Consider the following 454665-nt stretch of genomic DNA (forward strand, 5'->3'; position numbering starts at 1 on the left):
CTGATCGATTTCGTCGCGACCTGCCGCAACTATGCGAGCGAGCTTGCGATCAACGAGGTGACGCTGCGCACCTATTCCGACCTCCAGCAATATGTGGAACGATCGACCGAGCAGCTTGTGCAGTCATTGCGCGCCGCCGATCACAAGGTCCGCGCCTATCGGCAGCAGCAGGTGCAGGCCGCGATTCGCTTCTGCCAGGTGCTGTTCGGCGACGATTACGCCTCGTTGATGAGCCGCGCGGCAGAAAACGCGCTCACAGGCGAGCGCAAATCGTCGCGCGCAGGCTGACCAGCTGCATATCTTCGTAATCACAATTTATGGTTGACGGTGCCGTTGGCGCGCCGTACGGTCCCCGTGCAAGTCTTGGGAATTTCTATTTGTGGGCGCATGAAACCCGTTATTAGCTCCATCGAAATTGAGAACCGCGTTGTCGTGGCCAAGTATCAAAGGCTGATGGTTGGCGCCAAGGTGGTGCTGGTCGAGAAGGCAAGCGATCGGCAGCTGCCTGAGACAATCACGAGGGTTGCATCTCGGGTTCCCGTCGGAGCATTGCGCATCAGATTGCCCGATGCAATCAAGCCGGGAACATACTTCCTGAAGGCCTTCAACGGGCACGGCGAGGACGCCGCGCAAAGTATCGACTTCGAGATCGGCTAAGCCGTTGGATTTTCACCGCTTCGGGACCGAATGCGGTCGCGCCGAATTGACAATTGTCAATTGCCGCCTCGTCCGGCCGTGGTGTAAAGCCACCTATGGGCGCGGTTCGTGCGCCGCCGGAAGCTTGCCCGATGACGCTATGGTTCGTGTTCGCGCTGATGACGGTCGCGGCGATTTTCGCCGTGCTCTGGCCGCTCGGCCGCACCAGCCGCGCGCAGGATCAGGGCAGCGAGGTTGCGGTCTACAAGGACCAGTTGGCCGAGATCGAGCGTGATCTCAGCGCAGGATTGATCTTGGCGCCGGAGGCCGAGGCCGCGCGTGTCGAGATCAGCCGCAGGCTGCTCGCGGCGGCTGCCAGCGAGCCCGCGACCGCGCCGACGTCGAGCCTCAAATGGCGCCGTGCGGCGGCCGTGCTGGCGTTCGCCGGCCTGCCGCTCGTTGCGGTCGGCGTCTATATGCCGCTCGGCTCACCCCGACTACAGGACTTTCCCCTCGCGCAGCGGGAGCGCGGGTCCGGCATGGCGCAGTCGCTCGAGAACCTCGTCGTGCAGGTCGAGCAGCATCTGGAGAAGAATCCGACGGACGGGCGCGGCTGGAACGTGCTCGCGCCGGTTCTGGAGCGGCTGGGCCGCTTCGACGACGCCGTGCGCGCCTATCGCAACTCGCTCACCTACAATGGCGAGAGCGCAGAGCGCCGGTCCGATCTCGGTGAAGCGATCTCGGCTGCCGCCGGCGGCGTGGTGACCGCCGAGGCCAAGGCCGAATTCGAGCGAGCACGCGCGTTGAACGCCGACGATCCCAAGGCGAACTACTTCCTGGGCCTCGCCGCCGAGCAGGACGGCCGCAAGGACGATGCGGCCAATATGTGGCGCGCGCTGCTTGCGAAAGCGCCTGCGGATGCGCCGTGGCGTGCCCTGGTGCAGTCCTCGCTCGCGCGAGTCGGTGGCGGCGGCACGATGCCGGCCTTGTCCGACGAGACGATTGCTGCCTCCAAGGATATGGCCGAAGGCGATCGCAACGCGATGGTGCGCGGCATGGTCGATCGTCTGGCCACGCGGTTGAAGCAGAACGGTGATGATGTCGAGGGGTGGCTGCGTCTGGTGCGCGCCTATCTCGTGATGGGGGAGCGAGACAAGGCGATGGGCGCCTCGGCTGATGCCCGGCAGGCGGTTGCCGGCGACACCGAGCGGCTGCGCCAGCTCAACGAAGGCCTGAGGACTCTCGGGCTCGGCGGATGACGAATGCACGACGAGAGATGCGGAGAACGGATACGCCATGACGCGCAAGCAGCGACGTATGACCATCATCGGCGGCTCGCTCGCCGTGCTCGCGCTCGCGGCCGCGCTGGTGCTCAACGCGCTTCGCGACTCCATCGTGTTCTTCTCGACGCCGAGCATGGTCGCTGAGAAACATATCGAACCGGGCAAGCGGTTTCGCCTCGGCGGCTTGGTGCAGCCCGGCTCGCTCCAGCGCAGCGACAATCTCGCGGTGACGTTCGAGGTCGCCGACGGCAACGCCAAGCTGCCGGTCGCCTACAAGGGCATCCTGCCCGACCTGTTCCGCGAAGGGCAGGGCGTGGTCGCCGAAGGCGCGCTCGACGCCAATGGCGTGTTCAAGGCCGATACCGTGCTGGCCAAGCACGACGAGACCTACATGCCCAAGGACGTCGCCGATGCCCTGAAGAAGCAGGGGCACTGGAAGGACGATTACGGCCCCCAAGCTTCTGGTGCCGGCAAACCTGCGGCGACGACCGCGCAGGGCAATCCGCAGGGAGCGGTGCGGTGATCGCCGAATCCGGACATTACGCGCTGGTGCTGGCGCTGGGGCTCGCACTGATCCAGTCCATCGTGCCCCTGGTCGGCGCGCGCCTGCGCGATGCTGCCCTGATGAACGTGGCGCGCTCAACGGCGCTGGCGCAGCTCCTGTTCGTCGGTGTGTCGTTCGTTGCGCTCGTGATGCTGCACGTGAATTCGGATTTCTCCGTCGCCAACGTCTACGAGAACTCCCACTCGATGAAGCCGCTGCTCTACAAGATCACCGGCGTGTGGGGGAACCATGAAGGCTCGATGCTGCTGTGGGTGTCGATCCTCGCGCTGTTCGGCGGATTGGTCGCGAGCTTCGGCAACAATCTGCCGCTGTCGCTGCGCGCGCATGTGCTGGCCGTGCAGGCCTGGATCGCCAGCGCGTTCTATCTCTTCATCCTGATGACCTCGAATCCGTTCCTGCGCATCGTCAATCCGCCGATCGAGGGGCGCGATCTCAATCCCGTGCTCCAGGATATCGGCCTCGCCGTGCATCCGCCGATGCTCTATCTCGGCTATGTCGGTTTCTCGATCTCGTTCTCCTTCGCCGTCGCGGCATTGATGGAGGGCCGGATCGATGCGGCCTGGGCGCGCTGGGTGCGGCCCTGGACGCTGGTTGCCTGGATCTTCCTGACGCTCGGCATCGCCATGGGCTCGTACTGGGCCTATTACGAGCTCGGCTGGGGCGGCTGGTGGTTCTGGGATCCGGTCGAGAACGCCTCGCTGATGCCCTGGCTCGCCGGCACCGCGCTGCTGCATTCGGCACTGGTGATGGAGAAACGCAATGCGCTGAAGGTCTGGACCATCCTGCTCTCGATCCTGACCTTCTCGCTGTCGCTGCTCGGCACCTTCCTGGTTCGCTCGGGCGTCATCACCTCGGTGCACGCCTTCGCCACCGATCCGACCCGCGGCGTGTTCATTCTGCTGATCCTGTGCCTGTTCATCGGCGGCAGCCTGTCGCTGTTCGCGGGCCGCGCAACGTCGCTGAAGCAGGGCGGGCTGTTCGCGCCGATCTCGCGCGAGGGCGCGCTGGTGCTGAACAATTTGCTGCTCACAGTGGCTTGCGCGGTCGTGCTGTTCGGCACGCTCTATCCGCTGGCGATGGAGATGCTCGCCGATTTCAAGATGTCGGTCGGCGCACCCTTCTATAACCTCACCTTCGCGCCGCTGTTTGCCCTGTTGCTGCTCGCGGTGCCGTTCGGGCCGATGCTGGCGTGGAAGCGCGGCGATCTGCTGGGCGTGACGCAGCGTCTGCTTGCTGCAGGTGTTGCCGGGCTCGTCGTGGTTGCCATCACCTGGGCCTGGGTGCGGGGCGGCAGCGCGCTGGCGCCGCTCGCGATCGGGCTCGGCGTTTTCGTCATCGCCGGCGCCGTCACCGACCTCGTCGAACGGACTGGGCTGGTTCGTCTGCCGTTCGCAACGGTGCTGCACCGGGCGCGCGGCCTGCCGCGGTCAGCCTGGGGCACGGCGTTTGCGCATGCCGGCCTCGGCGTCGCGCTGATCGGAATCGTCTGCGAGACCACCTGGAACAGCGAATATATCGCGACGATGAAGCCGAACGACGTCGCCCATGTCGCCGGCTATGACCTGAAGCTCGACGGGCTGTTCCAACGCCAGGGCCCGAACTACCGCGAGATGATCGCCGAGTTCAACGTCAGCCGCGAGGGCGAAGCCATCAGAGTCATGACGCCGTCCAAGCGCAGCTTCACCACCCGCGGCTCATCGACCACCGAGGCCGCATTGCTGACGCGCGGCGCGAGCCAGCTCTACATTTCGCTCGGCGACGCCACGGAAGGCGCCATCGCCGTGCGCATCTATTACAAGCCGTTGGTCCTCCTGATCTGGTGGGGGCCGGTGCTGATGGCGTTCGGCGGCGTGCTCTCGCTCTCCGACCGCCGCCTGCGGGTCGGCGCGCCGAAGCCGGCGCGGGCCAAGCAGCGCCTCCAGCCGGCGGAGTGATCCGATGCGCCGGATGATGACCGCGCTCATCGCCTTGATGCTGCTGGCTTCACCGGCGGCCCACGCTGTCCAGCCCGACGAGATCATGTCGGACCCGGCCAAGGAATCGCGCGCGCGCGAGTTGTCGCGCGAGCTTCGCTGCATGGTCTGCCAGAACCAGTCGATCGACGATTCCGATGCGCCGCTGGCACGCGATTTGCGGCTTCTGGTGCGCGAGCGCATTGCGGCCGGCGACAGCAATTCGCAGGTGCTCGATTTCCTGGTGGCGCGCTACGGCGAGTTCGTGCTGCTGAAGCCGCGCTTCGAGCGGCAGACGCTGCTGCTGTGGCTGCTCGGGCCGGCGCTGCTGATCGGTGGCGGCTTGGCGCTGTGGCTGCAAATCCGCCGGCGTTCGCGGAGTGGTGCCGACGTACCGGCCCCGCCGCTCACGCCTGAGGAAGAAGCGCGGCTTGCAGCATTGATGTCGGACGAAGCCAGGTCGTCGTAGCTGCGCAGTGATACGTAGGCTGGCCGTCGCCCGCGTGTTTCATCCTATGCTGACCTTTGTCTGGAAGCTTGTCGCGAATTTGATTCCAGATCTGAGTCCCCCGACGTTCGCGAACAGCAATCTGACGATCCGCTTCCTGGTCGGCGCCGTTGTCGCTGCGTTATTGTTCCTGCTGGGCATCGGCGGCGGCACCGGTTTCATCGCGGTGCTCTATGATGCCGCACGCGGCACCCTCGACGTCTCCAACCATATCGTCCAGATCACCTCGACCTCCGCGGAGACCGGCCGCATGGCCGCCGAGGCGCGGGATTCGGCGGTCGACCTGTCGCAGCAGGCCGAGACCTTGAAGCGCGAAATCGGCGCGTTCATCGTCAGCGTCAGGGCGAGCTGAGCGCCAAAAATCGCGCTTCCGCTTTGGTCACGGGAACTCGATTAAGTTCCTGTAAGACCACGATTTTTGGCCTGTGCTAAACTGCCGCATCTGTCTCGTCCCTTCATTACAAAAGTTTAACCCCGCCGCCAGCGCGCGGTAAGGCGGGAATCCCCATCTTCAAGTCCGCAAGGTGCTGGGATCCGGCACCAAAAGGAATTCAAGGCCCTGGAGATTTCTGCATGACCGATCGTATCGACCTCTCGAACCTTCCGACGTACCGGCCGCCGCGCCGGTCGGTGTTTTCCGCGCGCAAGCTGGCGCTGATGGCTTCGGTCGTCGCCGGTCTCGGCGCGGCCGTCTATGGCTTCAGCCCATCGACCTCCCCGGCCGACCTGTTCTCCAGCCCGGCGCATGCGCAGGTCAACAACGAGGTCCGAAAGGTCGAGCGTCCGATCGGTTTCGCCGACATCGTCGAGCGCGTGAAGCCGTCCGTGATCTCGGTGAAGGTCAACATCAAGGAGAAGACCGCGAGCAACGATGACGGTGATGATTCCTCCTCGCCGTTCCAGCCGGGCTCGCCGATGGAGCGCTTCTTCCGCCGCTTCGGCGGTCCCGATGGTTTTCCGGGCCTGAAGGGCGGCCGCGGCCGCGTCGTGCAGGGCCAGGGCTCCGGCTTCTTCATCTCCGCTGACGGCTATGCCGTCACCAACAACCATGTGGTCGACGGCGCCGACAAGGTCGAGGTCACCACCGATGACGGCAAGACCTACACCGCCAAGGTCATCGGCACCGACCAGCGCACCGACCTCGCCCTGATCAAGGTCGAGGGTAGCTCCAACTTCCCATTCGCCAAGCTTGCCGACGGCAAGCCGCGGATCGGCGACTGGGTGCTCGCGGTCGGCAATCCCTTCGGTCTCGGCGGCACCGTGACCGCGGGCATCGTTTCGGCCAGCGGCCGCGACCTCGGCAATGGTCCCTATGACGATTTCATCCAGATCGACGCGCCCGTGAACAAGGGCAACTCCGGCGGTCCGGCCTTCAACACCGATGGTGAAGTGATGGGCGTCAACACCGCGATCTACTCGCCCTCCGGCGGCAGCGTGGGCATCGCGTTCTCGATCCCCGCCAACACGGTGAAGAGCGTCGTCGCCCAGCTCAAGGAGAAGGGCTCGGTCAGCCGCGGCTGGATCGGCGTGCAGATCCAGCCCGTGACGTCCGATATCGCCGACAGCCTCGGCATGAAGAAGGCTGAGGGCGCCCTGGTGGCGGAGCCGCAGGCGAGCGGTCCGGCCGCCAAGGCCGGCATCGAGTCCGGCGACGTGATCACCGCGGTCAACGGCGAGACCGTCAAGGACGCCCGTGAGCTTGCCCGCACCATCGGTGGCATGGCGCCCGGCGCCTCCGTGAAGCTCAACGTGCTGCACAAGGGCCAGGATAAGGTCGTGAACCTCACCCTCGGCCAGTTGCCGAACGCGGTCGAGGCCAAGGCCGATACCGATAATGACAGCGGCAAGGGTGCCAGCAAGGGCACCGACGTGCCCAAGCTCGGCATGACCGTTGCGCCCGCAAATTCCGTTGCCGGCGCCGGCAAGGAAGGCGTCGTCGTCACCGAAGTCGATCCGAAGAGCGCCGCGGCCGAGCGCGGCTTCAAGGAAGGCGATGTGATTCTCGAAGTCGGTGGCAAGAGCGTTGCCACCGCAGGCGAGGTCCGCGACGCCATCAACGCGGCGCGGACCGACAACAAGAACAGCGTCCTGATGCGCGTGAAGAGCGGCGGCCAGTCGCGCTTCGTCGCCGTGCCCATCGCCAAGGGCTGAGCCTTCAGGAGGTCTACGAGATGAAGGGCATCGCCGGCATCAGTCGCCCCCGCCGCCGGTGCCCTTCGGGGAAGCAGCGCAACGTTCGCTTCCCTCATCTACCTTCCGGTGGAATTACGCCCCCCTCCGTCGGAAGGCCTAGGGCGGTGAGGTCCCCCCAGCTTCACCGCCCGCCTTTTTCCCGCTTCGAGACTCCCCCGCTCGGCTTGCATGCGATTGCCGCTCGCGCCATGTTTAGAGAAGGTTGACCTCCTTGACCGCCGCTGAACGCACGATGCGCCTCCTCATCATCGAAGACGACCGCGAATCCGCCGACTACCTCGCCAAGGCGTTTCGCGAAGTCGGACACATTGCCGACCACGCCGCTGACGGCGAGGAAGGCCTCGCCATGGCCGAGAACGGCGACTACGACGTGCTGGTGGTCGATCGCATGCTGCCCAAGCGCGACGGCCTGTCGCTGATCGGCGCACTGCGCGACAAGGGCAACACGACGCCGGTGCTGATTCTCTCAGCGCTCGGGCAGGTCGATGACCGCATCAAGGGCCTGCGTGCCGGCGGCGACGACTATCTGCCAAAGCCCTATTCCTTCGCCGAGCTGCTGGCCCGCGTCGAAGTGCTGTCGCGCCGTCGCGGCGGCCCGGCCGAAGAGACGCTTTATCGCGTCGGCGACCTCGAGCTCGACCGGCTGTCGCATCGCGTCGCCCGCGGCAAGGACGAGCTGACCCTGCAACCGCGCGAATTCCGCCTGCTCGAATATCTCATGAAGCATGCCGGCCAGGTGGTGACCCGCACCATGCTCTTGGAGAACGTCTGGGACTATCATTTCGATCCGCAGACCAACGTGATCGACGTGCACATCTCGCGGCTGCGCTCCAAGATCGACAAGGGCTTCGAGCGCCCGCTGCTGCACACGATCCGCGGCGCCGGATACATGATCCGTGACGGCATTCGGTAAACTCGTCCGCACCACGGCGTTCCGGCTGACGCTGGTCTATCTGCTGCTGTTCGCGATGTTCGCGGCCTCGCTGCTCGGCTATTTCGCCTGGAATACACGGCGGCTGATCACCGAGGAAATCACGCAGACGGTCAATTCCGAGACTTCGGAAATCAGCGAGATCTACGATCGCCGCGGCATGTTCAGCCTCGTGCGTACGATCGAGTATCGCGCGCTACGCCCGGGTGCCAACCTCTATCTCGTGACCACGCCGACGGGGCAGGCGATTGCCGGCAATGTCGGCTCGCTGGCGCCCGGCGTGATGGCGACGCGCGGCTGGTCGGAGACGGCCTATCGACGCCTCGAGGATGCCGATGATCGCGATCATCGCGCTTTGGTGCGCGTCACCGAATTGGAGAACGGCTTCCGGCTGCTGATCGGCCGCGACCTCGCCGAACGGCGGCGCCTGTTCGGCATCGTCGCCAAGGCAGCGCAATGGTCGATCCTGATCGTCGTCGTGCTCGGCCTCGGCGGCGGCATCTTCGTCGCACGCAGGGTGCTGAGGCGCATCGACGCGATGACCGGCACCACGCAGCGCATCATGACCGGAGATCTCAGCGAGCGCCTGCCCGTGGGGCGCAGTGGCGACGAGATCGATCGCCTCGCCGAGAACCTCAACGCCATGCTCGAGCGGATCGAGGCGCTCATGGCGGGTCTGAAGGAGGTTTCCGACAACATCGCCCATGATCTCAAGACGCCGCTGACGCGGCTGCGCAATCGCGCCGAAGAGGCGTTGGCGAGATCAGGCTGCGAGGCCGATTATCGCGCCGCGCTGGAGCGGACCATCGAGGAGTCCGACGGGCTGATCCGGACCTTCAACGCGCTTCTGATGATCGCGCGCGCAGAATCCGGACAGGCGCGCGGCAACATGGACGACTTCGATGCCGCGGAGGTTGCGGAGGGCATCCACGAGCTCTACGAGCCGCTCGCCGAGGAAGACGGCATGACCCTGAAGGTCAAATGCGAGCCGACGCCGGTTCATGCCAATCGCGAACTGATCAGCCAGGCGCTCGCCAATCTCGTCGAGAACGCGATCAAATACGGCAAGCCGGCGGCACAAGCGGCCGGAACCGTGGTCAGCATGGACGCGAGGCAAATCACGATCGAGGCGCGGCGCGAGGGCGACCGGGTGCTGCTCAGCGTGACCGATCGTGGTCCAGGCATCCCCGAAACCGATCGCAAGCACGTGGTCGAGCGATTCGTGCGGCTGGAGGCCAGCCGCACGCTGCCGGGCTCAGGTCTCGGCCTCAGCCTCGCCTCGGCGGTCGCGACGTTGCACGGTGGCGAATTGCGCTTGGGCGATGCCAATCCCGGCCTCGTCGCCACGCTCGTCGTGCCGGCGCGCGCGGGGGCCGGCGACAGGGTTGCTCCGCCGATGCAGGATGTGCCACAGAAGGTGGCATGAACCACTCCGCGCCGGGAAACGCGGACAAGCATGGTGAGAGGCTGGCCGCACGCTTCGCGGAGGCTCCCCATATTGCCGCTTCCACAACCGACGAACGACGTTTCGAAACCTGGCTGGCCGAGCTCGAGCCGGCACAATCGGCACGTCTCGAATCCCTGCTGGTTCATCCATTCGCGCGGGATATCTTGGCCGGGATCGCGGAATTCTCGCCCTATCTGTTCGATCTCGTGCGCGCCGACCCCGCGCGTCTGGTCAGGCTGCTCGAATGCGATCCCGATGTGCACCTGGCGGTGCTGATGGCGGAGGCGAGGAGCGCCGTGCTCGCGGCATCCGATGAAGCCGAGGTGATGCGCCTGCTTCGCCGCATGAAGGCGGAGGCAGCACTGCTGACCGCACTCTGCGACATCGGCGGCGTCTGGCCGGTGATGCGGGTGACGGCGGCGCTGACCGATATCGCGGTATTCTCGGTCCAGGCGGCGCTCCAGTACCTGCTGCGGCAGGAAGCCGCACGTGGCAAGCTCTCACCGCCCGACCCCGAGGCGCCCGAAAAGGGCTGCGGGCTGATCGTGCTGGCGATGGGCAAGATGGGCGCGGGCGAGCTGAACTATTCCAGCGACATCGATCTCATCGTCTTCTTCGATCCCGATGCCACGACGCTGGCGCCCGATATCGAGCCGCAGCCGTTTTTCGTGCGGGTCACACAGGGCATGGCGCGCATCCTGCAGCAGCGCACCCATGATGGTTACGTCTTCCGCGTGGACCTGCGGCTGCGCCCCGATCCGTCCTCGACGCAGGTGGCGATCTCACGGGACGCCGCGCTGAATTACTACGAACGGGAAGGGCGCACCTGGGAGCGCGCCGCCATGATCAAGGCGCGGGCCTGCGCCGGCGATCCCAGGGCGGGCGAGGCGCTTCTGGCGGAGATCGCGCCCTTTGTCTGGCGCAAGCATCTCGACTTCGCCGCGCTCGCCGACGTCCACGACATGAAGCGGCAGATGCAGACCTATCGCGGCCAGAGCGAGATCGCGGTCGAGGGCCATAACGTCAAGGTCGGGCGCGGTGGCATCCGCGAGATCGAGTTCTTCGCGCAGACCCAGCAGCTGATTGCGGGCGGCCGCCATCCGGAATTGCGGGTGCGGCCGACGCTGAGGGCGCTCGACGTGCTCGCCTCCAGCAACTGGATCACCCTTGCTGCGCGCGACGAGCTGACCACGGCTTACGAATTCCTGCGCCGGGTCGAGCATCGCCTCCAGATGATCGCCGACGAGCAGACCCACACGCTGCCCGAGGACAAGCAAGCGGTCGAGCGCTTCGCATGGTTCTTCGGCTATCCGGATCGCGAAGCCTTTGCGCGCGACCTGCTGCACCAGCTCAAGATCGTCCAGGGTCACTACGAAAAGCTCTTCGAGGGCGACGATCCGACCGGCACCGCCAAGCTGCCGGCGCTCGACTACGGTGCGGGTCCAGACGATCCGCGCCTGCTTCAGCATCTGGCGACGCTTGGCTTCAAGAAGCCCGCCGCCGTCGCGCAAACCGTGTGCGACTGGATCACCGGCGACTACCGCGTGTTCCGCGTTGAGACGACGCGAAGCGCCTTCGTCGAATTCGTGCCGGCCTTGATCGACGGCCTTGCCCATGCCGAGGATCCGGATCGCGCCGTCGTGGCGTTCGATCATTTCCTCGGGGCGCTCCAGCGCGGCGGCCGGCTGATCACGCTGCTCAGTCAGAACCGGGATCTCGTCGCGCTGGTGGCGCTGGTGCTGGGCGCGGCGCCGCGGCTCGGCGAGATGCTGGCACGGCAGCCGCAGCTCATGGATGGCCTCATCGATCCCCGCTTTTTCGGCGCGATGCCCGACAGGCTGGAATTGTCGGGCCGGCTCGCCGCGACCGTGCAGGATGCCGGCTCCTACGAGGAGTTTCTCGATCGCCTGCGCCTGTTCGGGCAGGAGAGCCTGTTCCTGATCGGCACGCGCATCCTGTCCGGCACCGTCTCGGCGCAGCAGGCGAGCACGGCCTTTGCAGACGTGGCCGAAGGCATCGTCCACACGGTGCATGGCCTCGTCGCCGATCGCTTTGCCGCCCAGCACGGCCGCATCAAGGGGCAGGAGACCGCGATCATCGCGATGGGCCGGCTCGGCAGCCGCGAAATGACGGCCTCGTCCGACCTCGACCTGATCCTGCTCTACGATTTCGACAGCGAGAACCCTGACTCGGATGGGCCGAAGTCGCTGCAAGGTGCGCACTATTTTGCCCGCTTCACCCAGCGCCTGATCAGTGCTTTCACGACGCGGACCAACTACGGCGTGCTCTACGAGATCGACATGCGGCTTCGTCCGTCGGGGCGCGCCGGCCCGGTGGCGTCGAGCCTTGCCTCCTTCGCGGATTACCAGGCCAACGAGGCCTGGACCTGGGAGCACATGGCGCTGACGCGCGCGCGCGTGGTGTCGGCTTCGCCAGAATTCCGGAAACGGATCGAGCGCGTCATCCGCGATGTCCTGACCCGCCGCCGCGACCGCGGGATCATCGCCAACGACGTCGCCGACATGCGCAGCGCGATCGGCCAGGAGAAGGGGGAGGCCGACCACTGGGATCTCAAATACGCCGCCGGCGGCATGATCGACGTCGACTTCATCGCCCAATATCTCCAACTCGTGCATGCCCACGACAAGCCGGACATTCTCGACGTCAGCACCGTGCAGGTGCTGGAAAACGCATGCAGGCTCGGCGTGCTCGCTCAATCCGAGACCGAGATCTTGCGTGCGGCGGCGCGGCTCTATCATGACCTGACGCAGATCCTGCGGCTCTGCGTCAGCGAGCGCTTCAAGCCGGAAACCGCCGGCACCGATCTCCTGCGCGTCATGGCGCGCGCCGGCGATGCGCCGGACTTCTCGTCGCTGGAGGCGCGGGTGAAGGAAACGCAGAGCGAGGTGCGGCGCGTTTTCAGGATGCTCTTAGGGACGTCGCCTGTTTCAGCGAGGTGAGGGCCTCGCGCACGTTCGGCTCCAGTCCCGCGCCGCCGGCATCGAGATGGGCGAAGATCGCGCGCTTCATCCGGGGATCCCAGAACTTCTTGATGTGCTCGGCAATGCCCGGCACGGCTTTGTCATGCCCCTGGCTCTGGAAGAACTTGCCGATCTGGTTGGCCATGTAGATCAGGCGATCAGGCGACATCGGCAACCTCCTGGGCATGGCGGGCGATGACCCGGTCACCATGCGAGAACACTTCGAACCCGTCCTGCCGGGCGATGGCGATCAGCGTGATGCCGGCAGCTTCCGCCGTGCGCACCGCGAGCGCGGTCGGCGCCGAGACGGCGACCATCACCGGCGCGCCGATCGCGGCGGTCTTCTGCACCATCTCGACCGAGACGCGGCTCGTCAGCAGCATCATGCCGCCGCGCGCATCCGTGCGGCTGCGTGCCAGGGCGCCCGCGAGCTTGTCGAGCGCGTTGTGGCGGCCGACATCCTCGCGCAGCGCAACGATGCCGCCGGCAGGGGACCAGAACGCAGCGGCGTGAACGGCGCGGGTTTGCATGTTGATCGATTGCAGCGGCGCAATGGCCTGCATCGCCGCCATGATCTGCTCCGGCGTGAAGGTCTGACCGCACGGCACGACCGCCGCGGGCCGCACGGCTTCAGCGATGGACTCGATGCCGCAGATGCCGCAGCCGGTAGGACCGGCGACGCGGCGCCGGCGCTCGCTGATGAGTACCGCATCTTCCGGTGCCAGCCACATCCTGAGCTCGATGCCGTCGTCGAGGCGAACAACCTCGAGCGATTTGATGTCGTCGACCGACTTGATGATGCCTTCGTCCAGGCTGAAGCCGACGGCGAAATCCTCCATGTTCTGCGGCGTCCCCATCATGACGGCATAGGTGCCGCCATTATAGGTCAGCGCCAGCGGCGTCTCCTCGGGGATCAGCCGCGTCCCCTCTGATGCGATGCCGTCACGCCAGATCTCGCGGTCGATGGCCTGGACCGGAACGTGCATGCCCTTACTCCGCAGCTTCGGCCGGTACGATGCGACGGGATTGCCGCGCCTGTGCGTCATAGGCCTTCTGCCAATCGGACGGGCCGTTCGAGCGCGAGACCTGCACCGCCGTGACCTTGTATTCGGGACAGTTGGTCGCCCAGTCCGAATAGTCCGTCGTGATGACGTTGGCCTGCGTGTCCGGGTGGTGGAAGGTGGTGTAGACGACGCCGGGCGCGACGCGGTCGGTGATCTCCGCGCGCAGAGTAGTCTCGCCGGCGCGGCTCTTCAGCCGCACCCAGTCGCCGTCGCGCACGCCGCGCTGCTCGGCATCGTGCGGGTGGATCTCCAGCCGATCTTCGCTGTGCCAGATAACGTTGTCGGTGCGCCTGGTCTGCGCGCCGACATTGTATTGGCTGAGGATGCGGCCCGTGGTGAGCAGCAGCGGATAGCGCGGACCGGTGCGCTCGTCCGTCGCGACATACTCGGTCACGACGAATTTGCCCTTGCCGCGGACGAAGCCGTCGATATGCATCACCGGCGTGCCCTCGGGCGCCTTCTCGTTGCAGGGCCACTGCACTGAGCCGAGCTCGTCGAGCTTGGCGTAGGAGACGCCGGCGAAGGTCGGGGTCAGCGCCGCGATCTCGTCCATGATCTCGGAGGGATGGCTGTAGTTCATCTCGAAGCCCATGGCCCTGGCAAGGCCAATGGTGACCTCCCAGTCGGCCATGCCGTTCTTCGGCGTCATCACCTTGCGCACGCGCTGGATGCGGCGCTCGGCATTGGTGAAGGTGCCGTCCTTCTCGAGGAAGCTCGAGCCGGGCAGGAAGACGTGGGCATAGTTCGCTGTCTCGTTCAGGAAGAGGTCGTGGACGATGACGCATTCCATCGCCGACAGCGCAGCGACCACGTGCGAAGTGTTCGGGTCGGACTGGAGAATGTCCTCGCCTTGCACGTAAAGGCCCATGAACGTGCCTTCGACCGCGGCATCGAACATGTTGGGGATGCGCAGGCCAGGCTCGGGGTTGAGCTTGACGTTCCACAGCGCCTCGAACTGGTCGCGCACGGCATCGCCCGATATGTGGCGATAGCCCGGCAGCTCGTGCGGGAACGAACCCATGTCGCAGGAGCCCTGCACGTTGTTCTGGCCGCGCAGCGGGTTCACGCCGACGCCGGGGCGCCCGATATTGCCGGTCGCCATCGCAAGGTTCGCGATCGCGATCACGGTGGTCGAGCCCTGGCTGTGCTCGGTGACGCCGAGACCGTAATAGATCGCGCCGTTGCCGCCGGTCGCGTAAGTGCGCGCGGCTTCGCGCAGGACCTTGGGATCGACGCCGGTGAGGATGGCGGTCGATTCCGGGCTATTCTTCGGCTGGGAGACGAAGGCGGCCCACTCCTCGAACTCGCTCCAGTCGCAGCGCTCGCGCACGAAGGCTTCGTTGACGAGGCCCTCGGTGACGATGACATGCGCCAGCGCGGTCATGACTGCGACATTGGTGCCGGGCATCAGGGGCAGGTGCAGCGCCTTCACATGCGGCGATTCCACCATCTCGGTGCGGCGCGGGTCGATCACGATCAGCTTTGCGCCCTGGCGCAGCCGCTTCTTCAGGCGGGAGGCGAAGACGGGGTGCGCGGAGGCCGGGTTGGCGCCGATGATCAGGACGACGTCGGTGTCCTCGACCGAGTCGAAGTCCTGCGTGCCGGCGGAGGTGCCGAAGGTGGTGGCGAGGCCATAGCCGGTCGGCGAGTGGCAGACGCGGGCGCAGGTGTCGACATTGTTGTTGCCGAAGCCGGCGCGGATCAGCTTCTGCACCAGATAGGTCTCTTCATTGGTGCATCGGGACGAGGTGATGCCGCCGATGGCGTCGCGGCCGTATGTCTTCTGGATGCCGCGCATCTTGGCGGCAGCAAAGGAGAACGCCTCGTCCCAGGACACTTCGCGCCAGGGATCCTCGATTCTTTCGCGGATCATCGGCTTGAGAATGCGTTCCCCGTGGTTGGTGTAGCCCCAGGCGAAACGGCCCTTGACGCAGGAATGACCGCGGTTGGCCTTGCCGTCCTTGTAGGGCACCATGCGCACCACTTCCTCGCCGCGCATTTCGGCCTTGAAGGCGCAGCCGACGCCGCAATAGGCGCAGGTGGTGACGACCGAGTGCTCGGGCTGACCGATCTCGATCACGGATTTTTCCGTCAGCGTCGCGGTCGGGCAGGCCTGCACGCAGGCGCCGCAGGAGACGCATTCGGAGCCCAGGAAGCTCTCGTTCATGCCCGGCGAAACCCGGCTTTCGAAGCCGCGGCCGGAGATGGTCAGCGCGAAGGTGCCTTGCACCTCCTCGCAGGCGCGGACGCAGCGCGAGCAGACGATGCACTTGGATGGATCATAGATGAAGTACGGATTGGACTCGTCCTTCGGCATCCAGTGGTCGTTGTCGCAGCCGTGGGTCTTGGCGAAGACGTGGTTCTCGCCCTCATAGCCGTAGCGCACGTCGCGCAGGCCCACGGCGCCCGCCATGTCCTGCAGCTCGCAATCGCCGTTGGCGCCGCAGGTGAGGCAATCGAGCGGATGATCGGAGATGTAGAGCTCCATCACGCCCTTGCGCAGCTTCTTGAGCCGCTCGGTCTGGGTGTGCACGACGAGGCCGGGCATGACGGGCGTGGTGCAGGAGGCCGGCGTGCCGGCGCGGCCTTCGATCTCGACCAGGCAGAGGCGGCAGGAGCCGAATGCATCGACCATGTCGGTGGCGCAGAGCTTTGGAATCTGGTGGCCGGCTTCCATCGCCGCGCGCATGATCGAGGTGCCCTCGGGCACCGAGATCTCCTTGCCATCGATGGTCAGCGTCACCATCGCTTCCGATTTGGAAGCCGGCGTGCCGAAGTCGATTTCCTCGATCAGAGACATCGTCGTTCTCCTATTCCGCGGCCTGAAGCGTCGTCGGCGCCGGGACAAAATCCTCCCGGAAATGCTTCAGCGCACTGAGCACGGGGTAAGGCGTGAAGCCGCCGAGTGCGCAGAGCGAGCCGAATTTCATGGTGTTGCAGAGGTCCTCGACCAGCGCGAGGTTTTCATGGACGCGCTCGCCCCGGATGATCTTCTCGATGGTCTCGACCCCACGGGTGGAGCCGATCCGGCACGGTGTGCACTTGCCGCAGGATTCGATGGCGCAGAATTCCATGGCGAAGCGCGCTTGCCTCCGCATGTCGACGCTGTCGTCGAACACGACGATGCCGCCATGGCCGATCAGGCCGTCGCGCGCGGCAAAAGCCTCATAGTCGAATGGAGTGTCGAACAGCGCGCGCGGGAAATAGGCGCCGAGCGGCCCGCCGACCTGCACGGCGCGCACGGGGCGGCCCGTGAACGTGCCGCCGCCGATGTCGTCGACGAGCTCGCCGAGCGTCACCCCGAAGGCGGTCTCGAACAGGCCACCGTAGCGGATGTTGCCGGCGAGCTGGATCGGCATCGTCCCGCGCGAGCGGCCCATGCCGAAATCCGCATAGGCCTTGGCGCCCTCGGCGAGGATGAAGGGGACGGCCGCGAACGACAGCACGTTGTTGATCACGGTCGGCTTGCCGAACAGGCCGTGATGCGCCGGCAGCGGCGGCTTGGCGCGCACGATGCCGCGGCGGCCTTCCAGGCTCTCCAGCAGCGAGGTCTCCTCGCCGCAGACATAGGCGCCGGCGCCGACGCGCACCTCGAGATCGAAGGCTTGCTTCGAGCCGCCGATGTCGGTGCCGAGATAGCCGCCGCGCCTGGCCGCCGCGATTGCGGCGTTCATCGCCTCGACCGCGTGCGGATATTCGCTGCGGATGTAGATGTAGCCCTTGGTCGCGCCGACGGTGAGGCCGGCGATGGTCATGCCCTCGATCACCAGGAAGGGATCGCCTTCCATGATCATGCGGTCGGCAAAGGTGCCGCTGTCGCCTTCGTCGGCGTTGCAGACGATGAACTTGCGGTCGGCCTTGGCTTGCGCGACCGTCTTCCACTTGATCCCGGTCGGAAAGCCCGCGCCGCCGCGGCCGCGCAAGCCCGATGCGGTGACTTCGTTCAGGATCGCATCAGGTCCGAGCGAGAGTGCGCGCTCAAAACCCTTGTAGCCGCCATGGGCGCGGTAGTCGTCGAGCGAGCGCGGGTCGATGACGCCGCAGCGGGCGAAGGTGAGGCGGGTCTGGCGCTTCAGCCAGGGAATCTCCTCGGTCGCGCCCAGCCGCAAGAGATGCGGTGCGTTGCTGGCGAGCGCATCGAGCAGCGAGGGCACGTCGGTCTCGGTGACAGGACCGAAGGCGATGCGGCCCTGGGGCGTCGCGACCTCGACCAGCGGCTCCAGCCAGTACATCCCGCGCGAGCCGGTTCTGATGATCTCGATCGCCACGCCACGCTTGGCGGCGGCCTGCTCCAGCGCCAGGGCGACCTCGTCGGCGCCGACGGCGACCGCGCCGGCGTCGCGTGAGACGTAGAGGCGCATGCTCATCGCTGCGCCTCCGCAACCAGCGCATCGAGGCGCTTCTGGTCGAGCCGGCCGATGAGGCGGCCATCGAGCATCGCGGATGGCGCAGTCGCGCACAGGCCGAGGCAGTAGATCGGCTCCAGCGTGACGCGATCGTCAGCCGTCGTGTTGCCGAGCGAGACGCCAAGCTTCGCCTCGGCCCGCGCAGCCAGCGCATCGCCGCCCGCGGCCTGACAGGCTTCGGCGCGGCACAGCTTCAGCACATGGCGGCCGGCCGGCTTGTGGCGGAAATCATGATAGAACGTGAAGACGCCATGGACTTCGGCGCGCGACAGATTGAGCGCCTGCGCAACCATGGGGATGGCGGCCTCCGGCACATAGCCGAATGCCTCCTGTAGCGCATGCAGGATGACCAGCGTCGCACCCTCTTGATCGGCATGTTCGGCGATGATTTCGGCGCCGCGCGTCTCGTTCCAAGGCTCAAAAATCGCTGTCATTCTTCGTTCTCAACCTGAGCGTTCCATCGGCGCAAACTAGTTGGAATCGTTCGAAGATCAATAAAGCTGTCCCGTGCTGCGATTGCGAATTCGGATCGATTTGCAACGACAATCAGTCGATACGAAACGGTAATGAAAGTCGTATCGGCTGCCGGTTTTTGCGTGTTGGTGCAGGCCCGGCATGCTAGCTTGCATGCCACGATGGAATTCGAGGGGACGACCGGTTGATCGACAAGCTTGAACTATTGCTGGCGCTGGCGAAGGAGCGGCATTTCGGACGTGCTGCCGAGGCCTGCGGCGTGACGCAACCGACAATGTCGACCGGGCTCAAGCAGCTCGAAGAGATTCTCGGCGTGATGCTGGTCCAGCGCGGCTCGCGCTTTCAGGGATTCACCCCTGAAGGCGAGCGGGCGCTCGACTGGGCGCGGCGGATCGTGGGCGATGCCCGCGCAATGCGCGACGAGATCAACGGGCTGAAGCATCAGCTCTCCGGCGAGATCCGCATCGCCGCGATCCCAACCGTGCTCGGCATGGTCGCCTCGCTGACGACGCCGTTTCGCGCGAAGCATCCCGAGGTGCGTTTCAGCATCCGCTCGACGACCTCGTCGGAGGTGCTGGGATTGCTCGAGAATCTCGAGGTCGATGCGGGGCTGACCTATATCGAGAACGAGCCGATCGGCAAGGTGCGCACCATTCCGCTCTACAACGAGAGCTACCGCCTGCTCACTGCACCGGATGCGATGTTCGGCGACCGCGAGACGGTGACCTGGAAGGAGGTCGGGCAGGTGCCGCTCTGCCTGCTGACGCCCGACATGCAGAACCGCCGCATCATCGACCGCGCGCTGCGCTCGGTCGGCGCGGAGGCGACGCCGACCCTGACCTCGAACTCGCTGCTGGTGCTGTTCACGCATGTGAAGACGGGGCGCTGGGCCAGCGTGATGCCGGCCAAGCTCGCCGAGACGCTCGGCCTGTCCGATACCGTCCGCTCGATTCCGATCGTCGAGCCCGAGGTCAATTACAGCATCGGCATGGTGATCCCGCAGCGCGATCCGATGACGCCGCTGATCGCGGCGCTGGTCAACGTCGCGCGCGAGGTCGCGCCGACGCTGCAATTGTAGAGCATGACGAGACAGAGTGCGTCCGCGATGTGGGTGCCACCTCTCCCCAACGGGGAGAGGTCGGATTGCGCCTGGCGATGCGCAGCATCGTCCAGCGCAATCCGGGTCAGGGACCGCAGTAGACGGTCAGACCGTAATCCCCTTCGGGAGAGGTGATCTGAGCTCTGGGCTGACATCGATTCACCCAATTCAAAGCTCGTTCCGCCGGTCACGCCGCGGCCGATATCCCCGACGCCGCCTTGACCGCGTCGCGCGGCAGCGCCACGCGGACGACGGTGCCGACTTCGAGCTTGGAGCGCAGCCGCATCGAGCCGCCGTGGAGCTGCGCCAGCGAGCGGGCGATGGCAAGGCCAAGGCCCGAGCCGTGATAGGTTTTGGTGAGCTGGCTCTCGACCTGCTCGAACGGGCGGCCGAGCCGGGCCAGCGAATGCGGCGCGATGCCGATGCCGGTGTCGGCGATCATCAGCACGATCCTGTCCTCGAGCTGCCGGCTGCGCACCACGACGCGCCCGCCGTCGGGGGTGAACTTCACGGCATTGGAGAGCAGGTTGACGATGATCTGCTTGGTGGCGCGGCGGTCGGCGACCACCGAGATGGATTTTGCGATGTCGGCGTCGAGCGTCAGGTGCTTGTCCTGGGCCCGGCCAGAGACGACCCGTAAGGATTCCGCGAGCGTCTTCGAAAGGTCGAGCTCTTCCATGTCGAGCTTCATGCGGCCGGCTTCGATCTTGGACATGTCGAGGATGTCGTTGATGACTTCGAGCAGATAGTGGCCGCTGGTCAGGATGTCCTGGCAGTATTCCTGATACTTCTCGCTTCCGAGCTCGCCGAACATGCCCGAGCCCATGATCTCGGAGAAGCCGATGATGGCATTGAGCGGCGTGCGCAGCTCGTGGCTCATGTTGGCGAGGAATTTCGACTTGGTCTGGTTGGCTTCCTCGGCGCGGGTTTTCTCGCGCTGGTACTTCTCGGCGAGATCGGCGAGCTCGACCGCCTGGCGCTCCAGTGCGGCCTGCGAGCGCTTGAGGTCGATGACGGTGGCACGCAGACGCAGATCGTTGTCGACCAGCTTCTGCTCGTGCTCCTTGATGCGGGTGATGTCGGTGCCGACCGAGACGTAGCCGCCGTCCTTGGTGCGGCGCTCGCTGATGTGCAGCCAGCTGCCGTCGTCGAGTTGGGCCTCGAAGGTGCGCGCGCCCGGACCTTGGGCAACCGTCTCGTTGTGGCGGGTGCGCACCTCCGGCATGCGGCCGACCTCGAGCACGGTCTCGTAGGAGGTGCCGGGGATGACCGCGCTGTCGGGCAGCTTGTGCAGGCGCTGGAAGTGCGAATTGCAGAGCACCAGGCGGTCGCTCGCGTCCCACAGCACGAAGGCTTCCGGAATGGTCTCGATCGCATCGCGCAGGCGGAGGTCGGCTTCCACCGTCTTCTCCGCGAGGCTCTTCTGCTCGGTGATGTCGACGGCGATCCCGATGAGGTGCACGCTGGAATCGGTCGCCCCGCGCGTCTTCTCGCAGCGGACGCGGAGCCAGATCCAGTGACCGTCGACATGCTGCATGCGGAAGGTCTGGTCGATGTGGTCGATCTTCTCGGAAATCAGCTGATCGGCGATCTCGAACAGGTCGATGTCGTCGGACTTCACCAGTGCGTTGACCTCGCCGAAGGTGAGGAGCTCGTTGCGGCCGTCGAGGCCGAGCATCGAGAACATCGACTGCGACCAGAAAATCCTGCCGCGCGACAGATCCCAGTCCCACAGCCCGCAGCGGCCGCGATTGAGCGCGGTGTCGATGCGGCCGCGCACGGCGTCGTTGATGAGGTCGCCCTCGCGGGCGCGGGTCGACTGCCAGTGGAAGGCGAAGCCGAGGATCAGGACGACGAAGCCCGTGGTCGCCGACAGCGTCACCGAGAGCGCGGCGTCCGAACCCCAGATCGGCTCGTTGCGCTCCTGGATCACGGTGACGAAGCCAGGGAGCGACTTGATCTGCCGGGAGGTCGCCATCGCCGCGTTGCCGCTCGGCAGCGTCATGTCGGTGATGGTGCCGTCGCGTGGCGGCGCCGCGATCAGTTGCGCGGTCGTGATCGCATCGAGCAGGCGGTCGTTGCCGACCGGGTCGCTGTCGACCGGGATGCGGGCGAGGATACGACGATCGATTCCGGCCGAGGTGACGATGACGTGGCGGCCCGAGGCGGTGCCCCAGGAGGGAATGAGATCGGGCAGCAGCGTCGGCAGGTTCTCGATGGTCTTGATCCGCTCCTGCCGCACCGAGGTGAGGCGATCGATGCGCTCGGCGAGCAGGTCCGCGAGTGCCGAAATGTCGTGGCGGATCACCAGCCGCTTCTGGCGCGTCTGATCGACCACCTGCACGAACGCGCCGAGGCAGATCGTGATCAGGAAGGCGATGATGAGCGTCGGCACCGCGCGGCGCAGTGCCGGCTCCGCGATCAGGAGCCGGTGATAGGCAGGTTTCGCGATCGATTGCGCCAATCCCTTGATCGAATCGGATTGGACGCACGCGTTCGCGGCGTCTGCGCTCGCCATGCCTTCGGCCCCCTGAAAACCTGCTTGCAACTGAAGTCCGGAAGCAGCCCCACGTTGCTTCCGAATCACACTGATTTGAATCCAGTTTTCGCAGGCTGTCGAGAGTCAACGAATCGTTAACGCGAAATTATTCTTATCCAACGCGCAGTTTGTGCATCGAATGCCCGCAAACTCCAGGGCGCAACGAGTCCGAAACGAGAACGTGTGACTCGTCACACATTCTCATCACGCCCGCGGCGGTTCGGCGTGACTGATGACGCGCTTCACGCTCGGAAACGCGCGCCGCAACGCGCGCTCGATCGAGTCCACACGCTCGTGCACCTTGATCACGCTCATCGATGGCGCCGCGCGGCAGTGGAAATTGACGATCTCGCCGGCGTCGGTGTTGCGGACGCGCACATTGTGGATGTCGTGGATTTCGCCTTCGCCGGCGAATTCGGTCAGCGCGGCGGCGATGGTCTGCACCCTCTCAGGCGCGGCATCGACGCCGAACGGCAGTTCCGGTTCCAACGGCTCGATGTGAACGTCGACCTCGACGTCCTCGCCGAATTCCTCCTGGATATTGCGCTCCAGCGTGTTGGCGACGTCGTGGGCGGCCTCGAGCTGCATGTCGGCGTCGACTTCGAGGTCGATGCTGACGATCAGCTTGGCGCCGAGGTCGTGCACCGTGACGTGATGGATGGCGAGCCCGGAATTGCGCGCGATCACCATGATGCGGTCGCGCACCGTCTCGTTGTCGCGCGCGACAGGCACCGCGGCGAAAGTGAGGTCGGCATCGCCGAAGGCCTTGGTGACCGCGGCTTGCGCGTTGCGCTTGATGTCCTCGACGCGGTCGATCGGATAGGTCCGCGGCACCTTCGCGATGGTGTCGATGAACGTGGTCGCTCCGACCATGCGCACGCGCAACCGGTCGACGTCGATCACGCCCGGTACCCCGCGGATCGCGGCGGTGGCCTTCTCCTGGGCGCCCTCCGGAGCGCGATCGACCAGCGTCTGCACGGTCGAGCCGGCCATGCGCAGGCCGAGAGCCGCGATCATCACGGCGACGGCGGCAGCCGCGGCTGCGTCGCCCCACCAGTAGCCGAGCCAGGCGAGCACCAGGCCAACGATCACGGCGAACGAGCCCATGACGTCGGAGGCGAAATGGAGCGCGTCCGCCGCCAGCGCCTGGCTCCTGGTCTCCCGCGCGGCGCGGTGCAGCGCGCGGGCGCGCCAGAGATTGACGGCGATGTCGGTCACCAGCACCACGAACGGTACGGCCGAGATGGTCGGCGGCGGGGTTCCCTCGCGCAGCCGGCTATAGGCCTCGACCAGGATGCCGCCGGCGAGCACGTAGAGCAGGGCAGTGACGCCCAGCGCGGAGATGCTTTCCAGCTTGCCGTGGCCGTAATGATGCTCCTCGTCCGCGGGCTTGTCGGACACCCGCACCACCGCCCAGGTGATGATGGTTGCCACCAGGTCGATCGAGGAATGCAGGGCCTCGGAGATCAGCGCCAGCGAGCCGATCGCGATCCCGACCACGAACTTGGCCGCCGCCATGCCGCCGCTGGCGAAGATCGAGAGCGCGGCGACCGAGGTCTTGTCGTGCTGGGAGGTCATGCCGGGGATTTAGCAGGCCAGCGTCGGACATCAAGTGATGATCCACAGGAGCAGTCGCTAGTGAGTTGCAGAAGCGGGACCGGCGCTCTCACCGTCATGCCCGGGCTTGTCCCGGGCATCCACGTTCTTCGTACCATGCCGCAGAGACGTGGATGGCCGGGTCAAGCCCGGCCATGACGACAAGGAGAGAGCTTCGCACTCGTTACACTGTCACCACGATCTTCCCCAGGTGCTTGTTTGCATCCATATGCTCGAACGCCTTATCGATCTGGTCGAACGAAAACACCTTGTCGATCGGCAGTTGCAGCTTGCGCGATTCCACTGCGCTCCAGATGTCCTTGCGGACCTGCGCAAAGATCTCGCGGACCTCCTCGATGGTGCGGGTGCGGAAGGTGACGCCGACATAATCGATGCGGCGCGCCGCATGCAGGTCGAAATTGAAGTCGGCGTGGGTGCCGCCGAGCCGGCCGACATTGACGATGCGGCCCTTGATCTTCGTCGCGGCGAGATTCTGGTTCGCGACCTTGCCGGAGACTTGGTCGACGATGAGGTCGACGCCTTCGCCGTTCGTTGCCTTCAGGACCTCGTCGACCCATTTCGGATCGGAGCTGTCGATGGCGAGATCGGCGCCGTACTCCTTCAGCCGGCCGCGGCGGGTGGCGTCGGTCGACGAGCCGATCACGAGCCTTGCGCCTTTGAGCCTTGCGATCTGCATTGCCATCAGGCCTACGCCGGAGCTGGCGCCCTGGATCAGTACGGCTTGCCCGGGTTGCACGCCGCCGACGGTGACGACGGCGTTGTGCATGGTCGCGAGCGCGACGGGTAGGGTGGCGGCCTCCTCGAAATTCATGTTCGAGGGTGCGTGGAACAGCCGGCCGTGATCGGCCAGCGTGTATTCGGCAAATGCCGCGCTGCCCGAGCCCATGATGCGGTCGCCGACCTTGACGCCTTCGGCATCCGGCCCGAGCTCGGCGACCTCGCCGGCCCATTCCATGCCGAGCACGGTGCCGACGCCGCCGGCCGCGCCGTGGGCGTGGCCTTTGCGCATGCCGGTGTCGGCGCGGTTCAGCCCGCAGGCGCGGACGCGGACGAGGACCTGTGTGCCCTTCGGTTTTGGTTGAGCGACCTCGGAAATCGTAGCGCCATCAGGGCCGTAGACGTAAGCTTTCATGAATTGCTCTCGCTTCTTGCCGTGGCTATTCAGCAGCTTGCGCTGCCGGATGAACAATCATTCCATCCAGCCTTGCGCGGATGATCGCCTCCGCCTCGCGCACGATGCGAGAGACGAGCTCGGCGCAGCTCGGGATGTCCTGGATCAGGCCCTGGACTTGGCCGGCCGACCAGATGCCTTCGTCGGAATTGCCCGTCGCATAGACCATCTTGCCGCGGGCACCCGCAACGAGTTCGCGGATGTCCTCGAACTTGGCGCCTTCCTTCTCCATTGCGACGACCTTGGTCGAGACCGCGTTCTTGGCGACGCGCGAGGTGTTGCGCATGGTGCGGAAGATCAGCTCGGTCTCGCGCTCGTCATTGGCCACGATTTTCTCCTTGATGAGCTGGTGGATCGGGCTTTCCTTGGTGGCCATGAAGCGGGTGCCCATGTTGATGCCATCGGCACCCAGCGCCAGCGCCGCGACGAGGCCGCGAGCATCGGCAAAGCCGCCCGAGGCGATCATCGGGATCTTGATCTTGTTGGCGGCAGCCGGGATCAGGATCAGGCCCGGCGTGTCGTCCTCGCCGGGATGGCCGGCGCATTCGAAGCCGTCGATCGAGATGGCGTCGACCCCCATGCGTTCGGCGGAGAGCGCGTGGCGGACGCTGGTGCATTTGTGCACGACCTTGACGCCGTGCTTCCTAAATTCGTCGACATGCTCCTGCGGCTTGTTGCCGGCGGTCTCGACCACCTTGATGCCGCTCTCGATGATGGCGGCGCGGTACTCGGCATAAGGCGGCGGCTTGATCGCGGGCAGGATGGTGAGGTTGACGCCGAACGGCTTGTCGGTGAGGTCGCGGCAGCGCGCGATCTCCCTGGTGAGGTCCTCCGGCGTCGGCTGGGTCAAGGCGGTGATGAAGCCGAGCGCGCCGGCATTCGCGACCGCGGCGACCAGCTCGGCCCGTCCGACCCATTGCATGCCGCCCTGGACGATCGGGTGCTGGACGCCGACGAGCTTGGTGAACCGTGTCTGCAACATGATCTGTTTCCCCCGGCCGGTGTGGCGATCTGCTATCGGTTGATGGCGGGGAGGATGCCGCCGGGGGCGGGAAATGTCTATTGCGCCGGCGTGGGGCGATCATGCGGAGATGTGGGTGATTCCGCGGGGCGGATAATTGGGTGGGCCCGCATGTGACGGCGCGACCAGGTCTCGTGTCCCGGACGCGCTGCAACGTTCTTCACGTTGCGGCGCTGAGCCGGGACCCATGGGATCACGGCGGCGCTGCCGGGCTTCGGCTACTCCGCCGACAGCCGCACCATCTGGCGGCCGCCATTCATTTCCTTGAGGCGGTTGACGAAGTTCTCCGGACGCTGCCAACGATGGGGGACCTTCAATCCCATGAACTCCGCGATTTCGCCGATGAAGCCGGTGCAGTTCATTGTCTCGGCATTCCAGACCGGAGTGTTGGCCTGCAACTCCCTGATATGGGCGAACACGCGCTTGGCGTCGGCCTCGTTCAGGTAGACCCGATAGCTCGCGGTCAGATATTCCGGATCGAGATCACCGTAGCTCGCGCCGGTCTCGGACGGCACAAAGGTGATGTGACCGAGCACGTAAGCGAGCGTGTCGCCGGCCGGCGTGAGCCCCGCGACCTCGACCGCCTTCTCGCTGGTCTTGCCGTACCAGACGAAGGCATGGCCCCAGCTCGCGGCGGTACGCGCGCGGAAGTCGACGTAGTAGGGGCCTTTCTCCGCGCGCGCGACGGAGCGCCGCGTCGATTGCGGCGCCGGTCGCGAGGCGGTGTCGGTCGTAGCAAGCGCGCTCGCATCGGCAACGCGCTTGTTTGCCTCGTGGGCCGAGGCCGAGGGCGTCATGCACGAGAGCATAGCCGCAAGAGCGAACCCCGCAAGGATGCAGGATCCCGATCGATTAGCTTTGTTCGTCACGCAATTCCCCCTCGACTATCGGCCGCTACGCGGATTCTGCGCGTGTTACGCTCGCGCGTCAGTAGCGCGCTGCGACCGGGCCGGGCGCCTTGCCGATCGGGGCCTTTCCAACCGGGCTCTTGCCGATCGGCATCTTGCCGATCGGAGCCTGCTCAGCCGGATAGGCCGGCACGGGCTGGCGGCGCGGCAGATCCGCAGCGTTCGCGGCCGTCACCAGAGCAAGCGTGGCACCCAGAGCAATTGCAATCTTCTTCACAGTCATACCCCTAGAAGGTTTGGTCCAAACACGGCTGTGCCGTGCCCCCAGACACGCTCCACAGATGGGCGACCGAATGCGTCCAAGTTGCGGCACGCGCGGGAAATGTTGGCGGCATATGTCGGGCGCGCGGAGATGTGATGTGTCGGGATGTTTCGGAGGGCGTGATGGCCGTGTCGCTGCGCTCAACCCCTGCGCAGCCGCGCTTCACCCGATCCGGTTCAAACTGGTCCTGATCGTCGTGAAGATGCCGCCGATGTCCTTGCGCAAGGCGTCGAGCACGTTGAAATCCTAAAATGCGGGCGATGCGGTCTTCGACCTCGCGCTTGCTTTTTCGTCAGCGGTCGCCGCCGACGAGAACCGGCGCGCCTCCGGCTATTGTCTCCCGAGGAAGTTCGAGCGCATCTTGTCGGCGAACCACACGACGAAAATCGCCGCGAACGAGAGAGCGAAGTACAGGGCCGTCCACAAAAGTGCGTTGCCGGCATTCGTCATGGCGTCCTCCCTTTGCGTCAGAGACCGATGTCTTGCAAGGAAGGATACCAGTGGCCGCGAAGCCCGATTTGCGCGGGATCAATTTTGCTGCGCTGCGGGGCTACAGCCGAAACTCGTTGGTGAGCTCGCCGATGCCGTCGATCGCAACCGTTACGGTGTTGACCGGCTCTTTCATCACGCCGACGCCGACGGAAGTGCCGACCGCGATGAGGTCGCCGGGCAGCAGGGTCATGTCGTGGGAGATCCTGCTGACCAAGTCCTGCGCAGTGAAGATCATGTCGGAGATCGGATAGTTCTGCCGCTCCGCGCCGTTGAGGATGGTGCGGACCGTGAGTTTCGCGGGATCGAGGCCGGTCGCGATGACCGGGCCGAACGGGCCGTAATCGTCGATGCCTTTGGCGCGGGCCCATTGTGGGAAGGTGGGGTCGCGGGTCAGGATATCGTTGGCGGTGATGTCGTTGACGCAAGTGTAGCCGAAGATGAAGCTGTCGGCTTCGCCAGGTGAGACACGCGCGCACGTCTTGCCGATCACGATGCCGAGCTCGCCCTCATAGGTCGTCTTGCCGTCGTAATAAGAGGGCCGGCGAATCACGGCACCGGGAGCGGTGATGCTGGTGGTGGCCTTGAGCAGATAGAGCGGCTCCGGCGGCTCGGGCTGGTTCAGCTTGGTCGCGAGCGCGTGGAAATTATTCCAGAGCGCGACGATCTTGCTGGGCACGCAAGGCGCGAGCAGCTCGACCTCCGAGAGCGCCAGCATCTTGCCGGTGGCGGCGTGGCGGCCGAACATCTCGCCCTCATGCACGCTGATGCCTGATGCCGTCAGCGTGCCGAAGCCGGTCGCGCCGGCATGGCGGAAGCGCAGCCACTTCTTCATTTCGCCCGCCATCACGCCACCGCCAGTGCGCGGGGATCCGATGATGTCGAGATGCCGTCATAGAGGCCGGCGATGCGGGCGCGCTGGGTCACCATCGCCAGCACCGAGTCGAGCGCGGGCGTGGGGATGCCGGTGAGGCGGCCCATCTCCTGCACGACGGTGACGAGCGGGTCGATCTCCATCGGGCGGCCGCGCTCGAGATCCTGCAGCATCGAGGTCTTGTGGGCGCCGACCTTGCGCGCGCCCTCGATGCGGCGCTCCACGTCGACGCGGAACTTGACGCCGAAGGTCTCGGCGATCGCTTGCGTCTCCACCATGATCGCACGCGACAGCGCGCGCGTGGCCGGATCGGTGCAGATCACGTCGAGCGTGGCGTGGGTCAGCGCGCTGATCGGGTTGAAGCAGACATTGCCCCAGAGTTTCAGCCAGATCTCGTCGCGGATGCGATCGAGCACGGGAGCCTTCAGGCCGGCGGCGACGAAGAGGTCCGCGAGGCGCTGCACGTCGGACGTGATCTCACCGGAGGGCTCGCCGAGCGGGAAATTGTTGCCGTAGACGTGACGGATCACGCCGGGCGCTTCGATCTCGGTGGCGGGATAGACGATGCAGCCGATGGCGCGCTCGGCCCCTAACTCGCGCCACTGCCGTCCGCCGGGGTCGATGCTCTCCAGCGTCGAATTCTCGTATTGGCCGCCGTGCTTGTAGAAGTACCAATAGGGAATGCCGTTGACGGCGGTGACGATGCGGGTGTGGGGCCCGAGCAGCGGCTGCATCTTCTCGATCACGCCGGTGATCGAATGCGCCTTCAGCGTGACGATGATGGTGTCCTGCACACCGAGCGCGGTGGGATCATCGGTGCAGCGCGGATGGACGGTATGCCTCTCCTCGCCGGCGAGCAGCGTGAGGCCGCGCTCGCGCATGGCGGCGAGATGTGCGCCGCGTGCGACCAGGCTGACATCGGCGCCCGCGCGGGCGAGCTGAACCCCGAGATATCCGCCGATCGCGCCGGCGCCGTAGATGCAGATCTTCATGAAATCCTCGCGGGTAAGGCGGAATTTTGGGACGAATGATCCGGTCCGGCTCGGATGGATCCGAGCCGGGGCCGGCAGTCGCAGGGAAGTGAGACGCTTTAAGCTGCTTGCGGCGTCGAGTTGGCGGCCTCGTCGACCGCGGCGGCGATGTCGCGCATGCTGATGACCGAGACGAGGCTGTAATCGTCGATCACGGGCAGGTGGCGAATGTGATGACGGTTCATCAGGTGGCGGACGTGCTCGATCGTGTCCGAGGAAGTGCAGGAGACGAGCTGCTGCACCGAGACCAGCTGGGAGACCTTGACGTTGATGGCGCCGGCGCCGTGCTCGGCGACGGCGCGCACCACGTCGCGCTCGGTGAACATGCCGACCGCGGTGTTTCCTTCCGAGCGGACCACGTCCTTGACCACCAGCGCGCTGATATTGTTGGCGCGCATCAGCTTGGCCGCGATCCCCACCGTTTCGTTCATACGAACCGTGACAACGCGCGGCGTCTTCTTGCGCAGAATGTCTCCGACCAGCATTGCAACCTCCCTGGGTGAATGTTGGGAGAAGTGTGGTATACGTAATGCCAATCGTCAAGCGCTGGATTTGGCTGATCCGAAAAATCTTGCGACAGGAATGCTGACGTTTGTCGCGGCCAAAAAGAAAGGGGCGCATCGCTGCGCCCCTTTCTTTCGTGCGAAGGCTTGTGGTGGCTACGCCGTTTCGGTCTTGGCTGTGCCGGTCGCGGTGTCCGTGCTCTCGGCTTCCTTGCCGAGAATGAAGGAGCGGCGCAGCGGCTTGATCACGAACAATGCCATCAGCGCCGCCGTCGCATTCAGCGCCACTGCCACCACGAACACGGCCTTCCAGCCATAAGCGGTCGAGATCACGCTCGCGAGCGGGACGAGCAGGGAGGCCGTGCCTTTCGCGGTGTAGAGCATGCCGTTGTTGGTGGTTGCGAACTTCGCACCGAAGGTGTCGCCGCAGGTTGCGGGGAACAGCGAGTAGATCTCGCCGAACACGCCGAAGTAAATTGCGGTCGCCAGCACGAAGACGACGGGGATGTGACCGTAGGCCGATAGCGTCAAGAGCATCAGCGCGGCGGTGCCGAAAGCGATGAACATGGTGTGCTCGCGGCCGATCGTGTCGGAGACGAAACCGAAGAACGGGCGGCCGAAACCGTCGAAGATCCGGTCGAGCGAGATCGCGAAGGTCAATGCCGCCATCTGGAAGCCGGCGAGTGTGACGGGCGTGTTCGCGATCTTGAAGTCGTGCGCGATCGGGGCGATCTGCGCCGCGGTCATCAGGCCGCCCGAGGCGACCATGACGAAGACGAGGTACATGACCCAGAAAATAGGGGTGCGCAGCACCTGCGGCGGGGTGAAGTCGATCTTGGTCTGCGGCAGATTGAGCTGCTTCTTCTTCGGCGGGATCGAGATCCGCGGGGGCTGGATGAAGAAGGCGAGCACGAACACGACGAGGCCCTGGCCGATGCCGAAGGTGAGGAACGCGTGCTGGTAGCCGCTCGAGACGATCATGCTCGCGATCGGCACGATCGTGAGTGCGGCACCCGCGCCGAAGCCGGCGGCGGTCGCGCCGGCCGCCAGGCCGCGGCGATCAGGAAACCATTTCAGCGCGTTGCCGACGCAGGTGCCGTACACCGCGCCCGCGCCCATGCCACCGATGACCGCGGCAGTGTAGAGCAGGGTGAGGCTGTCGGCGTAGGAGTTGAGCACCCAGGACAGCGCGATCATCACGCCGCCGAACATGATCACGATGCGCGGGCCGTATTTGTCGACGAACCAGGCCTCGACTGGCACCAGCCAGGTCTCGGTGACGACGAAGATGGTGAAAGCGAGCTGGATGGCGGCGCGCCCCCAATGATGGGTCGCATCGATCGGATCGACGAACAGCGTCCAGCCGTATTGCAGGTTGGCGATCATCGCCATGCAGACGATGCCCATCGCGAGTTGGAGCCAACGGAAACCGGTGCGAAGAGGCGCGGCTGTGACGGCGCCATCCGTGCTGGAAATCATCAAGAACCTCCCAACGCGCCTGATTGATTGCGACGCAGGAATGCAAGATGACCCAGGGTCGCAAATGTTGTGGCTTATCGTCGCAAGCGCGGCGCGGAGCTTGGTATACCATATCCCAGATTGCAAGCCCTATCTTGGTTCCCGTTCGACAAAATGCGCGGCTCCGCAAAGCGCAGAGGTATCCTGGGATACTGGCGCCAAACGAAAACGCCCGGCCGTGAGGCCGGGCGTCTTGCTTGGTGACTGTAGTGGAGCGGGTCAGAGGGTCGATTTCGCAACCACGACCTTGCGCCATGGTTTGAGCACCACGATCGCCAGCAGCGAGGCCAGGATGTTGGCACCGGCCGCGATGATGAAGACGTTGTCCCAATGCCCCGAGGTCTGCTGCACGTAGTTGGCGATCGGCACCAGCAATGCGGCGGTGCCCTTCGCGGTGTAGAGCAGGCCGGCATTGGTGGTCGCGAACTTGGCGCCGAACGTGTCGGTGCAGGTCGACGGGAACAGCGAGTAGATCTCACCCCAGGCGAAGAACACGAAGCCCGAGAGCAGCACGAACCAGATCGGATCGTGGCCCCAGAGGTAGAGCATCCAGATGCCGATCCCTTCCATGCCGAAGGCGATGAACATCGTGTTCTCGCGGCCGATCATGTCGGAGATCCAGCCGAAGAATGGACGCGTCAGGCCGTTGAGCACGCGGTCGATGGTCGCTGCGAACGTCACCGCGGTCATTGTCATGCCGATCAGGGTGACCGGGACGCTGTCGACCTTCCAGTCGACCGCGATCGGCTTCAGGTTCGCGGTCACCATCAACCCGCCGGCGCCGACGATCACGAACATGAAGTACATCAGCCAGAAGATCGGCTGACGCAGCACCTCGGTCGGCTGATAGTTGCGGCGAGATTGCAGCAGTGCGGCGTTCGTCACCACGTTCGGCACCTGGCCCGCTTTGGGCGCGAGCAGGAAGAAGGCGAGGATGCAGATGATGATGCCTTGCCCGAGGCCGAAATAGAGGAAGGTGGTCTGGAAACCACTGTCCTTGATCATGGCCTGAATCGGCGCGACGGTCAGCGCAGAGCCCGCACCAAAACCTGCCGCCGTGATGCCCGCGGCAAGACCGCGCTTGTCCGGAAACCACTTCAGCGCGTTGCCGACGCAGGTGCCGTAGACGCCGCCGGCGCCGATGCCCGCGATGATCATGCCGAGATAGTAGCCGTTGAGCGTCGTCGCCTGCGCGTTGATCACCCAGCCCAGAGCACAGAGCACGCCGCCGATCAGCACGACGATACGCGGGCCGTATTTGTCGACGAACCACCCTTCGACCGGCACGAGCCAGGTCTCGAACAAAACGAAAAGGGTGAATGCCCACTGGATCGATGCGCGATCCCAACCGAACGTCTTCTGGATGTCGGGGACGAAGAACGTCCAGCCGTATTGATAGTTGGCGATCATGACCATCGCGCCTACGCCGATGGCCAATTGCGCCCAGCGATAAGCATCGCTGACGCGCGCGGCGCTTGGAGCCGCCGTTGCCTGCACCATGTCCGTCATAAAGCCTCCCGTGGCGCCTCTAATTATTTTGCGAGCGCTGGGGTGGCATTCTTGTATGCATTATGCCAAGCTTCAAGCGCTGGTCCGGCCACCGTGCGCAAATGTCGCAGGAATGTCCGGCTGCGACTCTGACTCGGGACAGCACAAGTAGAAATGGCCCCGTGCTGCGGGGCCATTCATCAAAAGTCGAATGTTGACGGTGCCGAAGCCGGCGCGCTGCCTCGGCAGCGCAAAAGCACGGGCTTAGAGGCCGAAGCGGGGCAGGTCGCCGTTGTGATTCGAGATCTCGGCACTCGCCATCAGGAAGCGGTCAACCGCGGCCATGAAGCGGGCGAACAGCGAGTTGGAGGGGGCGAGAGCGACGGTAGCGGTCTTGGACATCGGAATTCCCTTTCTTGAGACAGTCAGTTGCTGTCTCCTTTCGAAAGGCAATTTATGTATACCAGATACCAATGTCCATGCATGTCATTGCATAGCAGCATGTGCTCCACCGCATCGCAACATAATGCTCCATTAAAGCGGCCATTCCGGGCTTAAGATTGCAAGCTGGACAGCCGAAACAGGGATTTCGGCCTCTGGGAGCAGGAAAACCTTGTTTCCCGTGGCTCGGAACGGCGCCCGACGAGGATGAATTCCGACCGCGCCGCAGCAAAACGGCCCTTGGCAGCGCAGGTCAAAGCGGCTAGTGGTCCGCCCCCTTTTCCAATCAAACGTTCAGAGTGCTTCATGTCGAGCGCCTCGCCCGCCGTCTCGATCGGCATCGATTTTGGGACCAGCAACACGGTCGTCGCGCTTGCGTCGGACGACCGCCGGGTTGAGGCCATTCGGTTCGACCACGGCGGACAGCGTCACAGCGTCTATGTGTCGGCCCTGTGCTTCTGGGAGGACCGGCCGGGCGCCGGTGCCCAGGCCGAAGGCGGCCCGTGGGCGATCGAGCAGTTTCTCGAAGGGCGCCACGTCTACCGCTTCCTGCAGTCGTTCAAGACGTTTGCGGCGAGTTCCAGCTTCAACACCACGCAGGTATTCCGGCAACGCTACAAGTTCGAGGACATATTGGCGGCGTTCCTGCGCACGCTGGCGCGCCATGGCGGCGAGAAGTTCGGCTTCGAGACGGCGAACATCACGGTCGGCCGTCCGGTGCGCTTTGCCGGCGGCAATCCCGACGAGGCGCTGGCGATGCAGCGCTACCGGGCCGCGTTCGAGCGCTTGGGGGCCGGCCACGCGCGCTACGTCTACGAGCCCGTGGGCGCGGCGTTCTCCTTCGCCCGCAGGCTGGAGCGCGATGCCACCGTGCTGGTTGCCGATTTCGGCGGCGGCACCAGCGATTTCTCGGTGATGCGGTTTTCCCGCGCGGGCGGCACGCTTCGCGCCGAACCGCTCGGCCATGCCGGTATCGGCATTGCCGGCGACACGTTCGATTATCGCATTGTCGACCACGTCGTCTCGCCGCGGCTCGGCAAGGGCTCGAGCTTCCGCTCGTTCGACAAGGTGCTCCCGGTCCCGAGCGGCCACTACACCAACCTCGCGCGCTGGCATCAGCTCGCGATGATGAAGAGCAACGGCGATCTGCGCGAGCTCCGCGAGCTTGCGCGCACCGCGCTGAAGCCGGATCTGCTCGAGGATTTCATCACCATCGTCGATCTCGACCTCGGCTTTGCGCTGTACCGCGCGGTGTCCGATGCCAAGGTCGCCCTGTCGGCGCAGGACGAGGTGGACTTCCGCTTCAAGGGCGGCGGCGTCGACATCGGCGCCACCATCACGCGCAAGAATTTCGAGACCTGGATTGCCGACGATATCGCCCGGTTGCGCGCCACGGTCGACAAGGTGCTGGCTGAAGCCGGCATCACCGCGCGCGAGGTGGAGAAGGTGTTCCTGACCGGTGGCACGTCCTTCGTACCTGCCGTCCGAAAACTATTCGCCGAGCGGTTCGGCAACGAGCGGCTGATGTCCGGCGACCAATTCGAATCGATCGCCTATGGGCTCGCACTGATCGGGCACAGTCCCGATCCGGAGCGATGGACGGCGGACGGCGGGCTGAAAAAGGCGGGTGCGTAGCGCACTATTGGACGAAGCACGATCCGCCGGGTCTGTTACACCTCTCCCTTCGGGACCCTTCGGGAGAGGTGTACTCGACCGCTAGGCCGTTGCGGCTGCTACTGATTGATCTCCGGCTCGACGAGCCGCGCCAGATTGCGCAGCGATTCCTGCCAGCCGAGATAGCAGGCCTCGACGGGAATGACGTCGGGCAGGCCGGACTGCGTGATCTCGACCTCGGTGCCGACCGAGACCTTCTTCAGGATCACGGTCACCTCGATCACGCCCGGCAGATTGGGATCGTCGAACTTGTCGGTATAGCGCAGGCGTTCGCCGGGCACGAGCTCGACATATTCGCCGCCGAACGAATGGCCGTTGCCCGTGGTGAAATTCCGGAACGACATCTTGAACGTGCCCCCGACCTTGGGCTCGAGATGATGCACGGTGCAGGTGAAGCCGTTCGGCGGCAGCCATTTCGCCATCGCATCGGCCTCCAGGAAGGCGCGATAGACTTTCTCCGGACTGGTTGCGAGCACGCGGTGCAGACGGACGGTATTGGGCATGGTTGTTATCCTCGGTGATTGATGGGCCCGAGTTTGGCGTCTACGGCCCATTCATGTCACGAGGACGACCGGGAAGCCGCCGATCCGACAGGGGGCTCGGATTTTTGTTCGAGCCTTGTTCGGCACCGCGATCTGGTACCCCTGCGCGGCAGAGCCGACGGGGCGTGGCGCTTGGCCGCCTTTCAGTCGGCTCTTCGGATCGAAGTGGTCTTGTCTTGAAAGTTCGTCAGGTTAGTCGGATACTGGATAGGATCCCTTGGGCCCATTATCAATCCGAGGAGGACGATCATGGCGATTCAGATCGTGATGGACCGCACCGGCGACCGCCATCACCCTTTCGACCCCAGCGACCTGCAGGAAGTGGCGAAGGCGGAGCAGCGGTTCTATGAGCTGACGAATGCCGGCTTCACCGCCGCGGTCCGGACGGGTCCCGGTCAGATCTCGCAGATCCGATCGTTCGACCCCACTGCGGATGAAACCCTCTTTTTCCCCAGATTGATCGGCGGCTAGCCGCTCATGTTCGGCTTTCGGCCGGCGGCGTCGCACGTCCGCTCCCGCATGAGAGCGGCGCGAATGCTCTTCATCAGGCACGGCGCCGAACGCACGCCAGAGGGACGGTCGCTGCTGCTCTTGCGGCGTTGGCTATCGCCTGCGCAGCAGGAGCAGTTAGCGACGAAGGGCTACTTCGAGGTTGTCGGAAGCGAGAGTGGGAAGCGGTACCGGATTTACGCCGGAACGTCGGTGAACGTCTGCGAGATTGACGAAAGAGGCCGCGTGCAGGACGGGTTGTGCTTCATGCCGATCGGCGCGCTTCCGATCGGAGATGTCATGCTCGCCCAGAAGATTGCGCTGGAAACATGCGAGGCTAACGCGCGCGCCGTGGCCAGGAGGTTCACGCCGAGCACTTTCCAGTTCAGACAAGCCCGACCGCTCGCTTGACGCCACCTCATCGCACCGCTGCACCAACTTCAACTCGGCACTCGAGAGCTGGCCCGTTCGTGGACGCACTGGCCCGTTCGTGGACGCACTCGGCGCGGGCGACGCACCGAACGAAGCATCCGGGTGCAATCGATTTCCGATGAAGCCGGCCTCAAGCCTTCAGGTCGGTGATCCTCATGATTGCGACCACGTTCCCGTCGTTGAATGCTTCAGGTGATATCGCACCTACCTCCCTTCTACCGAGAACGCGAGCAGCACGTTACCCGGCAACGTGCCGTAGTTGGTGTAGCCCGAATTGACGTAGAGCATGCCCCCAGCAATAACTGCGCCCGGACCGTCGAGCGAGCCGCCTTGGCCGGCTGCGCCATTGACAGTCGTGTAGTCCTGGACGGTGTCGACGTCCCAGATGATCTCGCCAGTCCGGGCGCTGTAGGCGCGAAGGTGGCCATCGAGCCCACCCGAGAAGACCACGCCGGGAATTGCTGTGACCGCGGCCGACTGGGCTGGACTGCAGCCGGGCTTGTCATTACAGCCCGGATGCGGTGTGCGCCAGACGACCTCGCCAGTGGCAAGCTTGAGAGCAAACAGTCCGCCGCCCTTGCGAGGATCCATCTTCAACTCGCCGCCCATGATGGTTTTCTGAGCACCCGGCGTGCCCGGCGCCGCGCGTTCGAGTCCGACATCCGATACTGACACGTAGACATTCTCGTCATCGACGGCCATTCCCCATTGCACACCGCCAAGCGCGGAGCCCTGCCCGATCCGGCGCTGCCACAGTATCGCGCCACCATGATCGGGATCGAGCGCATGCACGACGCCCGACTTCTGCCCCGCGATCAGCGCGCGCTTGCCGTCCGCGAGATCAACCAGGATAGCCGACGATCCGAAGTCGAAATCGGGGCCCTTATTGTCTGGACAGTTCGCGCGATATTGCGAGGTGCATGCGACATTGTAGGCATCGCTCTCGGTCATCTGTCGCGACCATTTGAGCTTTCCGTTCACGAGGTCGAACGCCACAAAAGCGTCAGACGTGTCCTGTGCGGGATTTGAATAGCTGTCCCCAGTGGTCGCATAGACCGTGTTCGTCTGGAGGTCGACCGTTGGCGCGGACCAGATCGCGCCGCCCGAGGGCCCGAAAAGTTGCACGCCCATCGAACTGATGCCCTGCGGTCCCGGCGGTGGCGAAACGTAGCTGCGCCATTTCACCTCTCCCGTCGCTGCGCTGAGCGCCACGATCAGCCCGCGGAAGCTGCAGCAGCCGTACCGTGGATCCGCCGCCAACGCCTCTTCGAGTGAGGAAACCGGTACATAGAGGATGCCGTCCGCAAGTGTCGGAGCACCCGTGATCATAGCCGCTTGATGGTCCTCGACCCGACGGGTCCACTTTAGCTTCCCAGTCTCGGCGTCGAGCGCATAGACGTTCCCTCGCTGGTCGCCGAAATAGGCCGTGAAACCGCGCCCGTCCTCGCCGATGGTGACGGCGCTGCGGACGCCAAAGCCTGCATCGAACACCCAGCGCTGACATCCGGTCCTGGCGTCGAGCGCATAGACCTTGCCGCCGGCGCTACCGACGAACAGCCGGCCGCCCCAGACCGTCGGCTGCGCGAAGGCTCTGACGTCACCGGGAAAAGCGAAAGCCCATTTCAGCTTGAGACGGGGGACATCGTGCGCCGCAAGCAGCGCGCTCTCGGCGGGCTGGAAGCGATGCTGGCGAATGTCGACCCCCCAACCGTTCCAGCGCGGCAGCGCGGGATCAGCGAGTTTGGGTCCTTCATCGCGGCAGCTGGAATCGGGCAGTTCGATCGCCGGTGGCGGCGCGTTGCCCTTCAAATAGCGAGTGATGGCGCCGATCTGATCCTTGCTCAGATCTCGCCCCTGCGCGCTCATTAGCCCGTAGGCGATCTGAAAGCCGATCCGCTGCTCGTTCAGCTGCCGTAGCGCATTTCTGTCGGGCGCCCGTGCCGCGCCGCCCTCATGACACGAGGCGCAGCGTTGCTCATAAAGGGCCTCGCCTGATGGACCCGCTGCCTCCTCGGCACCCGGCGATGAAATTCCGATCGTGGCGAGAAGCAGTCCGGTCGAAAGCTGCAACCAGACGAAGCGAACCGGGATCTTGGATGTCATCGTCTCTCCCCACTTACTGCGCAGACCAAGACGTAGCAGACATTCACACGCCCGCCACACAACTTCAATTTATGGGCGAATAGTCAAGCTAAGGCTACTCTCTTAACGACGACGGGCCTCCTTGCTCGTTCGATCCGACCAGTCGACCAAAGCCCGATGACGGTATCCTGCCAGCGGAGGCTTCGCTTGGCTTGACGCAGTGTTCGAGCAGCGCCGCAGTCCGCTCGGGCAACGAAGATAATTGACGGCTCAACCTCGATTAAGAATTCCTCTCGCGCGAGGCTCGGCACACCTATCCAAGTAGCACACGGTGGCCGGTCACCAAAGGTTTCCATCAGTACGTCGCCAATCGCCTTGCCCTGGTCGATATGGCTTTGCCGACCGATTCTCGGTATTTCTTTGAATTTCCTGGCTAGCCGTCGCGCTCCTCGGCCTCTTGTTCCGCTCGACCTACTGATATAACTTCACCCTCGTCGCGAAAAACGACTACCTGCTCTTAGGCCGTCGAATACAAGTCAACCGCGCGCCACGCGTGGTTCGGCCAGCGTCTCCGATAGCAACCGCCTGACGAACATCAGGCAATCGCAGCCATCAACGCGCCTACGGACGCTGCATGTCTGCGACGATAGGAGCGCAACAATGCGAAATCCAATTACAATTATTGGTGCCGGCCTTGGTGGCCTCACACTCGCCCGTGTTTTACATCTCCACGGCTTCGCAGCAACAGTCTACGAAGCTGAAGCCTCGGCGAGCGCAAGAACGCAGGGAGGTCTGCTCGATATTCATGAATACAACGGTCAGATCGCCCTCAAAGCCACAGGACTATTTGACACGTTCCTCTCTCTGGTCCGCCCTCGCGAAGATGCAAAACGTATCGTCGATAAAGACGGCAATGTCCTATTCGACAACCCCGGCAGCCACACAGGCAATCGCCCCGAAATTGACCGGGGCGATCTTCGGCAAATGCTTATTGATTCGATCCCGCCGGAAACGATTAAGTGGGGTCATAGAGTTGCGTCTATTGCAGCCCTCGGGAACGGACGGCATGAAGTCACCTTTGCCAATGGCTTGACGGTCACTTCCAACGTGCTCGTGGGTGCCGATGGCGCGTGGTCGAAGGTCCGCCCCCTTCTTTCAAAATCAACGCCAACCTACACGGGCACCTCGTTTATCGAAACATTCCTTTTCGATGGCGACACGCGCCACAAGGCAAGCGTGGATGCGATCGGCAGCGGCACGCTCATGGCCGTTGCTCCGGGCAAAGGCATCCTGGCGCACCGCTATGCAGACGGAACGCTCCACACCTATGCGGCCTTAAACAAGCCAGAAGATTGGATTAAGTCCATCGATTTTAGCAACACAAAAGCTGCCTTGGCCCATATTGCCGAGCAATTCCAAGGATGGGCTCCGCAACTGACCGCACTCATTACAGACGGCGAAACCGATCCCGTGCTTCGCCCCATCTATGCGCTCCCAGTTGGACATCGATGGGAGCGCGTGCCGAGCTTAACATTACTTGGGGATGCGGCGCATCTGATGTCCCCTTTCGCAGGCGAAGGCGCGAACCTCGCTATGTATGATGGCGCAGAACTCGCCCAAGCGCTCGTTGCCACTCCCGATGACATCGAAGCCGCGCTCGCCAGCTATGAAAACGGCCTCTTTCCCCGAAGTGCTGAAGTCGCCGACGAGACCGCCCAGAATCTCAAGCGGTTTTTCGACGATACCGCGCCTCAGAGCGTAGTCGCTCTGTTCAGCAAGCATCTCATCAGAACGGAGAGACCCTTCGCGGGTATCTAATGCGGCGCGCACCGAGAAATCGTTGCCATATGCGTCTAGCGTACCGTCACAGCACTAAAAAACCCCGGTAGAGCGATGGTTTTGCTGGCACTAGCTGGTTAGTCTGCTTCTGGCCCGAAGCGACAAATTCGGTCGGGCGTCTTGATGTCGGCAATGAGGGGTAAGCCGGACGCGGGCCTGATCGCGCAGAACCAACGCGATTGACCCCAAGCAGAAGTGTCAGGTCGGCCGCTTTTCTGGCTAACGCCAGCAGCGGTCGTGTAAATTGGGGCGTCCACAGCGAGATCAAGTGAATTGAGCGCGCAGCTCTGAAAGCGAGGTCCCATCGTTGCCGGCGCACAACACACTCGACTAAATCGTCAGCCTCTCTCCCTTCGGCGCCTCGGCATTGCCGCTTGGCTCGACGGCGGCCCTTCACTGCGATAGGTTGCCGCAGGATGGAGCGATGCGCCGACAGCTGAAGAATTTTCTACCGATAGTCCTGGTTGCCCTGTTGGTGCAGATCTTTGTACCGATCGGTGCGTGCTGGGCGGCGAGCCTTGCGGCCTCCCATCCACTTGTCGGCGCGGTCATCTGCCACGGCGGTTCGGCACAAGGGACTGGGCAGGACGATCAGACCGGCCACCGCGCCCACGATGGCGGCTGCGCCGCCTGCGGCGTGTTGCAGACCGGGGCGCCGATCGACACCCCGCAGACATCAGCCGCGATCGTGGTCGATCGCGTGACGAGCCAGGTCGCCTGGCAGGATTTCGGGCCGGGCCTGTCCGGTTCGAGAACCGCTTCTGGGGCCCAGGCACGCGCTCCGCCGTCCCTGTCGTAAAGTCGCGCGGCCACCGGCCGTGAACCCTCTACACATCAACGCCTGCGGAGATTTTCATGTTTATCCGTCATGCGCGCGCAGCCGTGCCAGGGCTCGCCATCGCGCTCGTTCCCCTTTTCGGAAGCACCGCCCACGAAATCGTCGGCAACCGCTTCTTTCCAGCGACAATCGGTATCGACGATCCCGGTGTGAACGATGAATTGTCTTTCCCAACGGTCGCGAACTTCAAGACCGGTGACGATCCGTCGTTTCGGCAGCGCGATTTCTCGGGCGAATTTTCCAAGCGGATCACCGAGGCCTTTGCGATCTCGATCGGCGCAACCCACAGCTCGCTCGCAGCGCCCGGCGGTCCGACCGGGATCGGCGCGCAGGGATTTCAAAATCTCGAAACCCTGTTCAAGTACCGGCTGTTCAAGGACCCGGCGCATGAATTCGTGGTGTCGGTCGGGCTGGGCATTGAATGGGGCGGCACGGGCGCAGCAGCCGTCGGTGCGGACCCGTTCAACACCTATACGCCGACGATCTTTTTCGGCAAAGGCCTCGGCGATCTGCCCGACACCCTGTCATGGCTGCGGCCGGTCGCGATCACCGGTCAGGTCGGCTATGCCATCCCGGGCAGAAACTCCACCACGACCTTCAGCATCGACCCCGACACCGGCAATCTCAGCGCCGACACCGAATTTCATCCGCGGGTGCTGAACTGGGGCGGCACGATCCAGTACAGCATGCCCTATCTGAAATCGTCGGTGATCGACCTCGGCCTGCCGGATTTCGTCAATCATCTGATCCCGCTGGTCGAGGCGACGCTGCAGACGCCGGTAGCGAACACATTGACGTCGGGTACCAAGACCACAGGGACCATCAACCCCGGATTCCTCTGGGTCGGAAATACCTTTCAAATCGGAGTCGAGGCGCTGATCCCGATCAACCGGCAAAGCGGGACCAATGTCGGCGTTATCGGCCAATTGCACTTCTATCTCGATGACATCGATCCCCGCGGCATCGGCAGGCCCATCTTTGGCGGGCCGGTGCAACCCGCCAGCCCGTTTGCCAGGAATTGATCATGCGACGCTCATCCTTGATCATCGCGCTATTGCTGTCGTTTGCGACCGGCAAGGCAGACGCCCACGCCTTTCTCGATCATGCCGAGCCGCGCGTCGGCAACAAAGTGGCTAGTCCGCCGCGCGAGGTGACGCTCTACTTCACCCAGAAGCTGGAGCCGGCGTTCAGTTCGGTGACGGTCACCGGTCCTTCCGGCCAGCGCGTCGATGCGGGAAGGGCGCGCGTGAACGGCAGCCAGATATCGGTCTCTCTGAAAGGCGGCGGTGTCGGGACCTACCACGTCAATTGGCATGTGCTTTCCGTCGACACCCACACGACCGATGGGAGCTTTACCTTCCAGGTCGGTCCCTAGAGCACTGTTGCGATGGATTGGTCCGCAGCAGGAGTGCCGATGATTGCGACGCGCGCCGTGCACTTCGCGGCTACAGCGATGACAGTCGGAAGCGTTATTTTCGACCGCTTCATCGCTCTGCCGGTCTTGCGGGGCCACGCCGCGGCGGCCATCTCGTTCCGGAGCCGGACGCGGCGTGGAATTTGGGTCTGTCTCGTCCTCGCGGTGGTCTCGGGCGCGATTTGGCTGTTGCTGCAGGCGGCCTCGATGAGCGGCATGCCGCTCAAAGAGGCTCTGACCGCAGACGTGCTGTCGACGGTCATTAACGAAACCCAGTTCGGCGAGGTGACGGCCATTCGCGCAGGTCTTGCGTTCTGCCTGGCAGCCTGCCTCGCCTGTGAGCGTGCGGTCACCACACAATGGCTGGGACTCGCCGCGGCGACCGGGTTCGCCGGCAGCCTTGCCTGGACCGGCCATGCCGGCTCGACCGTAGGCGTGACCGGCTATCTGCATCTGGCAGCAGATGCGCTGCATGCAGTGGCCGCGGCAGCCTGGATCGGCGGCCTGGTGTCGCTGATCACTTTCTTGGCGATCACCGAGATACGCGAAAACATGTTGCTCGCCCGCGATGCCATCGAACGGTTTTCGACGCTGGGCATTGTCAGCGTGGCCATCATCCTGCTCAGTGGCGTTGTCAACGCTGGCATTCTGGTCGGCTCGCTGCATGGGCTCGTTGCCACCGAATATGGGCGCGTGCTGACGCTCAAATTGGCGATCTTCGCAGTGATGCTCGCGTTCGCTGCGACCAACCGTTTTCGCTTGACGCCGCAGCTTGCTTCCAGCGGAAACGAACAATCCTCCATCGCGCTTCGTCAACTGATCCATAACAGTGCGATCGAGATAGCACTCGGACTGGGCATCCTCGTCATTGTTGCGGTGCTCGGAACCTTGCATCCGGCCGTTCACATGATCGACCTTACAACCTCTTGGTGACCAGCCCATCGACACCACCCTTCTCGCCGCAAAGATTTCGAAGTCCGTTCGTTTTTTTCGTCGGAAGCGCGTCATCGGCAAGAATTCCGCTCCTGGCCCGTGGCTGACCTCCCCATTTGGGCCCGCACGGTCCGCTTAAGGGCTAAGTGGAAAGCCGTCGTGGAGCCACCGAGGGCAACCTTTGACCCACACCGGTCATTAGCCCGATCCCTCTGAGGATCTCCCGCGCAAAGGCGGGACGGTCTACCGGTTGGCTGTTGTGGAGGCCGTTAGAGAGCACCGTTCGGTGCCATGGTAAGGTGAGCCCGGGACATACATTGGGTCATGAGCAGCGGTCGGGCTCATGAAATGTGAACGCGTACATTTCCGAGCGATTGGGCCGATCGCGTGCTATAGTTCTTCCTGGCTGCCACTCTGAGGAGCGGTGCCGATCCCTCAGAGTGTCCCGCCGCCGATCTCTACGACAAAGCGCTTGCGCTTCAAGGCGCGCTCGCGAAGGAGGTTTACGTCGCGATCAGATATGAAAAGGAGGCAGACATGAGGCCAATCATAACCACGACGATCCTGGCGCTGACTGTCGCGATGGCACCCGTCAGCAGGGCGCAGCAGGCCGACAATCAGACGAAGCAGGCGATAGAAGCCATGGTCATGAAATGGACGCAGGCGGTCAATCAGGGAGACGACAAGACCGCGTCATCGTTCTTCACGTCCGATGCTTTTGGCATCGACGTCTACGGCAGAACTTCCGGCGCCCAGATGGGCGAGTTGACCAAGAAAGTGCACGAGATGGGCATCGACTTGACCAACAAAGTCGACGACGTCCGTTCCCTAGCCTCAGGGCAGGCACTCCTGGCCAGCGGCACATTTACCGTAAGCTACAGCAACAATCCGAATTTGAAGCCGGGCGACACCATCACCGGCAATTGGATGCGGGTCCTAGTCAAAGAAGGTTCGGACTGGAAGATCGCGGCCCAAAGCCTCACCCGGCAAGCTCCGCCGGCGCCATCGGCAACGGTCGGTTCGAGCTCCACAAACAAGTAACCGGCAAATCTGCCGCAGAATAGATCGCCGACGGAGTGTTGTCGACGCTCGATCTTGCGCCGATATCATGGAAGCCACTCGACGCAATCGGAAGGCTTCCATGTCGCGAGGTTCATCGTTCCGCGGACTCCTCGGCCGATCTTGGAGCGCAGTAACTCGCGTCACGGCAGAGGTCGTCGAGCTTCGCCCGCAGCGCGCAGCAAGAGCTCCTGCTACTCGACCTCCGCCCACCCCGCCTGGCCACGGTAACAACGGAGATGATGGTCTTCCCGGCTTTCCGGGTCGAGATGGTCAACCGGGCTTTCACCTGCGGATGTCTGCTTCTGGCCCGAAGCGACAAATTCGGTCGGGCGTCTTGATGTCGGCAATGAGGGGTAAGCCGGACGCGGGCCTGATCGCGCAGAACCAACGCGATTGACCCAAGGGCGACTTCGTGCTGCCCCTCGAAAGAGGCTTGAAGCGCAGTCGCGGCGCGTTACGCTTGGTTTAGGCGATGCCAAATCCATGAGCCGGACCGGTCATTTCGTGATAAGAAAGGCAGTGAAGATCTTTGCGTGGGCTCGACAATGAGTGATTTCGATTTGCCCCTGACGCGCTATGCGATGAGTGGCGATGTAAGCATCGCATACCAAACCATGGGCGATGGACCGATCGATCTCATCATCGTTCCCGGCATGGTCTCGCATGTCGAGTTCATGCATGAATCGCCGGGGTATACAGCGTCCCTGCGTCGCCTGTCAGGTTTCGCCCGTGTCGTAACATTCGACAAGCGAGGGCAGGGATTGTCCGACAGGGTACCAGGCGCACCTTCGCTCGAACAGCGAATGGATGATGTTCGGGCCATCATGGATGACATCGGCTCGAAACGGGCGGCGCTCTTGGGTATTTCCGAGGGTTCAGCCATGAGTATCATGTTCGCCGCGACGTACCCTGATCGCGTCTCTCACCTAGTTTTGTATTCCGGGTTCGCAAGCTCTCCTGCCCAAAGGATGGACAATTACGAAGAGATAGTGTCCGAGCGCGCCAAGGCTTGGGGGACCGGCATGCTGATCAAGCTCATCAATCCAAGCCGTGCACGCGACCCAAACGCGGTGAGCCAGTTTGCCAAGTTTGAAAGGCTATCTGCGAGTCCAGGGGCATATAGGTCGCTGGCGTTAATGAACGCATCGATTGATGTCAGGCCCATACTGTCAGCGGTACGAGTTCCTACGTTGGTGCTTCACCGACGAACGGACACTTTGATTCCAGTCGAAACAGGTCAGGATCTCGCAAAGCAAATTCCTGGTGCCAAATACATTGAATACCCTGACGGCGATCACATGATGACGTTTGGTGACGTCGAAACTTTGTTGGGAGATGTCGAGGAGTTCATCACCGGACACCGCGAAATTCCATCAACCGATATTGAGCGTGTTTTAGCCACGGTTCTTTTCACGGATATCGTGGAGTCCACACGTCGCGCCGCCGATATGGGTGACCAAAGATGGACCCACTTACTGGATATGCACGATCAGCTGGCAAAAGACTTGGTCGAAAAGCACCGCGGCACGCTGATCAAAACGACCGGCGATGGCATTCTCGCGACATTTGATGGACCTGGTCGTGCTGTTAGGTGTGCGCTTGCGCTTAGGACCGCTTCTAGAGAAATCGGCTTGCCGCTGCGTGAGGGTCTGCACACCGGTGAAATCGAAATAAGGGAGCGCGATATTGGCGGTATTGCTGTGCATGTGGCAGCTCGTATCATGGCGCAATCCGGAGCTGACGAGATCCTTGTCTCGAGGGTCGTGACCGATCTTGTGGCTGGCGCGGGCTTGAAATTCTTTGATCGCGGATCGCATCAGCTTAAAGGCATTCCGGGACGATGGGATCTTTTTGCGGCGAGCGTGTAGATCCGGCTATGCCCGCTATTCGTGGGTGGTGGCGTAGGAGTTTCTAATGGTGCCATGATCTACCTTCACAACGGGAGGAACTCAGATGAGGGAACTCTTGGTAATAGCAGGTTTAGTCGCATTCTCACTGCCGGCGACGGCACAAGACACGCCGATGCGGGTCACGCCAGAGGCAATTACGTGGGCTGAGAACCCGGCCTTCCCAAAGGGCGTCCAGACAGCAACTCTCGTGGGCGACCCGACGAAAGCAGGGGATGTGGTCGTCTTACGGATCAAGTTTCCCCCAAACTTTCAAATGCCGCCGCACACTCACCCCCTATTCCGAAGTTGTCACTATCATTAGCGGCAACGTGGGGACTAGCCACGGTGAAAAATTTGAGAAGAAAGGCGAGCCGTTAAAGCCGGGCTCGTTGTGGGTGTATCCGGCTAAACACGCTCACTACGCTTGGACCGGAAATGAGGAGGGGATTCTCCAAGTTCAATTCGTTGGTCCTGGAGGCATCGACTACATCAACCCAGCGGACGATCCGCGCAAGAAGTAATTGCAGACGCAGCGTCTGGTGCGACTCGGCGCTTCTGATAGAGGATGCGCAAACAGCGGGCTCACGTCGGTGAGTGGCCCGTGGCTGATCCTAACTCGCAGCGCTGCGAAGTCTGCTTCCTGATGGTCACGCGAACGGGCCCACTCAAGCTCGTCACGGCCGTTTTTGACCCATAGCCGACTCGGTCGCTGGCGCGCGACCGCTTCCGCTCACTGGCGCAACGACAGCTTAAGCAGCTAAGCAACAGCTACTTCTCTCGATACCGGAGCGCTTCAACCAACAGTGAGAAGGCTGGGGATGGCTGCCGCCGGCTGGGATAGTAGAGGTGGTAACCCGAGAACGGCGGACACCAATCCGCCAAGACCCGAACAAGCCGACCTTCCAATATGTAACGCTGGACATGGCCTTCCGTTAGGTATGCGAGACCAAAGCCTTTGAGCGCGCCGTCTAGGAGAAGGCCGGCGCTGTTGAATATAAGCTGTCCATCGACCCGGACGTTGAGCTCCCGCCCGTTCTTCTCGAACTCCCAAACGTAGAGGCTGCCGCCGTGTGTCGGCAGGCGGAGGTTGAGACAGTTGTGCTGAGTCAGATCTTGCGGCGTCTTCGGCCTCTTGCGATCGGCGAAGTAGGAGGGCGAGCCGACGACTGCCATCCGGAGATCGGGGCTGACGCGCACTGCGACCATGTCCCTGGCGACGAGTTCCCCAGGGCGGATGCCCGCATCCACCTGCTGCGCAACGATGTTGGTGAGGCCGTAGTCGACGATCACTTCGACGTTGATGTCGGGGTATTTAGGCAGAAGCTTCCGTAGAGCCGGCAGCAGGATCTCTGCGGCTGCGTACTCAGTGGCCGTTAGTCGGACCGTTCCGGCGGGCTTCTCGCGGAGCTTGCTCAGTTCCGCGAGATCGGCATCCATGTCGGTAAACTTAGGGCCGACGCTGAGGAATAGCCGTTCCCCAGCTTGTGTCGGTGTGACGCTGCGCGTCGTCCGGTTCAGCAATCGAACCCCGAGCCGCTCCTCCAGAGACCGGATGATCTGGCTTAGGGCGGACTGCGTCATGCCTAGCTTAGCCGCGGCCCGCGTGAAGTTACGTTCCCGGGCGACGGCTAGGAACGCGATGAGATCGCTGGCATCGTCCCGGTTCATTCATAAGCCTGTCTAATTACCTCATTCAAAATCTATCACCTAATCAGGCTTGAGGAATAGGACTACGTTTAGTCGGCAGTCGGCGAAGAGCCGCCCAAGGCAAGGATCCCATGGCGGAAGGAAGCAAGGACGAGATCGTCATGATGACGGAAGCAACCAGCGTGGCGGGTGAAGCGATCGCGTCTACCCCGACCGGCCAGGAGCTCTAGCTATGTCGGTCACTGTCATGCAGGCGCCTGCTTCGGCGCCCAGTGTCACAGCGACTTTGGCGCCCATCATGGGCGTGGTGTTCGTCGGCTTCCTCATCATCGGCGTGGCAATGCCGGTGCTTCCTCTTCATGTGCACGACGGGCTAGGCTTCGGCCCCTTCGTGGTGGGTCTGGTCGCCGGTAGCCAGTTCGCCGCATCGTTGATCTCCCGACCGTGGGCGGGGCATTTCTCCGATGCTCGTGGCGCCAAGCGCGGGATCATCGCAGGCCTGCTGGCGGCGGCCGCCGCAGGACTGCTCTATCTGCTGTCGTTCGGCTTCAGCGGATCCCCGTTGATTTCGGTCGTGATCCTTCTCGCGGGGCGCGCGCTGCTCGGCGGAGCGGAAAGCTTCATTATCACCGCGGCGGTGAGCTGGGGGCTCGCGCTCTCCCATTCGAGCAACACCGGTAAGGTGATCGCGTGGGTGGGATCGGCCATGTTCGCGGCCTTCGCGATCGGCGCGCCGGCTGGCTCCGCTGTGTATGCGGCTTACGGATTCGCCGCGATTTCGCTCGCGACCACGTTGGCTCCGCTCGTCGCGCTGCCTCTCGTCGCTCTCCTGCCCGCGGTCGCACCTGGGAAGCACGCGCGGGCGTCTTTCGTCGAAGTGATTGGAGCCGTCTGGGTGCCGGGCCTGGGCTCGGCGCTCGGCTCCGTTGGCTTCGGCGCCGTGACAACCTTCGTCGCCCTGCTGTTCGCGGCAAGGGGATGGGCCAACGGGTGGGCAGCCTACACCGCCTACGCGGTGGCCTTCATCCTGGCGAGGGTGTTCTTCAGCCATCTGGCCGATAGGATCGGCGGAGCGAAAGTCGCGCTGGTCTGCGCCGCCATCGAAGCGGTCGGCCAGGCGCTGATCTGGCTTGCCATCCGTCCGGAGATGGCGCTCGTCGGCGCGGCGCTCACCGGTTTCGGCTTCTCGTTGGTCTATCCCGGATTCGGCGTCGAAGCAGTCCGCCGCGTGCCGGCAGAGAGCCGGGGTCTCGCCATGGGCGCCTACACCGCGTTCCTCGATCTCGCCCAGGGTCTGACCAGTCCCGCGCTCGGCCTGATCGCTGCAGGGTCCAGGCTGAACGCTCTGTTTCTGGTCAGTTCGGTCACCGTGCTGTGCGCTTCGCTCGTCGCCTGGTGGCTGATCGCGAACCCATCGACCCTGGAAGGATCCCCGCAATGAGAACGCTTGCAGCCACTTTGATCTCACTCTGCCTGTTCGCCGGCGCGGCCGCCGCGCAGCAGGCACCCAAGGAAGGAGCAACCGCCATGCCCAAGTCCGAAGACGTCCGCGCAGTTGCACCGGCCCTCGAAAGCTATGCGCAGAAATTCGTCGTCGACGACCTCTGGAAGCGCCCGGGCCTGTCCCGCCGCGACCGCGGCATCGTGACGGTGGCCGCGCTGATCGCCCGCGACCAGACCGTTGAATTGCCGCACTACCTGGCGCTCGCGCTCGATAACGGCGTGAAGCCGTCCGAGATATCGGAGATCATCACGCACCTGGCGTTCTACACCGGCTGGGCGAACGCGATGGATGCGATCCCCGCGGTGCGGGAGGTCTTCGAGAGCCGCAACATCGGGGCCGACCAGCTCCCGCCGGCGACGGGGCCACAGCTTCCGCTCGACGAGGCGGCGGAGAAACAGCGGGCGACGCGGGTCGGAGAGCAATTCGGGCAGATCACGCCGAGCCTCGTCCAGTACACGACGGACGCGTTGTTCCGCGATCTCTGGCTGAGACCGGCGCTCGCTCCCCGGGACCGCAGCCTCATCACAGTGAGCGCCCTGATCGCTACCGGTCAGGTCGCGCAGATCACCTACCATCTGAACCGCGCGATGGACAACGGGCTGACGCGGGACGAGGCCGGTGAGGTGCTCGGGCACTTGGCGTTTTACGCCGGCTGGCCCAACGCGTTTTCCGCTGCGCCCGTGATCAAAGACGTCATCGAAAAGCGCGCGAACTGAGTAGGCACCCAATGATCTCGCGCCGAACATTGTTAGTCGCGGGCGCCGCCGCATCGGTGAAAGCCACAGGGGCGTCAGCGCTCGCGACTGAGCCGCACAAGGGGAATGGAATGGACATCGACATCAAAAGAAACGGCTCCCGTCCTTCCCAGAAAGGATCGGGCGATTGGTTTACCGGGAACGTGCGCGTAGATCCGCTGTTTCAGGCGCCGGACCCCGGCCGCGTGAGCGCCGGACAGGTCACCTTCGAACCTGGCGCCCGCACGGCCTGGCACACTCATCCTCTCGGACAGACGCTGATCGTGACTGCTGGGTTGGGCTGGGTGCAACGCGAGGGCGGGTCGGTCGAAGAAGTCCGTCCAGGGGACGTGGTGTGGTTTCCGCCTGGACTGAAGCATTGGCACGGCGCATCGCGGACGACGGCGATGACTCACATTGCGATACAGGAGTCCGTCGGAGGCAGGAACGTCGACTGGATGGAGAAGGTCAGCGACGAGCAGTATCGCAAGTGATCGGACCGATCGCGCCTGTAACGCCGCCCACCGCATAGCTTTGACTTTGGGAGAGGAGCAATGATGAACCCCCGGTACGATTTCAACGGCCAGGTCGCGCTGATTACAGGCGCTGCCAAGGGCATGGGGCTGACGACCGCGCGTATGTTCGCCGAGAGCGGGGCTTCAGTCGTGCTTTGCGATTTGGACGGCGACTTGGCCGCGCAAGCGGCGGACCAGATCGTTCGCGGCGGAGGCTCGGCGCTCGGATTGAGGTGCGATGTATCAGACGAAGCACAGGTCGCGGCGGCCGTTGACCGGACAGTTGGCGAATACGGACGGCTCGATATGGCGTTCAACAACGCCGGGATACAGGTGCCGCCGTCCGACGCCGCTGACGAGCCAATCGAACAGTTCGATCGGGTGGTCGCCGTCAACCAGCGCGGTGTCTGGAGCTGTATGAAGCACGAGCTTCGGGTCATGCGCGAACAGGGCTCTGGTGCTATCGTGAATTGCTCCTCGCTCGGAGGCCTCGTCGGCTTGCCTCAGCGGGCCGCCTATCACGGGACCAAACATGCCGTGCTCGGCATGACCAAGAGCGCCGGCGTGGAGTATGCGCCACGCGGAATCCGGATCAATGCCGTATGTCCGGGGACAATCGATACTCCGATGGTTGCGGACATGCTGCAAGGTCAGTCGGACGCAATGGCAGAGATCATGAAGCAGCAGTCGATCGGACGGCTCGGTCACCCGGAGGAGGTCGCCGCGGCGGTGCTCTGGCTGTGCAGCCCGGCCGCCAGTTTCGTCATCGGCATCGGCCTGCCGGTAGACGGCGGGTTCACTGCTCACTGATCGCCCGGGAGCGAGTTATGGCTTGGTTCCCGTCCGCAGAATCTTCGGTTGCCTGGCCTTGGCGTTGAGCTTGCAATTCGTAAGGAGCCCGGTGTGCTGGTACTGTACGCAGTATCCGAGAAAGACAACCCCACGAACGTCAAGGTCTTTGAGATATATCGGAACAGTTGCCGCAGTGATTTGGGACGCCCCCGGTCAGGAGAAGCAGCTTGGCATCGCGGGCCCAGCGCTGCTGGCAAGTTCGAATAGGAACATTCATTGCTGCGTCGCATGAGTCCGGTTGTGGCCCGCCGCCGATTTGGCGCGAATGACTGCGCCTTCCGGTGTGTGGGGTGAACCGGACCAATTGCTCGTCAAGGTTCCCTTGCGAGCCTGGCATCCGTATCTCTGGATGTTGGCATCATACCCCTGTTTTGCCCGACGGGTCAAAGGGAGTTTCGTAAAATCAGAAAACCCTTTTTGGCCCAAGTGGTTGGCTACTGTGCATGGGGTTGTTTTTCGATTTTTTGAGTTGCTGCCCGCGATGGCAGGCGTTCTCATGCAAAAAGGGCCGCCTCGATAGGCGGCCCTTTGTCTCGCGTCGAAGAAGCGTCGCTTACTCAGCGGCCTGCTTCTGCGGCGGGTCGAGCGCGCCGGACTTGTGGATGTCGGCGACCTGATGATCGCTGAAGCCGAGCACCGAGCGCAGGATCTCGTCCGTGTGCTCGCCGAGCAGCGGCGAGCGGGTGACTTCGGCCGGGCTATCCGACAGCTTGATCGGGTTGCCGACCGAAATGTACTTGCCGCGGGTGGGGTGGTCGACCTCGACGACGGTGCCGGTCGCGCGCAGCGACTGGTCTTCGGCGATCTCCTTCATCGACAGGATCGGGCCACAGGGGATGTCGTCCTTGTTGAGGATCTCCATCGCCTCGAACTTGGTCTTGGTCATCGTCCACTGCTCGATGCGGGCGAAGATCTCGTTGAGCCGCGGCAGGCGCGCCGCCGGCTTGGCGTAGTTCGGATCGGTCTTCCAGGTCGGCTCGCCGATGACGTCGCAGATCTTCTCCCAGACCGGGGCCTGGGTGATGAAGTAGATGTAGGCGTTGGGATCGGTCTCCCAGCCCTTGCACTTCAGGATGCGGCCGGGCTGGCCGCCGCCGGAATCGTTGCCGGCGCGCGGCACGGCATCGCCGAACGGCACGCCTTCGCCGAACTGGCTGTACTCCTTGAGCGGACCATGGGCGAGGCGCTGCTGGTCGCGCAGCTTGACGCGGCAGAGGTTGAGCACGCCGTCCTGCATCGCGGCGGTGACGCGCTGGCCCTTGCCCGAATGCGTGCGCTGATAGAGCGCGGTGACGATGCCGAGCGCCAGGTGCAGGCCGGTGCCGCTATCGCCGATCTGCGCGCCGGTGACGAGCGGCAGGCCGTCGCGGAAACCGGTCGTGGAGGCGGCGCCGCCGGTGCACTGCGCGACGTTCTCATAGACCTTGCAGTCTTCGTATGGGCCAGGACCAAAGCCCTTGATCGAGGCGACGATCATCTTCGGGTTGATCTGCTGGATCTTCTCCCAGGGGAAGCCCATGCGGTCGAGCACGCCGGGGCCGAAATTCTCCACCAGCACGTCGCACTTCTTGATCAGCTCGGTGAGGACTTCCTTGCCCTTGGGGTTCTTGGTGTCGAGCGTGATCGAGCGCTTGTTGTGGTTGAGCATGGTGAAATACAGGCTGTCCACGTTCGGGATGTCCTGCAGTTGGCCTCGGGTGATGTCGCCCACGCCCGGGCGTTCCACCTTGATCACGTCGGCGCCGAACCAGGCCAGCAGCTGCGTGCAGGTCGGTCCGGACTGGACGTGGGTAAAATCGAGAATGCGAACGCCCGTGAGCGCTTTGGTCATCGTGTTGCTCCGTACTCTGTCTGCCCCTGCTAACCACAGGGAGTAAGGGTTGAAGGGGTGGACTTACTTTTTCTTCTGCAGAACGCTCTGCGGATTGAGGTTGCCGATGCGGCCGCTCTCCGAGCCCGCGGCCGGATCGATCACGGCGTTGATGAGCGTCGGCTTGCCGGACTTCATGGCTTCGTTGACGGCGCGCTTCAGTTCATCCGGCGAGGTGGCATTCACGCCGACGCCGCCGAAGGCTTCCATCATCTTGTCGTAGCGCGCGCCCTTCACGAACACGGTGGTCGCCGGATCGGAATTGGCGCCGTTGACATCGGTGCCGCGATAGATGCCGTCATTGTTGAAGATCACGACGCAGATCGGCAGGTTGTAGCGGCAGATCGTCTCGACCTCCATGCCGGAGAAGCCGAACGCCGAGTCGCCTTCCACCGCCAGCACGGGGTTGCCGGTCTCGAGCGCGGCCGCGATCGCCTGGCCCATGCCGATGCCCATCACGCCCCAGGTGCCGACGTCGAGGCGCTTGCGCGGGCGGTACATGTCGATGACGCCGCGAGCGAGGTCGAGCGTGTTGGCGCCTTCATTGACGAGGATCGCCTCGGGATACTCCTTGATGACGTTCTTCAAGACGCCGAGCGCGCCGTGATAGTCCATCGGCGACTTGTTGTTCATGAGCTTCGGCGCCATCTTGGCGACGTTCTCTTCGCGCTTGGTCGAGACGGCCTTGGTCCAGTCGGCGGGCGGTGCAGTCCAGCTCGAGCCCATCGCCTGGTTGAAGGCGGAGACCACTGAGCCGATGTCGCCGACGACGGGCGCGACGATCTCGACGTTGGAGTCCATTTCTTTCGGCTCGATGTCGACCTGGATGAACTTCTTCGGCGCTTCGCCCCAGCTCTTGCCCTTGCCGTGCGAGAGCAGCCAGTTCAGCCGCGCGCCGATCAGCATGACGACGTCGGACTCCTTCAGCACGGTCGAGCGGGCCGCGCCGGCGCACTGCGGATGGGTGTCGGGCAGGAGGCCCTTGGCCATGCTCATCGGGAGGAACGGCATGCCGCTCTTCTCGACGAAGTTCTTGATCTCCTCATCGGCCTGCGCGTAGGCCGCGCCCTTGCCGAGAATGATGAGCGGACGCTTGGCGCTCTTGAGCACGTCGAGCGCGCGCTTCACCGAAGCGGGCGAGGGGATCTGCGCGGGCGCCGCGTCGATCACCTTGACCAGCGACTTCCGGCCGGCCTCGGCGTTCATCACTTGCCCGAACAGCTTTGCCGGCAGGTCCAGATAGACGCCGCCCGGACGGCCCGAGACCGCAGCGCGAATGGCGCGGGCGAAACCGATGCCGATGTCCTGGGCGTGCAGCACGCGATAGGCCGCCTTGCACAGGGGCTTTGCAATCGCGAGCTGGTCCATCTCTTCGTAGTCGCCCTGCTGGAGGTCGACGATCTCGCGCTCGGAGGAGCCCGAAACCAGGATCATCGGGTAGCAGTTGGTGGTGGCGTGGGCGAGCGCAGTGAGACCATTGAGGAAGCCGGGCGCCGACACCGTGAGGCAAACGCCGGGCTTCTTGGTGAGATAGCCGGCGATGCCTGCGGCGTAGCCGGCGTTCTGCTCGTGGCGGAAGGAGATCACGCGAATACCGGCGGCCTGCGCCATGCGGCCCAAATCCGTGATCGGGATGCCCGGCACATTATAAATGGTGTTGATGCCGTTCAGCTTGAGCGCGTCGATGACGAGATGGAAGCCATCCGTCAGTTCCTGCTCGGTGCCCGGTGCTTCGGACTTGGTCGCGGTATTCAGCATGGGCCTTGTCTCCCTGGTCTCAAGGTCGTTGGGGCGAATTGTTCGCCCTTCTGGTGAACGTTGCTTAAGTGAAGAGTTCCTGGCCGTGCGCTTCGACGTAAGCGGCAAGACCGAGGGTGTGATCGCGGGCGCGCTTCTCGGCGAGCTCGGTATCGCGCGCTTCCAAGGCTTCGATGATGCCGAGATGCTCGGGCAGCGAGGTCGCGGTGCGGTCCTTGCGCCCGATCGTCAGTTGCCGGTAGCCGCGCACGTGCAGCAACAGGTCGTTGGTGAGGTCGACCAGCACGGGGGATTCCGACAGCGAGATCAGCGCCTGGTGGAAGGCGATGTTGGCCTTGGAGTATTCCTCGACATGATCCTCGGGCAGGCGGTCCTTGCCGAAATCCTTGAAGAAGTCGCGCAGCGCCGAGATGTCCTTCTTGCGTGCGGTGGTGGTGATGAGGCGGGCGGCCATGCTCTCCAGCGCCGCCCAGGCGCGGATCATGTCGACGATCTCGCTCTTGGTCCTGCGCACCACCATGATGCCGCGGCGCGGCACCGTCTTCACGAAGCCGTCCTGCTCGAGCATCGCGATGGCTTCGCGGATCGGCGTGCGGCTGACGCCGAGGCGTTCGGACAGCGCGCGCTCGTCGAGCATCACCGGCTCGGGCGTCGAGTAGATGTCCATCTTGAGGATGGCTTCCTTCAAGGCGTCATACGCCTTGTTCTTGAAGCTGCTCTCCGGGGCAATACGAACGATTGCGATGTCTGCCTCGGCCATGTTCGGCAATGCCTTGGTTGGTTTCCGTAGTGACACGACGAATCTCCTCCAGTGGGAGTCGTCTTTTACAGGAATATTGACGGGAAAGTTTTTGGCATACCACATGCCAGAATGTCAAGCTGCCTATTTTTTGCGGCGTTCTTAGATGCGTGGCGGCTTGACAAGTTGGCTTCTGGCATACCAAATGCCATCGCCAGCCATTTTTGATCCAAGCCGGCGGAGTAGTCTTGGGCTTTATGCCACTCCGTTCCGTCGCATGGAACAGAGCGCGGCGAATGGCAAGCATCACAGGCAGCCGCAAACCACGCGCGCGCTTTGCAAAGAACGAACTGAGGTCAAGGGAGAAGCCACATGTCCAATTCCAAAGATGCCGTCCGCAAGGTGCTTGACCAGGTCAAGGCGGACAACCGCACCAGCCTGACCGCGCCGGAAGGCAAGCTGGTCTGCGACGCCTATGGCATTCCGGTGCCGAAGGAGGGCGTGGCGAAATCGGCGGGCGAAGCCGGCAAAATGGCGGCCGCGATGGGCTTCCCCGTCGTAATGAAAATTGTCTCGCCGGACATTCTCCACAAGACCGAAGCCGGCGGCGTTATCGTCGGCCTCAAGACGGCCGAGGAAGCCGCGAAGGCCTACGAGACCATTCTCGGAAACGCGAAGAAATATAAGGCCGATGCCAAGATCGAGGGCGTCCAGGTGCAGCAGATGCTGGCCGGCGGTACCGAGGTCATCGTCGGTTCGATCACCGACGGTTCGTTCGGCAAGCTGGTGGCTTTCGGCCTTGGCGGCGTGCTGGTCGAAGTCTTGAAAGACATCACGTTCCGCCTCGCGCCTGCCACAAAGGAAGACGCGCTCTCGATGCTCGACGGCATCCAGGCACACGAGATTCTGAAGGGTGTGCGCGGCAGCGAGCCGGTGAACCGCAACGCTCTGGCCGACGTCATCGTCAAGGTCTCGCAGCTCGTCACCGATTTCCCGGAGATCGTCGAGCTCGACCTCAACCCTGTGTTCGCGACGCCGAAGGGCGCGACCGCCGCGGACGTGCGCATCGTCGTCGATTTCGCCTACAAGCCGAAGCCGAAGCCGCGCCCGACTGAGGAGATCGTCGCGGCGATGAACCGCATCATGCAGCCGAAAGCGGTCGCCGTGGTCGGCGCCTCCGCCGAGGACGGCAAGATCGGCAACTCCGTGATGAAGAACCTCATCAACGGCGGCTACAAGGGCGAGATCTATCCGATCCATCCCAAGGCCGCCGAGATCCTCGGCTATAAGGCGTACAAGAGCGTCAAGGACGTGCCGGGCGTGATCGACGTCGCGGTGTTCGCGATTCCCGCGAAGTTTGTGGCGGCAGCTCTCACCGAATGCGGCGAGAAGAAGATTCCGGGCGCAGTCCTGATTCCCTCGGGCTTTGCCGAAGCCGGCGCACCGGAGCTGCAGGCCGAGATCGTGGAGGTCGGCAAGAAGTACGACATCCGCTTGATGGGGCCGAACATCTACGGCTTCTACTACACCCCGGCCAATCTCTGCGCGACCTTCTGCACGGCCTATGACGTCAAGGGCCACGCGGCGCTGTCGTCGCAGTCGGGCGGCATCGGCATGGCCATCATCGGCTTCTCGCGCTCGGCCAAGATGGGCGTCTCGGCGATCGTCGGCCTCGGCAACAAGTCGGACATCGACGAGGACGATCTGCTCGCCTTCTTCGAGCAGGACCCGAACACGAATCTGATCGCGCAGCACTGCGAAGACCTCAAGGACGGCCGCGCCTTCGCGGAAGCCGCCAAGCGCGTCTCCAAGAAGAAGCCGGTCGTCGTGCTCAAGGCCGGCCGCACCTCGGCCGGTGCGAAGGCTGCGTCCTCCCACACCGGCGCGCTCGCCGGTAACGACCGCATCTATGAGGACGTGTTCAAGCAGTCCGGCGTGATCCGTGCGCGCAGCTTGCGCCAGCTGCTCGAATTCGCCCGCGGCGTGCCGGTGTTGCCGACGCCGAAGGGCGAGAACGTGCTCATCATCACCGGTGCCGGCGGCTCGGGCGTGCTGCTGTCGGATTCCTGCGTCGACAACGGCTTGTCGCTGATGTCGATGCCCCCGGACCTCGATGCGGCCTTCCGCAAGTTCATCCCGCCGTTTGGTGCGGCCGGAAATCCTGTGGATATCACCGGCGGCGAGCCGCCGATCACCTACGTCAACACGGTGAAGCTCGGCCTGTCGGACGAGCGCATCCACGCCCTGATCCTCGGCTACTGGCACACCATCGTGACCCCACCGATGGTGTTCGCCCGCAACATGGTCGAGGTGAAGAAGGAGATGGAGGCCAAGGGCTTCGTGAAGCCCATGGTCGCCTCGCTCGCGGGCGACGTCGAGGTCGAGGAAGCCGCCGAATATCTCTACCAGAACGGTATCCCGGCCTACGCCTACTCGACCGAGCTGCCGGTCGAGGTCCTCGGCGCCAAGTACAAGTGGGCGCGCGGGGCAGGGCTGCTCTGAGCGTTGTCTCTCCCGTCGTCCCGGGGCGGCGCGAAGCGTCCAACTATGGTGCGCGCTTGCGCACCTGAGGATCTCGAGATTCCGGGTTCGCGCTCACGCGCGCCCCGGAATGATGCCAGCCAGAGCGGCAGGTCGCGATGAGCAAGAACGTGATCCGGCGCAAATCGCTCGAACCCAGATCGCCGGCGGAGGCTGATCAAGAGGGCCGCGACGGTGGCGTGCAGTCCGTTGATCGCGCGCTGTCGATCATCGAGACGCTGGCCGAGGACGACGAAGGTTATCGCCTCAGCGATCTTGCGATCCGTACCGGCCTGTCGGCTTCCACCGTGCACCGACTGCTCGCAACGCTCGAAAGCCGCCGTTTCGTGCAGTTCGACCGTGGCGAATCGAAATGGCATGTCGGCGTGCGCAGCTTCACAGTTGGCGCCAGCTTTGCGCGGAGGCGTAATTTTTCCGCGCAGGCGATTCCCTACTTGCGCAAGCTGCGCGATCTCACCCGCGAGACCGCCAATCTCGCCGTGGTCGACGATGAGTTCATCATCGTGCTGACCCGCATGGAAAGCCGCGAGATCATGCGCTCGCTGACCAAGGTCGGCGGCCGCGTTCCCATGGTGACCTCCGGCGTCGGCAAAGCGGTGCTCGCAACCTATTCAGACGAGGACGTCGGCGCCGTCATCCGCCATCACGGCATGCCCCGGCTGACCGAGAAGTCGATCGTGCGGCCGAGTGACCTGTTCAAGGAGCTTGAAAAAATCCGCAAGCAGGGCTTTGCCGTCGACGATGAGGAGGCACAGATCGGCCTGCGCTGCGTAGCCGCGGTGGTATACAATGCTTTGGCCGAACCGCTAGCCGCGATTTCCGTATCCGGCATGACCAGCCGCGTCACCGACGAGCGTTTGCCGGAGATTGGCCAGATCGTCCGGGATGTCGCTGCCGAATTGACGGCCGCGCTTGGCGGGGTGATCCCGGCATCCCGCTAGCCAAAACCCTGAGGGGATCTCACTGGACAGCATCGGCCGTTTTGGTTGATATGCGACCAAACGACATAATGCGGCGAAGTCCGCACGAGCCTGGAGATGCCTGCATGTTTCGATTTCCCGTGCGCCTTGTCGGCGCAGCCGTCGCGTTGACCCTGGCGGCAGCCAATCCGGCCTTTGCCCAGCAGCTCGAGCTCAAGCTGATGGCGCCGGCCGCCCCAGGCGGGGGATGGGACCAGACGGCGCGTTCGATGCAGCAGGCGCTGGTGGCCTCCGGCGTCGCCCGCAGCGTGCAGGTCACCAACGTTCCCGGTGCGGGCGGCAGCGTGGGCATCGCGCAGTTCGTCAATGGCGCCAAGGGCGATGGCAACCAGATGATGGTCAACGGCTTCGTCATGGTGGGCGCGCTCGCCATGAACAAGTCGCCGGTGACGCTCGAACAGGTGACGCCGATCGCGCGTCTCACCGAGGAAATCCAGGTGATCGTGGTGCCCGCGAACTCGCCGATCAAGACCGGGCAGGATCTGGCCGCCGCGATGAAGGCGGATATCGCCAAGGTGACCTTCGCCGGCGGCTCGGCTGGCGGCGTCGACCATGTGATGGCTGCGCTGTTCGCCGGCGCCGTCGGCGCCGACGCGAAGAAGATCAACTACATCCCGTTCTCCGGCGGCGGCGAGTCGCTCGCTGCGATCCTTGGCGGCAAGGTCACCGCAGGCATCTCGGGGCTGAGCGAATATGAAGGGCAGATCAAGTCCGGCAAGCTGCGCGCGATCGGCGTGACATCGGAGAAGCGCATTGCCGGCAGCGACATCCCGACCTTCAAGGAACAGGGCATCGACCTCGTGATCGCCAACTGGCGCTCGGTGGTCGCACCTCCCGGCATCACGCCGGAGCAGCGCAAGACCTTGAGCGATGCGGTCGAGAAGATGGTGACGTCGGACGCCTGGAAGGAGATCCTCAAGCAGAAGGGCTGGGAGGACGCCTATCTCGGCGGCGACGCCTTCGCCGACTTCCTGAAGAAGGAAACCGTGCGCGTCACCGACGTGCTGAAATCGGTCGGTCTCGTCAAGTCATGACATCAGGCGATTCTGCGCAGCCGCCGCGGCGTGTCGATCGCGCCGGCATCGTTATCGCTGCGTTGCTGGCGGCGCTCGCAGCGGTGCTGGTCTGGGACGCGCGCGGCCTGCAATCCGCCGCGATGTACGGCATGGGGCCGGAGGTGATGCCCGTCGTGGTCGCCAGCGGCCTTGCGCTGCTGGCGGTCGGCAATTTCATCGATGCGCTGCGCGGCAACTTGCCGCCGCGTGAGAGCACCGGTCCCGTGCCGGTCTTTCTGATCCTCGTCGGCCTCGCGCTGCTGATTGCGATCATCGGCTTTGGCGGCGGCTTCATCCTGGCGACCTCGGCGCTGTTCGTGACGACGTCCGCTGCCTTCGGTCGCCGCGCGGTCCTCGTCGACAGCGCCATCGCCCTCGTGATGTCGACCCTGATCTATCTCGCCTTTGACCGGCTATTGACGCTGAGCCTGCCTGCGGGCCCGCTGGAGCGATTGCTGTGATGGATACTTTTGCCGCGCTGGCGCATGGCATGGCGGTCGCCGTCCAGCCGATGAACCTGCTTTACGCGCTGATCGGCGTGTTCCTCGGCACGGCCGTGGGCGTGCTGCCCGGCATCGGCCCGGCCCTGACGGTCGCGCTGCTGCTGCCGGTGACCTACAAGCTCGATCCCGGCGGCTCGCTGATCATGTTCGCCGGCATCTACTATGGCGGCATGTATGGCGGCTCGACCACCGCGATCCTCATCAACACGCCCGGAGAAAGCGCATCGATGGCGACCGCGCTCGAAGGCAACAAGATGGCCAAGGCCGGCCGCGGCGGGCCGGCGCTCGCGACCTCTGCGATCGGCTCCTTCGTCGCCGGCACCATCGCCACCATCGGGCTCGCTTTCCTCGCGCCCTGGCTGGTCGACTTCGCGGTGCGCTTCGGCCCCGAGGATTATTTTGCGCTGATGTGCGTCGCCTTCGTCACGGTGTCGGCGACCTTCGGCGATTCCCCGGTCCGCGGCCTGACCAGCCTGTTCGTCGGCCTGACGCTCGGCCTCGTCGGCATCGACAAGCTGACCGGCCAGGCCCGGCTTGCGTTCGGCGTGCCTGAATTGCTCGACGGGGTCGAGGTGACGACGCTCGCGGTCGGCTTGTTCGCGGTGGGCGAGGCGCTCTACGTCGCATCGCGCCGCCACCACACCGAGGAGAAGCTGGAGCCGGTGCGCGGCTCGCTGTGGATGACCAGGGAAGACTGGAAGCGGTCGTGGAAGGCGTGGCTGCGCGGCACCATGTTCGGCTTCCCGATCGGCGCGCTGCCCGCCGGCGGCGCCGAGATCCCGACCTTCCTGTCTTATTCGACCGAGAAGCGTCTCACGAAATATCCGGAAGAGTTCGGCAAGGGCGCGATCGAAGGCGTCGCGGGACCTGAGGCCGCCAACAACGCCTCCGCCGCCGGCACGCTGGTGCCGCTGTTGACGCTGGGACTTCCGACCTCGGCAACCGCCGCGATGATGTTGGCGGGCTTCCAGCAATACGGCCTCAACCCGGGCCCGCTGCTGTTCGCCGAACGGCCTGACCTCGTCTGGGGCCTGATCGCGAGCCTGTTCATCGCCAACATGATGCTGCTGGTGCTCAACTTGCCCCTGGTCGGCCTGTGGGTACGGCTGCTCGCGATCCCGCAGCCTTGGCTCTATGCCGGCATCCTCGTGTTCGCAACCATGGGCACGATCGCGGCCAAGCCGTCGGTCGTCGAATTGTCGATGCTGGCCGGCTTCGGCGTGCTCGGCTTCCTGATGCGCCGGTTCGATTTTCCGATTGCTCCGGTCGTCGTCGGCCTGATCCTCGGCCCGATCGCCGAGAGCCAGCTCCGCCGCGCACTCGCGATCAGCCTCGGCGATCCCATGACGCTGCTGCAGAGCCCGATCTCGGCGACGCTGCTCGGTGTCGCGCTGATCGCGCTGCTGGCGCCGTTCGTGCTCAAGGGGCTGGGGCGGTTCAAGGCGAACGAGGACTAGCTAGGAGCATCGCCCGTTTCTACCGGATCGGCAGATCGAAAGCGCGAGATGGCGCTGTACTCATAGAGAAGATCTTCTCGAGTTCGAGCCGCATGGTGTCGCGGCATTCGCACGCCACCGCAGCGAGCCGCGATGAGTCGATCTCGATTTCGCCCCGCCGCTCAGATCTGATCGCTCCGGAAGCGCGCAGATTGCGCATCAGGAGCGTCACCGTCGTTCGTCGCACACCCAACATCTGCGAAAGCGCGTCCTGCGTGAGAGGCAGGACGTCTTGGTTGATGCGATCGTGAAGTTGAAGCAGCCAGCGTGCCATGCGGGCTTGGACCGGATGCAGTGCATTGCAAGCCCCGCCCAATTGAAACTGTATCAGCACCGCCTTGAAGTGAAGCTGGACTACGTGCCGGATCGCAGGACTCCGGCTGAAAGCAGCATGGAATCGCGCTGCGGGGATCCGCGAGGCCGTCCCCGCGGCACGAACGATGGTCGTAACGGCCGCAGGGGATGGTCCCAGCACGGACAGAGTGCCCACTGCCCCCTCGCGCCCTATTGCGGCGCTGGCGACCGTCTGCCCATTCGCCATATCGACCATCACCGAAACGGCGCCGCTGTGAGGGAAGAGGACGTGTTCGGTATGATCCCCCACTCGCGAGACGACCTCTTCCCGATCGAGAGTGACCGTCTGTAGATCGGGTGTCAAAAGATCGAGATCCGCGGTCGGCAGTGCTGACAGAAGCCGGTTACCAACTCCGCTTACAAGCATCACTGCAGCCCGATGCGGACAATCCGCCCCATCGCATTTCGAGCGGCAAACGGCGACAACCTCAAACTTTGTTTGAACTCACATATGCTTTTCGCCGCGAAATCCAATTCAGATGCGAAAGCTCTTAACCGCAAAAGTGAAACTCCAAGCACATGCGAAGGCGAATTCTGCTGTTTCAATTAGATCCGAGCGCCGCGCGCAGACAATTGCAAAATGGGTATGGGTAACATCATAAGGGTTCCAATTTCGGCGCGTGGCAAACGCCACAATGAGTGATGCGTAAATTGGTGCGATTGCGCCGCAAGCTGGTTCCCGATCTGAACGCGCTGTTTTTAATGGAACGACGATTTTCTGCATTGGTGTTCGCTCATCGTCACGAAACCAATCTCAAGCCCGATCGTTGGCCCAATGCTCCGTCACTTGCGAGAGGAGTGCCAAATGAAGCGAATGATCCTCGCGCTCGCCGCAGTGGCTGCTCTAGCTGCGGGAGCGGTAACAACAGCAAACGCTGTTGAGTTTGGCATCGGTTCCGGCGGCGTCTATGTTGGCCCGGACCGATACTACCGTGACTACGACGGTGACCAATACTACGGCGGTTGCCGCACCATCGTACAACACCGGGTCAACCGGTTCGGTGAGGATGTTGTGGTTCGCCGCCGCATCTGCGACTGACCGCAGTGGTAGGTTGGGCCCCGATGCCTCGATACGTCGGGGTCCTCTGCCCAATGCGTAAGCACGGGTGCTGTATTATTTGAGTTGCCCTCGCCGCCAACGGCGGCAACCATCGCGGGCTATCATTCCCACGCGAGAGCCCCGATGAACAAGCTCACCCGCTTCTCCGTCGCGCCGCTTCACAGCATGACGCGACGTCTCGCCGATGTCGCATCCGCACGCGCCGCGCCGGATCTCGTCGTCACCGGGGCGCGGGTGCTCTCGACCTATTCGGAGCGGATCCATCCGGCGCGGGAGGTCTGGATCACAGGCGGCCGTATCGCGGCCGTGAAGCCTTCCGGAACAGCACGGAAGGTATGGCGCGACGTCACGACCTACGACGCAGCTGGCGGCATCATCGCGCCGGGCCTGGTCGATCCGCACATCCACATCGAATCCTCGATGGTGACGGCCTGCGCGTATGCCGAGGCCGCGCTGCTCAACGGCACCACAACGATCTTCTGCGACAGCCACGAGATCGGCAATGTCATGGACGTTGCCGGCGTCGAGGCGATGCTGGAGGACGCGCGCGAGGCGCCGCTCTCGATCTTCCTGACGGTGCCGAGCACGGTGCCGGCGACATCGGCCGAGCTGGAGACTGCAGGCGGCGATCTGACGCCGGACAAGATCGCCGGCCTGTTCGACCGCTGGCCAGAAGCGGTCGCGCTCGGCGAGAAGATGGATTTCGTGCCGGTGACCATGGGCGACGATCGCAGTCATGCGATCCTCGCGGCTGCTTTGAAACGGGGACGTCCGGTATCCGGCCACGTCTATGGCCGCGAATTCGTCGCGGCCTATGCGGCATCCGGCATCACCGACACCCACGAGGCAATCGACCGCGACATCGCCGACGATCTGCTCGATGCCGGCGTCTGGGTGTTTTTGCGCGGCGGCCCGCCAACGACGCCCTGGCATTCGCTGCCGCAGGCGATCCGGACCATCACCGAGCTCGGGGCCTCGCACAAGCGCACCGCCGTGTGCACCGATGATCGCGACGCCGACGATCTGCTGCTGTTCGGTCTCGACTGGGTGGTCCGCGAAGCCGTGAAAGCAGGGATGTCGCCGGAGCAGGCCTGGTCGATGGGCTCGCTGCATGGCGCGACGCGCTTCAACATGGAGGGCGAAATCGGCGGCCTCGGCGGCGGCCGTCGCGCCGATCTCGTGCTGATGGACGACCAGCTCAAGCCGCAATGCACGTGGTATGGCGGCGAGCTCGTGGTCGAGCACGGCAAGATCACTGATAGCCTCGATCGGGTGTTGTCGCAGCGCTATCAATATCCGAAGGCGGCTTATGCCACCGTGAAGCTGCCGGAGAAGATGAAGTTGACGCCGGAACTGCCCGCGAAGGCCTGCACCATCAACGCCATTAAGACCGCATTGCCGGGCATCACCTTGATCCACGAGAAGGTGGCGATCGAGCCCGCAAAGGACTGGCCGTCGCTGTTCGCGCGCTACGGCCTCTGTTTCGTCACGGTGGTCGAGCGCCACGGCAAATCGGCCGGCAACGTCGCCTACGGCCTTTTGAAGGATTTCGGCCTGAAGCGCGGCGCGGTCGCCTCCAGTGTCGGGCACGACAGCCACAACATCATCGTCGCCGGCACCAACGAGGGCGATATGCAGGTCGCCATCGCCGCCATCAAGGACCGGCAGGGCGGCGTCTGCGTCGTGGCCGACGGCAGGGTGAGGGCGCTGGTCCCGCTGCCGATCGCAGGCCTGCTCTCGGACAAGCGCGTTACAGAAGTGGCCGAAGAGGTCAAGGCGCTGAAGAAAGAGTGGGCCGAGGCCGGCTGCACCATCCCCTACATGGGCTTCAATTTGATTCCCCTATCGGTCATTCCGGAAATTCGCATCACCGACAAGGGCCTCGTGCTGGTGCCGCAGATGGAACTGGCGCCGCTGTTCGAGTGAAGCGGCTTTCACACATATCTCGATCTAACTGATTGAGACCGCCACGATTTTTCCGTGGCTGCCGCATCGTGGAAAATAAAATCGATCTCGTTGAGATCGGCTTCCGCGCATCTGATGATCTCGCTCGCTGACTTAACCTGAGCGAGGTCCGATATGGCGAAGATGCGAGCTGTCGATGCGGCCGTGCGTATCCTGGAGAAGGAAGGCATCTCGACTGCCTTTGGTGTTCCCGGGGCTGCGATCAATCCGCTCTATTCGGCGCTGAAGAAGCGCGGCTCGATCCGCCACATCCTGGCGCGGCATGTCGAGGGCGCCTCGCACATGGCCGAGGGCTATACAAGGGCAAAGGCTGGCAATATCGGCGTCTGCATAGGAACGTCAGGGCCGGCCGGCACCGACATGATCACCGGGCTCTATTCGGCGATCGCCGATTCCATCCCGATCCTCTGCATCACCGGGCAGGCGCCGCGGACGCGGCTTTATAAGGAAGACTTCCAGGCCGTCGACATCGAGTCGATCGCAAAACCCGTGACCAAATGGGCGGTGACGGTGCGCGAGCCGGCATTGGTGCCGCGCGTATTCAGCCAGGCGTTTCATGTGATGCGGTCGGGCCGGCCGGGACCGGTGCTGATCGACATGCCGCTCGACGTGCAACTTGCCGAGATCGAGTTCGACGACGAGACCTATGAGCCGCTGCCGGTCTACAAGCCGACCGCGACGCGCAAGCAGGTCGAGAAGGCGCTGGAGATGCTCAACGCCGCCGAGCGGCCGCTGATCGTCGCCGGCGGCGGCATCATCAATGCCAATGCCTCCGAGCTTCTGGTCGAATTCGCCGAGATCGCCAACGTGCCTGTTGTCCCGACGCTGATGGGTTGGGGCGCGATCCCCGACGACCACGTGCTGATGGCCGGCATGGTCGGCCTTCAGACCAGCCACCGCTACGGCAACGCCACGCTGCTGGAATCCGACTTCGTCCTCGGCATCGGCAACCGCTGGGCCAACCGCCACACCGGTTCGGTCGAGACCTACACCAAGGGCCGCAAATTCGTCCACGTGGACATCGAGCCGACCCAGATCGGGCGTGTGTTCAATCCCGATCTCGGCATCGTCTCGGACGCCAAGGCCGCGCTCGAGCTCTTCGTCACCGTCGCCAGGGAGTGGCGGCGGTCAGGCAGGCTCCGCGAGCGCCAGGCGTGGCCTGCGGCCTGCCGCGATCGCAAGAAGACGATGCTGCGCAAGAGCCATTTCGACAACGTCCCGATCAAGCCGCAGCGCGTCTATGAAGAGATGAACAAGGCGTTCGGTCGTGATACCACCTATGTCACCGTGATCGGCCTGTCGCAGATTGCCGGCGCGCAATTTTTGGGCGTCTACAAGCCGCGCAACTGGATCAACGCCGGGCAGGCGGGTCCGCTCGGTTGGACGCTGCCGGCCGCGCTCGGCGTGCGCGCGGCGTGCCCGGATCGCGACATCGTCGCGCTCTCCGGAGACTACGACTTCCAGTTCCTGATCGAGGAGCTCGCGGTCGGCGCGCAGTTCAATCTGCCCTACATCCACGTCGTCGTGAACAATTCCTATCTCGGCCTGATCCGCCAGGCCCAGCGCGGCTTCGATATGGACTACCACGTCCAGCTCTCCTTCGAGAACATCAACGCGCCCGAGATCGGCGTCTACGGCGTCGACCACGTTGCGGTCGCCGAAGGTCTCGGCTGCAAGGCGATCCGCGTGACTGATCCGAAGGACACGCAGGCGGCGTTCGCCACCGCACGTGAACTGATGGCGAAGCACCGTGTGCCCGTGGTGGTCGAGTTCATTCTCGAACGCGTCACCAACATCGCGATGGGCGCGGAGATCGACAACATCGTCGAGTTCGAGGAAGTGCTGGATCTTCCGCTCGACGAAGTCGGCGCCACCCGCGTGTTGCAGCCGGCGGAATAGGGAAGAGCATCATGCCGAAGTTTGCTGCCAACCTCACCATGCTCTTCAACGAGATGCCGTTCCTCGACCGCTTCGCCGCAGCGAAGGCGGCGGGCTTCTCCGGAGTCGAATATCTCTTCCCCTATGATTTCGACAAGGCGCAGCTGCGTGAGCAGCTCGAGGCCCATGGCCTCACGCAGGTGCTGCACAATCTCCCCGCAGGCAACTGGGCAGCGGGCGAACGCGGCATCGCGATCCTGCCCGACCGCAGCGCCGAGTTTCGCGACGGCGTGTTCCGCGCCATCGACTACGCCAAGGCGCTCGATTGCGACCAGCTCAACTGTCTCGTCGGTGTTGCGCCTGTCGACGCTGATCCCCGCGAACTTCAGGAAACGCTGATCGGAAACCTGCGCTTCGCGGCCTCGACGTTGGCGCGCGAGAACATCAAGCTGCTGGTCGAGCCGATCAACACGCTCGACATTCCCGGCTTCTATCTCAATGGCACCGAGCAGGCGGTGCAGCTGATCTCGGAAGTGCGCTCGAACAACCTCTTCATCCAGTACGACATCTACCACATGCAGATCATGGAGGGCGATCTCGCCCGCACCATGCAGGAATATCTGCCCCAGATCGCCCACATCCAGCTCGCCGACAATCCCGGCCGCCATGAGCCCGGCACCGGCGAGATCAACTATCCCTTCCTGTTCCGCCATCTCGACGCGATCGGTTATCGCGGCTGGATCGGCTGCGAATACAAGCCGCGCACAACGACGCTGGAAGGCCTTTCGTGGCACGCGGCGCAGACGTTTGAGACCTGAGGGCCAGATGCGGCCGCGATGACGGTGCGCTCCCTCTCCCGCGTGCGGCCGCGTGCGGGAAAGGGTGTCTCCGCGATGGGATCCTTGCGGAAGAAATCCCAACGTGGAGAGAAGCCTCACCCGGCGCTACGCGCCGACCTCTCCCGCAAGCGGGAGAGGTGCACCGAATGCGTCGATGAACTTTGCTACTCCAACTGTGAGAAATCAAACCATGACCAATATCGGCTTCATCGGACTTGGCACCATGGGACGGCCGATGGCCGGCCATCTTCTGGCTGCGGGCCATCGCGTTCTCCTGCATGATCTCGCGCCGATCGCGCCGGAGCTGATTTCCGCCGGCGGCATCGCCTGCAAATCGGCCAAGCAGGTCGCGGAGCGGGCGGATGCCGTCATCATCATGGTGCCGGATACGCCGCATGTCGAAGCAGTGCTGTTCGGCAAGGACGGCGTCGCAAGCGGCATCTCCAAGGGCAAGATCGTGGTCGACATGAGCTCGATCTCCCCGCTGGCGACGAAAGAGTTCGCCAAGAAGATCGAGGCGCTCGGTGCGGACTATCTCGACGCACCTGTCTCGGGCGGAGAGGTCGGGGCGAAAGCTGCGAGCCTCACCATCATGGTCGGTGGGCCGGAGCGGGCCTTTGGCACCATGAAGCCGATCTTCGACAAGATGGGCAAGAACGTCACGCATGTCGGTGCCAATGGCGACGGTCAGACGACGAAAGTCGCCAACCAGATCATCGTCGCGCTGACGATCGAGGCGGTGAGCGAAGCGCTTCTGTTCGCATCCAAGGCTGGTGCGAACCCCGCGCTGGTGCGCAAGGCGCTGATGGGCGGCTTCGCCTCGTCGCGGATTCTCGAAGTTCATGGCGAGCGCATGGTGAAGCGCAATTTCGATCCGGGATTTCGCATCGAGCTGCACCAGAAGGATCTCAACCTTGCGCTCGAAGGCGCGCGGACGCTCGGCCTCTCGCTGCCGAGCACCGCAGTGGCGCAGCAATTGTTCTCGTCCTGCACCGCCCATGGCGGCAAGGCCTGGGATCATTCGGCGATGGTGCGCGCGTTGGAACTGATGGCAGGGTACGAGATCGCTGCGGTCTGATCTGTTACCGGGTAACACTCTCCAGATGCGTGCTGCATCTTTGTCGCAGGGGAACCGGAACAATGCTCCGGCCCCGCGGGTTGAACATGCATAGCAATCACTGGAGGCGTAAGGACATGAAAACCCGTCTGGCGATTACGTTGGCTGCTGCGTCGCTGCTGGCGTCGAGCGCAGCCTTTGCTCAATCGACCACCGCCCAAGGCGCTGCAGAAGGCGCGCGTGCGGGCGGCGACATCGGCGGCCCGGTCGGCGCGATGGTCGGCGGCACCGTCGGCGCGGCCGTTGGCGCAGGTTTGGAAATTCCGAATGCAATTCTGGGCGGCATTCCGCGCGATGATTCCGTGGTGATCCGCGAGCGCGTCGTGGTCGGCGAGCCGTTGCCGCCCACCGTGGTGCTGCGCCCGGTGCCGAACTACACCCAGTATCGCTACGCGGTCGTGAACGACCGCCGCGTGATCGTCGAACCGCGCACGCGCCGCGTCGTCAGGATCATCGACTGATCTGCGACGCTGACAATATCGGCCCTGCGGAGTGTCACTCCGCGGGGCCTTCGCTCGTCAGGACCGAATCGGCCCGAAGCCGGGCGACGGCCCAATCTGCGGCGGCCGCGAGCACGAAGCCGAGGCAAGCGGTGAGCGCGTCGACCAGAAAATCCTCGAGCCGCGCGTGGCGGCCGGGTGCCCAAAGTTGCATCAGTTCGAGCACGCCGATCAGGACCACTGCAGCCGCTGCGGTCAGCAGGCGCCGCCGCCGGTGGGCAAGGCCGAAGGCCAGCCCCACCAGGATGAAGGCGAGCGCATGTTCGCCGTCCTGACCGAGGTCGGAATGGGGCCGCAGGCCCGGTGGACCAAGGGTTGCGAATGTGACGGCGGCCGCGAGCAGCCAGGCAAAGGAACGAACCAAAAGGGGCATCCGGCTCGCTTAGCACAGATTTGCAAGGCGCCGAATAGTCCCGCCATCAGATCGACATGTAGTTGATGACAAAATGTTAAAGTGGTTCGCGCACGCCGAGACCATGCATGAAGCGTTCCCGGATCTGCACGGGGTCGCGGCGGGTGGTACCCACGCCCGGCTTATCGTCGATTCTGACGGCGATCAGGTTGGGCTCGGAGGCAGCCATCGCATCGTCGACCAGCCGCTCGAAATCCTCCTCGTCTGCGGCCCAGGCGCTGTTGGTGAGACCGGAGCCAACGGCGATTGCGACGATGTCAGCGACATTCGCGGCGGGCGTCGGCTGCGCGCCGGTGATTTGGTAGATGCCGTTATCCATCACGATCATCGTGAGATTTTTCGGCTTCAGGGCTGCGATCGTCGACAGTGCACCGAGCTGCATCAGCAGTGAGCCGTCGCCTTCGAGCGCGAAGACGCGGCGGTCGGGTTGCGCCAGCGCCACGCCGAGCCCGATCGGGAAGGCGAGGCCCATGCTGCCAAGCATGTAGAAATTCTGTGGGCGGTGGCCGGCGGCCCAGAGATCGAAATTGGTGTTGCCGATGCCGCCGATCACGGCCTCTTCGTGCTGGAGCTTCGCGATCAGGCGCGAAGTCACATCGAAGCGGTTCATTATCTTGGTGTTGCGTGCGCTCATGGCCGGCCTCACTTGTCGAAGACCTTGCCGCCCGTGAGCAGCGGGTTGAGGATCAGCGCCACCGGCGCCTGCGTCGTGACGGCCTGCTTGATCGAGCGGTCGGCAATGAATTCGAGCTCGTCGAGCCGGGTGACGGTGTGGTGCTCCAGCGCCAGCGAGTCCAGCACCGGGCGCATGGTGCGGCAGACCAGCGACTGGCCGTAGTTGAACTCGCCGAGCGTCCCGCGCTCGGACACGAACATGATCAGCGGGATCTGGTAGGGCACTGCGAGGGAAGCGAGCACGTTGGCGAGCGTGGCGAAGCCGGAGGTCTGCATCAGCACCGCGCCGCGCCGTCCGCCCATCCACGCGCCTGAGACGATGCCGACCGCTTCCTCTTCGCGGGCGGTGGCAAAGGTGGTGAAGAAGGGATCGGCGTGCAGGTTCTTGATCAGCGGCGTCAGCACGCGGTCGGGCACGTAGGGGATGAGGCTGACCGCGTTCCGCTTCAGGGTTTGCAGGACGATGCCGTGCCAGCTTCTGTCGCTGGTCCCCTCCGTCTGTTGCTCCGCAATCGCCATTGCGTTCTCCCTAGGGCCGCGCATGCTTCTTGGTCGTGACCATTGTTCTGGTCGTCGCGGCGGTGAGCCGAACTTGACGCGGGCAGCGGGATTGTCAACATGTCCGAGCCAGCACCGTGATCTGCGCCAGAAGGCCTGCCGGGGAGGGCGCCGCCATGTCATAAGTGCGGCAACGAAGGAACGGGAGGAAGCACCGGACGGAGCGCGTCGCGCCGACCTGCCAAGCTCCCCCCGCGAGCGAGCCGGAAGGGGCCTGATGTCCGTCAACAACAAGCGCGTGTTCTACGTCAAATACCTGGCCAATCCGATCTATATCGACATCCTGAAGGCGCGGCCCGACGTCCGGCTCGATCGGATCGAGAACGAAAGCCCTGAAGATTTCTATGCGCCCATCCTGAGCGCGGCCCATGTCTATCAGATCGGCGCGGCGCGCGATGAGCTGGCGCCGCATTTCCACGTCGATGCCGCCTTCCTGAAGCGGACGCCGAATTTGCTGCTGGTCTCCAGCAATGGCGCGGGCTTCGACCCCGTCGACGTCGAGGCCTGCACGGAGGCGGGCGTCGTCGTCGTCAATCAGTCCGGCGGCAACGCCCATTCGGTCGCCGAGCATGCGCTGGCGATGATGCTGACGCTGTCCAAGCGCATCATCCAGTCGGATCGCCGTCTGCGCCGCGAACGCGACGTCAACCGCAACGAGCTCGTCGGCAACGAAGTCGAGGGCAAGACCGTCGGCATCATCGGCCTCGGTAATGTCGGCCGCCGCATCGCCGCGCTGTGCAAGGGCCTGCTCGGCATGAAGGTGCTGGCCTATGATCCATATTTGTCGGCCGAAGTGATGGCCGAGCGGGGCGGGGAGAAGGTCGAGCTCGACGAGCTGCTGCGCCGAGCCGATTTCGTCTCGATCTCCTGCCCGCTGAACAAGAGCAGCCGCAACATGATCAGCGTGCGCGAATTTGCGCTGATGCAGCCGCATGCCTATTTCATCACCACGGCACGTGGCTTCATCCACGACGAGGACGCTTTGCTGAAGGCGCTGCGCGACAAGCGCATCGCGGGAGCCGGCCTCGACGTCTGGTCCAAGGAGCCGCCGCCGCCGGAGCATCCGCTGCTCCAGTTCGATAACGTGCTGGCGAGCCCGCACACGGCCGGCGTCACCATCGAAGCGCGCCAGAACATGGGCCGCATCGCCGCCGAACAGGTGCTGGACGTGCTCGACGGCAAGCGCCCGCCGCGCATCATCAATCCCGAAGTCTGGCCGCGCTATGCGGAACGCTTCAAGCAGGCTTTTGGCGTGACGCCGGGATAGGGAAATGCGAGGAATCGAACCCGGGATCCCGAGATTCCGGGTTCGGCCCTGCGAGCCGCCCCGAAATGACGGCGCGAAGAAAACCGCATCCTGACCTTGATCCGCGTCAAAATCTCTTTCCCCAGACCAGCCTAAATGGGATTAGAGTGCCGCCGGGGCTGACGGGGGTGTAGGAGGTCCCATGTCAACTTATGTCGTCAGGTTCATGAAGGACGTGCTCGGCGACTATGGCCGACAGATCGAGGTGTGTCAGGGCACGCTCGAGATCGACGCCTCCGATGAGGACGAAGCCAGAGAGCGGGCCAAGGCGAAATTTTGCAAGGACCAGGCCTTGCATCACTGGTCCCTGCATGCCGACCGCATCCAGGTGAGACCGGCCGATTTCCCGTCGTGAAGGCCCAGCGGACGGGCACCCAGCGACCGCTGTGCCTTGACGTGTCGAACCAGCAGCCGTGGCGCTGGCGACACCGCATGATAGGCCGGCCAGGCCCGCAGTTCGCCACGCCAAGCATACCCACCCCGATTGCTTCAGCCGCGGAGGCGTTTGAAACCTCTGCCGGGGGGACGTGTTCTACTCTCGATGGCGTCCGACACGATGGAGCCGATGGCCTCGCGGCAATTCACCGCCTCCATCACCAGGATCGTCGGCGCATCGGGCGACGGTGCGAATTTGGTTCAGCGACGAAAAGAGCACTGGTTTTCCAGGTTTGCGTCCGAAATTGCAACGCGGAGCGGCCGCCCCTGGCCGTTTGCATTGGCGGTCTGCACCGTGGCAGCGTGGCTCGTTAGCGGACCAATCTTCGGCTTCTCCGACACATGGCAGCTGATCATGAATACGGTCAGCAGCATCGTCACATTCCTGATGGTGTTCCTGATACAGAACACGCAGAACAGGGACAGTGCTGCACTCCAGTTGAAACTCGATGAGCTCATTCGGGCCACCGCGCCGCGGAAAGATCTCGTCGGGATCGAGGAGATGCCGCAGTCGGAACTCGAATCCAAGCGACGCGAGTTGGAGAACGGGACGGACACATCGTCAGATGCGTAGAGCGCCGGCCTGTTGTTTCGTTTAGCCCTGATTCAGTCAATCAGCTTGTCCAGCGTGATCGGGAAGCGCCGGATGCGCTTGCCGGTGGCGTGATAGACGGCGTTCGCAATCGCCGCAGGCACGCCGACGATACCGATCTCACCGAGACCCTTGACGCCCAGCCTGTTGATCCGTTCGTCGGGCTCATCGACGAAGATGACGTCTATGTCGTGAACGTCGGCATTCACGGGAATGTGGTACTCGGCAATGTTCGCGTTCATGATGCGGCCGAAGCGGTGATCCATCACCGTCTCCTCGTGCAGCGCCATTCCGATGCCCCAGACAACGCCGCCCATGATCTGGCTGCGGCCGGTCTTGGTGTTCAGGATGCGTCCGGCCGCGACCGCGCTCACGACCCGCGTGACGCGGATCACGCCGAGCTCCTCGTCGACCTTCACCTCGGCGAAGACGGCCGAATGCGTGTTGCGGGCGTACGATTTGTCTTCTACGAACTGGTTGAGCTTCTGTTTTTCGATCCGCTCGACCTTGCTGTGGCGCATGACATCCGCAATCGAGACGGCGGCTCCGTTGCTGGCGATCATGCCGTCGACCAACGTGACATTGACGGGGTCAGCGAGCGGCGAGCCCGGCATCGCCTTGGCGAGCCGTGCCAGCTCCTGGCGAATGTCTTCGGCCGCTCCCAGCACCGCGTGCGCGCTGGACGCCGCCATCCAGGAGCCGCCCTCGACAGGGGCTTGCGGCAAGGTCGAATCGGCGAGCCGGACGCTGATGTTGTCGATCGGCAGCCCGAGGGCATCGGCCGCTACCTGTGCCACGATGGTGTACGTACCGGTGCCAATGTCGGATGCGGCGCAGGAGACCTCGGCATGGCCGTTGGCCGTCAGCACGATGCGGGCGGCGACGGGCATCTGCAGCGCCTCCCACACCCCTGTCGCCATGCCCCAGCCGACCAGCTCCTTGCCGTCGCGCATGGAGCGCGGCGCGGGGTTCCGCCGCCCCCAGCCGAAGGCTTCGGCGCCGCGGGCGTAGCATTCGCGCAACCGCTTGCTAGTGTAGGGCAGGTCTTCGCTTTGGTCGCGATCCGAGTAGCACTTCAGCCGCAGCTCGATCGGGTCGAGCTTGAGCGCGACGGCCAATTCGTCCATGGCGCATTCGAGCGCGCAGACGCCCGATGCCGCGCCCGGCGCGCGCATGTCACAGGGGGTGGCGACGTCGAGGTGGACGAGCTTGTGGGAGAGACGGCTGTTGGGGCTCTTGTAGAGCTGCTCCGCCCAGCCGGTATCGTTGCGCGAGAAATCCTCAAAGCGCGAGGTGACCGCAATGGCCTCGTGGCTGACGGCATCGAGCGTGCCATCGGGCTTTGCGCCGAGCGCAACGTGCTCGATGGTCATCGGACGGTAGCCCAAGCTGTACATCTGCTGCCGTGTCAGGACGACGCGGACAGACCGCTTCAGCGCGAGCGCGCCAAGCGTTGCCAAGACCACCTGGTGCTGCGGCCGCAGGCCTGAGCCGAAGGCGCCTCCGACATAGGGCGAGAGCACGCGGATGTCGTCCGGCTTCTTGCCGAAAACGCTGCAGAGAAACTTCTGGACGTTCTGGACACCCTGCGTCTTGTCATAGACGGTAATGCCGCCGTTGCCGTCCCAGACGGCCGTCGTCGCATACAGCTCCATCGGGTTGTGATGCTCGCTCGGAATGACATAGTCCGCCTCGAGACGGACGGCCGCCCGCGTCAGCGCTGCTGGCGCGTCACCGCGCGGCTTGTGCGGCTGATCCACTTTGGCAGCCTTGCCGCGCTCGGATTCGAGATCGGTCGCAAACGCCTCCTGCTCGTATTCAACGCGGACGAGGGTTGCGGCGAACTTGGCGGTTTCCCAGTCCTCGGCCACGACCAGCGCGATCGGCTGGCCGTTGAACTTGATCCTGTCATCATAGAGCGGCCGGAACGGCGAGCCCTTCTCCGGCGCCACCTCGTCCTTCCAGGCGTCGTCCTTGTCGGCGAGGGGCGGACGATGCGCGTGGGTGAGCACGTCGACCACGCCCTTCACCTTCAGCGCCTCGCTGGTGTCGAGGCGGGCGATGCGCCCGCGCGGAATGGTGGCCGCGACGACGAAACCATGGAGGAGGTGGTCTGCCGCGAATTCGCCGGCATATTTGGCTGCCCCCGTGACTTTGGCCCGGCCGTCGACGCGTGACGTTGGTGTTCCGACATAGGCGTTCATCGAGCCCTCATGCGATCTTCTTGTGAGCTTGCGATTGCGGCGTGGCGCTTGCGGCCTGCATCAGCGTACGCACAACGGCGCGGCGCGCGAGCTCGATCTTGAAGCCGTTCTGCGAACGAGCGGTTGCCCCCTGCAGCAGCAGGTCGGCGGCGCGCCCAAAATGATCCGGCGTTGCCGCCTGGCCGTGCAAAGCCGCTTCGGCCTCGAGGCTTCGCCAGGGCTTGTGGGCCACGCCGCCAAGCGCCAGGCGGGCTTCGCTGATTGCGTTGCCCTCCAGTTCGAGCGCGGCCGCGACCGAGACCAAGGCAAAGGCGTAGGACAGTCGGTCGCGGATCTTCAGATAGCTGTAGTTCCGGGCGAAGCCGCGTGGCGGCAGCTCGATTGCGGTGATGATCTCGCCGCTACCGAGATTTGTATCGAGATGGGGCTTGTCGTCCGGCAGCCGATGGAAATCGGTCAGCGCGATGGTGCGCTGACCGGTGGCGCCTGCGATGTGCACGAGCGCGCCGAGCGCGGCCAGCGCCACGCTCATGTCGGACGGGTTGGTCGCGATGCAGGACTTGCTGGTGCCGAGGATTGCGTGGTTGCGGTTGAGGCCATCGAGAGCCGAGCAGCCGGTCCCTGGGCTTCGTTTGTTGCAAGGCGTCGCCGTGTCATAGAAGTAGGCGCAGCGCGTGCGCTGCATCAGATTGCCGCCGACTGAGGCCATGTTGCGCAGTTGCGCGGAGGCGCCGGCCAGGATGGCGCTGGCGAGCAGGGGATAGCGCTTTTCGATCAGCGGGTGGTAGGCGAGATCCGAATTCGGCACCAAGGCGCCGATGCGCAGGCCGCCGTCCGCGGTGTCCTCGACGTCGCGGAGCGGCAGGCGGGAGATGTCGATCAGCCGGGAGGGTCGTTCGACATTCTCCTTGATCAGGTCGATCAGGTTGGTGCCGCCGGCAATCAGCTTTGCGCCTGGATCGGCGGCGAGCAGGCGGATGGCGTCGGGCACGTCGCTTGCGCGGGAATATTGGACGTTGTTCATGACCGGCCCATTGCCTGCTCGATCGCAGCCACGATGTTGGGGTAGGCGCCGCAGCGGCAGAGATTTCCGCTCATCAGCTCCCGGATCTCGTCGGCATCCCGCGCACGACCTTCGGCCAACAGGCCCGCGGCAGAGCAAATCTGTCCGGGCGTGCAATAGCCGCATTGAAAGGCATCATGCTCGATAAAGGCCTGTTGCAGGGGATGCAGTGTGCCGTCACTGGCCAAGCCTTCGATCGTCGTGATCGCAGCGCCATCCTTCATCACGGCGAGCGTCAGGCAGGAATTGACGCGTCTTCCGTCGACCAGGACGGTGCAGGCGCCGCATTGGCCGTGATCGCAGCCCTTCTTGGTGCCGGTCAACTCCAGACGGTCACGCAGGGCATCCAGCAGCGTGGTCCACGGCGCGACCTCGAGTGTGCGCCTTGCGCCATTGACGACAAGGTTGATCGGAATGCGTTCGGGGATCTGATCCGTGATATCGGCCATGTCCTGTTTCCCTGTGGAGAGGCCGAACTGGGCAAGGATGCTGACGCGAGGATGCGTTGCCGCCGCTGGCCAATAGCGCCCAACGGATGACAGGATGCTTAGTTCCCGGCCGGTTCTCGCGATGGTTGGGATGAGATCAGCGCTTTTCGCCGAACACCACGGTCGGCACCGCGCGGTTGACGATCTCGCGCAGCGCGAAGCTCGATTGCACCCGCGCGACGCGGGGCAGGCGGGACAGCTCGGTGCGGTGGATGCGCTCGAAATCCTGGATGTCGCGGGCGAGCACGATCAAGATGTAGTCGTCGGTCCCCGACATCAGGAAGCAGCGCACGACGGACGGACACTTCACCACCTCCGCCTCGAACGCCTTCAGTGCCTCGTCGCTCTGGCTCTCCAGCGCAATGCGAACCAGCACGGTGGTGGTGAGACCAAACTGGGCGAGGTCGAGCGCTGCCTGGTAGGCCTGGATGTAGCCTTCGTCCTCCAGCGCCTTCTGCCGCCGCGCTAGCGCCGTGCTCGACAGGCCGACCTTGTTGGCAAGCTCGGTGTGGCTGGCTCGCGCATTGGTCGTGAGCTCCGCGAGGATGGCAAGGTCTTTCCGGTCGAGGGCCAAAGTTTCGTTTCCAGCGTCAAAAGACGTTTCCGCGCCGGAAACCGGCACGGGCGCCGCCAAGGTAGCGGATATTTGCACGGAACCAAACCGGCCCTCTCGCTACGATCAACAATAGAATCAAAGGATTGGCGAGGGAGATCAAGATGCGCGTTGGAGTCCCGAAGGAGATCAAGGTGCAGGAATATCGCGTCGGGCTCACCCCAGGCGCGGTCCGTGAATATGTCGCCGCCGGACACCAGGTGACGGTCGAGAGCGGCGCCGGCAGCGGCATCGGCGCGTCCGACGAGGTCTACCGGCGGGCAGGGGCCTCCATTGCCGAGACCGCCCGCGAGATCTTTGCCAAATCCGACATGATCGTGAAGGTGAAAGAACCGCAGAAGAGCGAATGGGCTCAGCTCCGCGAAAACCAGATCCTGTTCACCTATCTTCATCTTGCGCCGGATCCGGATCAAGCTAAGGGCCTGCTCGCTTCCGGTTGTACCGCGATTGCATATGAAACCGTCACCGACGCGGCCGGCCACCTCCCGCTGCTCGCGCCGATGAGCGAAGTCGCCGGCCGCCTCGCCATCGAGGCCGCCGGCGCCGCGCTCAGGCGTTCGGCCGGAGGCCGCGGTGTGCTGCTTGGAGGCGTGCCCGGCGTGCAGCCGGCACGCGTCGTCGTGCTCGGCGGGGGCGTGGTCGGTAAGCAGGCTGCGCGCATGGCCGCGGGCCTCGGTGCCGAAGTCACCGTGATCGACCGCTCGATTCCGCGCCTGCGCGAACTGGACGATCTCTTTGCCGGACGCATGCGCACCCGTTTCTCAACCATCGAGTCGGTCGAGGAAGAGGTGTTCGCCGCCGACGTGGTGATCGGTGCCGTGCTGGTGCCCGGCGCCAGTGCGCCGAAGCTCGTCACGCGCGCCATGCTGAAATCGATGCGGCCGGGGGCCGTTCTGGTCGACGTCGCGATCGACCAAGGCGGCTGCTTCGAGACCTCGCATCCGACCACGCATACCGATCCGACCTACGAGGTCGATTGTGTCGTGCACTATTGCGTCGCCAACATGCCCGGCGCCGTGCCGGTGACCTCGAGCCAGGCCCTGAACAACGCGACGCTGCCGTTCGGCCTGATGCTCGCAAACAAGGGATTTGCCGCAGTGTTGGAGAACCCGCATTTGCGAAACGGCCTCAACGTGCACCGCGGGCGGATCACCAACAAGGCGGTGGCGGAGAGTCTGGGACTGAACTTTGCGCCGGTGGGGAGTGGGTTGGCGGCGTAAGGACACGGCCTGCGCTCGCTTGCGAAGCGGTGCTGGCGTTGCCGCTCCAGTTCAATCCGCCTTCGTCGACGAGAAGGCGAACGAAGCGATCCGGCCGCGTTATCTGGCCCTATAGCTCCGGCCGCCGGTGTCTTGGTAAGCCAAAAGAAGAAAACTATTGTTCCGAGGTCATCCGGCGGAAGGAGATTTCCTCCTCGAGGGCAAAAACGCCAATCGCTTCCATTGCTGTTTGGGCCCGAAACGACGACATTCCCGTCAGATTTGACGGATTGGCTACGGTCATGGAACGCACTGGATTTGAGCCCTTCGGCGAGCAGCTGGTGTCCGCAACGGACGCCCAGCCGAAGTCGCGCGCCTCAAAGCTTCTGCTGCGAGCCGGCACCGCGCTGTTCTGGTCGCTGGTCGCGGGCATCGTGCTGGCGCGTGCGGCCTTCTTCGAGCCGGGCATCTATGACGGCTTCAGCCGGGTCGCCTCGCTCGCCAAGAACCTGATCTTCTAAGGCTCGCCTGATCTTCCGAGCCCGATTATTCCAGGCCGAGGACAGAACTTCCCTCGGCCCTGATATGTCGAAAACTTATTTCCCAATCGGGTGGCGCTGCGTATAAATCCTTCTCCTCCGGGAGAGATTTGTGTCGCAGAATCAAGCATCCAGCCCGGCCGATACCAAGCCGGCCACCGCCGTCAGCCGCATTGCGGCGCTGATTCCGGGCATCCTCCTCTGCATTCTCGTCGCCGGCGTCTCGGCCCTGCTGGAGCAGGCGGAACTGGGTGTGTTCGAGCATCCCTATGTCGAGGCGCTCGTGATGGCGATCCTGCTCGGCATGGCGCTGCGCAGCTTCTGGAAGCCTGGCCCACGCTGGCAGGCTGGCATCGCCTTCAGCGCCAAGCAGCTCCTTGAAGTCGCGGTCATGCTGCTTGGCGCCTCCATCAGCTTTGCCGCCATCGCTGCGTCGGGCATCGCCCTGCTGGCTTCGATCGCGGCCGTCGTCGTGGTCGCGCTCTGTGTCTCCTTCGGCCTCAGCCGGCTGCTCGGCCTCTCGACGCGTCTCTCGATCCTGATCGCTTGTGGCAACTCGATCTGCGGCAATTCCGCGATTGCGGCCGTGGCGCCGATCATCGGCGCCAACAGTGACGAGATCGCGTCCTCGATCTCCTTCACCGCGATCCTCGGTGTGATGATGGTGCTGGGCCTGCCGCTGCTGATCCCGCTGCTGCAGCTGTCCGCCACGCAATACGGGATCCTTGCGGGTCTCACCGTCTACGCCGTGCCACAGGTGCTTGCAGCGACGGTGCCGGCCGGCCTCGTCTCGACCCAGATCGGCACGCTGGTCAAGCTGATGCGCGTCCTGATGCTCGGCCCGGTCGTCGTCGGCCTCTCGCTGGTCGCCTCGCGCTGGCAGGCCGATGCCAAGAAGACCAATCTCGGCTTCTTTCGCCTAGTGCCGTGGTTCATCCTCGGCTTCCTCGCGCTCGCGACCCTGCGCTCGCTCGAGATCGTGCCGGCCGCTGTGGTCGGACCGGTGACGAAGATCACGGGCTTTCTCACGGTGGTGTCGATGGCAGCGCTCGGACTCGGCGTCGACGTGCGCGTGCTCGCCAATGTCGGCGGCCGAGTGACGGCAGCCGTGACGCTCTCGCTGCTGCTGCTGCTCGGGATCAGCATCGCATTGGTGCACTGGTTCAAGTGAGACGATCCGGCCGCAAGCGCGCTGCACCCTCTCCCTTTGCGGGTCGTTGCGGGAGAGGATGGCTCGCCGCGTTAGCGGCGAGAGGGTGAGGGGTTCACTCCGCGAGCGCTTCTTTCACCGTGTCATTCGCGGATAGCACCCCATCCGGCGCTTTGCGCCACCTTCTCCCACAAGGGACAAGGGAAGAACAGCGCAAGCGTCGAGGGCGATCGCTAAATCACGTCCGCCAGCGAGTGCCCGTGCAGCTCGATGTTGAGTCCCTGCATGCCCATGTCGTTGATCTCGCCGCCCATCGCTTTGAGGCTTTCCTCGCGGATCAGGGACATCAGCCCGCGGCGCAGCGCCAAAAATTCCGACGACATCATCATGGATTGCTGCCGCGGCCGCTCCAGCGGGATCGGAATCTCCGCCTTGATCGAGCCGGGCCGCGCGGTCATGCAGTAAACGCGGTCGGATAGGAAGATGGCTTCATCGATGTCGTGGGTGACGAACAGCACTGAGATCTTCAGCCGCTGCCACATGTTGGTGAGGATCTGCTGCATGATGACGCGCGTCTGCGCGTCGAGCGCGCCGAACGGCTCGTCCAGCAGCAGCACCTTCGGTCCGGTCGCGAGCGCTCTTACGATGCCGACGCGCTGTTTCATGCCGCCGGAGAGCCTTTCCGGATAGTGCTTCTCGAACGCCTCCAGCCCCGCCAGCCCGAGCAGGGTGCGCGCGGCGCGCTCGCGCTGGGAGCGCGGCATGCCGCGCATCTTCAGGCCGAACTCGACATTCTCCCGCACCGTCTTCCAGGGAAACAGCGAATATTGCTGGAACACCATACCGCGCTCGGCGCTCGGGCCGTTCACGCGCTCGCCGTCGACGGTGACGATGCCCGTCGTGGGTTTAAGGAAGCCGGCGACGGCGTTGAGCAGCGTCGATTTTCCGCAACCGGAGGGGCCGACGATCGAGACGAACTCGCCGGGTTTCACATGGATTTGCGTATCGGTGACGGCCTGAACCGATCCCTCGATGGTCTCGTAGGCGAGGGAGAAGTTCTTGACTTCGATATGGCCCTTCGACGTGTTCGCAAGCATCTCGCTCATGTCGACCTCCACGGCATCACCAATTGTCCGGCGCCGCGGATCAACAGGCTAGAACCGAGGCCGAGCACGCCGATCGCGATCATGCCGAGCGCGATGTCGGCATACTGGACCAGCGAATAGGCCTCCCAGGTGAAATAGCCGATGCCGTACTGGCCCGAGATCATTTCGGCAGCGATCAGCGACACCCAGGCGACGCCCATGCCGACAGTGAGGCCGGTGAAGATGTGCGGCAGCGACGCCGGGAAATATACCTCGCGGAAGATCGAGCGCTCGCGCGCGCCGAGACATTGCGCCGCGCGGACCAGCACCGGATCGACCAGCGACATGCCGTGCAGCGTGTTGACCAGGATCGGGAAGAACGAGCCGAGGAAGGTGATGAAGACGATGCTTTGCTCGTTGGTCGGCCACAGCATGATCGCCATCGGCACCCAGGCGATCGCCGGGATCGGCCGCAGCACCTCGGCGACCGGGAAGATCACCTCGTGCACCAGCTTGAACCGGCCCATGATCAGGCCGAGCGGCACCCCGATGATCGCCGCCAGCGAGAAACCGATGAAGATGCGCCGGCAGCTCAAGAGGATGTGCATCAGGAATTTTGGATCGTGCATCGCCTTGGTGAAGCTCGCATAGACCGCGAGCGGCGAAGGCACGTTGGTGAAACGCACGAAGAACACGACGCGGTAGGTCGTGAGCAGGTGCCAGACCAGCAGGAAGGCGAGCAGCGAAATCAGGCCGATCGCGGTCGCACGCAGCCGGCTCTGGTTCAGCCGGTACCAGCGCAAAGCGAGCGTGCCGAACGAGGGCGGTGTTGCGGGCGGCCTGACGGCACGCACGGAGCCCGCCTCTGCAATGGCTGGCATGCTGTCCTCGGAATGTCTGAGGATGGCGGGATTGCTCACGTCTTGCCTCCGCTGACCGCCGCCTTCACCGCTTCGTCGAAGCCGAGCACCTTGCCGCCGATTTTGACCGCATAGGCTTCGGCGTCCTTCTTCAGCAGGAACGGAGTGACGTCGCCATTGCCGACCGCGAAGAAGGCCTGGTCGGCGAACAGCTTGATGCCGCGCGTGGTGTCGAAGACGTAGGCGACGTTGATCTTCTTGCCCTTGGCCTTGTAGTCGGCATAGGCACCCAGCGTGCAGGCGGCGGACGAGAACGGCAGGATGCCGGCGTCGTCCACCCAGACCTCGCCGGCCTTGCGCGGATCGGCGATCGGTTTCTTGCAGAAGGAATCTTCGCCGGAGATCTCGTAGTTCTTCGTGCTTGCAAGCTGCGCGTCGTAGTCGAGATTCATCTCGGCATAGGCCTTGCGGATGTAGCTGTCGTCGACCCACTTCTTCGGATCGAACTCCTTCATGCGGCCGAGGTTTTGCAGCACCTTCACATCGGCGGTGGCGGCATCGATCAGAGCCGGCTTGATCGTGGGATCGGTGGTCATGTTGCCGCTGGGGCCGAGAAAGATGTAGACCACTTCCTTGCTGATGCCGGTCCATTCCTGGATTTTTTCCGCAGCTAGCTTCGGGTCGTCGCGCAGCCACTGGTCGGCGGCGATCAGCGCCTTGAAATAGGCAACGACGACCTCAGGATATTTTTCGGCGAAATCGGTGCGGACGACGATGCCGTGGAAGGTCGGCAAGTTCGTCTCGACGCCGTCGAAGATCTTTCGCGCAAAGCCGCGGAACGGCAGCAACTCGGCAAAGGGGACGAAGTCGGCGTGGGCGTCGATCTTCTTTTCCTGGAGATTGGTCGAGCCGACCTCCGGGCTCTGGCTCACGAGTTGGAAGAAGTCGGATGCATAGCCGCGGTCCTGCATCGCCTTCAGCACCATGCCATGCGCGGCAGAGCCGAAGGGCACGCTGACCAGCTTGCCCTTGAGGTCGGCGAGGTCGTAGTAGGGCGAGTCCTTGTGGACGACGAGGCCGTTGCCGGAGCCCTCGAGGCTGTAGGCCGCAACGCCGACGAGGCGGCTCTTGCTCTCCGGGTTGTTCTCGAAGGTGAAGCCGTTCACGATCAGCGGATAGTCGCCCATCATGCCGATCTGCAGCTTGTTCGCCATCATCGCGTTGGTGACCGGCGGCCCGGAGGTGAAGTTCTGCCACTCCAGCTCGAACTTGATGTTGGCGTATTTGCCGTCCCTCGGCAGATATTTTTCGAGCAGATGCAACTGGCGGATGACGACGCCCGCGGTCACCGTGTTGGTCGTGGTGTCCTGCGTTCCAATGCCGAGCGTGACGGTCTCCGCCGATGCCGGCTGCGTGACGAGGAGCGCCAGCGACGTCACCAGCATCGCGATCGAGAGCGTGGGAAGATGGCGGACCATTCTCATCCTCATTCGGTTGGATGTGCTGTGGTTGCCATGATTGGGTGAGGGCGCAGGCAGAGCAAATCCGGAGTGACCGCGGTAGTCGATTAGTTGCCGGGAAAAGCCGATTGCATACTCCTTGGGCAATCCTGCACTATAAAGCCGCTTGCCTGTGCACCGACCATCGTCGTCGCTGCCGCCTCAATCCGACGCCTGGCCGCGCATTTCCTCGAGAACGTCGGTCCGGCACACCACGATCTGCGACCGCTTGGTCAGGACGATTCCCTTCTCCTGCATCCGCTTCAGGCTGATCGTGACCCATTGCCTGGTGGCGCCGACCATGTGGGCGATGTCGGCATGGGTGAAGGCCGCCGCGATCACGGTGCCGTCGGCATCCTCGACGCCGTAGAGCTCGACGAGATGCAGCAAGAGATGCGCAAGGCGCTGCGTGATGGAGCGCGTTCCCAGCATCTGCGCCAGCGCCGAATAGCATTTGCCCTTGAAGGTGAGGCCTTCGATCAGGCCGATCGCGAGATTGGGGATCTCTGCGGCAAGGATGCGCAGTTCCTTTCCGGGCAGGTGCACGACGCTGCAATTGCTGGACGCAACGCCGGACCATTGGTGCACGGTGCCCTCGAACACTTCGGGACCGCCGACGAAATTGCCGACATGCCAGTAGGCCAATGTGATCTCGCGCCCGAGCGGCGAGGTGTAGAACACGCGGATGCGGCCGCTCTCGATCAGCCAGATGCCATCATGCTTGCCGCCCTGGCTGAACAGTGTCTGGCCGCGGTTGAGCACTTTTCGCCGGCCCTGCTTCAGCACCAACTCCCGCTCGCGCGGCGAGAGCTTGTCCATCAACGGTGGTGGACCGCCGATCCATTGCTGGTTCTCGGTGAGCAGCAGCGAGGAGCTGCCGGCAGACCGCATCGCGACTGGAACAGCTCCGCGAACCGCATTCGCCGCCTGCAACATCACCTTCCTCCGGAACGTTCAAATCGTTCTAAAGAGGAGCAATGTCCGTGCCAGATGGGGGCATACCGTGAGGGTGGCGGGAAGGGCCGCCGAACGCCCGCCGAACTCGCGATCGTGACAGCGCGCCGCACATCTAGAGCTTGCGTTCACGGTGGATACACGTCAGCATGTCGGGTGTCGAACGCGATCCGTATTTCATTCGTTGGCCGGTCGTTTCTGATGAGGTTTTTTTGCTCTGAACCGAACGATTGGGAATGGCGCCGGGTCGGGCGCACATTTTGATTGAAGCAGCCCTTCCTCGCGCGACGAGGATAGTCGTCAGATTGATACCGCCGCGGAGATGGACATGGCGGAACTTTCGATTTCAAGATCATCGTTACGAAGATCGCGCGTCGGCACGATCATTGAGAGGTCGTCTGCAGTTTCTCGGCTCCAAGCCACCGGACGAGCTGATGCTGGCGGTTTTGGACGAATACGACGAATACCAAGAGCACGTTGAAAAGCTGCGGCCGAAGCAGAATTGAAGTTCAGTTTATTGCGAGGAAACGGAGGGAATTTATGGCCAATTTAGTCGAAACTAAATTGACGTCTGCCGGACCAAAACGAATCCTTGCCTGCGACGGCGGCGGCATTCTCGGGCTGATGAGCGTGGAGATTCTCGCCAAGCTCGAAAGAGACCTGCGATCAGCGTCCGGCAACGACAAGCTCGTCCTCGCCGACTATTTCGATTTCGTCTGCGGCACGAGCACCGGTGCAATCATCGCGACCTGCATCTCACTCGGTATGTCCACGGATAAGATCCGCCAGTTCTACGTGGGCAGCGGTGAGCTGATGTTCGAGAAGTCCAGCATTCTCAAGCGTGCGCAGTACGCTTACAACGACGAACCGTTGGCAAAGATGCTTCGCGAGACGATCAATAAAGAGCTTGGATACGGGGCCACTGACCAGCCTGCGGAGCTCGGCGACGCGAATCTGAAGACTCTCCTCATGGTCGTGATGCGCAATCACACGACAGATTCGCCCTGGCCGGTCAGTAACAATCCGCGCGCCCACTACAACGACCGCAGCCGTCCCGACTGCAACCTCGGTTTACCGTTGTGGCAGCTCGTCCGTGCCAGCACAGCTGCGCCGACCTTCTTTCCCCCTGAGGTGGTGGTATTCGCGCAGGGGACATCCAAGGAATACAGCTTCATCTTCGTCGACGGCGGGGTGACCACCTACAATAACCCGGCGTTTCTGGCCTTTCAGATGGCGACCGCACGAGCTTACCAGATGAACTGGGCCACCGGGCGCGACCAGCTCCTGATCGTGTCCGTCGGTACCGGCAATGCGCCACGCGAGCGGCCTGACTTGAAGGCAGGTGATCTTTGGCTGCTCGACCACGCCCGCAACATTCCGTCCGCGCTGATGAATGCGGCCAGTGCCGGCTGGGACATGGCCTGTCGGACGGTCGGCGATTGCCGATATGGCGCGCCGATAGACCGCGAGTTCGGTCACGCGATGCATATCGACCCCAAAGATCCACTGCCTTCGACCATTCCATCCCAGTTCACCTATGTCAGGTATGATCCGGACGTCACCGCGACGGGGTTGGCGGATCTGGGTCTCGCCAAGATTTCGCCCGCCGATGTGCAGGTGATGGACTCGGTCAAGCACATCAATCAGATCGGCGACGTGGGAGCGGCTTACGCCGAAAAATACGTCCTTCCCTCTACGCATTTCCCGAATTTCCCACCTCCCCGTTAAGGAGCAGTGATGCCGCAGGACCAACAGCAGAAGGCCGTTATCGCCCTGGCGGGCCGCCGCATCGACGCACCGGACGCGGAAGCGAAGCGCTTTCCGCTGGGCGCCGTGCCGTTGGTCCGCCAGCGGCTTGCCGATGTCTTTAGGCAGGAGCAGGCTGAGGCTTTGGTCTGCTCGGCCGCATGCGGGGCCGATCTCATTGCGCTCGAGGAGGCCGGACGCATGGGTATTCGGCGCCGGATCGTGCTGCCATTCGCGCCAGCCCGGTTCCGCGAGACGTCGGTGACCGATCGCCCTGGCGACTGGGGCGGACTATTCGATCGTGTGATGGGCGAGGTGGGGCAGGCGGGCGACGTCGTCGTGCTCGATGCCGGAGACGGTGACGCGGCCTACGCCGCGGCCAATGATGCGATCGTGAGGGAAGCGCTCGCGCTGTGCCGTGCCGAGGCGCCGCCATGCCGGCCCGTTGCGGTCATCGTCAACGAAGGCAGCTCCCGCGGCGCGGGCGATGCCACCGAGCAGTTTCGCGTCCTCGGACTGGCGGCGGGATTTGTGGAGCGGCCGGTCAGGACGAACTGAGATTTACATCATCCGGCCTGGACCAAGGCCGGCACGGAGGGGGGGAGGCATGACACGCGTCTTCGTGATCCGGCCATTTGGAATCAAGCCGGATTCTGCGGGAAAGCTCATCGATTTCAATCGGGTCCACGACGGGCTGATCACACCCGCGCTGGGAACCTTCGGTATCGCCGGGGGCACCACCGGCGACATTGTCGAGCCGGGCAATATCAGGGAAGACATGTTTAAGCTCCTCGTCGAGGCGGACCTCGTCATTGCCGATCTCACGATCCACAACGCTAACGTCTTCTACGAATTGGGAATCCGGCATGCTTTACGAAAGAAGCGTTCGATTCTGATCAAGGGTAAGCCGGTCGCGGATGGCCCTGTCTTCGATCTCCTGACCGATCGCTACCTTGCCTATACCGTTGACAAGCCGGAGGAGTCGGTCGTCGAGCTCACAGAGGTCATTCGTCAGGCCTTGGCAAGCGAGCGCGACACGGACAGTCCCATCTTCAAGATGTTGCCGACCTTACCCGAAGTCGAGCCGGCCGCCGTCTCGCAGGTCATTCCCAACGAGTTGATCGAAGAAATCGACCGGGCGAGAGCCGCACACTCGATGGGTTGGTTGCGTCTGCTTGCGAAGGAAGTGGAGGGCCTCCGCTTCGAGTGGCCGGCACTTCGCATGATCGGCCAGGCGCAATGGGATCTCGAAGACTATGACGGAGCGCTTACGACCTTCGTCAGGTCGTTGAAGTCTATCCAAACGATGTCGCTGCCAACCTCGCATTGGCCAATATCTACGAGCGACGATATCGAAAAGAACGCGCGCAAGGCCGAAATCAACCCCAGCTCTTTGCTGCATCCGATGCTGCAATCGCTCGCGTCCTGTCGCTCGGTCAGGGCGTTACGGCCGCGCAGCGCGCCGAAGCGCTCGCCTTGAAGGGGCGAAACAAGAAGACGTCGTGGCGATTGAGTTTCGAAACGGTGCCGGATCAGGCCGAGAGACGAAGGATCGCCACCAGCGCGACGCTCAGAGAGGCATATGAAGCATATCGTGACGCCTACCTGACGGACTTGAATCATTTTTGGTCAGGCCTCGCCGCCTTTCAGCTCGGCCAAATTGCGTTGGACCTTTCCAAAGATGCGGAAGAATGGGAAGCGTCGTTTCCGAGCAATGGTGGGGCTTCATACTACCGCGAGAAGCTCCGTCAGTCAGTCGATCAGCTCAGCGCGCTCTTGCCGCTGGTCATCGATGCCGCCTTGGAGCGTTTGCCGGAAGGTCACAAGGATCGCGTTTGGGCCAAAATGGGCCCGGCCGATCTGGCTTTTTTGGTGGAGCCGAACGCCTCTCGCGTCGCTCGACTTTATCGCGATAGCGTTTCGGAATCCCACCTCTTTGCCTGGGACGCTGCCAAGGGGCAGATGAAACTGTTTGACAGCCTTGGCTTCCGCCCGAACTTGGCCGACGCGGTGATCGCGGCTGTCGAGGCGCATCTGTGCCGGCCCGCTGCGAAGGAAGACTATGAGATGGTCATTTTCTCCGGGCACTTGATCGATGAGCCGGGCCGTCCCGAGCCTCGCTTCCCTCCCGATAGGGTCGAAAAGGCCCGACAGCTCATCAAGGACCGGCTTCTGAGCCTTCAAAAGGAGGGAAGGAAGCTTCGCGTATTGGCATCGGCTGCGCCGGGCAGCGATATCATCTGTCACGAGGTTTGCGGAGAGATCAATGTCGACAGCACGCTGTGCCTTCCGATGCCCCGGAACGTCTATGCCAGCCAGGTTTTCACTGATGGATTTGATGCGTGGCGAACCCGGTATTTCAATCTGCTCGAGAAGCGGCCAGTGCTCGAACTGAGCGACCGTGCAGGGTTGCCGAATTGGCTGAGCACCAAGGCGGGAGTCGATGCCTGGGAGCGCGGCAACGAATGGGTGCTGAGAATGGCGTTGTCCAGCTCGGCGAAGAAAATCATGCTGCTTGCCCTGTGGAACCAGCATGAGGAACCAGGACGTGCCGGTGGGACCGGGCACAGCGTACGGATCGCACGCGGTTCTGGCAGTGTCGATGTTCACATCATCGACGCCCGGGAGCTGCTCGCGAACTGAGCCGACCGGCAATTTGAGGAGCGAGCAGCCGGCTTCACTGCCCCGCCAAGCTCAGCAAATACGGCTTCGGGTAAATCCCCCGGTTATGTCCGTCCGAGAATGAGATGTTCAGTCCGTAGCCGAGATCGCCAATCTCGGTGATCGCAATCCCCGGAAATGCTTCCGGGAAGCGGCCGTCGAAGCGGGCGCGGGTGCAGTGGGCGCATTTGCAGGAGAGGCGGAGTGTTTCGGCAGTGACGCTCAACGCATCGTTCTGCGTGGTGCGGACGAGGAGCGCCGCCAGATCGGCGCTGGCTTCATAGTCGGCTACGGTCGGTGCCAGCAATGCGGTCATGGTCATGATAAATCTCCGGCTTCTCTCTACGTCGGCGCAGGCGCCCACGAATAGCAACTAATTGCCGGTGCGGACACGTGGCGATGGCCTTCGCTGCCTCGTCTTCGGTCATCGCTCGCGAAATGTGCAACTAATCGACTGGGAATTTCACTTCCGAATTGCCGGGCTCTCCTCTCTCGGAAACCTTGAACGTCACCGATGGCGAAGGAGAGATCATGAGCGCATTTCAGAGGGAAAGGGTTTTGTCGGTCAGGCACTGGACCGATTCTCTGTTCAGCTTCACCGCAACGCGAGATCCCGGCTTCCGCTTCCAGAACGGCCAGTTCGCGATGATCGGGCTCGAAGTCGAAGGCAAGCCGCTGATGCGGGCCTACAGCATGGCCAGTGCCAATCACGAGGAGGCGCTCGAATTCTTCTCGATCAAGGTCCAGGACGGTCCGCTAACCTCGCGCCTGCAGAAGATCAGAGAAGGCGACATCATCCTGGTCGGCCGCAAGGCGACGGGCACGTTGATCACCGGCAATCTCATGCCAGGCAAGCGCCTGTTACTGCTCTCGACCGGCACGGGACTCGCGCCCTTCGCCAGCTTGATCAAGGACCCCGACGTCTACGAGAATTACGAGACGATCGTGCTCGCCCATGGCTGTCGCCAGATCTCGGAACTCGCCTATGGCGAGCACCTCGTCGCGGGCCTGCGCAGTCACGAATTCTTCGGCCCCTTGATCCGCGACAAGCTGGTCTACTACCCGACCGTCACCCGCGAGCCGTTCCGGAACCGCGGCCGCATCACCGACCTGATCGCCTCAAACCAACTGTTCGACGACATCGGGCGGCCAGGCCTCGACATCGAGACCGACCGCATCATGCTGTGCGGCAGCCCCGCGATGCTGGAGGAACTGCACGCGATGTTCGCCGCACGCGGCTTCGTCGAGGGCAATCACAGCCAGCCCGGCCATTTCGTCATCGAAAAGGCCTTCGTCGAGCGCTGAGCCGCAAATCGCATCCCGGCGACAACTAATTGCTATCGCCGGGACGCCCCCTGAACAAATCTGACGCAAAGGCGCCGGATCGGCGAACCAGGAGCAAGTGATGGCACTAGATCAGATTGTCGACGGACTTTCGGAGGTTTCCTGCGATGTGCTGGTGATCGGCGGCGGCACGGCCGGCCCGATGGCGGCGCTGAAGGCGAAGCTGAAGAACCCGAAAGCCAATGTCGTCCTGCTCGAAAAGGCCAACGTCAAACGCTCCGGCGCGATCTCGATGGGCATGGATGGACTGAACAATGCCGTCATCCCCGGCTACGCGACGCCGGAGCAGTACACCAAGGAAATCACCATCGCCAACGACGGCATCGTCGACCAGAAGGCGGTCTATAAATACGCGCAGAACTGTTACAAAATCATCGAAGAACTCGACAGCTTCGGCATCCGCTTCCTCAAGAACGAAAACGGCGACTACGCGGTCAAGAAGGTGCACCATATCGGCACCTACGTCCTGCCGATGCCGAACGGCGAGACCGTGAAGAAGGCGCTGTACCGCCAGCTTCGCCGCGCCCGCATCTTGATCTCAAACCGCTACATGGCAACGCGGCTGCTGAAGTCCTCTGATGGCCGCATCGCCGGTGCGATCAGCGTCAATACGCGCACGGCGGAGATGCTGGTGATCAAGGCCAAGGCCGTGATCCTTTGCATGGGCGCGGCCGGCCGGCTCGGTTTGCCGACCTCCGGCTACATGTTCGGCACTTACGAGAACGCCGCCAATTCCGGCGACGGCTACGCCATGGCCTATCACGCCGGCGCGGCGCTCGCGAACCTCGAATGCTTCCAGATCAATCCGCTGATCAAGGACTATAACGGCCCGGCCTGCGCCTATGTCGCGGGTCCCTTCGGCGCATATACGGCGAACAACGAAGGCGCGCGCTTCATCGAATGCGACTACTGGTCCGGTCAGATGATGCTGGAGTTCTACAACGAGCTCTTGTCCGGCAAGGGCCCGGTGTTCCTCCAGCTCAAGCATCTGCACCCCGACACCATCTCCGAGATCGAGTCCACGCTGCACAAGGTCGAGCGTCCGACGCGCGGCCTGTTCCAGCAGGGGCGCGGCGTCGACTATCGCAGCGAGTCGATCGAGATGCACATCTCCGAGATCGGCTTCTGCTCCGGCCACAGTGCCTCCGGCGTGTTCGTCGACGACAATGCGCGCACCACCATTCCTGGTCTTTACGCAGCCGGCGACATGGCGAGCGTGCCGCACAATTACATGCTGGGCGCCTTCACCAACGGTTCGGTCGCCGGCATCGACGCGATGGAGTTCGCCGACGGACATGATTTTGCGGAGTTCGACGCAGGCGATGTCGCGCTGGAGCGCGACCGCGTGATGGCGCCGACCAAGCGCGAGGACGGCATTCCGCCGAACCAGATCGAGTACAAGACGCGCCGCCTGGTCAACGACTATCTCCAGCCGCCGAAGGTCACGCGCAAATACGAGCTCGGCATGCGCCGTCTGGCGGAGGCGCGCGAGGACATGCAGGAGCGCATGATCGCACGCAACGCGCACGAGCTGCTCCGCGCCCTCGAAGTGCAGTCGATCATGGACTGCGCCGACATGGCCGCGCACGCCTCGCTCTATCGCGAGGAGAGCCGCTGGGGTCTCTATCACTGGCGCACGGATTTCCCGGAAAAGGACAACGAGAATTGGTTCTGCCATGCGCTGCTGAGCAAGCGCGACGGCAAGATGACCAGCGAGAAGCGCGCAGTCGAACCGTACGTCGTGCCGATCTCCGACGACGAGAAGGACCTCTACGACAAGCAGCGCATCCGCGCCTCGGCCTGATCCACCAGAAATGCAGCAACAGGAGACATCAAATGCCTCTCGCGTCCTATCAGACATCGGTTCCGGTGGTCGTCGACGACGCCAAATGCATCGCGGACAAGGGCTGCACGGTGTGCGTCGATGTCTGCCCGCTCGACGTGCTGCGCATCAGCGAGATGACGAACAAGGCTTACATGGCCTATGACGAGTGTTGGTACTGTATGCCCTGCGAGGCCGATTGCCCGACCGGCGCCGTCACCGTCAACATTCCGTATCTGTTGAGGTGATCATGTCGAGCCCGTTCGAATCCTACGACGATCTAGAGGACGCCGACGAGCGGCTTCAGGCCGCCGATCCCGCCGAGCGCCGCGTCGCCATCATCGCGCTCGGCCATTCCGCCGATCCGGCAGCGGTCGCGCATCTCGCCAACTTGGTCGCAGATCCCGATGTGGGCGTGCGCCAGCAGGTCGCGATGGCGCTCGGGGAGTTCGATGGGCCGGAGGCCGCGAGCGCACTGGTCAAGCTGCTTGTCGACCCCGAAAGGATCGTTGCGGCAGCCGCGGCCGACAGCATGGCAGAGTTCAAGGATCCCGCCTGCGCCAAGATCATCCTGCCACTGGTGAAGCATGCCCACGCCTTCGTCCGTATGGGCGCGCTGCGCGCGCTCAAGGAATTACGCTGCAAGGACACGCTTAAGCCGGCGCTGGAAGCGCTCCAGGACACTGACGCCGCCGTCCGCGTGCAAGCGATCGGCGTGATCGGCTTTCTCAAGCTGGAGGAGTCCATCCCGGCACTAACGGCGTTGATCAACGACCCTGATGCTCATGTGCGCCGTGCCGCCGTGAGCGCGCTGGCGTTCTCGCAGATGAAACCTGCGGCCGAGACCATCACGCGCGCGTTGAAGGATGCCGACTGGATGGTGCGCGAGATGGCGGCCGAAACGCTGGGCCTCAATATCAACGGTTCGCTGGCCGCCGATCAACTGACCGTCTGCCTTGCCGACGAGTTCTGGCAGGTGCGGCTGAAGGCGATCCGCAGCCTCGGCAAGATGAAGATCGAGCGGGCGGTGCGGCCGATCGGCAATTGCGTCAACCACGACCAGGCGAACTTGCGGAAAGAGGCGGCTGCGGCGCTTGGCGAGATCGCCCATCCCGACGGCGAGGCGTTCCTGGCCATCATCGCCGACGATCCAGATCCCGATGTGCGCAAGAACGCGCGCTGGGCGCTGCAGCAGATCGCGGCGCGAAAGGCGCGAGCAGGGGCATAAGAGGCGCGGGCGGCGGCATAGCGGCTCGTCGCGGCCGCTCTGGACTTCCCGCGCCAGACGTTTATTGGTCTTCGCCAATGGGACCGGCCGCCGCAAATGCGACCGATCCCAAAGAAACAGCGAGGACGCCGGCCATGACGAGTTTGACTGTGAAAGACCTTCTCCCCGAGGACGGCACGCGGGGAACATTGGCCGGCCGCGTCTGGCTGCCGCAGGTGAATGGTCCGGCCGTGGTCGCCGTCCGGGGCGACGGCGTCTTCGATGTTACCGCACGATTTCCGACCATCAGCGCGCTGTGCGAGGAGGACGATCCGGCCAAGGCGCTCGCTGCGACCAAGGGCGAATGCATCGGCGATCTCGAATCCATTGTTGCCAATACGGCGCCCGATCGTCGCGATTCCAAGAAGCCGTGGCTGCTCGCGCCGGTCGATCTCCAGACCTTGAAAGCTGCCGGCGTCACCTTCGCGATCTCGATGTTGGAACGCGTCATCGAGGAGCGCGCGAAGGGTAATCCGGCCTCGGCCGAGGCGATCCGCAAAGAGGTGACGCGGTTGATCGGCGACGATCTGTCAAAACTCAAGCCGGGCTCGGACCAGGCGATGCACCTGAAGCAGGTGCTGATCGATCAGAACGCGTGGAGCCAGTATCTCGAAGTCGGTATCGGCCCGGATGCCGAAGTCTTCACCAAGGCGCCGACCCTGTCCTCGGTCGGCACCGGCATGGATGCCGGGCTGCATCCGAAATCGACCTGGAACAATCCAGAGCCCGAGCTCGTGCTGTTCGTCTCGAGCCGCGGCAAGATCGTCGGCGGTGCGCTCGGCAACGACGTCAATTTGCGGGACTTCGAGGGCCGTTCGGCGCTGCTGCTCTCGAAGGCCAAGGACAACAATGCGTCCTGCTCCATTGGTCCGCTGCTGCGCCTGTTCGACGACACCTTCACGCTCGACGACGCGCGCAAGCTCGATATCAGCCTGAACGTGACGGGCACTGATGGTTTCGTCCTCGACGGCCATTCCTCGATCAGCAAGATCAGCCGCGATCCGACCGATCTCGTCGCGCAGACCATCGGCAAGATCCATCAATATCCCGATGGTTTCGTGCTGTTCCTCGGCACCATGTTCGCACCCGTGAAGGATCGCGACGCGCCGGGGCAGGGCTTCACCCACAAGCGCGACGACATCGTCACGATCGCAGCGCCCCAGCTCGGCAAGCTCGTCAACCGCATGCGCACGAGCGACGAGTGCGAGCCCTGGACCTTCGGTATCGGCGCGCTGATGAAGAACCTGGCGCAGCGCAAGCTGATTTAGTGCTGCGGCCTTCGCCTCTCCCGCGTGCGGGGAGATGCAATCGGGTGAGGGGACTCTCCACGAGTCAATCTGCTTGAGCGACCCAGAGCTCCATGAGCGCAGCGAAGCAATCCAGAATCCGTCCGTGGAACGACTCTGGATTGCTCACATGGGGATTTGGTGTGTCAAGGCGGTTTGTTCAGCTCTTTGTTCGATTGCAGGCCAGCTCTTCGTCCCGACCGTGGAGCACGTAGGATGGCGCGCGCAGATCGAGTCAAGGTCGGCCCGTAGGGCCGTCGCGAAGCGACTTGGCCTTGACTCGAGCGAGCACGCCATCAGGCTTTGGCAGTCGGGGCAGCGGGCGGATAACTCCTTTTCGTCAGGCGATCCAAGGGTCGAGCCGGTTTTTGCAATCTGGTTTGCTTGCCAGATCAAACTCACATTCGGTCGCCGCGCGGCGGCGGCTGCACCAACATTCCGCTTGCGGCGGGCAGGCTCGAGAGGACGAGACCATTCTTCGTTACGGCGTTTGAAGCCATGCAATCCATCGGTTCGTCCACCCGGATCGGCCGAGGCTGATCAATCTCGGCGGATTGGCTTTGAGGCTGAGGAGCGTGGTGTCAGGCGGCGGCCTTTATCTCGGCTCCCTCGATCACCACGCCCGCGGTCACGTACTTCCAGAGGGCCACGAGCAGCTTGCGCGCGAGCGCCACGATCGCGCGCTTGCGGCCGCGTTGGCTGTGCACCTTGAACCACTGGGTCAAAGCCGATTGAGGCTGGTGGCGTACCCAGAGCCAGGCGAGCTGGATCATCGTGGTTCTCAGGCGCGGATTGCCAGCCTTCGACACGCCTTGCTCGCGCTCGATGCCGCCACTGCGCCATGGCGTGGCTGCAAGGCCGGCATAGGATGCAATCTGGCGGCGGTTGGCGAACTGCCGGTAAAAGGCCTCCGACCAGAGAACGGCCGTGAAGTTCGGGCCCAGGCTCTTCAGTTCGAGCAGCATTGCCACCGGGTTCGATACGGTCTTCTCCCCCGCCGCCTTGCTCGCGGCCAGCAACGCATCCTGCTCGCGCTCCACCGCCGTGATCTGGTCGAGCAGCAGTTCGAGCCGGTCGAGTTCGCGGCTGATCTGCGCCTTCAGATGCGCCAGCAAGGCGCGCCCGTCGCCCGTCCGCAAGGCCTCCAGCCGCTTCCGCCGGTCTCGCCGCAGCGGCGCGTAGTCGAAGATCCCTTGCGCGAACAGAAGACCCTTGATCCGGTTCACATGCTCGATCCGCTCCGCGATCAAGGTCTCTCGCTCGCGGCACAGCCTACGGCGGTCCTCCTCTGCCGGAGAGGGCGCAACGACCATGGCGCAGACCCGTACCTCGCCGCGCTTGTAGGCCAGCAGCGTCCGCAACAGCGTCTCGCCATCCAGCCGGTCCGTCTTGGCCCGCCGGCGCCGGCGCGGCGTCGCAATCGAGGCCGGATCGACTATGTGGCTCTCGATGCCTTCCTGCTGCAGGGCGCGGTGAAGCCAGAACCCGTCCAGCCCCGCCTCCTGGATCGTGATGAGCGGATAGCTCTCACCCGTTCGCGCCTGCGCCTTGCGCTTCAGCTCCGCAAACAGCTTCAACAGTTCCGAAAGGTCGCCGGCCTTCATGCTGCGTTTGGACATCTTCTCGCCCTTGCAGGGCGACAGCGAAGTGACCAGCCATGTCGAACGGCTCAGTTCCAATGACACAAAAATTGCGCCAAACTGCGTGCGGATAGCGGCCAGTCCGTCGGAAGGATGATCGAGCAACATCGTCGTCTCCAGGTTGAATGGATTCAGCAACCCTCAGTCTGGCCTCAGACCTGGTCGCTATCCACTCCCCATGGAATCTTCGCTGCGCTCGCAATGACGAGGAGGAGAGGTCGCGAGCTCGTCTGTCACCGTCCTCGCAGAGACTCACTCATCCCAACGGCCGCACAATCTCCTTCATCTCCGCGTTGCATCCCCGGAACAATATCGCGCTTGGCGTGTCTTAGATTCGCCTATCGTTGCGAACGCGCATTTTCCTCCAAATAGTCAAATAATATGACTAGTCGGAACCCATCTTCCATGGAATAGTGCCTTCCGTCGGCCTACAGGCTGGCCTGAGGGTGCCATGACACCAATCGGCGCCCCGGATAAAACATCTTGGGAGACACGCCTGATGACCCCTAAAGTCCTCTTTGCGGCCAGCGCCATGGCCTCCTTGCTGCTCGCGCTGCCGGCCAGTGCCGGCCAGCTCACCATCGGCTTCTCGCAGATCGGATCGGAATCCGGCTGGCGGGCGGCCGAGACGTCGGTCTCCAAGCAGGAGGCCGCCAAGCGCCAGGTCAATCTCAAGATCGCCGACGCCCAGCAGAAGCAGGAAAACCAGATCAAGGCGATCCGCTCCTTCATCGCGCAGAACGTCGATGCGATCTTCCTCGCGCCCGTCGTCTCGACGGGGTGGGATTCGGTGCTGAAGGAAGCAAAGGAGGCCAAGATCCCGGTCGTGCTGCTCGACCGCGATATCGATCCTTCCGGCAAGGACCTCTATCTCACCGCCGTCACCTCCGATAGCGTGCACGAAGGCGAGGTCGCCGGCGAGTGGCTGGCGAAGACGGTCGGCAGCAAGGCGTGCAACATCGTCGAATTGCAGGGCACGGTCGGCGCCAGCGTCGCCGCCAATCGCAAGAAGGGCTTCGACACTGCGATTGCCAAGCATGCGAACCTGAAACTGGTGCGCAGCCAGACCGGCGACTTCACCCGCGCCAAGGGCAAGGAGGTGATGGAGAGCTTCATCAAGGCGGAAGGCGGCGGCAAGTCGATCTGCGCCGTCTACGCGCACAATGACGACATGATGGTCGGCGCGATCCAGGCGATGAAGGAGGCCGGCCTCAAGCCCGGCAAGGAGATCCTCACCGTCTCGATCGACGCGGTGCCCGACATCTTCAAGGCGATGGCCGCCGGCGAAGCCAACGCCACCGTCGAGCTGACGCCGAACATGGCCGGGCCCGCGCTCGATGCCATCGCGGCGTTCAAGGACAAGGGTACGGTACCGCCGAAATGGATCCAGACCGAGTCCAAGCTCTATACCGCCGCCGACGATCCGCAGAAGATCTACGACAGCAAGAAGGGCCTCGGTTACTGAGGCGGGCAATACGCCGGATTGCTTCCAGCGGTCCGGTCACCCTTCGAAACCGCTGCGCGAACGAATAGGCTTGGCGTCCGCATCATCAGCGGACGCCGGTGGGAGTGACGTCGCGATGGAAAATAATTCCGATCCTGCTTCGCAGCTGCTGGAGGTGCGCGGGCTCAGCAAGAGCTTTGGCGCGGTGCGCGCGTTGCAGGAGGTCGACTTCACGCTCCGCGCCGGTGAGATTCATGCGCTGCTCGGCGAGAACGGCGCCGGCAAGTCCACGCTGATCAAGGTCGTCACCGGCGTATTCCCGCGCGATGCCGGCATTGTCAGGCTCGGTGGCGAAGAGGTCGCGCCGCGCTCGGCCAAGGCGGCGCTCCAGGCCGGCATTGCCACCGTCTACCAGGAAGTTAACCTGCTGCCGAACCTCTCCGTGGCGCAGAACCTATTTCTTGATCGCCAACCGATGCGTTTCGGCGTCGTGCGCGAAGGCGAGATGCGTCGCCGCGCCAAGGCGTTGCTCGCAGATTTCGGCCTCGATATCGACGTCACCGCGCCGCTCGGCAATTATTCGGTGGCGATCCAGCATGTCACCGCGATTGCCCGCGCGGTGGATCTCTCCGCGCGCGTGCTGATCCTGGACGAGCCGACCGCGAGCCTCGACCGCCACGAGGTCGAGATCCTCTTCGGCATCATGCGCGAGCTTGCCAAGCGTGGCATCGGCATCGTCTTCGTCAGCCACTTCCTCGAGCAGGTCTACGAGATCTCCGACCGCATCACGGTGCTGCGCAACGGCCGCCTCGTCGGCGAGCGCGAGACCGCCTCGCTGCCGCGGCTGGAATTGATCCGGATGATGCTCGGCCGCGAACTGGCCGAGACCACCAGCGTGCGGGCTTCCGCCACCGAGCATGGGGCGCGCGAGATCTGCGCGAGCTTCAAGGGTTACGGCAAGGCCGGCTATATCGCGCCCTTCAATCTCGAGCTGCGCCACGGCGAGGTCGTTGGTCTTGCCGGATTGCTCGGCTCGGGTCGCACCGAGACGGCGCGGCTGGTGTTCGGTGCCGAGCGCGCCGATGGCGGAGAGGCGAGGGTGGAAGGCGCGACGGTGCGGTTGCAGTCACCGCGCGACGGCGTCCGCCATGGTTTTGGCTATTGCCCGGAGGAGCGCAAGACCGACGGCATCGTTGCCGAGCTCAGCGTGCGCGAGAACATCGTGCTCGCGCTCCAGGCCAAGCGCGGCCTGCATCGCCCGCTGTCACGCCGCGAACAGGATGAAATCGCGCGCCGCTACGTCAAGATGCTCGACATCCGCCCGTCAGATCCCGAACGCCCGGTGGGGCTCCTCTCCGGCGGCAACCAGCAAAAGGTGCTGCTGGCGCGCTGGCTCGCGACATCACCGCGGCTTCTCGTCCTGGATGAACCTACGCGCGGCATCGATGTCGGCGCGCATGCCGAAATCATCCGCCTGATCCGCGAGCTCTGCGATGATGGGCTTTCACTGCTCGTGATCTCATCGGAGCTCGATGAGATCGTGACCTATTCGGATCGCGTCGTCGTGCTGCGCGACCGGGCCCATGTCGAAGAGCTCGCGGGCGAGGCGATCGACGTCGGCAACATTCTCGCTGCCATCGCCGCCGAGGGCGCCGCGATGCAGGAGGCCGGAGCATGACAGCGCTGCTGCCGCGCCGCGGCCTCGCCCAGATCCTCGCGCTGATCGTCATCCTCGCGGTCGATCGCGTAGTGTCGCCGCAGTTTTTCGACCTGCGCCTCCAGGACGGCCGTCTGTTCGGCAGCCTGATCGACGTGCTCAACCGCGGCACGCCGGTGGCGCTACTCTCGCTCGGTATGGTGCTGGTGATCGCGACGCGTGGCATTGACCTCTCGGTCGGCGCGGTCATGGCGATCTGCGGTGCGATCGCGGCGAGCCTTGCCGACGGTCACGGCCTCCCGGTGGTGCTGGCAGCCACGCTCGGCGCAGGCCTCGTCTGCGGCCTCTGGAACGGCTTTCTCGTCGCGGTGCTCGGCATGCAGCCGATCGTGGCCACGCTGATCCTGATGGTCGCGGGTCGCGGCATCGCCCAGCTCATCACCGAAGGGCGGATCGTGACGTTCTCCTCGCCGGATCTGGTCTGGCTCGGCAATGGGTCGGTGCTTGGCCTGCCAGTGCCGATCGTGATTGCCTTGGGCATGCTGATCCTCACCGGTGCAGTCGTGCGCGGCTCCGCGCTCGGGCTGCTGATCGAGGCGACCGGCGGCAATGCACGGGCGAGCGAGCTCGCCGGTGTCGGCACCCGCGCGATGATCCTGGCCGTCTATGTCTGGTGCGGCGTCTGCGCCGCGCTCGCCGGCGTGATCGCGGCGGCCGATATCATGGGGGCTGATGCCAACAATGCCGGCCTCTGGCTCGAGCTCGACGCGATCCTCGCCGTGGTGATCGGCGGCACCTCGCTGTTCGGCGGCCGCTTCAGTCTCGTGCTCGCAGTGCTGGGCGCGCTGATCATCCAGACCATGAACACCGGCATCCTGTTGTCGGGCTATCCGCCGGAGTTCAACCTGCTGGTCAAGGCGGTGGTGGTGCTCGCCGTGCTGCTGCTGCAATCGCCGAAATTCTCCGGTCTCGCCGGGATCGCCGCAAGGCTGTGGAGGACCAAGGCATGAAAGGCCTGCCGCCCGTCCTTATCACCGCCATCGTGCTCGTCGCGGGCTTCGCAGCTTGCGCGGTGCAATTCCCCAACATTGCCTCCACCCGCGTCGTCGGCAATCTCCTCACCGACAATGCCTTTCTCGGCATCGTCGCGACCGGCATGACATTCGTCATCATCTCCGGCGGGATCGATCTGTCGGTCGGCTCGGTGATCGGTTTCACCACCGTGTTCGTTGCGCTGGCGATCGAGCGCTGGGGCGTGCCGCCGCTGGTCGCCTTCGTCGCCATCCTCGCGCTGTCAGCCGCTTTTGGCGCTGCGATGGGCACGGTCATCCATGTCTTCGACCTGCCGCCCTTCATCGTGACGCTGGCCGGCATGTTCCTCGCCCGCGGCGCAAGCTTCTTGCTGTCGACGGAATCGGTGCCGATCACCGCGCCGATCTATTCCACCGTGTCGGACTTCGCCTTACGGATGCCCGTGGGTGGGCGACTGACCGCCATCGCCATCATCATGCTCGCGATCGTGATCGGCGGCGCCTTGCTGTTGCATCTCACCCGGTTCGGCGCCAATGTCTATGCGCTCGGCGGTAGTCGCACGACCGCGAGCCTGATGGGCGTTGCCGTCGGCAAGATGACGATCAAGATCTACATGCTGTCGAGCCTGCTCGCAGGGATCGCCGGCATCGTCTTCTCCTTCTACACCAGCGCCGGCTACTCGCTCTCCGCCGTCGGCGTCGAGCTCGACACCATCGCCGCCGTCGTGATCGGCGGCACGCTGCTCACGGGCGGGCAGGGCTCGGTGATCGGCACCTTCCTCGGCGTGCTGATCCAGGGCCTGATCCAGACCTTCATCAATTTCGACGGGACGCTGTCGAGCTGGTGGACCAAGATCGCGACCGGCGTGCTGCTGTTCGCTTTCATCGCCTTGCAGCAGGGGCTGGTCGTGCTTGCACGCCGGCCGGTGAGGAAGAGCGCAGGAGCAGCCACATGACCTCACGCATCGTCGTCATCCCGACGCGGCGGGCCCACTCCAATCATGCGGAGGTGGCCCGTTCGATCGGCGTCGACATCATCGCCGGCCGCTATGCGGAAGGCACGCGCTTGCCGGGTGATGCCGAGATGATCGCGATGTTCGGGGTGTCGCGGCCGGTGCTGCGCGAAAGCGTCAAGACCCTGGTCGCCAAGGGGCTGCTCACCACCAAGGCGCGCGTCGGCACCGTCGTGCGCGAGCGCGGCGCCTGGAACATGTTCGATGCCGACGTGCTGGCCTGGCACCTGGATGCCGGCATCGACAAGCGCTTCCTCAACGACCTCGCCGAGATCCGTCTCGCAGTCGAGCCACGTGCGGCCATGCTCGCAGCGGCGCAGCGGTCCGAGGAGGATCTGGCCGAGCTCCGCCGCAGCATGGAGCGCATGCGGCATGAGGCGTCCGACTCGGTGGGCTTTGCCGATGCCGATCTCGCGCTTCATGTGGCCGTGGCGCGCGCCTCCGGCAATCTGTTCATGCGCTCGATCGGGCATGTCATCGAGGCCGCGCTGCGCGCCTCGTTCCTGCTCAGCGCCCCGGTCGAGGCGGAGGACCGCGACACCGTGCTGCTTTGGCATCAGAAGATCGTCGATGCCATCGCCGCGGGCGATGCGGACGCCGCCTCCGAGGCCATGATCTATGTCATTCATAACGGCATGCGCCGCCACGAGGGCACGGTGATCGAGACCGCGCCGGCCGAGCCGCTGCCGTCGGCAGATACTGGAGAACAAGCGTGACAGACCTTCGCATCGCCATCGTCGGCTTCGGTAAGATCGCGCGCGACCAGCATGTCGGCGCGATCGCGGCGACCCCGGGCGCGACGCTCGCGGCGGTGGCGAGCCGCAATGCTTCGCTTCCGGGTCTGCCGCATTTCGCCACCGTCGAGGAGCTGCTGGAAAAAGGTCCGCCGATCGACGCGGTGTCGCTGTGCACGCCGCCGCAGGTGCGCCGCGCCCAGGCCGCAGCCGCGCTCGCCGCCGGCAAGCATGTCATGCTGGAGAAGCCTCCGGGCACCGGCGTCGCCGAGCTCGATCCGCTGATCGCGATGGCGGCGGGTGCGAAGCGGACACTGTTTGCGACCTGGCATTCGCGCTATGCGCCGGCGGTCGAGCCGGCGCGGCAATGGCTCGCCGAGCGCCGCATCGCTTCCGTGCACATCAGCTGGAAGGAAGACGTCCGTGTCTGGCATCCCGGGCAGGGCTGGATCTGGGAGCCAGGCGGTCTCGGCGTGTTCGATCCCGGTATCAATGCGCTGTCGATCCTGACCAGGATTCTGCCAAAGCCGGTGTTCGTCACCGCGGCCGAGCTGGCCTTTCCGGCGAACCGCCAGGCGCCGATCGCGGCGAACCTGACACTGACGGATATCAACGGTCTGCCTGTGACCGCCGAGTTCGATTTCCGCCAGACCGGTCCGCAGAGCTGGGATATCGTTGTCGAAACCGATCAGGGCCGGCTTGCTCTGTCCAGCGGTGGCGCGCGCATGACTGTCGACGGCAAGGTGCTTGCCGAGGCGGCCGATGAGGAATATCGCGGGCTCTACCGTCGCTTCGTCGAGCTCGCGGCGACCGGCGCAAGCGACGTCGACCTGACGCCGCTTCGTCTCGTCGCCGACGCCTTCCTGCTTGGCAAGCGCACGATCGTCGAACCGTTTGTGGATTGAGCATGGCCGCATCAAAGGTCACGAGAGACGTTTTCGGGAAGTTGCCGGATGGCCGCAGGGTCGAGCGCGTCGCGCTGCGCGGGGAGGGCGGCTTCGAGGCGCGCATCATCAGCCACGGCGCGGTGTTGCAAGCGCTGATCGCGCCGGATGCCAAAGGTGGATACGACGACGTCGTACTCGGCCATGACGCGTTTGCCGGCTACCTCGCCGAACGAAAGTTTTTCGGCGCCACGGTCGGCCGCTACGCCAACCGCATCGCCAAGGGGCAGTTTTCGCTTCATGGCGAGACGGTGCAGCTTCCCGTCAACAACGGTCCCAACGCGCTGCACGGCGGCCTGGATGGTTTCGACCGCAAGCTCTGGGAGATTGCCGCAATCGAGGAGGGCCCCGAGCCCGCGGTGACGCTCACTTATACGAGCCCGCATGGCGAAGAGAACTATCCCGGCCGGCTCGACGTGCGCGTGACCTATCGCGTCACCGGTCCAGCCGAACTGTCGCTCGTCATGGAGGCGCGGACGGACCGAACGACCATCGTCAACCTGACCAACCACAGCTTCTTCAACCTGGAGGGCGCGACGTCGGGAACGTCCATTCTCGATCACGAGCTGACCGTCGCCGCAGACCATTTCCTGGCCATTGATGCCACCGCCATTCCGCTGCCGGAGCCGGCGCGCGCGGTTGCCGGCACGCCGTTCGACTTCCGCAGGGCCCGGCCGGTCGGCGAGCGGATCCGTGAGAACGATCAGCAATTGCAAAACGGCAGGGGCTACGATCACACCTACTGCCTCGGGCGCGATGGCAAGCTTGCGCTCGCGGCGCGGCTCGAGGCGCCGCGCTCCGGGCGCATCATGGAGCTGTTCACCGATCAGCCCGGACTCCAGGTCTATTCCGGCAACTATCTCGACGGCACCATTTCGGGCAAGGGCGGCAAGCTCATCCGACAATCGGACGCGATGTGCCTGGAGCCACACATCTGGCCTGATGCGCCGAACCGGCCGGACTTCCCGAGCCCGCGCCTTGATCCCGGCGGGACGTATCGCCATCACACGGTTTATCGATTCTCGGCGAGGTCGCCATGATGGAACAGGTGCCAACCACTGTCCTGTCGCACCATCCTTGCCATCTCGGCGAAGGTCCGACCTATGACGTGACCACCGATACGGCCTGGTGGTTCGACATCCGTGAAGGGCTGCTGTTCGAGGCTCGGCTCGGCAGCGGCGGCGTTCGTGTCCACGCACTCGACCGGATGGCGAGCGCGCTCGGACGCATCGATGCCGAACGCCAGTTGATCGTCGCGGAGGACGGGCTCTACATTCGAACGCTCGTCGACGGCGCGATGACACTGTTCTGTCCGCTCGAAGCGGACAATCCGGCGACGCGCTCAAACGATTGCCGCGTGCATCAATCAGGCACGTTCTGGATCGGCACCATGGGCAAGAGGGCCGAGCCGCAGGCGGGCGCGATCTATGCGCTCCATCGGGGGAGGATCGCGACGCTGTTTCCGGGCATCAGCATTCCAAATTCGATCTGCTTCTCGCCTGACGGCGCCACCGGCTATTTCACCGACACTCCGCGCGACGTGCTCTATGCCGTGCCGCTCAATCCTGCGACCGGCCTGCCGCGCGGCGAGCCGGAGGTGCTGTTGCGCCACAGCGGCATCGGCGGCCTTGATGGCTCAGTGTGCGACGCTGATGGAAGGATCTGGAATGCCTGCTGGGGGGCGAGCCGGATCGACGTCTATTCTCCGCAAGGCGAGCGCCTTCGCTCGTTGAGCGTGCCCGCAATACAGGCAAGCTGTCCCGCCTTCGTCGGCCCCGATCTGTCGCGCCTCCTCGTCACCTCGGCCTGGCAGGACATGGACGCGGCCGCGCGCGCCGCCGATCCGCAAGCCGGCTGCACTTTTCTACTGGAGGCATCCGCGCGCGGACGCGCGGAACCCGACGTCAAGCTCGCATAGGAGACCAGAGGCAGCCCACCACCACGTTCTCGACGCTACGAAGAAGACAGTGAAACACAAGGGAGTGAAACATGTTGAAACTGAAGACGACGTTTCTCGCGCTGGCGCTGGCCGGTGCTGCCACGATGGCCGCAGGCGTGCCCGCCTTCGCCCAGAAGGCGACGGTCGGCATCGCCATGCCGACCAAATCCTCGGCGCGGTGGATCGACGATGGCAACAACATGGTCAAGGTGCTGAAAGAGCGCGGCTACAACACCGACCTGCAATATGCCGAGGACGACATCCCGAACCAGCTCTCGCAGGTCGAGAACATGGTGACCAAGGGCGCCAAGGCGCTGGTGATCGCCGCGATCGACGGCACCACGCTGTCCGACGTGCTCAAGCAAGCCAAGGCCAAGGGCATCACCGTGATCGCCTATGACCGCCTGATCCGCGGCACGCCGAACGTCGACTATTACGCGACCTTCGACAATTTCCAGGTCGGGGTGCTCCAGGCGCAGTCGATCGAAAAGGGGCTCGGCCTCAAGGAAGGCAAGGGTCCCTTCAACATCGAGCTGTTCGGCGGCTCGCCCGACGACAACAACGCCTACTTCTTCTATAACGGCGCGATGAGCGTGCTGAAGCCGTATATCGACAGCGGCAAGCTCGTCGTCGTCTCCGGCCAGATGGGCATGGACAAGGTCGCAACCCTGCGCTGGGACGGCGCCACGGCGCAGGCCCGCATGGATAACCTGCTCAGTGCCTACTACGGCAACAAGAAGATCAATGCCGTACTGTCGCCTTATGACGGCATCTCGATCGGCATCATCTCCTCGCTGAAGGGCGTCGGCTATGGCAGTGCCGACCAGCCGATGCCTGTTATCTCGGGCCAGGACGCCGAAGTGCCCTCGATCAAGGCCATGCTGCGCGGCGACCAGTATTCGACCATCTTCAAGGACACCCGCGACCTCGCCAAGGTGACCGCCGACATGGTCGACGCCGCGCTTGCCGGCAAGGAGGTCACCGTCAACGACACCAAGACCTATGAGAACGGCGTCAAGACCGTGCCGTCCTATCTGCTCAAGCCGGTCGTGGTGTACAAGGATAATTGGGAGAAGGTGCTGGTCGACAGCGGCTACTACAAGAAGTCGCAGTTCCAGTAAGACTCTCTCTTTCCCCTCTCCCCGTTTGCGGGGAGAGGGTTTCCACACGGGCAATGGTTGCTATGCACTCCGTCATTGCGAGGGCAGCGAAGCAATCCAGTCTGCCGCCGCGGAAATAGTCCGGATTGTTTCGCTGCGCTCGCAATGACGATGTGGATGCAGTGATATCATTCAATCTCTCCGCGCACGCGGCGAGAGGCGAAGTAGAGCAAGGGACACCAAAGCCAATGACCGCCATGCTGGAGATGCGTAACGTCAGCAAGAGCTTTGCCGGTGTACAGGCGCTGCGCGACGTCAACTTCTCTGTTCATGCCGGGCAGATCCACGCCCTCGTCGGCGAGAACGGCGCCGGCAAGTCGACGCTGATGAAGGTGCTGAGCGGCGTCTATCCGCACGGCAGCTACGAGGGCACAATTGTCTTCGAGGGCGAGGAGCGCCGTTTCCGCGACATCAACGATTCCGAGGCGCTCGGCATCATCATCATCCACCAGGAACTGGCCTTGATCCCGCTGATGTCGATCGCGGAAAACATCTTCCTGTCGCATCCGCCGTCGAAGCTCGGCGTGATCGATCGTGACGAAGTGTACCGGCGCACGCGCGAGCTGCTGGCGCAGGTCGGCCTAAGGGAATCGCCTGATACACTGATCACCGATCTCGGAGTCGGCAAGCAGCAGCTCGTGGAAATCGCCAAAGCACTGTCCAAGCGCGTGCGGATGCTGATCCTGGACGAGCCGACCGCGAGCCTCAACGAGGCCGACAGCGCCGCGCTGCTCGAACGCCTGAAGGCGTTCCGCGAGCAGGGCATCGGTTCGATCCTGATCTCGCACAAGCTGAACGAGGTCGCCAAGGTCGCCGACCACATCACCGTACTGCGCGACGGCCGCACCGTCGATAGCATCGACTGCCATGCCGAGCCGATCCAGGAAGACCGCATCATCCGCAGCATGGTCAATCGCGATATGGCGCATCGTTTCCCGGAGCGCAGCGTGAAGATCGGCGAGCCCGTGCTCGATGTCGCGAGCTGGTCGGTCTATCACCCCATTCATCCCGAGCGGCAGGTGATCAAGAACGTCAATTTCAGTGTCAGGCGCGGCGAGGTCGTGGGCATCGCCGGCCTGATGGGCGCCGGCCGTACCGAATTCGCGATGAGCCTGTTCGGCCGTTCCTGGGGCACCAATATCAGCGGCAGCCTCCGCCTCGAGGGCAGGGAGATGGCCCTGCCGAGCGTCGCCGCGGCGATCGACGCCGGCCTCGCCTATGTCACCGAGGACCGCAAGCAGCTCGGCCTGATCCTCGCGGACGATGTCCGCAAGAACATCACGCTTGCGAGCCTCGACCAGGTCGCGCCCGGCCGCGTGATCGACGACATCGCCGAGCTGAAGGTCGCCAGCGACTACCGCAGCAGGATGCGGATCCGCTGCTCCGACGTCTACCAGGAGACCGGCCAGCTCTCCGGCGGCAATCAGCAGAAGGTCGTGCTGTCCAAATGGCTGATGACCGACCCCAAGGTTCTCATCCTGGACGAGCCGACGAGGGGTATCGATGTCGGTGCCAAATACGAGATTTACTGTATCATCAACGAGCTCGCGGAAGCGGGCCGCGGCGTCGTGGTGATCTCCTCGGAAATGCCCGAGCTGCTCGGCATCTGCGACCGCATCTGCGTCATGAACGACGGTGCCTTTGTTGGGGAGTTCAGGGGATCGGAGGCGACGCAGGAGAAGATCATGCGCGCCATCATGCGCAACGAACGAAGCATTGGGAACGCCGCGCCAGCGGCCGCGGAGATGGGAGGATCGCAGCCATGACCGACAAGACGGTGTCGCTGCCCGAGGAGCGCCGGCACGGCAGCTTCATCAAGAACAATTTGCGCAACTACGGCATGCTGATGTCGCTGGTCGCGATCATGCTGTTCTTCCAGGTCGTGACTGGCGGCACGCTGCTGCAGCCGCTCAACCTCACCAATCTGGTGCTCCAGAACAGCTACATCGTCATCATGGCGCTCGGCATGCTGCTGGTGATCGTCACCGGCCATATCGACCTCTCGGTCGGCTCGGTCGCGGGCTTCATCGGCGCTGTCGCCGCTGTTCTCATGGTGACCTACAAGGTCGATTACACGCTTGCCTTCATCGCCTGCCTGCTGGTCGGTGCCGCCATTGGCGCCGCACAAGGCTATTGGGTGGCCTATTTCAAGATCCCGTCCTTCATCGTCACCCTGGCGGGGATGCTGGTGTTCAAGGGGCTGGCGCTGGCGGTGTTGCAGGGCCAGTCGCTAGGCCCGTTCCCGCCGACCTTCCAGAAATTGTCCTCGGGCTTCATTCCGGAGCTGCTGCCCGAGGCCGGCACGCTACACCCGACGTCCATGCTGATCGGGGCGGTGCTCGCGCTCGGTCTCGTCTACGCCAGCGCCAAGGGCAGGTCGCGCGAGCAATCGCACGGCATCGAGATCGAGCCCTACGCTTTCTTCCTCGGCAAGAGCATCCTGCTGGCGTGCGCCGTGCTCTATTTCACCTATCTGATCGCATCGCATCGCGGCCTGCCCAACGTGCTGGTGATCATGACCGCGCTGATCGCGCTCTACGGTTTCGTGACCCGTCGCACCGTGATCGGCCGGCAGATCTATGCGGTCGGCGGCAACGCCAAGGCGGCAAGCCTGTCAGGCATCAAGACCGAGCGGCTGACCTTCCTGACCTTCGTCAACATGGGCGTGCTCGCCGCCCTCGCCGGCCTCGTCTTCGCCGCGCGCCTCAACACCGCGACGCCCAAGGCCGGCCTCGGCTTCGAGCTCGACGTCATCGCCGCCTGCTTCATCGGCGGTGCCTCGGCCTATGGCGGGGTGGGGCGGGTCGGCGGCGCCGTCGTCGGCGCCATGATCATGGGCGTGATGAACAACGGCATGTCCATCCTCGGCATCGGCATCGACTATCAACAGGTCATCAAGGGCCTGGTGCTGCTCGGTGCGGTGTGCATCGATGTCTATAACCAGCGGCGATGAGGCCGTCGTCGCCCGGATGGAGTGAAGCGCATTCCGGGTTCTGTCCGCTCGGCGAGACTGTCCCGCATTCCGCTGCGTTCCATGCGGTCTACGGTCCCGACTGCCAGCCCGCTACTGCGTCGTAAACAGCTCAAGACTGCAGCACTGGTACCAATCCGTAGCGCAGCATCGTCTCCTTCATCTTTGCCGGATCGGGCGTGCCGGCGGCGAGCAGGCCCGCCATTTCCTTGAAATATTTAGGACCAAGCGCGCCGGGGGTGAGTATGCACAGGCAGGTCGCCGGCCGGGCCGAACGATTTGTAAAGCCGTGCACCACGCCGCGCTTGATGAACGCGGTCTCGCCCGGCGCCACGTCGACGTCCATTCCATCGATCCGCCAGGTCGAGACGCCGCTTAGTCCATAGATCGTTTCGTCCCAACGATCGTGATAGTGAGGGATCGGCATTCGCGCGTTCGGCTGGAGCGTCATCTCGAACAGATCGAGAGCGCCGGCAGTGTCGTCCTTGCTCCGGAGAAAAGTCAGCTGCAGCCCACCAAGATTGATGATCTCAGGCATAGCGAACTCATTGGGTCGTGTGCGGTAGCGAACTTTACCGCGTTACGGCGATGAGCCGAAGCGCTCTGTTGCCGGAATGGGCTGCGACGCCCGACGATTATTGCGTCGTGAAGAGCACCACGGCGATGGCAACCGAAAGGCTCACCGCCGAGACCTTTGCCACCGTCGATAGCACCCCCATTCGCCGGAGCGCGATGGCGAATGCGATGATAGTGGGGACGCGGTCATCAGCCCGATTTGTGCATCGCCTCATATTGCGCCTGTGGAACTCAATTGATCCACGTTAGGGCGGAAGGACCAGCGGGACGTTGCGATAGCGCAAACGCGCCTCCGGCCGGATGCATTGTTTGTGCGCCGACAAAGTCGGAACCGCGCCGGTGAGATATCTGTTCGGCGTCTTTGATGTGGAAGGCAGATGTCGGCGACGGATTGCGAGCAACGAGAGGCCGGCTGGGAATCCTCGAAGATCTCCCCGGCGATTCCATGATTCAACATCGGCTTCTGAGCTATTGCTCACCTGCTGAGTATATGATCGAATGGCCGGATGGACCAAGGCCGGCCAGAACCCGATCTGATCATCTTCGATTGTGACGGCGTGCTCGTCGACAGCGAGCTCTTGAGCTGCCGCTGCCTGTCCGAGGTGCTGGCCGAGTTCGGTTTCGCGCTCAGCGAGGAGCAAGCGCTCGAACTGTTTCTTGGACGCAGCACCAAGGCGATCGAGCAGCACTACCGCGATCTCGGCCAGATCGTGCCGGATGGCTTCCTGCCGCGATTGAAGTCACATGTGCTGGAGACGTTTGTCGCCTCGCTCGAGCCGATCCCCGGGGTGGAGGCGGTGATCTCGGAGCTGACCGTGCCGTTCTGCGTGGCCTCGTCCAGCGACATCGACCGCGTATCGCTCTCGCTCGACGTCACCGGTCTTCGGGCACATTTCGGCGATCGGCTCTACACCGCGCAGATGGTCAGGCACGGTAAGCCGGCGCCCGATCTCTTCCTCCATGCGGCCGAGAACATGCGCTCGCCGCCCTCACGCACGCTGGTGATCGAGGACAGCGTCAGCGGTGTGCAGGCGGGCAAGGCGGCCGGAATGACCGTCTGGGGATTTGTCGGCGGCGGCCATTATCGCACCGGCGACGGCCACGCTATATTGTCCGCCGCCGGGGCCGATCGGGTCTTCGCGCGCATGAGCGATTTCTGGAAGGTGTGAGCCCCGCATGGCGGCCGAGAACGACAAGTCGAAACTCGACGACGCTGCGCGCGCCGGCTGGCTTTACTTCATTGCCGGCCACACTCAAGACGAGATCGCAAAGATGCTCCAGGTCTCGCGCGCTTCGGCGCAGCGGCTGGTCTCGCTGTGCCTTGCCGAACGTCTCATCACCTTCCGGCTCGAACATCCCATCGCCGCCTGCATGGAGCTGGCGGCGCGTCTGAAGGAGCGGTTCAAGCTCGTTCATTGTGAGGTGGTGCCGGCAGATTTTGTCGCGCCGCAGGCCAATGCAGGCATCGCCGAGCGCTGCGCCAATCTGCTCGATGCGACGCTGCGCTCGGAGACGCCGGTCATCGTCGCGCTCGGCACCGGCCGGGCCGTGCGCGCCGCGGTCGAGCGCGTCACGCCGATCGACCGGCCCAATCACCAGATCGTCTCGCTGGTGGGCAATATCTCCGCCGACGGCTCGGCCAGCTTCTACGATACCGTCGGCCGGCTCGCCGACCGCACCGGGGCGCGGCACTATCCGATGCCGCTGCCGTTCCTGATGTCGTCGGAGGACGAGCGCAATAGGATGGTGCGCATCGAGCCGATCGCGAAGGTGAAGGCAGTCGCGGCCAAGGCGGATTTGCGCCTCGTCGGCATCGGTCAGATGGACCAGAAGGCGCAGGTGCATATCGACGGTTTCGTCACCCGGGACGAATTGTTCGAGATGATGCGTCTGGGGGCCATCGGCGAGATCACGGGCTGGGCATATGATGCCAAGGGCCGCCTGCTCAAGGCCGGCACCAACAAGCGCCTCACCAGCATTCCGCCGGAAGTGCCGGCGAAGACCACGACGATCGGCGCCGCGGTTGGCGCCGCCAAAGTGGCGGCGATCGCTGCGGCACTGAACGGGCGGTTGATCAATGGGCTGATCACGGACGAGGCGACAGCAAGGGCGATCTTGGAGCGATAGGGCGTTTACGCCTCCGGCGTGCATACGAGGCGGGAAGTCCCTCTACCCACACCGCTGTCATCGTCCGCGAAGGCGGACGATCTATTACGCCGCGGCCCCACTTGAGGCAAACCAATAAACGACTCGGAGTACTCGATGCCCCGCCTTCGCGGGGTATGACGGTTATGAGTGAAGCGACACCCCGTCCCTCCCGCACCGCAGCACTCATAAGTTGCTTGAACACTCGCGCGCCTGCTTGACAACTGTCTTCCTTGGGCTGAACATACGCTCAACGCGTGGGCATATGCTCAAAACGCGACTCTTAGGGAGGTCACCGTGAAACACGTCCTGGGCGCCGTCTGCGGCGCGTCTTGCCTGCTGCTGGCCGTCCCCGCGATGGCCGAAACGACCCTGACCATCGCCACCGTCAACAATGGTGACATGATCCGCATGCAGGGGCTGACGGGGGAATTCACCAAGAAGAATCCTGATATCACCGTAAAATGGGTGACGCTGGAGGAGAACGTGCTGCGCCAGCGCGTCACCACCGACATCGCCACCAAGGGCGGCCAGTTCGACGTCCTCACCATCGGTACCTACGAGGTGCCGATCTGGGCCAAGAAGGGCTGGCTGGTGCCGCTGGCCAATCTCGGCGCCGATTACGACGTCGCCGACCTCCTGCCCAAGATCAAGGATGCGGTCTCCTTCGACGGCAAGCTCTACGCCGCGCCGTTCTACGGCGAGAGCTCGATGGTGATGTACCGCACCGATCTGTTCGAGAAGGCCGGCCTGAAGATGCCGGAAAAGCCGACCTGGGATTTCGTCGTCGACGCCGCCAAGAAGCTCACGGACAAGAGCGCCGGCGTCTACGGGATCTGCCTGCGCGGCAAGGCCGGCTGGGGTGAGAACATGGCGTTCCTGTCGGCGATGGCCAATTCCTACGGCGCGCGCTGGTTCGACGAGAAGTGGGAGCCGCAGTTCAACACGCCGGAATGGAAGGCGACGCTGACGACTTACGTCAATCTCATGAAGGAAGCCGGCCCGCCCGGCGCGAGTTCCAACGGTTTCAACGAGAATCTGGCACTGTTCAACGCCGGCAAATGCGCGATGTGGATCGACGCCACGGTCGCGGCGTCCTTCGTCACCAACCCGAAGGACTCCATGGTCGCCGACAAGGTCGGTTTCGCGCTCGCGCCCAACACCGGGCTTGGCAAGAACGCCAACTGGCTGTGGGCCTGGAATCTCGCAATCCCCGCCGGCTCCAAGAAGACGGAAGCCGCCGAGAAGTTCATCGCCTGGGCAACCAGCAAGGACTACACCAAGCTTGTGGCATCGAAGGAGGGGTGGGCCAACGTGCCGCCGGGCACGCGCACCTCGCTCTACCAGAACCCCGACTATCTGAAGGTCGCGCCGTTCGCCAAGCTGACGCTGGCCTCGATCGACGCCGCTGATCCCAACAAGCCGACGGTGAAGCCCGTTCCCTACGTGGGTGTGCAATACGCCGCGATCCCAGAATTCCAGGGCATCGGCACCCAGGTGGGCCAGCAATTCTCCGCGGCGCTTGCGGGCTCCACCACCGTCGACGCGGCGCTCTCGGCCGCCCAATCCGCAACCGAGCGCGAGATGAAGCGCGCCGGCTACATCAAATGAACCCGAGCTCTTCCTCCTGAGCTCAGACTCGCGGCCATTCGTCCGTCCCCGGATGGATGGCCGCCTTCTTCCCCAAGAGGAGAAGTCAGGATGGCAACCCGGCAGACGCAGTTTCTTGCGCGCTCGCTGCTGACACCTGCGGTCGGGCTGCTCTTCATCTGGATGATCGTCCCGCTCGCCCTGACGATCTACTTCTCGACACTGCATTATAGCCTGCTCGACCCCGGCTCGGAATCGTTCGTCGGCCTGGAAAACTTCCGCTACTTCCTCACCGATCCCGCTTTCCTGGCCTCGCTCCAGAATACGCTGGTGCTCGTTGGCTCCGTGCTGGCGCTGACCATCCTGCTCGGCATTCCCCTGGCGCTGCTGATGGACCAGCCCGTGATCGGGCGCAATTTCGTGCGGCTGATGGTGATCGCCCCGTTCTTCGTGATGCCGACGGTGAGCGCGCTGGTCTGGAAGAACCTGTTGATGCATCCGGTGTCGGGATTGTTCGCCTGGCTCACTTCGCTGTTCGGCCTTACGCCGATCGATTGGTTCAACGATGTACCGCTGCTTGCCGTCATCCTGATCGTGACGTGGCAATGGCTGCCGTTCGCGACGCTCATCCTGCTGACGGCGCTGCAATCGCTCGACGAGGAACAGAAGGAAGCCGCCGAGATGGACGGCGCCAGCGCGGTCTCGACCTTCATCTACATCACGCTGCCGCACCTCGCGCGGCCCATCACGGTGGTGATCCTGATCGAGACCATCTTCCTGCTCACCGTATTCGCCGAGATCTTCGTCACCACCGGCGGCGGGCCGGGCTTGCAAACCACCAACATCGCGTTCCTGATCTATTCGCAGGCGTTGATCCAGTTCGACGTCGGCAGCGCCTCCGCGGGCGGCCTCGTCGCGGTGGTGATCGCCAATGTCGTCGCCTTCTTCCTGGTCCGTATCGTCGGCCGCAATTTGGAGGCCTGACATGGCGCGGATGGCGACGACGCGGCGGGTGGCGATATCGACGGCGGCGGCCTGGCTGTTCGGCTTCCTGATCTTCTTCCCGATTCTGTGGATGGGGCTGGCGAGCTTCAAGACCGAACTCGAGGCATTCGCGGTACCGCCATCGTTCCTGTTCTTCCACTGGACCATGGAAAACTACGCTACCGTGCAGGAGCGCAGCGACTATCTGCACCACGCGATGAACTCGATCATCATCGCCGGCGGCTCGACGCTGATTGCACTGTTGATCGCCATTCCCGCGGCGTGGTCGATGGCGTTCTCGCCGACCAAACGTACCAAGGACGTCCTGCTCTGGATGCTCTCGACCAAGATGATGCCGCCGGTCGGCGTGCTGGTGCCGATCTACCTGATCTACAAGTCCTTCGGCCTTCTCGATTCTCGCATCGGCCTCGTCTTTATCCTGTGCCTCGGAAACCTGCCGATCGTCATCTGGATGCTGTTCACCTATTTCAAGGAGATTCCGCGCGACATTCTGGAGGCCGCACGCATGGATGGCGCCACCATCGGCCGTGAGCTCATCTACGTGTTGACCCCGATGGCGATCCCGGGGCTCGCCTCAACCTTGCTGCTGAACCTGATCCTGGCCTGGAACGAGGCGTTCTGGACGCTCAATCTGTCGACCTCGAGCGCCGCGCCACTCACCACGTTCATCGCCTCCTATTCGAGCCCGGAAGGATTGTTCTGGGCCAAGCTGTCGGCGGCCTCGACGCTGGCGATCGCACCTATTCTCGTCCTCGGTTGGTTCAGTCAGAAGCAGCTCGTGCGCGGGCTCACCTTCGGCGCGGTGAAGTAGAGGGGGATCATGGGTCAGATCACACTTCAGGGCGTACAAAAATCCTTCGGCCCGGTGCACATCATCAAGGGGGCCGACCTCGATATCGCCGATGGGTCCTTCGTTGTGTTCGTCGGTCCCTCCGGCTGCGGCAAGACCACACTGCTGCGGCTGATTGCGGGGCTCGAGGACGTCAGCGGCGGCAAGATCCTGATCGACGGCAAGAACGTCGTCGACACGCCGCCGGCAAAACGGGGGCTGTCGATGGTGTTCCAGTCCTACGCGCTCTATCCGCATATGAGCGTGCGCGGCAATATCGGCTTCGGCCTCAAGATGGCCGGCCTTGCCAAGGACGAGATCAACCGCAAGGTCGAGGCCGCCGCCGCGACGCTCAACCTCACGCCCTATCTCGATCGCAAGCCACGCGAGCTATCCGGCGGCCAGCGCCAGCGGGTCGCGATCGGCCGCGCCATCGTGCGCGAGCCCAAGGCGTTTCTGTTCGACGAACCGCTCTCCAATCTCGACGCGGCGCTGCGCGTGCAGATGCGCATCGAGGTGACGCGGCTGCAGAAGCAACTCGGCACCACCGCGATCTACGTCACCCACGACCAGGTCGAAGCCATGACCATGGCCGACAAGATCGTCGTGCTCAACGGCGGCAAGATCGAACAATATGGCTCACCATTGGAGCTCTACGAGCGGCCCGCCAATCTCTTCGTCGCCGGCTTCATCGGCTCGCCCAAGATGAATTTCGTCACCGGCGAGCCTGCTTTGCACAAGGGGGCAGCGACGATCGGCGTCCGGCCGGAGCACCTCAAAATCGAGCGCGACGGCGCTGGCGGCTGGCAGGGCACTATCGCAGTGGCCGAGCATCTCGGTAGCGACACCTTCCTTTACGTCGATGCCGGCGCGCTCGGCATGCTGACGGCGCGCTACATCGGCGAATTGAGTCTGCACGCCGGTGACCGCGTATCGCTGGTGCCGGACCCCGGGCGCATCCACCGCTTCGACGAGAACGGCAACGCTCTTCGGAGCTGACAAGAAACGGCAAGAAAACGGAAGGACGATCATGTACCTGGAAAAATTCAAGCTGAACGGCAAGACCGCGTTCATTACCGGCGGCGGGCAGGGCATCGGCCTTGGCTGCGCCGAGGCGCTGGCCGAGGCCGGCGCCCGGGTCATCATCGGCGACCGTGACGGCAAGGTCGCTGACAGCGGGAAAGCCAGCCTGAGGGCAAAGGGTCTTGACGTCGAGACCGCGGTCATGGATGTCACCGATACCAACCGTGTGGCCGAAGTCGCGAACGACCTCGTCGCCCGCCACGGCAAGGTCGACATCCTCGTCAACAATGCCGGCATCGCCCGCAGCGAGACGCCCGCGGAGACCGTCACCGACGAGCACTGGCTCAACGTCATCGACGTCAATCTCAACGGCACGTTCTGGTGCTGCCGCGAGTTCGGCAAGCACATGCTGAAGGCTGGAAGCGGCGCCATCGTCAATGTCGGCTCGATGAGCGGCTTCATCGTCAACAAGCCGCAGGAGCAGTGCTTCTATAACGCCTCCAAGGCTGCCGTGCACCATCTGACCAAGTCGCTCGCCGCCGAATGGGGCGCGCGCGGCATCCGCGTCAATGCGGTGGCCCCGACCTACATCGAGACGCCGCTCAACGCCTTCGTAAAGAGCAATCCCAAGATGTACGACGCCTGGATCGGCGGAACTCCGATGGCGCGGATGGGGCAGGTCGAGGAGATCGCTTCCGTCGTGCTGTTCCTCTCGTCGGAGGCCGCGAGCCTGATGACCGGCAGCATCGTGCTGGTGGATGGCGGCTACACTTGCTGGTAGGCTCCCGTCAAGACTGACGAAGCGACCGGGAGCGACAATGCCGCGAGCGTATATCGGCGTCGATGTAGGGACCACGAGCACGCGGGCAGGGGTATTTGACGAGGCTGGCACGCTGCTCGCGATGGCGCGTCATCCGATCCGGGTCTGGCACGAGGCCGGCGATATCGTCGAGCAGTCGTCACAGGACATTTGGGAGGCCTGCGCGGCATCGGTACGCGCGGCGATGGCGGAGGCTGGCATTACGCCCGATAGCGTCGGCGGTATCGGCTTCGACGCTACCTGTTCCTTGGTTGTCCTCGATCGGCATGGCGAGCCGCTCACCGTCAGTGGATCCGGCGACAGGCAGCGCAACGTCATCGTCTGGATGGACCATCGCGCCATCGCCGAGGCGCGGCTGATCAACGAGACCGAGGATGCGGTGCTGCGCTATGTCGGCGGCTCGATCTCACCCGAGATGGAGATGCCGAAGCTGCTGTGGCTGAAGCGGCATCTGCGCACGAGTTTTGACGCGGCGGGCCATTTCTTCGATCTCGCGGACTACCTGACCTGGCGCGCGACCGGCTCGCTGCAGCGTTCGACCTGCACGGTCACCTGCAAGTGGAACTACCTCGCCCACGAGGGCGGCGGCTGGAGCGCGCCATTCTTCAAGCGCATTGGTCTGTCCGACTTTGTCGCCGAGAATTATGCGCGCATCGGCGTCGAGATCGTCGCCCCCGGCACGCGGCTTGGGGCAGGGCTGACCCGAACTGCCGCGACTGAACTCGGCCTGTCACCGGGCACGCCGGTCGGCGCCTCACTGATCGACGCCCACGCCGGCGGCGTCGGGGCGATCGGCGGACGCGATGGGGCGGGCGAGGTGACCGACGTCTGCGACCGTCTCGCCTACATCATGGGAACGTCGGCGTGCATCATGGCGACGACGAAGGAGCCATGCTTCGTGCAAGGCGTGTGGGGGCCTTATTATTCCGGCATGGTCCCGGACCTCTGGCTCAACGAGGGTGGCCAGTCGGCGGCGGGCGCGGCGATCGACCATCTCCTCAAGTCGCACCCCGGTTTCAGCGAGGTGAGCACGATCGCGCGCAGCGAGGGCCTCGATCTCATCGACTTCCTCGAGCGCCGCATCATCGCGCGCGCAGGCGATGCCAGTCGCGCTGCGCTGCTGGCGCGCGACGTCCACGTCCTGCCGGAATTCATCGGTAACCGCTCGCCCTATGCCGACCCGGACACGCGCGCGGTGATCGCCGGCCTCGATCTCGACACCGACATCGGTTCGATGGAGCGGTTGTTCGTCGCCGGCCTCTGCGGTCTTGCCTATGGGCTCGCCGAGGTGATCGAGGCTTTTGCCGCTCATGGCGTGCGCTCGAACATCATGATCATGGGCGGCGGCGCCAGCCGAAGTCCGCTGGTGCGGCAGATCATGGCCGACACGACCGGCCTTACCGTCGCGCTGCCGCAGACGAAGGAGCCGGTGCTGCTCGGCGCCGCCATGCTCGGCGCCGTCGCCGGCGGTGCCTATGCCAACATCGGCCAGACCATGGCCAAAATGTCGGCGCTGGGACGCAAGAGCGAGCCGACCGCGCCCGAGATGGCGGCGTTTCATGCCCGCAAGCGCGAGGTCTACAAGCTGCTGCGAGAGGTCGACCAGGGGAGCCGCGCGGCGATGCGCAGCGTCGCGAGAGGTTGAAAGACATGCTGATTGCCTGCGGCGATGCGCTGATCGATTTCGTGCCGACGCGAAATGCGGAAGGTCGCGAGGCCGTTATGCCCGCCGTCGGCGGCTCCTGTCTCAACGTCGCGATCGGTATGGCGCGGCTCGGCGCGCCGACCGGCTTCGTCGGCGGCGTTTCGACCGACCTGTTCGGGCGGATGATCGCCGATCATGCAACCGCCTCCAGCGTCGACCTCGGTCTTGCCACCCGCAGCGATCACCAGACCACGCTCGCCTTCGTCCGCATCGTCGCGGGCGAGTCGCACTACGCGTTCTACGATGCCGAGACGGCGACGCGGAACTGGACGTACCGACGCGGGACAATTCCGCTCGACACGGTTGAAGCTCTCCATGTCGGCTCGACCACGCTGGTCAACGACCGGGGCGCGGCGGAGACCACAGCTCTGATCGCGGATGCGCGCGCGTTCTCGACCATCTCCTTCGATCCGAACTGCCGACCGAATCTCGTCAAGGACAAGCCGGCCTATCTCGCCCGCATGGCGGAGTTCGCTGGGCATGCTGATCTCATCAAGATGTCGGACGTCGATTTCGCCTATCTCTTTGGCGACGAGCCCTATCAGCAGCGCGCGAGCGCGCTGCTCGCGCAGGGCACGAGCCTCGTCGTCGTCACCAGGGGCAACCATGGCGCCGTCGCTTGGCATGCAGGGGCGGGGCAGATCGAAGTCGTCGCCCCCAAAGTCGAGGTCGCCGACACCATCGGCGCGGGCGACAGCTTTCAGGCGGCATTGTTGTTCGCTCTGCACAAGCAGGGGCGCATTGCCCGGCAAGCCTTGAAGGACGTCGGTGCCGACGAGCTTCGCCGCGCGCTGTCCTTCGCGGCCAATTGCGCCGGCCTCACTTGCACCCGTCCGGGCGCCGATCCACCCTGGAGCCACGAGGTCAGCTGGAGGTGGTAGTCGGCGCAAGGCTTCGCGATGCCGCGATCGACGACGGCCATGCACCGATCGAAATGGACAGATGGGCTGCGCGCTGGCAAGGTCTGTACACCCTGATGCGAGCCTGCCACCATGAGCAACGACCTCTGTCTCCGCTCCGCAACTGAGCTGCGTAGCCTGATCGTCGCGAGGAAGCTGTCGCCAGTCGAGCTCACCCGCGCCGTGCTTGCCCGCGCCGAGGCGCTCCAGCCCGAATTGAACTGCTTCATCACCCTGTGCGGTGATGAGGCGATCGCAGCGGCGCGCGAAGCCGAGCGCAAGGTAATGGCGGGCGAGGAACTCGGCCTGCTGCATGGCATCCCCGTCACCGTCAAGGACATCGTCAACACGAAGGGCGTGAAGACCACCTTCGGCGCCGTTCCCTTCAAGGACAACGTGCCGACCGAGGATGCAGTCGCCGTTGCGCGGCTGCGCAGCGAGGGCGCGATCCTGATCGGCAAGACCACGACGCCGGAGTTCGGCAGCAAGTGCCTCACCGATTCACCTTTGTTCGGCCGCACCCGCAATGCCTGGGACGCCTGCCGCTCGTCCGGCGGATCCAGCGGCGGCGCGGCGGTGGCGGTGGCAAGCGGCATCGCGCCGCTGGCGATTGCGACCGACGGCGGCGGCTCGACGCGAATTCCGGCGGCCTGCAACGGCGTGGTCGGGCTGAAGCAGAGCAACGGCGTGATCCCGCACAGCCAGGCGCTGGAGGTGTTCGGCAATCAGACCTACGTCACGCCGACCACCCGCACCGTGGCCGATACCGCGCTGATGATGCAGGCGATGGCGGGCGAGGATGCCTGCGATCCCTGGTCGATTGGCGTCCCCGTGCCTGACTTCATCGGCACCGCGGCCTCGCGCGGCGACCTGCGCGGCTTGAGGATCCTGTACTGCCTGACGCCGCCGGGCCGTCCGGTGTCCACTGAGGTCGCCGCCAGCTTCAAGGCGAGCCTTGATCGACTGGCGGGGTTAGGTGCCGAGCTCGAGGAGTTCTCCGGCGATGATTTCGATATCGAGCCGATCTGGCGCGCCATCAACCACACCGTCTGGCGCACGCGCTTTGCAAAGCTCGCGGCCGAGCACAAGAACGAACTGAGCGAGGCCTTCCTCAAGCAGCTCGCGCTCGCCAGCGAGGTCAGCGGCGTCGACTATCAGGAGGCGATGTTCGCGCGCACCGCGTTGTTCCGCCGCGTGCAATCGCTGCTTGCGCGCGGACACCTCCTGGCGATGCCGACGCTCACCCGCACCGCGCTGCCGATCAAGCAGGACCTCTTCGGCAGCATCGAGATCGATGGTCGGCACTACGACAGCGTCCGGCCGCACTGGTTCCCCTGGACCATGCCGTTCAACATGACCGGCCATCCCGCCATCAGCCTTCCCTGCGGCTTTGCCCGCGACGGCCTGCCGATCGGCCTCCAACTGGTCGGCCGCTTCCGGGCGGACGCAGAATTGCTGCGCGTGAGCGCATTGTTCGAGGCCTCGAGCGGCCTTCTGTCCCGCTGGCCCAGCTAGGGGCAGCTCGTGGAGACTGCATCTTCAGGGATGTGCCAGTTCGCTGTGGCTTCCGTCATCCTGAGTGCGAGTGATGGGGCGCGGAGCGCCCCATCGGGAGCCTCGAAGGATGAACGGCCGAGATGCAGCCGGGCCGTCGCCCTTCGAGGCTCGTTCTGCGTTGCAGGACGAGCACCTCAGGGTGACGGTGATAGAGCATCGGTGCGCTCGCAAAGAGCTTGCGTCCGGCGCCCAGACATGTTGATCGTGCCGCGAGTGAGCCCTGCAGCCGAGCACGCATGAGCGTCTTTGTCCTCCGACGTCTGTTGACCTTGCTGGCGACGCTGGTCGGCGCGTCGCTGATCATCTTCCTGGTGCTCGACGCGCTTCCCGGCAATGCCGCGCAGATGCTGATGGGCGCCGACGCCTCGCCCGACGCGGTTCGCGCGCTCACCGTCAAGCTCGGGCTCGATCAGCCGTTGGCCGTTCGCTACCTGCAATGGATCAAGGGCCTCGTCGTCGGCGATCTCGGGAACTCCTATGTCTACGGCACCCCAGTCGCCAGCCTGATCGCCGAACGGCTGGTGCTGACCATTCCGCTCGCGATCCTGGCGATGGCGATCACCGTGACGCTGGCGCTCTCCGCCGGCATCTACACCGCGGCCAACCACAACAAACTCGGCGATATCGGCGTGATGTCGCTGAGCCAGGTCGGCATCGCGCTGCCAAACTTCTGGTTCGCGATCCTGCTGGTGCTCTTGTTCGCGGTGCGGCTGCAGTGGCTCTCGGCGGGCGGCTTTGCCGGCTGGGAGGACGGCATGTGGCCGGGAATCAAGTCACTGCTGCTGCCGGCGGTCTCGCTTGCCGTGGTGCAGGCCGCGATCCTCGCGCGCGTCACGCGATCGGCCGTCCTCGAAGTGCTGCGCGAGGACTTCGTGCGCACCGCCCGCGCGAAGGGACTCGGCAAGCGCGAGGTGCTGTGGAGCCACGTGCTGCGCAACGCCATGATCCCCGTGATGACGGTGATGGGCCTGCAATTCGCCAATCTGCTCGCCGGCACCATCGTGATCGAGAACGTGTTCTACCTGCCGGGCCTCGGCCGGCTGATCTTCCAGTCGATCGCCAACCGCGACCTCATCGTGGTGCGCAACTGCGTGATGCTGCTCGCGGCCATGGTCGTCATCGTCAACTTCGTGGTCGATGTGCTCTACGCCTTCATCGATCCCCGCATCAAGGTCCACGACCTGTGAGTGATCCGCTCGCCACCGCAGTTGGATTGCCGACGGCCGCCCCGCCGGCGCGCCCCGCGACGGGCTTTTGGCGGAGGGCGCTGCGGCATCGCAGCTTCGTGCTCGGTGGCGTCTTGGTGCTTGCCGTGATCGGTTCTGCGCTGCTTTCCCTGGTCTGGACACCCTGGTCCCCTTACGAGATCGATATCGCCGCAAAGCTCAAGCCGCCCTCGGCGGCGCACTGGCTCGGCACCGATTCCTTCGGCCGCGACATCGTCTCGCTGCTGCTGGCGGGGGCCCGCTCCACCATCATGGTCGGCGTCATCGCCGTCAGCATCGGTCTCACCTTCGGCGTCACGCTGGGCCTGATCGGCTCGGCCCAGCGGGGCTGGATCGAAGAGATCATCATGCGCTTTTCCGACTTCACCTTCGCCTTTCCCGCCGTGCTGTCCGCGATCATGCTCGCCGCGGTCGTCGGCCCCGGTATGGTGACCTCGATCGTTGCGATCGGCATCTTCCAGATCCCGACGCTGACACGGCTGACGCGCGGCTCCGCCAATGCGATCTGGGCGCGCGAATTCGTGCTGGCCGCGCGCGCGGCGGGCAAGGGGCGCTTCCGCATCACCATCGAGCACGTGCTGCCGAACATCCTGACGATCCTGATCGTGCAGGTCACGATCCAGTTCGCGCTGGCCATTCTCGCCGAGGCCGCGCTGTCCTATCTCGGTCTCGGCACGCAGCCGCCGCAGCCGTCCTGGGGGCGGATGTTGAACGATGCACAGACGCTGCTGTTCCAGTCGCCGATGCTCGCGGTCTATCCGGGCGCTGCAATCGCCATCGCTGTGCTCGGTCTCAATCTCCTCGGTGACGGATTGCGCGACCTGCTCGATCCCCGACTGGCGCGGGAGCGATGACGATGGGCGAGCGCTCCAACGTGCCGCTGATCGAAGTCGAAAATCTCGGCGTCCGCCTCAACACCAGCCGCGGGCCGGCACGGGCTGTGCGCGGCGTCAGCTTCGCTCTCGAGCGTGGTGAGACCCTCGGGCTCGTCGGCGAGTCCGGCTGCGGCAAGTCGGTCACGGCATTGTCGTTGATGGGGCTGCTGCCGGACAGCGCGGCCGTCACCGGCAGCATCAAGCTGGACGGCGACGAGCTCGTCGGACTCTCGGATGCCGATTATTGCCGCCTGCGCGGCAACCGCATCAGCATGATCTTCCAGGAGCCGATGACCGCGCTCAATCCAATGCACACGATCGGCAACCAGGTCGCCGAGCCGCTGCGGCGGCATAAGAAATACTCGGCGGCGCAGGCGCGGCGCGAGACCATCGCCTTGCTCGACCGCGTCGGGCTGCCCGACCCCGCGCGGCGCGTCGACGCCTATCCGCACCAGTTCTCGGGCGGCCAGCGCCAGCGCATCACCATCGCGATGGCGCTGGCCTGCGAACCGGACCTCCTAATCGCGGATGAGCCGACTACGGCGCTCGACGTCACCATCCAGGGCCAGATCCTCGACCTCGTCGCCGATCTTGTCGAGGAGCGCGGCATGTCGATGATCCTCATCTCGCACGATCTCGGCGTCATCGCCGAGAACGTGCAGCGCATGATGGTGATGTATGGCGGCATCGTCGTCGAGAGCGGGCCGACCGACGAGGTGTTCCGCCGCATGGGACATCCCTACACGCAGGGCCTGTTCCGCGCTCGGCCGAAGCTCGGCGCGCGCAAGGGCACGCGGCTGAAGACGATCTCGGGCACGGTGCCGGAGCTCGCCGATCTGCCGTCCGGCTGCACCTTTTCCGATCGCTGTCCGCTCGTGATTGACCAATGTCGCGCCGCACTGCCGCCGATGGTGGATGTCGGCCCCGGCCATCTGGTGCGCTGCATCCGGACGGACGTCTCGATGGCTGAGCCTGTCGGAGCGCTGACCGCATGAGCACCGCGCCGCTTCTCGATGTCAGGGATCTCGAGCAGCGCTACACGCTGCCGCGGGAAAGCCTGTTTCGCCCGCCAGGGCAGGTGCGCGCGCTCAACGGCGTCAGCGTGCAGGTCCAGGCCGGCAAGAGCCTCGGCATCGTCGGCGAATCCGGCTCCGGCAAGTCCACCTTCGCGCGCCTTGTGATGGCGCTGGAGCGGCCGACGTCGGGCCAGGTCGCGCTGCTCGGCCGTGATCTCAATCGTATCCCGGCTGACGAACTGCGCCGCGCCCGCCGTGATTTCCAGATGGTGTTCCAGGACCCTTACGGCTCGCTTGATCCGCGTCAGACCATCGCGCGGATCGTTTCCGAGCCGCTGACCGTGCTGGAAGGCGCCGACCGCACCACCTTCCGCGACCGTGTCGCGGCTGTGCTGCGCCAGGTCGGCTTGCGTGACGCCGACATTGACAAATATCCGCACGAATTCTCGGGCGGCCAGCGCCAGCGCATCGCCATTGCGCGTGCGCTGATCACGCAGCCGAAGCTGATCGTCGCCGACGAGCCGGTCTCCGCGCTCGACGTCTCCGTGCAGGCCCAGGTGCTCAACCTGATGCAGGACCTCCAGGAGCAGTTCGGCCTCAGCTACATCCTGATCAGCCACGATCTCGCCGTCGTCGACTATCTCTGCGACGAAGTCGCGGTGATGTATCTCGGCCGCATCGTCGAGCAGGGGCGCCCCGAAGATCTGTTCGAGTGCTGCGCCCATCCCTATACGCGGGCGCTCTTGGATGCGGTGCCGCGGGCGCGTGCCGGGGGTAGCCGGCGCCGGCGCGGGGCCCAGGCGATCGCCTCGCAATCGGCGGCAGCGGCCGGATGCCCCTATGCATCGCGCTGCACCCTTGCCGACCAGCATTGCCGCGAGGTTCCGCCTGCGTTACGCAAGATGGGCGAGGGGCACCTTGCCGCCTGCCACAAGGCCGAGACCGTGATGGCGTTGCCGCAGGCGGCCGTGGAAGGTTAATGTCCGGAGCAGGATTAGCGTAGGCTTGAGAACGGAACAGGCTGGGGAGTTGCGCATGTTCAGGAAACTATCGATCGTCGCATTTGCTGCTGCGCTCGTCATGGCGCCTTTGCCGGCGCTGGCGCAGAGCAAGAAGGACAGCGTCGTCATGGCGATGGCGCTGGAGCCGCCGGGCCTCGATCCCACCAATGCCGCCGCCGCCGCGATTGCCGAGGTCACGCTCTACAACATCTATGAGACCCTGACCAAGATCAACGAGGACGGCTCGGTCTCGCCGCTGCTCGCCGAGAGCTGGACCGCTTCGCCGGATTTGAAGACCTATACGTTCAAGCTGCGCAAGGGCGTCAAATTCCAGAACGGCGAACCCTTCGATTCTGCGGCCGTGAAATTCTCGTTCGAGCGCAACGCCGCGCCGAACAGCACGAACAAGGACAAAAGCCTGTTCCAGGCTTTCGAGAAGGTCGACGCACCGGATGCCGACACGATCGTGATCACGGTGAAATATTCCGAGCCGAATCTGCCGTTCCTGCTGGGGCAGGCGAGCGGCTCGATCGTCGAGCCGAAGAGCGCAGCCACCATTGTGACGCAGCCGGTTGGCACCGGGCCTTATCAGCTTGGCGCCTGGGCGAAGGGTTCTTCGATCACTCTGACCAAATGGGCCGACTACCGCAACGCCGCCGCGGTCAAGTTGTCCAAGGTGACGATCCGCTTCATCTCCGATCCGGCGGCGCAGGTGGCGGCGCTGCTGTCGGGTGACGTGGACGCCTTCCCGCGCGTCGCCGCGGCGCGCGCCTTGGCACAGTTCAAGGCCGATCCGCGCTTCACAGTGCTGGTCGGCGGCTCCAGGGCCAAGACCATCCTCGCCATCAACCACCGCAAGAAGCCGCTGGACGACGTCCGCGTCCGCCGCGCCATCCTTGCCGCGATCGACCGCAAGGCGATGATCGACGGCGCCGTCGACGGCTTCGGGACGCCGATCGGCAGCTTCTACGTGCCGGGCGCGCTCGGCTACGTCGACACGACAGGCATCAATCCGTACGACCCCGAGAAGGCCAAGAAGCTGCTCACTGAAGCCGGCGTCACCACGCCGCTCGAATTGTCGCTGAAGCTGCCGCCGCCGTCCTATGCGAGGCAGGGCGGCGAGATCGCTGCCGCCCAGCTCGCCAAGGTCGGCATCGTCGCCAAAATCGAGAACGTCGAATGGGCGCAGTGGCTGTCGCAGGTGTTCGCGCCGAACGGTCCGCATAATTTCGACCTCACCATCGTCAGCCATGTCGAGCCATTCGACCTCGTCAAGATCACCGAGCCGGACTACTATCTCGGTTACAACAACGACAAGTTCAACGCGCTCTACAAGCAGATCGTCTCGACGCCGGACGAGGCTGCCCGCGCAAAGCTGCTCGGCGACGCCCAACGCATGCTCGCGACCGACGCCGTCTCCGCCTATCTGTACCAGCCGCAGCTCATCACCATCACCAGCAAGAAGCTGAAGGGCGTCTGGAAGGACGTCCCGCAATTCGAGAACGATTTCTCGACGTGGTATTGGGAGTAGGGCGGCGTCCGTTGCTGTGCCCTCTCCGCTCGTTGGAGAGGGCAGCTCCAAACAAAAATCTGAAAAACAACCCCATGCACAGTAGCCGGGTGTAGTCATTTCAATGGCTTGCGCGTTGCGTGATTGATGGTCGACGCGATGCGCCCTGACGTTGACCCGTCGGGCAAAACACTGGCATGATGGCATCGTCGGGTCTCATGGTGAGCGACGCGCCGTCAGGCGAGGCAGCCGTGCAGAAGCCATCCCGCCGCGATGCCGGCACTGTCGCGGTGGCCGTCAGCGCCGAGGCGCCGATCTCCCCAAGGCTCGATCAGGCGTCGATGCGATACCGCTCATGCTCTGGCCACTGGGCATGTCACGGCCACGGCGCTGGTCAAAGCCTATCTCGCGTGCATTGAGGCCTACGACCGCGACGAGCCCAAGCTCAACGCGGTACGCGCGCTCAATCCTGATGGAGTTCGCCGACATGCTCGCGATCGACATGCCCGCCGGCTATTCGTCCCTGGGCGGTCAGGTGAAGAACCCCTATGCGCCGCGCGCTGATGGACGATCACGGCATTCCGGTGGTGTCTCCGGGGGGATCGAGCTCGGCGGTCGCGGTGGCGGCCGGTCTGTGCGCGGCTTCGATCGGCACCGAGACTTCAGGCTCGCTGCTGCACTCCGCGAGCTTGAACGGCCTCGTCACCCCGGAGTCGACCGTCGGGCTGATCAGCCGTGCCGGACGCGACTGAATAAGGTGTTTGATTGGGGGGCCGGTCGCTACCGTGCTAAGCGGCTTGGCGCCCCCGACCAGGGTCGCTGTGCTGTATGTCCCCCATTCCACACTTTCAGCGCATTGGCTGGGCTTAGCAACGCCGTTGGCTGTTGCATAAGGTTGGCCACTTCCAAGAACTTGGTCGCCAGCGCGGCATCACGTTGCGCCGCTCGGTAAAACTTCGCTATGTACCAGTTGACAAAGCGCACCTGCGCCGTCCGCTTGCCCTCGACGCGCGGGTTTTGCAAATCACTGCCCACGACGATTTGCCAGGGAGCTTCAATGAACCGACTAGCCATCTGGAAGAAGCGGCGAGCAATTCCTTGCGTTCCGTTTGCCAAACACTCGCGCAAGGCCAGCGATTCCAGACAGGCTACCGTCATTCCTTGACCATAGGCTGGATCGAAGCTGCACAAGGCGTCGCCATACACCAGATAGCCTTCCGGAAAGCGGCGCAGCTTCTCGTAATGGCGTCGCAAGTTCGAAACAAACTTGTATGACGTAAGCGGAGTAAGTGGTTCTGCATTCTGGATCACGTTGAATATTTCCGGCTGTTGCAAGCTGCGCGCAAACTCAAGGAAACCAGCATCATCCTCTGGCACTTGATCGTCCCTGTAACCGCCTAATGTCACAGTCCAACGTTCGCCCTCCTGTGGCAAAAGAGCACCGAAGCGAAAATCAGGCGAACACGCTGCCATGATGACGAACTTCCTGCCATGCAAACAATTCGTCATATGTTCGGGTTTGAGACGATAGAAGCGGGTCACATAGCCAAGATTGACAGTGATCTGCTCCTCTGGCGGCTTTGCGAAACCAAACGCACTCAGCCATGCGGGGCTCGATGATCCGCGACCGCTGGTATCAACCACGAGATCGGCGTCTATTGTTTCCCGGTCATGCGAACCATTTTTTGATTGGACGCGAACGCCAGTGACGCGGCCCGATAGTCGATCAAACACCGGCTCCACAACGTCACGTCGCTCCCACACCCGAATATTGGATAGTTGAACGAGCCGCCGTCTCACGAAGCCTTCCAGCGTCGGTCGGCTCACCCCGAGCCCGACCATCTTGCTGGGGGTGTTGTGAAGATAGACGCCGTAGTTGAACCAAAGCCCATCGTTGACGAGGTCCGCAGGTACTGCTCCCTGAGCAATCATTCCCTCGGTAAAGCCGGGAAACGACTGCTCAATTATCTCGCGCCCACGAGCAAGCAATCCGTGCGTATGCCGTCCTTGCGGAACGCCTTTGCGAGGATCAGGCAAATCCGGAAGCGCATCACGCTCAAGTACGGTCACTTCGTCGAAATGATCCGCCAAAGCGCGAGCGGCCAACAGACCACCCATTCCCGCGCCCACCACGATCGCGTGCTTGCCAACGTGTGCCATCGACCTCTCCCAGCACTTACTTGACCGCAGGACGAAACGTTGAACATTCGCCGGTACCATCGATCGGGCCCGGTCCAGCATCCTCTTAGATGCTGGGTGCGTGATCGAGTCAGCTCCAACTGCGTTGGTGATTTTTCATCGCTAGTGATTCAGGCTTGCTTCACGGCTCTCGGAAAAGTGTTTCGCAAGGGCGGATTTCGGTTTCATGCCATTTGCGCGACGAGTCCAAAGGCTAAGCAGAATACCGTTCGTGGACGTGCCAAGGGGAGTGGGTGATCCTAAGCGGCCTTTCGGCCCTCATATGAGGCAATGAGCCTGACGTATTGAAAGCCGATTTTTCACCATGGTAGATTACCACTTTATCCCGATTGGTTTGAAGCCGTCCTGTAGTGCTTTTTTGTACTGTGGAGGACATTTATGCGAAGCTCTCGCGCAATCCTTTATTTGCAACGACTTGGTGAACTCGCCTCTCAGCTCTCAGAACTGGAAGATCTTCGAAGTCTAGTCGCAGATGCAGAGCGCGCCGCCCGCGGTGCGCCTGCATTGCGCTCCAGACGCCATGCTTCGCGCTCCCTCCGAGGTTGTGATCTCGGCGCCTCGTCGGTCCGTCTCCGTCGCTACTCGCCACCAAGCAGAGGTGCAGGAGGTCTCAGGCCCCCTCACAACGACAACCAAATCGATTGGATGTTGCTTGCGCCATTTCCCGACGGATGGTGGGCTTCCCCCTAAGCTCTTCAACGGCTGCTAGTGAATCAAGTTTTCTCGTCCGCTTATTGCCCATCGCGGCCAACACCGCCCGCTGCCTAACCGTCAGCGATGAGGGGTAGACCGGGTGCGGCCGAGCTTCGCACCAAACCGTCGAGAATGACCCATTTGAGACTCTCGGATTTGCGCCAAGGACGTCCGCCAAGCAGATTGGCGCCGGACCCGCAGCTCTAGTGTGAGGGACCGCAGCTCAGCTCCTTGATCCTCCCGGCGGCGTCAAACGCAAAATGCGCAGTCATGACACCAGTACTGGTGCTGTACGAGATAATGATGCTGTCCTGGGAGAGATTGAGATCGTCCAACTTGCCTGCCGGATAGTCTCGGAGGCGCTCGACCCAATAGGCACGAAGTGCCTCGCGGCCGGTAATGGTTTTGGCGCCGCCACAGCCGCAATGAACCACGGCATCTTCGGCATACATGTCCAGGATCGCCTCGAGATCGCCCGCGCGATAGGCATCGAGCCAGTCAATCGCAACGGCCATCGGGTCAAATGACATATTTTTTCTTTTTTCTCACCTAAACGCCGTCAAAGCTTGCGACTTTAGGTAGGGTTAACCCCGCTAAGCCTCTTTCTCCGAGCAGTTAATTGTATTTTAATACCCTCACCCGGCCCCGGCCATATGCCGAAACTCATAGATGCCGGGCCGAGGCAGAGTCCATGTTAGACGTGACTGCCAAGCAGGGGATATCCGCGCGCATCCGGCTCGTGATCGGAGATCGACAACCGATCGTGCTACAGGGGCTGAGATCGGTGCTCGGGGCACAGCATGACTTCGACGTCGTCGCATCGTCCAGCGACGGGACGAGCTGTCTCGAGGCAATCCGGAACTTGGCGCCCGACATCGCGCTTCTTGCTGACACCCTGCCAGATCTGACGGCAACCGAGATCCTCGCGATTGCGAAAGCTGAGAACCTTGCCACGCGCCTGGTGTTCTTTACCGAGTCCGAATCCGACCGCGGTCTAACCGCAGCGATCGCTGCCGGCACCTGCTGCGCAATTTCGAAGTATGCCTCCCCCGACAGCATGCTGCGATCACTGCGGCTGATGATGAAGCGCAGTGTCTCGCCCGAGCAGTTCGAGCTCTCGCCAACCGGCAACGACGCTGACGGGGGCAGCAAAATTGAGAAAATGCTGGAGCTCTTGACGCAGCGCGAACGTCAAATTGTACGACTAGTGTCGGAAGGAATGTCGAACAAGGAGATCGCGCGCCAGCTGGACGTTTCTCCAGGAACAGTCAAAGTACACCTCTACAATATATTTCAGAAGCTTGAGATCACCAACAGAACCGTACTCGCGACCCTCGCGTTGCTGCAGCGCCCCTCCGGCTTCGGCACGCTCGCGTTGGCCTTTCTGGCGATCGCCATCGCGGACGAACTCAAGGCGTCGGAAGCGAACGATATGCTTCCGAATGACGACGGCATCGGCCACGCGGGAGAGCACGCCGAATATGAGCCTTGGAAAAAAGCCATTCTCCGCCACCTCGTCGTCTGGGAATCCTCCGAGCCGCCTCCGCTCATCCAGCGAGAGTTTTCTGCCAAGCTGAGCCGAGTCACGAGCCCGGCGGCGGCAACGGAGGCGCTGCACGCGGCCGAACAATCCGCAGGCGCGAAAGCGTGGAAAGACCACGGTCCTGCTGGATCGAGCGCGTCGAATCTTGCTCCGCTCTCGCTGCGGGGAATGAACGGCATACAGATTGGAGGTGACCCGACCCCGGAACATCAAATCCCGCGGCCTGCGTCCAATCCGACGTCGGTTCACGGAGAGTATGGCACCTTCGCCGCTCTCGCCGGCGCGCTGATCTACGCGCTGCACGATCCTCATCTCGCCGCCGCGCAGACGCATGACGCGGCTCATGGGTCGATCGACAGCTTCCAGGCCGTCAGCGGAGAGAATGCCACCACGAAAGTTGCCGCGATCAACAATGCTGACGCTCATCATGTCGACAACTCGGTCGCGGGTTTCCCTTCGCACGAGGCCCACCTGCCTTCCGCGTTCCTGACCACTGGAAACGATGGCGTCGCCGGAGAAGGCGCTCGGAGCCAAATGAGCGATGACGCCGCGGGTGACAACCTCCAAAAAACGTCCGGCTTGGTGGAGCTTGGTCACGATGCCAGTCTTGGCAGAGATGGCCGCGATCAACTGACGGGCGGCAACGTTGAAAAGGTTGTTCACCGTTCCTCGACCGATTCCAGTGCCACCTCGTCCGACGTTGTGTTCGATTTCGCATCCGGGCCGAGCAGGATCAATCTTGCAGCTTTCGGAGCGCTTGCCTGGTTGCATATGACCGCGGCAAGCAAGTCCATACCGCCACACACACTCGCCTGGATCTACGACTCCGCAAGCAATGAAACGATCGTCTATGTGAATCCGACCGATCATGTTCTCGATGTCGGGGATCGCAGCCTGCTGGAAATCCATCTGCAGGGGATTGTGTCCATTGCGGACGCGGATCCCGTCCATCAGCTGGAAGGCACGGCTGTCGCGATCACCTTGGAGGAGCTCGAAGGAGCGCTGATATCGGTGGCCGCAACCGATGAGACTGTCCAGAGTGCGGACAATGTCCATGGCATCGTCGGCGAGGACACAGCCGGGGCGGATGGAGTCTGGAACACACTCGCCGACGACGGCTTGAGGTTTCACTTCGGGCAGACGCGGGCCGGTTCAGGAGCGTCGACGAAGTTCAGGACCGTCACCGCCGATTCGGCGGCTGCAACGGAAGAGAGGGATGGTGCCTCTCACGTCTCGGTCCGCGGTTCATCAATCGAGCCTGCTCATAGCGCGATGGCTGCGGCAGCTGGAAATCTCACGTTCAAGAGTGAGCCGGAGAAGGCGGACACCGGCATTTTGTCGCCTGTGCCGAACGAGGTGGTCGGACCGAGCGTCGCAGCGGCCGCTGACGCGGACCGCGGCAACTCGCAGCACGCATCGGAGCCAGAGTCTGCAAAGCCGGCAGCCACGGAGTCGGCTAAAGCCGACTCCAAACCGGGCAAAGGCGACGGCAATGAAGCCGAGCATCACGCTTCGGCTTCGAAGGCCACGCCGGGGTCGGCGAAGAAGGCAGAACCAGGTGGCGCGGAACACGGCAATTCGGGGCACGATTCACGCTCAGCCGCTGCAAGCGCACCGGCAGCATCCGAGATCGTCGAACCGGGTGTCGCAATGGCCGACACCAAGGGCCGCGGTAACTCCGAGCACGCTTCGGAGCCGGGGTCTGCACAGGCGGCCACAGGGTTGACTGAAAAGGGCAACGGCGTCGGCAATGGCGCCGAGCATCACGCTCCGGCTTCGGACGCTTCGCGAGGTTCGGCGAAGACGGCAGAGCAAGGTGGCGTGGCACACGGCCATTCGGGGCACGATTCACACTCACCCGCTGCAAACGCATCGGAGGCAGCCGAGATCGTCGGACCGAGCGTCGCAACCGCCGAGAAGGCGGGCCACAGTAACGCGCACCACGCCGAGCCAGGCTCTGCGAAGGCGGCAGCCGCAGAGATGGACGAAGCGAGGTCCGCACCGGGCAGCGGCGCAGGTAATGACAATGGGCATCATTCCTCGGCTTCGGACGGTTCGCGAGGGGCGGCGAAGACGGCAGAACCAAGCGGCGTCGAACATGGCAACTCGGGCCACGATCCACACCCAAGCCCTGCAAACGCACCGGAAGCAGCCGAGACCGCCGAACCGAGCGTCGCAACGACCGACGGCGCGGGCCGCGGTAATTCGCAGCACAGTTCGGAGCCAGGGTCTGCAAAGCTAGCGGCCACGGAGTTGACTGAAGCTGGTTTCACACCGGGCAATGGCGCCGAGCATCACGCTCCGGCTTCGGATGCTGCGAGCGCGTCAGCCGCAGTGGCGACGGCAGAACCGGCCGCCGCGGCACACGGCAGCTCGGGGCACTCAACCGCTGCAAACACGCCGGAAGCAGGCGAGATTGCTGCACCGAGTGTTGCAGCCGGCGGTGACGCTGGAGGCGGAAACGCGCAGCAGGCTGCGCAATCTGCTGCATCAGAAGCCGCACAGCCGGCTAAAGCTGCTTCCAAGATCGGCGGCGCGGATCAAGAACTGGTGTTCCGCTTCGATGGTGAGACAGCTCCTTCCACTTCCGTCGCGGCAGTCGAGCTTAAACGAGTTCATGATCCGCACGTTCCGCTCGGTCAGGAAGGAGACCTCGAGATGATCGTCAAAATGGCGCCTCAGGCCCCGGTCGAGCACACCGCCGACCACGGCACTAATGGTCCGCATCACGGCATTGTACCCGCGCCTCACGACTTGCTGATTTGAAGCGTTGCATCGCGGCGCACCGTTCGAAAACGATGCGCCGCCATGTGATCATGCGGCCTCGGCGTCGACCTTGCCGATCCAGTCGCGGGCCAAAGTCACGTCGGCTTGTGACAATTGATGGCCAGCCGGCAGGACCTCGTGCGTCACGATCGCGCCTGCTTGCGAGAGCAGAGCCGCTAGCCGTGCCGAGTTGCTCGCCGGCACGATCGGATCGCCCTGTCCCGAGAGGAGCAGAACGGGCTTGCCTGCAAGGTCGGCGTTCGGCGGATCCGACAGCGGCACCATGGCGCGCAGCAGGATCGCGCCGGACAACACCTCGGGCTTCAGCAGCAACAGCGTGGCTGCAATGTTGGCGCCGTTGGAGAAGCCGACCGCGACCGGCGCGGCGATGCCATATTGCTTCCGCGCCTCCGCGACGAACTCGCCGAGCTCGATCGCGCGTCGCCGCACGTCCGCCTCGTCGAACACGCCTTCAGCCAGACGCCGGAAGAAGCGCGGCATGCCGTGCTCGAGCACGCGGCCGCGCGGCGAGAGCAGGGCCGAGCCGGGCGAGATCATCTTGCCGAGCCCGAGCAGGTCGTTCTCGTCGCCGCCGGTGCCGTGCAGCAGCAGCAGAGGAGGAGAGCCCGCGTTGATCGCGGGCTCGAAGCGATGGATGAATGCGGTTTCGGTCATGACGCGGTCTCTTCCAGGCTCGGCAAGACCCCTTCGATCTGCTTCCGATGTTGTTCGAGGAAGCTCGGCAGCTTCAGGTCACGTCCGAGCGTGGCGACGGGCTCGTCGACGGCGAAGCCGGGGATGTCGGTCGCGATCTCGAACAGCACGCCGCCGGGCTCGCGGAAGTAGATCGAGCGGAAGTAGTTGCGGTCGCGCTGCTCGGTCGGGTGCAGGCCGTGATTGCTCACGAGCCTCGCGGCCATCTTGCTCTGTTCGGCATCGTCGGCCGCACGGAAGGCAATGTGGTGCACCGAGCCGCCGCCCTGATGTCCCCGCAGGAAACCCTTGGCCTCGTAGATGTCGACGATGCTGCCTTCGGCATCGCCCGGCGCCTTGAAGCGGATCACCAAGCCTTCTCGTCCCATTTCCTTGAAGCCGAACACGTCGGTGAGGACGGCAGCCGTCTTCGCCGCGCTGTCGAGCAGCAAAGTCACCCCGTGGAAGCCGCGGATCGCGTGCTCGGCCGGCACGTCGCCATTGCTCCAGCCGGGCTCGTTCTCCGCGCCGGGGATGCCGACGAGGGCCAGCGCCATGCCATCGGGGTCGGTGAACGGCAGCACGGACTCGCCGAAGCGCTTCTCCAGCGCCTCGTAGCGAATGCCCTTCTCGGTAAAGCGCTGCGTCCAATAGCCGAGCGAGCGTTGCGGCACGCGGAAGGCGGTCTGATGGGTCTCGCCGACGCCGCGGCGCCCGGCCGGAACGCCGGCCCAGGGGAAGAAGGTCAGGATCGTGCCGGGGCGGCCGGTCTCGTCGCCATAATAGAAGTGATAGGTGCCCGGATCGTCGAAATTGACCGTCTTCTTGACGAAGCGCAGCCCGAGATCCCGGGTGTAGAAGCCGAAATTGCGGATGGGGTCTCCGGCGATCGCGGTGACATGGTGCAGTCCAGACATTGTCGTCCTCCAGATTCGGGAAGCGGTCTTGCTCTGCGTGGAAATATCGTTGCGCTTTGGATTGGAGACAATCCATGCAAATATGACGGCTATGTCTACGATTTGGAAACAATCTGCGGGGTCGCCCCTTGGATAAGCTCGGCAGCCTTCGGGCCTTCGTGAAGGTGGTCGAAAGCGGCAGCTTTGCCGAGGCCGGTCGGCAGCTGCGGCTGTCGCGCTCGGCGATCAGCAAATACATCGCAGATCTCGAGGAGAGCCTCGGGGTCCAGCTCCTGAACCGGACCACGCGGCACGCGAGTCCGACCGAGAACGGCCAGCGCTACTTCGAGCGCGCGGTCGTGATCCTCTCGGAGATCGAGGCGGCCGACCAGGCGGTGACGCAGGCCCAGTCGGCGCCGCGCGGGCTGCTCCGCGTCAATGCGCCGATGTCGTTCGGCACCATGCGGCTCGGGCCGGTGCTGGCCGATTTCATGGCGCGTTATCCCGAGCTTCAGCTTCAGATCGTGCTCAGCGACGATCTGCTCGATCCCGTCCAGGATGGATTCGACGTGACGCTGCGGATCGCGGAGCTGGAATCGTCCAGCTTGATCGCGCGCAAAATCATGCCGGTGGCGCGCATGATCTGCGCTTCGCCGGATTATCTCGCGCGGCATGGCACACCAAAGCATCCGCAGGATCTGCGTGAGCACGCTTCACTCACCTACGGCTTCCTGCTCACGGGCAACCAGTGGAAGCTTACCGGCAGTGACGGCGACCACTGGATCCAGCCGGCCTGGTCGCTCTGCGTCAATAACGCCGAAGTGCTGCGCGACGTCGCGATCAAGGGCAGGGGGCTGGCGCTGCTGCCGGAGTTCATCGCCGCCGATGCTTTCCGGAAGGGCGAACTGCGCGTTGTGCTGAACGACTATTCTGCGCCGCCGCTCGCGCTCTACGCGGTATATCCGCCGACGCGGCATTTATCGGTGAAGGTGCGGCTGTTCATCGATTTCCTCGTCGAGCGGTTTGGGCGCGACGTGGACGAAGCCGGCGGGCGCAGACGCGCGGAGGCTGGGCCGTGAACTACCGAAGAGCGCCTTCGAAGCAAGCCTTGGTCAGCTTGATCAGATCGCCCGTTTCGACGCACGTGTGGGTGTTGGCCCGGCCGACGGCACATCGCCGGCCGGGCGACCTGCTGAAGAAGAATTGGGGGCGCAAGATTGATCCTGTACCAGCTGGTTGGATGCAGTCCGCAGCCCGGCCTGGGCGCTGATTTGCTGTGACGACCATGTCACGGACCGACGCGGTCACCCCACTGGTCCCGATCGTAGGCCTGCAGGATGCGGACAAAATCAGCCATGCTGGATTGATCTCGGTGTTCGGCCACAGCGGCCACCTGAATATCGGATGCAGGCTGGTTCGCCTGCCAAAACCGTACGAGGAGATCGGCGATGTTTCTCATGGCGTTCTCTCAGCACCAACTGTGACGGTCGACACCAAGAGCGGCATCCTGCCGCTCGATCAGGAGTCCGGCGGGCGCTACGCCGCCGGACCTGTCTTGCAATTGCCGGCTCGCGGGACCGGTTCCGTTGCCCTTCACTGTGTGCTCGTAGATAGCAAGAGCACTTGGTTGTCGCCATTGTGCGGGGGTATGTCGTGAACATACTGACGTAGGGTCAGCCGCTATGCGGCGACTTTGGTCGCGCGAGCGCTGCTCGCGGGGCGGAGCAGGTCGATCTGAAGCCGTTCGAGCGCTGGGCCTAGCGGCGCAGCGTGAACTCGTCGGCGCCTCGTCGATGCTCCCACTTCGCCTGCTCCAGCTCGGGCCGGTCGCATTCGGCTTCCGGATAGCCGATGCAGAGATAGGCGATGAATTTCCAGGAGTGCGGCACATCGAGAATGGCGTGGATCCGATCCGGGCTCAGGATCGACACCCAGCCGATGCCGATACCGTCGGCGCGCGCGGAAAGCCACATCGCCGTGATGGCGGCGACCACGGAATATTCTGTTGTCTCCGGCATGGTCGCACGGCCGAGGCCATGACCGATGCTGCTGGCCTTGTCCGCGAACACGGCGAGATGACCGGGAGCCTGTTCGAGGCCTGACAATTTCAGCGTGGCGTATCGCGCTGCGCGGTCGCCGAAATAACAATTCAGCGCGTCGGCATTGCATGCCTTGAAATCGTCGGTCACGGCCCGGCGCCGCGCGGCGTCATCGACAGTGACGAAGCGCCAGGGCTGGCTGAGGCCGACCGAAGGCGAGAGGCAGGCCGTCTCGATCAGGCGTTCAATTGCACCCTCCGGCAATGGATCGCTGCGAAAGCGGCGCACGTCGCGACGCCACACAAACAGCTCGCGCAAGTGCTGGCGGAAGGTATCGTCGAACTCGACCATGAGGTCAGCGTCCCATCTGGAAGGAGGCGGCCACGAGCAGGATCAGGATCTCGCCCGTCTGCTCGAACGCGCCGAGGACGTCGCCGGTCTGCCCGCCGATCTGGCGGATGGCAAGCCGCGCCAGCATGAGGCCGGCAAGCGATAGCAGGATCAGTCCGACCAGCGCCTTGACCGGCCCCAACGCCAGGGCAAGCGCGAGCGTTCCAAGCGCGAAGGCAATGGCGATGCTGCCGCCCGGCGGCGCTCCGGCGCTGGCCGATAGGCCGTCAGGTCTCGCAGGCGGCACCAGCGACATGAAGGCCGGCACGCCGGCGCGGGCAGCAGTTTGCGCCGCGCACAGTGCGAACGCGACGGCGAGGGGATCGGCGATGGTCGCGAGCGCACCCCAGCGCAAGCCGAACGACAGGATCAGTGCGCAGACGCCATAGGTCCCGATCCGGCTGTCGCGCATGATCTCGAGCTTGCGCTCACGCGTACGGCCGCCGCCGAGTCCGTCCGCGGTATCGGCAAGCCCGTCCTCGTGCAGCGCGCCGGTGATGAGGGCGGTCGTCGCCAGCGCGAGCAGGGCGGCAAGGTTCGGTGTCAGTCCGAACCGGATGGAGATCTTGTAGACCAAGGCGCCGGCGAGGCCGACCAGCAGTCCCGCGACGGGTAGCGCCCAGGTCGCGCGCGCGATCGCTCCGTCACCGGCGGGCTTCGACGATGCGACGGGCAGGATCGTCACGAATGATGCTGCGATTCGAAGATCGGCGACGACGTCCCGCAAGAGTTCGGCGCGCGGCATCATTTCAGTTTCATCGGCAGGCCGGCGACGACGAATTCGACCTCGTCAGCGACATCGGCAATGATCTGATTCATGATCCCGGCGGCATCGCGGAAGCTGCGCGCCAGTGCGTTGTCGGGCACGATGCCGAGGCCGACCTCGTTGGTGACGAGAACAGCCGGGCTCTTCAGCCGGGGCAGGGCGCCGGCAAGCGCATTCACCTCGTGCTCCCAGTCGCGCTCCGCATGCATCAGGTTGGAGAGCCAGAGTGTCAGGCAGTCCACCAGCCGTGCGCCGCCGCCATCGGTTGCGAGCAGCGCGGGCACGAGATCAAGCGGCACCTCGCGCTCGATCCAATCGCTTCCGCGCCGCGCGCGGTGTCTTGCGATGCGTTCCTCCATTTCGCCATCGAGCGCCTCGGCCGTCGCGATGTAGACCGGCTGGCCGGGAAAGGCGCGCGTGCGCGTTTCCGCACGCTTGCTCTTGCCCGATCGCGCTCCGCCCGTGATCAAGATGGTGGTCATCAAGGTCTCCCGTGAGCCTGACTAACCATCAATCGTGACCAAAGACAAAGCCGAAATCACGGGGCGAGGGGCTTGCGCTCCGCCCTCGCTTTGCGCAACAGGGGCGGACAGGAGGCGGGTGTGGGCTTTGCGGGTGCGATGGTGGTGGCGATGGCGGTGGATGCCCTTCTGGGCTGGCCCGCCCCGCTGTTCGCGCGGATCGGCCATCCCGTCACCTGGCTCGGCCGGCTGATTGCCGCCATCGACGCCGCCTGGAATCGTGCGTCCGATCCGCCGGCGTGGCGCCGAGCTGCTGGCGTCGCCGGAGCACTGGTGGTGATTGCGCTCTCAGTTGCGCTCGGCTGGATCGTTCAATCGGTGCTCTCGCTGGGCTGGATCCAGATCATGTTGATTGGCATCCTGGCCTGGCCATTGGTCGCGCTGCGCTCGCTCCATGATCACGTTGCCGCCGTCGCGATGCCGTTGCAGGCGGGCGACATCGCCGCCGCACGCGAGGCGGTATCGCGCATCGTCGGCCGCGATCCCACAGCGCTCGATGAAGCCGGCATCGCGCGCGCGGCGATCGAGAGCCTTGCCGAGAACTCCTCCGACGGCATCGTCGCGCCGGTGTTCTGGGGCGCGCTGTTCGGTCTGCCCGGCATCTTCGGCTACAAGGCCATCAACACGCTGGACTCCATGATCGGTCATCGCAGCGAACGACATGAAGCCTTTGGGTGGGCGGCGGCGCGCATCGACGATCTCGCCAATTTCATTCCGGCGCGCCTGACCGGATTCCTGTTCGTGCTGCTGGCGTCAAGGCGATCGGAGGCGCTGTCGTGCATGGCGCGCGATGCGCGCCGGCATCGTTCGCCGAATGCCGGCTGGCCGGAAGCGGCGATGGCGGGGGCGCTCGGCGTGCGGCTCAGTGGTCCCCGCATCTACCACGGCAGCGCGACCGACGAGCCCTGGCTGAACCAAGGCGCGCGCGATCCGCGCGCCGCCGATATCACGGAGGCGCTGACGGTCTACCGCCGCGCCATGATGCTGCTCGCCGCCCTCCTTGCGATCCTCGCCTTCGCGTGACAGAACGAGGCATGCGCGAGCACGGTGGAAATCTCGATCTGGCCCAGCAGCGGTTTGGCGGCCGCGCGGAGGATTGGATCGATCTGTCGACGGGGATCAATCGGTTGCCTTATCCCGTGGGCGAGGTGAACTCGCGCGCGTGGAGCGCGCTGCCGTCGCGCGCCGAGACCGATGCCTTGCATCAGGCCGCGCGGCAGGCCTATCGCACGCGTGCACCGGTCGTTGCGATGGGCGGCGCGCAAGCCGCCATTCAATTGCTGCCACGCCTGACGTCGCCCGGTCGCGCGCGCATCCTTGCGCCGACCTACAATGAATATGCAGGGGTGCTGTCGGCTGCAGGCTGGGATGTCCAGGAGGTGACGGAGCTCGATGCGCTGGCGGGCGCGGATCTCGCCATCGTTGTCAATCCCAACAATCCCGATGGCCGGCGTCATTCGCCAAAGGATCTGCTCGCACTGCTGCCGCGTGTCGGCCGCCTCGTGATCGACGAGAGCTTTGCCGATGCCGTTCCGCAATTATCGCTTGCGCCGGAGGCGGATCGGCCGGGACTATTGGTGCTGCGCTCGTTCGGAAAATTTTATGGTCTTGCCGGCCTCCGGCTTGGCTTCGCAATCGGCAATGCGGCCGACGTTGTGAAGCTTACGGCGATGACGGGTCCATGGCCGGTGTCGGGCGCGGCGATTGCGATCGGCTGCCGGGCTTTGCGCGATGATGCCTGGGCCGAGGCCACGTCGGCGCGGCTCGCCCGCGACTGTGTTCGTCTCGACACCATGGTGCTGTCGCAAGGCTGGCGGCTCGTCGGCGGGACGCCGCTGTTTCGTCTTTACCAGACCCCCGACGCGCTAGCCGCGCAGGAGAGGCTCGCGCGTGGCCAGATATGGTCCCGCGTCTTTGCGCAAACGCCAGCATGGCTGCGCCTCGGGCTTCCCGGCAGCGAAGCCGAATGGGCGCGCCTTGGCGAGGTCCTAGCGCGCTAGCGCGAGCAGGCCTTCGACGTCGAGATGCTTTTCGATGTGATCGGCCAGCGCCTCGAGCGCGCTCTCGATCCTGGCATGATAGGGCTCTTCGCCCGCGGGAATGTCGAGCTTGGCCAAAAATGCCTTGCGGAAATCATCCGACGTGAACAGGCCATGCAGATAGCTGCCTTGCACGCGGCCATCCGGCGAGATCGCGCCTTCCGGCTCGCCATTCAGCTTCGCGAACGGGCGGACGCGATCGGGGCCGTCGGTGCGGCCGATGTGGATCTCATAGGCCTCGATCGGCTGCTCTGTGACGGCATGCGCGGCCGCGACGCGCGTCAGCGTCTTCTGCGGGCTCATCACGGTCTCGACATCGAGAAGCCCGAGGCCCGGCGTGTCGCCCGCCGGACCTTCGATGCCGTCGGGATCGGCCACGCTGCGGCCGAGCATCTGATAGCCGCCGCAGAGGCCGAGCACATGGCCGCCGCGACGATGGTGCGCGAGCAGATCGATGTCCCAGCCCTGCGCGCGCAGGAAGGCGAGATCGCCGCGGGTGGATTTCGAGCCGGGGATGATGACAAGCCTGACATCGCCGGGAATTGCTTCGCCCGGACGGACCATGACGAGATCGACGCCTGGTTCGAGCTTGAGCGGATCGAGATCGTCGAAATTGGCAATGCGCGACAGTGCGAGGCAGGCGATCTTGCACTGGCCCGGCTTGCGCGCATCGCTCAGGCCCAGCGCGTCCTCGGCTGGCAGCTCGCCGGCGCGCGCGAACCAGGGCAGCACGCCGAGGCCACGCCACGACGTCTTCTGTTCGATCAGCCTGTAGCCGTCGTCGAACAACGTGGGGTCGCCGCGGAACTTGTTGATGACAAAGCCACAGATCATCGCGGCATCGTCGGGGTCGATCACCGTCTTGATGCCGACGAGCTGGGCGATGACGCCGCCGCGATCGATGTCGCCGATCAGCACCACCGGCACGTCCGCCTTGCGGGCGAAGCCCATATTGGCGATGTCGGACTTGCGCAGGTTCACCTCCGCCGGACTGCCGGCGCCTTCCACCAGCACGAGATCGGCGCGCGCCTTCAGGCGCTCAAAACTCTCCAACACCGCGCTCATCAGCGAGGGCTTCATTGCGGCATAGTCGCGAGCTCGCGCAGTTGCGATGCGCTTGCCGTGGACGACGATTTGTGCGCCGACGTCGGTCTCTGGCTTCAGCAGCACCGGGTTCATGTCGGTGTGCGGCTCGACGCCGGCGGCGAGCGCCTGGAGCGCCTGGGCGCGGCCGATCTCGCCGCCATCGACGGTGACGGCGGCATTGTTGGACATGTTCTGCGGCTTGAACGGGAGCACGCGCAGGCCGCGGCGCGTGAAGGCGCGGGCAAGACCGGCGACGATGAGCGATTTGCCCACGTCCGAGCCGGCGCCCTGGATCATCAATGCGCGCGCCGTCATGCCTTCAGAACTCGATGCCGGCCTGCGCTTTGATGCCGGAGCGGAAGGGGTGCTTGACCAGCGTCATCTCGGTCACGAGGTCTGCGATCTCGATCAGCTCGTCCTTGGCGTTGCGTCCGGTGAGCACGACATGCGTCATCGGCGGCTTCTGCGTCCTCAGGAACTCGACGACCTCGGCGATGTCGAGATAGTCGTAGCGCAGCGCTATGTTGATCTCGTCGAGCACGACCATGCGCAAGTGCTCGTCGAGAATCAGCTCCTTGGCCTTCTCCCAGCCGGCGCGTGCGGCGGCGATGTCGCGGGCGCGGTCCTGCGTCTCCCAGGTGAAGCCTTCGCCCATGGCGTGGAACTGGCAGAGATCGCCGAAATGGCCGGTGAGCAGGCGTCGCTCGCCGGTATCCCAGGCGCCCTTGATGAACTGCACGACCGCGCAGGGCAAGCCGTGGGCGACGCAGCGGACGATCATGCCGAAGGCAGAGGAGGATTTTCCCTTGCCGGCACCGGTGTGGACGATGATGAGGCCCTTTTCGCCGCTCTTGGTCGCCATGATCTTGTCGCGGGCAGCCTTCTTCTTCGCCATTTTCTGGGCGTGCCGGGTGTCGGTTTCCTCAGCTGTTTGGGTATCCGGTTCAGGCGTCATCGGTCCCGGTCCTTCGGCTTGACAAGTGGCGGCCACCGGCAAATGGTGGCCGGGCGTTGGTTCCTGTCCTATGACAGGCGAAGAGGGAATGCGATAGGGTCCGAATCGGCAAGATTTGGGTCCAAAATGCAGCCGCCCCCGCGACCGTGACCGGAGAGATGCCCGAAGCCACTGATTCCCTTGGAATCGGGAAGGCGGGGATCGAAGGGCGAAAACCCTGCTCCGCAAGCCGGGAGACCTGCCAGCGCGAACGTGTTTTGGACCGGCGGACGGGGTGTTCCGCGACGGGGAAGCGGGCCCTCAGGAGAACGGTCCGCGCGCCTCATCGCCTCCCGCTGTTTATCCTGGAAGAGGCGATGACCGTCACACTTCACGTCTGCATCACCTGCCGCGCCGGCCAGACGCTCGGCGAGGGCGACACGACGCCTGGCAAGCGCCTGCATGGTGCGATCCTCGAGGCCGGCGTGCCCGATGGCGTCAGCGTGGTTCCCGTCGAATGCCTGTCGGCCTGCAGCCAGGGCTGCTCGGTCGCGCTCAGCGCGCCCGGCCGCTGGTCCTATGTCTATGGCCGTCTGTCGGATGCCAACGCGCGCGACGTGGTCGCGGGTGCTGCGGCCTATGCCGCCGCGCCTGATGGCATCGTGCCCTGGCGCAGCCGGCCGGAAATCTTCCGCAAGCAGTCGCTTGCCCGCATTCCCCCCATTGCCGTCGTGCCGGAGGCCGCTGAATGAACTCGCTCGCAAAAGTCCCGGTCACGGTGGTCACGGGTTTTCTCGGCTCCGGCAAGACCACGCTGATCCAGCATCTGCTGACCAATGCCAACGGCAAGAAGCTCGCCGTGCTCGTCAACGAGTTCGGCAGCGAGGGGGTCGATGGCGAGATCCTGAAATCCTGCGCCGACGCCAATTGCCCGGAGGAGAACATCGTCGAGCTCGCCAATGGCTGCATCTGCTGCACCGTGGCCGACGATTTTATTCCGACCATGGAGCAATTGCTGGCGCGCCCGGTGCGGCCCGATCACATCCTGATCGAGACTTCGGGCCTGGCGCTGCCGAAGCCGTTGCTCAAGGCGTTCGACTGGCCGGAGATCCGCTCGCGCATCACGGTCGATGGCGTGATCGCGCTGGCCGATGCCGAGGCTGTCGCGGCCGGCCGGTTCGCGCCAGATCCGGCGGCCGTCGAAGCGCAGCGCGCGGCGGACGAAAATCTGGATCACGAGACGCCGCTGTCGGAAGTGTTCGAGGACCAGATCGCCTGCGCCGATATCGTGCTGCTGACCAAGGCTGATCTTGCGGGCGCGGCGGGCATCGAAGCCGCAAAGGCCGCGATCGCTGCCGAGATGCCGCGCCGCGTGCCCATGCTGCCGATCACCGACGGCGCGATCGATGCGCGCGTCATCCTCGGCATCGGCGCTGCCGCGGAGAACGACCTCGCCGCGCGCCCCTCGCATCATGACGGCGAAGAGGAGCACGAGCACGACGATTTCGCCTCTGTCGTGATCGATCTTCCGGAAGTGGCGGACGTCGATGCGTTGGTCGCATCCGTCCAGAAGCTGGCCCGCGAGCAGAACGTGCTGCGCGCCAAGGGCTACATCGCGGTCGCCGGCAAGCCGATGCGGCTGTTGCTGCAGGCGGTCGGAGAGCGCGTGCGCCATCAGTTCGACAGGCCCTGGGGCGCAGGTCTCAGACAGTCAAAGCTGGTCGTGATCGGCGAGCATGGCGACATCGACGAGGCTGCGATCAGGGCAGGACTTGCTCTTTCAGGATCTGGTATCTGATGCACGTCGTCTTCCGCGAGAGCCGCGGTCTCGAGGAGACCGCGACGCCAAGAGACATCGGCCAGGACCCGGCCGATCTCGTGGTGCTCTCGTATTCGGATTCCGATCTCGCCGCGTTCGCGGCCGGCTGGCGGCGTGGCCGCCACAGCCTGCTGTCGCTGCGGCTCGCGAATCTTGCGGAGCTGCGTCACCCGCTGTCGGTGGACACCTATATCGAGCGCACGCTGTCGCAGGCACGCGGCATTCTGGTGCGCCTGATCGGCGGCGAATCCTATTGGCCGTATGGGCTGGCGGCCCTGCAACAGCTCGCCAAGGACCGCAATATCGTGCTGGCCGTGCTGCCGGGCGATGGGCGCGGCGACCCGCGGCTCGATGCATACTCGACGCTGCCAGTCTCGACGCTGCGTCGGCTCAAGGTGCTGTGCGATACCGGCGGCCCCGTTGCCGCTCAAGCCGCGATCGCGCAGCTTGCGTTGGCTTCGGGCCTCTATGCAGGGCCGGTCACCGGCGAGATGACCGTGCCCGAGATGGGTTTTTATGATCCCGTTCGTGGCGTCATCACCGCCCCTGCGGCTACCAAGGGAAAACCGGGCGCGCTCGTCGCCTTCTATCGTTCCTATCTCACCGCCGCGGACACTGGCCCGGTCGACGCGCTGATCGTGGCGCTGCGCGAGAAGGGGTTTGACGCGCACGGCGTGTTCGTTACCTCGCTGAAGGCTGCGGGCGTCGCCGATTGGCTGCGCGCGTATCTCGCGCAAAATCCAGCGGCCGCGATCGTCAATGCGACGGCGTTTTCCGCGATCGGCGACGACGGCACCACGCCGTTCGATGCCGCGTGTCCGGTGTTTCAGGTCGCACTCTCGACGGCGCGGCGCGAGGATTGGGCGGAATCGCTGCGCGGCCTCTCGCCCGGCGATCTCGCGATGCATGTGGTGCTGCCCGAGGTCGACGGCCGCTTGTTCGCGGGCGTGGTGAGCTTCAAATCGGCCGCTGAGCGCGATCCGGAGTTGCAGTTCTCGCACCTGGCGCACAGGCCGGATGAAGAACGTGTGAAGGCCGTCGCCGCGCGCGTCGCGGCCTGGCGGGGCCTTGCCGAGAAGCCGGCCGGCGAGAAGCGGCTGGCGATCGTGCTCTCGAATTATCCGGGACGTCCGCACCAGATCGCGCATGCGGTCGGTCTCGATGCGCTGGCCTCGGTCGAGGCCTTGGTGTCCGATCTCGCGGAAGTGGGCTTCGAGGTTGCGCCGGTCGACGCGCTCGGCGAGACGCTGCTGAGGCAGCAGCTCACTTGGCGTGTTGCCGATTATCGCGCGGCGCTCGCGCGCATGCCGCAATCCTTGCAGGAATCCTTGCAGGACGATCTCGCCCAGGCCTGGGGAGCGGTGGAGGATGATCCGAGCTGCCGCGACGGCGCGTTCCACTTCGCCGCAATTCAGTGCGGCCGCTCGATCATCGCAGTTCAGCCCGAGCGCGGCGATGCGGCCTCGCGCGATGCCGATTATCACGATCTCGCCCGCACACCGCGCCATGCCTATGTCGCGTTCTACCTCTGGCTCAGGCAGCAGGGCTGTGATGCCGTCGTACATATGGGCGCGCATGGCACGCTGGAGTGGTTGCCGGGAAAATCCGTGGCGCTGTCAACGAGCTGCTGGCCGGAGGCATTGATCGGCGATCTCCCCGTCATCTATCCCTTCATTGTCAACGATCCCGGCGAGGCCGCGCAGGCCAAGCGGCGCATCGGAGCGGTGACGATCGGCCATCTGCCGCCGCCCCTCGAAAGCTCCGCCGTGCCGGAAGGGCTGCGCCGCCTCGAACGGCTCCTTGACGAATATTCGACCGCCGACGGTCTCGATCCCGCCCGTCGCCAGCGCCTGATCGCGGCGATCCGCGACGAGGCGCGAGCGGCCGGCCTCGAAGAGGATCTCGGCCTCGATGCATCGGCAGCACCGGCCGAAGCCATTCCACGGATCGATCGCTTCGTCTGCGACCTCAAGGAAAGCCAGTTCGGCGACGGCTTGCACGTGTTCGGGCGCGGCGCCTGCGGCGAGGCGGAGCGGGATGCGCTGCTTGCTGCACTGGCAGGCCGGCGCGTTGCGCCGGGGCCGTCGGGCTCACCCTATCGCGGACGTCAGGACGTCTTGCCGACCGGGCGCAATCTCTTCGCCGTCGATCCGCGCGCGGTGCCGACGCCGTCGGCGCATGCGCAAGGAATCAAGCTCGCCGAAGAGCTGCTGCGCCGCCATCTGCAGGATCACGGCGATTGGCCGAAGGGCCTCGTCGTCGATCTCTGGGGCTCGGCGACGATGCGTACCGCGGGCGAGGAGTTCGCGATGGCGCTGCATCTGGCCGGCCTTGCGCCGCGCTGGGATCACGCTTCCGGCCGCGTCACCGGTTACGACATCATCGCGCCGGCCGAGCTCGGTCGCCCCCGCATCGATGTCACGCTGCGGGTGTCGGGCCTGTTCCGCGATGTCTTCGCAGGCCTTGCGCAATTGTTCGAAGCCGCCTCCGAGGCGCTCGCGGCGCGCGACGAGGAGGGCGATGAGAACCCTTATCGCCAACGCACCTCCCGCGTGTTCGCGCCGCGTCCCGGACAATACGGCGTCGGCCTTTCCGCGATCCCGGATGCCTTCACGCCCGAGACCCGCCAAGCAGCCGGCGAAGCGTGGCTGTCGGCGTCGTCCTGGGCATTCTCGGTGGATGGTACAATGCAGCCGGATCGCGCAGGGATCGAATCGCGGCTCGCATCCGCGGACGCTTTTGTCCATATCCAGGACTTGCCCGAAACCGACCTTCTGCTCGCCGCCGACTACGCCGCGCATGAAGCAGGCGTCGCTGCGGCTGCAGCTCACCTCGGTGCAGGCGCGCCTTCGCTCTATCATCTCGATGCGACACGGCCCAGCGAGCCGCATGCGCGCACGCTGACGGAGGAAATTTCACGTGTCGTCCGGGCACGCGCGGCCAATCCGGCCTGGATCGCCGGCATGATGCGTCACGGTTTTCGTGGCGCCGCCGAGATCACCGCGACGCTGGAGCACATGGCCGCCTTCGCCCATCTCGCCGGCGCCGTGCCGCCGCATTTGTTCGATCTCTATTACGACGCGACATTCGGCAACGACGAGGTCCGCGCCTTCATGGCCCGCGAAAATCCGGCGGCCCTTGCCGCGATGGAGACGTGCTTCACCCGCCTGCATGAAGCTTCACTCTGGCGAACCCGCCGCAATTCGATCGCGGCGGCACTGCGGGAGGCCTCATGAGCGCGGCGGCAGTCAAGGGCTGGTGTCCCGGCGCGCTGCGCCCGATGCTGTCGGGCGACGGGCTCGTCGTCCGTGTGCGTCCGTTTGGCGGGCGCCTTGAAGCACCACAGATCTCCGGGCTTGCGGATCTGGCCGAGCGCTTCGGCAACGGCCTGATCGACGTCACAAGCCGGGCCAATCTGCAGATCAGGGGCGTGAAGGAGGACGGCCATCGGCCGTTGCTCGATGGTCTTGCGCGATTGGCATTGCTCGATCCCGACACCGATATCGAGGCCAGGCGCAACATCCTGGTGACGCCGTTCTGGAGCAGCGGTGACGAGACGCAGTCGCTCGCCGCGGAGCTCGAGGAGGCGCTCGCCGAATCCGGCCTCGTGCTTCCCACCAAGTTCGGCTTCGCCGTCGACGATGGCCGATCGCGCGTTCTGGCCGGCGATTCCGCCGACATCCGCATCGAGCGCGACCGCTCGGGCCGCCTCCTTGTGCGGGCCGACGGCGCAAGGCTCGGCCGCTGCGTCGAACGCGGACAGGCCGTGAGCGCGGCGCTGGCGCTCGCAAGCTGGTTCCTCATCTCCGGCGGCGCGAGGGGTGGGCGAGCGCGCATGGCAGCCCACATCGCATCCGGCGCGACGTTGCCTCAATCGCTGCGCGGCGAGACCGAGCCTGCGCCCGTGATGGCCGCAGCGCGGCCCGGGCCCTATCCGCAAGGCGCGATGGTTGGCGTCGCGTTCGGACAAATGCTGCACGCGACGCTCCGTCAGTTCTCAGGTTACGGACATGCGCTGCGCATGACTCCCTGGCGGATGGTGCTAAGCGAGGGCAATCGCGAGATGCCGAGCGGGGCGGGCCTCATCACCGAGCCGTATGATCCGGCGCTGCGCGTCATAGCCTGCAGCGGCGCGCCGCGCTGCCGGGAAGCCCATGCCGATACGCGCGCGCTCGCAGCAGCGCTCGCCCCGCGCATTGCCGCCGATGGGCGGCTCCACGTTTCCGGCTGCCGCAAGGGCTGCGCCCATTCCGGAACGGCTGCGGTCACGCTGATCGCGACGCGCGCCGGATTCGATCTCGTCCGCGATGGCTCGACGCGCGATGAGCCGGTGCTGCGCGGGCTGAGCGGCGCGGATATCGTCAGCGATCCCTCCATCCTGGTCGGAGGGAACTGATGCCGCACACCTACGAGACCGACGGCGCGGCGATCTACCGGCAATCCTTTGCCACCATTCGGGCCGAGGCCGATCTTGCGCGCTTTACGCCCGACGAGGAGCCGGTGGTGGTGCGGATGATCCACGCTGCCGGCATGGTCGGCCTCGAGGCGCATATCCGCTTCACGCCTGGCATGGCGATCGCCGCGCGCGCGGCCTTGCAGAAGGGCGCGCCGATCCTGTGCGATGCGCGCATGGTATCGGAGGGCATCACGCGTGCCAGATTGCCTGCGGCCAATGCCGTGATCTGCACGCTCGGAGACGAGTCCGTTCCTGCGCTCGCGCACTCCATGCGCAACACACGTTCGGCCGCCGCACTGGAGCTGTGGCGGCCGCATCTGGGCGGCGCGATCGTCGCGATCGGCAATGCGCCGACCGCGCTGTTTCATCTGCTCAACATGCTGGAGGATCGCGACTGCCCGCGGCCGGCAGCGATCATCGGCTGCCCCGTCGGCTTCGTCGGCGCCGCCGAATCCAAGGCCGCGCTGATGGCCGATCCGCCGGCGCCGGCACTGACGGTCGAAGGGCGCCTCGGCGGCTCTGCGATCACGGTCGCCGCCGTCAACGCGCTGGCGAGCCGGAGCGAATAGCCATGGGACGCATCATCTGCTGCGGTCTCGGCCCAGGCGATCCCGATCTGATGAGCGTGCGCGCCGATCGCACGGTGCGCGGCGCGCAGCACGTCGCCTATTTCCGCAAGAAGGGCAGGCCGGGGCAGGCGCGCCGCATCGTCGAGGGCATGCTCGCTGCCGGCGTCACCGAATATCCCATGGAATATCCGGTCACGACCGAGATCGCCTTCGACAGTCCTGACTACGTGCAAATGCTCGCCGGCTTCTACGACGAATGGGCCGAGCGCCTGGCACGGCTTTCGCGCGCGGTCGACGTCGTCGTGCTCTGCGAGGGCGATCCCTACTTCTACGGCTCCTTCATGCATCTGCACACGCGCCTGCAAGGCCGCGTCGAGATCGAGGTGATCGCCGGAATTCCCGGGATGGTCGGCTGCTGGAATGGCGTTGGACAGCCGATCGCGCTCGGCGATGACGTGACGACGGTGCTGATGGGCACGCTCGCCGAAGACGAGCTCGAGCGGCGCATGCGCGATTCCGATGCGCTCGTCGTCATGAAGACCGGCCGTAATCTCGCAAAGGTGCAACGCGCGCTTCGCTCCGCAGGCAGGCTGGATGACGCCTGGCTGGTCGAGCGCGGCACCATGCCGGGCGAGCGCGTGGTGCGGCTTGCCGAGATCGATGCTGCCGATTGCCCTTACTTCGCGATCGTGCTCGTGCACGGCAAGGGCCGGCATCTGGACGCTGCCGAATGACGGGCACGCTGACCATCGCGGGCCTCGGGCCGGGCAGCGACACGCTGGTGACGCCGGAAGTCTCCGCGGCGCTTGCCGCCGCCACCGACATTCTGGGCTATGCGCCCTATGTCGCACGCGTGCCGCCGCGGGCCGGGCTCGAGCTGCATCCATCTGACAATCGCGAGGAGCTGCAGCGTGCGAGCGAAGCGCTGCGGCTAGCTGCAGAGGGCAGACAGGTCGTGGTCGTTTCCTCCGGCGATCCCGGCGTATTCGCGATGGCCTCCGCGGTGTTCGAGGCGCTCGAGCAGACGCCGCAATGGCAGGAACTGCCGATCCGTGTGCTGCCCGGCATCACTGCGATGCTGGCGGCGGCCGCCCGCACCGGCGCGCCGCTCGGCCATGATTTTTGCGCGATCAATCTCTCCGACAATCTCAAGCCGTGGACGGTGATCGAGAAGCGTCTTCGACTCGCTGCGGAAGCCGATTTCGCCATCGCGATGTACAATCCGCGCTCGGCGAGCCGGCCGGAAGGATTTGGCCGCGCGCTTGCGGTGCTTCGGCAAGCCGGCTGCGGCGAGCGCCTGGTGATCTTCGCGCGTGCGATCAGTGCTGCCGACGAGAAGATCGAGACCGTGACGCTGAACGAGGCCCGGGCCGAAATGGCCGACATGCGCACGCTGGTGATCGTCGGCAACTCGCAGACGCGCCGCGTCGGCCGCTGGATCTATGCACCGAGGCAGGTGCGATGACCGAGCCACTGCATCACCTCGACGACGCTCTCCACCCGCAACCGCGCGGGCAGTTCTGGCCGCGAGATCATGATCACGGGCAGGCCGAGCCTGCGGGCGGCGTCGATCTTGGCGCGCGCGCCGTCGCCGCCGGAATTCCGGGCGACGATCCACGAGATGCCGCGTGTGCGCAGCAGCTCCAGCTCTCCGTCGAGGGTGAAGGGGCCGCGGGACACGATCATATCGGCCTCGAAGGGCAGGGGCGCTTCGGGCGGATCGACGAAGCGCAGCGTATAGTTGTACTGCGGCTTCGTCGCGAATGGCGCGATGTGCTGACGGCCGATGGCGAGAAATACGTTTGCCGGCACCTCGGGCAGCGCGGCGACGGCGGCGTTGACGTCGACGACCTCGATCCAATTGTCGCCGGGCGCTTTCGTCCAGGGCGCGCGTTCGAGCGCAATCAGCGGCGTGGCCGTCTCCGTGCACGCCTCGACCGCGTTCCGGCTCATCTCGGCTGCGAATGGATGCGTCGCGTCGATGACATGCGTGATGCGCTCACGACGAACGTAGTCGGCAAGGCCGCTCGCGCCGCCGAAGCCGCCGATGCGGGTCGGCAGCGGCTGGTCGGCCGGCGCGCGGGTGCGGCCGCCGTACGAATACACGGCGCCAATGCCGGCGCGCGCGATCGCCGTTGCGAGCACGCTCGCGTCGCTCGTTCCGCCCAGAATGAGGGCGCGCGTCATGGCTGATCCCTGGCTGACGATCATCGGTATCGGCGAAGATGGCCTTGCCGGGCTGTCCGAAGCAAGCCGAAAGGCGCTAGCCAGGGCAGAAACCGTGTTCGGTGGCGGGCGTCATCTTGCGCTCGCGGATGTCGGCAGCCGCGGACGCCCGTGGCCCGTGCCGTTCGACGCAAACATCGTGCTGAGCTGTCGCGGTAGGCCGACGGCCGTGCTCGCCTCAGGCGATCCGTTCTGGCATGGCGCCGGGGCAAGTCTCGCCGAGAAGCTCCATGGTGACGAGTGGATCGCGCATCCCGCGCCATCGACCTTCTCGCTTGCCGCCGCGCGGCTGGGCTGGCGGCTGGAATCCGTGATTTGCCTCGGACTTCACGCCGCGCCTTTCGAACGTCTCGTGCCGCATTTGGCGCATGGGGCGCGGATCATCTGTCTCCTGCGTGACGCCAAGGCGGCCGGCGACCTCGCGAGATGGCTGAGCGAGCGCGGATGGGGGGCTTCCGCATTCTGGATTCTCGCCGCGCTCGGCGGGCCGAATGAAAGCATCAGAGAATATCGCGCTGAAAGCCATACGCGCGCTTCGGCTGGAAACCTGATTGCGGTGGCGCTGGAGGCGGAGGGAGGGCATGGACTGTCTCGCAGCTCTGGCCTGCCGGACGATTTCTTCGCTCACGACGGGCAGATCACCAAGCGGCCGATGCGGGCCTTGGCGCTTTCGGCGCTGGCGCCGTGTCCCGGTAGGAGGCTGTGGGATGTTGGCGCGGGTTCGGGATCGATCTCGATCGAATGGGCGCTGTGCGGCGGAACGGCGATCGCGGTCGAGGCGCGGGACGATCGGGCTGCCAACATCCGCAGCAACGCGGCCGAGTTCGGACTGGAGCATCGGATCAACGTCGTCGCAGGCAAAGCGCCCGAAGCTCTCGCGGCGCTGGATCCGCCGGACGCCGTCTTCATCGGCGGTGGCCTCGATGGCGCGCTGTTCGACGCCGTCTGGGCGCGGCTCGCGCCTGGCACTCGAGTCGTCGCGCATGCCGTGACGCTGGAGACGGAAGCGCTGCTCGGCGAGCTGCATCAGCGCCATGGCGGCGAGCTGATGCGGGTCGAGATCGCCCATGCCGCTCCGCTCGGCCGCTACCGGTCGTGGAAGGCCGCGCGGCCCGTGGTGCAGTGGAGTACGAACCGATGAAGGTTGCCGGGCTCGGGTTCAGACAGGATGTCACGCTGGCTTCGCTGCGCGAAGCGCTTCTGGCGGCGGGCGGCCCCGAGGGGCTCGCGGCGGTGGCAACTGTCATCGACAAGGCCAACGCAGAGGTGCTGAAGCAGCTCGCACGTGAGTGCGGTGTGCCGATCATGGCGGTTCCGGCCGATAGGCTGGCGGGCATCGACACGCCGACGCAGTCGACGCTTGTCGCGGAAAAGTTCGGCACAGGATCGGTCGCCGAAGCTGCGGCGCTCGCTGCCGCCGGTCCTCGCGCGCGGTTGATTGGGACGCGTATGGTCTCGAAGGATCGCACCGCAACCGCGGCGATTGCCGAAGGAGACGGCGCATGACGGTGCATTTCATCGGCGCCGGGCCTGGCGCTGCCGATCTCTTGACCTTGCGCGGCCGCGACCTGATCGCGGCCTGTCCGGTCTGCCTCTATGCGGGCTCGCTGGTGCCCGCGGGCGTGCTGGCGCATTGCCCGGCCGGTGCGCGCATCGTCAACACCGCGCCGCTTTCGCTCGAGGAGATCATCGCGGAGATCGCCGCCGCGCATGCCGAGGGCAAGGACGTCGCGCGGCTGCATTCCGGCGATCTCTCGATCTGGTCGGCGATGGGCGAGCAGCTCCGCCGTCTGCGTGCGCTCGGAATTCCCTACACGCTGACACCCGGCGTGCCCTCATTCTCGGCTGCGGCGGCGGCGCTGGAGGCCGAACTGACTTTGCCGGGCCTGGCTCAGACCGTGGTGCTGACGCGCACGCCGGGCCGCGCCAGCGCGATGCCTGAAGGCGAGAAGCTCGCTGCATTCGCCGCGACCGGCGCGGTGCTCGCAATTCACCTGTCGATCCATCTGCTCGATCAGGTCGTGGCCGAGCTGACGCCTCACTACGGTGCGGACTGCCCGGTCGCGATCGTGTGGCGCGCGAGCTGGCCGGACCAGCGTATCGTCCGCGCGACACTCGGCACTCTCGATGCGGCCGTGGGCGGCGAGATGGAGCGCACCGCGCTGATCCTGGTCGGCAAGACGCTTGGCGCTGCGGATTTCGACGAGAGCCGCCTCTATGCCGCCGATTACGACCGCCGCTATCGGCCGGTCGGCGCCGAGCCGCGCTTTCCGGAGGTATCGTGATGGCGGCGGGCCTCGTCATCTCCGCACCTGCCTCCGGAGTGGGCAAGACCACGCTGACCCTGGCGCTCGCCCGCGCCTGGCGCAATCGCGGCCTGAACGTGCAGTGCTTCAAGAGCGGCCCTGACTATATCGATCCCGCGTTCCACGCCGCGGCGACGGGGCGCGCCTCCGTCAACGTCGACAGCTGGGCGATGGATCGCGTGAGCATTGCGCACCTCGTCGGCCGCGGTGCCGATGCCGACGTCGTGCTCGCCGAGGGCTCGATGGGCCTGTTCGACGGTGTCGCCGCACGTGGCGTCTCCGGCACAGGTGCGACCGCGGACATTGCGGAGATGCTGGGCTGGCCGGTGGTGCTGGTGATCGATCCCTCGGGACAGGCGCAGACGGCGGCGGCGATTGCCGCGGGCCTTCGCGACTATCGCCCCGGCGTGCGCCTTGCGGGCGTCGTGCTCAACCGCGTCGCCAGCCCGCGTCATGAAGACCTCGTGCGGCGCGCGCTGAACGAGGTCGGCATTGCCGTGTTCGGCGCGCTGCCGCGCCATGCCGAGATCAGCCTGCCGAAGCGGCATCTTGGCCTCGTGCAGGCCGAGGAGCAGGCGGAGATCGGCAAGCTGATCGACGAGGCCGCGCGCTTTATCGCCGAGCACGTCGATCTCGATGCGGTGCTGCAATCGGCAGCCAAATGGTCGCCGCATCCTGCAACGAACGGTTTGAATGTGACGCCGCCGGGCCAGCGCATTGCGCTGGCTCGGGATGCGGCATTCTCGTTCGTCTATCCGCATATGCTGGAAGCCTGGCGCGCGGCGGGCGCCGAGATAGTGCCGTTCTCGCCGCTGGCTGACGAAGCACCCGATGCAAGCGCCAACGTGTGCTGGCTGCCGGGCGGCTATCCCGAGCTTCATGCCGGCAGGATCGCGGCCAACGCGCGCTTTCGCAGCGGCCTTCGCGGCTTCGCGGAGACGCGGCCCGTGCACGGCGAATGCGGGGGCTATATGGTGCTGGGTGCCGCTTTGACCGATGCCGACGGCGTCCGCCATGAGATGGCGGGGCTGCTCGGCCTGGAGACCAGCTTTGCCAAGCGCCGCATGCATCTGGGCTATCGCCTCGCCGAACTGGCTGCGCCGATGCCGGGGCATGAGGCCGGCGCACGCCTGCGCGGCCATGAGTTCCACTATTCGACCATCCTTGCCCAACCCGATACGCCGCTGGCCGTGGTGCACGATGCAACCGGCACCGTCATTGCCGAGACCGGCTCGCGCCGTGGCCATGCCACCGGCACGTTCTTTCATCTGATCGCGGAGGACCGGTGAGCGGTTTTGTCTCCTTCGTCTCCGCCGGTCCCGGCGATCCCGAGCTCCTCACCGTGAAGGGCGCCGCGCGGCTGCGCGAGGCGGACGTCGTGCTCTATGACGACCTTGCGTCCGGCGCGATCCTCGACCTCGCGCGGCCCGGGGCCAATCTTGTCGCGGTGGGAAAGCGGGCCGGGCGTCCTTCGACCAAGCAGCACCATGTCAACCGTCTCCTGGTCGACTATGCCGCAACCGGCGTGCGCGTGGTGCGGCTGAAGTCGGGCGATGCCGGCATTTTCGGCCGGCTCGAGGAAGAGATCGAAACGCTGCGGGAGGCCGGCATCGGCTACGAGATCGTTCCCGGAGTCACCTCAGCTTGCGTCGCCGCGGCGCGAGCAGGAATTCCGCTGACCCGACGGCACACCTCGCGACGGGTGCAGTTCGTGACCGGGGCCGATGTCACCGGGGAATTGCCACCAAACCTGAATTGGGCGGCGCTGGCCGACCCCGAGGCGACGACTGTGGTCTATATGGGCAGGCGCACCTTTCCGGCGCTTGCCGCAAAATTGATCGCGCATGGCCTCGCGCCAAGCACCCCGGCGCTGTTCGCCGAATCTCTCGGGAGATCGGACGAACGGCTGGTCCGCACCACCATTGTCGAGCTCGCCGAGCAGCTTGCGCGCGGTGGGGCGGCTTCCACCGCCGCCGTGATTCTGTTCGGCGCGCTGGCCGGGGAATATCCGTCATGACGGCTCCCGCAGCCAGTCGCCCCTTGACGCCTGCGATACGAAAGGGGCACACAAGAGAGGCATGGTGCTCAACGCGGCGCAAAGCGCCGGAGCATAAACGGGAATGGGGGTGGGCGGACCCAATTGCGGCGCCCAAAACCCCAGCCGCCCCCGCGACTGTAAGCGGTGAGGGGCTCCGATCAGCCACTGGGCCGCAAGGTCCGGGAAGGCCGGAGAATCCCAGTGAACCGCGAGCCAGGAGACCGGCCCTGCAAATTTCGAGGCCAAGGCCGTCGGGTGTGACGGCAGGAAGGAATTGAACCATGCATATCGAACCCGGGATCGTGACGGGCGCCAAGCTCGTGTTGAGTTACGCAACCGGCATCGCCGCAGGCGGCGTTGCCTTCAAGCTCGCGGCCGAAACCGTGCGCGAGCAGGGCGTTGGCTCGTTCGCGGCGCGCACCTTGGCCACCACGGGCCTTGTCTTCACCTTCTTCCAAATCCTGCCGCACTTCCCGGTCGGCGTGTCCGAGGTGCACTTCATCCTCGGCTCGACCCTATTCCTGCTGTTTGGTGCTGCGCCCGCAGCCTTTGGCCTCGCGTTCGGCCTCTTGCTCCAGGGCGTGTTGTTCGTGCCGACCGACCTGCCGCAATATGGCATGAACGTCACCACGCTCCTGGTGCCGCTGTTTGCGATCCAGGCGCTCGCGACGCGGATCATTCCGCGCAATACCGCCTACGTCGATCTGCAATACCGCCAAGCGCTGGCGCTCTCGACCGCCTATCAGTCCGGCATCGTCGCGTGGGTGGCGTTCTGGGCGCTTTACGGCTCCGGCTTCGGCGCGACCAACCTCGCCAACATCGCGGCGTTTGCCGGATCCTATGCGCTGGTCGTCGTGATCGAGCCGCTCGCCGATCTCGCCGTGCTGGCGCTGGCGAAATCGCTGCGTGGCGTCACTGCGCCCGGCCTCGTCACGCCGCGCCTGCACAACGCGGCCTGAGAGACAAGCGAATGGGCGGCCGCAGCGGCCGCCCGTCGCGCTCGCGATGCTCACGCTCTCTCTGATAGGTATCGGTTGCGGCGATCCCGAGCAGCTCACGCGCGCCGCGATTCAAGCCATCAATGAGGCCGATCTCGTCCTGATCCCGCGCAAGGGGACTGCGAAGTCCGATCTTGCGGATCTCAGACGGACGATCTGCGCCGAGGTGCTCGCCAGCGACAAGGCAGTCATCGCCGAATTCGATCTTCCCGTGCGCGATGGCGGTGAAGCTGATTACCGCAAGGGCGTCGACGATTGGCATGATGCGGTGGCCGCGACCTGGTCGCAGACCATCGCGAGGCATCGCCAAGGTGACGGCAAGGTCGCGTTGCTGATCTGGGGCGATCCATCGCTCTACGACTCTTCGCTACGCATTGCGCGCCGGCTCGATCCACTACCGAATATCGAAGTCGTACCCGGCATCACCTCGATCCAGGCGCTGTGCGCCGCGCATGCGCTACCACTCAACGATATCGGCGAGCCGTTCCTGGTGACGACGGGTCGGCGTTTGCGCGACGGCGGCTGGCCGCAAGGCGTCGATACCGTGGTGGTGATGCTCGACGGCGGCACGGCGTTTCAGTCGCTCGATCCGGCCGGGCTCCACATTTGGTGGGGGGCCTATCTCGGCATGCCCGATCAGATCATCATGTCCGGCGTGCTGGCCGAGGTCGGCCCGCGCATCGTCGCGTCGCGGCAAGAGGCGCGTGAGCGGCACGGCTGGATCATGGACAGTTACATTCTCAAGCGAAGGCGTTGAGGCAGCATGCTTCCCGAATGGGTTTACCGGAACTGCCCCGAGATCTCCGCAGTCCATCGCGAGGCGGCCGCTACGCGGCAGGCGCAACTGACGAAGCCGACCGGCGCGCTCGGCCGGCTCGAGCAGCTCGCGATCGAGCTTGCGGGCTTGCAAGCGACTGAGCGGCCGCGTGCGGCGCGCGTGCCGATCATCATCTTCGCGGGCGATCACGGCATCGTCGCGCAAGGCGTGTCGGCCTATCCGCAAGCCGTGACCATCGCGATGATGGCGAATTTTGCGGCAGGCGGCGCCGCGATCTCGGTGCTGGCACGTAACCTGGGTTCGAGCCTGGAGGTGATCGACGCGGGCACGCTGGCCCTGGGGGAGATGGCGGGCGTCGTCACCGACAAGCCGCGCAGCGGCACGCGCGATTTCAGCGTCGAGGCTGCGCTCACGCCGGCGGAATTGGCCTTCGCCTTCGAAGCCGGCAAGCGCGCGGTGGTGCGCGCCGAGGCCAGTCAGCCCGATTTGCTGATCTTCGGCGAGATGGGCATCGGCAACACCACGACGTCAGCGGCGATCGCGGCGAGCCTGCTCGGCGTGAGCGCCGAGGAGATCGCGGGCAGCGGCACCGGCGTCGATGCATTGGGCCGCGCGCACAAGGCGCGGGTGATCGATGCGGCGATTGCACGCCACGGCGTTGCCGGAGCCTCGGCCGAGAAGATCCTGTGCGCCGTCGGCGGCCTCGAGATCGCGGCGATCTCAGGTGCAATCATTGCGGCCGCGCAGAGCCGCATCCCTGTGCTGATCGACGGCTTCATCGTGTCGGTCGCGGCCCTGGCAGCAGTGCGGCTCAATCCGTCGTGCCAGCCTTACCTGTTGCCCTCGCATCAATCGGCAGAGCAGGGGCATCGCCTCGTGCTTCGAGCCCTGGACGTGCAGCCGCTGATCAGCCTCGATCTCAGGCTTGGCGAAGGATCGGGTGCGGCCATCGCGCTGCCGCTGGTCCGCTCGGCCTGTGCGCTTCACAACGGAATGGCGACGTTCGCACAGGCCAACGTACCGGATCGGCCTAGCTGATGCGCTGATTGACGGAAACGACGCGCCAGCCGTTCGCGAGCCGATCGATCCGGGTGAGCGACAGCGGATCGATCACGAAGCGCAAGGCGGCTTGCGGTGTCAGGTCCAGCGCGATGCAGAGCGCGGCGCGGATGGTGCCGGAATGTACGACCAGCGCTGCGGAGCCTGCGCCAATCCGCGACAGACCCAGCCGGACGCGCGCGACCTGATCGACAAAGCTTTCGCCGTTCGGCGGCCGTCCGCGCGCCGGATCGCGCCAGAACTGCGGATAGGCATCGCCACCGGTCGCGGCGAGCTCGTCATGCCGATGGCCGGTCCAGTCACCGAAATCCTGCTCGCGGAATTCGCTGACCAACTCCGGTGCGAGCCCCAGTGCGCGCGCCGTCTCGACCGTGCGCCGCGACGGGCTGGCATAGCTGGTGGCGTCCGGCGGCAAGCGCTGCCGCAGAGCCGCCAATGCCGCGTGATCGCCGAGATCGGCCCGCGCATCGTCTGCATGGATCGCTCCGGCCGCGCCCTCGACGGCCGCATGCCGTATCAACCAGAGGAGGGTCTCGCCTTCCATGCTTATCTCCAAGGAAGTTGGTCGCTGTGGCCACAACGCCGCAACTGCCACATTGACTCTGTCCTGGTGGTAATCCTAGATGCTCGTGACGGTTTTCCCGAGAGGGAATGAAAAGGGAATGCGGTGCGGGGCGTTGTCCCCAATACCGTGGCTGCCCCCGCAACTGTGAGCGGATAATCCTTCGTCACGAGCCACTGGGTCCTCGGTCCCGGGAAGGCGACGAAGCGGTCATGACCCGCGAGCCAGGAGACCTGCCGTCAGCCGTGGTCACACGCGAAGATGTCGGTCGGGGAGTACAGACATTCGGCTTCATCGGACGGCTCAAGGCCAAGGGTGAGACCTCGTTCGCTGTGACGTGCCACTGACGTCATACCGAGGTCCTATACCGTGTCTTCCATCCGTAACGTACGACCGCGCCGCTTCCCGCTTGCCTCCGTCGCATTCACATTACTTGCCGTTGTTGATCTGCCGGCCGCACTGGCGCAGCAAGCCCGGGAGCCGCTGCCGCCCGTCGAGGTATCGCCCGCCCAACCGCGCAAGCCGGCTGCCCGGGACGCACCGGGCGCGCGTCGCGCGGCAGCGCGCAGGGCGGCGGCTGTATCCGCAGCACCAAAACCCGCCACGCCGGATGCGACGGCGCAAACGCCGCTCAACAGCAATGCCGTTGCCGAAAGTGCGTCACGGCTCGGCCTGACGGTGCGGCAGACGCCCGCGACGGTCGAGGTGATCTCCGCCGAGACCATGCGCGAGCAGGGTTATCGAACAGTGTCCGAGGTGGCGCAGGGCGCCGTCGGCGTCACCTCCGGCGACAATCCTGCTGAACCTTCTGCCTTCTCGATGCGCGGCTTCACCAACAGCCAGATCAACACGCTCTACAACGGCATCAAGATCGGTCCGCAGAACATGACCTCGCGGATCGTCGACACCGCCAATCTGGAGGCCGTGGAATTCCTGAAAGGTCCGGCCTCGCTGATCTCGGGCGAGGGCGCCGCGGGCGGCGCGATCAACTTCGTCACCAAGCAGCCGCATACCGGAGCGATCCGCAACGAGGCGGATTTCTCCTGGGACTCGCTGAATTCGTTCCGTGCGCATTATGGTTCCGGCGGCAGCACGAACGTGCAGGGGCTCGACTATCGCTTCGACATCAGCCGTTCCGCGCTCAACGGCTTCGCCGACGACACAAACGTCAAGACGCTCAGTGCGTCCGGCCAGCTCAATTACCGTGTCTCCGACAGTCTCAAGATCTGGGGCGCGGTCGAGTACCGCGAGGATCGCTCCAAAGCCTATTGGGGCGCGCCGCTGGTGCCGGTCGCGTTCAGCGGTTCGCACGCGACGAGCGGGATCGTGTCCGGCAATTACATCTCGAACTACAACGGCACCAATCTCGGTGCGGTCACGATCGACGACCGCACCTTCAACACCAATTACAACGTCCTCGATAACCGCAACGTCGCCCAGGAAGTGTGGTTGCGCGGCGGCTTCGAGCTGAAGCTGGCGCCCGACCTGACGCTGAAGAGCCAGGCCTATGGTTACGGCGCAGAACGGACCTGGTTCAACAACGAAGTCGAGGCGTTCAACTCGACCACGAACCTCGTCGATCGCGAGCGCTTCTATGTCGCACACAGCCAGCGTCTGGTCGGCAACATTACCGACCTGATCTGGGACACCGATCTCGCGGGCTTCGACAACCGGCTGGTCACGACGCTCTCGTCGAGCTATCTCGATTTCGTAAGGCCGGGCGCGGCAAATTTTCCAGGCGATTCCGTTTCGCTGGTCGATCCCAACCGCGGCTTTTACGGTCTGCTCACGACGCAGCAGCAGACCGCGCGCATCGACAACGAGGCGCTGTCGTTCGAGGACCGGTTGAAGCTGACACGCAGTTTCGCGCTGATCGGCGGCCTGCGTGTCGAGCACATCGGGCTCGACCGCAACTGGACCGACAAGAACGGGTTAGAGAAGGCAGGCTTTCCCTTCACGAAAGACTGGGCGCCGGTCACCGGCCGCATCGGCTACACCTGGGAGGCCGTTCCCGGCCTGACCTTCTTCAGCCAGTACGCCACTGGCGCCGACATCGCGGCCAACAACATCTTCCTGCTCGGGCCGACCCAGCCGCTCGACCTGACCACCGCGCGCACCTACGAGACCGGCGTCAAGCACCTGTTCTGGGACAACCGGGCGGAATGGTCGTTCTCGGCCTACGACATCCTGCGCAAGAATGTCTATGCGGCGGCCGGCGGGCGGGCGCTCAATATCGCCGGGCGGCAGGAATCGAAGGGCGTCGAGCTCGCCGCCTCGGTGCGACCGATCGAGCCGCTGCGGCTGTGGGGCAACATCGCCTATGTCGATGCGCGCTATGCCGACTACAATTTCGTCGGTGGCTCGTTCTCCGGCAACACGCCGCCGAACGTGCCGCGCATCGTCGCGAATGCCGGTGCGTCGTACCGGTTCTTCACGCCATGGCCGGTAGAGCTCGGCATCGTCGGCCGGCATGTCGGCGACCGCTACAACACCGACGCCAACACGGTGACGATGAACGCCTACACGGTCGGCGACGTCTACGCCTTCGTCGATATCCCGAAGACCGTCTTCAATGCCGTCGACCAGGCCCGCCTGACCTTCCGTGTCCGCAACATCACCGACAAGCGCTACGCGATCTGGGGCGATCCGTTCTATCCCGATCAGATCCTGCTGGGCGCGCCGCGCACCTACGAGATCTCGGCGGCGTTCAAATGGTGAGGCCTTGAGCGTATGATGGGCGCGATCGTCCTCTCGCATCGCTGGCTCGGGATCGCGTTCTGCCTGCTGTTCGCGATGTGGTTCGCGAGTGGAATCGTGATGCACTTCGTTCCGTTTCCGTCGCTGACGGAAGCGGAGCGATTTTCTGGACTCACGCCAGTGGATCGCGACGGGGCAAGGATCTCGGTCGTGGATGCCGTTGCGGCGAGCGGGATCGCCGATGCCACGCGTGTTCGGCTGATCCAGCGGAGCGACGGCGCGGTCTACATCGTCTCGGGTCCCTCGCGTCAGCGCGCGATCCGCGCGGCCGACGGGAGCGACGCGTCGGTGAAATCCGCCGATGTCGCACTGGCCGTTGCGCAGGCTCATGCACGCCAGCGCGAGATCGATGCCTCGCATGCGACGATCGTCGGCCGTGCGGATTACGATCAGTGGAGCGTACCGAACGGCTTCGATCGTCATCGCCCCCTATTTCGCGTGGCCCTCGGCGATGCGGCGGGGACGGAAGTCTACGTCTCGTCGCTCACCGGTGAGATCGTCTTGGATGCGACGAGGCGCGAGCGCGGGTGGAATCTTGCCGGCAGCGTGCTGCACTGGATCTATCCGACCGTTGTGAGAAGCAACTGGGCGCTATGGGATCGGATGGTGTGGTCGCTATCGCTGCTGGCCCTGATCGCGGCTGTGCTGGGTGCTGTACTCGGGATCGTGCGGATCAGGATTCACAAGAGGCAAATCTCCTCGCCTTATCGTGGCTGGCACGTCTTGCATCACCTGCTCGGCTTGACAACGGCGGTCTTCGTGCTGACCTGGATCTTCAGCGGCTGGCTCTCGATGGATCACGGGCGGCTGTTCTCGCGCGGGCAATTGACCGCGACAGAGGCCGGCCCAATGAACGCCGCCCCGGATTGGCGCGAGGCCTCGTCGCTCGATCGGCAGCCAATATCTCCGGCGGCTCGCGAGGCGGAATGGTTCGCCTTCCGCGGCCACGTCTATCGGCGCGATCGGGTTGCCCTCGGCCGTCAGACTTTGATCAGGAGAGGGGATGCGCCGCAGGATGGACTCACGGGATTCCTTGATGTGCACGAGATTCAGGCTCTGACGGCGCGCCTTGCGGTCGGCTGCGGCCCACCGTCCGTCCTTCCTGATAACGACGACTACCCCGCGCTCTCCACAATACCGGGTGCACCAGTCTACCGCTCGCGCTGTGGCGGCGATCTCTGGTTCGACATTGATGGCGCCGATGGCGGCATGCTGCAAAGACTGGATCCGTCGCGGCGCGCCTACCGCTGGCTTTACAGTGCATTGCACACGCTCGACTTCCCGGTCTTAGTGGCCCACCCGCGCATTCGTGATGTCGTGATCGTCGGCCTCTGTATGCTCGGGCTGGCATTCTCCATCACCGGCATCATCATTGGCTGGCGGCGCTTGCGGTCGTCGCTGGCTGCCTGAATTTGAGGCGCAACTGCGGCTCGATACGGTCGGGTCAGCAGATCAGCAATGCCCTTGCGGCCAATCGTCATTGACGCCTTTTCGCCGGCCGCCTTTCGGTGTAGCTCTGCGCTCGCTCGAAACGGCGGCAGTAACCCCGTCGACGACCGAAATCATGCAGGAGACAGCAAGGATGTACCCGAAAGTTCAGATGTTCATCGCCGGCGAGTGGACCGATGGGTCGTCCGGCAAGTCGGAGGACATCCTCAATCCCGCCACCGGCCAGCCAATCGGCAAGACCCCGCACGCCTCGCGCGCGGATCTCGACCGCGCGCTGGACGCGGCCAAAGCCGGCTTCGACATCTGGCGCAAGACCTCGCCGTTCGACCGTTACAAGCTGATGCGCAAGGCCGCCGACATCATCCGCTCGCGCGCCGCCGAGATCGCGCCCGTGATGACCATGGAGCAGGGCAAGCCCGTGGTGGAAGCGCAGGGCGAGACCATGCTGGCCGGCGACCTCATCGACTGGTTCGCGGAAGAAGCGCGCCGCGCCTATGGCCGCATCGTGCCGCCGCGGATGGGCAATGTCTCCCAACTCGTGACCAAGGAGCCGGTCGGCCCGGTCGCAGCCTTCACGCCCTGGAATTTCCCGATCAACCAGGCCGTGCGAAAGATCTCGGCCGCGCTCGCCGCCGGCTGCTCGATCATCGTCAAGGGGCCGGAAGAGACCCCGGCGAGTTGCATGGAGCTGGTGCGCGCCTATGCGGATGCGGGCATTCCTGCCGGCGTCGTCCAGCTGGTGTTCGGTGTGCCGGCTGAAGTGTCGGAATATCTCATCCCGCATCCGATCATCCGCAAGATCAGCTTCACCGGCTCGACCGCGGTCGGCAAGCATCTGGCCGCGCTCGCCGGCCTGCACATGAAACGCGTCACCATGGAGCTCGGCGGCCATGCGCCGGCGATCGTGTTCGCGGATGCCGACCTCGACAACGCCGCAAAGATCCTGTCGGCCAACAAGTTCCGCAACGCCGGCCAGGTCTGCGTCTCGCCAACGCGCTTCCTGGTGCATGAGAGCGTCTACCAGCCCTTCGTCGACAAGTTCGTCGCTGCGGCCAAGGGCCTCAAGGTTGGCAACGGTCTCGACAAGGACACCCGTATGGGCCCGCTGGCGAACCCGCGCCGCGTCGACGCCATGGAAGGCTTCGTCTCCGACGCGGTCCAGCGCGGCGCCAAGGTCAAGACCGGCGGCAAGCGCATCGGCAACGAAGGCTTCTTCTTCGAGCCGACGGTGCTGACCGACGTGCCGCGCGATGCGCGCATCATGAACGAGGAGCCGTTCGGCCCGCTGGCGCCGATCACCTCCTTCCGTAGCTATGACGAGGTGGTGGCCGAAGCCAACCGTCTGCCGTACGGCCTGGCGGCCTATGCCTACACCACCTCGACCAAGACGATGCAGGCCATCGGTGCCGACATCGAGAGCGGCATGGTCTCGATCAACCATCACGGCCTCGCGCTGCCCGAAGTGCCGTTCGGCGGCATCAAGGATTCCGGCTACGGCTCCGAAGGCGGACTCGAGGCGATCGAAGGTTATCTCAACACGAAGTTCGTCACCCAGGCGAGCGTGTAACGAAAGACGCGGTGTCGGTCCGGGGCGCGCCAATTGGCGCGCACCGGAATGACGATGAGTGGTGGTGTTCGCTAGCCCGGATGAGCGAAGCGACATCCGGGACTCCAATCGCGGTTGTCCTGGGTATCGCTTCGCTCACCCGGGTTATGATCTTCTGCGTTGCCTGACGGGCGAGACATGGACAACAGCCGCCACCCGAGCAAGCGCGTATCCCTGGCGGGAATGCACATCGACCGGACCTCGGCCGTGCCACTGCATTTGCCCGCGATTGCGGAGCGAGATCGCGAACTTCCTCGGCTCGGTGCGCGGTCTCGTTTGCTCGCCGGAAGAGGTCGTCGTCACCTCCGGCACATCGGGCGCACTGGATTTTTGCAGCCGGATGATCCTCGATCCCGGCGATGAGGTCTGGATCGAGGAGCCCGGCTTCGTCGAGGCGCGATGGGCGCTCACCGCGGCCGGCGCAAAGCTCGTTCCTGTACCGGTCGACGACAAGGGGCTGGTCGTCTCGGAGGGAGTTCGGCGCGCACCACGCGCGCGGCTGATCGTGGTCACGCCGTCGCATCAATATCCGCTCGGCGTCAGCATGGGGCTGGAGCGGCGGCTCGAGCTGCTCGACTGGGCGAACAAGAACGACATCTGGGTGATCGAGGACGCTGCTCCGCTGCTTACGAGAATCGCAGCCTGCATCGGCGGCGCTTCTCTCAACGCATCATCCGATCCTGCCAAGACGCTCTCTTGCTGATCCTACAATAAAGAGGGGCTGAGCCGACTCCCGTGCATAGCTGATAGGCACCGCGGATATCCCGCGCTGCCGATTGATCGCCTGCAAATTAGACAGCTGATCTTGGTCGCTTGGATTGCAGTGCATTAGGCATCGCGATTTGCTCAGAGAAATCCGTGTTGCGCTGCACGTTTCTGGCGTGGAACGGCGCGCGCTCGCGTGCCGTCTGGGCAGGCACGGCTGCACCAAAACGTGCATCAGGTTGCGCCGTACGCCGCGCCGGCTGCTTGCTGGCCCAGCGAACTGCGGCAACTCTGGCCCTATCGGAGGCCACGGCTCTGTCGCACGCTCGCAGACGATGGCATGACAGGGGATGCATGATGAGCGCTCTCGGTTCGGCATTCGGGGTGGTGATGGACGGGCAGAAGCCGGCGTCCGGTTCGGACGTTGCGCGTAGCTGACCTCCAGACATGAGCGCTTTCGAAAATCACTGGGAAGTCGGCACCGACATAGGTGGCACTTTTACCGACATCATCGCCATCAGGCGCGATACCGCAGAGGCCCGGATCGCAAAGGTGCCGTCGCGCCCACAGGCGCCGGTTCAGGCAATGCTGGAGGCGATCGAGGCGGTGGGCCTGCGCAAGAGCGAGGTCAAGCGCTTCGTCCATGGCACCACGCGCGTGACCAACGCGATCGTCGAGAACCGGCTGCCGAAGGTGGCGCTGGTGGCGACCGAAGGATTTGCCGATGTGCTGGAGATCGCGCGCTATCGCCGCCGCGATCTTTATCGTCTCGACATTGCGCCGAAATCGCCGCCTCTGGTGCCGCCCGAACGCTGCTTCGGGCTCGCCGAGCGCCTCGATCACGAGGGCCGGGTGCTGAAGGCATTGGAGGAAGCGGAGATCGAGCGTCTGCTGGCCTGGCTGAAGGAGACCGGCGTTCAGAGCGTCGCGGTCGCTCTGCTTCACGCTTATGCCAATCCGGTGCATGAAAAGATGCTGGGTGAGCGGCTCAAGGATGTCGTCGCTCATGTCTCGCTCTCGCACGAGGTCAATCCCGAGGCGCGCGAATATGAGCGGACCTCCGCGACCGTATTCAATGCCGCCGCGATGCCGATCGCGGTCGAATATCTGAGCGAGTTGGAGCAGCGGCTGCCGATCGGCCCCGGCTTGCAGGTGTTTCATTCGGCCGGCGCGATGGTTCCGATTTCGGCGGTGAAGCGACGGCCCTTGGTGATGGCGATGTCGGGCCCGGCCGCTGGTGTCTCGGCTTCCGTCAGCATCGCGCGCCAGCTCGGCGCCTCGCGGATGCTGACATTTGACATGGGCGGCACCACGACCGACGTCTGCCTCATCGTGGATGGGCAGGCCGAGATGACCGACGGCCGCATGCTCGGCGACAAGCCGCTGCGCCAGCCTATGCTCGCGGTTCATTCCATCGGCGCGGGTGGCGGATCGATCGTGCGTAACGGTCCCGGCGGCCTGGCGGTCGGGCCGGAGAGCGCCGGCTCCGAGCCCGGACCGGCCTGCTACGGCCGCGGCGGCACGGAGCCGACAATCACCGATGCCAATGCCGTGCTCGGCTATCTCAATCCCGAGACCAAGCTTGGTGACCGCATCGGGATCGACATCGCGGCCGCAAAGCGCGTCATCGAGCCGATCGCGCGCGCGCTCGGACTGAGCCTCACCGAAACCGCGCTCGGCATCATCAAGGTCGCGAACGCGACCATGGCCCGCGCGCTCCGCCGTGTCACGGTCGAGCGCGGCATCGACGGTCGCGACTGCACGCTGCTCGCGTTCGGCGGCGGCGGCCCGATGCATGCGGCCGGTCTCGCCGATCTCTACGGGATCGCAGAGGTCGTCGTGCCCAGCGCCTCGAGTGCGTTCTCGGCGCTGGGCTGCCTCACCGCCGATTTCAGCTTCCTGCAGCAGCAGACCCTTCGCGCCGCCCTCGACGGCATCGATTTCGCGCGCGTGTCGGAGCGAATCGAGGCCTTGACTGCCGATGCCTCGGCACCGCTTCTCGCCAACGGCGTTGCGAAGGCGGAGATCCAGGTCGAGTTGGTGGCCTTGATGCGCTATGCCGCGCAGAATGACGCCATTCCGGTGCCTTTCGTGCTGCCGCTCGATTTCGCCAGGCTGAAGCTGGATTTCCTGGCGCGGCATCACGCGCTGTTCGGCTATGCGACCGGTGAGCCTTGCGTGATTGAATCCGTGCGGGTTCAGGCCCGCCGCCCATCGACGACTGTCGTGAGCCGGCCGGCCACGGCAGCGAGGGCGGAGTCCAGGGATACGCGCAGCTGCTCGTTCGACGGCGTCCACGAGATCGCGACAGCAATCATCGACCGCGCCGCGCTCACGGAGACCGTCAGCGGTCCGGCCATCATCGAAGATGCGTGGTCGACTGTGGTAGTGCCGCCGGGCTGGCAGGCAAAGCCTGATACCGCCGGCAATCTATTCCTGACGCGGGGGGCGGCATGAAGCTCGATCCGTTCGTCGTCGAGGTTATCAGGCACGGCCTCTCGGCCGCGGCCGAGGAGATGAGCCTGGTGATGACGCGCTCGGCGCGCTCGCCGCTGCTGCGCGAGGCCGGCGACCTGTCGTCGGCGATCACCGATGGCTACGGCGGCCTGGTCGGGCAGGGTCGCGACATTCCGATCCATCTCGGCGCGATGGCCTACACCATCCCGGAGTTACTGAAGGTGATGCCGCGCGACAGCCTGAATGACGGCGACGTCGTGATCTATAATGTCGGCGCGCTCGGCGGCAATCATCTCAATGACGTCAAGGTCGTGCGGCCCGTCTTCTTCGAGGGCGAGATCGTGGCCTTCGCGGTCAGCCTCGCGCACTGGCCCGATATCGGCGGCACCTGGCCTGGCAGCTATTTTGCCAAGGCCATCGACACGTTCCAGGAGGCGATGCGGATTCCGCCGGTGCTGATCGCGACCGCGGCCGGCCTCAACCTGCCGATCGTGCAGCTGCTCAAGGCCAATGTCCGCGACGCCGAATCCTGCGAGGGCGATCTTCTGGCGCAAATCGCGGCGACCAAAGCCGGCGAAAAGCGCATTATCGAGCTCTGCCGCGAGCATGGCAAGGCCGTCTTCGTGGCGACGCAATCGCGCCTGCACGATCTCTCCGAGATCGAGATGCGCGAGGCGTTGCGCGACCTGCCGGACGGCGTCTACGAAGGCGAGGACTACCTCGACGACGGCAGCGCGAACAACGCGCCGGCGCGTATCCACGTCAAGATCACCATTCGCGGCGACGAGGCGATCTTTGACCTCTCCGAAAGCTGCGACCGCGTCTCCAATTTTTGCAACACGACGCCATTCATGGCGCGCTCGGCTGTCGCCTATGCCGCGCGCATCATGAGCGGACGCGACATGCAGCAGAACGCCGGCGCGCTGCGGCCTCTGACCATCATCACGCGCCCGGGCTCGATCCTCGAGCCCGGCTGGACCGCCTCCGTTGCCGCCGGCAACCACGAGACCTCCATGCGCATCGTCGATGCGATTTTCCGCGCCATGCAGGGCACCATTCCCGAGCGCCTGTCGGCGGGCGGGGCGACCACCGCGGGCGTGCTGTTCTTTGCCGAGCCGCGGCCGAACGGATCGTGGAAGATGCTCTACGAGGTCCATGGCGGCGGCGAAGGCGCGCGGCACGATCGGGCCGGCACCTCCGCAACCCGGGTGCATCTGTCCAACACGTCGAACACGCCGGTCGAGGTGATCGAGGCGAATTATGCGATCCGGCTCGAGCAGCAGGCCATCCGCCGGCGGTCCGGTGGCGCAGGGGTCCATCGCGGTGGCGACGGCTCGGTCCGCACCTATCGTATCCTCGCGCCCTCGATGCACCTGACCACTTGCATCGAGCGGATGGTGATTGCGCCCTGGGGCATGCAGGGTGGCGAATCCGGCAGGGCCTGCCGCATCTCGCTGGTCAGGCAGGGCGCGAACATCGCGATCGACGGCAAATCGAACCTGGTGTTGCAGCAAGACGATCTCGTCACGATCGAGATGTGCGGCGGCGGCGGTTACGGCGCCGTGGCCGCAGAGTAAGGAGACCCGCGATGAGCAGATTGTTGCGAACCGGGCTGAATGCGGGCGAGGCCGCGCCGATGGCCGTGGTCGGCGGCGAGGGCGTCTACTTCCACCTGTCCGACGGCCGCAAGCTGATCGACGGCAGCAACACCGGCGGCAGTCTCGGCCATCGCCATCCCGCGATGGTGGAGGCGATCCGCCGCGCGGCGGACACGCCCGTCGTCAACGAAGGCTGGACCTGGGTCGGCCGCGAGCAGGCCGCCGATGATCTGATGGCGACCGCCTTTGCGGGCGAAGAGGACTGGGTCGGCGCGGTCCGCTTCTGCATCAGCGGCAGCGAGGCGAACGACATGGCGTTGTCGCTCTGCCAGGCGCTGACGCAGCGCTCGGCCCTCGCAACGCGCGAGCGCGCCTATCACGGCATCACCGGCCTGTCGCGCAGCATGACCGTGCAGCCGCAATGGCACGGAGGCCTCGCCGTGCACGCAGGCGGCTCGAAGCTGCCGGCGCCGATGGCGCCGGTGCGGATCCTGCCGGCGCCGGATGGTGCCATTTATGGCGCGCCGGCCAATAATTCCCCGCCGAGCGAATATCTCGCCGATGCCACGCGTCTGCTCTCGGACACGGCGGCGACGATCATCGATTACACGCAAGGAGGCATCTATTACGACAGCGCCTATCAGGACGAGGTGGCGCGCTGCGCGCGGCAGGCGGGCTCGTACTGGATCGCCGACGAGGTCGTCACCGGCGCAGGCCGAGCCGGCCGCTGGTTCGCGTTCCAGGGCGCGCGGAGCCGCCCCGACATCGTCACTCTCGGCAAATCGCTCGGCGGCGGCGCGGCAGCGGTGGCTGCGGTCGTGGTGTCCAAGGACATCGTCGAGCGGCTCAAGGGCACGAGCTGGCAGAACTACGGCACGCTGCGCGGCCATCCGATCAGCATGGCGGCCGTCAGCGCCTATTTGAAGGTCGTCAGCGACGACAATATTCTGGAGCACGTGCAAGACCTGGAGAAGCTGTTCACCGGTCGCCTGCTTGCGATCGCGCAAAAGCATCCGAGCGTGCGGCGCGTCGCGGGGCAGGGACTGCACTGGACTGTGGAGTTGCACGGCCCGGACTGGCGCACCTGGCACGCCGACACCACCGAGGTGCCGATCGCCTCACGCGTTGCGGAGCGCGCGCTGGAGGCGGGTGCGGTGATCGGGACGAGCGGCGAGCAGACCTCGCTGTTCCTGGCACCGCCGCTGGTGATCTCCGAGCGCGAGGCAACGCTGCTGCTCGATGCGCTCGACCACGGTCTCGATATTGCTGACGAGGAGCGCGGGTGAATGCAGGTCATGCAAAGCGTATCTTGCCGTCTCGCACGCCGCAGGCTGGAAATTTCGGGCGATGCTGCGTTAAGCTGCGCGCGCCGGCACATCGTTGAAATTGTGGCTTCTGCCTAAGACATCTTCTACCAAGACATCTTCTACCAAGACATCTTCTACCAAGACATCACCAGGAATTCACTGATGCGTATCGTCAATGTTGCTGCCGCCCAGATGGGCCCGATCCAGAGGGCCGACAGCCGCGAGGCCGTGGTCAAGCGCATGATCGCGCTGATGGACGAGGCCAAGAGCAAGGGTGCCGACCTCATCGTCTATCCTGAGTTGGCGCTGACGACGTTCTTCCCGCGCTGGTACGTGGAGGATCGCTCCGAGTTCGACATCTGGTTCGAGCGCGAGATGCCGAACACGGCGACGAAGCCGCTGTTCGAGCGTGCGGCGCAGCACGGGATGGCGATGAATTTCGGCTATGCGGAGCTGACGCCAGACGGCCATCACTTCAACACCGCGATCCTCACGGATAAATCCGGCAATATCATCGGCAAATACCGCAAGGTCCATTTGCCCGGTCACGTCGAGTACGACACCAAGCGCTCGCATCAGCATCTGGAGAAGCGCTATTTCGAGCCGGGCGATCTCGGCTTCAACGTCTGGCGTACGCTGGGCGGTATCATCGGCATGGCCATCTGCAACGATCGCCGCTGGCCGGAGACCTATCGGGTCATGGGCTTGCAGGGCGTCGAGATGGTGCTGATCGGCTACAATACGCCTTCCGTGAATGCGGAAAGAAGCGAGGAGGGCGTCGAGAAGCGCCTGTTCCACAACCGCCTCTCGGTGCAGGCCGGTGCCTACCAGAACTCGACCTGGGTGGTCGCGGTGGCCAAGGCCGGCGTCGAGGACGGCCACCCGCTGTTCGGCGGCAGCCTGATCGTTGATCCCAACGGCGAGATCGTCGCCGAAGCCAAGACCGAGGACGACGAGGTTCTGGTCCACGCGTGCGACCTCGACGCCACCACCTTCGGCAAGACAACGATTTTCGATTTCGCGCGGCACCGCCGCGTCGAGCATTATGGCCTGATCACCAGCCAGACCGGCGCGGTGCCGCCGCCGGAGACGTGAGGCCGATGGTGGACAAGGGCATCCCGCTGCGTGAACTCGATCCGCGCGATCGCTACAAGCTGCTTTGCGGCGTGGTCGTGCCGCGGCCGATCGCGCTGGTCACGACGCTGGACGAGAATGGTGCGGTCAACGCCGCGCCGTTCAGCTTCTTCAACGTGTTCTCGGAGAATCCAGCGCTGATCGTGCTCGGGCTCCAGCACAAGCCGGATCGCTCGCCGAAGGACACGACCCGCAACATCCATCGCGACGGCGAGTTCGTGGTGCACATGGTCGATGAGGCGCTGTCGGTGGCGATGAACGACTGCGCCGTCGATTTTCCCTCCGGCGACAGCGAGGTCGCCGCGACCGGGCTTGCGACGCTTCCCTCGATCGATGTGAAGGTGCCGCGCCTCGCCGCCGCGCCCTTCGCGCTGGAATGCCGGCGCCACGTCGTGCTGAACTTCTCTCCGGATCGTGAGCTCCTGGTCGGCGAGGTGCTCAGGGTGCACGCGCGTGAGGGGCTCGTCGACACCGCCAACATGTATGTCGATCTCGACGCCTACCGGCCGATCGGCCGCATGTTCGGCAATCTCTACACCACGCAGCGGGATACGTTTGCTTTGACGCGCGAGAGCCATGCGCAATGGCTCGCGCGCCAAGTTGCCAAAGAGCTGAAGGACGCCTAGTGGGCCGAGAACTGCACCGTACCCAGCGCCATGGTGACGGCCGCCTGTGTCGGGTCGATCACGGGAATGCGCAACGCGTCTTCGAGCAGGCGGCGGTGGCGCGCCATGCCGGCGCAGCCCATCACGATGGCGCGGGCGCCGTCCTCGTCGCGCAGCGCGCGACCGACCTCGATCATCTTGGCCAGCGTGCCTTCACCGGAGGCCGTTTCCGCAACGCTCATGTTCAGCGGCCGCTCGCCGGCAAGGCGCTCGGTCAGTCCCATCTGCCTGAGATAGCGCATGTGCCGCGCGATCGAACGCTGCGCAATTGCGATGACGCCGAAGGTCTCGGCGCGGGAAAGCGCCGTCAGCACGCCGCACTCGGCGATGCCGAACACGGGGCGGTCGGTGCCTTCGCGGCAGACCTGAAGCCCGGGATCGCTGTAGCAGGCGATGACGAAGGCGGCCGAGCCGTTGTCGCTTTCGACGAGCTTTCGCAGCGGCATCGCAACGCTGTCGACGTCCGTCTGGCTTTCGATGCCGAAGGGACCCTCGGCCAGCGTCTGGCAGACCAGCTCCGGCCCGCCTTCGAAATCGAGCGGCTTCAGCGCATCCTCCAGCCCTCGCGTGACCGCAGGATTGGAATTCGGATTGATGACGAGAATGCGCGGACGGGACATCATGGTCTTCCTGCGAAATTGCAATTGCGTGCCTTGAGTCTATCACGGAGTGCCTCATGACTGAACCCGCTTACGACCTGATCATCCGCGGCGGCCGTGTCGCGACCACGACCGACGTCTTCGAGGCCGACGTCGCCATATCAGGCGAAACCATCGCCGCCGTCGGCCGCGGGCTTCCGGCGGCCAAGCGCGAGATCGACGCACGCGGCAAGCTGGTGTTGCCCGGCGGCGTCGACAGCCACGCCCATATCGAGCAGTTGTCGGCCGCCGGCATCATGAACGCCGACACTTTTGAGAGCGCGACGGTCTCGGCCGCGTTCGGCGGCACCACCACGGTGATCCCGTTCGCCGCCCAGCATGTCGGGATGAAGCTGCCACGGGTGGTGGAGGATTATCACGCGCTGGCGAAGAAGGGTGCGGTGATCGACTACGCCTTTCACATGATCATCGCGGATGCGACCAGGGAGACGGTGGAGGAGCACATCCCGTCGCTGGTGAAGCAGGGCCATGCGTCGATCAAGATCTTCATGACCTACGACCGGCTCAAGGTCGATGACGAGCCTTTGCTCGACATCCTGCTCGCCGCGCGCGAGTCCGGCGCGATGCTGTGTGCGCATGCCGAGAATCACGGCATCATCGCCTGGATGGTGAAGCGGCTGCTTGCGCGCGGCTACACCATGCCGAAATATCACGCCGTCAGCCACGCGCGCGTGTCGGAGGCGGAAGCGTTCACGCGCCTGATCGGCATGGCCGCGCTGATCGACCAGCCGATCATGATCTTCCATGTCTCGACCGCCGAAGGCGCCAAGGTGATCCGCGACTCGCGCGGGCAGGGGCTCAAGGTGTTCGCCGAGACCTGCCCGCAATATCTGTTCCTCACCGCCCACGATCTCGACAAGCCCGGCGCCGAAGGCGCCAAATGGATGTGCAGCCCGCCGCCGCGCACGCATGCCGACCAGGAGGCGCTGTGGCAGGCGCTCTCGCTCGGCGATCTCCAGACCATCTCCTCCGATCACGCGCCGTATCGTTACGATGAGACCGGCAAGCTGCGCGCCGGCCCCAATCCCAATTTCAAGCAGGTCGCCAACGGCCTGCCGGGGCTTGAGCTGCGGCTGCCGCTGTTGTTCGACGCGATGGTGTCGAAGGGACGGCTCGGCCTGGAAAAATTCGTCGAGCTGACCGCGACCGCGCCGGCAAAAATCTACAATCTGCATCCGCGCAAGGGCTCGATCGCGGTCGGGGCCGATGCCGATATCGCGATCTGGGATCCAAACCGCGAGGTCACGATTGCCGACGAGATGATGCACGATCTCGCCGGCTACACGCCGTTCTCGGGTCGCAAGCTGAAGGGCTGGCCGGTATCGGTGCTCTCGCGCGGCCGCGTGATCATCGACGGCAACAAGTGTCTCGCGAGCGCCGGCGGCGGAAAATTCCTGGCGCGCAGCGGCGGCGAGGCGGCAAAGCCGACCGGCCGGCTCGTCGCCGACATGGATCCGGAACGGAATTTCGGAGCAAAACTGCTGTGACGGTGGATCGCTCGCGATGAAGATCGTCATCTTCGGCGGCACCGGGTTTGTCGGCCTCAATCTTGCCGAGGTGCTGCTTGCGCGCGGACACGAGGTGACGCTGCATGATCGTTCGCCGCTGCCACCGGCTGCGCAGCGATCGCTGGCCGACTACCGCGAGCGGCTCAAGGTTGTTCAGGGCGACATCACCGACGCGCAAGGCATCGACGCCCTCATGGCACAGGGCTGCGACGCGATCGTGCTGGGCGCCGCGGTCACCGCCGGCGATGACCTCGAACGGGCATCGCCCGCGCGCGTTCTCGAAATCAACGTGATGGCGCAGATTCCCATTCTGCTTGCGGCGATCCGCCATGGTGTTCGCCGCGTCATCAATCTCTCGTCGGCGTCGGCCTACGGGGCAGCAGGTCAACGTCACCGGATATTGGACGAGGAAACGCCCTGCGATCCCGTCTCGTTCTACGCCATCAGCAAATTCACCTCCGAGCGCTCCGTAGCGCGCCATGCCGAGCTCTTTGGCGGTGATTTCCTGAGCGTGCGCTTGAGTGCCGTGTTCGGTCCTTGGGAGCGGCCCGGCTCGGTGCGAGATACGCCGAGCCTCCAGTTCCAAATCCTCGGTGCGTTCGCCCGCGGCGAACCGGCGCTCTTGCCAGCTCCTGGAATCAAAGATTGGACCTATGCGCCGGACGTCGCCGAGGCGGTGGCACTGCTGATCGAGGCCGAGCGGCCGCGCGATCGGCTTTACAATATCTCCAGCGGCGTGGCGTGGTCGGCGCTGCAATGGGGCGAGGCGTTTGCGGCCCTGCATCCCGGGCTGGAGTGCCGGCTCGTGTCTCCCGGAGAGAAGACCGTCATCAAGCTTCATGGCGGGGATCGCGCGCCGCTGTCGGTCAGGCGGATGGCCGACGAATTCGGCTGGCGCGCGCGGTTCGGCTGCGCCGAATCCGCTGCCGCGATGAGCGCCTGGTGGGTGCAGCACAAGGAGGGGATTTGACATGCGGCTGCAGGGGCGCACGGCGATCATCACGGGAGCGGGCTCGGGGATCGGCCGCGCCAGCGCAAAACTGTTCGCGGAGGAAGGCGCGCGCCTTGCTCTGGTCGATCGTGATGCTGCAGGGCTTCAAGACACGCTGAAGCTGCTGAGCGAGGCAACGACGCATGTCGGCGACGTCGGCGATGCCGCGTTCGCCGAGGCGGTTGTCGGCGATGTCGTCGCGCGGCACGGTCGGCTCGACATCCTGATGACCGCTGCGGGGTTCTCCTGCGGCGGCACGGTGCTGACCACGAGTCCGGAAGACTGGGACGCGGTGTTCCGCGCCAATGTCGGCGGCACCTGGCTGTGGGCGCGGGCCGCGGTGCCGCAGATGCAGCGGCAGAACAGCGGCTCGATCATCACGCTGGCCTCGCAGCTTGCGATCGCCGGCGGAAAGGGCAACAGCGCCTATATCGCCGCCAAGGGCGCCATCGTCAGCCTGACGCGGACGATGGCGGTGGATTTTGCAACGGACGGCATTCGCGTCAACGCGATTGCGCCGGGCGCGATCGACACGCCGATGCTTCGCCGCAGCTTCGCCCGTCACGCCAATCCAGAGGAGGTGCGTGAGGCCTCGCGCAACCGCCACGCCATGAAGCGGTTCGGCCGGGCCGAAGAGGTCGCGCAGGCCGCGTTGCATCTCGCCAGCGATGCCTCTTCGTTCACGACGGGCACCGTGATGGTGGTCGACGGAGGCTGGCTCGCGGCATGAGTGAGGCGCTCACCCAGCTCGAAACTGATATTCGCGTCGATCTGGCGCGGATCGCCCATCCCGGCGCCGCGTGGCTCGAAGCGAAAACGGGACCCGACGGCAAGCCGGCGCTGGATGTGCTCATCGTCGGCGCAGGCCAGTCGGGCATCGCCATCGGTTTCGGCCTGCTGCGCTCCCGCGTCAGCAACATCCTGCTGATCGACAAGGCCGAGGAAGGGAAGGAGGGCCCGTGGCTCACCTATGCCCGCATGCCGACGCTGCGCAGCCCAAAGGACTACACTGGTCCGGACCTCGATATCCCCAGCCTGACCTACCAGTCCTGGCATGAGGCCCGATTCGGCAAGGAGAGCTGGCAGGCACTCGACCTGATCCCGCGCGCCCATTGGGCGGCGTATCTGCTCTGGCTGCGGCGCACGATCGCCTTGCCGGTACGCAACGGTTGCGAGCTCCTTGAGATTGCGCCTGCGTCTGACGGCCTGCTCGCCGCGCGCGTGAAACGGGCAGGAGAGGTCGAGACGCTCTACGCCCGCAAGATCGTCCTGGCGACGGGGCAGGAGGGCATGGGCGGCTGGATGATTCCGGAGCAGCTCGCGCATCTGCCGGCGAGTTCGGTCGCGACCGTCGCCGACGACATCGATTTCGAAAGCCTGCGCGGCAAGCGCGTCGCCGTGATCGGCGCCGGCGCCTCTGCCTTCGACAATGCGGCAACGGCGCTGGAAGCCGGTGCCGCCGAAGTGCACCTGCTCTGCCGGCGTGCGCAGATCCAGGTGATCCAGCCCTATCGTTGGCTGACCTTCCGCGGCTTCCTGCGCCATCTCAGCGATCTCGACGATACCTGGCGCTGGCGCTTCATGCGCAAGATCCTCGAGATGCGCGAGGGATTTCCGCAACCAACCTATGACCGCTGCGCGCGGCACGCCAATTTTACGTTGCACGAGGGCGCGCCGGTCGAGGCGGCGCGCAAGACCGGCGAGGCCATCGAATTGGAGACGCCACGCGGCGCCATCACCGCCGATTTCGTCATCTGCGGCACCGGCATCGACATGAACTTTGCCGGCCGCGGCGAGCTCGCCAAGTGCGCCGGTAACATCGCGACCTGGGCCGACCGCTACCAGCCGCCCGAGGACGAGCGCAACGAACGCCTCGGCCGCTTTCCCTATCTTGCCGATGATTACGCCTTCACCGAGCTCGTGCCGGGAAAGACACCGTGGATCTCCGACATCCATCTCTTCGCCATTGCCTCCACCATGAGCTTCGGTCCGTCGGGATCCTCCATCAATGCGATGACGACCGCCGTTCCAAAGCTGGTCCACGGCCTGACGCGCGGCCTGTTCCGCGCCGATATCGCCCGCCATTGGGCCTCGCTCAGCGCCTATGACGCGCCGCAGGCCGTGGTCAAGCGGCCGGCGCGAAAAATGGGGGGATCGCTGTGACCATCTATGCGCCGCCGCGACGATTCGTCCGCAAAACGCCCGATGAGACTGGCGCGCAACTTGCTTCTCTCTTAACCTGCCTTGCTGGCGTTCTCGTTCGAAATTCAGGGAAAAACCGATGCGTTTTGTGTCTTTCAGGCCGGCGACCTCAGTGCTCGCTATCACCGCACTGTTGCTCATCGTCACCGCGCCGTCGCAAGCGCAAACCAGGGCAGAGACATTGCGCTACGTGACCGGCGCGTCCGTCAACACGCTCGATCCCAACATCCCCGGCTCGACCCGCGAGTCCTTCGCATTGAGCATGAGCACCTATGACCGTCTGGTCGCGTTCGGCCGCAAGCAGCTCAATGGCAAATGGGTGTTCGATCTCGACACGATCACGGGCGAGCTCGCCGAATCCTACGAGGTCAGCCCCGACGGCCTGAAGCTCACCTTCCGCCTGCGCAAGGACGCAAAATTCCAGGACGGCTCGCCCGTCACGGCCGAGGACGTGAAATGGTCGCTCGATCGCTGCGTCACCGCGCCGATCCTCGGCAAGGCGCAATTGCTGACGGGATCGCTGACATCGGCCGATCAGTTCAAGGTGATTGATCCCCTCACCATCGAGGTGACGCTGCCCAAGCCCGACAAGCTCGCGCTGCCCAATCTCGCCACCGTCTACCCGATGATCATCAACTCGAAAGTGGCAAAGGAGCACGCGACGGCTGACGATCCGTGGGCAACAGCCTGGCTGAAGGAGCACACCGCCGGCAGCGGCGCCTATGTGGTCGAGAGCTTCAAGCCCGGCGAGCAGGTGATCGTCAAGCGCAACGAGGACTGGAACCGCGGCTCGGCCAACAAGCCGGCCTTCTTCAAGCGCATCATCGTGCAATCGGTGCCGGAGCCCGCGACCCGCGCCAACCTCGTCGAGCGCGGCGATGCCGATCTCGTGCTCGATCTGCAGGCCAGCGACGTGCAGTCGCTGGAAGCCAAGGGCAAGCTGAAGGTGGTCTCGACGCCGCAATACAATGCGATCACCTTTGTCTCGATGAACAACCAGATCCCGCCCTTCGACAACGTCAATGTCCGCCGCGCCATCGCTTACGCGCTGCCCTATGACGACATGTTCAAGGCCGCCCTGTTCGGCCGCGGTTCGCCGCTGTTCGGCGCAACCTGGGCGGACGGCAAGCCGGCGAACGGAATCTATCCGTTCCAGCAGCCGGTGAAGCTCGACCTCGACAAGGCCAGGGAATATCTGAAGGCCGCAGGTCTCCCCGAGGGCTTCTCGACCACCTTCAGCTTCAACGTCGGCCAGGCCTCGACCGCCGAGCCGATGGCGGCTCTCGTGAAGGAATCGCTCGGCAAGATCGGGATCAAGGTCGACATCCAGAAGCTGCCGGACGCGCAGATGTCGACGCAGATCAACGAGAAGAAGCTTCCCTTCTACACGGAGGGCATCGTCGCCTGGCTGCCGTCGACCGATTACTTCTACCGCAACTTCTACACCGGCAATCAGCGCTGGAACTACTCTTCGATCAACAACCCGGAACTTGCGGCGATCGCGCAGGAAGCGCGCTTCGAGCCTGATAAGGCCAAGTATGAGGAAGCCGGCCGCAAGCTCAACGCGATGCACTTTGATCTGATGCCGCAGATCATGTTGTGGCAGCCAAACCAGGACGCCGTCATGGCGCCGTCGATCGAAGGCTACACCTACGAGTTCCATCGCCAGGTCGACTATCGCGACGTCAGCCGCAAGTGATATCGGAAAGCGAAGGAGGCTCTGAAGAGCGATGACCGGTCTTGGCGCAACGCTCGTGCGGGCGGGCAGGCGGCTTCTGTCGTCGCTGCCGGCGCTGTTCGGCGTGCTGGTCTTCACCTTCCTGCTGATGCGCGTCCTGCCCGGAGATCCCGCGGTGTTCTTCGCCTCGGGGCCCAATGCCGGCAAGGAGGAGATCGAGCTGATCCGCAAGCAGATGGGCCTCGACAGGTCGGTGCCGGAGCAGCTCGTGTTCTATGTCTCCGACATCAGCCACGGCAATCTCGGCCGCTCCATGATGACCGGCCAGCCGGTGCTGAAGGACCTGCGCGAGCGGCTGCCGGCTTCGCTGGAGCTCACCTTCACCGCGCTCCTGATCGCGCTGATTGCGGCGGTGCCGCTCGGCGTCATCGCGGCGCTACGGCCGGGGTCGGTCATCGATCACGGCGTGCGGCTGTTCTGCGCGCTCGGTGTCTGCGTGCCGACCTTCGTCTCGGGCCTGCTACTGATCTACGTATTCTATTATCTGCTCGGGCTTGCGCCTGATCCGACCGGGCGGATCGACGTCTTCACCTCGCTGCCGCCGCAGCGCACCGGCTTTCTTTCGATCGATTTCCTGCTCGCCGGCGATCTCGAGGGCTGGTGGACGGCCTGCAGGCAATTGATGCTGCCGGCGGTGAGCATGGCGCTGTTCGTGATCGCCCCGCTGGCGCGGATCACGCGGGCCTCGATGCTGGTCTCGCTCGGCAGCGATTTCGTGCGCACTGCGCGCTCGGTCGGGTTATCCTGGCGCAAGGTGGTCGTGACCTACGCGCTGCGCAATGCGATCCTGCCGGTCATCACCATCGCCGGCATCGTGTTCTCGACGATGCTGGGCGCCAACGTCCTGGTGGAGAAGGTGTTCTCTTGGCCGGGCGTTGCCTCCTATGCGCTCGATGCGCTGCTGTCCTCCGACTATGCACCGGTGCAGGGCTTCGTGCTGCTGATGGCCAGCCTGTTCGTGTTGGTCAATCTCGTGGTCGATATCTGCTACGGTATCGCCGATCCCAGGGTGTCGATCGAATGACCAGCGCCACACTTCGCCATTCGGTCTGGATCCTGCGCGGCAATCCGCTCACGGCGGTGGCTGCGGCCGGGGTGACGCTGTTCGTCCTGGTCGCGATCTTCGGACCGTGGATCGTGCCTTACGATCCGGTGGCCTCGAATGTCTCGGAGGCACTGCTGCCGCCGAGTGCGGCGCACATTGCCGGCACCGACCAGCTCGGCCGCGACGTGTTCAGCCGTCTCGTCATCGCCGCGCGGCTCGACCTTGCCATCGCAGTCTCCGCGGTCGGAATCTCCTTTGTCATCGGCGCCGTCGTCGGCGCGTTCTGCGGCTATGCGGGCGGCCGCCTCGATCGCACCGTCGGCCGTTTCGTCGATGTGATGATGGCGTTTCCACTGTTCGTGCTGGCGATGGCGATGGTCGCAGCCCTCGGCAACCGGATCGAAAACATCGTAATCGCGACCGCGATCATCAATCTTCCATTCTACATCCGCTTCGCGCGGGCCGAGGTCAACGTCCGCCGCAATGTCGGCTGGGTCGAGGCCGCGCGCGCCTGCGGCGAGAGTCACTTCTCCGTGGTGCTGCGCTTCCTGCTGCCGAACATCCTGCCGGCGATGGCGGTGCAGATCTCGCTCAATCTGGGCTGGGCCATTCTCAATGCGGCCGGCCTGTCCTTCATCGGCCTCGGCGTCAAGCCGCCGACGCCGGAATGGGGCATCATGGTCGCCGAAGGGGCGCGCTTCATCTCGACCGGACGGTGGTGGCTGGTGGCCTTTCCGGGCCTTGCGCTGATGCTGGCGGTGCTGTGCTTCAACCTCCTCGGCGACGGGATGCGGGACATCCTCGATCCCCGGATGCGCACATGAGCCAGGACCTCCTCAGGATCGACGATCTCCACGTCGCGTTCTCGACGCGGCGCGGCATGGTCGAGGCCGTGCGCGGCGTGACGCTCACGGTGAAGGCCGGTGAGATGCTCGGACTCGTCGGCGAGAGCGGCTCGGGCAAGTCGGTCACGGGCTTTGCGACGACACGGCTGCTCGATGCCGCGGGCCGCGTCACCGCCGGCAAGATCCTGTTTCGTGGGCAGGACGTCACGAAGCTCAGGGGCGATGATCTCCGACAGCTGCAGGGCGCCGCGATGTCGATGATCTTCCAGAACCCGCGAGCGGCGCTCAATCCGATCCGAGCGATCGGCCTGCAGATCGCGGACGCGATCCTTACGCACAAGCGTATCTCGAAACCGGCCGCGCGCGCCGAGGCGCTGGAGTTGTTGCGCGCCGTCCAGATCCGCGATCCCGAGCAGCGGATGAACGCCTATCCACACGAGCTCTCCGGCGGCATGTGCCAGCGCGTCATGATCGCGATTGCGATCTCCTGCAATCCCGCACTGTTGATCGCCGACGAGCCGACCACCGGGCTCGACGTCACCACGCAGAAGGTGGTGATGGATCTCTTGGCAGATATCGCGGCCGCGCGCGGCATGGCGACGATCCTGATCACGCACGACCTCGGGCTCGCAGCGCGCTATTGCCGCCGCATCGCCGTGATGGAGCGTGGCCGCATCGTCGAGGAGGCGAGCCCGAGCACTCTCTTCAGCGCGCCACGGCACGCCTATACGAGACGCCTGGTTGCGGCGTCGCCGACGGCGACGTCACGGATCGAAGACCTCGTGACGGAAGAGGAGAGGGAGCGTTACACGGCCGTTCTCGGCAAGCCGCGGCCGACGCTCGCGCACGGCACGCCGCCGCTTCTGGAAGTACGGAAGCTCGCAAAGCGCTTCGACCAGGGCTCAGCAGCAGTCGCCGACTTCTCGATGACGATGGCCAGCGGCGAAAGTGTCGGTCTCGTCGGCGAGTCCGGCTCCGGCAAGAGCACGACTTCGCGGATGATCTGCCGCCTGATCGATCCGAGCGAAGGCGACATCGTGTTCGACGGTCAGTCGATCGGGCACGTAGCGTCGCGTGATTTTCACCGCTCGCCATTGCGCAAAAACATTCAGATGGTGTTCCAGGACCCGAACGAGAGCCTCAACCCGCGCTTCACCGCCTTCGACTGCATTGCCCACCCCTTGATGCGACTCGACGGCATGCGCGCTGGCGAAGCGCTGCGCCAACGCGTGGAAGAGTGCGCGCAGCGCGTGGGATTGCCGCTGGATCTGTTGCCGCGGTTTCCGCATCAGCTCTCCGGCGGCCAGAAAGCCCGCGTCGGCATCGCCCGCGCCATTGCCTGCCGGCCGCGGCTCCTGGTGCTGGACGAGCCGACCGCCGCGCTCGACGTCTCCGTGCAGGCGGTGGTGCTGCAACTGCTCGACCGCCTCAGGCGCGAGAACGACATCGCGCTGCTGTTCGTGAGCCATGATCTCAACGTCGTGCGCATGCTGTGCGATCGCACCATCGTGCTGCGCAATGGCGGCATCGTGGAGCAGGGCGAGAGCCGGGCTCTGTTCGAAAATCCGAAGACCGACTACACGCGCAAATTGGTCGAGGCGATCCCCCACATCGAGGCCGGGCCGGCGCTGGTGGCCGTCCTCTGAGCCCGTATCGGCCGGAACGGCGATGAGATCCCGCTGGCGAAGGCGGATTTAGTGGCATAGCATTTGCTTGCAAATGGGCTCGGTTTCACTTGCCCCATTGCCAATGAACAGCTGGCATCACGGCACTACTGGGAGGACTTGATGGATCGCAGGACCGTATTGAAGGGACTGGCCGGCGCGGGCGGTCTGGCGTTGACGGGCGGCCTGTCGGCCCCGGCGATCGCCCAGGGTGCGGCGGCACGCACCCTGCGTTTCGTGCCGCAGGCCAATCTCGCCAATTTCGATCCGATCTGGGGCACGCAGTATGTCGTGCGCAATGCGGCCGCGATGGTCTGGGACACTCTTTACGGCATTGATTCCTCGCTGCAGCCGCAACGGCAGATGGTCGAATCCGAGGAAGTGACCGACGATGGCACGACCTGGACGTTCAAACTGCGGCCGGCGCTCAAGTTCCATGACGGCGAGCCGGTGCTGAGCAAGGACGTCGTTGCAAGCCTGACGCGCTGGTCGGCGCGCGATCCCATGGGACTGATGATCAAGGCGCTGCAGCAGGAGCTCACGGCGGTCGACGACCGCACCTTCAAGTGGGTGCTCAAGCAGCCCTTCCCGAAGATGCTGTACGCGCTGGCCAAGAACAATTCGCCGTGCTGCTTCATCATGCCGGAGCGCATCGCGCAGACCGATCCGTTCAAGCAGATCACGGATTATGTCGGCTCCGGGCCGATGAAGTTCGCCAAGGGCGAATGGGTGCCCGGCGCGAAGGCCGTGTTCGAGAAATTTGCCGATTATCAGCCGCGGCAAGAGAAAGCATCGTGGCTCGCGGGCGGCAAGCAGATGCTGCTCGACCGCATCGAATGGATCGTGATGCCGGATCCGGCCACGGCAGCCGCTGCCTTGCAGAACGGCGAGGTCGATTGGTGGGAAAATCCGATTGCGGACCTCGTTCCAGTTCTGAAGAAGAACAAGAACATCAGCGTCGACATCGGCGATCCCCTCGGCAATATCGGCTCGTTCCGCATGAACCATCTGTTTCCGCCGTTCAACGACGTGCGGGCGCGGCGCGCGGTGCTGATGGCGCTCAGCCAGGAAGACTACATGCGCGCGATCGTCGGCGACGACACCGCGCTGTGGAAGCCGCTGCCCGGCTTCTTCACGCCGAATACGCCGCTCTACAGCGAAGTCGGTGGCGAGATCCTGAAGGGCAAGCGCGACTTCGATGCGGCCAAGAAGCTGCTCGCCGAGAGCGGCTATTCCGGCCAGCCCGTGACGTGCCTCGTGGCGCAGGACCAGCCGATCACCAAGGCGCAGGGCGACGTCACCGCGGACCTCTTGAAGAAGCTCGGCATGAACGTCGACTTCGTCGCGACCGATTGGGGCACGGTCGGCTCCCGCCGTGCGCAGAAGACGCCGCCGGGGCAGGGCGGTTGGAACATGTTCCACACCTGGCACGCGGGCGCGGACTGCATCAATCCGGCTCCCTACACCGCCATTCGCGCCAACGGCGACAAGGCCTGGTTCGGCTGGCCCAACAGCCCCGGCACCGAGAAGGAGGTCACGTCCTGGTTCGAGGCCAAGAACCTCGACGAGGAGAAGGCCGCCATCGGCCGCCTCAACAAGGCGGCGCTCGATGACGTCGTCTACGTGCCGACGGGCTTCTTCCTGAGCTACACCGCCTGGCGCAAGAACGTCTCCGGCATCACCAAGGGGCCGCTGCCGTTCTTCTGGGGCGTGACGAAGTCCGCATGATCGCGCGCTGAGGCCAGATGCTCTCCTACATCCTCCGTCGCATCGTCGCGACCTTGCCAGTGATGGCGATCGTCGCGCTGTTCGTGTTCAGCCTGCTCTACATCGCACCGGGTGATCCGGCCGTGGTGATCGCGGGTGACCAGGCGAGCCCGGAGGATGTGGAGCGCATCCGCCAGAGCCTCGGTCTCGATCGTCCGTTCCTGGTCCAGTTCGGAAGCTGGGTCTGGCGCATCCTGCATGGCGATCTCGGCACCTCGATCTTCACCAACCTGCCGGTTTCGGCGATGATCGGGCAGCGTCTCGAACCGACGCTGTCGCTGATGGTCGTCACACTGCTGCTCACGATCGTGGTGGCGGTGCCGCTCGGCGTGGTGGCGGCGTGGAAGGCCGGCAGCCTGATCGACCGCGTCATCATGGGCTTTGCCGTGTTCGGCTTCTCGCTGCCCGTGTTCGTGGTCGGCTACATGCTCGCCTACATCTTCGCGCTCGAGCTCGAATGGCTCCCGGTGCAAGGCTATACGCCGCTTGCGCAAGGCTTCTGGCCGTGGCTGGAAAACCTGATCCTGCCGGCGATCGCGCTCGGCTGCGTCTACATCGCGCTGGTCGCGCGCATCACGCGGGCAGCCATGCTCGAAGTGCTGCAGCAGGACTATATCCGCACCGCCAAGGCCAAAGGGCTCGGGCAGGGCGGCATCCTGTTCATTCATGCGCTGAAGAACGCGGCGGTCCCGATCGTCACCGTGATCGGGATCGGCATCGCGCTCCTGATCGGCGGTGCGGTCGTGACCGAGAGCGTGTTCGCGATTCCCGGCCTCGGCCGCCTCACGATCGATGCGATCCTGCGCCGCGACTATCCGGTGATCCAGGGCATCGTGCTGCTGTTCAGTTTCGTTTACGTCCTCGTCAATCTGATGATCGACGTCGTCTATACGCTCGTTGACCCGAGGATCCGCTATTGACCGACACCACCGTCAATCCGCAATCGCTTCCCACCGGCCTCGTTCTCGCGCCGCAACTGCCGGAAATCCTCCGGCCGGTCAAGATCCGGCGCGGCTTCGTCGGCCTCTTGCGCGGCCATCCCACCGTTGCGATCGGCGGCGTGTTGTTGCTCGCACTGGTTTTGATCGCCGTCTTCGCCCCTCATCTCGGGACGGTCGACCCGACCGCGCTTGCGCCCGCAAAGCGCACACGGGCGCCGTCGGCCGATTTCTGGTTCGGCACCGACGTGCTCGGCCGCGACATCTATTCGCGGGTGCTGTTTGGCGCGCGGGTCTCGCTCACCGTCGGCCTGTCGGTCGCGATCTTCGCGTCCGCGGCGGGTCTTGCCATCGGCATGGTCTCCGGCTTCATCCGTTGGGCCGACGGCATCCTGATGCGCTTCATGGACGGCTTGATGTCCATTCCGCCGATCCTGCTCGCGATCGCGCTGATGGCGCTGACGCGCGGCAGCGTCGGCAACGTCATCCTCGCCATCACCATCGCCGAAATCCCGCGCGTCTCGCGCCTCGTGCGCAGTGTCGTGCTGTCGCTGCGCGAGCAGCCCTATGTGGACGCGGCGGTCGCCTGCGGCACGCGCACGCCCATGATCATCTTGCGTCACATCCTGCCGAACACGGTTGCGCCGATGCTGGTGCAGGCGACCTATATCTGCGCCAGCGCCATGATCACGGAGGCGATCCTGTCCTTCATCGGCGCCGGCACGCCGCCAACCATTCCGTCCTGGGGCAACATCATGGCCGAGGGCCGCGCGCTGTGGCAGGTCAAGCCCTATATCGTGTTCTTCCCGGCGGCCTTCCTGTCCGTCACCGTTCTCGCCGTGAACCTGCTCGGCGACGGCCTTCGCGATGCGCTCGATCCGCGCTTGGCCAAGCGTCTTTAGATGTCTCGGGGCTGATCGCGATGGCGCTGCTTGAAGTCGAGAACCTCCAGACCCACTTCCGCACTCCCAGCGGCATCAACCGGGCGGTGGACGGGGTGTCCTTCCACGTCAACGAGGGCGAGACGCTGGCCATCGTCGGTGAATCCGGCTGCGGCAAATCGGTGACGTCGATGTCCCTGATGCGGCTGATCCCGGAGCCGCCGGGCAGGATCGCCGGCAGCATCCGCTTTGCCGGCAAGGATCTCCTGAAGCTGTCGGACCGCGAGATGCGCGCAATCCGCGGCAACGACATCTCGATGATCTTCCAGGAGCCGATGACCAGCCTCAATCCGGTGCTGACCGTCGGCCGCCAGATCCGCGAGACCTTGATGATCCATCAGGGCCTGGACAAGCAGGCCGCCGAGGCGCACGCGGTCGAGATGCTGACGCTGGTCGGTATTCCCGAGCCGAAACGGCGCGTCGGCGAATATCCGCACCAGCTCTCCGGCGGCATGCGCCAGCGCGTGATGATCGCGGTTGCGCTCGCCTGCAATCCGAAGCTTCTCATAGCGGACGAGCCGACCACCGCGCTCGACGTGACCATCCAGGCGCAGATCCTGAAGCTGATGCTGGACTTGAAGCGCCGGGTCGGCGCCGCCATCATCCTGATCACCCACGATCTCGGCGTCGTCGCCGAAATCGCCGAACGTGTCATGGTGATGTATGCCGGTCGCAAGGTCGAGGAGGCGCCGGTCGCCGAGCTGTTCCGCTCACCGCGTCATCCCTATACGCAAGGCCTGCTCGGCGCGGTGCCGAAGCTCGGCTCATCGCTTGCCGGGACCGCAACGCGGCTCGCCGAGATCCCAGGGCAGGTGCCTGACCTCCGCAAGCCCATTATCGGCTGCGTCTTTGCCGGCCGCTGTGCGCTTGCGACCGACCTCTGCCGGCAATATGCGCCGGGGCTCGAAGAGAAGGGCCCGCGCCACATCGCCGCCTGCCATTACGCCGCCAAGGGAGCGATCGCGGCATGAGTCCCCCGCTGCTCCAGGTCAACGACCTCAAGAAGCACTTCCCGATCAACAAGGGCCTGTTCGGCCGCAAGTCCGAGTTCGTCTATGCGGTCGACGGCGTGTCCTTCGAGATCGCGCGCGGCGAGACCTTGTCGCTGGTCGGCGAGTCCGGGTGTGGCAAGTCGACGGTCGGCCGCGCCATTTTGCGACTGTTCGAGATCACCTCGGGCCAGGTCATTCTCGACGGCCAGCGCATCGACGACGCGCATCCGAGCACGATGCGCCAGATGCGCCGTCGCGTGCAGGTGGTGTTCCAGGACCCGTTCTCCAGCCTCAACCCGCGCATGCGCGTGCGCGACATCTTGGCCGAGCCGATCCGCAATTTCGGTCTCGCCAAGTCCAAGGAGGATCTCGAGGTCCGCGTCACCGCGCTGATGGATACCGTGCGCCTGCCGCGCGAGGCGCTGAACCGCAGGCCTCACGAATTCTCCGGCGGCCAGCGCCAGCGCATCGGGATTGCCCGTGCGCTCGCGGCCGAGCCCGAGCTGATCGTGTGTGACGAGGCAGTCTCCGCGCTCGACGTCTCAGTCAAGGCGCAGATCGTCAATCTGCTCCAGGACCTCCAGCGCGAGTTCGGCTTGGCGCTGTTGTTCATCAGCCACGACCTCGCCATCGTCGAGCACATGACGCATCGGGTCGCAGTGATGTATCTCGGCAAGATCGTGGAAGTGGCGCCGCGCCGCGAGATCTTTGCCGCGCCAAGGCATCCCTACACCAAGGCGCTGCTTTCGGCGGTGCCGCTGCCCGAGCCCGGCGCCCAGCGCAATCCGATCATCCTCAAGGGCGACGTGCCGAGCCCGATCAACCCGCCGCGCGGCTGCCGCTTTCATACCCGTTGCCCCTTCGTCTTTGACCGCTGCCGAACGGAGGAGCCGACGCTGCGTGTGGTGGGAGACGAGCAGTGGGTGGCCTGTCACCTCGAAGAGCCGCCGTAGGGCTCACCCCTGCCGGCGCAGGAAGCCCGTGATCGTGACCTTTTCCCAAATGCCGGCCGCAGCAAACGGATCGGCACGGTTGAAGGCTTCGACTTCGGCGCGGCCCGGTGCCTCGATCAGGAACAGGCTGCCGATCATCGTCTGGCCATCGTCGGAGACCAGCGGTCCCGACATGACGATCTTGACGTCGAAGCGCGAGGTGTCGCTCAGGAAAGCCTTGTGGGCATCGTAATTGGCAAGCCGGGTCGGCAGCGCGCCGGTGCGGTCGACGGCGTGAATGGCAAACAGCATGATGTCTCCGTTTCTTGTTTCAATTCTTGGGACGGCCGCAGGAGCGGCCGTCCGGACTCGTGGTGTTCGGATTATTTCGCGCTGAGCTTGCCGGCGTCCTCGAACGTCGGGCAGGTCCGCTGCTCCAACGGCACGTCGAAGGGCTGGTAATTATCCTTGGTGATGACGGTCGGCTTCAGCACGATCTCGCTGATGATAGGCTGATTGCGCAAGGAGCGGATCGCCATCATGGTGCCGAGGCAGCCTTGCGCAAAGCCGTTGTAGTCGCCGCTCGCCAGCAGCTTGCCGGACTTGATCGCGTCGATCGCCTCCTTGGTGCCGTTGATGCCGATCACCAGCGCCTTGCGGTTGGCGCCGTCGAGCGCCTCGATCGCGCCGATCGCCATGGCGTCGTTGGCCGCGAGCACGCCGTCGATCTGCGAATTCGACTGCATCAGGTTCTCCATCACCTGAAGCGCCTGAAGCCGTTGATAGTTACCGGGCTGTGAAGCCAGCAGCTTGGCGCTGGGCGCTTCCTTCAGCGCGTCGTTGAAGCCGCGCACGCGATCGACATTGGTCAGCGAGCCCTTGACGCCCTCGATGATGACGATGTTGCCCTTGCCGCCGAGGGTCTTGAGCAGGAAGCGCGCGGTCTCCAGCCCGAGGCTGTAATCGTCGGCGCCGACGAAGGAGAGGAACTTGCCGCCGGCGGAGCGGTCGGTGATGTTGACGACCGGGATCTTGGCCTCGTTGATCTTCTCGACACCGGGCACCATCGCCTTGTAATCGACAGGCGTGAAGACGATCGCGCTCGGCTTTTTGACGACCACGTCCTCGATCTGGCTGAGCTGCTCGGGAATCGAGTCCGGCTTGGTCGGGATGTATTGCAGCGTCTTCGCGTTCAGCGATTTCGCCATGTTGTCGGCGCCGACCCGCACCGTCTGGAAGAACGGGTTGGTCTGGTTCTTGGTGAAGACGGCGATAGCCTCGCCGTCGGCACGCACCTCGGTGGCGAGTGCAACTGCCATCAGCAGCGGCAGCGCCAGGTAACCCAGCTTCTTTTTCATATTGCCTCCATCCCTCATTTTGCTTGTTGGATTTCTGAGTGCTCATTGCGCGCGGCGGCGGGTCTTCATGTCGAGCCAGACCGCGAGAATGACGATGATGCCTGTCACCAGCGGCTGCCAGTTGGCGCTGACCGACAAGAGGTTCATGCCGTTCAGCACCAAGGTCAGGATCAGCGCGCCAATGAAGGTGCCGAACACGGTGCCGACGCCGCCGAACAGCGAGGTGCCGCCGATCAGCACGGCCGCGATTGCCGGCAGCGTCAGGCTCTCGCCGATGTCGGCTTCGGCCGAATTGAGCCGTGACAGGAAGATGATCGAGGCGAGCCCCGCCATGGTGCCCGAGACCGCGTAGACCAGCAGCAGGCGCCGCGCGACCGGGATGCCGGAGAGCCGCGCCGCGACCGGATTGGCGCCGATCGCGTAGATCTCCTGGCCCCAGATCGTGCGCTGCGCGAACAGCGTGCCGATCCCGAGAAACACCAGCAGCAGATAGACCGGGATCGGCAGGCCGAACAGATAGCCGCTGCCGATCTGGCGGAATCCGGCCGGGAAGCCATGCAGCGTCTCGCCCGCCATGTACCAATAGGTGAGGCCGTTCAGCACCCAGAGCATGCCATAGGTGGCGATGAAGGAGGGGATGCGCAGCGCCGTGACCATGATGCCGTTGAGCAGGCCGACGATGCCGCCGCACGCGAGCCCGGTGAGGATGCCGAGCGCCGGCGACCCCGTCTTGTGGATGATGGTGCCGGCGATGCAGGCCGACAGCGCGACGTTGGCGCCGACGGAGAGATCAAGACCCGCGGTCAGCACCACCAGCGTCAGGCCGGAGGCGATGAAGAAGGTCAGGCTCGCCTGCCTCAGCACGTTGAGGATGTTGCCGAGGCTGAGGAAGGAGTCGCTGAGCACGGCCAGCACGGCGCAGATCAGGAGCGCGGCGAGCAGGCGATAGAACAGCTGGACTGCGTCCTGCGAGAGGAAGGAGCGGGGCGGCACGATGGCACCCTTGGTGATGTCGGTCATGCCCGGCTCCTGAGGCCGTCGAGGAACAGCGCGAGGATGACGAGCACGCCGACGCTTGCGACCTGCACCGAGGACGGCAGTGAGATCAGGTTCAGCCCGTTCCGCAAGACGCCCACCGCGATCACGCCCAGCACGGTGCCGAGGAGCCAACCATTGCCGCGCTCGAAAGACGTGCCGCCGACGGCGACGGCGGCGATGGCGTCGAATTCGAGGCCAAGGCCGGCGGTAGGGTGGCCGGAGTTCATCCGTGCGGTCATCAACAGACCGGCGATGCCGGCCATGGCTCCGCCGATCGCGTAGACCGCGATCAGCAGCCTGTTCGGCGACAGGCCGGCGTAGCGCAGCGCCTCGCGATTGCCGCCGAGCGCGAAGATGTAGGTGCCGAAGCGGGTGTGATAGAGCAGGCCGTGAAAGGCGGCGTACGTCACCAATGCCATCACGACCGGCACGGGAATGCCGAGAAGCGTCGCCGAATAGATGTCGCGGACGCTGTGGGGAATGCCGACCACGCTCTGCCCATCGCTGACGATCAGGGACAGGCCCTGAGCCATGCCGAGCGTGCCGAGCGTCGCGACGAAGGGCGGGATGCCAATGATCGCGACCAGCCAGCCATTGGCGACGCCGAACGTTGCGCCGACAAGGAGGCCGGCCCCTAGGCCCAGCAGCATCGACTTGGTCGCGAGCGACACGATCGCGACGCAGAGAGAGGTCAGCGTCAGCACCGCGCCCATCGACAGGTCCAGCCCCTCGGTCATGATGATCAACGTCATCGGCAGCGCGAGCATGGTCAGGATGGTGGACTGCACCAGCACGTTGGAGAGGTTGGCGACCGACAGGAAGCCGGGCGCGATCACGCTGAACAGTGCGATCAGCAGCACCAGCACGATGGCAACGCCGGGAATGCGCTGCAGCGGATTGGGTTGCGAAATGACCGCGGCTTCACGCATGATGCATCCCCAGTCGCACGATGTTCTCCTCCGTGAGTTCGCTGCGTGTCAGGTGCCCGGCAATGCGCCCCTCGCGCATCACATAGGCGCGGTCGCAGACATGGCAGATCTCGATCTGTTCGGACGAGATCATCAGGGCCGCCGCGCCGTCGGCGACGAGGCGATCGATCAGCGCAAAAATCTCGGACTTGGCGCCGATGTCGATGCCGCGCGTCGGCTCGTCGAAGATGAAGAGTTTTGAGCCTGCCGCGAGCCATTTGCCGATCACGACCTTCTGCTGGTTGCCGCCGGAGAGCAGGCCGACGGTCTGGCGCGCGCTCGGGGTTGCAATGCGCAGCTGCCGGATCAGGCCATCGGCGGTGCGCTGGGCCGAGCGCTGGTCGAACAACCCGCTCGGAAAAAGCTTCTCCAGCGCCGAGACCACCAGATTATCGCTCACCGATCGCAGCAGCGCGAGGCCTTCGCTCTTGCGGCTCTCCGGGATCAGCGCGATGCCGCGGCGGGCGGCGAGGTCCGGCTCCCCCGAGATAGTTTTGCCGTCGAAGATGATCTCGCCCGACGTCACGGGATCGGCGCCAAAGATGGCGCGCGCGACCTCGCTGCGGCCCGAGCCGACCAGGCCGCACAGGCCGACGATCTCGCCCCGGCGCACCTCGATGTCGATGCCGGAGATCCCGGTCGGCGCAGTCAGGCCCTTGACCTCCAGCAGCACCTCGCCCGGCTTGTCGGCGAAATTCCGCGGGTAGGTCATGTCGACATTGCGGCCGACCATCATGCGGACGAGCTGGTCCGGCGTCACGTCGGCCGGTCGGACGCCGTCGATGCGGCGGCCGTCGCGCAGCACGGTGATGCGGTCGCCGAGCGCGAACACCTCGGCCATCCGGTGCGAGATGTAGACGATCGCCACCCCATCGGCTTTCAGTCGTGCGATCAGAGCGAACAAGAGCTCGGTCTCGCGGTCGGACAGCGCCGCGGTGGGCTCGTCCATCACGAGGATGCGGGCGTTTTGGCTGATCGCCTTCGCGATCTCGACCATCTGCTGCTGCGCCACTCCCAGCTTATCGACGGTGGTGGATGGATCGATGTCGAAACCGATCGTGTCGAGCACGCGCCTTGCGTCGGCCAATATCCTGTGGCGGTCGATGGTGCCGGGGATGCGGCCCTTCGGTTCGCGGCCGAGGAAGATGTTCTGGGCGATGTCGAGATAGGGGACCAGCGAGAATTCCTGGAAGATCACGGCAATGCCGAGCTTCTGCGCATCGGCCGTGGAACTGATCGCGACCCTCTCACCCTTGTGGTAGAATTCGCCAGCGTCGGCACGGTAGGCGCCGCACAGCACCTTCATCAGGCTCGATTTTCCGGCGCCGTTCTCGCCCAGCAGCATATGGACTTCGCCGGGATAGATGGCAAAGGACACGTCGTCCAGCGCCTTGACGCCGGGAAACTCCTTGCTGATGCCGCGCAGCTCCAGCAGCGGCGTGGGCAAGGTGACCTCGATCGGAAGCGCGTCGCTCATGCTTTGGCTCCGCTCGCAAAGATCTTTCCGGGGTTCATCAAGCCATTCGGGTCGAGTGCCGTCTTGATGGATCGCATCACATCGACGGCCTCGCCGAGTTCGTCGGCGAGATAGTCGATCTTGCCGAGCCCGATGCCGTGCTCGCCGGTGCAGGTGCCGTCCATGGCGATGGCGCGGGCGACCATGCGGGCCTGCAGCGCCTTGGCGCCTTCGGTCTCCTCCGGCTTGTTGGGATCGATCAGGATCAGCATGTGGAAATTGCCGTCGCCGACATGGCCGACGATCGGCGCGGTGAAGCCGTGCGCGTCCGCATCGCGCCGCGTCTCGGTCAGGCATTCCGCGAGACGCGAAATCGGCACGCAGACGTCGGTGATCACCGCGCGAGCGCCGGGGCGGAGGCCGAGGCCGGCATAGAGCGTGTTGTCGCGGGCGTGCCAGAGCCGGCTGCGGTCTTCCTGAGCCTTGGCCCAGGCAAAGCCGTGGCCGCCATGGTCGGCGGCGATCGCCTGAGCGGCCTCGGCCTGTTCGGCTGCGGAGCTCTCGGAGCCATGGAATTCGAAGAAGAGGGTCGGCGCCTCGCGATGGCCGAGCTTGGCGTAGGCGTTGATGCCGCGCATCATGACGTCGTCGAGTAGTTCGACGCGCGCCACGGGGATCGCGGACTGGATCACGGAGATCGCGGTGTCCACGGCATCGTGAAGGGTGTCGAAGCTGCAGACCGCGGCCGAGATCGCCTGCGGCACCGGGTGCACCTTCAACGTGATCTCGGTGATCACACCGAGCGTGCCTTCAGCGCCGACGAACATCCGCGTCAGATCATAACCGGCGGCGGACTTGCGGGCGCGCTTGGCGGTGCGGATGATACGGCCGTCGGCCAGCACCACCTCCAGCGCCATGACATTGTCCTTCATGGTGCCGTAGCGCACCGCCATGGTTCCGGAGGCGCGGGTGGACGACATGCCGCCGATCGACGCGTCGGCGCCGGGGTCGATCGGGAAGAACAGGCCGGTGTTGCGCAGCTCCGCATTGAGCTGCTTGCGGGTGATGCCGGGTTGCACCACCACATCCATGTCGCTGTCGTGGACGGCCAGCACCCTGTTCATGCGCGCGAAGTCGAAACAGACGCCGCCCGCGGCTGCCGCGGCATTGCCTTCGAGCGAGGTACCGGCGCCGAACGGAACGATCGGCATGCCCGCGTCGGCGCACAGTTTGACGATCTTAGCGACTTCCTGCGTCGTCTCGGGATAGACGACGATGTCGGGCGGCAAATTGCGATAATGCGACTCGCTCTGCCCATGCTGATCGAGCACGCCGCGCGCGACGCTCGCGCGCGGACCGATCATGCCGGTGAGGCGCTCGGCAAATATGCTCGTGCTGACCCGCGGTCCCATCCTTGCTCCTCGTCTTCCCGATCGCGGACTCTTGCCGGTCCGCGTTGTCGTTCGGCTTAGGCGGCTCTTGCGTTGCTCGCAACCTGCTTCAAGCCGAAATCATAGTTGAGGTGAAAATACGCGCGTTCGATCATGCGACCATCCGGCGCACGGCCGGCGGGATGACGGACGAAATCCCGGATCAGGCTGTCCTTCACGCCGAACACGACGTCGCTGTCGAGATATTGGTCGCCGGCGACGAACACGTGCGTCACGAGCTGTTCGAAGCCGGGTGCCGAGATCATGAAGTGCACATGTGCGGGACGCCAGGGATGGCGTCCCTGCGCCTCCAGCATCTCGCCGACCGGGCCGTCATGCGGAATGGGATAGGCGGCGGGCTTGATCGACCAGAAATGGAAGCGTCCATTGGCATCGGTGTGGAAGCGGGCACGCATCGCGAGATCGCCGATGGCGTCGAGCTGCTGCACGTCATAATAGCCGTCATCGTCGGAGTGCCAGACGTCGACGATGGCGCCCGCGAGCGGCTTGCCGTCAACGGTCGAGACCGAGCCGGTGACCAGCATAGGGTCGCCTTCCATCGGGCCGGAGATATCTGCGCCGCTATCCTTCTCCGGCGCGGCCTGGACGAAGAAGGGGCCGAGCACCGTGGTTTCGGTCGCGCCTTCCGGCACCGGGTGGTTGATGGCATCGACCAGCATGGAGACGCCGAGCGTGTCGGACAGCAGGATGAACTCCTGGCGCTTGTCATCGCACATGTGCCCGGTGCGGGTCAGGAAGTCGATGCCGTACTCCCATTCCTTCTGGGTCGGCCGCACCTCGCGGACGAAGGCATGGAGATGGCGCACCAGCGCCTCGCTGACCTCCTTGATCCGTGGGTCGGTTGCGCCCGCGATCCGCTCCAGCACGGCGTCCGTGATGGTGGTCTCGTTGAAATTACGCATATGTGCCTCCGTTGATCACAGCTTCGGCTCGCCGAGGCCGGACAACCGTTCGAGATGCTTGACGGTCGCGATGAAATCGGTGTCGCCCTCGCCCTGCGCGACCAGCGAGCCATAGGTCTCGCGCACCTGGGCGGCGAGCTGCAGCGGCACGCCGACGGCATGGCCGGCACCCAAGATGAGGTCGAGGTCCTTGGCCATCTGCCTGCAGGAGAAGGTCGACTCGAAATCGCGGGTCCGCAGCGGCGCGGTCTTGTACTTCACCATGGGCGAGGCAACCGCGCTGTCATCGAGCACTTTCAAGATGTCCTGCCAGGCGATGCCGCCCTTGCGCGCCAGCGCCAGGCTCTCCGCCATCATCGCCGCCGACACCGCGATCATCAGGTTGACCGAGAGTTTTGCGTAGCGGGCTTCCTCGGCCGGCCCGAGATAGGTCTGGGCGCGCGTGAAGGCGGCGAACAGCGGCTTTGTATTTTCGAAAGCGTCCTTCGGCCCCGAGACGAAGCAGGTCAAAGCGCCGGTATGAACGATGCTGGCGTTGCCGGAGACCGGTGCACGAAGATAGGCGATGCCGCGTGCCTGCGCGGCGGCTGCAACTTCGGTCGAGGCCTCGACACTCACGGTGCTGGTCTCGATCAAGACGGCTCCGGGTGTCATCGCGGCGATGAGGCCGGCAGGACCGAGCAGCGCGCCGCGCAAAGCGGCGTCGTCGGGCAGGGACGTGACGACTGCGGTCTTGCCGCCCACGGCCTCGGCCGGCGAAGCGGCAGTTGCAATGCCCTGCGTGCGTGCTTCGGCGATGCGCCCCGCGTTCTGATCGAATGCGGTCACGGTGTAACCGGCCTTGGCGACGAGCACCGACATCGGCAAGCCCATCTTGCCGATCCCGATGAAAGCGACGTCTTTCAGAGCATCAGTCATTGTTCTTGTCCATTGGCGCCCTCAGGCGGCGCCTCCCTGTCGTTCGATGTCCTGCACCAATCGCCGGCCGGATTGTGCCAGCAGCTCCTTCTTGGTCTCCAGCCCCTCGGCCAGCAACCGGCCATTCCGCTTCTTCCAGACACCGCCGATCATGACGGCCTCGATGTTGGCGAGGCTCGTCTGCATCACCACGGTCGCGAGGGGATCGTGCACCGGACAAAGATTGAGATCGGAGGCGTTGATGATGACGAGGTCCGCGAGCTTGCCCGGCGTCAGCGAGCCGATCTGGTGTTCGCGGCCGAGCATGCGGGCGCCTTCCGTCGTGATCCAGCACAGCGCCTCGCGCACTGCAATCGTGGTCGTTGCCGGAATGGCGCCGCTCGCCTTGCGCGACTCCGCATTGTCGAGCGCCCGCTGCATCGACAGCGCGACGCGCGCGGCGGAAAGGAGATCGCCCGCAAGCACGGATTCGAGATCGATGCCGATCGTCGGTCGCACGCCGCGGTTCAGCAGACGTCCGGTGATCGGAAAGCCATGGCCCTGGATCATCTCGTTCTCGGGCGTGACCGAGAACGACACGCCGAGGTCAATCATCCGGTCCAGCAACTCATCGGGCAGATCGTTGCCGTGAACGACATTGACGCCGGTGCCGACGAGCCCGGCCTCGATCAGCCTCTCCCAGCCGCCTTGTGTCTTGGCCGGGCCGCCGCCCTGATGCATCGACGCGATCAGCTTGAACTCCCGCGCCAGGCGGAAGTCGTGCATGGCGACGTCGAGCGTCGAATAATGCGGGCCGAGGATGGCGAGCCCGAGCGTGACGAGGCCGTCGCGGGCGGCGAGGGGGCCGGCCAGCAGCCGCTCGACCTCGCGGCGAGGATGCGGTACCTCCGAGAAGTGCGGCTCGCCCGGCTTCGGCTCCGGTTTTGGCGAGCCGTGGAAGAACGCGGCGCGGATGCCGCTCTCGATCAGGCCGCGCACCGCGGCGTCGGTATGATCAGGCGTCGGATTGTTATGGCACCAGTCGACCAGCGTGGTGACGCCGTGATTGATCTGGTTCAGCGCGCCGACCAGCGTCGCGATATGGATGTCCGCAGGCTGGAACACGGTTGCGAGGCCGGCATGCATGCGGCGGAAATATTCGAGCAGCGTCCAGTTCGCGGCAAAGCCGCGCAAGCCCGTCTGCCAGGTGTGCATATGCGCGTTGATCAGGCCGGGGATGATGATGCGCCCCGTGCCGTCGACGATCTCAGCCTCGGTGGCGCCACTGCCAAGATCGATCGACGGGCGCACGTCAGCGATACGGTTGCCTTCGACCAGCACATCGCCGCCCGAAAGATCGCCGATCGCGTCATCCATGCTGATGACAGTTGCGGATTTGATCAGCGTGCGTCGCATCGCGTCACGCCCCCGCTTTGATGGCGCTCGGCGGCTCGCCGGCCCAGGCGCGCGCGATCAGGTCGCGGATGGCGCCCCGTTCGAGTGGCCGCGGATTCCAATACGCATTCGTCACCGCGAGATCAGCCGCCTTGTCGATGCCGCTCTCGGGCATGCCGACATCACGCAGCGCAAGCTTTGCACCCAACCCCTTCGCAAGGTCGTACAGCCCCTGCGATGCATCGGCTGCGCCGATGGCGCGCGAGATGCGCGCCATCGCCTCGGGCACCGCCGGTGCGTTGTAGGCCAGCGCATGCGGCAGCACGATGGTGTGGGTTTCGGCGTGCGGGAGATCGAAGGTGCCGCCGAGCGTATGGCACAGCTTGTGGTGCAGCGCCATGCCGACGGTGCCGAGGCAGACGCCACACAGCCAGGCGCCATAGAGCGCTTCGGTGCGGGCCTCGCGGTCGTCGCTTTCGGCGACGATCGCGGGCAGGGCGCGCGCCAGCGCGCGGATGCCTTCCTCCGCCATCAGCGATGTCACGGGATTGGCGTCGCGTGCATAGAGCGCTTCCACCGCATGCGCGATCGCATTGATGCCCGATGTCGCAGCCAGGCTTGCCGGCAGCGTCAGGGTGAGATCCACATCGTAAATCACCGTCTCCGGCAACACCGCTGCATCGCGCACCGTGGTCTTCAGGCCTTTCTCGGTCTGGCCGACGATCGGCGTCATCTCCGAGCCGGCATACGTGGTGGGGATGCAGAGCTGGTTGACGCCGGTGCGCAAGGCCAAAGCCTTGCCGAGACCCGTGGTTGAGCCGCCGCCGAGCGACACGACGCAGTCGGCCTCGCACGCCTTCATCACAACGAGCGCACGTTCCGTGACCTCGACCGGCGTGTGCATGGTGGCGCCGGGAAAGATGCCGGCATAGAGCGGGCCGAGCGCGATCCCCAGGCTCTTGCCTTGCGCCTCCTGCTGCGGCGTCGTCAGCACCAGCGCGCGCTTGCCGCCGAGCCGCTCGACTTCGGCCTTGGCGGAGGCCAGCGTTCCGCTGCCGAACACGACGCGGCAGGGCAGGTTTTCAAAGATGAACGAACCGATCATGCGCCGGTCTCTTTGATGGGATAATCGACCTGGAAGCGCCCGATCCGCAAGTCGCCCAAGGCCTCGCGCACGCGCAGATGTTCGGGGTGGTTGGCATAGGCGGCAAGCGCCGCCTGGTCCTTGAATTCGGAGAACAGGACCACGTCGCAGGCGTAGTCGACAGCGCTGACGTCCACGCCGACTTCGATATGGGTGAGGCCCTCGATCCGGCCCTTGAGGCCCTCGAACAGGGTCTTGACCTTGAGGCGGGCGGCAGAACGCTCCGCAGGCGTCTCCCCGCGCAGCCGCCACATCACGATGTGCCTGATCGGGCCCGACATTTCCTGATTTCCTCGCCTGCGACGGTGTTTTGTTGGCGCTATATTGCCTTGCAGAAATCGGAAATAAAGGTCAAAATTTGTAAGTCTCTTTTCCTCATAGCGTAAGAATGGACCGGCTTCTCCAACTCGAGGTCTTCTCCAAAACCGCTGAGCTCGGCAGCCTTTCCAAAGCCGCCGAAACGCTGCGGATGTCGAACGCGGCCGCCAGCCGTCACCTCAGCGCGCTTGAGGAGCGGCTCGCGGTCCGGCTGATCGAGCGCAACACCCGCCGGCAGTGGCTGACCGAAGCAGGGCAGGAGCTCCTGCAGCGCTGCAGTACGCTCTTGAACGAGCTCGCCGAGGCCGAGGACGCCGTCTCCGACCGCGCGCTGTCGCCCAAGGGCATGCTGCGCGTGACGAGCTCGCTGTCCTTCGCGATGATCTACCTCGCGCCGATGCTGCCCGCCTTCCGCGCGCTCTATCCCAATCTCAGCGTGCAGATCATCAGCGCAAACCGCTACCCTGACTTCATCGAAGCCGGCATCGACGTCGCGATCCGCACGCGGGAGCACGAGCCGGATTCCAACATCATCGTCCGCCGTATCGGCCAGATGCACCGCGTGCTCGCGGCCGCTCCCACCTATCTGGAGAAGCACGGCCGGCCGGAGCATCCCGCCGATCTCGCCCGCCACAATATGCTGATCTACAATCTCGCCAATGATCCCTATTCACTGCGGCTGAGCAAGGGCAGCACGACGCAGACGGTTCGGATCGCACCGACGCTCGACAGCAATGACGGCCAGATCATCTGTGGTGCGGCGCGCGCAGGGCTCGGCATCCTGATCCAGCCGCTTTACATCGTGCAGGGCGACATCGCGGCCGGCCGGTTGGTGCCCGTCCTGAGGGACTGGCAGCTGCCGCTGCTGACCATGAACATCGCCTATCAGAACCGCGTCAGGCTGCCCGCCAAGATCAGGGTCTTCTCGGACTTCCTGGTCAGCCATATCCGCGAGCATTCCGAGCCGGGGATCTGGATCGACGCGGCGAAGTGAGCGGGAAGCATTCATGTATCTTGGAATCGATCTCGGCACCTCAGCGGTCAAGACCGTTCTCGTCGACGATGCGCAGCGCGTGATTGCAAGCGAGAGCCGGCCGCTCGCGACGGCCTCGCCGCAATCAGGCTATTACGAGCAAGATCCCGCGCAGTGGATCGCTGCGACCTTTGCCACGGTGGATGCGCTGAAGGCGAGCCATGCGTCTGCGCTGGCGGCGGTCGAAGGCATCGGACTGTCCGGACAGATGCATGGCGCCACGCTGCTCGACGCGAGCTTGAGACCCTTGCGGCCCTGCATCCTCTGGAACGACGGACGCGCGGCCGCGGAGTGCCGCGTGCTGGAGCAGCGCTGGCCCGCCTTGCGTGCGGTGACGGGCAACAAGGCTATGGCGGGTTTCACTGCGCCAAAGCTGCTCTGGATCGCCACGCACGAGCCTGACATCTTTGCGGCGACCACGCTCGTTCTGCTTCCAAAGGCCTATCTGCGCCTGGTGCTATCGGGCGAGGCCGTCGAGGATGTCTCGGACGCATCGGGATCGCTGTGGCTCGATGCCGCGCGCCGGGACTGGTCGGACGCAGCACTGGCAGCGACGGGCTTATCGCGCGAGCACATGCCGCGCCTGGTCGAGGGCTGCGCGCCTGCAACAACGCTGCGCCGCGAACTCGCGCAGCGCTGGGGCATGGCGAGGCCGCCGGTGATCGCGGGCGGCGCCGGCGATAATCCCGCGGGCGCCGTCGGCATCGGCGCGATCCGGCCTGGCACTGCGTTCATCTCGCTGGGAACTTCGGGTGCCTTGCTGTCGCCGACCGACAGAATAGCCGCCAATCCCGATCGCGTGGTGCACACGTTCTGCCACGCCATCCCCGGCATGTGGATCCAGGCCGGCGCGATCCTCTCGGCCGCGTCCTGCCTCGCCTGGGTTGCGCGCCTGTTCGGTGTCACAGAAGCCGAGCTGCTGGCGCCACTTGGAGCACGCCCGCCGGCGCCGTCGCCCGTGAGCTTTCTGCCTTATCTCGCAGGCGAGCGGACCCCGCACGACGATCTCGCGGTGCGCGGCATGCTCGATGGCTTGAGCCATGATACCGATCGCTCCGCGATCGTGCAGGCGGTGCTCGAGGGCGTTGCCTTCGCGCTTGCCGATTGCCGCGGCGCGCTCGCGGATGCCGGCATTGCGATTGCGCAAACCGATGTCATTGGTGGTGGTTCACGGTCCCCGTTCTGGCTCTCGGTGCTGGCCAACGTGCTGAATATTCCGGTCCATCGTTTTGCCGGAGGCGAGACCGGCGCCGCATTCGGTGCGGCGAGATTGGGGCGACTTGCTGTCACGGGGGAGGCAATCGACATCGTGTGCACACGTCCGCAGCGCATCGAGACATTCGAACCCGACGCCGGATTGGTCGATGCCTATGCCGAGCGGCTTCCCGCGTGGCGTGAACTGTATCGGCCGCGCCACTAGCTGGTCCAATCTGGTGTGCATACTTCGGTATATTCGCCTTCGGTATTGCCCTGCGTCACCCGCTTTTGTTTAATGACCAAACCGCGCTGACAGGAAGATCGAGACGCGGGTGGGAAACGCATTGTGCGCCGGGAGGCACGATGAACGATCCGATCCTCGAGATGCGCGGGGTCTCGAAGACCTTCTTCGGCATCAAGGCGTTGCGTGCTGTCGATCTCACCGTCTATGCCGGCGAAATCCATGCTTTGATGGGGGAGAACGGCGCCGGCAAGTCGACGCTGATGAAGATCCTGTCCGGCGCCTACAGGCCTGATCCCGGCGGCGAGATCCGCATCGAGGGCAAGGCAGTGCGGATCGAAGGCCCGCTCGGCGGCCGCGCTGCGGGCATCTCCATCATTTATCAGGAGCTGTCGCTCGCTCCCAATCTCACCGTGGCCGAGAATATCTATCTCGGCCGGGAAATGTCGCGATCAGGTTTGCTGGCGCGCGGGGCGATGCGCGAGGGCGTTGGCCCCATCTTGACGAGACTGGGCGCGGACTTTCTGCCATCGACACTGGTGGCGCATCTGTCCATGGGCCAGCGGCAGCTGGTCGAGATCGCGCGTGCGCTGCACGCCCGATCAAAGATCCTGATCATGGACGAGCCGACCACCTCGTTGTCGGCTGCCGAAAGCGAGCGGCTATTCGCGCTGATCCGCCAGCTTCGTGCCGAGGGGCTTGCCATCATCTACATCTCGCATCGCATGGACGAGGTCTACGCGCTCGGCGACCGCGTCACCGTGCTGCGCGACGGCCGGCTGGTCGGTTCGCTGGACAAGCCCGAGATCCGCGCCGACACCATCGTCCGGCTGATGGTCGGGCGTGACGTCTCCTCGTTCTACAAGAAGGACCACGATCCGGAGGCGGGGCGGGGGCACCCCGTGCTCGCAGCGATCGACATGGCCGATGGCCAGCGCGTCAAGGGTTGCTCGCTCACCGTGCACGCGGGCGAGGTGGTCGGGCTCGCCGGCCTGATCGGCGCCGGCCGCACCGAGCTTGCGCACCTCATCATCGGCGCGTCACCGAAGACCTCCGGCCGGCTCGAACTGGAGGGGCGCCCGGTCGAGATCCGCACGCCTGGCGAGGCGCTCGAGGCCGGCATCGCCTATCTAACGGAGGACAGGAAGACGCTCGGGCTGTTTCTCGACATGTCGTGCCTGGACAACATCAATCTCGCCGTGCTCGCGCGCGATGCCAAGCTCGGCTGGGTGCTGGATCGCGACAAGGCGCGTGAGCGCGCCGACCGGGCCTTCGCAGGCCTGAGCATCCGCGCCGCCAATGCCGGCGTTCCCGCCGGTGGCCTGTCCGGTGGCAACCAGCAGAAGGTGCTGCTGTCGCGGCTTCTCGCCATTGCGCCGAAGGTACTGATCCTCGACGAGCCGACGCGCGGCGTCGACGTCGGCGCCAAGTCGGAGATCTATTCGATCATCGATAATCTGGCCAAGGCCGGCACCGCGATCCTCGTCATCTCGTCCGATCTGCCCGAGATCATCGGCATTTGCGACCGCGTCGTCGTGATGCGGGCCGGACACATCGCCGGTGAGGTCACCCGCGGCCCGAACTCGCCGCTGACGCAGGAAGACATCATGGCGCTTGCCACGGGAATGGAGCATCTCGATGCCTAGTAATGGTGCTGCGGAGGCCAAGCCGGCATCGACGACGACCAACGGTGCTGCCGCAGAGACAAGGCGTCAGCGGATGAGGATGCTGATCAGTGCGCTCGGCATGCTGCCGGTGCTGCTTATTCTGTGCATCGGCTTCCACGTGCTGTCCGAGGGCCGCTTCTTCACCGGACAGAACCTCGGCATCGTGCTGCAACAGGCCGCGGTGAACACGGTGCTCGCGGCCGGCATGACCTTCGTCATCCTCACTGGCGGCATCGACCTCTCGGTCGGCTCGATCCTGGCGGCCTCCGCAATGGCAGGATTGACGCTCTCCAAGCTGCCGGAACTCGGCATGTTGTGGCTGCCGGCCGCGCTGCTCACGGGATTTGGCTTTGGTGTCGTCAACGGCGCGCTGATCGCGCTGCTCCGCCTGCCGCCTTTCATCGTCACGCTCGGCTCTCTCACCGCCGTGCGCGGCCTCGCGCGACTGCTCGGGGCCGACACCACCGTGTTCAATCCATCCATTCCCTATGCCTTCATCGGCAACGGTTCGCTGACGCTGGTTCCCGGCGCCCTCTCGATCCCGTGGCTCTCGGTGATCGCCTTGCTGGTCATCCTCGTCTCGTGGCTGGTGCTGCGCCGGACCGTGCTCGGCGTGCATATCTATGCGGTGGGCGGCAACGAAAGCGCGGCGCGGCTTGCCGGCATCAAGGTCTGGGCCGTGCTGATCTTCGTCTACGGTGTCTCCGGACTTTTCGCCGGGCTCGGCGGCGCCATGCAGGCGGCACGGCTCTATGCGGCCAACGGCCTCCAGCTCGGCCAGTCCTATGAGCTCGACGCGATCACCGCCGTGATCCTCGGCGGCACCTCCTTCGTCGGTGGCATCGGCTCGATCTGGGGCACGCTGGTCGGCGCGCTGATCATCGCCGTGCTGTCCAACGGCCTCATCCTCATCGGTGTCTCCGATATCTGGCAATATGTGATCAAGGGCCTGGTGATCATCGGCGCCGTGGCGCTCGATCGGTACCGGCTGCAAGGCTCGGCCAGGACCTGACAGGCTGGGCGCGCCTTCGATGCGAATTCCGTTGCGGCAACTGGTCTGCCGCGCCGGGGACGAAGACAGACCAGGGAGGAAGTCCATGTTGAAGACAATCATGCTCGCCGGCGCTGCGACGGCGCTTGTTCTTAGCACCGTGCCGTCCTCGGCGAAGGAGCTCAAGTCGATCGGCGTCTCGCTGGGATCGATGGGCAATCCGTTCTTCGTCGCGCTGTCGAAGGGCGCCGAGTTCGAGGCGAAGAAGACCAATCCCAACGTGAAGATCACGACGGTCGGATTCGAATACGATCTCGGCAAGCAGGTTACCCAAATCGACAATTTCATCGCCGCAGGTGTCGACCTGATCCTGCTCAACCCCGGCGATCCCAAGGCGATCGGGCCGGCGATCAAGAAGGCGCAGGCGGCGGGCATCGTCGTCGTCGCCGTCGACACCGCGGCCGAAGGCGCCGACGCCACCGTGACCACGAACAACGTGCAGGCCGGCGAGATCTCCTGCCAGTACATTGTCGACAAATTGGGCGGCAAGGGCGACGTCATCATCGAGAACGGGCCGCAGGTCTCCGCCGTGATCGACCGCGTCGTCGGCTGCAAGAACGTCTTTTCGAAAAATCCCGGCATCAAGGTGCTGTCCAGCGACCAGGACGGCAAGGGCTCGCGCGAGGGCGGGCTCACCGTCGCGCAGGGTTATCTGACCCGCTTCCCCAAGATCGACGCCATCTTCGCCATCAACGATCCGCAGGCGATCGGCACCGATCTTGCCGCGCGCCAGCAGAACCGTAGCGGCATCATCATCACCGCGGTCGACGGTGCGCCTGATATCGAGGCCGCGCTGAAAGATCCGCAGTCGCCGCAGATCCAGGCCTCGGCGTCGCAGGACCCGTTCTTCATGGCACGGCGGGCCGTACAGGTCGGTGTCGGCATTCTCAACGGCCAGAAGCCGGCCTCGACCGTCGAGCTGCTTCCGTCCAAGCTCGTGACCAGAGACAACGTCGCCGAGTACAAGGGCTGGACCTCGGATCGCTCCCAGTAAGTCGCGGCTCCTCGCGAGCACCCAAACCCAAGATGACGGACGGCGTTCTGATCGACGCCGTCCGTCGCTGACGCAGGTGCGTCATCGGCCGCACGAGCGCGCCGGTGGCTTCAGCGGACAGTATATGGACTGGTGCGCGGAGCCAGCATGGCGGATGGAAATCTGCTTGCGAAGGCACTGGTCTTGGGCTGGACGCGCGATCCGTCGATCACCTCGAGCCGACCGCAGCGGTTCAAGGTGTGCAGCTTCCTGCCGGGCCAGGCCGGTCCGGGTTTCAGAGAGTGACGGACGATCTGCTTGAACGTCGTCGGTGACAGTTCGACCACTTCCGCCAGGGCAAGCGCTGCGCCGTATCCCTCGGTGCAGTCCTGGACCGGGCGCCACAATTTGTCATCGAGGGTGACGAAGTTCCCCGCGGGCCGCGTGCTTGCACGGTCGATCAAGACCGGATTGCTGGCGTGGGGCAGCCAGGGCCCCAAGAGGCGATCGGCGCAATAGATCGCCAGTGAATCCGAATAGCCAGCCGTTCCGTCGCGCCAGGCGCCAAACAGATAGTGGAGGCCGTTGTGCCGCGTGATCGTGACGTCGGCCAGCTCGAGGCCGGAAAGGAGCGTCGCGTATCCCTCCCATTGGTCCGGAAATCGAACGCATTTGTAGAGGGCGACGTCCCCGCGGACCGAGCTCTCCGGGATCATCCACAGCTCGCCATCGTCTTCGATCAGAAACGGATAGGAGAGGTGCCAGGGCTCCTCCAGCACCGGCATCACCTCGCCGACCGGCCCCGCGTCATTGAACTCGATCGCCGAGATGATGCCTTTCCCGACACGGTGATCGAGGTCCTCGAAGAAGACGAATGTCCGTCCCTGCCATGTGATGGGAAAGGGATCGGCGTAGAAGTGGTTTCCTGGATCTGCCAGAACGTTCCAGCTTGGACCTGACAGATCTCCGGTCTGCCAGACGCCCGCGCCGTCATTGAAGCGCCATCCGATATGCCAATGCGGAGCATAGCAGCAGAGACGATAGATTTCCTTGGCGATCGACATGGCAAGGCCGCGCACGACATAGCCAACGGGTCCGCGGGGCAAGCCATTTCCGGCGGGGCGCGCCAGCTGCGGCACGATACGCGGCCTTCCCGACAGGATCGCCGCCACCATGGTCAGGGTCCGCGCCATGACCGTTTCGAGCGCGCCGCTGAGACCTGCGGCAATTTCTCCGGATGGATGGCCGCGGTCGAGGACTGAACCGTCGATCTCGTTGACGATGTCGATCACGGGCAGGTCGCCGGCGAGAATGGCGGCGAGCGCGGCATTTTCGCCCGCAACCCCGTTGAACAATGGCCGAAGATACAGCCGGGCAGAGCGGTCCGGATCCCGCGCGGCACCCGTAAAATCGACGACCACGTCGGCCGTCTCGGTACGGACCTGTGTCCGTTCCGGAACGATCTTCAGCTTGTTGGCGCCGCTATGTCTGCCCTTGTGCAGCACCACGCGCTCGAGCTCGAACAGGGCATCGAGACCCGCGGGCCGCGGCTCCGCCGTTGGCGTCCATTCGATTTGAACCGGAACGTCCCGGCCGTCGATCGGCAGTGTCTCGCGGCCCATCCACTGCCGCGCGTACTCGCGTTCACAGCGAAACTCGATGATCATGTCGAGCCAATCTATTTCAACGGATCAGGTCAAATGACCTGGTCGAGAATTCGACCGTATTCCTCCACCATGGCATCTACCGAATAGCGCAATCGTAGGCCCTTGGCATTTTGTCGCAGTTCGTCGCTCAGCTGTTTGTCCGTCAGCAGCTTGGAGACGGCTGCGGAGAGCTTTGCGTGATCGGCGGCATCGACGAAGAGTGCAGTCGGTCTTCCTTCGTAGGACAACACTTCACGCAGGACGGGAAGATCGGTCACGACCGAGGGAACCCCGGCGTTCGCGGCCTCGACCGCGGCGAGACCGAAGGTTTCGGCCTGTGTTGGAAATACGAACACGTCCAGACAGGCCAGGAAGTCCGCCATCCGGCTGGGGGCGATTTCCCCGAGCAAATGCAGTCGGTCCGAGACGTTCAAGTCGTTCGCGAGCTGCCTCAGCCGGGCCTCGTCGGCTCCCTGGCCGGCAAGCGCAAGGTGCCAGGACGGTTGATCCGGCAGCAGACGTATCGCCATGTCGAGCCGCTTGTGCGGATGCAGCCTTGCCGCGCAGCCCAGCAGGACGCAGTCCGGCGGCAGATTGAACTCATGCCGTGCAGCCTCCTTCGACAGGGTGAGGGCCTTGTCGTCGAAGCCGTGCGGCACATGCACCATGCGCGACCGGTAGGCTGCGGGGTAGCGCGAGTATTCGCGCTGCATATCCTGCGAATTGAGCGTGATGCGGTCAAAGAAGCCGAGGCTGCCCATGACGATGTCGGCGGTGCGGACCGGCCAGCTCATCGACAGCGCGGATGAGACCTGATTTGCGACGACCGGTGCACGGCTGACGAGGCGCGTGACGCCACCGCCGATGACGTTGCCGAAATGCTGGAACGTCAGGACGGCATCGGGCCTGGTGGTGCTGATATGGCGGCCGAGCGTCCACAGCATCCGCAGCAGCGCCACCGGATCGCCCGGTCGGCTCGGCGCGCAGTAGAGCGTATCGGGCGGCTCATCGAAGGAGTCCGATTTGCGGAAGAAGAATAGATTGGTGACCCGGTAGCCGCGAGCGGTCAGTCCGGCGCCGAGGAGCCGGGAGATCTCCTGCGCACCGGCGTTCTCGGCCTGAGTTTGCGCGAGAAGCACGTGCAGCTTCGGCCCGCCGCCGTCTGGCCGCGCGGGTGCCGTCGCGCTCGTCTCGCCCAAGTCCTTGTTCGGCTGATAATGGAGCACGGATCCCGACCCGCTAAAGAAACGAAATCTTCACCTTCTTGACTCCGTACCTATCATGCGGCCATCGGGGTGGACACCGACTAGCAACAAACGGAGTTAATGCGAGGCTATGGCTACGACGTCGTTCGCGCAGCATTTTCGCTCGTTCCCGGACGACGCACAGCGCGCGCGTTAACAAATCTGTCTTGCGCACTGCCGGCGCGTGACTGCGGACCTGAACGACGGCGCGATGACATCTAGTCACGCGAGTCGGCACTGCGAACTGCATAGGTGCCGCGCCTCGATGCAGAGAAGCGCAACAGCACGAGAACGGATGGATCCACCCCGGTTCGCCGGCGGCAGAGGACGTTCAGGGCGATCGTCGCGAGCGCGAGCGACACAGTGGCCGAAATCGCCGCGCCGAGCACGCCGAGCCAGGGAATGAGGACGAGAAATCCCACGAGCCGCAGCGCGACGTTGGCGGCAACGACGGGAACATAGATTCTCTCATGACCGGTCAGTTGCAGGATCGCAGCCGACGGGCCGCCAGCTGCCTGGATGGCGGTTCCGATTGCGAGCACGATCAAGACCGAATGCTGCGCGGTGAAATGAGGTCCGAACAGGTTGAGGAGATAGGGGCCGCCGATCCAGATCGTGGCGAGACCGGCGATGACGCAGAGCGCGGTCACTTCCGCCATCAATTGTAATGTCCGCTCGAACTCCTGGTGGTTCTTGCTGAAATACAGCGAAGGAAGTCGGCGCGCGCCGAACGTGTACAGCGCCGCGGACAGCATGGCGAAGATGTTGGCGAGGCGCGAGGCGGCAAAATAGATCCCTGCGGTGGCCGGATCCAGCATCCAGTAGACGAGAATGACGTCGAAATACTGGTTGGCGACTTCAAGGATGGATGCGAGCCAGAAGTGAAGGGCGCTCGATCGCCAGCGGGCCGTCTCCGAGCGCGCCGGCGTACCGCGCAAATCCGGCAGCACTCGCGCGATCGAAACGATCTGCGCAACCAGCCCTGCCGACATGGCCATTGTCATCACCGCGAACAGTTCGGCGGGATCGAGTTGCCGATGGCCGAGCAGCATCGCGAGCAGGAACAGGACGACGATGACCCGCCAGAAGAACTCGCGATTTCCTTCGCCCATGAGAATGCTGACCAGCGAGCGCGCGATCTGGCTGCCGAGCATCACGCCGGCATTGACGGCGGTATAGGCGGACACCGCAAGGATCAGCAGCCACCAGTCGCCCCTCACGCTCGCCGCGACGGCGATCCCGCCGATCACGACCAGCATTGCGACCGAGGCGATCTTCAAGCTTGACAGGAGGACACCTTTGGTGAGGTCCGGCCGGCCGCCGACCTGATATTCGTTCAGGAATCGCACCAGCAAGGATTCCTGTCCGACCAGTCCCACGACGGCTGCGATCTGCGCCACCGAAAGCCAGGTCGCAAAGATGCCGAAGCCATCAGGCGACATCGTTCGTGCCGCCAGCGAGAACAATGCAAACGCGAGCACGCCGCTGCCAACCTTGAGAAGGATGGTTCCGACAACACCGCGCGTGACGTCGCGCCGCATGAACTGGAGGATGGATTCGATCAAGGGGACATGTTCCGATACTGGCGACAGCCTAGCATGCCGAAAAATCGTGAGTGTTAATGGACGGCTCGCGAGATCGCGCCGGTCGCGACGATATCGCGGTTACGCCGGTTGCTTCACTCTTGAACATCGTCGTCCCCATTGTCCCAAGCAATGCAAAGTCCGACCCGATCGACTGACGTGATAGCGCCGCATCGACGACCGAAAGAGGCGAGATCAGCCGTTTGAGTGCGGAATGGCTCGCGGAGATCGGCCGCCGAGACGGAATCCGGAATTTGCAGAGCCTCCCGAGCAAGACGCGTGCCGCGATGGCGGCGGTGTGCCCGACGCTCCCGGTCGTTAACCTCAATCTCCGGAAATGATCGCACTTGGCTCTGCGATGCGACATCAGGCGAGAGAATTGCACTGGAAGCGCCCGTTAACCGTGGGAGCAGGAGCCATGACGACGGATAGAACCGTGACCGGGCCGATCGACGGGGGCGGGACCGCACCGATCGTCTCGGACATCGCAATTGTCGGCGGCGGCCTTGCGGGATCGCTTGCGGCGGCCGTGCTGGCGCGGGCAGGGCATCGCGTTGCTCTCGTCGACAAGCGGGCGGTCTATCCGGACGAGTTCCGGGTCGAAAAGATCGGCGGCCATCAGCTGCAGTTGCTCCGCAAGCTGGGCTTCCTCAGCGCGCTCGACGGCGTCGCTTGCCGATATCAGCGGGTGCTCAATATCCGGGAGGGTAAAGTGGTCGATGTCAGCGTCGGCCAGGCTTACGGATTTCCCTATGCCGATCTCGTCGCCATGGCGCGCAGCCAGATTCCCGATCCGTCCAACCTGATCGTCGACGAGGTCACAGCGATCAGCAGCAGCGACGACGTCCAGCATCTCGAGCTGGCCTCCGGACGGTGTGTGACGGCTCGCCTCGTTGTTCTCGCCACCGGCATGGCGGCAGTGCTGGGTCACAAGCTTGGCATCAGGCGGCGTGTGCTGGCCGAGCGCCATTCGGTTTCTTTCGGCTTCACGATCGCTCGCAAGGACGGTCGCCCGTTCGATTTCGAGGCGTTGACCTGCTACGGCGAACGCACGGCGGACGGCATCGACTATCTCAGCCTGTTTCCCGTCCGTGCCGGCATGCGGGCCAATCTCTTCATGTTCCGCGATCCGACCGATCCGATCATGCGCGAATTGCGTCGCGAACCGGAAGCGACGGTTTTGCGCCTGCTGCCGGGATTGCAGTCCTACCTCGGCGATTTCCGCGTGACCGACCGGGTCCAGAATTGGGTGATGGATCTGACTGTCGTGGAGGGACATCTCCAGCCCGGCGTCGTGCTCATCGGCGATGCGTTCCAGACCAACTGTCCCGCCGCCGGCACGGGCGTCGCCCGCCTGTTGGTGGACGTCGACCGTCTTTGCACCGAATACGTTCCGCGGTGGCTCATGACCGCAGGCATGGGCCGGGAGAAGATTTCGCAGTTCTATTCCGATCGCGACAAGATCGCGGCGGACCAGCAGTCGCTGAAGATGGCGCGCTTCCGCCAGGCCCTGACGTCCCGCAACGATATCGGCTGGGACGTGCGGCGGCGGTTGCACTTCCTGCGGCGCAGTCTTGCACACCGCGTCGACCAAATGAATCCGGGCTGGCTCGAGCGTGTCCGCGGCGCGTTGCGCGCCTAGGCTCTGCGCCCTGCGCCTGCCGCCGGTCAGCGCGTCGGAGTTGTGGGGCGGGCGGGCTGGAGCCTCAAATCGGACAGCCGCTTGGCCGCCAGCTTGAGCCAGGGAGCCTGCTTCAACGCGAAGAGGGCGATGGCCCCTATGGTGCTGCCCGCCTGCGTGACCGCCCACATCGGCGAAGGCCGCCCGCCGAACAACTTCTTGTATGGCTCATCGCCGATGGTGAAATCGAGCATCTGATCTCCGCGCTCGATACAATCCCGCGCCACTTGTTCGAACATCAGCGCGCCGAGGGATTGGCTCTTGTAGCCCTCGATATCGAAGGCGCTCATGATGACGAGGAAGCTGCCCCGCTGGCACAGTCCCAGCACGGCGGCAATCACGTCGCCGTCCATCTTCATGGCATAGACGCGGACAAAGGAGCCCATGCCGCGAAGGGCGACGTCGGAATAGAAGCCGTAATATTCGGGACGCTGAAGCAGATCTCCGTCGCCCTGTGCGTGAAAGCGCGGGCCGCGAAACTTCCTCATCACATCCAGCGTCTCGAGCACGGCGGGGCCGTCGCCGCAGCATGAGAAGCTCAGCGCGCCTTTCTTCTGCAGTTGACGATACTTCTTTGCGAGCTCCTTCTGATAGGAGCGATCCATCGCGCTGGCGCGCCATTGCTCGAACGGCGCGACGAGAACCGTGGCATAGGCATTGGTGTCCATCGATACACGTCGTGGCGCGCCCAGGAGCTCTTCGATCGGAAGCCGCGCGTCGGGCAGCTTGGCCATTCGGAGCAGATCGAAAGGGCGGACAAGGCGCCGAATCTGCGCGCATGCAGCGGCGTCACCGAGCAGTTGCGACAACACGTCAGGGCTGCAAACCGGCGCCAGATAGTCGGAAACGCGGAGGTCGGCGAACTCGACGGTTCGTATCGGACCGCGCCGGATCCGGAGCAGGGGCAACACCATCGCAAGGGCCCCCGTCGCGCGGTAGCGGACCACGAGGACCAAAGCTGTCGCACCCGCTTCGGGCGCGAGCCTGGTGTAGAGGCTGTTCAGCCAGATCGGATGCTGGAACGCAGTGGCGGCCGAGCGATCAAACAGCTGTGCATATTCCGGAGACAGAAAGTCGAACGACTGTTCGATGACGATGTCGAACGTGTTGCTGAGCTTGTTCATGCGCAATCAGGGAAACCAAGTCATTCGCGAGCGTCGTCGAGCCGTAGCTGCGCTTATAGCAAGGTCGTTACGGGTCAAACACCGGCGGCGCGCGATTTGCATCAATGCGTTCAACCATGTTCGTATCGTTACCAAACCCTTAAGATGCCGGAGATGGATATGGGGCCCAAGATCGACTCGCGCCAGCAAACGGTTGGTAGCGGTGGAGCGTCGGCAAGGATTGCGACACAGCTCGCGCGGCCATTGCCGCCCGCACAGTGCAGGGCAGTGACCTCCTTACACGGATTTTCCAGACCTCTCATTCGTGCAAGATGATCAGCTCGGTCCCGAATACGCAGAAGATGTCCCTTTCACGGCGAGAACTGCTCGATATGGCGGCGTGCCTCGCGGCGCTGGCTGCCTGGCCCGGTGGTGCAACCGCCGACGATTACCCCTCCCGCTCCATCAAGCTGGTCATTCCCTATTCGGCTGGCGCTGCAGGTGATCAGATCGGCCGTCCATGGGCCGACAAGGTCACTCCGCTGCTGGGGCAGGTCCATGTCGAGAATATCGGCGGCGCCGGCGGTGCGATCGGCTCCGCCGCGGTGGCGCAGAGCGCACCGGATGGCTACTCGCTTCTGCTCGGCAATGGCAGCACCCAAGTGACGATTCCGTTGTCGTCGGCGCAGCCCGCCTACGACGCGGTTCGCGATTTCCGCGCCATCTACCGGCTGATTACGAGCACGCTTGCATTCGCCGTTCATCCGTCCCTGCCGGTGAAGGATCTGCGGGAGCTGGCAGCTTTTGCGAAGGCCAATCCGGGTGGGCTTACCTATGGCACTCCCGGCGTCGGCACCGGCAATCATCTCGTCGGAGAGATGTTCAGACAGCAATCGGGTCTTGCGGCGGATTTGGTTCACGTCCCTTACCGGGGCATGGGGCCCGCGACCAGCGACCTCGTCAGTGGCCAGATCAACTCGGTCATTGCAGTGGTCTCGAGCCAGATCCTGCAATTGCACTTTGCGGGCAAGCTGCGGCTGATCGCCGTGACGAGCGACCGGCGGTTGAGCGGAGCGCCGGAAGTTCCGACGGTTGCCGAATCCGGCATGCCAGGCCTCAGATATGCCGGCTGGTTTGGCTTGTTTGCCCCAAGAGCGACCCCGGACGCGGTCGTGGAGCGGATCGCCGCCGCGACCCGCGCGGCGATGGCCGATCCTCAGTTGCAGGAAAGCTATCGTTCGCAAGGTTTGGAGCCGGACATCGATTCAGGCCCCGATAAATTTCAGCGCCTCGTCGAGGACGAACTCGTCCGCCTGACTCCCATCGTCAAGTCGATCGGGCTCAAGCGCGACTGAGTGCTTCTCAGAGACGCACCCCGGTCGTAGCAAACGCCTGCGCGGCGGGCTCCTGAACGCGATCCAAGATCAGCATCCCCGCAATCGCAATCACCAGGGCCGCGACGCAGCCAAGCAAAAAAGCCTTCATCCTCAGCCTCCCTCGATTGGACCAGCAAACCATCTATACGACACGGCTTGCCGCCAGCAAGCTCGTTGATCGCTCCAAGGCTTCCGCGGTCCTATGGGCTCTTGAACACGGGATCGGCGGAAAACGCATCGCCCATCAAGCCAAGGGACTGAAGCTCGGTGCCATTCAAATCGACTTCCAAGACTGCGAGCAGCAGCGCGAGCACGACGGCAACGAGGAGGAGGAAAGGCGAGGCTTCTCGCGCAGCGGGATCTTGCAGGCCATCAATGGCACCAAGAACGCGCAGCCGCGCAATCATCCGCAGAATTGGCCCCGTTCGCCCCTGCATGCCGTCTTCCTTGACGTGAGCAGCCAGAATCTGGTGTCGGGGCGATCGGCATTCAAGGCGGAGGATGCGCGAGCCGGGCTATTGCACTGCACGCTTCGGAACGGAAGGAGGGTTTGGAAGTTCTTGCGAGTTAGTGAGCGCATCGGAGATATTGCGTGAGATTAGCGAAAACGCTTTTGTGCTTCGCTGCACTTTGCTTTGCTGGGAGCGCCCTGGCCCAGCCCGCGCAAACCAACTCCTCGCCGACGCCAACCCGTCCCGAGGAGAAAGGTCAAGCACAGCCGCAAGGTTGGACGGGCCCGACCAATACAGGTTCGGGTGGTGCGCCAGCCGAAAGCCCCCAGGGCCAGAGTCCGCCTGGAATGCAGGCCGCTCCCGAGGGATCCTCCAAGACCACGACCGCACCTGCCAAGTAGACCGGTCCCGGATATTCATTTCCGTTGCCCGTTCTGGCAATCTTGAGAGCGTGAATGTCAGCAGGGCGGCCACGAATGAACAGATCGCCTTGGTGCAGGAACATCGCTGCGGCGCTGTGGGTCATCTTTGCCGCATCGCCCGCGCACGCCGACATGGTCGGACACGGCGGCCCGATACGGGCTCTCGCCATCTCGCCCGACGGGGGCAGCCTTCTTTCCGGCAGCTTCGACACGGCGGTCATCCGCTGGTCGCTCAAGACGGACACCGCAGAGCAAGTGCTGCGGTATCATGCTGATGGCGTCAATGCGGTCGTCATTCTGAAGGACGGCCGCATGATCACGGCCGGCGCCGATGCACGAATTGCGGTGTGGACGGCGGGACGGCAGGAGCCAGACCGGGTGCTGGAAGGGCACGTCGCTCCGATCGCGGCACTTGCCGTGTCGCCCGATGGGTCGGTTCTCGCATCGGCTTCATGGGATCGGACGGTACGGCTCTGGTCGCTATCGGACGGCACGTCCCGCGCGCTCGAAGGGCATACGCAGAACGTCAACGGTGTCGCTTTCCTGCCGGACGGCAGACTTGTCAGCGTCGGCTACGATCTTGCGCTGCGAATCTGGCGTTTGCCGGATGGCCAGCCGGAAATCGTGACGTTGCCGGCGGCGCTGAACACGGTGGCCGTGGCGCCGGATGGTGAAATCGTCACAGGCGCGGTCGACGGCAAGCTGCGCATGCTGAGCACCGACGGCAAGGTCAGCGGCGAGGTCGCGGCCAGCCCGACACCGGTGGTGGCCTTGACGATGTCGGCGGACGGCGCATTGATCGCTGCGGCCGGCATCGGCGGCACAGTGGCGATCATCGATCGCAAGTCGCGCAACCTGCTGCGCACGCTGGTTGGGCCCGGGCAGCCGGTGTGGTCGGTCGCGTTCCTTCCAGACCGCGAGACACTGATGACGGGTGGTGCGGACGGCAGGATCAGGCGCTGGAACGCGCGCACCGGCGATCCCATCGGCTCAGGTCTGATCGGCACACCGGCCGATCCGCTCGCGGCCTATGCCGGCGATCATGGCGCCGATGTATTTCGGGCGTGTGTTGCCTGCCACACGCTGTCGGACAAGGAGGTGCAGCGTGCCGGCCCGACGCTTGCTGGACTATATGGCCGCAAGATCGCTTCGCTCCCGGGATATCGCTTCTCCGATGCGCTGAAGAGGATGGACATCGTCTGGACGCCGGAAACGGTCGCAAGACTGTTCGAAATTGGGCCGAACACCTATACCCCCGGCACCAAGATGCCGGAGCAACGCATCGGTTCGGCCGAAGACCGGCGCGCACTCACCGAGTTCCTGGGCCGCGCGACGTCGCGATGATTGCCTCTTCCGGCCTTGCGAAGACGTCCGCTTCGTCTAATCCTTGCCGTTGCGTTGGCGTAGATAGTCATCCGTCGTCCGTGGCGGGGTTCGTTCCGGAACGCCCTTGAACGGATCGAATTGCTGTTCGCTCATGACGATGACGCGGCAGTCTGCGCACATCCTGAGTGCCTCGACCCGTTTGTCGCCGGCCGGATACATCCAGTGCCGGCCTTCGAGCTTGGCTGCGATGCGGTCGATCGTGCTCTTCACGCCGAAGGGCGTGCCGCAGCGGACGCAGAGTGCGGGCTCTTCTTCCTTGATAATCGCGGCGGGAGCACGCGCCGCGCGGAAATCGATCTGCGGCTTGAGGCTGATGACCTTTTCCGGACAGGTGCTCTGGCACAGGCCGCATTGCACGCAGGCATCCTCGATGAATTTCAACACGGGCCGCTCGGGATCGTCGCGCAGCGCGCCGGTCGGGCAGGCGGAGACGCAGGAGAGGCACAACGTGCAGCCATCGGTATCGACGGTGATTGCGCCAACCGGCGCACCTTGCGGCAGGGCGATCACGTCGATCGGCTGCGGCGCCAGTCGGTGCAACTCGCCGAGGGCGAACCGCAAGAGGTCGCGCCGCTTGCCGACGGTCTTGAAGGTCGCGGGCGTCGCGACCGCGGCAAGCGTGCCGATATCGGTCAAATGCTCGCCGAGCGCATCGGGATCATCCGTTTCGATGGTGGCGAGGCGACGGCCTGCAAATCCAAGGCCGCCTAGAATCGCTTCGGCCATCGCGATCGTCTGCGCCAATCCGGTCACATCGTGGCGCGGCTTGGCGCGGAGCAGGAAGCGCACGGCGGATACGCCATAGGCGAAGGCGCCGACAATCGCTTCCAGCCCCACCTGCGTGACCTCGTTGACGGCAAAGGGGAGCGCGTTCGCCGGCAGGCCATCGCCATGCCGCGCGAGGGCCTCGATCAGAGGCGTGCCGTGCGATCCGTCATGAAAAAGCAGCACCGCATCAGCGCCGCCAGCCTCGCGATAGGCGAGCAGCATGGCGCGAATTTGCTGGAGCTGTGTATCGGGGGGCGGCAGCGCGTAGGAGGCCGCGCCGGTCGGGCAGGCAGCCGCGCATTGGCCGCAGCCGGCGCAGATGTTGGGATCGATTGCGACATGATCGCCGTCAGGCGTGATCGCCCCCGTCGGGCAGAGATCGAGGCAGCGGTGGCAGCCCGTGCGCTTCGAGCGCGAATGGGCGCAAAGGGCGGGCGCAAAGTCGACATATCTCGGCTTGTCGAAGCTGCCGACCAGATCGCGCGCGGTCAGCACGGCGCGCAGCACTGCAGCGGGATCTTTCGGGTCGGCGCGAAGATAGCCGTCGCGCAAGTCGTGGGCGGCAAACAGCGGCAAATCGCCGGACAGATCGAGCACGATATCGCAGCGCGAGGTGACGCCGCTTCGTGGCGGGTCCAGCACGAAACGATCGCGCGAGGAGGGGCGGGGACGCGCATAGTCGTCGATAGCAAGTTCGAACGCGCCGAAATGTCCCTTCGCGGAGCGGATCGTACCCTTGACGATCGGGAACACCGTTGCAGCCGGCGGCACCGCGTCATCGAGCTGCTTCAGCATCACCGTGACGTCGAGGTGATCGGCAAGCAGGCGGCCGGCCTCGATCGCAGCCTCATCGCGGCCGTAGATCAGGATCACGCCCTCACTCGACAAGGTGACGAGCGGATAGTCCGGGGCCGGGATGGAGGCGGATGCGAGCAGGCCGGCCATCTTTGGGCCAGTCCGCGCGCCTCGCGCGACCAGCCGGCCGTTTCGCGGATATTGACGAAGCTGATTGCATCAGGCCGTTCGCCGGCCTCGTCAGAAAACTGCGCGGCCTGCTGCGTGCAGGCGACCGTCAGCATGCCTTCCGCCGCGGCAATGTTGCGGAAATGATCGAGCTCCGCACCGCAGAGGTGGCGAAAGCTCTTGAGCTCGCAGTTCGGGCATCCGTGCCGGATCGCAGCCACGTCGAGACGCATCGTGTCTTCGCACGAGCAGATCAGGACGGTCTTCGCTGGCTGCTCCAGGTTAATCTCTCCGCCATTCGGACGCCGACGACGGACTCGCGCCGGCCCTTCGCCTCGTATAGACATTATCCATCGCGAAGAAAAGGAAAGCGGAGGACGGCCTGCCGTCGACCCCAGTGAGCCATGTTTCCCTGGCGGAACCGATCCACCTGCCGCCGCCGTTCACGTTGGTGCGGCTGCGCGAGAGTGGCGATGCTTTTGCCCATGCATGCCGCATTGCACCGGAGAGCGGAGCCGGAACGCTGGTCTATGTCGGCCGCTTCGACCTGGCAGAGTTCGCCGTGGTGCTCGAGCCGGCCGAGCCGCTACGCAGCGCGCGGCGCGCGTTCTACGCTTGTATGGTCGCGCTCACGGATGCGCTTCGCGCCTATGCGCCGCCGAGCAAGCCCATCACGATCGGCTGGCCGGATCAGGTCAGGGTCGACGGAGGGCTGGTCGGCGGCGGACGGATGGGCTGGCCTTCAGCCGCCGGCGAGGATGCGCCGCCGCCCTGGCTGGTGTTCGGGGCCATGATCCGGACGGTTGCCATGAACGATGACGATCCAGGCGTTCACCCGCTGGCCTCGGCACTCGACCAGGAAGGATTTGGCGAGGCTGGCGCAGCGCAGATCACGGAGAGCTTCGCCAGGCACCTGATGCTGGCGCTGGACGGATGGCGGGTCGATGGCTTTGACAGTGTCGCGCGCGATTATCTTACGCGGGTGCCGCGTGAAAGGCAGGCAGTTCAGCGCATTGATGATTGCGGCGATGTCCTGACGCGCCGGATCGGGACGGATACGATCGAGCGAAGCGACCTCGTCCAGGCGCTCGCGACGCCATCCTGGCTTGATCCGGCCCTCGGAGGACCACGCCTGTGAAGCTCCTGCGTACCATCGCGCTCGATCCCTCCGACACCTTCGTGTTCGACGTGGCGGCGGAGCCAGGCGAATGGGCCGTCTCCGGCGCTTTCCGCTTCTGGGAGTGCGACGCTGCGAAGCTCGAGGGGAAAGCGCGGGCGGCGTTTCGCGGTGGTTTTCTCGGGGTGCAATCCTGGGGCTGGTCGACGCTGGCGCAGATCGTTCCGGCGACCGAGGACGATTACCGCGGCCTGGTCGATCTCCTGGCGAGGCAACTCGTCGATCGTTTCGGCGCGCCGGACATGGCGGCAGCGAAGGCGGCGGCGGAAGAGGAGGTGGCGTTCTCGCAGTCCCTCTGCAGCCATCCGATCAGCTCGCTTATTGCAGTGCATCGCACCTTGAACGATGGCGAGGTCCGCGAATCCTTCCGCCGGCTGCAACTCCGGGAAGGGCAGGGGCACAAGGCATTCTCGTTCATGGAAATGGAGGACGACCTCCTGCCTGATGGCGATCTCAAGCTTGCGGATCTGGGCCGGGAGCCGACCATCAGATGAACGATTTCTGGATCGCCTGCGGCCATCACCTGCTCGATCGCGAGGAGGGCGGTGGGCTCCGTGTCACCGACGAGTTCCTCAAGGCCTATTTCGCCCGTCCCGAGCTGATGCCACCGGACGACGCGTGCCCGATCGAACGCCGGCTGCACCGCGAATTGCTCGCCGACCCGCGCCAGGCGGTCAGCGCCGGTGAAATCGCCGGGATTGTCGATGCGGATGCCCGGGAGAATTGGCAGTTCGTGCTGGCCTTTCGCGATCTTCTGTTGCGGCATCCGACGCTCGAAGCCGCCTATCTTGCATCGGTGCGATCCGGCGCGAACGATTTGCCGCCGCTGTTCGTCAACCAGCTCGTGCACGTCATCCTGCGGAACGCGCTCGATGGCTGCGATGACCCGTTCGTGCTGCGCGCGGCCGAATTGTTCTTCCGGACCCAACGCATCCTGCCGCATGAGCACGCCCTGTTGCTCGGCGACGAGGAGATCGTCGGCGGCCGGAGCCCGACCCCGGTGCTCTCTTTGATGTCGATGCTGGGCGCCACCACCGACGCCGTGGTCGACGTGTTGAGCGAGGAGAATGCCGAGGCCTATTGGCAGCGCAGCGATCAGTTCGACATGGCCCTCGACCTCACGGCCGGCGGCCGCGGACCGGCTGCGCTGGCGCAGGCGATGACGCGCTGGGTCTCCCATCTGCTCGGCATCGACGTCGTGATCGAGCCGCTGCGGGCGCTGCGCGAGACAAAGCTCACCTGGTATGTCGGGCTCGATGCCGATGCCACCAGGCTTGGCGACCGGCTGTGGCACGGTGACGACCTCGGCGAGCGCGACGCCGATCGTGTGCTTGCGCTGTTCCGGCTGACACTTGCGGATTCAAGCCGTGCGCTCGACGATGTCAGCGGTGAACCGGTCTACCTGATCCTGTCGATGACGGCGGATCAGAAGCTCCGGATGAAGCCGCAGAATCTTCTGACCGGGCTGCCGGTGAAATGCCTGGAGATGGTGACATGAGCCCTGCGGCGCTGCCGTCCCTCTCGATTGCCGTCGGCGTCGTGGTCGAGCGGCGCAAGGCCGCTTCGCCCTGGGTCGATTTCATCTGGCGCGGAATTGCCGTCCTGCCAGACGAGCCGGTGACCCAACCCTGGACCGTGCTTCGCGAGGAGGATGGCACGACCATGTTCTATGCCGGAAGTGCCACCATCGATCTCTATCCTTCCGAGACCGCGCGCTATCGCGACAATCTTGCCTCGGGTAGCCCGAGCATCTGGACCGTGCTGTCGCCCTCGGAGGGCCCCTGGCCCTATGCCGTCGCCGCGGTGACCGCCGACCCCGCAGAGGGCGAAGGCTTTACCGAAGCCGCCGATAATCTCGTCGAGGCCGTGCCGATGCCGGAGGTGCTGCGCGAAGCGATTGAAAGCTTCGTGGCCGAGCACCATGTCGAGCGGGAATTCGTCAAGCGTACGCGGCGCCGCGCCGACCCGGAGGCGCTGGCACGGCGCGAACATGAAGGCGGACAGGAATGAGTGAGGAGGAATTCCTTGCACGTTGGTCCCGCCGCAAGCGCGCATCGCTGGCGGAGCCGGCGAAGCCTGCCCCGGCGCAGCCCATGCCGCCGTCCGAGGCCAAGGAAGACGAGAGCAAGTTCGATCTCTCTTGTCTGCCGTCGATCGACGAAATCAATGCGGCGACCGACATCACGGCCTTTCTCAGCAAAGGTGTTCCTCGGGAGTTGAGCCGTGCGGCTCTTCGCCGCGCCTGGGCGACCGACCCCGCCATCCGCGACTTCGTCGGGCTTGCGGAGAATGCATGGGACTTCAACGACCCGACTGCGATGCCGGGTTTTGGACCACTGGATTGCTCGTCGGAGGAACTGGCCGCACTGGTCGATCGCATAGTTGGCGGTGTGCGCGAGGTGGCCCAGTCTCTCCCCGAGGCGTCGATCGAAACGGCAGATTCCTCGGCGGAATTGCATCAAGCCGAAGCGACAGCGGTTTCCAATGTCGCTGAGCCGCCCGATGAGACCGAGCACCCGGCAATCCCTGCTGCAGTGCAACCAGCAGTGGTCGACAGATCTGCAGAATCTGCCGAGCCCGTCAGGCCCCGTACGCACGGCGGTGCACTGCCGCGCTGAGCAACTCGACCAAAGGCTATAGGCCCAGGCTATGGCAGGCGATTGACGGTCAGTGGAACCGGGATTACGCTGCCTACTGCTTTGTAACAAAAGCGATAATCAAGCAGACGGGACTTGGATGGGAGGTCCACGTGCGTGATGACGGGCTTGATCGCGCGATCGACGCCGCGGGCGGCATTGCTCAGCTTGCGCGCAAAATAGGCATCAGCCAGCCCTCCGTATCGAATTGGACCCGCGTGCCCGCACAACGGGTGGTTGCAGTCGAAGCCGCCACCGGCGTTTCCCGGAATGATCTGCGGCCCGATCTCTACAGCGAACAAGCCGGATCCGCTGAGCTCGTCGACCCCATCGATGCGGCGCGGGCGCAGGAATACGCGTTGCTGGCGCTGCTGCTGTCCGCGCCTCCGTCGAAGCGACTGCTCGATCAGCTCGCGGCCTTGAGCGGTGACGCGACGCCCCTCGGGCGCGCGCATGCGGCGCTGGCCGAGGCCGCTGCAAGTGCCGTCGCAGCGAAAGTCGAGCGGGAATATTTCGATCTGTTCGTCGGGCTCGGCCGCGGCGAATTGCTGCCCTATGCCTCTTATTATCTCACGGGCTTTCTCAACGAGCGGCCATTGTCGCGCCTGCGCGGTGACCTGACGACGCTCGGCATCGAGCCGGTTGCCAACAATTTCGAGCCCGAGGATCACGCCGCCATCCTGTGCGAGATCATGGCGGGCCTTGCCGGCGGCCGCTTCGATGCCTCGCCCGAGGCGCAGCGCGCCTTCTTCGAAAAGCATGTGTCGCCCTGGATGGGGCGGCTGTTCACAGACATCGAGAGCGCCCGGGATGCCGGCTTCTATCGAGCGGTCGGCGCGCTCGGCCGGACCTTCATCGAAATCGAAACGGAAGCATTCACATTCGCGAGCTGACCGAGGTGCCTCGGTCCGGGAGAGATGCGATGAGTGACGAGACGAAAGCAAAGGTCGGACGCCGCGATTTCCTTCGCAAGGTCGGCTTGGGCACGGCCGGTGTCGGCGCGACGCTTGCGACGCCGTTGGTCGGGTCCGCACAGGCGGACAGCGAAAACAACGATGAGAAGCGCAAGGCGCGCTACAAGGAATCCGATCACGTGAAGGCTTTTTACCGCGTCAATCGTTATCCGGCTAAGGGAGGCTGACCGTGCTGATCAAGCGAACACACCAGCATTCCCCTCGCCAGGGCTCCGTTGTCGAGTCCCTAGCGGCACGGGCCGGCGGTCTCGACCGCCGCAGCTTCCTGCGCAAATCCGGTGTTGCCGGCGGCGCACTTGCTGCGCTTGGCACCATGCCGCTCGGCAGCGTGCGCAAGGCGGAAGCAGCCAAGGCCGGTCCGCTCACCGAAGGCGCGACCATCCGCAAGAGCATCTGCACGCATTGCTCGGTTGGCTGCACGGTGACGGCCGAGGTCTTGAACGGCGTATGGATCGGGCAGGAGCCCAGTTGGGATTCGCCGATCAATCGAGGCTCGCATTGCGCCAAGGGCGCTTCGGTACGCGAACTCGTGCACAGCGAGCGGCGGCTGCGCTATCCGATGAAGCTCGCGGGCGGGCAGTGGACACGCGTGTCCTGGGACACCGCGATCAACGAGATCGGAGACAAGCTTCAGGCTGTACGCGAGAAGTCGGGCCCCGATTCGGTCTATTGGCTCGGCTCGGCCAAGATGACCAACGAAGGCGCCTACCTATTCCGCAAGCTCGGTGCGTTCTGGGGGACCAACAACACCGATCACCAGGCTCGCATCTGCCATTCGACCACCGTCACCGGCGTCGCCAATACCTGGGGCTACGGTGCGATGACCAACAGCTACAATGATATCCGCAATGCGAAGACACAGGTCGTCTTGGGCGGCAATCCGGCCGAAGCCCATCCGGTATCGCTGCAACATCTGCTCGAGGGCAAGGAGCTGCAAAAGGCCAACTTTGTCGTCATCGACCCGCGTCTGACGCGCACGGCCGCGCATGCAACCGAATATGTGCGGATGCGGCCGGGCACCGACATCCCGGTGCTCTACGGCATGATGTGGCACATTCTCCAGAACGGCTGGGAGGACAAGGAGTTCATCCGGCAGCGCGTCTACGGTTTCGACGACATCAAGAAAGAGGTTGAGAAGTGGCCTCCGGAAGAAGTCGAGCGCGTCACCGGCATTCCGGGCGAGCAGCTCAAGCGCGTCGCCAAGATGTTCGCCACCGAGAAGCCGGCAACCCTCATCTGGGCCATGGGCCAGACCCAGAAGACCGTCGGCACCGCCAACGTGCGGGCGAGCTGCATCGCGCTCCTGATGACCGGCAATGTCGGTAAGGCCGGCGCCGGCGCCAACATCTTCCGTGGCCATGACAACGTGCAGGGCGCGACCGACGTCGGGCTCGATATCGTCACGCTGCCGTTCTACTACGGCCTCGCCGAAGGCGCCTGGAAGCATTGGTCGCGGGTCTGGGAGGTCGACTACGACTTCCTGAAGTCCCGCTTCGATTCCAAGCAGATCATGGAAACCCCCGGCATTCCGCTGACCCGCTGGTTCGAGGCGGTGACGCTGCCGAAGGATCAGATCGCGCAGAAGGACAATGTGAAGGCGGTGTTCGTGCAGGGGCACGCCTCCAACAGCATCACCCGCATTCCTGAGTCCCTCAATGGCCTGAAGGCGCTCGAGCTGCTCGTCATTGCCGACCCGCATCCGACGACCTGGGCCTCGCTTGCCGTCGAGGCGGGCCGCAAGGATGGCGTCTACATTCTGCCGGTTGCCACGCAATTCGAATGCAAGGGGTCGCGCGTCGCCTCCAACCGCTCGCTGCAATGGGGCGAGCAGATCGTGAAGCCAATCTTTGAATCGAAGGATGATCTCGAGGTCATCTATCTGATGGCGAAGAAGCTCGGTTTCGCCGACCAGATGTTCAAGAAAATCAAGGTCGAGAACAATCTTCCTGAAGCGGAGGATGTGCTGCGCGAGATGAACCGCGGCAGCTGGTCGACCGGCTATTGCGGGCAATCGCCCGAGCGCCTCAAGGCGCACATGAAAAACCAGGCCAAGTTCGATATGCTGACGATGCGGGCGCCGAAGGACGATCCCGAGGTCGGAGGCGACTATTACGGTCTGCCCTGGCCGTGCTGGGGGTCACCGGAAGTCAAGCATCCCGGCACGCCATTGCTCTACAACACCAATCTGCACGTGATGGACGGCGGCGGCACGTTCCGGCCGCGATTCGGCATCGAGCGCGAGGAGAAGCTGCCGGACGGCACGACGCGGAAGGTGAGCCTGCTTGCGGACGGCTCGTACTCGTTGGGGTCGGGCATTCAGGACGGCTACCCGGAGTTCACGCTGGCGAGCCTGAAGAAGCTCGGCTGGGACAGCGAGCTCACCGAAGCGGAAATGGCCGTGATCAACAAGGTCAATCCCGCCAATCCGGACACGGTGTCGTGGGCGCTCGACCTGTCGGGAGGCATCCAGCGCGTGGCGCTGGCGCATGGCTGCGTTCCCTACGGCAACGGCAAGGCGCGCATGAATGCCTTCGGCTTGCCCGATCCTATCCCGGTTCACCGCGAGCCGATCTACACGCCACGCGTCGACCTCGTCGCCAAATATCCGACGCTACCCGACGCCAAGCAGTTCCGGATGCCGAATATCGGGTTTTCCGTGCAGAAGGCGGCAGTGGAGAAGGGAATTGCAAAACAGTTCCCGCTCATCCTGTCGTCCGGCCGTCTGGTCGAATATGAGGGCGGCGGCGAGGAGACCCGAACCAACCCGTGGCTTGCCGAATTGCAGCAGGACATGTTCATCGAGATCAATCCTGCCGATGCCGCCGAGCGCGGTGTCAAGGACGGTGGCTGGGTTTGGGTCACCGGTGCCGAGAACAATTCCAGGGCGAGGATGAAAGCGCTCGTCACCGAGCGCGTCGGCAAGGGCGTTGCCTGGATGCCATTCCACTTCGGCGGGTGGTTCGCAGGCAAGGATCTTCGCGGCAATTACCCGAAGGGCACCGACCCGATCGTGCTCGGCGAAAGCGCCAACACGATCACGACCTACGGGTACGACCCCGCGACGGGCATGCAGGAGCCCAAGGTCACTCTCTGCCAAATCGCGGCGGCTTAGGAGTAACGACGATGGCACGTATGAAATTCCTCTGCGACGCCGATCGCTGCATCGAGTGCAACGCTTGCGTCACCGCCTGCAAGAACGAGCACGAGGTGCCCTGGGGCATCAACCGGCGCCGCGTCGTCACCCTCAACGACGGCAAGCCGGGCGAGCGCTCGATCTCGATGGCCTGCATGCACTGCACGGACGCGCCGTGCGCGGCCGTGTGCCCGGTGAACTGCTTCTACACCACGGCCGATGCTGTGGTGCTGCACTCCAAGGACCTCTGCATCGGTTGCGGCTACTGCTTCTACGCCTGCCCGTTCGGCGCTCCGCAATATCCGAAGGTCGGGAACTTCGGCTCGCGCGGCAAGATGGACAAATGCACCTATTGCGCCGGCGGCCCGGAAGCCGATGGCAGCAAGGAGGAGTACGAGAAATACGGTGCGAACCGGCTGGCCGAAGGCAAGCTGCCGCTGTGTGCCGAAATGTGCTCGACAAAGTCGTTGCTTGCGGGCGACGGCGAGATCATTGCGCAGATCTACAAGGAGCGCGTGATGAAGCGCGGCTACGGCTCGGGTGCCTGGGGCTGGAAGACGGCCTATCGCGAGACGATCGAATCCTGACGAAGGTCGCGCGCGGACATTGAGGAGGAGCTCATGGTGTCGTTTGCAAGGTTCGTCCGGGCGGCCGTCGGCGCCTGTGCTTTACTCCTCCTCGTCGTGGCAGCTCCGGCGCCGGTCGGCGCCCAGCAGGTCAATCCGACCGCGAGCTCGGTCAAGGAGCAGCAGCTCCTGCAGGAGCTGAACCGGATTCAGGGTCGCGTCAGCATCCCTGATGAGAGGTCCGGCGTTCTCGAACAGCCGCAGGGGCGGCAATGGCGCGAGTTCCACAATGTCACGCTGCGCTGGATCGGCGGCATCGCGATCATCGGCATGCTGGCGGTGCTCGTGATCTTCTATCTGACCCGCGGCATGGTGCGGCTCGAAAGCGGACGGTCCGGCCGCACCCTCGTGCGCTTCAATATCTATGAGCGTTTCGTGCACTGGATGACCGCTACCTGCTTCATCATTCTGGCGATCTCCGGACTGAACATCACCTTTGGCCGACCGTTGCTATTGCCGCTGATCGGCTTCGAGAACTTCTCCGAATGGTCGCTATGGGCCAAGTACGCCCACAATTATCTGAGCTTCCCGTTCACCATCGGCGTCGTCCTCATCCTGTTGATGTGGATCGGCGGCAATATTCCGAACAAGGTGGACGTCGAGTGGCTGAAGCGGGGCGGCGGCATCGTCGGGCATGATCATCCGCCGGCCTATCGCTTCAACGCCGGCCAGAAGGCGGTCTACTGGATCGTCGTGATCGGTGGCGGACTGGTCGCTGCGAGCGGCTATGTCCTGATGTTCCCGTTCTACACAACGGGGATCGAAGGCATGCAAATGGCCCAGATCGTCCACTCGGTCGTGGCGGTCCTGTTCGTCGCGGCGATGGTCGCACACATCTATATCGGCACCATCGGCATGGAAGGTGCGTTCGAGGCCATGGGCACGGGCGAAGTCGACGTCAACTGGGCTCGCGAGCACCATAGCCTCTGGCTCGACGAGCAGATGGCGCGAACGGGACCCAACGACGGACGACCGCAACCCGCGACCGCGGCGGCTGAATAGGGCGAAGCACCGGCGCGGACGCTCCGACCTACCGAGCCGACTCTTTCGCAAACAAGACGGAGCGGTCCTGCAGCTCCTGCTCGGGAAGCTTGATGGCTTGGCCTGTCTGCATGCCTTGAATGGATGCCATGCCGTGCTGCGCGTGATCACCTGGCGACCGTCAACTTGATCGTGAAAGTGGATATTAGGTTGCCAATAGCAGCGCCCCATCCCACCCCAGCGTCATGATGAGCCGGGCGCAGAATTCTTCCATGAGAGCAGTGATTTGGCTTCGGTTCTTGGCGGCTTTTCAACCGTCAGGTCGAAAGTGGCCCAGCTCTTGCTCTTGCCAGTATGAGGGATTTTGATAAACGTCATACTGTGGGGTCGGGAATGGAACGAGCGGCGATGCGAACTTTGCGGGCGGTCGAGCCCGGAACTGTGGCGCTGCTCGGCGGGCTCGTCGCCGCCAACCTCGCCACGTGGTCTTGGGCCTTCATGCTGTTCGGCGACCGGCCGACGGTGATGGCGACCGCACTGCTGGCCTGGGTGTTCGGCCTCCGCCACGCCGTCGATGCCGACCACATCGCCGCGATCGACAATGTCGTGCGCAAGCTGATGCAGGCGGGTGGCGCGCCGCGCAGCGTCGGTTTCTATTTCGCGCTCGGCCATTCCAGCGTGGTCGTTGTCGCCACCATGCTGCTTGCGCTGGGCGTGGTCAGTCTTGGCGGCGACAGCCTGCTCAAGGAGATCGGCGGCTTGATCGGCACGTCGGTGTCGGCGCTGTTCCTGCTCGCTGTTGCGCTCATCAACCTCGTCATTTTCGTCGGCCTGTGGCGGACGTTCCGCGCGGCACGGGAGGAGGGCGTCCACGACATTGCGCAGCTTGACGCGTTGCTCGCCAGCCGCGGCATCCTGGCGCGGCTGCTCGGCCCGATGTTCCGCCTGGTGACAAAGCCGGCACATATGTACCCGCTCGGCTTCCTGTTCGGGCTCGGCTTCGACACCGCGACCGAAATCGGCCTGCTCAGCATCTCCGCCAGCGAAGCCGCGCGTGGCGCCTCGCTCGTCGATGTCCTGGTCTTTACCGCGCTGTTTGCGTCAGGCATGGCGCTGGTCGACACGGCCGATTCCGCGCTGATGGTGAGCGCCTATCGCTGGGCCTTCGTCGATCCCCTGCGCAAGCTCTGGTACAACCTCACGATCACGGGCGCCTCGGTCGCGGTCGCGCTGTTCATCGGCGGCGTCGAGGCGCTCGGCCTGATCGCGGATCGGCTCGGCCTCTCCGGCGGTATGTGGACGCTGGTCGAGGGCCTCAACGAGTCGCTGGCGAATGTCGGCTTCGCCGTGATCGCGCTATTCGCGATCGCATGGCTCGTCTCGGTCGTGTTCTATCGCCGCATGTTCGCGGACGGCCGCCATTGTGCCGGGACGAAGGTCTTGGAATGCGCCGATGCAACCGAGGCGGTGTGAGCCTGGTCGTTGCGGCGGCGCGCTGACTGCACTCTCGGCCCTGCTGCTCCTCGCCGATAACGGCCGCGCGCTTGCGCAGAGCACCGGCATCTCGCGCGAACTTCCGCCAATCCAGGTCGATGGCGAGGCGCTGGTCCGCAAGAAGCCGCTCGCATCGCGCCGCACCAGAAAGCCGTCCCCCGCCGGTCACCGCATCCTCGTGTATCCAGCAGCGACGCAGGCGTCGGATGCGCGCAGTGCCGGCTCGGGTGCAATGAGCGGAGCCGGCATGGCCAGCGAGATCACCGTCTCCCGCGAGGAGATCAACGCGCGCCCGATCTCGCGGCCTGGTGAGGTGCTCGAAGCCGTGCCGGGTCTGATCGTGACGCAGCATTCCGGCGAGGGCAAAGCCAACCAGTACTTCCTGCGCGGTTACAATCTCGACCACGGCACCGATCTGGCGATCGTCGTCGACGGCGTCCCCGTCAACATGCGTACCCACGCGCATGGGCAGGGCTATGCCGATCTCAACTGGCTGATCCCGGAAACCGTCGCCGCAATGGACGTGCGCAAGGGGCCTTACTTCGCCGACGAGGGCGATTTCGCCTCGGTCGGAAGCGTTCATATCGGTCTGATCGATCGCACCTGGAGACTGGCGCAGGTGAGCGCCGGCAGCTTTGGTTACCGCCGTCTGCTCGGCATGGATTCGGCGAAGCTCGGTGACGGTTCGCTGCTGGTGGCCGGCGAAGTGGGCACCTACAACGGGCCGTGGGACAACTCCGACAATGTGAGAAAGCTCAACGGCCTCGTGCGCTACAGCCAGGGCACTGCGACCGACGGCGTGTCCATCACCGGCATGGCCTACGTCAACAAATGGAATTCGACCGACCAGGTGCCGCAGCGCGCGATCACCAGCGGCCTGCTCGACCGGTATGGTTCGGAAGACCCGAGCGACGGTGGAAACGCCGACCGTTTCGCGCTCTCCGGCCGTATCGCGCAGACCGACGATACGGGATCGTGGAAAGCAAATGCCTATGTGGTGAAGAGCCAGCTCGACCTCTTCAACAATTTCACTTACTTTCTCGACGATCCCCTGCTGGGCGACCAGTTCCACCAGCACGACAAGCGTTTGATGGCGGGCGCCAACGTCTCGCGCACGCTGAACGGTTCGTTTGCCGGCCTGCCGATGCAGATCACCCTCGGTCTGCAATCGCGTTATGATGCGATCGATCTCGCGCTCACCAACACTTTCCAGCGCGGCTTCCGCGCCAATATCCGCAGCGACAAGGTCGGCGAGGGGAGCGTCGGGATCTATGCCGAAAACACGGTGCGCTGGACCGATTGGCTCAGGACGACGGTGGGCTGGCGCGGCGACTATTACGCCGCTGACGTCACCTCTCTGTTCAATGCCGCCAATTCCGGCTGCGCCGATGCCGCGCTCGGCAGTCCGAAATTCAGGATGGTGCTTGGTCCGTTCAACCAGACCGAATTTTTCCTCGGTGCCGGCTACGGCATGCACTCGAACGATGCCCGCGGCGCGACCACGACGGAAGACCCCGCCGATCCCGCGACAAGGCTCACGCCGTCGCCGCTCCTGGTGCGCACCAGGGGCGCGGAGATCGGTGTTCGCAGCAGGATTGTTCCCGGCCTCGACACCTCGCTCAGTCTCTTCATCCTGGATCAGGATTCCGAGATCCTGTTCGCGGGCGATGCCGGCGACACCTCGGCAACCCGCGCCAGCCGTCGGTACGGCTTCGAGTGGAGCAATCATTACCGGCCATGGTCGTGGATCGATATCGACGCGGATCTCGCAATGACGCATGCGCGCTTTCGCGGCTATGACAGCGAGCAGGCACAGGCCTATGCCTCGCTTGCCGGCTATCCCGAGGCGCAGATCGGCAATGCGCCCGGCAACTACATTCCGAACGCGCCGGCGATGGTGGCATCAGCCGGCGTCACGGTGGGCGAGAAGACCGGCTGGTTCGGAACCTTGCGCTGGCGCTATCTGGCCTCGAGCCCGCTGACGGAGGACAACGCATTCCGCTCCTCTGCGACCAGCATCTTCAATGGCCGCCTCGGCTATCGTATCGATAACGGCTGGCGCCTTCAGCTCGACGTGCTCAACCTCTTCAACGCGAAGGCGAACCAGATCACCTATGCTTATGGTTCGCTGCTCAAGACCGATACGCTCTACAATCTCTGCACGTCAGGCGCCGCTCCAGCGGCAGTCTGCCGGAATGGCGTGATGGACTACGTGCTGCACCCGGCGGAGCCGCTGACATTCCGGGTCACCGTGGCCGGGACGTTCTAAAGCATGATCCGGAAAAGTGCGAAGCGGTTTTCCGGAAAGATCATGCGTAAACAACGAGCTAAAGCGCGATGACGATTCATCCAAATCTCATCGCGCTTTGGGTTTGCTCAGATCGCGGACCCTGCGCTGGCGCTCTGCAGCGGGGCGCAACCTGATGATCCGCCGTCACGATTGATCGGACATCGTCAGCCGGTCGCGCGCTGGATGGCGTGCCCTGCGCGGGGCGATGGCCGGCACGAGCGGGGGCGACTCGCCGGCGAGACGCAGCGCGAAATAAGCAATGGTCGCTTGAAGACCGTCCCTCAGTGCCACCCGCGGACGCCATCCCAGGATCTTCTCTGCGGCATCGATCACGGGCTTGCGTCGCTTGGGATCGTCCTTTGGCAGCGCTTCGAAGCGCAGCGGGGAGGCCGATTCAGTGCAGGCCAGCACTTCACGAGCGATCGCCTCGATCGTGACCTCGTGCGGATTGCCGAGATTGTATGGGCCGGTGACCGAGGCAGGGCTCTCCATCAAAAGCTGAAGCCCCCGCACGAGATCGTCGACGAAGCAGAAGCTGCGGGTTTGCGTGCCTTGACCGTAGATCGTGATCGGCTCTCCGCGCAAGGCTTGAACGATGAAGTTGGAGACGACGCGTCCGTCATTCTCGAGCATGCGCGGGCCATAAGTGTTGAAGATGCGCGCGACCTTGACCTCCGTCCCGTGCATGCGCCGGTGGTCGAACATCAGCGTCTCCGCGGCGCGCTTGCCCTCGTCGTAGCAGGCCCGCGGGCCGATCGGATTGACGCTGCCGAGATAGGATTCCGGCTGCGGATGCACCTCCGGGTCGCCATAGACCTCGCTGGTGGAGGCCTGCAGGACCCTGGCGCGCTTCTGCCGCGCGAGCTCGAGCAGGTTGATCGAGCCGAGCACACAGGTCTTCATCGTCCCGACCGGATCGGTCTGATAGTGCCGGGGGGAGGCCGGGCAGGCGAGGCTGTAGATCCGGTCGATATCGCCCTCGATCTCGATGGGATCGCGAACATCATGCTCGACGAAACGGAAATTCGGATGATTGAGCAGCGGCCGGATGTTGTCGGCCGTCCCCGTGAACAAATTGTCGAGGCAGATCACCGTGCTGCCGCGTTGCAGGAGCGCGTCGCAGAGGTGCGATCCGATGAAGCCGGCACCGCCGGCGACCAGGACTGTCGGCGAGCGGCGGGAGGCGTGGATGCGGGTCTGGAGTGTCATGATCTGGCCTTTCAGAGTTCTGCGACCTGCATGGGGCGAGCGACGGGAAGGGGCGCCGTCTTGCGGCGGCGCCGCGCGGATGCCTCGGCGTAATAGGTCTCCAGCTGCCGGGCGCGATGATCGGGGGTGTGATCGGCGAGAACCCGCCGCCGCGCGTTGTGAGCGATGGTGCGCCGTTGCTCTTCCGGCATATCGCGCAGGATCTCGATCACCTCGCGCGGGCTGGACGCCAGCAGGATTTCGCGGGACGGCGCGAAGATCGTCTCGATCCCAGGCCATCGGTCCGAGATCACCGGCGTGCCGCAGGCGGCGGCCTCGAACAACCGGACGCTCGGTGAGAAGCCCAGCGCCCTCATGTCGGCGCGGGTGGCGTTCAGGGAAAAGCGTTGCGCGGCGTAGAACGTCGGATGCTGCTTTGGCGGGAGGTGCTCGATCCGAGCGACGTTGGCGGGCCAGGCGATATGTTCGGGATACTGCGCGCCGGCGACGACGAATTGTTCCGACGGCAGCGAGCGCGCCGGCGCAAGCAGCAACTCGTCGAGAACCGGCTGCCGGTCCTCGCTGTAGGTCCCGAGATAGCCCAGCGCCCATTTCGGCTGTGCCCGCTTCGGTGCGTAGATCTCCGCATCCGCGCTGCAATAGAGGACACGTGCGAGTGGACTGCCGTAGCTCTGCTCGATCATCCCGGGCACCGGTCCGCCGGTGAACGACAGATAAAGATCGAAGCGCGGGATCATTGCGGCGGAAAGATAATTGAGGCCGTGCTCGAGCCTCGCCAACGTGACCGGCGTGTCGATGTCGTAGAACGCCGTGATGCCCCTCGCATGGGTCGTCGTCCATTCGGCAATCGGAATGCCGTCAGGAACATAGGAGCCGATGATCACCAGATCGGCATCGCGGATCAGCTTGCCGAACCGGCGCGGAATTTCCTTCAAGGATTGGTACAGCTCGACGGCCCAGGCAGAGGGCTTGGTCACGTCGCGGTGATCTCGATACCAGGGTACGTCCCGCTCCAGAAACGTGACGCGGTGACCTCGTCGCGCCAGGGCTTCGATCAGGGCGCGGTACGTCGTGGCGTGACCGTTGCCCCAGGACGAAGTGACCGAAAGTCCGATGACGACGATGGAGAGGTTCATTCTGCTGCCTCGATTCGCGAGCTGCTGGCGACGAAGAGATCGTTGAATTGGCGGGCGCGCTGCCGGTAGGTGTGCTGGCTGAGGATGCGCGCGCGGGCGCGGCGGGCGATCGATCGGGCCTGCTCCGGATCCAGTGCGGCGAGGTGCTCCGCGACCTCGGCTCCGTCAGCGGCAACCAGCACCTCGCGGCCGGGTTCGAGAAAATGATCGATGCCGGCCCATTGATCGGTGATCAGGCAGGCGCCCGCGCCGATCGCTTCGAACACACGGGTTGGCGGAGAGAAACCGTAGCGCGCCATGCTGTCGCGATTGACGTTCAGCGTGGCGAGAGCGGAGCCGAAGAACGCGTTGTGATCGGCGGTGCCGACATGGCCGACTTTGCGCACATTGGCGGAGGCGTCCTTGTCGTCCCAGCCGGAGCCGCCGAGCACGAAGGACTTGCCGGGCAGGTGGCGTGCGACGTCCAGGAAGAAGTGATCGACACGCGTCTCGCGATCGGGCAGGCGGTTCGCCAGCAGGCTGAGATCGCAGGCGAAGCGCGCATTGGCGGGCGCCGGAAAATGCGTGGCCGGATCGAGTGCATTGTAGATCGGCACGCAGTGCCGCGCGCCCATCGATCGGTAGGCCGACACGACACCATCGCCGCCGCCATAGGTCAGCACCATGTCATAGCACGGGATCGCGCGACGCAGATGATGCTGTGGATCGCTTTCCATCGCTTCGAGCGTGGCGGGCGCGTCCACGTCCCAGTAGATCCGGATCAGCCGGGAATGCAACGCAGCAACGGCGTTCTCCAGCTCCAGATCAAACACGCCGACGCCGCTGGCCTTGATCAGCATGTCGGCCGATTGCACGGCTGCATCGAGCGAGCGGCGCCAGCCGTCCGGAGTCGCGGGAAAAATCACCACTCTGGCCCAATCCGGATCGTCGATGTCGCGATGCGCCTGGCGCCCGAAGGCGTCGGGTTCGTAGAAGGTAACCTCGTGGCCGAGCGCTGCGATCTCCTTCAGCATGCCGCGATAATAGGTGGCGGCGCCGTTCCAGTACGACGAGACGAGGCTGGATCCGAAGAACGAGATCTTCATGCGACGGCTCCGATGTGGCGGGAGCACGCCCGGCGGCTCGAATCTCGAATGTCGCTCACGATGTCGATGAGCTGCGCGGCGCGGTGGCGGCAGGTATGACGATCCTGAATGGCCTTCAGGCCGGTTTGCACCATGGCGGACGCCAACTGCGGATCGTCGATAACCGCGCGAAGCGCACGCTTCATCTGCGCGCCATCGGCAACGCTGAGATAGGCGCCCTCCGGAAACAGCCTTTCCGTATCCGACCAAGGCGCCGAGACCAGGGGAATGCCGCAGGCGAGCGCTTCGAACACGCGGATGGTCGGAATGCCCGGAAGCAGGGCTACGTAAGGCCCGCGCGGCACATGGATCGTTGCGCGCGCACCGGCGAAGGCAATGGGAGCCCAGTGTGCCGGCAGCCAGCCGCCATAACGGATACCTGCGCTCCTGATGGTGTGGAGCGCTTCGTCCGAATAGCGCACGCCGTGAACGCTCGCGCGGAGCTTCAGCTCCGCCACGGGCTCGACCAGGAATTCGGTCAGTTCGGCGCTGCGCTCGCCATCACCCCAATTGCCGATCCAGACCAGATCGTCTGTACGATCAACCTGTGGCAGCGGATGATACAGCGCGACATCGGCTGCCTCGTGCCAGGTGAAGACCCGGTCGGCCCAGCCGAGCTTCAGATAGATCTGCCGAAGCACCTCGCCGAAGGCGAGCACGCCGTCGAATCCGTCGAGGTCGAATTGCGCGAGCTCCTCAGGCGCGCTGACGGCGCGGTGATGGGTGTCGTGGAATAGCAGGGTGAAGGGCGCGCCCTGCGCCCGCCTGCGCCCGATCTGCGCGATCAGATCGGGCGAATTCCATTCATGCACGATGACGAGATCGGCGCCGTCCAGCGCCCGCTCGAGATCCAGACTGGCATCGTAGCGGCGGATCTCGATGCCGGGGAAAAGGGCGGGAATATCCTCCAGTGTATGACTGCCGCCTTCGCGGATGGCGTTCAGCCGGCTCCAGCCGTCGATGGGTTCGAATACGACGACCTCGTGCCCGAGCGCATGAAGCTCGCGCGCATAGCCACGCAGGAAATGCGCGTTGCCGTTGTTCCAGCAGGACGTGAACGCATGATAGAATAGGACGCATTTCATGCGCGCACCTCGATCTGGCTGGCCGCCGCGCTCGTCCGGCGCGATGCGAGCAGGTCCTCGTAGAGACCAAGATAGGCGCTCGTCGTCCGCGTCAGCGAATAGGTCAGGGATTGCTCATAGGCGGCGCGTTGCAGGCGCGTGCGCCCGAAATTGCCGGCACAAAGCTCTGAGAGCGTTCGGTGGAGCGCCTGGCTGTCGGCCGGATCGAAGAACAGGGCGGCACCGCTCCACAATTCCCGGAACGTCGGGATGTCCGAGAGGACCAGGGCGCAGCCTGCCGCGGCTGCCTCCAGCACCGAGAGGCCAAAGGGTTCATAGAGTGCGGGGCTGACGAAGATCGCCGCATGCTGCAATCGCGCGGCCATGGCCTCGTGCGGCAGCTCTCCGAGCCAGGTCACACCCGCAGCCAGGTCTGTATCGATGGGGCCGGCCACCTCGACCGGCCAATCGAGCTCGGGTGCGGCGGCGGCGAGAGCCTCGATGTTCTTGGCGCGGTCCCACAGCCGACCGGCCGCGAAGATCACGTCCTGCTTCCGTCCCGCGGGGTCGCGAGGCGCAATGCCGTTCCAGATCACCGCGCCGCGCGACCGGGGCTGGTAGATCGCCGTCATGTCGTCGTAGAAGGTCCCGCTCGGACACACCCAGGCCTCCGCCATGTCGAGCGCCGCGGCGACCCGCTCGGTGTAGCGACGCCATCGGGGCTCGTCGAGCCAGGCCGTATCGCGGCAGGCGACGGCCCAGGAATTCACACAGGAGTGCGCCACCAGCACGGTCGGGGCGTGCCAGGCAAAGGTCGCTTCGCGAAAGCTGTTCAGGTGCACGACATCGGGCATCAAGCTGGCTTCGAGGTTGGCGAGCACGCGCCTCGCCTCGGAAACATTTCGCCCGTCCGGGTCCTGCCATTCGAGCGCGAGATCCGTTTCGATCAGGTGCACCCGGGTGTCGCGCAGCATCCGGCGCTGATCGTTGCGAGCTTGCGGGCCCATCGTCACGAGCGTGACGTCGGCACCGGACGCAGCGAGGCTGGAGGCGAGGGCGCAGGAATAGGTCCAAACGCCGCCAACCGTGTCGGTCGTCATCATGATCCTGAGGTCCGCGCTAGGCCTCATGAGGTCACCTGACGTTCGAGAGTGTCGAGTGGGACCGGGCGGTCGTTCTGCACGTCGCTGAACTGGTCGAACATCGCCAGATAGTGCCGGTGCGCGCGCTCCCAGGCGAAATCGTCGGGCTCGCCCCAGAGCTTCCGATAGTCAGGCGAACCAGGATAGGGATAGAGCGGCACCGGATCGTTGGCCCAGACGCCGGCATCCTGCATCGTGCGGCGCCAGCGCTGCACGACGGGATCGTCGTCCTCGGGCACCTCGATCAGATTGGCCTGCACGAAGGGGACGTGGCGGCGGGCTTCGACCAGCCGATCGGCGAGCTGATCCGTGGTCATCTTGCAGTTCTTGGCGAGTGCTGCGCGCCCCTCGACGGTCAGGCTCTCGATGCCGGCTTCGATCGAGACGCAGCCGGCGCGGCCGAGCAGGGCGAGCATGTCGGGCTTCCACAGATCGATACGTGTCTGCACGCCGAACTTCAGCCCGCGGGTCGTCAACCCCTCCAGCAGCTCGCGATTGGGAAGGAAGATCTCGTCGATGAAATAGACGTACTCGATACCCTGGTCGCACAAACGGTCGATCTCGTCGAGAATGACCGCTGGCGGCCGCTTGCGGTAGGCGTTGCGGAAATTCTCCTTGGCGCAGAACGTGCAGTTGTAGGGGCAGCCGCGCGAGGCCTCGACCTCGGCGCCCGGTGCACTCGGCTCGGCTTCGAAGCGGTGATGATGGTGATGATGGCGCCGGATCATCTCGTCCGGCCAATCGAGTGCGGGCTGGTCGCTGAACGCGACGGCCTGTGGCCCGCCATTGACGCGCAAAGAAGCACCGTCTGCGAAGCACAGGCCGGGAAAGTCCCACTCGCCGTTGGCGAGACGCAGCAGGGACGCCTCGCACTCGCCCATCACGACGATGTCGGCGCCGAGCTTCTTCAAGGCCGTCCTCGGCGTGGTCGAGCCATGCGGGCCCACCGCAATCAGTGTCGGCGCATGGTCCCTCACCGCCAGTGCGAGCTGTTGCGGCACGCGAAGCTCCGGCGGCGCGCAGCGCCAGAACAGGTATGTCGGCGCAGTGGTGAAGACGATCTGGTCGGGACCGAAGGCGCGCAGCTCGGCCTCGATCTCGCCGAGCGAGAGATCGAACAGATGCGCATCGAGCAGCAGCGTCTTGTGGCCGGCCGTCTTCAAATAGTGCTCGGAGATGCCGAGCTCGAGCGGAAGATGGGGCGAGCGGCAGCCGAAATAGATGCTTCCCGCAAAATCCCAGTTGGGATTGATGAGAGCGATCCGCGTCATGCCAAAGCCTCGCGGTTTCCGGGTGATCCGAAGCGGCCGTCGAGCCAGGCGTGAAGCGAGCGCAGGCCGTCGGCGAGGGACATTTGCGGCGTCCAGCCGAGCGCGGTGGCCAGCGCCCTCGTGTCGGTCACGTACCAGGGTTGATCACCAGGTCGCCAATCCGCAAAGCGGTAGTTGATCTTGCGGCCGGTCAGCTCGGTGATGCGGTCGATCAGTTCGAGCAGGCTGACCGCATTGGCCGGACCACCGCCGAGATTGAAGACGCGGCCGCGGGCCAGCGCGATGTGGTCGAGGGCTGCGAGCCAGGCGCTCACCGCGTCCGACACGTGCAGCGCGTCGCGGACCTGCTTGCCATCGCCATAGATCGTCAGCGGATTGCCGCGGATGGCGCTGAGCAGGAAGTGTGCGATCCAGCCCTGGTCCTCGGTGCCGAATTGCCGCGGCCCGTAGATGCAGCTCATGCGCATCACCACGGTCTGCAGCCCGAACACCCGGGCATAGTCGTGGACATATTGATCGGCCGTGCCCTTGGAGCATCCATAGGGACTGTAGAAATCCAGCGGCGCATTCTCCGAGACGCCGCCGGTGAGCAGGTCGCTGACCGGCATGTAGCGGCGCTCCTGGAGCGCGATCTCGCTGTCCTCGATCAGGCGCCCATAGACCTTGTTGGTCGAGGCGAAGATTACCGGCGCGAACTTGTTGTGCAGGCGAACGGCCTCGAGCACGTTCAGCGTGCCGCGCGCGTTGATCTCGAAATCGGCGGCGGGATCGCTGACGCTGTCGGTGACGGCGACCTGAGCTGCCAGGTGCAACACGGCCCGCGCCTCGCGCACGGCGTCGATCACCGGAATTGGGTCGCGGATATCAGCCACCGTGATGGTGACGCGGTCGCCATGCCGGGATTTCAGCCATTGCGCGTTCTCGCGCACGCCGGCGCGGGCGAGATTGTCCAGCACCAGAACGCGATCACCCCGCTCGGCGAGGCGGTCGGCGAGATTGCAGCCGATGAAGCCGCAGCCGCCGGTGACCAGGACGTGTCCGTTCGCTTGCTCGCTCATTACGCAACCAATCCCCGTTGCAGCAGCTCGCGGGTCGCCCGCTCGGCCTGATCGTCCGCGATCTGGTCGGCGAGGTACCCGGCGAGCTCTTCAAGGCCGTCCTTGAACGCGACATGCGGCTCGAAGCCGAGCAGGTCGCGTGACTTGCCGATATCGGCAAAGCAGTGCCTGATGTCGCCGGCCCGGTATTTTCGCGTGATCTCGGGCGCGATCTCGCGCCGTCCCATCACCTGGGCCAGATCCTCGGCGACCGACAGAATGCTGCGGCTCTGACCCGAGCCGACGTTGAAGACGTCCTGACTGTGCTCGGCTTCGAGAGCCATGCGGCAGACGCGGGCAACGTCGCGCACATGGACGAAGTCGCGCCGCTGCAGGCCGTCCTCGAAAACGAGCGGCGGACGGCCGTTGAGCAGCCGTGCAGCGAAGATGGCCAGCACGCCGGTGTAGGGATTGGACAAGGCCTGTCGCGGACCGAACACGTTGAAGAAGCGCAAGGCGACGGTCGAAATGCCGTAGGCCTTGCCCGTGATCAGGCACATGCGCTCCTGCGCATACTTGTTCAGCGCGTAGATCGAGCTCAGCGACGGCTGCTTCGTTTCAGGGGTGGGCACGGGATCGAGCGGATGACCAGCGGTGTCCCGCAATTCCCATTCGCCTTTGCGAAGCTGCTCGATCGGTCGTTCGTCGCACGCGACGATGCTCCCGCCGCCGTCGCGATAGAGGCCCTCGCCATAGATGCTCATCGAGGATGCCACGACCAGGCGCGCGACGGGGCGCTTGGCCAGCGCCTGCAGCAACACCGCAGTGCCGAGTTCGTTCGTCCTGACATAAGGCTCGATGTCGTACATGCTCTGGCCGACGCCGACGGCGGAGGCGAGATGCAGCACCATGTCGGCGTCGCGCAAGGCCTGTTCGACGGCGACGGCGTCGGTGACGTCGCCGACGACGAGCTCCGCATCGTCCGCGAGATAGGCGGGCCGCAGACGGTTGCCGCCGTGGACCTGCGGAGAGAGATTGTCGAGAAGGCGGACCTCGTAACCGGCCGCAAGCAGCACGTCGGCCGTGTGTGAGCCGATGAATCCCGCGCCTCCAGTAATCAATACTCGCGTCATTCACCGCTCCGTGCCGCATGGGACCGATCCGTTCGGGATCAGTCGATGATGAGAGTTGAAGCGCGCTTTGCTTGGTCGGGCGACCCGCGCGCCAGTCACGTCTGGGAGTTAGAAGCGATGCAAGGAATGTTCGTTCCTGCGAGACCTACAAACGAAAATTTCTCTAACCTGGATCAATAACCCAAGTGAATGGCGGCTAGAAATGCGCGCCATGAAGCGGCGCGGGCAGATCGAGATGTCTCGCGACGGTCGCACCGATATCGGCGAACCCCGCGCGTCGGCCAATCGGAGACATTGATTGCGCGGTCTGTGCCAGGATCGGGACCTGCTCGCGCGTGTGATCGGTTCCGCTCCAGGTCGGATCGCAGCCATGATCGGCGGTGATGATCAGCAGATCGTCGCTTCGCAGCCGGTTCAGCAGTTCGGGAAGGCGGACGTCAAAGGCTTCGAGCGCCGCTGCGTAGCCGGCCACGTCGCGCCGGTGGCCGTAGAGCGTGTCGAAATCGATGAAGTTCGCGAACAGCAGCCCGCCTTCTGCAAGGCTCGCCAGCCCATCCAGCGTGGCATCGAAGAGTGCCGCATTGCCGTCGCCGCGCAGGTTTCGCCCGGTGCCGCGATGGGCGAAGATGTCGTCGATCTTGCCGATCGTCACGATATCGCGGCCGGAGAGTTGCGCAAGGTCGAGAATGGTTCGTTCGGGCGGCGGAACGGAGAAATCTCGCCGGTGCGAGGTGCGCTTGAAGTCATGCGCGTTCGATCCGACGAACGGACGCGCGATGACGCGGCCGATGTTCAGGGGATCGACCAGCCGCCTCGCAATCGTGCAGACCTCGTAGAGCCGCTCGAGCCCGAACGTCTCTTCGTGCGCCGCGATCTGGAACACGCTGTCGGCGGAGGTGTAGCAGATCGGTTCGCCGCTGCGCATGTGGCGCTCGCCGAATTCGGAGATGATGTCGGTGCCGGAGGCGTGGCAGTTCCCGAGGATGCCGGGCAGTCCGGCCAGTTCGCACAGCTTCTCCACGAGATCGCGCGGGAAGCAGGGTTGGATCTTTGGAAAATAGCCCCAGTCGAACGCGACAGGCACGCCGGCGATCTCCCAATGGCCGGACGGCGTGTCCTTGCCCCAGGATATCTCGCTCGCGCATCCATAGCGCGCAAGTTGAACCCGGCCGTCGAGCCCGGGCGGGACGCGGCCGGTGGCCAGATGGCAGGCCTCACCCAGTCCCAGTGCCACCAGATTGGGAACGCGCAGTCTGCCCTCCCGCTGCGGGCTGTCGGCATGGCCGGCCATGCACGCGTCCGCGACGTGGCCGACCGTATTGGCGCCTTCGTCACCGTAATTGACGGCATCGGGCGCCGCGCCGATACCGACCGAATCCATCACGAGGATCAGGGCACGCATGTCGGCTCCCTGAGCGGCGGCGTCGTCAGCGACGAAGCGACGCCGGTTTTCGTGCAATAGCGCTCGACCATCTGCGCACAGAAATCGGCGAACTCGTTGACGTCGAGCGGCGGGCTGGTGTGATGAGGTTCGAGACCGCGGTGTTCCGGTGTGAAGCAGAAGGTCACGGTGACATCGAACTCGGCCAGCGCGTCCATCTGGCGGTCGAACCAGTCGAGCGCGTTGGGACGGAAGCTGTCGGCCCATGACAGGCCGGTCCGTAAGTGCCTCACGCCGAAGCGGCGCATCCAGCGCACGGCGTCATCAAGTCGATGGTCCTCGAAGTGAAACCACTGGCACAGACCCATGTCTGGCGCATATTGGCCAAACAGCTCCGCTGCGGCTTTCGGCGTTCCATCCTCGCGCAGCAGGCCCATGTGGAAGTGCCGGTAATAGGAGGAACCCTCCGCCTCCTTGTGCCGGGTGGTCGCCTCCCAGGTCGAAGGGAGATCGTAGAGGCTGTACCAGTGGATACGCGGCGCGCGGCCGATCAAGAGCTCGGCTGTGCGCGACAGGCCCCAGGCCTGTACCTCCTCGGCGCCGAACGAGGAGACGCCGACTTCGGTCACCCAGACCGGGAGCGAGATGACAGCCTTGATCTCCTCGATCTTGGCCGGCCATTCCCCGATCTGCCACAAATTCCAGTCGAGCGGAAAGCCGTGCACGGCGACGGCGTCGACGTGATCGATCACGCCGCGCGCCTGCATGTTGCGCATGAAGGACGGGTCGATCGGCGAGATGCCGCCGAGCACGCGCGGCAAGGTCGGGTGCGCACTGCGGATCGCCTTGCCGGCCGCCAGCGCCAGGTTTGCGAACATCGCCCAGGCCGGGTCGATCAGGAGGTCCCAATGCGACTTGTTGTTGGGCTCGTTCCAGATCTTGGCGGCCTCGATCATCGGTCCGTCTCCCGCGACGGATAGACCGGGCCATCGGCCTGCGGCCGCGTCGTGCGCCTGCACAGATACACCTCATCCTCCGGATGGGCCGCGATGGCAAAGCCCGCGCTGCGCAGCATGGCTTCGACGCAGGCGCGATTGGGCACCCACCAATTGGTGGGGTCGTCGGCATATTTATGCTCGACGAAGTGCAGCTTGGGGTAGCCGGACGAATCGAACTGCTCGGTGGTCCAGAAGTCGTAGTTCTTCTCGATCGCGTCGACGCGGCTGTCGCCGCGCTGCATCGACTGGAACAGCAGGAGGTCGCCGGCGACGTGCTCATGGATCAGGTCCAGCGCGAGCAGCGGGTGCCGCAGATGGTAGAGCACGCCCATGAAGATGACGAGGTCGAACCTTTCACGCAGCTGGCCGACATCATAGGCCGACATCTTGCGGAACTCGATCCTGAGTCCGTTCACTTCGGCCGCGAAGCGGGCTTGCGCAAGGTATTCCTCGTCGGTGTCGAGGCCGAGCACGCGTTCGGCGCCGCGCCGCTTCATCTCCATGGCGTAAAAGCCGGCGTTGCAGCCGATGTCGAGCACGGTCTTGCCTTCGAGCCGATCGGGGATGATTCCGGAGAAGCGCTGCCACTTCACATTGGGATAGTCGCCCAGAAAGTGCGACGGCGCGGTCGGCACGCCCTTGAGGTCGAGATTGTGAAACCATGGCCCGAGCGCGTCGATGCGCTGGCGGATCTCCTCACGGGAGAGGGCACCTCTGGTCATGCATTCGCTCCGTTGTTCGCTGCGAGCGGGCGGGCGCCGTCCGACGACGCGCGGGCCCGCAGCCTCGATCGGCCCTCGGAGGTCTCGGCGAGCAGCGCCATCGCCGTGCGATAGCCGTCGATGGTTCCGACATCGACGTAGGATTCGCCGGCCTTGACGCCGATGCCGCGGCCACCGGACGAAAGATAAGCATTGACCAGCGTCCCGAAATATTCGTCGCGGCGTTCGCGCGCGTGCCACAGCGACCGGAGCTCGCGGAAGCCGCGCGCCGACATCTTGAAGGCGCCCCAGATCCAGCGCGAGGTTGCGTGCGGCTGCTTGACCTGGATCTCCGTCACCTGCTCGCCGTCCAGCACCACCGCATCGAAGAATTCGGGGTGCTCGACCGGGAACAGCAGGAACGAGAGGTCTGCATCCGGCAGGGAATGCAAGGCCGCCTTGGGAAACCACACGGTATCGGGCAGTCCGACGAAGACATCCTCGTGTTGCCCGACGACGGTGCTTGCCCTGAACACGGCGTCGCACAGGCCGGCTGCCTCCGGCTGCACGACATAGGCGAGCTCGGCGCTGCCGTAATGGTCACCGAAATATTCGAGGATGTCGGATTTGCCCGGCGAGATCACGAAGCAGATCTTGTCGGCACCGCCCAGGATCAACCGCTCCAGGAGATATTCGGAGACGGCGCAGGGGCGGTCCGTACCGTCGTCACGCCGGCTGCCGACTGGCAGCAATTCCTTCGAGAAGGCGAGCGGCTGAATGCGGCTGCCGCGGCCCGCGGCCGGAACGATGCCCCACATGATCAGGCCTCCTCGGGTTGTTGCCGGCTCACGCGGTTCGACGTTATCTGCTCGAGCATCGAGATCAGTTCACGCGCGCGCTTGTCGGACGTGTGCTGGTCCATGGTGCGTTCATAGGCGCGCCGGGCCATGCGGCGGAGTTCGGCATCCGTCATCGCAAGTGCGGCGAGCGCGTCATGCTCGTCGCGTGCGATCAGGATCTCCTCTCCGGGCGCGAAGAAATCCGCTATTCCCGGCCAATCGTCGCTGAGCAGCGGCGCGCCGCAGGCCGCGGCCTCGAACAACCGGCCGGACGGACACCAGCCCATCTCCGCCATGGCCCGGCGCGTGACATTGAGGGTCAGCCGCGACGAGGCGAAGAACGGTGCGTGCTCAGGCGGCGGCAGGTGCCGCACGAAATAGATGTTGGGCGACCATGGGAAATCGTCCGGATACTGCGCTCCGCCAATCAGGAAGCGGAGATCCCTGCGCGCCCGCGCGGGCGCGACGAAAAGCGTCTCGAGCGTGCGCTGACGATCTTCGGAATAGGTGCCGAGATAGGACAAATCGGCGCGATAATGCGGCTGGGGCGCGACCGGCCGGTGGATGTCGGTGTCGACGTGACCATAGAGCGGCCGGGTGTCGCGGGCACCCAGCCTGTCTCGGAATTCATCCGCGACGCGAGGTCCGCCGGTAAAACTGAGCACCAGCTCGAAATCCCGCAGGCCGCGCGGGCCGACATAAGGAACGGCTTCGCCGGCCAGGAGCCTTGCCAGCGTGACCGGAGTATCGAGGTCGTAGAACACGGGAATAGCGTGACCTTCGGAGAAGATCAGGTCGGTCGCCGCAACCGCATCGGGACAATAGGAGGTCACAATCGCGACGTCGGCGTCACGGACGTCGGCGCTTGCAGCCTGCCGCACATCGTCCCAGTTCGAGAACAGCCGGAGCTCGCCGCCGGGCAGTTCGTAGAGATCCCTGGCACCGGCATAGTAGGGAACGTCGCGCTCGAAGAAGACCACGCTGTATCCCGACCGTGCCAGGTGCTTGCAGAGGCCGCGCCACAGGGTGGCGTGTCCGTTGCCCCAGGAGGAGGAGATTGTCAGGCCGAAGATGACGATCTTCACGCCGGCACCCGCTGGTTGATCCCGGTGATCTTCATGCCGCGGTTGTCGGCGCGGAGCGTGCTGGTGCTGGCTGGATCGATCTCGATCGAGAGAAACTCGTCGAGCGGCGTCCGCGAATAGTGCAGGAGCGCGGCACGGATCGGCTCGGCATGACTGACTGCGACGACGATGTCGAGATTGCGATCGCTGCGCAGTTGCTCCAGATGAGCAACGATGCGACTTTGAAGCGACCGCATGCTCTCGCCGCCCGGCGGTCGGCTCGTGCCGCGTCGCCCATTCCAGCGCGACCATCGTGAATCCGGCGCCAGGTCGTCGAATGATCGTCCGGTCCATTCGCCATAGTCGATCTCGTCGAGGGCCGGGGCTATCTCGACCGGCAGTCTGAAATGCGCGGCGAGGATGCAGGCCGACTGCATGCACCGTCGCTGCGGGCTGGATTGAATGAGCGTCGGTCGAGGCGAAAGGGTTCCGGCACAGCGCGCCATGTCCTCGCAGCCGAGATCGTCGAGTTCGACGCCTCTCATTCGCCCGCACAGAACGCGGCCCAGCAGGGCGTGATGACCGTGCCGAACGAGATGGATGATCTTGGCCATCACGCATACGCCTTGTCGTCGATGAAGGCGCGTGTCCGCCGTCCGGCCTCCTCGTCGGTGAACTGTTGCGGCGGCGACTTCATGAAATAGCTGGAAGGACCGGTCAGCGCTCCAGCCTGGCCGCGGTCCATGGCGAGCTTGGCGCATCGCACTGCGTCGATCACGACGCCCGCCGAGTTCGGAGAATCCCAGACCTCGAGCTTGACCTCGGCGCTCAGGGGAACGCCGCCGAACGTCGTTCCCTCCAGGCGGATGAAGGCGAGCTTGCGGTCGGTCAGCCACGGCACGTGGTCGCTCGGCCCGACATGGATGTTATCAGGGTCCATCGGGACGTCGAACTGGCTGGTCACGGCCTGGGTCTTGGAGATCTTCTTCGAGGTCAGCCGCTCCCGTTCCAGCATGTTCTTGAAATCGGTATTGCCGCCGACGTTGAGCTGATAGGTGCGGTCGAGCCGCACGCCGCGGTCACGGAAGAGATTGGCGAGCACGCGATGCAAGATGGTGGCGCCGACCTGGCTCTTGATGTCGTCCCCGACGACCGGCAGGCCGGCCTCCTCGAAGCGGCGCCGCCACTCCGGATTGGAGGCGATGAAGACGGGAATGCAATTGACGTAGCCGCAGCCCGCTTCGATGGCACGCGCCGCATACCATTCGCTGGCGCGTTGCGAGCCGACCGGTAGATAGGACACCAGGACGTCGGTGCGGGACATCGCCAGGATTTCGGACACGTCAGCCTCCGGCACGTCCGCAATCGGAACGTCGTCCGTCAGGTAGTGCCCGATGCCGTCCATGACCGGTCCGCGCTGCACGATCACGCCGGTCGGTGCGACATCGGAGAAGCGGTGCGTGTTGTTGGGTGGCGCGAAAATCGCGTCGGCGACATCGCGGCCGACCTTGCCGGCGTTGACGTCGAACGCCGCCGCGATCTGGATGTCGCTGATATGGTAACCGCCGAGCTCGGCATTCATCAGTCCCGGGACCGGCTCGTTCGATTTGGCGTTCCGGTAGTAGGAGAGGCCCTGGACGAAGGAGCTCGCGCAATTGCCGACGCCGACGAGTCCGACGCGCACGCGGCGCCTGTCTTGAAGACGAGAATGCATGGAATGGAGCCTCCGGGAAACAGACGGCGTCGGTAAGTACGTCGGCGAACGTGCGGAAGGTATGTTCGTTCCTGGCAGGAAGATCCGAGCGTCGCGTCGCGCGCGATTCGGGTAGATAAAATGCGGCGGGCTTAACATGGGATAGGATCCCCGGCCGCCCGTAGGGAACGAAGAACTTTCATGATGAAGATGAAGAAGATGATGCTTGCGTCGCAGGACTGCTTAGCATCCGAGCGAAAGAACAAATTGCTTCGGTCCGCGTTTGTCGGCCAATGGTTCGATGCGATGCCGGGCTCATCGCCCGGCCAGTAAGCGAGGTATGACATGACTTCAAAGGCGCAGAATATTGAAGCCCAGCAGACCACCGATCACAATGTCATTCGGAAATGGGCCGAGGAGCGCGGAGGGAAACCCGCAACCGTGAAGGCGACGGAAGAAGATGGCCACGCCGGAATCCTGCGCATCGATTTCGATCCGCCGGACGAAGGGCTGGACCGCATCAGCTGGGACGAGTTCTTTGAAAAATTCGATGAAGCCGGCATTGCGTTCCTGCACCAGGACCGAACCAAGGACGGCAAGCTCAGCCGATTCCACAAATTCGTTCGACACTAGCGACTGCGCGAAATGGCGGGCGGTTGGGCTGAGGCGATCAGGGCGGGCGATTTTGCGCGCGCCTGGGCGATCAACGATCGTGATCTGCTGGAAACGGCGCATCCGCCCAAGCACACCGGCCCGCGGCATCTCCAGCGGATCTGGCGCGGCGAGGATCTGAAAGATAAGCACGTGCTGGTGCGCTGCTATCACGGACTCGGCGACACCATTCAGTTCCTGCGCTTCATGCGCGCGCTTCGCGAGATCGCGCGCAGCGTCACCCTGTGGTGTCAACCCGAGCTGCTGCCGCTGGCCGCGGGCGCCACGGGCGTCGATCGCGCAATTCCGCTGCATGATGGAGCGCCCGAGGTCGGTTTCGAGGTCGATATCGAAATCATGGAGGTGCCGCACGCCATCAGGGCGCGGCGGGATCAGGTCGAGATGCGCGTTCCCTACCTGGCGTTGCCTCCCGCTGCAGTTCCGCCGCTGCGGGGGGAACAAGGTCTGGCCCTCGGCCTGGTCTGGAAAGTCGGCGACTGGGACAAGCGGCGGGAGGTTCCGGCCGTCTTGCTGCGTCATGTCGCCGGACCGGGCGTGACGCTCTATTCGCTCCAGCGCGGCGCCAGCAGCGAAGAGCTCGCGGCGCTCGGTGCGCTGGAGATCAGCACGCCCGATATCGTGGCCCTCGGCCATCGCCTGCGGCAGCTTGACCTTCTCATTTGCGTCGACACCATGGTCGCGCATCTTGCGGGAGCGCTCGGATGCGAGGCCTGGGTGCTGCTGCATGCCGATTGCGACTGGCGCTGGCCTCAATCCGGAGCGCACTCGTTCTGGTATCCGAGCGTGCGGCTGTTTCGCCAAAGACGGCCGGGCGATTGGGGCCATGTCGTCGCCGAAGTGCGCGATGCGCTCGAGGTGCAACTCGGCTATTGCCGCCGCTCGGGCAACGCGTAGGCCCGGACGTAGTCGCCGAGCTTGGTGCCGAATGAGCCATGGCCTCCGTCGACGGTCACGACGTATTGCCTGCCGCCGACTGAGTAGGTCATCGGCGTCGACTGCCCGCCGGCAGGAAGGCGGGCCTGCCAAAGCTCTTTGCCGTCGCGGACGTCGAAGGCGCGGATGTAGTCATCCATCGTTCCCGAGATGAAGATGATGCCGCCAGCCGTCACGATCGGGCCGCCGAGCATGGGAACGCCGAGCTTGAAGGGCAGCGACAACGGAGCCTGATCGCGGATCGTGCCGATACGGTGCTGCCAGACCACCTTGTGCGTCCTGAGATCGATGGCGGCGATGTTGCCCCAGGGCGGGGCGAGGCAGGGGATGCCGAGCGGCGAGAGGAAAATCCCGAGATCGACGCCGAACTGGGCGCCGTACATCGGCTGCACGCCGAGCTCGGTGCCGGGCGGATGCGCCGCGTTGGGCGCCGCCGGATTGTCCTTTCCGCGCGGCACGAGACGCGAGATGAAGGGAATCGATTGCGGATTTGCGATCGCAATCTGGCGCCGCGGATCGACGGCGATGCCGCCCCATTCGAACATGCCGAAATCTCCAGGGAAGACCTGCGTGCCCTGTTCGGACGGCGGCGTGAACGGCCCCTCATAGCGCAGGCGCTTGAACTTGATGCGGCAGGCGAGCTGGTCGAACATCGTGCTGCCCCACATCTGAGCGTCCGTCAGCATGCGAGGTGGCCGGAAGCTCAATTCGGAGAAGGGTTGGGTGGGCGACAGCCGATCCCCGGGCGCCGGACCCTGCGGCACCGCAGTCCCATGATGGTGACGACAAGGATGGTGACGGCCAGCAATGGCGCGTCGCGTAACCAGTCTACTGAACGACGGATCATGGGGTTCACTTCAGCGGAGGGAGAAACGCCCCGAGGTTGCGGGCGGTGCCAATGCTCGCTGCTTGCAATGTCTTGGGAACCGAGATGTTCCTGTTGTTCAGAACCGCAGACGGCCTCCACGCCGGAACGAAGGTTCGAGACCGGGCGTTCCTGCGGGAAAACCCGAGGGCCGGACGTGCCGCGCTATCATTTTGATTTGGTGGATTCCGAAACCGTGGCAGACGAGAGGGGTGCCGAACTGCCGGATGACATGAAAGCCATGGATGTTGCCGAAGAAATTGCCAGGCGCCTGCTCGAGGAGCATCCCGAGCTCAAGGGCCGTCACTTCTCGATCCTGGTCACGAACGACGATGGCGAGGAAGTCGGCCGGATGCCTTTGGACGTGCTGCATTGATGACGTTCAGGATTGGGGTGATTGCCGATACACATGGGCTGCTGAGGCCGGAGGCGGAGCACTGCCTCGCCGGCGTCTCGCACATCATCCACGCCGGCGATATCGGCACCCAGGCTGTGATGGATGGGCTTTGCCGGATCGCGCCGGTTACCGCGATCAGAGGAAATGTAGATCGCGGGGCGTGGGCGGAACGTTTGCCTGAAACGCAAACGCTGCGCCTCGGCGGCCGCTGCTTCCATATCCTGCACGACCTCAAGGAGCTGACGATCAATCCTGCGGAGCTTGGGATCGACGTCGTGGTTTCAGGCCATTCCCACCGCGTGCGGATCGAGACCGCCGAAGGCGTGCTCTACTTGAATCCGGGAAGTGCAGGGAAGCGGCGGTTCAAGCTGCCGATTACGCTGGCAACGCTCGAGCTCTATCCGAGCGGCCCGCTGCGGCCGGTCATTCATGATCTCGACGGCTCGTAGGAGCGTGCATCTGGTTGGCGCGCATTCGAGTTGCCAACGCTCCAGGCGACTGGCGGCCGCTCGCGTCGATCCGGTCCTTTTCGGGATTTCTTGCGCCTCTGTATTCGTTCGCGCCGCGACGATCGGCTCGGGAACGACCCCGCTGCCAACTCATTGCTCCACGTGAAGGTCACAACGCGAGTGGCGATCCCACGGGAGCCTCAGCACGGAGAAATTCGAATCGGCTCGCCTTCAATTCTCCGCTCGATATCCGTTTTCGCGCTGATGCGCTTGGAAGCACGCTGCTCTTCATCGGATACAGCATGTCCGATCCCAATATCCGCCTGCTGCTGCACCGGATCTGGCAGATCTGGGACGAGTCCGGGCACAGTCAGGAACGGCCGAAATCCTTCGTGTTCGTCGCGCAGCGTAATCCGGTGCAGGAGGCTGTGCTCGCGAACCGGGGGATCACCACCATTGCTCCGCCCGATGGCATGGCCGCCGACGACGGTCTCACGCAGCTGCCGCGCGACATTCGCCGGCGCCTCGATCGACCCATGGAGAGCAGCTCGCGCCCTGGCCATTGAGAGACATCGTTAAAGCCGCCGCACGCTGCAGATCCCGTTCGGGATCGGGGCCAGGCGTGCGGCATACTGCATGTCCAGAAAGCCGGCCCGCCAGCGTTGCGCCATGGCCTCCTCCGACAGGTCGAAGGATTTTTCGGGACCTGCTTCCTCGCGGCCCGGCCGGTAGCTCAGCAGATAGACCTCGTCGTCGTCATCGAGGTCCTGAAGCTCGGCACGGAGCTGCCGGGCCTCCAGGGCGTAGCCAAGGCGCTGGAAGGTCTGGTTGCCGAAGGTCAGGTCGCTCTTGCGCTCGGCCGCGGCCTCGAGCCCGTCGGGGACCTTGCCGTCGCGCGGGAAGAGATCGACGACATAGAGGCGGAGCCGTCGCGCAGTTTCGAGGATCGGATCGAATGGCGCGTTCAACGCGAACCCGCCATCGCCGAGCCACCGGCCGGCGATCTGCATCGGAGCGAATTCAGGGAGGAATCCGCAACTGGCCAGGATATGGTCGATTTCGATCCGCTCGGACGAGGAGTCGAACAGTACGGCATCGCCGCTTTCCAGGTCCGTGGCGCAGATCGTGATGCGCGGATCGCCGTCGTTCAGACGTCCGAAATCGATCAACTGCTGAAGGCGTTCGCGGGTCGGGCCGAGGTCGTAAAGGCCGGCGAAGTGAGATGTCGGAATCGGGAGGCGGGGACGGAAGAAGCCCTGACGACCCAGCACGCGCGTGTTGATCGAGCTCAGCCAGGCGAACGTATGGCGGCCCGCGTTCGGCACTCCGGCTGGACTGCTTGGCGCATGCCAATAGCTGCGTAGATTGCGCAGCCGCTCGGCACTCGGGCTCCCCGCGATCAGTGCGGCGGTGATGGCCCCTGCCGATGAGCCCGTCACCCAGTCGATCGGCAACAAAAGAGAGGTGAGCGCTTCAAACACACCGCCATGATACGCGCCGAGGCCGAGACCGCCGGAGAATGCGATGGCGGTGAGGGGGCGCTCTGCTGGCGTCGTGCCGCTCGGCTCTGCTGTGGGATCGGTCAAGACGCGCGCCTGTCGCCGATGTGGAGGCCTGGGCTGATCACCGGTATCCCCTGTAACGGCGCGCATAGGCGTAGCGGGGATTGATGCCGCAATAGGCGTTCGTTCCCGATGCGCTCGCCATGCACTGACTGTAACTGGCGAACTGGCAATTGCCCGGATAGCCCCAGATCCGGCCCTGCAGGCAATAGCGATCTTGCGCGACCGCGGCGCTCGGGGCGGCAAAGCTGCCCATGATCGCGAGAGCGGCGGTAGCGGCGAGCAATCGATATGTCATCTGAAATCTCCAATTTCGACATTAAACGCGGCGCGTGACGCGGTGTTCCAAACGCGCGCGTGCACGCCAGTCGAGGCGATCGCTGATCGCGAGCGGGGCGGCGGATGATCTAAAGCGCGATGAAGTGAGGTTTGATTGCTGCAATCACGGATGTGACCCGCGGCGCCATGCGCGGCGTCGCCGCCAACATCGCTTATCGCCCGGTGCGCAACCGCGGCACGATCGGCGGCTCGCTCAGCCATGCCGATCCCGCCGCGGACTGGATTTCAGCCTGGAGAGCGGTCTGCGATCTCGACCGGCTGAAGGCGGAGACGATCGTTCGCGTACACGTCGCGGGCCTCGACGTGCTCGTGATCTGGAACGAGGGCGATATCATCGCACGCGATCGCGCGTGCCCGCACGAGCAGGCGGATCTCGGCTTGGGGCAGGTGAGGGCAGGGCGGCTGTACTGCCCGCGTCACGCCGCATCGTTCGATCTGTGCGACGGTGCGATCAATTCGGGATGGTCGAGCCCGCCGCTGCGGCTTTATCCGGTGCGGATCACGGGCGAGCAAATCTGGATTGAGATGCAGGAGCGGCAGCCGCGGCAATGATGGCACTATGCTCCTGTTTTGCCCGACGAGTCAAAGCGATGGCGGTGTCGATCTGGCCTCGAAAATTGTCTTTTGAAAACAACGGCGTCTCTACTGTGCATGGGGTTGTTTTTGCAGTTTTAGTCCAGCAGTCGCCGAGCAGCCTCCACGAGAATGCCGTCCGGCCGCCGCAGCGCCTCGAGAATGGTGAAATGGTCGGCACCTTCGACCGGGATGAGCTTGCCAGCATCTTGCGCCAGAAACTACGCTCGCAAGATGGCCTCTACCTCTTGCGCCGCTGCGAGCAGCGAGCGGTCTTGTCCGCGCGCGGCGATGATCTGAAGGCCGAATGGAAGCCCGTGCCGATCGGTTCCGCACGGAATCGAAATCGCCGGCAGGCGGGCATGATTGACAAAGGGCGTGAATACCGCGTGGGCACGAGGGCTTGCGGCTTTTCCGCCGATCATGTCCGGGCCGAGCTGCGTCAGCGGCCACGCAGCGCATGGGACGGTTGGCGTCAGCAGCAGGTCAATCTCGGTGAAGAAAGCCGCGAAGGCATTGGCGATCGCGGCGCTCGCGAGCAGCGCTCCGGCAACTTCCGTACCCGACCAGGAGAGACCTCGCTCGATCTGTTTGGCGACATCGGGATCGAAGATAGTCGGATCCATGCGGAAGGCGTTACCACAGAGCGCCGCCAGACCCGCATGCTGAAGCGGCATGATGGCGTCCTCCGTGGCGTTTGCCGACCAGACGGGATCGCGTTGCGTGATGCGCAAACCTGCCGCGGAAAGTCGGTCGACAGCGGAGGCGAGCCCATTCGCGACGACATCGTCAATCGCGACATCGAGACCAAGGCGCGGCGAAAACGCGATGCGCTGACCGGCGGTGTCCTTGGCCTGCTGCGCAACGACGGCAGAATCCGGATCGCGTCCATCGAGGCCGGCCATGGCCTCGAACGCCAGCGTGATGTCGGCGACTTCGGCGGCGATCGGTGCAATGACGGAGAGACCGTAGAAGGGCTCGGCGAAACCTGGCCCATAGGGGATCGCGCCATAGGACGGCTTGAAGCCGGCGACCCCGACATGCGCCGGCGGCCTGCGACTCGAGCCGCCGGCATCTGTGCCGATCGCGAGCGGCACGAGGCCGGCAGCGACGGCCACGGCCGGGCCGCCCGATGAGCCGCCGGGTGTCAGCGCGGGATCGAGCGGATGCCGCGTCGGCCCATACAGCTGCGAGGTCGTGACGCCCTTGCAGGCGAATTCGGACGTCGCGCCGATCCCGACGATGACCGCTCCGGCGCTGCGCAGGCGCTCGATCGCGATCGCGTCCTGCGGCGCGATGAAGTTCGCAAACAGGCGCGAGCCTTGCGTCACGCGCCAGCCGCCGACCCAGATGTTGTCCTTGACGACGATGGGGACGCCGGCAAGCGGCATGGTCTCGCCGGGGCGCAGGCGAGCATCGACGGCTGCGGCATCGGCGAGCGTGCGTGCGGAATTGACCGCGACGACCGCGTTCAAGGCCTTTGCGGCCTCGATGCGGCCGAGGGCGGCCTTGGCGGTCTCGACAGCAGTCGTCCGTCCGGCGGCGACGTCGGCAGCAATCTCGCGCGCGCTATTTCTCGGCTTTGTCATGGCCTTCCCAGATCAGCGCCAATGTGCCGCAGAGAGCGAGGCAGGCCAAGGTGAAGAATGCCATGCCGAGACTGGCCACGCCATCCAGGATCGACACCAGCGCCGGCGCCGCAAGCAGGCCCGCATAGGAGGCTGTCAGCACCGCGCCGGTGGTCTCGCCGATCCGCTCCTGCGGGGCGAGGCGGGCGATCTCGGCGATGAAGACGCCGTTCCAGCCCGACGCCGTCAGGCCGAACAGTGCGGCAATGATGAATTGCCCGCCGCGACCGAGCGAAGCGCCGTTGAGGCCCAGCAGCGCGGCGCAGAATGCCATGCCGAGGCCAATGACGACGAGAATCGTCCGCGAGGCATCGAGGCGCATCGCGACATAGCCCCAGCCGAGCCGGCCGACGAGGCCGCCGGCTTGCGCGCAGGCGAGCGCCATGCCGGCCTCGATATGGCCAAGGCCGAGCTCGCGCGTGCCGAGCGTGACGAAGACCGTGTTGAGCGACACCTGCATCGCGCTGAACGGCATCGAGGCCAGCGCCAGCGTCGCGATCCGCCGGTCCGCAATCACCAGCGCCAGCCGCGCGCGGAGATCGAGCTTTGGCGGCGGAGCGACCTTGCCGGCATAGGCCGGCCGCAACCATTCGAACAACAGGATCGCGAGCAGCGCGCAGCCGCCTACAAACGCATAGCACCAGGCCGGTCCGAGCGAGATCGCGATCGCGGGCAGCGCGAGCGAGCCGCAAACCGCGCCGATCTGGTTGCCGGTCTGACGCACCGAGAACACGAAGGCGCGCCGCTCGGCGGTGACGAGCCGCGCCAGCAGCGCCGCGCTCGCGGGCGTCTCGGGCCCCATGGCAAGGCCGAGGCAAAGGCCTGCGGCGAGCAGCGCGGCGCTCGATCCGAGCGAAGCCAATGCCATGCCGACGACGATGGCCGCCGCACAGAGGCTCGCGATCCGCAGCGAGCCAAGGCGCGCGATGAAGCCGCCGCCCCAGAACGAGGCGGGGATGCCGACCGCGAACACCGCGCAGGAAAACATCGAGAGCTGCCAGACCTCGATATGCGCGCGCGGCGCGACCACGCCGGGCGCGAACAAGGCCAGCGCGACGAGGCCCTGCAGCGCGGTCATCGCTCCGAGGGCCGGCAGCAACGCCGGTGCTGGCCGAGCGGCCGTGTTTGCGTCTACCATAGCGGCGTGCTCATGGGAGGAACATCGTGGCAGGCGGCATTTCCATTCACGCGGTCGATGTGGCAAGCGGGCGCCCGGCGCAGGGGCTGCGCGTCGAGATCTGGCGGATCGATCCGGACTCGCTGCGCATCGCCGACGGGCGGCTCGGCGGCAATGGCGTGCTCGATCATTCCATCGCGCAAGGCGCCGGCGTGACGGCCGGCGAATACGAGGTGCTGTTTCATCTCGGCGAGTTCTTCGGCGAGCGCGACGGCTTCCTGACCGTGACGCCGTTCCGCTTCCGCATCAAGAACGTTGACGAGCATTTTCATCTGCCGCTGAAATTCACCCGCTGGGGCTATTCGCTGTTCCGCGGTGCCTGATCAATTCGTCAGCCGCCGCGACAGGCCGGTGACGCGCTCCATGATTGCGACCAGCGCGACGGTCGCGATGATCAGCACGCCCGACAGCGCGGCGATGGTGACATCCAGCTTGCCCTCGAGGTCCTGCCACATCCGGATCGGCAGCATGTCCGTGGCGGCATCACGCAGGAACAGCGACACCGGCACGTTGTCGAAGGACGACATGAAGGCGATGAAAGCGCCCGCGATGATGCCCGGGCGGATCAGCGGCAGCACGATGCGGCGGAAGGTGTAGAGGCGGCTGGCGCCGAGCACCGCCGAACTTTCGAGCAGGGTCGGCTCGAGCTGGGCGAGGGCTGCGACCGTGTTGCGCACGACATAGGGGACGCAGACCACGGTGTGGCCGATCACCAAGGTCAGCGGCGACACCGGCAGGCCGACCAGCGAGAACAGCATCAGAGCGGCGAGGCCGAAGGCGAGGGCCGGCAGCACCAGCGGCGACATGAAGAGGGAATCGAGCAGCCGCGCCGATAGCGTGCGCGACTGCGAGATCGCGAGCGCCGCGGCGACGCCAAGCACGACTGACAGGCCCGTCGCCCACAGCGCCACGATCAGGCTGTTCTTGGCCGCGAAATGCAGCTGCCAGGCATTCCACAATTCGGCGTACCAGCGCAGCGAATAGCCCGGCGGCGGGAAGCGCAGCGAGAAGCCGCTGGTGAAGGAGACGATCAGCACCACGAGCGACGGCGCGATGATGATGACAAGCGCGATCACCGCGATCACGGTCATGACGAGCTCGAAGCTGATCGCCTCGAGCGTGCGCTTGCGGCCGCTCATCATGCGCCTCCATAGCCGCGCGACAGGCGGCCGAGCGTGGTGAAGACCGAGACGACCGCGAGCACGGCGAGCAGGAAGATGATCGAGATCGCGGCCGCGAACGGCCAGTTCTGCAGTGTCGAGGCCTGCTGGTAGAGATACATCGGCATGAACAGCATCTGCCCGCCGCCGACCAGCGACTGGGTGATGAAGGCGGTGATCGCGGCGGCATAGGTCAGCGTGCAGCCGGCGATGACGCCGGGCAGCGACAGCGGCAGCACGATCCGGAAGAAGGTGCGCCAGCTCCCGGCGCCGAGCGAGCAGGAGGCATCGTCGAGATTGGGATCGATGCGGCCGAGCGCGGTGATCAGCGGCAGCGTCATCAAGGGCATCTGCACCTGCGCCAGCGCGATCACCACGCCGAACTGGGTGTAGAGCAATTTTAGCGGCGTATCGATGACGCCGAGCGATTGCAGCGTCGCGTTGATGATGCCCTGGCGTCCGAGGATGACGATCCAGGCGAAGGTGCGCACCACGACGCTGGTCAAAAGCGGCAGCAGCACGATCAGGATGATGATGGTCTGAAGCCTTGGTCCGACCCGCTGATACAGCCAGGCGATGGGAAAGCCGAGCACGAGGCAGACCGCCGTCACCTCGGCCCCTAATAGCAGCGTCGAGCCGAGCACGCCGAGGCTGAAGGGATCGGTGAGGAAGTGCAGGTATTGGCCGAGCCCCCATTGGAGCCCGGCCGTGTCGTTGTGCAGCGAGAGCCAGAACAATTGCAGCAGCGGCGCGACGAAGAAGACCAGGAAGAACAGCGCCAGCGGCGCCGCCAATCCCATTCCGTAGGACGTCACGTCCCGTGATGCCGGTGCTGCGCCCATGACTCAAGCCTTCAATGTCTCAGATCTTGATCTCGCGGTTGAACCGCTCGATCCAGGCCGAGCGCTGCTCGTTGATCTTCTTCCAGTCCTGGAACACGAACTTCTTCTTCAGCTCGGCCGCGTCCTTGGCCAGCACGCGCGCGATCTCGCCGCCCATCGCCACTTTGGAATTGGTCGGCACGATCAGATAGGGCGGGTTCATCAGCGTGGTCTGCACTTCCGGCATCAACGCCGCCTCGATCAGCTTGAAGGCGAGCTCGCGGTTCGGCGAGTTCTTGACGATGTGGATCGTGGTCTTGAAGGCGATGGCGCCTTCCTTCGGCGCCACGAACTCGACCGGCACGCCGCGGGCTTTGAGGATCTGAATGGCGTTGAAATTGCCGGGCGAGATGTCGATCTGACCCTGCTGGAACAGGGTGGCGAGCGCGCCGGGATTGGCGGCGACCGCGGCGAGATTGGGCTTGAGCTCCTCCAGCGCCTTGAAGCCGGGATCGACATTGGCTTCGGAGCCACCGCGCATCTTGGCGATCTCGACCAGCCAGCCGGTGCCGAGCGTCGAGTTGAGGTTGGTGATGCCGACGCGGCCCTTGAACTCCGGTTTCCAGAGGTCGGCCCAGGAGGTCGGCGGCGTCTTGACGGCCTCGGGATTGTACGTGAGGCCGACGACCTGGAAGAATGGGGCGGGGCCCATCGGCTCCTGCGCCTCGGCGATCAGGTCCTTGTAGTAGGCGCTCTTCTCGACCGGATAGGGATCGACCAGGTCCTGGCCGATGGCGACGAGGGCCGGGCCGGGATCGTGCAGCATGACGTCGATCGGCGGATTGGCCTTGGCGGCATTCACCTTGGCGATCTGGTCGACCGAGAGCATGGGGTCCAGCACGATCGCGGCGTCCGCGTTAGCCTTGCGGAACGCCGGCACCAGCACGGCCTTGTGCGCTTCCTCCCAGCTTCCCGTAAAGGTCGCAAACACCAGTGGACGGGCCTGGGCGTAGCTCAGGCCAGGAAATGCCTTCATGGCGCCGAGTGTGAGCGCGGTGGTCAGCAGGCTTCTGCGATTCATGATCATGTCGAACTCCCCTCTGGACAGAAACTGAATTCAAAGCGTTGCGGGAAAGGCGTTGGCGAGCGACGGGGCGAGCGGCGCGAGACGCACCGCCGCGCCGTTCTCCAGCGCGCGCGTCTCGCCGATGCGTGCCTGAGAGACCTTGACACCGGAACCATCGGCGGTGGTGACTTCGTGCACGACGGTGGCGCCCAGCGGCAGCGACATGCCGATCACGCCGGCAAAGCCGGTCTCGTCGCCGACGAATTGCAGATGCTCGGGACGGATGCAGACCGTGACGCGGCCGCCTTCGCTGAGCGTACCGCCCGCGGGACGCGCGATGATCTCCGCGCCGGCATCGAGGCGCACCTTTGCCGCCGTGCGGTCCACCGAAACCACGACGCCGGGCATGCGGTTGGTGGAGCCGACGAAGGTGTTGACGAACAGCGTCTGCGGACGGTCGTAGACGTCCGACGGCGAGCCGAACTGCTCGAGCTTGCCATGGCTCAGCACGGCGACACGATCGGCCATGGACAGCGCTTCTTCCTGGTCGTGCGTCACGATCAGCGTGGTGATGCCGGAGACGCGTTGCAGCCGCTTGACCTCGATCTGCATGTCCAGCCGCAAATTCTTGTCGAGCGCGGCGAAGGGCTCGTCGAGCAGCAGGATCGACGGCTTGATCGCGAGCGCACGGGCGAGCGCAACGCGCTGCTGCTGCCCGCCGGAGAGCTGCCGCGGCAGCCGCTCGGCCATTGTCGGGAGCTGCACCAGCTCCAACAGGCGCTGCGCCTCGCGCTGCCGCGTCACATTGTCGATGCCGCGGGCGGCGAGGCCATAGGCGACGTTCTCGCTGATCGACAGGTGCGGGAACAGCGCGTAGTTCTGGAACACGATGCCGACCGCGCGCTTGTTCGGCGGCAGCGCATCGACGATGTCGTCGCCGATGATGATCCTCCCTTGCGTCTGGGCGATGAAGCCGGCGATGATGCGCAAGAGCGTTGTCTTGCCGCAGCCGGAGGGGCCGAGCAGGGCGATGATCTCGCCGCCCTTGATGTCGAGATTGATGTTCTCGACCGCAAGCGCGCCACTCGGATACCGGTGGGTGACCGCGTCGACGACGAGCGATCGGCCGCTTGGCGCATCAGCCATGGTGTTGCCTCCCGTTGCTCCAGAAGAGAAAGCAAGTCTCGTGCCCGCGCCTGTCGCTTTTCGGCGAGCATTTTGGCATGGTGGCCCGATGACATCGGATCGATCGATATGCGACCTCACGGCCACGGAGCTTGCGCGCGCCATTGCGAGGGGCGAGCTGTCCTCCCGTGACGCCATCGAAGCGCATCTGGCCCGGATTGCGAGCCTCGACGCCCGATTGGCGGCATTCGTGACGGTCGATGCGGACGGCGCCCGCCGCGCTGCGCAGATGTGCGATGCGGCCTCTGCGCCGATCGGCCCGCTGCATGGCGTGCCGATCGCGATCAAGGACCTCACCGACACGGCGGGACTTGCGACGACTTACGGCTCGGTGCTGTTCCGCGATCACGTCCCGGCCGAGGACGATCTCATCGTGGCGCGGCTGCGGCGCGCCGGCGCGATCATTTTGGGCAAGACCAACACGCCGGAGTTTGGTTTTGGTGCGGTCTGTACCAACAGATTGCGCGGGCCGACACGCAATCCGTTCGATCTCGCGCTGACCTCCGGCGGATCGTCCGGCGGCTCTGCCGTCGCCGTCGCGACCGGCATGGCGCCGCTGGCGCACGGCACCGATTTCGGTGGCTCGGTGCGCACGCCCGCCAGCTTCTGCGACGTCGCTTCGATCCGGCCGACCCCCGGCCGCATTCCGTCGCCGCGCCGGCCGCTCGGCTGGGACATGCTGGCCACGCACGGTTTTCTCGCCCGCAGTGTCGACGATCTCGAGCTTGCGCTGTCGGCCTGCGCCGGAGGCGATGCGAATGATCCGCTCTCGCTCCACGGTGCCGGCCATGATCGACCCATCGCTGGCCGTCCCCGGATTGCTGTTACGCCCGATTTCGGTGTCGCGCCGGTTGCGTGCGAGGTTCGTGCGCGCTTCGCTGCGGCTTGCGAGGCGCTCGCGCGTGTTGACGATGTCGAGCTGTCCTCGCCCGATTGTGGCGGGGCGATCGAAACCTTTCGTACGCTGCGCGGCGCGCACATCGCGAGCAGCTATGGCGAGTTGCTGAGGATGCGGCGTACCGAGCTCACTCCGACGGTGATCTGGAACATCGAGGCCGGCGCAAAGCTGTCCGCGGAGGCTTACCTGAACGCCGAACGACGCCGCACCGTGATCTATCGCAGCTTTCGCGCGCTGTTCACCCGTGCCGATATCCTGGTCGCGCCGGCTGCGTCGGTCGTCCCCTGGCCGAACGAGATCAGCGACGTCACCGCGATCGACGGGGCGGCGCTGGAGACGCCGATCGATTATCTCGCCGTTACTTTCATCGTGTCGCTGGTCGGCTTTCCGGTCCTGACTTTGCCGGTGCCGCGAGGCGAGAATGAGCTGCCCTTCGGCATCCAGGTCATCGCGCCGCCGGGGTGCGAATCCCGCTTGTTTGCCTTCGGCCGCAGCCTCGAGAACGAACTGGGTTTTTCGCATCGCCGGCCGCCTCTCTGATCAGCTGTCGCGATGCTCGAGCCGGGCGGCGAGCGCATCGGCAAGGCCGATGGTCGGCTTCGCGGCGGGGCGGCGGAACGTACCTGCGCTCGCCTTACGCAGGTGCAGCGCATGAAGCGCTTCGGCTTGCTTCACGGAGGCGATGACCTGATCGACCACGGGGACAGGGATCCGGTCGGCGACGCGCTCGGCAAGGCCGGACAGCGGCGCGCCCGCAAAGATCAGCACATCGGCCTCGTCCTCGACGATGGCGCGCTGGGCGAGTTCGACCAGCACGTCTTCCTTCTCGGTGCCGACCTCGGAGATCGCCTGAAACGGCGCATCGAGCATGCGGATGCCGGCGCACCGCTCCCACAGCCCGTGGGCGCGGACGCATTCCTCGTACCAGGGGCCCAGGGCCTGGGCGAAGGTGACGATGGCAAAGCGGCGTCCGGCCATGCAGGCGGTCAGCATGGCGGCTTCCGCCATGCCGATCACAGGGATGTCGAAGGTCTCGCGCGCCGCGAACAGGCCGGGATCGCCGAATGCCGCGATGATTGCGGCATCCACCTTCATGTGCTGCTCGGCCAACATCTCCAGTGCAATGGCGCCGCCGATCTGCGCTTCGGTGCGCGTGGCGATATAGGGCACGCCGCGGGTCGCGGTGCAGGGGATCAGCTCGGTGCCGGAGGAAGCGGCGCGCTGCCCGACTCCCAGCATCAGCTGCGTGACCTCGGTGCTGGTGTTCGGGTTGAGCAGCAGCAGCTTCATGATTATGCCGCCGTCCGTTTGGCCTGAGGGGCGGCGAGGACTTCGAGCAGCGCCGTGCCGGTGCGCGCGACGTGGGCGCCGAGCAGGCGGCCGGCGGCTTCGCCGTCGCGTGCCTTCAGCGCGGCCAGGATGTCCGCGTGCTCGTCGACCGAATTGCTCCAGCGCCTGTTCGCGCCGAGCGCGAGATAGCGCGCGCGTTCGGCGCGGGAGATCAGCGTCTCGTGGGCTTCGCGCAGCGGCGTGTTGCGGGCCATGCGGACGATGGTGTTGTGAATCTCGCCGTTGATGGTGAAATAATCGTCGAGCTTGCCGTTGCGGTGATGACCCTCCATGCGGGTCTGAAGCGTGCGCAGGCGGGCGAGGTCGCGCTCGGTGGCGCGCTCCGCGGCGAGCTCGGCGGCGAGCCGCTCGATGCCGGCGAGGGCCTCGAACAATTCCGAGATGCCGTCCACTGCGATATCGGCAATGCGCGGGCTGCGGTTGGGACGAAGCTCGATCAATCCTTCAGCCGCCAGCACCTTCATCGCCTCGCGTAAGGGGGTGCGCGACACGCCGAGCTCCTTCGACAGCTTCGTCTCCTGGGTTTGCGAACCCGGCGGCAGCTCGCCGCGAATGATCATCGTCCGCATCCGCGCCGCGGCACGCTCATGCAGGCCCATCCGCTTGAGTTTGGGCGACTTTCGTCCCTTTGACGCTTCCGATTTTGGCTGCACGCGTGCCTCACTTCTCACGTTGGATCTTAGCCGTTTCCGACCCTTTGGCCTGCCCAAAATATCGACGTATCTCGCTGAAAACAATGGCATAGCGCGCAAATTGTATGCAGCATGCAGAAACTGGATTGCCTTGCGGCGAAGGGCGGCGGATGATCGTTTCCGACGCGCGAGATCCCGCGCATTCGAAACGGAGCAGGTGATGCGGACGAGTTTGCGACTGGGCCTCGTGGTAATGGCGGCGATGCTTGGCGGAAGCGATCTCGCCTCCGCGCAGGCGGCGAAGATCAAGCTCGGCTACGCCAAATGTGCGCACTGCCTGCCGATGTCGCTGATCCCGGGCATCGCCAAGAGCATCGAGGTCGAGGCGACCGGCTTCAACTCGGGCAATGACGTGCTCACCGCCCTGGTCTCGAAGAGCATCGACGTCGCGCAGGTGACCTATCTCCACTACATCACCGCGCTCGACAAAGGTTTCGACGTCGTCGCCGTCTCAGGTCAGATCAATGGCGGCTCGGAATGTCTCTCCTCCGCGAAGCTGAACCTTCCCCCTGAGGACTGGGCGACGTTCAAGACGACCGTTGCGAAGGCGAAGAGCGACGGTCAGCCGCTCAAGGTCGCGGCGTCCCGCGGCAATGCGCAGGACATCCACATGCGCGGCGCGTTCCTCAAGCAGGGCGTCGATCCCAACAAGGACATCCAGTTCATCAACATCCCCAATCCGTCAGATCATCTCGCCGCGCTCCAGCGCGGCGAGGTCGACATGATCTGCTCGGTCGAGCCGTTCGCCTCCCAGATCCGGCTCGCCGGTGCCGGCAAGCATTTTGTGCTGCCGTATGAGCAGGCTGCGGGAAATCTCACGAATCTGATCGTCACGCGTTCGGATGTGATCGCGGGCCAGCGCGCCGGCGTCCAGGGCGTCGTCGGCGCCGTGGTCGAGCTCGACAACAAGCTGATCGCCGACAAGGGGCCGTGGGTCGAGGTCATCAACAAGCTCACCGGCCTCGACAAGAATGTGGCGACCGAGGCGCTGAAGAACGCTTCGCCCGATCCTGCGATCCATCGCTCGCAGACGCTGGCGATCGCCGCGATGATGCGCGACCTCAAATACATCTCGAAGGACGTCTCCGCGGAAGCGGAGAAGAACATGGATTATTCGTTCCTGGAGCAGGCCACCGGAAAGGCCAAGAATGACCTCGGTTACTGACGTCTCGCCCGCAAGGCCGGCGTTTCGGCTGACGCGGGCATTCCAGGGGCTCGAACGCCTCGTCGTACCCGCGCTGCTGATCGCGGGCTGGGAGGCCTTTGCCCGCAGCGGCATGCTTCCGCCGGCGCTGTTGCCGGCGCCGAGCGCGGTGCTGCATGCGCTCGGCGACTGGGTGTTCGGTTTCGACGAGACCACGCAGACCTATTCGGGGCACTGGCTGCGTGACGCGCTCGCCAGCGCGTTTCGCGTGTTCGGCGGCTTTGCGCTGGCAAGTCTGCTCGGCATCCTCGCGGGAGTCGCGATCGGCTGGTCGCGCCTGTTCGAGAAGACGCTGGAGCCCACGCTGCAGATGCTGCGTCCGATCCCGCCGGTGTCCTGGATTCCGCTGGCGATCATCTGGTTCGGCATCGCCGACAAGCCGGCGGTCTTCCTCGTCTTCCTCGGCGCTTTCTTTCCGGTGCTGATGAACAGCATCCACGGCGTCAAGACCGTTGACCACAATCTCGTGCGCGCCGGCGCGATGATGGGCGCCAATAGCCGGCAGATGCTGACCGACATCGTGCTGCCGGCGGCGCTGCCGTCGATCTTTGCGGGCTTGCGCATCGCGGTCGGATCGGCCTGGATGCTGACGGTCACGGCCGAGATGGTCGCGGTGAAGAGCGGCCTCGGCTATGTCTTGTGGGATTCCTATTACTTCCTGCGCTACGACATCGTGCTGGCTGCGATGATCTCGATCGGCCTGCTCGGCTATCTCTCCGACCTCGGACTCAAGGCGATCATGGCGCGCACGCTGCGCTGGCAGCAGACGACCACCGTGCAGGGAAGGGCGGGCTGATGGCGGCAATCGAGCTTCGCAACATCGTCAAGGTGTTCTCCGACAAGCGCCGCGGCCGGGACCTCTTGACGCTGGACAACATCAACCTCGACATCGAGTCCAACGATTTTGTCTGCCTGCTCGGCCCCTCCGGCTGCGGCAAGTCGACACTCCTGAACATCATTGCGGGCTTCGAGCAGGCGACAAGCGGCCGCGCGCTGGTGGACGGCAAGCAGGTGGAGCGGCCCGGCTCGGACCGTGGGGTGGTGTTCCAGCAGCCGACGCTAATGCCGTGGCTGACCGCAATCGACAACATCGCCTTCCATCTCAAGCTCAAGGGGGTCGCCAAGGCCGAGCGCCACGACCGCGCCATGGAGTTCATCGATCTCGTCGGCCTGCGCGGCTTCGAGCATCATCATCCTTCCGAAATGTCGGGCGGCATGAACCAGCGCGTCGGGATCGCCCGCGCGCTGCTGATGAACCCGAGCGTGATCCTGATGGACGAGCCGTTCGCGGCGCTGGATGCCCAGACCAAGCTCGAAATGCAGGAGGAGCTGGTCGCGATCTGGCAGAAGCGCCGCTGCACCATCGTGTTCGTCACTCATAGCGTCGACGAGGCCTTGGTGCTCGGCAACAAGATCGTGGTGATGACCAGGCGGCCGGGCCGGATCCGCGAGGCCGTCACTTTCGACCTGCCGCGCCCGCGCGACATCACCAGCCCCGAATTCAACGACGCCAAGCGCCACATCCTGGCTTTGATCCGGGAGGAGTCGACGCGGCTTGCGCAGGCGTCGTAAGGTATCGCCATGCGCAAGCGTCTCGGCATGATCACGCCATCCTCCAACTCGGTGCTGGAGCCCGTCACCAGCGCCATGCTGCATGGCGTGGCTGATGTCACCGCACATTTCTCGCGCTTTCGCGTCACCGAGATTGCGCTCGACGCCGCCGCGCTGAGCCAGTTCGATGCCTCGGTGATGCTGCCGGCCGCGGACCTGCTGACCGATGCCAAGGTCGACGCGATTGCCTGGAATGGCACCTCCGCAAGCTGGCTCGGTATCGGCCGCGACCGGAGCCTGCGCGAGGCGATCACGGCGCGCGCGGGCGTCCCGGCGACAACGTCGACGCTCGCCTGCATCGATGCCGCCCGCTCGCTCGGCGCCAAGCGCGTCGGCCTGGTCTCGCCCTATACGGACGATGTGCAGCGGCGGATCGCCGACGTCTGGGCCGAGGAGGGGATCGCCCCGCACGCCGAGCGGCACCTCGGCCTGCGCGACAATTTCTCCTTTGGAGAGGTCGCGCCGACGACCATTGCGGACATGATTCGCGCCGTGGCGGCGGAGGGAGCAGATGCGATCGTCATCCTCTGCACCAATCTCGACGCTGCGGCGCTTGCGGCCTCGCTCGAACGGGAATTGGACGTCGCTGTGCTCGACTCGGTCGCGGTCACGCTGTGGCGGACCCTCGGTCTCGCCTGCTGCGACATCAGGGCCCTTGCGGGGTGGGGCCGCATATTCCAGACATCCGCGGCCATCAAGTGACGGAGGCGCACGTGACCCAGCTCGATCTCGCCATTCGGGGCGGCACCATCGTGACGGCCAGCGACGAGTTCCGCGCCGATATCGGCATTCGCGACGGCCGAATCGTCAGCATCGCCGATCATCTCGAGGGCGCGGCGCAGGAGATCGACGCGACTGGCCTGCTGGCGCTGCCGGGGGGCATCGACAGCCACGTCCACATCTCCCAGCCCTCGGGCCCCGACGTGGTGATGGCCGATGATTTTGCCTCGGCGACACGCGCGGCGGCTGCCGGCGGCAACACCATGGTGCTGCCCTTCGCGCTGCAGGAGAAGGGGACCTCGCTGCGAACCTGTGTCGAGAACTATCGCAAGCTCGCCGAAGGCGAATGCTATATCGATACCGCGTTCCACCTCATCATCTCCGACCCGACCGCGGTCGTGCTCGGGCAGGAGCTGCCGGCCCTGGTCAAGGACGGCTACACCTCCTTCAAGGTGTTCATGACCTATGACGACCTCGTGCTCAGCGACAAGCAGCTGCTCGAGGTGTTCGAGGTCGCGCGCCGCGAGGAGGCGCTGGTCATGGTCCATTGCGAGGGCTATGACGCCATCCGCTTCCTCACCAGCAAGCTGGAGCGCGAAGGCCATATCGCGCCCTATTATCACGGGGTGTCGCGGCCCCAGGCGGTCGAGCGCGAGGCGACGCACCGCGCCATCAGCCATGCCGAGGTGATCGGCGTCCCCATCATGATCGTGCACGTCTCCGGTCGCGAGGCGATGGAGCAGGTGCGCTGGGCGCAGCAGCGCGGCTTGCCGGTGCATGCAGAGACCTGCCCGCAATACATCACGCTGACGGCCGACGACATGAAGGGCCTCAACATGGACGTCACGGGCGCGAAATATGTCTGCTCGCCGCCGCCGCGCGATGTCGAGAGCCAGCAAGCGATCTGGGAAGGCATCACGTCGGGTGTATTCCAGACCTTCTCGTCCGACCATTGCCCGTTCCGCTACGACGATCCCAAGGGCAAGCAGACGCCGAACGCCCGCACCTCGTTCCGCTGGGTGCCGAATGGCATCCCCGGTGTCGAGACGCGGCTGCCGATCCTGTTCTCAGAAGGCGTCTCGAAGGGACGCATCACCCTGCAGAAGTTCGTCGAGCTGACCGCGACCAACCATGCAAGGATCTATGGTCTTTATCCGCGCAAGGGCTCGATCGGTGTCGGCTTTGATGCCGATATCGTTCTCTGGGATCCCAAATTGAAGAAGCCCATCCGGCAGACCGATTTGCATCACGGCTCGGACTACACGCCCTGGGAAGGGTTCGAGGTCACAGGATGGCCGGTGACGACGATCGCCCGCGGAGAGGTGGTCTTCAACAAGGGGCGGATCGTCGGTGCCAAAGGTGCAGGCCAAGTGCTGAGCCGGGGCAAGTCGAGCCTGATCTGATCCGGCTCGACCTGCCGCCAAAGCGGACATCCAGAAGCTCGCGGCCATTGCAGCGAGGCGTCGATGGGTCCTTTCACGGGCAGCGTCGATCGGCTGCTGCGGTCCGGCGGTTGGACCGATCAGCACGAAGCGGACATTGCTGATGCCGATGAAGCGCAGGATTTCCCGCAAGTAAGGCGTTGCCATATCGATGCGGCCGCGGTTCATTCCGCGAGGAATCCTCCGTCCACCGCGATCACCGTGCCGGTCGCATATTGCGACGCCGGCATGCAGAGGAAGGCGACGGCGCCGGGAGCCACCGCATTGATGCGGATGTCTTCCTCGGCCCGCTTCAGAACGGCTCGACAAGCTCACCACGGCCAGGGCCGCGCCGTGGAAGGCGCGCTTTCCGGTGTTCACTGAGATCAAGCAGGAAGGTGACTTCGCGCGCGCCTATTGAGATAGTGGCTCTGCGTGGTTTCACCCCGATCGCAGGATCCGCAACATGACTGACGGCTTCACCATCCGCTCGATCGAGGCGTTCTGCTATCGCTATCCACTGGCGACGCCGGTTGTGACGTCGTTCGGCAAGATGCTCAACCGTCCCGCCGTCTTTGTTCGCGCTGTCGATGAAGACGGCGTCGAGGGGTGGGGTGAATCCTGGTCCAACTTTCCGGCGCCCGGCGCGGAGCATCGCGCCCGGCTCGTCAACGAGGTGCTTGCGCCCGGCCTTGTCGGTCGCAAATTCGACGGTCCCGCTCAGGCTTTCGAGACCTTGACCAAGGGCACCGAGGTGCTGGCGCTTCAATGCGGCGAACCGGGACCATTTGCGCAGGCGATCGCCGGTATCGATCTCGCGCTGTGGGACCTCTCCGCACGCCGCCAGCGTTCGCCGCTCTGGCGGCTTCTGGGCGCGCACTCCGATACGATCAAGGTCTATGCCAGCGGCATCAATCCCAGCGGTGCGGCACAGACAGCGGAGGCCGCGCTCGCGCGCGGTCATCGTGCGCTGAAGCTGAAGGTCGGCTTCGGCATCGAGACCGACCTTGCCAATTTGGCCGCGCTGCGCGGACTTGTCGGCGCCGGCATGCTTGCCAGCGATGCCAATCAGGGCTGGTCAACGGCTCAGGCGCTTCAGATGCTGCCGCGGCTTGCCGAATTCGATCTGCGCTGGTTGGAGGAGCCGATCCGCGCCGATCGCCCGCGCGAGGAGTGGCGCAGGCTGCATGCCGCGGCGAAGATGCCGATCGCCGGCGGCGAGAACATTTCGAGCGTCGAAGCCTTCAACGACGTTCTGTCGGAAGGCGTGCTTGGCGTGGTTCAGCCCGATATTGCGAAATGGGGCGGCCTCAGCCTCTGTGCCGGTCTGGCTCGCGACATCCTGGAGGCGGGAAAGACGTTTTGTCCGCACTATCTCGGCGGTGGTCTCGGCCTGCTTGCATCCGCGCATCTTCTCGCCGGTATCGGAGGTGATGGCTGGCTGGAAGTCGATGCCAACGATAACCCACTGCGCGATCTGTTCTGTGGCTCGATCGTCAATGTGAGGGAAGGAACCGTTCAGCTGGGCGAAGACCCCGGGCTCGGAATAGTGCCCGATCTTGCCTCGATCGAGCGCTATCGCAGCATCTAGACCAGAGTGACAGGACCTGCTGGCTTTCGGCCGCAATTTGCGGTGTGCACCGGCGATCAAGAAAGATCTCATCGCAGCCGAGGAGAGCAGAATCCGGTCGCCTTGCAACGACTCAAACGAGAGCCGCAGCTCCCGGTGTTCGCTGATGAAGCAAGCGGCAGCATCGCGGCGCGCCAACACTTCTTTCAAGGACACACCTCCGCATTCTCGCGGCGCCTTCCGCCCGAGCTTTGCTTCGTCGCTCCACCCTCTGAAAGCCAAGAGCAACTGTGGCGAAGTAGCCCGGCGATCGGCCGGCCTCAAGGCTGGCGCTGGCGCGCCCCCGCCTGCGGCGGCTGACGGCCTTGACCCCGTCCGCTCACCGGTCTGTTGGCTTTGCATGCGCTCGGCCGAGGTCCGAGCGCGAGATAGGCGCGCTCGTCAGGCCACCCTGTATTTCTTCGGATCCCACGTCTCGCCGCGCGCGATCATGGTGTTGAGGATGATGATCAGCTTGCGCATGCAGGCGACGATCGCGACCTTTGGCGGCTTGCCCTTGGCAATCAGCCGTTCGTAGAAGGCCTTGAACACCGGATTGTTCAGCGTTGCGGCACCGACACAGGGCATGTAGAGGGCATTTCGCACCCAGCGGCGGCCACCCTTGATGCAGCGTTCACCTCGACGTTTGCCGCTATCATCGTCATAAGGAGCAACGCCCATCAACGCGGCGGCAACTTCGTCGCTCACCTGCCCCAGCTCCGGTAGTCCTCCAAGCAGCGCCATTGCGGTCCCCTCAGCAAAGCCTGGTACGCTCTGGATGATCTCGGCGCGTTTGGCAAAGTCCGGCGTTGTCTTGATCGTCGCCGCGATCGCGGTCTCGAGCGCGGCGATTTCGTCAGCCAGCTTCTTAAGAAGACGCGCGCGAGCCTTCTGAACAAGGGCCGGCGCCTCATGCTCCTTCTGCATTTCCAGGCGAGCCCTGACGTCAAGCAGGCCTTGGCGTCCCTTCACCAGTGCCTTCATCTCCTCGTGAGCGGGATTGTCGACTTGGCTGGGAGCCTCGCCGAATGTCTCGGCGAACCAGGAGATCATCTCCGCGTCGATCTTGTCATTTTTCGCAAGGCGTCCCGCCGATTCCGCAAAGTGGCGAACCCGTTTGGGATCGACGATCCGTACTTCCAGCCCTGCTTGGCGCAACGCCTTGGCCCATACCCGCTCGTAGCCGCCGCTTGCCTCCATCACTGCCTTGCCGACCTGATGCTTGCGAAGCCATGCAATCAAGCTCCGTCGCCCCGCCGCGGTTGTTGGGCAAGTCTTCCGCTCCGTTACGGTCCGAATGCACGCATCAATCTTGTCTTTAGCGACATCGATGCCGACGACAACCAGATCGTCTTGTGTCATCATCCACTCCCTTCCTTGCCTGGTACGGGCTCGCAGCCCTTGCAACTGTTCGGGTTCAGGAAGACACCGGAGCTGTCCCTTGCTCTTTAGCAGGCTCTGTCGCCTTTGGGCGCAACGGGCTCAGTTCCGGCAACGGGCGGTTCTGATCCAACCGCCCGTTGCCACATTCTGGCAGATTTCGGGGACACAAGGGCGCAGGGAGCTGTCTCGAAGTAGGTTGCGAGGCAGCACCGACCGCACAGATGCGACGAATCCGAACGGAGGCGGCCATCGTCAGATTTCGGACAACGAGGGGCTACTCGCGCCTCCGAACTGCTTCATTGAACATTTCAGTAAAAGCAGTTTGCTAAACACGCGGCTGTGGCCGACCTTCCGGCTCTCCTGTTGTTCGGATGGGCTGGATTGCTCCTGCCGGGCGACATCGGCGGTCGCATTCGGCAAGATTTTCCGGAATTTTCGCTGCAACTGCGAACATCCCGCTTGCGAGCGAACACCGTAAGTCTTTTCGCCAGGCTCGCGACAAACGGGGCTTGACGATCTCCAGAATTTAGTAATACGTTTAGTTCTGTAAAAAAAACTAAACATCACGCATCGGGCCGATGTGTGGGAGGAGCCCAAGCCATTCCGGAGCCGTCTCCGGAAGCGGTCCGTCTCGTCCTTCACTCATCGCTCCTCAAACTCGGTTTCAGGGTCTCGGCGTCGTTCCGGCAGGAAGCGCCGAGCGGATTGGATGCTTCAACGAGAGAGGAAACGGATATGCGGACATTCAGTTGGTTGAGAAGCTCGGCGGCCACCACGGTTCTCGGAGCGGCGCTGCTGGGGGGATTTGGCGGAGGCGAAGCTGCGGCCCAAGGTAAGCAGCTCACGCTGTGCTGGGCGGCATGGGATCCCGCCAACGCGCTGGTCGAACTCGGCAAGGACTTCACGAAACAATCCGGCATCGAGATGAAATACGAGTTCGTCCCATGGACGAGCTATGCCGATCGCTTCCTCAATGAGCTCAACTCCCACGGCAAGCTCTGCGACCTGATCATCGGCGACAGCCAGTGGATCGGCGGAGCCGCCGAGAACAAGTGGTACGTCAAGCTCAACGATTTCTTCGACAAGGAGAAGATATCGATGGACGACTTCGTTCCGGCGACGGTTGTCGGCTATTCGCAGTGGCCGAAGAACTCGCCGAACTATTGGGCGCTGCCGGCCATGGCCGATGCGGTCGGCTGGACTTATCGCAAGGACTGGTTCTCGCGACCCGAAATTCAATCCGCGTTCAAGGCCAAGTACGGCCGCGACCTGGCGCCGCCGAAGACCTATGACGAGCTGAAGCAGGTCGCCGAGTTCTTCCAGGGCCGCGAGATCGACGGCAAAAAGGTTTACGGCGCCTACATCTTCACCGAGCGCGGCTCCGAAGGCATCACCATGGGCGTGACCAACGTGCTCTACAATTACGGCTTCAGCTACGACAATCCCAAGAAGCCGTACCAAATGCAGGGCGTCGTCAATTCGGCCGAGGCGGCCAAGGGGCTCGAGTTCTACAAGGAGCTCTACAAGTGCTGCACCGCGCCGGGCATGACCAACGCCTACATGCAGGAGGGGCTCGACGCCTTCAAGTCCGGCCAGGTGGCGATGCAGATGAACTGGTTCGCCTTCTTCCCCGGCCTGTACAAGGATCCGAATGTCGGCGGCGACAGAATAGGCTTCTTCGTCAATCCGGCCGGTCCAGCCGGACACTTCACCCAGCTTGGCGGGCAGGGGATCTCGGTGGTCGCGACCTCCGACCGCAAGGACGACGCGCTGGCCTACATCAAATGGTTCGCGCAGCCCGCCGTGCAGCAGAAATGGTGGCAGCTCGGCGGCTACTCGGCTCTCAAGGCGGTCGTCGACGCGCCCGACTTCCCGAAGAGCGCAGCGTTCGCACCGCAATTCCTGGAGTCGATGGGCATCGTCAAGGACTTCTGGGCCGAGCCATCCTACGCGCAACTGCTGCTCGACATGCAGAAGCGGGTGCATGACTACGTCGTTGCCGACAAGGGCACGGCGCAGCAAGCGCTCGATCTCCTCGTCAAGGACTGGACCAAGGTCTTCAAGGAACAGGGCAAGCAGGTCGCGTCGCAATAGACTCGGGTTCTCGCATCAACTGAACTGGTTTCCCCGGGGAGGTGCCTCGGGGAAGCCGAACCAGCCAACCGATGGACAAGATGACGACGATCTTTCAACCTGATCATGCTACGATCGCCGGTGTGAGTGAGCCCGCCAAATCGCGCGCCACGCGGCGTGTCCGTGGCCTGTCGGACCGGACCATCGCCTGGCTGTTCGTTGCGCCGACGATCGGGCTGCTGCTCGCGATCAATATCTTTCCGCTGATCTGGATGATCCGGCTGTCGTTCACCAGCCTCAATCTCAGCATGTCCTATCTGCCGCTGCGGTTCGTCGGGCTCGACAATTTCACCGACATTCTCGGCGACGAGGACATCTGGTTCCGCCTGCAGACCACGGCGCAATTCGTGATCTGGTCAGTGACGCTGCAGGTGATCATCGGGTTTGGCCTCGCCCTGCTCATCAACCGCCAGTTCCGCGGCCACAGCTTCTGGACCACGATCATCCTGCTGCCGATGATGCTGTCGCCGGCGGTGGTCGGCAACTTCTGGACACTGCTGTTGCAGCCGCAGATCGGTCCGTTCAACTACCTGATCAGCCTGTTCACGGGTGTGCCGCCGAGCTCGTTCAGCATGACCGGGCAGGTCTCGCTCGCACCCTGGACCATCGTGCTGGTCGACACCTGGATGTGGGCTCCCTACGTCATGCTGATCTGCCTCGCCGGGCTTCGCTCCATTCCCGACTACATCTATGAGGCGGCCGAAGTCGATCGCGCCTCAGCCTGGCGGCAGTTCTGGTCGATCACGCTGCCGATGACGGTTCCATTCCTGATGCTCGCCGTGCTTTTCCGCGCGATCGAGAACTTCAAGATGTTCGACATGGTCAATCTGTTGACGTCCGGAGGCCCCGGCTCGACCACCGAGCTCGTGTCGATCACGCTGAAGCGCGCCGCGTTCGAGAAATGGCGCACCGGGTATTCCTCCGCGCTCGCCATCATCCTGTTCGTGACCGTGTTCGGTGCCGCCAACATCTACGTCAAAGCGCTCAACAAGGTGAAGCAACGATGACCGCCGTCCTCACCAAGTCCACCGCTCACTCCATCGTGGAGGCCTCGCCGCGCGCGAAGGCCGTGGCCGGCGGCCTCGTGATCCTCTACGCCGTGATCACGATCCTGCCGCTGCTCTGGATCGTCGCCACCGCATTCAAGTCGCAGAGTGACGCCATCGCCTATCCGCCGAAGGTGATCTTCCAGCCGACGCTCGAGGGTTACGTGAACCTCTTTACCGTACGTACCCGCCAGACACCGGATTTCGTCGCCAAGCTGCCGCCGCCGCAGACGTGGTACGACAAGCTCGTGCGCCAGCGCGACATGGTCATTGCCGGACCGTCGAAGGTCGTGCCGCGCTTCGTCAACTCGCTGATCATCGGGTTCGGCTCGACCTTCCTGGCCGTCTTTCTCGGCACGCTCGCAGCCTACGCCTTCTCGCGCTTCCGCATTCCCCTGGCAGACGATCTTCTATTCTTCATCCTGTCGACGCGCATGATGCCGCCCGTTGCCGTGGCGATCCCCATCTATCTGATGTACCGGCAGCTCAACCTGACCGACACCAGGCTCGGAATGATCCTGCTCTATACCGCCGTGAACGTCTCGCTCGCGGTCTGGCTGCTCAAGGGGTTCATCGACGAGATCCCGCGCGAATACGAGGAGGCCGCCCTCGTCGACGGCTACACGCGGCTCCAGGCCCTGCGCAAGGTCGTGTTGCCGCAGGCCGTCACGGGGATCGCCGCGACCGCAATCTTCTGCCTGATCTTCTCGTGGAACGAGTACGCGTTCGCGGTTCTCCTGACGAGCGGCGAGGCACAGACCATGCCGCCCTTCATTCCCTTCATCATCGGCGAGGGCGGGCAGGACTGGCCGGCGGTTGCTGCCGCGACCACACTGTTCGTCGTGCCGATCGTCCTGTTCACCGTGTTGTTGCGCAAGCACTTGTTGCGCGGCATCACCTTCGGAGCTGTGCGCAAATGAGCGGTTCTGCGGTTGAAAAAAGCGGAATGTCTCGCTGGTTGCTGCGTGGGCCTTGGGAGGCCGGCGCGATGACCCTGATCGGGGGCGGCATCGTCATGCTGGTGCAGCCGTGGTCGATCGATCTGTACAGCTATTCCTTCGCGACCATCCTCGCCGGCACGGTTGGCTACGTCATCGTCAGCCATTTTCCGAAATAGGGCGGCAGCCATGGCACAAATCCGCGTCGAAAACCTGCGCAAGTCGTTCGATCAGTTCACGGCCGTTGAAGGCTCGAACTTCACCATCGACGACGGCACCTTTTTTGCGATGCTCGGGCCCTCCGGCTGCGGCAAGACAACCACGCTGCGCATGATCGCTGGCCTCGAGCTGCCAACTGAGGGCAAGATCCTGCTCGACGGCGAGGACGTGACCTTCCGCCGCGCCGCCGCCCGCGATATCGCCTTCGTCTTCCAGCTCTTTGCGCTCTATCCACACATGAATGTAGCGGGCAACATTGGCTTTCCCCTGAAGTGCCAGGGCATGGGGCGGCGCGAGATTCGCGAGCGGGTGCAGGAAACCGCGCGGCTGCTGCGGATCGAGCATCTCCTGTCGAGCAAGACGTCGAAGCTCTCGGGCGGCGACCGGCAGCGCGTCGCGCTTGGCCGCGCCATGGTGAGGCGGCCGAAGGCCTTCCTGATGGATGAGCCGCTCGGGGCGCTCGATGCCGAGTTTCGGCATGTGATGTGCGGCGAGCTTCGCGACCTGCACGAGCGCATCGGTGCGACCACTGTTTACGTGACGCACGACCAGCTCGAAGCGATGTCGATGGCGGATCAGATCGCGGTCATGAACAAGGGACGGGTCGAGCAGATCGGCTCGCCGCAAGAAGTCTATGACCGGCCCGCCAGCATGTTCGTGGCCGATTTCATCGGCTCGCCGCCGATGAATTTCCTGCGGTTTGAAAGCGGCTTGCGGTCGGGGGATCGGACTGTCGCCTTTCATAGCGTCAGCGTCGACGTCCCGGAGATCCGCGAGGACCGTGCGAGCGCACCGCTGGCGCTCGGGATACGTCCTGAGCACATCCGCTTTGCCGACGAGGCTCCCGTCCGCGGCGAAGTGTTCGGTGCCGAATATCTCGGCACCACGCAGATCGTCACCGTCGACACGCCGCACGGACGCCTCGCGGCGCGGCTGCCCTCCAGCGCGTCGGTGCGGATCGGCGAGACGGTGGGTCTTGAATTCCACTCCGAGCGGCTGGCGCTGTTCGATGTCGCCAGCGGTCTCGCTGTTCGAACCGCCAATGAGGGGAGGGTGCGCCATGGCTGACGTCGCGTTGCGCAACATTAGCAAGCGTTTCGGCGCGGCCGAGGCGGTCCGCGAGCTTTCGCTGGCGGTGAACGACGGAGAGTTCCTGGTCCTGCTCGGGCCGAGCGGCGCGGGCAAAACCACGACGTTGCGGCTGATCACGGGGCTCGAGACCCCCGACACCGGCTCGGTCATGATCGACGGCCGCGACGTGACGCGTGATCCGCCGGGATCACGCGATATCGCCTTCGTCTTCCAGCAATATTCGCTGTATCCGCACCTCACGGTCTTTGACAATCTGGCATTTCCGTTGCGCTCTCCCGCACGGCGCGTGCCGGAGCCGATCATCCGCAAGCGCGTCGAACGGACTGCGGAGCTGTTGCACATCGCAAGCAAGCTGAACAACCGTGCAACCCGTCTGTCCGGAGGCGAAATGCAGCGGGTGGCGATCGGCCGCGCGCTGGTTCGCGATCCCTCGATCTACCTGATGGACGAGCCGCTCTCATCGCTGGATGCGAAGCTGCGTGCGGAGCTTCGTCTCGAGCTCAAGCGGATCCAGCTCGAGCTTGGCGCGACCATTCTGTACGTGACCCACGATCAGGTCGAGGCCATGACGATGGCTTCCAGGATCGGCGTGATCAGGGACGGCCAGCTCCTTCAGTGCGGTACGCCGCGGGAGATCTACGAGAGTCCTTCATCGAGCTATGTCGCCTCGCGCCTCGGCACGCCTCAGATCAACTTCCTTCCGGCCCGTCTGTTGTCAGACGTGCCGGTGCCGCCGGGGACGGAGACCGTTGGTATCCGAACCGAGCATCTGCAAATTGCCGCGCGCAACGGCGGACGAATGGTCGGCCGCGTGCACCGCGTCGAGCACCTCGGCGAGCAGAATCACATCCACCTGGACTACAAGGGCGAGATGCTGGTGACGCTTGCGGATCCGCGCCGGCCGCTTCAGTCCGGCCAGGAGGTCGAACTACACCTGCTGCATCCGCTCTGTTTCGATCGCGCGGGGCAACGCATCCCTGCGATGGTTCACTAGAGGATCCGTTCGATGTCGCTGCAACCCGAGACATTCAAGTCGCTGGTCAAGATGGCCGCAGAGCAGGTCATCGCGAGCGCGCCGGAACTCACGACCCTGGATCAAGCGATCGGCGACGGCGACCATGGAACGAACATGAAGCGCGGCTTTGAGGCGGTGCTCGGCAAGCTCGATGCCATTTCGGCGCAGCCGCTGGACGAGGGGCTGAAGATGATCGGCAAGACGCTGGTGATGACCGTCGGAGGCGCCTCCGGGCCGCTTTACGGCAGTTTCTTTCTTGGCGCGGGCGAAGCACTTTCGCACGACAAGCACCTGCCGGACGATCTCGCGGACGTCTTTGGCAGCGGCGTGAATGCGGTGAGCGCGCGGGGGCGCTCGCAGGCCGGCGAGAAGACAATGCTCGACGTGCTTGTTCCCGTCCTGGAAACGTTGAGGACGGCGGCCGGTCAGCCGGATCTGATCGCGCGGGTCCGAGCCACTGCTGCCGAAGCAGTCGAGCGGACTGCACCGATGCAGGCCACCAAGGGGCGAGCGTCGTTCCTCGGGCCGCGCAGCGTCGGACATGTCGATCCCGGCGCACGTTCGAGCTGCATACTCGTGCAGGCGGTCTGCGCGAGCCTGGAGGGACAGCAATGACCGACACTGTGGGTATCGTGATCGTCTCGCATTCGAAGGATATCGCCAAGGGCACCGCCGACATGGTGCGGCAGATGGTCGGCAGCGAGGTCAAGGTGGCCTTCTGCGGCGGCAATCCCGACGGCGGGCTCGGCACGAGCGTCTCCCTGATCATCGATGCCATCAACGATGCCTGGTCGGCGAAGGGCGTCGCGATCCTCGTCGATCTGGGCGGCGCAGAGACCAACAGCGAAATGGCGGTCGAAATGCTGGAGCCCGCACGGCGCGAGCTCGTTGTCGTATGCAACGCGCCGATCGTCGAGGGCGCCGTGATGGCGGCGACCGAGGCGGCGGGCGGCAGCTCACTGGCCCAGGTGAAGGCCGTGGCCGAGGAACTCTCTGCCGACTGACGCGTCGGCGAAGCGATGATGGAAGATGAGCATGCTGGACAGAGCGGACGGACAGACATTCATCGGCAATGTACGGCTGGTGCACGCGGTGGGCATGCATGCACGCCCGGCGGTCAAGCTCACAAAGCTTGCCAAGAAGTTCGAGGCGCAGATTTTAGTTCGGGTGGCGGGCGCGGCCGAGTGGATCAATGCCAAGAGTGTGGCCAAGATCATGGCCATGCGTGCGGCGCACGGCAGCACGATCGAGATCAAGGCATCCGGCAGTGACGCCGAGGCCGCCGTCGCGGCGCTGGTCGACCTGATCGCAACTGATTTTCCGGACGGAGCTTCGTAGCATGCAGGGAGGCGCGACAGGACTGGCCTACCGCGGCAGAACCGCCTCGATCGGCTTTGCCCATGGCCCGTTCGTCCGCGTCGATGCGGGCACGAACGGCGAGCGCGTCGCGGGTACCTTGGTCGAAGAGGCACTCGCGCTGCGCAGTGCGATAGACGTGGCGAGCGGGCAGATTGCGGAGCTTGCCACGATCGCCGGAGGCGAAGCCGCGCAAATTCTCGAATTCCAGGTCGCATTGTTGGAGGATGAAGATTTCATCGAAGCGATCTTCGCGTCGATCGGGGAGGGGAGTTCTGCGGACGTCGCGTGGCGTTCGGCGCTCGATGAGCAGATTGCCGATTACAATTCGGCAGAGGACGAATATCTGAAGGCGCGCTCGTCGGATCTCGCTGACCTGCGCGACCGCGTGATCAACATTCTGCGGGGAGGCGAAGGCCAGGTCCTGAAGATTCCGAGCGGCGCCGTCGTCTGCGCCGACGATCTGCCGCCCTCGCGATTCCTTGAGATCGACTGGTCCAGCGGCGGCGGTCTGGCGCTCCTGCGCGGCAGCCCCACGAGCCACGTCGCCATGCTGGCGCGGGCACGGGGGATCCCCATGGTCGTGCAACTCGGCGCCATTCCGGAGATCGGAGCCACGGCGCTGCTCGACGGCGAAAGTGCGATGCTCGAGCTCGATCCAAATGCGGAGCAGGTCCGGCTGTTCGAGAAGCGGCGCGAGAACCATCGCAAGAGCAGGGCGTCTGCGCGCGCAATCCTGCGGCGGCCGACGGCTTTGTGGCGCGGCGAGCGGATCAAGCTGTTCATCAATATCCAGCGCGTCGACGATCTCGATCACGCCGACGCACAATACGCAGATGGCATCGGCCTGATGCGCACCGAATTTCTGCTCACCGAGCGGGGGCGCCTGCCCGACGAGGAGGCCCAGTTCGCAGCCTACGATGCGGTGTTGCGTTGGGCCGACCGGCGTCCAGTCACCATTCGTACATTTGACGCCGGTGGCGACAAGCCGGTGCCCGGCTTCACGCTGGACGGCGAAGCCAATCCCTTCCTGGGGGTTCGCGGCTTGCGGCTTTGCCTGGCCCGGCCCGACGTCTTTACCGTTCAACTTCGCGCGCTCGCGCGTGCCGCCGTGCGCGGAAACCTCAAGGTCATGTTTCCGATGGTCACATCGGCGGACGAGCTCGAAGCAGGGCGGAAGCTGTTCGCTGAAATCGTGCAGCGCTTGCAGGTGGACGGCATTGACGCGATGCTCCCCGAGCTGGGAATCATGGTCGAAGTCCCGGCGGCGGCCCTTGCGATTGCGAGCTTCAAGGCTTCCTTCTTCTCGATCGGCTCGAACGATCTCGCGCAATATGTCCTTGCCTGCGATCGTTCCAATGGAGCTCTCGCCCCCTTGATGGATCCACTACATCCGGCCTTGCTCGAACTGATCGCACGGACCGCGGAGCACGGCCGGCGCGGCGGCATCAGCGTCAGCCTGTGCGGCGACATGGCGAGCGACCCGCGCTGCCTTCCCGCATTGTTGAATTGCGGCTTGCGGGAGCTGTCCGTGAATGCATCAGCGCTCGCACAGATCAAGCGGACGATCGACCGGCTGAGCAACGGAGGCGGGCTTGGCTGACACGGCGATCGATGAACCGGCAGAAGCCGGCGCTGTTGCGGTCTACAAGCGCATCTTCAAGGAAGTGCTGGAGAGCCGCCCGTCGGGCATGCGGCTGCGTCTGGCGCATGCCATCGGGAAGAACCGCAGCTTCGTCAGCCAGATCAGCAACCCCGCCTATCCGGTGCCGATACCCGTGCAGCACCTCAATACGATCTTCGATGTCTGCCACTTCCCGCCGCAGGCGAAGGCCGCCTTCCTTCGTGCCTATGCGCGTGCCCATCCGCGCCGGATCGGCCGGCTGACGGAGGGATCGCATGAGCGGAGCTTGACGCTGCATTTGCCGGATCTCGGCAGCGCCAAGCGGAACGCCGAACTCGATGCGCTGCTCCAGGATTTTGCGCGGCGCTTGATTGCCATCATGCGGGAAAAATAGCGTGAGGCCAGGGGAGAAAACGGGGAGGAGACAGTGAAGAAGTTCATCAATTCGGTCGACGGCGTGCTCGCAGAGAGTCTCGACGGGCTTGCTGGTGCGCATGCCGATCTCGTCGCGCTCGGGCCGGAGCGGAAATTCGTGCGACGTCGTGAGCTGAACCCGAAGAAGGTCGCACTCGTGTCCGGTGGCGGCAGCGGGCATGAGCCGCTGCATGCGGGCTTCGTCGGCTATGGCATGCTCGATGCCGCCTGTCCGGGGCAGGTCTTCACGTCGCCAACGCCGGACCAGATCGTCGAGGCCGCGCAGGCGGTTTCTGGTGAAGCCGGCGTGCTGTTCATCGTGAAGAACTATGCGGGGGACCGCATGAATTTCGAGATGGCGGCCGAGATCGCCGAGGGCCGCACGGCGACGATCGTGACGGACGATGACGTCGCGGTCGAGAACTCCACCCACAGCATCGGACGCCGCGGCGTGGCCGGCACGCTGATCGTCGAGAAGATCGTCGGCGCGGCTGCCGAGAAGGGTGCTGACCTGAAAAGTTGCGTTGCGCTCGGTGAGCGCGTCAATGCGCGGACGCGATCGATGGGCGTGGCGTTGACGAGCTGCACGGTCCCGGCCGCGGGCACGCCGACCTTTTCGCTTCGGGAGGACGAGATGGAAATGGGGGTCGGCATTCACGGTGAACCGGGGCGCCGCCGCGTCAAGCTGGAGCAGGCCGATGCGATCGCAGACGAGATGACGACGGCCATCGCGCAGGATCTCGACGCGCGCGGTGGGGGCGAGGCCATCCTGCTCGTCAACGGATTTGGCGGGACGCCGACGATCGAGCTCTATCTGATGTACAATGCTGCGCGGCGGATGCTCGAGAAGCGCGGCTTGCGCATCGCTCGCTCGCTGGTCGGCAGCTTCGTCACCTCGCTGGACATGGCCGGGTGCTCGCTCACCGTGAGCCTGCTCGATAGCGAGACCGCGGCACTGTGGGACCATCCCGTGCGTACGCCCGCGTTGAAATGGTGACCGCGGCTGGGAACGGCTGCTGATTTTTTTCCGATCGCGCTCCGGCGGACGATCGGTCCGGGGGCCACGCCTCACGCACGTATCGGAATTTTCCGGTTCCCCCTCCCTGAAACTTGCCGTGTCCCTCGGACACGGCTTCTTTTATGTGGCGGTAGACGGCTATTTCTCTGTCCGTCGCACGCCTCTGGTCCGACGAGCCCACTATGTGCCGCCGTCGGATCGGCCGGGTGTGATCCAAGTTCATCACGTCCCTCTGCGACGTTGGAGTGGATGGGGCTTACCCTCGCAGCGAAGCCGTCGCGTGGGCCGGTTTGGCAGCAAATTTGGAAGCAAAGGACTGCCCAAAAACTGGCTAGATAATCGAACCATCTCTAAAAAACCGAACGAAACCAGTATAGATACGTCGCCGTGTCCTCCCAGGATTGGATCGACAGAGAATCTTAAGTGATTGAAAATCATTGGAAATTTAGCTGTGCCCCGATGATGGACTGGACCGACCGGCATTGCCGGGTGTTCCATCGGCAACTGACGCGGCGGGGGTTGCTCTATACGGAGATGCTGACCACGGGCGCAATCATCCATGGCGACCGGGAGCGGCTGCTAGGGTTCGACGCGTGCGAGCATCCGGTGGCGCTTCAGCTTGGCGGGTCTGATCCCAAGGAGCTCGCGCAGGCCGCGCGGATTGGCGAGGCGTTCGGCTATGACGAGATCAATCTCAATGTCGGTTGCCCCTCCGATCGCGTGAAGGACGGCCGTTTCGGCGCCTGCCTCATGGCGGAGCCGGAGCTCGTGGCGAGATGCGTTGATGCCATGAAGCACGTGGTCGCCGTTCCCGTCACGGTGAAGTGCCGTATCGGGATCGACGACCAGGATCCGGAGGTCGCGCTCGATGCGCTCGCGCGTGCGGTGGTGGCGTCCGGCTGCGATGCGCTGATCGTGCACGCGCGCAAGGCTTGGCTCAATGGCTTGTCGCCGAAGGAGAACCGCGACGTCCCGCCGCTCGATTATGATCGCGTCTATCGGCTCAAGCGCGCGATGCCTGGTGTGCCCGTCATCATCAATGGCGGCGTTCGGAGCATTGACGAGGCAAAGGCGCATCTTGCCCATGTTGACGGCGTGATGCTCGGCCGCGCCGCCTATCAGGAGCCATGGCGGCTGCTCAGCGTCGATGCCGACATCTTCGGCGAGGCGGCACCGCACGCCTCCATGCAGGACGCGCTCGAGGCGATGATGCCCTACATCGAAGGGCAGCTGGCGCGCGGCACCCGGCTGCACGCCATCACGCGGCATTTCGTCGGCGCATTCCATGCCGTGCCCGGCGCACGGGCGTTCCGCCGCCATCTTGCCGAGCAAGGAGTGAAGCCGGGTGCCGGTCTCGACGTGCTGCGCGATGCGATCGCGCGCGTCGGTGCAAGCGCGCCGGCCGAGGCGGCGGCGTAGCCGCCCCTTGCTAGTCGACCGCCGTGCGGGAGCGGCGAGGGCTGCTCTGGAGCTCCGGATATCCTGTCAGCATCAGCGTATCCGCGCGCACGCCCCAGCTTTGCAGGCGATCCAGGAAGCTCATGCCGAGCAGATTGGTCTTCATCTGGCCGCGTTGCACCACGAGGGCCGGCACCGACTTCTCGACCAGCTTGCCGACGGCGAGACGGTCGAGCGTGAGCCGGGCCGCCTTGGTGTGACCGCCCGCGGTCTCGAGGTCGACATCGTATTCCAGCATTTCGAGCGGCAGCCCGATCGCCTTTGCGGTTTCCCAGGTCAGCACCACCGACGTCGCGCCGGTATCGATCACCATCGGTGCGGTGACGCCATTGATCTTCGCGCGCAGCGTGAATTCGCCGCCCTGGCTGCGCGGGATCTGGACGGCCGGTGCCGGGGAGGCGGCCTGTGCGCGAAAAATGTGCGAGACCTTGTGGCTGGCTCGCGCGATCTGGTCGGGATCGCCATAGGCGACGACGGCACCTGCCGTGCCGGCGAGCATGATCAGAACGAGCAGGAGGCGGATCATCGCGCGCCTCCGAATGTACGCAGGCGGATCAGATGCGTTTCGGCGACGCCGCAATCGGCATAAGTCCAGCCTCCGCCATGCGTGCCGGCAAGAGGGCCATGATCGCGAGCCGGTCCACGCTCTCCATTGTGTGCCAGCGCGCGATCTCGGGCAAGGTCCGGCCGCAGCCGAAGCACAGTTTGGTCTTGGGATCGATCATGCAGACGGCGACGCACGGCGTTTCTTTGCTCATACGGACATAGTGAGGGATGATCGGGCATGTCGGCAAGCATCTGGTTAGGAACCTGTGCCGGCGCTCATGATCGGCTTGTGGCGCGGCCGGCGTTTCTCGTCCGGCAGGACGGAACTTTCCGGCTGGAGAGGCGGAGAATCATCCGACAGCGGCGCCAGCGCGCTCATCACGCGCTCCGGCGGGAAGGTGACGATTACCTCGGTGCCGATGCGCAGCTTCGATTTCAGCGTGAACGTGCCGCCATGCAGGTCGATCAGATTCTTGGCGATCGGCAGGCCGAGGCCGGCGCCCTGTTCAGCTGACTTGATCGAATTGGAGCCTTGGCCGAAGGATGCGAGCACCACCGGGATCTCGTCCTCGGGGATGCCGGAGCCGGTATCCTTCACCGAGAGATATTGCCCGCCCGAGGCGGTCCATCCCGCCTTGAGCCAGATCTCGCCGCCTTGGGGGGTGAACTTGATCGCGTTGGAGAGCAGATTGAGCACGACCTGGCGGATCGCGCGCTCATCGGCCCAAAGCCGCGGCATGGCCTGCTCGAACACTTCGTGGATGGTGATACCGCGGCTCGAAGCACGCAGTTTCATCAAATGATGGCAGTCTGCGACGATACCGACCAGCGACACCGCTTCCTCGTTGAGTTCGTAGCGGCCGGCCTCGATCCGCGACAGATCGAGGATCTCGTTGATGAGGTTCAGCAGGTGCACGCCGGAATTATGGATGTCCGCCGAGTACTCCTTGTAAACCGGCACCGCATGCGCGCCGAAAATTTCGCTCTTCATCACCTCGGAGAAGCCGAGAATGGCGTTCAGCGGCGTGCGCAGCTCGTGGCTCATCTGCGCGAGGAAGCGCGACTTGGCGACATTGGCGGCTTCGGCGCGGTGGCGGGCTTCGTCCGAGATTGCCTTGGCCTGTTCCAACTCGCCGATCAGCGCATCCTTCTCTGCGCGCGCTTCCAGCGTGGCAAAGGTGGAGGAGTGCAGGCGGTGCGCCAGCAGGACGAAATAGCCTTCGGCCGCGAGCGCGAGTGCCGCCAGGATGTAATTGTCCAGCGAGCCGGTCATCACGAAGCTCAGCGCCATCGCGACGGCGACCGGCGCGGTGGCGGCAACGGCGGCGATCGGCAGATTGGCAGCGAGCATGCTCGACACTGCGATCACCAGCAGCATCAGGAACATCATCAGCGTTTCCGTGACCATGTCGAGCACGGGATGGATCAGGATCGCCATCCAGCACAGGCCATAGAGCAGGTCGAGCATGACAAAGCGCGTCCGCCATGCGCGCGTCGCGGAGGGCGAGGCGGGCTCGGTCAGGAAGCGCCGGCAACTGCGGATCATGGCGCTGTGGATGCAAAGCATGCCGGCGGTCCAGGCCGCGGCCGGGATCGGCTGCATCCACAGCCCGAACAGCATGCCGGTCGCCACCACCAGCAGCATCACGACATAGGAGGCAGACAGTCGCGTCTGGGCGTATTGCCGCAGCATCTCGGCGTCGAAGGCCGGCCGGGTTCCACTGGTCGACGTTAACTTGTCGCGTGCCTCGCGCACCCGCTGCGCCGCAGCCCTTCGGCTGCTCGCCGATGGCGCGCTCACCGGCTCGGCCGGAAGCTGCACAACCTCGGGCTTTTCAGCGGGGTTACTCATCAAGCAACACGATTCCTGCCCACGCCGGACGCGGGCCTTCTGCATTGTCTATCTGTGGCAAGAAATCCTTAAGAGCTGACTTAAGGAGCTAAAGAATTACGTTAACCCGGCGTTAATTCGGATCTCGCCTGCGCCGTTCAATGCAGTGCCGCGTGCTGCGCGATGTACACCAGGGCCCCGGCCAAATATCCCACCAAGGCCGGCCCCGCGATGCGGCGCGCGTACCAGAAGAACTCGATCTTTTCGAGGCCCATGGCGGCAACACCCGCCGCCGAACCGATGATCAGGATCGAGCCGCCGGTGCCGGCGCAATAGGCGATGAACTCCCAGATGAAGCTGTCGGGCGGATAATGCGCGAGGTCGTACATGCCCATGGTCGCGGCGACCAGCGGTACGTTGTCGATGACGGCGCTCAGCAGGCCGAGCACGACGACGATGACGTCCTGGCGGTCGATGGCGGTATCCAGCCAGCGCGCCAGCATCGACAGCAGGCCGGCATGCTCGAGGCAGGCAACCGCGAGCAGGATGCCGACGAAGAACACGACCGAGCTCATGTCGATCCGGGTCAGCGCGTGCACCAGCGTGAGAGGCTGGCGCACGTGTTCCTCCTTGTGGCGATGCACGATCTCGCCGACCAGCCAGAGCACGCCGAGGCCGAACAGGATGCCCATGAAGGGCGCCAGATGCGTGACCGCCTTGAACGCCGGCACCGCGATCAGTGTGCCGAGGCCGAGATAGAACATGAGGTTGCGCTCGAACCGGTCGACGGCCAGCAATCCGTTATCTTTCGGCGGCGGTGCGATGATCTTGCCCCTGAGCGAGAAGCTGATGAAGACGAGCGGCACCAGCAGATTGAGCAGCGAGGGCAGGAACACCGCGCTCATGATCTTGAGCGGCGAGATCTGTCCGCCGATCCACAACATGGTCGTGGTGACGTCGCCGATCACGGTCCAGGCGCCGCCGGCATTGGCGGCAATGACGATGAGGGAGGCGAACAACAGGCGGTCGTCGCGGCGGGCGATCAGCTTCTGGATCAGCGAGATCATGACGATGGTGGTCGTCAGATTATCCAGAATCGCGCTGAGGAAGAACGTGACGAAGCCGATCAGCCAGATCAGCGTGACCTGGCTCGTGGTGCGGATCAGCGAGGTGATGACCTCGAAGCCATCATGGGCGTCGATCACCTCGACGATCGTCATGGCGCAGATCAAGAAGAAGACGATCTGCGCGGTGGAGCCGACGGACGCGTCGAGCTGGCGGCCGACCAGCGCGTGGTCGCCGGTTGCGACAGCGTAGATGGTCCACAGCAGCCCAGCGCCGAGCAGCGCCGTAGCGCTCTTGTTGACGCGAAGCGGGTGCTCGAGCGCGATCGCCGCATAGGCGAGGATGAAGATGGCGGCGATCGCGATCAGCAAGGTCGTTTCAGAACGTCAGCTGTCAGCGATTGAGTCGTGCAAGCAGGCTCGACGTATCCCAGCGCTTGCCACCCATCTTCTCGACCTCGGAGTAGAACTGGTCGACCAGCGCGGTCACTGGCAGATTGGCGCCGTTGCGGCGGGCTTCAGCCAGCGAGATCGAGAGGTCCTTGCGCATCCACTCGACCGCGAAGCCGAAATCGTACTTGCCCTCGTTCATGGTCTTGTAGCGGTTCTCCATCTGCCAGGACTGTGCGGCCCCTTTCGAGATGGTCTCGATCACCGCGGCGACGTCGAGGCCACTCTTCTTGGCGAAGTGGATGCCCTCGGAGAGACCCTGCACCAGACCGGCGATGCAGATCTGGTTGACCATCTTCGTCAGCTGGCCGCTTCCGGCGGGCCCGAGCAGCTTGCACATCCGTGCATAGGCGCCCGTGATGATCGGCTCGGCGCCCGAATAAGCGTCTTGCGCGCCGCCGCACATCACGGTCAGCACGCCGTTCTCGGCGCCGGCCTGGCCGCCGGAGACGGGCGCATCGACGAATTTGAAGCCGGCCTTGGTGGCGGCCGCGTCGAGCTCACGTGCGACCTCGGCGGAGGCGGTGGTATGGTCGACGAAGGTCGCACCCTTCTTCATGCCGGCGAACGCGCCGTCGGGGCCGATCGTGACCGCGCGCAGATCGTTGTCGTTGCCGACGCAGCACATCACGAAATCCTGGCCCTCGGCGGCCGCCTTCGGCGTCGGTGCGGTCTTGCCGCCGAATTTGTCCGCCCATTCTTTCGCCTTGGCCGCGGTGCGGTTGTAGACGGTGACCTCATGGCCCCCTTTTTTCACGAGGTGTCCGGCCATGGGGAAGCCCATCACGCCGAGACCGAGGAAAGCGACTTTAGCCATTGTGGTACCTTGTCCGTAGTTTGGGTTTTACGGTTCTTGCCAGGCGGGGGACGCCTGGGTTCCGCGGTGAGGGCGGATCGGAGGCGCACCATAAACCCTTGAGGGCAGAGGGCAACGGCTTCGTTTGGCGGCCTCCTGTGCTAGGATGATGGACCTAAGGACTTCAAAACAAGGGAGCGAGAGCATGGGCGGCGTGAGCGTTGGCGTCCTCGATCATTTCAACATCCGGACGCGGAATCTGGCCGAGACCGTCCGCTTCTACGAGGATGTGCTGGGCCTGGAAAAAGGGCCACGGCCGAATTTCGTCTTCCCGGGCGCCTGGATGTATAGCGAGGGCAAGCCAGTGGTGCACCTCGTCGATATTTCTCCGACCGCCGAGCCACAAAAGCCGGATTCCGGCGTTGTCCACCACGTCGCCTTCGTCAGTCGCGGCTTTGACGGCATGAAACTGCGGCTGGCGTCAAAGGGGATGAAGTTCGAGTCCCGCCAGGTGCCCGGCGGCGACCTCTGGCAGATCTTCGTCCACGACCCCAACGGGGTCATGATCGAGCTGAACTACGAGGCCGCCAGGGAGCAGGGGGCGGCGCCTGCCGAAAAAGCCGACGATATCGGCAGGCAGTAGCCTTTTGGGCGTTTCCGCTCTAATGGGGCATCCTCAAGTCCAGGAGATGCGCTTTGAGCGTGACGCAGCAACAGGTTCTCGACAGCCTCACCAAGGTCAAATCACCCCGCGGGGTCGCGCTCACCCATGCCAATGTGCTGAGCGCGATCAGCGCGTCGGACGGCAAGGTGTTCTTCTCGATCAATGTCGATGCCGCCGAGGCAAGGGCCTGGGAATCGGTCCGGGCCGAAGCGGAGGCCGCCGTGCGCACCATTCCCGGCGTCACCACGGTCATGGTGGCGTTGACCGCCGAGCGCAAACCGGGTGCCGCGCCGCCGCCACCCCCGCAGCCGAGCCGCGGCTCGCCTGGCGTGCAGCCGGTCCATGCCCACAAGCCGCCGCAGGGCGGTGGCTCGCCGATGGCACGGCAGTCTGAGATCCCCGGCGTCGCCGCGGTGATTGCGGTGGCGTCCGGCAAGGGCGGCGTCGGCAAGTCGACCACGGCGCTCAATTTGGCGCTCGGCCTGCGCGACCTCGGCCTCAAGGTCGGGCTGCTCGATGCCGACATCTACGGCCCCTCAGTGCCACGCCTGACGGGCTTGCGCGACAAGCCGGAGCTGAACGGCGAGCGCAAGATGATTCCGCTTCGGCGTTTCGGCCTCGCAATCATGTCGATCGGTTTCCTGGTCGAGGAGGAGACCGCGATGATCTGGCGCGGTCCCATGGTGATGTCGGCGGTGACGCAGATGCTGCGCGACGTCGAATGGGGCAAGCTCGACGTGCTCGTCGTCGACATGCCGCCGGGCACCGGCGATGCCCAGCTCACGCTGGCGCAGAACGTGCCGCTTAAGGGCGCCGTGATCGTCTCGACCCCGCAGGATCTGTCCCTGATCGACGCGCGGCGGGGCCTTGCCATGTTCAAGAAGGTCAACGTGCCCGTGCTCGGCATCGTCGAGAACATGAGTTACTTCCAGTGCCCGCATTGCGGCACGCGGTCGGATATTTTCGGTCATGGCGGGGCGCGGCATGAGGCCGAGAAGCTCGGGGTACCGTTCCTGGGCGAGATCCCCCTGCACATGGCGATTCGCGCCACCTCGGACGCGGGCAATCCCGTGGTCGACAGCGAGCCGGACGGTCCCCATGCGGCGATCTACCGCGCCATCGCCGGCCAGGTCCGGGACCAGCTCAAGGGTGTCATCGCGGCGGCCTGATCCGATCCCCGCGGCCAGCTGCGGGGACATGCGACTTTCGTAGAGCCCCGTCATGCCATTGTCGCGTTCCGCAAGCGGGGCTTCCGTGTTAAAGGCCCACGGCAGTCAAGCCCCTTCGGTTCGACGCGTCCCGACGCGTCGCCGAAATGCGCGGCGGCAAGAAGAGAAGTCAAGGGGAAACGCCCCAGCAAGGAGAGACCTGAGATGAAGCGTCGTGATTTTCTCAAAGTGTCGGCAGCAGGCGCGGCGGCGACCGCGGTGGCCTCGCCGGCGATCGCGCAGTCCTCGCCCGAGGTAAAGTGGCGGCTGACTTCGAGCTTTCCGAAGTCACTCGACACCATCTATGGCGGCGCCGAGCAGGTGGCGAAATACGTCGCCGAAATGACTGACAACAAGTTCCAGATCCAGGTGTTCGCGGCCGGTGAAATCGTCCCTGGCCTGCAGGCCCTCGATGCGACCTCGAACGGCACGGTCGAGATGTGCCACACCGTCTCCTACTATTACGTCGGCAAGGATCCGACCTTCGCGATCTTCGCCTCGGTGCCGTTCGGCCTCAATGCGCGCCAGCAGAATTCGTGGCTCTACCAGGGCGGCGGCAACGAGCTCGCCAACGAGTTCTTCAAGAAGTCGAATGTGATCGGCTTCCCTTGCGGCAACACCGGCACCCAGATGGGCGGCTGGTTCCGCAAGGAGATCAAGACGGTTGCCGACCTCTCCGGCCTCAAGATGCGCATCGGCGGCATCGCCGGCCAGGTGCTTCAGAAGGTCGGCGTGGTGCCGCAGCAGCTCGCCGGCGGCGACATTTATCCCGCGCTGGAAAAGGGCACCATCGACGCCGCCGAGTGGGTCGGCCCCTACGATGACGAGAAGCTCGGCTTCGCCAAGGTCGCCAAGTACTACTACTATCCAGGCTTCTGGGAAGGCGGCCCGACCGTGCATGCCTTCACCAACCTGGAAAAGTGGAATGCGCTGCCGAAGAATTACCAGGCGATTCTCACCAACGCGATGGCCAATGCCAACACCTGGATGGCCGCGCGCTACGACATGCAGAACCCGTCGGCGTTGAAGCGTCTGGTCGCGGGTGGCACCCAGCTCCGTCCCTTCACCAACGAAGTGCTGGAGGCCTGCCTCAAGGCGACTAACGAATTGTGGGCGGAGACCTCGGCCAAGAACGCCGACTTCAAGAAGTCGATCGACGCCATGCAGGCCTACCGCTCCGACGAATATCTGTGGTGGCAGGTTGCCGAATACACCTATGACAGCTTCATGATCCGCTCGCGCACCCGCGGCTGATCTACGGCTTAAGTCGTAAGACCGGATAGCCCGGCCTCGCAGGAGGCCGGGCTTTTTCGTTGCCGCAGTGCGATCGGGATGGCTTTCGGCCCGGCGATGTTCCATGCTGTCGGAAAGCCTCGACAAGAAGGCTCCACAAGCACATCCATCAGGGTAGGAAATCATGAAGAGAAGAGACTTCATCAAGGTCACAGGACTTGGTGCGGCCGGCGCCGCCACGCTCGCGGCTCCCGCGATCGCGCAGTCGATGCCGGAAATCAAATGGCGGATGCCCACGAGCTGGCCGAAATCGCTCGACACGCTGTTTGGCGGTGCCGAGATGATGTGCAAGATGGTCGCTGAGGCGACCGACAACAAATTCCAGATCCAGATCTTCGCGGCCGGCGAGATTGTGCCGGGTCTCCAGGTGCTCGACGCCGTGCAGAACGGCACCTGCGAGATCGGCCACACCGCGTCCTACTATTATTTCGGCAAGGACCCGACCTTCACCTTCGGCTCGGCCGTGCCGTTCGGGCCCAACATGCGCATCAACCAGGCCTGGTACATGCAAGGCGGCGGACGTGACGTTCTCAACGAGTTCTACAAGAGCTACAACGTCATCTCGCTGCTCGCGGGCAACACCGGCTGCCAGATGGGCGGCTGGTTCAGGAAAGAGGTCAACTCGCCCGAGGATCTCAAGGGCATGAAATTCCGCATCGGCGGCTTTGCCGGCCGTGTGCTCCAGAAACTCGGCGTGGTGCCGCAGCAGCTCGCCGGCGGCGATATCTATCCAGCGCTGGAGAAGGGCACCATCGATGCCGCGGAATGGGTTGGTCCCTATGACGACGAGAAGCTCGGCTTCTACAAGATCGCGCCGCACTACTACTATCCCGGCTGGTGGGAAGGCGGGCCGATGCTGCTGGCCTTCGTCAATCTCGACAAATGGAACGCGCTGCCGAAATATTACCAGAGCGTGCTGGAGCAGGCCGGCCACTATGCCAACAACTACATGATGGCACGCTACGACACCGCCAATCCGCTGGCGCTGAAGAAGCTGCTTGCCGGCGGCGCCAAGCTGCACGCCTTCTCGCCGGCGATCATGGATGCCTGCTACAAGGCCGCCAAGGAGCTGCACGCCGAAGTTGGCGCAACCAACCCCAACTTCAAGAAGGTGCACGACTCCCTCGCCAAGTTCACGGGCGACGGCTACGCCTGGTTCCAGGTCGCCGAGGTCGGCTACGACATCTTCATGGCGCGGCGCTCACAGAGCTGATCACGTCATCTGTCGCATGCAGCGCTCCGGAGCGAAGGCTCCGGGGCGTTCTTTTTGGGCGTCGCGAAGAGTGCCCCACTCAAAACTCGAAAAACAACCCCATGCACAGTAGCCAACCGATTGATAAGTCGTGAAAAAAATTGGCGGTACAAACGGTCTTCGCGGGAGGCGGGTCTGTGCTGCGGCATGCAGGAGAGGGCGACTCCGGAGCCGGCTCGATCGAAGGATCGTTCCGCTCAACAGCTCCTACGAACCAGGAGCGGTTTGACCTGTCGGGCAAAACAGTGGCAGAGTATGAGTATCGAATAATCCGAAATATCTCGCCGGCACCCACTCTGGAGACGACGATGAGCTTCGATCCCGACGCCGTCCAAAGGGCGCTTCGCAAGGCGTGGTCATTGTCGACCTCAAGCCAATGGAGTGCGGATAATCCGGCGGCAGGGCAATGCAACGTCACGGCATTGCTGATACGAGAACTCTTCTGCGGTGAATTACTGAAGACGCCCTTGTCGGCCGGCGACCACTTCTACAACCGGATTGAAGGGCAGAGATACGACTTCACGGCGAGCCAGTTCGATCAGCCGATTGTTTACGCGGATCTACCTGCGGATCCGGCCGAGGCAGAGCTGGGAGCAACAGGCGACCAGCTGGCTGCACTCAGAGCGGCCTTCGAGTCGCAGCGTATCAAGCCAGCTTAAGTGAGGAGGAGGCAACCTGGCGCCTCGCTTCGGAAGGTCCGGTGAGGCCGCCGCGGACCACGTCATCGCATAGGAACTACGATCAGCCGCCGGCACTTGTCGACGTCAAAGGGCAAGGAGTGCCGCGGATTACATGGCCGACAAGGACGACCAGAAGGAACGAGGGCTCGCAAGGTCGATAGGGGTGGGCGTCATCACCGGGGCGGCCGACGACGATCCTTCCGCAATCGGCACCTATGCCAGCGCCGGGGCGCAATTCGGAACACAAATCCTCTGGTTGGCGCCTGTCGTCCTGCCGATGATGTTCACGGTCGTCTACCTGTCCTCGAAGTTGGGGCAAGTTTCGGGACGAGGGCTCTTCCACGTCATCCGAGACTTCTATCCGCGCTGGCTGCTCTGGGCTGTGCTGGTGGGCGTGATGATCGGCAACACGATCGAAGCGGCCGCCGATCTCGGCGGCATGGCCGCCGCGCTCGGCATTTTCATTCCGCTCCCCGTTCCATGGATCGTGGTTGCAGTCGCCGTCGTACTGCTGGCACTTCAATTATGGGGATCTTACGCAACCATACGGGCGATCTTCCGCTGGCTCGCCCTGGCGCTGCTCGCCTACGCGGCCGCCGCTCTGCTCGCTCAGCCAGATCCTGCAGAGGTCTTGATTGGCACATTCATCCCCACGGTGCGGTTAGACCGGCACTTTCTGTCCATCGTCGTCGCGATCATCGGGACTTCGTTGTCGGCCTATATCTACACTTGGGAATCCAACCAGCAGGTCGAAGAGAAGATTGAGGAAGGGAAGATCAGACTTTCTCAGCGCATCGGAGCATCCAGTACCGAGCTCTCCCGCAGCCGCCGCGACGTGCTCATCGGCATGCTGTTTTCCAATGCCGTCATGTATTTCATCATCATGTCCACAGGAGTCACGCTCCACGACCACGGCCAGACCAACATAGAAACCGCTGCGCAAGCGGCGGAGGCGTTGCGCCCTCTTGCTGGTGCGGGCGCAAGCGTGCTGTTTACCGCTGGCATCATAGGCGTCGGGTTTCTCGCCGTACCGGTGATGACTGCCGGCGCCGCGTACGATCTAGCACAGGCGCTCGGCTGGAGGGCCAGCCTTCACGCCCGTCCACGCGAAGCACCGGGATTCTATTGGGCGATTGCCGGACTCACAGCGATTGCTGTCGCTCTGAACTTCCTTGGTTTCAATCCGATGCAGGCCCTGGTCTGGTCGGGGATCGTTCAGGGATTTTCGACCCCGCCGCTCTTGTTGCTGATCATGTTTATGACCAACAACCGCAAGATCATGGGGGACAAGGTGAATTCTGCGTGGATGAACGCGCTCGGCTGGATCACCACGGCCGCCGTGTTCTCGGCCAGCGCCGGGCTCGTAGTAACATGGTTCCTTTAAAGTCGTACTCTTTCATTGCTGGTCGTCATCGGGTTCGCAGCCGGTCTGACGATGGTGCTCGAACACACGTTCTGAAGCCGCTACGCGCTGTTCGAAGCGCGGGGGTGACCTAACCCTTAAGGTCGTACTGCTTGCTGAGGTGATCGCCGATCTGAACCAGCATGGCGACACATTCCGGATAACCGGGCCGATCCGACGTGGCCTGATCTGCGCTGGCTCGAAACTCCCAGGAACTGCCGTCGCGAATGATGGAAATCGTCATTGTGTCGGGACAGTCGGCGTGAGCCTTCAACTCGGCCCTTGCCATTGCAATCAGCTCGCTTTCCGTTTTCAACGGTCTGCTCATGAAGCTCATCCTTTCGTCCTGGGGCCGAATTTGCTGGTCTGGTCAACCACTGGAACACATCTGATCGGCTGACATGAAGCTGACAAGATCTTGACTAGTCAACCGGCTGCTTTTTCACTGGCCCAAGCGCTCGGAATAGTGGAAGAGAGCGCCGATGCGGCGCAGGCCGTACAATGACACCGGGCTGTCCGGCGGGACTTTGATGCGCCTTCTGATCGTTGAGGACAATGTCGAGCTGTCGCGGCTCGTTGCCGGCGGGCTGGCGGCGGCCGGCTATGAGAGCGACATCGTCGGCAGCGCGGCCGAGGCACGCGAGGCGGTGAGCAGTGTCAGCTATGCCGCGATGATTCTCGACCTTGGCCTGCCCGACGGCGACGGCCTGTCGGTGCTGCGCGAGCTGCGCCTCAAGATGGAGCCACTGCCGGTGCTGGTGCTGACCGCGCGGGGCGGCGTGCAGGACCGCGTCAGCGGCTTGCGCAGCGGTGCCGACGACTACCTCGTAAAACCGTTCGCGATGGAGGAACTGGTGGCGCGGCTGGAGGCGATCCTGCGCCGGCCGGGCCAGCTGCTCGGCCGCTCGCTCAGTCTCGCCAACCTCGTCTACGACACCGAGAGCCGCCAGATCTTCGTCGACGACCAGCCGCGGATCATCTCCGCGCGCGAGACCTCGGTGCTCGAGATCCTGCTGCGCCGGCAGGGGCGGGTCGTGCCGAAGAAGAACGTCGAGGACCACATCTTCGGGCTCGAAGGCGAAGTCGCTTCCAACGCGGTCGAGGTCTATGTCTCGCGACTGCGCAAGCAGCTGGCGGAACATGGCGCCAAGGTGGTGATCCACACCATCCGGGGCGTCGGCTATCTCATGACCGAGGAGAAATAGCGTGACCCAGCTCGGATCCGGCGCCGGGTCCTATGGCAGGTCGCCGACCTTCAAATCGCTGATCTGGCGCATCGTGTTCCTCCACATCGTTGCGGTCGCGGTGGTCGCGATCTTCCTGCCGCTGGTACTGTTCTGGCTGCTCAATTCCGAGATCAGCCAGCTGCATCGCGACGCCATGCGCGCCCAGGCCGAGGTGCTGGCGGAGCGCATCGTGGCGCAGCCGGACGGTACGTTGACCTTCAACCTGCCCGACAGCCTCAAGGGCCTCTATTCAGACGCCTATGGACGCTACCAGTACGACATTCGCGACGCCGAAGGCCGGCTGCTGTTCTCCTCCCACCGGCGTTCTCCCGCGGTGGCGGCGCCGCGCTTGTCCGATACCATTTCCGGCGCCGGCGTCACCCGCGACATCGACGGCAAGACGGTGCGCATCCAGGTTGCCGAGGATCTCGCGCACCGCGACGTCATCATCGACGACATCGTCTCGAACTTCTTCCGGCGGGTCGGTTGGATCACCATCCCGATCCTCCTGGTCCTGCTTGCCACCGACATCATCATCTTCCGCCGGGCGGTTGCGCCGCTGTGGAAGGCCTCGGAGGAGGCCAGCAATATCGGCCCGGCGCGGACCGACATCCGCTTGCCTACGGCACAGATCCCGCGCGAGATCCTGCCGCTGGTCACCGCCGTGAACCAGGCACTCGATCGCCTCGAGGGCGGCTTTCGCGTGCAGCGGCAGTTCACGGCGGACGCCGCGCATCAGTTGCGCACGCCGCTCGCGATCCTGCGCACGCGCATCGAGACGCTCGACGACCGTGCGGCACGACAGGCGCTGCATGCCGACATCGAAACCATGAGCCGCCTCGTCGCCCAGCTGCTGGAGATCGCCGAACTCGACACATTGGTGCTCGATCCCGGCGAGACCGCGGATTTGCGCGCCGTCTGCGCCGAGGTGGTCGGCTCGATCGCGCCGTTCGCGATTGCGCAGCACAAGGATATCGAGCTGAAGGGCACGGACGCACCGGTCGAGATCCACGGCAATTCCGAGATGCTCCAGCGTGCGATCTTCAACCTTGCGGAAAACGCCATCAAGTTCACGGCAAAGGACACCTCCGTCGATGTCGAGGTGCGCGAAGACGGTTCGGTGCGCGTACGTGACCACGGCCCGGGCATCCCGGAAGCCGAACGCGAGCTGATCTTCCAGCGCTTCTGGCGCGGCGACCGCCGGCGCAGCGACGGTGCGGGGCTGGGACTCTCGATCGTGCGCGCAGTGGCGGACGATCACGCGGCCACGGTTGCGGTGGAGAACCTTGCAGGCGGCGGTGCGGAGTTCACGCTTCGGTTCAGGTTGGTGAAGGCGCTAAAGACTGTTGAGAAGAGCTGGCGCGGCAGTGACGCTACACCCTCTCGCCTTGTGGGAGAGGGTGGCGCGCCGCGTCAGCGGCGAGACGGGTGAGGGGTTCTTGCGTTCGCGCCACCTTCTCCCACAAGGCAGAAGGAAGAAAGCGCCGTCCCTATTTCAGCTTGCCGGTGGACAAGTCCATGATCATGCGCGTCGCCAGATACAGCCGCGGCACGATGCTGTCGAGCTTCACATATTCGGCATCGTTGGAGTGCGCGCCGAAGCCCGACAGGCCCATGCCTTCCACCACGGCTCCTTTGGACTGCAGCGCGGCAAAAGCCGCATCGGTGCCGCCTCCGGTCGCCTTCTCGTCCACCTTGAGGGATAGCCCGATCTCTCCGTAGACCGTCTTGCCATAGGCCGCCACCCGGCGCGAGGCCTCGTTGGCTTCGAGTGGCGGGCGTCGTACCTCGAACTTCACGTCGACCCTGGAGTCGGGCAGCAGCCGATTCTTGATCTTGTCCTGCAGCACCTTCTGCAACTCGTCGAAGTCGGACACCTTGAGCGCGCGTGCATCAGCCTGGGCCGTGGCCTCGGCGGGGATCACATTGCGGTTGGTGCCGGCCTTTGAGACGGTCCAGTTCAGCTTCAGGCCCTGCTCGGGTTTGGACAGATCCTTCATCTGCAGCACCTGGTGCGACAGCTCGTACAGCGCATTCACGCCGCCCTCGGGCCGTGCGCCCGCATGTGACGACTTCCCCTGCACGGTGAGATAGGCCGAGCCGATGCCGCTGGTCGCGAGACGCAGCGTCCCGTCGGTGCCGCCGCCTTCGAACGAGAACACCACGTCCTGATCCGAGGCGAGGCGTGTGATGGTGCTGCGCCAGCCGGGGGAGGAGATCTCCTCGTCGCCGTTCGTGAGCACGGTGAGCGTGCCGTAATCCTTGAAGTTCAGCTTCTGCAGCAGGGCCACGGTGTGCAGAATGAGCGCGACGCCCTGCTTGTCGTCGGCAATGCCCAGGCCGTAGGCTTTGTCGCCCTCGATGCGGAACGGCTGGTCCTTCAGCATGCCCTTCAGGTACACCGTGTCCATGTGGGCGATCAGCATGATCTTCTTATCCCCCGTGCCCTTGAACACGGCGCGCACGGCCGGCCCGATCTTTTCGGGGGTGTCGTCGAGGCGATAGATGTCGGTCGGTTGCAGGATCTCCACCGTGCCGCCGAGCTGCTTGAGCTGACCGGCAACACGCTCGGCGATCTGGTTCAGGCCCTCGATGTCCTTGCTGCCGGATTCGATGTTGACGAGATCGCGCAGCGTGTCGAGCAGCGGCTGCTGTTCCTTTTGCGCCAGCGCATGGACATCGGCGATCGGCTCGGCATGCGCGACGGTGGCGGCACATGCCAGCCACAGCGAGGCGATCAACGGAGCGACGAGCGAGGGAACAGGGTGCGATCGGGGCATGCGCGGCGGTCCTTCGGTTGAAGAAGTAGCCCGATATGCCTGTGTTCGCGGCGCTTGTCACGCGCGGCGGTGCTGCCCCCTCCTTGTGGGACCTTGTGGGAGAGGATGGCTTCGCGATAGCGAGGCTGGGTGAGGGGTTGCCTACGCGAGTCGGACTGCGAGTCAAATGCGCGGAGAGAGGCCACCTTCTCCCACAAGGGGAGAAGAGGGCATCGGCGCTTGCTGGTAGAACCACCTACTTCTGCGGCGGGCCGAGATCCAGCGGCGGCAGCTCGATCTGCGGCACTTCGATCTTGACCTTGTCGAGATCGACGTTGAGCGGCTTGTCCAGGAGGCCCGTCACCACGGACGGGAAGATGATCACCAGCAGCACCATGATCAGTTGCAAGCCGATCCAGGGCACGGCGCCCCAATAGATGTCGGAGCTCTTCACTTCCTTCGGCGCGACCCCGCGCAGGTAGAACAGCGCGAAACCGAACGGCGGATGCAGGAACGAGGTCTGCATGTTGACGCAGAGCATCACGCCGAACCAGATCAGGGCCGCGTCCGGTCCCACCACCGGCGCGAGGATCTTCTGCGCGATCGGCGCGATCATCGGCAGGATGATGAAGGCGATCTCGAAGAAGTCGAGGAAGAACGCCAGGAAGAAGATGAAGAGATTGATGAAGATCAGGAAGCCCCAGACGCCGCCGGGCAGCGAGGTCAGGAGATGTTCGAGCCAGACGCCGCCGGAGACGCCGAGAAACACCACCGAGAAGCAGGTCGACCCGATCAGGATGAAGGTGACCATGCAGGTGAGGCGCATGGTGGACTGGTAGCCCTGCGTGATCAGGTCGCGCAGGTCGGGGATGCGCGCGGCACGAATGCAGATCCACGCGATCGCCAGATAGGTCACCGCGAAGGCGATCTTGAAGATCAAGTTCTCGCTGTACAGGATCGCGACGATGGTGCCGATGCCGGCCGCGATCACGCCGATGAGCAAAATCTTGTTGTCGGTCGAGGAGAAGTCCTTGTGGTGGATCGCGGCGAGCACGATCGCGCCGACGGCGCCCATCGCGCCGGCCTCGGTGGGCGTCGCGAGACCCATCATCATGGTGCCGAGCACGACGAAGATCAGCACGGCCGAGGGGATGATGCCCTTCAGACATTTCTTCCACAGCGCCCACCCGGTCAGCGTGCGCGCCTCCAGCGGCACCGCCGGCACATGGCCTGGCTTGATCAGGCCGAGAATGAACGTGTAGCCGGCGAACAAAACGATCTGGAACACCGAGGGGCCCCAGGCGCCGAGATACATGTCGCCGACCGACTTGCCGAGCTGGTCGGCGAGCACGATCAGCACCAGCGAGGGCGGCACCAGCTGAGTGATGGTGCCGGAGGCCGCCAGCACGCCGGTGATGTAGCGCATGTTGTAGCCGTAACGGATCATCACCGGCATCGAGATCAGCGCCATGGCGATCACCTGCGCCGCCACCGTGCCGGTGATGGCACCGAGAATGAAGCCGACGATGATCACGGAATAGCCGAGGCCGCCGCGGACCGGGCCGAACAGCTGGCCCATCGAATCCAGCATGTCCTCGGCGAGACCGCATCTCTCCAATATGGCGCCCATGAACGTGAAGAACGGGATCGCGAGCAGGAGCTCGTTCGACAGCACGCTGCCGAACACGCGGCCGGGAATGGCCTGAAGGAAGTTGAGGTCGAAGAAGCCGAGATGGATGGCGAGGAAGCCGAAGGAGAGGCCGACCGCGGCAAGCGTGAATGCCACGGGGAAGCCGATCAGCATCGCCAGAACCAGGCCGCCGAACATCAAGGGCGGCATCATCTCCAGCGTAATCATTGGGTCGGCCTCTCGTACTTGGCGTCGATCGTCACATAGCCCTGGAGAGCCGCGATACGCTTGATGACCTCGGAAACGCCCTGGATCGCCAGCATCACAAAGCCGGCGGGGATCACGAACTTGATCGGCCAGCGGATCAGGCCGCCGGCGTTGGCCGACATCTCGCCGACGCTGTAGGCCTGCATGAAGAACGGCCAGGACAGATAGGCGAGCAGGAGGCACGAGGGAATCAGGAAGAACAGCGTGCCGATCATGTCGAGCCAGAGCTGACCACGCTCGGACAGGACCAGATAAAAGATCTCGACCCGCACATGTTCATTGCGCTTGAAGGTGTAGGCCGAGCCGAACATCACGAGAATGGCGAACATGTACCATTGCAGCTCGAGCCAGCCGTTTGACGAGTCGTTGAAGGCGTAGCGGATCATGGCGTTGGCCGCGCTAACCAGGCATGCCAGGAGCACGAGCAGGTTACAGACGTACCCAATCTTTTCGTTGAGGGCGTCAATGGCGTTACTCAGCGCCAGCAATGGACGCATCTTACTCTCTCTCTCCGTCGCGGCCTAATACTTCACCGGGAGGCTTCAGCACGTATCGCTCGGCTCGCGTGCAAAAGGCACACGACCACACGGATCGCATTCCGAAGCGATTGCAGCGTCAGTCCTCCCCTCGCGCCTTGCCGTCTTGACCGCGACCGCCAACGGGCGGGCCGGCTTATGTTGCCGGGCAAGCAAAGGCGGTCGCACCAAACCAGCGGGTTCACGTGCCGTCAATCGGAAAATGGACAAATTGACGCGTCAGCAGCGGCTTAGATGGCGGCTGGCGAATCCCTCAGCCGCCGGTGACGCTCATGTGCCTGGAGACGCTGGGACGGTCATGGCGGCGGTCGATGATGAAATCGTGGCCCTTGGGCTTTAGTCCAATGGCGCGGTCGATCGCATCTGCAAGCAGCAGATCGTCGCTCGATGCACGCAGAGGTTTGCGCAAGTCCGAGGCATCCTCGTGGCCCAGGCAGGTGTGCAGCGTCCCCGTGCAGGTGATGCGCACCCGATTGCAGGATTCGCAGAAATTATGGGTCATCGGCGTGATGAAGCCGAGCTTGCCGCCGGTTTCGGCGACGCTGACATAGCGGGCCGGACCGCCGGTGCTCTCGGCCAGATCCGTCAGCGTGAATTGCTGGGCGAGGCGGGCACGCACCAGCGACAGCGGCAGATACTGGTCGATCCGGCCCGAGCCGATCTCGCCCATCGGCATCACCTCGATCAGCGTCAGGCCCATGCCCTTGCCGTGGGCCCAGCGCATCAACTCGGGCAATTCGTCCTCGTTGAGGTTCTTCAGAGCTACGGCATTGATCTTCACGGCAAGTCCTGCGGCGCGTGCGGCCTCGATGCCCTCCAGCACCTTGTCGATCTCACCCCAGCGGGTGATCTCGCGAAACTTCTTGGGATCGAGCGTGTCGAGCGAGACGTTGATGCGGCGGACGCCGCAATCGGCAAGCTCCCGCGCGTGCTTCGCAAGCTGGGTGCCGTTGGTGGTCAGCGTCAGCTCGTTCAGGGCGCCGCTCGAAAGATGCCGCGACAGCGAGCGCACCAGCGTCATTACGTTGCGGCGGACCAAGGGCTCGCCGCCGGTGAGCCGCAGCTTCTTCACCCCCTTGGCGATGAAGGCCGAGCAGAGCCGGTCCAGTTCCTCCAGCGTCAGCAGGTCGGCCTTGGGCAGGAACGTCATGTCTTCCGACATGCAGTAGAAGCAGCGCAGGTCGCAGCGGTCGGTGACGGAAACGCGCAAGTAGGTGATGGTCCGTCCGAACGGATCGGTCATCGCGCTCGATAGCGTGGCGCGGGGGCTCACGGAAGGTCCGTTCATACCAAATGCCTTGTCACTTGCGGCGACGGGCGCACTTTTCAGCGGTGCGGTCGACGCAATCTAAGCATCGGACGCGGCTAGGACAATCGGCTGGTGTATGTAACTCAGCGCTTGCCTGCATTCGGATCGGGAGAGGGGCGAGCTGGCTGCGGGTGCGGCTCGCCCCCGCTAACGCAATCGCGATGACACGACGCATGAACCATCCACCTCTACTGCGGCGAACCGCCACATCCCCGGGCCGACCTTAGAAGTGTCGTTTGGGGCAAGCAATTGGCGCGCGGCGCATAGATAATAACCCAGCAATATCAGTTAGTTGTAGGAAGCCGCCATCAGATCGATTGCGGCCGCCGGCAGGTCGCGCATGTGATGGATCAACCGGTCCGGCTTCAGCTCGGCAATCGGCACGTCGGTGTAGCCGAAGCTGACCCCGATCACGGGAACCCCGGCGCGCCGGGCGACCCCGACGTCGGTTCCGGCATCGCCGACCATGATGCTCGCCTTCACATCCCCACCGGCCCGAGCCACCGTCTCGCGAAAGATGGTCGGATCGGGCTTCTGGACGCCAAAGGTATCGGCGCCGCAGATCGCCGCGAAGCGCCGGCTGAGGTCGAGCTGGTCCAGCAGACGCTTGGACAGCCATTCCAGCTTGTTGGTGCAGACCGCGAGGCGATGGCCCTGCGCCGCGAAATGATCGAGCGCGGCCTCGAGCCCGTCGAAGGGGCGGGATTCGACCGCGATATGGTCGGCATAATAGGCGATGAAATCCGCCGTCATCCGGTCCATGTCGGCGGGGGTGACGGTGCGGCCCTCGGCCTCCAGCCCTCGCTCGATCAGCTTGCGGGCGCCGGCGCCGATCATGTTGCGGGCAGAGGCCATCGGCACGGGCGGCAGACCTTCGCGGTCGAGCACATAATTCAGCGCGGTGATCAGGTCGGGCGCCGTATCCACAAGCGTGCCGTCGAGATCGAAAACGATGGTGTGCGGGCGCGTCTTTTTGAAGGAGGTCATGTCCAAGCGCTACCGGCCCGGTCGCATCCGCGCAAGGGGCGGGCCCATAAGATCGCTTTATAGGCCTGTTCCCGCGGGAAAAACGAGGCTACATAGGCCGCCGAAAGCGGCCGCGATCGGCGGCGCATCCTCCGGATTCAGAGACGGGCGCACACGTGAATATGGACCAGTTGAAGCGGCAGGCTGCTGCGCGCGCCCTCGAGGAGGTTCGTGACGGCATGCAGCTCGGGCTCGGCACGGGCTCGACGGCCAAGCATTTCGTCGAGCTGCTCGGCGAGCGCGTCGCCGCCGGGCTCAAGGTGGTCGGCGTGCCGACCTCCGAGGCGACGCGGGCCGATGCGCAGCGTTGCGGTGTGCCACTGACGACGCTGGACGAGATCGACCATCTCGACATCACCGTGGACGGCGCGGACGAGATAGATCCCGAGCTCAATCTGATCAAGGGCGGCGGCGGCGCGCTCTTGCGCGAGAAGATCGTGGCGGCCGCCTCGGATCGCATGATCGTGATTGCCGACGACAGCAAATGGGTGCCGACGCTCGGCAAGTTTCCGCTGCCGGTCGAGGTCATCCCGTTCGGCCTCGGGGCGACGCGCCGCGCGATCGAGAAGGCATTTGCGGACTGCGGCGTTTCCGGGCAAATGGCGGTCCGCAATGCCAAAGACGGCCACGTTTTCGTCACCGATGGCGGCCACTGGATCGTCGATGCCCAGCTCGGACGTATTGCGGATCCCGCCAGCCTCGCCAAGGCGTTGAGCGCGATCCCCGGCGTGGTCGAACATGGATTGTTCATCGGCTTGGCCAGCTCGGCCGTTCTGGCGGGCGGCGAGGGAATCCGCGTGATTGAACGGCGAAAGCCCTAAGGAGACTAGGAATGAAGAGCGTTTTGAAATTGTTGCCGGCCGCGACCTTTGCTGCTGGCCTGGCCGTCTCGGCGGTCCCGGCGATCGCGCAGCAGCCGGCGCCGGCCCAGCCCAAGGCGGCCGCCGCGCCGGCCCAGCCGAAAGCCTCGCCGGCGGCGATCGCAGCGGCCAAGGAAATTTTGCAGATCAAGAACGCTACGGCGATGTATCAGGGCGCCGTGCCGGGCCTCGTCGAGAAGACCAAGATCGCGCTGACGCAGCAGAACCTCAACTACCAGAAGGACCTCAACGAGGTCGCGCCGATCGTGGCCCAGCAGCTCGCCGGCCGCCAGAACGAGATCGGCGAAGGCATGGCGCAGATCTACGCCAGCGAGTTCACCGAACAGGAGTTGAAGGATCTCGTCACCTTCTACAAGTCGCCGCTGGGCAAGAAGCTGATCGAAGCCGAGCCGCGCGCCATCGGCCTCAGCATGGCCTTCATGAACTCCTGGGCCCAGAACTTCTCCGAGACCGTGATGGGCGCCTTCCGCGCCGAAATGCGCAAGCGTGGCAAGGAGATCTGACAGTACCTATCTGATCAGAATCCTGATCATGCTCTAGGAGAGGTCGGAGTGGACTATGGCTGAATTCGACGTCGATCTCTTCGTCATCGGTGGCGGCTCGGGCGGTGTGCGTGCCGCCCGCATTGCGGCCGGTCATGGTGCCCGCGTGATGGTCGCGGAAGAGTACCGCATGGGCGGCACCTGCGTGATCCGCGGCTGCGTGCCGAAGAAGCTGTTCGTGATCGGCTCGCATGTCCGTCAGGAACTCGAGGACGCCGCAGGCTTCGGCTGGACCGTTCCGTCCGCCAGCTTCGACTGGCCGACGCTGATCGCCAACAAGGACAAGGAGATCGCGCGGCTGGAGGCGGCCTACACCGCCAATGTCGAGAAGTCGGGCGCGCAGATCGTCAAGAGCCGCGCGGTGATCGAGGACAAGCATACCGTCCGCCTGCTCGAGAACGACAAGAAGATCACTGCAAGATACATCCTGATCGCAACCGGCGGCGCGCCGAACCATGGCGCGGCGATTCCCGGCATCGAGCACGTCATCTCCTCCAACGAGGCGTTCCACCTTGCGAAGCTGCCGAAGCGGATCGTGATCCAGGGCGGCGGCTATATCGCGCTGGAATTCGCCGGCATCTTCGCCGGCTTCGGCTCCGACGTCACCGTGATCTATCGCGGCGACAACATTCTGCGCGGCTTCGACGAGGATGTTCGCACGCACGTGCGAGCCGAGATGGAGAAGCAGGGGATCACGATTCTCACCGGCTGCACGGTGACGAAGGTCGAGCGCCAGGGCGAGGGCTTCACCACCCATCTGTCGAACGGTTCGAGCCTCGCCTCGGACCAGGTGATGTTCGCCATCGGCCGTCATCCCAACGTCGCCAATCTCGGTCTGGAGAAGGCCGGCGTCACCATCAACCCGAACAACGGCGGCATCGCGGTCGACCATTTCTCCAGGAGCTCGGTCGACAGCATCTATGCCATCGGCGACGTCACCCATCGCTTCAACCTGACGCCCGTCGCGATCCGCGAGGGCCATGCCTTCGCCGACACCGTGTTCGGCAAGCGCGAGGTGAGGGTCGATCATGCCAACATCCCGACCGCGGTGTTCTCGCAGCCGGAAGTCGGCACGGTTGGCCTGACGGAAACCGAGGCGCGCGCGCAATACAGCCACGTCGACATCTACAAGACGACCTTCCGGCCCATCAAGGCGACGATGTCGGGCCGCGACACCCGCGTGCTGATGAAGCTCGTGGTCGACGGCGCGACCGACCGCGTGCTCGGCTGTCACATCGTCGGCGACTCTGCCGCCGAGATCACGCAAGCCGTGGCGATCGCGGTGAAGATGAAGGCGACCAAGGCGGATTTCGACGCGACGATCGCGCTGCATCCGACCGCGGCCGAAGAGCTCGTCACGATGCGCACCCCGACCGCACGCCACGTGCGTCAGGCGGCGGAGTAGGGCTATCGTCCGCCGGACGAGCTCGGCCTGCATGGTTCGAGACGCCCGCTGTGGCGGGCTCCTCACCATGAGGGTCTAAGATTTCGCCGCAAAACACGACTTCATCCTGAGGGCCCGCCGTAGGCGGGCGGCTCGAAGGATGGCCGCAACGAGATCCGCGCCTACCCGTACAGATACCCGACCGGCTTGCCTTCGGTGCGCAGGGGGCGGACGTCCTTCTGCGTGATGATCTGACCGGCGAGGCCGTCGATCTCGTCACGCTGCGTCGGTGTCCAGCTGCGCAGCTCGTTCATGCCCTTGAGCAGGCCGAGACGGAGGACCTGGGTATTTTCGCCGACACCCGTGAGGCTGATGGACTCCTTGCCTGCGGTCACAACGTCGCCGGCGGAAAGCTCGAAGCTCTCGCCGGCCTTCTTTTGAAATTCGGCCGTGCCGCGAATGACGCGGTAGATCACGACCTCTCCCCTGGCGAAACAGGCCGCGTCCGCGGCGACCGACGTGCTCTTCGGCAGCAGCGACCGACCGCGCGGGTCTGTCGCGATGATGTGGCCGGTAACGAGATGACCGCTGGGAATCTCGATGCCGATGTCGCGCACGTAAACCGGCATCGCCGATTTGACCGCGCCACCGGCGAGCGGCTTGAACACCGCGTCCAGCGCCAGGGGATCCTGCAGCCAGAAGCCGGCACCGGCCGGTCGGTTGTGCAACGGATGGCTCCAGGCCACACGTGGTGTCTCGGCCTCGTTGATCTGGTCCGGACCGACGATGGTCGGGTTGGGAAAGGTGGTGGGATCGGTGATGAAGGCTTCGAGGAATTTGCCCGAATAGCCCATCGAGATCGGATCGGGCACCACGGTCTGCGGCGTCTTCAAATTCTCTTCGGTCGACAGGCCCGACCAGGTGTAGAACAGCTGCCGGTGCACGATCGCGCTTTGCAGCATCACCGCGCCAGGGCCCACATTGTAGAAGCGCCCGTCATAGTCGAAGGTGAACGCGCCAGAGGTGACCAGCACGAGCTGAAAGCCGCCCGGTGGCAGATGCAGATGGAAATCAGTGGGGCCGGTGTCGGCCCGGTAGATCGGCAGATTGGTCGCGACCTCGTGCAGGAGGAAGGTCTCGTTGTTGGCGTGAAAGCCTTCATTGGCGCGGTTGTACAGCGCCTGCGGCCGGTACGTTGCCTCGAATTTCGCATCGCGGTCGCGATCGATCGCCACGAAATCCTGATCGTTGAGGCGCAGCCGCGCGCCGTTCGGATGGGCGAGACCGGTGAATTTGAGGTCTCCGGCAGCATGCACGTTCATGGCATTCTCCGATCTGAGGCCGTTCATCCCGGAGCTGGGCGCGCGCAACTTGCCGCTCCTTATCGTGGCGGGGCAGGGAATTGGCCTGATGCCGTCTTGCGAATTTTAGGCCAGTCGGAGCGCTGCAGGCTCGCCGGCTCCATGCGGCGCGAAAATAATCGAGATTGCACCTGAGGTTAGGCAACAGGGGGCGCCAACATGCCTGGCCTGTCCGTGCCAACCGCATGTGGGTGGAGCGACTGATCTTGTCTAATTTGTCGGCATGTCCTGCAAAGGGCATGCAGCCGCGCCGGTTGCAGCGACAGGCAAGTGCCGACAGCTCAACGTCTGACGCGGTTCATTCGAACGATCGACGGACGGTGCCCTCGGGCTTGCCGAACGGGCTATCGGTCCACTTGGCCATGTCCAACGCGCACGCGTCGAACACTTCGCACCAGAGGCAGCTCAGCTCCGGGCGGCCTTTGGCCGCCAGCATCGGGACAAGCGCGTGGCCGCCGCCGCCTGCAGGATGTGATGCGATTCATGCGCTTCTCCGCGATCGTCGAGTTCAGGAAAGGCATTTTCGTTGCCGAAGCTTGCGCGGACGCTATGAGGGCGCGCTGCGCCCCCTCGGAAGCGCTTGTCGCTGAGAGCGTCGCACTTCATCCTGACACGGTTGCGATGTCGCCGTTTTGCGCGGCTCCGGTGCTAAGATGGGAGACGTCGAGATCGGAGGTCGAGATGGACGATCACGCCACGCGAGCTGCGCTTCAGCGCCATTGGGACGCCTCGGACGCAAATGATTTCGAGGCCGAGCACGACATCTATTGCGAGGATGCGATGCTCGATTATCCGCAATCGGGCGAGCGCATTCATGGCCGCAGGAACATCCAGCAGAGCCGTTTCGTGCAGCCGAACAGGAAGCGCTTCACGGTCCGTCGGATCATCGGCGGCGGCGATCTCTGGGTGAGCGAGTTCATCCTGAGCTATGACGGGGTGCCGTCCTACGTCGTCAGCATCATGGAGTTCCGCGACGGATTGGTCGCGCACGAAACGCAATATTTCGGCGACCGGTTCGATCCGTCGCCGTCCCGTGCACATCTTGTCGAGCGGGTGAATTGAAGGAGTGACGCCTGTCGGCCATGTTGCGTCGTTGCCAGCGCAGCGAAGCAAATCCAGAGTCTTTCCGCGGAGGGATTCTGGACTGCTTCGCTGCGCTCGCAATGACGCTGTTGAAACAGGTGTGCGCGAAAGCCACGCTCTCTTGCCCCGGGCGCAGCGCTTCCAACACGGAACCGATGCGGCGGCTGGTCGCAGTCGTATCGCCTTGATTCCGACAGACCTGCCGTTATCTCTGGGACGAACAAGAATCCGGGCCCCTCTGGCGAGGACGCCGACAGATGTCGGCAAACCTCGTGATGTCGGATGACCTGTCCCGCGCGAATGCGATGGATCGGCCGATTGTCGGGCCCCTTTTCGTTCCCTCCGACCATTCGTCTCCATCGCAACTCCGTGCGGCCATTTCGCAAGTTAAGGGAGCTACGATGTCTGACGCCAAAACCTCACATCCGATCGAGATCGCGGAGCCGTTCAGCCTGAACGAGCAGGCCGCGGTCGCGCTGGTGATCGTAGGCGCGCTGGTCGCGGTTGCCGACCGCCGCGTCTCGCCGGTCGAACGCGACGAGGTGGTTCGTTTCATCCGGGATCGCAAGCTGGCGCCGCACATGTCGGACGAACGGCTCTGTGCGATGTTCGATGAACTCGCCGAACGGCTTGCAGAACCGGATTTTGCCAATGTCGTGATCGACACGCTGCGGCCGGTTTCGAATCTGCCGCTCTCGTCCCATCTGATGGAGCTGTCGGAGCGCGTTGCCGCCGCAGATGAGGACGTACATCCCCACGAAGTGCAGGCGATCAAATTGTTGCGCTTGCTGACGCTGGTGCTGCCGCGCGCCAAGCCGGTCGTGCCGAGCGCGGCGCGCGCCGAGCTGCAGGCCGCCTTGAAGGAGTAAGCATGAGCACGGTTTCGGACGGGCGCACCACGGAAACCGAGGGCACCACCGGCCAGATCGCCGGTGGAGACCCGCGCCTGGCCAAGCTCGTCCGCCGCCTGCCACCGCGCATGGGCGACACATTCACCTATCTGCTCAAGCCGTCCAGCCGCTGGGTCAGGATTCCCTCGGGCACGCTGCTGGTCGTCGGCGGTGTGCTCTCCTTCCTGCCGGTGCTCGGCGTCTGGATGCTGCCGCTCGGCCTCGCGCTGCTCGCCGAGGACGTGCCTGCGCTGCGCTCCTCCCGTTCAAAGGTCTTCGACTGGATCGAGCGCCGCAAGCCGCATTGGCTTGATCCGTCGGCATCGAAGAAAGATCAAACATGACTGAATTCATCACTCCCGAGGCGCTGACCGCGCTGTTCCAAGTCGTCCTGATCGACCTCGTGCTCGCCGGCGACAACGCCGTCGTGATCGGTCTTGCCGCGGCGGGTCTGCCGGCCGAGCAGCGCCGCCGGGCCATCGTCGTCGGCATCATCGCTGCGACTGCGCTGCGCATCGTCTTTGCCGGCATCGCGACCCAGCTCCTGCAAGTGATCGGCCTGCTGCTCGCCGGCGGCGTGCTGTTGCTCTGGGTGTGCTGGAAGATGTGGCGCGAGCTGCGCGAGCAGTCCGGGCATTCGAGCCAGCTCGTGCTCAGCCATGGCGGCGGCGCGGATGCTGCGCCGGTGCAGCGAAAGACTTTCGGCCAGGCGGCGGTGCAGATCGTCGCGGCCGACGTCTCGATGTCGCTCGACAACGTGCTCGCAGTCGCGGGCGCTGCGCGCGAGCATCCCTACATTCTCGTCTTCGGCCTGTTGCTGTCGGTTGCGATGATGGGCATCGCCGCCGATCTGCTCGGCCGCGTGCTCCAGAAGCATCGTTGGGTCGCCTATGTCGGTCTCGCCATCATCATTTACGTCGCGTTCGAGATGATCTATCGGGGCTCGCTCGAGCTCGCGCCTGTCATCGCGAGTCTCTGAGACGCTCGCCTGTCTGCAATCCGGAGTGATCAATGACGTCTGAACTCAAAGCACCTTCGGCGCTGGCCGCGCCGCAGCCGCCGATTGGCCTGTTTCCGAAGCTGATCTTCGGCTCGCGCTGGCTGCAATTGCCGCTCTATATCGGCCTCATCGTCGCGCAGGCCGTCTATGTGCTGTTGTTCTTGAAGGAGCTCTGGCATCTGGTCGCGCACTCGTTCGACGCCAGCGAGCAGCAGATCATGCTGGTCGTGCTCGGGCTGATTGACGTCGTCATGATCTCGAATCTGCTGGTGATGGTGATCGTCGGCGGCTACGAGACGTTCGTCTCCCGCCTGAACCTGAGTGGGCATCCAGACGAGCCGGAATGGCTCAGCCACGTCAATGCCAGCGTGCTCAAGATCAAGCTCGCGATGGCGATCATCGGCATTTCCTCGATCTCGCTGCTCAGGACCTTCATCGAGGCCGGCAATCTCGGCACCACGCGGAGCAATTTCACCGAGACTGGCGTGATGTGGCAGGTGCTGATCCACATGACCTTCATCATCTCGGCGATCGGCATCGCCTGGGTCGACCGGCTCAGCGAGAGCGGCCATCGCAAGGAGGCCGGCCACGGCTGATCAACCCGGCCGCCTGAATACCTCCCGAGCGGCCAATCCTGGAGCTCGCCTGATCGTCCGGTCGGGCGGGCTCTCTTTCAAGATCGATAAAATTGTCGGCAATCGGTCCAGCGGCGGCAAACGCTGAGGACAAGAAGCACGGCGCTTTAAACCAGAGCTTTGGAACCGATCGGCATCCTGCCCGCAAAAGGGCAGGGCATCAGCATGTCAATTTTCAGGGAGATCGTCGCAGCGGTCGCGGGAGTCTACGCGCTCCTGTTCGTCTGCGACACATTGTTCGGGACCGGCGAGACGCGCTTCGACGACGCCTATTACAGTGCCAGCTTCTATGCGCCGGGGCCGAAGGAATTTCGTTTTGCGAGCGACACGCCGCCGGCAGTCCGCGTCAGCGACGCCTTCGCGCAGTTTGCGCCGGGTGACGCCAAGCCGAACAGGCGCTACTCGTCGATGACGACGATCATTCGTTAAAGAATGACGAGTTGCGGCTCGGTCGATTTGCTCGGTTCACCTCTCCCTACGCGAGAGGTGGACTCGCAGCTGGCATCGATTCAACCAAAATTGGTCCTCGCTGGCGCCCCAGGGTCATTCCCCCTGGATCCATTCCGCGAGGCCGCGCCACAGCGTGTCGCGGTGCTCGGGGCGGAAGAAGCCGAAATGGCCGATGGCCTTGGCGCCGATATCGGACGGTTTTACCGTCAGCACCTCCGGCTTGGTTGCGGTGAATCCGCTCGCGAGCAGCTCGACCGCGGGACGCGTGGCCCAGGGATCGTCGGAGAAGCATAGCGCGCGCAGCTCGCCCTTGAACTTGGCGAAGTTCTCGAGGGCCGGCAGTTTTGAATCGAAGAGATAGCGCGGGCTCGAGACCCACTCGGCCCACTGCAGGAACACGCCCTTGGGCAAATCCTCGCCAACACCGGCCCAGCCCGGCGCGTAACCGAGCGCGTGGGCCAGCGGCACGCCAACAAAGTTCATGAAGGCGTAGACGCGGTATTTCTCCGGCGAAGTCATCAGCCGCCAAGTTGCCGCTTGCGAAGCCACGAGCGCGGCGCGCGAGATGTCGCTGTTGTTCGCGATCAGCCCGAGCGCCTGACCGCCGAAGGAATGGCCAACATAGGCAAGCGGCAGGGCGCTATAGCGCTCGCGCATCCAGCTGACCGCGGCAGTGACGTCGAGCGCGGCCCAGTCGGACATCGAGGCCTTGAAGCCGGCCAGCGATTTCGGCTTGTTGTAGCCGACCATCGCCGGCGGCCGGGAGTCGCCGATGCCGCGATAGTCGTAGGTCAGCACCGCGCAGCCCCGATGGGCGAGGTAGGAGGCAAAGCCCCGATAAATCTTGCGTGGCACGGCGGTCGCTGAATTGATCAGGACGGCGTGGCGCTTGACGCCGCGCGGCAGGAACAGGGTGCCGGTCAGCGCATAGCCGTCGGTTGCCGGAAAGCTGATTTCGTCGATGAAAACGTCGTCCAGTGCCGCGCCCATGGGCAGAAGCTGTCCTGCCAGTTTTCTTAGCCATCCCCAGCAAATGCGAATTTGGCTTTCGCCGCAAGGGTTGCGGTGCGAAATGGATTTACAACTGGCGGCGGGGAGCCAGCCTGTGTATAAGGCGACCCTCGCAACCCCTAGATCAGGTTGTACTTTTTGCTTCACGGAGAGATTGCGATGTCCGAGCGGTGGACGCCCGAGTCCTGGCGCAGCAAGCCGGTTCTACAGGTGCCCGATTATCCCGACGCCAAGGCATTGGCCGACGTCGAGGCGCAGCTTGCGACCTTTCCGCCGCTGGTGTTCGCGGGCGAGGCGCGCAATCTGAAGAAGGCGCTGGGCCGCGTTGCGGCCGGCGACGCCTTCCTGCTCCAGGGCGGCGACTGCGCCGAGAGCTTCGCCGAGCACGGCGCCAACAACATCCGCGACTTCTTCCGCGTGCTGCTGCAGATGGCGGTGGTGCTGACCTATGCCGGCGCTGTCCCCGTGGTGAAGGTCGGCCGCATCGCCGGCCAGTTTGCCAAGCCGCGGTCCTCGCCGACCGAGAAGGTGGGTGGCGTCGAGCTGCCGAGCTATCGCGGCGACATCGTGAATGACATCGCCTTCACGAAGGAAGCGCGCGTGCCGGATCCGCAGCGCCAGCTGATGGCCTATCGCCAGTCGGCGGCGACGCTGAACCTGCTCCGCGCTTTCGCCACCGGCGGCTTCGCCAATCTCGGCAGCGTGCATCAATGGATGCTCGGCTTCTTGAAGGATAGTCCGCAGTCCCGCCGCTACAAGGAATTGGCCGACCGCATCTCGGACGCGCTCAATTTCATGCGCGCCTGCGGCCTCGATCTCGAGAGCCATCCCGAGCTGCGCGCCACCGATTTCTACACCAGCCACGAGGCACTGCTGCTCGGTTACGAGCAGGCCCTGACCCGCGTCGATTCCACCACCGGCGACTGGTACGCGACCTCGGGCCACATGATCTGGATCGGCGACCGCACCCGCCAGCTTGATCATGGCCACGTCGAATATTTCCGCGGCATCAAGAACCCGATCGGGCTCAAATGCGGCCCGTCGCTCAAGCCGGACGAGCTCTTGAAGCTGATCGACGTGCTCAACCCCGACAACGAACCGGGCCGGCTGACGCTGATCGGCCGTTTCGGCTCCGACAAGATCGGCGAGCATCTGCCGAACATGGTCCGCGCCGTGAAGCGCGAGGGCCGGGTGGTGGTCTGGTCGTGCGATCCCATGCACGGCAACACCATCACCTCGACGTCGGGCTACAAGACGCGACCGTTCGACCGCATCCTGTCCGAGGTCAAGTCGTTCTTCGCGATCCACGCCGCCGAAGGCACCCACGCCGGCGGCGTGCATCTGGAGATGACCGGCAAGGACGTCACCGAATGTCTCGGCGGCGCCCGCGCGATCACGGACGAGGATCTCAACGACCGCTACCACACGGTCTGCGATCCCCGCCTCAATGCCGAGCAATCCATCGATATGGCTTTCCTGGTCGCCGAGCTCCTCAAACAGGAGCGCGCCGGCAAGGTGCAGCCGATTCCGGCCGCAGCGGGGCTCTAAGACCTTGCTGCGGATTTGGAAGGCCACGATCAATTCCCGCAACGGTCTGGCCTTTGCGTTCCAATCGGAGCAGGCCGTCCGCGAGGAGATCTTTGCGCTGCTGCTGTCGGTGCCGCTCGCCTGGTTCATCGGCGCGACCGCGATGCGCGCGGTCGAGCTGGTCTGTGCCGTCGCCTTCGTCCTCGTGGTCGAGCTGCTCAACACGGCGATCGAAAAGCTCGCCGACCGGTTGACGATGGATCACGACAAGCAGATCGGGCGGGTCAAGGACATGGGCTCGGCGGCCGTCGGTGTCGCGCTGCTGATGGCCGGCGCGTTCTGGATCTTTGCCGTCGTCGAGCGGTTGGGGTTCCTGTAAGACGCGGAGATAGTCGATTGAGCGTCGGTGCCCGAGGCTCCTTCACCTCTCCCCAACGCGGAGAGGTCGATTTGCGTCTCGCGATGTGCATCGTCGAGCGCAACGCGGGTGAGGGGGCGTGGGTCCCACGAGAGACCGTAATCCCTCACCCGGATTGCATCTTCGATGCAATCCGACCTCTTCGGGAGAGGTGACAGCGAGAGCGCCATGACCGAACGTCTCAACACATTCGCGGTCACGCTCGCCCAGCTCAATCCGACGGTGGGCGACGTGGAGGGCAATGCGGGCAAGGTCCGCGCGGCGCGTGCGCGAGCTGCCGCTGACGGCGCCGATCTCGTGCTGTTTCCGGAATTGTTCATCGCCGGCTATCCGCCGGAGGACCTGGTACGGAAGCCGGCGTTCCAGTCCGCCTGCCGCGCCGTCATCGAGACGCTCGCGCGCGAGACCGCCGACGGAGGTCCGGCGATGCTGGTCGGCACGCCCTGGGTCGAGGAGGGCAGGCTCTACAATGCCTGCGCGCTGCTCGACGGGGGCCGCATCGCCGCACTGCGGTTCAAGTGCAATCTGCCGAACTATGGCGTGTTCGACGAGAAGCGGCTGTTTTCGCGCGGCCCTACTGCCGGTCCCGTCACCGTGCGCGGCGTTCGCATCGGCGTGCCGATCTGCGAGGACATCTGGCTGGAGGAATCCGAGGACTACGAGAACGTGGTCGAGACGCTGGCGGAGACCGGCGCCGAGATCATCCTGGTGCCGAACGGCTCGCCTTATGCCCGGGACAAGAACGACGTGCGCCTCTCGGTCGCGGTGGCACGCGTGACCGAGAGCGGGCTGCCGCTGCTCTATCTCAACCAGGTTTGCGGCCAGGACGAGCTTGTGTTCGACGGCGCATCCTTCGCCCTCAACGGCGATCTCTCGCTTGCGGCGCAATTGCCGGCCTTCGAAGAGAGCATCGTCACGCTGCGCTTCACCAGAAACGGCGACGACTGGCGCTGCACCGGACCGATTGCCGAACTGCCCGAGGGCGACAAGGCCGATTACGCCGCCTGCGTGCTGGGCCTGCGCGACTATGTCGGCAAGAACGGCTTTCCCGGCGTGCTGCTCGGTATTTCCGGCGGCATCGATTCCGCGCTCTGCGCGGCGATCGCGGTCGATGCGCTCGGCGCCGACCAGGTGCACGGCGTGATGCTGCCTTACCGCTATACGGCAGCACACTCGATTGCCGATGCCGGCGAGCTCGCCGGCCATCTCGGCATTCGCTACGAAGTCTTGCCGATCGCGGAAGCCGTGAACGGGTTCGAGACCATCCTGTCCGGCATCTTCAAGAACCTGCCGCCTGATATCACCGAGGAAAACCTCCAGGCCCGCACCCGCGGCACGCTTCTGATGGCGATCTCCAACAAGACCGGCCTGATGGTGGTGACGACGGGCAACAAGTCGGAGATGTCGGTCGGCTACTCCACGCTCTATGGCGACATGAATGGCGGCTTCAACCCCATCAAGGACATCTACAAGACGCAGGTGTTTCGGCTGGCGGCGCTGCGTAACCTCTGGAAGCCGGATGGCGCGCTCGGTCCTGCCGGCGAGGTCATCCCCCCAGACATCATCACGCGTCTGCCGACCGCGGAGCTGCGCGAGAACCAGACCGATCAGGATTCATTGCCCCCTTACGAGGTCCTCGATGCGATCCTCGAACGCCTGGTCGAACGCGAGGAGCCGCTCGACCAGATCATCGCCGCCGGGTTCGACCGCGAGACGGTCACCCGCATCGACCATCTCCTCAACGTTGCCGAATACAAGCGCCGCCAGGCCGCGCCCGGGGTGAAGGTGACGGCGAGGAACTTTGGTCGCGACCGGCGCTATCCCATCACCAACCGCTTCCGCGACAAGGGCGAGCCGCTGCCGGCGCCGGACGAGACGCTGGTCTCGCGCGGCAGCAAGGCGTCGATCGACGCCTTCGAGGGCTGAACTCCAGCTTGAGCGACGGTGGGCCCTATGACGGGGCTGCGAAAAACAGCACCCTCAGGAAGTGCGTGTATTCGGATTCGAGCACCATGATCGACACAAATACCAATACCGCGATCGGCGGCAACAGGATGGCATAGGCCAAGGCCAGCCGCTCCCAGGCCATGTGCATGAAGACGGCGACGATCAGGCCGGCCTTCAACACCATGAACAACAGGATCAGCGACCACCTCAGATAGCCGTGCAGGCCAAAGTAGTCGACGAGGTAGGAGCACGTGCTGAGGACGAACAGCCAGCCCCAGACCACGAGGTAGAGCTTGATCGGGTGCTGTTGACCCTTGGCGTGAACGGCTGCCGTTGCGACTGCGCCATGCGCCGGAGCGTGGAGCTGTCCTTCCATGTGTACCGCCGCGTTTGTCATGCGCCGACCTCACCAAAGATAGAAGAATGCAAAGATGAACACCCACACGAGATCGACGAAGTGCCAGTACAGGCCCGTGATCTCGACGATCTCGTAATACCCCTTGCGGCTCGTGAAGAAGCCGCGCCTTTCGACGTCGAAGTCGCCGCGAAAGACCTTCCGCGCAATGGCGATCAGGAAGATCACGCCGATCGTCACATGGGTGCCGTGGAAGCCGGTGATCATGAAGAAGCTCGCGCCAAATTGCGGGGCACCCCATGGATTGCCCCAGGGCCGGACGCCCTCCATGATCAGCTTGGTCCATTCGAAGGCCTGCATTCCGACGAAGGTTGCGCCGAAGGCTGCAGTGACCAGCATCAGGATTGCGGTTCTCACGCGATCGCGGCGGTAGCCGAAATTGACGGCCATCGCCATGGTGCCGCTGCTGCTGATCAGGATGAACGTCATGATGGCGATCAGGATCAGCGGAATGTGCTTGCCGGCGATGTTGAGAGCGAAGACTTCGCTGGGATTCGGCCACGGCACGGTCGTCGACATGCGCGCCGTCATGTAGGAGAGCAGGAAGCAACTGAAGATGAAGGTGTCGCTGAGGAGGAAGATCCACATCATGGCCTTGCCCCAGGACACGTTCTTGAAGGCGCGCTGATCGGACGCCCAGTCGGCGGCGATGCCGCGCCAGCCTTCAAGCCGCGCAGGCGATTGGCCCGGATCTGTCAGCAGGGTCTCAGCCATCTGGTCTCGCCTCCCTAGCTCAGCAATTGGCGGCAGATGTTGACGAAATCGTCGGTCCAGCCCGTGAGAAGACCGAGCAGGACGAGCCAGACCAGCAGCAGGAAGTGCCAGTAGATGGCGCACAGCTCCACGCTCAAGCGCATCTCGGCGATCTCGGCGCCGCGCCACATCTTGGCCGAGGTTCGGCCCAAGGCCACCAGACCGCCCGTCAGATGCAGCCCGTGCACTGCGGTCAACAGGTAGAAGAAGGAGTTCGCCGGGTTGGACGCCACCAAATATCCGGCGGCCCCGAGCCGTTGCCAGGCCAGGAGCTGTCCGGCGAGGAAAATCACGGCGGATGCTCCGCCCGCGAGCAGACCGATCATGACGCCTTCCGCATCGTATCGTCGCGCGGCCACGTAGGACCATTGCAGCGCGACACTGCTCATGACCAGGACACCCGTATTGACCCACAGCAGCCGCGGTACCGGCAGCGGCCGCCAGTCCGCCACGCTCATGCGCATCGAGTAGGCGCTGATGAAGAGGACGAATAACGCGCTCGCGACAGCGAGAAACACGCCAAGTCCCACCTTCGCTGCCGGCCAGGCCATGGCATCGCCGCCGGGGAAGTCACCGACCGGGCCTTCCTCCAGCCAGGGCTTGGCCGTCAGCCGCTGCTGCGACAGCCACCATCCGGCGATTACCGCAAGCACTGCCAGGAACAGGATGATGGCGCTCACGAAGCGCCTCCCTGAACGAGCTGCGTCGCGCGCGGCGGCTGGTTCTGCGGAATGAAGTCCTCGGCGGCGCCTGGCACGCTGTAGTCATAGGCCCAGCGGTACACGACCGGAAGCTCCTTGCCCCAGTTGCCGTGCCCCGGGGGCGTCTCCGGCGTCTGCCACTCCAGCGTCGTCGCCCGCCACGGGTTGCCGCCTGAGGGCTCACCTTTGAACAAGCTCCAAGCAAGGTTGAACAGGAACACCATCTGGCTGAAGCCGACGGTCAAGGCCACCACCGAGATGAACGCGTTCAGCGAATGGGCCGAAGACGGGATGAACGTCGCATCCCCGAGTTCGAAATACCGGCGCGGAACGCCGAGCAGTCCGAGATAGTGCATGGGGAAGAAGATCAGGTAGGCACCCAAGAAGGTGACCCAGAAGTGAAACTTGCCCAGGGTCTCGTTCAACATCCGTCCCGTGACCTTGGGGTACCAATGATAGATCGCGCCGAGCACGACCATGATCGGTGCCACGCCCATCACCATGTGGAAATGCGCGACCACGAACATGGTATCCGAGAGCGGTACGTCGACGACGACGTTGCCGAGGAAGAGGCCGGTGAGCCCGCCGTTCACGAAGGTGATGATGAAGCCGAGCGCGAACAGCATCGGCACCGTGAGGTGAATGTCGCCGCGCCAAAGCGTCAGCACCCAGTTGTAGACCTTGATGGCGGTGGGGATCGCGATGATGAGCGTCGTGGTGGCGAAAAAGTACCCGAATTGCGGGAACATGCCGCTCACATACATGTGGTGCGCCCATACGATGAAGCTCAGCGCGCCGATGGCCACGATCGCCCAGACCATCATGCGGTAACCAAAGATGTTCTTGCGCGCATGCGTGCTGATCAGATCGGAGACGATGCCGAACGCGGGCAGGGCGACGATGTAGACTTCGGGATGGCCAAAGAACCAGAACAGGTGCTGGAAGAGCAGCGGGCTGCCGCCGCCATATTTCGACAGCGTGCCCATCTCGACGAGCGAAGGCATGAAGAAGCTGGTGCCCAAAAGACGGTCGAGCAGCAGCATGACCGAGGCAACGAACAGTGCAGGGAATGCCAAGAGCGCCATGACGGTCGCCGTGAAAATGCCCCAGACCGTCAGGGGCAGGCGCATCAACGTCATGCCGCGTGTGCGCGCCTGCAGCACCGTCACCACATAGTTCAGCCCGCCCATCGTGAAGCCGATGATGAACAGGATCAGGGACGACATCATGAGAATGATGCCCCAATCCTGCCCTGGCGTTCCGGACAGGATTGCTTGCGGCGGGTAGAGCGTCCAGCCGGCGCCGGTGGGGCCGCCGGGCACGAAGAATGTCGAGGCCAGCACCAGGACTGCGAGCAGGTAGACCCAATAGCTCAGCATGTTCACATACGGAAAGACCATGTCCCGGGCGCCGACCATCAGCGGGATCAGGTAGTTGCCGAATCCGCCCAGGAACAACGCGGTGAGCAGATAGATCACCATGATCATCCCGTGCATGGTGATGAACTGGAGGTACTGATTGGCATCGATGAAAGAGAAGGTGCCGGGGAATCCCAGTTGCAACCGCATCAGCCACGACAGCACCAAGGCCACGAGCCCGATGGCGGTCGCGGTCAGCGAATACTGGACGGCGATTACCTTGGCGTCCTGCGAGAAGACATACCGTGTCCACCAGCTCCGCGGATGATAGAGCTCGACATCGGGTACTTCGGCAGGCGGGATGCCTCGGATCCCTTCATATGGAATATCGACCATAAAAACCTCCTCGGTCGTTTCCATCGGGGATGAGGCCCGGCCTCATTGCACCCGATCCATCTTCGCGGCGGCAGCTTGCTACTTGCCGCCGGGTTGATACGTCGCCTTCACGACGGCTTTTGCCGGCGATAATTCTGCGAACGTCTTTTGTTGCTCCAGCCAGGCGTGATATTCACGCTCTTCGTCGACGATGACCTTGGCGCGCATCTGATAGTGAGCTGCGCCGCAAAGCTCCGCACAGAGAACATCGAACGTTCCGGTTCGGATCGGCGTTATCCAGAAGTAGGTCACCATGCCCGGAACCATGTCCATCTTGGCCCGGAATTCGGGCACGTAGAAATCGTGCAGGACATCAACCGAGCGGAGGAGAACCTTGACCGGCTTGCCTACTTGAAGGTGCAGGTCGCCGTTCTCGATGACGACGTCGTCCTGCGCGTGTTGGTCGTCACGATTGAGACCCATCGGATTGTCGGAAGCGATGTTGCGGACATCGGTTGTGCCCAGCTGCCCATCCTTGCCCGGAAGGCGGAAGCTCCACTGCCATTGCTGGCCCATGACCTCGACCTCGGTGGCATCCGCAGGCACCGTCACGAACTGGTGCCAGACCACGAGGCCAGGCGCGAGCATGGCTGCGACGCCGACGCCGGTCCCGACGCTCAGCCACCATTCGAGCCTTTTGTTTTCCGGATTGTAGTCGGCCCGTCTTCCCTCCTTGTGGTGAAAGCGGAAGACGCAGTAAGCCATGAAGGCGATCACCGCGACGAAAACGAAGCCCGTGATCCAGAACGTGATGTTGATGGTGTGGTCGATATAGGCCCAGTTGGTTGCGATCGGCGTCCACCACCACGGGCTGTAGATATGAAACAGCACCGAGCCGATCGCGACCAGAAGCAGTATCAGTGCGACAGCCATCCTGATCCATCCTTGCCATCGAAGGCTACGGATACGAATCCAGGGCGGAGCTCATGTCTGTCGCGATGGCTGGCCTTTCTGGTTGGCATCTATGCCATCGCCGGCCTCTTGCTTCGCCCATTCCACTGGTCGCGAAATTCAAGAGAACGCTCGCGACCATCAACTCTAAGGGCGTCTGCGTCTAAAATGATCCCAGCCTGATCCGGCGTCAATAGAGCAGTGTGGGTGCCCCAAAGTGGTGCGATAGCCAGGCTGGGCAAACCGACAAAGCATGAGGTGCGCATGTCGCGTCTGGGTGGTGCAACGCACAAGTCGGTGCTGGTGCACAATTCACCCAACCGTGAGTGCAGCCATGCCCCGCGCGCGCTAAGCTTGGGAGGTAAGGTCGCGACGGGTTCCGTCCGGCCAGGCTCGTTCGCTGAACCTGGGTTGCCGTACCTGACCCATCGCGTTTCCTGCTCGTCCGGCGGACACGCGTGGCTGGAAAGCGCGTGTTGTCGAAAACCGCGATCTTCAGCACGGGAGGTCCGTCCATGGCCACTCTCTACTCCCACCACATCGTCAGGCGGCACGTATTCGGTGAAGCAGCCTCGTATCCCATTCGCAAGATCAGCTTGTCCGACCTGACCGAGGCCCTGCGCCTGGGCTGGGAGGATTTCCAGGCGATGCCGAGTCACGCGATCGTCGTGTGCCTGATTTATCCCGTTCTCGGTCTCGTCCTGTTCAGGATGGTGCTCGGCTATTCGGTGCTGCCGCTACTGTTTCCGCTGGCCGCCGGCTTTGCCTTGATCGGTCCTTTTGCTGCGATCGGTCTCTACGAACTCAGCCGCCGTCGTGAGCGCGGCGAGGAGGTCGAAGCGTGGGATGCGATCAAGGTGCTGCGCGCACCGTCGTTCGGCGCCATGATCGAACTCGGCGTGCTCCTGCTGGTCCTGTTCGGGGCCTGGATCGGCGTCGCGAACGCGATCTATGTCTCAATCTTCGGTCATGCGGCGGCCGCAAGCATCCCCGACTTCGCAACGCGCGTGCTGACGACGCCGGAAGGTTGGTCGCTCATCATCATCGGTTGCGGTGTCGGCTTCCTGTTTGCGGTTGTGGCATTGTGCGTCAGCGTCGTGTCATTTCCATTGATGCTCGACCGGCATGCGACCGCGATCGACGCGATCCGCACCTCGCTGCGAGCGGTGGCGGCGAATCCGGTTGCGATGGCCGGATGGGGCCTCATCGTGGCGGCGCTGCTCGTGATCGGCTCGCTGCCGCTCTTCGTTGGTCTCGCCGTCGTTCTTCCGGTGCTCGGTCATGCCACCTGGCATCTCTATCGGCGGATGGTCGAACCCAATCCGAATCCACCGGACGCACCGCCGCCGCCCGCGAGGGGCAGGCGCTACGCAGCAGACTTTCCGGCCAATCTCTTCCCGTGGAGCCGCGAGGGCGAGTAGTAGCGCGCGCTTGAGGGATAACAGTTGCGAGTAAGACGTGCGATTGTGGATTGCTGCATCATCCGCGAAACAGATGATGCAGTACCCTGCGGCACTGCTTGTGTGCACGGAGTACTGGATGCCCCGCCTTCGCGGGGCATGACAGTAAAAGCAGGGCTGCCTACTTCTGCTGCTGCGGCAAGAAGGTTGGACCGACCGACCGGATCGGCTTGTTCTCGGAGTTGACAGCGGGGGCCGTCTCCGCCGGCGGCGTTGCAGGTGCAGTCGCCGTGGTTGGCGCGGGAGCCGCGCCCTTCTTGGCATTGGCAGGCGTGCCCTTGTTGAGCCGCTGTTGCTGCATCTTCCTGGCGCTCTCCTCGGTGACGATGATATCGCCCTGCTGCTCGGCTGCGGCCTTGTCGTCGGCTGATTTCAGCGCATCCGCCCAGGTTTGGCCCGCTGCCTTGCAGGAGCAGGACGGGTTGAACTCGCTGCGGAATTTGAACGCGGTCGGCAGCGCCGTGTAGGGCTGGCCGCCGATCGAGACCGCCGAGTTCATGTCCTCGCCGGGATTGCGATGAGTGTAGAGCACGGCTTCGGCCGCCGGGCACAGCGCCTTGCAGGTCTTCTCATCGTCGGGAAAGCGCGCCGGCACGGTCGCAAACGAGATCGGGAAATAGGCACCGTCGCAGGTGCGCACGCACACCGTGCGGAAGGTGCCGGATTGCGGGCCGAGATCGGAGGGCGGCACGGCTTGCGGATTGTTCGGGTTGTTGCCGCCGCCGAACAAATTGCTCAGGAAGTTGCCGCCGCCTTGCGACTGCGCGGCATTGGCATATTGCGGGCCGCAATTGTTCTGCGCCAGCGCCAACAGGACCGAACGGCGCTGGTTGTCGCGCTCCGGGCTGAAGCCGCCGGGGCCGCCGCCGCGCAGCCGTTCGAGATTGCCGGTGATCTGGTCCAGATTGGCGCGCATTTGCTGGATCTGGGTGTTCACCGGGCCACACTGCGCCGACTGGCCGTTGAACAGCGAAAAGAAGCCGGAGGAGTCGCAGCCCATGCGCTTGGCCTGCATGGTGACGCGATCCAGCTCGGCCTGCTGCTTGGCCTGGGAATCCTGATAGCGGCGGATCTGCTCTTCGCGCGCGGGGTCACCACCGCCGCCGCCACGATCGAGCGCGGCGAGCTGGCCTTCCAGCCGCGCGCACATCGGGTTCGGTCCGAGCCCGTTCTGGCCCGGCTGAGGCGGCGGGCCAGGCGGGCCAGCCTGCGCCAAAGCGCCATTGGCGAGCATGACGGTGCTCAGGAGCACGGTGCAGGCAAGGAGGGAGCGGGCACGGGAGAGAGACAAAAATTCAGGCATATCCGCCATTCTAGCGAGGTCACGGCCCAGCGTGATCTGGGGGGCCGAAGCGCGCCCTCCCAATAGCCGCTTCCTGCGGCATCGTCACGTCGTTTCAGGGACAAAGACCGGTCCTAAGGTCCGCCAGCTCCGAGGGAATTCAGCGCTGGCAGGTGATTGCGACATATTCGTCGCAACGGCCATGGGAGCAGTTTGCGCCAGTTTTGGGGACGGAGCCGGTAATTTCGTCGGGATCGACCCGGCGATAGGCCGAGGCTATCGCAAAATCTCGTGACTGACAGTAGGTGCGCGCAGCGGATGCACCGCATTTGTCGCCTTTGGCCAGGCACTGGTCGACGCCGTAGCCATCCGCCTGATTGGCAATGATGAAAACGCGGGTCTCGGCGCAAGCGCGGGGTGCTGCAAGGATCGCGGCGCTGAAAACGAGCGCGAGCAGGGATCGCATGAAAATACCGAGGCTAAAAATGGAGGAACCGCTGGTTCCAGAATGGCCTCAAATGGTTAGGGGATCATGAACCATCAGGGCGGGCCGCGCGCTTTGCGGAGAAAAAACGGCATTTCCGCGGCTCTTGACGCCGGGGCCCGTGGTGGCCCATATGTGACCGCATGAACGGTCTCCTCGCCATTTGCGCCATTTGCCGCGAGATTACGAGCTAGCGATTCGCTGGCTGGAGCCGTCTTTTCTCAAACACATTGAGAGCCTTGGACGCCCGGCCAACAGCCGACGGGTATCCATATGGAATTGCGCCTTCACGATACGCTGACGAGGGAAAAGCGGACCTTTGTACCGCTCGATCCGAAGAACGTCCGCATGTATGTCTGCGGACCGACCGTCTACGACTTCGCCCATATCGGCAATGCGCGGCCGGTGATCGTGTTCGACGTGCTGTTTCGGCTGCTGCGCCATCTCTATGGCGAAGCGAACGTCAAATATGTCCGTAACATCACCGACGTCGACGACAAGATCAACGACCGCGCCGCGCGCGATTTCCCGGGCCTGCCGCTGAACGAGGCCATCCGCAAGGTCACCGAGCAGACCGGCAAGCAGTTTCACGCCGACGTCGATGCGCTCGGCGCGCTTCGGCCGACCGTGGAGCCGCGCGCGACCGAGCATATCGGCGAGATGCGCGAGATCATCGAAAAGCTGATCGCCGGCGGCTTTGCCTATGTCGCCGAGGACCATGTGCTGTTCTCGCCGCAGGCCATGAACGCGGCCAATGCCGGCCTGCCGCGCTACGGCGCGCTGTCCAACCGCTCACTGGACGAGATGGTCGCGGGCGCCCGCGTCGATGTCGCGCCATACAAGAAGGGCAATACCGACTTCGTGCTGTGGAAGCCGTCCAAGCCGGGCGAGCCGTCATGGCCCTCGCCGGCCGGTATCGCCGCGCACGGTCGTCCTGGCTGGCACATCGAGTGCTCGGCCATGGCCTGGAAGCATCTCGGCGAGCACTTTGACATCCATGGTGGCGGCATCGATCTCGTGTTTCCGCACCACGAGAACGAGGTCGCTCAGACCTGCTGCGCCTTCCACCAGCAGCGCATGGCGAACTATTGGATGCACAATGGCTTCCTGCAGGTCGAGAGCGAGAAGATGTCGAAGTCGCTCGGCAACTTCATCACGATCCACGAACTGCTCAAGGACTGGCCGGGTGAGGTGCTGCGCCTCAACATGCTGAAGACGCATTACCGCTCTCCAATCGACTGGACCATGAAGTCGCTCGAGGAGAGCGCCAAGACGCTCGACGACTGGTACCGCATCGCGGCCGACGCCGTGCCGGGCGAGCCGGATGCGTCGGTGGTCGAACCGCTGCTCGATGACCTCAATACGCCGCAGGCGATCGCGGCGCTGCACGGCCTGCGCGGCAACGATATCGCGGGTCTTGCGGGCTCGTTGCGGCTGCTCGGATTCCTGGCCGAGAGCGCGGCGCAGTGGGAAAGGCGCAAGCAGCAGGCGAGCGGCGTCGATGCCAAGGAAGTCGAGCGTCTGATCGCCGAGCGGACGGCCGCCCGTGGCCGCAAGGATTTCAAGGAGTCCGACCGCATCCGCGATCTGCTCGCTACGATGGGCGTTGCGATCAAGGACTCCAAGGAAGGCACGACCTGGGAGATCGCGCGATGAAGCGGCCCGACACGCCGTTTCCGCGGCATTGGCTCTATTACATCGCGCTGAAGATCGCGCTGCTCGCCGGCGCGGTGGCGATCGTGCTCAAGCTCTATGGGATGTGGTGAGGACGATGGGACAGACTTTGCCAAAGCCCGCACTCAGGCCTTTCCTGCCGGCCGATGTGCCGATCCTCGCCGCGATCTTCACCGCCAGCATCGAGGAGCTGACCGGCGACGACTACAGCGAGGCGCAGCAGGAAGCCTGGATGGCTGCGGCGGAGGACGAGGAGTTCGGCAAGCGGCTCGCCGCCGATCTCACGCTGATCGCAACGCTCGAGGGTTCGCCCGTCGGCTTCGCCTCGCTGCGCGGCAACGATCACATCCGCATGCTCTATGTCCATCCGGCCGTGGCCGGGCAGGGCATCGCGACCATGCTGATCGACGCGCTGGAGAAGCTCGCCGGCGGCCGCGGAGCGACGAGCCTGTCGGTCGATGCCAGCGACAACGCGCAAGGCTTCTTCGCCAAACGCGGCTACACCGCCCAGCAGCGCAACAGCGTCACCATGGGCGACGAGTGGCTCGCCAACACCACCATGAAGAAGACGCTCGGAGCGGGGCAATGAGCAAGCAGCGTCTTTATCTGTTCGACACCACGCTGCGCGATGGGGCGCAGACCAACGGCGTCGATTTCACGCTGGCCGACAAGCAGGTCATCGCGGCGATGCTCGATGATCTCGGCATCGACTATATCGAAGGCGGCTATCCCGGCGCCAACCCGCTCGACACGGAGTTCTTTGGCTCCAAGCCGAAGCTCAATCATGCGCGCTTCACCGCCTTCGGCATGACGCGGCGGGCTGGGCGCTCGGTCTCGAACGATCCGGGCGTCGCGGGCCTGTTGGAAGCGAAAGCGGATGCGATCTGCTTCGTGGCGAAGTCGTCAGCCTATCAGGTGCGCGTTGCGCTGGAGACGACCAAGGAGGAGAACCTCGCTTCGATCCGGGACAGCGTCGCCGCGGCAAAGGCAGCCGGCCGCGAGGTCATGCTCGACTGCGAGCATTTCTTCGACGGCTACAAGGAGGACCCGAGCTTTGCGCTGGCTTGCGCCAAGGCGGCCTATGAGGCCGGGGCGCGCTGGGTGGTGCTGTGCGATACCAATGGCGGCACCATGCCTGATGAGGTCGAGGCCATCGTCACCGAGGTGACCAAGCACGTTCCCGGCGATCATGTCGGCATCCACGCCCATAACGACACCGAGCAGGCGGTGGCCAATTCGCTCGCCGCGGTGCGCGCCGGAGCGCGGCAGATCCAGGGTACGCTGAACGGTCTCGGCGAGCGCTGCGGCAATGCCAATCTCTGCTCGCTGATCCCGACGCTGAAGCTGAAGAAAGGTTTTGCCGACGCGTTCGAGATCGGCGTCACGGCGGAGAAGCTGGCGACGCTCGTCAAGGTGTCGCGCACGCTCGACGACATGCTCAACCGCGTGCCGAACCGGCATGCGGCCTATGTCGGCGAGAGCGCCTTCGTCACCAAAACCGGCATCCATGCTTCCGCCGTGCTGAAGGATCCGCAGACCTATGAGCATGTGCTGCCGGAACTGGTCGGCAATCACCGCAAGGTGCTGGTGTCCGACCAGGCCGGCCGCTCCAATGTCATTGCCGAGCTCGACCGCGCCGGCATTGCCTACGACAAGAGCGATCCCAAGCTGACGCGCCTCGTCGAGGAATTGAAGGAGCGCGAGGCGGCCGGCTACGCCTATGAATCAGCCAACGCTTCGTTCGAGCTCCTGGCGCGTCGCACGCTCGGCAAGGTGCCGCATTACTTCGAAGTCGAGCAGTTCGACGTCAATGTCGAGCAGCGCTATAACGCGCTCGGCGAGCGCGTCACCGTGGCGCTCGCGGTAGTCAAGGTCGACGTCGCGGGCGAGCATCTGATCTCGGCGGCCGAGGGCAACGGCCCCGTGAACGCGCTCGACGTCGCCTTGCGGAAAGATCTCGGCAAGTACCAGAAGTACATCGAGGGCTTGAAGCTGATCGATTATCGCGTGCGTATCCTCAATGGCGGCACCGGCGCGGTCACGCGCGTCCTGATCGAGAGCGAGGACGAGAACGGCGACAGCTGGACCACGGTCGGCGTCTCCCCCAACATCATCGACGCCTCGTTCCAGGCGCTGATGGATTCGGTGATCTACAAGCTCGTGAAATCGGGCGCGCCGGCGTGAGGGACGGCGGCGCTGCAAGCGCCATCATTGCGAGGAGCGAAGCGACGAAGCATCCAGACTGTCTCCGCGGACGCACTCTGCAATGAGGAGGGGAGGGAGCACGGCACAATGATCGACCACATCTCCGTCGGCGTCAGCGATCTCGAGCGCGCCGCCAAATTCTACGAGGCGACGCTCGGCACCCTCGGCCTCACGCGCCTCGTCACGCGGCCGCGGACGGTCGGCTTCGGCAAGGCCTATCCGGAGTTCTGGATCAACTTGCGCGAGGGCATGCCGCCCGTAGCCGCGGAGAGCGGTGTGCACATCTGCCTGCGGGCGAAAACCACGGCTGAAGTCGATGCGTTCCACGCCGCCGCACTATCCGCTGGCGGCGCCTCCGATGGCGCGCCCGGCATTCGCCCGCACGACCGCGTGCGCTACTACGCAGCCTTCGTCTTCGACCCCGACGGTAACCGGATCGAGGCGGTGACGTTTCCGGCAGAGTAGCGCGTTACAGCTTGCGCGCCATTTCCGGGGCGAGCTGCTTTTCCGATTCGGCCACCTGTGCCGCGGCCGCTTTCAGCTTCGGCAGGATCTCCTCGACGCGGTCGGCCTTGAGGATGTCGATTGAAAGGCCAGCGCGGATGAACTCGGTCTGGCGCATGTGCGACAGCAGCGAGAACAGCGGCTCCCAGAAATTGTCGATGTTGGCGAGCAGCACCGGCTTGGCATGACGGCCGAGCTGCTTCCAGGTCATCTGCTCGACCAGCTCCTCCAGCGTACCGACGCCGCCCGGCAGGGCCACGAAGGCGTCGGAGCGTTCGAACATCAGGCGCTTGCGCTCGTGCATATCGGGCGTGACGATCATCTCCTGCACGCGCGTCAGCGCATTCTCGCGCAGCCGCAGGAAGTCCGGGATGATGCCCGTGACGGTGCCGCCATGGTCGAGCACGGAGGTCGCGACCGCGCCCATCAGACCGAGCGAGCCGCCGCCATAGACCAAGCGGATGTTGTTTTCGGCGAGCGCCCTGCCGAACGCCTTGGCGCCTTCGGTGAAGCGGGGATTGGTTCCTGGGCCGGAGCCGCAATAGACACAGACAGTTTGGATCGTGCTCATTGTTGCCATGATGCATTGCAGCGAGGAGGCGTCAAGCCCAATCGGTGATTCGATACTCCCGGAAATCTACCGGTAAACGACGATGAACAATCAAAGATTCGCCATCTGGCGGGGTGCGCGGGCATCGGGAAGGCTCTATATGACGGACGAAAATCGTTAATCGCAGTTGCGCCCGCATCCGGCGGGCTTTCAGGCTTCTTGATGGACCAACCTCAATCGTTCGACGGCGCCGACGTTCCTGACCCTCGCGCCACAGGACCGCAGGCCGGGGCCACGCTGATCGGCACGCTGGCGCATCTGTGGCCCTATATCTGGCCGGGCGATCGTTTCGACCTAAAGATGCGGGTGGTCTGGTCGCTGGTGCTGCTGCTCGCCGCCAAGCTGATCACGCTCGCGGTGCCGTTCAGCTTCAAATGGGCGACGGATGCGCTGACCGGCGCCAACACCGCGCCGGTACAGGCCGACAACTGGCATCTCTGGGTGGTCGCCTCGCCGCTGTTGCTGACCGCGAGTTACGGCGCGATGCGCATCCTGATGGCCGTGCTGACGCAATGGCGCGACGGCATCTTCGCCCGCGTCGCCATGCATGCGGTGCGCAAGCTCGCCACCATCACCTTCATCCACATGCACGAGCTGTCGCTGCGTTTTCACCTGGAGCGCAAGACCGGTGGCCTGACGCGCGTGCTCGAGCGCGGCCGCGAAGGCATCGAGGTCATCGTGCGCATGGTGATCCTGCAGCTGATCCCGACCATTGTCGAGGTCTCGCTGCTGCTCGCGGTGCTGCTCTGGCAATTCGACTGGCGTTACGTGGTCGCCACCCTGATCACGGTCGCGCTCTACATGTACTACACCTACATCGCGACCGAGTGGCGGATCGGCATCCGCCGCAAGATGAACGATTCCGACACCGAGGCGAACACCAAGGCGATCGACTCGCTGCTCAACTACGAGACCGTGAAGTATTTCGGCGCCGAGGCGCGCGAGGCGCAGCGCTACGACAAATCGGTGGAGCGTTACGAGGAGGCGAGCATCCGCACCTACACCTCGCTCGCGGTGCTCAACACCGGGCAGGCCGTGATCTTCACCCTGGGTCTGACCGCGACCATGCTGATGTGCGCGATCGGCGTACGCAACGGCACCAACACCGTGGGCGATTTCGTGCTGATCAACGCCATGATGATCCAGCTGTACCAGCCGTTGAATTTCATGGGCATGGTCTATCGCGAGATCAAGCAGGCGATCATCGACATCGAGAAGATGTTCAACGTGCTGGGCAGAGAGGCGGAGATCAAGGATGCGCCGGACGCGAAGCCGCTGGTCATCTCCGCCGGCACGGTGCGCTTCGAGGACGTGCGCTTTGCCTACGAGCCGACGCGGCCGATCCTGAAAGGCATCAGCTTCGAGGTGCCGGCCGGCAAGACCATCGCGATCGTCGGTCCGTCGGGCGCAGGCAAGTCGACCATCTCGCGGCTGCTGTTCCGCCTGTATGACGTCTCCGGCGGCAAGATCTTGATCGACGGCCAAGATATCCGCAACGTTATGCAGGCCAGCTTGCGCGCGTCGATTGGCATGGTGCCGCAAGATACCGTGCTGTTCAACGACACCATCCGCTACAACATCCGCTACGGCCGCTGGGACGCCAGCGATGCCGAGGTCGAGGAGGCGGCGCGGCTGGCGCAGATCGACCATTTCATTCGCATGGCGCCGAAGGGCTACGAGACCCAGGTCGGCGAGCGCGGCCTGAAGCTGTCCGGGGGCGAGAAGCAGCGCGTCGCGATCGCGCGCACCGTGCTGAAGGCACCGCCGATCCTGGTGCTGGACGAGGCGACGTCGGCGCTCGACACCCATACCGAGCACGAGATCCAGGGCGCGCTCGATCGCGTGGCGAAGAACCGCACCTCGCTGGTGATTGCGCACCGGCTTTCGACCATCGTCGGCGCCGACGAGATCATCGTGCTGGACCAGGGCCGCATCGCCGAACGCGGCACCCACGCGAAACTGCTCGCGCAGGGCGGCCTCTATGCCAGCATGTGGAACAGGCAGCGCGAAGCCGAGGCGGCGCGCGAGAAACTGGCCAAGATGGCCGACACCAGCACGGCGCCCAACCGGGAGCCGCCGCCGGTCGATGACACCCTGACGACGCCCGCCGCGGCGGAGTGAGCTTGTCTCCGATCCCAACTCTGGCCTAAACAAGCCCGCGCGACGACCCGCGCCATTAACCCCAAGCGGCAGATAGCGATGTCCATTCTCGATTCGATCCAGCGTCAGATTCCGCCGATCCACAAGGAGGGCTATCCCTTCATCGGCGGCTTTGCACTGGCAAGCCTGATCCTGTTCTGGCTGTGGTCGCCTCTGGGATGGATCGGCACGATCCTGACGGTGTGGTGCGCGCTGTTCTTCCGCGACCCCGTCCGCGTGACACCGGTGCGCGAGGGGCTGGTGGTGTCGCCGGCCGACGGCCGCGTCTCGATGATCACCATGGCGCTGCCGCCGGCCGAGCTCGGCCTCGGTGACCGGCCATTGCCGCGCATCTCGGTGTTCATGAGCGTGTTCAACTGTCACGTGAACCGCAGCCCGATCGCGGGCAGGGTGGATCGCATTGCCTACCGGCCCGGCCTGTTCATCAACGCCGAGCTCGACAAGGCGAGCGAAGACAATGAGCGCAACTCGCTGGTGATCACGACGCCCAATGCACGGATCGGCGTGGTCCAGATCGCAGGCCTCGTCGCCAAGCGCATCGTCTGCTTCGTCAAGGAGGGGCAGGCGATCGGCGCCGGTGAGCGCTTCGGCCTGATCCGCTTCGGCTCGCGGCTCGATGTGTACCTGCCTGTCGGCACCAAGGCGCTGGTCTCGGAAGGGCAGACCGCAATCGCCGGAGAGACCATTTTGGCCGACCTCGCCGGCGACGACCCGAGCCGCGCCTATCGCGCCAATTAACCAATAGTCGGTGCTTTGGACCCTCCGCCGCAATGGCGGAGGGGGGCGCGGCTTGCTATATCTCGCCTTAAGATAAGGACGAGCCATGACGCCCTACGACTTCAAGGATCCCGATGTCCGCCGCCGGCGGTTCCGACCGATTCCGGTGCGGATGCTGGTGCCCAACGTCATCACGCTGCTGGCGATCTGCGCCGGCCTGACCTCGATCCGACTATCGATCGAGGGGCGGATGTCGCTCGCCGTCTATGCCATCGTGTTCGCAGCCGCGCTCGATGGCATCGACGGCCGCATCGCGCGCATGATCAAGGGTCAGTCCAAGTTCGGCGCCGAGCTCGACAGCCTCGCCGACTTCGTCAATTTCGGCGTCGCGCCCGGCCTGATGCTGTATTTCTGGCAGTTGCACGAGCTCGGCAATGCCGGCTGGATCGCCGCCATGGTGTTCGCGATCTCCGGCGGCCTGCGACTCGCGCGCTTCAACGCCACGATGGATGATCCGAACAAGCCGGCCTTCGCCGCCAATTTCTTCACCGGCGTGCCGGCGCCCGCGGGCGCGATCACGGTGCTGCTGCCGATCTACGTTGCTTTCCTCGAGCTCGGCCGGCTGCCCGCAGCGGTGACGGCTGCCTATACGCTGCTGATCGCCTTCCTGATGGTGTCGCGCCTGCCGGTGTTCTCCGGCAAGACCAAGCGCATGCGCGTCCCACCCGAACTGGTGCTGCCGGCCTTCGTCGGGGTGATCGTCTTCATCGCGCTCCTGATCGCCTATCCCTGGCATGTGCTGTCGATCGGCACGGTGCTGTATCTCCTCGCTTTGCCGCTTGGCTACAAATCCTATCGCGACCAGGCGCGCGCGATGGAAGCCACCGCGCCGTCAGGAGCCGAAGTTCCGTCGCCGCCGTCGGCGCCGACGCTGGCGAATTTGTCGGAGCGGCCGCACGACGACGAACGGCCCGGACGGCTGCACTGAGCGGCCCCGCGCGGATATCTGCCATGAGGCCCGCCTGAGTTGGGTCGAAGCCTGATCTCGGCTATATCGCCTGTGCCGGCGGCATCGCGTCAATCAGCCGCCAATCTGGGAGAGAACGCCGTGACTGATACCGCGACCGGGCCGCTGCCTGCTTCCGTCCTCGAGGCGCTGGGCCGCTACGACACGCCGACGATCTGCAATGCCATGGAGATCGTGGCGCCCGAGCGCCGGCTGATCGGCTACACCACCAAGCAACTGGTCTGTCCGTTCCCAGACCTGCCGCCGATCGTCGGCTATGCCCGCACGGTCACGATCCGTTCAGTGCTGAAATCATCGCTCCCGGCTGAAGAGCAGTCCAAGCGTCGGATCGAATATTACGAATATGTCGGCACCGGCCATGGCCCGCGCATCTCGGTGATCCAGGACATCGACGGGCCCGACGTCGGCTATGGCGCGTTCTGGGGCGAGGTGCAGAGCAGCGTGCACAAGGCGCTCGGCTGCCTGGGCGTGATCACCGACGGCTCGATCCGCGACATCCCGCAATGGGCTCCGGGCTTCCAGGCGCTCGCCGGCTCGATCGGCCCGTCGCATGCCTGGGTGCATGCGGAAAGCTTTGGCGGCGAAGTGCGCGTTGCAGGCATGACCGTGAAGTCCGATGATCTGATCCACGCCGACCGGCACGGCGCCATCGTGATCCCGCTCGACGTCGCCGCGAAGCTGCCGGAGGCTGCCGAACTCTGCGGCCGCCGCGAGACGCCGATCCTGGAGATCGCCCGCAGCCCCGACTTCTCGCTGGAGAAGCTGAAGGCCGCGCTGAAGCGCTCGGCGGAAATCCACTAAGCGCGTGGTTGAACGACCTACGGCCGGGACGCCGGCCGTGGGGCGCCTTGTTCCGCCAGGAACAGAGCCGCCTGGTCCGGCTCACCGAACACAGCGGCGGCGCATCCGATCAAGGTGAAGCCGCCGGCAAGGTCCCAGAGCGTGATGTCTTCGGCATTGTCCGGGAGGTGGATCAATCGCGCTGCGATCACCGCGAAGGCGGCTTCGACAAAGAGCAGGATGCTGAAGGCCGGCAGGACGAGCTCCGGCTCGAGCAGGTGGAACGCCAGCGCCGCGGGCAGCGCAGTGAGAAGGCCGAAGAGCGTCAACATCGCGATGGCTCCCGCGATCGAGCATGCCGCCCCGCTTCAGGATAGCAATTCATCCTTCGTCCCGGATGTGGCGGAGGGCCGCAGCGGACGTGACGTCGTGGCGCGCCGGCTCATGGTTAGCGAAGTGTTGAAATTTCCCATCGCTGGACGGCAATCGCAGCGGCGCGCAGAACACTGTCCGGACTTAACCTTTACGCGGCTTTAAGGGCGGCGCTCTAGGGTTCCGATGCGGTTCGGGGTTGGGCCGCGCCAGCGGCCAGGACGGCCGTTGTTGCGTTCGCGGTTGGAGTCTCCCATGGATATCATGACGGGCGTTGGGCTCACGGCGGGCATCATCGTCATCACCGCGATGATCCTCATGGGCGGCGACCTGCACATGTTCATTTCCGAACATGCGATGATCATCATCTTCGGCGGCTCGATTTCCGCGACCATGATCCGCTTTCCGCTTTCAGCGCTGCTGCACGGCCTTCCGCTCGGCGCCAAGTTCGCCTTCACCATGAGCCGGCTGTCGGCGCACGATCTCGTCGACGAGCTTGCCCGCATCGCCGAGATCGCCCGCAAGCAGGGCCCGGTGGGTCTCGAGAAGGTTGAGACCGACGAGCCGTTCCTCGCCAAGGGCATCCGCTACGTCGCCGACGGCTACGACCTCGACTTCATCCGCGACAATCTCGAGCGCGACCGCGACAACTTCCTGATGCACCTCGACGAGGGCAGCAAGATCTACCGCGCCATCGGCGACTGCGCCCCGGCCTTCGGCATGATCGGCACCCTGATCGGCATGGTGCAGATGTTCGCCAACATGACCGACCCCTCCAAGCTCGGCCCGTTCATGGCGACCGCGCTGCTCGCCACGCTCTACGGTGCGCTGGTTGCGAACCTGTTCTGTCTGCCGATCGCCGACAAGCTGCATGGCAAGCTGCTGGATGAAGAGACCAACCGCACCCTGATCATCGACGGCATCCTGATGATCCGCGACTCCAAAAGCCCGACCTTGGTGCGCGAAATGCTGCTGGCCTACCTGCCGGAGAAGCATCGCCACGCCGAGGGTGAACCGGTGCCGGCCTGATCGTGCGCACCAGGATTTAGGTCATGGCGAAGAAGAAACGCGGGGATGCGCATGGCGGCGGTCACGGCTGGTTCGTGACTTTCGCCGACCTCATGGGCCTCATGATGAGCTTCTTCGTGATGCTCGTCGCGTTCTCCACGCAAGACGCCAACAAGCTGAAGATCGTTGCAGGGTCCATGCGCGACGCCTTCGGCGTGCAGAGCGAAGCGCGCTACGCCGGCATCGTCGAGTCTGACGGTCTGCCGACGCGTCCGCGGCTGAAGAATGTCGATCACATTCAGCCCGAGGACGCCTCGAACACGCCGACACCGGATCAGGAGGACCGCGACCGCACGTCGGGGGCCAAGGTCAAGGTCGACCGCAATTTCGCGCTGGCGGCGGCCTCGTTGCGCCAGGCGTTGCAGGACATGCCGGAACTGACCGAGATGTCCAAGCACATCATGTTCGAGGAGACCAAGCAGGGCCTCAACCTGGAGATCGTCGACCAGGATGGCCGCTCGATGTTCGCCGACGGCTCCAAGGTGCCCTATGACCGCACCCGCCGCCTGGTCGAGAAGCTCGCGATCCCACTCAAGGCCACGCCGCTCCGCGTTTCCATCGCCGGTCACACCGCGGCGGGCTTCGTGCCGACCCGCAGCGACTACGGCGCCTTCGATCTGTCGGCCGACCGCGCCAATGCCGTGCGCCAGATCCTCGAACGCGAGGGCCTGCCGCCGTCGCACTTTTTCGCCGTCTCGGGCAAGGCGGACACCCAGCCGCTGTTTCCGGACGATCCCTCGCTCGCCGCCAACCGGCGGGTGACCATCACGCTGATGCGCGAAGATCCGCCGCTGCCGCCGAATCTGAAGCCGTGAGCATGATCCGCACCCGAAGGGCCTCGTTTGCGCAAAGTAGGCACCGGTTTTCCCGACGAGATCATGCTCGGAAAATAGGCCCCTTGCGTTACCATCTTACCTGAGGCATGTCGTCGCGCAGGCGATGAACGTTGCTGCGGCGTCACAGCTTCTGTCCCGGTGCCTGCTATGGTGGAGGCCGATTGACAGGCGCGCGGGAAGCGTCAAAAGGCGCCGGATCAAATTCAGGGACCAAGCGTTTTCCACCCTCATGACGGCGAGCATCACATCGACCGAGACTCAGGATGTGCAACCGGTCACATCAGGCTTTTGGGCCCTTACGCTCGGGAGCATCGGCGTCGTCTTCGGCGATATCGGCACCTCGCCGCTCTATGCTTTCCACGAGGCGGTCAGGGGCGCGGCCCATGGCGAGCCGGTCTCACGCGTCATCGTGCTCGGCGTGCTCTCGCTGATCCTGTGGGCACTGCTGATCGTCGTCACTGCGAAATATGTCCTGCTGTTGCTGCGCGCCGACAATAACGGGGAGGGCGGCACGCTCTCGCTGATGGCGCTCGGCCAGCGCGCGCTCGGGCGGCGGAGCTGGTTCCTGCTCGCGCTGGGCGTGGTCGGCGCCTCGATGTTCATCGGCGATTCCATGATCACGCCGGCGATCTCGGTACTCTCGGCGGTCGAAGGCCTGAAGCTCGCAACTCCCGCGCTCGAGCACTATGTCGTGCCGCTCACCGTCCTCATTCTGGTGCTGCTGTTCGCGGTCCAGAGCAAGGGGACCGCACTGGTCGCCTCGGCATTCGGGCCGGTGATGGTGGTCTGGTTCACGGCCATCGCCGTGATGGGGGCCGTCCATATCGTCGATGACCCCTCCGTGCTGGCGGCGATCAATCCCTATTACGCGGTGCAGTTCGTGCTGTCACACGGCACGATCGGCCTCGTGACACTCGGCGCCGTGTTCCTGGCGGTGACGGGGGGCGAGGCGCTGTACGCCGATCTCGGCCATTTCGGCCGCAAGCCGATCCAGTCGGCCTGGATGTTCTTCGTGCTGCCCGCGCTCCTGATCAACTATTTCGGGCAGGGGGCGCTGGTGCTGTCCGATCCCAGCGCGATCGAGCATTCCTTCTATCGCATGGTGCCCGAGAAGCTGGTGCTGCCGTTGGTCGGGCTTGCGACGGCCGCAACCGTGATCGCGAGCCAAGCGGTGATCACCGGCGCCTATTCGCTGGTCTATCAGGCCGTGCAGCTCGGCCTCCTGCCGCGTTTCGAGGTGCGTTACACCTCCGAATCCCATGCCGGCCAGATCTATCTGCCGCGTGTCAACCGCCTGCTGCTGATCGGCGTGATGCTGCTGGTGCTGCTGTTCCACACCCCCAGCAATCTGGCCTCGGCCTACGGCATTGCGGTCTCAACCACCATGGTCGCCGACGGCATCATGGGCTTCGTCGTGATCTGGAAGTTGTGGAATTGGCGTGCGGCGGCGGCCGCGGCCGTCATCATGCCCTTCGTCGTCGTCGATTTGAGCTTCTTCAGCGCCAATCTACTCAAGCTGCTCGAGGGCGCCTGGGTGCCGCTGCTGTTTGGCGCGGCAATGGCTGGGACGATCTGGACCTGGCGCAAGGGCTCTGGAATTCTGATGCAGAAGACGCGACGGATCGAGGTGCCGCTGGACGATCTGATCCGCAGCCTGGAGAAGCGGCCGCCGCACATCGTCAAGGGCACCGCCGTATTCCTGACCAGCGATCCCGCTTTCGTGCCGACCGCGCTCCTGCACAATCTCAAGCACAACAAGGTGCTGCATGAGCACAACGTGATCCTGACCATCGAGACCGCGCATACGCCGCGGGTCGATCTGTCGGAGCGATTCAGGATGGAAAAGATCAGCGACAAGTTTTCCAAGGTCCGCTTGCGCTTCGGCTTCATGGAGCAGCCGAACGTGCCCAAGGCGCTCGCGATCGCGCGCAAGCAGGGCTGGCAGTTCGACATCATGTCGACCTCGTTCTTCGTGTCGCGAAGGTCGCTGAAAGCCTCGGCGCAGTCGGGCATGCCGCTCTGGCAGGATCACCTATTCATCGCGCTGAGCCGGTCGGCCAACGATGCAACCGACTATTTCCAGATTCCCACCGGGCGGGTGGTTGAAGTCGGAACCCAAGTCACTATTTGAACGCAACTGGTGAATCCATGCAAAATTAGCATGGCTAGGGCCCGAAATCGGGCTAGGCTATGCCGGCAGCGCAGGACTATAAGCCGCGCGCTTTTGCGCCGTTGTGCCGTGAAGCATTGTCGAGGCCATAGGGCTCTTCCATGACCAGTGACGTAGCAGTTCCCGCCCCGGAGACGGCGGCGGCCAACGGGCATGGCGAGGCCCATACCACCGCCGGTTTCGGCGCCCTGACGCTCGGCAGTATCGGCGTCGTCTATGGCGATATCGGCACCAGTCCGCTCTACGCGTTCCGCGAGGCGGTGATGGCGGCCTCGGGCGCCGAGGGCTTGCCGACGCCGGCGGCCGTGCTCGGCGTGCTTTCCCTGATCCTCTGGGCGCTCATCGTCGTGGTGACGCTCAAATACGTGGTGATCCTGCTCCGCGCCGACAACAACGGCGAGGGCGGCACGCTGGCGCTGATGGCGCTGGCCCAGCGGGCGGTTGGCACCGGCGGGGCGACCATCGTCCTGCTCGGCATCATCTCTGGCGCCCTGTTCTACGGTGATGCCGTGATCACGCCGGCGCTCTCGGTGCTGTCGGCGATCGAGGGCATGAAGGACGTCACCCTGACATTCGAGCCTTATATCGTTCCGCTGACCGTCGTGATCCTGGCCGGTCTGTTCGCCGTGCAATCCCGTGGCACGGCGCGCGTTGCCGCCTTTTTCGGCCCGATCATGTGCGTGTGGTTTGCGGTGCTTGCGGCCGCGGCGATCCATCCGATCATCCAGCAGCCGCAGGTGCTGCTCGCGCTGAACCCGCTCTATGCCGTGTCCTTCATGCTGCACCATGGCATCATCGGCTTCGTCACGCTGGGCGCCGTGTTCCTGGCCGTCACCGGCGCCGAGGCGCTCTATGCCGACCTCGGCCATTTCGGCAAGCGGCCGATCCAGTTCGCCTGGCTCTCTATCGTGCTGCCGTCGCTGGCGCTGAACTATCTCGGGCAGGGGGCGCTCGTCCTCAGTGACCCCGGCGCGATCGTGAGCCCGTTCTTCCAGCTCTTCCCGCAAGGCTTTGTTCGCGGCACCATGGTCGTGCTGGCCACTGCCGCCACGGTCATCGCGAGCCAAGCCGTCATCACCGGCGCCTATTCGTTGACGCGGCAGGCGATCCAGCTCGGGCTGCTGCCACGCTTTGAAATTCGCCATACGTCGGAAGCCCATTCCGGCCAGATCTTCATCCCGCGCATCAACCAGCTGTTGCTGGTTTTCGTGGTCCTTCTGGTGCTGCTGTTCCGCTCCTCGTCCGCGCTCGCCTCCGCCTACGGTATCTCCGTCACCGGCACGATGGTGGTCACGGCCATGATGGGTTTCGTCGTGGTCTGGAAGGGGTGGCGGTGGTCGCCGCTCGCCGCGGGCGCGCTGATTGCGCCGTTCCTGTTCCTCGACCTGACCTTCCTGACCGCCAATCTCTTGAAGGTCTTCGAGGGCGGCTGGGTGCCGCTGGCGCTCGGTGCGGTCATGATCATCCTGATGTACACGTGGCGGCGCGGCAGCCGGCTCTTGTTCGAGAAGTCGCGCAAGCTCGAGTTTCCGCTCGCCGACCTGGTCGCCATGCTGGAGAAGCGGCCGCCGCAGCGGGTGCCGGGTACCGCGGTGTTCCTGACCTCGGACCCGCTCAGCGCGCCGACCGCGCTGATGCATAGTCTGAAGCACTACAAGGTGCTGCACGAGAAGAATGTCATTCTCACCATCGAGACCGCGCAGACCCCGCGGATCGATCCGGCGGACCGGGTGAGGCTGGAGCAAATCTCACCAACCTTCTCCAAGGTGACACTGAAGTTCGGCTTCATGGAATCGCCCAACGTGCCGAAGGCGCTGGCGATCGCCCGCAAGCTGGGCTGGCAGTTCGACATCATGTCGACCTCGTTCTTCCTGTCGCGAAGGGCGCTCAAGCCCGCCGCCCATTCCGGCATGCCGCGCTGGCAGGACCGGCTGTTCATCTCGCTCAGCCGCGCCGCCAACGATGCCACCGACTATTTCCAGATCCCAAGCGGCCGCGTCGTCGAGGTCGGCACGCAGGTGACGATTTAGCTTTCAGCCGGGGCTCCATCCGTCGCCATCGCTGTCATCGCCCGGCCGATGTTTCGACCGGGCGATCCAGTACTCCGAAGCGCCCGTGATTCACCGAGCAGCGGCGGCGTACTGGATTCGCCGCTTGTCGCCTACGCTAAAGCTTCGGCGCCCCTGGACCTCAACCCCGGCGAAGCCTTGGCGTAGCCGGGTCGCGGGGAATGACACCGAAGGAATGGTGAGAACTGAAACGGAATCTCCGGGCATAGACCCCGAAAGCCGGACTTCAAGTCGCTGCGATTTAGCTTTAACTTGCGCCGCGCGGCTCAAGCCCTTGTGGCGCTTGATTTTCGTTTCCCGAGAGGCGAGGTTGCCGCCGGCCGGGATCGCCCGGCATGCGCCTTGCGACGTTGGAGGATGAAGTGGCAAACCAGGTACAGGATCTGACCCCGGACGAGGTCTCCAAGGGTGTCGCGGAAGGGCGCTATCTGCTCGTCGACGTCCGTGAGCCGAATGAGGTTCAGGCCGAAGCCTATCCCTATGGCGTCGTGGTTCCGCTCTCGACCTTCGATCCGAAGGCGATTCCCGACCCCGCGGGCAAGGAGGTCGTGTTCGCCTGCCGTTCGGGCAAGCGCTCGGTGACGGCCTCGCTCGCGGCGCAGGCGGCGGGCCTGCCTTACGACAAGCATCTGGCCGGCGGCATGCTCGGCTGGAAGGCGGCGGGTCTTCCCAGCAAGGTCGGTGGCTGATCGGCCCGATGTCCAAAAGCTCGTCCTTGAACAAGGTCTTCGCCGATCTTCCCGTCACCATCTTCGAGGCGATGTCGCAGGCCGCGCGCGACAACAATGCCATCAATCTCGGCCAGGGATTCCCCGACGATCCCGGGCCTGAGGACATCCGGCGCGCCGCGGCCGAGGCCTCGCTGAATGGCTACAACCAGTACCCCTCGATGATGGGCCTGCCGGAGCTGCGCCAGGCGATCGCGACCCATTACGGCCATTGGCACGGCCTCAAGCTCGATCCGATGAGCGAGGTGATGGTCACGTCCGGCGGCACCGAGGCGCTGACCTCGGCTATCCTCGCCGTGGTTCAGCCCGGCGACGAAGTGGTCTGCTTCCAGCCGGTCTATGATTCCTATTTGCCGATCATCCGTCAGGCCGGCGGCATTCCGCGCCTCGTCCGCCTCGAGCCGCCCCATTGGCGGCTGAATGAGGACATGCTGAAAAGCGTGTTCAATTCAAAGACCAAGGCGGTGCTCTTCAACAATCCCTTGAATCCCTCCGCGGTGGTCTATCCGCGCGAGGATCTCGAACTGCTGGCGCGCTACTGCCAGGAGTTCGACGTCATCGCGATCTGCGACGAGGTCTGGGAGCACGTCACCTTCGACGAGCACAAGCACATCCCGCTGATCACCATTCCGGGCATGCGCGAGCGCACCATCAAGGTCGGCTCGGCCGGCAAGATCTTCTCGCTCACGGGCTGGAAGATCGGCTTCGTCTGTGCCGCGCCACAGCTCTTGCGCGTCGCCGCCAAGGTGCACCAGTTCCTGACGTTCACCACCGCGCCGAACCTCCAGGCTGCCGTCGCTTACGGCCTCGGCAAGTCCGACGACTACTTCCTGTCGATGCGCCAGGATCTGACGCGGAGCAGGGACCGCCTGACCAGGGGGCTGGAGAGCCTCGGCTTCCCCGTGCTGAAGTCGCAGGGCACCTACTTCCTCACCGTCGACCTGTCGCCGCTCGGGCTGAACGAGAGCGACACCGAGTTCTGCTGGCGCATCGTGAAGGACTACAAGGTCGCCGCGATCCCGGTCTCGGCCTTCTACGAGCAGGACCCGGTGACATCAGTGGTGCGCTTCTGCTTTGCCAAGAAGGACGAGACCCTCGACACCGCGCTGGAGCGGCTGTCGGACGCGGTGCGTGGACGCAAGAGGTAGACCAGTGATGACGAACGTCAGCCGCTCGAGGTTTCGTCTTGCCATCGCCGCAGCGCTGACGTTGTTCTCCGCTCCTGCAGGCGCGGAGGAGCGAGTCGTCAACTTCTACAACTGGTCCAACTACATGGCGCCGGACGTCCTTGAAGCCTTCACCAAGGAGACCGGCATCAAGGTGGTCTACGACACCTTCGACGCCAATGAGACGCTGGAGACCCGCCTGATGGCCGGCAAGTCCGGCTACGACGTCGTGGTGCCCACGGCTTACTTCCTGCAGCGCCAGATCAAGGCGAACATCTTCCAGAAGCTCGATAAGACGAAGCTGCCTAACCTCGCCAATGCCTGGCCGATGGTGACGCAGCGCCTCGCCACCTATGACCCCGGCAACGTCTACGCCGCCAACTATATGTGGGGCACGACGGGCATCGGCTACAACGTCGCCAAGATGAAGCAGATCCTGGGTGCCGACGCGAAGATCGACAGCTGGGACGTCGTGTTCAAGCCGGAGAACCTGGCAAAATTCAAAGACTGCGGCGTGCACATGCTCGATTCCGCCGACGATATCTTCCCGGCGGCGCTGAACTATCTCGGGCTCGATCCGAATTCGACCAAGCAGGCGGACCTGGAGAAGGCCGCCGATGTCGTGGCAAAAGTCCGCCCCTCCGTGCGAAAATTCCACTCGTCCGAATACTTAAGCGCGCTCGCGACCGGCGAGATCTGCTTCGTCGTCGGCTGGTCCGGCGACATCATGCAGGCGCGTGCCCGCGCGGCCGAGGCCAAGAGCGGCATCGAGATCGGCTACGCGATTCCGAAGGAGGGCGCGCAGATGTTCTTCGACAATCTCGCGATCCCCGCGGATGCCAAGAACGTCAGCGAAGCCTACGAGCTGATCAACTATCTCTACCGCCCCGACGTTGCCGCCAAGAACTCGGACTTCCTGTCCTACGCCAACGGCAACCTCGCGAGCCAAAAGTTGGTCGACCCGAAGATTCTGAACGACAAGAACATCTATCCCGACGAGGCGACGCTCGCAAAGCTGTTCGTCATCACGGCGCGCGAGCCGGCGACCCAGCGCATCATCAACCGGCTGTGGACCAAGGTGAAGACGGGGCGGTAGGCGGCTTGGGAGCCGACCCGACAAACGAAATTCCGCAAAACAACCCCATGCACAGTAGAAACGCCATCTGCGGGTTGCCGGCGGTGGCGGTGCTTAAGTCGCGATCCGGCTTGGCTTAATCGACGTGCGGGCGCAGCGCGAGAGCAAGGCGCTTCCTACCACTCATACCGCACCGTGCCCTTGCCGGTGTAGGTCTGCGTGCTGCGCGAGAATTCGCCCTCGACGGTGCCTGCGAGCGATAAGCCGTTTTTCCATTTCATTTCGGCCCGGCCGCCGGCCAACGCTGAGTCGGCGGCGGGACGCGCGCCGCTGACGGTGAAGGCAGCGCCCGGCAGCGTCTGGAAGGCGGCGTTCACGAGACGGCTGGTGTTGGTGTCGTGCGCCCAGGCGAGCCGGCCGCGCAGCGTGAGCACGCCGTTATCGACCAGGAAGCGCTGGTCGGTGCGGGCGCCGAGCTCGGTGCGGACATTTGTTGTGTCCTGCGCGGTGTAGGACAGCGCGAACTGGTTGCTGCCGGCGATCGCGGTCTCGCCATAGCCGGGCAGGTGGAATGTGGTGACTTGTGCGGCCGCGTAGGGCGTCACGCCGAAGCTGGAGGCGCGGATTGGTGCGAAGCGCCAGCCACCTTCGAGGCGGCCCGAGAAGGTGCTGGCCTTGAAATTGGCGGTGAGCTTGTCGGTGCCTGAGACCGTCACGGTGCGGTCGGTGGTGACGTCCTGCCAGCCATAGGCGAGCGCTGCTGAGATATAGGCGGGCCCAAAATTGTGGCGGCCGTAGAAGCCGGCCTGGAACAGGTCGGCGCGGCCGCTGCCGAGACTGTCGGACAGCGCAAAGTTGTAGCCGGCGCCGCCGAGCGCAAAGCCGACCAGCGTGTTCGGCGATATCCGATAGTCCGCGCCGACCACGGTGCCGTAGATGTGGCTGGTGGTGGTGCTCGAACCTGATGCGGCGTTGCCGTTCAACGTGCTGGCGCCGCCATAGCCGGAGGCCCACACGCCCCAGCGCCGGTCGATGACCTCGCCGCTCGCCTCGCGCGGTGTCACTGCGGCGTAGGCTTCGCGTAGCCCGGCGTCATTTGGTGCGGTGGAAGCGTAGCCCAGCGTCCCGCCATCGCTGGCCGTGCCGCCGCGCTCGCCGTCCGTGCCGCCGCCGCCAAAGGGATCAAGCATGCCGATGAACTGCTGCGTGGCGTTGAACGAGGCCTGCGTGCCGGCGGCGCCGGGCTGGCCGGAGACCTGGCTGAGCCCGTGGTTGAGCTGCGGCTGGCCCATGTTGAGCAGCGCATCGAAGCCGACCGGCGGCGTCGCGCCGCCCTCGACCGCCTTGTTGATGGCGCCGGCGACGTTGCTCTGGTTGGCGCCTGTGCCCGCCGGCAGCACGATCGCGCTGGGATCGAGCACGAGATAGACGTTGTTGACGTCGTAAGTGAGGTGCGGGTTGCGGGTGGGACTGAAGCTGCCGCTCACGCTCAGCCCGGCGAACTTCGTTCCGGCAAGGCCGCCGGTCGCATTGAGAATGGTGTAGGTCTGGCTGCGGAAGCTGCCGGGCAGCGCCACCGCCTGCACGGTGGCGCCGGTCAGCGTCGCGGTGCCCGAGACATTGGTCCGGTCGGCGGCGGTGGCGGAGACTTCCACCCTGTAGAAGCTGCCGGCACTGAAGGCGAGGCTGCCGCTGACGGTGAGGGTGCCGACGGAATTGCCCGGCGCCAGCGTGCCGCCGCTCGCGATCGTCGTGTTGCCGACGATGCCGGTGCCGCCGAGCGTGCCGCCGCTGTTCACGGTGAGGCTGCTGGAGGCGATGATCGAGCCGTTCACCGCCAGCGTGCCGCCGTTCACGATCGTCGCGCCGGTGTAGGTATTCGCGCCCGTCAGCGTCAACGCGCCGCTGCCGACCTTGGTCAGCGCGCCGTTGCCCGCGAGACTGGCGTCGATAATGCCGGCTCGTACGTCGAACAAACCGGACGATGACAACGTGCCGTTGGTTATGCGACCACCCGTCACCGTCACGCCGCCGTCCTGGGTCTGTGCCGTGCCGCCAAGATCGAGCGTGCCACCCGCAACATTTGTGCCGGCACTGCTGGCGCCAAGCGTGCCGGCGCCCGCGATCTTCAGCGTGCCCGCATTGATTGTGGTGCCGCCGGTATACGTATTGGCCCCCGACAGGGTCAGCGTGCCGGAGCCGATCTTCACCAGCGAGCCGCCGGCGCCGTTGATATCGCCGCTCACCTCGGTCGAGAGCTTGTTCGAGCCGACGGTTAGCTCATTGGCGCCGAGCAGGTAAAGGCCAGCGCCCGCGATGGAGCCGGCGCTGATTTTGTTGTCGCCGTTGGGGCCCCCGGTGGGACTGAAATCGACCAAGCTGCTGGCATTATTGATGATGACCGCGTTGCCGGCTGTGCTGTTGGCGAAGAACGTTATACTGCCATTGTTGGTGATGGTCGCGTTGCCGGCAGTGGCGGACCCGTAGAATGCGATGCCGCCATTGTTGGTGATATTTGCGCTCGCCGCCGTGCTGCTGTCCCGGAAGTACAGAGCATTCCCGTTCGTGATGGTTGCGCCGCCGGCGCTGCTGGCTTCGAGGAAATTCATAGTGCCAAAGCCGACGTTGGAGATCGTGGCGCTGCCCGCCGTGCTGCTGTCCCTGAAGAGCGCGTCATTTTCGTTCGTGATGGTTGCGCTGCCGGCGCTGCTGGTGTTGAGGAAAGTCAGCGTGGCGCCGCTGGTGCTGACGATCGTGGCGTTACCGGCCGTGCTGGTGTCACGGAATTCCAGAGTGCCGGCGCCGTCAGTGGTAATGGTCGCGCCGCCGGCAGTGGAGTTCGCATTGAACGACAGAGTGCTGTCGCTGAAGATCGTGGCGGTGCCCGCCGTGCTGTTGTCCACGAAATGGATGATGGCGTGGTTGGTGATCGCCGAACTGCCGGCCGTGCTTGTGTCGTTGAAATTCAGCGTGCCGCCGTTGGTGATGGTGGCGCTGCCAGCCGAACTGAGATTGTAGAACCCCAAGAACCGGTTGTTGGTGATGATGGCGCTGCCGGCTGTGCTGGTGTCCCAGACGTACAGATAGTAGTTGTTGTTGATGGTGGCGCTGCCGGCCGTGCTGGTGTTCCTGAAGTTCAGAAGACCGCCGTTGGTGATGGTGGTGATGCCGCTGGTGTCGGCGTTGAAGACATTGAATGCGCCCGAGCTGCCGACGTTGACGGTCCCCACAATGGAGCCGACGCCGTCGGCACTGCCGAGCTGTAACGTGCCGCCGTTGATCGTGGTGCCGCCGGTATAGCTATTGGCGCCCGACAGGGTCAGCGTGCCGGTGCCGGTCTTGACCAGCGCGCCGCCGGCGCCCCAGATGATGCCGCTGACCTCGGTCGAGGAATTGTTGGAGCCGACCGTCAGCTCATTGGCGCCGAGGTTGTAAGCGCCGGCGCCCGCGATCGAGCCTGCGCTCAGCCTGCCGTCGCCGTGCGGACCGGTGCTGTTCGAGAAATCGACGGAGCCTCCGACGTTGTTGATAAGGGTGGCGCTTCCGGCCGTGCTGGCATCGAGGAAACGCAGGTTGCCGCTGTTGATGATGGTGGCGCTGCCGGCCGTGCTGTTGTTGTAGAAAGACAGAGTTCCGTTGACGTTGTTGGTGATGGTGCCGTCGCCTGCCGTGCTGAAGTCGTTGAAGAACAGCATGTTGAAGCTGGTGTTGGTGATGGAGGCGTTGCCCGCCGTGCTGTTGCCGAAGAACTGCAGGTAGTTGTTGTTGGTGATGGTGGCGCTGCCGGCCGAGCTGGTGTTGGAGAAAGACAGATCTCCGCCGCCGTTGATGTTGATGGTGACGCTGCCGCCGTTGACGGTGATGCCGGCGCCAGTGAAGTTCAGCGAGTTGCCGACGGCAAACGTGTAGTTCGAGGCGCCGGCATTGAAGGTCCAGCCGCCGACGCTGGCGATCGCAATCACCAGGCTGGTGGTATTGGAGGTACCGAACGAGGCCGTGCCGACAGGCACGAAGCCGCCGTCCCAATTGGCGCCGTTGCCGTAATCGTTGCTGCCGGGGGAGGCGAGCCAGGTGCCGTCCGACGCGGCGCGCGTCGGCCCGGCCGGCAGGGTCCAGGCCAAGGCCAGTGCCGACGACGTCAGCAGCGCGGCCCGCAGGTGGCGGGTCGCTTTGAAATAATCTTTCCCCGTCCTCACCACTTCCCCCAGCACGCGGTCCGAGTCCTCGACCGGATTCTTCGCATCGGGTGGGGATTGGTGTCTTGATAAGGGCTTGGCTCATTTCTGAAAGTTTCTGATATTTGTGTTTCAGACCCGATTTTCGGGCATTTTCGGCAGACTTCCGCTATATGGAGCCGCCTTGAGAGACGTGTTGGGGGATCACTTGCTTCGTTTCGCCGGCTTTGAGCTGGATCAGCAGCGTGCGGAGCTGCGCGGGGCCGATGGCACGCCGATCAAGCTCCGGCCCAAGACTTTCGAGATGCTCCGGCTCTTTGCCGCCAGCGGCGGCCGCGTGCTGAGCAAGCAGGAGCTGATGGAGGCGGTCTGGCCGAACGTCCATGTCGGCGAGGACAGCCTGTTTCAATGCATCAGGGAGCTTCGTACCGCGCTCGGCGACGAGCGGCGGCAGCTGATCAAGCTCGCCTCCGGCGGCGGCTATTTGCTGGCGACGGAAGTCTTGGCGGGGCCCGAACCCGGCCCGGTGCAGGCCGAGCGGACGGCGACGGACCCGACCGGTGAGGTCGCGCCCCTGCCGCCGGTCGAGGTCGCCGCAGTGAGGCCACAGCGCGCCTGGTTCGGCTTGAGTCGGCAGGCCACTGTTGCCGCCGTCGCCGGGCTTTGTGTGATCGTCATGGGGCTCGCGGTTGCTGCGCCCGCGCTGAAGCCGGACCTTCTGTTCAAGCGAACGCCCCCGCGGCTCGCGGTGATGCCGATCGTTGACGACAGCAAGGACGCGCGCGGCGCGGCAATGGCCGCCGAGGTCACCGCGCGCCTCACCGATGGTTTTGCCAGGATCCAGAACATCAGCGTGGTTGCGCCGCGACTGGCGGCCAAGGGTGGCGACGGCACCGGCGCGCCCGCCGCATCATCCGACTACGAGCTGCGCGGCGAACTGGAGCGTCGCGACCGGTCCTGGACGCTGCGTGCGCGCATCATCAAGGCCGCGACTGGCGAGGTCCAGTCGGTCATCGCAGCGTCGGTCGCCGCGGAGGAGATGGATGCGCAGCTCGCGCAGTCGCGCCTCGTCGCAGGCGTCGGTCATGGGCTTGCGCGCCGTCTCAACGAAATTCTGGAGGCGCGCGTGCCGCGCGCCCCGGTCGCGGGAGCGTCGGCCGGCGGCGACAAGGTGGCCGTGGAGCAGGCGCTCGCATCGATCAACCAGACCACGCGCGAGCGTTTTGGCGCGGCACAGGCCATGCTGCAGAAGGCGCTCAGCGACTACCCCGACAATCTCGACATCGCGGTTGCGCTCGCTTCGCTGCAGATGCGCGGCATCCAGATGGTCTGGTTCAGCCCGGAGGAGGCGGTCGCGGTCGAGGCCAAGGCCAACGCGACGCTCGAGCAGGCGCTGCGGTCGAAGCCGAATTCGATTGCGGTGCTCGAGGCCTATTGCCGCTTCCTCAGCGCGACCAACCATTTTGTCGAGAGTCTCGTCACCTGCGCCAAGGCCTTGAGCTTCGATCCGTGGAACGGATCTGCGCTCTATCTGATCGGCCTCGGGCAGGTCTATCTCGGCCGCTTCGACGATGCGCTCGCGACGTTCCTGCAGGCCGATCGTTACGACACGCCGCAGGCCTCGCGCTGGACCTGGCTGCTCGGCGCGGGCATGACCTATGCCTTGATGGGGCGCTACGAGGAGGCGTTGCCCTGGCTACAGCGTTCGATCGCCATCACGCCCGGGACCGGCCGCTCGCACTTCCTGCTTGGGGCCGCCTACCAGAGAACGGGCCGCCTCGAGGAGGCGAGGGCGGCGATCGCCGAGGGATTGAAGCTGCGGCCCGGCACGACCAGACAAAGCGTCTCGCCGCCGATGAAGAACGCGAGCCCGGTGTGTGTCGAGGCCTGGGAGCGTGTCGTGCAGGCCGAGGTGGATGCGGGACTGCCGGAGCAGTGAGGGCGTATGAGCGCCTCGAATTTCTCAATCGCGCATGATGGAAATTTGAGCTAGTATGGGCCTCGAACGCAGCGATTGAGCCCAACTGATGACTGAGCATTCTCGCATCTCGCTCGCACCTGATGTCCTTGCTGGGAAGCCCGTGATTAGTGGGACCCGCATTGCGGTCGAGTTCATCATCGGACTGATGGCAGACGGTTGGAGCGAAGCCGACATTTTGGCCAACTATCCAGGCCTTTCGCGCGAGGACATTCTCGCCTGTCTGGCTTACGCGCGCGATTCCCTTAGCGCCGAACGGGTTCACCCGACCGCAGCTTGAGATGCGTTTCCTCGCGGACGAGAATTTTCCTGGCTCCGCGGTCGATGCACTTCGCGCATCAGGTCACGACGTCATCTGGATCAGAGCTTCGGCGCCTGGTAGCAGCGATCGCGAAGTATTGGCGCAGGCTTCGCACGAACAACGGATCCTGCTCACCTTCGATAAGGACTTTGGGGAATTGGCCAAAGCGTCACCGCTACCGGCCGCATGCGGTATCGTATTATTACGCATCCCTCCGCCGGCACCCGGGCGGATTGGCAAAGTCCTCGCCGACCTAATCTTGGCCCGTGACGATTGGGTGGGCCATTTTTCTGTGATCGAGCCCGGCCGAGTCCGAATGCGGCCGCTGAGCAAATAGCACCAGCGTCTACCGCCACCTTCGATGCAGCCACAGCCACTGCTCGGGATGCTCGCGGACCCAGCCTTCCACGACGCTCGTGATCGCCTGGGTCGTGCCCTGGATGTCGATCCTGCCCTCGGCGTCGCGCACCGGCGGGATCTCCTCGGTCAGCTCGCCGCGGAAGCGGCCGCCGGGCAGGCGGATGATGCGCACGCCGTGGATCGGGCATTCGATCTGGCGTAAGAGGCGCGCCAGCATCGGGTTGGCGCGGGTCTTGCGGCCGAAGAAGGTGACCTCGACACCTGCGGTCAGATACTGGTCGATCAGCATCGCGACGTGCTTGCCGTCCTTGAGCGCCTGCGCGAGCCGCAGCGGCGCATCGCGGCCGGCCGGGATCAGCGTGCCCATGTTGACCTGGCGCATCTCCTGGATGATGCGGTCGGCGGAAGCGATGTTCGGGCGGCGATAGAGAATCGCGGTATCCAGTTCGTGCGCGACGGCGGCGAGCGCCGGCAATTCCCAATTGGCCAGATGCGCGGCGAAGATCAGCGCCGGCTTGCCGTCTTCGCGGATCTGGTCGAACAGCTCGATGCTGCGCGGAGAAATTTCGATCCGACTCTTCTCCGGGACATCGCGGTCGTAGTCCCAGACATGATCGATATGGGCGAACTCGGCGCCGACGCGGCCGAGATTGTCCCAGACGCCCATCAGGATCTGTTCGATCTCCTCCGGCGATTTCTCCGGAAAGGCGGCGGTGAGATTGGCGCGGCCGATGCGGTGCTCGCGCAGGCGCGGGCCGATCAGCTTCACGGCGCGCGCGAAAAAATCCGAGGTCTTGACCGGATCGAAATAGCGCGTGGTGCGCAGCATCGCGACGGTCGCCGCGCCGATCAGACTTCCGCCGAGCGACTTGGCAGCCTCCCGCGCGCGGGCCTTCGTGCTCGCAGTCAGCAGCGCCATGCGTCCGGTCAGGCCGGTTCGCGGGTCAGGATCAACGAGGCGTTCTGGCCGCCGAAGCCGAACGAGTTCGACATCACCGCGGTGACGCGGGCATCGCGCGCCTTGTTGCCGACGACGTTGAACAGGATCGTGGGATCCGGGGTCTCGTAGTTGATCGTCGGCGGAATGCGCTGATGCTCGAGCGTGAGCAGCGAGAAGATCGCCTCCACCGCGCCGGCGGCCGAGATGGTGTGGCCGACCATCGACTTGTTGGAGGTGACCGGAATCTTCTGCGCGAGCTCGCCGAACACGGCCGATGTCGTGTTGAACTCCATCTTGTCGTTTTCGGGCGTCGAGGTGCCGTGCGCGTTGATGTGGTCGATCTGGTCCGGCGTCATGCCCGCATCGGCCAGCGTCTTGTTCATGCAGCCGATGATCGGCTTGCCGTCGGGCGAGGAGCGGGTGCGATGGAAGGAATCGGTGAGCTCACCGCAGCCGGCGATCACGCCGAGGATCTTTGCGCCGCGCGCAGTCGCCGCCTCGTAGCTCTCGAGCACCAGGGCGCCGGCGCCTTCGGCCATCACAAAGCCATCGCGGTTCTTGGAGAAGGGGCGGGAAGCCGCCTGCGGCGGATCGTTCTGGGTCGACAGCGCCGAGAGCAGCGAGAAGCGAACCAGCGCTTCCGAGTTGACGGTGCCGTCGGTCGCGACGCACAGCGCGGCGTCCGTCTCGCCGCGGCGGATCGCCTCGACGCCGAGCTGGATCGAGGTCGCGCCCGAGGCGCAGGCCGTCGACAGCGAGATCGGCGAGCCCTTGGTGCCGAACGTCTCGGCGAGATGGGCTGCGACCGAGCCGAACATGAAGCGATGATGGTAGGCGCTGTACTTGCCGCCGCCGGAAATGCGCAGCAAATCGTCATAGGTGATGTCGAGCTGGCCGACGGCGCGACCGAGTTCGCGACGCTGCGGCCATTCGACCTCGACCGGTGCAACCGCAAGGAAAAGGGGACCCGGGAAATCGGCCTTCGCGCCGATGCCGGCCTGCTCCAGCGCTTCCTGCGTCACCAGCTCGGCCATCCGTTCGGACAGGGCGGTGGAGGAGAACGGATCGACGCTGACGAAATCGACCGTGCCGGCCATCGTGGTCTTGAGCCCGTCGATCGGAAAGCGTGTGATGGTGCGGATGCCGGATTCGCCGGCGACGAGCTTCGCCCAATTGTCGGCCTTGCCGGCACCGAGCGAGGTCATGATGCCCATGCCGGTGACGACGACGACGGGACGCCCGAGTTTGTCGCGTGGTGCAGTCATGTCGATCCCCGCTTGAGCTAACTAAACCGCCTCGACCAGCGCCATGCCTTCGCCGCGCCAGTGTCCGGCTCCCACCACCACGATCTGGGTAGGCGCGCCCTGCATTTCAATCTCGGTCCCGGTTGAATCGTTCGGCGGGAATAGAGCACCACGCGAGATCGACAGCGCAGCGAGCGCGATTCCGAGCGGGAATTGCGTCTCCATGGCGTGGCCGAACACCGTGCCGGTCGAGCGGACCGGGAGGTCGGCATGATTCTTCAGGAAACCGCGTTCTTCCGAGGTCGCGGGCTCGGCGCCGGTCGCTCCCGATATGATCGCGCTCTTACCCTCGCGCTTGGGCAGCTTTTCCCAAAGCTTCTCCAGCGTCGCGGCCATGTCGCCGGGCTGTTTGCGGCGGGCGAGGTCGGCAACGACGCTCGTGAGCTTGGCGAACGGCTTGGCGCCGCGCGCTTCCGCATGCGCCCGCGATTCCAGCACCAGGAACGCGCCGGCCGAGCCGAGCGCAAAGCCGGGATGGTCCTTGCGCGCCCAAACCGGTGCGAACTTGTCCTTCAGATTGAAGTCGCCGAATTCATAGAGGACGAGCAAGTCCTTGCGCTCGCCATTGTGCGAGCCGCCGACCAGCGCGATGTCGCTCTCGCCCGAGGCGATGCGCGCAAGCGCGATGCGGGCCGCATCGGCGCCGGCGACCTCTTCGCCCATGAAGGTACGCGATGTGCCCCCCAGGCCGTGCACGATGGCGATGTTGCCGGCGAGCAGGTTCGAAAGCTGGGCCAGGAACAGCGTCGGCCTGAGATCGCTCATCAGCCGCTCGTTGAGGAAGCCGGGCGCGTTGGCGCCCTTGGCCTCGGCCGTCAGCACGCCGCTGTCGACGTTGAGATCGCGCTCGCCACCGCCGGCGGCGATCACCATGTCGATCTTCGACAGGATGTCCTTGTTGCCCTTGATGCCGGCAGAATCGAGCGCAAGACCGGCGGCATAGGTGCCGATTCGCTGCCAGGCTTCCATCTGGCGCTGGTCGCCCTTCTTCGGGATCTGGTTGTCGAAGGCAACTGGCATCAACGGATGCACCACGTAGGGTGCAAAGCCCTTCTCGTCGACATTGATGCGCTTCTCCTGAAGCGCGGCCCAGTTGGCGTCCAGGCCCTCGCCGAGCGAGGTGGCGAGCCCAATGCCGGTGATCCAGACCTCGGTCTGGCCCGGCTTCGAAGCGGGAGTGTCAGTCATGGCGATACGGCCTGTTGCGGAAATCCGACGCGCTTGGCGATCGCGTCCATGTGGGAGCGCATGTCCGCATTGGGGAAGGGGATCAGCGTGAAAGTGAGCGCCGAATTCGCGCGCAGCTTGCCGCCGACCCTGATCTTGGCCTCGGTCATGGCATAGCCGGAGCCTTCATGGGTGAGGCTCGCCTCGATGCTCATGAGATCGCCGGGGAAGACCGAGCCGCGGACCTTGGCTTCCTTCACGGCGGCCAGGATCGGCATGCGTTCGAACTTGAACACGCCGAGCTGAAGCCAGCCCGAGGCCTGCGCCATCGATTCGATCAGGAGCACGCCGGGCATCAAGGGATAGCCCGGGAAGTGTCCCTCGAAGATGGTGCTTTCCTGCGGAACCTGCGCTTCGACGACGATCGTCTTCTCGTCGACCTTGAGGTCGACGATGCGATCGATCATGTGGAAGTATTCGAGTTGCATGACCGCGCCCTTAGGCGCTCGTGCCCTTGGCCGCAACCAGTTCGTCGATGCGGGCGCACAGATTCTTCAGCACGAAATACTGCTCGGTGGTCGCTTTGCCGTCGTTGACCTCTTGAGTCCACTTTTCCAGCGGCAGCTTGATGCCGAACTGCTTGTCGATCGCGAACGCGATATCAAGGAAATCGAGGCTGTCGATGCCGAGGTCATCGATGGCATGGCTATCCGGCGTGATCGTGTCGCGCGGGATGTCGCAGGTTTCAGCGATGATCGTGGCGACCTGATCGAATGTGGAAGACATCACTAAGCCTTTGATATATTGCGGGTATTTTTCAGATTGTCCAGAGTGGCACGGTGGGCGGGCATCGCGCCCCTGATGACGCCCTCAAACCCCCCTCTGGCCGGGTCGAAAGCCCGTATATCGGAGCGCCGCCCTGAGTTCAATGGAGCCGGGCGGGCCCATGGGATAGCGAGGGACAGGGTTGGGGATGCCGGCTGGGGACCCATTCGGCGAGACGCCGGCGCCGGGCCGGTCCTAAATATGCGGCGTCGTGATCTTGACGCAGTCGCGGCGGCCCATCAGCACGCAATCCTGGGTCCGACGCAGGTCGGCGATGCTGACGGCGAGCCAGATCCCGATCGCGGTCAGCGCGATGGTGAAGGCCAGCGCCGCGATGTTGGCTAGCATGCGTTGGCGGAAATTGTCGGGCGCGGCGCGGGGCTGCTCGTAGCGCGACAGGTCCAGCCGTTCAGGTGCGACGCGCAGCGGTTGCACGGTGCCGCTGCCGGGCTGGGCCGCCTTGAAAGGCGGGGTGCGCGGCCTGAACTGGAGCACCCGGTGCTCGTCATCAGAGCTTATGGGCCGCTGATTGTTCATGGGGGCGGGGATCACTCCGAAGCACCGATTTAGATAGCACACGTGAGCAGCGCGTTGCAGAAAATCTTCTCAATGCTCGCGTGCATTTGTTGGTCTGCACTATTTGTGCGCAGGGCTGGCGTGGAGCGATCGGGGAACCGGCCGTCGAGCTGGGGGCGGGCGGGTTGCGCTGCAACGACAGGCCCAACGACGGCCACGTGGTTCGTACCCTCGCTCTATCGGTCGACTTGTGATCTCCGCGTCCTTTCCGAACGGATTTTGTCCCGCGAGGGCCCATGGCATAGTCGCGAGAACCCGGACCATCAGCTGCAACCATGCGAGGACCTTTCGATCATGACCAATACGCGCGAGCCGCGAGTGCATCCTGTCCCGATCCTGTCGCTCCGGCCGACACAGATGACGGTCGGCATGCGCGAGGTCAAGGAGAAGCGCAAGCGCTGGCGCGAGCGCAACAAGACGAAGCAGGCCGACCTGCTCGGCAAGCACATGATCCCCGTCGTCTACGGCCCCGACTTGCGCTACTACGTGATCGACCATCATCATCTCGGCCGCGCGCTGCACGATGAAGGCGTCAAGGAGGTGCTGGTGACGATCGTCGGCGACCTCAGGATGGTCGAGCGCGAAGCGTTCTGGGGCGTCATGGACAACAAGCGATGGGTCTATCCTTACGACGCCAAGGGCGAGCGGCGGTCATTCCGCGACCTGCCGAAATCGGTCGCCGACCTCAAGGACGATCCGTTCCGCAGCCTTGCCGGCGAGTTGCGCCGCATGGGCGGCTTCGCCAAGGACACCACGCCGTTCTCCGAATTCCTGTGGGCCGACTTCCTGCGTCGGCAGGTCTCGCGCAAGGCGGTGGAAGCCAATTTCGACAAGGCGCTCGAGAAGGCGCTGGCCGCGGCCAGAAGCAAGGCTGCGGTCTATCTGCCCGGCTGGTGCGGTCCGGCAGACGATGATTAGGGCAGTGGCGCCGTACCGTACCACCACGGCGCATCACATCACGCTCGAGTTGATGCCGAAGCGCTAACGCTCGGTGCGGGATCGCTGGTGCTCACGACGCTCGAACTGCTGAAGCCGCTTTGGGGCCGCCGGCTGCGATTTTAGCCGCTGCCCCGGGGGGGCGTATGCGGCTTTGCCTCTGGCCGGTGCGGATCCTCATTTCCACCGAGAGCGCGGTGCAGCCAGCGCTCGATGCGGCGGCCGACTGTGAGCAGCACGAAGGCGAACGCCAGTGCGACCAGGACGATCTTCCAGTGTCCGGCGCCGCAGGCAATGCCGAGGCAGGCGGCGAGAAAGGTGCAGGCCGCACTGGTCAGGCCGCTCACGCGAAAACCTCGGCTCTCGTGGACGATGACGCCGGCCCCGAGAAAGCCGATCCCGGTCAGGATACCCTGGATCACCCGGCTTGCCGCATCGTTGATTCTGCCGGGCTCAGCGAACTCGACAGCGAGCAGCACGACGGCCGCGGTGGAGAGCCCGACAATGCCGAGCGTCTTCAGGCCGATCGGCTTACCCTGCAGATCGCGATTCAGACCGATCGCACTGCCGGCGAGCGTCGCTGCGCCGAGGCGCAGCAGGATTTCGGGCCAATCGAGCTCGGTCATGTCTTGCCAGTCAGGTCTTCGGCAGCCGTCCCATCAGATAGAACTCCTCGTTTGGGCGCATGCCGGTGAAATTCGCCAGCCGGTTCGACAGCGCGAAGAAGGCGGAGATCGCGGCGATGTCCCAGATGTCGTCGTCGCTGAAGCCGTGCGGCGCGAGCGCGGCGAAGTCGTCCTCGGAAATCCGCTGCGCGTCAGCCGAGACCTTCATCGCGAAGTCGAGCATTGCCTTCTGCCGCGGCGTGATGTCGGCCTTGCGGTAGTTCACCGCGACCTGGTCGGCGATGAGCGGATTCTTGGCGCGGATGCGCAGGATCGCACCATGCGCGATCACGCAATACTGGCACTGGTTCGCCGCCGAAGTCGCCACCACGATCATTTCGCGCTCGGCCTTGGTCAGGCCGCCGTCCTTCTCCATCAGCGCATCGTGATAGGCGAAGAAGGCGCGGAACTCGTCGGGACGATAGGCCAGCGTCAGGAACACATTCGGCACGAAGCCGCTCTTCTCCTGCACGGCGAGAAGACGCGTGCGGATGTCGCCGGGGAGCGTGTCGAGGGCGGGAGCGGGGAAGCGTTGCGCGGCGGTTTTTGTCATGGCATGGATTCCGGCTTGGAGCCGGCAACCATAGTCGATGCGGGCCCCGTGCTCAACTTGGCCCAGCGCTGTCGCCCCTTGGTCCGTCATTGCGAGCGCAGCGAAGCAAATCCAGAATCTTGCCGCGGACGGACGCTGGATTTGCTTCGCTGCGCTCGCAATGACGAGGTTGACGAAAGAGAGTTACCTTATCGCAACGGCTTCTTCAGCAGCGAGAAGCGGTCCGGATCGAGGCCCATCGAGGGTTGCAGCATCGGAGCCTCGACGCTCGAGAGCGTCTTCGCCGGCGGAGCCGAGAATACGGGATCGTTCGGCACGTCGCGCTGCGAGGTGGCGCCGCGCCAGCGTTCGAGCACCGCGCCGACGAAATGCATGTCGTGGCCGGAGGTGACCGACGGCACGCTGGAGATGGTGGCCTCGCCGCGCGGCAATTGGTGCGGCGGCACCTCCTTGAAGCGCAGCCGCGTCGGCAGAGCGACGCCTTCGCCGAACGCCAGCACCTCGCGGGTGCCGAGCGAGGGCACGAAGGATAAGAGGTTCGCGGCGGCATCCGACACCGCGGCGCGCAGCAGCGCCTGGTCGCGGTCGTTGGCAAGACGCATCGTGAACAGCGTGTTGCACTGGGAGATGATGGTGGCGTCGAGCTCGGCGGGGCGCTGGGTGATGAGGCCGAGATAGACGCCGTATTTGCGACCCTCCTTGGCGATGCGCGACACCGCCTTGCGGGTCGGCCCGAAGCCGATGTTGCGGTCGGCGGAGGCGTAGCGGTGCGCCTCTTCGCAGACGAACAGCAGCGGCGAGACGCCATCGCTCCACAGGCCGAAATCGAAGGCCATGCGGCACAGAACCGAGACGACGGAATCGATGACTTCGGCCGGGAAGCCGGCGAGCTGCATCACCGTCATCGGCTTGCCGTTGGCGGGCAGGCGGAACAGATGGCTGATCACCTCGGCCATGGTGTCGCCGCCGACATTGGCGTTGTCGAACATGAAGGCGTAGCGCGGGTCGTTGCGCACGGCCTCGATGCGCGAAATCAGCTTGTGATAGATGATGCGCGAGGAACGGTTCTCGAGCTTGCCCATACGCTCGTCGATCAGCGATAGCAGGTCGACCAGGCGATAAGGGACCGGCGTGTCGACAGTGTAGCCGACCTGCTTGGGATCGATGCGCTTGAGGCCGATGCGGTCTGCGTTCTGGTACTGGGTGTAGACGCCCTTGGCGAGCGGGATCACCTCGGCGAGGATGTCGAGCTCCTCGGGCACGCCGGCGCGGCCGCCGAACAGCACGTCGACGATTTCCTCGAAGTTGAACAGCCAGAACGGCAGCTTCAGGTTCCGCGGGTTGAGCACCAGCGCGCGGTCGCCGAAGCAGCGGCCATACTCGTTGTGCACGTCGAGCAGGAAGATGCGCAGGTTCGGCCGCGCTTTCAGGATCTCGTTGAGCAGGAGCGAGACGCCGGTCGATTTACCGACGCCGGTCGACCCCAGCACCGCAAAATGCTTGGACAGCATTTCCTCGACGTCGACATAGGCGATGACCGAGCGGTCCTGCTGAAGGAAGCCGACATTGATCTGGTCCGAGCCGGTCGGTGCGTAGATCGTGCGCAGCTCCTGGCTCGTGATCAGGTCGACGGCATCGCCGATGGTCGGATAATTGGTGACGCCGCGCTGGAATTTCGGCTTGTCGCCGGCATTGAGGATCTCGCCGAGCAGGTCGACCGAAGCGATGGCGATATAGTTGTCGGAGCTCGACAGATTCTCGCAGGAGACCTCTGTGATCATGGCAACGATGACCGAGCTGGCGCAGCGAATGCTGACGAAGCGGCCGACGGTCGCCCGCACCTCCGAGATCGGCATCCGGCCTTCCGCCAGAAGCCCGACCCGGGCGAGCGATCCGCGAACCGAAATCACGCGTCCAAAGGATGTCACGATTGATGAACCTGGCAAGAGCAAGGGATTTGCCCTGACTATGCGCGGCCGTCGCTGCACAAACGGTTAAACGCCGGGCGCGCTCGCTCCATCAAATCCGCGACAATTCAGCCGATAGGTTTGTTCCTGATGCACATTTGCGGCTGAAATTGACGGAAAATGCTGTTTTCCCAGGTCAACGGATCGAGGGCCAACCTTAAAGGAAGATTTTACCATTCGGGCAGGCGGTTCGGAGCACCCGCCGGTCCGGCCGGGCCCGCCCGCCATTTGCAGCTGGGCCTCGCGGGGATTTGTTGACGAGACCTAATCATTTGTACATTAGTACAAATGAGTTCACTGCCATCGGCGCGGGTGGGCGACGTTGCGCCCTGCGTCCAATCGCGCCGTCCGGTACGGCAGATCGCGCCAGGTCCCAGGAGGAAATCATGCAGCCCGAACCGATCCTCGATCTCGCTCATCTCGGCCATATGGAGCTGTTGACGCCCAAGCCGGACGAGAGCCTGAAATTCTTCGTCAACGTGATGGGCATGACCGTGAGCGGACAGAAGGGCGAGTCGGTCTACCTGCGCGGCTGGGACGACTATGAGCGCTATTCGCTCAAGCTCACGGGGTCGAAGACGTCGGGCATGGGCCACATGGCGCTGCGCGCGCGCAGTCAGCAAGCGCTGGAACGTCGGGTTGCCGCGCTGAAGGGCTCCGGTTTCGATATCGGCTGGATCGACGGCGACATGGGGCAGGGGCCGACCTTCCGCTGCCGCGACCCCGATGGCCACATCGTGGAGCTCTATTACGAGACCGAATGGTATCAGGCGCCGCCGGAGCTGAGGCCAGCGCTGAAGAACCAGGCGCAGCGCTTTCCCGCGCGCGGCGTCAATGTCCGCCGGCTCGACCATCTCAACTGCCTTGCCGTCGACATCAAGGCCAACCGCGAGTTCTTCGAGAACTATCTCGGATGCCGTCTCACCGAGCAGATCGTGCTCAATGATGGCCGCGAGGCGGCGATGTGGCTGACGATGTCGAACAAAAGCTACGACTTCGCCTATTCGCTCGACCATTCGGGCGTGCCCGGCCGCTTCCACCATGTCACCTACGCGCTCGACAGCCGCGAGGAGATTCTTCGCGCCGCCGACATCTTCCTGGAGAACGGCGTGCATATCGAGACCGGCCCGCACAAGCACGCGATCCAGCAGACTTTCTTCCTCTATGTCTACGAGCCCGGCGGCAATCGCGTCGAAGTCGCCAATGCCGGCGCGCGGCTCATCCTCGCGCCGGACTGGAAGCCGATCGTCTGGACCGAGGAGGAGCGCAAGAAGGGCCAGGCCTGGGGATTGAAGACGATCGAGTCGTTCCACACCCACGGTACGCCACCGGTGGAGGTGAAGAAGCACGGTTAGAGCAATCTTGCCGACAGCATCGCTCTTTCCGTTCCTTTATCGCACACATTGGGCGTGCCGAACGAGCTCGGCCTGCATGGTTCGAGACGCCCCGCTTTGGCGGGCTCCTCACCATGAGGGTCTGATATCTCGCCGCAAAACGCGACCTCGTCCTGAAGGCCCGCCGCAGGCGGGCGTCTCGAAGGATGGCCGCAGGCGAGCCTCGTGCCATGCTTTTTTCGTATCGCCTTAGTGCGGATACGCTCGCACGCGCGCGATCGTCTCGCGCACGCCGGTCCATGCCGGCTTGTCCGGCGCGAACTGCCTGCGGAGGAAGGTGACGAGCTCCTCGACCTGTGCGTCGCTCAAGCTGTTCCTGAATGCCGGCATGTAGCCGAGGTCGCTCGACGCTGGCTCGGCGATGCCGTGCAGGATCACCTGCACGAGATTGTCCGATGTCGCGCTGTGCAGATTGCTGTTGAGCGCGAGCGAGGGCCGGCTGCCGAACAGCGGCAGGCCGCCGACCTCATGGCACACGGCGCAGGCGCCTTGATAGAGGCGCGCGCCGGTTGAAGAGGCGACGGTGACCTGCGTTGCGCTTTCCAGCCGTGCCGCAAGCGCATCCGGCGTCTCGGCTGCACTGTCGTTGAATGAATTGAGATAGACCGCCATCGCGCGGATGTCCTCATCGGGCAGGGTCTTGAGATCCCTGACGATCGGTGCCATCGGGCCGGCGGCGACGCCGTGATAGCGTGAATGGCCGGTGCGCAAATAGGCGTAGAGCTCATCCTCGCTCCACGGGATCGGCGCGTGCGAGAGCGAGGTCAGCGCCGGCGCTTCCCAGCCCTCGGCGAAGCCGCCGGCGAGATAGGCCTCGCGCTGCTCGGCGCCGAGCGCGTTGCGCGGCGAATGGCAGGCGCTGCAATGGCCGAGGCCCTCCACGAGATAAGCGCCGCGATTCCAAGCTTCCGACTTGGCGGGATCTGGCTTGAACTCGCGCGTCTGGTGGAACAGCGCGTTCCAACCCGCCAGCAGCGGGCGCAGATTAAACGGGAAGGCGAGCGTGTTGGCGGGTGTTGTCGCGCGCACCGCAGGCTGCGCCATCAGGTAAGCGTAGAGCGCTTGGAGGTCGGCGTCGCTGGTCTTGGAAAAATGCGTATAGGGGAAGGCGGGATAGAGCTGGCGCCCGTCGCGATGCAAGCCGTCGCGCATCGCGCGCTCGAAGGCGGGGTAGGACCAGGCGCCGATGCCGGTCTCGACGTCGGGCGTGATATTGGTCGCGTAGATCGTGCCGAACGGCGTCTGAAGCGCACGACCGCCGGCATTGAGCACGCCGCCAATGTTGGTGTGGCACTCCGCACAATTGCCGAGCGCGGCGAGCTGCTGGCCGCGCGCGATCGTCGCCGCGGAATAGACCGACGCATCGGGCCGCGCGATCGGCGCAATGGTGCGGCCCGGCATAAGCGCCGCGCCAACGCCGATCGCGGCGGTGCAGACGGCTGTAACGGCCGCGAAGATGCCGGCGCGTTTGGCGAACGGACTTTGCCAGATGCGAGCCGGCTGCGACGCCGCGGAGGTGGGCAGCGCCTGTGGCGTCGCCGGCGCATCGCCGTGCAAGCCTTTCAGGATTCGCTCAGGCGTGAACGGCGGCTCGCGGAAGCGCACGCCGGTGGCATCGAAGATTGCATTGGCAATCGCTGCCGCGCTCGGCACCGAGGCGGATTCGCCGACGCCGAGCGGCGGCTGGTCCTGACGCGGCAGCATCAGGACGTCGATCTTGGGCACGTCGGGGAATGGAATGATTGGATAGGCGCCCCATTCGCGCGCCGCCACCGCGCCGCGCTCGAACGAGACCTCTTCCATCAGCGCGCGGCTGGTGGACTGGATGACGTTACCGTGGATCTGGTGACGCACGCCATCGGGGTTGATCATCAACCCGGAATCCTGTCCCGCCACGACGCGTGTCACGCTGACCTCGCCGGTCGTCTTGTTCACTGCGACGTCGGCGACCCAGGCCGACCACGCCGCGCCATAACCGGGAAACTTGCTGTGGACGTAGAGCGCATAGGCAAAGCCGCGGCCGTGCACGATCTCGCCGTCCTTCTCCTCGCGCACCGGCCGCGGCGTCCAGCCGGCGCGTTCGGCGACGGCATTGACGAGATCGACGGCGCGCTGATCTTTCAGATAGCGCAGGCGGTATTCGATGGGATCGACGCCGGCTTCGGTTGCAGCCTCGTCGATATACGATTCATGGGCGAAGGTGTTGGGCAACGCCGAGACGCCGCGGAACCAGGAGGCGCGCACGATCGGCGCCATGTCGTGGGCGACGACGCGCATGTGGTCGTAATCGTAAGGCGGGATCGCGGTGCGGTCGCCCATCTGGAGCACGGCGGGATCGGGCGAGATGCGGCCGGTCAGCATCAGCGCCAGCGTCGGTGCGGCGTTCGAGGGATAGCGCGTGGCGAGATCGTAAGCGGCGATGCCGCCCTCGGCATCGAGCCCGCCATTGACGTCGATGAGCTGCGCGGTGCCCTTGGGCTCCCAGGCGTGCTCCTGCTCGCGCGTCAATTGTACGCGGACGGGACGGCCGACGGCGCGCGACAGCAGCAGCGCGTCGGCGGTGACATCGTCGGCGCAGTTGCGGCCGTAGCAGCCGGCGGCCTCCAAGCGGATGACCTCGATCTCGCTCTCGGGACGCTCGATCAGCAGCGCCAGATCGCTGCGCAGCACGTGCGGGTTCTGCGTGCCCGACCACACGCGGATATTGCCATCCCTATAATCAGCGACCGCACAGGACGGGCCGATCGAGGCGTGCATCTGATACGGCCAGATGTAAGTGCGCCGCATCGGCTTGGCCGCGCCTGACATCGCCTTTTCGACCTCGCCCTTGTCGATCAGCGTGCGCGGCGTCGACGGATTGGCGCGCAGCGCGGTCTCGACATCGGCGAGGTCGGTCAGGGTGGGTGTCGGTTTCCAGGCGACCTTGAGCTGCTCTGCCGCGCGGATCGCATTCTCCTCGCGCTCGGCGACGACGCCGACGAAATCGCCGATGCGTACCACCGCCACGAGCCCGGGGATGTCGCGCACCGAGGACTCATCCACCGCGATGAGGCTGGTGCCGACGAACGGTCCGGCATCGACGCCGGCATAGGGCGGCCGCACCACACGACCATGCAGCATGCCCGATACCCGGACGTCGTGCACGAAGGTCAGCTCGGCTGCGGCTTTCGCGGGTAGATCGACGCGCGGCACGGACCGGCCGACGATGGCGTAATCGCCAACGGCCTTCACCATGACATCTTCGGCAAGCTCGAGACGAATCGTTTCGCCGCCGATCAGCTCGCCATAGCTGACGCTGCGGTTGTCGTGGCCGCGCACGAGGCCGTCCTCGATCCTGAGATCGGCGGCCGGCAGCTCCAGCCGCTCGGCCGCGCGCGCGATCAAGAAGTGTCGCGCTTGTGCGGCGGCCTTCCGCAAGGGAACCGCGGTGATCTGGATGGTCTCGCTGGCGATCGTCGCGCCCTGGTTCGGCACCACGGCCGTGTCGCCGAGCACGACCACGACGCGCGCGAAGGAGACGTCGAGCTCCTCGGCGACGATCTGGCCGAGCGCGGTGCGAATGCCGGTGCCGAGATCGACATGGCCGTTATAGGCGGTGACCGAACCGTCTGCGGTGATGCGGACGAAGGTCTCGGATGTGATCTCGTCCACAGTGCGGGCGACGATGAGCGAACCCGATGGCCGCTCAGCTCCATTCCAAACAGGGGCGGCCATCAATCTGCGGCCTCGGCGAGCTGACCCGATGCGCGCATCACGGCGCGCAGGATTTCGACATGGGTGCCGCAGCGGCAGAGATTGTATTGTAACGCCGCGAGCGCCTCCTGCTCGGTCGGCCGCGGATTGATGGCGAGCAACGCCTTGGTGGTCATGATCATGCCGTTGAGGCAGTAGCCGCATTGCGCGGCCTGCTCGTCGATGAAGGCCTGCTGCACGACGTCCGGCTTGTCGCGGGTGCCGAGGCCCTCGAGCGTCACGACGTCGCGGCCGGCGCAGCCGCCGATCGGAATCACGCAGGAGCGCGCCGCCGCGCCGTCGATCAGGACAGTGCAGGTGCCGCATTCGCCGAGACCGCAGCCATATTTGGGGCCGTTGAGCGCGAGGTCATTGCGCAGCACATAGAGCAGCGGCGTGTCCCGCTCTGTTGTGACCTCGTGGATCCTGCCGTTCACAGTGAGGCGGATCGGTGTCTGCGTCATCCTCGTTCCCAAGCCCGCATGAAATTCGATGCCTGGACGATACCGTTTGTACACAAACGTGCAAGCCGTGCATGCCGCACTGCAGCGCGATTGCCTTCTTTGTGGACAGGGCGGATAGGCAAATGAGGTTTTATGCGGCAGCGGCATCTTTTGCGCTGCACCGCCGCTTGACAGGCCCGGGGGACCGCGCGCAACATCGTTCGTATACGAATGATAACTGCAGTGTCCGCCGGCTCTGACATGGTGACTGAAACGACGAGCGCCGTCATCGACAAGATCCGCTGCGATGCTTGTCCGGTGATGTGCTACATCAAACCGGGCGCGGCGGGCGCCTGTGACCGCTATGCCAATCACGACGGCAAGCTTGTCCGGGTCGATCCTCACGTGATCCTGGAACGCACCGTCTCGCATGGCGGCAAGCTGGTTCCGTTCAGTCGCACGGAAGACTGGGACGGCAAGATCGTCCACGAGCCCTCGACTTTTGTGACGGCGATCGGCGCGGGCACGACCTATCCCGACTACAAGCCGGCGCCGTTCATCGTCTCCGCGGAGGTCGATGGCGTCGACATGGTGACCGTCGTCACCGAAGGCATCTTCTCCTATTGCGGCATCAAGGTGAAGATCGACACCGACCGGTATCTCGGGCCGGAGACCGCGACTGTCCGCGCGCAGGGCGAGGCGGTCGGCCATGTCACCACCAGCGAATACGGCTCGCAGATGCTGTCGCTCGGCGGCGTGCATCATCTGACCGGCGGCTCCAAGAAGGAGGGGCGGGTCACCTGCGACACGCTGATGGATCTCGCCAATTGCAAGGCGGTGGAGCTGACCATCGACGGCGGCGCGACCGTGGTGGTGCAGGCCGGGCAACCGCCGATCGTCAACGGCGTCAAGGAAGAGCGCATGCGCGTCGGCTGCGGCTCGGCGACGATCGGCATGTTCGCAAAACAGTGGCACGGCAAGGTCGACGAGGTCGTCGTGGTCGACGACCACATCACCGGCGTCCTCAGCGAGCACCAGGCCGGCAAGCTGCTCGACATCCCCGACACCGGCATCAAGATGAAGGGGCGGCGCTCGACGCCCGGCCGCTATTTCCAGGTCGCCGATCCCGGCACGGGCTGGGGCGGCACCAACATCTCTGATCCCTTGTCGATCCTCGGGCCGTTCGATGCCAAGGAAGCAAAGCCCGGGCTGACCATGCTGATGGTCTCCACGACCGGGGAGCATTCGTCCTATTACGTGCTCGACGAGGCCTTGAAGCCGGTCGAGACTGAAATGCCGGCCGATTTGAAATTCTCGGTCGAGCGCATCCAGGAAAATTGCGAGCCGGCGCTGTGCACGGTGCTGTTCATGGCCGGCGCCGGCGGCTCGCTGCGCGCCGGCGTCACCGACAACCCGGTGCGGCTGACGCGTTCGGTGAAGGATGCGCTGACGCGCGTCACCAGCGGCGGCGCGCCGGTTTATGTCTGGCCCGGCGGCGGCATCACCTACATGGTCGATGTGACGCAGATGCCTTCCGGCGCGTTCGGCTATGTGCCGACGCCGGCGCTGGTTGCACCGATCGAGTTCACGATGAAGCTGACGGACTATGCCGCTCTCGGCGGGCACATGGATTATGTCAAGCCATTGTCCGAAGTGCAGAACGGCGAGGACGTGCGCCAGCTGTCCTGGCAGAACCCGATTCCGGGTCCACGGGCATGACACGGCGCCCGCAAATCGCATTGCTGTCTGATGGGCGGCGGCTGCATTTGCAGGATGGTCCGATCGATCTGATCGTGGAGGCGAGGGGACGCACGGACGAGGTGCGGGCGGCTTATGAGGCCGCGACGCTGCGGTTCACCGGATTGCTCGACGAGCTTTGCGCGGAGCTACCGCAATTGCGGTCCGCCGCTGAGGATCGGACGTCGCTGACGGGCGTTGTGGCGCGGCGGATGCACGCCGCGGTGGCGCCCTATGCCGCTGATTGCTTCATCACGCCGATGGCGGCCGTTGCCGGCAGCGTGGCGGAGGAGATTCTGAGCGCAATGCTGAACGCTGCGACGTTGGATCGGGCTTACGTCAACAACGGTGGCGACATCGCTTTTCATCTCGGCGCCGGTGAGCATTTTTCGGTCGGCTTGATGGATCGGCCTGACCGCGACGGCGTGATGCGGACGATGAGGATCGATGCGGATGACCCGGTGCGGGGCGTCGCGACCAGCGGGCGCCACGGCCGGAGCTTTTCGCTCGGCATTGCCGATGCGGTGACGGTGCTGGCGGCAACCGCTTCGCAGGCCGATGCGGCAGCGACCGTGATCGCCAACGCGGTCGATCTGCCCGGGCATCCGGCCATTGTTCGGCAGCCCGCGAACGAGCTTCAGCCCGACAGCGATCTCGGCGGGCGTCTTGTCACCCGCGACGTCGGTGAATTGTCGCCGAATGATATCGCCGCCGCGCTGGAATCTGGCGCGGAATGTGCACGGCATTTGTTCGATCGCGGATTGATCGAGGGTGCCGTGCTGCGGCTCTGTGGTGATATGCTTGTCATCGGAACCAAGGATATAGAAGAGCAACGAACGCGCCCGCTTGTGCTGGAGAGCGCGGTCTGTGCCTGAACGGGGAAGCGAAACATGAGCGCGATCATCCGCAAGATCGTCACCGTCGTCGAAGAGACGCAGATGGAGATGGGACGGCAGGTCTCGCCGCCGACCCGGCGTGCGGCGGCGATTGCCGTGATCGAAAACCCCTTTGCCGGGAAATATGTCGAGGATCTCTCGCCGCTGATTGCGATCGGTGAGGAGCTGGGCGAGCTCTTGTCGAAGCGCGCGGTGGCCGCGCTCGGCATCGATGGCGCCAAGGCGCAGAGCTACGGCAAGGCCGCGGCCGTCGGCGAAAACGGCGAGCTTGAGCATGCCGCCGCCATCCTCCACCCCAAGATGGGCGCGCCGGTGCGCAAAGTGCTGGGCAAAGGCGCGGCTCTGATCCCCTCGTCGAAGAAGCGCAGCGGGCCGGGCACGACGCTGGACATTCCGCTCGGTCACAAGGACGCGGCCTTCGTGCGCAGTCATTTCGACGGCATGGAGGTGCAGATCAATGACGCGCCGCGTGCCAACGAGATCATGGTCGCAGTCGCCGTCACCGACAGCGGCCGTCCGCTGCCGCGCGTCGGCGGACTGACGGTTGCGGAGATCAAGGGCGAAGACGGCTTGAGATAAGATACGTAAAGAGTGCAAACTGGAGGTTGGGATGCGAGCAAGAAATACTATCGTCGGCGCCGCCTTCGCGCTTCTGACGAGCGGCATGGCTCATTCGGCCCTGGCGCAGGACATCAAGATCGGCGAGATCAACAGCTATTCGCTGTTGCCGGCCTTCACCGAGCCCTATCGCAAGGGCTGGCAGCTTGCCGTCGAAGAGGTCAACGCGGCGGGCGGCATCAATGGCAAGAAGCTCGTCGTCGTTTCGAAGGATGATGGCGGCAAGCCGGCGGATGCGCAGACCGCCGCCAACGAGCTCGTATCGAGCGAGGGCGTTGCCATGCTCGCGGGCACGTTCCTGTCGAACATCGGTCTTGCGGTCTCGGACTTCGCCAACCAGAAGAAGGTGTTCTTCCTCGCGGCCGAGCCGCTGACGGACGCCATCACCTGGTCCAAGGGCAACAAATACACCTTCCGCCTGCGTCCCTCCAACTACATGCAGGCCGCGATGTTGGTCGAGGCGGCCGCCAAGCTGCCGGCGAAACGCTGGGCGACGATCGCGCCGAACTATGAATATGGCCAGTCGGCCGTTGCCGTGTTCAAGAAGCTGATGTCGGAGAAGCGCCCGGACATCCAGTGGGTCGACGAGCAATGGCCGCCGCAGGGCAAGATCGACGCCGGCCCGGTGGTGCAGGCGGTTGCCGCCGCCAATCCCGAAGCGATCCTCAACGTCACCTTCGGCGCCGATCTCGTCAAGCTCGTGCGCGAAGGCAACACCCGCGGCCTGTTCAAGGGGCGCGAGGTCGTCTCCTTCCTGACCGGCGAGCCGGAATATCTCGATCCGCTCAAGGACGAGACGCCGGAAGGCTGGATCGTCACCGGCTATCCCTGGTACTCGATCAAGACGCCCGAGCATGATGCGTTCCTCAAGGCCTACCAGGCCAAGTACAACGACTATCCGCGTCTCGGCTCGATCGTCGGCTACCAGACCATCAAGTCGGCAGCCGCGATTCTCGCGAAGGCCGGCTCGACCGATCCCGAGAAGCTGATCGCCGCGGCGGAAGGGCTGTCGATGGGCTCGCCGTTCGGCGAGATCACCTTCCGCAAGATCGATCACCAGTCGACGCTGGGCGCTTTCGTCGGCAAGACCGCGCTGAAGGACGGCAAGGGCGTGATGGTGGATTCGTCCTACAAGAAGGGTGCGGACTACCTCCCCAGCGACGCCGAAATCGAGAAGCTGCGGCCGAAGGATTGATCTCTTCTCCCTCGACCTGCTTGCGGGGAGAGGGTGGGGTGAGGGGGAGCCTCCGCGAGGGAGGTGACAGACTGGACTCGCGGAGACTCCACCTCACCCGAGTTTGCGCGTCGCGCAATTCGACCTCTCCCCGCAAGCGGGGAGAGGTGAACCAAGACCCGCGTGCCGCGGCACGCAACACCAACCCGGACCGCCGATGGCCTTTTACGTCGTACAGTTTCTGACCGGTCTCGCCAGCGCAGCGTCGCTGTTCCTGGTGGCGTCTGGCCTGTCGATCATCTTCGGCGTGACGCGGATCGTGAATTTCGCGCATGGCGCCTTCTACATGATCGGCGCCTACGTCGCCTTCACGCTGACCGAGCGGCTGTCGGGCGCGTTCGGCTTCTGGGGGAGCATCGTTCTGGCCGCGCTCGCCGTGGCGCTGATCGGCGTCATCGTCGAGATGGTGCTGCTCCGGCGCATCTATCATGCGCCTGAACTGTTCCAGCTGCTCGCGACCTTCGGCCTGACCTTGATGGTCGAGGATCTCGTCGTGCTGATCTGGGGGCCCGACGATCTCGTCGGCCGCCGCGCGCCGGGGTTCAAGGGCGCCATCGACTTCTTCGGCCAGAACATCCCGAGCTACGACCTGTTCCTGATCGTGCTTGGCCCCGTGGTGCTCGGCATCCTCTGGCTCTTGTTCCAGCGCACGCGCTGGGGCGTCTTGGTGCGCGCGGCGACGCAGGACCGCGACATGGTTGCCGCGCTCGGTGTCAATCAAAAGTGGCTGTTCACATCAGTGTTTGCCGTCGGCGTCTTCCTCGCCGCTCTTGGCGGTGCGCTCCAGATCCCGCGCGATGCCGTGCATCACGCCATGGATTTGCGCATCATCGTCGAGGTCTTCGTCGTCGTCGTGATCGGCGGCCTCGGCAGCATCGTCGGCGCCTTCGTTGCGGCGGTGCTGGTGTCCGAACTCAATGCCTTCGGCATCCTGATCTTCCCGAAGATCTCCATCATCCTGGTCTTCCTGGTGATGGCAGTCGTGCTGATCGTGCGTCCCTGGGGACTGTTCGGCAAACCGGAGGCGGCGGCGCGCAAGACGCCGGGTCTCACGGTCAATCCCTGGCGGCCACTGACGTCGAATGAGCGGCTCGCCTCGCTGGCAGCGCTGGCCATCGCGGCGACGCTGCCGCTGTTCGCCGGCAATTACGCGCTGACGGTCGGGTCGGAGATCGCGATCTTCGTGATCTTTGCCGTCAGCCTGCACTTCCTGATGTCGGTCGGCGGGCTCGCGTCGTTCGGTCACGCAGCCTATTTCGGGCTCGGCGCCTATGGCATCGCCTTCCTCGCCAAGATGGCGGGGCTGCCGATGATCGTGTGCCTGTTGCTCGGCCCGTTGCTCGGCTGTCTGGGCGCGGCGGTGTTCGGCTTCTTCGCGGTGCAGCTCTCCGGCGTCTATTTCGCGATGCTGACGCTCGCTTTCGCGCAGATCGTGTGGTCGATCGCGTTCCAGTGGGTGAACGTAACAGGCGGCGATAATGGCATTCTGGGCCTTTGGCCGTCGAGCTGGGCGGCGAGCCCGTCGCATTTCTACTGGCTGGCGCTCGGCGTCGCGGCGCTCGTCACGATCGCGTTGCGGGCCATGGTGTTCTCGCCGTTCGGCTACGCGCTTCGTGCCACGCGCGACTCGGTTCTGCGCAGCGAGGCGATCGGCATCAATGCCAAGCGCATTCAGTGGACCGCCTTCGTCATCGCGGGCACGACCGCCGGCATTGGCGGCGCGTTGTTCGCCTACCTCAAGGGCAGTGTGTTTCCCGACAATCTCGGTATCTCGCTGTCGGTCGATGCACTGGTCATGGTGCTGCTCGGCGGCGTCGAGACGGTGTCTGGCGCGGTGATCGGCGCGATCGTCTACAAGGCTTTGAACATCTGGCTGGTGAGCCAGACCGATCTGTCGAAGCTCGTGCTCGGAGGCTTCATCATGCTGATCGTCGTCGTCTTCCCCAAGGGCATCGTCGGCATGCTGGAGATGCTGGCGCAGCGCCGCAGGAAGTCCTCGCCGCCTGGATCCCCCTTGCTTGCCAAGCCGATCGAGTCCGCCGAATGAGCGTTGCACCCCCACTTCTCGCGGTCGAAAGCCTGACCAAATCCTATGGCGGCATCCATGCCGTGCGCGGTGTGTCCTTCTCGCTGCAGGCCGGCGAGATCCTGGCGCTGATCGGGCCGAACGGCGCGGGCAAGAGCACCTGCTTCGACATGCTCAACGGCCAGAACAAACCGGACTCGGGGCACGTCCGCCTGCGCGGCGAGGAAATCACAGGCCGGAAGCCGCGTGAGGTGTGGCGGCTCGGGGTCGGCCGCACGTTCCAGATCACTGCGACCTTCGCCACGATGACCGTGCGCGAGAACGTGCAGGTCGCGCTGATCTCGCACGGGAAACAGCTGTTCAATCTCTTCGGCTCGGCGCCGAAGTTCGACCGCGGCGAGGCTGGCCGCCTGCTCGAACTGGTCGGCATGGGCGGTTACGCAGACCGTCCCTGCGGCGAGCTTGCCTATGGCGACCTCAAGCGGCTCGAGCTTGCGGTCGCGCTCGCCAACCAGCCGAAATTGCTGCTGATGGACGAGCCGACCGCCGGCATGGCGCCGCGCGAGAGGGTCGATCTGATGCGGCTGACCGCGCGCATCGCGCGCGAAAAATCGATCGGCGTGCTCTTCACCGAGCACGACATGGACGTGGTGTTCGAGCATGCCGACCGTATCATCGTGCTCAACCGCGGCACGTTGATCGCCGAGGGCTCGCCGGCCGAGGTGCGCGGCAATCCGCAGGTGCAGGCGGTCTATCTCGGCGAAGGCCTGGTCTACGATGCCCGCCATCGCGAGGGAGCCTCGACATGAAGCTCACTGTGCAGGACCTCAACAGCCATTACGGCCCGGCGCACATCCTGTTCGACATCGGCTTCGAGGTCGGGGAGGGCGAGGTGGTGGCGCTGCTGGGACGTAACGGCGCCGGCAAGTCGACGACGTTCCGCTCGATCGTCGGCCTCGTGGCGCAGCGCTCCGGCCGCATCATGTTCGAAGGCAAGGACGTCTCGGCGAAGCCGACCCATGAGATCGTGCGCGAAGGCCTCGGCTACGTGCCGGAGGAGCGGCGCATCTTCACCGACCTCACGGTTGAGGAAAACCTCGAAGTCGGCCGCCAGCCGAAGCGGCCGAACGCGCCGCACTGGACGCGCGAAAAACTGTTCGCGCTGTTTCCAAATCTCGGCGAGATGAAGAACCGCCCGGGCGGGCGCATGAGTGGCGGCGAGCAGCAGATGCTGACGATCGCGCGCACGCTGATGGGCAATCCCTCGCTGGTGCTGCTGGACGAGCCGTCGGAAGGCCTGTCGCCGAAGATCGTGGAGCAGATGGTCGATGCCATCCTGACCATGAAGAAGGAGGGCGTCAGCATCGTCGTCTCCGAGCAGAATCTGCATTTCGCGCGACTGATTTCGGACCGCGCCTACATCATCGAGCGCGGCCGCATCTGCTTCGGCGGCACCATGGCCGAGCTCGACGCGCGTCCGGATATCCGCGACGCGCATCTGTCGTTGTGAGGCAAGGGGAAGGGCTGCGAACGGATGGCGAGAAGCGTGGCGGCGAAGAAGAACGTCAAACCGTCGAAACCGCCTTACGTGCTCGACGAGCAGGTCGGCTTCATCCTGCGCCAGGTCTGGCAGCGTCACAGCTCGATCTTCGCCCGCGACATCGGCACCAACCTCACGCCGACGCAATGGGCAGCACTGTCGAAGCTCGCCGAGACCGGCCCGTGCTCGCAGAATCAGCTCGGACGCCTGACGGCGATGGACGTCGCGACCATCAAGGGCGTGATCGATCGTCTCACCGCGCGCGGCCTGACCGAGACGAGCCAGGATCCCGATGACGGACGGCGCCTGCTGGTCAGCCTGACCCGCGCGGGACTGCAGCTTGCGGAGAAGTTGGCGCCGAATGCGCTGGCGATCACGCGGGAAACTCTGGCGCCGCTCGACGCCAAGGAGCGCGAGACGCTGATGGCGCTGCTCAATAAGTTGAGGTGAATGACACCGTCATTCCGGGACACGCGCAGAGCGCGTGAACCCGGAATCCGGAGATTGTTGCGCGAGATTTCCGGGTTCGCGCTCACGCGTGCCCCGGAATGACGGCACGTGCCGTCACTTCGCCACCACCTCCGGCACCTTGCCGGCAGGCGGCGTGTTGCGGCTGCGCTGGGTGCGCACGATGCCGTCGATGATGGTCATACCGATGCCGGGGAGGTCGCCGAGCTGGACGCTCTCCAGAATGTTCTTGCCGGGCGAGTGCTGCGCCTTGTCCATGATGACGAAGTCGGCGGAACGGCCGACTTCAATGAGGCCGCAATCGAGCGCGCGCATCCGGGCGGTGTTGCCGGTGGCGAGACAAAAGGCGATCTCGGCCGGAAGCTCGCCGAGCGAGGACAGCATCGACACCATGCGCAAGATGCCGAGCGGCTGCACGCCGGAGCCGGCGGGGGCGTCGGTGCCGAGGATGACGCGGTGCAGGTCGCCCATCTCGCGCGCGGTGCGCAGCGTGAACAGGGCCGAGCGCTCATTGCCGTTGTGCACCAGTTCGAGGCCGCGCTTGCAGCCCTCGCAGATGCAGCGGATCTGGTCATCAGGCAGGGCGGTGTGGCCGCCATTGATGTGGCCGACCACGTCGGTGTCGGCCTCCAGCACCACGTCCTTGTCGATCAGGCCGGAGCCAGGGATCGAGGGGCCGCCGGTGTGGATCGTGCTCTGGATGCCGTATTTGCGCGCCCAACCGACCATTTTTCGTGCGGTCGGGCCGTCCTTCACGCCACCGAGGCCGACCTCGCCGAGCAGCTTGACGCCGTTGGCGGCCATCTCCTTGAAGTCTTCCTCGACCATCTCGCATTCGATCACCGGCGCGCCGGCGTGAACCTTCACGCCGCCGGGACGCAGGGTCCAGAACGCGCGCTGGGCGAACACGGCCATGGCCTTGAGGCCGACGACGTCGCGGGGACGGCCGGGCATGTGGACTTCGCCGGCGGAGATCATGGTGGTGACGCCGCCATGGAGGTAACTGTCGATCCAGTTGATCTGGTTCTGGCGCGGCGTCCAGTCACCGGCGACAGGGTGAACGTGACTGTCGATCAGCCCAGGCGCCACCGTGGTGCCGTTAGCGTCGACGATGGTGGTCGCGCCTTCGGTGTTGACGTCCTTGAAGCGGCCGATCGCGCTGATCTTGCCATTCTCGGCGACGATGGTGTCGCCGTCCAGGATCGGCTTTTCCAAGGCGCCGGACAGGATCAGGCCGATATTTCGGATCACGAGCTTCGAGGGTCCGGCGGCCTGGGGTGCGTCATGCGCCATGGAAAGGGCTCCTTATTCCTAGCTGCAACGCTTCCGATCTTGGGCAGCCTTGACCGCGGGATCAAGCCGGATTATTCATTAGTATACAAATGATCGTGTACAAACGACGCATAGCTGGCCGCCTCGGAACCGCACAGAAGCGAAACGGAAGGGTGAGATGAGCAATTTCAATCAGGAAAGCGTTTTGAGCGTCCACCACTGGACCGATACGCTGTTCTCCTTCAAGACCACCCGCAGCCCGACCTTCCGCTTCCGCAACGGCGAGTTCACCATGATAGGGCTCAAGGTCGGCGAGAAGCCGCTGCTGCGGGCCTACAGCGTCGCCAGCGCCAATTACGAGGACACGCTGGAGTTCTTCTCGATCAAGGTGCCGGACGGTCCGCTGACCTCGCGCCTCCAGCACCTGAAAGAAGGCGACGAGATCATCGTCAGCCGCAAGGCCACCGGCACGCTGGTGATCGACAACCTGGAAGAGGGACGCAACCTCTATCTCATCGGCACCGGCACTGGTCTCGCGCCGTTCCTGAGCGTGATCAAGGACCCCGAGACCTACGAGCGCTTCGAAAAGGTCGTGCTGCTGCACGGCTGCCGGCACGTGAAGGAGCTCGCCTATGGCGAGATGATCACCGAGCATTTGCCGAAGGACGAGCTGCTCGGCGAGTACATCCGCAATCAGCTGATCTACTATCCGACCGTGACGCGCGATCCCTTCCGCAACCGCGGCCGCATCACCGACCTCATCACGTCAGGCAAGCTGTTCACCGATATCGGCCTGCCGGCGCTGGAAGCCGCCCGGGACCGCGTCATGATCTGCGGCAGCCCGGCGCTGGTCGCGGACACCCGCGTGCTCCTGACCGAGCGCGGCTTTGTCGAAGGCAACCACGGCGAGCCCGCTCAGTTCGTGGTCGAAAAGGCTTTCGCCGAGCGCTAAGCCCGAAAGAGACCGCATTTTCGCCCTCTGGCGGGCGTTGCGGCGCCGATTCGGCGCTTGATACTATGTGGGAGCGAATCAGCGGAGTTCCCACATGGTTGCGGACAGCGACAGCAATATCGCCTGGCACCGGGTTCAGTTGAAGAAGAATCGCGCCGAGTTGAAGGCGCTGGAGACCGCGCGCTTCACGATGGGGGAGATCGCCTCGTCGAAGCGGAATGGACAGACCCAGAAGTCGATCGCGGAGCTCAAGCGGAAGATCGCGCAGTCGGAGCGCGCGATCGCCGATCACGACAAGCGCACGCGCCGTCCGCTCGCAACCGATCTGCAAAGCCTCAGCAATGGCAGCTGGAGCCATTGGGACGCCTACACGCAGCAACAGCGCAAAAGCGGGCAGCGTTCACCCGGGCGGGGTTAACCGGTTTCTCGGCATCTGCGCCGTAGGGACGCAGGTATGTCCCCTTGCTCCGGCCGAGCCACCCGCCATCTGGGTGAGATCGCAGCAATTAGTCCGGTGATGCCATGGTCGTGCGCCTCGATTTCACCAGCGAGGCCTTCTTTCGCGATCCGCCCAAGGTGATTGCGACACTACGCATGTCCGGCCCCGTGGTCGCGACACGATTTCCTCTCATTGGCGATGTCTGGATTACCACGACACATGACGCCACCGCGCAGGTCCTGAAGGACAGCGCGACCTTCACGCTGCGCAAGGAGGATGGCGACGTCGCGGGTTTGCGCTGGTGGATGCCGAGATACGTCAGGACCATCGCCAACAACATGCTGACGATGGACGAGCCGGATCACACGCGGCTGCGTAGCTGTGGATGAAGCTTTTCGCCGCCGCGCGATCGTCGCGATGGAGCCGCGAATTCGCGCCATCGCCGACGGTCTCGCCGATCGGCTATTCGCGAAGGAGCGACCGGCCGATCTCGTCCAGCGCTATGCGCGAATCCTGCCGCTCGCCGTTATCTCGGAGCTGCTGGGTTTGCCGCTGGCCGATCGTCCAAAGTTCATCGCCTGGGCGAACGCGATGTCCTCGCTGACGAATGTCCTCAGCTTCTTCCGCTTGCTGTTCGCGTTCCGCAGGATGCGCGGCTACCTCGAGCAGCAGTTGCAGATCGCGCGCGTGCAGGGCGGCGAGGGCCTGATTGCCGAGCTGATCCAGGTCGAGCGCGAAGGCGGCCAGATCACGCCAGATGAAATGGTCTCGATGGTGTTTCTGTTGCTCGCGGCGGGATCGGAAACCACAACGCATCTCATCAGCGGTTCCGTCTACGAGCTGCTGAGGAATTCCGAGCTGCGCGACTGGCTGGAACAGGACTGGAGTCGCGTCGGGCTTGCGGTCGAGGAGTTCCTGCGCTTCGTCTCGCCGGTGCAATTCTCCAAGCCGCGCTATGTGCGGCGCGACGTCGAGGTCGAAGGCGTGCGCCTGAAGAAGGGCGACCGCGTCATGGTGATGCTCGCCGCCGCGAACATGGATCCGGCGATGCATGATCGTCCCGAGAGCCTCGATCTCGAACGTAAGCCGAACCGCCATATCTCGTTCGGCACGGGTATCCATTTCTGCCTCGGCCATCAGCTCGCGCGCATCGAGGCGGCCTGCGCGCTGGAAGCGCTGTTCGCGCGTTGGCCGAAACTCCGGCTCGCTGTCGAGCCTTCGCAAATTCGGTGGCGTCGCAGGCCGGGACTTCGCGCGATCGAGAAGCTTCCGGTTCTGGACGACGCTATGACGGCGATGTCCGCCCAGCGGGCCGCTTGACGAGCCGCAACTCCGGAATCGCGCTCGTTCCGAGTGCAAATTTCATCTGAAGTTTGCGCCTCGGCCAGGAACGGTGCGTGATCGCACCTGTTGTGATCCAAACCTCGAAATCCGGAAGCGGAGGTTTACAATGAGTTCCAGTGCGATTCCGGTGTTCGACAAGACGGCGCAGACGACGCATCTCTGGCTCAACGAGATCAGCGAGCAAATCGGTTTGGACGATCAGCAGTCGTGGCGCGTAACGACGGCCGTGCTGCACGCGATACGTGATCGCCTGCCGGTGGAGCTTGCGGCGCATCTGGGATCACAGCTGCCGCTGCTGGTCCGCGGCGCGTACTATGATCAGTTCCGGCCATCGGCGATGCCGAGCCGGGTGCGATCGCTGGAAGAGTTTCTTCAGCTGATCGCGGAGAAACTGAAGTTCGGGCGACCGGTCGATACGGAGGATGCCGCACGTGCGGTGTTCAATGTTCTCTCCCGGCACTTGACCGCGGGCCAGATCGAAAAGGTCAGGGAAGCTTTGCCGGAGGACGTGCGGGCGATCTGGAGCGCGGAACCCGGCACGACGGATCAGAGGAGTATGTCGCACTAGGCCGACAGAAACCTCCCCACGAGGCCGGCGTTAGCAGACGGATACCCCGAAAGATGACCGGAGATCCAGCATGCAAGTTCACGAGATCATGACATCATCCGTCCACATTGCCGATCCCAACATGACCATACGGGAAGCCTCCCGCTGGATGCGCGACGACGATGTCGGAGCCTTGCCGGTGGGCGAGAACGATCGCCTCATCGGCATGATCACGGACAGGGACATCGTCACGCGCGCGGTGGCGGAGGAACGCGCGCCGGGCAACACGTCCGTGCGCGAAGTAATGTCCGAGGGCGTCTGTTATTGCTTCGAAGACGACGATGTCGAAGGCGCTTCGCAGGTCATGGCCACGCACCAGATCCGGCGTCTCGCGGTGATCAACCGCCAGAAGCGCCTGGTCGGTGTCGTTGCACTCGCAGACATCAGCAGGACAGATGACGAGTGCGCGCAAGACGCGTTGAAGGACATCTCCGCACCCGCTGCGCGGGAGCGGCACTGACGGCGCCACGGCGTCGCTTTCCCACGAGGAGGTCCCATGGCCAGCAAGATGCCACCCGTCCCAGATGCCAACCAGAGCCCCAAGGGAACTGGTGACAGCAAGCAGGTCCGCTCAGACCAGACGCCGCACGGCCAGCGGCGTGTGCAGAATCCGGACCAGCAGGGACAGCAAGGCAACATCAAGCAGAACACGACCAATCAAGGCTATCAGCAAGATCGTTGAGGAGGATGACATTCATGTCGACATCCACCAAGACACCAAACAGCATTCGCCAGGGCGGACCCGGCGCGTCGCATGAGAACGCCAAGTCGCCACTGGAGGTGAAGAAGCCGCCGGCGGATGATCCGCAGCGCAGCCACAGCCGGATTTCCGGCGGTGGGGGAGAGCGCGATTCCCATCATAGGCACGATGAGGCCGGAAAGGGCGGAGGCAGGTGACATGACCAACAAGCAACCCAAGCTGTACGCGCCGACTGAAAAGGACATGCGCGACAATCCCCTGATCGGCGGATCGAAGGGGACGAAGATGGCAGGCATCTCGTCTGACGATCTCGAGGACACCTTTGGCGAGAACACCATCGAAGGCGACGTCGAGAACGACGTGAACATCGGTGGCGGTATCGACAAGGATGTCGCGCGGAGTGGTTCGCCCCGAAGGGGACGGTAAGATTGGAGGCCCACGATGCAGGGCAAGAAGACCCATGAACAGCAAGTGCGCATCCTTGAGCGCAAGCCTGATATTCCCGATGCGCGAGAACTCGAGCAGGCTGCCGGTCATGACCGCCGCGACACGCCCGTTCATCGGACCAACCCGGAGGCGCGTCAAAGCGAGTTTGCGGTGAGCCGCGGCGGTCTCAACCAGGAAAGCGACCACAACAAGCACAACAACCCCGGTCAGCGCGGCCATAAGCCGCCGAAGCCGACGCCAGCGCAACAGAAGCACTGAGCCTTCAGAGCTCGACCACTGCAAGAAGAGGAGAGACCAATGCCAGGTGGGCATGGCAGCAAGACGCATTTCAGATCCGGCATGCATGGCAAGGGCGACGGTACTGGCGCCATGGCCGAAGTCCCCAAGGACAAGATCGGCGACAACATGGTCCTGTCCAACCGCGACAAGGCCCAGCATTCGGATATTCGTGGCATGGACAGCAAGTTCATCCAGACCGAGCAGTATCAGGATCACGCGGCCAATCGGCTCGAGGAGGAGCCGGAGACCGACGAGACCTGAGAGGGGTTCCTCCCGCCAACTTGCGGACCGGTGTTCAGCCGGTCCGCTTTTTTGTGGGCATAAGATCGCGCTCCCAGCCGAACACCGAGCGGCCGTCCAGATCCGGTGAGGCCGCACGTTCACCCGCGATGAAATCCGCAACCGAAGGGCCCTGTGCGGTGCGCTCCAGCCGTCGCGCCTGATCGTCGAGGCGCTTGATCGCCTGCATCTCCTCCTCGCGTCCGAGCTTCGCGTTCTGGATCGCGCCCTTCAGCACCCGAATGGTCTCGTCATAGACCTTGATCGGAACGGGGTAGGGATGTCGGTCCTTGCCGCCATGGGCGAGCGAGAAGCGCGCGGGGTCTCCGAAGCGATAGGGCGCGCCGTGCACGACCTCCGCGACCATCGCGAGCGAGCGCACGGTGCGCGCTCCGACGCCAGGCGTCAGCAGCAGCTCCGGAAAATCGACCGGGCCACGCTCGGCCGCGGCGGCGAGCGTGCCGTGCAGGCGGCGCGCGAACACGTCCTTGGGACGGACGTCGTGATGTGCGGGCATGATCAGGTGCGGCAGCGTGCCTTGTGCCGGCGTGGACTCGGCCTCCATGAGCCGTTCGAATTCGGAGATGATGCGGTCGGGGCCGAGATCGGAGAGCAGCTCGACCTGCGCCGCCCGGGAAATATCGGCGCGATGATCGGTGAGATTGACGATCTCCCCCTGCTGCGGCCCGTCAATTGCGCTGTGCGGCGTATCGACAAAGCTCTTCAGCGCCTCGGAATGCCAGTGATAGCGTCGCGCCTGCCGCTTGTCGCCATTCATGCCCTGCTGCACCACCGTCCATTTGCCGTCGGCGGTAACGAAGAAGCCGTGGAGGTAAAGGTCAAAGCCGTCCTGGACCGCGGCGCTGTCGACCTTGGCCACCAGGCGGCTGGCACGGGTCAGCTTGATGCCGTCGAATCCGACGCGGTCGCCGAGTTGCAACAGCTCATCCGGCGTCTTGCGCGAATGCTGACCTCGGCCGCCACAGACGTAAATCCCGAGCTCGTCCTGAAGCGGTCCGAGCCCACGCTTCAATGCGCCGATCACGGAGGTGGTGATGCCGGAAGAGTGCCAGTCCATCCCCATCACGGCGCCGAACGACTGGAACCAGAACGGATGCGAAAGGCGCTGGAGAAACGCATCGCGGCCGTAATGATGCACGATCGCTTGGGTGACGATCGCCCCCAGCGAGGACATGCGGCTCGCCAGCCACGGCGGAACTCGTCCGGTGTGAAGAGGAAGATCAGCGCTGCCGGTGCGTCGAGTCATGGGTAGCCAAGCTAGCGCATTCCGGCGACGGTTGCACCAGTGGGATGCCGCGTTGCGCGAGGCCGGGGAGCGAAGCTCGCCGCAACGCGTTGAACGCTGACGGGAATGCATTACGGGGACACTCATGAATTGGCAGGGTCTCATGGCCGACATCGACGGGATGCTTGGTTGGGTACCGTCATGGTTCATCGGTCTCAGTCTGGTTGCCGGTGCGATCATCGTCGCGCTGTTCGCGCACCGGGTCGCGGCCTGGCTGCTCAACCGCACCTTCGGAACCCGTCTTCCGCTCTTGCGTGTGTTCATCCAGCGTACGGCAGGCCCGGCGCAAATGGCGCTCTGCCTTGCCGCGGTCGCGCTGGTGCTGCCGCTTGCGCCGCTCGACGACATAATCCGCACCCCGCTGACGCGCCTGTTCGTCGTGTTCTTCATCGCCCTGACCGGCTGGATCTCCATCCGGATCGTCGACATGAGCGCGGCGCGCTATCTGCAGAACTTTCGCGACGTCACAGAGAACTTCATCGCGCGCAAGCACGTCACGCAAGTGCGCGTATTCAAGCGCGTCACCGACACCATCATCGTCATCATCACGGCGTCGACCGCGCTGATGACGTTCGACTCGGTGAGGCAATATGGCGTCAGCCTGTTCGCCTCCGCCGGCGCGGCCGGCATCATCGTCGGTCTTGCCGCGCGGCCGCTGCTGAGCAATCTGATCGCGGGCTTGCAGATCGCGATCACCCAGCCGATCCGCATCGAGGACGCCGTGATCATAGAGAACGAATGGGGCTGGGTCGAGGACATCGCCTCGACCTATGTCGTGATCCGGCTGTGGGACTGGCGCCGCATGGTGGTGCCGCTGTCCTATTTCATCGAAAAGCCGTTCCAGAACTGGACGCGCGACACCGCATCCCTGATCGGCGTGATCGCGCTCCACGTCGACTATCGCGCCGACGTTCCGCGCATCCGGCGCTGGCTGGAAGGCGCGGTGAAGGAGTCAAAACTCTGGGACGGTGCGGTGGTGAATCTGCAGGTGATCGACGCGGATCCGCGCGCCATCGAGCTCCGCGCGCTGGTCAGCGCGCGGAATGCACCGCAATCTTGGGACCTGCGCTGCGAGATCAGGGAGAAGCTCGTGGCCTTCATCCGCGACGAGATGCCGGAGGCGCTGCCGCGCGAGCGCGCGATCCTGATCCCGTCGGGCGACGATGATGCCGATTTGGTGCGACGGGCCCGCGCCGCCGGAGCAAATGCCGGCGCGGGTCCATAACTGAACGGCCCAGGCCCGTTGCTGGACCGTCCTGCCATTGCCCACGGTTTTTGTTGACGAGACCTTATCTTTTGTACGATAGTACAAATCCCATGATCCGCAAACCCACCAGCAAGGAAACGGCCCGCAAGCCGAACATGCGCGAGGCGATCCTCGCCGCGGCCGAGGAGCTGTTCGCCACCAACGGCTTCAACGCCGTCTCGGTACGCGACATCGCGCAGGCCGCAGGGGCCAATCCGGGCAGCGTCACCTACCACTTCAAGACCAAGGACGGCCTGCTGCTGGAGATCTATCGGCGCCATTGCGGGCCGATGAATCTGCGCCGTTCCGAGCTGCTCGCCGCCGCCAGGCGCGTGCGCGATCTTCAGGACCGGTTGGAGGCGATCGTGCGCGCCTATGTGGTGCCGGCGTTCACCTCGGGCAGCGATCTTGCCGGTGGCGGCGCGCGCTTCACGCGGCTGCGCGCGGTGATGTCCGCGGAGGGCAACGAGGTCGCGCGAAAGATCATCGCGCAGACCTTTGACGACACCAGCCATGCCTTCATCGACGCGATCCATGAGAGCCTTCCGCACATCCCGCGCGCCGACATCGTCTGGCGCAGCCATTTCCTGCTCGGTGCACTCTATTATTCGCTGGTGACGCCGGAGCGCGTGTCGCGCCTGTCGCGCGGCGAGGCCGACGGCAGTGATGCCGCGGGCGCCATCGAGCAATTGGTGCAGGCCACCGTCGCCGCCTTCCAGGCGCCGGCGCTGGATCAGACGGCGCCGGCGCGGCGGCGGCCGGCCCTCAGCAGCAAAACTTGAAGCAAGCGATCTCGCTTCGGCGGTTCACCCGATGACGACGATGTACACGCCGACCATTCCGCCGCCCGATCCGAACACGCGCAGGCCGACGTTCAAGCTGCCGAAGCTGTCATGCGATGCGCATTGCCACATCTTCGGGCCCGGCGCAAAATATCCTTACGCGCCGGACCGCTCCTACACGCCGCCGGATGCGCCGCTGGAGGATTTCCGCGCGTTGCACGCCAAGCTCGGCGTCGAGCGCGCCGTCATCGTCAATGCCAGCGTGCACGGCACCGACAACAGGGTGGCGCTCGATGCCATCGCGCAGAGCAACGGCGCCTATCGGGCGGTCGCCAATATCGACGACAGCATCACCGAGCGCGGGCTTCGCGTGCTGCACGAGGGCGGCTTCCGCGGCTGCCGCTTCAATTTCGTCCGCCATCTCGGCGGCGTTCCCGACAAGCGCGTGTTCGACCGCATCATCGCGATGGTCACGCCGCTCGGCTGGCACGTCGATCTGCATTTCGATGCGATCGACCTGCCGGAATATGCCAACATGCTGACCAGGCTGCCGCTGCGCTACACCATCGACCATATGGGCCGGGTGAAGGCGTCGGAAGGGCTCGATCAATTGCCGTTCAGGATTCTGATCGAGCTGATGCAGCGCGATGAGAAGTGCTGGGTCAAGATCTGCGGCCCGGAGCGGGTGTCCTCGCGCGGTTCGCCGTTCACCGACGCGGTGCCGTTCGCGCGAAAGATCATCGAGACCGCGCCGGATCGCGTCGTCTGGGGCACCGATTGGCCGCATCCCAACGTCAAGGTGATGCCGAATGACGGTGACCTCGTCGACCTGATTCCGTTGTTCGCGCCGGAGCCGGAGTTCCAGAACAAGATCCTCGTCGACAATCCCGCGCGCCTGTTCGAGTTCGAGGCATGACGACGTTGCTGAGATCGAGAAGCTGCGCGCCGCAGGGGACGCCGGCCAACGGCTATCAAAGGAGTGACCCATGAAAACAGGTCTCGTGATCACCGCTCATCCGGGCGATTTCGTCTGGCGCGCCGGCGGCGCCATCGCGCTGCATGCGAAGAAGGGCTATCGCATGAAGATCGTCTGCTTGTCCTTCGGCGAGCGCGGCGAGAGTCAGTTCGCCTGGAAGGAGAAGGGCGCGACGCTGGAATCGGTCAAGGCCGGCCGCAGGGACGAGGCGGAGCGCGCCGCAAAGCTGCTTGGTGCCGAAATCGAGTTCTTCGACTGCGGCGATTATCCGCTCAAGCTCACCGAGGCACACTTCGATCGCATGGTCGACATCTACCGGGAGCTCAATCCGAGCTTCGTGCTGACGCACGCGCTGGAGGACCCGTATAATTTCGACCATCCGAACGCGGCGCATTTCGCGCAGGAGACGCGCGTGGTCGCGCAGGCGATGGGCCATAAGCCCGGCGCGCAGTACAAATATTCGGCACCGCCGGTGTTCCTGTTCGAGCCGCACCAGCCCGAGCAGTGCAACTACAAGCCCGACACGATCCTCAAGATCGACGAGGTCTGGAACGAGAAGCACGAGGCGTTCCAGATCCTCGCCGCGCAGAAGCATCTCTGGGGCTATTACGAACGCGTTGCGCTCAACCGCGGCATCCAGGGCAGCCGCAACACCGGCGTGCCCATGACTTACGGCGAGGCTTATCAGCGCCTGTTTCCGACGGTTGCGGAGGAACTGGCATGAAGTCGGTCGTCGTTCGCAACATCAAGCGCGCCGATCCCGCCGGAATGGCGGAGTACGGCGTCTCGACCGTGCACGAGGCCTATGGCCGCATTGGCCTGATGAAGCCTTACTTGCGCCCCGTCTGGGCAGGCGCGTCGATCGCCGGTCCCGCCGTCACCGTGCTGGCGCAACCCGGCGACAACTGGATGATCCATGTCGCGGTCGAGCAGTGCAGGAAGGGCGACATCCTCGTCGTCGGCTGCACCACCGATAATACCGACGGCATGTTCGGCGAGCTGCTCGCCACCTCGCTCCAGGCCCGCGGCGTGCAGGGGCTGATCATCGATGCCGGCTGCCGCGATGTCAAAGCGCTGCACGAGATGAAATTTCCGGTGTGGTCCCGCGCTATCTCGGCCAAGGGCACGGTGAAGGCCACGCCCGGCTCGGTCAACGTCCCCGTGGTCTGCGCCGGCGTCAATGTCGATCCCGGCGACATCGTCGTGGCCGATGATGACGGCGTGGTGGTGGTCGCGAAACGCTATGCTCCTGAAGTCGCCGAGAAGGCGAAGAAGCGCAACGCGGATGAAGCAGGCAAGCGCACGCGGCTGGCCTCGGGCGAGCTCGGCCTCGACATGTACGGCATGCGCGAGGCACTGGCGAAGGTCGGCCTCGTCTATGTCGACAATCCCGAGGACGTCTGAAGCGACGGGAAGCGGAGCGGGTGCATGGATCGTCTCAAGTTGAAGACCGTGCTCGGTGGTCACCCTCACGTCAAGGCGGTGAAGAGCGGCGAACTCCGCTCCGACCTCTTCGATCTCGACTTTGTCGAGTACACGCCAACCAACGCGGCGTTCAAACCGATGGTGCGCGAGCAAGCCTTCGACGTCTGCGAGATGGCGATCGTCACCTATCTGATGGCGAAAGCCCACGGCAAGCCATTGGTGCTGCTACCGGCAACCATGCTCGGCCGCTTTCAGCATTCCCATGCGCTGTACAACCCCGCGCATCGAACGCTGCGGCCGACCGATCTCGAAGGCAAGCGCGTCGGCATCCGCTCCTTCACGACCACGACGGGGGCCTGGATCAGGGGCATCCTTGCCAACGACTACGGCGTCAATCTCGACAATGTCAAATGGGTGACGTTCGAGGATCCCCATGTCGCCGAATATGTCGACAGCACCGAGCGCGCGCCGAAGGACAAGAAGATTCTCCAGATGCTGCTCGACGGCGAGCTCGACGCCGCGCTCGGCGAGACCTCGGATAATCCCAAGCTGAAGCCGCTGTTTCCCGATCCCGCCGGCGAGGCCGCCAAATGGTACGCGCGGCGCGGCGTCGTGCCGGTCAATCATCTGGTGGTCGTGACCGAGCAACTCGCGAAATCGCGCCCCGATGTGGTCGCGGGCGTTTATGATCTGCTCAAGCGGAACAAGGAGCAGGCAGGACCTGCGGCAACACCCGACCTCGTCCCGTTCGGGATCGAGGCCATTAGGAAGCCGCTCGAGCTGATCGTCGACTATGCGTTTCAGCAGGCGCTGATTCCGCGGTGCTACGCGGTCGAAGAGCTTTTCGATGTGACGACGCGAGGATTGAACTGATGGCAGATGATCCCAGGCGCTGGCAGATCGGGCTGGTCGGCTATGGCGAGGGCGGCAGGATTCTGGCCGAGCATTTGCGTCAGCAGGACATCAAGATGGCCGCCTACGACATCAAGCTCGGTGGCGAGCAGGGCGAACCGAGGCGGACCGGATCCTCGCCAAGATCAATCGCACCAAGTAATCAGATCAAGATCGTGCCAAGACCCGAAAGCTCACGACCTGGTCGCGCGCGCGTTCGATCAGATCGATCAGATTTCTGGATTTGCGGACGAGCTGCTCCGTGGCCGGTTGTGTGCGGAATTCCGCTAGCACGGCGCGAACGCATTTGTTGGCGGCATCGAGCGTCCAGAGCGTACGGTTCACGTCGGCCTGCGTCTGGATCGCCGTGATATCGAGACCCGAGAGAACATGGCCGATGCCGTCGAGCCGCTTCACCGCCGAATCGGTGGGTGTACGGGCCGGGACGGAATCATCATCGATGCTGCTGAATGCGCTGAACATACCCCTACTTCCCCACTGAACGCATATGGTCAGTGCAGGCCGTAGTTATGGTCGGCGTGGCCAGCCTCGCAATGCGTTGGGCTACGGTCCGGGATTCTACCGACTTCGGTAGGCTCGAGCCGGCGGTAAAATCGAACTGCGGGGACCGCTCGTACGACGGCGTGATGACCAATTCGGAATGTTCCGCGTGCAGTGTCACGCGATCCCGGGATATCCAGCGGAACCGCTCTCACCTCTTCGGACTGAACAGGGTGGGCCGCTGCCGCGCAAATGTCTGCCGGCCGCCCTTGAAGCCCATCAGGACATCGGGCAGCTCACCGATAGCGAAGCGGCCGTCCTTTGTATCGAGCACGATGAGATCGGCGGGATTGCCGACCTTGATACCGTAATCGCTGAGGTTCATCAGCCGGGCCGGGAGCTCGGTCACGAGATCGAGGCAGGTGTCGAAATCGCTCACCGAGGCGTGCGCGACATTTGCGTAGAAATTCGCCATCCGCAGCAGCGAGGCATCGCCGAACGGCGTGAAGGGGTTGAGCACGTTGTTGGTCGCGATCGAGCACACGACGCCGTCGCCCGCGAGCTTGTGTGCAAGCGTCAGCCCGCGTGGCGCGTTGCAGGGAGCTTCGCGCCCCATCAGATAGAGATCGGTCGCGGGCAGCACGGTGACGGCAATGCCGGCCTTTGCCAGCTGCGCGGTGGCGGCCTTCATACGCTCCGGCGGCAGTGCGGAGAGTTTTGTCGCGTGGCCGATCGCCACACGTCCCCCGTAGTTGCGCCGCCCGGTCTGGCGGCAAACCTCATCGAGATGCCACCAGGTGGGGTCGAGATCGAAATCGAGATGCAGGTCGACATCGACGTCGAATTCCTCAGCGAGATCGAAGACGCGCGCGAGATGCGCATTTGGGTCGGCGTCCATGTAGGGACAGCCGCCGATGACCTCGCCGCCGTCGCGCAGCGCCTGGATCAGCAACTCCTCGGCTCCGGGATCGTTGGTCAGGCCTTCCTGCGGGAAGACGCAGAGCTCCAGATCGATCGCCCAGGCGTAGTCGCGCTGAAGCGCCTTCACCGCCTCGAAGCCGCGCAAGCCGATGCGCGGGTCGATCTCGACATGCGTTCGCATCCGCGTCGTGCCGTGGACGATGGCGCGTTCGAGCACTTTTGCGCCGCGCGCGTAGACGTCCTCGACCGTGAAATCCTTCTTCATCCCGGCAACGGCGCGGATCGCTTCCGAGAGGCTGCCGTGATCGTGCGCGCAGCGGCCGAGCAGGCAGGCCTTGTCGAGATGGATGTGCGTGTCGACGAACCCGGGCAGGGCGAGATGCCCACTGAGATCGATCTCGACAGCCTCGCAGGCGAGGTGGGGCTCGATCGCTGCGATACGTCCGCCCTTCACGCCGATATCAAGGGGTGCGGCGGATGATCGCAACAGCGCGTTGCGGAAGATCAGGTCTAGGGAGCTCTGGGTCAGCATGGCGTGAATTCAACTGCGGCAGCCTAGCGGAAGCCGTGGCAGCAGGCAGCTCCAGAATGTGTGCAGTCGGGGTGGCGGATTGTTCAAAAAATATGCATGCACTTTGAGGGCTGAATTGTAGAATGCCGGCACTCTGGAGAACCCGCCATGTCCGTGCCCGCCAAAGCCGAACGTCCGATGACCGACGCCGAAATCGTGGAGGCCTATCTCACGGCTTCGATGATACCCGATCCCGACGCAGCGGTGGCTTACATGAAGCCGGGGACGGTGATCACGTTCACCGGCGGACGCGAGTTCGATCATCCGCGTGGGCCGACCGGCTTCAATGCGAAACGCTATCGCTGGGTCAAGAAGAAGATGGACCGCTTCGACGTCTGCTCCGGTGCGGAGGAGACCGTCGTCTACAGTGTCGGCACGCTCTACGGCGAATGGATGGACGGTACGCCGTTCGAGGGCAACCGCTATGTCGACCGCTTCGTCGTCCGGAGCGGGCAGATCGTCAAGATGGATGTCTGGAATGACAGCGCCGAGCGCATCCTCGTTCAGCGCGGCATCGAGGCTTAGCCCCTCCGCGCGATTTTCGGCAGCTTGACGACGCGGTCGCTCGTCACCTCGTCGGCATAGGGCGCCAGAATATCGAGCAGATCACGGCCGCGCTGCGGAGTCGGAGCGACCAGCGCGCGATTGGCCACGGAATCGAGGTGATGATGCATCAGTTCCATCACCTTGGCCGCGTCGCCCTTGGCCAGCGCTGATATGATGGCGCGATGCTCGTTGATGGCGCATTCGGTGGAATGCGGCCGGCTGTAGAGCGACAGCGTCAGGCAGCAGCGATAGGCGACCTCGCTGACATAGCGCACCAGGATCGGGCTGTTCGTCATGTGCGCGAGCAGGATGTGGAATTCGGTCGCGAGCCGGATCGAGACCGCATCCGTGCCGCCGCGGGCGCGATCCTCGGCGTCGACATGGGCGTTCAGCTCGGCGATCTGCGCCTTGGTCAGCTTGCCCGCGAGCTGACGCACGACGAGACGTTCGAGCTCGATGCGGATGTCGAATGCGTCGCGCGCCTCCTGCCAGCTCGGCGTCGCCACCACCGCGATCCGGTTGCGGCGGAGCTCGACGAGACCTTCGGCGGCGAGTTGGCCCAGCGCGTGGCGGGCAATGGTGCGGCTGACGCCAAAGCGCTCGCCGAGCGCGTCCTCGGGCAGCTTTGCGCCGGGCTCCAGCGCCTGCTCGATGATGGCGCGCCGCAACGCGCGGCAGATCACGCTGACCTTGTCCGATGATTCAGAAGTCCTGCTGCTCGCGCGCGCCGGCATCGGCGAATCCCATACGAGGTGAGATCTCTCTTTAGCATAGGCTCGCGTCAATTCAGCGCTCGAATTGCATGCAGTTTGGGGCCCGCGCTGCCCAAATCGAATCCGGTGATTTGGCGCAGGTTTTGGCGAGGTCATTGAATTCGCGGGCGCCGATCTCTGGCATCTGGCTTGCATGCACTTTGACCGTGATGCGCATGCAACCCAAGACCCAGCTTGACCGCCAGCCCCGTCCCGAAGGCGCCGCCGCGACTGCTATCGAGCTGTCGGAAGCGTCCGTGACCTTCGGGCGCGGCGACCGCGCCGTGCCGGCTCTATCGAAGACCACGCTGAAAATCGCTGACGGCGAGTTTGTCGCACTGGTCGGCCCGTCCGGATGCGGCAAGTCGACCATTTTGCGTCTCGTCAGTGGCTTGGTGCAGCCGACCAGCGGCGTCGTCATCGTCGGCGGCCGCGAGGTGGCGGCGCGGGCGATGCGAGTCGGCATGGCCTTCCAGAACCCGACCATGCTGCCGTGGATGACGATCGAGCGGAATATCATGCTGCCGCTGAAGATCGTCGAGCCGTTCCGCTCGAATTTCCGCAGGCTGCGCAAGACCGAGTTTCGCGACAAGGCCAACGCGCTGCTGGAGCAGGTCGGCCTCAAGGGGTTCGGCAGCCGTTATCCCTGGCAACTCTCCGGCGGCATGCTCCAGCGCGCCAATCTCTGCCGCGCGCTGATCCACGAGCCACGCATGCTGCTGCTGGATGAGCCTTTCGGCGCGCTCGACCAGTTCACCCGCGAGGAACTGTGGGCGATCCTTCAGACCCTCTGGATGACGCACAAGCCGACCGTGCTGCTGGTCACTCACGATCTGCGCGAGGCCGGTTTCCTCGCCAGCCGCATCTGCGTGATGAGCGCGCGCCCCGGCCGCATCCTCGACGACAGCCGCGTCGGGTTCGCGCGGCCGCGCACGGTCGCGATGACCTTCGAGCCGGATTTCGTCGCGCTGAACCAGAAGCTGCGCGCCTTCATCGAAGATGCGCGCAGCGCAGCTGTGCAGGGGGCAGGCTGATGTTCGGGATCGATGTCAGGCAGAAGGCGTGGTCGGCGGGGCTGATCGTGCTGTTCTTCCTCGCCTGGGAGCTGTTCTGCCTGATGACCGGCATGTCCGACCTGGTGTTGCCGCGGCCCTCGCAGGTGTTCGTGACGCTGGTCCAGCGTTTCCCGGTGCTGTGGCCGCACATCGTGCAGACGCTCGCCACCACCATGTTCGGCTTCGTCCTCGGCGTCGCGCTCGGTGTCGCCCTCGGCGCGATCATCGGCGTCTCCAAGACGGCCTATGACACCTGCTATCCGCTCCTGATCGGCTTCTCCTCGATCCCCAAGGTCGCTGTCGTGCCGATCTTCGTCCTGTGGTTCGGCTCCGGCACGCTGCCGGCGGTGCTGACCGCGCTGTCGATCTGCTTCTTCCCGATCGTCGTCAATATCGCGACAGGCCTTGCGACCACCGAGCCCGAGCTCGAGGACGTCTTGAAGGCGCTCGGCGCCAGCAAGCTCGACATCCTCTGGAATGTCGGTCTGCCCAGGACCATGCCGTTCTTCTTCGCTTCGCTGAAGGTCGCGATCTCCTACGCTTTCGTCGGTGCAGTGCTGTCGGAAACGGTCGCCTCCAACCGCGGCATCGGCAACGTCATGATGACCGCGTCCTCCAACTTCAACGTGCCGCTGGTGTTCGCCGGCCTGTTCGTGCTCGCCGGCCTCGGCGTCGCGCTCTACGTCGTGTTCTCGCTGATCGAGGGCCAGGTCACCGGCTGGGCCACGCGCAAGAACGACGTGATCGCCACCTGAATTCTTGAACCGTCACGCAACGAAGCTGAGGAGGTCTCGATGTTGAGGATGTTAAGTGCGGCGCTGGTGGGATTGGCGCTGTCCGCAGGCGCCGCTACGGCGGAGGAAACCACGATCAAGTTCACACTGGGCTGGAAAACCCAGGGCAGCGACGCCGCATTCTTCTATGCCAAGGACCACGGTTTCTTCAAGGAAGAGGGCCTCAACGTCGTCATCGACCAGGGCGAGGGCTCCGGCGCCACCGTCACGCGCGTGATGTCCGGCGCCTATGACGCCGGCTTCGGCGACGTCAATGCCATCATCCAGAACGCCTCGACCAAGCCGCAGGAGGCGCCGGTGATGGTCTACATGATGTGGAATCAGCCGCCGTTCGCCATCGTCGCCAAGAAGACCAGTGGCATCAACACCATCAAGGATTTCGAAGGCCACACGCTCGGCGGCGCGCAGGGCACGCCGACGACGCGCCTTCTGCCGGTGTTCACGCGCAAGAATGGGCTCGACGGTGAAAAGATCAAGATCTCCAACATGGCGCCGAATCTGCAGGAGCCGATGCTGATCAAGGGCGATATCGATGCCGCCCTGGTCTTCAATATCACCAGCTATTTCAACCTGGTGCTCAACCGCCAGGATCCGGAGAAGGACTTCAAATGGTTCTCGTTCGGTGAGTACGGCCTCGATCTCTATTCGAACGGCGTGATGGTCTCCCGCAAGCTGATCGCCTCGAACCCGAAGGCCGTAGCGGGCCTGGTGCGCGCCATCAACAAGGGCGCGATCGCGGTTGCCAAGGACCAGAACGCCGGAATGAAGGCGGCGCTGAACTACGACAACCTCATTAATGCCGATGTCGAGAAGCGCCGGCTGCAATATTCCTTCGAGAAGCTGATCGTCTCGCCGGAGATGAGGGAGATCGGCATCGGCGACATCAAGGACGACCGCATGACACGCGCCATCGGCATTGTGGTCGAGGGCTATCAGCTCGCCCGCGCGCCGACGCCGGCAGAAGTGTTCTCACGCGAATTCCTGCCACCGCGCGCGGAGCGGGAGCTGGTGTATACTGCCAACTGATTTCGGAGGGACAGCCATGGTCACGCAGATTGCGGCAACCAGCCTGTTCCGTGACCCTGACCGCGGCGTCAGCGACAATGTCGTGCTGCGGCACGACCGGGGCGTCATCACCGATATCTCGGAAGGAGCGGGACCGGGGCCTCGCTCCTTCGTCATCCCGGCCTTCGTCAACGCCCATGATCATGCCCGCGCCACAGCGTCGTCCTTCGGCGCCGTCGGCATGCCCCTGGAAAGCTGGATCCTGCGGACCGCATTGGGCTCACCAGTCGATCCCTATCTGACGGCAGCCTCTGCGTTGGCCCGTTCCGCCAAGGCAGGCTGCGCGGCCATGATGGTCCACTACACCCGCCCGAGCGGGACGATGCCGTTGGTCGACGAGGCCAAGGCCGTCGCGAAAGCTGCGTCCGACGTCGGCATCCGCATCGCGTTTGCGATGGCCGTGCGTGACCGCAACCCGATCGTCTATGGTGATGCCGAGCCGGTGCTCTCGGGACTTCCCAGGGAGGACCGCAAGACCATCGAGGATCTCTTCGTTCGCACGCCGATCTCGCCCAAGGCTTATATCGAGCTGACCGACGCCATTGCCGCCGCCATCGCCGGCCCGATGGTCGACGTGCAACTCGGGCCCGCCGGCGTGCAATGGTGCTCGAAGCCGCTGCTGGAAGCGGTGGCCGAGAACTCCGCGCGGACCGGCCGCCGCATTCACATGCACCTCCTGGAAACGGTGTACCAGCGTGCCTGGGCCGACCAGAATTTTCCCGATATGGTGCGTTGGCTGCGCGACGTTGGCTTCCTCTCCGAGCGGCTGACGCTGGCGCATTGCGTCCACGCCCGCCCGGACGAGCTGGAGATGATCGCAGCCTCCGGCGCACGCATCGTCACTAACTTCAGCTCGAATATGCATCTGCGCTCCGGCCTCGCCCCGATCCCGGGCGCCCACAAATGCGGCTGCCCCATCACTGTCGGCGTCGACGGGCTGGCGCTGGATGAGGATGACGATATCCTCCGCGAAATGCGGCTGGTGCTGATGGTCCATGGCGGCCTCGGCTTCGAGGCGACATGGACACCGGCCGAAATGTTTGCACTCGCCATCCGCAACGGGCGCCGCGCCACCGGCGCGCCGGGTACCGGCGAACTCGCTGCTGGCAACCCCGCCGACTACGTCGTCATCGATCTCGACCGGCTCGATCGCGACGCGATCATGCCGGTCGATCCGATGGCGCTGCTGTTCGCGCGCGGCAATGCGTCGCTTGTGAAGGAGGTCGTCGTCGCCGGCAAGACCATCGCGAGGGAAGGGGTCTGTTCTGGCGTCGATCTGCCGGTGATCGAACAGGAATTGCGGGCAATGTACCGCGCCAATGTCGGCAAGCTCCACAGCTTCCAGCGTGTGTGGCCGCCGCTGTCACAGCGACTGGAGGGCTGGTTCGAACAGCAGCTGACCTGCGAGTGACATGCCGAACGGCGCCGCGACGGAATGTATATCACGGAATGTATATCAAAGAGCGATGGCTGGTAGACGCAGCCGCGTCTGGCGCTTGACGGACCTGTAGGCTATCAGCTCCTAGATAGTTCGACACCAGTCCGTTCGAGGAGTCCCTGATGCGCCTACCTACCATTCTCCTGGCCCTGACATGTCTTGCGGGCGCAGCTTCAGCCGAAGACCTCACGGGCACGCTCCAGAAGGTCAAGGAGACCAAGAAGATCACGTTAGGCTATCAGGAAGCCTCGGTGCCATTCAGCTATTTCGACGGCAACCAGAAGCCGGTCGGCTTCGCGATGGACATCTGCCTCAGGATCGTCGATGCCGTGAAGAAGCAGCTCGGCATGCCCGACATCGCAGTCGATTATCTCGCCGTGACCTCGTCGAACCGGATCCCCTTAATGGTCAACGGCACGCTCGACCTGCATTGCTCGGCGACCACCAACAACGCCGACCGCCAGAAGCAGGTCGCTTTCACCAACACGCATTTCCTCAGCGCGACGCGGTTTGCCGCCAAGAAGGCCGCCAAGATCAACACCATCGACGATCTCAAGGGCAAGGCGGTGACGGCGGTCGCGGGATCTGTGAATCTGACGCAACTCGCCAAGGTCAACACCGACCGCAACCTCGGCATCAACATCATGCCGGCCAAGGACCAGGCCGAGGCCTTCCTGTTGCTGGAGACCGACCGCGCCCAGGCCTACGCACTCGACGACGTCCAGCTTGCGGTTGCGATCGCGCGGTCGAAGGAGCCGCAAGCATTCATGATCAGCGAGGAGGCGTTCTCCAAACCGGAGCCCTACGGCATCATGCTGCGGCGAGAGGACGCTCCATTCAAGGCGCTCGCCGATCGCGCAACCGCGGAGCTTTATGCCAGCCCGGAGATCGAGGTCCTCTACAAGAAATGGCTGCAATCGCCGACACCGCCGAACGGCCTCAACTACAACGTCCCGATGTCATCAGCCTTGCGCAACGCGTTCAAGAAACCGAGCTCCAGCGCCGATCCCGATGTGTATGTGGCGAACTGAGGCGAAGGAAGAGCGCTCTGCTTAAGCGTTCGAATACTTCTTCAGTTCGAATCGCGCGATCTGGTTCCGGTGAACCTCATCCGGCCCGTCGGCAAGACGCAGCAGACGCGCGGTGGCGTAAGCTTGGGTCAGTCCGAAATCGTTTGAGGTGCCGCCGCCGCCATGGGCCTGGATTGCCCAGTCGATGATCTGGCAGGCAATGTTGGGTACGGCAACCTTGATCATGGCGATCTCGGCCTTCGCGACCTTGTTGCCGACCGTGTCCATCGCGTGGGCCGCATTCAGCGTGAGCAGCCGCGCCTGCTCGATCATGATGCGGGCTTCCGCAATGCGCTCCTGCGTCACCGTCTGCTCCGAGACCGGCTTGCCGAAGGCAACCCGGCTGCGCACGCGCCGGCACATCTTCTCAAGCGTGCGTTCGGCAAGGCCGATCAGGCGCATGCAATGATGGATGCGGCCGGGCCCGAGGCGGCCCTGCGCGATCTCGAAACCGCGGCCTTCGCCGAGCAGCATGTTCTCTTTGGGCACGCGTACATTTGTGAAGATCACTTCGGAAGCGCGGTCCGGCACGCCGTAGAAGCCGAACACGGGCAGGGGACGTTTCACCTCGATACCCGGCGTGTCCATCGGCACCAGGATCATGGATTGCTGCTTATGACGATCCGGATTGTCTGGGTCGGTCTTGCCCATGAAGATGCAGATCTTGCAGCGAGGGTCGGTCGCGTTGGTCGTGTACCATTTGCGGCCGTTGATGACGTAATGGTCGCCGTCGCGCACGATCGAGCTTTCGATGTTGGTCGCATCGGATGATGCGACCGCCGGCTCGGTCATGGCGAAGCAGGAGCGGATCTCGCCTGCAAGCAGTGGCTTCAGCCAGCGCTCCTTGTCCTGCTCCGAGCCGTAGCGCTCCAGTACCTCCATGTTGCCGGTGTCGGGTGCCGAGCAGTTGAACACCTCCGGTGCGAGATGCGAGCGGCCCATCACCTCGCAGAGCGGCGCGTATTCGAGATTGGAAAGACCCGCGCCGTGATTGCTCTCGGGCAGGAACAGATTCCACAGCCCCTCGGCGCGCGCCAGCGGCTTCAGCTCCTCGATGACCGGATAGACCTTCCACGGCCCGAGCTCTTCGGCCTCGCGATAGAACCGCTCCTCGTTCGGATAGATGTGCCGGTCCATGAAGCTTTCGAGCCTGCGCTTGAGCTCGATGACTTTGGGCGACATCGGGTAGAGCATCTTTGGTCTCCTTGATCGATGGGCGGCACGGACGCGATCGCGGGCCGCTTCATGTGACGCGATACTCCCTAAATCTCTCGCGCAGCGCGGATTTCAGCACCTTGCCGGTGCCGGTCATCGGGAATTCATCGAGGAATTCGACGGCGTCCGGCAGCCACCAGCTCGCGATCTTCGGACGCATGTGGTCGAGCAGCGTCTTGCCGTCGACGGTCGCGCCCTTCTTGCGGACGACGAGGAGGAGCGGGCGCTCCTGCCATTTCTCGTGTGTGATCGCGACCACAGCCGCTTGCAGCACGTCGGGATGGGACAGCGCAATGTCCTCGAGCTGGATCGAGGAGATCCATTCGCCGCCGGACTTGATCACGTCCTTGGAGCGGTCGGTCAGCGTGACGTGGCCTTGGCCGTCGATCACGGCCATGTCGCCGGTGATCAGCCAGCCGTCGCGGTCGAGGCCCTCGTCGAGCTTCATGTAGCCGGAGGCGACCCAGGGCCCACGGGCGCGCAGATGGCCGACGGTCTTGCCATCGCGCGGCAGCTCAACGCCGGCATCGTCGACGATGCGCAAGGCGGTGCCGAAACAGGCGCGCCCCGAGACTTGGCGCCGATCGAATTTCTCCTTGTCGCTCAGATGTTCCGAGCCAGGCCGGAGGCTCGGCATCGAGCAGCCCAAGGCCTCGGTCATGCCCCAGGCCTGGATGTAATCGACATTGTACTCGCGCTTGAGCTTCTCGACCATCGCGCGGGGCGGGGCGGAGCCCGACGACAGCGTCGCGCGGAGCGCGGAGAATTTGTTGCCGGTGCGCCCAAGCCAGTCGAGCAGGATCAGCCAGAAGCTCGGCACGCCCGCCGAGAGTGTCACCTTCTCGCCCTCGAGCAATTCATAGAGCTTGTCGGGCTCGTAGTTGCGGCCGGGCAGCACCAGCTTCGAGCCGGTGTAGGGCGCGGTGAACGGCATGTTCCAGCCATTGCCGTGGAACAGCGGCGCCATCGGCATCATAACCTCGCGCACGCCTTCGACGTGGCCCGGTAGGAAGTCGAAACTGCAGCAGGTCATGGTCTGCAGGATCGCGGCGCGGTGCGAGTAGATCACGCCCTTGGGATTGCCGGTGGTGCCCGAGGTGTAGCAGATCGTCGAGGCGGATTTTTCGTCGAATTCCGGCCAGGCAAAGCCGGTGTCGTTCTCCTTCTCCAGAAGCTCTTCGTAACAATGCACGTTCGCGAGCTTCGTGTCCGGCATCCGCTCGCGCGAGGACATCACGACATAGGCCTCGATCGTCTCGAGCTGCGGCGCGATGGCCTCGACGATCGGCAGCGTGGCACGGTCGATGAACAGCAGGCGATCTTCGGCGTGGTTGATGATGTAGACGAGCTGCTCGGGAAACAGGCGCGGGTTGATGGTGTGCAGTACATAGCTCATGCCCGGCGCGGCGTAGAACATCTCGAAATGCCGGTGCGTATTCCAGGCCAGCGTGCCGACGCGGTCGCCGGGATTCATGCCAAGCCGCTTCAACGCGAGCGCCATGCGCTTGATGCGCGGATGGGCGTCCGCGTAGGTGTAGCGATGGATGTCGCCCTCGATCTCGCGCGCGACGATCTCGGCTTCGCCGTGATAGTCGGCCGCATATTGGATCAGGCCGCTGATCAGAAGCGGCATGTCCATCATCAATCCCTGCATGGTCTCCTCCAGATGCCGCGTCGTTGCGTGGCGCAGATTTTTGATTTGCGCGGAAGGTTAGCGGAACGTCGCGGAGCCTTCACGCAAAAAACAGCGAGCGCGATTGCATGCAGCGCTTTTTCGAGGCTAACGTGAGGTGAGCTGCCGGCGAAGCAGCCTTTGCGGTGGAGGAGATGGATGTCAGCGGAAAGACACAAGATCGATACAACCGACGCATCTATGGTCGACGTTTCCGCTCTCCGTGCCCGCTACCGCGACGAGCGCGATCGTCGCCTGCGCGGGGAGGGCAAGGCGCAATATGTCGAGGTCACAGGCGAGTTCAGCCGGTATCTCGACGACCCCTGGGCCGATCCCGGCTTTGCGCGGCCAGCCATCAGCGAAGCGACCGAAGTGCTCATCGTCGGCGGCGGCTTCGGTGGTCTGTTGTGTGGCGCACGATTGCGCGAGGCCGGCATCGCGGATTTTCGCATCGTGGAAAAGGCCGCCGACTTCGGCGGCACCTGGTACTGGAATCGTTACCCCGGCGCTGCCTGCGATACCGAGAGCTATATCTATCTGCCGCTCCTGGAAGAGACAGGCTACATGCCGGTGCGCAAATACGCCCGGGCGCCGGAGATCTACGAGCACTCGCGCCGCATCGGCCGTCATTTCGGGCTCTACGAGCGCGCACTGTTTCAGACCGTCATCTCGCGGATGACGTGGCAGGAGCAGGAGGCGCGCTGGCTGGTCGAGACCGATCGGGGCGACCAGATCCGCGCACGCTTCGTCATTCTTGCCGGAGGACCGCTGAGCCGTCCGAAGCTGCCGGGCATTCCCGGCATAGAGACGTTCAAGGGGCACAGCTTCCACACCAGTCGTTGGGACTACGACTACACCGGCGGCAATGCCGATGGTGGCCTGACCGGTCTTGCCGACAAGCGCGTCGGCATCATCGGCACCGGCGCAACCGCCGTGCAATGCGTGCCGCACCTCGGCCGTTCGGCGAAGGAGCTCTATGTCTTTCAGCGCACGCCGTCCGCGATCGGTGTTCGCGACGACCGGCCAACGGATCCGGCCTGGGCGCAGAACCTCAAGCCAGGCTGGCAGCGCGAACGCATGGATAATTTTACGTCCGTGATTTCAGGCGAGCCGTTCGAACAGGATCTGGTGCAGGACGGCTGGACCGGCCTGCTCGGCGAGATCCTGCTGGCGCCGCGCCGCCAGAAGCAGCCGGTGACCTCGATGGAGGAGGCGCTGCAGGTCATCGAGCAGGCGGACTACCGCAAGATGGAGGAGATCCGCGCCCGCGTCGATGCCGTGGTGACGGACGAGGCGACCGCTTCCGCGCTCAAGCCCTGGTACAAGGCATTCTGCAAGCGGCCGTGCTTCCACGACGAATATCTCGACACGTTCAATCGCCCCAACGTGCATCTCGTGGATACCAGAGGGCAGGGCGTCGAGCGCATCACGGAGAACGCTGTCGTGGTCGGCGGCAAAGCCTATGAGCTCGACTGCCTGATCTATGCCAGCGGTTTCGAGGTCGGCACCGATTACGCGCGCCGCATGGGCTTCGAGGTCTATGGCCGGGACGGCATCAGCCTGTCCCAGCGCTGGCGCGACGGCGTCAAGACGCTGCACGGCTTCTACAGCCGCGGCTTCCCGAACTGCTTCCTGATCGTCACTGTGCAAGCCGGACAGAGCGCCAACTTCCCGCACATCATCGACGAGCAGTCGCGGCACATCGCCTATGTCATCAAGCAGGCCCGCGAGCGCAAGGCGCGCACCCTGGAGCCGACGCTTGCCGCCGAGAACGCCTGGGTGGACGAGGTCGTCAAGGCCGCACTCGGCCGGCAGACCTATCTCGCCGAATGTACGCCGGGCTACTACAACAACGAAGGCGTATTCGATCCGATCGCGGCAAGAAACAGCCAATATTGGCGCGGGCCCGTGGCATTCCTGCGGCTGCTCGACAGATGGCGCAAGGAGGGCAATCTGGAAGGCCTCGAATTGTCCTATCATCAGGCCATGGAGTCGGCGCGTTCCACCGGGTAAGATTGCGCCGCCGAGCGGTACAGGACGGGAGACTGGGTATGATGAGGGGCGGGACTGTTGCGGGAGCGGTTTTGGGCGCCATGACGCTGCTCGGCTGCCTGGCATCCTCCGCCGAAGCGGCGCAATGCGGCAGCTCGCCGGCCGGCTTCGAGGCCTGGAAGCGCGAGTTCAGCGCGGAGGCGCAGGGCAAGGGCATCGGCCCCACCGCACTGTCGGCGCTGATGCAGACCAATTACGCCAGCGCGACCATTGCGGCCGACCGCGGCCAGCGCAGCTTTTCGCTGACGCTCGATCAGTTCCTGGCCAAGCGTGGCGCCACCACCATCGTCGCCAAGGGCCGGCAGCTCAAGCAGTCGCAGGCCGCCTTGTTCGCCTCGATCCAGCAGCGCTATGGCGTCCCGCCCGGGCCGCTGATCGCGATCTGGGGCATGGAGACCGGCTTCGGCAGTCAGCGCGGCAACCAGAACATGCTGTCGTCGATCGCGACCCTCGCGTATGATTGCCGCCGTCCCGAATTCTTTACGGACCAGCTCTACGCCGCCTTGAAGCTGATCGACCGCGGCACGCTGTCGGGATCGACCCGCGGCTCCATGCATGGCGAGGTCGGCCAGACCCAGTTCATGCCCAAGAACATTTTGGCCTACGGCACTGGCAATCTCGACGTTGCTGCGAATGCGCTGAGCTCGACAGCGAATTTTCTCAAAGCGCATGGCTGGCGCGCGGGAGCCGGGTACCAGCCGGGCGAGCCGAATTTCGCTGCCATCGAGGCTTGGAATGCCGCAGGCGTCTATCAGAAGGCAATCGCGCTGATGGGCCGGCAGATCGACGAGGGTGGGGGCGCCGCAGCCTCGCGCTAGAGTATGATCCAGACCCGAAGGGCCGCGTTAGCGAAAAGTGTTGCGCGGCTTTTTCGAAAAGATCATGCTGAAACAATAACCTAAAGCGCGATGACGATCTCATCGCGCTGAAGGTTGCTCAGCAAGGCGTGATGCGCCGACGCGAGAAAGTTGTTGCCATTGGGAACCGGCGGCACGAGGTTTGCTTTTATCAAGTTCAGGGCTGGGCATGAGGAGACTCAATATGGCTACCCAGATCGTGATGGACCAGACGGGCGATACGCGCCACGAGTTTGATCCTGGCAATGCCGAAGCGCTGGCGCGAGCCGAACGGCGCTTTCGGGAGCTGACCGGAGCCGGCTTCACCGCCGCGCTTCGAACCGGGCCCGGCGAAGTCACCCGTATCAGATCGTTCGATCCGACCGCGCAGGAAACGTTGTTCTATCCCCGCCTGGTCGGCGGCTGATCTGAGCTGCTCATGATCGCGGCAGTTTGGCTTCGCGCACCGGCGCGTGCGCGTTTGCATGCGCTGCGTGAACTCTATCGCCGCTTCTTCGGCGAGAACACGCCGGATGCCCGCGGCCGCCGGCTTCTGGCCGAATGGCTGACGCCGGCGCAGCGCGCGCAGTTCGAGCAGCACCGGTATTTCGACGTCGTCGGCTGCGACACCGGCAGGACCTATCGCATCCATTACGGCACGGCCGCCAACGTCCATGAGATCGATGTTGAAGGGCACGCGACGATGGGGTGGTGCTTCGTCCCGTCAGGCTTCCTGGTGCCGGGCGACGTGATGCTGGCGCAGAAGATCGCGCTCGAGACTGACGAGAAGGGAGCGCTTGCGCTCGCCAACCGGTTTCCGCCGGCCACGCATTCCGAGCACTTCTACCGACGGCCTTTCTAGCGCGGGTAAGGGCGAGGCGGTCAGGAGTGCGTGGTGCGGTAGGCGTCCAGCGCATGCGCCGCGAAGATGCCGATGCTGCAAAGCGCGAGCAGGGCTGAGATCAGCTCAATCATAGCTCGTCCTCCAGTAGCGGCTGGGCGACAAGATTTTGGCAGCAGGAATATTCGTAGATCAGGTCCAGGATGAATTGCATGGTGGCCGTCCCTGTATTTGTTTTGACAACCACTTAACTGGCCATCTGTTTCAGGCGTGTTTCGTCGCATCGGGAAAGGGGTTTCGCGCGGAACCCTGCGCTGGTTTGTGCGCTGCGGGCCCGCTATATCCCGCTATCGCTCAGGGCCATTTAAGCCGTCTCCTCGGGAGCGGCGCATCATATTGCGAGGCAAAATCATGGCGCAGGTCGAGTGGTTCGACGATCTCACCGTCGGAATGCGGTTCAAGTCCCCCGAAGTTCTGGTCACCGAGGCCGACATCAAGCGCTTCGCTGCCGAGTTCGATCCGCAGCCGATGCATCTCGACGATGAGGCCGCCAAGACGACCCTGTTCAAGGGGCTTGCTGCCTCGGGATGGCACACCGCCGCGATCGCCATGAACCTCGCGATCCAGACCCGCCCGTTCGGTCCGCATCCGCTGATTGGCGCCGGTGTCGATGGCCTGCGCTGGACGATGCCGGTGCGGCCCAATGATCGTCTGCATCTGGTCGGCGAGGTTATGAGCCTGACGCCGTCCAAGTCGAAGCCTCAGGGTATCGCGCTGGTCAAATGGACCATGCTCAACCAGAACGGCGAGGAAGTTTACACCTTTACTCCCATCGCCATCGTACCGCGGCGGGACTCGCGTTGAATCATTCGGCGAGCCCCTGAACCGGCGCCGCGCTGATGTCGCTGCCGTGATGCGTCAGCGGCTTCATGCCGGTGACGGTTCTGAGCAACACATAGAACACCGGTGTCAGGAACAGGCCGAACACGGTGACACCGATCATGCCGGAGAACACGGCGACGCCCATGGCGCGCCGCATCTCCGAGCCTGCGCCCGTCGAGAGCACCAGCGGCAGCACGCCCATGATGAACGCCATCGACGTCATCAGGATCGGGCGCAGTCGCAGCCGGCTGGCTTCGATCGCGGCCCGGATCGGCGTGCGCCCCGCAAACTCGAGCTCGCGCGCGAATTCGACGATCAGGATCGCGTTCTTGGCGGAGAGGCCGACGAGCACGATGAGGCCGATCTGGGTGAAGACGTTGTTGTCGCCCTTCGAGATCCAGACGCCGAACATCGCAGCGAGCAGGCCCATCGGCACGATCATGATGATCGAGAGCGGCAGGGTCAGGCTCTCATAGAGCGCGGCCAGCACGAGGAACACCAGCAGGATTGCCAGCGGGAATACCCAGATGCCTGAATTGCCGGCGATGAACTCTTGATAGGTCAGGTCAGTCCATTCGAAGGCAAAGCCGGGCGGCAGCACCTCCGCGGCAATCCGCGTCGCGGCTTCTTGTGCCTGGCCCGACGAAAAGCCGGGGGCTGCCGCCGCGTTTATGTCGGATGACAGGAAGCCGTTGTAGCGGATCGCGCGCTCTGGTCCTGCGCTCTGGCGGATCTTGAGCAGCGCCGACAGCGGCACCATGTCGCCTGAGGACGAGCGCACTTTCAACTGCCTGATGTCGTCGGCGCGGGCGCGGAACGGCGCGTCAGCCTGGACCCGGACGGAGTAGGTGCGGCCAAACTTGTTGAAGTCGTTGACGTAGTAGGACCCGAGGTAGATCTGCAGTGTGTTGAATACTTCAGTCACGGGCACGCCAAGCTGGAGCGCCTTGGTGCGGTCGATGTCGGCGAAGAGCTGGGGCACGTTGACCTGGAAGCTCGAGAACACGCCGGCGATCTCCGGCGCCTTCTGCATCGCCGCCATGAACGCCTTGGTGGCTTCGTTCAAGGCGTCATAGCCGAGGCCGGCGCGGTCCTCGATCTGCAGCTTGAAGCCGCCGATGGTGCCGAGGCCGTTGACCGGCGGAGGCGGGAACATGGCGATGAACGCCTCCTGGATGCCGGCATATTTCTTGTTCAGCTCGGCCGCGATCGCTGGCCCGCTGAGCGAGGGATCCTTGCGTTCGTCGAACGGCTTCAGCGTCGAGAACACGATGCCGGCATTGGAGGAATTGGTGAAGCCGGAGATCGACAGGCCTGGAAAGGCCACCGAGCTCTCGACGCCGGGCTGGGTCAGCGCGATGTCGCTCATCTTGCGGATGACTTCTTCGGTACGGTCGAGCGTGGCGCCATCGGGCAGGCGAGCGAAGCCGACGAGGTATTGCTTGTCCTGTCCCGGCACGAAGCCGCTCGGCACCTGCTGGAACAGCAGGGCAGTGAGGCCGACCAGCCCCACATAGAGGCCCATCACCGCGGCCTTGCCCGAGATCACCTTGGTAATGGTGCCGCTGTAACTCTCCGACGAGTAGGTGAACGCCCGATTGAAGCGGCGGAAGAACCAGCCAAGGCTCTTTTCCATGACGATCGTCAGCTTGTCCTTCGGCTCGTCATGGCCCTTGAGCAGCAGCGCCGACAGTGCCGGTGACAGCGTCAACGAGTTGATGGCGGAGATGACCGTCGAAATCGCGATCGTCAGCGCGAACTGCTTGTAGAACTGCCCGGTGAGACCGGAGATGAAGGCGAGCGGCACGAACACCGCGATCAGCACCAGCGCGATCGCGATGATCGGACCCGACACCTCGCGCATGGCCTGATAGGTGGCATCCCGCGGCGACAGCCCGGCCTCGATATTGCGCTCGACATTTTCGACCACGACGATGGCATCGTCGACGACGATGCCGATTGCGAGCACGAGGCCGAACAAGCTGAGCGCGTTGATCGAGAAGCCGAACACGTGCATCACCGCAAACGTGCCGACGATCGACACGGGCACGGCGAGAAGGGGAATGATCGAGGCCCGCCAGGTCTGCAGGAACAGGATCACGACCAGCACCACCAGCGCGATCGCCTCCAGCAGCGTGTGGATGACGGCCTCGATCGAGGAGCGCACGAACTGGGTGGGATCGTAGACGATCTGGTAGGACACGCCTTCCGGCATGTTCTTCTTGATCTCGGCCATGGTGGCGCGGACGTGGTCGGAAATCTGCAGCGCGTTGGAGCCGGGCGCCTGGAAGATCGGGATTGCCACCGCCTGCTTGTTGTCGAGCAGCGAGCGCAGGCCGTACTCGGACGCGCCAAGCTCGATGCGTGCGACGTCGCGCAGCCGCACCACTTCGCCGCGTGCGCCGGTCTTGACCACGATGTCGCCGAACTGCTCCTCGTTTGCGAGCCGGCCTTCCGCATTGACCGAGAGCTGAAGATCAATGCCTTTGATGTTTGGGGAAGAGCCGACGACGCCAGCGGCGGCCTCGACGTTCTGCGCCTGGATCGCCCGCACGATGTCGCTCGCGGTCAGCCCATGCTCGGCCGCCTTCTGCGGATCGACCCAGACCCGCATCGAATAGTCGCCGGCGCCGTAGAGCTGGACGTCGCCGACGCCATCGATCCGCGCCAGCCGGTCCTTGACGTTGAGCACGGCATAGTTGCGCAAATACGTCATGTCGTAGCGGCCGTTCGGCGACAACAGATGCACCACCATGGTGAGGTCGGGCGACGACTTCTTGGTGATGATACCGAGCTGGCGCACCACATTGGGCAGGCGCGGCTCGGCCTGCTGCACGCGGTTTTGCACCAGCTGCGTGGCCTTGTCGGGGTCGGTGCCGAGGCGGAACGTCACCGTCAGCGTCATGGCGCCATCGGTGGTCGCCTGGCTCGACATGTAGAGCATATTCTCAACGCCGTTGATCTGCTCTTCGATCGGTGTCGCCACCGTCTCCGCGATCACCTTGGGGTTGGCGCCGGGATAGGTCGCGCGCACCACGACGGAGGGCGGCACCACGTCCGGATATTCCGAGATCGGCATCGCGAACAGCGAGATCAGGCCGGCGAGGAAAATCAGGACCGACAGCACGCCGGCGAAAATCGGACGATCGATGAAGAATTTTGAGAGATTCATGGCCTTGCCCCTGGGCAATATCATTCCGATCTCTGGCCGCCTCACCGTCGTTCCGGGGCGCGCGCGTTGCGCGCGAATCCGGAATCCAGAGGTGAAGTGATCGGAGTTTCGTAACTTCGATCCCGGGTTCGCGCTACGCGCGCCCCGGGATGACGGAAAGCACTAGCGTTGCACCACGTCCTGGTTGCTGTGGTTGGACGCCTGCTGCGGCCCCCGCGCGCCCATCTGCGCGATCTCCGTCTTGAGGAGGGCGCCGGGACGCACGCGCTGCAGGCCGTTGACGACGATGCGGTCGCCGGACTTCAGGCCCGAGGTGACGATACGAAGCCCGTCGACGGCGCCACCGAGGGTAACCGGCCGGTAGACGGCGCGATTGTCATCGCCCACCGCCATCACGAACTTCTTGTCCTGGTCGGTGCCGATCGCGCGCTCGTCGATCATCACCAGCGCCTGTTGCTTCGGCTGGCCCATGCGCACGCGGGCGAACTGGCCGGGGATGAGGCGGCCGTCATCGTTCTTGAATACCGCGCGGACGCGGATGGTGCCGCTCTGGCCGTTGACCTGGTTGTCGATGAGCTGGATGTGGCCCTTCGCGGACAAGCCGCCCGAGGTCGTCATCTCGACCGGGATCTGGTCAAGCTTGCCGCGCCGGCCGGCGCTATCTGCGATCGAGTTCAGCGCGCGCAGCACGACCTCTTCATCCGCATCGAACGAGGCGTAGATCGGATTGACCGAGACCAGCGAGGTCAAGACCGGGGATGCGGTGCCGGCGGCGACGAGATTGCCGACGGTGACCTCGATCTTGCCGACGCGGCCATCCACGGGTGCGCGCACCTCGGTGTAGTCGAGATTGAGCTTTGCCGTCTGCAGCGTCGCCTCGGCCGCCTTGACGTTGGCGATGGCTTCACGATGGGCATTGTCGCGCTGGTCGTAGTCGCGCCGGGTGACCACGGCATTGCCGACGAGCTGCGCGCCGCGCTCGAGCTCGCTCTGGGTGAAAACGACGCGGGCTTTCGCAGCCTCGAGCTGGGCCGCAGCCTTGTCGACCTCGGCCGCATAAGGGGCGGGATCAATCTTGAACAGCACGTCGCCGGCCTTCACCAGCGCGCCTTCGGTGAAGTTTGCCGACAGGATCGCACGCGCGACGCGTGGGCGGAGCTCGACGCGGTTGATGGCCTCGAGCCGGCCGGAGAAATCGTCCCACAGCACGGTCTGCCGTGGCTCGATCATCGCGACTGTGACGGAGACAGCTTGTTCAGCCGCGGCCGGTGCGGTCGCTTGCGCGGCATGAAAATAGCGGCCGGTGGCGATCGAGCCGGCCGCGGCGAGGGCGCCCACGATGGCAACGCCACTCAGAAGGCGGCGGAAACGGCCGGTGCGGGAGGTATTTTGGGAGGGGTGCATTTGCGCGCTCCAGATATGTAGTGTTCGCTACAGATGTGGAGCTGGATACCGCAGCGCAAGATACTTATGTACCGTTCGCTAAGAAAATTGTAGCGCGATACCGCAAGAATTGGAAGGCACTAGGAAAGTAGAATTAGAACAAATAGTTAGGATCCGGCGTTAAGCCTTAGGCAGAACCTGAATTCCGAGGAGGTAGGTACATGGGCATGGGACGCCCCCGCGAATTCGACGCCGAAATGGCGTTGGATCAGGCGATGGAAGTGTTTTGGCGCCATGGCTATGAGGGCGCGACGATCGCCCAGCTCACGGAGGCCATGGGTATCAATCCGCCCAGCCTCTATGCCTGCTTCGGCAACAAGGAAGGCTTGTTGAAGGCCGCGCTCGATCGGTACACCAAGCTGCGCGGCGCCTGGATGGACGAGGTGGTGGCAGCGCCGACCGCCCGCGCCGTCGCCGAGCGGATGCTGATGGGCATCGCCGAAAAACAGACCGATCCCGCCAATCCGCCGGGCTGCCTGCTGGTGCAAGGCGGCATCGCCTGCGGCACCGGCTCCGAGAACGTCCCCTTCGAGCTCGCCGCCCGCCGTGCCCAGAACGAGGACCAGCTTCGCGACCGTTTCGTCCGCGCAAAGGCGGAGGGCGATCTCAAGGAAAGCGCCGATCCCGCCGCGCTCGCGCGCTACGTCTCGGCGGTGTCGGTCGGCATGGGCGTGATGGCGTCTTCGGGCGCCGATCGCGAAGCGCTGCGGCAGGTCGCGAGCGTCGCCGTGCAGGCGGTCGAGGCGCAGTCGGCCGACAGGTCCGAATAGCCTCGCCGGACCTCATCTTGCGCGCCGCCTCGGCGCCTCTCTTGGATTTGCAGCGACCATGTTCGCGCTGACATTTCTCGGGACATCGGCGAGCGTTCCCTCAGCGGAGCGCAACCATCCGGCGCTCCTCGTGGAACCCGCAGGCAAGCGTGTCCTGATTGATTGCGGCGAGGGCACGCAGCGCCAGTTGCTGCGCAGCGGCGCCGGCTTTCGTCGGCTCGACCGCATCCTGCTGACGCACGCGCATCTCGATCACGTGCTCGGGATCCCCGGCCTGTTCTCGACGCTGGGCTTGCGGCAGACCTCCGACGCGATGACAATTCACGGCGGGCAGGAACGCTCGACATCGTCATCCGAATGCTCGCAGGCCTGTGGGGCGCGGGCAGGGCGCCGATCGCGGTCAAGTTCGCACCGCTGAGCGCGGGACGGGTCATCGATGCCGATGAATTCACCATTGACTGTTTTCCGGTCCGCCATCGCGACACCGACAGTTTTGGTTTCGTCTTCCAAAGCCCCGCGCGCCGTCATCTTCGGCCTGATCGCCTCGTAGCGCTGGGTGTCCCCGACTGTCCCTTGCGCGGCGAGTTGGCCGCGGGCCGACCGATCGTGCTTGCCAGCCGAACCATCGATCCGGAAGACGTGCTCGGCCCCCCGAGCCGCGGAAGGAGGCTCGTCGTGATCGGCGACATCGAGACCACCGAGGGGCTGTCCCCATACGTAGCCGACGCCAACATGATGGTGATCGAGGCGACGTTCCTCGATCGCGACGCGCCGACCGCGCGGAATTACGGCCATCTCACAGCGGCGGAGGCCGCTTCCTTCGCGGCCGCGAATAATGTCGGCCAGCTCGTGCTGACCCATATGTCAGGGCGCTACGAAGACGAGGAGATCCTGGCGGAGGCGACAAGGATATTTCCGAACAGCCGGATCGCTGCCGACTTCGACCGTCTCGTGATCTAGGCGCCGCGACCGCGCTCAGCTCGACAATCCCGACTTGATCGCGAGATCCTGCGCCTGGCTCGTCACCTGCACCAGCCGCGGCAGCGCCTGATCGCGGAAGGCCGCCATGTCCATCCGCATCGCATCGACGGTGACGCTCAATCCGGCGATCACCAGACCTTGCGCGTCGAAGATCGGCGTTGCCAGCGTGCGCAGGCCATAGGCGTTCTCGCCGTCGGAGACGGCATGGCCTTTCTTCTTGACCTGATCGAGCCGGGCGAGCAGGGCATCGAGGTCGGTGAGCGTTCGCTCCGACAGCTTTAGGCGGGGGCGCAACTCGAGCCGCGCGATCTGCTCGTCGCGCGCCAGATGCGCCAGCATGACGTGGCCGAGCGCGGCGCTGTAGGCGGGGATGCGCGTGCCCGGCCGGCGATCCATCTTGTGGCGATCGAGGCCGGCACCGACGCGGGCAAGATAGACCACGTCGCCGCCGTCGAGGATGCCGAGCGAAGCCGCATCGCCCACCGCAGGCACGAGCTCGCGCAGCAGCGGCTCGACGATGGTCCGTAAGGATCCGTGCGACAGCACAGTGTAGCCGAGATCGAGGCAGGCGACGCCGAGGCGGAATCGGCGGCTCTGCGGAACCGCCTGGAGATATCCGAGCTCGATCAGGGTCTGGATCAGCCGGAACGCGGTTCCGCGATCGAGATCTGCCCGTGCGGCAATCTCACTCAGGGTGAGCTCGAAGGCCTCGCTGGTGAAACTCTTGAGCACGGCGAACGCCTTGCCGACGGAAGCGACGTAATTCTTTGGATTTTTCGGTGTGGATTCAGGTTTACGCTTTGCGGCCTTGTTCTCAGCCTTTGCCATCCTCGAATGCCCGCCATGACAGCTGCCCTTGACGCGGCGGCAGCTGGATCCTACCAACGGGATAGAGCATAACAAATGTTCGCATTCCGAACAATATCGATTTGGCGATCGGAGGAAGTTTGTCGACATCATCGCTGCACCCTCATGGCGTGTTCTCCGCCGCGTTGACGCCCCTCGACGCCGGGCTCGCCCCCGATCATGCGCGCTTCGTCGCGCATTGCCGTTACCTGCTGGACGAAGGCTGTGACGGCATCGCGCTGCTGGGCACCACCGGCGAAGCGAACTCCTTCTCCGCAGCCGAGCGCATTGCGCTGCTCGAGGCAGTGGTGGCCGCGGGCATCGCGCCGCAGCGGCTTCTGCCAGGCACCGGCGTCGCTGCGCTCACTGAGACCATTGCGCTGACGCGTCACGCGCTCTCGGTCGGGGTCGACACCGTGGTGATGCTGCCACCGTTCTACTACAAGGGCGTCAGCGACGACGGCATCTACGCGTCCTACAGCGAAGTCGTGCAGCGCATCGGCGATGCCAGGCTGAGGATCGTGCTCTACCACATCCCGCAGATGTCGGCGCAGCCGATCTCGCATGCGCTGATCGAGAGGCTGCGCAAGGCCTATCCGGCGATCTTCACCGGCATCAAGGATTCCTCCGGCGACTTCGCCAACATGACCGCGATGGTCGAGCGTTTCCCGGGTTTTTCGGTTCTCGTCGGGGCAGATCCACTGCTCTTGCCGCTGCTGCGCAAGGGCGGGGCAGGCTGCATCACCGCAACCTCCAATCTCGTCGCGCGCGACCTTGCCTACGTCTACAAGCATTTTCGCGACAGCGACGATGATGCGGGGCTCAAGGCGGCGCAGGAGCGCATCGTGAAGGCGCGCGAGCTGGTCTCGCGTTTCCCGCAGATGGCGTCGCTGAAGACGATCGTTGCCGAGCGCACCGGTCACGCCGGATGGCAGCGCCTGCGGCCGCCGCTGGAATCGCTGCCGCCGGTCCAAGTGAAAGAGCTGCTTGCGGATGCGGCGGCATTCGCCGCCGCCACCGTGTAGACTCGACCGAAGCGACGAGGCGAACCGATGTCCGATGCTTTCCAGGATGCGCTGGCCGGGCTCGCCGCGATCGTCGGCGACAAGCATGTCATCGCGTCCGGACCCGACCAGGAGCCCTATGTGGTGGACTGGCGCGGGCGCTATCACGGCCGTGCGGTCGCGGTGGTGAAGCCGGGCTCGACCGCCGAGGTCGCCGCCGTCGTGAAATTCTGCGCCGCAAGGCGGCTCGCCATCGTGCCGCAGGGCGGTAACACCGGCATGTGCGGGGCGGCGACGCCCGACGATCGCGCGGGCAATGTCGTGATCCGGCTCGACCGCATGCGGGCCGTGCGCGACGTCAGTCCGCTCGCAAACACCATCACGGTGGAGGCCGGCTGCATCCTCGCGGAGGTACAGAACGCGGCGCGGGACGTCGACCGCTACTTTCCCTTGAGCCTTGGCGCCGAGGGCTCCTGCCAGATCGGCGGCAACATCTCGACCAACGCCGGCGGCACCGCCGTGCTGCGTTACGGTCCGACGCGCGATCTCGTGCTCGGGCTGGAGGTCGTCTTGCCCGATGGCCGCGTCCTCAATGGCCTGCGCGCACTGCGCAAGGACAATACGGGCTATGCGCTCAAGCAGCTCTTCATCGGCGCGGAGGGCACGCTCGGCATCGTCACCGCGGCAGTGCTGAAGCTGTTCGCGCCCCCGCGCAGCTCGGCCCTGGCGTTGTTGAAGCTGCAAGGCGTGGAGCAGGCGCTCGAGATCATGCAGCGCCTGCGCGGCGCAGTCGGCGACCGGCTCGGCAGCCTCGAGATCATGTCGCGCTCGCAGGTCGAGGCGATCGCCGCGACGGTGCCGCATGTCACCATTCCCTTCGAGCTGACGACGCCGTGGTATCTGATCGTCGAGCTGACCGACACGCTCGCGGGCGTTGACCTCAATGAGCCGCTGGCCGCGGTCCTCGCGGATGCGATGGAAGCCGGGCTCGCTGACGACGCCATATTGGCTTCCAATCTGACCCAGGCGAAGGCGATCTGGTCTGTCAGGCACAGCGTGTCCGAAGGCAACAAGCGCAGCGGCTATGTCGTGTCGCACGACAGCGTGGTGCCGCTGGAGCGCCAGGCAGCCTTCGTCAACAATGTCGAAGCCCGCATCAAGGCGGCCGTCCCGCATGCGAAAGTCGTCATGCACGGCCATATCGGCGACGGCAACATCCACGTCGTGGCCCTGATCGATCGCGTGCATTGCCAGGATCCGGATACGACAGCGAGGCTCGTGGCGCACATCAACGAGATCGTCGACGACGAGACCGCGGCGCAGGATGGAGCGATCAGTGCCGAGCACGGCATCGGCATTACGAATCGCGGCAGGCTTGCGCGGGTCGCCGATCCTCTCGATATCGAGCTGATGCGCGACATCAAGCAATTGCTCGATCCGCATCGCCTGATGAATCCCGGCAAAATCTTCAGCATGGGCGTAGCCTGACGATGACGAGCGTCCGCCTGCTTGCTGACGATCTCACCGGTGCCCTCGACACCGCGGCGGAGTTCGTCGGCCTGTGCGGACCGTTTGACGTCACCTGGCCGGACGCACCTGCGACGTCCGGCTCCGGGAGTCTCGCGATCGACAGCGGTACCCGCGAGCGGTCGAAGGCCGAGAGCGTCGAGATCGTCGCGCGGCTGGCGCCGCAGCTCGAGGGGGCGACGATTGCCTACAAGAAGGTCGACAGCCTCCTGCGTGGCGCGTGGGCGGCCGAGCTCGGCGCCTGCCTACGCAGCGGCCACTGGGTATCCTGCGTGGTCGCGCCCGCGTTCGACTATCAGGGGCGCCGCACCGCGGGCGGCCAGCAATTCGCGCGCACGATGCAAGGCGAGTGGCACCGGGTCGGCGACAATTTGCTCGATCAGTTGAGGCAGGACGGCATCGAGGCGCGGCAGGGCAGCTCCGATACGCTGGCGCTGGGCGGCGTTCAGGTGTTCGATGCCGAGAGCGACATCGACCTCGATCGCGTCGTCGAGATGGCACGACGCATGCCGGGACCCGTACTGTGGTGCGGAAGCGGCGGATTGGCCGGCGCGCTTGCACGCAGCCACCGTGCCGATGCGCCGAGCCAATTGAAGTTGCCGGTGCTGGGGTTGTTCGGCTCCGACCAGCCCGCCACCGCCTCTCAGCTGGCTGCGTGTGGCGCGGCGACGATTGCGCTTGCGGAAGGCGAGGGCGCGGCGCGCGTCCGGCGCAAGCTGGGCGACGACCGCGTCGCGATGGTCAAATTCTCTCTCGCCGAAGGCTTGATGCGCACTGAAGCGGCGCGGCGGATCGCGCGCGAAATGGCGGCATTGATTGCGGCGCTCGACCCGCCCGGCACGCTGATTGTCGCCGGCGGTGAGACCCTGAAGGCCGCATGCGTTGCCCTTGGCGCGCATGCGCTCCAGGTGACAGGACGTATCGTTCCTGGATTGCCGCGCTCGATCCTGCAAGGCGGGCGCTGGGCCGGCGTCGACGTGATCTCGAAATCCGGCGCATTCGGTCCCAGCGGGCTGTGGCGTGACCTACTCCGGGACAATCATCTGCTCAGAATGGAGAGTCCGACATGACCTCTCGTCATCTTGCCATCACCATGGGCGATCCGGCCGGGATCGGGCCGGAGATCATCGTCAAGGCCTGCGTCGGGCTGAAGGAGCGGATCGCGAAGGGCGATCTGCGCCTGCTCATCATCGGCAGCGGCGCAGCGCTCGATGGTGCCAAGTCCGCGCTCGGCGCCGATGTCGCGATCCCGGAGGTGACGGCCGACGATCGCGAGTGGCCCGATCTCTGCTACCTCCAGGCCGACGTCGAGGGCGATCCGATCAAGCCGGGCGTGCTCAGCGCCGATGGCGGCCGCTTTGCCTACAAGGCGATCGAGCAGGGCGTGCGCTTGACGCAGGCCGGCCGGACCGCGGCCATCGTCACCGCGCCGCTCAACAAGGAGGCCCTCAACAAGGCCGGCTATCATTTCCCGGGCCATACCGAGATGCTGGCGCATCTCACCGGCGTGCGCGGCTCGGTTATGCTGCTCGCCCACGGCAACATGCGCGTCAGCCATGTCTCGACCCATGTTGCGCTCGAGGACGTGCCGAAACGGCTGACGCCGGAGCGGCTGCGCATGGTGATCGACCTCACCAATGACGCGTTGCGCCGGCTTGGCATTGCCAGGCCGAAGATCGCGATCGCCGCCCTCAATCCGCATGCCGGCGAGGGCGGTCTGTTCGGCCGGCAAGATATCGACGTATCGGCGCCGACGATCGCGAAGGCCGTGGCGGATGGCCTCGACGTCGTCGGTCCGGTGCCGGGCGATACCATTTTCGTCAAGCTGCGTGCCGGCCAGTTCGATGCCGCGGTCGCGATGTATCACGATCAGGGGCACATTCCCGTCAAGCTGCTCGGCTTCCAGGTCGACCCGGCGACCGGCCGCTGGCAGGAGCTCTCCGGCGTCAACATCACGCTCGGCTTGCCGATCATCCGCACCTCCGTCGATCACGGCACCGCCTTCGACATCGCCGGCAAGGGCATCGCCAACGAGCACAGCCTGATCGAGGCCATCGATTATGCCGAGCGGCTGGCCGCCGGCACCTCCGCAGCCAAATCATGAGATCGAACGCACGATGACCAACGCCTTCACGCCCATCGAAATCCAACGTCCCACCATCCTGGAGTTCGGAAACGGCACGATCACCGCTGCAGCGCGCTTCGCCGAGCGGATCGGCGCCAGGCGGCCGCTGGTGATCTCGGACCCGTTCAACGCGCGCCGTGTCGACACGCTGGCGCTGCCGGGGGCGGTGAAAGTGTTCGGCGACGTCAAGCCCGAGCCTGACCTGCCCAATCTCGAGAAGGCGGTGGCGATGGCGAAGGAGGTCAAGCCCGATCTCGTCGTCGGCTTCGGCGGCGGCAGCGCGATGGATCTCGCCAAGCTGGTCGCGGTGATGTGCACGAACGAGGTCGCATTCGCCGACATCGTCGGGCCCGAGAAGGTGGCCGGACGCAACGTGGCACTGATGCAGATCCCAACCACCTCGGGCACCGGCAGCGAGGCCGGCACCCGCGCGCTGGTCACCGATCCCGTCAGCCAGAACAAGCAGGCAGTGCAGAGCCGCTTCATGCTGGCCGACATCGCGATCGTCGATCCCGACCTGACGATGACCGTGCCGAAGCAAGTGACTGCGGCGACCGGCGTCGACGCCTTGGCGCATTGCGTCGAGGCCTACACCAGCCGCAAGGCGCATCCGACGATCGACCTCTATGCGCTCGAAGGCGCACGGCTGGTCGGACGCTATCTCAAGCGCGCGGTCACCGATGGCAGCGACCGCGAGGCGCGTGCCGGCCTGTCACTGGCCTCGCTCTATGGCGGCTATTGCCTCGGGCCGGTGAATACGACGGCGGGCCACGCCGTGGCCTATCCGCTCGGCACGCGCCATCACGTTGCGCACGGTCTCGCCTGCGCGGTGATCTTCCCGCACACGCTCGCTTTCAACATGCCGGCGGTGGACGAGAAGACAGTCGCCGTGCTGGGTGCACTGGGGCTGCCGGAACGCAATGATCCCGAGCTTGCATTCGATGCCAGCTATGAGTTCTGCAAGGACCTCGGCATCGAGATGCGACTGTCCGCGCTCGGCGTGCCCAGAAACGATCTCGGCGTGATGGCGGACGAGGCGCACGCCATTCGTCGCCTGCTCGACAACAATCCGCGCGATTTGAGCCGGGATGCGATCCTCAACATGTACGAGGTCGCGTTCTGACACGCCTGCTGCGCGCGGCGCCAATCAACAACACAATGAAAGTAGAGGAAACTTCGATGAGATCGATGTGGCTTGGTCTTGTGTCGGCAGTGCTGCTGACGACGTCGCCGGTGCAGGCGCAGGACGCCTATCCGTCCAAGCAGGTAACTGTGATCGTTCCCTTCGCCGCCGGCGGCACAGCGGATATCTTCGCGCGCATGGTCTCGAACCAATTGCAGACGAAATTCGGCAAGCCGTTCGTGGTCGAGAATGTGGGCGGCGCGGGCTCGATCCTTGGCGTCACGCGGCTGGCGAAGTCGGCGCCTGACGGCATCACGCTCGGCCTTGCCAGCACCTCCGCGCTCGCGATCAATCCGTCGCTCTACGGCCCGAAGCTGAGTTACCAGCCGGACAAGGATCTGGTGCCGGTCGCCCAGATCAGCGTCGTGCCCAACGTGCTCGTAGTGAACCCCAGCAAGATCAAGGCGCGCACCGTGCCGGAACTGATCGCATATCTGAAGGCGAACCCCGACAAGGTCTCGTTCGGCTCCGCCGGCGTCGGCACTTCGCAGCATCTGGCCGGCGAGCTGTTCCAGCAGATGACCGGCACCAAGATGGTGCACGTGCCCTACAAGGGGTCGAGCCAGATGCTGACGGACCTGCTCAGCGGCCAGATCGATCTCGCCTTCGACAATGTGCCGCTGCTGCTGCCGCAGGTGAAGACCGGCCAGCTCGCGATGCTGGCGACCGCAACCCCCAAGCGCGCCGACTTCGATCGCGAAGTCCCCGCGGTGGCCGAATTCCTGCCGGGCTTCGAGGCGGTGGCCTGGCACGGCTTCTTCGTCCCTGCGGGCACGCCGAAGCCGATCGTCGAGAAGCTCTCGGCCGAAATCCGCGCCTTCATGCAGCAGCCGGAGACGGTGCAGAAGATGGCCGAGCTTGGTGCCGCTGCGGTGGCGGTGGATTCGGAGCCCTTCGCAGCCTACATCGCCTCCGAGACGGTGCGCTGGAAGAAGGTGATCGAGGCGGCGAACATCAAGCTGGAGTAGGCGCACCGTTGCTGGTCTTTCGCCAGCTGAAACGGGCCGGATCACGACGCGGCCGCTTCTCCGCGGTCCGGCCCGAAATGCGCTTTGCTAGCTCACGCCATGGGATCCTGGAATGTACACGTGACGCCGATCGGGGCGCTCGCGTTCTCCTGCCGTAGTGCCGCGCGTGACACAATGACGGTTCGCTCGGGATTGGCGAAATTCTCGCGCATCTCGATCATGAGTGCGTTGTCGGCGAGCGTCATCATGCGTCCTGACCCGACCGCTCCGTCCGCAGCCCGCGCCACACAGTAGCTGAAATCCACGGAACCATAATCCGGAAGCGGAAACAGGTCGCCGCTGCCCGGGTCGGTCGGCCGCTCCATCACCCATTCCACCGATGATCCGAGCGGTTCGATCTCTCCGGGCGGCTGTCGGACGAGAAACGAGCGGAATTCGCCGGTGCTCTGGTTCTTGATGAAGTACAGAACGTCTCCGCTGACCTGCACCGCAAGACCCGCGAGGATCTCATCGCCGGTCTCGATCGGCAGGTTGTCGATCACCGTGATCGCTTGCGGCGTCATATCCTTTTCGTCCGAGTTGTGCCACCAGTCCCACCAGGCGAAGTGATTTGGCTTGCGGTTGGGCCAGTGGCCGGTGCCGATTTGAGGAAGGGACGTATTGGGTAACCTGCCGTTGCGGCCGTCGAGGCCCACCCACAACAACGATTTGGGGTCGTCGGAGTGCGTGTTCAGCGCCGGCGCGGACGGCTGACGCACGGCCGGCACCTTCCATCCGCCTGCTGCGAAAACGATCCGCTGCGGCCAGGGCGTGGAGACCAGCGCCCCCGACCAATTCAACATCGATTCAAGTGCTCCTCCGAGCGATGGGGGGTCGATGGTGCTGAACGTCGGTCGCTTCGCGGAAAAGCGCGGCGAAACGAGAGTTGTCCAAAATTTGAACAGCTCCGGCTCGGTGAGAACAGCCGGCTTTTGCGGAATGCCGTAGAGATCGAGCTTGTCCGAGCTGGCCTCTAGAAGATTGAAGCCCTCCGGCACGACCTCGTACAAGCCGTAGCCATCACTCTTGCGCATCTTTCCCTCCTGCGAAGACACCGGTGTCCGCCCACTCGCGCCTGGCGTTGTCGACGAGCTCCCTGAACTTCGGCAGGTATGTCCGATCGAGGAGAATTTTGTCAGTGATCGCGGCTGCGAGTGTCACGCCTGCCACGGTATCCGAGCGATAGTGGAGGCCGGCGATTTCGCGATTGCGCGCCACTCTGTCGGCAAGGGCACCAAGCGTCTTTCCGATCGTGGTTCTCCCCGCGGCTCCCGGCGCGGGGTCTGGAACGCCGAGGGATGGCGGTACGACCTCCGTGAGCAGAGCCGCGAAGACGTGAGCCTGGGTAGCGTGACCGCTTGGGTAGGACGCATGCCCGCCGTGCTGGATCGGCGACATGAGGCCGGGCACGACCTGGGTTGGACGCGGACGATTGAAATGAGCCTTGTAGTGCATCGTGATCAATGCCGTGAGCGCGTCGGCGACGATCAGCATGCGCGATGTCGCCGGGTGCGTCGTCGCCGTCGCGGACACCAGATGCAGGAACTTGCTGATGAATTCGTCGGCCTCGGATACGATGTCGTCGAGGGCCGCAGCGCGCTCGTGAACTGCCATGTTTCTCAAGGCGCTGATATCGTCGTCAAGCGCCCCGGCCCAAGGGGTTGGCCCGGCGCCGAGCAGTGCAAATCCGCCGAGCCTGTCGAGCCAATCTGCCCGGCTGGCAAGATCGGACATCACGACCCAGGCGTACCAACGGGTCGACCACAGCCTCATGCCAAAGCCGCTGGGATCGAATCTGGCGCCGGCGATATCGCGCTCGCTTATGAACGGGCGATCGACGCGATCGGTGAACATGGCGCCGCCTGATCCGCCCGCGTTGCCGCCGTAGCCTCCATACCCGCCATACCCGCCGTAGCCTCCATAGCCGCCATATCCGCCGTAACCGCCATATCCCCCGTATCCGCCTGCCATGTGTGCCTCCTCTGTTTAGAATTCGTCGGTGCCGCTCGTGCCGTCTCCGTGTTGAAGTGCCGCCAGCCGTGAGAGCGCTGCTTCGACCCGCGTCAGGGTCGGCTTCGGCCACGGCGACGTCGTGATCCACCTCAGATCGATCTCGCCCGCCGTCATCAGGGGTTGGGCAAAAGTCTGCGCATCGTCGAGACGTCCGCTCTCCACGAGTGCGGCAACGAGGACGCGCAGGTTCACCTGGTTGCTGGGCAATTGCATCGCAACCCGCATCGCGTGTTCGATGGCAGATGTGAGATCCCGCTTGGCAAAATAGGCCTGAGCCGAGATCATCTCGGCGAACCATGCGTGCCGGTCTCTCGGGGACAGGCGCAGATTGACTGCCGCATCGCGGAGCGCATCTTCGTAGTTTTCGCAGCGGACATGCACCGCGGCCCGGTACGCGAATGCGAGCGCCAGGTTCGGCGTAAGCTCGATCGCGCGGTCAAGCTGGCTGAGGGCACCGACATGGTCGTGCTTGCACTGCGACAACGTGTAACCGCCGACGGCGTTGGCGAGCGGATCTGCCGAGTTGCGCTCCAGCGCTCTTTCGGCGAGGGCACGCGCGGTATCGCGCTCGTTCAATGCATTCGCGGACCATCCGCGCGCCACGCGCTGCATGTGCCAGATCGCGCTGTACGACAGCGGCGGAGCCCAATTGGGGCTGAGCATGTGCGCCCGCTCGAAGTTGGTTCGCGCCGTCACGAACGTCGTGTAATCCGGACTGAACATCTGATCGTAACCGACCAACGCCAGTTGATAGGCGTCGAGATCGTCTGGTCTCTTCTGCATAGCGCGATGAAGCTCCCGATCGCGGACTTGGGGCGCCAGCGAGCGGATGACCTCGACGGCGATGCGATCCTGCAAGTCGAAGACATCGGCTACAGTCCCGCTGAGACGATTGACGCGGACGACTTCGACCGTTTCGGCGGCAACGAGCTCGGTCGAGATCCGGATCTGATCGCCGGCGCGCTGAATGCTTCCATGAAGCAGGTACTGCGCATTGAGATCGCGGCCAATTGCACGCAGATCCGGCGTCTGCGATGCCGGGATCATCGTGGAGCCGCGGGAAATGACGAACAGCTCTTTCAATCCCGACAGAGCCTGGACGACACTGTCGACGACGCCGATCGTGAATTGAGGCTCCAGGGTGGGCGAGAGCGCGCGAAAGGGAAGGACGGCGACCGACGGCCGGCTGACGACGGATCCGGCCAGGGCGACAGCGGGTGCTGCTACGGCGGACGCAGCCGGCCGCACGACGGTTTCGGGCTGCTGCTGCCGCAGGCCGGCGATCAAGTCCTGCGTCAGTTTGTGCGGCTCGATGTCGTAAGCATCTTCGAGTTGGCGCCAGAGGCGCGCATAGATCGCGAGTGCCGCGCCAATGCTCCCGGTCGCGAGATGGCTCTTGATGAGAACACGAATGGCCCGCTCGTTTTCGGAATCCAGCCGGTGGATCGCCTTCGCAGCAGCTTCCGCGGTTGCCGCCACGACGGGGTCGGTCTCACTGGGCAGCAGCCTCGTCAGCGCGTCGATCAGCCGTTCGTGGATCAGGGGGCGCGTCTCTGCGAGCCATTCCGAGAATGCCGGATCGACGCCCTCCAGGTCGTCGAGGATATCGTCGGTCAGGCGTTCGCGCGTGAGCAGTAGTGGATGGACGATACCGCGCTCGGCATCCGAGATGATCTCGACCAGATCACACGTCACCCGCTCGATCTCGAGTGCCACGTGGATTTGGTCTGCATGGAAGTGCGGGCAACCGAGCGCCTTTAGCTCGCGCTGAATCTGGCTTAAGGATTGGCGCAGCGAACCCTTTGCGAGCGGGTCTTCCTTCTCGCTCCAGAGCAGCCCGACCAACTTGCTCCTGGGCAACTGGCGTGCGGAGGAGAGCATCATGTAGCCGAGAAGCGCTTGCGCCTTTCGGCCGAGCCCGACCTCGTGCCCGTCCACGGACGCCGAAAATGCTCCGATGATTTTAAGTGTCAGGTGGCGGGGCTCGTCTGCGCCAACCGCCTCGTTGCTGTTGACTCCCGACATCTCGTCCCATCCCCCGTCGATGATGTCGACGACGCTGTAGGAGGGCAGGTTCCGGGTGGCCAGACTTGGCAGAATGCAAACGATCGGTTCGCGCGGTCTGCGAAGCCAATGACAGGTGAGCTCAGGAATACAGCCCGCCGGATCTGATGCAATTCGGGAATGGTACATCTCGCGTCGTCGGATGGTCAAGGGTTGCGGAATGATCGAAATGCGACTTGCGGGCGGAATGAAAAAAGCTCGCTACTTCGAGCCGAGGAGCGTGAAATCAGCGTGAATCGGCGGCTCTTCGGCGGTATGCGGGGCAGTCGCCGCGCCGTCGACAACTCACGCGCGAACTCGATCTGACTTGTTCGCCTTGTCCGACATATCGTGCGCGGCGGCGGAAGGCCGGCAGGGAGAGATGACGGTATCGTGTACGGCAAGTCCCGCGCCCGTCGACGCGGCGCGTTGCGCGCACGCCGGATTCACGGCTGATTCACGGTCGACTTCGCTTCGCCGGTCTAAGCTTCGTTCGTGACCGAAGTGTCGCGCAACTTGGCAAGGGAGAGGCGTATCATGACTGTCCTGCTGAGAAACACCTTCAAAGCCTGGATCGATCGCGCGCCCGGCGCGCCGCCCAAGCTGATCATGACGGGAGACGTGCGGGTGCCGACCAACGGCTGGCAAGCCCGCCTGACAAAGCGCACGCCGCAGGGGATCAATCCGAAGATCCTGATCCTCGACGTGAATGCCCAGGAGCCGAGCGGGGAAGCTCTGCAGGAGATCACGACGATCCCGCTCCGCTACGAGGAAAGTCCGCCGCAGGACGAATACGGCCAGGTGATGATTGCGAACGGCAAGGGTGAGATCGTTGTCCACATCGGTCGCACGCATTGATGGCGTGCTCTGGTCGGAATGGTCGCATCCGATCCGGCCATTGCGCGCACGTCCCGTGCACGCCGAGATCACCGAGGTGAGCTTGCAGACGCGGTGCCGCGAACATGCGCTCCGCGCTTATTCCGAAAAGGAGCGCCAAGACGTTTCGCTCGGGCGTGAACGCAGCAAGAACAAGCAACGATGTTCACAGAAGGGCTGGACCGCGAAGATCAGCGCGGCTATATGAGCGGCCTGCGAGCCGCTGATTTGCAAAATTTTCAGCCAGCCTCGCAAGACTCCGAAGAAAGCTTAGCGATTTCAAGCGCTTCGGTGGGGAATGGTGTAACGGTAGCACAACAGACTCTGACTCTGTTTGTCTTGGTTCGAATCCAGGTTCCCCAGCCAGCTCCAGGCACTTTTCCAGGTATGGTTCCAAGCCCCTGCGCAGGATGCCAGGTTCATCGGCCGCCTCGCTGCTCGCGACGGTTTGCCTCACCTTACATTCGCATTTTCAGGTCGGATCGCAGCGCGCTGTATCGTCCTTGGGCCGTACAACCCAAGGAGATCCCTCATGCCCTATGTCGATGGTTTCGTTCTCGCCGTACCGAAGGACAAGATCGAGGCCTACAAGGCGCTGGCGACGACCGCCTGCGCGATCTGGATGGAGCACGGCGCACTCGATTATGTCGAATGCATCGGTGACGACGTTCCCTATGGAGAACTCACCTCGTTTCCGCGCGCGGTAATGGCGAAGGAGGACGAGGTCGTGGTGTTCTCCTGGATCGTGTACCGCGATCGCGAGAGCCGAGATGCCGTCAACAAGAAGGTGATGGCGGACCCGCGTCTGAAGATGGAGGGAATGCCGTTCGATGGCAAGCGCATGATCTATGGCGGCTTCACGACATTGCTTCGGGCGAGCGACATCGCAGCCTAAGGAAGCCCGTCACTTGATCTTGTCGTAAGCTGCTGCGAAATCGCCGAGCGGCATCGGGATCGCGATCGTCTCCTTGGCCATGTTCTGGAAGGAAACCTTCAGCTGCTTGCCCGACCGCAAGGCGGCGAGCAGGTCCGGCACCACCGGGGTCGAGGCGTAGCAGCCACGGTTCTCGCAAGTCTGGATCTGGAGATCGACGGTCTTGCCTTCGTCCACCTGGAGCTTGGCGCCGACGGGAAGATTGAGGCCGAGTGGCAATTGCAGTAGCGCGATCGGCGTTCGGGTGTCGGGCGTGATGCGGATGTTGATCAGGACGACGGTCTGGCCGGTCTTGGTCAGCACCGCGTTTTGCTCCATCGCGCATTCGAGCGCCGCATCGCGGCTCGCGCTGGTGCAGCGGACGATCCAGCCGGGCTGCCCGGAAGCGCTGTCGGCCTGTGCTTGCGTCGGGGCAGGCGCGGGTTGCGCGGCCGGAGGAGCGGCGTTCTTCTTGGCGCCCTGCTGGGCATGTGCGGCGCCCGCTGACAACAGGGCAGCAGCGGCAAGGGCGACAAGTCTGGATTGCATCGGCATGGCGAAACCACATTTGCGAACCGGGGTCTCGCTGTAGCGTCGCGGCAGTCGCGGCGCAAGTTTACTCGGCGGCTTCCTTGACGCTGCCGCGCTCGGGCGCTTCATCGCCTTCGCCACCCGAACGGCCCCAGGTGGAGAACCAGTTGTTCAGCTTATCGAGATAGAGGTAGACGACGGGTGTGGTGAACAGCGTCAGCGCCTGGCTGACGATCAGGCCGCCGACCATGGCATAGCCGAGCGGCTGGCGGATTTCGGCGCCGGTGCCGTGGCCGAGCATCAACGGTACGCCGCCGAGCAGCGCCGCCATCGTCGTCATCATGATCGGGCGGAAGCGCAGCAGGGCGGCCTGGCGGATCGATTCCTCCGGCGTCTTGTGCTCGTCGCGCTCGGCGGCGATCGCGAAATCGACCATCATGATGCCGTTCTTCTTCACGATGCCGATCAAGAGGATGATGCCGATCAGCGCGATCAGGCTGAAGTCGAAGCCGGCGGCCATCAGGATCGCGAGCGCGCCGACGCCGGCCGAGGGCAGCGTCGACAGAATCGTGATCGGATGGATGTAGCTCTCGTAGAGAATGCCGAGGATCAGATAAACCACGACGAGGGCGGCGAGGATCAAGAGCGGCACGGTGCCGAGCGACTGCTGGAACGCCTGCGCCGTGCCCTGGAAGCTCGAATTCAGCGTCGGTGGCGCACCGAGCTCGGCCATTGCCCGCTGCACGGCCTCCGTGGCCTGGCCGAGCGCCACGCCTTGCGCGAGATTGAAGCTGATCGTGATCGCCGGGAACTGGCCCTGGTGGCTGATCGAGAGCGGGCGGACCGGATCGGTGGTCCAGGTCGCGAAGGTCGACAACGGCACCTGATCGCCGGTCAGCGGCGATTTCAGATAGAGCTTGTTCAGGCTGTCGAGATTGCCTTGCATCTCCGGCAGGATCTCGAGGATCACCTTGTAGGTGTTGAGCTGGGTGAAATACTGCGTGACCTGCCGCTGTCCGAAGGCGTCATAGAGCGTGTCGTCGATCAGCTGCGGCTGGATGCCATAGCGCGAGGCGGTGTCGCGGTTGATCTTGAGTTGGACCGTGGTGCCCTCGGTCTGCTGGTCGGTGGCGACGTCGCGCAGCTCCGGCAGCGTCTGCATCTTGGCGAGGATTTTCGGCGCCCACTCGTTGAGCTCGGCGAGATCGGCATCCTGCAAGGTGAATTCGAACTGCGTGCGCGTCGGGCGGCCGCCGAGCCGGACGTCTTGGGCTGCCTGCATGTAGAGGCGGGCGCCCTCGACCTTGTCGAACTGTGGACGCAGGCGTGCGATGATCTGCTGTGCCGAGGCCTCGCGCTGGTCGCGAGGCTTTAGCGTGATGAACAGGGCGCCGTTGTTACCGGCGCGGCCGCTGCCGCCGATCGCCATGGCAACGCTGGCAACGTCGGGATCGGCCATGATGATCTTGCCGAGCTGCTCCTGGCGTCTCATCATCTCCTTGAACGAAATGTCCTGCGAGGCTTCGGAAGTGGCCGTGATCAGGCCGACGTCCTGCTGCGGGAAGAAGCCCTTCGGGATCAGCACGAACAGGTAGATCGACAGTCCGAGCGTGGCGAAGAAGATTGCGAGCGTGGTGCGCCGCCAAGCCAGGGCGTGGTCGAGCACATATTCGTAGCCGCGCAGCATCGCGTCAAAGGCGCGCTCGCTCCATTGGTAGAAGCGGCCGTGGCGGACTTCGCCATGAGCGCGCAGGAAGCGCGAGGCCATCATCGGCGTCAGCGTCAGCGACACGAACATCGAGACGAAGATCGTCATGGCCAGCACGACGGCGAATTCGCGGAACAGGCGCCCGATGATGCCGCCCATCAGCAACAGGGGGATCAGCACCGCGATCAAAGAGATGCTGATCGAGAGGATGGTGAAGCCGATTTCCTTGGAGCCCCTGAACGCGGCCGCGAGCGGGGTTTCGCCTTCCTCGATGTAACGGGTGATGTTCTCGAGCATCACGATGGCGTCGTCGACGACGAAACCGACCGCGATGGTGAGCGCCATCAGCGACAGATTGTCGAGCGAATAGCCGGCCACCCACATCAAGGCGCACGCGCCCAGAAGCGCCAATGGCACCGTGACCGTGGGAATGACCGTCGCCCAGAAGCTGCGCAGGAAAATGAAGATGACCATGACCACGAGCGCGATGGTCAGCAGCAGCGTGAACTGGACGTCCTCGACTGCGGCGCGGATGGTCGTGGTCCGGTCGCTGATCAGCTCGACCTTGATCGCGGGCGGGATCGCTGCAACGAGGCGGGGCAGGGTCGCCTTGATCCGGTCCACGGTCTCGATGACGTTGGCGCCCGGCTGCTTGAAGATCACCAGGAACACGCCGCGCTTGCCGTTGGCCCAGGCCGCCTGCTTGGCGTCTTCAGCGGCGCTGACCGCTTGGCCGATGTCGCGAATCCGCAACGGACCGCCGTTGCGATAAGCGATGATGACGTCGTTCCAGTCCTTCGAATGGGTGAGCTGGTCGTTGGCATAGATCGTGTAGGCGCGTTTTTCGCCGTCGATATTACCCTTGGGGCTGTCGACCGTGGTGATCGCGATCTGGCTGCGCACGTCTTCCAGCGACAGGCCCTTGGCGACGAGTTTCGCCGGGTCGACCTGGACGCGGATGGCGGGCTTCTGCTGGCCGCCGATGAAGACCTGGGCGACGCCCGAGAGCTGGCTGATCTGCTGAGCAAGCTGGGCGTCGACCGCGTCGCTGACGCTGGTCAGCGGCAGCGTCTCCGATGTCGCCGACAGCAGCAGGATCGGCGCGTCGGCGGGGTTGACCTTGCGGTAGGTCGGGGGCGAAGGCAGGTTTTTCGGCAACTGGCCGCTGGCAGCATTGATGGCGCCCTGCACGTCGTTCGCGGCGCCGTCGATGCTGCGGTTGAGGTCGAACTGGATGGTGATCGATGCCGTGCCCAGATAACTCGTCGAGGTCATCTGCGCGATGCCAGGAATCTGGGCGAATTGCCGCTCGAGCGGCTGCGCCACCGACGAGGCCATCGTTTCGGGGCTGCCGCCGGGCAGGTTGGCGGTGATCTGGATGGTCGGAAAGTCCACCTGCGGGAGGGGCGCAACCGGAAGCAGGGGATAGGCGACGAGACCGACGAAGAGAATGCCAGCCATCAGCAACGAGGTGCCGATGGGATAACGAATGAAAGGTGCCGAAATCCCGCCCCCAATCATTCCTGTCGTACCTTGTTCTGGGCTGGATCCGAGCTTGCCACCGCCGTCGACACAAGGCTGCCGGGCTGAACCTTGAACTGACCGCCAACGATCACCTGCTGGCCTGGGCTCAAGCCTTCCTCGATGACCGAGCGCCCGTCGATGCCATAGCTGACCTTGATCTTGTGCACCTCGGCCTTGTTGTCCTGATTGACGGTATAGGCGTAGAGTCCGTTGGTTGAATGCTGGACCGCGTCATCCGGAACCACGGTCGCATCCTTGAGCATTCGCACCAGGAGCCGGGTCGAGACCGATTGGCCCGGCCACAGCGTGTGGTCCTTGTTGTCGAACACCGCCTTGAGCCGGATCGTCCCACTGGTCGTGTCGACCTGATTGTTGATGACCGCGAGCTTGCCCTCGGCCAGCGTCTTCTTGCCGTCGGTCGTGAAGGCGATCACCTTGAGCGCGCCGGCTTTCTGGCCCTCGCTGATATAGGGGAGCTGGTCTTCCGGCGCCGTGAAGATCACCGAGATCGGCTCGACCTGCGAGATCGTGACGATGCCCGTCTGCGTCGAGGCGTTCACGATATTGCCGATGTCGACCTGGCGCAGGCCGGCGACACCGGTGATCGGCGCCTTGACCTGGGTGTAGTCGAGCTGGGTCTGGGCGTTGGCGATCGCGGCTTCGTCGGCGGCGATCTGGGCAGTGAGCTGGGCGACCGTGGAGCGCTGGGTATCCACCCGCTGTGCGGTCGCGAATTCGCCGAGCCTCATGGCGCGCTGAAGTTCGAGATTGGCGTTGGCTAGACTAGCCTCGTCCTGCGCCTTCTTGGCCTTCGCCTGGTCAAGCGCGGCCTGATAGGGACGTGGGTCGATCGAGACGAGGAGATCGCCCTGCTTGACGATCTGGCCTTCTCTAAATTCGAGCCTGTCGATCTGGCCATCCACACGGGTTCGGACTTGGACCGTATTGAAACCCTGAACCGTGCCCAGACCGGCGAGGTAGACCGGAAAGTCTGTTTTCTGGACCGGCGCAACGCTGACGGGGACGGCGGAGGGACGGGGCGGACCTTTTTGTGCGGTCTGGGTTTTGCCAGCCTGGGATGAGCCGAATTTCTGCCAACCATAATAGCCCGCGGAGGCCCCGGCCGCGATAATCAGAAGCCAGAGGATCGGCCGGGACTTTTTCATGTCGTCTCGTGTCGGCTCGTGTGCCCTCAGCTACGAATAATAGGGCAACCGTAGAGTTCCATCGCGATGTATAATACACGCCAAGTTCCAGTGTAAACAGCACTATCGGTTGAGAATCCTAAACAATTGGAAAGCTTTGCACCCCGTGGGCAGTGGTCTGGCGCGGCCGTGTGCAGCACTGCATTTTCCCGGCACGACTGATCGGCGTGCCGGTCATTGCGCAACCCCAAAGACGGTGTGCTCATGTGAATGACGCCGCTCTGGCCGTGGTTCGGATCAACCACAAGAACGGTTCTAAATCGCGTGGAGACCGTTTCGGTTGTCAGGCATTTCGGCATCGTCCATATCGGCGCCGCCATAAATGGAGCGCAGGATGGACGAGCTGAACGGCAAGCTGATCGCATGTCAGATTCTGATCACGGGATTGATCGCGCGTGTCGCCAACGAGCAGCGCGATCCCTTGCGCTTCCTCACCGACTTTCGCGACGAGATCAAAGCCGTCGTGAACGGCATCAACATCGCCGGTATGGACAGTACCGATCGCGTGCGCGCCGTCGCGCAGAAGACCGTCGACGAATTGTTCTCGCTGATGAAGCCGCCGAGCAGCGACTGAATCCGAGAGCATCCCCGCCGATTTCGCGGCATTTGTCGCGTACGTTTTGGAATGAGTCCAATCTATCTTTAGAACCGTTTCAAGCTTCAGTTTAGAATCGTTTTGATCTGGACTTATTCAAGCGTTCTCGCGGCTTGCGCGCATTGACCCACTATTTTGCTGCCGATACCAACAGCCCAATCGCTCATCGAAGTGAGTGAGCGAACATGAAGATGGGGCGTGTTGTAATGGGGCAGGTGGTCGCACCGAAATCGTTGCGTTCGGTGGCAGCATTCGATCCGATGGACGAGAGGTTCGCGGGCGTTTCCGGAAAAAAAGTTTCCGCGGTCGCGAGCTTGATCGCGGTGGCATCGGTGTCGAGCGGTGCGCAGGCGCAGCAGTCGAACCTGCCGCCGGTGACGGTCGATGCTCCGGTCGAGCGTCCGCGTCCGACGGCATCGAAGCCGACACCTGATCAGGTCCGCGCGCGCAACGCGCTTCGCCGCGCAGCGCAGCGGCAGCAGGCGGCGCAGACGGCTCCGACGATGCCCTCCGGTCCCGCCGACGCCGATCCCTATGCCGATCCGGCTGCGCCCTACAAGGTTGACCACGTTCAGGCCGGCGGCAAGTTTCCGGAGAAGCTGGTCGATACGCCGAAGTCGATCACGGTTCTCAGCAAGGAAGTGCTCGAGGACAAGAACGCCACGACGCTGAAGCAGGCAATTCTCAGCACGGCCGGCGTGACGCTCGGAACGGGCGAGGGCGGCAACGCCTTTGGCGACCGGTTCTTCATCCGCGGCTTCGACGCGCGCAACGACATTTTCATCGATGGCGTCCGCGATGCCGGCGTCAGCGTGCGCGAAAACTTCTTCACCGAGCAGGTCGAGATTCTGCGCGGTCCTGGTTCGACCTTCTCCGGTCGCGGTGTCGCCGGCGGTGCGATCAACATTGTCACCAAGCAGGCGACGACGGCGAGCAACTTCTACAACATGGACACGACGTTTGGCACCGACCAGACCAAGCGTGTCACGCTCGACGTCAATCAGGTGATCGACCCGACGCTCGCCATCCGAGCCGGCGGCCTGTTCCAGGATGCAAATGTCGCTGGCCGCGACTATGTCACCGATAATCGAAACGGCGCCTTCGTCGCCACGACCTGGAAGCCGACCGATGCTGTCAAGGTCACCGGCAACTACATCCATACCGAACTGACTGGCCGCCCGGATTTTGGTGTTCCCTATTATCGGCCGAGCACGACCTCGACGGCCGGCGGCCCGTTCCCGGACTTCGGCGTCAATCGCAACAATTGGTACGGCTTCGTCAACCGGGACTTCTTCCGCACCGGCCAGGACATCGGCACCATCAATGCGGAAGTGCAGATCACCCCCGACTTGATGGTAAGCAACAAGATCCGCGCGTCCCGCTCGACACAGAATTACATTGGTACGCTTCCTGAAGCGCCGAAGCTTGTCGATCCGCTCTCGGCCTCGACGCTGAGTGCAAATCCGCAGAGCCGATTCCAGGTCACGGACGTGTTCGCCAACCAGACCGAGGCAACTTACAAGTTCAATGACGATGTAGGCTTCAGACACACCTTGCTCGGCGGTGTCGAGTACGACCGCGAGAGATCGTCGATCGACAGTTATACCGGCCTCAGCTCGGAGCTGACGACCGGCACGCCCTTCAGCGGCGGCGGATCGAAGACCGACGTCAGCGTATTCGCTCCGCAATACACCAATCTTCCCTTCGGGATTCCGAGCCTCACCGGAAGTCCCACCAAGATCGGCATCGACACCGTCAGCGGCTACGTCATGGATAGCGCAAACTATCGTGACTTGGTGATCCTGAACGGCGGTTTCCGCTATGACGATTACAGCATCAACACGCGGAAGGTCGGCAGTCCTGGCCAGCAATCGGCGGAGTTTCTCATTCCGAACTTCAACCTCGGCCTGACGTTGAAGCCGGCGCCGAACGGTAGTGTCTATGTGGCGTATGCGACCTCGGCGAACCCGGTTGGCGCCGAATTCGACGGCACCAGCACGGCCTATGGCGGCCTCAACCCCAACCTGCCGGGCGGCAATACGCAGATATTCGGCCCGGAGAAGAACAAGGCCATCGAAATCGGCACCAAGTGGGAGCTGTTCGATCGCCACCTGCTCCTGACCGCAGCGTTGTTCCAGACGACGAAAGAGAACGCACGCGAGTCGCAGAACGTGGGAAGCGCCGCCGCTGCAGCTCCTTTGGGATGCGTCTATCCGACCGGAACGACCGGCAACATATCGTGTATCACAGCCGGAGCAGCCTACCGCATTCGCGGTATCGATCTCGGTGTGGGCGGCAAGATCACCGACAAATGGAGCGTCTTCGGCGGGCTCGTGCTGATGGAATCGGAGGTCACGCAGTCGCTGGCCCCGTCGGCCAACAAGGCGCTGTATCCGACCAATGTCGGTCGTCCGCTCGCCAACATCGCGCATCAGTCCTTCAGCTTGCTCTCGAAATATCAGATCAACGACACCTGGGAGCTGGGCGGACAGGCGGTGTATCGCTCGAAGATTTACGGCGGCACTTTGCTCGCGGCGAACCAGGGCACGTCGATTCCGAGCTATTGGCGCTTCGACATGTTCGCGGAGGCCAAGATCAACAAGAACTGGCAGGTCAAGCTGTTCGTGAACAACATCTTCGACAAGCGCTACTACGACGCGCTGTACCAGAGCGCTGCGCCCTTCGTGCTGGAAGCACCGGGGCGTGCCGCTTACCTGGTGCTGTCAGCGCGCTACTGACGGAGCAACAACGAGTTTCATGCTGACATGCATCGAAAACGTTCTGAGCAAAGACGATGTGGCGGATTTCCGCCGCATCATGGACGCCAGCGCGTGGGAAGACGGCCGCTCCACCGCCGGCGCGCAGTCGGCGATGGTCAAGCGCAACGAGCAATTGCCGCCCGACGGCGAGGTCGCGCGCAAGCTCGGCAACCGCATCATCTCGGCGCTGACGTCCAACCCGCGCTTCATCGCGGCGGCGATCCCGCTCCAGATCTTCCCGCCGCTGTTCAACCGCTATGCGGCCGACAGCGGCCACCATTTCGGCCTGCACGTCGACAACGCGATCCGCGGCGACCGCCTGACCGGCCTTCGCATCCGCACAGACCTGTCGGTCACGCTGTTCCTCGCCGAGCCGGAGGAGTACGACGGTGGCGAACTTGTGATCGAGGACACCTACGGCTCGCACGAAGTCAAGTTGCCAGCCGGGGACTGCGTGCTCTATCCCTCGACCAGCCTCCATCTGGTCACCCCCGTGACCAGGGGGACGCGGGTTGCGTCTTTCTTCTGGCTTCAGAGCATGATACGGGACGATCAAGCCCGGAGCATGATCTTTGACCTCGACACCGCGATACAGGCGCTGGTGGAACGGCTCGGGCGTGACGATCCCGAAACGGTCAAATTGACGGGCATCTATCACAACCTCATTCGCTACTGGGCCGAAGTATGAAGACCATGACCTTCCAAGCAAGCCTTGCCGCAGCTTTGATGCTGGCGACCGCCTGGCTCGCTTCCCCGGCTTCTGCCCAGACACAAAGCCCGCCGGCGGCACCGGCCCAATCGACAGCTCAGCCGCCGACGGCCGGAACGGTTCCGCCGGCAACTGCGCCGATGGCCCCGGCGCCGGCAGTCTCGGCGGCTCCCGCTGCCGCGGGCGCGGGCCCCATGGCAGCCATTCCCGCGAGTGCGAAGCCGGAGCCAGCCGCCGTCGCGCCAGCCATGAAGGAATTGTCGCCCTGGGTGATGTTCATGTCGGCGGATGTCATCGTGAAGGCGGTGATGATCGGGCTCGCCTTCGCATCGCTGATGACCTGGACCGTCTTCATCGCCAAGTCGATCGAACTGTCGGTCGCTTCCAGCAAGCTTCGTTCGGCACTGAAGAAAATTGCCGAGGCGCGCTCCCTCGCCGAAGCGCAGATGGCGCTCGGCACCAAGGAGGGCATCCTGCCGTCCTTCCTGGCGGCGGCGCTGCGGGAGGCGCGGATGTCGGCCGGCTTGTCCAGCGATGCCGGCATCAACGAGCGCGCAGCTTCGAGCTTCTCCGAGATCGTGCGCGCGGAACAGCGGCGCATCCGGATCGGCATGGGCGTGCTCGCGACCATCGGCTCGACCTCGCCCTTCGTCGGCCTGTTCGGCACGGTCTGGGGCATCATGAACAGCTTCATCGGCATCTCGAAGTCGCAGACCACGAATCTCGCCGTGGTCGCGCCCGGCATCGCCGAAGCGCTGCTCGCCACCGCGATCGGCCTCGTCGCCGCGATTCCCGCCGTCATCATCTACAATCACTTCTCGCGACTGACGAAGGGCTATCTCGAGCTGGTCAGCCGCGCCTCGGGTGCGGCGGCGCGGCTGCTCTCGCGCGATCTCGACCGCAGCCACGGCAGCGCGCATTCGCGTGCGGCGGAGTAGACCATGGCCGTTTCGCTCGCAGACAATGATGACGACGACGACTTCTCGGAAACGCATGACATCAACGTCACGCCGTTCATCGACGTCATCCTGGTGCTGCTGATCATCTTCATGGTCGCCGCGCCGCTGTCCACGGTCGACCTACCGATCGATCTGCCGACGTCGAGTGCGACGCCGCAGAAGAAGCCGGACAAGCCGACTTATCTCAGCATCAAGCCCGATCTGACGCTCGCGATCGGAGAGAACGCGGTTCAGCGGGCTGAGTTGATCGGGACCCTCGATGGCCTGTCCGATATGAGCAAAGACAAGTATGTCTTCCTGCGCGCCGATCGTTCGGTCCCTTATGGCGAGTTGATGGGCGTCATGGAGCTCTTGCGCTCAGGCGGTTATACGCGGGTGAAGCTGGTCGCGCTGGAGGGCCCGCCGGGGGCACCGCCGCCAGGCGCCGCTCAGCCTTGAGGCGCAACGATGTCAGACGAACCGAGACCATCCCGGAAGCTCTGGATTTTGGCGGCAGTGGCGGCGCTCGCGCTTCATCTGGGTGGTGCAGCGCTTGCGCTGGCTCATTTGCGCACCGAGGATGACGGCGACGGCCTTGGTGCGGCCGGCGCCGAATTCGCCGTGGAGATGGCTTCCCCCAAGGCGCCCGATACCGATCTGCCGCCTGGGCCCGATAGCGAGGCGATGCAGGAGCAGCAGGCGCTTCCCGAGCAGAAGGCCGAGACCAAGGAGACGGAGCTTCCGAAGGATCAGTCACAGGAGGTCGAGGATCCTGACCGCGTCGTGACCGAGAACAACACGAAGAAGCCAACGGAAGACGATCCGAAGATTCAAGCTGTCGAGACTCCCGCTGCCGAGGCATCGCCGAAGTCGGTTGCAACGGCGCGGCAGATGCTCGATGAAGACGCGCGGGAGGCCGAGAAAGCGCTGGCGCCGGTGCTGGGGCTCGGCAAGGACATCCTGAAGATCACGGCCGACTGGAACCGCAAGATCAGCGCGCACCTCGCGGCCCACAAGGTCAATCCGGAGGGCAAGCAGCCCAACAACCAGAAGGTCAAGGTGAGCTTCGCGATCAACCGGAAGGGCAACGTGCTGTCGGTTGATGTCGTGGAGTCGTCGGGGGATGCAGCCTACGATGCGGCAGCGGTCTCAATCGTTCGCAAGTCCGATCCCATCCCGCAGCCGCCCGTCGGATTGACTGACGACCGGTTCGAGCGCACCGTGGACATCATCTTCACGCCGCCTGACGCCAAGAGAAAGAAGAAGACGGCTCAGCGCCAGTAGAGCCGGATCCCAACATAAACAACGACCAGGCAGGCGAAGATCAGCGCCACCGGCAGCGGCCGTTTCTGGGGGCCGGCGAATGCCGCCGCCCCGAAGGAGGCGGCCTTCTTCGGTTTCGGTGCCGGGCGGCGGAAGGCGGTAACATTGTCCGCGGCCGGCTCGGCTTGGCGGGGGCGGACGTCGGGAGGCGTTCCCGCACCGCCCATCTCGGCGTAATAGGCCTTGTAGATCGCGCCGATGGTGGCCTCGGTAGCCTCGTCCTCGCTCATCTGCGCCAGCAGGTTCTGGTAGCTCGCCAGGAACTCCTGGGCCTCCGCCGGCAGCGCGGATGCCCCATTGAGCTTGGCCATCATCTTCCAGGTGGCAAAATCGGCGCGGGCGCGGGTGTCGGCGCGTCGCGCGATCAGCATATCGGCAGCTTTGACCAAGTCGGCCTCTCGCCCTTTCGGCGTGGGTTCCAATGTTGCGTTCAACTACGCGTTGCCAGTCAGGAAGAGAACAGCCTGAATCACATAACCGGTCAACGTCCGCAGTATTGCTGAAATAACATCAAGATTTAGACCGAACTGGGAACCCGCGAGTGGCAGCAGGATCAACAGACCGATCAGGATCAGCATGCCGAACGGCTCGAGCCGGGACAACGGCACGGCGAGCGCCCGCGGCAAAAGTCCCACCGCAACGCGGCCGCCGTCGAGCGGCGGGATCGGCATCATGTTGAACACCGCCAGGATGCATTGATCACGAGGGCATTCTTGAGATTGTCCGCAACCCAATTCGCCGAACTCGCGGGCACCAGGGGCAGGGCATGGAAAGCGAAGGCCGCGGCCAGCGCCAGCAGGATGTTGGTGACGGGCCCGGCCAGCGCCACCCACACCATGTCGAGCCTGGGATTGTTCAGCTTGCGGAAGTTCACCGGCACCGGCTTGGCATAGCCGAACAGGAATGGCGAATGCGCAAACAGCAGCATCGCGGGCAGGATCAGGGTACCGAATGGGTCGATATGCCTGACAGGGTTGAAGCTGACGCGGCCGAGCTGCGAGGCCGTGTTGTCCCCGAGCCTGTCGGCGACGAAGGCGTGCGCGGCCTCGTGAAAGGTGATGGCGAGCACCAGCGGCAGGACCCAGACGGAGAGATCATAAATGGAAATATTCACCAGCTCATCCGCTCCGGTTCGGTCCGCGCGCTCTGCAAAGCAGGCCGTATAGGGCCACAGCCCTTTACGATCCACAGTTATATGGCGTTTAATTCCGAAATTGTCCGCTGCAGATGATCCGCCAGCTGTGCCGCCGGACGCGACAGCTTGCGCGCGCGATGGAGGCGGATGTCGGCGGCCGGCAGCGGCGGCAGGCCGTCGCGCGCCGACAGGACGCGCAGGCGAGGGGGCAGGGTGCCCACCTTCACGACCGTGATCGCGAGGCCCTGTGCCGCGATCGCTTCCACCGCCGCGAGGCTCCGGCTGACGAAGGCAAGCCGCCACGGGCGGCCGGCAGCATCGAGGGCCTCAGTGGCCCATTGGCGGAACAGGCAGCCCGGCGGGTAGAGCGCGACGGGCAGCGTGTCTCGTGGCGCGGCGGCTGAATATGACGCGGCCGCGGCCCAGACCGCCTGTTCCCGCCGCAGCAATTCGCCGCCGCCATGTCCTTCCGGATGCATGGCAATGACAAGGTCATAGGCCTCGCCGAGCCGGGCCGGCATCGTGGCGGTCAGCCCAGTCTCGATCTCGACCCGGATCTCCGGATGGCTCTTGGCAAAGCGCGCCAGCAAGGGCGGAATGACGATCGTGCCGTAGTCGTCCATTACCCCGAGGCGGACCACGGCTTCGCGCTTGCGCGCGCGGAGCGCATCGACCGCCTCTGCATTGAGGTCGAGAAGCCGTCTTGCATAGACAAGCAGCTCCCGACCCGCCGCACTCAGTGCGACGCCCGACCTCATGCGGTGAAACACCCTGACGTCCAGTCGTTCTTCGAGACGCCTGATCTGGACGCTCACCGCCGATTGGGTGCGGTTGAGGATCGCGGCCGCGCGCGTGAACGATTGATGATCGGCAACGGCGAGGAAGGCCTTCAGCAGGTCGGGGTCGAGATCGGGTGCGGTCATGACGAAAACTTATCCTGCCATGATGGAAATTCCATTCCCCGTTTCGGCGCGTCTCCTATGCTGCTCGCAAAACGGTTGGGACGAGTCATGGGCGAGATCTTTGGCGTTTTTGCCGCCGTGTTGTCGAGTGCGCTGGGCGGGACATCTATCGGTGCCACGCGCTATCTCGTCGGGAGCATCGATCCGCTCGCGATCGGCTCATTCCGGTTCGGCATCGGTTTTTCCCTGCTACTGCCCCTGACGCTGCTGCGCGGCGATCGCTGGCCGAAGCAAGGGGACTGGGCCGCCGCCATCGGACTCGGCATTCTGTTCTTTGCGCTGTTTCCGATCCTGTTCAACGCCTCGCTGATCTTCACGACGGCCGCGCGCGGCGCGCTTGCGCTGTCGACGCTTCCGCTGTTGTCGCTCTTGATCGGGGCCATTCTCGGCGCGGAAGCCCTGACCTGGCGCAAGTCCATGGGCGTCGTGACTGCGACGTTTGGCGTTGCGCTCGCGCTGCTCTCCGACCTCGCCTCGGCGCCGACAGGCGCCTGGCGCGGCGATCTCCTGATGATGGCGGCTGCGCTGTGCATGGCGCTCTACGGCATCTGGTCGAAGCCGTTGATCCGGCGCTCCAGCCCGATCGCCTTTACGACCATGAGCATGGCGGCGGGTGCGGCCTGCCTCATCCTGCTCTCCTATGTCCGCGGCAGCTTTGCGCCGGTCGCCGGCTTCGGCATGCCACAGTGGTTGGGCGCCCTCTATCTGGGTGCCTTCGGCGCGGCGCTGACCTTCTATCTCTGGGCCTTCGCACTGGAGCGCACGACGCCGACGCGCGTCGCGATCTCCGTGACGGTCAATCCGATCACGGCCTCGCTGGTCGGGGCCTGGTTGCTGAACGAGCCGCTGCGCTGGAATTTGGCGGCCGGTATCATTGCGGTGTTCGCCGGGATCTGGATCGCGACGACAACCGGACGGCGCACGCAGGCGGCGAGCGCGTCTGCGTCACACCAGATCTGACGTCACGCCGGGATCGTCGTCTGATGCTGCGTCAGGCCATCATCGAGCTTCACCCAGGCGAGCTTTTCCGACACCCAGATGTGCTCGGTCGGCGCGAAGGCGTTGCGATCGTCGAAAGTAGCGAGGGCGACGCCCGCCAGCGTGCCGTTGCGACGCCAGGCGAACAGGCGCGTGCCGCAACGCTTGCAGAATACGCGGTCGATGTTCTCGGAGGACGCATAGCGGGCCGTCTCGCCCTCGACGCTGAGCGCGCGCTGGTCGAACTGGGCGCGGGCGAAGTAGGGCGATCCCATCGCCTTCTGGCAGATGCGGCAATGGCAGATGCGGACGTTGAGCGGCTCGCCTTCCGCCTTGAACCGCACCGCGCCGCACAGGCATCCCCCTTCCCGGATCATGGCTCAGGCCACCCGCCATTCGCCGACTTGGCGCGCCATGTTCCAGTTGAGATTGTCGAGATCGCCATCCATGTCGGAATTCCTGCGTCTGGTGTTGGTGAAGGCGGCCCAGCAGAAGCCGCCATGAGTGCGCACGGCAATCGTGCTCGTACCCGGCAGGCTGCCATTGTGCCACCAATTGCCTGACTTGTTGATGCAAAAACCCTTAGCGTAGTCTGGACTGTAGCTGGGCGCGGTGGTCATGAGCTGGATGGTGCGCGGCCGCAGGATGTTCGCCGGTCTCGTGTAGCCGTCGACATGCATCAGCAGTTGCACGAGATCCGACGGCGTCGCGATCCAGCCGCCATGGGAATCCATCCGCCGGACATTCATGCCGTAGGGATTTTCGCCCTGGCCGTAATAGGCGACTTCGCCGGCCTGGCGCTGCTCGCGGGTGTTGCCGGCGATCGTCATCTCGGTAACGCCGCAGCGCGCGAACACCTCGCTGCGGACATGCTCGCCATAGGACTGGCCTGTAAGCTTCTCGATGACGCGGCCCAGCACGCAATAGCCGAAATTGGAATAGGCGTAGCGCTGGCCCGGCGGTCGGTCCGGCGGCCGATTGGCTAGCGTCCAGGCGATCAGCTCGGCATGATCCATCCGCGGATGGGTGAACATGGGGTCGCGGTCGTCGTTGCTCCAGCCGCCGGCAGTATGGGTCAAGAGATGCTCGAGCGTGATCTGGTCGATGCCGGCGGAGTTGGGCTGCCCATAGTCGGTGCCGAGCAGCGCGCCTCGGCCGAACACGCGGTCCGCCAGCTTGAGGCGGTTCTCCTCGATCAGGCGGAAGATCGTGACCGAGGTGATCATCTTGCTGACGCTGGCGATCCGGAACAGATGCCGCGGCGTTACGGCCTCGTTCCGCTCGATATCGGCCAGACCAAAGGCGTCCTCATGGACAATAGTGCCGGCATAGCCGATCGCAACGGATAGGGCCGGCACGCCGTACTTGTCCATGAAGCTGTGCGCGAGCCGTGCCATGGCGCCGCGCTCGGCCGGCGAGGGCGGGCGGATGCTCGGTGGGTTGGGCGCGAGCTGCGCAAGCGCAGTCGATGACAGCAGCGGCAGCGCGCCTGCGCCCGCTGCGAGCTTCACGAAATCCCGACGCCTGAAATCACGTCCGAGTCGCATGGTCCGCCCCTCCAGGGGCGGCCAGTACTTCAGTAGGTCGCCCGTCCGCCGGAAATATCAAACACCGCGCCGGTGGAGAAGGCACAATCTTCGGATGCAAGCCAGCTCACCATTGCGGCGAGCTCTTCCACCAGCACGAAGCGTCCCTTCGGGATCTTCGACAGCATGAAGTCGATATGCTGCTGCGTCATCTGGTCGAAGATCGCGGTCTTGGCGGCCGCCGGTGTCACCGCGTTGACGATGATGTCATGGGCGGCGAGCTCCTTGCCGAGCGATTTCGTCAGCGCGATCAGGCCGGCCTTGGAGGCCGAGTAGTGCGCGGCGTTCGGATTGCCTTCCTTGCCGGCGATCGAGGCGATGTTCACGATGCGCCCGTATTTCTGCTTGAGCATTTCGGGCACGACCGCCTTGCAGCATATGAAGGGACCATCGAGGTTGATGCGCAGAACTTTCCGCCATTCCTCCAGATCGGTCTCCCAGACCGGCTTGTTGACGCCGGCGATGCCGGCATTGTTGACGAGGATGTCGATCTTGCCGAAGGCGGCGAGCGTGGCATCGCGGGCGGTCTCCACGGCAGCCGTGTCGGTGACGTCGACCTTGAAGACTTTGGTCTCGCCGCCGATCTCCTTTGCGGCCTTCTCGGCCAGCGTGGCATCGAAATCCCAGATCGCGACCTTGGCGCCGGAGGCCACAAAGCGCTCGGCGATGGCGCGGCCAAAGCCCTGCGCGCCGCCCGTGACGACAGCGACGCGGCCGTTGAGATCGATCTTGTTCATGCCGGGGCCCTTGGCGTCAGAGCATGTAGCCGCCGTCGACGACGAGGTCGACGCCGGTGGTGAAGGCGCTCTCGTCGCTGCCGAGATAGACCGCCATAGCCGCGATCTCCTCGGCGGTGCCGAGCCGGCCCATCTTCTGGCGGGAGATGAACATCTCCTTGCCCTGCGGCCCTTGCGCCGCGGCGCGGTCGAGCATCGAAGGCGTCTCGACGGTGCCCGGGCAGATCGAGTTGCAGCGGATGCCCTTGGTGATGAAGTCGAGCGCGACCGCGCGCGACAGCAGCGACACCGCCGCCTTCGACGAGCTGTAAACGTAGCGGTTCGCCGGCGGCCTCAAGGCCGCGCAGGACGAGATGTTGACGATGCTGCCGCCGCCGCCCGCAATCATGTCGGGCAGGAAGGCCTTGATGGTCCGGTGCATCGACTTGACGTTGAGGTCGAAGGAGAAGTCGAAATCCTCTTCCGAGCACTCCAGGATGGTGCCGTGATGCACGAAGCCGGCGGCGTTGAGCAGGATGTCGATCTTGCCGACGCGCTTGGCGAAGGCGTTGACGTCGGCGGTGTTGCGGACGTCGAGCTTTGCCACTTCGGCGATGCCTTCCTTGCTCAGGCTCGCGATGCCGGCCTCGTTGATGTCGGTGGCGATGACGGTTGCGCCTTCACGCGCGAATGCGATGGCGCAAGCGCGCCCGATGCCTGCTGCCGCTGCCGTGACGACGGCGCGCTTTCCCTTGAGGCGGTCTGCCATTTTCTTCTCCCTTGTGTTCATTCGAATGCCAACCCCACGTCATTGCGAGGAGCCCGCGACAAAATTGCGAAGCAATTTTGCGCTGGCGATGAAGCAATCCAGACTCTCTCCGTGGACAAATCCCTGGATTTGCTTCGTTACGGTCGCAATGACGGTGTGGCTGTCAGTGATTATCCCGCGCCACACCGAAGGTGCCGGCGACGTTCTGGTAGCGCGTGGCGAGCTCCATGCAGGCGCCGGTCGACTGCTGGCCGACGGTGTTGCGGTAGATTTCTTGCCACGGCGTCTGGTTCGGTGGATGCCTGAAGCCGCCATTGGCCTTCAGCTCGGCGTGGCGCTTCTTCAGCTCCTCGTCCGAGATCAGGATGTTGGCGCTACCCTTGTTGAGGTCGATGCGCACCTTGTCGCCGGTCCTCAGGATCGCGAGGCCTCCATTGGCGGCGGCTTCCGGCGAAGCATTGAGGATCGAGGGCGAGCCCGAGGTGCCGGACTGACGGCCGTCGCCGATGCAGGGCAGGGACAGGATGCCGCGTTTGATCAAGGCTGCCGGCGGCTGCATGTTCACGACCTCGGCGCCGCCGGGATAGCCGATCGGGCCGGTGCCGCGGATGAACAGCACGCAGCGCTCGTCGATGTCGAGCGAGGGATCGTCGATCCGCTCGTGGTAGTCCTCCGGACCCTCGAACACGATGGCGCGGCCCTCGAAGGCGTTCGGATCCTTGGGGTTGCTGAGATAGCGGTCGCGAAACTCCTTGGAGATCACGCTGGTCTTCATGATCGCGGAATCGAACAGATTGCCCTTCAGCACCAGGAAGCCGGCATCCTTCACCAGCGGCTTGTCGTAAGCCCAGATCACGTCGTTATCGGGCTCCGGCGCAGACTTGCAGTTCTCGCCGATGCCGCGGCCGTTGACCGTGATCGCATCCTCATGGATGCGCTTATGCTTCATCAGCTCGCGCACCACGGCGGGCACGCCGCCGGCGCGGTGGAATTCCTCGCCGAGATAGAAGCCGGCGGGCTGCATGTTGACCAAGAGCGGCACGTCATGCCCGTATTTCTGCCAGTCCTCGATCGACAGCTCGACGCCGATATGGCGGGCGAGGGCGTTGATGTGGATCGGCGCGTTGGTCGAACCGCCGATCGCCGAATTGATCACGATGCAGTTCTCGAACGCCTTGCGGGTCAGGATGTCCGAAGGCTTCAAATCCTCCCAGACCATCTCGACAATGCGCTTGCCGGTCTCGTAAGCGATCTGGCCGCGCTCGCGATAGGGAGCGGGGATCGCCGCGCAGCCCGGCAGCGAGAAGCCGAGCGCTTCGGCAAGCCCGTTCATGGTCGAGGCCGTGCCCATGGTGTTGCAATGGCCGACCGAGGGCGCCGAGGAAGCCACGATCTCCATGAACTCCTCATAGTTGATCTCGCCGGCCGCGAGTCGCTCACGCGACTTCCAGACGATGGTTCCGGAGCCGGTGCGCTCGCCATTGTGCCAGCCGTTGAGCATCGGGCCACCCGACAGCACGATCGCGGGCAGGTTCACGGTCGCCGCCGCCATCATGCAGGCCGGCGTCGTTTTGTCGCAACCGGTGGTGAGCACCACGCCGTCGAGCGGATAGCCGTAGAGGACTTCGACCAAGCCGAGGTATGCGAGGTTGCGGTCGAGCGCCGCGGTCGGGCGCTTGCCGGTCTCTTGAATCGGGTGGGTGGGGAACTCCATCGCGATGCCACCGGCCTCGCGGATGCCTTCGCGGACGCGGTGCGCGAGCTCGATGTGGTGGCGGTTGCAGGGCGAGAGGTCGTTGCCGGTCTGGGCGATGCCGATGATCGGCTTGCCGGATTGAAGCTCGGCGCGGGTGAGGCCGTAGTTCAGATAACGCTCCATGTAGAGCGCAGTCATGCCCGGATTGTGCGGGTTGTTGAACCATTCCTGCGAGCGAAGGTGGCGGCGAGTACCGTTGCTGCCGGCGGCATGCCCATTGGTTGGTTTCTTTGTCATTGGTTTCTCCTGCAATGCAAACGCACTGGCGTCCGTCTCATGGTGTCGGCATGCGCGATGCCCAACGGCGCGAGCGATGATTTGCTTCCCGCTGGCGGGTCGTTTCCTCACGAGCCCGATACTAGTCGTGGCTACTTGGTAACGCTATCATTTTGTTCGCGGCACCCGCGCCGGAAACGGCCGGCCTGCTGTCTGAACGTCGCGCCGACGAGCTTTGCCGCTCGATCACCTTGAAGCCGAGATCGAGCACGGGCTGCTCAGGGCGCCGGCCCTCGATCGCCTCGATCAGCATGGTGGCCGCGGTCTTCCCCATCTCGTAACGGTTGGTGCGGACGCTGGTGAGGGTGGGGACGGCGGAGGCCATGAATTCGAGGTCGTTGAAGCCGACGATCGCGATCTGCCCGGGCACCGCGATCTCCCGGCGGCGGCATTCGAACAGCACGCCGAGCGCGAGGTCGTCATTGGCGCAGAACACCGCATCGATATCGGGCTCCCGCGCCAGGAGATCGGTGAACAGCGCTCCGCCGAGCGTCACCGACGTCGGTGTGGCCGTCGTGACGACGAGGCGCTGATCGAACAATGCGGCGTCCTTCATGGACGAGACATATCCGTCCATCCGCCGTTGCACCCTGGGATCCATGCGTGCGCCGACGAAGCCGATCTTGCGGTGACCTTGTTCGAAAAGGTGCGCAACCGCCGCGCGGGCTGCATCATAGTGCGAAAAGCCTATCATCATGTCGACCGGATCCGGGCCAATCTCCATGATCTGCACGATCGGGCAGTCCGCGGCTTGAAGCATCGCGCGGGACTCGGCGGTCTGATCGATGCCGGTGACGATCAGCCCGGCCGGCTTCTGCGCCAGAAACAGGCGCAGCAACTTTTCTTCCTGGAGAATGCTGTAGCGCGTGTTGGACAACTGAATCGAGTAACGGCTGCCTTCGGACGCGTCATAGATGCCGCGCAGCACGTCCGAGAACACATTATTGGTGAGAGAGGGGATCAATACACCGATGACTTCGGTGCGTTGCGAGGCGAGTGCCCGTGCGGCAAGGTTGGGCACGTAGCCGAGCTCCTTGGCGGCGCTCTCGACCCGCGTCCGCTTGGCGACCGACAGGGCCTCCGGGTTGCGGAAGAAGCGGGACGCGGTAATCGGGCTGACGCCGGCGAGCTCGGCCACTTCGGCCAGCCGGATTTTGCCTGACTTGGTGCGTTTTCGACCCATTTGCTGCTCTTAACACAGTCAGTCCTGCAAACAAAGGAACGTTGACAGCGCTACCAGCAACGACTAACCAAAGACAAATTGCCAAAACCGCACAAACTACCGACAATGTCGCCCGTTAAGATCGGGCTTCGTTCGGTGAAGTCTGAAAAACAAGACGGTCGCGGCGCTTGGAGGCGCGGTGGACTTTCGAGGAGGGAATTAGATGTCGTCTGTGCAAATCCGCGACGTGCGGAAATCGTTCGGCAATTTTGAAGTCCTGCACGGCGTGACGATTCCAATCGAGGACGGCCAGTTCGTCGTCCTGGTTGGCCCCTCCGGCTGCGGCAAGTCGACGCTTCTGCGCATGCTCGCCGGCCTCGAGAACATCACCTCCGGCACGATCTCGATCGGCGACCGCGTCGTCAACAATGTCCAGCCCAAGGAGCGGGACATTGCGATGGTGTTCCAGAACTACGCGCTCTATCCGCACATGACGGTGGCCGACAACATGGGCTTCTCGCTCAAGTTGCGGAATGCCAGCGCCGACGAGATCAACAAGCGCGTCAAGCGCGCCGCCGAGATTCTTGCGCTGTCGCCGCTGCTCGACCGCTATCCGCGCCAGCTTTCCGGCGGCCAGCGCCAGCGCGTCGCCATGGGCCGTGCCATCGTGCGCGATCCGCAGGTCTTCCTGTTCGACGAGCCCTTGTCGAACCTCGATGCCAAGCTGCGCGTCGCCATGCGCACCGAGATCAAGGAGCTGCACCAGCGGCTGAAGACCACCACCGTCTACGTCACCCACGACCAGATCGAGGCCATGACCATGGCCGACAAGATCGTCGTCATGCACGATGGTATCGTCGAGCAGATGGGTACGCCGCTCGAGCTCTATGACAAGCCCGACAACCAGTTCGTCGCCGGCTTCATCGGCTCGCCCGCGATGAACTTCCTCAAGGGCCATGTGCGCGTCAACGGCGTTGCCACCTTCGAGGGGCCGAACGGCGTCAAGCTGCCGCTCAAGACCGCGCCGACGGCGTCCGACGGCCGTCCCGCCGTCTACGGCGTGCGGCCCGAGCATTTCACCATCGCCGACGACGGTGCCGAGGCCGAGATCATCGTGGTCGAGCCGACCGGTTCGGAGACGCAGGTGTTCGCAAAGCTTGGCGGCGAGCAGGTCGTCGCCGTCTTCCGCGAGCGTCACCAGTTCAATCCGGGCGACAAGGTGCGGCTGAAGCCCGACCCATCGCTGGTACATCTGTTCGACGATGCGACGGGCAAGCGAATGAACGCCTAGCGCATAAGGCGACAAGGCATAAGACAACAAAAAGCATCACAGGGAGGACGACATGCAAGACTTTACCCGCCGGTCTCTGCTTCAAGGCGGCACGGCTTTGGCTGCGACCGGCATGCTGACCGGGCCGGCACTGTTCGACTTCGCCAAGGCCTGGGCGCAGAGCGCGCCCTGGAAGGCGGAGCCCGGTGCCAAGCTGACCGTGATGCGGTGGAAGCGCTTCGTGCCGGCGGAAGACGATGCGTTCAATGCGATGGTGGCCGCGTTCAAGGCTGCGACCGGCACCGAGATGAACGTGTTCAGCGAATCCTTCGAGGACGTGCAGCCGAAGGCCTCGGTTGCGGCCAATACCGGCTCCGGGCTCGATCTCGCCTGGGGTCTGCACACGCTGCCGCAGCTCTTCCCCACCAAAGTGCTGAAGATGAACGACGTCGCCGACTATCTCGGCAAGAAATACGGCGGCTGGACCGATGCGGCCGCCAAGACCTGCAAGCTCGGCAACGACTGGCTCGGTATTCCCGTCGCCACCAACGGCGGTTACATGACCTACCGCAAGTCGGCGCTCGACAAAGCGGGCTTCAAGGAATTCCCGAAGGACTTCCCCGGCTTCCTCGAGATGTGCAAGGCTTTGAAGGCGAACAACACGCCCGCCGGCTTCGCGCTCGGTCATGCCTCGGGCGACGGCAATTCGTGGCTGCACTGGGTGCTGTGGGGGCACGGCGCCTACACGGTCGACCAGAACGACAAGATCATCATCAATTCGCCGGAAACGGCGAAGGCGCTGGAATATTGTAAGGCACTGTACGAGAGCTTCATCCCGGGCACGGCGTCCTGGAACGATTCCTCCAACAACAAGGCCTTCCTCGCCGGCGAGCTCTATTGCACGGCGAACGGCATCTCGATCTACGTCGCCGCCAAGACCGATCCCAGCAAGAAGGAGCTTGCCGAGGACACCTATCACGCGCTCTGGCCGGTCGGTCCGGTCGGCAAGCCGACCGAGCTGCAGCTGGCGCTGCCGATCCTCGCCTTCAACTTCACCAAATATCCGAATGCGGCCAAGGCCTTCGTCGCCTTCATGCTGGAGAAGGAGAACTACGAGAAGTGGCTGGATGGTGCGCAGGGCTACCTGACCCAGACCCTGAACGCCTACGAGAATGCGCCGATCTGGACGGCCGACCCCAAGAACACCGTGTTCTCGCAGGCCTCCAAACGCACGCTGCCGGCGTCCGGTATCGGCACGGTCGGCGAGAAGGCGGCGACTGCAATCGCCGACTTCATCGTCGTCGACATGTTCGCCAACTACTGCACCGGCGCCAAGGATGCGAAGGCCGCGATGGCGGAAGCCGAACGCCAGCTGAAGCGCATCTACCGCTGACGGCCACGGAGCGGGCGGCAGTGTCGCCGCCCGCTCGTCAACATTTCTCGATCAGGGATATCGGGCATGGCTGATGTCGCAATTCCCCGGGCCAAGCCTCAGATGAGCGAGGACAACGCCTGGACCCGGCTCAAACACAATCGCAACTGGCTCGGCTTCTGGTTCATGGTGCCGGCCATGGCCTTCCTGATCTTCTTCCTGGCCTATCCGCTGGGGCTCGGCATCTGGCTGTCCTTCACGGACACCCGCATCGGCAGGGTCGGACACTTCATCGCCACCGAGAATTACGAGTGGCTGTGGGACGATTCCATCTTCTGGCTGTCGGTGTTCAACACGCTGCTCTACACGTTCATCGCCAGCGCCTTCAAATTCGCGATTGGGCTGTACCTGGCGCTGCTGCTCAATGAGCACATGCCCTTCAAGGCGATGCTGCGCGCGATGGTGCTCATCCCGTTCATCGTTCCCACGGTGCTCTCGGCGCTTGCGTTCTGGTGGATCTTCGACTCGCAATTCTCGATCATCTCCTGGTCGCTGAGACACCTCGGGCTGATCAGCCAGAACATCAACTTTCTCGGCGACACCACTTGGGCACGGATCTGCGTGATCTTCGCCAATGTCTGGCGCGGCGTTCCGTTCGTGGCGATCACGCTGCTCGCAGGCCTGCAGACCGTCTCGCCGTCGCTCTATGAGGCCGCAACCCTCGACGGCGCCACGCGCTGGCAGAACTTCCGCTACATCACCTATCCGCTGCTGACGCCGATCATCGCCGTCGTGATGACGTTTTCTGTGCTGTTCACCTTCACTGACTTCCAGTTGATCTGGGCGATGACGCGTGGCGGCCCGGTCAATGCCACCCACCTGATGGCCACGCTATCCTATCAGCGCGCGATCATCGCTGGGCAGCTGGGCGAGGGCGCCGCGATCTCCAGCGCCATGATCCCATTCCTGCTCGCTGCGATCATGGTGTCCTGGTTCGGCCTGCAGCGGCGCAAGTGGCAACAGGGAGAAAGCAATGACTGATCTTCCTGCCTCGAAAGTCGATCTCAAGAGCGTGCTATCGTCGCCATCGCGCGTCGATCACAGCGAGGGCATGAGTTATCTGCAGTCGGTGCCGCGCAGGATCGTGACGCTCTATCTGCCGCTGGCGATCATCGTCTTCATCCTGCTGTTCCCGTTCTACTGGATGGCGCTGACCTCGGTGAAGCCCGACGAGCAGCTGCTCGACCTCGACAAGTACAATCCGTTCTGGACCTGGAATCCGACCTTCAAGCACTTCCACAAGCTGCTGTTCGAGAGCTATTATCCGCACTGGCTCTGGAACACGATGTACGTGGCAATCTGCGCCACGGTGCTCTCGATCGTCGCATCGGTGTTCGCGGCCTACGCTATCGTGCGGTTGCGCTACAAGGGGGCCAATCTCGTCGGCGGGCTGATCTTCCTCGCCTATCTGGTGCCGCCTTCGATCCTGTTCATTCCGCTTGCCACCGTCGTTTATCAATACGGTCTCTTCGATTCGCCACTGGCGCTGATCCTGACCTATCCGACGATCCTGATCCCGTTCTCGACCTGGCTGTTGATGGGCTATTTCAAAACCATCCCGTTCGAGCTCGAGGAATGCGCGCTGATCGATGGGGCGAGCCGCTGGCAGATCCTGGTCAAGATCGTCGTGCCGCTCGCCATTCCCGGCCTGATCTCGGCCTTCATCTTCTGCTTCACGCTGTGCTGGAACGAGTTCATCTACGCCCTGACGTTCCTGCAGTCGACCAGCAACAAGACGGTGCCGGTGGCGATCGTCAACGAGTTCGTGGACGGCGACATCTACCGCTGGGGCTCGCTGATGGCGGGCGCGCTGGCCGGCTCGCTGCCACTCGTGATCCTTTACGCCTTCTTCGTGGAGCATTATGTGTCGGCGATGACCGGCGCCGTGAAGGAATGATCGCGGGGCTTGCCGAGGGCGCATCAGGAGCGGTGCGCTCCGGACAATAAGAAGGAGTTGAGCTCTTGCACATTCTGGTTCTCGGCGCCGCCGGCATGGTCGGCCGCAAACTCTGTGAACGGCTGTTGCGCGACGGCCGGCTCGGCAAGAGCGACATCACCAAGCTCACGATGCACGACGTGGTCGAACCGAAGAAACCGGAGAAGGCCGGTTTCCCCGTCGAGACCATGTCCGGTGATTTCGCCGTGCCCGGCGCGGCCGAGAAGCTGATCGCCGGCCGTCCCGACGTGATCTTCCATCTTGCGGCCATCGTCTCGGGCGAGGCCGAGCTCGATTTCGACAAGGGCTATCGCATCAATCTCGACGGCACGCGGATGCTGCTCGATGCCATCAGGCTGGCGGGCGGCGGCTACAAGCCGCGCGTCGTCTTCACGTCCTCGATCGCGGTATTCGGCGCGCCGTTTCCCGATGCGATCGGCGACGAGTTCTTCCACACGCCGCTGCTCAGCTACGGCGCCCAGAAGGCGATCGGCGAACTCCTGCTCGCCGACTATTCGCGCCGCGGTTTCCTCGACGGCATCGGCATCCGCCTGCCGACCATCTGCATCCGGCCGGGCCTGCCCAACAAGGCGGCATCGGGCTTCTTCTCCAACATCCTGCGCGAGCCGCTCGCCGGCAAGGAAGCGATCCTCCCCGTATCCGAGGACGTCCGCCACTGGCACGCCACGCCGCGCTCCGCCGTCGGCTTCCTGCTGCACGCGGGGACCATGGACCTCGCCACCGTCGGCCCGCGCCGCAATCTGACCATGCCGGGCCTGTCGGCCACGGTCGGCGAGCAGATCGCCGCCCTGAAGCGTGTTGCAGGCGAGAAGGTCGCCGCCCGCATCAAGCGCGAGCCCGATCCCTTCATCGTCGGCATCGTCGGCGGCTGGCCGCGCAATTTCGATGCAAAGCGTGCGCGCGAGCTCGGCTTCACCACCGCCGAGAAGAATTTCGACGATATCATCCGCATTCACATCGAAGACGAGCTCGGCGGCAATTTCGTCGCCTGATCTCTGACTGAGCGGACCCGAGTGATGGCGAGCGTTGCTTGCATCGGTGAATGCATGGTCGAGCTCCGGCAGGCGCAAGGAGGCGCCTCTGCCGGGCAGGGCGGCGGGCTCTATTCGCGCGGCTTCGGCGGCGATACCCTCAACACCGCCGTCTATCTGGCGCGGCTCGAGGTCAAGGTCGATTATCTCACCGCGCTCGGCGATGATGCCTTGAGCGATGAGATGATCGCGGCCTGGCATGCGGAAGGCGTCGGCACGCGCCGCGTCGTGCGGCTGCCGGGCAAGCTGCCCGGCCTCTACATGATCCAGCTGGATGCCAAGGGCGAGCGCCAGTTCTTCCACTGGCGCGACAGCGCGGCAGCGCGCCAGCTGATGAGCCTGCCGGAGACGGACGAGCTGCTCAACTCGCTGATGAGCTACGACGTCGTCTATCTCTCCGCCATCACGCTCTCGATCTACGACGCCCCCGGACGCGAGCGCCTGTTCACGGCCATCAAGCGCGCGCGCCTGCTCGGCACCCGCTTCGTGTTCGACACCAATTTCCGCGCGCGGGGATGGCCCGATCGCGACGTCGCCCGCGAGGTCTTTGCCACGGCCTTCGCAGCCGCCGACATCGTGCTGACCTCGACCGAGGACCTGCTTGCGCTCCATCCTGGCGAGACCCACGACCAGCTCATCGCGCGCATCAACACGCCGGAGCTGGTGTTCCGCCTCGCCGAGCCAGTCAGCTTGCTGCGGTTCCCCGGCGGGACCAGCGAGGTCCGCGCCGAGCCCATGACCAAGCCCGTGGTCGACACCACCGCCGCCGGCGACAGCTTTGCTGCCGCGTACATTGCCGCCCGGCTCGCCGGCGCCGAGCCGGTCGAGGCCGCCCAGGCCGGGCACCGACTCGCCAGCATCGTGATCTGCTATCCCGGCGCCATCATTCCGGGCTATGCCATGCCGCCGAAGAAGCGGCACCGGCCGGCCGGCTCTCGCCAGGCCACCAAGTGAAGCCACCAAGCGAAATCGAGCCCCATGACCACGACTGCCCAACAGAATCACCTCGTCGCGCTGTTCAAGGCAGCGACCGTCATTCCCGTCCTCACCATCGAACGCATCCAGGATGCCGTGCCGCTGGCGCGTGCGCTGGTCGCCGGCGGCGTCCGCACGCTGGAGGTGACCCTGCGCACCCCAGTTGCGATCGAGGCCGCGAGGGCGGTGATGGCAGAGGTCCCCGAGGCGGTCGTCGGCATCGGCACTATCCTCAACCCGGCCGATTTCACCCGTGTCGAGAAGCTCGGCGTCGCGTTCGGCATCAGCCCGGGCCTGACCCCCGATCTCCTCAAGGCCGCAACCGACAGCTCCTTGCCGTTCGCGCCGGGCGTTGCCACAGCCTCCGAGCTGATGGTGGCGCTGTCCTACGGCTTCGATGTCGCAAAGTTCTTTCCGGCGGAGCAGGCCGGCGGCATCAAGGGCCTGCGTGCCCTCGGCGGCCCGTTCCCGAACGTGCGGTTCTGCCCGACCGGCGGGGTCGGCGAGGCTAATGCGGCGACCTGGCTGGCCGAGCCCAACGTCGTCGCGGTCGGCGGGTCCTGGCTGTGCCCGACGGCGGAGATCCGGGCTGGGAACTGGGCCGGCATAACTGCCATCTGCCAGCGGACGCTTCAGGCCCTGAAAGCCGCGTGAAGTCTTGCCATCCCTGGGCTAAGACTTAGCTCAGGGAGAGACCTCCAGGGAGAAAAGATCATGACCGCCAGCATCGTCGGATGGGCGCATACGCCGTTCGGCAAGTTCGACACCGAAACAGTCGAAAGCCTCGTCACCCGCGTGGCCAATGAGGCGCTCGCGGATGCCGGCATTTCGGCCAGTGACGTCGACGAAATCGTGCTCGGCCATTTCAATGCCGGCTTCTCGCCCCAGGATTTCACCGCCTCTCTGGTGCTCCAGGCCGATCCGAAGCTGCGTTTCAAGCCGGCGACCCGCGTCGAGAACGCCTGCGCCACCGGCTCTGCCGCGGTGCATCAGGGCCTGCGCGCGATTGCCGCAGGGGCCGCCAGAATCGTCCTGGTCGTCGGCGTCGAGCAGATGACGCGCACCCCTAGCGCCGAGATCGGCAAGAACCTGCTCAAGGCGTCCTATCTGCCCGAGGACGGCGACACCGTCGGCGGCTTCGCCGGCGTGTTCGGCAAGATCGCCAGTTCCTATTTCCAGAAATACGGCGACCAGTCCGATGCGCTGGCGTTGATCGCGGCCAAGAACCACAAGAACGGCGTCGCCAATCCCTTCGCCCAGATGCGCAAGGATTTTGGCTTCGACTTCTGCCGCGCCGAGAGCGAGAAGAACCCTTACGTTGCAGGTCCGCTGAAGCGCACCGACTGCTCGCTGGTCTCGGACGGCGCCGCGGCTCTGGTGCTGGCCGATGCCGAGACGGCCAAGGGCATGACCAAGTCGATCGGCTTCCGCGCCACCGCACATGCCCAGGACTTCCTGCCCATGAGCAAGCGCGACATCCTGCAGTTCGAGGGCTGCACGGTCGCCTGGCAGCGCGCGCTGGAGAAGGCGGGCGTGACTCTGTCCGATCTCTCCTTCGTCGAGACCCATGACTGCTTCACCGTCGCCGAGCTGATCGAGTACGAAGCGATGGGCCTGACGCCGAAGGGGCAGGGCGCCCGCGCCATCAAGGAAGGCTGGACCCTCAAGGACGGCAAGCTGCCGGTCAATCCGTCCGGCGGGCTGAAGGCCAAGGGCCACCCGATCGGCGCCACCGGCGTTTCCATGCATGTGATGACCGCGATGCAGCTCGCAGGG

General features: G+C 64.4%; 416 protein-coding genes, 1 tRNA gene, 12 pseudogenes and 3 riboswitches (2 of these 432 only partly in view). Of the genes and pseudogenes, 273 read left to right on the forward strand and 156 right to left on the reverse strand.

Annotation, left to right across the window (positions count from 1 at the left end; translation table 11 throughout):
* From P6U28_RS07990 to P6U28_RS08040, 11 genes and pseudogenes are all read left to right on the forward strand, one after another.
* A protein-coding gene (locus P6U28_RS07990; protein ID WP_407122019.1) for a hypothetical protein crosses the window boundary here: on the forward strand, window positions 1–288 show its end. The gene continues 1113 nt to the left of window position 1, outside the view; the window shows 288 of its 1401 coding nt (coding positions 1114–1401); its start codon lies beyond the left edge, outside the window; it ends in the stop codon at window positions 286–288.
* A 99-nt stretch (window positions 289–387) separates the two neighbouring features.
* Window positions 388–657, forward strand: a complete 270-nt coding sequence (locus P6U28_RS07995; protein WP_162500360.1) for a hypothetical protein — start codon at window positions 388–390, stop codon at window positions 655–657.
* A 131-nt stretch (window positions 658–788) separates the two neighbouring features.
* On the forward strand, window positions 789–1895 hold the full coding sequence (gene ccmI, locus P6U28_RS08000) for a c-type cytochrome biogenesis protein CcmI (protein ID WP_122406752.1): 1107 nt from the start codon (window positions 789–791) through the stop codon (window positions 1893–1895).
* Between the two features lie 37 nt (window positions 1896–1932).
* Window positions 1933–2442, forward strand: a complete 510-nt coding sequence (ccmE, locus tag P6U28_RS08005; protein WP_122404109.1) for a cytochrome c maturation protein CcmE — start codon at window positions 1933–1935, stop codon at window positions 2440–2442.
* Window positions 2439–4418: a heme lyase CcmF/NrfE family subunit gene (locus P6U28_RS08010; protein ID WP_122404108.1), complete on the forward strand. Its 1980-nt coding sequence runs from the start codon at window positions 2439–2441 to the stop codon at window positions 4416–4418. Before ccmE ends, P6U28_RS08010 begins: the two co-directional genes overlap by 4 nt.
* 4 nt (window positions 4419–4422) lie before the next feature.
* Entirely contained in the window at window positions 4423–4905 is a 483-nt protein-coding gene (locus P6U28_RS08015; protein ID WP_122404107.1) for a cytochrome c-type biogenesis protein, read from the forward strand.
* A gap of 214 nt (window positions 4906–5119) precedes the next feature.
* A pseudogene (locus tag P6U28_RS08020) lies at window positions 5120–5296 on the forward strand (methyl-accepting chemotaxis protein); the annotation flags it as partial.
* 221 nt (window positions 5297–5517) lie between these two features.
* Window positions 5518–7095 carry a Do family serine endopeptidase gene (locus P6U28_RS08025; protein WP_122404106.1) on the forward strand — a complete coding sequence of 526 codons (1578 nt, stop codon included), beginning with the start codon at window positions 5518–5520 and terminating at the stop codon, window positions 7093–7095.
* A 274-nt stretch (window positions 7096–7369) separates the two neighbouring features.
* Window positions 7370–8050, forward strand: coding sequence for a response regulator transcription factor (locus P6U28_RS08030; RefSeq protein ID WP_122406751.1), 681 nt, complete (start codon window positions 7370–7372; stop codon window positions 8048–8050).
* Window positions 8034–9494 (forward strand): HAMP domain-containing sensor histidine kinase, encoded by a 1461-nt coding sequence (locus tag P6U28_RS08035; protein WP_122404105.1) that lies wholly within the window; start codon window positions 8034–8036, stop codon window positions 9492–9494. The genes P6U28_RS08030 and P6U28_RS08035 overlap by 17 nt, the downstream gene beginning before the upstream one ends.
* Window positions 9491–12475, forward strand: a complete 2985-nt coding sequence (locus tag P6U28_RS08040) for a bifunctional [glutamine synthetase] adenylyltransferase/[glutamine synthetase]-adenylyl-L-tyrosine phosphorylase (RefSeq protein WP_122404104.1) — start codon at window positions 9491–9493, stop codon at window positions 12473–12475. The genes P6U28_RS08035 and P6U28_RS08040 overlap by 4 nt, the downstream gene beginning before the upstream one ends.
* On the opposite strand, the gene P6U28_RS08045 is transcribed toward P6U28_RS08040, so the two are convergent.
* The 5 genes from P6U28_RS08045 to P6U28_RS08065 are packed head-to-tail and all read right to left on the reverse strand — an operon-like array spanning window position 12435 to window position 18400.
* The gene (locus P6U28_RS08045) at window positions 12435–12665 is read right to left on the reverse strand and encodes a formate dehydrogenase subunit delta (protein ID WP_162500359.1); all 231 of its coding nucleotides are present in this window, start codon (window positions 12663–12665) and stop codon (window positions 12435–12437) included. The genes P6U28_RS08040 and P6U28_RS08045 overlap by 41 nt on opposite strands.
* Window positions 12655–13482: a formate dehydrogenase accessory sulfurtransferase FdhD gene (fdhD, locus tag P6U28_RS08050; protein ID WP_122404102.1), complete on the reverse strand. Its 828-nt coding sequence runs from the start codon at window positions 13480–13482 to the stop codon at window positions 12655–12657. Before fdhD ends, P6U28_RS08045 begins: the two co-directional genes overlap by 11 nt.
* A 4-nt stretch (window positions 13483–13486) precedes the next feature.
* The gene (gene fdhF / locus P6U28_RS08055) at window positions 13487–16360 is read right to left on the reverse strand and encodes a formate dehydrogenase subunit alpha (protein ID WP_122404101.1); all 2874 of its coding nucleotides are present in this window, start codon (window positions 16358–16360) and stop codon (window positions 13487–13489) included.
* A gap of 10 nt (window positions 16361–16370) precedes the next feature.
* On the reverse strand, window positions 16371–17927 hold the full coding sequence (locus P6U28_RS08060; RefSeq protein ID WP_122404100.1) for an NADH-quinone oxidoreductase subunit NuoF: 1557 nt from the start codon (window positions 17925–17927) through the stop codon (window positions 16371–16373).
* Window positions 17924–18400 (reverse strand): formate dehydrogenase subunit gamma, encoded by a 477-nt coding sequence (locus P6U28_RS08065; RefSeq protein WP_122404099.1) that lies wholly within the window; start codon window positions 18398–18400, stop codon window positions 17924–17926. The genes P6U28_RS08060 and P6U28_RS08065 overlap by 4 nt, the downstream gene beginning before the upstream one ends.
* Before the next feature lie 224 nt (window positions 18401–18624).
* On the opposite strand from P6U28_RS08065, the gene P6U28_RS08070 reads away from it, so the two are divergent.
* The gene (locus P6U28_RS08070; RefSeq protein WP_122404098.1) at window positions 18625–19518 is read left to right on the forward strand and encodes a LysR family transcriptional regulator; all 894 of its coding nucleotides are present in this window, start codon (window positions 18625–18627) and stop codon (window positions 19516–19518) included.
* Between the two features lie 208 nt (window positions 19519–19726).
* Here P6U28_RS08070 and P6U28_RS08075 read toward each other — a convergent pair whose 3' ends face one another.
* From P6U28_RS08075 to P6U28_RS08130, 12 genes are all read right to left on the reverse strand, one after another.
* Window positions 19727–22057 (reverse strand): PAS domain-containing sensor histidine kinase, encoded by a 2331-nt coding sequence (locus P6U28_RS08075; RefSeq protein WP_122404097.1) that lies wholly within the window; start codon window positions 22055–22057, stop codon window positions 19727–19729.
* A 225-nt stretch (window positions 22058–22282) separates the two neighbouring features.
* On the reverse strand, window positions 22283–23656 hold the full coding sequence (locus P6U28_RS08080) for a cation-efflux pump (RefSeq protein WP_122404096.1): 1374 nt from the start codon (window positions 23654–23656) through the stop codon (window positions 22283–22285).
* A 202-nt stretch (window positions 23657–23858) separates the two neighbouring features.
* Window positions 23859–24827, reverse strand: a complete 969-nt coding sequence (locus P6U28_RS08085; protein WP_122406750.1) for a zinc-binding dehydrogenase — start codon at window positions 24825–24827, stop codon at window positions 23859–23861.
* A gap of 25 nt (window positions 24828–24852) precedes the next feature.
* Window positions 24853–25848, reverse strand: a complete 996-nt coding sequence (locus tag P6U28_RS08090; RefSeq protein ID WP_122404095.1) for a nitronate monooxygenase family protein — start codon at window positions 25846–25848, stop codon at window positions 24853–24855.
* A 257-nt stretch (window positions 25849–26105) separates the two neighbouring features.
* On the reverse strand, window positions 26106–26756 hold the full coding sequence (locus P6U28_RS08095; protein ID WP_122404094.1) for a hypothetical protein: 651 nt from the start codon (window positions 26754–26756) through the stop codon (window positions 26106–26108).
* Between the two features lie 58 nt (window positions 26757–26814).
* Window positions 26815–27018: a hypothetical protein gene (locus P6U28_RS08100; protein ID WP_122404093.1), complete on the reverse strand. Its 204-nt coding sequence runs from the start codon at window positions 27016–27018 to the stop codon at window positions 26815–26817.
* Between the two features lie 589 nt (window positions 27019–27607).
* The gene (locus tag P6U28_RS08105; protein WP_174221591.1) at window positions 27608–28381 is read right to left on the reverse strand and encodes a fumarylacetoacetate hydrolase family protein; all 774 of its coding nucleotides are present in this window, start codon (window positions 28379–28381) and stop codon (window positions 27608–27610) included.
* A gap of 11 nt (window positions 28382–28392) precedes the next feature.
* Window positions 28393–29412: a 2-dehydropantoate 2-reductase gene (locus P6U28_RS08110; protein ID WP_407122023.1), complete on the reverse strand. Its 1020-nt coding sequence runs from the start codon at window positions 29410–29412 to the stop codon at window positions 28393–28395.
* A gap of 98 nt (window positions 29413–29510) precedes the next feature.
* Window positions 29511–29936, reverse strand: coding sequence for a CBS domain-containing protein (locus P6U28_RS08115; protein ID WP_122404090.1), 426 nt, complete (start codon window positions 29934–29936; stop codon window positions 29511–29513).
* A 174-nt stretch (window positions 29937–30110) separates the two neighbouring features.
* Entirely contained in the window at window positions 30111–31433 is a 1323-nt protein-coding gene (oxlT, locus tag P6U28_RS08120) for an oxalate/formate MFS antiporter (protein WP_122404089.1), read from the reverse strand.
* Between the two features lie 258 nt (window positions 31434–31691).
* On the reverse strand, window positions 31692–32981 hold the full coding sequence (gene oxlT, locus P6U28_RS08125; RefSeq protein WP_122404088.1) for an oxalate/formate MFS antiporter: 1290 nt from the start codon (window positions 32979–32981) through the stop codon (window positions 31692–31694).
* A 243-nt stretch (window positions 32982–33224) separates the two neighbouring features.
* The gene (locus tag P6U28_RS08130) at window positions 33225–33362 is read right to left on the reverse strand and encodes a hypothetical protein (protein ID WP_164936819.1); all 138 of its coding nucleotides are present in this window, start codon (window positions 33360–33362) and stop codon (window positions 33225–33227) included.
* 345 nt (window positions 33363–33707) lie between these two features.
* On the opposite strand from P6U28_RS08130, the gene P6U28_RS08135 reads away from it, so the two are divergent.
* Window positions 33708–35036: an Hsp70 family protein gene (locus P6U28_RS08135; protein WP_122404087.1), complete on the forward strand. Its 1329-nt coding sequence runs from the start codon at window positions 33708–33710 to the stop codon at window positions 35034–35036.
* Between the two features lie 98 nt (window positions 35037–35134).
* Here P6U28_RS08135 and P6U28_RS08140 read toward each other — a convergent pair whose 3' ends face one another.
* The gene (locus P6U28_RS08140) at window positions 35135–35578 is read right to left on the reverse strand and encodes an SRPBCC family protein (protein WP_027572003.1); all 444 of its coding nucleotides are present in this window, start codon (window positions 35576–35578) and stop codon (window positions 35135–35137) included.
* A 288-nt stretch (window positions 35579–35866) separates the two neighbouring features.
* Here P6U28_RS08140 and P6U28_RS08145 point away from each other — a divergent pair, with 288 nt between their 5' ends.
* Window positions 35867–36088 carry a hypothetical protein gene (locus P6U28_RS08145; protein WP_122404086.1) on the forward strand — a complete coding sequence of 74 codons (222 nt, stop codon included), beginning with the start codon at window positions 35867–35869 and terminating at the stop codon, window positions 36086–36088.
* Between the two features lie 6 nt (window positions 36089–36094).
* The gene (locus tag P6U28_RS08150) at window positions 36095–36517 is read left to right on the forward strand and encodes a hypothetical protein (protein WP_162500357.1); all 423 of its coding nucleotides are present in this window, start codon (window positions 36095–36097) and stop codon (window positions 36515–36517) included.
* Between the two features lie 225 nt (window positions 36518–36742).
* Here P6U28_RS08150 and P6U28_RS08155 read toward each other — a convergent pair whose 3' ends face one another.
* A complete protein-coding gene (locus P6U28_RS08155; RefSeq protein WP_122404085.1) occupies window positions 36743–38641 on the reverse strand; it encodes a PQQ-binding-like beta-propeller repeat protein in 1899 nt (632 codons plus the stop codon).
* 639 nt (window positions 38642–39280) lie between these two features.
* Between P6U28_RS08155 and P6U28_RS08160 the strand changes: the two genes are divergently transcribed.
* The 7 genes from P6U28_RS08160 (at window position 39281) to P6U28_RS08190 (ending at window position 46574) form a co-directional block, all read left to right on the forward strand.
* Complete coding sequence (locus P6U28_RS08160; protein WP_122404084.1) at window positions 39281–40438, forward strand: NAD(P)/FAD-dependent oxidoreductase; 1158 nt, start codon at window positions 39281–39283, stop codon at window positions 40436–40438.
* A 445-nt stretch (window positions 40439–40883) separates the two neighbouring features.
* The gene (locus P6U28_RS08165; protein ID WP_122404083.1) at window positions 40884–41258 is read left to right on the forward strand and encodes a DUF2946 domain-containing protein; all 375 of its coding nucleotides are present in this window, start codon (window positions 40884–40886) and stop codon (window positions 41256–41258) included.
* Between the two features lie 56 nt (window positions 41259–41314).
* Complete coding sequence (locus tag P6U28_RS08170; protein ID WP_122404082.1) at window positions 41315–42319, forward strand: hypothetical protein; 1005 nt, start codon at window positions 41315–41317, stop codon at window positions 42317–42319.
* 2 nt (window positions 42320–42321) lie between these two features.
* Window positions 42322–42672 (forward strand): copper resistance CopC family protein, encoded by a 351-nt coding sequence (locus P6U28_RS08175; RefSeq protein WP_122404081.1) that lies wholly within the window; start codon window positions 42322–42324, stop codon window positions 42670–42672.
* Between the two features lie 39 nt (window positions 42673–42711).
* The gene (gene copD / locus P6U28_RS08180) at window positions 42712–43644 is read left to right on the forward strand and encodes a copper homeostasis membrane protein CopD (protein ID WP_244607684.1); all 933 of its coding nucleotides are present in this window, start codon (window positions 42712–42714) and stop codon (window positions 43642–43644) included.
* A 582-nt stretch (window positions 43645–44226) separates the two neighbouring features.
* Entirely contained in the window at window positions 44227–44685 is a 459-nt protein-coding gene (locus P6U28_RS08185) for a nuclear transport factor 2 family protein (RefSeq protein WP_129143028.1), read from the forward strand.
* Window positions 44686–45251: 566 nt separating this feature from the next.
* Window positions 45252–46574, forward strand: a complete 1323-nt coding sequence (locus P6U28_RS08190) for an adenylate/guanylate cyclase domain-containing protein (protein WP_122404078.1) — start codon at window positions 45252–45254, stop codon at window positions 46572–46574.
* 789 nt (window positions 46575–47363) lie between these two features.
* Here P6U28_RS08190 and P6U28_RS08195 read toward each other — a convergent pair.
* A complete protein-coding gene (locus P6U28_RS08195; RefSeq protein WP_122404076.1) occupies window positions 47364–48263 on the reverse strand; it encodes a LysR family transcriptional regulator in 900 nt (299 codons plus the stop codon).
* A 211-nt stretch (window positions 48264–48474) separates the two neighbouring features.
* Between P6U28_RS08195 and P6U28_RS08200 the strand changes: the two genes are divergently transcribed.
* The 4 genes from P6U28_RS08200 to P6U28_RS08215 all read left to right on the forward strand — a co-directional run bounded on the left by P6U28_RS08200 (window position 48475) and on the right by P6U28_RS08215 (window position 51805).
* Window positions 48475–49683, forward strand: a complete 1209-nt coding sequence (locus tag P6U28_RS08200) for an arabinose transporter (RefSeq protein WP_122404075.1) — start codon at window positions 48475–48477, stop codon at window positions 49681–49683.
* The gene (locus tag P6U28_RS08205) at window positions 49680–50462 is read left to right on the forward strand and encodes a carboxymuconolactone decarboxylase family protein (protein WP_122404074.1); all 783 of its coding nucleotides are present in this window, start codon (window positions 49680–49682) and stop codon (window positions 50460–50462) included. The genes P6U28_RS08200 and P6U28_RS08205 overlap by 4 nt, the downstream gene beginning before the upstream one ends.
* 116 nt (window positions 50463–50578) lie before the next feature.
* On the forward strand, window positions 50579–50974 hold the full coding sequence (locus tag P6U28_RS08210; RefSeq protein WP_197711551.1) for a cupin domain-containing protein: 396 nt from the start codon (window positions 50579–50581) through the stop codon (window positions 50972–50974).
* A 63-nt stretch (window positions 50975–51037) separates the two neighbouring features.
* Window positions 51038–51805 carry a glucose 1-dehydrogenase gene (locus P6U28_RS08215; protein ID WP_122406747.1) on the forward strand — a complete coding sequence of 256 codons (768 nt, stop codon included), beginning with the start codon at window positions 51038–51040 and terminating at the stop codon, window positions 51803–51805.
* 595 nt (window positions 51806–52400) lie between these two features.
* On the opposite strand, the gene frc is transcribed toward P6U28_RS08215, so the two are convergent.
* The 3 genes from frc to P6U28_RS08230 all read right to left on the reverse strand — a co-directional run bounded on the left by frc (window position 52401) and on the right by P6U28_RS08230 (window position 56235).
* Window positions 52401–53678, reverse strand: a complete 1278-nt coding sequence (frc, locus tag P6U28_RS08220) for a formyl-CoA transferase (RefSeq protein ID WP_129143031.1) — start codon at window positions 53676–53678, stop codon at window positions 52401–52403.
* Between the two features lie 63 nt (window positions 53679–53741).
* A complete protein-coding gene (gene oxc / locus P6U28_RS08225; RefSeq protein WP_122404072.1) occupies window positions 53742–55475 on the reverse strand; it encodes an oxalyl-CoA decarboxylase in 1734 nt (577 codons plus the stop codon).
* 64 nt (window positions 55476–55539) lie between these two features.
* Window positions 55540–56235, reverse strand: coding sequence for a GntR family transcriptional regulator (locus P6U28_RS08230; protein WP_162500618.1), 696 nt, complete (start codon window positions 56233–56235; stop codon window positions 55540–55542).
* 351 nt (window positions 56236–56586) lie between these two features.
* Between P6U28_RS08230 and P6U28_RS08235 the strand changes: the two genes are divergently transcribed.
* The 5 genes from P6U28_RS08235 to P6U28_RS08255 all read left to right on the forward strand — a co-directional run bounded on the left by P6U28_RS08235 (window position 56587) and on the right by P6U28_RS08255 (window position 62750).
* Window positions 56587–58716 (forward strand): acetate--CoA ligase family protein, encoded by a 2130-nt coding sequence (locus P6U28_RS08235; RefSeq protein WP_122404070.1) that lies wholly within the window; start codon window positions 56587–56589, stop codon window positions 58714–58716.
* Window positions 58717–58853: 137 nt separating this feature from the next.
* Window positions 58854–59696: an IclR family transcriptional regulator gene (locus P6U28_RS08240; protein WP_122404069.1), complete on the forward strand. Its 843-nt coding sequence runs from the start codon at window positions 58854–58856 to the stop codon at window positions 59694–59696.
* 104 nt (window positions 59697–59800) lie between these two features.
* Window positions 59801–60769 carry a Bug family tripartite tricarboxylate transporter substrate binding protein gene (locus P6U28_RS08245; protein ID WP_407122031.1) on the forward strand — a complete coding sequence of 323 codons (969 nt, stop codon included), beginning with the start codon at window positions 59801–59803 and terminating at the stop codon, window positions 60767–60769.
* Window positions 60766–61251, forward strand: coding sequence for a tripartite tricarboxylate transporter TctB family protein (locus P6U28_RS08250; RefSeq protein WP_122404067.1), 486 nt, complete (start codon window positions 60766–60768; stop codon window positions 61249–61251). Before P6U28_RS08245 ends, P6U28_RS08250 begins: the two co-directional genes overlap by 4 nt.
* Window positions 61251–62750: a tripartite tricarboxylate transporter permease gene (locus tag P6U28_RS08255; RefSeq protein ID WP_407122033.1), complete on the forward strand. Its 1500-nt coding sequence runs from the start codon at window positions 61251–61253 to the stop codon at window positions 62748–62750. Before P6U28_RS08250 ends, P6U28_RS08255 begins: the two co-directional genes overlap by 1 nt.
* Window positions 62751–62769: 19 nt before the next feature.
* Here the strand turns inward: P6U28_RS08255 and P6U28_RS08260 are convergent, their stop codons facing one another.
* A complete protein-coding gene (locus P6U28_RS08260; protein WP_245162605.1) occupies window positions 62770–63510 on the reverse strand; it encodes a Crp/Fnr family transcriptional regulator in 741 nt (246 codons plus the stop codon).
* 108 nt (window positions 63511–63618) lie between these two features.
* Window positions 63619–63867, reverse strand: coding sequence for a hypothetical protein (locus P6U28_RS08265; protein ID WP_145987023.1), 249 nt, complete (start codon window positions 63865–63867; stop codon window positions 63619–63621).
* Window positions 63868–63948: 81 nt separating this feature from the next.
* On the opposite strand from P6U28_RS08265, the gene P6U28_RS08270 reads away from it, so the two are divergent.
* The 6 genes from P6U28_RS08270 to P6U28_RS08295 all read left to right on the forward strand — a co-directional run bounded on the left by P6U28_RS08270 (window position 63949) and on the right by P6U28_RS08295 (window position 70463).
* Window positions 63949–64182, forward strand: a complete 234-nt coding sequence (locus P6U28_RS08270; protein ID WP_129143038.1) for a hypothetical protein — start codon at window positions 63949–63951, stop codon at window positions 64180–64182.
* 144 nt (window positions 64183–64326) lie between these two features.
* Complete coding sequence (locus P6U28_RS08275; RefSeq protein ID WP_122404063.1) at window positions 64327–66129, forward strand: adenine deaminase C-terminal domain-containing protein; 1803 nt, start codon at window positions 64327–64329, stop codon at window positions 66127–66129.
* A 153-nt stretch (window positions 66130–66282) separates the two neighbouring features.
* A complete protein-coding gene (gene gcl / locus P6U28_RS08280) occupies window positions 66283–68067 on the forward strand; it encodes a glyoxylate carboligase (RefSeq protein ID WP_407122035.1) in 1785 nt (594 codons plus the stop codon).
* Window positions 68068–68078: 11 nt separating this feature from the next.
* A complete protein-coding gene (gene hyi, locus P6U28_RS08285) occupies window positions 68079–68864 on the forward strand; it encodes a hydroxypyruvate isomerase (protein ID WP_122404061.1) in 786 nt (261 codons plus the stop codon).
* 211 nt (window positions 68865–69075) lie between these two features.
* Window positions 69076–69963, forward strand: coding sequence for a 2-hydroxy-3-oxopropionate reductase (locus P6U28_RS08290; RefSeq protein ID WP_209294327.1), 888 nt, complete (start codon window positions 69076–69078; stop codon window positions 69961–69963).
* A 116-nt stretch (window positions 69964–70079) separates the two neighbouring features.
* Window positions 70080–70463 (forward strand): DUF1236 domain-containing protein, encoded by a 384-nt coding sequence (locus tag P6U28_RS08295; protein WP_164936828.1) that lies wholly within the window; start codon window positions 70080–70082, stop codon window positions 70461–70463.
* Window positions 70464–70497: 34 nt separating this feature from the next.
* Here the strand turns inward: P6U28_RS08295 and P6U28_RS08300 are convergent, their stop codons facing one another.
* The 3 genes from P6U28_RS08300 to P6U28_RS08310 form a co-directional block, all read right to left on the reverse strand.
* Window positions 70498–70875 (reverse strand): VanZ family protein, encoded by a 378-nt coding sequence (locus P6U28_RS08300; RefSeq protein WP_407122037.1) that lies wholly within the window; start codon window positions 70873–70875, stop codon window positions 70498–70500.
* A 76-nt stretch (window positions 70876–70951) separates the two neighbouring features.
* Window positions 70952–71548, reverse strand: a complete 597-nt coding sequence (locus tag P6U28_RS08305) for a thiamine pyrophosphate-dependent enzyme (protein WP_162500354.1) — start codon at window positions 71546–71548, stop codon at window positions 70952–70954.
* A gap of 8 nt (window positions 71549–71556) precedes the next feature.
* Window positions 71557–72108: a thiamine pyrophosphate-binding protein gene (locus P6U28_RS08310; protein ID WP_162500353.1), complete on the reverse strand. Its 552-nt coding sequence runs from the start codon at window positions 72106–72108 to the stop codon at window positions 71557–71559.
* 256 nt (window positions 72109–72364) lie between these two features.
* Between P6U28_RS08310 and P6U28_RS08315 the strand changes: the two genes are divergently transcribed.
* From P6U28_RS08315 to P6U28_RS08325, 3 genes are all read left to right on the forward strand, one after another.
* Window positions 72365–73414 (forward strand): hydroxyacid dehydrogenase, encoded by a 1050-nt coding sequence (locus P6U28_RS08315; RefSeq protein WP_122404054.1) that lies wholly within the window; start codon window positions 72365–72367, stop codon window positions 73412–73414.
* 181 nt (window positions 73415–73595) lie between these two features.
* Window positions 73596–73808 (forward strand): hypothetical protein, encoded by a 213-nt coding sequence (locus P6U28_RS08320; RefSeq protein ID WP_122404053.1) that lies wholly within the window; start codon window positions 73596–73598, stop codon window positions 73806–73808.
* 201 nt (window positions 73809–74009) lie between these two features.
* Window positions 74010–74462 (forward strand): low affinity iron permease family protein, encoded by a 453-nt coding sequence (locus P6U28_RS08325; protein WP_245509475.1) that lies wholly within the window; start codon window positions 74010–74012, stop codon window positions 74460–74462.
* A 32-nt stretch (window positions 74463–74494) separates the two neighbouring features.
* Here P6U28_RS08325 and P6U28_RS08330 read toward each other — a convergent pair whose 3' ends face one another.
* From P6U28_RS08330 to P6U28_RS08345, 4 genes are all read right to left on the reverse strand, one after another.
* Complete coding sequence (locus tag P6U28_RS08330) at window positions 74495–76684, reverse strand: xanthine dehydrogenase family protein molybdopterin-binding subunit (RefSeq protein ID WP_122404052.1); 2190 nt, start codon at window positions 76682–76684, stop codon at window positions 74495–74497.
* A gap of 7 nt (window positions 76685–76691) precedes the next feature.
* Window positions 76692–77708, reverse strand: a complete 1017-nt coding sequence (locus tag P6U28_RS08335; RefSeq protein WP_407122041.1) for an FAD binding domain-containing protein — start codon at window positions 77706–77708, stop codon at window positions 76692–76694.
* Window positions 77705–78196 (reverse strand): (2Fe-2S)-binding protein, encoded by a 492-nt coding sequence (locus tag P6U28_RS08340; protein ID WP_129143050.1) that lies wholly within the window; start codon window positions 78194–78196, stop codon window positions 77705–77707. The genes P6U28_RS08335 and P6U28_RS08340 overlap by 4 nt, the downstream gene beginning before the upstream one ends.
* Window positions 78197–78332: 136 nt before the next feature.
* Window positions 78333–78809, reverse strand: coding sequence for an Lrp/AsnC family transcriptional regulator (locus P6U28_RS08345; RefSeq protein WP_162500352.1), 477 nt, complete (start codon window positions 78807–78809; stop codon window positions 78333–78335).
* A 143-nt stretch (window positions 78810–78952) separates the two neighbouring features.
* Between P6U28_RS08345 and ald the strand changes: the two genes are divergently transcribed.
* The 3 genes from ald to P6U28_RS08360 all read left to right on the forward strand — a co-directional run bounded on the left by ald (window position 78953) and on the right by P6U28_RS08360 (window position 81757).
* Window positions 78953–80068: an alanine dehydrogenase gene (gene ald / locus P6U28_RS08350; protein ID WP_209294326.1), complete on the forward strand. Its 1116-nt coding sequence runs from the start codon at window positions 78953–78955 to the stop codon at window positions 80066–80068.
* A gap of 281 nt (window positions 80069–80349) precedes the next feature.
* Window positions 80350–80568: a hypothetical protein gene (locus tag P6U28_RS08355; RefSeq protein WP_122404048.1), complete on the forward strand. Its 219-nt coding sequence runs from the start codon at window positions 80350–80352 to the stop codon at window positions 80566–80568.
* A 130-nt stretch (window positions 80569–80698) separates the two neighbouring features.
* Entirely contained in the window at window positions 80699–81757 is a 1059-nt protein-coding gene (locus tag P6U28_RS08360) for a YeiH family protein (protein ID WP_122404047.1), read from the forward strand.
* A gap of 212 nt (window positions 81758–81969) precedes the next feature.
* On the opposite strand, the gene P6U28_RS08365 is transcribed toward P6U28_RS08360, so the two are convergent.
* From P6U28_RS08365 to P6U28_RS08380, 4 genes are all read right to left on the reverse strand, one after another.
* Window positions 81970–82842, reverse strand: coding sequence for an ABC transporter ATP-binding protein (locus tag P6U28_RS08365; RefSeq protein WP_162500351.1), 873 nt, complete (start codon window positions 82840–82842; stop codon window positions 81970–81972).
* Window positions 82839–83741 carry an ABC transporter permease gene (locus tag P6U28_RS08370; protein ID WP_122404045.1) on the reverse strand — a complete coding sequence of 301 codons (903 nt, stop codon included), beginning with the start codon at window positions 83739–83741 and terminating at the stop codon, window positions 82839–82841. The genes P6U28_RS08365 and P6U28_RS08370 overlap by 4 nt, the downstream gene beginning before the upstream one ends.
* Window positions 83738–85159, reverse strand: a complete 1422-nt coding sequence (locus P6U28_RS08375) for an ABC transporter substrate-binding protein (RefSeq protein WP_164936825.1) — start codon at window positions 85157–85159, stop codon at window positions 83738–83740. The genes P6U28_RS08370 and P6U28_RS08375 overlap by 4 nt, the downstream gene beginning before the upstream one ends.
* 183 nt (window positions 85160–85342) lie before the next feature.
* The gene (locus tag P6U28_RS08380; protein WP_174221590.1) at window positions 85343–86116 is read right to left on the reverse strand and encodes a Crp/Fnr family transcriptional regulator; all 774 of its coding nucleotides are present in this window, start codon (window positions 86114–86116) and stop codon (window positions 85343–85345) included.
* A gap of 558 nt (window positions 86117–86674) precedes the next feature.
* Here P6U28_RS08380 and P6U28_RS08385 point away from each other — a divergent pair.
* The 3 genes from P6U28_RS08385 (at window position 86675) to P6U28_RS08395 (ending at window position 90523) form a co-directional block, all read left to right on the forward strand.
* Window positions 86675–87862 (forward strand): patatin-like phospholipase family protein, encoded by a 1188-nt coding sequence (locus P6U28_RS08385; RefSeq protein ID WP_407122042.1) that lies wholly within the window; start codon window positions 86675–86677, stop codon window positions 87860–87862.
* A 9-nt stretch (window positions 87863–87871) separates the two neighbouring features.
* Window positions 87872–88438, forward strand: a complete 567-nt coding sequence (locus P6U28_RS08390) for a hypothetical protein (RefSeq protein ID WP_122404041.1) — start codon at window positions 87872–87874, stop codon at window positions 88436–88438.
* A 768-nt stretch (window positions 88439–89206) separates the two neighbouring features.
* Entirely contained in the window at window positions 89207–90523 is a 1317-nt protein-coding gene (locus tag P6U28_RS08395; RefSeq protein ID WP_407122043.1) for a hypothetical protein, read from the forward strand.
* Between the two features lie 34 nt (window positions 90524–90557).
* Here the strand turns inward: P6U28_RS08395 and P6U28_RS08400 are convergent, their stop codons facing one another.
* Window positions 90558–90863 (reverse strand): gamma-butyrobetaine hydroxylase-like domain-containing protein, encoded by a 306-nt coding sequence (locus P6U28_RS08400; RefSeq protein WP_122404039.1) that lies wholly within the window; start codon window positions 90861–90863, stop codon window positions 90558–90560.
* Window positions 90864–91072: 209 nt separating this feature from the next.
* On the opposite strand from P6U28_RS08400, the gene P6U28_RS08405 reads away from it, so the two are divergent.
* The 5 genes from P6U28_RS08405 to P6U28_RS08425 all read left to right on the forward strand — a co-directional run bounded on the left by P6U28_RS08405 (window position 91073) and on the right by P6U28_RS08425 (window position 96242).
* On the forward strand, window positions 91073–91846 hold the full coding sequence (locus P6U28_RS08405; RefSeq protein ID WP_122406744.1) for a ferredoxin--NADP reductase: 774 nt from the start codon (window positions 91073–91075) through the stop codon (window positions 91844–91846).
* Between the two features lie 100 nt (window positions 91847–91946).
* Window positions 91947–93689, forward strand: a complete 1743-nt coding sequence (locus tag P6U28_RS08410) for a fumarate reductase/succinate dehydrogenase flavoprotein subunit (protein WP_407122044.1) — start codon at window positions 91947–91949, stop codon at window positions 93687–93689.
* 32 nt (window positions 93690–93721) lie between these two features.
* Window positions 93722–93955, forward strand: a complete 234-nt coding sequence (locus P6U28_RS08415) for a ferredoxin family protein (RefSeq protein ID WP_011085981.1) — start codon at window positions 93722–93724, stop codon at window positions 93953–93955.
* A gap of 2 nt (window positions 93956–93957) precedes the next feature.
* Entirely contained in the window at window positions 93958–94935 is a 978-nt protein-coding gene (locus tag P6U28_RS08420; protein ID WP_162500349.1) for a HEAT repeat domain-containing protein, read from the forward strand.
* 134 nt (window positions 94936–95069) lie between these two features.
* Window positions 95070–96242 carry a fumarylacetoacetate hydrolase family protein gene (locus P6U28_RS08425; protein WP_122406743.1) on the forward strand — a complete coding sequence of 391 codons (1173 nt, stop codon included), beginning with the start codon at window positions 95070–95072 and terminating at the stop codon, window positions 96240–96242.
* Between the two features lie 599 nt (window positions 96243–96841).
* Here the strand turns inward: P6U28_RS08425 and P6U28_RS08430 are convergent.
* On the reverse strand, window positions 96842–98008 hold the full coding sequence (locus P6U28_RS08430; RefSeq protein ID WP_407119977.1) for an IS110 family transposase: 1167 nt from the start codon (window positions 98006–98008) through the stop codon (window positions 96842–96844).
* Window positions 98009–98399: 391 nt separating this feature from the next.
* Between P6U28_RS08430 and ytfQ the strand changes: the two genes are divergently transcribed.
* The 11 genes from ytfQ (at window position 98400) to mmsB (ending at window position 110775) form a co-directional block, all read left to right on the forward strand.
* Window positions 98400–99365, forward strand: a complete 966-nt coding sequence (gene ytfQ, locus P6U28_RS08435) for a galactofuranose ABC transporter, galactofuranose-binding protein YtfQ (protein ID WP_129143062.1) — start codon at window positions 98400–98402, stop codon at window positions 99363–99365.
* 115 nt (window positions 99366–99480) lie between these two features.
* Window positions 99481–101022 (forward strand): sugar ABC transporter ATP-binding protein, encoded by a 1542-nt coding sequence (locus P6U28_RS08440; RefSeq protein WP_122404035.1) that lies wholly within the window; start codon window positions 99481–99483, stop codon window positions 101020–101022.
* Window positions 101019–102011: an ABC transporter permease gene (locus P6U28_RS08445; RefSeq protein WP_122404034.1), complete on the forward strand. Its 993-nt coding sequence runs from the start codon at window positions 101019–101021 to the stop codon at window positions 102009–102011. The genes P6U28_RS08440 and P6U28_RS08445 overlap by 4 nt, the downstream gene beginning before the upstream one ends.
* Complete coding sequence (gene yjfF / locus P6U28_RS08450) at window positions 102008–102988, forward strand: galactofuranose ABC transporter, permease protein YjfF (RefSeq protein ID WP_407122046.1); 981 nt, start codon at window positions 102008–102010, stop codon at window positions 102986–102988. Before P6U28_RS08445 ends, yjfF begins: the two co-directional genes overlap by 4 nt.
* A complete protein-coding gene (locus tag P6U28_RS08455) occupies window positions 102985–103761 on the forward strand; it encodes a FadR/GntR family transcriptional regulator (protein WP_122404032.1) in 777 nt (258 codons plus the stop codon). Before yjfF ends, P6U28_RS08455 begins: the two co-directional genes overlap by 4 nt.
* Complete coding sequence (locus P6U28_RS08460; RefSeq protein WP_122404031.1) at window positions 103758–104684, forward strand: Gfo/Idh/MocA family protein; 927 nt, start codon at window positions 103758–103760, stop codon at window positions 104682–104684. Before P6U28_RS08455 ends, P6U28_RS08460 begins: the two co-directional genes overlap by 4 nt.
* Before the next feature lie 2 nt (window positions 104685–104686).
* The gene (locus P6U28_RS08465; protein ID WP_122404030.1) at window positions 104687–105763 is read left to right on the forward strand and encodes an aldose epimerase family protein; all 1077 of its coding nucleotides are present in this window, start codon (window positions 104687–104689) and stop codon (window positions 105761–105763) included.
* The gene (locus tag P6U28_RS08470) at window positions 105763–106641 is read left to right on the forward strand and encodes an SMP-30/gluconolactonase/LRE family protein (RefSeq protein WP_162500616.1); all 879 of its coding nucleotides are present in this window, start codon (window positions 105763–105765) and stop codon (window positions 106639–106641) included. Before P6U28_RS08465 ends, P6U28_RS08470 begins: the two co-directional genes overlap by 1 nt.
* 71 nt (window positions 106642–106712) lie before the next feature.
* On the forward strand, window positions 106713–107783 hold the full coding sequence (chvE, locus tag P6U28_RS08475) for a multiple monosaccharide ABC transporter substrate-binding protein (protein ID WP_122404028.1): 1071 nt from the start codon (window positions 106713–106715) through the stop codon (window positions 107781–107783).
* Window positions 107784–108010: 227 nt separating this feature from the next.
* Window positions 108011–109588, forward strand: a complete 1578-nt coding sequence (gene mmsA, locus P6U28_RS08480) for a multiple monosaccharide ABC transporter ATP-binding protein (RefSeq protein WP_122404026.1) — start codon at window positions 108011–108013, stop codon at window positions 109586–109588.
* A complete protein-coding gene (gene mmsB, locus P6U28_RS08485) occupies window positions 109585–110775 on the forward strand; it encodes a multiple monosaccharide ABC transporter permease (protein ID WP_122404025.1) in 1191 nt (396 codons plus the stop codon). The genes mmsA and mmsB overlap by 4 nt, the downstream gene beginning before the upstream one ends.
* Window positions 110776–110905: 130 nt before the next feature.
* On the opposite strand, the gene P6U28_RS08490 is transcribed toward mmsB, so the two are convergent.
* Entirely contained in the window at window positions 110906–111331 is a 426-nt protein-coding gene (locus tag P6U28_RS08490; protein WP_407122048.1) for a cupin domain-containing protein, read from the reverse strand.
* A gap of 544 nt (window positions 111332–111875) precedes the next feature.
* Here P6U28_RS08490 and P6U28_RS08495 point away from each other — a divergent pair.
* The 16 genes from P6U28_RS08495 (at window position 111876) to P6U28_RS08570 (ending at window position 129322) form a co-directional block, all read left to right on the forward strand.
* Complete coding sequence (locus P6U28_RS08495; protein ID WP_122404023.1) at window positions 111876–112538, forward strand: HAD family hydrolase; 663 nt, start codon at window positions 111876–111878, stop codon at window positions 112536–112538.
* 7 nt (window positions 112539–112545) lie between these two features.
* Window positions 112546–113496 (forward strand): sugar-binding transcriptional regulator, encoded by a 951-nt coding sequence (locus P6U28_RS08500; RefSeq protein ID WP_122404022.1) that lies wholly within the window; start codon window positions 112546–112548, stop codon window positions 113494–113496.
* Window positions 113497–113811: 315 nt separating this feature from the next.
* The gene (locus P6U28_RS08505; protein ID WP_122404021.1) at window positions 113812–115125 is read left to right on the forward strand and encodes a sugar ABC transporter substrate-binding protein; all 1314 of its coding nucleotides are present in this window, start codon (window positions 113812–113814) and stop codon (window positions 115123–115125) included.
* Window positions 115126–115215: 90 nt separating this feature from the next.
* The gene (locus tag P6U28_RS08510; protein WP_122404020.1) at window positions 115216–116088 is read left to right on the forward strand and encodes a carbohydrate ABC transporter permease; all 873 of its coding nucleotides are present in this window, start codon (window positions 115216–115218) and stop codon (window positions 116086–116088) included.
* Window position 116089: 1 nt separating this feature from the next.
* Window positions 116090–116920, forward strand: coding sequence for a carbohydrate ABC transporter permease (locus tag P6U28_RS08515; protein WP_129143075.1), 831 nt, complete (start codon window positions 116090–116092; stop codon window positions 116918–116920).
* A 9-nt stretch (window positions 116921–116929) separates the two neighbouring features.
* Window positions 116930–117937 carry an ABC transporter ATP-binding protein gene (locus tag P6U28_RS08520; protein WP_122404018.1) on the forward strand — a complete coding sequence of 336 codons (1008 nt, stop codon included), beginning with the start codon at window positions 116930–116932 and terminating at the stop codon, window positions 117935–117937.
* 31 nt (window positions 117938–117968) lie between these two features.
* Window positions 117969–118742: an SDR family NAD(P)-dependent oxidoreductase gene (locus P6U28_RS08525; protein ID WP_122404017.1), complete on the forward strand. Its 774-nt coding sequence runs from the start codon at window positions 117969–117971 to the stop codon at window positions 118740–118742.
* A 37-nt stretch (window positions 118743–118779) separates the two neighbouring features.
* A complete protein-coding gene (locus P6U28_RS08530; RefSeq protein WP_122404016.1) occupies window positions 118780–120426 on the forward strand; it encodes an FGGY-family carbohydrate kinase in 1647 nt (548 codons plus the stop codon).
* 5 nt (window positions 120427–120431) lie between these two features.
* The gene (locus tag P6U28_RS08535; RefSeq protein WP_122404015.1) at window positions 120432–121367 is read left to right on the forward strand and encodes a carbohydrate kinase; all 936 of its coding nucleotides are present in this window, start codon (window positions 120432–120434) and stop codon (window positions 121365–121367) included.
* Window positions 121368–121478: 111 nt separating this feature from the next.
* Window positions 121479–122900, forward strand: coding sequence for an amidase (locus tag P6U28_RS08540; protein ID WP_209296274.1), 1422 nt, complete (start codon window positions 121479–121481; stop codon window positions 122898–122900).
* Window positions 122901–123178: 278 nt separating this feature from the next.
* The gene (locus P6U28_RS08545) at window positions 123179–124129 is read left to right on the forward strand and encodes an ABC transporter permease (RefSeq protein ID WP_122404013.1); all 951 of its coding nucleotides are present in this window, start codon (window positions 123179–123181) and stop codon (window positions 124127–124129) included.
* On the forward strand, window positions 124126–125022 hold the full coding sequence (locus tag P6U28_RS08550; protein WP_376707318.1) for an ABC transporter permease: 897 nt from the start codon (window positions 124126–124128) through the stop codon (window positions 125020–125022). Before P6U28_RS08545 ends, P6U28_RS08550 begins: the two co-directional genes overlap by 4 nt.
* Before the next feature lie 2 nt (window positions 125023–125024).
* Window positions 125025–126038 carry an ABC transporter ATP-binding protein gene (locus P6U28_RS08555; RefSeq protein WP_407122052.1) on the forward strand — a complete coding sequence of 338 codons (1014 nt, stop codon included), beginning with the start codon at window positions 125025–125027 and terminating at the stop codon, window positions 126036–126038.
* A complete protein-coding gene (locus P6U28_RS08560) occupies window positions 126035–127039 on the forward strand; it encodes an ABC transporter ATP-binding protein (RefSeq protein WP_122404010.1) in 1005 nt (334 codons plus the stop codon). The genes P6U28_RS08555 and P6U28_RS08560 overlap by 4 nt, the downstream gene beginning before the upstream one ends.
* 55 nt (window positions 127040–127094) lie before the next feature.
* Window positions 127095–128591 carry an ABC transporter substrate-binding protein gene (locus P6U28_RS08565; RefSeq protein ID WP_407122054.1) on the forward strand — a complete coding sequence of 499 codons (1497 nt, stop codon included), beginning with the start codon at window positions 127095–127097 and terminating at the stop codon, window positions 128589–128591.
* Window positions 128592–129118: 527 nt separating this feature from the next.
* A complete protein-coding gene (locus P6U28_RS08570; protein ID WP_244607683.1) occupies window positions 129119–129322 on the forward strand; it encodes an amidase family protein in 204 nt (67 codons plus the stop codon).
* Window positions 129323–129350: 28 nt separating this feature from the next.
* Here P6U28_RS08570 and P6U28_RS08575 read toward each other — a convergent pair whose 3' ends face one another.
* Window positions 129351–130730 carry an FAD-dependent oxidoreductase gene (locus tag P6U28_RS08575; RefSeq protein WP_407122055.1) on the reverse strand — a complete coding sequence of 460 codons (1380 nt, stop codon included), beginning with the start codon at window positions 130728–130730 and terminating at the stop codon, window positions 129351–129353.
* Window positions 130731–131665: 935 nt separating this feature from the next.
* On the reverse strand, window positions 131666–131992 hold the full coding sequence (locus tag P6U28_RS08580; RefSeq protein WP_122404007.1) for a nuclear transport factor 2 family protein: 327 nt from the start codon (window positions 131990–131992) through the stop codon (window positions 131666–131668).
* Window positions 131993–132153: 161 nt separating this feature from the next.
* Between P6U28_RS08580 and P6U28_RS08585 the strand changes: the two genes are divergently transcribed.
* Complete coding sequence (locus P6U28_RS08585) at window positions 132154–135771, forward strand: LuxR C-terminal-related transcriptional regulator (RefSeq protein ID WP_407122056.1); 3618 nt, start codon at window positions 132154–132156, stop codon at window positions 135769–135771.
* 48 nt (window positions 135772–135819) lie between these two features.
* On the opposite strand, the gene P6U28_RS08590 is transcribed toward P6U28_RS08585, so the two are convergent.
* Both P6U28_RS08590 and P6U28_RS08595 read right to left on the reverse strand, forming a co-directional pair.
* Window positions 135820–136446, reverse strand: a complete 627-nt coding sequence (locus P6U28_RS08590; RefSeq protein WP_407122057.1) for an alpha/beta hydrolase — start codon at window positions 136444–136446, stop codon at window positions 135820–135822.
* Entirely contained in the window at window positions 136443–137381 is a 939-nt protein-coding gene (locus P6U28_RS08595) for a ring-cleaving dioxygenase (protein ID WP_122404004.1), read from the reverse strand. Before P6U28_RS08595 ends, P6U28_RS08590 begins: the two co-directional genes overlap by 4 nt.
* Before the next feature lie 128 nt (window positions 137382–137509).
* Here P6U28_RS08595 and P6U28_RS08600 point away from each other — a divergent pair, with 128 nt between their 5' ends.
* Window positions 137510–138439: a LysR family transcriptional regulator gene (locus P6U28_RS08600; RefSeq protein ID WP_162500347.1), complete on the forward strand. Its 930-nt coding sequence runs from the start codon at window positions 137510–137512 to the stop codon at window positions 138437–138439.
* Between the two features lie 206 nt (window positions 138440–138645).
* The gene (locus tag P6U28_RS08605; protein WP_160118839.1) at window positions 138646–139017 is read left to right on the forward strand and encodes a hypothetical protein; all 372 of its coding nucleotides are present in this window, start codon (window positions 138646–138648) and stop codon (window positions 139015–139017) included.
* Between the two features lie 100 nt (window positions 139018–139117).
* On the opposite strand, the gene bluB is transcribed toward P6U28_RS08605, so the two are convergent.
* From bluB to cobU, 3 genes are read right to left on the reverse strand one after another with little or no spacing between them, the layout of a single operon-like run.
* Window positions 139118–139750, reverse strand: coding sequence for a 5,6-dimethylbenzimidazole synthase (gene bluB / locus P6U28_RS08610; RefSeq protein WP_129144295.1), 633 nt, complete (start codon window positions 139748–139750; stop codon window positions 139118–139120).
* Between the two features lie 4 nt (window positions 139751–139754).
* Window positions 139755–140537, reverse strand: a complete 783-nt coding sequence (gene cobS, locus P6U28_RS08615) for an adenosylcobinamide-GDP ribazoletransferase (protein WP_407122059.1) — start codon at window positions 140535–140537, stop codon at window positions 139755–139757.
* Entirely contained in the window at window positions 140534–141037 is a 504-nt protein-coding gene (gene cobU / locus P6U28_RS08620) for a bifunctional adenosylcobinamide kinase/adenosylcobinamide-phosphate guanylyltransferase (RefSeq protein ID WP_122404001.1), read from the reverse strand. Before cobU ends, cobS begins: the two co-directional genes overlap by 4 nt.
* 120 nt (window positions 141038–141157) lie before the next feature.
* Here cobU and cbiB point away from each other — a divergent pair, with 120 nt between their 5' ends.
* Together cbiB and cobD are read left to right on the forward strand one after the other, a co-directional pair.
* Entirely contained in the window at window positions 141158–142099 is a 942-nt protein-coding gene (gene cbiB, locus P6U28_RS08625; RefSeq protein ID WP_162500346.1) for an adenosylcobinamide-phosphate synthase CbiB, read from the forward strand.
* An 11-nt stretch (window positions 142100–142110) separates the two neighbouring features.
* The gene (gene cobD / locus P6U28_RS08630; RefSeq protein WP_407122061.1) at window positions 142111–143076 is read left to right on the forward strand and encodes a threonine-phosphate decarboxylase CobD; all 966 of its coding nucleotides are present in this window, start codon (window positions 142111–142113) and stop codon (window positions 143074–143076) included.
* On the opposite strand, the gene P6U28_RS08635 is transcribed toward cobD, so the two are convergent.
* Together P6U28_RS08635 and cobO are read right to left on the reverse strand one after the other, a co-directional pair.
* Window positions 143065–144516 (reverse strand): cobyric acid synthase, encoded by a 1452-nt coding sequence (locus P6U28_RS08635; RefSeq protein WP_122403999.1) that lies wholly within the window; start codon window positions 144514–144516, stop codon window positions 143065–143067. The two genes, cobD and P6U28_RS08635, sit on opposite strands and share 12 nt — an antisense overlap.
* A 4-nt stretch (window positions 144517–144520) precedes the next feature.
* Window positions 144521–145156 (reverse strand): cob(I)yrinic acid a,c-diamide adenosyltransferase, encoded by a 636-nt coding sequence (gene cobO / locus P6U28_RS08640; protein WP_122403998.1) that lies wholly within the window; start codon window positions 145154–145156, stop codon window positions 144521–144523.
* Between the two features lie 40 nt (window positions 145157–145196).
* Window positions 145197–145417, forward strand: a riboswitch (cobalamin riboswitch).
* A 95-nt stretch (window positions 145418–145512) separates the two neighbouring features.
* Between cobO and P6U28_RS08645 the strand changes: the two genes are divergently transcribed.
* Genes P6U28_RS08645 through cobJ form a run of 7 tightly spaced genes read left to right on the forward strand, consistent with a single transcriptional unit; the run spans window position 145513 to window position 153444 of the window.
* On the forward strand, window positions 145513–145887 hold the full coding sequence (locus P6U28_RS08645) for a DUF1636 domain-containing protein (RefSeq protein WP_122403997.1): 375 nt from the start codon (window positions 145513–145515) through the stop codon (window positions 145885–145887).
* On the forward strand, window positions 145884–146933 hold the full coding sequence (gene cobW / locus P6U28_RS08650; protein WP_122403996.1) for a cobalamin biosynthesis protein CobW: 1050 nt from the start codon (window positions 145884–145886) through the stop codon (window positions 146931–146933). Before P6U28_RS08645 ends, cobW begins: the two co-directional genes overlap by 4 nt.
* Window positions 146933–150190: a cobaltochelatase subunit CobN gene (gene cobN, locus P6U28_RS08655; RefSeq protein WP_407122062.1), complete on the forward strand. Its 3258-nt coding sequence runs from the start codon at window positions 146933–146935 to the stop codon at window positions 150188–150190. The genes cobW and cobN overlap by 1 nt, the downstream gene beginning before the upstream one ends.
* Complete coding sequence (cobG, locus tag P6U28_RS08660; RefSeq protein WP_122403994.1) at window positions 150187–151350, forward strand: precorrin-3B synthase; 1164 nt, start codon at window positions 150187–150189, stop codon at window positions 151348–151350. Before cobN ends, cobG begins: the two co-directional genes overlap by 4 nt.
* Entirely contained in the window at window positions 151350–151979 is a 630-nt protein-coding gene (locus P6U28_RS08665; protein WP_122403993.1) for a precorrin-8X methylmutase, read from the forward strand. The genes cobG and P6U28_RS08665 overlap by 1 nt, the downstream gene beginning before the upstream one ends.
* Window positions 151980–151981: 2 nt before the next feature.
* Complete coding sequence (locus tag P6U28_RS08670; protein WP_122403992.1) at window positions 151982–152713, forward strand: precorrin-2 C(20)-methyltransferase; 732 nt, start codon at window positions 151982–151984, stop codon at window positions 152711–152713.
* Window positions 152710–153444 carry a precorrin-3B C(17)-methyltransferase gene (gene cobJ, locus P6U28_RS08675; protein ID WP_122403991.1) on the forward strand — a complete coding sequence of 245 codons (735 nt, stop codon included), beginning with the start codon at window positions 152710–152712 and terminating at the stop codon, window positions 153442–153444. The genes P6U28_RS08670 and cobJ overlap by 4 nt, the downstream gene beginning before the upstream one ends.
* On the opposite strand, the gene P6U28_RS08680 is transcribed toward cobJ, so the two are convergent.
* A complete protein-coding gene (locus P6U28_RS08680; RefSeq protein WP_122403990.1) occupies window positions 153420–154166 on the reverse strand; it encodes a cobalt-precorrin-6A reductase in 747 nt (248 codons plus the stop codon). The two genes, cobJ and P6U28_RS08680, sit on opposite strands and share 25 nt — an antisense overlap.
* Between P6U28_RS08680 and cbiE the strand changes: the two genes are divergently transcribed.
* The 8 genes from cbiE (at window position 154165) to cobT (ending at window position 161363) form a co-directional block, all read left to right on the forward strand.
* Window positions 154165–155346 (forward strand): precorrin-6y C5,15-methyltransferase (decarboxylating) subunit CbiE, encoded by a 1182-nt coding sequence (cbiE, locus tag P6U28_RS08685; protein ID WP_122403989.1) that lies wholly within the window; start codon window positions 154165–154167, stop codon window positions 155344–155346. The genes P6U28_RS08680 and cbiE overlap by 2 nt on opposite strands.
* Window positions 155343–155711 carry a cobalamin biosynthesis protein gene (locus tag P6U28_RS08690; protein WP_162500344.1) on the forward strand — a complete coding sequence of 123 codons (369 nt, stop codon included), beginning with the start codon at window positions 155343–155345 and terminating at the stop codon, window positions 155709–155711. The genes cbiE and P6U28_RS08690 overlap by 4 nt, the downstream gene beginning before the upstream one ends.
* The gene (gene cobM, locus P6U28_RS08695; protein ID WP_122403988.1) at window positions 155708–156490 is read left to right on the forward strand and encodes a precorrin-4 C(11)-methyltransferase; all 783 of its coding nucleotides are present in this window, start codon (window positions 155708–155710) and stop codon (window positions 156488–156490) included. Before P6U28_RS08690 ends, cobM begins: the two co-directional genes overlap by 4 nt.
* Window positions 156490–157800 carry a cobyrinate a,c-diamide synthase gene (locus P6U28_RS08700; RefSeq protein ID WP_122403987.1) on the forward strand — a complete coding sequence of 437 codons (1311 nt, stop codon included), beginning with the start codon at window positions 156490–156492 and terminating at the stop codon, window positions 157798–157800. Before cobM ends, P6U28_RS08700 begins: the two co-directional genes overlap by 1 nt.
* Window positions 157797–158528, forward strand: a complete 732-nt coding sequence (cobA, locus tag P6U28_RS08705; RefSeq protein ID WP_122403986.1) for a uroporphyrinogen-III C-methyltransferase — start codon at window positions 157797–157799, stop codon at window positions 158526–158528. The genes P6U28_RS08700 and cobA overlap by 4 nt, the downstream gene beginning before the upstream one ends.
* 45 nt (window positions 158529–158573) lie before the next feature.
* A riboswitch (cobalamin riboswitch) is annotated at window positions 158574–158794 on the forward strand.
* 36 nt (window positions 158795–158830) lie between these two features.
* Window positions 158831–159508, forward strand: coding sequence for an energy-coupling factor ABC transporter permease (locus P6U28_RS08710; protein ID WP_122403985.1), 678 nt, complete (start codon window positions 158831–158833; stop codon window positions 159506–159508).
* 46 nt (window positions 159509–159554) lie between these two features.
* A complete protein-coding gene (gene cobF / locus P6U28_RS08715) occupies window positions 159555–160304 on the forward strand; it encodes a precorrin-6A synthase (deacetylating) (protein ID WP_122403984.1) in 750 nt (249 codons plus the stop codon).
* 6 nt (window positions 160305–160310) lie between these two features.
* Window positions 160311–161363, forward strand: coding sequence for a nicotinate-nucleotide--dimethylbenzimidazole phosphoribosyltransferase (gene cobT / locus P6U28_RS08720; protein ID WP_122403983.1), 1053 nt, complete (start codon window positions 160311–160313; stop codon window positions 161361–161363).
* On the opposite strand, the gene P6U28_RS08725 is transcribed toward cobT, so the two are convergent.
* A complete protein-coding gene (locus P6U28_RS08725; protein WP_162500343.1) occupies window positions 161356–161928 on the reverse strand; it encodes a histidine phosphatase family protein in 573 nt (190 codons plus the stop codon). The genes cobT and P6U28_RS08725 overlap by 8 nt on opposite strands.
* Before the next feature lie 72 nt (window positions 161929–162000).
* Window positions 162001–162202: riboswitch (cobalamin riboswitch) on the forward strand.
* Window positions 162203–162315: 113 nt separating this feature from the next.
* On the opposite strand from P6U28_RS08725, the gene P6U28_RS08730 reads away from it, so the two are divergent.
* The 9 genes from P6U28_RS08730 (at window position 162316) to P6U28_RS08770 (ending at window position 175585) form a co-directional block, all read left to right on the forward strand.
* Entirely contained in the window at window positions 162316–164664 is a 2349-nt protein-coding gene (locus tag P6U28_RS08730) for a TonB-dependent receptor (protein WP_407122065.1), read from the forward strand.
* 12 nt (window positions 164665–164676) lie between these two features.
* Entirely contained in the window at window positions 164677–166113 is a 1437-nt protein-coding gene (locus P6U28_RS08735) for a PepSY domain-containing protein (RefSeq protein ID WP_122403980.1), read from the forward strand.
* 172 nt (window positions 166114–166285) lie between these two features.
* Window positions 166286–167719, forward strand: coding sequence for an NAD-dependent succinate-semialdehyde dehydrogenase (locus tag P6U28_RS08740; RefSeq protein WP_174221589.1), 1434 nt, complete (start codon window positions 166286–166288; stop codon window positions 167717–167719).
* A 268-nt stretch (window positions 167720–167987) separates the two neighbouring features.
* Complete coding sequence (locus P6U28_RS08745) at window positions 167988–168461, forward strand: aminotransferase class I/II-fold pyridoxal phosphate-dependent enzyme (RefSeq protein WP_244607682.1); 474 nt, start codon at window positions 167988–167990, stop codon at window positions 168459–168461.
* Window positions 168462–168910: 449 nt separating this feature from the next.
* On the forward strand, window positions 168911–170920 hold the full coding sequence (locus P6U28_RS08750) for a hydantoinase/oxoprolinase family protein (RefSeq protein ID WP_122403978.1): 2010 nt from the start codon (window positions 168911–168913) through the stop codon (window positions 170918–170920).
* Window positions 170917–172497 (forward strand): hydantoinase B/oxoprolinase family protein, encoded by a 1581-nt coding sequence (locus tag P6U28_RS08755; protein ID WP_122403977.1) that lies wholly within the window; start codon window positions 170917–170919, stop codon window positions 172495–172497. Before P6U28_RS08750 ends, P6U28_RS08755 begins: the two co-directional genes overlap by 4 nt.
* A gap of 11 nt (window positions 172498–172508) precedes the next feature.
* Entirely contained in the window at window positions 172509–173804 is a 1296-nt protein-coding gene (locus P6U28_RS08760) for an aminotransferase class III-fold pyridoxal phosphate-dependent enzyme (protein WP_407122067.1), read from the forward strand.
* Between the two features lie 183 nt (window positions 173805–173987).
* Window positions 173988–174920, forward strand: a complete 933-nt coding sequence (locus P6U28_RS08765; RefSeq protein ID WP_122403975.1) for an N-carbamoyl-D-amino-acid hydrolase — start codon at window positions 173988–173990, stop codon at window positions 174918–174920.
* Between the two features lie 5 nt (window positions 174921–174925).
* Window positions 174926–175585 (forward strand): flavin reductase family protein, encoded by a 660-nt coding sequence (locus tag P6U28_RS08770; protein ID WP_174221588.1) that lies wholly within the window; start codon window positions 174926–174928, stop codon window positions 175583–175585.
* On the opposite strand, the gene P6U28_RS08775 is transcribed toward P6U28_RS08770, so the two are convergent.
* Window positions 175582–176244, reverse strand: coding sequence for an aspartate/glutamate racemase family protein (locus P6U28_RS08775; RefSeq protein WP_407123050.1), 663 nt, complete (start codon window positions 176242–176244; stop codon window positions 175582–175584). The two genes, P6U28_RS08770 and P6U28_RS08775, sit on opposite strands and share 4 nt — an antisense overlap.
* A gap of 56 nt (window positions 176245–176300) precedes the next feature.
* On the opposite strand from P6U28_RS08775, the gene hydA (P6U28_RS08780) reads away from it, so the two are divergent.
* The 13 genes from hydA (P6U28_RS08780) to P6U28_RS08840 all read left to right on the forward strand — a co-directional run bounded on the left by hydA (P6U28_RS08780) (window position 176301) and on the right by P6U28_RS08840 (window position 191867).
* Entirely contained in the window at window positions 176301–177770 is a 1470-nt protein-coding gene (hydA, locus tag P6U28_RS08780) for a dihydropyrimidinase (protein WP_122403973.1), read from the forward strand.
* Window positions 177771–177786: 16 nt separating this feature from the next.
* Window positions 177787–178761, forward strand: coding sequence for an NAD-dependent epimerase/dehydratase family protein (locus P6U28_RS08785; RefSeq protein WP_407122068.1), 975 nt, complete (start codon window positions 177787–177789; stop codon window positions 178759–178761).
* Between the two features lies 1 nt (window position 178762).
* Window positions 178763–179512 carry an SDR family oxidoreductase gene (locus P6U28_RS08790; protein WP_122403971.1) on the forward strand — a complete coding sequence of 250 codons (750 nt, stop codon included), beginning with the start codon at window positions 178763–178765 and terminating at the stop codon, window positions 179510–179512.
* Complete coding sequence (locus P6U28_RS08795) at window positions 179509–180945, forward strand: NAD(P)-binding domain-containing protein (RefSeq protein WP_122403970.1); 1437 nt, start codon at window positions 179509–179511, stop codon at window positions 180943–180945. Before P6U28_RS08790 ends, P6U28_RS08795 begins: the two co-directional genes overlap by 4 nt.
* A 118-nt stretch (window positions 180946–181063) precedes the next feature.
* The gene (locus P6U28_RS08800) at window positions 181064–182683 is read left to right on the forward strand and encodes an ABC transporter substrate-binding protein (RefSeq protein WP_122403969.1); all 1620 of its coding nucleotides are present in this window, start codon (window positions 181064–181066) and stop codon (window positions 182681–182683) included.
* Between the two features lie 31 nt (window positions 182684–182714).
* Complete coding sequence (locus tag P6U28_RS08805; RefSeq protein ID WP_407122069.1) at window positions 182715–183746, forward strand: ABC transporter permease; 1032 nt, start codon at window positions 182715–182717, stop codon at window positions 183744–183746.
* Window positions 183743–184591, forward strand: a complete 849-nt coding sequence (locus P6U28_RS08810; protein ID WP_122403967.1) for an ABC transporter permease — start codon at window positions 183743–183745, stop codon at window positions 184589–184591. Before P6U28_RS08805 ends, P6U28_RS08810 begins: the two co-directional genes overlap by 4 nt.
* Window positions 184588–186258 carry an ABC transporter ATP-binding protein gene (gene nikE / locus P6U28_RS08815; protein ID WP_122403966.1) on the forward strand — a complete coding sequence of 557 codons (1671 nt, stop codon included), beginning with the start codon at window positions 184588–184590 and terminating at the stop codon, window positions 186256–186258. Before P6U28_RS08810 ends, nikE begins: the two co-directional genes overlap by 4 nt.
* 141 nt (window positions 186259–186399) lie before the next feature.
* Entirely contained in the window at window positions 186400–188004 is a 1605-nt protein-coding gene (locus P6U28_RS08820; protein ID WP_122403965.1) for an ABC transporter substrate-binding protein, read from the forward strand.
* 17 nt (window positions 188005–188021) lie between these two features.
* A complete protein-coding gene (locus P6U28_RS08825; protein WP_122403964.1) occupies window positions 188022–188963 on the forward strand; it encodes an ABC transporter permease in 942 nt (313 codons plus the stop codon).
* Entirely contained in the window at window positions 188960–189883 is a 924-nt protein-coding gene (locus P6U28_RS08830) for an ABC transporter permease (protein ID WP_122403963.1), read from the forward strand. Before P6U28_RS08825 ends, P6U28_RS08830 begins: the two co-directional genes overlap by 4 nt.
* Window positions 189884–189903: 20 nt before the next feature.
* A complete protein-coding gene (locus tag P6U28_RS08835) occupies window positions 189904–190893 on the forward strand; it encodes an ABC transporter ATP-binding protein (RefSeq protein ID WP_122403962.1) in 990 nt (329 codons plus the stop codon).
* Complete coding sequence (locus P6U28_RS08840) at window positions 190890–191867, forward strand: ABC transporter ATP-binding protein (RefSeq protein ID WP_122403961.1); 978 nt, start codon at window positions 190890–190892, stop codon at window positions 191865–191867. Before P6U28_RS08835 ends, P6U28_RS08840 begins: the two co-directional genes overlap by 4 nt.
* Window positions 191868–191870: 3 nt before the next feature.
* Here P6U28_RS08840 and P6U28_RS08845 read toward each other — a convergent pair whose 3' ends face one another.
* The 11 genes from P6U28_RS08845 to P6U28_RS08895 all read right to left on the reverse strand — a co-directional run bounded on the left by P6U28_RS08845 (window position 191871) and on the right by P6U28_RS08895 (window position 202736).
* Window positions 191871–192158 carry a YciI family protein gene (locus tag P6U28_RS08845; RefSeq protein ID WP_122403960.1) on the reverse strand — a complete coding sequence of 96 codons (288 nt, stop codon included), beginning with the start codon at window positions 192156–192158 and terminating at the stop codon, window positions 191871–191873.
* Between the two features lie 71 nt (window positions 192159–192229).
* Window positions 192230–193204 (reverse strand): sugar ABC transporter substrate-binding protein, encoded by a 975-nt coding sequence (locus P6U28_RS08850; protein WP_164937002.1) that lies wholly within the window; start codon window positions 193202–193204, stop codon window positions 192230–192232.
* Between the two features lie 42 nt (window positions 193205–193246).
* The gene (locus tag P6U28_RS08855) at window positions 193247–194224 is read right to left on the reverse strand and encodes an ABC transporter permease (RefSeq protein WP_122403958.1); all 978 of its coding nucleotides are present in this window, start codon (window positions 194222–194224) and stop codon (window positions 193247–193249) included.
* Window positions 194221–195171, reverse strand: a complete 951-nt coding sequence (locus P6U28_RS08860) for an ABC transporter permease (RefSeq protein WP_122403957.1) — start codon at window positions 195169–195171, stop codon at window positions 194221–194223. Before P6U28_RS08860 ends, P6U28_RS08855 begins: the two co-directional genes overlap by 4 nt.
* On the reverse strand, window positions 195164–196687 hold the full coding sequence (locus P6U28_RS08865) for a sugar ABC transporter ATP-binding protein (protein WP_122403956.1): 1524 nt from the start codon (window positions 196685–196687) through the stop codon (window positions 195164–195166). Before P6U28_RS08865 ends, P6U28_RS08860 begins: the two co-directional genes overlap by 8 nt.
* Entirely contained in the window at window positions 196684–198078 is a 1395-nt protein-coding gene (locus P6U28_RS08870) for an FAD-linked oxidase C-terminal domain-containing protein (RefSeq protein ID WP_122403955.1), read from the reverse strand. Before P6U28_RS08870 ends, P6U28_RS08865 begins: the two co-directional genes overlap by 4 nt.
* Before the next feature lie 56 nt (window positions 198079–198134).
* The gene (locus P6U28_RS08875; protein ID WP_122403954.1) at window positions 198135–199019 is read right to left on the reverse strand and encodes an intradiol ring-cleavage dioxygenase; all 885 of its coding nucleotides are present in this window, start codon (window positions 199017–199019) and stop codon (window positions 198135–198137) included.
* 15 nt (window positions 199020–199034) lie between these two features.
* Window positions 199035–199937 carry an NAD(P)-dependent oxidoreductase gene (locus tag P6U28_RS08880; protein ID WP_122403953.1) on the reverse strand — a complete coding sequence of 301 codons (903 nt, stop codon included), beginning with the start codon at window positions 199935–199937 and terminating at the stop codon, window positions 199035–199037.
* Between the two features lie 21 nt (window positions 199938–199958).
* Window positions 199959–201332 (reverse strand): amidohydrolase family protein, encoded by a 1374-nt coding sequence (locus P6U28_RS08885; protein WP_209296287.1) that lies wholly within the window; start codon window positions 201330–201332, stop codon window positions 199959–199961.
* Between the two features lie 4 nt (window positions 201333–201336).
* Window positions 201337–202416, reverse strand: coding sequence for a maleylacetate reductase (locus P6U28_RS08890; protein WP_122403951.1), 1080 nt, complete (start codon window positions 202414–202416; stop codon window positions 201337–201339).
* The gene (locus P6U28_RS08895) at window positions 202413–202736 is read right to left on the reverse strand and encodes a Dabb family protein (RefSeq protein ID WP_122403950.1); all 324 of its coding nucleotides are present in this window, start codon (window positions 202734–202736) and stop codon (window positions 202413–202415) included. The genes P6U28_RS08890 and P6U28_RS08895 overlap by 4 nt, the downstream gene beginning before the upstream one ends.
* A 107-nt stretch (window positions 202737–202843) precedes the next feature.
* Between P6U28_RS08895 and P6U28_RS08900 the strand changes: the two genes are divergently transcribed.
* From P6U28_RS08900 to P6U28_RS08920, 5 genes are all read left to right on the forward strand, one after another.
* Window positions 202844–203767 carry a LysR family transcriptional regulator gene (locus P6U28_RS08900; protein WP_122403949.1) on the forward strand — a complete coding sequence of 308 codons (924 nt, stop codon included), beginning with the start codon at window positions 202844–202846 and terminating at the stop codon, window positions 203765–203767.
* Window positions 203768–203780: 13 nt separating this feature from the next.
* Complete coding sequence (xylB, locus tag P6U28_RS08905) at window positions 203781–205226, forward strand: xylulokinase (protein ID WP_209296288.1); 1446 nt, start codon at window positions 203781–203783, stop codon at window positions 205224–205226.
* 140 nt (window positions 205227–205366) lie between these two features.
* Window positions 205367–206890, forward strand: a complete 1524-nt coding sequence (locus tag P6U28_RS08910) for a sugar ABC transporter ATP-binding protein (protein ID WP_122403948.1) — start codon at window positions 205367–205369, stop codon at window positions 206888–206890.
* Window positions 206883–207923 (forward strand): ABC transporter permease subunit, encoded by a 1041-nt coding sequence (locus P6U28_RS08915; protein ID WP_122403947.1) that lies wholly within the window; start codon window positions 206883–206885, stop codon window positions 207921–207923. The genes P6U28_RS08910 and P6U28_RS08915 overlap by 8 nt, the downstream gene beginning before the upstream one ends.
* Before the next feature lie 85 nt (window positions 207924–208008).
* Complete coding sequence (locus tag P6U28_RS08920) at window positions 208009–208956, forward strand: ABC transporter substrate-binding protein (protein ID WP_122403946.1); 948 nt, start codon at window positions 208009–208011, stop codon at window positions 208954–208956.
* Window positions 208957–209066: 110 nt separating this feature from the next.
* On the opposite strand, the gene P6U28_RS08925 is transcribed toward P6U28_RS08920, so the two are convergent.
* The 3 genes from P6U28_RS08925 to P6U28_RS08935 all read right to left on the reverse strand — a co-directional run bounded on the left by P6U28_RS08925 (window position 209067) and on the right by P6U28_RS08935 (window position 213390).
* On the reverse strand, window positions 209067–210602 hold the full coding sequence (locus tag P6U28_RS08925; RefSeq protein WP_122403945.1) for a hypothetical protein: 1536 nt from the start codon (window positions 210600–210602) through the stop codon (window positions 209067–209069).
* 29 nt (window positions 210603–210631) lie between these two features.
* A complete protein-coding gene (locus tag P6U28_RS08930; RefSeq protein ID WP_122403944.1) occupies window positions 210632–211807 on the reverse strand; it encodes a glycosyltransferase family 4 protein in 1176 nt (391 codons plus the stop codon).
* A 236-nt stretch (window positions 211808–212043) separates the two neighbouring features.
* Window positions 212044–213390 (reverse strand): polysaccharide biosynthesis C-terminal domain-containing protein, encoded by a 1347-nt coding sequence (locus tag P6U28_RS08935; RefSeq protein ID WP_122403943.1) that lies wholly within the window; start codon window positions 213388–213390, stop codon window positions 212044–212046.
* Window positions 213391–213826: 436 nt separating this feature from the next.
* Between P6U28_RS08935 and P6U28_RS08940 the strand changes: the two genes are divergently transcribed.
* Window positions 213827–215050, forward strand: a complete 1224-nt coding sequence (locus P6U28_RS08940) for an FAD-dependent oxidoreductase (protein ID WP_407122072.1) — start codon at window positions 213827–213829, stop codon at window positions 215048–215050.
* A gap of 26 nt (window positions 215051–215076) precedes the next feature.
* Here P6U28_RS08940 and P6U28_RS08945 read toward each other — a convergent pair whose 3' ends face one another.
* The gene (locus P6U28_RS08945) at window positions 215077–216213 is read right to left on the reverse strand and encodes a GNAT family N-acetyltransferase (RefSeq protein ID WP_122403942.1); all 1137 of its coding nucleotides are present in this window, start codon (window positions 216211–216213) and stop codon (window positions 215077–215079) included.
* Between the two features lie 341 nt (window positions 216214–216554).
* On the opposite strand from P6U28_RS08945, the gene P6U28_RS08950 reads away from it, so the two are divergent.
* Window positions 216555–217547, forward strand: a complete 993-nt coding sequence (locus P6U28_RS08950; RefSeq protein WP_244607681.1) for a tripartite tricarboxylate transporter substrate binding protein — start codon at window positions 216555–216557, stop codon at window positions 217545–217547.
* Between the two features lie 7 nt (window positions 217548–217554).
* On the opposite strand, the gene P6U28_RS08955 is transcribed toward P6U28_RS08950, so the two are convergent.
* Window positions 217555–217677 (reverse strand): hypothetical protein, encoded by a 123-nt coding sequence (locus P6U28_RS08955; RefSeq protein WP_283809894.1) that lies wholly within the window; start codon window positions 217675–217677, stop codon window positions 217555–217557.
* A 16-nt stretch (window positions 217678–217693) separates the two neighbouring features.
* Between P6U28_RS08955 and P6U28_RS08960 the strand changes: the two genes are divergently transcribed.
* The gene (locus P6U28_RS08960; protein WP_160118838.1) at window positions 217694–218164 is read left to right on the forward strand and encodes a hypothetical protein; all 471 of its coding nucleotides are present in this window, start codon (window positions 217694–217696) and stop codon (window positions 218162–218164) included.
* Window positions 218165–218496: 332 nt separating this feature from the next.
* The gene (locus P6U28_RS08965; protein ID WP_244607680.1) at window positions 218497–219786 is read left to right on the forward strand and encodes a c-type cytochrome; all 1290 of its coding nucleotides are present in this window, start codon (window positions 218497–218499) and stop codon (window positions 219784–219786) included.
* A gap of 36 nt (window positions 219787–219822) precedes the next feature.
* Here P6U28_RS08965 and P6U28_RS08970 read toward each other — a convergent pair.
* Window positions 219823–221792: pseudogene (locus tag P6U28_RS08970) on the reverse strand (4Fe-4S binding protein).
* Between the two features lie 164 nt (window positions 221793–221956).
* Between P6U28_RS08970 and P6U28_RS08975 the strand changes: the two are divergent.
* From P6U28_RS08975 to P6U28_RS09030, 12 genes are all read left to right on the forward strand, one after another.
* On the forward strand, window positions 221957–222697 hold the full coding sequence (locus P6U28_RS08975) for a biotin/lipoate--protein ligase family protein (protein ID WP_244607679.1): 741 nt from the start codon (window positions 221957–221959) through the stop codon (window positions 222695–222697).
* Window positions 222694–223230: a DUF6505 family protein gene (locus tag P6U28_RS08980; RefSeq protein ID WP_122403939.1), complete on the forward strand. Its 537-nt coding sequence runs from the start codon at window positions 222694–222696 to the stop codon at window positions 223228–223230. The genes P6U28_RS08975 and P6U28_RS08980 overlap by 4 nt, the downstream gene beginning before the upstream one ends.
* Window positions 223227–224234 (forward strand): DUF6352 family protein, encoded by a 1008-nt coding sequence (locus tag P6U28_RS08985; RefSeq protein ID WP_122403938.1) that lies wholly within the window; start codon window positions 223227–223229, stop codon window positions 224232–224234. The genes P6U28_RS08980 and P6U28_RS08985 overlap by 4 nt, the downstream gene beginning before the upstream one ends.
* Window positions 224231–224746 carry a DUF3305 domain-containing protein gene (locus tag P6U28_RS08990; RefSeq protein ID WP_407122073.1) on the forward strand — a complete coding sequence of 172 codons (516 nt, stop codon included), beginning with the start codon at window positions 224231–224233 and terminating at the stop codon, window positions 224744–224746. Before P6U28_RS08985 ends, P6U28_RS08990 begins: the two co-directional genes overlap by 4 nt.
* Window positions 224743–225354, forward strand: coding sequence for a DUF3306 domain-containing protein (locus P6U28_RS08995; RefSeq protein ID WP_122403936.1), 612 nt, complete (start codon window positions 224743–224745; stop codon window positions 225352–225354). Before P6U28_RS08990 ends, P6U28_RS08995 begins: the two co-directional genes overlap by 4 nt.
* Before the next feature lie 131 nt (window positions 225355–225485).
* Window positions 225486–226265, forward strand: a complete 780-nt coding sequence (locus P6U28_RS09000) for a molecular chaperone TorD family protein (protein ID WP_122403935.1) — start codon at window positions 225486–225488, stop codon at window positions 226263–226265.
* A gap of 29 nt (window positions 226266–226294) precedes the next feature.
* Window positions 226295–226513 carry a twin-arginine translocation signal domain-containing protein gene (locus P6U28_RS09005; RefSeq protein WP_027571964.1) on the forward strand — a complete coding sequence of 73 codons (219 nt, stop codon included), beginning with the start codon at window positions 226295–226297 and terminating at the stop codon, window positions 226511–226513.
* Between the two features lie 2 nt (window positions 226514–226515).
* Entirely contained in the window at window positions 226516–229458 is a 2943-nt protein-coding gene (locus tag P6U28_RS09010) for a formate dehydrogenase subunit alpha (RefSeq protein ID WP_407122076.1), read from the forward strand.
* Between the two features lie 11 nt (window positions 229459–229469).
* The gene (gene fdh3B, locus P6U28_RS09015; RefSeq protein ID WP_122403933.1) at window positions 229470–230066 is read left to right on the forward strand and encodes a formate dehydrogenase FDH3 subunit beta; all 597 of its coding nucleotides are present in this window, start codon (window positions 229470–229472) and stop codon (window positions 230064–230066) included.
* A 33-nt stretch (window positions 230067–230099) separates the two neighbouring features.
* Entirely contained in the window at window positions 230100–231107 is a 1008-nt protein-coding gene (locus tag P6U28_RS09020; RefSeq protein ID WP_122403932.1) for a formate dehydrogenase subunit gamma, read from the forward strand.
* A 387-nt stretch (window positions 231108–231494) separates the two neighbouring features.
* Entirely contained in the window at window positions 231495–232559 is a 1065-nt protein-coding gene (locus P6U28_RS09025; RefSeq protein ID WP_407122078.1) for a HoxN/HupN/NixA family nickel/cobalt transporter, read from the forward strand.
* The gene (locus tag P6U28_RS09030; protein ID WP_122403930.1) at window positions 232540–234849 is read left to right on the forward strand and encodes a TonB-dependent receptor; all 2310 of its coding nucleotides are present in this window, start codon (window positions 232540–232542) and stop codon (window positions 234847–234849) included. The genes P6U28_RS09025 and P6U28_RS09030 overlap by 20 nt, the downstream gene beginning before the upstream one ends.
* Before the next feature lie 165 nt (window positions 234850–235014).
* Here P6U28_RS09030 and P6U28_RS09035 read toward each other — a convergent pair whose 3' ends face one another.
* From P6U28_RS09035 to P6U28_RS09105, 15 genes are all read right to left on the reverse strand, one after another.
* The gene (locus tag P6U28_RS09035; RefSeq protein WP_122403929.1) at window positions 235015–236079 is read right to left on the reverse strand and encodes a UDP-glucuronic acid decarboxylase family protein; all 1065 of its coding nucleotides are present in this window, start codon (window positions 236077–236079) and stop codon (window positions 235015–235017) included.
* An 11-nt stretch (window positions 236080–236090) separates the two neighbouring features.
* Window positions 236091–237215 (reverse strand): glycosyltransferase, encoded by a 1125-nt coding sequence (locus P6U28_RS09040; RefSeq protein WP_122403928.1) that lies wholly within the window; start codon window positions 237213–237215, stop codon window positions 236091–236093.
* Window positions 237212–238300: a glycosyltransferase gene (locus tag P6U28_RS09045; RefSeq protein ID WP_407122079.1), complete on the reverse strand. Its 1089-nt coding sequence runs from the start codon at window positions 238298–238300 to the stop codon at window positions 237212–237214. Before P6U28_RS09045 ends, P6U28_RS09040 begins: the two co-directional genes overlap by 4 nt.
* Window positions 238297–239424 (reverse strand): glycosyltransferase, encoded by a 1128-nt coding sequence (locus tag P6U28_RS09050; protein ID WP_122403926.1) that lies wholly within the window; start codon window positions 239422–239424, stop codon window positions 238297–238299. Before P6U28_RS09050 ends, P6U28_RS09045 begins: the two co-directional genes overlap by 4 nt.
* Entirely contained in the window at window positions 239421–240533 is a 1113-nt protein-coding gene (locus P6U28_RS09055; protein WP_122403925.1) for a glycosyltransferase family 4 protein, read from the reverse strand. Before P6U28_RS09055 ends, P6U28_RS09050 begins: the two co-directional genes overlap by 4 nt.
* A complete protein-coding gene (locus P6U28_RS09060; protein WP_122403924.1) occupies window positions 240530–241816 on the reverse strand; it encodes a TIGR04295 family B12-binding domain-containing radical SAM protein in 1287 nt (428 codons plus the stop codon). Before P6U28_RS09060 ends, P6U28_RS09055 begins: the two co-directional genes overlap by 4 nt.
* Window positions 241813–242874, reverse strand: a complete 1062-nt coding sequence (locus tag P6U28_RS09065; protein WP_122403923.1) for an SDR family NAD(P)-dependent oxidoreductase — start codon at window positions 242872–242874, stop codon at window positions 241813–241815. The genes P6U28_RS09060 and P6U28_RS09065 overlap by 4 nt, the downstream gene beginning before the upstream one ends.
* The gene (locus P6U28_RS09070; protein WP_122403922.1) at window positions 242874–243986 is read right to left on the reverse strand and encodes an NAD-dependent epimerase/dehydratase family protein; all 1113 of its coding nucleotides are present in this window, start codon (window positions 243984–243986) and stop codon (window positions 242874–242876) included. Before P6U28_RS09070 ends, P6U28_RS09065 begins: the two co-directional genes overlap by 1 nt.
* 196 nt (window positions 243987–244182) lie before the next feature.
* Window positions 244183–245388 carry a phosphopentomutase gene (locus P6U28_RS09075; protein WP_122403921.1) on the reverse strand — a complete coding sequence of 402 codons (1206 nt, stop codon included), beginning with the start codon at window positions 245386–245388 and terminating at the stop codon, window positions 244183–244185.
* Window positions 245376–246323: a glycosyl hydrolase gene (locus P6U28_RS09080; protein ID WP_122403920.1), complete on the reverse strand. Its 948-nt coding sequence runs from the start codon at window positions 246321–246323 to the stop codon at window positions 245376–245378. Before P6U28_RS09080 ends, P6U28_RS09075 begins: the two co-directional genes overlap by 13 nt.
* Window positions 246320–247087, reverse strand: a complete 768-nt coding sequence (locus tag P6U28_RS09085) for a TIGR04290 family methyltransferase (protein ID WP_122403919.1) — start codon at window positions 247085–247087, stop codon at window positions 246320–246322. Before P6U28_RS09085 ends, P6U28_RS09080 begins: the two co-directional genes overlap by 4 nt.
* Entirely contained in the window at window positions 247084–247884 is an 801-nt protein-coding gene (locus tag P6U28_RS09090; protein ID WP_122403918.1) for a nucleotidyltransferase family protein, read from the reverse strand. Before P6U28_RS09090 ends, P6U28_RS09085 begins: the two co-directional genes overlap by 4 nt.
* Window positions 247885–247886: 2 nt before the next feature.
* A complete protein-coding gene (locus P6U28_RS09095; protein WP_122403917.1) occupies window positions 247887–248990 on the reverse strand; it encodes a glycosyltransferase in 1104 nt (367 codons plus the stop codon).
* Window positions 248987–249583: a histidine phosphatase family protein gene (locus P6U28_RS09100; RefSeq protein WP_122403916.1), complete on the reverse strand. Its 597-nt coding sequence runs from the start codon at window positions 249581–249583 to the stop codon at window positions 248987–248989. Before P6U28_RS09100 ends, P6U28_RS09095 begins: the two co-directional genes overlap by 4 nt.
* On the reverse strand, window positions 249583–250683 hold the full coding sequence (locus P6U28_RS09105) for an inositol-3-phosphate synthase (protein ID WP_122403915.1): 1101 nt from the start codon (window positions 250681–250683) through the stop codon (window positions 249583–249585). Before P6U28_RS09105 ends, P6U28_RS09100 begins: the two co-directional genes overlap by 1 nt.
* Before the next feature lie 180 nt (window positions 250684–250863).
* Between P6U28_RS09105 and P6U28_RS09110 the strand changes: the two genes are divergently transcribed.
* The 3 genes from P6U28_RS09110 (at window position 250864) to P6U28_RS09120 (ending at window position 252228) form a co-directional block, all read left to right on the forward strand.
* Window positions 250864–250995 carry a hypothetical protein gene (locus P6U28_RS09110; protein WP_283809893.1) on the forward strand — a complete coding sequence of 44 codons (132 nt, stop codon included), beginning with the start codon at window positions 250864–250866 and terminating at the stop codon, window positions 250993–250995.
* 12 nt (window positions 250996–251007) lie between these two features.
* On the forward strand, window positions 251008–251295 hold the full coding sequence (locus P6U28_RS09115) for a hypothetical protein (RefSeq protein WP_122403914.1): 288 nt from the start codon (window positions 251008–251010) through the stop codon (window positions 251293–251295).
* A 171-nt stretch (window positions 251296–251466) separates the two neighbouring features.
* Entirely contained in the window at window positions 251467–252228 is a 762-nt protein-coding gene (locus tag P6U28_RS09120; protein WP_347338435.1) for a hypothetical protein, read from the forward strand.
* Here P6U28_RS09120 and P6U28_RS09125 read toward each other — a convergent pair.
* Window positions 252201–253031, reverse strand: a pseudogene (locus P6U28_RS09125) (PQQ-binding-like beta-propeller repeat protein); the annotation flags it as partial. The gene P6U28_RS09120 and the pseudogene P6U28_RS09125 overlap by 28 nt on opposite strands.
* Before the next feature lie 258 nt (window positions 253032–253289).
* Between P6U28_RS09125 and P6U28_RS09130 the strand changes: the two are divergent.
* From P6U28_RS09130 to P6U28_RS09140, 3 genes and pseudogenes are all read left to right on the forward strand, one after another.
* Entirely contained in the window at window positions 253290–253508 is a 219-nt protein-coding gene (locus tag P6U28_RS09130; RefSeq protein ID WP_122403912.1) for a DUF6894 family protein, read from the forward strand.
* Complete coding sequence (locus P6U28_RS09135) at window positions 253508–253978, forward strand: metallophosphoesterase family protein (RefSeq protein ID WP_122403911.1); 471 nt, start codon at window positions 253508–253510, stop codon at window positions 253976–253978. Before P6U28_RS09130 ends, P6U28_RS09135 begins: the two co-directional genes overlap by 1 nt.
* 218 nt (window positions 253979–254196) lie before the next feature.
* Window positions 254197–254544: pseudogene (locus P6U28_RS09140) on the forward strand (SIR2 family protein); the annotation flags it as partial.
* A gap of 9 nt (window positions 254545–254553) precedes the next feature.
* Here the strand turns inward: P6U28_RS09140 and P6U28_RS09145 are convergent.
* Window positions 254554–255564, reverse strand: coding sequence for a patatin-like phospholipase family protein (locus P6U28_RS09145; RefSeq protein ID WP_244607676.1), 1011 nt, complete (start codon window positions 255562–255564; stop codon window positions 254554–254556).
* A gap of 37 nt (window positions 255565–255601) precedes the next feature.
* Window positions 255602–255838: a DUF3551 domain-containing protein gene (locus P6U28_RS09150; protein ID WP_122403909.1), complete on the reverse strand. Its 237-nt coding sequence runs from the start codon at window positions 255836–255838 to the stop codon at window positions 255602–255604.
* Window positions 255839–255981: 143 nt separating this feature from the next.
* Between P6U28_RS09150 and P6U28_RS09155 the strand changes: the two are divergent.
* Together P6U28_RS09155 and P6U28_RS09160 are read left to right on the forward strand one after the other, a co-directional pair.
* Window positions 255982–256122, forward strand: a pseudogene (locus P6U28_RS09155) (FAD binding domain-containing protein); the annotation flags it as partial.
* Entirely contained in the window at window positions 256102–256431 is a 330-nt protein-coding gene (locus P6U28_RS09160; RefSeq protein WP_244608025.1) for a Rieske (2Fe-2S) protein, read from the forward strand. The pseudogene P6U28_RS09155 and the gene P6U28_RS09160, both read left to right, overlap by 21 nt.
* Before the next feature lie 242 nt (window positions 256432–256673).
* On the opposite strand, the gene P6U28_RS09165 is transcribed toward P6U28_RS09160, so the two are convergent.
* Both P6U28_RS09165 and P6U28_RS09170 read right to left on the reverse strand, forming a co-directional pair.
* A complete protein-coding gene (locus tag P6U28_RS09165) occupies window positions 256674–258041 on the reverse strand; it encodes an amidase (protein WP_209296615.1) in 1368 nt (455 codons plus the stop codon).
* Window positions 258022–259218, reverse strand: coding sequence for an MFS transporter (locus P6U28_RS09170; protein ID WP_122403907.1), 1197 nt, complete (start codon window positions 259216–259218; stop codon window positions 258022–258024). The genes P6U28_RS09165 and P6U28_RS09170 overlap by 20 nt, the downstream gene beginning before the upstream one ends.
* Window positions 259219–259244: 26 nt before the next feature.
* Between P6U28_RS09170 and P6U28_RS09175 the strand changes: the two genes are divergently transcribed.
* Window positions 259245–259580: a hydroxyisourate hydrolase gene (locus P6U28_RS09175; protein ID WP_122403906.1), complete on the forward strand. Its 336-nt coding sequence runs from the start codon at window positions 259245–259247 to the stop codon at window positions 259578–259580.
* On the opposite strand, the gene P6U28_RS09180 is transcribed toward P6U28_RS09175, so the two are convergent.
* Genes P6U28_RS09180 through P6U28_RS09195 form a run of 4 tightly spaced genes read right to left on the reverse strand, consistent with a single transcriptional unit; the run spans window position 259581 to window position 263450 of the window.
* Window positions 259581–260396, reverse strand: a complete 816-nt coding sequence (locus P6U28_RS09180) for an ABC transporter permease (protein WP_162500337.1) — start codon at window positions 260394–260396, stop codon at window positions 259581–259583.
* Complete coding sequence (locus tag P6U28_RS09185) at window positions 260396–261259, reverse strand: ABC transporter permease (protein WP_122403904.1); 864 nt, start codon at window positions 261257–261259, stop codon at window positions 260396–260398. Before P6U28_RS09185 ends, P6U28_RS09180 begins: the two co-directional genes overlap by 1 nt.
* Window positions 261260–261278: 19 nt before the next feature.
* Window positions 261279–262325 (reverse strand): ABC transporter substrate-binding protein, encoded by a 1047-nt coding sequence (locus P6U28_RS09190; protein ID WP_122403903.1) that lies wholly within the window; start codon window positions 262323–262325, stop codon window positions 261279–261281.
* 30 nt (window positions 262326–262355) lie between these two features.
* Window positions 262356–263450: an ABC transporter ATP-binding protein gene (locus P6U28_RS09195; RefSeq protein ID WP_122403902.1), complete on the reverse strand. Its 1095-nt coding sequence runs from the start codon at window positions 263448–263450 to the stop codon at window positions 262356–262358.
* A gap of 88 nt (window positions 263451–263538) precedes the next feature.
* Here P6U28_RS09195 and P6U28_RS09200 point away from each other — a divergent pair, with 88 nt between their 5' ends.
* Window positions 263539–264927, forward strand: a complete 1389-nt coding sequence (locus P6U28_RS09200) for an amidase (RefSeq protein ID WP_407122082.1) — start codon at window positions 263539–263541, stop codon at window positions 264925–264927.
* Here P6U28_RS09200 and P6U28_RS09205 read toward each other — a convergent pair whose 3' ends face one another.
* Window positions 264928–265677 carry an aspartate/glutamate racemase family protein gene (locus tag P6U28_RS09205; protein WP_162500336.1) on the reverse strand — a complete coding sequence of 250 codons (750 nt, stop codon included), beginning with the start codon at window positions 265675–265677 and terminating at the stop codon, window positions 264928–264930.
* A gap of 2 nt (window positions 265678–265679) precedes the next feature.
* Window positions 265680–266297 (reverse strand): GntR family transcriptional regulator, encoded by a 618-nt coding sequence (locus P6U28_RS09210; RefSeq protein ID WP_244607675.1) that lies wholly within the window; start codon window positions 266295–266297, stop codon window positions 265680–265682.
* Between the two features lie 292 nt (window positions 266298–266589).
* On the opposite strand from P6U28_RS09210, the gene P6U28_RS09215 reads away from it, so the two are divergent.
* From P6U28_RS09215 to hydA (P6U28_RS09235), 5 genes are read left to right on the forward strand one after another with little or no spacing between them, the layout of a single operon-like run.
* Window positions 266590–267594 (forward strand): ABC transporter substrate-binding protein, encoded by a 1005-nt coding sequence (locus P6U28_RS09215; RefSeq protein ID WP_129144217.1) that lies wholly within the window; start codon window positions 266590–266592, stop codon window positions 267592–267594.
* Complete coding sequence (locus P6U28_RS09220; protein WP_122403897.1) at window positions 267578–268429, forward strand: ABC transporter permease; 852 nt, start codon at window positions 267578–267580, stop codon at window positions 268427–268429. Before P6U28_RS09215 ends, P6U28_RS09220 begins: the two co-directional genes overlap by 17 nt.
* Complete coding sequence (locus P6U28_RS09225; RefSeq protein ID WP_122403896.1) at window positions 268429–269205, forward strand: ABC transporter ATP-binding protein; 777 nt, start codon at window positions 268429–268431, stop codon at window positions 269203–269205. The genes P6U28_RS09220 and P6U28_RS09225 overlap by 1 nt, the downstream gene beginning before the upstream one ends.
* 9 nt (window positions 269206–269214) lie before the next feature.
* A complete protein-coding gene (locus P6U28_RS09230) occupies window positions 269215–269946 on the forward strand; it encodes an aspartate/glutamate racemase family protein (RefSeq protein ID WP_162500335.1) in 732 nt (243 codons plus the stop codon).
* Window positions 269947–269957: 11 nt separating this feature from the next.
* On the forward strand, window positions 269958–271367 hold the full coding sequence (gene hydA / locus P6U28_RS09235) for a dihydropyrimidinase (RefSeq protein ID WP_162500334.1): 1410 nt from the start codon (window positions 269958–269960) through the stop codon (window positions 271365–271367).
* Between the two features lie 33 nt (window positions 271368–271400).
* On the opposite strand, the pseudogene P6U28_RS09240 reads toward hydA (P6U28_RS09235), so the two are convergent.
* Together P6U28_RS09240 and P6U28_RS09245 are read right to left on the reverse strand one after the other, a co-directional pair.
* Window positions 271401–271577 (reverse strand): annotated as a pseudogene (locus tag P6U28_RS09240) (NAD(P)H-dependent oxidoreductase); the annotation flags it as partial.
* Window positions 271571–271693: pseudogene (locus P6U28_RS09245) on the reverse strand (oxidoreductase); the annotation flags it as partial. The pseudogenes P6U28_RS09240 and P6U28_RS09245, both read right to left, overlap by 7 nt.
* 158 nt (window positions 271694–271851) lie before the next feature.
* On the opposite strand from P6U28_RS09245, the gene P6U28_RS09250 reads away from it, so the two are divergent.
* Window positions 271852–272976 (forward strand): mandelate racemase/muconate lactonizing enzyme family protein, encoded by a 1125-nt coding sequence (locus P6U28_RS09250; RefSeq protein ID WP_122403893.1) that lies wholly within the window; start codon window positions 271852–271854, stop codon window positions 272974–272976.
* Window positions 272977–273396: 420 nt separating this feature from the next.
* Here P6U28_RS09250 and P6U28_RS09255 read toward each other — a convergent pair whose 3' ends face one another.
* Window positions 273397–274359, reverse strand: a complete 963-nt coding sequence (locus P6U28_RS09255) for an IS110 family transposase (RefSeq protein WP_244607735.1) — start codon at window positions 274357–274359, stop codon at window positions 273397–273399.
* Between the two features lie 753 nt (window positions 274360–275112).
* On the opposite strand from P6U28_RS09255, the gene P6U28_RS09260 reads away from it, so the two are divergent.
* The 13 genes from P6U28_RS09260 to dusA all read left to right on the forward strand — a co-directional run bounded on the left by P6U28_RS09260 (window position 275113) and on the right by dusA (window position 286651).
* Window positions 275113–276471 carry an ABC transporter substrate-binding protein gene (locus P6U28_RS09260; RefSeq protein WP_122403892.1) on the forward strand — a complete coding sequence of 453 codons (1359 nt, stop codon included), beginning with the start codon at window positions 275113–275115 and terminating at the stop codon, window positions 276469–276471.
* Window positions 276472–276542: 71 nt separating this feature from the next.
* Complete coding sequence (locus P6U28_RS09265; protein ID WP_122403891.1) at window positions 276543–277517, forward strand: carbohydrate ABC transporter permease; 975 nt, start codon at window positions 276543–276545, stop codon at window positions 277515–277517.
* The gene (locus tag P6U28_RS09270; RefSeq protein ID WP_122403890.1) at window positions 277514–278476 is read left to right on the forward strand and encodes a carbohydrate ABC transporter permease; all 963 of its coding nucleotides are present in this window, start codon (window positions 277514–277516) and stop codon (window positions 278474–278476) included. Before P6U28_RS09265 ends, P6U28_RS09270 begins: the two co-directional genes overlap by 4 nt.
* Before the next feature lie 68 nt (window positions 278477–278544).
* Window positions 278545–278673 carry a hypothetical protein gene (locus tag P6U28_RS09275; protein WP_376707328.1) on the forward strand — a complete coding sequence of 43 codons (129 nt, stop codon included), beginning with the start codon at window positions 278545–278547 and terminating at the stop codon, window positions 278671–278673.
* Between the two features lie 10 nt (window positions 278674–278683).
* Window positions 278684–279781: an ABC transporter ATP-binding protein gene (locus tag P6U28_RS09280; RefSeq protein WP_122403888.1), complete on the forward strand. Its 1098-nt coding sequence runs from the start codon at window positions 278684–278686 to the stop codon at window positions 279779–279781.
* The gene (locus tag P6U28_RS09285; protein ID WP_122403887.1) at window positions 279774–280799 is read left to right on the forward strand and encodes an ABC transporter ATP-binding protein; all 1026 of its coding nucleotides are present in this window, start codon (window positions 279774–279776) and stop codon (window positions 280797–280799) included. Before P6U28_RS09280 ends, P6U28_RS09285 begins: the two co-directional genes overlap by 8 nt.
* A 12-nt stretch (window positions 280800–280811) precedes the next feature.
* Window positions 280812–281435 (forward strand): dihydroxyacetone kinase subunit DhaL, encoded by a 624-nt coding sequence (dhaL, locus tag P6U28_RS09290; RefSeq protein ID WP_122403886.1) that lies wholly within the window; start codon window positions 280812–280814, stop codon window positions 281433–281435.
* Window positions 281432–281824 (forward strand): dihydroxyacetone kinase phosphoryl donor subunit DhaM, encoded by a 393-nt coding sequence (dhaM, locus tag P6U28_RS09295; protein WP_129143098.1) that lies wholly within the window; start codon window positions 281432–281434, stop codon window positions 281822–281824. Before dhaL ends, dhaM begins: the two co-directional genes overlap by 4 nt.
* A gap of 31 nt (window positions 281825–281855) precedes the next feature.
* Window positions 281856–282158 (forward strand): HPr family phosphocarrier protein, encoded by a 303-nt coding sequence (locus tag P6U28_RS09300; protein ID WP_407122084.1) that lies wholly within the window; start codon window positions 281856–281858, stop codon window positions 282156–282158.
* A 1-nt stretch (window position 282159) separates the two neighbouring features.
* A complete protein-coding gene (ptsP, locus tag P6U28_RS09305; protein ID WP_122403883.1) occupies window positions 282160–283779 on the forward strand; it encodes a phosphoenolpyruvate--protein phosphotransferase in 1620 nt (539 codons plus the stop codon).
* Complete coding sequence (locus P6U28_RS09310) at window positions 283772–284194, forward strand: hypothetical protein (RefSeq protein ID WP_122403882.1); 423 nt, start codon at window positions 283772–283774, stop codon at window positions 284192–284194. Before ptsP ends, P6U28_RS09310 begins: the two co-directional genes overlap by 8 nt.
* A 33-nt stretch (window positions 284195–284227) precedes the next feature.
* Window positions 284228–285211, forward strand: a complete 984-nt coding sequence (gene dhaK / locus P6U28_RS09315) for a dihydroxyacetone kinase subunit DhaK (RefSeq protein ID WP_122403881.1) — start codon at window positions 284228–284230, stop codon at window positions 285209–285211.
* Window positions 285212–285655: 444 nt separating this feature from the next.
* Window positions 285656–286651, forward strand: coding sequence for a tRNA dihydrouridine(20/20a) synthase DusA (gene dusA, locus P6U28_RS09320; protein ID WP_283809892.1), 996 nt, complete (start codon window positions 285656–285658; stop codon window positions 286649–286651).
* A 10-nt stretch (window positions 286652–286661) separates the two neighbouring features.
* On the opposite strand, the gene P6U28_RS09325 is transcribed toward dusA, so the two are convergent.
* The 5 genes from P6U28_RS09325 to P6U28_RS09345 form a co-directional block, all read right to left on the reverse strand.
* Window positions 286662–287216, reverse strand: coding sequence for a TIGR02281 family clan AA aspartic protease (locus tag P6U28_RS09325; RefSeq protein ID WP_122403879.1), 555 nt, complete (start codon window positions 287214–287216; stop codon window positions 286662–286664).
* Window positions 287217–287244: 28 nt separating this feature from the next.
* A complete protein-coding gene (locus tag P6U28_RS09330; protein ID WP_122403878.1) occupies window positions 287245–287448 on the reverse strand; it encodes a DUF1289 domain-containing protein in 204 nt (67 codons plus the stop codon).
* Between the two features lie 44 nt (window positions 287449–287492).
* The gene (locus P6U28_RS09335; RefSeq protein ID WP_164936831.1) at window positions 287493–289088 is read right to left on the reverse strand and encodes a HAMP domain-containing sensor histidine kinase; all 1596 of its coding nucleotides are present in this window, start codon (window positions 289086–289088) and stop codon (window positions 287493–287495) included.
* Window positions 289089–289225: 137 nt separating this feature from the next.
* The gene (gene nhaD, locus P6U28_RS09340; protein WP_122403876.1) at window positions 289226–290503 is read right to left on the reverse strand and encodes a sodium:proton antiporter NhaD; all 1278 of its coding nucleotides are present in this window, start codon (window positions 290501–290503) and stop codon (window positions 289226–289228) included.
* Between the two features lie 22 nt (window positions 290504–290525).
* Window positions 290526–291398, reverse strand: coding sequence for an NAD(P)-dependent oxidoreductase (locus P6U28_RS09345; protein ID WP_122403875.1), 873 nt, complete (start codon window positions 291396–291398; stop codon window positions 290526–290528).
* Between the two features lie 184 nt (window positions 291399–291582).
* On the opposite strand from P6U28_RS09345, the gene P6U28_RS09350 reads away from it, so the two are divergent.
* The 6 genes from P6U28_RS09350 to P6U28_RS09375 all read left to right on the forward strand — a co-directional run bounded on the left by P6U28_RS09350 (window position 291583) and on the right by P6U28_RS09375 (window position 297858).
* Entirely contained in the window at window positions 291583–292020 is a 438-nt protein-coding gene (locus P6U28_RS09350) for a VOC family protein (protein WP_122403874.1), read from the forward strand.
* Window positions 292021–292073: 53 nt separating this feature from the next.
* On the forward strand, window positions 292074–293210 hold the full coding sequence (locus P6U28_RS09355) for an Mrp/NBP35 family ATP-binding protein (RefSeq protein ID WP_122403873.1): 1137 nt from the start codon (window positions 292074–292076) through the stop codon (window positions 293208–293210).
* A 204-nt stretch (window positions 293211–293414) separates the two neighbouring features.
* The gene (locus P6U28_RS09360) at window positions 293415–294503 is read left to right on the forward strand and encodes a TRAP transporter substrate-binding protein (RefSeq protein WP_122403872.1); all 1089 of its coding nucleotides are present in this window, start codon (window positions 293415–293417) and stop codon (window positions 294501–294503) included.
* Between the two features lie 163 nt (window positions 294504–294666).
* Window positions 294667–295755: a TRAP transporter substrate-binding protein gene (locus tag P6U28_RS09365; protein ID WP_122403871.1), complete on the forward strand. Its 1089-nt coding sequence runs from the start codon at window positions 294667–294669 to the stop codon at window positions 295753–295755.
* Between the two features lie 347 nt (window positions 295756–296102).
* The gene (locus P6U28_RS09370) at window positions 296103–296453 is read left to right on the forward strand and encodes a hypothetical protein (RefSeq protein WP_122406734.1); all 351 of its coding nucleotides are present in this window, start codon (window positions 296103–296105) and stop codon (window positions 296451–296453) included.
* 133 nt (window positions 296454–296586) lie between these two features.
* Window positions 296587–297858, forward strand: a complete 1272-nt coding sequence (locus tag P6U28_RS09375) for an NRAMP family divalent metal transporter (protein WP_129143106.1) — start codon at window positions 296587–296589, stop codon at window positions 297856–297858.
* Window positions 297859–297967: 109 nt separating this feature from the next.
* Here P6U28_RS09375 and P6U28_RS09380 read toward each other — a convergent pair whose 3' ends face one another.
* A complete protein-coding gene (locus P6U28_RS09380) occupies window positions 297968–298204 on the reverse strand; it encodes a hypothetical protein (protein ID WP_162500332.1) in 237 nt (78 codons plus the stop codon).
* Window positions 298205–298406: 202 nt separating this feature from the next.
* Here P6U28_RS09380 and P6U28_RS09385 point away from each other — a divergent pair, with 202 nt between their 5' ends.
* Window positions 298407–299081: a response regulator transcription factor gene (locus tag P6U28_RS09385; protein WP_122406733.1), complete on the forward strand. Its 675-nt coding sequence runs from the start codon at window positions 298407–298409 to the stop codon at window positions 299079–299081.
* Window position 299082: 1 nt separating this feature from the next.
* Window positions 299083–300534, forward strand: coding sequence for an ATP-binding protein (locus P6U28_RS09390; RefSeq protein WP_407122085.1), 1452 nt, complete (start codon window positions 299083–299085; stop codon window positions 300532–300534).
* A 58-nt stretch (window positions 300535–300592) separates the two neighbouring features.
* Here the strand turns inward: P6U28_RS09390 and P6U28_RS09395 are convergent, their stop codons facing one another.
* From P6U28_RS09395 to P6U28_RS09415, 5 genes are all read right to left on the reverse strand, one after another.
* Window positions 300593–301882, reverse strand: a complete 1290-nt coding sequence (locus P6U28_RS09395) for a M20/M25/M40 family metallo-hydrolase (RefSeq protein ID WP_407122086.1) — start codon at window positions 301880–301882, stop codon at window positions 300593–300595.
* A 235-nt stretch (window positions 301883–302117) separates the two neighbouring features.
* A complete protein-coding gene (locus P6U28_RS09400) occupies window positions 302118–303719 on the reverse strand; it encodes a TRAP transporter large permease subunit (RefSeq protein WP_122403866.1) in 1602 nt (533 codons plus the stop codon).
* A complete protein-coding gene (locus P6U28_RS09405; protein ID WP_122403865.1) occupies window positions 303716–304255 on the reverse strand; it encodes a TRAP transporter small permease subunit in 540 nt (179 codons plus the stop codon). The genes P6U28_RS09400 and P6U28_RS09405 overlap by 4 nt, the downstream gene beginning before the upstream one ends.
* A 292-nt stretch (window positions 304256–304547) precedes the next feature.
* Window positions 304548–305582 (reverse strand): GTP 3',8-cyclase MoaA, encoded by a 1035-nt coding sequence (gene moaA / locus P6U28_RS09410; RefSeq protein WP_407122088.1) that lies wholly within the window; start codon window positions 305580–305582, stop codon window positions 304548–304550.
* 309 nt (window positions 305583–305891) lie between these two features.
* Window positions 305892–306590 carry an HAD family hydrolase gene (locus tag P6U28_RS09415; protein ID WP_407122089.1) on the reverse strand — a complete coding sequence of 233 codons (699 nt, stop codon included), beginning with the start codon at window positions 306588–306590 and terminating at the stop codon, window positions 305892–305894.
* A gap of 155 nt (window positions 306591–306745) precedes the next feature.
* On the opposite strand from P6U28_RS09415, the gene rpiA reads away from it, so the two are divergent.
* The 3 genes from rpiA to gor are packed head-to-tail and all read left to right on the forward strand — an operon-like array spanning window position 306746 to window position 309457.
* Window positions 306746–307450, forward strand: a complete 705-nt coding sequence (gene rpiA, locus P6U28_RS09420) for a ribose-5-phosphate isomerase RpiA (RefSeq protein WP_122403862.1) — start codon at window positions 306746–306748, stop codon at window positions 307448–307450.
* A gap of 11 nt (window positions 307451–307461) precedes the next feature.
* On the forward strand, window positions 307462–308013 hold the full coding sequence (locus P6U28_RS09425) for a DUF2059 domain-containing protein (protein WP_122403861.1): 552 nt from the start codon (window positions 307462–307464) through the stop codon (window positions 308011–308013).
* 55 nt (window positions 308014–308068) lie between these two features.
* Window positions 308069–309457, forward strand: coding sequence for a glutathione-disulfide reductase (gene gor, locus P6U28_RS09430; RefSeq protein ID WP_407122091.1), 1389 nt, complete (start codon window positions 308069–308071; stop codon window positions 309455–309457).
* Window positions 309458–309618: 161 nt separating this feature from the next.
* On the opposite strand, the gene P6U28_RS09435 is transcribed toward gor, so the two are convergent.
* The gene (locus P6U28_RS09435) at window positions 309619–310758 is read right to left on the reverse strand and encodes a hypothetical protein (protein WP_122403859.1); all 1140 of its coding nucleotides are present in this window, start codon (window positions 310756–310758) and stop codon (window positions 309619–309621) included.
* Between the two features lie 720 nt (window positions 310759–311478).
* Here P6U28_RS09435 and P6U28_RS09440 point away from each other — a divergent pair.
* The 6 genes from P6U28_RS09440 to P6U28_RS09465 all read left to right on the forward strand — a co-directional run bounded on the left by P6U28_RS09440 (window position 311479) and on the right by P6U28_RS09465 (window position 314834).
* Entirely contained in the window at window positions 311479–311859 is a 381-nt protein-coding gene (locus P6U28_RS09440) for a nuclear transport factor 2 family protein (RefSeq protein ID WP_122403858.1), read from the forward strand.
* Window positions 311860–312281: 422 nt separating this feature from the next.
* The gene (locus P6U28_RS09445; RefSeq protein WP_122403857.1) at window positions 312282–312749 is read left to right on the forward strand and encodes a TerB family tellurite resistance protein; all 468 of its coding nucleotides are present in this window, start codon (window positions 312282–312284) and stop codon (window positions 312747–312749) included.
* 2 nt (window positions 312750–312751) lie between these two features.
* Window positions 312752–313114 carry a hypothetical protein gene (locus P6U28_RS09450; protein WP_407122092.1) on the forward strand — a complete coding sequence of 121 codons (363 nt, stop codon included), beginning with the start codon at window positions 312752–312754 and terminating at the stop codon, window positions 313112–313114.
* Entirely contained in the window at window positions 313111–313749 is a 639-nt protein-coding gene (locus P6U28_RS09455; RefSeq protein ID WP_122403855.1) for a TerC family protein, read from the forward strand. Before P6U28_RS09450 ends, P6U28_RS09455 begins: the two co-directional genes overlap by 4 nt.
* Before the next feature lie 32 nt (window positions 313750–313781).
* The gene (locus P6U28_RS09460) at window positions 313782–314366 is read left to right on the forward strand and encodes a TIGR00645 family protein (protein ID WP_122403854.1); all 585 of its coding nucleotides are present in this window, start codon (window positions 313782–313784) and stop codon (window positions 314364–314366) included.
* A 204-nt stretch (window positions 314367–314570) separates the two neighbouring features.
* The gene (locus P6U28_RS09465; RefSeq protein ID WP_122406732.1) at window positions 314571–314834 is read left to right on the forward strand and encodes a hypothetical protein; all 264 of its coding nucleotides are present in this window, start codon (window positions 314571–314573) and stop codon (window positions 314832–314834) included.
* A 114-nt stretch (window positions 314835–314948) separates the two neighbouring features.
* Here the strand turns inward: P6U28_RS09465 and P6U28_RS09470 are convergent, their stop codons facing one another.
* Window positions 314949–315845, reverse strand: coding sequence for an alpha/beta fold hydrolase (locus P6U28_RS09470; protein WP_407122093.1), 897 nt, complete (start codon window positions 315843–315845; stop codon window positions 314949–314951).
* A 180-nt stretch (window positions 315846–316025) separates the two neighbouring features.
* On the opposite strand from P6U28_RS09470, the gene P6U28_RS09475 reads away from it, so the two are divergent.
* From P6U28_RS09475 to P6U28_RS09485, 3 genes are all read left to right on the forward strand, one after another.
* On the forward strand, window positions 316026–317414 hold the full coding sequence (locus P6U28_RS09475) for a class II 3-deoxy-7-phosphoheptulonate synthase (protein WP_407122094.1): 1389 nt from the start codon (window positions 316026–316028) through the stop codon (window positions 317412–317414).
* A gap of 4 nt (window positions 317415–317418) precedes the next feature.
* Window positions 317419–317772: a diacylglycerol kinase gene (locus P6U28_RS09480; protein WP_122403852.1), complete on the forward strand. Its 354-nt coding sequence runs from the start codon at window positions 317419–317421 to the stop codon at window positions 317770–317772.
* Between the two features lie 207 nt (window positions 317773–317979).
* Window positions 317980–319737, forward strand: a complete 1758-nt coding sequence (locus P6U28_RS09485; RefSeq protein WP_407122096.1) for an NAD+ synthase — start codon at window positions 317980–317982, stop codon at window positions 319735–319737.
* Between the two features lie 25 nt (window positions 319738–319762).
* Here the strand turns inward: P6U28_RS09485 and P6U28_RS09490 are convergent, their stop codons facing one another.
* The 5 genes from P6U28_RS09490 to P6U28_RS09510 all read right to left on the reverse strand — a co-directional run bounded on the left by P6U28_RS09490 (window position 319763) and on the right by P6U28_RS09510 (window position 324293).
* Complete coding sequence (locus P6U28_RS09490) at window positions 319763–320155, reverse strand: cytochrome C oxidase subunit IV family protein (RefSeq protein ID WP_162500331.1); 393 nt, start codon at window positions 320153–320155, stop codon at window positions 319763–319765.
* 9 nt (window positions 320156–320164) lie between these two features.
* Window positions 320165–320887, reverse strand: coding sequence for a heme-copper oxidase subunit III family protein (locus tag P6U28_RS09495; protein WP_122403849.1), 723 nt, complete (start codon window positions 320885–320887; stop codon window positions 320165–320167).
* A gap of 14 nt (window positions 320888–320901) precedes the next feature.
* Window positions 320902–321606 (reverse strand): cytochrome c oxidase subunit 3, encoded by a 705-nt coding sequence (locus P6U28_RS09500; RefSeq protein WP_122403848.1) that lies wholly within the window; start codon window positions 321604–321606, stop codon window positions 320902–320904.
* Window positions 321603–323381: a cbb3-type cytochrome c oxidase subunit I gene (locus P6U28_RS09505; protein ID WP_407122098.1), complete on the reverse strand. Its 1779-nt coding sequence runs from the start codon at window positions 323379–323381 to the stop codon at window positions 321603–321605. Before P6U28_RS09505 ends, P6U28_RS09500 begins: the two co-directional genes overlap by 4 nt.
* Window positions 323382–323459: 78 nt before the next feature.
* Complete coding sequence (locus P6U28_RS09510; RefSeq protein WP_122403847.1) at window positions 323460–324293, reverse strand: cytochrome c oxidase subunit II; 834 nt, start codon at window positions 324291–324293, stop codon at window positions 323460–323462.
* Between the two features lie 533 nt (window positions 324294–324826).
* On the opposite strand from P6U28_RS09510, the gene P6U28_RS09515 reads away from it, so the two are divergent.
* Window positions 324827–325732: a DUF2189 domain-containing protein gene (locus P6U28_RS09515; RefSeq protein WP_122403846.1), complete on the forward strand. Its 906-nt coding sequence runs from the start codon at window positions 324827–324829 to the stop codon at window positions 325730–325732.
* A 160-nt stretch (window positions 325733–325892) separates the two neighbouring features.
* Here P6U28_RS09515 and P6U28_RS09520 read toward each other — a convergent pair whose 3' ends face one another.
* Both P6U28_RS09520 and P6U28_RS09525 read right to left on the reverse strand, forming a co-directional pair.
* The gene (locus P6U28_RS09520; protein ID WP_122403845.1) at window positions 325893–327083 is read right to left on the reverse strand and encodes a DUF2865 domain-containing protein; all 1191 of its coding nucleotides are present in this window, start codon (window positions 327081–327083) and stop codon (window positions 325893–325895) included.
* Between the two features lie 130 nt (window positions 327084–327213).
* On the reverse strand, window positions 327214–327519 hold the full coding sequence (locus P6U28_RS09525; RefSeq protein WP_407122099.1) for a hypothetical protein: 306 nt from the start codon (window positions 327517–327519) through the stop codon (window positions 327214–327216).
* 291 nt (window positions 327520–327810) lie between these two features.
* Between P6U28_RS09525 and cysS the strand changes: the two genes are divergently transcribed.
* From cysS to P6U28_RS09545, 4 genes are all read left to right on the forward strand, one after another.
* Window positions 327811–329193, forward strand: a complete 1383-nt coding sequence (gene cysS, locus P6U28_RS09530) for a cysteine--tRNA ligase (RefSeq protein ID WP_407122100.1) — start codon at window positions 327811–327813, stop codon at window positions 329191–329193.
* 115 nt (window positions 329194–329308) lie between these two features.
* A complete protein-coding gene (locus P6U28_RS09535) occupies window positions 329309–329800 on the forward strand; it encodes a GNAT family N-acetyltransferase (protein WP_162500330.1) in 492 nt (163 codons plus the stop codon).
* A complete protein-coding gene (cimA, locus tag P6U28_RS09540) occupies window positions 329797–331395 on the forward strand; it encodes a citramalate synthase (RefSeq protein WP_407122101.1) in 1599 nt (532 codons plus the stop codon). Before P6U28_RS09535 ends, cimA begins: the two co-directional genes overlap by 4 nt.
* Before the next feature lie 108 nt (window positions 331396–331503).
* Complete coding sequence (locus tag P6U28_RS09545) at window positions 331504–331881, forward strand: VOC family protein (protein WP_407122102.1); 378 nt, start codon at window positions 331504–331506, stop codon at window positions 331879–331881.
* 4 nt (window positions 331882–331885) lie between these two features.
* On the opposite strand, the gene P6U28_RS09550 is transcribed toward P6U28_RS09545, so the two are convergent.
* Window positions 331886–332491 carry a TIGR00730 family Rossman fold protein gene (locus P6U28_RS09550; protein WP_162500329.1) on the reverse strand — a complete coding sequence of 202 codons (606 nt, stop codon included), beginning with the start codon at window positions 332489–332491 and terminating at the stop codon, window positions 331886–331888.
* Between the two features lie 201 nt (window positions 332492–332692).
* Between P6U28_RS09550 and P6U28_RS09555 the strand changes: the two genes are divergently transcribed.
* From P6U28_RS09555 to P6U28_RS09570, 4 genes are all read left to right on the forward strand, one after another.
* A complete protein-coding gene (locus P6U28_RS09555) occupies window positions 332693–334651 on the forward strand; it encodes an ABCB family ABC transporter ATP-binding protein/permease (RefSeq protein ID WP_407122103.1) in 1959 nt (652 codons plus the stop codon).
* Window positions 334652–334705: 54 nt separating this feature from the next.
* Entirely contained in the window at window positions 334706–335428 is a 723-nt protein-coding gene (locus P6U28_RS09560; RefSeq protein ID WP_283809970.1) for a phosphatidylserine decarboxylase, read from the forward strand.
* A gap of 85 nt (window positions 335429–335513) precedes the next feature.
* On the forward strand, window positions 335514–336395 hold the full coding sequence (locus tag P6U28_RS09565; RefSeq protein WP_407122104.1) for a CDP-alcohol phosphatidyltransferase family protein: 882 nt from the start codon (window positions 335514–335516) through the stop codon (window positions 336393–336395).
* Between the two features lie 120 nt (window positions 336396–336515).
* The gene (locus P6U28_RS09570) at window positions 336516–337235 is read left to right on the forward strand and encodes an RraA family protein (protein WP_162500328.1); all 720 of its coding nucleotides are present in this window, start codon (window positions 336516–336518) and stop codon (window positions 337233–337235) included.
* A gap of 17 nt (window positions 337236–337252) precedes the next feature.
* Here P6U28_RS09570 and P6U28_RS09575 read toward each other — a convergent pair whose 3' ends face one another.
* On the reverse strand, window positions 337253–337546 hold the full coding sequence (locus P6U28_RS09575; protein WP_122403834.1) for a hypothetical protein: 294 nt from the start codon (window positions 337544–337546) through the stop codon (window positions 337253–337255).
* A 295-nt stretch (window positions 337547–337841) separates the two neighbouring features.
* Between P6U28_RS09575 and P6U28_RS09580 the strand changes: the two genes are divergently transcribed.
* The 7 genes from P6U28_RS09580 to P6U28_RS09610 all read left to right on the forward strand — a co-directional run bounded on the left by P6U28_RS09580 (window position 337842) and on the right by P6U28_RS09610 (window position 346719).
* A complete protein-coding gene (locus tag P6U28_RS09580) occupies window positions 337842–338615 on the forward strand; it encodes a motility protein A (protein ID WP_080138159.1) in 774 nt (257 codons plus the stop codon).
* A 23-nt stretch (window positions 338616–338638) separates the two neighbouring features.
* Window positions 338639–339469, forward strand: a complete 831-nt coding sequence (locus tag P6U28_RS09585; RefSeq protein ID WP_122403833.1) for a flagellar motor protein MotB — start codon at window positions 338639–338641, stop codon at window positions 339467–339469.
* 250 nt (window positions 339470–339719) lie between these two features.
* The gene (locus P6U28_RS09590; RefSeq protein WP_209294352.1) at window positions 339720–341621 is read left to right on the forward strand and encodes a potassium transporter Kup; all 1902 of its coding nucleotides are present in this window, start codon (window positions 339720–339722) and stop codon (window positions 341619–341621) included.
* Window positions 341622–341761: 140 nt separating this feature from the next.
* Window positions 341762–343690, forward strand: a complete 1929-nt coding sequence (locus tag P6U28_RS09595; RefSeq protein WP_122403831.1) for a potassium transporter Kup — start codon at window positions 341762–341764, stop codon at window positions 343688–343690.
* A 401-nt stretch (window positions 343691–344091) separates the two neighbouring features.
* Entirely contained in the window at window positions 344092–344418 is a 327-nt protein-coding gene (locus tag P6U28_RS09600) for a rhodanese-like domain-containing protein (RefSeq protein WP_162500327.1), read from the forward strand.
* Between the two features lie 8 nt (window positions 344419–344426).
* Window positions 344427–345605 (forward strand): aminotransferase, encoded by a 1179-nt coding sequence (locus tag P6U28_RS09605; protein WP_122403829.1) that lies wholly within the window; start codon window positions 344427–344429, stop codon window positions 345603–345605.
* Window positions 345606–345612: 7 nt separating this feature from the next.
* Window positions 345613–346719 carry a polyamine ABC transporter substrate-binding protein gene (locus tag P6U28_RS09610; RefSeq protein ID WP_122403828.1) on the forward strand — a complete coding sequence of 369 codons (1107 nt, stop codon included), beginning with the start codon at window positions 345613–345615 and terminating at the stop codon, window positions 346717–346719.
* 155 nt (window positions 346720–346874) lie between these two features.
* Here P6U28_RS09610 and P6U28_RS09615 read toward each other — a convergent pair whose 3' ends face one another.
* Window positions 346875–350894, reverse strand: a complete 4020-nt coding sequence (locus tag P6U28_RS09615) for an autotransporter domain-containing protein (protein ID WP_407122106.1) — start codon at window positions 350892–350894, stop codon at window positions 346875–346877.
* Window positions 350895–351081: 187 nt separating this feature from the next.
* On the opposite strand from P6U28_RS09615, the gene P6U28_RS09620 reads away from it, so the two are divergent.
* The 3 genes from P6U28_RS09620 (at window position 351082) to P6U28_RS09630 (ending at window position 353489) form a co-directional block, all read left to right on the forward strand.
* A complete protein-coding gene (locus tag P6U28_RS09620) occupies window positions 351082–352812 on the forward strand; it encodes a tetratricopeptide repeat protein (protein ID WP_122403825.1) in 1731 nt (576 codons plus the stop codon).
* Window positions 352813–352900: 88 nt separating this feature from the next.
* The gene (locus tag P6U28_RS09625) at window positions 352901–353131 is read left to right on the forward strand and encodes a DUF433 domain-containing protein (protein WP_122403824.1); all 231 of its coding nucleotides are present in this window, start codon (window positions 352901–352903) and stop codon (window positions 353129–353131) included.
* A gap of 1 nt (window position 353132) precedes the next feature.
* Window positions 353133–353489: a DUF5615 family PIN-like protein gene (locus tag P6U28_RS09630; RefSeq protein ID WP_122403823.1), complete on the forward strand. Its 357-nt coding sequence runs from the start codon at window positions 353133–353135 to the stop codon at window positions 353487–353489.
* Between the two features lie 9 nt (window positions 353490–353498).
* Here the strand turns inward: P6U28_RS09630 and P6U28_RS09635 are convergent, their stop codons facing one another.
* From P6U28_RS09635 to P6U28_RS09660, 6 genes are all read right to left on the reverse strand, one after another.
* Window positions 353499–354431: a lipid A biosynthesis lauroyl acyltransferase gene (locus P6U28_RS09635; RefSeq protein WP_122403822.1), complete on the reverse strand. Its 933-nt coding sequence runs from the start codon at window positions 354429–354431 to the stop codon at window positions 353499–353501.
* 8 nt (window positions 354432–354439) lie between these two features.
* On the reverse strand, window positions 354440–355717 hold the full coding sequence (locus P6U28_RS09640; RefSeq protein WP_407122108.1) for a beta-ketoacyl-ACP synthase: 1278 nt from the start codon (window positions 355715–355717) through the stop codon (window positions 354440–354442).
* Window positions 355718–355738: 21 nt separating this feature from the next.
* Complete coding sequence (locus P6U28_RS09645) at window positions 355739–356944, reverse strand: beta-ketoacyl-ACP synthase (protein WP_407122109.1); 1206 nt, start codon at window positions 356942–356944, stop codon at window positions 355739–355741.
* Window positions 356941–357411 carry a 3-hydroxyacyl-ACP dehydratase FabZ family protein gene (locus P6U28_RS09650; RefSeq protein WP_122403819.1) on the reverse strand — a complete coding sequence of 157 codons (471 nt, stop codon included), beginning with the start codon at window positions 357409–357411 and terminating at the stop codon, window positions 356941–356943. Before P6U28_RS09650 ends, P6U28_RS09645 begins: the two co-directional genes overlap by 4 nt.
* Window positions 357412–357421: 10 nt before the next feature.
* Window positions 357422–357709, reverse strand: coding sequence for an acyl carrier protein (locus P6U28_RS09655; protein ID WP_063700473.1), 288 nt, complete (start codon window positions 357707–357709; stop codon window positions 357422–357424).
* A gap of 234 nt (window positions 357710–357943) precedes the next feature.
* Window positions 357944–358285 carry a hypothetical protein gene (locus tag P6U28_RS09660; protein ID WP_122403818.1) on the reverse strand — a complete coding sequence of 114 codons (342 nt, stop codon included), beginning with the start codon at window positions 358283–358285 and terminating at the stop codon, window positions 357944–357946.
* 333 nt (window positions 358286–358618) lie between these two features.
* Here P6U28_RS09660 and P6U28_RS09665 point away from each other — a divergent pair, with 333 nt between their 5' ends.
* A complete protein-coding gene (locus tag P6U28_RS09665; RefSeq protein ID WP_122403817.1) occupies window positions 358619–359242 on the forward strand; it encodes a ParB-like protein in 624 nt (207 codons plus the stop codon).
* A gap of 140 nt (window positions 359243–359382) precedes the next feature.
* Here P6U28_RS09665 and P6U28_RS09670 read toward each other — a convergent pair whose 3' ends face one another.
* The 3 genes from P6U28_RS09670 to P6U28_RS09680 all read right to left on the reverse strand — a co-directional run bounded on the left by P6U28_RS09670 (window position 359383) and on the right by P6U28_RS09680 (window position 362406).
* Window positions 359383–359886, reverse strand: a complete 504-nt coding sequence (locus P6U28_RS09670; protein WP_122403816.1) for an MgtC/SapB family protein — start codon at window positions 359884–359886, stop codon at window positions 359383–359385.
* Window positions 359887–359896: 10 nt separating this feature from the next.
* Window positions 359897–360478 carry a peroxidase-related enzyme gene (locus P6U28_RS09675; protein ID WP_122403815.1) on the reverse strand — a complete coding sequence of 194 codons (582 nt, stop codon included), beginning with the start codon at window positions 360476–360478 and terminating at the stop codon, window positions 359897–359899.
* 188 nt (window positions 360479–360666) lie between these two features.
* A complete protein-coding gene (locus tag P6U28_RS09680) occupies window positions 360667–362406 on the reverse strand; it encodes an ATP-binding protein (protein WP_162500326.1) in 1740 nt (579 codons plus the stop codon).
* 425 nt (window positions 362407–362831) lie between these two features.
* On the opposite strand from P6U28_RS09680, the gene P6U28_RS09685 reads away from it, so the two are divergent.
* The gene (locus P6U28_RS09685; RefSeq protein WP_122403813.1) at window positions 362832–363800 is read left to right on the forward strand and encodes a catechol 2,3-dioxygenase; all 969 of its coding nucleotides are present in this window, start codon (window positions 362832–362834) and stop codon (window positions 363798–363800) included.
* A gap of 228 nt (window positions 363801–364028) precedes the next feature.
* Here P6U28_RS09685 and P6U28_RS09690 read toward each other — a convergent pair whose 3' ends face one another.
* A complete protein-coding gene (locus tag P6U28_RS09690) occupies window positions 364029–367553 on the reverse strand; it encodes a molybdopterin cofactor-binding domain-containing protein (protein WP_209294354.1) in 3525 nt (1174 codons plus the stop codon).
* Window positions 367553–368035: a (2Fe-2S)-binding protein gene (locus P6U28_RS09695; protein WP_122403811.1), complete on the reverse strand. Its 483-nt coding sequence runs from the start codon at window positions 368033–368035 to the stop codon at window positions 367553–367555. The genes P6U28_RS09690 and P6U28_RS09695 overlap by 1 nt, the downstream gene beginning before the upstream one ends.
* 240 nt (window positions 368036–368275) lie before the next feature.
* Between P6U28_RS09695 and P6U28_RS09700 the strand changes: the two genes are divergently transcribed.
* The 8 genes from P6U28_RS09700 to P6U28_RS09735 all read left to right on the forward strand — a co-directional run bounded on the left by P6U28_RS09700 (window position 368276) and on the right by P6U28_RS09735 (window position 376515).
* On the forward strand, window positions 368276–369733 hold the full coding sequence (locus P6U28_RS09700) for a 6-hydroxynicotinate reductase (protein ID WP_174221639.1): 1458 nt from the start codon (window positions 368276–368278) through the stop codon (window positions 369731–369733).
* Entirely contained in the window at window positions 369730–370626 is an 897-nt protein-coding gene (locus P6U28_RS09705) for a UPF0280 family protein (protein WP_122403809.1), read from the forward strand. Before P6U28_RS09700 ends, P6U28_RS09705 begins: the two co-directional genes overlap by 4 nt.
* Before the next feature lie 15 nt (window positions 370627–370641).
* On the forward strand, window positions 370642–371226 hold the full coding sequence (locus P6U28_RS09710) for an amino acid synthesis family protein (protein WP_024338309.1): 585 nt from the start codon (window positions 370642–370644) through the stop codon (window positions 371224–371226).
* Between the two features lie 31 nt (window positions 371227–371257).
* Window positions 371258–372460, forward strand: a complete 1203-nt coding sequence (locus tag P6U28_RS09715; RefSeq protein WP_122403808.1) for an ABC transporter substrate-binding protein — start codon at window positions 371258–371260, stop codon at window positions 372458–372460.
* A 196-nt stretch (window positions 372461–372656) separates the two neighbouring features.
* Window positions 372657–374546, forward strand: coding sequence for an ABC transporter permease (locus tag P6U28_RS09720; RefSeq protein WP_122403807.1), 1890 nt, complete (start codon window positions 372657–372659; stop codon window positions 374544–374546).
* Window positions 374543–375334 (forward strand): ABC transporter ATP-binding protein, encoded by a 792-nt coding sequence (locus P6U28_RS09725; protein ID WP_122403806.1) that lies wholly within the window; start codon window positions 374543–374545, stop codon window positions 375332–375334. Before P6U28_RS09720 ends, P6U28_RS09725 begins: the two co-directional genes overlap by 4 nt.
* Window positions 375331–376035, forward strand: a complete 705-nt coding sequence (locus P6U28_RS09730) for an ABC transporter ATP-binding protein (protein ID WP_027571698.1) — start codon at window positions 375331–375333, stop codon at window positions 376033–376035. The genes P6U28_RS09725 and P6U28_RS09730 overlap by 4 nt, the downstream gene beginning before the upstream one ends.
* Before the next feature lie 24 nt (window positions 376036–376059).
* Window positions 376060–376515, forward strand: coding sequence for a MarR family winged helix-turn-helix transcriptional regulator (locus tag P6U28_RS09735; protein WP_122403805.1), 456 nt, complete (start codon window positions 376060–376062; stop codon window positions 376513–376515).
* Window positions 376516–376629: 114 nt separating this feature from the next.
* Here P6U28_RS09735 and P6U28_RS09740 read toward each other — a convergent pair whose 3' ends face one another.
* Window positions 376630–377826, reverse strand: coding sequence for an amidohydrolase family protein (locus P6U28_RS09740; protein ID WP_122403804.1), 1197 nt, complete (start codon window positions 377824–377826; stop codon window positions 376630–376632).
* Between the two features lie 157 nt (window positions 377827–377983).
* On the opposite strand from P6U28_RS09740, the gene P6U28_RS09745 reads away from it, so the two are divergent.
* From P6U28_RS09745 to P6U28_RS09790, 10 genes and pseudogenes are all read left to right on the forward strand, one after another.
* Window positions 377984–378757: a ferredoxin--NADP reductase gene (locus P6U28_RS09745; protein WP_122403803.1), complete on the forward strand. Its 774-nt coding sequence runs from the start codon at window positions 377984–377986 to the stop codon at window positions 378755–378757.
* A gap of 94 nt (window positions 378758–378851) precedes the next feature.
* Window positions 378852–379175, forward strand: a complete 324-nt coding sequence (locus P6U28_RS09750; protein ID WP_122403802.1) for a hypothetical protein — start codon at window positions 378852–378854, stop codon at window positions 379173–379175.
* 104 nt (window positions 379176–379279) lie between these two features.
* A pseudogene (locus P6U28_RS09755) lies at window positions 379280–380516 on the forward strand (cytochrome P450).
* A 130-nt stretch (window positions 380517–380646) separates the two neighbouring features.
* Window positions 380647–381108 carry a DUF2267 domain-containing protein gene (locus P6U28_RS09760; RefSeq protein WP_122403801.1) on the forward strand — a complete coding sequence of 154 codons (462 nt, stop codon included), beginning with the start codon at window positions 380647–380649 and terminating at the stop codon, window positions 381106–381108.
* A gap of 70 nt (window positions 381109–381178) precedes the next feature.
* Window positions 381179–381607: a CBS domain-containing protein gene (locus tag P6U28_RS09765; RefSeq protein ID WP_407122112.1), complete on the forward strand. Its 429-nt coding sequence runs from the start codon at window positions 381179–381181 to the stop codon at window positions 381605–381607.
* Window positions 381608–381643: 36 nt separating this feature from the next.
* Window positions 381644–381829: a hypothetical protein gene (locus P6U28_RS09770; protein WP_122403799.1), complete on the forward strand. Its 186-nt coding sequence runs from the start codon at window positions 381644–381646 to the stop codon at window positions 381827–381829.
* A 14-nt stretch (window positions 381830–381843) separates the two neighbouring features.
* A complete protein-coding gene (locus P6U28_RS09775; RefSeq protein WP_122406730.1) occupies window positions 381844–382044 on the forward strand; it encodes a hypothetical protein in 201 nt (66 codons plus the stop codon).
* 1 nt (window position 382045) lies between these two features.
* Window positions 382046–382273 (forward strand): hypothetical protein, encoded by a 228-nt coding sequence (locus P6U28_RS09780; protein ID WP_122403798.1) that lies wholly within the window; start codon window positions 382046–382048, stop codon window positions 382271–382273.
* A gap of 15 nt (window positions 382274–382288) precedes the next feature.
* Window positions 382289–382552, forward strand: a complete 264-nt coding sequence (locus tag P6U28_RS09785) for a hypothetical protein (protein WP_122403797.1) — start codon at window positions 382289–382291, stop codon at window positions 382550–382552.
* Between the two features lie 39 nt (window positions 382553–382591).
* Window positions 382592–382834, forward strand: a complete 243-nt coding sequence (locus tag P6U28_RS09790) for a hypothetical protein (RefSeq protein ID WP_122403796.1) — start codon at window positions 382592–382594, stop codon at window positions 382832–382834.
* 34 nt (window positions 382835–382868) lie between these two features.
* Here P6U28_RS09790 and P6U28_RS09795 read toward each other — a convergent pair whose 3' ends face one another.
* Window positions 382869–384119: a DUF763 domain-containing protein gene (locus P6U28_RS09795; RefSeq protein WP_122403795.1), complete on the reverse strand. Its 1251-nt coding sequence runs from the start codon at window positions 384117–384119 to the stop codon at window positions 382869–382871.
* A 124-nt stretch (window positions 384120–384243) separates the two neighbouring features.
* Here P6U28_RS09795 and P6U28_RS09800 point away from each other — a divergent pair.
* The 7 genes and pseudogenes from P6U28_RS09800 to P6U28_RS09830 all read left to right on the forward strand — a co-directional run.
* Window positions 384244–385387, forward strand: a pseudogene (locus tag P6U28_RS09800) (mechanosensitive ion channel family protein).
* A gap of 88 nt (window positions 385388–385475) precedes the next feature.
* Window positions 385476–386186, forward strand: coding sequence for a TetR/AcrR family transcriptional regulator (locus P6U28_RS09805; RefSeq protein ID WP_122403794.1), 711 nt, complete (start codon window positions 385476–385478; stop codon window positions 386184–386186).
* Window positions 386187–386217: 31 nt separating this feature from the next.
* Window positions 386218–387102, forward strand: a complete 885-nt coding sequence (locus tag P6U28_RS09810) for an amidohydrolase (protein WP_209294355.1) — start codon at window positions 386218–386220, stop codon at window positions 387100–387102.
* 70 nt (window positions 387103–387172) lie between these two features.
* Window positions 387173–387886, forward strand: a complete 714-nt coding sequence (locus P6U28_RS09815) for a PIG-L deacetylase family protein (RefSeq protein ID WP_122403792.1) — start codon at window positions 387173–387175, stop codon at window positions 387884–387886.
* On the forward strand, window positions 387883–388566 hold the full coding sequence (locus P6U28_RS09820; protein ID WP_122403791.1) for a 4-carboxy-4-hydroxy-2-oxoadipate aldolase/oxaloacetate decarboxylase: 684 nt from the start codon (window positions 387883–387885) through the stop codon (window positions 388564–388566). The genes P6U28_RS09815 and P6U28_RS09820 overlap by 4 nt, the downstream gene beginning before the upstream one ends.
* 24 nt (window positions 388567–388590) lie before the next feature.
* Window positions 388591–389460 (forward strand): ABC transporter substrate-binding protein, encoded by an 870-nt coding sequence (locus P6U28_RS09825; protein WP_122403790.1) that lies wholly within the window; start codon window positions 388591–388593, stop codon window positions 389458–389460.
* A pseudogene (locus P6U28_RS09830) lies at window positions 389460–389594 on the forward strand (NAD(P)-dependent oxidoreductase); the annotation flags it as partial. The gene P6U28_RS09825 and the pseudogene P6U28_RS09830, both read left to right, overlap by 1 nt.
* Window positions 389595–389646: 52 nt before the next feature.
* On the opposite strand, the gene P6U28_RS09835 reads toward P6U28_RS09830, so the two are convergent.
* Together P6U28_RS09835 and P6U28_RS09840 are read right to left on the reverse strand one after the other, a co-directional pair.
* The gene (locus tag P6U28_RS09835) at window positions 389647–389961 is read right to left on the reverse strand and encodes a hypothetical protein (RefSeq protein ID WP_122403789.1); all 315 of its coding nucleotides are present in this window, start codon (window positions 389959–389961) and stop codon (window positions 389647–389649) included.
* Window positions 389962–390190: 229 nt separating this feature from the next.
* Window positions 390191–391432: an amidohydrolase family protein gene (locus P6U28_RS09840; RefSeq protein WP_122403788.1), complete on the reverse strand. Its 1242-nt coding sequence runs from the start codon at window positions 391430–391432 to the stop codon at window positions 390191–390193.
* A 147-nt stretch (window positions 391433–391579) separates the two neighbouring features.
* On the opposite strand from P6U28_RS09840, the gene P6U28_RS09845 reads away from it, so the two are divergent.
* The gene (locus tag P6U28_RS09845) at window positions 391580–391996 is read left to right on the forward strand and encodes a nuclear transport factor 2 family protein (protein WP_407122114.1); all 417 of its coding nucleotides are present in this window, start codon (window positions 391580–391582) and stop codon (window positions 391994–391996) included.
* Here the strand turns inward: P6U28_RS09845 and P6U28_RS09850 are convergent.
* Entirely contained in the window at window positions 391993–392751 is a 759-nt protein-coding gene (locus P6U28_RS09850) for a GntR family transcriptional regulator (RefSeq protein WP_122403786.1), read from the reverse strand. The two genes, P6U28_RS09845 and P6U28_RS09850, sit on opposite strands and share 4 nt — an antisense overlap.
* Window positions 392752–392945: 194 nt before the next feature.
* On the opposite strand from P6U28_RS09850, the gene P6U28_RS09855 reads away from it, so the two are divergent.
* The 5 genes from P6U28_RS09855 to P6U28_RS09875 all read left to right on the forward strand — a co-directional run bounded on the left by P6U28_RS09855 (window position 392946) and on the right by P6U28_RS09875 (window position 398152).
* Window positions 392946–393803 carry an ABC transporter ATP-binding protein gene (locus P6U28_RS09855; protein WP_244607674.1) on the forward strand — a complete coding sequence of 286 codons (858 nt, stop codon included), beginning with the start codon at window positions 392946–392948 and terminating at the stop codon, window positions 393801–393803.
* Window positions 393803–394579 carry an ABC transporter permease gene (locus P6U28_RS09860; RefSeq protein ID WP_122403784.1) on the forward strand — a complete coding sequence of 259 codons (777 nt, stop codon included), beginning with the start codon at window positions 393803–393805 and terminating at the stop codon, window positions 394577–394579. Before P6U28_RS09855 ends, P6U28_RS09860 begins: the two co-directional genes overlap by 1 nt.
* Window positions 394580–394618: 39 nt before the next feature.
* The gene (locus P6U28_RS09865; protein ID WP_407122115.1) at window positions 394619–395644 is read left to right on the forward strand and encodes an ABC transporter substrate-binding protein; all 1026 of its coding nucleotides are present in this window, start codon (window positions 394619–394621) and stop codon (window positions 395642–395644) included.
* A 16-nt stretch (window positions 395645–395660) separates the two neighbouring features.
* The gene (locus P6U28_RS09870; protein WP_122403782.1) at window positions 395661–397094 is read left to right on the forward strand and encodes an amidohydrolase family protein; all 1434 of its coding nucleotides are present in this window, start codon (window positions 395661–395663) and stop codon (window positions 397092–397094) included.
* 149 nt (window positions 397095–397243) lie between these two features.
* Window positions 397244–398152 (forward strand): amino acid ABC transporter substrate-binding protein, encoded by a 909-nt coding sequence (locus P6U28_RS09875; protein WP_122403781.1) that lies wholly within the window; start codon window positions 397244–397246, stop codon window positions 398150–398152.
* Window positions 398153–398173: 21 nt separating this feature from the next.
* On the opposite strand, the gene P6U28_RS09880 is transcribed toward P6U28_RS09875, so the two are convergent.
* Together P6U28_RS09880 and P6U28_RS09885 are read right to left on the reverse strand one after the other, a co-directional pair.
* On the reverse strand, window positions 398174–399385 hold the full coding sequence (locus P6U28_RS09880; RefSeq protein ID WP_407122117.1) for an acyl-CoA dehydrogenase family protein: 1212 nt from the start codon (window positions 399383–399385) through the stop codon (window positions 398174–398176).
* Between the two features lie 49 nt (window positions 399386–399434).
* The gene (locus P6U28_RS09885) at window positions 399435–401060 is read right to left on the reverse strand and encodes a long-chain fatty acid--CoA ligase (protein WP_407122119.1); all 1626 of its coding nucleotides are present in this window, start codon (window positions 401058–401060) and stop codon (window positions 399435–399437) included.
* 177 nt (window positions 401061–401237) lie between these two features.
* Between P6U28_RS09885 and P6U28_RS09890 the strand changes: the two genes are divergently transcribed.
* The 5 genes from P6U28_RS09890 (at window position 401238) to P6U28_RS09910 (ending at window position 405671) form a co-directional block, all read left to right on the forward strand.
* Window positions 401238–403091, forward strand: coding sequence for an NAD(P)/FAD-dependent oxidoreductase (locus tag P6U28_RS09890; RefSeq protein WP_122403778.1), 1854 nt, complete (start codon window positions 401238–401240; stop codon window positions 403089–403091).
* A gap of 38 nt (window positions 403092–403129) precedes the next feature.
* Complete coding sequence (locus P6U28_RS09895) at window positions 403130–403948, forward strand: lytic transglycosylase domain-containing protein (protein ID WP_122403777.1); 819 nt, start codon at window positions 403130–403132, stop codon at window positions 403946–403948.
* 223 nt (window positions 403949–404171) lie between these two features.
* Window positions 404172–404393 carry a hypothetical protein gene (locus P6U28_RS09900; RefSeq protein WP_007592399.1) on the forward strand — a complete coding sequence of 74 codons (222 nt, stop codon included), beginning with the start codon at window positions 404172–404174 and terminating at the stop codon, window positions 404391–404393.
* A gap of 12 nt (window positions 404394–404405) precedes the next feature.
* A complete protein-coding gene (locus P6U28_RS09905) occupies window positions 404406–404828 on the forward strand; it encodes a hypothetical protein (RefSeq protein ID WP_122403776.1) in 423 nt (140 codons plus the stop codon).
* 390 nt (window positions 404829–405218) lie between these two features.
* A complete protein-coding gene (locus P6U28_RS09910; RefSeq protein ID WP_122403775.1) occupies window positions 405219–405671 on the forward strand; it encodes a MaoC family dehydratase in 453 nt (150 codons plus the stop codon).
* A gap of 1 nt (window position 405672) precedes the next feature.
* Here the strand turns inward: P6U28_RS09910 and P6U28_RS09915 are convergent, their stop codons facing one another.
* Both P6U28_RS09915 and P6U28_RS09920 read right to left on the reverse strand, forming a co-directional pair.
* Window positions 405673–408861 carry an efflux RND transporter permease subunit gene (locus P6U28_RS09915; protein WP_122403774.1) on the reverse strand — a complete coding sequence of 1063 codons (3189 nt, stop codon included), beginning with the start codon at window positions 408859–408861 and terminating at the stop codon, window positions 405673–405675.
* A 162-nt stretch (window positions 408862–409023) separates the two neighbouring features.
* A complete protein-coding gene (locus tag P6U28_RS09920) occupies window positions 409024–410265 on the reverse strand; it encodes an efflux RND transporter periplasmic adaptor subunit (protein ID WP_407122123.1) in 1242 nt (413 codons plus the stop codon).
* Between the two features lie 200 nt (window positions 410266–410465).
* Between P6U28_RS09920 and P6U28_RS09925 the strand changes: the two genes are divergently transcribed.
* Entirely contained in the window at window positions 410466–411074 is a 609-nt protein-coding gene (locus P6U28_RS09925) for a TetR/AcrR family transcriptional regulator (protein ID WP_122403772.1), read from the forward strand.
* A gap of 58 nt (window positions 411075–411132) precedes the next feature.
* Window positions 411133–412034: pseudogene (locus P6U28_RS09930) on the forward strand (ribonuclease Z).
* Between the two features lie 15 nt (window positions 412035–412049).
* Here P6U28_RS09930 and P6U28_RS09935 read toward each other — a convergent pair.
* Window positions 412050–412883, reverse strand: a complete 834-nt coding sequence (locus P6U28_RS09935) for an IclR family transcriptional regulator (protein ID WP_122403771.1) — start codon at window positions 412881–412883, stop codon at window positions 412050–412052.
* Window positions 412884–413002: 119 nt separating this feature from the next.
* Here P6U28_RS09935 and P6U28_RS09940 point away from each other — a divergent pair, with 119 nt between their 5' ends.
* Genes P6U28_RS09940 through P6U28_RS09965 form a run of 6 tightly spaced genes read left to right on the forward strand, consistent with a single transcriptional unit; the run spans window position 413003 to window position 419708 of the window.
* Entirely contained in the window at window positions 413003–413926 is a 924-nt protein-coding gene (locus tag P6U28_RS09940; protein ID WP_209294357.1) for a dihydrodipicolinate synthase family protein, read from the forward strand.
* 27 nt (window positions 413927–413953) lie between these two features.
* The gene (locus tag P6U28_RS09945; RefSeq protein WP_122403769.1) at window positions 413954–415393 is read left to right on the forward strand and encodes an FAD-binding oxidoreductase; all 1440 of its coding nucleotides are present in this window, start codon (window positions 413954–413956) and stop codon (window positions 415391–415393) included.
* A 2-nt stretch (window positions 415394–415395) separates the two neighbouring features.
* Entirely contained in the window at window positions 415396–416502 is a 1107-nt protein-coding gene (locus P6U28_RS09950) for a four-carbon acid sugar kinase family protein (RefSeq protein ID WP_122403768.1), read from the forward strand.
* Window positions 416499–417536: a 4-hydroxythreonine-4-phosphate dehydrogenase PdxA gene (gene pdxA, locus P6U28_RS09955; protein WP_122403767.1), complete on the forward strand. Its 1038-nt coding sequence runs from the start codon at window positions 416499–416501 to the stop codon at window positions 417534–417536. Before P6U28_RS09950 ends, pdxA begins: the two co-directional genes overlap by 4 nt.
* Window positions 417537–417549: 13 nt before the next feature.
* Window positions 417550–418680 carry an iron-containing alcohol dehydrogenase gene (locus tag P6U28_RS09960; protein ID WP_244607673.1) on the forward strand — a complete coding sequence of 377 codons (1131 nt, stop codon included), beginning with the start codon at window positions 417550–417552 and terminating at the stop codon, window positions 418678–418680.
* A gap of 56 nt (window positions 418681–418736) precedes the next feature.
* Complete coding sequence (locus P6U28_RS09965; RefSeq protein WP_162500324.1) at window positions 418737–419708, forward strand: tripartite tricarboxylate transporter substrate binding protein; 972 nt, start codon at window positions 418737–418739, stop codon at window positions 419706–419708.
* Window positions 419709–419800: 92 nt separating this feature from the next.
* Here the strand turns inward: P6U28_RS09965 and P6U28_RS09970 are convergent, their stop codons facing one another.
* From P6U28_RS09970 to P6U28_RS09980, 3 genes are read right to left on the reverse strand one after another with little or no spacing between them, the layout of a single operon-like run.
* The gene (locus P6U28_RS09970) at window positions 419801–420757 is read right to left on the reverse strand and encodes a G1 family glutamic endopeptidase (RefSeq protein WP_407122127.1); all 957 of its coding nucleotides are present in this window, start codon (window positions 420755–420757) and stop codon (window positions 419801–419803) included.
* 10 nt (window positions 420758–420767) lie between these two features.
* The gene (locus P6U28_RS09975) at window positions 420768–421718 is read right to left on the reverse strand and encodes a phosphatase PAP2 family protein (RefSeq protein WP_122403763.1); all 951 of its coding nucleotides are present in this window, start codon (window positions 421716–421718) and stop codon (window positions 420768–420770) included.
* Window positions 421719–421733: 15 nt separating this feature from the next.
* Window positions 421734–423785: a BTAD domain-containing putative transcriptional regulator gene (locus P6U28_RS09980; RefSeq protein ID WP_160118833.1), complete on the reverse strand. Its 2052-nt coding sequence runs from the start codon at window positions 423783–423785 to the stop codon at window positions 421734–421736.
* Between the two features lie 555 nt (window positions 423786–424340).
* On the opposite strand from P6U28_RS09980, the gene P6U28_RS09985 reads away from it, so the two are divergent.
* The 3 genes from P6U28_RS09985 (at window position 424341) to P6U28_RS09995 (ending at window position 425574) form a co-directional block, all read left to right on the forward strand.
* The gene (locus tag P6U28_RS09985) at window positions 424341–424661 is read left to right on the forward strand and encodes a hypothetical protein (protein ID WP_122403761.1); all 321 of its coding nucleotides are present in this window, start codon (window positions 424341–424343) and stop codon (window positions 424659–424661) included.
* Window positions 424662–424971: 310 nt separating this feature from the next.
* Window positions 424972–425045, forward strand: a tRNA-Gln gene (locus P6U28_RS09990).
* A gap of 166 nt (window positions 425046–425211) precedes the next feature.
* Window positions 425212–425574, forward strand: a complete 363-nt coding sequence (locus P6U28_RS09995; protein WP_122403759.1) for a DUF1428 domain-containing protein — start codon at window positions 425212–425214, stop codon at window positions 425572–425574.
* Between the two features lie 9 nt (window positions 425575–425583).
* Here the strand turns inward: P6U28_RS09995 and P6U28_RS10000 are convergent, their stop codons facing one another.
* The 3 genes from P6U28_RS10000 to P6U28_RS10010 form a co-directional block, all read right to left on the reverse strand.
* On the reverse strand, window positions 425584–426147 hold the full coding sequence (locus tag P6U28_RS10000) for an invasion associated locus B family protein (RefSeq protein WP_162500323.1): 564 nt from the start codon (window positions 426145–426147) through the stop codon (window positions 425584–425586).
* Between the two features lie 61 nt (window positions 426148–426208).
* Complete coding sequence (locus P6U28_RS10005) at window positions 426209–429352, reverse strand: multidrug efflux RND transporter permease subunit (RefSeq protein ID WP_122403758.1); 3144 nt, start codon at window positions 429350–429352, stop codon at window positions 426209–426211.
* Window positions 429349–430521, reverse strand: a complete 1173-nt coding sequence (locus P6U28_RS10010) for an efflux RND transporter periplasmic adaptor subunit (RefSeq protein WP_407122130.1) — start codon at window positions 430519–430521, stop codon at window positions 429349–429351. The genes P6U28_RS10005 and P6U28_RS10010 overlap by 4 nt, the downstream gene beginning before the upstream one ends.
* Window positions 430522–430894: 373 nt before the next feature.
* On the opposite strand from P6U28_RS10010, the gene P6U28_RS10015 reads away from it, so the two are divergent.
* The 6 genes from P6U28_RS10015 to P6U28_RS10040 all read left to right on the forward strand — a co-directional run bounded on the left by P6U28_RS10015 (window position 430895) and on the right by P6U28_RS10040 (window position 436845).
* Window positions 430895–431134: a hypothetical protein gene (locus P6U28_RS10015; protein WP_028135749.1), complete on the forward strand. Its 240-nt coding sequence runs from the start codon at window positions 430895–430897 to the stop codon at window positions 431132–431134.
* A gap of 227 nt (window positions 431135–431361) precedes the next feature.
* The gene (locus tag P6U28_RS10020) at window positions 431362–433893 is read left to right on the forward strand and encodes a TonB-dependent siderophore receptor (RefSeq protein ID WP_209294370.1); all 2532 of its coding nucleotides are present in this window, start codon (window positions 431362–431364) and stop codon (window positions 433891–433893) included.
* Window positions 433894–433912: 19 nt separating this feature from the next.
* Complete coding sequence (locus tag P6U28_RS10025) at window positions 433913–434602, forward strand: Fe2+-dependent dioxygenase (protein ID WP_122403755.1); 690 nt, start codon at window positions 433913–433915, stop codon at window positions 434600–434602.
* A complete protein-coding gene (gene exbB, locus P6U28_RS10030; RefSeq protein WP_122403754.1) occupies window positions 434599–435561 on the forward strand; it encodes a tonB-system energizer ExbB in 963 nt (320 codons plus the stop codon). The genes P6U28_RS10025 and exbB overlap by 4 nt, the downstream gene beginning before the upstream one ends.
* A gap of 3 nt (window positions 435562–435564) precedes the next feature.
* Window positions 435565–436020, forward strand: a complete 456-nt coding sequence (gene exbD / locus P6U28_RS10035; protein WP_407122132.1) for a TonB system transport protein ExbD — start codon at window positions 435565–435567, stop codon at window positions 436018–436020.
* Between the two features lie 9 nt (window positions 436021–436029).
* The gene (locus P6U28_RS10040; protein ID WP_129143188.1) at window positions 436030–436845 is read left to right on the forward strand and encodes an energy transducer TonB; all 816 of its coding nucleotides are present in this window, start codon (window positions 436030–436032) and stop codon (window positions 436843–436845) included.
* On the opposite strand, the gene P6U28_RS10045 is transcribed toward P6U28_RS10040, so the two are convergent.
* The 3 genes and pseudogenes from P6U28_RS10045 to P6U28_RS10055 form a co-directional block, all read right to left on the reverse strand.
* On the reverse strand, window positions 436833–437255 hold the full coding sequence (locus P6U28_RS10045; protein WP_129143221.1) for a hypothetical protein: 423 nt from the start codon (window positions 437253–437255) through the stop codon (window positions 436833–436835). The genes P6U28_RS10040 and P6U28_RS10045 overlap by 13 nt on opposite strands.
* A gap of 63 nt (window positions 437256–437318) precedes the next feature.
* Window positions 437319–437998: pseudogene (locus P6U28_RS10050) on the reverse strand (site-2 protease family protein).
* Window positions 437999–438075: 77 nt separating this feature from the next.
* The gene (locus tag P6U28_RS10055) at window positions 438076–438942 is read right to left on the reverse strand and encodes a LysR substrate-binding domain-containing protein (protein ID WP_122403751.1); all 867 of its coding nucleotides are present in this window, start codon (window positions 438940–438942) and stop codon (window positions 438076–438078) included.
* 87 nt (window positions 438943–439029) lie between these two features.
* Here P6U28_RS10055 and P6U28_RS10060 point away from each other — a divergent pair, with 87 nt between their 5' ends.
* Window positions 439030–439941, forward strand: a complete 912-nt coding sequence (locus tag P6U28_RS10060; protein ID WP_122403750.1) for a DMT family transporter — start codon at window positions 439030–439032, stop codon at window positions 439939–439941.
* A gap of 2 nt (window positions 439942–439943) precedes the next feature.
* Here P6U28_RS10060 and P6U28_RS10065 read toward each other — a convergent pair whose 3' ends face one another.
* The 6 genes from P6U28_RS10065 to P6U28_RS10090 form a co-directional block, all read right to left on the reverse strand.
* Window positions 439944–440336 carry a GFA family protein gene (locus P6U28_RS10065; RefSeq protein WP_129143191.1) on the reverse strand — a complete coding sequence of 131 codons (393 nt, stop codon included), beginning with the start codon at window positions 440334–440336 and terminating at the stop codon, window positions 439944–439946.
* Between the two features lie 3 nt (window positions 440337–440339).
* Window positions 440340–441506, reverse strand: coding sequence for a serine hydrolase (locus P6U28_RS10070; protein WP_122403748.1), 1167 nt, complete (start codon window positions 441504–441506; stop codon window positions 440340–440342).
* A gap of 29 nt (window positions 441507–441535) precedes the next feature.
* Window positions 441536–442282: an SDR family NAD(P)-dependent oxidoreductase gene (locus P6U28_RS10075; RefSeq protein WP_122403747.1), complete on the reverse strand. Its 747-nt coding sequence runs from the start codon at window positions 442280–442282 to the stop codon at window positions 441536–441538.
* A gap of 16 nt (window positions 442283–442298) precedes the next feature.
* Window positions 442299–443030, reverse strand: coding sequence for an SDR family oxidoreductase (locus P6U28_RS10080; protein WP_162500320.1), 732 nt, complete (start codon window positions 443028–443030; stop codon window positions 442299–442301).
* 163 nt (window positions 443031–443193) lie between these two features.
* Window positions 443194–445023 (reverse strand): IlvD/Edd family dehydratase, encoded by a 1830-nt coding sequence (locus P6U28_RS10085; RefSeq protein ID WP_129143192.1) that lies wholly within the window; start codon window positions 445021–445023, stop codon window positions 443194–443196.
* Window positions 445024–445144: 121 nt separating this feature from the next.
* Window positions 445145–446245 (reverse strand): LacI family DNA-binding transcriptional regulator, encoded by a 1101-nt coding sequence (locus P6U28_RS10090; RefSeq protein WP_122403744.1) that lies wholly within the window; start codon window positions 446243–446245, stop codon window positions 445145–445147.
* Window positions 446246–446447: 202 nt separating this feature from the next.
* On the opposite strand from P6U28_RS10090, the gene P6U28_RS10095 reads away from it, so the two are divergent.
* The 8 genes from P6U28_RS10095 to P6U28_RS10130 all read left to right on the forward strand — a co-directional run.
* Entirely contained in the window at window positions 446448–447515 is a 1068-nt protein-coding gene (locus P6U28_RS10095) for an ABC transporter ATP-binding protein (RefSeq protein WP_122403743.1), read from the forward strand.
* Window positions 447516–447567: 52 nt separating this feature from the next.
* A complete protein-coding gene (locus P6U28_RS10100) occupies window positions 447568–448887 on the forward strand; it encodes an ABC transporter substrate-binding protein (protein ID WP_122403742.1) in 1320 nt (439 codons plus the stop codon).
* 66 nt (window positions 448888–448953) lie between these two features.
* Entirely contained in the window at window positions 448954–449907 is a 954-nt protein-coding gene (locus P6U28_RS10105) for a carbohydrate ABC transporter permease (protein WP_122403741.1), read from the forward strand.
* Entirely contained in the window at window positions 449900–450823 is a 924-nt protein-coding gene (locus P6U28_RS10110; protein ID WP_122403740.1) for a carbohydrate ABC transporter permease, read from the forward strand. Before P6U28_RS10105 ends, P6U28_RS10110 begins: the two co-directional genes overlap by 8 nt.
* A 65-nt stretch (window positions 450824–450888) precedes the next feature.
* Entirely contained in the window at window positions 450889–451875 is a 987-nt protein-coding gene (denD, locus tag P6U28_RS10115) for a D-erythronate dehydrogenase (protein ID WP_122403739.1), read from the forward strand.
* 24 nt (window positions 451876–451899) lie between these two features.
* Complete coding sequence (locus P6U28_RS10120; RefSeq protein WP_407122135.1) at window positions 451900–452868, forward strand: sugar kinase; 969 nt, start codon at window positions 451900–451902, stop codon at window positions 452866–452868.
* A gap of 24 nt (window positions 452869–452892) precedes the next feature.
* On the forward strand, window positions 452893–453543 hold the full coding sequence (eda, locus tag P6U28_RS10125; RefSeq protein ID WP_122403738.1) for a bifunctional 4-hydroxy-2-oxoglutarate aldolase/2-dehydro-3-deoxy-phosphogluconate aldolase: 651 nt from the start codon (window positions 452893–452895) through the stop codon (window positions 453541–453543).
* A gap of 60 nt (window positions 453544–453603) precedes the next feature.
* Window positions 453604–454665, forward strand: partial view of an acetyl-CoA acetyltransferase gene (locus P6U28_RS10130; protein ID WP_122403737.1) — the 5' portion only. 108 nt of this gene lie beyond the right edge of the window; only the first 1062 of its 1170 coding nucleotides appear in the window; its start codon is at window positions 453604–453606; the stop codon falls past the right edge of the window.

The organism is Bradyrhizobium sp. STM 3561 (assembly GCF_045571455.1).
Classification (GTDB): Bacteria; Pseudomonadota; Alphaproteobacteria; order Rhizobiales; family Xanthobacteraceae; genus Bradyrhizobium; species Bradyrhizobium vignae.

Coding starts and splice junctions, on each gene's coding strand:
- P6U28_RS08080 (WP_122404096.1), bottom strand. CDS start 23,656: ATGACCTCCCAGCACGACAAGACCTCGGTCGCCGCGCTCTCGATCTTC.
- P6U28_RS10055 (WP_122403751.1), bottom strand. CDS start 438,942: ATGACCGCACCCGATCTCGACCCCGACCTGCTGAAGGCCTTCCTCGCC.
- P6U28_RS09695 (WP_122403811.1), bottom strand. CDS start 368,035: ATGACGCAGACACCGATCCGCCTCACTGTGAACGGCAGGATCCACGAG.
- P6U28_RS09660 (WP_122403818.1), bottom strand. CDS start 358,285: ATGAACAATCAGCGGCCCATAAGCTCTGATGACGAGCACCGGGTGCTC.
- yjfF (WP_407122046.1), top strand. CDS start 102,008: ATGAAAGGCCTGCCGCCCGTCCTTATCACCGCCATCGTGCTCGTCGCG.
- P6U28_RS08525 (WP_122404017.1), top strand. CDS start 117,969: ATGTACCTGGAAAAATTCAAGCTGAACGGCAAGACCGCGTTCATTACC.
- pdxA (WP_122403767.1), top strand. CDS start 416,499: ATGACCTCTCGTCATCTTGCCATCACCATGGGCGATCCGGCCGGGATC.
- P6U28_RS08915 (WP_122403947.1), top strand. CDS start 206,883: ATGCCTAGTAATGGTGCTGCGGAGGCCAAGCCGGCATCGACGACGACC.
- P6U28_RS09935 (WP_122403771.1), bottom strand. CDS start 412,883: ATGGCAAAGGCTGAGAACAAGGCCGCAAAGCGTAAACCTGAATCCACA.
- P6U28_RS08150 (WP_162500357.1), top strand. CDS start 36,095: ATGTTCGGCTTTCGGCCGGCGGCGTCGCACGTCCGCTCCCGCATGAGA.
- P6U28_RS09330 (WP_122403878.1), bottom strand. CDS start 287,448: ATGAGCAAAGAAACGCCGTGCGTCGCCGTCTGCATGATCGATCCCAAG.
- P6U28_RS08065 (WP_122404099.1), bottom strand. CDS start 18,400: ATGACAGCGATTTTTGAGCCTTGGAACGAGACGCGCGGCGCCGAAATC.
- P6U28_RS09645 (WP_407122109.1), bottom strand. CDS start 356,944: ATGACTGACACTCCCGCTTCGAAGCCGGGCCAGACCGAGGTCTGGATC.
- P6U28_RS09045 (WP_407122079.1), bottom strand. CDS start 238,300: ATGAAGATCTCGTTCTTCGGATCCAGCCTCGTCTCGTCGTACTGGAAC.
- xylB (WP_209296288.1), top strand. CDS start 203,781: ATGTATCTTGGAATCGATCTCGGCACCTCAGCGGTCAAGACCGTTCTC.
- P6U28_RS09550 (WP_162500329.1), bottom strand. CDS start 332,491: ATGAGCACGATCCAAACTGTCTGTGTCTATTGCGGCTCCGGCCCAGGA.
- P6U28_RS09545 (WP_407122102.1), top strand. CDS start 331,504: ATGATCGACCACATCTCCGTCGGCGTCAGCGATCTCGAGCGCGCCGCC.
- P6U28_RS09575 (WP_122403834.1), bottom strand. CDS start 337,546: ATGTTGACGCTCTTCGGCCTTCTCACTGCGCTGCCCGCGGCGCTGGCG.
- P6U28_RS08955 (WP_283809894.1), bottom strand. CDS start 217,677: ATGAAGGCTTTTTTGCTTGGCTGCGTCGCGGCCCTGGTGATTGCGATT.
- P6U28_RS08895 (WP_122403950.1), bottom strand. CDS start 202,736: ATGTCGGGCCCGATCAGGCACATCGTGATGTGGCGGCTGCGCGGGGAG.
- P6U28_RS09980 (WP_160118833.1), bottom strand. CDS start 423,785: ATGTCGGGAGTCAACAGCAACGAGGCGGTTGGCGCAGACGAGCCCCGC.
- P6U28_RS09730 (WP_027571698.1), top strand. CDS start 375,331: ATGAAGCTCACTGTGCAGGACCTCAACAGCCATTACGGCCCGGCGCAC.
- P6U28_RS09260 (WP_122403892.1), top strand. CDS start 275,113: ATGCGGACATTCAGTTGGTTGAGAAGCTCGGCGGCCACCACGGTTCTC.
- P6U28_RS10095 (WP_122403743.1), top strand. CDS start 446,448: ATGTCGTCTGTGCAAATCCGCGACGTGCGGAAATCGTTCGGCAATTTT.
- fdh3B (WP_122403933.1), top strand. CDS start 229,470: ATGGCACGTATGAAATTCCTCTGCGACGCCGATCGCTGCATCGAGTGC.
- P6U28_RS08410 (WP_407122044.1), top strand. CDS start 91,947: ATGGCACTAGATCAGATTGTCGACGGACTTTCGGAGGTTTCCTGCGAT.
- P6U28_RS09825 (WP_122403790.1), top strand. CDS start 388,591: ATGGATCGTCTCAAGTTGAAGACCGTGCTCGGTGGTCACCCTCACGTC.
- P6U28_RS08510 (WP_122404020.1), top strand. CDS start 115,216: ATGGCAACCCGGCAGACGCAGTTTCTTGCGCGCTCGCTGCTGACACCT.
- P6U28_RS08420 (WP_162500349.1), top strand. CDS start 93,958: ATGTCGAGCCCGTTCGAATCCTACGACGATCTAGAGGACGCCGACGAG.
- nikE (WP_122403966.1), top strand. CDS start 184,588: ATGAGCCAGGACCTCCTCAGGATCGACGATCTCCACGTCGCGTTCTCG.
- P6U28_RS08580 (WP_122404007.1), bottom strand. CDS start 131,992: ATGTCATTTGACCCGATGGCCGTTGCGATTGACTGGCTCGATGCCTAT.
- P6U28_RS09860 (WP_122403784.1), top strand. CDS start 393,803: ATGTTCGGGATCGATGTCAGGCAGAAGGCGTGGTCGGCGGGGCTGATC.
- P6U28_RS09060 (WP_122403924.1), bottom strand. CDS start 241,816: ATGACGCGGATCGCTCTCATCAATCCCAACTGGGATTTTGCGGGAAGC.
- P6U28_RS08680 (WP_122403990.1), bottom strand. CDS start 154,166: ATGACGCGCGCCCTCATTCTGGGCGGAACGAGCGACGCGAGCGTGCTC.
- P6U28_RS08375 (WP_164936825.1), bottom strand. CDS start 85,159: ATGGTCCGCCATCTTCCCACGCTCTCGATCGCGATGCTGGTGACGTCG.
- P6U28_RS08110 (WP_407122023.1), bottom strand. CDS start 29,412: ATGAAGATCTGCATCTACGGCGCCGGCGCGATCGGCGGATATCTCGGG.
- P6U28_RS09425 (WP_122403861.1), top strand. CDS start 307,462: ATGAAGAGCGTTTTGAAATTGTTGCCGGCCGCGACCTTTGCTGCTGGC.
- P6U28_RS09785 (WP_122403797.1), top strand. CDS start 382,289: ATGCAGGGCAAGAAGACCCATGAACAGCAAGTGCGCATCCTTGAGCGC.
- P6U28_RS09150 (WP_122403909.1), bottom strand. CDS start 255,838: ATGACATATCGATTGCTCGCCGCTACCGCCGCTCTCGCGATCATGGGC.
- P6U28_RS09835 (WP_122403789.1), bottom strand. CDS start 389,961: ATGTTCAGCGCATTCAGCAGCATCGATGATGATTCCGTCCCGGCCCGT.
- P6U28_RS09495 (WP_122403849.1), bottom strand. CDS start 320,887: ATGGCTGAGACCCTGCTGACAGATCCGGGCCAATCGCCTGCGCGGCTT.
- P6U28_RS10070 (WP_122403748.1), bottom strand. CDS start 441,506: ATGCGACTCGGACGTGATTTCAGGCGTCGGGATTTCGTGAAGCTCGCA.
- P6U28_RS08490 (WP_407122048.1), bottom strand. CDS start 111,331: ATGCCTGAGATCATCAATCTTGGTGGGCTGCAGCTGACTTTTCTCCGG.
- P6U28_RS09040 (WP_122403928.1), bottom strand. CDS start 237,215: ATGAACCTCTCCATCGTCGTCATCGGACTTTCGGTCACTTCGTCCTGG.
- P6U28_RS08215 (WP_122406747.1), top strand. CDS start 51,038: ATGAACCCCCGGTACGATTTCAACGGCCAGGTCGCGCTGATTACAGGC.
- P6U28_RS09230 (WP_162500335.1), top strand. CDS start 269,215: ATGCGCAAGCGTCTCGGCATGATCACGCCATCCTCCAACTCGGTGCTG.
- P6U28_RS08945 (WP_122403942.1), bottom strand. CDS start 216,213: ATGAACAAGCTCAGCAACACGTTCGACATCGTCATCGAACAGTCGTTC.
- ccmE (WP_122404109.1), top strand. CDS start 1,933: ATGACGCGCAAGCAGCGACGTATGACCATCATCGGCGGCTCGCTCGCC.
- P6U28_RS08995 (WP_122403936.1), top strand. CDS start 224,743: ATGAGTGAGGAGGAATTCCTTGCACGTTGGTCCCGCCGCAAGCGCGCA.
- P6U28_RS08025 (WP_122404106.1), top strand. CDS start 5,518: ATGACCGATCGTATCGACCTCTCGAACCTTCCGACGTACCGGCCGCCG.
- P6U28_RS08380 (WP_174221590.1), bottom strand. CDS start 86,116: ATGTTGCAGGCGGCGAATGCGGTTCGCGGAGCTGTTCCAGTCGCGATG.
- P6U28_RS09090 (WP_122403918.1), bottom strand. CDS start 247,884: ATGTGGGGCATCGTTCCGGCCGCGGGCCGCGGCAGCCGCATTCAGCCG.
- P6U28_RS08805 (WP_407122069.1), top strand. CDS start 182,715: ATGACCGGTCTTGGCGCAACGCTCGTGCGGGCGGGCAGGCGGCTTCTG.
- gcl (WP_407122035.1), top strand. CDS start 66,283: ATGGCGAAGATGCGAGCTGTCGATGCGGCCGTGCGTATCCTGGAGAAG.
- P6U28_RS09850 (WP_122403786.1), bottom strand. CDS start 392,751: ATGCCGGCGCGCGCGAGCAGCAGGACTTCTGAATCATCGGACAAGGTC.
- P6U28_RS09740 (WP_122403804.1), bottom strand. CDS start 377,826: ATGGCGCATGACGCACCCCAGGCCGCCGGACCCTCGAAGCTCGTGATC.
- P6U28_RS09650 (WP_122403819.1), bottom strand. CDS start 357,411: ATGCAACTCGAATACTTCCACATGATCGATCGCATCGTCGACCTCAAG.
- P6U28_RS09445 (WP_122403857.1), top strand. CDS start 312,282: ATGTCTGACGCCAAAACCTCACATCCGATCGAGATCGCGGAGCCGTTC.
- cobG (WP_122403994.1), top strand. CDS start 150,187: ATGAGCGCGGCGGCAGTCAAGGGCTGGTGTCCCGGCGCGCTGCGCCCG.
- P6U28_RS09275 (WP_376707328.1), top strand. CDS start 278,545: ATGACCCTGATCGGGGGCGGCATCGTCATGCTGGTGCAGCCGTGGTCG.
- P6U28_RS08365 (WP_162500351.1), bottom strand. CDS start 82,842: ATGAGCGAGATGCTTGCGAACACGTCGAAGGGCCATATCGAAGTCAAG.
- exbB (WP_122403754.1), top strand. CDS start 434,599: ATGAAGACCATGACCTTCCAAGCAAGCCTTGCCGCAGCTTTGATGCTG.
- P6U28_RS10110 (WP_122403740.1), top strand. CDS start 449,900: ATGACTGATCTTCCTGCCTCGAAAGTCGATCTCAAGAGCGTGCTATCG.
- exbD (WP_407122132.1), top strand. CDS start 435,565: ATGGCCGTTTCGCTCGCAGACAATGATGACGACGACGACTTCTCGGAA.
- mmsA (WP_122404026.1), top strand. CDS start 108,011: ATGACCGCCATGCTGGAGATGCGTAACGTCAGCAAGAGCTTTGCCGGT.
- P6U28_RS08315 (WP_122404054.1), top strand. CDS start 72,365: ATGTCCGTCAACAACAAGCGCGTGTTCTACGTCAAATACCTGGCCAAT.
- P6U28_RS08560 (WP_122404010.1), top strand. CDS start 126,035: ATGAGCACCGCGCCGCTTCTCGATGTCAGGGATCTCGAGCAGCGCTAC.
- cobF (WP_122403984.1), top strand. CDS start 159,555: ATGCTCACGCTCTCTCTGATAGGTATCGGTTGCGGCGATCCCGAGCAG.
- P6U28_RS08325 (WP_245509475.1), top strand. CDS start 74,010: ATGGAGCCGATGGCCTCGCGGCAATTCACCGCCTCCATCACCAGGATC.
- P6U28_RS08710 (WP_122403985.1), top strand. CDS start 158,831: ATGCATATCGAACCCGGGATCGTGACGGGCGCCAAGCTCGTGTTGAGT.
- P6U28_RS08130 (WP_164936819.1), bottom strand. CDS start 33,362: ATGTCCAAGACCGCTACCGTCGCTCTCGCCCCCTCCAACTCGCTGTTC.
- P6U28_RS09465 (WP_122406732.1), top strand. CDS start 314,571: ATGTCAATTTTCAGGGAGATCGTCGCAGCGGTCGCGGGAGTCTACGCG.
- P6U28_RS09030 (WP_122403930.1), top strand. CDS start 232,540: ATGCAACCGAGGCGGTGTGAGCCTGGTCGTTGCGGCGGCGCGCTGACT.
- P6U28_RS08575 (WP_407122055.1), bottom strand. CDS start 130,730: ATGGCACACGTTGGCAAGCACGCGATCGTGGTGGGCGCGGGAATGGGT.
- P6U28_RS08900 (WP_122403949.1), top strand. CDS start 202,844: ATGGACCGGCTTCTCCAACTCGAGGTCTTCTCCAAAACCGCTGAGCTC.
- P6U28_RS08865 (WP_122403956.1), bottom strand. CDS start 196,687: ATGAGCGACGCGCTTCCGATCGAGGTCACCTTGCCCACGCCGCTGCTG.
- P6U28_RS09415 (WP_407122089.1), bottom strand. CDS start 306,590: ATGACCTCCTTCAAAAAGACGCGCCCGCACACCATCGTTTTCGATCTC.
- P6U28_RS08515 (WP_129143075.1), top strand. CDS start 116,090: ATGGCGCGGATGGCGACGACGCGGCGGGTGGCGATATCGACGGCGGCG.
- P6U28_RS09915 (WP_122403774.1), bottom strand. CDS start 408,861: ATGAATCTCTCAAAATTCTTCATCGATCGTCCGATTTTCGCCGGCGTG.
- P6U28_RS08015 (WP_122404107.1), top strand. CDS start 4,423: ATGCGCCGGATGATGACCGCGCTCATCGCCTTGATGCTGCTGGCTTCA.
- P6U28_RS09760 (WP_122403801.1), top strand. CDS start 380,647: ATGAGTTCCAGTGCGATTCCGGTGTTCGACAAGACGGCGCAGACGACG.
- gor (WP_407122091.1), top strand. CDS start 308,069: ATGGCTGAATTCGACGTCGATCTCTTCGTCATCGGTGGCGGCTCGGGC.
- P6U28_RS08340 (WP_129143050.1), bottom strand. CDS start 78,196: ATGGCCGATATCACGGATCAGATCCCCGAACGCATTCCGATCAACCTT.
- ptsP (WP_122403883.1), top strand. CDS start 282,160: ATGCAGGGAGGCGCGACAGGACTGGCCTACCGCGGCAGAACCGCCTCG.
- P6U28_RS09655 (WP_063700473.1), bottom strand. CDS start 357,709: ATGTCTTCCACATTCGATCAGGTCGCCACGATCATCGCTGAAACCTGC.
- P6U28_RS09675 (WP_122403815.1), bottom strand. CDS start 360,478: ATGACAAAAACCGCCGCGCAACGCTTCCCCGCTCCCGCCCTCGACACG.
- P6U28_RS09475 (WP_407122094.1), top strand. CDS start 316,026: ATGTCCGAGCGGTGGACGCCCGAGTCCTGGCGCAGCAAGCCGGTTCTA.
- P6U28_RS09870 (WP_122403782.1), top strand. CDS start 395,661: ATGGTCACGCAGATTGCGGCAACCAGCCTGTTCCGTGACCCTGACCGC.
- P6U28_RS09890 (WP_122403778.1), top strand. CDS start 401,238: ATGTCAGCGGAAAGACACAAGATCGATACAACCGACGCATCTATGGTC.
- P6U28_RS09300 (WP_407122084.1), top strand. CDS start 281,856: ATGCTGGACAGAGCGGACGGACAGACATTCATCGGCAATGTACGGCTG.
- P6U28_RS09525 (WP_407122099.1), bottom strand. CDS start 327,519: ATGCGATCCCTGCTCGCGCTCGTTTTCAGCGCCGCGATCCTTGCAGCA.
- P6U28_RS09135 (WP_122403911.1), top strand. CDS start 253,508: ATGACGTTCAGGATTGGGGTGATTGCCGATACACATGGGCTGCTGAGG.
- P6U28_RS09395 (WP_407122086.1), bottom strand. CDS start 301,882: ATGCCCCGATCGCACCCTGTTCCCTCGCTCGTCGCTCCGTTGATCGCC.
- oxc (WP_122404072.1), bottom strand. CDS start 55,475: ATGCTGAATACCGCGACCAAGTCCGAAGCACCGGGCACCGAGCAGGAA.
- P6U28_RS08465 (WP_122404030.1), top strand. CDS start 104,687: ATGGCCGCATCAAAGGTCACGAGAGACGTTTTCGGGAAGTTGCCGGAT.
- P6U28_RS10100 (WP_122403742.1), top strand. CDS start 447,568: ATGCAAGACTTTACCCGCCGGTCTCTGCTTCAAGGCGGCACGGCTTTG.
- P6U28_RS08405 (WP_122406744.1), top strand. CDS start 91,073: ATGAGCGCATTTCAGAGGGAAAGGGTTTTGTCGGTCAGGCACTGGACC.
- P6U28_RS08765 (WP_122403975.1), top strand. CDS start 173,988: ATGCGTATCGTCAATGTTGCTGCCGCCCAGATGGGCCCGATCCAGAGG.
- P6U28_RS09640 (WP_407122108.1), bottom strand. CDS start 355,717: ATGACTGCACCACGCGACAAACTCGGGCGTCCCGTCGTCGTCGTCACC.
- P6U28_RS08060 (WP_122404100.1), bottom strand. CDS start 17,927: ATGAGCATGCGCCTCTACGTCTCACGCGACGCCGGCGCGGTCGCCGTC.
- P6U28_RS09035 (WP_122403929.1), bottom strand. CDS start 236,079: ATGACACTCCAGACCCGCATCCACGCCTCCCGCCGCTCGCCGACAGTC.
- P6U28_RS08185 (WP_129143028.1), top strand. CDS start 44,227: ATGGCACCCGTCAGCAGGGCGCAGCAGGCCGACAATCAGACGAAGCAG.
- P6U28_RS08750 (WP_122403978.1), top strand. CDS start 168,911: ATGAGCGCTTTCGAAAATCACTGGGAAGTCGGCACCGACATAGGTGGC.
- P6U28_RS09050 (WP_122403926.1), bottom strand. CDS start 239,424: ATGAAATGCGTCCTATTCTATCATGCGTTCACGTCCTGCTGGAACAAC.
- P6U28_RS10080 (WP_162500320.1), bottom strand. CDS start 443,030: ATGGCAGACCGCCTCAAGGGAAAGCGCGCCGTCGTCACGGCAGCGGCA.
- P6U28_RS08495 (WP_122404023.1), top strand. CDS start 111,876: ATGGACCAAGGCCGGCCAGAACCCGATCTGATCATCTTCGATTGTGAC.
- eda (WP_122403738.1), top strand. CDS start 452,893: ATGACCACGACTGCCCAACAGAATCACCTCGTCGCGCTGTTCAAGGCA.
- P6U28_RS08455 (WP_122404032.1), top strand. CDS start 102,985: ATGACCTCACGCATCGTCGTCATCCCGACGCGGCGGGCCCACTCCAAT.
- cobS (WP_407122059.1), bottom strand. CDS start 140,537: ATGATGCCGCGCGCCGAACTCTTGCGGGACGTCGTCGCCGATCTTCGA.
- P6U28_RS09450 (WP_407122092.1), top strand. CDS start 312,752: ATGAGCACGGTTTCGGACGGGCGCACCACGGAAACCGAGGGCACCACC.
- P6U28_RS08810 (WP_122403967.1), top strand. CDS start 183,743: ATGACCAGCGCCACACTTCGCCATTCGGTCTGGATCCTGCGCGGCAAT.
- P6U28_RS08555 (WP_407122052.1), top strand. CDS start 125,025: ATGGGCGAGCGCTCCAACGTGCCGCTGATCGAAGTCGAAAATCTCGGC.
- P6U28_RS09555 (WP_407122103.1), top strand. CDS start 332,693: ATGGACCAACCTCAATCGTTCGACGGCGCCGACGTTCCTGACCCTCGC.
- P6U28_RS09845 (WP_407122114.1), top strand. CDS start 391,580: ATGTCCGTGCCCGCCAAAGCCGAACGTCCGATGACCGACGCCGAAATC.
- copD (WP_244607684.1), top strand. CDS start 42,712: ATGATTGCGACGCGCGCCGTGCACTTCGCGGCTACAGCGATGACAGTC.
- P6U28_RS09165 (WP_209296615.1), bottom strand. CDS start 258,041: ATGACAAAGCCGAGAAATAGCGCGCGCGAGATTGCTGCCGACGTCGCC.
- P6U28_RS08940 (WP_407122072.1), top strand. CDS start 213,827: ATGACGACGGATAGAACCGTGACCGGGCCGATCGACGGGGGCGGGACC.
- P6U28_RS09105 (WP_122403915.1), bottom strand. CDS start 250,683: ATGCATTCTCGTCTTCAAGACAGGCGCCGCGTGCGCGTCGGACTCGTC.
- P6U28_RS09115 (WP_122403914.1), top strand. CDS start 251,008: ATGACTTCAAAGGCGCAGAATATTGAAGCCCAGCAGACCACCGATCAC.
- P6U28_RS08300 (WP_407122037.1), bottom strand. CDS start 70,875: ATGCCCCTTTTGGTTCGTTCCTTTGCCTGGCTGCTCGCGGCCGCCGTC.
- cysS (WP_407122100.1), top strand. CDS start 327,811: ATGGAATTGCGCCTTCACGATACGCTGACGAGGGAAAAGCGGACCTTT.
- P6U28_RS08735 (WP_122403980.1), top strand. CDS start 164,677: ATGATGGGCGCGATCGTCCTCTCGCATCGCTGGCTCGGGATCGCGTTC.
- P6U28_RS09925 (WP_122403772.1), top strand. CDS start 410,466: ATGGGCATGGGACGCCCCCGCGAATTCGACGCCGAAATGGCGTTGGAT.
- P6U28_RS09265 (WP_122403891.1), top strand. CDS start 276,543: ATGGACAAGATGACGACGATCTTTCAACCTGATCATGCTACGATCGCC.
- P6U28_RS10090 (WP_122403744.1), bottom strand. CDS start 446,245: ATGGGTCGAAAACGCACCAAGTCAGGCAAAATCCGGCTGGCCGAAGTG.
- P6U28_RS08950 (WP_244607681.1), top strand. CDS start 216,555: ATGTCCCTTTCACGGCGAGAACTGCTCGATATGGCGGCGTGCCTCGCG.
- P6U28_RS08875 (WP_122403954.1), bottom strand. CDS start 199,019: ATGCGTAATTTCAACGAGACCACCATCACGGACGCCGTGCTGGAGCGG.
- P6U28_RS08860 (WP_122403957.1), bottom strand. CDS start 195,171: ATGCGTGAAGCCGCGGTCATTTCGCAACCCAATCCGCTGCAGCGCATT.
- P6U28_RS09885 (WP_407122119.1), bottom strand. CDS start 401,060: ATGCAGGGATTGATGATGGACATGCCGCTTCTGATCAGCGGCCTGATC.
- P6U28_RS08330 (WP_122404052.1), bottom strand. CDS start 76,684: ATGAACGCCTATGTCGGAACACCAACGTCACGCGTCGACGGCCGGGCC.
- P6U28_RS08755 (WP_122403977.1), top strand. CDS start 170,917: ATGAAGCTCGATCCGTTCGTCGTCGAGGTTATCAGGCACGGCCTCTCG.
- P6U28_RS08535 (WP_122404015.1), top strand. CDS start 120,432: ATGCTGATTGCCTGCGGCGATGCGCTGATCGATTTCGTGCCGACGCGA.
- P6U28_RS08245 (WP_407122031.1), top strand. CDS start 59,801: ATGTTTCGATTTCCCGTGCGCCTTGTCGGCGCAGCCGTCGCGTTGACC.
- P6U28_RS09665 (WP_122403817.1), top strand. CDS start 358,619: ATGACCAATACGCGCGAGCCGCGAGTGCATCCTGTCCCGATCCTGTCG.
- P6U28_RS09360 (WP_122403872.1), top strand. CDS start 293,415: ATGAAGCGTCGTGATTTTCTCAAAGTGTCGGCAGCAGGCGCGGCGGCG.
- P6U28_RS08170 (WP_122404082.1), top strand. CDS start 41,315: ATGTTTATCCGTCATGCGCGCGCAGCCGTGCCAGGGCTCGCCATCGCG.
- P6U28_RS08795 (WP_122403970.1), top strand. CDS start 179,509: ATGAGTGAGGCGCTCACCCAGCTCGAAACTGATATTCGCGTCGATCTG.
- P6U28_RS09795 (WP_122403795.1), bottom strand. CDS start 384,119: ATGACTCGACGCACCGGCAGCGCTGATCTTCCTCTTCACACCGGACGA.
- P6U28_RS10020 (WP_209294370.1), top strand. CDS start 431,362: ATGGGGCAGGTGGTCGCACCGAAATCGTTGCGTTCGGTGGCAGCATTC.
- P6U28_RS10120 (WP_407122135.1), top strand. CDS start 451,900: ATGGCGAGCGTTGCTTGCATCGGTGAATGCATGGTCGAGCTCCGGCAG.
- P6U28_RS09630 (WP_122403823.1), top strand. CDS start 353,133: ATGCGTTTCCTCGCGGACGAGAATTTTCCTGGCTCCGCGGTCGATGCA.
- P6U28_RS09210 (WP_244607675.1), bottom strand. CDS start 266,297: ATGATCATTCGCGGCGAGCTGCCGCCGGGTTCGCAAACCCAGGAGACG.
- moaA (WP_407122088.1), bottom strand. CDS start 305,582: ATGAACGGACCTTCCGTGAGCCCCCGCGCCACGCTATCGAGCGCGATG.
- P6U28_RS09585 (WP_122403833.1), top strand. CDS start 338,639: ATGGCGAAGAAGAAACGCGGGGATGCGCATGGCGGCGGTCACGGCTGG.
- P6U28_RS09820 (WP_122403791.1), top strand. CDS start 387,883: ATGAAGTCGGTCGTCGTTCGCAACATCAAGCGCGCCGATCCCGCCGGA.
- P6U28_RS09385 (WP_122406733.1), top strand. CDS start 298,407: ATGCGCCTTCTGATCGTTGAGGACAATGTCGAGCTGTCGCGGCTCGTT.
- P6U28_RS09745 (WP_122403803.1), top strand. CDS start 377,984: ATGAGCAATTTCAATCAGGAAAGCGTTTTGAGCGTCCACCACTGGACC.
- P6U28_RS09705 (WP_122403809.1), top strand. CDS start 369,730: ATGACACGGCGCCCGCAAATCGCATTGCTGTCTGATGGGCGGCGGCTG.
- P6U28_RS09595 (WP_122403831.1), top strand. CDS start 341,762: ATGACCAGTGACGTAGCAGTTCCCGCCCCGGAGACGGCGGCGGCCAAC.
- P6U28_RS08175 (WP_122404081.1), top strand. CDS start 42,322: ATGCGACGCTCATCCTTGATCATCGCGCTATTGCTGTCGTTTGCGACC.
- P6U28_RS07995 (WP_162500360.1), top strand. CDS start 388: ATGAAACCCGTTATTAGCTCCATCGAAATTGAGAACCGCGTTGTCGTG.
- ytfQ (WP_129143062.1), top strand. CDS start 98,400: ATGACCCCTAAAGTCCTCTTTGCGGCCAGCGCCATGGCCTCCTTGCTG.
- P6U28_RS08265 (WP_145987023.1), bottom strand. CDS start 63,867: ATGCAGAAAATCGTCGTTCCATTAAAAACAGCGCGTTCAGATCGGGAA.
- cbiE (WP_122403989.1), top strand. CDS start 154,165: ATGGCTGATCCCTGGCTGACGATCATCGGTATCGGCGAAGATGGCCTT.
- P6U28_RS09715 (WP_122403808.1), top strand. CDS start 371,258: ATGCGAGCAAGAAATACTATCGTCGGCGCCGCCTTCGCGCTTCTGACG.
- P6U28_RS08910 (WP_122403948.1), top strand. CDS start 205,367: ATGAACGATCCGATCCTCGAGATGCGCGGGGTCTCGAAGACCTTCTTC.
- P6U28_RS09895 (WP_122403777.1), top strand. CDS start 403,130: ATGATGAGGGGCGGGACTGTTGCGGGAGCGGTTTTGGGCGCCATGACG.
- P6U28_RS08835 (WP_122403962.1), top strand. CDS start 189,904: ATGGCGCTGCTTGAAGTCGAGAACCTCCAGACCCACTTCCGCACTCCC.
- P6U28_RS08725 (WP_162500343.1), bottom strand. CDS start 161,928: ATGGAAGGCGAGACCCTCCTCTGGTTGATACGGCATGCGGCCGTCGAG.
- P6U28_RS09910 (WP_122403775.1), top strand. CDS start 405,219: ATGGCGCAGGTCGAGTGGTTCGACGATCTCACCGTCGGAATGCGGTTC.
- P6U28_RS08885 (WP_209296287.1), bottom strand. CDS start 201,332: ATGCGACGCACGCTGATCAAATCCGCAACTGTCATCAGCATGGATGAC.
- P6U28_RS08870 (WP_122403955.1), bottom strand. CDS start 198,078: ATGGGACCGCGGGTCAGCACGAGCATATTTGCCGAGCGCCTCACCGGC.
- P6U28_RS09975 (WP_122403763.1), bottom strand. CDS start 421,718: ATGGCAGGCGGATACGGGGGATATGGCGGTTACGGCGGATATGGCGGC.
- P6U28_RS08190 (WP_122404078.1), top strand. CDS start 45,252: ATGAGTGATTTCGATTTGCCCCTGACGCGCTATGCGATGAGTGGCGAT.
- P6U28_RS08255 (WP_407122033.1), top strand. CDS start 61,251: ATGGATACTTTTGCCGCGCTGGCGCATGGCATGGCGGTCGCCGTCCAG.
- P6U28_RS09100 (WP_122403916.1), bottom strand. CDS start 249,583: ATGGCCAAGATCATCCATCTCGTTCGGCACGGTCATCACGCCCTGCTG.
- chvE (WP_122404028.1), top strand. CDS start 106,713: ATGTTGAAACTGAAGACGACGTTTCTCGCGCTGGCGCTGGCCGGTGCT.
- P6U28_RS09735 (WP_122403805.1), top strand. CDS start 376,060: ATGGCGAGAAGCGTGGCGGCGAAGAAGAACGTCAAACCGTCGAAACCG.
- P6U28_RS08235 (WP_122404070.1), top strand. CDS start 56,587: ATGTCCAATTCCAAAGATGCCGTCCGCAAGGTGCTTGACCAGGTCAAG.
- P6U28_RS09325 (WP_122403879.1), bottom strand. CDS start 287,216: ATGATCCGCCTCCTGCTCGTTCTGATCATGCTCGCCGGCACGGCAGGT.
- frc (WP_129143031.1), bottom strand. CDS start 53,678: ATGACCAAAGCGCTCACGGGCGTTCGCATTCTCGATTTTACCCACGTC.
- P6U28_RS09950 (WP_122403768.1), top strand. CDS start 415,396: ATGACGAGCGTCCGCCTGCTTGCTGACGATCTCACCGGTGCCCTCGAC.
- P6U28_RS08500 (WP_122404022.1), top strand. CDS start 112,546: ATGGCGGCCGAGAACGACAAGTCGAAACTCGACGACGCTGCGCGCGCC.
- P6U28_RS08145 (WP_122404086.1), top strand. CDS start 35,867: ATGGCGATTCAGATCGTGATGGACCGCACCGGCGACCGCCATCACCCT.
- P6U28_RS09815 (WP_122403792.1), top strand. CDS start 387,173: ATGAAAACAGGTCTCGTGATCACCGCTCATCCGGGCGATTTCGTCTGG.
- P6U28_RS08670 (WP_122403992.1), top strand. CDS start 151,982: ATGGGACGCATCATCTGCTGCGGTCTCGGCCCAGGCGATCCCGATCTG.
- P6U28_RS08845 (WP_122403960.1), bottom strand. CDS start 192,158: ATGCTGTTTGCCATTCACGCCGTCGACCGCACCGGCGCGCTGCCGACC.
- P6U28_RS08270 (WP_129143038.1), top strand. CDS start 63,949: ATGAAGCGAATGATCCTCGCGCTCGCCGCAGTGGCTGCTCTAGCTGCG.
- P6U28_RS08925 (WP_122403945.1), bottom strand. CDS start 210,602: ATGATCATCGAGTTTCGCTGTGAACGCGAGTACGCGCGGCAGTGGATG.
- P6U28_RS10040 (WP_129143188.1), top strand. CDS start 436,030: ATGTCAGACGAACCGAGACCATCCCGGAAGCTCTGGATTTTGGCGGCA.
- P6U28_RS09765 (WP_407122112.1), top strand. CDS start 381,179: ATGCAAGTTCACGAGATCATGACATCATCCGTCCACATTGCCGATCCC.
- P6U28_RS08770 (WP_174221588.1), top strand. CDS start 174,926: ATGGTGGACAAGGGCATCCCGCTGCGTGAACTCGATCCGCGCGATCGC.
- P6U28_RS10060 (WP_122403750.1), top strand. CDS start 439,030: ATGGGCGAGATCTTTGGCGTTTTTGCCGCCGTGTTGTCGAGTGCGCTG.
- P6U28_RS08605 (WP_160118839.1), top strand. CDS start 138,646: ATGTCACGGACCGACGCGGTCACCCCACTGGTCCCGATCGTAGGCCTG.
- P6U28_RS09380 (WP_162500332.1), bottom strand. CDS start 298,204: ATGAGCAGACCGTTGAAAACGGAAAGCGAGCTGATTGCAATGGCAAGG.
- P6U28_RS08740 (WP_174221589.1), top strand. CDS start 166,286: ATGTACCCGAAAGTTCAGATGTTCATCGCCGGCGAGTGGACCGATGGG.
- P6U28_RS08690 (WP_162500344.1), top strand. CDS start 155,343: ATGAAGGTTGCCGGGCTCGGGTTCAGACAGGATGTCACGCTGGCTTCG.
- P6U28_RS08355 (WP_122404048.1), top strand. CDS start 80,350: ATGGAACGCACTGGATTTGAGCCCTTCGGCGAGCAGCTGGTGTCCGCA.
- cobW (WP_122403996.1), top strand. CDS start 145,884: ATGAACTCGCTCGCAAAAGTCCCGGTCACGGTGGTCACGGGTTTTCTC.
- P6U28_RS09900 (WP_007592399.1), top strand. CDS start 404,172: ATGGCTACCCAGATCGTGATGGACCAGACGGGCGATACGCGCCACGAG.
- P6U28_RS08045 (WP_162500359.1), bottom strand. CDS start 12,665: ATGTCGCCTGATCGCCTGATCTACATGGCCAACCAGATCGGCAAGTTC.
- P6U28_RS09250 (WP_122403893.1), top strand. CDS start 271,852: ATGACTGACGGCTTCACCATCCGCTCGATCGAGGCGTTCTGCTATCGC.
- P6U28_RS09025 (WP_407122078.1), top strand. CDS start 231,495: ATGCGAACTTTGCGGGCGGTCGAGCCCGGAACTGTGGCGCTGCTCGGC.
- P6U28_RS08085 (WP_122406750.1), bottom strand. CDS start 24,827: ATGAAAGCTTACGTCTACGGCCCTGATGGCGCTACGATTTCCGAGGTC.
- P6U28_RS09780 (WP_122403798.1), top strand. CDS start 382,046: ATGACCAACAAGCAACCCAAGCTGTACGCGCCGACTGAAAAGGACATG.
- P6U28_RS08140 (WP_027572003.1), bottom strand. CDS start 35,578: ATGCCCAATACCGTCCGTCTGCACCGCGTGCTCGCAACCAGTCCGGAG.
- P6U28_RS09185 (WP_122403904.1), bottom strand. CDS start 261,259: ATGGGCGCAGCACCGGCATCACGGGACGTGACGTCCTACGGAATGGGA.
- P6U28_RS08985 (WP_122403938.1), top strand. CDS start 223,227: ATGAACGATTTCTGGATCGCCTGCGGCCATCACCTGCTCGATCGCGAG.
- P6U28_RS08260 (WP_245162605.1), bottom strand. CDS start 63,510: ATGCTTGTAAGCGGAGTTGGTAACCGGCTTCTGTCAGCACTGCCGACC.
- P6U28_RS09750 (WP_122403802.1), top strand. CDS start 378,852: ATGGTTGCGGACAGCGACAGCAATATCGCCTGGCACCGGGTTCAGTTG.
- P6U28_RS09810 (WP_209294355.1), top strand. CDS start 386,218: ATGACGACGATGTACACGCCGACCATTCCGCCGCCCGATCCGAACACG.
- dhaL (WP_122403886.1), top strand. CDS start 280,812: ATGTCGCTGCAACCCGAGACATTCAAGTCGCTGGTCAAGATGGCCGCA.
- P6U28_RS09515 (WP_122403846.1), top strand. CDS start 324,827: ATGGCCACTCTCTACTCCCACCACATCGTCAGGCGGCACGTATTCGGT.
- P6U28_RS09170 (WP_122403907.1), bottom strand. CDS start 259,218: ATGGTAGACGCAAACACGGCCGCTCGGCCAGCACCGGCGTTGCTGCCG.
- P6U28_RS08540 (WP_209296274.1), top strand. CDS start 121,479: ATGAGCAACGACCTCTGTCTCCGCTCCGCAACTGAGCTGCGTAGCCTG.
- P6U28_RS09920 (WP_407122123.1), bottom strand. CDS start 410,265: ATGCACCCCTCCCAAAATACCTCCCGCACCGGCCGTTTCCGCCGCCTT.
- P6U28_RS09565 (WP_407122104.1), top strand. CDS start 335,514: ATGACGCCCTACGACTTCAAGGATCCCGATGTCCGCCGCCGGCGGTTC.
- P6U28_RS09965 (WP_162500324.1), top strand. CDS start 418,737: ATGAGATCGATGTGGCTTGGTCTTGTGTCGGCAGTGCTGCTGACGACG.
- P6U28_RS08880 (WP_122403953.1), bottom strand. CDS start 199,937: ATGACTGATGCTCTGAAAGACGTCGCTTTCATCGGGATCGGCAAGATG.
- hydA (WP_122403973.1), top strand. CDS start 176,301: ATGACTGAACCCGCTTACGACCTGATCATCCGCGGCGGCCGTGTCGCG.
- P6U28_RS09905 (WP_122403776.1), top strand. CDS start 404,406: ATGATCGCGGCAGTTTGGCTTCGCGCACCGGCGCGTGCGCGTTTGCAT.
- P6U28_RS10010 (WP_407122130.1), bottom strand. CDS start 430,521: ATGAAAAAGTCCCGGCCGATCCTCTGGCTTCTGATTATCGCGGCCGGG.
- P6U28_RS09405 (WP_122403865.1), bottom strand. CDS start 304,255: ATGCGTCCATTGCTGGCGCTGAGTAACGCCATTGACGCCCTCAACGAA.
- P6U28_RS08030 (WP_122406751.1), top strand. CDS start 7,370: ATGCGCCTCCTCATCATCGAAGACGACCGCGAATCCGCCGACTACCTC.
- P6U28_RS08200 (WP_122404075.1), top strand. CDS start 48,475: ATGTCGGTCACTGTCATGCAGGCGCCTGCTTCGGCGCCCAGTGTCACA.
- cobT (WP_122403983.1), top strand. CDS start 160,311: ATGCTTCCCGAATGGGTTTACCGGAACTGCCCCGAGATCTCCGCAGTC.
- hyi (WP_122404061.1), top strand. CDS start 68,079: ATGCCGAAGTTTGCTGCCAACCTCACCATGCTCTTCAACGAGATGCCG.
- P6U28_RS08820 (WP_122403965.1), top strand. CDS start 186,400: ATGGATCGCAGGACCGTATTGAAGGGACTGGCCGGCGCGGGCGGTCTG.
- P6U28_RS08785 (WP_407122068.1), top strand. CDS start 177,787: ATGAAGATCGTCATCTTCGGCGGCACCGGGTTTGTCGGCCTCAATCTT.
- P6U28_RS09270 (WP_122403890.1), top strand. CDS start 277,514: ATGACCGCCGTCCTCACCAAGTCCACCGCTCACTCCATCGTGGAGGCC.
- P6U28_RS09635 (WP_122403822.1), bottom strand. CDS start 354,431: ATGGCGCTGCTGACTGCGAGCACGAAGGCCCGCGCGCGGGAGGCTGCC.
- P6U28_RS09220 (WP_122403897.1), top strand. CDS start 267,578: ATGACCTCGGTTACTGACGTCTCGCCCGCAAGGCCGGCGTTTCGGCTG.
- P6U28_RS08040 (WP_122404104.1), top strand. CDS start 9,491: ATGAACCACTCCGCGCCGGGAAACGCGGACAAGCATGGTGAGAGGCTG.
- P6U28_RS08890 (WP_122403951.1), bottom strand. CDS start 202,416: ATGATCGGTTCGTTCATCTTTGAAAACCTGCCCTGCCGCGTCGTGTTC.
- P6U28_RS09285 (WP_122403887.1), top strand. CDS start 279,774: ATGGCTGACGTCGCGTTGCGCAACATTAGCAAGCGTTTCGGCGCGGCC.
- P6U28_RS09080 (WP_122403920.1), bottom strand. CDS start 246,323: ATGATCGAGGCCGCCAAGATCTGGAACGAGCCCAACAACAAGTCGCAT.
- P6U28_RS09685 (WP_122403813.1), top strand. CDS start 362,832: ATGCAGCCCGAACCGATCCTCGATCTCGCTCATCTCGGCCATATGGAG.
- P6U28_RS09700 (WP_174221639.1), top strand. CDS start 368,276: ATGGTGACTGAAACGACGAGCGCCGTCATCGACAAGATCCGCTGCGAT.
- P6U28_RS08635 (WP_122403999.1), bottom strand. CDS start 144,516: ATGACGGCGCGCGCATTGATGATCCAGGGCGCCGGCTCGGACGTGGGC.
- P6U28_RS09075 (WP_122403921.1), bottom strand. CDS start 245,388: ATGCGTGCCCTGATCCTCGTGATGGATTCGGTCGGTATCGGCGCGGCG.
- ccmI (WP_122406752.1), top strand. CDS start 789: ATGACGCTATGGTTCGTGTTCGCGCTGATGACGGTCGCGGCGATTTTC.
- P6U28_RS08545 (WP_122404013.1), top strand. CDS start 123,179: ATGAGCGTCTTTGTCCTCCGACGTCTGTTGACCTTGCTGGCGACGCTG.
- P6U28_RS09985 (WP_122403761.1), top strand. CDS start 424,341: ATGACTGTCCTGCTGAGAAACACCTTCAAAGCCTGGATCGATCGCGCG.
- P6U28_RS08155 (WP_122404085.1), bottom strand. CDS start 38,641: ATGACATCCAAGATCCCGGTTCGCTTCGTCTGGTTGCAGCTTTCGACC.
- P6U28_RS08425 (WP_122406743.1), top strand. CDS start 95,070: ATGACGAGTTTGACTGTGAAAGACCTTCTCCCCGAGGACGGCACGCGG.
- P6U28_RS08760 (WP_407122067.1), top strand. CDS start 172,509: ATGAGCAGATTGTTGCGAACCGGGCTGAATGCGGGCGAGGCCGCGCCG.
- P6U28_RS08825 (WP_122403964.1), top strand. CDS start 188,022: ATGCTCTCCTACATCCTCCGTCGCATCGTCGCGACCTTGCCAGTGATG.
- P6U28_RS10065 (WP_129143191.1), bottom strand. CDS start 440,336: ATGATCCGGGAAGGGGGATGCCTGTGCGGCGCGGTGCGGTTCAAGGCG.
- P6U28_RS08275 (WP_122404063.1), top strand. CDS start 64,327: ATGAACAAGCTCACCCGCTTCTCCGTCGCGCCGCTTCACAGCATGACG.
- P6U28_RS08250 (WP_122404067.1), top strand. CDS start 60,766: ATGACATCAGGCGATTCTGCGCAGCCGCCGCGGCGTGTCGATCGCGCC.
- P6U28_RS08320 (WP_122404053.1), top strand. CDS start 73,596: ATGTCAACTTATGTCGTCAGGTTCATGAAGGACGTGCTCGGCGACTAT.
- P6U28_RS09400 (WP_122403866.1), bottom strand. CDS start 303,719: ATGATTACGCTGGAGATGATGCCGCCCTTGATGTTCGGCGGCCTGGTT.
- P6U28_RS09720 (WP_122403807.1), top strand. CDS start 372,657: ATGGCCTTTTACGTCGTACAGTTTCTGACCGGTCTCGCCAGCGCAGCG.
- P6U28_RS08790 (WP_122403971.1), top strand. CDS start 178,763: ATGCGGCTGCAGGGGCGCACGGCGATCATCACGGGAGCGGGCTCGGGG.
- P6U28_RS08295 (WP_164936828.1), top strand. CDS start 70,080: ATGAAAACCCGTCTGGCGATTACGTTGGCTGCTGCGTCGCTGCTGGCG.
- P6U28_RS08445 (WP_122404034.1), top strand. CDS start 101,019: ATGACAGCGCTGCTGCCGCGCCGCGGCCTCGCCCAGATCCTCGCGCTG.
- P6U28_RS09375 (WP_129143106.1), top strand. CDS start 296,587: ATGGCCGACAAGGACGACCAGAAGGAACGAGGGCTCGCAAGGTCGATA.
- cobN (WP_407122062.1), top strand. CDS start 146,933: ATGCACGTCGTCTTCCGCGAGAGCCGCGGTCTCGAGGAGACCGCGACG.
- P6U28_RS09840 (WP_122403788.1), bottom strand. CDS start 391,432: ATGCTGACCCAGAGCTCCCTAGACCTGATCTTCCGCAACGCGCTGTTG.
- cimA (WP_407122101.1), top strand. CDS start 329,797: ATGAGCAAGCAGCGTCTTTATCTGTTCGACACCACGCTGCGCGATGGG.
- fdhF (WP_122404101.1), bottom strand. CDS start 16,360: ATGTCTCTGATCGAGGAAATCGACTTCGGCACGCCGGCTTCCAAATCG.
- P6U28_RS09510 (WP_122403847.1), bottom strand. CDS start 324,293: ATGGCTGTCGCACTGATACTGCTTCTGGTCGCGATCGGCTCGGTGCTG.
- P6U28_RS10000 (WP_162500323.1), bottom strand. CDS start 426,147: ATGCCGATGCAATCCAGACTTGTCGCCCTTGCCGCTGCTGCCCTGTTG.
- P6U28_RS09710 (WP_024338309.1), top strand. CDS start 370,642: ATGAGCGCGATCATCCGCAAGATCGTCACCGTCGTCGAAGAGACGCAG.
- P6U28_RS09520 (WP_122403845.1), bottom strand. CDS start 327,083: ATGGCGGATATGCCTGAATTTTTGTCTCTCTCCCGTGCCCGCTCCCTC.
- P6U28_RS09190 (WP_122403903.1), bottom strand. CDS start 262,325: ATGATCATGAATCGCAGAAGCCTGCTGACCACCGCGCTCACACTCGGC.
- P6U28_RS08595 (WP_122404004.1), bottom strand. CDS start 137,381: ATGTCTGGACTGCACCATGTCACCGCGATCGCCGGAGACCCCATCCGC.
- P6U28_RS09020 (WP_122403932.1), top strand. CDS start 230,100: ATGGTGTCGTTTGCAAGGTTCGTCCGGGCGGCCGTCGGCGCCTGTGCT.
- P6U28_RS10075 (WP_122403747.1), bottom strand. CDS start 442,282: ATGAACAAGATCGATCTCAACGGCCGCGTCGCTGTCGTCACGGGCGGC.
- cobJ (WP_122403991.1), top strand. CDS start 152,710: ATGACGGGCACGCTGACCATCGCGGGCCTCGGGCCGGGCAGCGACACG.
- dhaM (WP_129143098.1), top strand. CDS start 281,432: ATGACCGACACTGTGGGTATCGTGATCGTCTCGCATTCGAAGGATATC.
- bluB (WP_129144295.1), bottom strand. CDS start 139,750: ATGGTCGAGTTCGACGATACCTTCCGCCAGCACTTGCGCGAGCTGTTT.
- P6U28_RS09365 (WP_122403871.1), top strand. CDS start 294,667: ATGAAGAGAAGAGACTTCATCAAGGTCACAGGACTTGGTGCGGCCGGC.
- P6U28_RS08590 (WP_407122057.1), bottom strand. CDS start 136,446: ATGACCGAAACCGCATTCATCCATCGCTTCGAGCCCGCGATCAACGCG.
- P6U28_RS08135 (WP_122404087.1), top strand. CDS start 33,708: ATGTCGAGCGCCTCGCCCGCCGTCTCGATCGGCATCGATTTTGGGACC.
- P6U28_RS09055 (WP_122403925.1), bottom strand. CDS start 240,533: ATGAGGCCTAGCGCGGACCTCAGGATCATGATGACGACCGACACGGTT.
- P6U28_RS08440 (WP_122404035.1), top strand. CDS start 99,481: ATGGAAAATAATTCCGATCCTGCTTCGCAGCTGCTGGAGGTGCGCGGG.
- P6U28_RS09195 (WP_122403902.1), bottom strand. CDS start 263,450: ATGGCTGATGCGCCAAGCGGCCGATCGCTCGTCGTCGACGCGGTCACC.
- fdhD (WP_122404102.1), bottom strand. CDS start 13,482: ATGCACGTTCCGGTCCAGGCCATCGACCGCGAGATCTGGCGTGACGGC.
- P6U28_RS09590 (WP_209294352.1), top strand. CDS start 339,720: ATGACGGCGAGCATCACATCGACCGAGACTCAGGATGTGCAACCGGTC.
- P6U28_RS08160 (WP_122404084.1), top strand. CDS start 39,281: ATGCGAAATCCAATTACAATTATTGGTGCCGGCCTTGGTGGCCTCACA.
- P6U28_RS09625 (WP_122403824.1), top strand. CDS start 352,901: ATGACTGAGCATTCTCGCATCTCGCTCGCACCTGATGTCCTTGCTGGG.
- P6U28_RS09070 (WP_122403922.1), bottom strand. CDS start 243,986: ATGACGCGAGTATTGATTACTGGAGGCGCGGGATTCATCGGCTCACAC.
- P6U28_RS08565 (WP_407122054.1), top strand. CDS start 127,095: ATGTTCAGGAAACTATCGATCGTCGCATTTGCTGCTGCGCTCGTCATG.
- oxlT (WP_122404089.1), bottom strand. CDS start 31,433: ATGATTTCCAGCACGGATGGCGCCGTCACAGCCGCGCCTCTTCGCACC.
- P6U28_RS08990 (WP_407122073.1), top strand. CDS start 224,231: ATGAGCCCTGCGGCGCTGCCGTCCCTCTCGATTGCCGTCGGCGTCGTG.
- P6U28_RS09335 (WP_164936831.1), bottom strand. CDS start 289,088: ATGAGTAACCCCGCTGAAAAGCCCGAGGTTGTGCAGCTTCCGGCCGAG.
- P6U28_RS09435 (WP_122403859.1), bottom strand. CDS start 310,758: ATGAACGTGCATGCTGCCGGAGACCTCAAATTCACCGGTCTCGCCCAT.
- mmsB (WP_122404025.1), top strand. CDS start 109,585: ATGACCGACAAGACGGTGTCGCTGCCCGAGGAGCGCCGGCACGGCAGC.
- P6U28_RS09460 (WP_122403854.1), top strand. CDS start 313,782: ATGACGTCTGAACTCAAAGCACCTTCGGCGCTGGCCGCGCCGCAGCCG.
- P6U28_RS08305 (WP_162500354.1), bottom strand. CDS start 71,548: ATGAGCGCACGCAACACCAAGATAATGAACCGCTTCGATGTGACTTCG.
- P6U28_RS10045 (WP_129143221.1), bottom strand. CDS start 437,255: ATGCTGATCGCGCGACGCGCCGACACCCGCGCCCGCGCCGATTTTGCC.
- P6U28_RS09280 (WP_122403888.1), top strand. CDS start 278,684: ATGGCACAAATCCGCGTCGAAAACCTGCGCAAGTCGTTCGATCAGTTC.
- P6U28_RS09110 (WP_283809893.1), top strand. CDS start 250,864: ATGATGAAGATGAAGAAGATGATGCTTGCGTCGCAGGACTGCTTAGCA.
- P6U28_RS09205 (WP_162500336.1), bottom strand. CDS start 265,677: ATGAAGCTGCTGCTGCTCAACCCGAACACCAGCACCGAGGTCACGCAG.
- P6U28_RS08415 (WP_011085981.1), top strand. CDS start 93,722: ATGCCTCTCGCGTCCTATCAGACATCGGTTCCGGTGGTCGTCGACGAC.
- P6U28_RS08205 (WP_122404074.1), top strand. CDS start 49,680: ATGAGAACGCTTGCAGCCACTTTGATCTCACTCTGCCTGTTCGCCGGC.
- P6U28_RS08105 (WP_174221591.1), bottom strand. CDS start 28,381: ATGAAGAAGTGGCTGCGCTTCCGCCATGCCGGCGCGACCGGCTTCGGC.
- P6U28_RS09490 (WP_162500331.1), bottom strand. CDS start 320,155: ATGACAAACGCGGCGGTACACATGGAAGGACAGCTCCACGCTCCGGCG.
- P6U28_RS09345 (WP_122403875.1), bottom strand. CDS start 291,398: ATGGCTAAAGTCGCTTTCCTCGGTCTCGGCGTGATGGGCTTCCCCATG.
- P6U28_RS09455 (WP_122403855.1), top strand. CDS start 313,111: ATGACTGAATTCATCACTCCCGAGGCGCTGACCGCGCTGTTCCAAGTC.
- P6U28_RS08520 (WP_122404018.1), top strand. CDS start 116,930: ATGGGTCAGATCACACTTCAGGGCGTACAAAAATCCTTCGGCCCGGTG.
- P6U28_RS08165 (WP_122404083.1), top strand. CDS start 40,884: ATGCGCCGACAGCTGAAGAATTTTCTACCGATAGTCCTGGTTGCCCTG.
- P6U28_RS08075 (WP_122404097.1), bottom strand. CDS start 22,057: ATGGCGAGCGCAGACGCCGCGAACGCGTGCGTCCAATCCGATTCGATC.
- P6U28_RS10005 (WP_122403758.1), bottom strand. CDS start 429,352: ATGATTGGGGGCGGGATTTCGGCACCTTTCATTCGTTATCCCATCGGC.
- P6U28_RS10085 (WP_129143192.1), bottom strand. CDS start 445,023: ATGACAAAGAAACCAACCAATGGGCATGCCGCCGGCAGCAACGGTACT.
- P6U28_RS09690 (WP_209294354.1), bottom strand. CDS start 367,553: ATGGCCGCCCCTGTTTGGAATGGAGCTGAGCGGCCATCGGGTTCGCTC.
- P6U28_RS08115 (WP_122404090.1), bottom strand. CDS start 29,936: ATGCTGGTCGGAGACATTCTGCGCAAGAAGACGCCGCGCGTTGTCACG.
- P6U28_RS09805 (WP_122403794.1), top strand. CDS start 385,476: ATGATCCGCAAACCCACCAGCAAGGAAACGGCCCGCAAGCCGAACATG.
- P6U28_RS09995 (WP_122403759.1), top strand. CDS start 425,212: ATGCCCTATGTCGATGGTTTCGTTCTCGCCGTACCGAAGGACAAGATC.
- P6U28_RS09485 (WP_407122096.1), top strand. CDS start 317,980: ATGACCGAACGTCTCAACACATTCGCGGTCACGCTCGCCCAGCTCAAT.
- P6U28_RS09065 (WP_122403923.1), bottom strand. CDS start 242,874: ATGAGCGAGCAAGCGAACGGACACGTCCTGGTCACCGGCGGCTGCGGC.
- P6U28_RS10105 (WP_122403741.1), top strand. CDS start 448,954: ATGGCTGATGTCGCAATTCCCCGGGCCAAGCCTCAGATGAGCGAGGAC.
- P6U28_RS09945 (WP_122403769.1), top strand. CDS start 413,954: ATGTCCGATGCTTTCCAGGATGCGCTGGCCGGGCTCGCCGCGATCGTC.
- P6U28_RS08100 (WP_122404093.1), bottom strand. CDS start 27,018: ATGACTGTGAAGAAGATTGCAATTGCTCTGGGTGCCACGCTTGCTCTG.
- P6U28_RS08310 (WP_162500353.1), bottom strand. CDS start 72,108: ATGGCGATTGCGGAGCAACAGACGGAGGGGACCAGCGACAGAAGCTGG.
- oxlT (WP_122404088.1), bottom strand. CDS start 32,981: ATGACGGACATGGTGCAGGCAACGGCGGCTCCAAGCGCCGCGCGCGTC.
- P6U28_RS09350 (WP_122403874.1), top strand. CDS start 291,583: ATGGGCGGCGTGAGCGTTGGCGTCCTCGATCATTTCAACATCCGGACG.
- P6U28_RS09865 (WP_407122115.1), top strand. CDS start 394,619: ATGTTGAGGATGTTAAGTGCGGCGCTGGTGGGATTGGCGCTGTCCGCA.
- P6U28_RS09085 (WP_122403919.1), bottom strand. CDS start 247,087: ATGACCAGAGGTGCCCTCTCCCGTGAGGAGATCCGCCAGCGCATCGAC.
- cobO (WP_122403998.1), bottom strand. CDS start 145,156: ATGACGCCTGAACCGGATACCCAAACAGCTGAGGAAACCGACACCCGG.
- P6U28_RS08850 (WP_164937002.1), bottom strand. CDS start 193,204: ATGAAAAAGAAGCTGGGTTACCTGGCGCTGCCGCTGCTGATGGCAGTT.
- P6U28_RS08800 (WP_122403969.1), top strand. CDS start 181,064: ATGCGTTTTGTGTCTTTCAGGCCGGCGACCTCAGTGCTCGCTATCACC.
- P6U28_RS09200 (WP_407122082.1), top strand. CDS start 263,539: ATGACATCGGATCGATCGATATGCGACCTCACGGCCACGGAGCTTGCG.
- P6U28_RS08470 (WP_162500616.1), top strand. CDS start 105,763: ATGGAACAGGTGCCAACCACTGTCCTGTCGCACCATCCTTGCCATCTC.
- P6U28_RS08290 (WP_209294327.1), top strand. CDS start 69,076: ATGACCAATATCGGCTTCATCGGACTTGGCACCATGGGACGGCCGATG.
- P6U28_RS09670 (WP_122403816.1), bottom strand. CDS start 359,886: ATGACCGAGCTCGATTGGCCCGAAATCCTGCTGCGCCTCGGCGCAGCG.
- P6U28_RS09610 (WP_122403828.1), top strand. CDS start 345,613: ATGACGAACGTCAGCCGCTCGAGGTTTCGTCTTGCCATCGCCGCAGCG.
- P6U28_RS09255 (WP_244607735.1), bottom strand. CDS start 274,359: ATGATGACACAAGACGATCTGGTTGTCGTCGGCATCGATGTCGCTAAA.
- P6U28_RS08530 (WP_122404016.1), top strand. CDS start 118,780: ATGCCGCGAGCGTATATCGGCGTCGATGTAGGGACCACGAGCACGCGG.
- P6U28_RS09180 (WP_162500337.1), bottom strand. CDS start 260,396: ATGAGCGGCCGCAAGCGCACGCTCGAGGCGATCAGCTTCGAGCTCGTC.
- P6U28_RS09880 (WP_407122117.1), bottom strand. CDS start 399,385: ATGCTCTACCCGATGTCGCCCAAAGTCATCGAGCTCAAGCGCAGGCTC.
- P6U28_RS08775 (WP_407123050.1), bottom strand. CDS start 176,244: ATGTCCCGTCCGCGCATTCTCGTCATCAATCCGAATTCCAATCCTGCG.
- P6U28_RS09790 (WP_122403796.1), top strand. CDS start 382,592: ATGCCAGGTGGGCATGGCAGCAAGACGCATTTCAGATCCGGCATGCAT.
- P6U28_RS08645 (WP_122403997.1), top strand. CDS start 145,513: ATGACCGTCACACTTCACGTCTGCATCACCTGCCGCGCCGGCCAGACG.
- P6U28_RS08335 (WP_407122041.1), bottom strand. CDS start 77,708: ATGAACAACGTCCAATATTCCCGCGCAAGCGACGTGCCCGACGCCATC.
- ald (WP_209294326.1), top strand. CDS start 78,953: ATGCGCGTTGGAGTCCCGAAGGAGATCAAGGTGCAGGAATATCGCGTC.
- P6U28_RS08920 (WP_122403946.1), top strand. CDS start 208,009: ATGTTGAAGACAATCATGCTCGCCGGCGCTGCGACGGCGCTTGTTCTT.
- P6U28_RS09440 (WP_122403858.1), top strand. CDS start 311,479: ATGGACGATCACGCCACGCGAGCTGCGCTTCAGCGCCATTGGGACGCC.
- P6U28_RS08230 (WP_162500618.1), bottom strand. CDS start 56,235: ATGGCCGAGGCAGACATCGCAATCGTTCGTATTGCCCCGGAGAGCAGC.
- P6U28_RS09605 (WP_122403829.1), top strand. CDS start 344,427: ATGTCCAAAAGCTCGTCCTTGAACAAGGTCTTCGCCGATCTTCCCGTC.
- P6U28_RS08090 (WP_122404095.1), bottom strand. CDS start 25,848: ATGTTGCAGACACGGTTCACCAAGCTCGTCGGCGTCCAGCACCCGATC.
- P6U28_RS09580 (WP_080138159.1), top strand. CDS start 337,842: ATGGATATCATGACGGGCGTTGGGCTCACGGCGGGCATCATCGTCATC.
- P6U28_RS08240 (WP_122404069.1), top strand. CDS start 58,854: ATGAGCAAGAACGTGATCCGGCGCAAATCGCTCGAACCCAGATCGCCG.
- P6U28_RS08665 (WP_122403993.1), top strand. CDS start 151,350: ATGCCGCACACCTACGAGACCGACGGCGCGGCGATCTACCGGCAATCC.
- P6U28_RS09875 (WP_122403781.1), top strand. CDS start 397,244: ATGCGCCTACCTACCATTCTCCTGGCCCTGACATGTCTTGCGGGCGCA.
- P6U28_RS09770 (WP_122403799.1), top strand. CDS start 381,644: ATGGCCAGCAAGATGCCACCCGTCCCAGATGCCAACCAGAGCCCCAAG.
- P6U28_RS09960 (WP_244607673.1), top strand. CDS start 417,550: ATGACCAACGCCTTCACGCCCATCGAAATCCAACGTCCCACCATCCTG.
- P6U28_RS08195 (WP_122404076.1), bottom strand. CDS start 48,263: ATGAACCGGGACGATGCCAGCGATCTCATCGCGTTCCTAGCCGTCGCC.
- P6U28_RS09855 (WP_244607674.1), top strand. CDS start 392,946: ATGCAACCCAAGACCCAGCTTGACCGCCAGCCCCGTCCCGAAGGCGCC.
- cobM (WP_122403988.1), top strand. CDS start 155,708: ATGACGGTGCATTTCATCGGCGCCGGGCCTGGCGCTGCCGATCTCTTG.
- P6U28_RS09775 (WP_122406730.1), top strand. CDS start 381,844: ATGTCGACATCCACCAAGACACCAAACAGCATTCGCCAGGGCGGACCC.
- P6U28_RS09215 (WP_129144217.1), top strand. CDS start 266,590: ATGCGGACGAGTTTGCGACTGGGCCTCGTGGTAATGGCGGCGATGCTT.
- P6U28_RS09225 (WP_122403896.1), top strand. CDS start 268,429: ATGGCGGCAATCGAGCTTCGCAACATCGTCAAGGTGTTCTCCGACAAG.
- P6U28_RS08585 (WP_407122056.1), top strand. CDS start 132,154: ATGTTAGACGTGACTGCCAAGCAGGGGATATCCGCGCGCATCCGGCTC.
- P6U28_RS10025 (WP_122403755.1), top strand. CDS start 433,913: ATGCTGACATGCATCGAAAACGTTCTGAGCAAAGACGATGTGGCGGAT.
- P6U28_RS10015 (WP_028135749.1), top strand. CDS start 430,895: ATGGACGAGCTGAACGGCAAGCTGATCGCATGTCAGATTCTGATCACG.
- P6U28_RS08840 (WP_122403961.1), top strand. CDS start 190,890: ATGAGTCCCCCGCTGCTCCAGGTCAACGACCTCAAGAAGCACTTCCCG.
- P6U28_RS09005 (WP_027571964.1), top strand. CDS start 226,295: ATGAGTGACGAGACGAAAGCAAAGGTCGGACGCCGCGATTTCCTTCGC.
- P6U28_RS08855 (WP_122403958.1), bottom strand. CDS start 194,224: ATGACCGACATCACCAAGGGTGCCATCGTGCCGCCCCGCTCCTTCCTC.
- P6U28_RS09505 (WP_407122098.1), bottom strand. CDS start 323,381: ATGGTCGATATTCCATATGAAGGGATCCGAGGCATCCCGCCTGCCGAA.
- P6U28_RS09370 (WP_122406734.1), top strand. CDS start 296,103: ATGAGCTTCGATCCCGACGCCGTCCAAAGGGCGCTTCGCAAGGCGTGG.
- P6U28_RS09470 (WP_407122093.1), bottom strand. CDS start 315,845: ATGGGCGCGGCACTGGACGACGTTTTCATCGACGAAATCAGCTTTCCG.
- P6U28_RS08430 (WP_407119977.1), bottom strand. CDS start 98,008: ATGTTGCTCGATCATCCTTCCGACGGACTGGCCGCTATCCGCACGCAG.
- P6U28_RS08400 (WP_122404039.1), bottom strand. CDS start 90,863: ATGACCATGACCGCATTGCTGGCACCGACCGTAGCCGACTATGAAGCC.
- P6U28_RS08385 (WP_407122042.1), top strand. CDS start 86,675: ATGGCCAATTTAGTCGAAACTAAATTGACGTCTGCCGGACCAAAACGA.
- P6U28_RS09535 (WP_162500330.1), top strand. CDS start 329,309: ATGGGACAGACTTTGCCAAAGCCCGCACTCAGGCCTTTCCTGCCGGCC.
- P6U28_RS09725 (WP_122403806.1), top strand. CDS start 374,543: ATGAGCGTTGCACCCCCACTTCTCGCGGTCGAAAGCCTGACCAAATCC.
- P6U28_RS08390 (WP_122404041.1), top strand. CDS start 87,872: ATGCCGCAGGACCAACAGCAGAAGGCCGTTATCGCCCTGGCGGGCCGC.
- P6U28_RS08700 (WP_122403987.1), top strand. CDS start 156,490: ATGGCGGCGGGCCTCGTCATCTCCGCACCTGCCTCCGGAGTGGGCAAG.
- cobU (WP_122404001.1), bottom strand. CDS start 141,037: ATGACCACCATCTTGATCACGGGCGGAGCGCGATCGGGCAAGAGCAAG.
- P6U28_RS08965 (WP_244607680.1), top strand. CDS start 218,497: ATGAACAGATCGCCTTGGTGCAGGAACATCGCTGCGGCGCTGTGGGTC.
- cobD (WP_407122061.1), top strand. CDS start 142,111: ATGCGCGAGCACGGTGGAAATCTCGATCTGGCCCAGCAGCGGTTTGGC.
- P6U28_RS08570 (WP_244607683.1), top strand. CDS start 129,119: ATGCGCCGCGCGCTGATGGACGATCACGGCATTCCGGTGGTGTCTCCG.